A 461,373-nucleotide genomic window follows, 5' to 3' on the forward strand; every position below is an offset into this window, starting at 1 on the left:
CGCCAAAGCGAGCGCTAGCAACGCTTCTAGAGCAAGAATACGTAAACGATTGCGAAAAAATTGTGCGAATGCTGTACCCAGAGGTTGATAAGCAACTTTCATGGCTGCTACAATACGCGCCGTCGAGATTGACTGGTACAGGTTCGTGCGTTTTTGCTGAATTTAACAGCAAAAAAGAAGCCGAATTGGTGCGAGAACAACTGCCTGACACAGTTTCCGCTTTCGTAGCGAAAGGAAGAAACATTTCTCCTTTAAAAGAAACTCTGGCTGAATACCAATCAGCCCACCCACAATCTATTTAAAACTGGACGCAACCCGAGGTTTCCACCGTGCCTGATATGAAGCTATTTGCTGGTAACGCAACACCTGAACTAGCCCAACGTATTGCTGATCGTCTATACATCTCTCTTGGCGATGCTACTGTAGACCGTTTTTCTGATGGCGAAGTCGCTGTTCAAATCAATGAAAACGTTCGTGGTAGCGATGTATTCCTGATTCAATCAACTTGTGCACCAACCAATGACAACCTTATGGAATTGGTGGTAATGATTGACGCAATGCGCCGTGCTTCTGCTGGCCGTATTACTGCTGTAATCCCTTACTTCGGTTATGCCCGTCAAGATCGTCGTGTACGTTCTGCTCGTGTGCCAATTACTGCAAAAGTTGTTGCAGACTTCCTTTCTAACGTTGGCGTTGACCGCGTTCTTACTATCGACCTACACGCAGAGCAAATCCAAGGCTTCTTCGATGTACCTGTTGATAACATCTTCGGCACTCCAGTTCTTCTAGAAGACATGGCTAACCGTGGCCTAGAAAACCCAGTAGTGGTTTCTCCAGACCTTGGTGGTGTTGTACGTGCTCGTGCAACGGCTAAAGCGCTAGGTGATGTTGACATCGCTATCGTTGATAAGCGTCGTCCACGTGCTAACGTTTCTGAAGTAATGAACCTAATCGGTGATGTTGAAGGTCGTGACTGTGTTATCGTTGATGACATGATCGATACGGGTGGCACACTATGTAAAGCAGCTGAAGCGCTTAAAGAGCGCGGTGCTAAGCGTGTATTCGCTTACGCAACTCACGCTGTTTTCTCTGGTACTGCTGCGAACAACATCAAGAACTCTGTTCTAGACCAAGTTATCGTAACGGATTCTATCTCTCTATCTCCAGAGATGGCTGCGACGGGTAAAGTGACAACACTTAGCCTTTCTCGCATGCTTGCTGAAGCGATTCGTCGTATCAGCAACGAAGAATCAATCTCAGCGATGTTCAACTAATCAAAGCCCAATAGCTTTTTTTACAAAAGCTTGGTTTTAGAAACACGCGAGAGAAAGATATTAAGCACTTCAGTCAATGAAGTGCTTTTTTTATGTCTGAGTAATATTGCACTGCTAGTTATCACAAAAAGGAATAATCGCGCAGCTATCAGCTAGCTCGCACCTTTTTCATAAACTGTGATATCATACGGCGCTTTTTGAAATCCCAAGAGAGATCCATACCTTGAGCCAACAAATAAAACTTCTCGTTGGACTGGCTAATCCAGGTCCAGAATACGCCAAAACTCGCCACAACGCGGGCGCTTGGGTAGTTGAAGAATTAGCGCGTGTACATAACGTGACACTAAAGAACGAACCAAAGTTCTTTGGCCTAACGGGTCGTATCATGGTTCACGGTGAAGATCTTCGTTTGCTGATCCCAACGACTTTTATGAACTTGTCAGGCAAAGCAGTTGCAGCCTTAGCAAAGTTCTACCAAATTAAACCAGAAGAGATCATGGTCGCTCACGATGAGTTAGATCTGCCTCCTGGTATTGGAAAGTTTAAAAAAGGTGGTGGTCATGGCGGACATAATGGTCTGAAAGACATCATCAGCAAGCAGGGTAACAATAAAGAATTCTATCGTCTTAGATTAGGCATCGGCCATCCAGGACACAAAGATAAAGTTGCAGGTTATGTATTAGGCAAAGCTCCTCAAAAAGAGCAAGAGTGTATCGAGGCCGTCGTTGACGAATCGGTTCGCAGCCTAGACATCTTATTAAAAGATGGCCTACCAAAAGCACAAAATCGCTTACATACGTTCAAAGCAGAATAAGGTTTATATCATGGGTTTTAAATGTGGCATCGTTGGTCTACCAAACGTTGGTAAGTCAACTCTGTTTAACGCACTGACTAAAGCAGGCATCGAAGCAGCAAACTTTCCATTTTGTACGATCGAACCAAACACAGGTATCGTTCCGGTTCCAGATCTACGCTTAGATGCATTAGCAAAAATTGTTAATCCACAGAAGATCCTTCCAACGACAATGGAATTCGTAGATATCGCGGGCCTAGTTGCTGGCGCATCTAAAGGTGAAGGTCTTGGTAACAAATTCCTAGCTAACATCCGTGAAACTGACGCTATCGGTCACGTTGTACGCTGCTTTGAAAATGAAAACATTGTTCACGTTGCTGGCAAAGTATCTCCAATTGAAGATATCGAAGTGATCAACCTAGAACTTGCACTGGCTGACTTAGACAGCTGTGAGCGTGCAATTCAACGTAACGCGAAGAAAGCGAAAGGCGGCGACAAAGACGCTAAATTCGAAATCACTGTACTAGAAAAGCTACTTCCAGTTCTAACTGAAGGTGGTATGGCACGTACTGTTGAACTTGGCAAAGAAGAAGCGGCAGCAATCGGCTACCTAAACTTCCTAACGCTTAAGCCAACAATGTACATCGCAAACGTTGCAGAAGATGGTTTTGAAAATAACCCATACCTAGACGCTGTTCGTGAATACGCAGAAAACGAAAACAACGTTGTTGTTGCTGTTTGTGCAGCAATCGAATCAGAGCTTTCTGAGCTTGATGACGAAGATCGCGAAGAGTTCCTTGCGGATATGGGTATCGAAGAACCAGGTCTTAACCGAGTGATCCGCTCTGGTTACGAACTACTGACTCTTCAGACTTACTTCACAGCTGGTGTTAAAGAAGTTCGTGCTTGGACAATCCCTGTAGGTGCAACTGCGCCACAAGCAGCGGGTAAGATCCACACAGACTTCGAGAAAGGTTTCATCCGTGCTGAAGTTGTTGGATTCGATCACTTCATCGAATTTAACGGTGAGAGCGGTGCGAAAGACGCAGGTAAATGGCGCCTTGAAGGTAAAGAATACATCGTTAAAGATGGTGACGTTGTTCACTTCCGCTTCAATGTATAATTCTGATTAAACATCTAGAAAAAAGGCCAGTGAATTCACTGGCCTTTTTGTTTTTCCCCTTTCTAAATTGTCCCTCACCAGAAACTTAACTTCCTATATATATCGCCTTTTAGACCTGTTTTTTGTCGACAAATACGCCTCTTTGCCTAAAAAGAAACCGAACAGATGTTTATTCGCGATTTATTCAAAAAAAAAGTTGACGGGTTTCACTCAACTCCGCATAATGCGCCCCGTTCACAGCGAAGCGGCAACGTTTCGAAATGAGCAACAATATGGAAATGGCTACTTAGCTCAGTTGGTTAGAGCACATCACTCATAATGATGGGGTCGCAGGTTCAAATCCCGCAGTAGCCACCATTTCCTAAGCACTCTATTTGATATTAAAGTTTGTCTTTAGTAACAAAGAGTTTTTAGGAAATAACGCGGTCGTGGCGGAATTGGTAGACGCACCAGATTTAGGTTCTGGCGCCGAGAGGTGTGAGAGTTCAAGTCTCTCCGACCGCACCATATTGAGATATCTTAATTGATATCATTGTTGGGCTATCGCCAAGCGGTAAGGCACCGGCTTTTGATGCCGGCATTCCCTGGTTCGAATCCAGGTAGCCCAGCCACAATTTAAAGTGTAATTATCTTTAAAAAGATAATGGCATTGAAAGCAAGATTATATTATATTGTCTCGCTCTCAGATGGCTACTTAGCTCAGTTGGTTAGAGCACATCACTCATAATGATGGGGTCGCAGGTTCAAATCCCGCAGTAGCCACCATTCTTTCTTCGAGAAAGAAAAGACAACGTTATATTGAATCACCAATATTCAGTATGACTATAAAGATTTGCTGCGGTCGTGGCGGAATTGGTAGACGCACCAGATTTAGGTTCTGGCGCCGAGAGGTGTGAGAGTTCAAGTCTCTCCGACCGCACCATTATTTAGAATGTGTTTCTTTCATTAGATGAACATTCATTGTTGGGCTATCGCCAAGCGGTAAGGCACCGGCTTTTGATGCCGGCATTCCCTGGTTCGAATCCAGGTAGCCCAGCCACTATTACAACGTTATATTGAATCACCAATATTCAGTATGACTATAAAGATTTGCTGCGGTCGTGGCGGAATTGGTAGACGCACCAGATTTAGGTTCTGGCGCCGAGAGGTGTGAGAGTTCAAGTCTCTCCGACCGCACCATTATTTCTCTTTCATTAGAGAACAAATAGTGAATCGATTAGATTTATTATTGGCTACTTAGCTCAGTTGGTTAGAGCACATCACTCATAATGATGGGGTCGCAGGTTCAAATCCCGCAGTAGCCACCATTTATACAACGTTTTATTGAATCACCAATATTCAGTATGACTATAAAGATTTGCTGCGGTCGTGGCGGAATTGGTAGACGCACCAGATTTAGGTTCTGGCGCCGAGAGGTGTGAGAGTTCAAGTCTCTCCGACCGCACCATTATTTAGAATGTGTTTCTTTCATTAGATGAACATTCATTGTTGGGCTATCGCCAAGCGGTAAGGCACCGGCTTTTGATGCCGGCATTCCCTGGTTCGAATCCAGGTAGCCCAGCCACTATTACAACGTTATATTGAATCACCAATATTCAGTATGACTACAAAGATTTGCTGCGGTCGTGGCGGAATTGGTAGACGCACCAGATTTAGGTTCTGGCGCCGAGAGGTGTGAGAGTTCAAGTCTCTCCGACCGCACCATTATTTAGAATGTGTTTCTTTCATTAGATGACCATTCATTGTTGGGCTATCGCCAAGCGGTAAGGCACTGGCTTTTGATGCCAGCATTCCCTGGTTCGAATCCAGGTAGCCCAGCCATTACAACGTTACTTAGACAAACCATAAGTCTTCTTAACTATACTCTTCGCTAGAGTAAAAGCTTTGCTGCGGTCGTGGCGGAATTGGTAGACGCACCAGATTTAGGTTCTGGCGCCGAGAGGTGTGAGAGTTCAAGTCTCTCCGACCGCACCATTATTTAGAATGTGTTTCTTTCATTAGATGACCATTCATTGTTGGGCTATCGCCAAGCGGTAAGGCACTGGCTTTTGATGCCAGCATTCCCTGGTTCGAATCCAGGTAGCCCAGCCATTACAACGTTACTTAGACAAACCATAAGTCTTCTTAACTATACTCTTCGCTAGAGTAAAAGCTTTGCTGCGGTCGTGGCGGAATTGGTAGACGCACCAGATTTAGGTTCTGGCGCCGAGAGGTGTGAGAGTTCAAGTCTCTCCGACCGCACCATTATTTAGAATGTGTTTCTTTCATTAGATGACCATTCATTGTTGGGCTATCGCCAAGCGGTAAGGCACTGGCTTTTGATGCCAGCATTCCCTGGTTCGAATCCAGGTAGCCCAGCCATTACAACGTTACTTAGACAAACCATAAGTCTTCTTAACTATACTCTTCGCTAGAGTAAAAGCTTTGCTGCGGTCGTGGCGGAATTGGTAGACGCACCAGATTTAGGTTCTGGCGCCGAGAGGTGTGAGAGTTCAAGTCTCTCCGACCGCACCATTATTTCTCTTTCATTAGAGAACAAATAGTGAATCTATTAGATTTATTATGGCTACTTAGCTCAGTTGGTTAGAGCACATCACTCATAATGATGGGGTCGCAGGTTCAAATCCCGCAGTAGCCACCACTTATACAACGTCTTATTGAAGCACCAATATTCGATATGACTATAAAGATTTGCTGCGGTCGTGGCGGAATTGGTAGACGCACCAGATTTAGGTTCTGGCGCCGAGAGGTGTGAGAGTTCAAGTCTCTCCGACCGCACCATCATTAAATAGAACCCAGCTTTTTAGCTGGGTTTTGTTTTATCTGGAATATGCAAATCTGCTAGCCAAGTCACCAAGTATTCTCTTCTATAACCTCACTTTTAATACGATTTTATAAGACAATGTCAGCTCCATTTTCTAATTGAGTATGACTAGCCTATGAAACCCCTCCCCTTAACGATCGGTTGCTACACAGATACACCAAGTAAAAGCCAAGGTGTTTATCAAACTCAGTTAGATCTAGAAACAGGAAAACTATTACCTCTAGAGCTGATCATCAAATGTACTAACCCCTCTTTTATTACTGTAACAAAGACTGGGATCTATACTGCATCGGAAGTGGACCAGCAAAAACAGCCCCAGCTCATTCATATACCTAATGTTGATTCACAGCTAACACACAATACAAGCCTCATCTCGGGAGATCACCCTTGTCACGTCGCGATAGATCCACACAATAAGTTTGCTATCACGTCGCAATACTCATCAGGCACATTCGATATTTTTAGCTTAAGTATCAACGGCAGCATCGATAAACGACTCAAAACAATCCAGATGGTTGGTTCCGGGCCAAACAAAGAGAGACAAACTAGCCCACACGCCCATCAATGCCTGTTCTTACAAAACTCACCACAGTTTGTGACTGTCGATCTCGGCACCGATCGCATCAACTTCTATTGCTTTGATGAAGAGCAAGAAGAGTTCCTTGATGAACCAATGCAGTCTATTAAGGTGCCCGCCGGCAATGGACCTCGCCATTTAATCTTTAACAAAGCTGAAGACAGAGCCTATGTGGTCTGTGAACTCTCTGAAACGTTGCTGACTTTGGAAAAGGTTTTAGGCATTTGGAATGTAGTGGAAGAGATTGATGCATTGCCTAATATGGAGAAGGGAGAAGCCGCAGCTGCGATTAAGCTATCGCCTGATGAGCAATTCCTTTATGTGTCATGTCGACACCAATCAAGAATCAGTAGCTTCAAAATCGACTCTGAGACTCAAAGGCTGACTTTCATTGATAGCTACGACACTGAAGGCAAATTCCCAAGAGACTTCCATATAACGAACGATGGGAAATGGCTTATCGCCGCCAACCAGCACTCCAACAACATCACCTCATTCAAGCGAGATAATGAAGATGGGTCTTTGGTTTATACAGGGTACTCTTTAGAGATCGATGCACCGGTTTGTGTGACGCAACAGCGATAGTAGTCATCTGATACAAAAAAGGAGAGCATTCGCTCTCCTTCTTTTCATAAGCAGTCTTAAACGCTCAATTAGAGACCCAAAGCGTATTTCAATACTTGAGCTTTAATCGGGCCTGAATTTTCAGCTAGTTTTAGAGCAGCATTACGTACAAATTTCAGTGGGCCAATGTCGTTGCTGAATGTCTTGTAGAAGAAATCCATGCCACTTTGCATCATTAGATTGTCGCCTCTTCTTATCACTTCATAGCGTCTTGCTACAGACTGGTTCAATTCACCCTTTTCTTTGGTGACATCCAGCAGTACTGATACATCTTTGAAGCCTAAGTTAACACCCTGCCCAGCCAAAGGGTTGATGGTATGCGCAGAGTCTCCGACCAAAATACAGTTATTCTTCGAGTATGATTGAGCATGACGTCGTGTCAGAGGAAAAGAACCCGAATTCAAGACTTTGATATCACCTAACTCTTTAGGAAAGTGAGTAAGTACTTCGTTACGTAGTTTTTCAGGGGCCATTGCTGACAGTTGCTTAATACGCAGTGGAGAATCATACCAAACTAACGAGCCCAGCCCGACTTCTTGACCGTCAGAGGTTAGAGAACACAAAGGCAAAAATGAACGAGGGCCACTTGGTAGAAATTGCTGCCAAGTAATATCTTGCTGAGGTTGTTCTGTTTCTACATTGATAAGCATACAGTGTTGTCGATAATCCCAAGCCGTGATGCCAATTCCAGCTTGTTGGCGAACGGCTGAATTCGCACCATCAGCACCAACCACCCACTTCGCAGACAACTCAGCCCCTGATTGAAGCTTTACGATATTGATTTCACCAAACTCAATCACATCGAGCTTTTCTGGGCATAACAGTTCGAGATTGTCGTAGGCATCAAATTGAGACCATAAACCTAATTGAATGAGTCTGTTCTCAACGATATAGCCCAAACGAGGAAGGTCTAGTGAGGCAGCATCAAATCGAGTACGACACTCTGGGTGCTCCCACGTCTCTAAACGTTTATAAGAACACACTCGCATTGCTGCAATACTTTGCCATGCACCAAGATTTTCAAGCAAATCGACCGATGCTTGAGAAATCGCTGACACACGAATGTCCATCGCTTGCGATTCATCAAAAGCTTGTGGGGCAAAACCTTCGATCACCGCAACACTCAGACCTTGCTTTGCAAAACCGATTGCTGTTGCTGCGCCAACCATGCCGCCACCGACTACTACAATATCGTAACTGTTCATATTTCGTACTTATCAGTTTGATTCTTTGACTGTTTTTGATTGTACTTTTTCATAACTAACTTGTAACCAAAAACCTTATTCGAAAAAAGGGTTATCCCTTATGGCATATGGCGTTAACGATAATAAAAACCACTACATAAGAGATTTGTTCAGACTACTAGTCAGTCGGTTTTGAAACCAGTACAATACGCCGCTTGCCGCTAGAGCCTGTCATAAAATTGAATACCGAATTATGACAAACGGGGCTAGCGGATGAATAATGGGCGATTTGCTCCCTTAAATTAAACTAACGATCGAGCGAACATATAATGAGTAAGAAACTGCTAATTAAAACTTGGGGCTGTCAGATGAATGAATATGATTCATCAAAAATGGCCGACCTGCTTAACGCTGCAAATGGCTATGAGCTAACTGAAGTACCTGAGGAAGCAGACGTACTACTATTGAATACTTGTTCTATCCGCGAAAAAGCGCAAGAAAAAGTATTCCACCAGCTTGGTCGTTGGAAAACGCTTAAAGATAAAAAAGAAGGTGTGGTGATCGGTGTGGGTGGCTGTGTAGCGACTCAAGAAGGTGATCACATTCGTCAACGTGCACCTTACGTAGACGTTATCTTTGGCCCACAAACATTACACCGTTTGCCAGAGATGATTAAATCATCACTGTCTAACGAAAAGCCAGTAATGGATATCTCTTTCCCAGAGATCGAAAAGTTCGATAACCTGCCAGAGCCAAAAGCTGAAGGCGCGACGGCGTTCGTTTCTATCATGGAAGGTTGTTCTAAATACTGTACTTACTGCGTTGTACCATACACACGTGGCGAAGAAGTTAGCCGTCCAATGGATGATGTACTTTTCGAAGTTGCTCAACTTGCAGAGCAAGGCGTACGTGAAGTTAACCTGCTAGGTCAAAACGTAAACGCATACCGCGGTCCAACACACGAAGGCGATATCTGTTCATTCGCAGAACTGCTTCGTCTTGTTGCTTCTATCGACGGTATCGACCGTATTCGTTTCACAACAAGCCACCCGCTTGAGTTTGGTGACGACATCATTGAAGTTTACAAAGACACACCAGAGCTAGTGAGCTTCCTTCACCTACCAGTACAAAGTGGTAGTGACCGTATTCTTACGATGATGAAGCGCCCACATACGGCTATCGAGTACAAATCTATTATCCGTAAACTGCGTAAAGCTCGCCCTGACATTCAAATCAGCTCTGACTTTATTGTTGGTTTCCCTGGTGAGTCTAAGCAAGACTTCGAAGATACAATGAAGCTAATTAAAGACGTTGATTTCGATATGAGCTTCAGCTTTGTTTTCTCTCCACGTCCAGGTACGCCAGCGGCAGATTACCCATGTGATGTACCAGCACAAGAGAAGAAAGATCGTCTGTACGAACTGCAGCAAACGGTAAACACACAAGCTATGCGTTTCTCTCGTCTAATGTTAGGCACAGAGCAACGTATCCTTGTTGAAGGCCCATCAAGAAAGAACCTAATGGAACTTCGCGGCCGTACAGAAAACAGCCGTGTTGTGAACTTCGAAGGTTCTGCAGACCTAATCGGTCAATTCGTAGATGTGAAGATCACTGAGGTTTACACCAACTCACTACGTGGTGAGCTAGTTCGCACAGAAAAAGACATGGGTCTACGCGTTGTTATGACTCCAGCAGAAATGATGGAAAAAACAAAACGTGAAGACGAGCTAGGTGTAGCGACATTTACGCCATAGGCAATACAACTGTTTGAGCACAAAGCGCAAACACAAAGCTTGAAATTACCTAACTAAGTGACCATCTTAGAAATAGGGATATCACCATCAGAAGCCCGGTCTAAATCGGGCTTTTTGCTCTTTGTTTTATTTAAGAGTGAGTGGCACAAAATGAGAGGCTAATTTGAGCAATAAAATCGTTACCTTAGAGATAAATCTAGAACCAGCAGACAACAAGCGCTTGGCAAGTTTATGCGGACCATTTGACGACAACATCAAGCATCTTGAGCGTCGTCTGGGCGTTGAGATTAATTACCGTAGCAACTTTTTCACCATTGTTGGTAAGCCTCACACTACAGCCGCAGCTTTAGACATCATCAAACACCTCTATGTTGAAACGGCTCCAGTTAAAGGCAACATAATCGATATCGAACCAGAGCAAATACATCTGGCGATCACCGAGTCAGGCATTTTGGAGCAACACGTCGAGTCTGAAATTGACTACGGCAAAGAAGTGACCATTAAGACTAAAAAAGGCGTCATCAAACCTCGAACGCCAAACCAAGCACAGTACCTAATGAACATGGTGACTCATGACATCACCTTTGGTATTGGGCCAGCAGGTACAGGTAAAACCTACTTAGCCGTTGCTGCAGCAGTTGATGCACTTGAACGCCAAGAGGTTCGCCGAATCCTACTGACTCGTCCTGCTGTTGAAGCCGGTGAGAAGCTTGGTTTCCTACCGGGTGATTTAAGCCAAAAAGTAGACCCATATTTACGTCCACTTTACGATGCGCTGTTTGAGATGCTTGGCTTTGAGCGAGTTGAGAAGCTGATTGAACGTAACGTAATTGAAGTTGCGCCACTGGCTTACATGCGTGGTCGTACATTGAATGATGCGTTTATCATTCTTGATGAGAGCCAAAACACCACGGTAGAACAGATGAAGATGTTCTTAACCCGTATCGGTTTTAACTCACGCGCTGTGATCACAGGTGATATTACGCAAATCGATTTACCTCGTGGTGCAAAATCAGGCTTACGCCATGCGACTGAAGTGCTCAATGAAGTCGACGACATTAGCTTTAACTTCTTCATGTCTGAAGACGTCGTTCGTCACCCTGTCGTTGCTCGTATCGTCAACGCATACGAGAAGTGGGAAGCAAAAGACCAGAAAGAGCGCAAAGAGTTTGAAAAGCGTAAACGTGAAGAGCGTGAAGCCAAACTTCTTGAGGCTCAGCAGGTAGTTACGACACAATTAGCAACACAAAATAGCTCTGTAATTGCAGAACAAGGTGATAAATAGATGTCTATTGAACTAGACCTGCAATTAGCGGTCGAAAATGAGCAAGGTCTTCCAACTGAGCAAGATATTCAGCTTTGGTTGGACAAGACAATTCCTCAGTTTCAAGAGAACGCTGAGTTGACGGTTCGTATCGTTGATACACAAGAAAGCCACCAGCTCAATCATGAATATCGTGGCAAAGATAAGCCAACTAACGTGTTGTCTTTTCCATTCGAGGCTCCTCCAGGGATCGAGTTAGATCTACTGGGCGACCTCATTATCTGCCGCCAAGTTGTCGAAAAAGAAGCAGAAGAGCAAAGTAAGCCTCTGCTAGCACACTGGGCTCATATGGTTGTACATGGCAGTCTGCATCTGCTAGGTTATGATCATATCGAAGATGATGAAGCTGAAGAGATGGAGTCACTCGAGACAGAAATCATGCAATCTATGGGGTTTGAAGACCCTTACATTCTAGAAAAGTAAATTGATTCTAGTAAAGTAGGTTGCAGAGAAACAATAACTCATCGAACCAGTGATTTTCACAGGAATCTGAGTTGTAACGTGTGCTATCACACTTCTGATAGCGTTATTTTTTGAGAAATCATGAACGAAGGTAACCCCCCCACTTCTGAGGGAAGTAAAAAATCTGAAGGTCCGAGTAGAAAGTCCTTCTTTGAACGCCTAGGCCAACTATTTCAAGGTGAAGTAAAAGATCGCCAAGAGCTCGTAGATGTAATCCGCGACTCAGAAATTAATGACCTAATTGACCACGACACACGCGACATGCTCGAGGGTGTTATGGAAATTTCAGAGATGCGAGTACGCGATATCATGCTGCCTCGCTCTCAAATGGTTACAGTTGAACGCACAGATGATCTAGATACATTGATTGCGCTCATTACTGATGCTCAACACTCTCGCTACCCAGTGATCAGTGAAGATAAAGACCATGTTGAAGGCATTCTATTAGCGAAGGACCTACTTAAGTATTTGGGTTCAGAAAGTGCTCCATTTGATATCGAACAAGTGATTCGCCCTGTCGTGGTTGTTCCTGAAAGTAAGCGAGTTGATCGCCTGCTTAAGGAGTTCCAAGAAGAGCGTTACCACATGTCTATCGTTGTCGATGAGTTTGGTGGAGTTTCTGGCCTGGTAACCATTGAAGATATCCTCGAAGAAATCGTTGGTGAAATTGAAGACGAGTTCGACGATGAAGAAGAGCTAGATATTCGTAAGCTGAGTAAGCATACCTTCTCTGTAAAAGCTTTAACCACTATTGAAGAGTTCAACGATACGTTTAACACTGCCTTTAGTGACGACGAAGTGGATACGGTAGGCGGCATGGTTATGACAGCACTCGGCCACCTGCCGGTTCGTGGCGAAATTGTAGAAATCGAAAACTACCATTTCAAAATAACATCAGCAGATAACCGTCGTGTGATTCAGCTACAGGTAACCATTCCTGACGAACAGCCTCTTCCGACTATCGAAGAATAACAACTTCTCTCTAAAGAGATGACAGAAATTAGATGACTAATACCTTTATTCATCGCCTATTACGGCCGCTTGCGGCCGTTTTTGTTGGCGCTATAACCACCCTTTCATTCGCTCCATACTCTATATGGCCTCTTGCTATTCTCAGCCCAGCTTTGTTGCTGTTACTGATCCACAACCGCTCTCCTAAAAGTGCGCTTTGGATTGGCTACGCATGGGGTTTAGGTCAATTCACCACAGGTATCAGCTGGGTATACGTCAGCATTGATGGTTTTGGCGGCATGCCACTGGCAGCCAACCTATTTTTGATGGCATTGCTTGTTGGCTACCTAGCCGTTTATTCAGGGCTATTTACCTGGGGTTTGAATAAATTCTTCCCTGCCAATAACCTAAGCCGCTTTTTCCTTGCAGCTCCTGCATTCTGGCTAGTCTGTGATTGGCTGCGTGGCTGGGTAATGACGGGCTTCCCTTGGCTTTGGTTAGGCTACAGCCAAATCGATTCGCCATTGGGTTCATTTGCACCGATTGGCGGCGTAGAGCTAGTAACTTTAGCGATCATTGTTTCAGCCTCTGCATTCACTTATGCGATTGTTAACCGGGCTTGGAGCATCGCTCTCATTCCCGCCGTCGTATTTAGTGCAGGCTTTGGTATTCGCAACATCGACTGGGTCACGCCGAACCCTGAAAAAACCACGTCAGTCGTCTTGATACAAGGCAACGTCGATCAAGACAGTAAATGGCTACCGAGTCATCGCTGGCCAACCATGATGAAGTACACCGACCTAAGCAGAGAAAACTGGGGAGCGGATATCATCATCTGGCCTGAAGCGGCTATTCCAGCATTCGAAGTTGAGATCCCATCTTTCCTACGTAACTTGGATAGCGCAGCGAAGATGAACAACAGTTCGATCATTACCGGTGTGCTGAATCAGTCTGAAGATAAGAAATACTACAACAGTGTTCTTTCTCTCGGTGTGAATCCATACGGTGAGTACAACTACGATCCAGACGAACGCTACCATAAACACCACCTGTTACCATTTGGTGAGTTTGTGCCGTTTGAAGATATCTTGCGTCCATTAGCACCTTTCTTTAATTTGCCAATGTCATCATTTAGCCGTGGCGACTTTGTTCAACCCAACATCGTGGCAAATGGTCGTCACTTAGCGCCTGCGTTGTGTTACGAGATCATCTTTAATGATCAAGTTAGACAGAACGTAACCGACGAGACTGACTTTATTTTAACGCTCTCTAACGATGCGTGGTTTGGTCGTTCGATTGGCCCTCTGCAACATATGGAAATTGCACAGATGCGTGCTCTGGAGCTTGGTAAGCCGGTTATTCGCTCGACCAACAACGGTGTGACGGCAGTTACTGATTACAAAGGCAATATAATCAAGCAAGTGCCTCAGTTTGAAACGGCAGTGTTAAAAGCTGAACTCATTTCAACGGATGGTCAAACGCCTTATCACACAGTAGGTACTTGGCCACTGTATATCTGGGCGATGCTCAGCTTGGTGATTGGTTGGGTAATTAGAAAGCCAAAAAGCTAGATTCGACGAAAAGTGATTTGAGGGTTGACTGATCGGGTCAACCCTTTTTCATTTCTGTGGTTTTGCGTTGATACGCTATGGTTCAGAAGCTTACGGTTTAAGGGCTTTACGACTAAACCCTTTAGAACCACATTTAATGCATGGAATGATATTGGTTGGGTGGTTATATTCGGTTTGGTGACCACACTCGTCACATACTAAGGTTCCCAAGCCAATGACTTCACCCGCTTGATACAAGCCTTGGTGTTCTAAGTCTTGGAACAGTTCAACCCATTCCACCTTAGTACGATCAGTAATATCCAACAGCCCTTGCCAAATAGAGTCCGCAATCATCAAATAGAATGGACCGCTTTTACTCTCTTCATAGCTTTCGGAAAACTCTTTTAAGTCCGACTTCACGTAGGCAGAGATCAATGAAAGCTCATCTTTAGTCATATCATTAGCTGCTTTCGCAAACTTGCCCGACGTTTCGATTTTGTTGTTGAGCTCTTCAGGGCTATGCTTCAGCGTTTCAATCACCTCTTCGACGACTTCTTCATAGAGCGCTTTTTTCTTCGGCATAACAACCTCCTTAAGATAACCAACCTTTTAGTGAGCAAACGGATGCGCTGCAATGCACTCCCGCTTACAAACAAATGCAATTCATACTCTTAAGTATAGTTGCCCTGCGAAATTCAGTGAAAATTACACAATCTATTAAGCGGCAACTGCAAGTATGAAGGGTATAACTATTGTTGTACTCAGCTCCTTTAGGTATTCTATGACGATCTGTAAGATTCTGTTCTAACCGAACTCACAAATTCCAAGATAACCGGATACCATCGATGCAAGAACAATATAACCCGCAAGAGATTGAACAAAAGGTTCAACAACACTGGGATAACAGCGAGACTTTCGTTGTAAGTGAAGACCCAAACAAAGAAAAATTCTACTGTCTTTCTATGTTCCCTTACCCAAGTGGCCGACTGCACATGGGTCACGTGCGTAACTACACCATCGGTGATGTGGTATCTCGTTTCCAACGTCTACAAGGCAAAAACGTAATGCAGCCAATTGGTTGGGATGCATTCGGCCTACCTGCAGAAAACGCCGCTGTTAAAAACAATACAGCACCTGCACCATGGACTTACGAAAACATTGAGTACATGAAGAACCAGCTTAAGCTTCTAGGCTTTGGTTACGACTGGAACCGTGAATTCGCAACGTGTACGCCTGAGTACTACCGTTGGGAACAAGAGTTCTTCACTAAGCTTTACGAAAAAGGCCTAGTTTACAAGAAGACATCTTCAGTGAACTGGTGTCCGAACGACCAAACAGTACTGGCAAATGAGCAAGTAGAAGATGGCTGCTGCTGGCGTTGTGATACTCCAGTAGAACAAAAGAAAATCCCACAGTGGTTCATTAAGATCACTGAGTACGCTCAAGAGCTACTAGACGATTTAGACAACCTTGAAGGTTGGCCTGAAATGGTTAAGACCATGCAGCGCAACTGGATCGGCCGCTCTGAAGGTGTTGAGCTATCTTTCGCTGTTAACGGCGAAGAAGCACCATTAGAAGTGTACACAACACGTCCAGATACACTAATGGGTGTTTCTTACGTTGGTATCGCTGCAGGTCACCCTCTTGCAGAGAAAGCATCGAAGAACAACCCAGAGCTTGCTGCATTCGTTGAAGAGTGTCGTAACACTAAAGTTGCTGAAGCTGAACTCGCAACGATGGAAAAGAAAGGTATGGATACTGGCCTAACGGCTATCCACCCTCTTAACGGTCGTGTTGTTCCTGTATACGTAGCAAACTTCGTACTTATGGATTACGGCACAGGTGCGGTAATGGCGGTTCCTGCTCACGATCAACGTGACTACGAGTTCGCAACTAAGTACGGCATCGATATCATCCCAGTAATCAAACCTGAAGATGGTTCTGAACTAGACGTGTCTGAAGCGGCTTACACTGAAAAAGGTGTACTGTTTGATTCTGGTGAATTCGATGGTCTTGCGTTCCAAGAAGCATTCGATGCAATTGCTGCGAAGCTTGAAGCTGAAGGCAAAGGTAAGAAGACAGTAAACTTCCGTCTACGTGACTGGGGTGTATCTCGTCAACGTTACTGGGGCGCTCCAATCCCAATGGTAACCACTGAAGACGGTGAAGTTCACCCAGTACCAGCAGACCAACTGCCAGTCATTCTTCCTGAAGATGTAGTAATGGATGGCGTAACGAGCCCAATCAAGGCTGACAAGTCTTGGGCTGAAACAACATTCAACGGCGAACCCGCTCTACGTGAGACTGACACGTTCGATACGTTTATGGAGTCTTCTTGGTACTACGCACGTTACTGTTCACCGCAAGCAGACGACATTCTAGATCCAGAGAAAGCAAACTACTGGCTACCAGTTGACCAATACGTTGGTGGTATCGAGCACGCTTGTATGCACCTGCTTTACTCTCGTTTCTTCCATAAGCTTCTACGTGATGCTGGCTACGTGACGTCTGATGAACCGTTCAAGCAACTACTATGTCAAGGCATGGTTCTGGCTGACGCGTTCTATCACGAAAACGAAAAAGGCACCAAAGAGTGGATTGCACCGACTGACGTAACGGTTGAACGTGACGGTAAAGGTCGCATCGAAAAAGCAGTCGACGATCAAGGTCGTGAAGTTGAACACTCAGGCATGATCAAAATGTCTAAGTCTAAGAACAACGGTATCGACCCACAAGAGATGGTAGACAAGTACGGCGCTGATACAGTACGTCTATTCATGATGTTTGCATCACCTGCAGACATGACGCTTGAGTGGCAAGAGTCTGGCGTTGAAGGGGCTAACCGCTTCCTTAAACGTGTTTGGAAATTGGTTCACGCTCACTCTTCTAAGGGTGCTGCTGAATCTGTTGATGCTTCTGCGCTATCTGGCGACCAAAAAGCACTTCGTCGTGATATCCATAAAACTATCGCGAAAGTAACGGACGATATTGGCCGTCGCCAAACGTTCAACACGGCAATCGCTGCAATCATGGAACTGATGAACAAGCTGGCGAAAGCACCTCAAGAATCTGCACAAGACCGTGCAATCCTTGACGAAGCGCTAAAAGCGGTAGTACGCATGCTTTACCCAATGACTCCACACATCTCTTACGAAATGTGGATTGCACTTGGTGAATCAAACGTAGACTCAGCAACATGGCCAACTTTCGATGAGAAAGCGCTAGTTGAAGACGAGAAAACTATCGTTGTTATGATCAACGGTAAGCTACGTGCGAAACTAACCGTTGCTGCTGATGCAACAGAAGAGCAAGTTCGTGAGCTTGGTCTAAACGATGAGAACGCTAAGAAGTTCCTAGATGGCTTAACTATCCGTAAAGTTATCTTCGTACCAGGTAAGCTTCTAAACATCGTTGCTAACTAATTTCGTTAGCACAATGCAATTGCTAAAGAATTAACGAACTTAATTCATCAAAAGCAGTCTGTAGACAGGGTAGCTAATTGCCCTGTCTACTTATTTAAGCGCTTTAGACTTGAGCCTAACCACTCAAACGAACTAAAGCCTTTAAATAAGTATTCTACCTTCATGAGAGCCATCAAATAATGCGCCTGATTTCACTATCTTCATTGAAAGTTACTGTTGTTGTTTTAACCGTCAGCCTATTAAGTGCGTGTGGTTTCCACCTACGTGGTGATTACTCCGTACCAAAAGAACTCAACAAGATCTCCGTAACCAGTTACGACCAATACAGTACGTTTACACGTATGATGAAAGGTCAACTGCGTATGAATGATGTAGAAATTGTGCCACCGGCTGAGAATACACCTAACCTGCATATTATTAGTGAGAGCGTAGGTGAGCGAACTCTGTCTCTATACCAAAACACTCGTGCAGCAGAGAAAGAACTGACATTCCGCGCTTCATACCGCGTAACTGTCCCGGATCTAGGCTCAAAGACGTTCTCAACCAGCGTAACCCGTAGTTACCTAGATAACCCGCTAACTGCACTTGCGAAGTCGGTTGAACGAGACATGATCGAAGATGAGATGCGTAAGTTGGCAACAAGCCAAATCCTTCGTCAGATGGCTCGACTAAAAGCGAACATTGCAGCTGATAGCATGGACCTAGATGCACTAGAGCACGTTCAAGTGAAAGAACTCGAAAAGCAATACAACATCAAGAATGTTGAGATCGTACCAGCTTCAGAAGAACAACCAACACTTAGCGATTCGGCTGAGTAATAGGTTTATTTGATGCGTATTTTTGCTGACCGCTTATCAGAGCAACTTATTAAACAGTTGAGTAATGTTTACCTAATTTTTGGTAACGAACCGCTACTGTTGCAAGAGAGCCGAGAAGCGATTCAAAAGGCTGCAAAACAGCAAGGCTTTGAAGAACGTCACCGCTTTGCGATTGATAGCAGTCTCGACTGGAATCAAGTCTACGACTGCACTCAAGCACTGAGCCTATTCTCTAGCCGTCAGGTCATCGAGCTTGAACTGCCAGAGTCAGGCGTCAATGCCGCAATAGCGAAAGAGCTACTCGCAATCTCCGAGCATATCCACAGTGATATCTTGTTAATCTTGGTGGGCACTAAGCTCACCAAAGCTCAAGAAAGCGCTAAGTGGTTTAAGGCTCTTTCGAATCAGGGTCACTGGGTCAGTTGCCTAACGCCAGATGTCAGTCGGTTACCTCAGTTTGTCCAAGCGCGTTGCCGTCAAATCGGTTTAACGCCAGACCCTGAAGCGATTCAAATGCTGGCGCAATGGCATGAGGGTAATCTGTTTGCGCTGACCCAAAGCCTAGAAAAACTGGCTCTCCAATACCCAGATGGCAAGCTCACATTAGTACGCTTAGAAGAATCGCTGAGTCGACACAACCATTTTACTCCATTCCATTGGAGTGATGCGTTATTGGCAGGCAAAGGTAACCGAGCACAACGAATCCTGCGTCAGCTAGAAGCTGAAGGTGTCGAACCCGTCATTTTATTACGTAGCATACAACGTGAGCTTGCTCTGCTGTTAAAGATGCAGCAACAAATGAAACAGATGCCGATTGGTCAGGTCTTCGAAAAACACCGTATCTGGCAATCTAAAAAGCCTCTTTATAACGCCGCGCTAACAAGAGTTTCGATTTCTCAATTACACTCTTTGTTCGCGTTGCTCACTCAAGCTGAATTGATGACAAAAACTCAATATGAGCAGTCGCCTTGGCCACTAATTCATCAGTTAAGCGTAGAGTTTTGTATCCCTTCAGCTTCAATACCATTTCACGCATAAAAGCGTGGTATATTCTAGGGTCGACAGCCCCTAAAAAGCTAAATTCAGATTAAAGGAACACCCCGTGTTACGTGAAGAACTAAAAGATTTTCTTGCAGACAAAGCCGACGACATGAAAGCAGAATCGATTGTGACTATCGATGTAGAAGGCAAATCAAGCGTTACTGATTACATGATTGTTTGTACAGGTACCTCTAAGCGCCATGTTGCTTCTATTGCACAGCATGTTGCTGATGAAATACGTAAAGCAGGTATACAGCCACTAGGCATGGACGGCCAGCAAGAAGGTGAATGGGTTGTTCTAGATATGGGCACAAGCATGCTTCACGTTATGCAAGAAGAACACCGTGAACTGTACCAACTAGAAAAACTTTGGGGCTAAGCTTTGAAGATCCAGTTAATCGCAGTTGGCACAAAAATGCCAAAGTGGGTTGAAGAAGGCTTTAAAGAATATAAACGCCGCTTCCCTCATGATATGCCATTAGAGCTCATTGAAATTACTGCGGGAAAGCGCGGTAAAAATGCGGATATTGCACGCATTCTTCAAAAAGAAGGCGAAGCGATGTTGGCAGCGGTTCCAAAAGGCAACCGCATTGTCACGCTTGATATCCCAGGTAAAAAGTGGGACACACCACAACTGGCAGAGCAATTGGAAAGTTGGAAGTTGGATGGACGCGACGTTTCTATCCTTATCGGCGGGCCTGAAGGATTAGCACCTGCATGTAAAGCGGCTGCAGACCAAAGTTGGTCTCTGTCTGCGCTTACTCTCCCTCACCCATTAGTACGCGTTATCATGGCTGAAAGCTTGTATCGAGCTTGGAGCATCACTGCTAACCACCCTTATCATCGAGAATAAGCGTTAATGTTACGTAAACGTAGCCAAATCCGTGATTACAAAGCAGAAGCACGACTATTTACTAATCGTGCTTTTGTTGCGTTTGCGGGGATCATAGTCATGATATCGATGTTGGTTGTTAATCTGTACAACATTCAGGTCAATCAATATCAAGACTATAAAACCCGCTCTAACGATAACCGTATCAAGGTCGTTCCAATCGCCCCCAACCGTGGTTTGATTTATGATCGTAATGGTGTGCTTCTTGCCGAAAATCGCCCGGTTTTCAACCTAGAAATCACACCAGAAAAAATCAAAGATATGGATGACACGCTCGTCCGTCTACAAGAATTAATCGAGATCCCGCCAGAGCGCATTGAACTATTTGATCGTGATCGTCGCAATTCACGACGCTTCAAGTCAGTACCTATTCTGAATCAGCTTACCGAAGAACAAGTTGCGATCTTCTCTGTAAATCAACATAAGTTCCCAGGCGTTGAAGTTACAGGTACGCTAAAACGTTTCTACCCTTATGGTGATGTGTTAACTCACGTGATTGGCTACGTATCGCGCATCAATGACCGTGATATGCAGCGCCTGGTTCGCGAAGAGAAAGACGCCAATTACCAAGCCACTCGCGACATCGGTAAACTTGGTATTGAGCGCTACTACGAAGACATGCTTCACGGTACCGCTGGCTATCAAGAAGTCGAAGTTAACAGCCGTGGACGAGTGATCCGTACTCTAAAATTTGTACCGTCGGTTCCGGGTAAAGATATCGTGCTCAACTTGGATATCAAGCTACAACTATACGTACATAAGTTACTGGATGGCCGCCGTGGCTCAGCTATCGTTCTCGACCCGAAAGACAATGGCGTGTTAGCCATGGTATCTAGCCCAAGCTACGACCCAAATGCATTCGTACATGGTATTTCGTCTAAAGGTTATAACGCCCTGCTTCAAGACAAAGACCGCCCTTTGGTTAACCGTGCAACGCTAGGTATTTACCCACCAGCATCGACGATCAAGCCATTCATTGCTGTTGCGGCTCTGCAAGAAGGTGTGATTACACCTAATACAACGCGTAATGACCCAGGTTATTGGAAGATCCCTAATTCAAAAACAAGACCATTCCGTGACTGGTTGCGTTGGGGACACGGGGTCGTTGATATAGAGAAAGCGATTGAAGAGTCAGTGGATACTTTCTTTTACCAAATTGCTTATGATCTCGGCATTGATCGCATATCCAAATGGATGATGATGTTCGGCTTTGGTGATTATACTGGCATCGATATTTATGAAGAAAGCAAAGCCAATATGCCAACTCGTGATTGGAAGATGGCAAGACACCGTGTGCCTTGGTACCAAGGTGACACCATCCCAGTTGGTATTGGCCAAGGCTACTGGACTGCAACACCCATGCAGATTGCAAAAGCCACATCAGTTTTGGTCAATGAAGGTGAAGTAACCGCACCTCACCTACTTCGTTCAACCATTGATAACGGTCGTCCATTCGATGAACAAATCATGTCGGACATTGAAACTTACCCACCGCTAACCGGGGTTAAGAGGAAGTATTGGGATATCGCTCAGGAAGGTATGAGGCTGGCTAACCACGGTAAGAAAGGTACGGCAAGACGTTCATTCCAGAAGATGTCTTACCAAACCGCTGGTAAATCGGGTACCGCACAGGTATTCGGCTTAAAAGAAGATGAAGAGTACAACGCGGATGAAATCGCAGAGCACTTACGCGATCACGCCCTCTTTACGGGTTACGCGCCTTTTGAAGATCCTGAAGCCGTCGTGACTATCGTTCTAGAGAACGCAGGTGGCGGTTCTTCTAACGGCGGCCCAGTAGTAAGAAGGATTTTAGACCATATTATCCTTGCAGAAGATTATCAAAGTGAGCCAATTAAATAATGAAACTTGATCCTTCAACTGGACGAAATAGAGCCCTATTCGAAAGGCTGCATATCGACCTGCCGCTTTTGCTTGGCATTCTGGTTTTAATGGGCTTTGCCCTGCTGATCATGTACAGCGCAAGCGGACAAAGCCTTGCGATGATGGACCGCCAGGCGATGCGCATGGCTCTGTCTTTAGGTGTGATGATCTTCCTAGCGCAAATCTCACCTCGTACTTATGAAACCTTGGCACCACTGCTATTTGTAGGTGGTGTCATCTTGCTATTGGGCGTGTTGTTCTTTGGTGAAGCCTCTAAAGGCGCCCAGCGTTGGTTAAACTTCGGCTTTGTTCGATTCCAACCGTCAGAGCTATTAAAGCTCGCGGTGCCTTTGATGCTGGCACGATTTATCGGTAAGCGCTCACTTCCACCAACATTCCAAACATTAGCGATCTCGCTAGTGATGGTGTTTGTACCGACGATTCTAATCGCAAAGCAGCCTGACCTAGGTACATCTATCCTTATCGCCGCATCTGGTATCTTCGTGATATTCCTGGCTGGTATCAGTTGGAAAATCATTGCTAGCGCCGCAATCGCATTAGGGGCATTTATCCCAATCCTATGGTTCTTCTTGATGCGTGAATATCAAAAAGTGCGTGTTAGAACCCTTTTTGATCCTGAATCAGATCCATTAGGTGCGGGTTACCACATCATTCAAAGTAAGATTGCGATAGGTTCGGGTGGTATATCAGGAAAAGGTTGGTTGCAAGGCACTCAATCTCAACTAGAGTTCATCCCAGAGCGTCATACTGACTTCATTTTTGCGGTCATCGCCGAAGAATGGGGCATGATCGGTATCTTGTTCTTGCTTGCGATCTACCTGTTTATTATTGGACGTGGCTTAGTGCTTGCGAGCCAAGCTCAAACCGCATTCGGTCGAATGATGGGCGGAAGTATTGTACTGAGCTTCTTCGTTTATATTTTTGTAAACATTGGCATGGTAAGTGGCATTCTACCTGTAGTTGGTGTTCCTCTTCCTCTAGTCAGTTATGGCGGTACTTCAATGGTTACCCTTATGGCTGGTTTTGGTATTTTAATGTCGATACATACACACAGAAAAGCATTCTCAAAGGCGACCTAATCGATGTCTATTACAACGTTTCAAAAAAAAGCATCCTTGGTTGAAGAGCTGCCAATCAAAAAAATAGTCTCTATCTTGGGGCTAGCGATTTTAATCAATGGTTGTTCTTCAAAGCAGCCAACAGGCCGCTACGATATTGATTCAGATATTGCACCAGACGCACCGATCTCAGTAGAGCATCTCGAGGATGCTCACCCTCAGTATGAACCTTATAGTTTAGGTGGTAACACGGATTACACTTTACGTGGCAAAGACTACAAGATCGTAAAGAAGACCGAAGGGTTTACTGAGAAAGGCAAAGCCTCTTGGTACGGTAAGAAATTTCATGGCCACTTAACGTCGAACGGCGAGATCTACGACATGTATTCGATGTCTGCGGCGCACAAAACATTGCCAATTCCAAGCTATGTAAAAGTGACGAATACTGACAACAACAAAACGACAATTGTTCGTATCAATGACCGCGGCCCATTCCATGAAGGCCGAATCATTGACCTTAGTTATGCGGCAGCTTACAAGCTCGATGTGTTGAGAACCGGCACGGCAAATGTTGAGATTGAAGTCATTACTGTGGCTATGCCAACCGACGCAAATAAAAAGGCTGCTTTACCGCAATTTATTATTCAAGTCGCAACATCTCCACATGAAGATAGGACCGAAAAGTTAGCGAAAGATCTAGCCGAAAAGCTAGAAGTAGCAACGTTCTTGCAGCCAAATGATGACAAATACCGTCTGATGATTGGGCCATTTCATGACTATGCTCTGACTCAAGAGAAATTAGAACAAGTTAAGCTAATGGGTTACCCGTCAGCTTATATAAAAAAACACACCCTAACTCGCTAATTAATCTAACAGTTACTTCTGGTAATCAGCGCTCTGGTGTGACAGAGTGATTCTGTTAATATATGAATAGTTCACCAAATAATTGCATTCAAAATGATTAAATCTAATAAACTTGTTAAATCGATTTTTGCTACTTCTGTTGCTCTTTCTGCAACGATAGCTACATCGTCATTCGCCGCTCCTATTGTTGTTCCTGATGCACCTCAAATCGCCGCTAAAGGTTTTGTTCTGATGGATTACCATTCAGGCAAAGTACTAGCAGAGAAAGAGATGAATACTCAGCTTTCTCCAGCAAGTTTAACCAAGATGATGACGAGCTACGTGATCGGCCAAGAGCTCGACCGTGGCAACATCAACCTAAACGACGATGTTGTAATCAGTGAAAATGCTTGGGCTAAAAACTTCCCAGATTCATCTAAGATGTTCGTTGAAGTGGGCACTACGGTTAAAGTTGAAGAATTAAACCGCGGTATCATCATTCAATCAGGTAACGACGCATGTGTTGCTATGGCTGAACACATCGCTGGCTCTGAAGATGCATTCGTTGACCTAATGAACGCTTGGGCAAGCTCTATCGGCATGAAAGACACGCACTTTGCTAACGTGCACGGTCTAGACAACCCGAACCTATACTCAACGCCTTACGATATGGCGCTACTTGGTCAGGCGCTGATTCGCGACGTACCAGACGAGTACCGTATCTACTCACAGAAGAAATTCACATACAACGGCATCACCCAATACAACCGTAACGGTCTGTTATGGGATAAGAGCATGAACGTTGATGGCATCAAAACAGGCCACACAAGCAACGCAGGTTACAGCCTAGTAAGCTCAGCGACAGAAGGCAAAATGCGCCTAGTTGCTGTAGTTATGGGCACCAAGAATGCGAATGCTCGTAAAACAGAAAGCAAAAAACTGCTTAGCTACGGCTTCCGCTTCTTTGAAACAGTGGCACCACACACAGCCGGTGAAACTTTCGTAGAAGAGAAGATCTGGATGGGTAGCAAGGACACAGTTGCGCTAGGTGTCGACGAAGATACTTTCGTGACGCTACCTCGTGGTCAAGCTAAGAACCTGAAGGCAAGCTTCGTTCTTGAGAAAGAGCTAGAAGCGCCAATCAGCAAAGGCGATGTAGTTGGTAAACTATTCTACCAAGTAGACGGTGAAGACGTTGCTGAATACCCCCTACTAGCACTTGAAGATGTAGACCAAGGCAGCCTATTCAGCCGTCTATGGGACTACCTAGTTCTTCTATTCAAGGGTTTATTCTAAACAAGCCAAAGGTTTGTTCTAGGTAAAACCTAAGCTTGTTATATAGCTAACCTAATGAGTAAGTTCATGATTTGCTCATTAGTGAACCAAAAGCCGCCATGTGCGGCTTTTGTTGATCTTGAGTTCGGTGATATTTACACGTAATATTCCGCCTTATTACTCGTGTCTGTTGACCGAACACGCTTTTTATCGACATTTCGCCAATTTGCGAGCGTCTAGCCTTTTGGAGCTAATCATGAACATCAATTCTGATGCAAAACTAAAAGACCTCTTAGAGTTCCCTTGTTCATTCACTTACAAAGTAATGGGCCACGCTAAGCCAGAACTGACTGAGCTAGTACTAGAAGTGATCCAGCGTCATGCTCCTGGTGACTACAGCCCAACGCTAAAACCGAGTGCGAAAGGTAACTACCACTCTGTTTCTATCAATATTACTGCGACTTCAATTGAACAAGTAGAAACTCTTTATAAAGAACTGGGCGAGATCGAAATCGTTCGTATGGTTCTGTAATCTCCGATTGCACATGAAAAACAGCGGCTTATTGCCGCTGTTTTTGTTTAAAGCACCCTATCTAGCTCAAATTCATTCAACTTAATTTTCAATAAATACAAAGAAAGTTGAAAAACCTTGCAGTCCGTCTGTAGTTAGAATCATGTTTCGCGTTTATAATGCGTTCACTTTATTAATCCTTGAGGGAGTGCAGCTTTGCAAAATAAGCTAATCGTAAAAAAATTAGGCCGTCAGGATTACGAACCTGTATGGAAAGCCATGCATAAGTTCACAGACGAACGCACGGAAGAAGACGTAGACCAAGTTTGGTTGGTTGAACACAACCCTGTCTTCACTCAAGGACAAGCAGGTAAAGCCGAGCATGTATTGAATGCTGGTGATATCCCTGTAATACAAAGCGATCGCGGTGGCCAAGTGACTTATCACGGCCCAGGCCAATTAGTCGCTTACTTTCTGATTAACATCCGCCGCAAGAAGTTCGGAGTGCGTGATTTGGTTACTCATATCGAGAACCTCGTAATCAATACTCTGAAAGCTTACAATATAGATTCAGCTGCCCGACCTGACGCTCCTGGTGTTTATGTCGATGGCAAGAAAATCTGTTCACTCGGATTACGTATTCGACGTGGCTGCTCGTTCCACGGGCTAGCACTCAACGTCGATATGGACCTGTCTCCATTCCTGCGTATTAACCCATGTGGTTACCAAGGTATGGAAATGGCGCAGGTAAGCCAACTCGGCGGACCAAGTGAACTAGAAAACGTTGAGCAACAGTTAATACAAGAGCTCGTAGAGCTACTCGGCTATGACCAAGTAGACATTCAAGCCACCAGTAACATTACAGCAGAAGCATAAAATCATGAGCAAACCAATCCAAATGGAAAAAGGCGTTAAATATCGTGACGCTGACAAAATGGCATTAATTCCCGTAAAGAATATGCCTGCTGAACAGAAAGAAGTTCTACGTAAGCCTGAATGGATGAAGATTAAACTTCCTTCAGACAGCCATCGTATTCAAGAAATCAAATCAGCAATGCGTAAAAACAACCTGCACTCAGTTTGTGAAGAAGCGTCTTGCCCTAACCTAGCCGAGTGTTTCAACCACGGTACGGCAACGTTTATGATTCTTGGCGCTATCTGTACTCGTCGCTGCCCGTTCTGTGATGTTGCCCATGGTCGTCCTGTTGCTCCTGAAGCTGAAGAGCCGAAGAAACTGGCTAAAACAATTCAAGACATGAAACTGAAGTACGTTGTAATCACTTCAGTTGACCGTGATGACTTGCGTGACGGCGGTGCTCAGCACTTTGCTGACTGTAACCGTGAGATTCGCGAACTCAACCCAAATATTCGTATCGAAACACTGGTTCCAGACTTCCGCGGTCGTATGGACGTTGCGCTTGACCTAATGAAAGACAACCCGCCAGATGTTTTCAACCACAACCTAGAGACAGCGCCACGTCTATACCGTAAAGCGCGTCCAGGTGCGAACTACAAGTGGTCTCTTGATCTACTGAAGAAATTCAAAGAGCAGCACCCTGATATCCCAACAAAATCAGGTGTGATGATGGGTCTTGGCGAGACAAAAGAAGAGATCGTTCAAGTACTGAAAGACCTTCGCGAACATGGTGTGACTATGCTGACACTAGGTCAATACCTAGCACCAAGCCGTCACCACTTACCAGTAGAACGCTACGTGCCGCCTTCTGAGTTCGATGAGCTGAAAGAGATTGCTCTAGAGCTAGGCTTTACTCACGCAGCGTGTGGCCCGTTTGTACGTTCTTCTTACCATGCGGACTTGCAAGCTCAAGGTATGGAAATTAAGTAATCACGATTGCTTAACGAACAATGCAAAGGCGCTGAATATTATGTTCAGCGCCTTTTTTCTATCTTGTTCGTGCCGCTATAGCTTTATATTTCGTGCCACTAAGCTTTATATAAAAACAACAAAGCCACTCTTTATGAGTGGCTTTGTGCTTAATATTTCAAGTTCAGAGGAGGTAATTTCAAAAAGCCCAGATAGGGTTCTGCATTAACCGAAAGATGCCCAGATAACCGTTGCTACCAAAATTGGGCACACAAACTTCACATACATTGGCCAAACCTTACCAAACCAACCAAGTTGAAAATCAGGACTGCCTTGTTCAAGCTCTTTCACTTTTGAAGCTCGGCTCCATACCCAACCACCAAACACACAGAACATCAGTGCAGCGACTGGTTGAAGATACTGAGTTGCAATCATCGCTACCATGCCAAACATCGCAGCAAAGTTGTAAACAATCACCACACTAAACAGCGCGATAGCACCACCAATCACCCAGCTTGTTGGCGTTCGTCTAGTATTGAAACGCTCACTCACTAGCGCAACCGGGCCTTCAAGCATCGAAATCGAAGAAGTCAGTGCAGCAATCGTTAGTAGTAAAAAGAACACAATCGCAAAGATCTGTCCAAGCACACCTAAACTATCAAACATCAACGGCAAAACCGTGAATACTAGAGTGTCAGAGCTTAATAGTGAGCCGTCTTCAGCGTAAATTTGAACGCCTTTTTGCATCGCAACAAACATTGCTGGCATCACCACTAATCCAGCAATAAAAGCGACAGCAGTATCCACCAGAGTTACGTTCATCGCCATTTTTGGTAGGTTCTCTTTCTTGCTTAAGTAAGAGCCATAAACCAACATCGAGCAACCGCCAATAGTGAGTGAGAAGAACCCCTGTCCCATTGCCGCCAGAATCAGTTTTCTATCCCACACTTTCTCAAAGTCTGGAATAAGGTAATGTTTTAGGCCTTCCATCGCGCCAGATTGCGTCATGATGTAAACAAACAATAAGCCAAATAAAACAAACAGCGCAGGCATCAAACGAGTCGACCATTTCTCAATGCCTTGCTTAACACCGCCCTGCACAATCAAGATAGTCAGTACATAGAACGCGACGGTACCAAATACGTTGCGCTCAACACTGAAGCCCTTAAACCAATCAGCAATCGCTTCTAGGCCGATAAGATCCGCGACCGCACCAATTAGGAAACAGATCAACCAGCCACCAACAATACTGTAAAATGCCAACACTGCGCTTGGTACACTCAGTCCAACCCAACCGACAAACTCACCGACTTTCTTACCCAAAGGGTTTGTCGTCAAAGATCGCATGCTATCAACTGGGTTTGCTTGGCCGTGACGGCCTATAGCCATCTCAACCACCAACATAGGGAAAGCAACCACGAAGATCATGATCAAATAGACTAAAAGGAAAGCGCCACCACCGTTGCTAGCAACTTGAGTCGGGAAACCCCAAATATTACCCAAGCCAACCGCTGCACCAGCCGCTGCTAAAATAAAACCTAAACGAGAGCTAAAGTGCTCTCTTGAAGAGGAAGATTGTTGGTCCATATCGCCCGCATTAAAAATCAGTGAACTAGTTGAGAAGTACAGTAATAAAAAGCAATGATAGGCACAACCAATAAATGAACAATTCTCTGATTTTTACAATCAATGCGCTATTTAGAACAACAAAATTAACAAAAAACCAGTCTTATCGTTCAATTATAAGCAACAAAGCGAAGCAGTAGGCTTAAGAAGGAAATGGATTGAATTGAGATAAATACTCGCCGTGTGGTTCCATTTATACAAACAAAAAGAGCACCGACCGGTGCTCTTACTATTCATCACTAGACTCGAATTAAATTGTGAAGACTTGGTAATCTTTTAAGTTCGGAATGATTTCATGCAGTTCTTGCTCTTGTTCTGCCATCTCATCAAGTGAATCACAGAACTCATTCGCTTCCTCCTGTACTTGTTGAGAGTGTTCTTTCATTCGCTCTTCAACTTTCAGCTTTAATTCAGCCATACTGTCAGCCAGTTCAGTCAGGTTTAGGCCACCGTCTTGTTTCATTTTTTCTGACATCGCATTAAAAGCGCTAGAGATAAATTCTTGGTTAAAGATTTCTTTCGCCTTCTCGAAATCTTCAGACCAGCCATTGGCCATCGAATCAAAGCTTTCTGCAGGCAACACTAATTCGCCATCTTTGTAATAACGCGCTTCCAGTTCTGCAAAGTAGGTTTTCATTGATTCTTTTACATTATCAAATGACTCAGGTGAATCCAGGCTAGCCGCGATATCATCAATCACGTCATTGGCTAACGCTAAGCTATCGTTGGCCATTTGTTTCGCTCGAGGTAAGTACTCACTCATGTTTTCGCGATATTTCTCAATCGCCGCTTGTTGGTCGGCATCAAGCTCAACCTTCTCACCATGAATATAGAGGTCGTTGTTATCATCAAAAACGGCCGTATCACCATTCACTTGATGGATTTCGACTTTTTGGTCATCAATTCGTAGTTCATTCTTCAAATCAACTCGACACTGAGCAGCAAACGTTGGCAAGCTCACAACAGCGATAACCGCTGTTAGTGATGCAATTAATACATTGTTTTTCATAACATCCTCTCATCAATCTGACAGATTACTATACCCTTGGTATATGCTCCTTTGTCAGAGAAACGTTTTATATCTATTAGTCAGTTAGTTAGTCGATAGAGATAACTTCGTAGCAAAACTGTTTATCTGCGACCTTAAACTCAATCTCATCACCAACTTCTTTACCCATTAGAGCCTGGCCAAAAGGTGCATTTGCCGTCACGATGGCAATCTCATTCTCATTCCACGTGACAGAAAGTCCGCCGACTCTCGGCCCCATAAAAAAGTGTTTATATTGATCATGCTCGTCAATGACCACAACGTAACTGCTCACCGTAACCTTCTCACTATCACGCAACACTAAGTTACGATAACACTGAATATCGTCTTCACACTCTTGTACCCTCACCGCTTGACCATGGGCGAGATACGAAGCTTCTAATGCCAATGTATCGTACTTATGTTCAGGCACTGTCTCTTCATCTGTCGCAGCATCAATAGCGCGTTGAGTAGCAGATTGTGCGATACGTAATCGGGATTCAAGTTGCTCTATGATTATTTGGCGAAGCTCAGACTTATTCATACTATTGGGGTGCTTTTCTATAGGAGCTACAGAATAGAATTAGGTACAATCAGGTGCAAGACATTTGATTCATCAAGCGACGCTATCATGAATGGGCGCCCGCTTTAGCATCAATACGACACTTAATAACTCAGGTAGAACATAAATGATTGAGCAGAAGCTAAAACAAGTATTCGGATTCGACTCACTGCGCAATGGGCAAAAGCAAGTCATTGATAACGTTCTATCTGGTCACTCGACTGCCGCGATATTCCCGACAGGCTCAGGTAAATCGCTGTGCTATCAATTACCAGCATTAGAGTTACCGCACTTAACCTTGGTGATATCGCCACTGTTAGCCTTGATGAAAGACCAACTCGCTTTCCTGCACAGTAAAGGCATTAGCGCAGCGGCAATCGAATCAAGCCAAGACCGACAAACCACACAACAGGTTATGCAGTCAGTGCGTAACGGTGACACCAAGATCCTCATGATCTCCGTCGAGCGCTTGAAGAACGAACGCTTTCGTCAGTTTATCTCCCAAGTGTCGATCTCACTGCTTGTGGTCGATGAAGCGCACTGTATTTCAGAATGGGGACACAACTTCAGACCCGACTACCTGAAGCTTCCTCAATACCAAAAACAGCTCAATATTCCTCAGGTTCTACTACTGACAGCCACTGCGACTACAGCGGTTATCCAAGATATGAAGTCAAAGTTTGAAATTGATGAGGAGCGCGTTGTGGTTACGGGTTTCTATCGTCAAAATCTCGATCTGTCGATTCAACCTTGTGAACAAACCAGTAAGCTAGAAACCTTGTGCAATGTGGTTAACCAAGCTTCTCTCGCTCCGACTATTGTTTATGTCACCCTTCAACAAACGGCAGAGATGCTGGCTCAGCAGCTTCGCAATGCTGGCGTTAATGCAGTGGCTTACCATGCGGGTCTTAAGCCTGAAAATAGAGATGCTATTCAACACCAATTCATGAATGATGACGTGAGCTGTATCGTCGCAACTATCGCGTTTGGTATGGGCGTGGATAAGTCCAACATTCGCCGAGTGATTCACTTTGACTTACCAAAATCGATCGAAAACTACTCACAAGAGATCGGCAGAGCTGGTCGAGATGGGCAAGCGTCTGAATGTATTTTACTGGCTAACAAACACGGTTTAAGCACACTCGAGAACTTCGTTTTTGGTGATACGCCAGACAACATATCGATCCAAGCGGTATTAAAAGAGATCTACGAAAATCAAAACATTGGCGCTTCTGGCTCGAATCAATGGGAGATCATGCTTAATCAACTATCACGTGAATCCAACATTCGTCAGTTACCGCTAAAAACACTACTGGTGTATCTCGAAATTGAAGGTGTGATTGAGCCCAAGTACAGCTACTTCGCAGACTACAAATTTAAGTTCATTCGTCCGAAACAGCAGATCACAGAGCAATTTCAAAGTGAACGTCGTCAATTTGTCGAAGCGATTTTCCAATGCTCTCCTCAAGCAAGAGTGTGGTGCCAAGTCGACTTCGATGCGCTTTGGACACACTTCCAAGCCGATCGTCAGCGTGTGATTGCGGCTATCGACTACTTCAATGAACAAGGTTGGATTGAACTAGAAAGCAAGCAGATCACCGATGTCTACGCGATCCACAATACTTCTGAAGATATGATGCAACTGTCAGAGCGTCTAACTGAGTTGTTTAAAGCAAAAGAAAACAGCGAGATAAACCGCCTTAACCAAATGCTGAATTTCTTTGAGGCGGATACTTGCCTAAGCTCACGCCTTGCGAGTTATTTTGCCGATGATAAAGCACCAACAAACTGCGGTCACTGCTCTGTATGTCGAGGAGAAGTGGCAATCTTACCAACCGTTGATGTTGAACCTATCGATGATGAGACGGTGATGACATGGATACATGAGTTTATTTCGGCTAGCCAACAACTGATTACCGACGAGGCAATTACTCGCTTCTTATGTGGAATCGCCACCCCGCTTTCAACCAAACTCAAAGCCAGTAAAATGGTCGGTTACGGCAAGCTAGAGCAGCAACCGTTCAGTGATACCTTAGCGCGAGTAAAACAACTTCCTAGGTAATTCTTACTTATAAAAAACCGACTAGGCTATGAAGCGTAGTCGGTATTCATCTCACTCATTATCTTTAAAAGAAGCTCAACTGACGCATTTGGTCTTTGGGTTGCAGCATTACACTTAAACCAAGTAGGCGTATCTCTCGCCCTTGTTGTCTTTTCAGTATTTCACTAAGCAGCTCTTTGAAGTGTTCACGATCGAGAGAGGCGTGGATGTGCTCAATCGTGGTTTGTTGAAAATCGGCGAACTTGAGCTTAATGCCCTGCTTGATGATCGCTTTGCTTGGACTAGCCTTTTCTAAGCGAGTCTCGAGTTCAGGAAATAGCTTGTCTTCGATTACCTGCCAACATTCAGCGTAAGTTGAAATATTTTGAGTGAAGGTGCGCTCTACGCCTACCGATTTTCGCTCGCGCTCGATGATAACTTCTCGATCATCAATGCCATGACTGCGCTTCCAGAGTGATGCACCTTGACGGCCAAACTTGAGTAGGAGGTCTCGATAGTCAGACTCTTTAATATCCTTACAAGTAAAGAAACCTGCTTGATGCAGCTTTTCAATGCTCACCTTGCCAACACCGGGAATCTTTTCAAGTGGTAGCTCATCGATCACTGATTGCACGTCTTGTGGAGGGATAACAAACTGACCATTGGGCTTATTCAGATCCGAGGCCACTTTCGCCAAGAATTTAATCGGTGCAATTCCTGCAGAAGCTGTCAGGTTCAGTTCGTTCCAGATATCACGGCGAATAGACTCGGCAATAAGTGTTGCTGAACCATGACACCGCTTAGAATCGGTGACATCAAGGAAAGCTTCATCCAAAGAAAGAGGTTCAATGATTGATGTGTATCGAGAGAAGATTTCGCGGATCTTTTTAGATATCTCGACATAGACCGACATTCTTCCCGGCACAACCAATAGATTAGGACAAAGCTGCAGGGCTTTTCCGGTCGGCATTGCAGAGCGAACACCAAACTTGCGGGCTTCATAATTACAGGTGCTCAAAACGCCGCGTTGCTTTTCATGCCCACCAACAGCTAACGGGCGATTTCGGTAAGCAGGGTTATCACGCATTTCTACAGCCGCGTAAAAACAATCCATATCGACATGGATTATTTTTCTGACTTTCTCTTGGTCCGCACTACGCATCTAGAAATAACTCAACCTTACAACTGTATCTATGAACAGTATAATCAATTATTCTCAAATTTAAAATGATATAGAGTCCAGCTCAACAGGTTTCACTTCAATAGCCACCTACAATTCTGATAGTATTGTTAACGAGTATTTAGTCTATAAGTAGGGATCGCTTTTGAGTGAAAAAATACTAGTGGTAGAAGATAGCCGTGCATTCAGAAACTACCTTTACCAACAACTTAAGAACGATGGCTATGAAGTTGCGTTGGCGGAATCTGTAGAAGAAGCCAAAGCGATCTTAGAGCAAGAAACGGATTTCTTGTGTGCAGTCCTCGACTACTGTTTACCTGACGGCCAAGACGGCGAGATCATTGATCTCGTCTTAGGCTATCAACAGAAAATCATTGTCCTGACCGGGATGTTCGACAATCAACTGCGAGAGCAAGTCCTAGCCAAAGGCGTTATCGATTACATACTTAAAGACAGTATGTCATCAGTAAGCTACCTACTTCCCCTGGTTCAAAGAATTTCGAATAATCGCCATCACAAAGCATTGGTTGTCGATGATTCAGCGGTCGTTCGCCGTTACATAGCTCAACTTCTAGAACACCAATATATCCAAACTATCCAAGCCGAAGATGGCGAACAAGCATTAAAGCTCCTTCATAACGATCCCGATATTACGTTTGTTGTTACAGACCATGATATGCCGAAGAAAGACGGTATAGCGATGATCCGTGAGATACGACGCGATCACGACAGAAACCAGTTGGCTATTCTAGGGTTATCAGGCAGCGATGATCGCACCATGACAGCTCGATTCCTTAAAGCGGGGGCTAACGACTTCCTTTACAAGCCTTTTAACCAAGAAGAATTTTTTTGCCGTATCCATCAACTGCTTGATATGAAAGAAGCGGCCAACGAGCTATTTCTACATGCCAACGAGGATGCTCTTACTGGCTTATGGAACCGTCGTTACCTGTTCAATCAAACATGTAAAGGTTGTGAGCAGCGCAGTATAGCCATGATGGATATCGACTTCTTCAAGAAAGTGAACGACACCTACGGTCACGATGGTGGTGATGCAGTCCTCGTGGAAGTCGGCAAGATCATCAAAGACCATTTTAAAGATGATGTTGCTGTACGCTTCGGTGGCGAAGAATTTTGTATTCAGTCGTGTGGTTCGTTTGAGAGCTTTGTTGACAACTTAGAGTCCATGAGAGAAGCCATTGAAAGCCATGTTGTTGAGCATGACTCTCAAAGAATCAAGGTCAGTATCAGTATCGGCGTAACCGATTTAGACGCGAAGCTAGATGAGCAGATCAAAGCCGCTGATGAGCTTCTTTATACGGCAAAAGAGCAAGGTAGAAACCAACTAGTGTTTGCGCGTAACAGCATGCAAATCGAACAATAGTCATTCGCCTCTGTTTCCATTTTTGGTATACCAAGATTAATTGCTAGACCTCAAAACTAAAAAAGCTCAAGACGATAATCTTGAGCTTTTCAATTTGAGGGCATAGATAACTCTATCCCCTATGACTGTCACCAATTAAGCGATACGGTCTTTACTCCAAGCCGCTTCTTTTTGTTGACGCTCAGCCAGCTTCTCTTCACGGTAAGCTTCACGTGCTTCACGCTTCTTACGCGCGTCACAAGGTTCAGGGCAGTTACATACTTTATCAATACCAACAGCACCCAAACCGCCACAGCTACCTTTCACAACTTTCTTTTGGATAATGTAGCCAATTGACATCGCTGCGATTACTGCAAGAAAAACACCAAATGTAATCAGAAATGTATTCATAATTATCTCGCTTACCTTATTTACCTAAGTATGGCTTAAATGCTTCAGAAGCAATTTCTTTAAAGCCATCTGCTGTTTTTACCACCATGAACACTGGGATGTTATGTTGGTTTGCGACTTCCATTCCTTTTTCCTCACCTAAGACCATAAGGCCCGTAGATAAGCCGTCTGCAGTCATTGAAGACGGGTTTAAAACAGTCACAGAAACCACTTTATGGTGAAGAGGCTTTCCTGTTTCAGGGTTGATGATGTGTGAGTAACGAACACCATCACGTTCAAAATAGTTACGGTAATCACCAGAGGTTGCGATAGCCATATCACCCGGCTCGATGATCTCTTGGATATTACGCTCATCAACGCTTGGTTTCTCAATCGCGATACGCCAGCCCACGTTCTCACGGTTTAAACCTTTCAGACGAATTTCGCCACCGACTTCAACCATGTAGTTGTGAATACCGATAGAATCAAGGTAGTCAGCGACGACGTCAACACCCCAACCTTTTGCAATCGTGGATAGATCGACATACAGGTTAGGTAGGTCTTTCTTCAACATGTTGCCTTCAACACTAAGATGATGGATACCAATCTTAGCCTTGCGAGCCGCCAGCTCTTCATCTGATGGCACAACTTCAGGACGAGCTTCAGGACCAAAACCCCATAAGTTAACTAACGGACCAACCGTTACATCCAGAGCTCCTTCAGTAAGACCGTTCAAACGAATCGCTTCTTTCACAACCGTCGCTGTTTGCTCAGATACTTCGAACGCATCCGCACCTTTATGCTGATTGAAACGGCTTAATTCGGAATCTTCACGGTAAGTCGACATCTGGTCGTTTACTTCTTCAAGTAGACGATCGATCTCTGTATGAACTTCATTAGACTCAGGAAATTCATCACCATTGATGTATTTAATATTGTAACTCGTGCCCATCGTTGGGCCACTCAAATGCACTTGCTCTCTTGACTGCTCACAGCCCGCAAGAAAAATCAAAGAAGTTAATGCAACAAGCCAAATTCTCACTTGCTTACTCCTGTCTAATGTTGAGGATTTATATAAGGAAAAATAAGAGTAAAAAATAGGTATTTTGAATGCCTTACTCTTTCTTATATAAGCCAGTATGTTGTCAAAAGCTGTCTTAGAAAAACAAATGGCTGACTCGTAGGAGTCAGCCATAATATCAATCACTTAAGTGGATTAACCACCGAAGTCATCTAGTAGGATGTTTTCATCTTCTACACCAAGATCTTTCAGCATGCCGATAACAGCAGCGTTCATCATCGGTGGACCACACATGTAGTACTCACAATCTTCAGGAGCTTCGTGATCCTTCAGGTAGTTTTCGTACAGTACGTTGTGGATGAAACCAGTGTAACCGTCCCAGTTGTCCTCTGGTTGAGGATCAGACAGTGCACAGTGCCACACGAAGTTTTCGTTTGCAGCCGCTAGGCCATCGAAATCTTCAATGTAGAACATCTCACGCTTAGAACGCGCGCCATACCAGTAAGACATCTTACGAGTAGACTTAAGACGCTTAAGTTGGTCGAAGATATGAGAACGCATAGGCGCCATACCTGCACCACCACCGATGAATACCATTTCATTGTCTGTGTCTTTAGCAAAGAACTCACCAAATGGACCAGAAATAGTACATTTGTCGCCTTCTTTAAGAGACCAGATGTATGAAGACATAACACCAGGAGCTACGTCAGGGTTGTTTGGCGGCGGAGTTGCGATACGCACGTTAAGCTTGATGATGCCTTTCTCTTCTGGGTATGAAGCCATAGAGTAAGCACGGATCGAATGCTCTTTAACGATAGACTCATAACGGAACAAGTTGAACTTATCCCAGTCACCACGGTATTCCTCAGGAATATCGTAATCTGCGTATTTCACGTGATGTGGTTCAGCTTCAATCTGAATGTAACCACCCGCGCGGAACGGAACTTCTTCACCTTCAGGGATCGCTAGAGCAAGTTCTTTGATGAAAGTAGCTTCGTTGTTATTCGAGATAACAGTACATTCCCACTTTTTAACACCAAAGATATCTTCGTCTAGTTCAATCTCCATGTCAGTTTTCATAGCAACTTGACATGCAAGACGTTCGCCTTCGCGAGCTTCACCTTTTGTGATGTGATCAAGTTCAGTTGGAAGGATGTCGCCACCACCAGACTTAACTTTTACACGACACTGACCACAAGAGCCACCGCCACCACAAGCAGAAGATACGAAGATACCAGCGCCAGCCAGGGCACCAAGTAGCTTGCTACCAGGTTGAGTAACGATCGCCTTTTCAGGGTCGCCGTTTACTGAAATAGTGATGTCACCTGATGGTACTAACTTAGACTTAGCGAAAAGAATCACTAGTACTAGAGCCAGTACAATAATGGTAAACATCGCTACGCCAAGAATAATACTAAACATTTGTTATTCCTTATTACTGGGTGCTTACCCTACAGTTGAACACCAGAGAAAGACATAAAGCCTAACGCCATCAGACCAACAGTAATGAACGTGATACCAAGGCCACGAAGACCTGGAGGTACGTCAGAGTACTTCATCTTCTCACGGATACCCGCAAGAGCAACGATAGCTAACATCCAACCCACACCAGAACCGAAGCCGTAAACAACAGATTCAGCAAAGTTGTAGTCACGAGTTACCATGAAAGATACACCACCAAAGATTGCACAGTTAACTGTGATCAGTGGAAGGAAGATACCTAGTGCGTTGTACAAAGGTGGGAAGAAACGGTCTAGAACCATCTCTAGGATTTGTACAAGTGCCGCGATAACACCGATGAATGCGATGAAGTTAAGGAAACTTAAATCGACACCTTCAACAAGCGCGTTTTCTTTCAGGATGTGTGTGTAAACAAGGTTGTTTACAGGAACAGCGATTGTAAGTACTACAACTACCGCAACACCAAGACCAAAAGAAGTTTTAACTTTCTTAGATACCGCTAGGAATGTACACATACCTAGGAAGAAAGAAAGCGCCATGTTTTCGATGAAAATCGATTTAACTAGCAGACTAATATAATGTTCCATGACTACCTTACCCCTTCGCTTCTACTTGTTCTGGTTTGAACACACGAATTGCCCAAATCAAGAAACCAATTAGGAAGAATGCAGAAGGTGCTAGAAGCATCAAGCCGTTTGGCTGATACCAACCACCGTTGCTCACTAGAGGTAGTACTTCCATACCAAATAGTTTGCCAGAGCCTAGAAGCTCACGGAAGAAACCAACAGTGATAAGAACGAAACCGTAACCAAGACCGTTACCAAGACCATCGATTAGAGATGGGATTGGCGCAGACTTCATTGCGAATGCTTCAGCACGACCCATTACAATACAGTTAGTAATGATTAGGCCTACGAATACAGATAGCTGCTTAGAGATATCGTATAGGTATGCTTTAAGCACTTGGTCTACCACGATTACTAGTGATGCGATAATTGCCATCTGAACGATGATACGCACACTGTTAGGAATGTGGTTACGGATTAAAGAAACGAAGAAGTTAGACAGAGCAGTAACGAACATTACCGCGATAGTCATAACAAATGCTGTTTCTAGCTTAGTGGTTACCGCAAGAGCAGAACACACACCAAGAACCTGTAGCGCGATTGGGTTGTTGTCCAACACCGGCGCTAAGATGCTCTTTTTAATTTCTTTTGCACTAGACATTAGTTCAGACCTCCGTCACGAACTTTTGCTAGGAACGGACCAAAGCCCATATCACCTAACCAGAAGTCAAATGTATGTTGAACACCAACGCTAGTCAGTGTTGCACCAGAAAGGCCATCTACACCGTGCTCAGAACCTTGAGGAGCGCCACCTTTAACAACCTGAATAGCAGGTTTGTGGTTTTCGTCGAATAATTTCTTACCAACGAATTGAGCGCGCCAAGATGGGTTCTCAACTTCACCACCAAGTCCAGGAGTTTCACCTTGCTCGTAGTAAGTGATACCAGAAACTGTGTTGCCATCAGTTTCTACCGCAACGAATGCGTACATCATTGACCATAGACCGTTACCGTGAACAGGGATGATAACTTTAGAAGTTTCAGCGCCATCTTTCACAAGGTATACAGTACCCGTGTTAGCACGACGAAGGATCTTAGCGATGTCATCTTCAGCTGAAAGCTTGATTGACTGAGCTGGATCTTTTGCCGCTTTACGTTGGTCGTATGCAGCAGCATCGCCGTCAACGAAATCGCCAGTAGCGAAATCAACTAGACGAGGTTCAATGTTCTCTGCGTACAGTTCAGGGATATTACCCGCAAGTTCAATGCCCGCAACTTCAAGGATCTTAGTTTGCTGATCTAGAACCGCGTTAGCTTGTTGCTTAGGTTTAAGAACAACTGCAGCTGTTGAAACGATGATTGAGCACACTAGGCTCAATGCGATAACAACAAACAGCGTCTTTTTAATGCTATCGTTATTACTTGCCATAGCGCGCTAGTCTCCGCTTAATGTTCTTCTCGATTACAACGTGGTCAAACAGAGGAGCAAATAGGTTTGCGAATAGAATCGCAAGCATCATGCCTTCTGGGTATGCAGGGTTAACTACACGAATCATTACACACATTGCGCCGATTAGGATGCCGTACCACCACTTACCTTTGTTGGTAAATGAAGCTGATACTGGGTCAGTCGCCATGAAGAACATACCGAATGCGAAGCCACCTAGAACTAGGTGCCAGTGCCAAGGCATGCTGAACATTGCGTTAATATCAGAACCGATCACGTTAAACAGCGTAGACACAGCAATCATACCGATCATTACACCAGCAATGATTCGCCATGAAGCGATACGCATGTAAACGATCATCGCAGCACCGATCATAAGTGCTAGAGTCGATACTTCACCGATAGAACCTGGGATGTTACCAATGAATGCGTCCATCCAAGTGATTGCTTCACCAGATGTTACGTTCATTAGTGCGCTACCGCCGCCTTGAGCCCATTGGCTAAGAGCAGTTGCACCAGAGAAACCATCTGCAGCAGTCCAAACTACGTCACCTGAAATCTGTGCAGGGTATGCAAAGAATAGGAACGCACGGCCAGCAAGTGCAGGGTTCAGGAAGTTACGACCCGTACCACCGAAGATCTCTTTAGCGACTACAACACCGAAGGTAATACCTAGTGCTGCTTGCCATAGAGGAAGTGTTGGCGGAACGATAAGCGCGAATAAGATAGAAGTAACAAAGAAACCTTCGTTTACTTCGTGCTTACGCACCATACAGAACAGAACTTCCCAGAAACCACCAACGATGAATACCGTTGCGTAGATAGGTAGGAAGTAAGTCGCACCAAGTAGCATCTTGCTGCCAACACCTGCATCGGCTCCTAAGGAGGCTCCAAGCATTTCGGTTAGCCAGTAGTGCCAGTTACCACTGATAACAGATGCTAGTTCAGCACCTGCATACATATGGTTAAGTGCTGCGATAGCTTGGCCACCCGCGTTGTACATACCCCAGAACATTGCTGGGAATACCGCGAACCAAACCATGATCATGATACGTTTTAAATCAACGCTATCACGAACGTGCGAGCTTTTCTTTGTAATAAGACCTGGCGTGTAGAACACTGTCGCTGCTGCTTCGTAAAGCGCAAACCACTTCTCGTGTTTACCACCTGGCTCAAAATGATGCTCGATGTCTTCAAGAAACTTTTTAAGGCCCATGAAAATTACCCTTCCTTCTCAATCGTATCTAGGCATTCACGAAGTAGTTGACCGTACTCGTACTTACCTGGACATACAAAGGTACACAATGCTACATCTTCTTCGTCTAGCTCTAGCGCACCTAGTGCTTGAGCACTATCAATGTCGCCTGCACATAGATCACGAAGCAGCAATGTAGGTTCCATATCTAGAGGCATTACGCGCTCGTAGTTACCAATTGGAACCATTGAGCGGTCACTACCGTTTGTTGTCGTTGTCATGTTGAACAACTGACCTTTAAACAGGTGACCAAGGAATGAACGAGTAACAGAGAACTTGTTCTTACCAGGCATAGCCCAGCCGAATAGCTCTTTATCACGACCTTCACGTAGAACAGAAACTTGCTGATGGTAACGACCAAGGAAAGCATGTGGACCTGTTGCTTCAGTACCCGTAAGTACAGAACCAGAAATCACACGAACTTCGCCTGGCATTAACTCGCTGTCTGTCAACTCTTCAAGGCTAGCACCAATTTGAGTACGAACTAGACGTGGGTTGTTCACCACTGGACCAGCCAGAGAAACAACACGCTCAGAGTAAATCTCACCAGTAAGGAAAAGCTTACCGAATGCGATAACATCTTGGTAGTTAATGCTCCACGCTACATTTTGTGCATTTACCGGATATAGGTAATGCATATGCGTGCCTGCAAGACCTGCAGGGTGTGGGCCATCAAAAACATGTTCTTCAACGTTAGACTGAGCTGAACGAGGTAAGCTAGTACCTTTTTTACAAACGTACACTTTACCGTTAGTCAGAGTTGAAAGAAGATCTAAACCAGCAACGAAAGCATCAGACTGCTCGTTAATGATTAATTCTGGCTCAGCTGCTAGCGGATTAGTATCCATAGCAGTAACGAAAATAGCCTGAGTTTCAGAATCAACTGCTGGAACCTTGCTGAACGGACGAGTTCGCAAAGCGGTCCATGCGCCAGACTCAACTAACTGAGCTTTAACCGTATCACGGTCAAGGCCTACTAGTTGGTTAGCTTCATAGCTATTGAACGTGATTTGCTCATTGCCTGCTACTTCAATCACTACTGATTGAAGAACACGCTTAGCACCACGGTTCACTTCAATAACTTTACCGCTTGCTGGAGAAGTAAATACAACACCTGGGTTCTTTTTATCTGCAAAAAGAACTTGGCCTTTCTTCACTTCATCACCAACGCGAGCATGCATCGTAGGACGCATACCAACGTACTCTTCGCCAAGCAAGGCGACTTTAGTGATGGACTTACCATCATTAATCACCTGGGATGGAGTTCCTGCGATAGGAAGATCCAAACCCTTCTTTATTGTAATCATACGCACTTGCACTACTTTATCGGGAAAAAGATTCTTTTAATTGCGTAAATTCAGGACGTTTTAAAATCGCCCTTAGACACGACATTACAGTGTCCGGTTTTGGTAAATTTGAGATACCAAAATCGCAACATTTTCATAATAAAATCACCACACGAATCATGTGAGATTTATCAGGTGCGATATTCTAGCATTTTTTGACAACTCGATGCCATGACCAATAACTTGAATACAGCCTTTATTTGGTGAGATTTGAAGCATATGGCCTCTCAAATATGTATAAATTTGACGAGCCGCACAGATAAAATGGCTTTTGAATCGTGTTTTAAACAAGAGATTAATACTCTGTCACAAACTAATATTTTACTAGTTATGTTGAAACACTGTTAATAAAAACATTACTCATTGTAGGTATTTGAGCTCGTTCAATTTGACATCAGTTTGGGTGATATAAGAACGAAAAATACATACGTTTGACGACAAAAAAAGCGCCATGGCGCTTTTCTCTGTATATAGGCCTTCTTACTTTCCGCCACCCATACACATTGGACTGTCTGGCACGCTATCTAGCTGCTTCATCCATTCATCTTTTGTATAAGTGTGAATAGACAGTGCGTGGATATTATTGGCTAACTCTTCTGAAAGTGCCTTATTTACCGCTCGATGACGAGCAATAAGACGCAAACCTTCAAACACATCGCTGACAACAATCACTTTGAAATGACTCTCAGAACCAGCCGGAACATTGTGCATATAGCTCTCATTGACCACGTTTAAATGACTTGGTGAAAACTCATTGTGCAATTTTGTTTCGATAACTTCTTGGATCATTGTGATTCCTTAATAACGTATTGGCATTATCCGTGGGCTGAGTATAAACCCTAACAGGTCGAGTGTCTGAGTATTTCATAGCAAATGGCATAGGTTTGGTTGAGTTTTTTCTATCTTGTTCAGCCTGCATTTGAGACAATATCTTTGTTATTTCTTACATAAGTATCTCAAGCAATGAAAACCGAACTTACCCTTCACGACAGAACTTTGACCTTACATCGTTTCCCGAAACGTTCAAATGAAACCCTTCAAGCTTGGGATGCGGGCGACGAATACATTATTAGCCATGTTGAAGAGATGAACCTTGAACCTGGTAAACACATCCTGATCATGAACGACAGCTTCGGTGCCCTATCGACTTGGTTCTCGAAAGATCATGATGTCACTATGATGAGCGACTCATTTATCTCTCACCGTGGCGCCCTGAAAAACTTGCAGCGCAATCAAAGTAACCGAGTGAACTTCTTGAACACGATGGATGATATCCCACACGGTATCGACCTTGTGATCATGCAGCTGCCAAAAACAAATCGTCACCTAATCTGGCAACTGAGCCAGCTACGCCAAGCATTGCCTGTAGGCTGCCAAGTGATTGGCGTCAACAAGGTAAAAGAGATTCACACCTCTACGCTTAACCTGTTCGAAAAATACCTAGGCGAAACCAAAACATCACTAGCGAAGAAAAAACACCGCTTAGTCTTCTCATCTCCAAACTGCCAGCCAATTCAAACGGTAGAGCCTATTGTTGAATGGGATGTGGACGGTGAAGATATCCGTCTGAAAAATTTACCAAATGTTTACTCAGGGGAAGCACTCGATCAAGGCGCTCGCTATATGCTAGAGCACATCCCACAAGATCCTGAGCTACGTCATATCATCGATCTAGGCTGTGGCAACGGTGTATTGAGTGTAAAAGCAGGGCAATTGAACCCACAAGCTCGTATCACCTGTGTGGATGAAAGCTTTATGGCTGTGGAGTCAGCACGCCAAAACGTCAAGGATAACCTTGGTGAAGACGGCAACTTCCAGTTCATCGCCAACAACTGTTTAGATGGCTTTAAGAAAAACAGCACCTACTTAGTGATGTGTAATCCTCCATTCCATCAGCAACAAGCGATTACTGATCACATTGCATGGCAAATGTTCTGTGATGCAAAGCATGTTCTTAGCAATGGAGGCAAATTAATTGTTATTGGCAACCGACACCTCGGATACGATGTCAAACTAGCAAGACTATTTGGTGAAGCTAACGTTGAAACGCTTGAACTAAACCAAAAATTTGAGATATTACAAGCAACAAGAGAACCTGCGAATTTTAATAAATAAGCAGAAACGACTTCACAAGAATTTAAGATACCGAGCTTCTGGTGTGAATTTAGAAAGGATAAAGGAATGAAAAAACTGATTTTGGCTGCTTCTATTATGGCTTTGACAGCATGTTCAGCCCCTCAGCAAGAACAGATCAATGTAATGCCAGAAGCTTCACTAAGCTCAAGCAACCTTGTACAAGGCAAAACATACACACTAACCAGTAAAGATGTTCGTGCCGCTCAATATGTTGCATTGGTTGATAGTGGCCGTTCAAACATTCAGCCAATTCACGCTAAGCAAAACATGCGTATTTCTCTAGAAAATGCTGTTGCACAGCAGTTAGAGTCTCAAGGTTTTCGTGCGAGCGTAAACAGTGAAAACTCGATTGTTTTAGAGATTCAAGAAGCACTCGTTACCGTAGAGCACACCATTATGGAAAACAAAATGGACGGTAAAGTAACGCTTGAAGTTACCGCTGAAACGCCTGAAGGCAAACTAGTTAAAACATTCAACGGCACTGCAACACGCACTGGTGCATTGAGTGCATCTAACGACGACATCTCTATGGTTCTTAATGACGTGATCAACTTGGTTCTTACTGAGATCGCTAACGACCAAGAGCTACAAACTTACATGAAGGAACGTTTCTAATGGGTCGTATTTTATCTTCTATCGCATTAATGCTAGTGAGCGTGAGCGTTTGGGCTGGTCCTAAAGTAAACGTGGAAACAACATTAGGCGACTTCACTATTGAGCTTAACCAAGAACAAGCACCGGTTAGTGCGGAGAACTTCCTAAAATACGTTGCTGACGGCAGCTACGAAGGCACTATCTTCCACCGTGTTATTCCTGGCTTTATGGCTCAAGGTGGCGGCTTCGATCAAGAGATGAATCAACAAGCAACTTACGCTCCTATCAAGAATGAAGGCAGCAATGGCTTGAAGAACGATACAGCAACAATCGCGATGGCTCGTACTAATGCGCCAGATTCTGCAACTCGTCAGTTCTTCATTAACTTCTCTGATAATGACTTCTTGAACGCAAAAGGTAGCAACCCAGGCTACGCTGTATTCGGCAAAGTAACTGAAGGTTTTGATGTTGTTCAAAAGATGGCAACGATTCCAACCAAGCGAATGGGCCGCATGTCAGACATACCAGTTGACCCAATCGTCATCACTAAAGTGACCCTTCTTAAGTAATCCAATCTAACGCCCTTATTTCTTAAGGGCGTTTTTCTACACAAGGACGCCCTATGTCATCAGGCACTCCCTCTCTTTCTTGGATGCAGACTTTCCGCAGCTACCTAGATAAACGCCTACTTTGGGTGTTTATGCTCGGCTGTTCGAGTGGCTTCCCATGGGTTCTTATTGGATCCAATATGTCTGGTTGGCTAAAAGATGCAGGTTTAACGCGTGCTGCCATCGGCTACTTTGGCAGTGTGTTTGCCGTGTATGCGATTAACTTTCTATGGGCACCATTGGTAGACCGAGTAAAACTGCCGGTGCTTCACGCAATACTCGGCCAGCGACGCAGTTGGATCTTTTTCTGCCAATCCATTGTTTTAATCGGTACCTTATTCATCGCAGGCGTCAATCCCGCAGAGAACTTGGCGTTTACTTCAATGTTGGCGCTCGCTATTGCCATTGCCTCAGCCACGCAAGACATCGCGATTGATGCATTTCGTATTGATACCTTCCCAAAATCCGAAGCATCAAAACTGCCGCAAGCTTCTGCAATGGCCGTAATTGGTTGGTGGACGGGGTATTCTCTACCAGGCTACCTTGCCTTTATTAACGCAGACTCAATCGGTTGGAATGGCGTGTATTACGGAATGGCAGGCGTCGTTGTCGTACTAATGCTGTTTACTCTTTTTGTCGGAGAGCCAAATACACAACGCGAAGCCCTGCAAGAACAGGCTCAGCAACGCCACAATAAGGTTGTCGGTTCGAAAGTCGTGGCTTGGTTCAGTGTTACCGTGTTAGAACCGTTTTATGACTTCTTCAAACGAAACGGAGTTCAAGTTGCCATCACCCTACTGCTGTTCGTATTCCTATTTAAGATAGGTGAAGCCTTCCTAGGTCGCATGTCGATCACCTTCTATAAAGAGATAGGTTTCAGTAATGAACAGATCGGTCATTACTCCAAGTTAATTGGCTGGGGCGCGACGATATTCTTCACTTTGGTAGGCAGTGTCTTCAATGTGAAATTCGGTATTGTACGCGGACTGATGATCGGCGGTGTGGCAATGGCGGCCAGTAATCTAATGTTTGCGTGGATCGCTCACACTGGCCCGAGTGAAACCTTGTTCTTGGCAACGATTATTGTCGATAACTTCACAACCGCCTTTTCAACAGTAGCTTTTGTCTCTTTCTTAACGCTATTAACCGGGCAAGCATTCTCAGCGACACAATATGCATTACTCGCATCCTTGGGCAATTTCGGTCGAACAACGCTGGCTTCCTTCAGTGGTGAGTTGGTTGATTACCTCAATGACTGGTCAACCTTCTTTATACTGACTGCACTCATGGTGATACCGAGTTTGATCATGCTCTATTCGTTACGCCACTTTTTCACGGATTTATTAGAAAAAGCCAAAAACAATCAAGAATAGAGTCAAAAAAAATGATAAGAGGGTAGCATTGAGCTTCCCTCTTTTACGTTCGGTCTTCAGATCTAGTCTGTTGTGTCGCTCACGATAAGATTAAAACCTGTTCCCATCGAATCATCAATCGCCACAACCAAAGGCTGACCCGCTACAGTAATCGTCACAAAGTAAGACCCCGCCGCAACATAAATGCCATTCGCATAATCTTTGAATTTCACATCACTTAGCGCCGGAGTGCTGCCAGCAATACCCACCGTTTTCGGTCAAAGATAGATCAAAGACTGGATTGTAAGACGGGTTGAATTGTCATTTTTTAAGAGAAAACGCTTAGAAATGAATACTGTTGATTTTGATATGCATGTCACTCTAATTAGTAGAATCGTTTGCTTAGCACAGTATTTCACCTATTTATCCACAAAATAATCGAGTTTCACAAAATCAATAGAATTAGAGGTGCATCAAGATGCATTGCCACATTAAAGTTCCATCATTTAGATCATTAGTGTGATCAGCTTCACCTTAATAATTGTAATTTTCACTCCGTCTCACTTTTATTTGAGAACAAAATCGCTATTATGCTCGGCATTCGGACATCATAAACACGCACGGATTAGCGGGTTACTTATTTCAAACATAGAGAGTTCCATTATGCGTAAATCACTTTTAACTCTTGGCCTACTTGCAGCAGCATCTGCTCCAGTAATGGCGGCTGATTATTCTGACGGCGACATCCATAAGAACGATTACAAATGGATGCAATTCAACCTTATGGCTGCAATTGACGAACTTCCAGGTGAGTCTTCACATGATTACCTAGAGATGGAATTCGGTGGCCGCTCGGGAATCTTCGACCTTTATGGCTATGTTGACGTATTCAACCTAACGTCTGATCCAGGCAGCGATAAAGCTGGTGCTGAAAAGATGTTCATGAAGTTCGCTCCTCGTATGTCTCTAGACGGACTTACAGGTAAAGATCTTTCTTTCGGTCCAGTTCAAGAGCTTTACGTATCTACACTTATGGAATGGGGTGGTAACTCTGGCGTTAACACTCAAAAAGTTGGTTTAGGTTCTGACGTAATGGTTCCGTGGTTAGGCAAAATTGGCCTAAACCTTTACGGTACATACGATTCAAACAACAAAGATTGGAACGGTTACCAAGTTTCTGCAAACTGGTTTAAACCTTTCTACTTCTTCGAGAACGGTTCATTCGTCTCTTACCAAGGTTACATCGATTACCAATTTGGTCTGGAAGACAAGTACTCTTCTGCAAGTAACGGTGGTGCAATGTACAATGGTATCTACTGGCACTCAGATCGTTTTGCTGTTGGTTACGGCTTAAAAGGTTACAAAGACATCTACGGTATTAAAGATACTGATGGATTCAAATCAACAGGCTTCGGTCACTACGTTGCAGTAACTTACAAGTTCTAATCGAACTTCTAAGAAAGTTTCCTAAATGGCACCCTCGGGTGCCATTTTTTATTGCTTTCATTTAATGCCTCGCTATCCTTGCAGCATCACTTTCTTATCTCGGTATTGCTGTGAACATCACTATTGTTGGGCCAGGGGCCATCGGCTCTTTATGGGCAATAAAACTACTTCAAGCTGGTCATAATGTGTCTTTGTGGAGTCGTTCCACTGATAACTCAATTGACTTATCACTTGATGGACAAGCTTCCCTTTCCTTCAGTAACAACAATATCGAAAAGCTATCAGCGAGTGACTTGGTTATTTTCACGGTCAAAGCTTGGCAAATAGCAGAAGCAACCACTCCACTGCTTCAACATCTCGATCCCGACACCATTCTCATATTCATGCATAACGGAATGGGGGCGGTCGACAACATCGCCACTCAAATTGATACTCACCCGATAGTATTGGCAACCACGACCCAAGCAGCATTCAAACCTGATCGTAATAGTGTATCTCACACAGGAATAGGGCAAACCCAGTTAGGTGCTTTTAACCAAACGGGTCAGCAGTGCACGTTTTTAGTTGATGTGTTGGATCATGCTCTCCCCGCTGTGAGTTGGAACCCACAAATAAAAACCGCGCTTTGGACTAAACTCGCCATAAATTGTGCTATCAACCCACTTACTGGGTTGGAACAAATCAAGAATGGTGAACTTGCAGACCAAAGGTTTGAGGGTATTTTAAGTTCTATCGTTGAAGAGCTCACACAAGTTATGCAGGCCGAAGAGATAGCTTGTTCATTCGACGGATTAGAAGCAAGTGTCAACAAGGTTATCCACGCTACGGCTCAAAACAACTCATCCATGAAGCAGGATATGTTTTACCAACGTAAGACAGAGATCGACTTCATCACTGGACACCTAATAAAAACAGCGCTTAAGCATCAGATAGAAGTTCCCGTTAACCAAAAACTGTTCGATCAGGTCAAAGAGCAAGAAAATAGCTGGAATCATCAAGATTAGTCAGCAACGGTCAACAAGTCGCGATAAAATAACAATACCGCTAAGCATAACGCTGGCACCAATTTCCAAGATTTTAGGTAAGAATAGATGCTTGATATCAATCACATCCGAGAGCAGTTCCCTGCGCTATCACAAACCATCAATCAACAACCATTGATTTACTTAGACAGCGCGGCAACGACACAAAAACCTCAGGTAGTTATTGATGCCATTAGCCAGTATTACTCCAAGCAAAATGCCAATGTTCACCGCGGTAGCCATAGTTTAACAGCGAACGCGACCAGTCAGTTTGAAGCAGCCAGAGATAAGGTCGCTCAGTTTATCGGTGCAAGCTCTTCAAAAGAGATCATCTGGACTCGTGGTGCCACCGAGGCGCTCAATTTAATTGCTCAAACTTACGCAAGAAGTACTCTTCAGCCTGGCGATGAGATCTTAGTGAGTGAAATGGAGCATCACGCTAACATTGTCCCTTGGCAAATTGTGGCAGAACAAACCGGGGCTAAAGTCGTTAAAGTACCGATGACATCGGATTGTGAATTTGACCTAGTCGCGTTTGATACGCTTTTAAATGAACGAACCAAGATTGTTGCATTAGCTCAGATAACCAACGTGACGGGTTCTCGTCAGCCGATTGAAGCCGTCATAGAAAAAGCACACAAGATGAATGCGATTGTTGTGGTCGATGGTGCGCAAGGCATCGTTCATGAGTCAGTTGATGTTGCTGCTTTAGGTGCAGATTTCTACGTTTTCTCAGGTCACAAGCTCTATGCCCCTGCGGGTATCGGTGTGCTTTACGGCAAGCTTGAATTGCTCAAAGCGATGCCACCTTGGCACGGTGGTGGAAAAATGGTTGAGCGCGTCTCTTTTTCTGGCACTACTTTTTCACAGTTACCAGGGAAATTTGAAGCGGGCACGCCAAATGTGGCCGGAGCGATAGCATTAAGCACTGCAATAGAATGGTTACGTGGTTTTGCACAGCAAGATGTCGAAAATCATATCCACCAGCTTCAGCACGAAACCTACCGTGCACTCAGTAAACTGGATGATATTCAGATATTGGGATATCAACCCAACGTAAGTGTGATTACTTTTGTGATGGATGGTGTTCACCATCAAGATATAGCGACCCTACTGGATCAGCAGGGCATCGCGGTACGTGCAGGACATCATTGTGCTCACCCATTAATGGATGCACTTAATGTGAAAGGCACTGTTCGAATTTCATTTGGTATTTACAACAACATGGATGATGTTGAAAAGCTCGTAGCGGCGATAGAAAAAGCCGTTGATATGCTTTAGGGAATGGCGAGTAGCGAGTAGCGAGTAGCGAGTAGCGAGTAGCGAAATTATTTAGGGTTGGCGTTTAACGTCAACCCTTTTTGCTTTTGTGTATCTAGGAGGTATTAAGCACTTAGCTCTTGGATTTGAGCAACAATCGCTTTTAGTCCATTACCGCGAGATGGGCTAAGGTGGGTAATTAAACCGATTTGTTCAAAGTAACCATCAATATCGAACGCTTGAACCTGCTCTGATGTTTTTCCATCATACGCAGCCATTACTAATGCAATCAGACCGCGAACGATACGCGCATCAGAATCAGCACAAAAGTGCCAAACACCGTCGATATTCTGAGAAACCAACCACACTTGGCTTTCACAGCCAGAGACAACCACCTGCTCACTTTTCAGTTCATCAGGCATCGTTGGCAGTTTCTTGCCCCATTGAATCACTTGACGATAACGGTCTTCCCAACCGCTGAAAGTCTGCATCTTTGCGACAATATCATCACTGGTAATTTCTTGGCCGAATGGAGAACTTGGAAATGACGTCATTTTTATATCCAGTAAATTCTTAGTAAGCTCAAAGTAACGAGTTACTTAGTATGCTTTTGAACGATCTTTTCTACGATACGTGAAACCGCCACAAAACCAAACGTAGCCGTTACCACCGTTGCTGCGCCAAAACCTGTCGCACAATCCATTCGTTTTGGCCCTTCTGCGGTCGCTTTCGCAGCACATACACTGCCGTCAGCTTGAGGATATTTAAGTTGCTCAGTCGAGAACACACAATCGATGCCAAACTTACGTGCTGGGTTCTTAGGGAAATTGTGATGACGACGTAATGTGTCTTTCAATTTCTTCGCTAACGGGTCTTGAATCGTCTTAGTCAGATCAGCCACTTTGATTTGAGTTGGGTCGACTTGGCCACCCGCACCACCCGTGGTGATCACTTTGATTTTGTTACTACGACAATACGCCAACAGCGAAGCCTTAGCTTTCATGCTATCAATCGCATCGAGAACAAAATCGAACTCTTTCGACAAATACTCAGCCTGATTGTCAGGACCAATAAAGTCATCAATCAGGTTCACTTTACACTCAGGGTTAATCAACTTAACGCGCTCAGCCATCACTTCGATTTTGCTCTTGCCAACCGTACCCGACATTGCGTGGATCTGACGGTTGATGTTGGTCACACACACATCATCCATATCGATCAAAGTCAGCTCACCTAAACCAGTACGAGCAAGCGCTTCAACCGCCCATGAACCTACACCGCCAATACCGATCACACACACGTGTGCTGTTCTAAGTATGTCGACTTCACTATTGCCATATAGGCGACGGGTGCCACCAAATCGTTGGTCATAGTTTTCTGAAGCTGGAGTGGTCAATTCACGCATTGTTGCCGCCAATTTATTTCTGAGAAAAAGAAAAGAGTGCGTTTTATACGCACTCTTGAATAAAAAGTCTAGGGGATTAGCGATTCGCTTTCAATGCCCTATTTTATTGTAGCTTACTCAACCTTTTCAGGAGGCAAAGCCCAAGGCGCTTCAGTTGCGCTGCCATCTAAACCGAGCTTCCACACACGACCAAAATGCTTGTAATGGCCCGCTTCTGTACCCGCTCGAGGGCCCATGCCGTGGTAAAGGTCCAAATGGTTTTGCTTAACCGCGCCGCCCGTATCCAAAACCAATAGCAGTCTTAGTTGATGAGCGCCGCTCCAAGTACCATCAGCATTCAATAATGGAACCTCAGCAAGAATCGGCGTCCCCATAGGCAAGATAGAGCGATCGCCCGCAACCGCCGCCATAGGTAATAGAGGAATGCCCGCGCTACCCATCACAGATAGGTCGTCTCTCGCTTCAAAAAACACGAAAGATGGGTTTTGCTCAAGCAGCTCTTTGACCACTTCAGGATCGTTTGCCAATACCCACTCTTTGATTGCTTTTAGCGACATTTTTTCGCGTGGAACTAAGCCTCGTTCAATCAGAACACGGCCAATGCTCACATAAGCTTTATTGTTCTTACCCGCGTAGGCGAAATACTGCAGCGTGTCATCATCACCGAAGTGTACAAATCCACTGCCCTGTACTTCCATCATAAATGGGTCGATACGGTTTGCTGAGTAACCTAACTCAAGGCCCTGACCTTCTAGTGCGCCGTTGTAAATCTCTTGGCGTGTTGGACACTCTTTACCACACTCAGGAAGCCCGTAAACAGGGTAACGATATTCTTCATTCGCTTCGTGGCGCAGCTCCATCACAGGAGAAAAGTAGCCCGTGAACAAAACATTGCCTTGTTTATCACCACCACCTAGTTGAGCGGTTTGAACGCCAAAATTCGCTAGCTCGCTTGGATCTCCACTCAACATCGCCCACTCATTGAGTTGTTGATAAAGCGGCTCATAGATTTTAGCCATCGAAGGGGATTTAGAAACCACCATCTCAGCTTGTTCTGCAAATGCGGTGTAGTCTCTTGGTTTATTGGATTCAACCTGATCGACCTTATTCAAGGTGCGAGGAAATTCGTCATCAAGGTGTTGCTGAGCAAGATCAGTGGGTTGAGCACAGCCAAATAACAAAGAGGCAGCGACAAGGGGAAGCCATTTTTTAATCACAAGAGTCATCCTAAAAATTCTATGCATCGAGGATGACAAAAACAGTCAGATAACACAATCTTAGATTGTAAGAGTTTACAAGAAGATAACCTATCGGACGGAGTTATCGATATGGCCCTTAAGGCGGAAGATGGGATTGTAGTGACTGTCAGAATCGAGCACCATTTCTGTATTGTCAGAATTGGTCATGCGGAAGCGATAGGTTTTATCACCCGCCTTGTATTCAAAGTAGTTTCCATCAAAGTCAAAGCTCGTCGAAACAACAGACCCACGAACTGACACACCATTAGCATTCAGAACAAACTCATCGGTCGCATAATGTGCAACATCTTGCTCTATCCAAGTGCCGTATATCAGATTGTCGGGCGTCGCCGCATTTTGCACTCGGGAAAGCACATCGCCGAACAAAGAAACCACCGCAAACGAACCCACTAAGGCTAGAACCATTAAACAACGTTCAATGATCTTACGCTTCAACTTAGATTGATTGCGCTGATCAGCTTCGCTGTAGAGACCTTTGGTTATCTCATCGATTTTGTTCTTTGTTGCTGGAGCTGGTTGCATTCGGTGACTACTCATAAGGATGCTATGCGCATTCTACACTGAGACAGTTTATATATTGAAGCCTAGATAAGAATAGTTTGCGCTTTATTCCAAAAAGGTGTTGTTTACATTTGAATTTAAATGCTAAATTATCGAATAAATAAACAAAATGGACTTGTTCTGTGAAATTAAGAAGTACAGCGCTAGTAAAAGGTTTCAGACAATCAACCCCTTACGTAAATGCTCACCGTGGCAAAACCATGGTCATTATGCTGGGAGGCGAAGCCGTTGCCGACAGGAACTTTGGTAACATTATTAGTGATATAGCCTTGCTCCACAGCCTTGGAGTAAAGATTGTTCTCGTTCACGGGGCAAGACCGCAGATCAACCAATTGCTCGCCAAGCAAGATTGCCATACGCCTTATCACAAGAATATTAGGGTCACTGATGAATATTCTTTGGGCGTCGCTATGCAGGCTGCTGGACAGCTTCAACTTGCCATCACCGCACGCCTCTCAATGAGCTTAAACAACACACCGATGGCAGGCACTCAACTCAATGTTATGAGTGGTAACTTCATTACGGCTCAACCGCTTGGCGTGGATGACGGTACGGATTATTGCCACAGCGGGCGTATTCGTCGAATCGATATCGAAGGGATCAATCGCACGCTTGACCAAGGTTCAATTGTACTGCTTGGCCCTATTGCCAGCTCCGTGACAGGCGAAAGCTTTAACCTACTTTCTGAAGAGGTCGCTACCCAAGTTGCTATTCGTCTAAAGGCCGACAAGCTGATTGGCTTCTGCTCCGAACAAGGGGTAACAGATGAACGCGGTAACGTGCTCGCCGAACTCTTCCCTAAAGATGCCAAGCAAATTCTAGAACGATTAACGGAATCTCAAAATCCTGCCGAAGACATGAGCACAGGAACACTGCGCTTCTTGAAAGGAGCGATCTCCGCTTGTCGAGCTGGTGTGCCTCGTTGTCATCTAATCAGCTACAAGGTAGATGGCGCATTAATCCAAGAGTTGTTCTCTTTTGACGGTATTGGAACCCAAGTGGTCATGGCTAGTGCCGAGCAAGTAAGACAAGCTCAGATTGACGATATTGGTGGCATATTTGACCTTATTCGTCCTTTGGAAGAACAAGGCATTCTCGTTCGTCGCTCAAGAGAACAATTGGAACAAGAGATTCACCGCTTTACGATTATCGAAAAAGACGGACTGATTATTGGTTGCGCTGCACTATATGCGTATCCGGAAGATCACATGGCAGAGATGGCGTGTGTGGCGATTCACCCTGACTATCGCGATGGAAACCGTGGGCAATTGTTGCTGGATTACATGCGTCACCAATCAAAATCTCGTGATATCGACCAGATTTTTGTCCTTACTACGCACAGCCTTCACTGGTTCCGTGAACAGGGTTTTTACGAGATAGCGGTTGATGAATTACCGATGGAAAAACAAGGGTTATACAACTATCAGAGAAACTCAAAGATCTTGGCGCTCAACGTATAAATAAAGTTTTGGAGCACAATCTCACTTCGACAGAAAAATAATTGCAAATGTAATCGTTTCCTATATGAGATTTATTAACTATGCACTTTCACTCACACGTATAATTGTATAGAATTTAGACGCTTTAATAATCTTAACAAATGTTTTTATTGGAATTGCCATCTCGATAGTCATGTCGAACTCATTGAGGTGGTCACTGCACGGATTGCTATACCCGTTGACGGCCAGCACGCTATCATTAGCTCTGCTCGTTAATATAAACAGCAAAAAGAGCAATATTGATATGAGAACCATTGTTTGTAACTCGCTGCAAAGTTTTTGGGATATGGCTGATAACCAATTCTTAGAAGGGCTAGACGTACACTGCGTGTTCCCTGTTAGCGAGAATCTAAAAGAGTTTATTTTGAATTGCCAAGCAAAGTACAAGATAAACCACATATCGTTTACTCGAGCGTTTTTAGGCTCTGATTCCTAATAACGCTCAAAGCAACCAAGGATGGTTGCTTTGTGTTTATCTAGCCCTAAGTTCAAAACCTTCTCTAGCCGTCCATAACGACTAATTCGTTAAGCGACTGCCTAAACCACTCACTCGCTCTGTTTTCACCTTAATCCCACGCTTCAACACATTTGTATCGCTGAACATCATCAGTCGTTTCTTCGCACGTGTAATACCTGTATAGATAAGCTCCCGCGTTAAAATAGGGCTGAAATCTGGCGGCAAGATCATTAAGGTCAGATCAAATTCACTACCCTGAGATTTGTGTATTGTCATTGCATAAGCCGTTTCATGATCGGGCACTCGGCTTGGTAGCACAGCTTTTACGCTGCCATCGGGCAACTCAAAATAGACCTTCAAACGAGGGGTTAAGTCAGGTTGACTAGAACCCGCCTCAAGCATACAGATACCAATATCACCATTGTACAAACCCAAGCCATGATCATTTCGCGTCACCATAACAGGACGTCCGTGATACCACAGCTCATCATTATGAGGGCTCACCAAACGCCTTGCGGCCAGTGCTCTTTCAATTCTGTGGTTGAGGCCTTTAACACCAAAATCCCCTTCACGAATGGAACACAACAGTCGGCATTGGCTGAACAAATCGAGTACCGATTTCGCTCTCGCTTCTTGAGTTTCTAACTCTTCCAACGGCACATTCATTCTATTGAGGTACGCACCATACTCGTTAACCAAAGTACGCAGCATCAGGTTATAGCTGTCACTCGACAGAGGGTGGTTTTCGATATCGCCAAAACCTTTGGCAAACACTTGGTCTACTTGATTCGCAGAACCATTATTGATTGCTTTTGCCAGCTGACCGATACCGGAGCGCGCATCGAAACGATAACTCTTCTGCAGCATACACAAGCTATCCGCAATCGCAGGCGGATTCACCGCTCCAGCTTTGTCTTGTCTTGGTTTAGCTATCGCATCAAAACCTGTCATCTCTGCAATCAAATTGCCTTGCGCTGTGCTGTACCCTGCAGAGTTGAATGAACAGATATCACCGAGCACAGCACCTGCCTCTACTGAAGCGAGTTGGTCTTTATCACCCAATAAGATGAGCCTTGCGTGCTCAGGAAGTGCATCCACCAGCTTATACATCATCGACAGATCAACCATTGAAGCTTCATCCACTACCAAGATATCAAGGTGGAGTGGATTGCGTCGGTTATGCCTAAACTCAGCACGGTTAGGAATCGCGCCGAGTAATCTGTGTAAGGTGCTCGATTCGGTCGGTATGTTGGCTTTCACTTCAGGCGCTAATGGCAGCTGTTCAATTGCTTTACCGATCGACTCGGTTAAACGCGCCGCCGCTTTACCCGTTGGTGCCACTAGCTTAATCGTTGGTGTTTTACCTTGGCTGAGAGATTGCTCGACCATCGCCGACAGTAATTTGGTTACCGTGGTTGTTTTACCAGTACCCGGCCCACCAGAAATCACCGCAAAACGACGACTCAGCGCCACCGCTGCCGCGACTTTTTGCCAGTTCAAACATGCCGATAACGGCACCAAGTCGTCCAACACATCTAAGTCCGTCACCTGCTTAGCTTGTACAATCGCTTGGTCGATTGATCCCCAATCTAAAGCCTGCTCATTCACAATATCAAGATGGTCACACACCAATTGTTGGCGTAATACCTGAGACGTCTGCTGATTTGCTTCAGCCCTGGCTAAGGCGTTAAACAGAAAATGATAGCTACGTGCAAAAAGCAGATTGAGCGTTTCAGTCAGCGCTTTTTTCTGCTCAGTATTGAACTCTACCGGCTTACTTAAACGGTTTAAGGTCTCAGCCAACACAACTTCGTAGTTCCAATAACGCTGTAAATAGACACGCTGCCCATCGAACATTAGAGGCTTAACACAATCGTTGGTCGTTCCCACTAAGTTTGATGATTGAAGCACAGCCACCCAATCAATACCCAACAGTTTTTGGTTCAATTGCAGTGCAGTTTCACCGTATAACCCAAGTAACTGAGCAAGATCTGCCGCTAGTTCAGGGCCTGTCGTATGCTGCTGTATAAGCTGAGTACAAATGTGTCCTTTGCCTAATTCATGGCTCACTACCCCCGCGAGAAAGCCGATCTCTTGAGGGTAGCTCGTGGCTTGCTGAGCAAGAAAACGGGCAAATTGATAATCCAACTGACGAATAGAACCCTTATCCGCAAGAAACTGGAGTACATCCATCAGTTGCTCAGGAATAAGTGAAACTGGCTTTGCTGTGTTCGCAGTATCTATGCCGGTATTAGTGGTCGTTGTTGTCATTATAAAAGCCCCATCTGTCCAGTTTCATCGTCATTCAATTGTGCCGAACGTCTGTCTATCACTTTACCGTCAATCAATTGATCCATTTCATCAAGTAAAACCAGTGTTGGTTTGGCCGAGAAAATACCTTGCTGAGATTGGCCGTCCATTCCTCGTAAGAACAAGTAGTACACGCCACCAAAATGTTGTTCGTAGCTGTAATTGGCAACGCGGCTGCGTAAGAAACGGTGCAACGCCAATGCATAGATTTGATATTGCAAATCATAGCGATGGTCGGCCATCGCCGATTTCAATGCCTCGCCATGGTAGACAGCAACATCATCTCCTAAGTGATTCGATTTCCAGTCGAGTACATAGTATTTACCTTGGTGCTCAAACACCAAATCGATGAAGCCTTTCAACATACCTTGCACGGTTTGGAAACCTAGATCGCCCGCTTTGGCTGACAATGGATCGTGATATTGAATGGTTTGATTCAGTTCAGATGCAGCCAACACTTCGATCGGCAGTAAGAATTCCATCTCAACTAAACGTTGCGTCGAGTCTTTCTCGCTTAGCTTTAAGTTCTTGCCGTCTAATGCGGTGTTCAGCACTGTATCGACCAGTTGCTGAAGCACAGGTAGCCACTCTAATTCATATTGCTCTGATTCTAATAAGTGAGTGATTACTTGCGTGTTATGTTCACTGGTTGCTGGCTCGGTAAATTCAACCTCCTCAAACAAGGTGTGTAAGAAAGTACCTGGGCGAGCACCACTAGGGAACGTAAAGATAGAGCGTTCAGGCTCAATCAACTCAGACTCATCCTGCTCATCAGCCGAGTCAATATCAAAACCAGACACCTCAATGGTCGCGTCATGACTCGCACCGTGACTGCCCTGTTTGACAAGCCCCGAGTAACTGGTGATACGCCAAGCTCGGTCAATTGAAGCCTTAAGTTCACTGGCCTGTAAGTCGTCACTCACTTGCTCTGTTTGCACAAAAATTTGTTCGTGAGCGGTAGGTGTTTCGGCTAACAGCACACTGGAATTCTTACCCTCAATAGCCGATAGAGCTTGATGCAACTCGGCGATGCCTTGCTCTTGTCCGTTTTGAACCAAATAGCCCATGGCACTCAAGTGCACGCCGGTCGGCTCTTTGGTTGAACGCCCTTTACGTAGCGGTGCCATGCCAATAAAACATCCATAAACAGCACGAGTCAGCGCCACGTAAATCAAACGTAAGTCTTCCGCCAATCGCTCTTTGTCGGCTTGCGCTAAGGCACTATCGCTACCCGTAATATCAAGTACCGTGGTATCTGAGTCATGGTCGTAGAACTTGCCTTCGCTCGCTTCTCGGTAACTCGCGACAAATGGGAGGAATACAAGGTCATATTCCAAGCCTTTCGATTTATGAATGGTAACGATTTGAACCAAGTTTCTTTCTGATTCAAGGCGTTGAATGTCGTCGTCACTGCCACCTAAACCATTTTGTGCATCTGAGATTGCTTCAGCCAGCCAACGCAACAAGCCATAGTCACTGTCGAGTTCTTGTCTTGCTTGTTGCAACAATTCGCCAATGTGCATTAAATCAGTGAGTGAGCGCTCACCATTTTCTTCTTCCAGTAAGCGTTCCGCGAGATGTCGTTTACTGATCACGCTGCGAAGCATTGGCAACACGCCGCGCTGAAGCCACAACTTACGATATTCTCTAAACTCGTTAACGACGTTTTCCCACACCACTTCATCGTTGTTGAGTTCATCCAATGATGCGGCATCCAGAGCAAACAACTCCGACGCTAAACTGGCGCGTAATGCTCGGTCATTTTCAGGTGTCAGCACCGCCTGCAACAAACGTTGAATATCTTGTGCGACCAAGCTGGTGAACACACTGTCTCGGTTGGATAAATACACGCTCGCAATGCCTTGTTCCGACAACGCGTTCTTAATCAGACGACCTTCACTACCGGTTCGAACCAAAACAGCAATATCACCCGCATTCACGGCATGTTGTTTTTTGCCGTTATCAAAATAGGCTTGCTGGTTTTGAGAAGCGGTCAGAATGGTTTGAATTTGACTCGCCGTCGCCTCTGCCATTGCCTTGTGATATTCGCCCTTTGGTAACGGCTTGTCTTCAGCCTCTTGCAGCCAAAAGGTCAGTGCGTGCTGAGTTTCTCCGTTCATTACCCATTGGCGTTTGTCGGCCGATGGACTGGCAGCAACGGGCAAGAATGGAATGTCTTGATCGTAGATAAACGGGCTATCCGAGTTCATAAAAACTTGGTTTACTGCGCTGACCATATCGGCACTTGAACGCCAGTTAGTGCCTAAGGTGTAGTGAGCACTAACTTGGTTTCTCGCCTTGATATAGGTAAAGATATCTGCGCCACGAAAGCCATAAATAGCCTGCTTCGGGTCACCGATCATAAACAAGCCGCACTGCGGATTATCGAGATAGATTCGGCTAAAAATACTGTATTGCAGCGGATCGGTATCTTGGAATTCATCGATCATTGCAACTGGGTAGAGTGTGCGAATTCTTTCCACCAGCAAGGACTGCTCATCGACATCAATCGACGCAGATAACTGAGTCAACAAATCATCAAATGATAACCACTGCTTTTGCTGTTTCGCCTTTGCTAGCATAGTTCGACAATGGGTAATCGCATGTGCCAGCAATGGAGCTTTCAAGTCGGCTGGGTGATTTAAGAAATCTTCAATCGCTTCGAAAACGGCATGCTGAGGTGCGACGCCTTTTGGTGTTTTTTCAATTAACGTTGCTTGTGAGAACTTCTCTAGTTTATCTGGAAACTGGTAATCATGAGTGTCGCTCTGCGCCCATGCTGTCACAGCTTCTAACCATGTCGGCAGAGATTTCTTAGTGTAGCTACGCTTGTTCACATCCGAAGCAGAGATCAAAGCCAAAAAGTCCGCTTCGGATTCACACCACAGCGCTTTAAGTTGCTTCACTTTATCTAGGTTTTGGTTGTGCAGAGTTTGCAAGTCGCCCGACATCGCATCTACCGTCAATTTCAGCGGAGATCCTGTCAGATAACGATTTACGTCTGCTAATAATGCAGCCGGTGAACCCCAGATATTACGAACCTCACCAGCCAGTTGAATGGGCAGCGGGTAAAACTGTTTACGCCAATAGTCAGCAACTACTTGTGCTTTTAGGTGGCTTTCATCGGTCACAAATTCGTTATCAAAGCGGCTTCCAGACTCAAAAGCATTTTGAGTCAACATTCGCTGACAGAAACCGTGAATGGTGTATACCGCAGCCTCATCCATTTGTCTTTCAGCGTTAAGCAGAGTTTTAGCCGCGCCAGCATGATCATCGATGGCTTGTAACAAAGGCGCAATCACTGGGTCGTCACTTTGCCCACGTGCAAACGCAATGCGTGCATCATGAATACGAGCACGAATACGATCTCGCAGCTCAGCCGTAGCTGCTTCAGTAAAGGTCACCACCAGAATTTGGTCTACGGTTAGCGGCTCATGGTGTCGAGTGGCTTCAGTCAGATCACCTTGTGGAGCGGCCGTGCCATGCCCGAGCAGTAGGCGTAAGTACAAGCCAGCTATGGTAAATGTTTTACCTGTACCCGCTGATGCTTCAATTAAACGCGCGCCATGAAGTGGAAACGTCATGGTATCGAGTGTCTGTGGAGCGATTACCTGAACACTGCTTGTGGTCGTCATGCCTTACTGCCTTCTGATAAATGTGTTGTTACAAATGTGACCTAGCGTGGAAAACGTCATTCAATTTACGTCCTACGCTAATTTGTTAATAGTTAGTGCGATCTCTCTCACGGATCAATTCGGATCGCCTCGCTACTATGCGCCCACGAGTTCAGGAGCACGTACGAGTTTTGTACTTTACGGCGTTACTTTGAACCACAGAATAATGGTCCCTCTGACCTGTGGCCGTACAGCGAACGCCCTACACTAATAATGATTTACTGGCGGCCACTTTATTTCCTGTACCTTGCTTCTATTCACCTTGATTCCCTTCATCTTGAAAGCAAGCGTACCAAACGCTTACCAGCGACTCTCTTTTGTCTTTCATTAATTCAGCGCACTCGCTATTGATCTTGTCGATCACAGCCACCTACTCCTGCTCTTCCAGATCGGCAGTAGCCAACCTTGCCGCCTGTAGCACAAGCGTTGAATACATACGCGACTCAGTAGCCAATTCATCGTCCCATTTAGACCAGATTCGTGAGATGTAGGTATCTCTACCCTCGCCCGTGAAGGCGAAGCTGTCATTAAAGGTATCGGCCATTTTCTTGAGTGACTTTTCTTCATCATCGACCCACTTACCACGGCTAAAGCCCGCTTCAACACCAGCTAATGCCGTTTTCGGGAAGTATGGCAATGGTGCAGTCATACCTTGATAAAACAGTCGTACTAACTCAGCTAATATACTCTTCGCTTGCTGCGCATCGCCGATAGGTTGTAGCGTTTGGTGAACCACGCCCTCTTTTCTGTCATAGCCAATAATATGGGTCGTTTTTCCGTGTCCCATAACAGCGCAGGATAGATGATCAATCCACGCAGCCAAGTAATCTTGAGAGCGTATTTTGCCGCTACGGAAACGCACTAGACCTGATTGATAGTTTTGAGTTAACCACCCCATCAAGCGAACAGGCTTACCTTCGCCTAACACGTCAAACTCGATATTCACTTCGAGATCTTGCTGCGGTGATCCGCTCACAAATCTAATCTCTTTGGCTAAGTCTTCCGCTTGAACACGGTTGGTTTCAAATTCGATGTCACCGAAGGCGCCGACCGGTAATCGACCTTGGGCTTTTTGCTCAGAGACAAACAGTCGAACCGCTTCGTCTGCGCCTTCTGGGTGGTCCAGCAACACTTGCAGCAGCGCATCTTTAAGCTGGAAGCTTTCTAAGCCATTAAGCACGAACGGCTCGTCGTCTTCCATTACCGGAAGCGGTGGCTCAAACACCACTTTTAGACGGCGATTAAAGAAGTATTGCACCGGCAAACGCCAGAAACGCTGTAGCTCAACCAAATCGAGTTCTAACGGATAGCTCGCACCAAGCAAATAGTCATCCAAAGCGCGATTGAATTCACCACTGCGCTCACCAGAACGATTTGCCGCAGGAAGCCATTCTTTGGCGTAGCTCAATACATGACCTGCATCACCTTGCGTAAAGGCTGCTGGGCTAAATGGTGTCATGGTGTGTTCAAAGCTGATTGCTTGAGTCAGTTTGATACCAGAATCATCACTTGGTAACGCTTGATCTGCACTTAGGCAGTAGTTCTGGTGGCAGTACTCAATCAACTCAGAAACCAATACCGACGGTACTCGCTCAGTATTATCTTGAATCGAACGGCCGACATAGCTGATGTATAAACACTCTTGTGCTGACAGCATTGCTTCTAGGAATAGATAACGGTCATCATCACGACGAGAACGATCACCAGGTCGAGTGCGCCCGTTCATCAGGTCAAAACCTTCTGGCGGCATTGAGCGAGGGTAAACCCCATCATTCATGCCTAACAAACAGACGGTTTTGAACGGAATAGAACGCATCGGCATCAAGGTACAAAAGTTCACTTGCCCCGCTAAGAAACGCTGACTGATACGGGCGCCCGACAGTTTATTATTTAAGTACTGATAGATGATACTCGGCGACAACTCTTGCTCATACAAGGCATCATCAAGCTGTTCATTCAGTTGTGAAAGTGCATCACGAATCGACTTAAGCACCACCTCACCTTCCAGCTCAACCGCAAAAAAATCATCAATCATTTGCAGCAAGGTTTCACGCCACATATCGATTGATTGGGTTTCAGTTAGTCGTTGGCGGTAATGAGCGATACGGTCAATAAAGTGCGCTAACTTACCCGCAAGTTCGGCGTTAATACCCTGAACTTCGTTATAAGCCGCAATCGGAGAATGTTCAGTTTCAAACAAGCCCGCAGAGTCTGACATCGCATAGCCCAGTAACATACGCTGAATACCAAATAGCCAGGTATTTTGCTCAGTCGCAGGTAGATCAAATTCTGTTGCAGTTGAAGCATCAACCCCCCAACGAATGCCCGCCTCTTCAACCCATTGCTTGGCTTGCTCGAATTGAAACTCGTCAATACCAAAGCGTGCCATCATCGCAGGAATTTCTAACAGCTCTAGCAACTCAGAGGCTAAACAGCGCGTGTTCGGTAGCGCGACCAATTGCATGAAAGCGGTCAGAATTGGGCTTTCTTGGTCTGCAGTTCTATCAGAGATCGAGTAAGGGATATAACGCTCACCCGGAGCATTACCAAATACCGCCTGAATCGCTGGGCTATAAGCATTGATGTCTGCCACCATCACGATGATATCGCGTGGTTTCAGGGTCGGGTCGGCATCAAACATCGCCAATAGCTGGTCATGGAGAACCTCCACCTCGCGCATTGGGCTGTGACAAGCGTGTACCGTCAACGAACGATCGCCCAGCTCAACCACTTGTTTGTGGTTGCTGGAGTCTAAGATGTGATCGTCTTGGTGCTCTTCTAACTCAAGAATATCGGCTTGCAGTTGATGCAGCAGGCTGTCTCTCTCGACATCAATAAAGAACTCATGCTCTTCGCTGTCTGATTGAGACAGCAAGAACAGGTTATCTCTGCCCAATTTACCCATAGACGCCAACAAGCTATTACCGACAGCTTGGCTAGTATGCAGTTCATCTTCAACGTTGGCTTCAATGCCATCTTTCAAAGGTGATACTTCACCTTCTAGCTGAGGTAAACCATCAACCAACGCAAACTGCTTACGACGCTGCGCTTCAACTCTTGCCAAGTATTTACGATCGCGAATATCGCCCCAATAATGTTGGCAAGGGTTGGTAAACATCAAATGAACATCAATCTGCTCACCAAGTGCTTTCAACGCGTCCATATAACGAGGAGGCAGCGAAGAGATACCAAACACAAACAGACGCTTAGGTAAGTGTTGTAGCTGACCTTGTTGATTGGCTAACGCTTCAATAAAGTCGTGATACAAGTTACCACGGTGATACTTCGATTGGCCTTGAGACAGGGTTTGCTCATAGAGTGTCTTCCACAAAATTGGCTGCCAAGGATGTTCTTGTTGCCCCCCATCATCAATTAACTCGGCAACGGGCTCTCCCGCTTCCCACATCGCCATCCACTCCGGTCGATACACCAAGTAACCATCGAAGATGTCGGCAATTTTCTCTGCCAATTGGTACAACTTCGAATCATCTTCGTCGTTTTCAAGGTAGCGTTGTAGAGGTAAAAAATCAGGGTGGTCAAGCTTAGCGGGTAACAAACTCATCAGCTTCCATGTCATCGCTTCCTTGTTAAAAGCACTGCGTTTAGGTACATCAGGAAGCACTTGGGTAAACATATCCCAAATGAAGGTTGCTGGAAGAGGAAAGTCTATATTTGCTGCTACACCAAACTCTTTGGCGAGTTCCATCTTAAGCCATTGAGACATACCTGGGCTCTGAACCAAGATCTGCTCTTTTTCGAAAGGGTTGGCTAAAGGATCACTTTTGATTAAATGAACGAGAAGGATTTTTAAAGTATCGACTTTATTGGAATGGTAAACAGTAAACAAAGTGCACTCACGCTAATCTTGCCACAATATAAAGCCAGATTAGCATAAGTGCCGAGTTTGGATTAGGAATATAAGCTTATGAAATACTGAAAACTTAAGCTCCGTTTATCTTTTGAACTATTGCTTCTTACAATCTACTGCCTACCGCGCTTAGAACACGGTGAGGTTTGTAATTCATGTAATAACGAACCGCCACATAACCCACTACAAACGTTGCCACAATCAATTCTAGATACGCTAGGCCAAACACTTGATTGATGTAATGCGCTTCAATACCTTGTGCTTGCATCCACGCAGCCAGTTTGAACAAGGCTGTTGCACCAATCACGATTGGGAAGGTAAACGCTGCATAACCAGGGCTAAATGGAAGACGAAGTAGTTTGAAAAACGCCATATAGATAATGAACGTCATCAACACTGCAATACCAAATAGTAAGCCAATGATCACAGGTGAAGGGTTAGCAGTAACGGTTAAGTAACCCGCCAAAGATAGGCTTGCCGGTGCTGCCATAATCGCAATCGTTGGTTTTGCAGCATCTGGCACTTCGTGAGAGAAGATCAAACGGTAAACCATGATTGGTAGCATTACTGCGTAAACCAATAAGCCGAATACCAAAGTCGCGTTAGCTACTGGCTCTAAAACTGGATTACCTGAGAAAGAGACGTCAGCGACGATAATACCGATCGGTGGCACAAACCAGCTTGGCACCATGTGGTGAATCTCAAAGTTTTTAGCTCTGTGGTACAAAAAGCTCGTTAGAAACACAACATGCAAAGCCACAGAAGCCAACCACATAGCTTCTTGTAAGAATTGAGAGATTGGCGCCAAAGACGCTGACACCACCATGCACCCCATTGCAAATGTTGGTACCACACTGCCGACAACAGGGTGAGCAAGATCTTCACGCAATAGATGACCATGAATCAAAAATTTCACAGCTAAAACAAGAAGTAATACCGCCGCAATGCCAGCACTGATCCACTGCACCAAACCCGGTGTGTGTAAGATACCTTGTGCGACTAAAACGCCATCCCAGCACCAGCCTAAGCTTGCGATTGCGAGTGCTAACCCTGCCATGGGTGTTGGAGCTCCTGTTAATCTATATTTAATACGTTGAATCATGTCAGCCTCTCTTAAACCTAATTCACAAAACTTGTGAACTCATCAGCTTGTTGAAGCCATAATACGCTTGCGCTTCGTTAAACAATATCCAATTATATATAACAAGTGTTCATCAATACTGAACAGAATCCATTTTCACCAGCAGAGTAAAACTAGGAATCTGATGGCTAATATTTCAATAAAACAGCTCAAAGTGTTCGTCACTATTACTCAGCACTCGACATTGACTGCTGCCTCTGAGGCTCTGTTTCTGTCTAAAGCTGCGGTCAGCATGGCACTAGGCGAAATGGAGAAACAACTCGGCCACTCTCTATTTGACCGGGTCAACAACCGATTAATTCTCAACCAAGAGGGACATAAGTTACTTCCATTGGCGGATGAAATATTACATCGTGCTGCTGGTATTGATGTTTTGTTCCGTGATGATCAGCCTTTAAGTGGCAATCTAAAGGTCGGCGCGAGTGACACGATTGGTAATCAGGTCGCACCGTTTATTTTGTCAGGCTTTCGCGAACGAACTCAACATCAGGATCAAAGCTTGTTCATTTCAAACAGTGCACTGATCTGCCAAAAGTTGGTGGATTATGAACTGGATATCGCGCTAATTGAAGGAAAAACATTACACCCTGAACTCATTTCGAGTCAGTTTAGCAGCGATGAAATGTGCATTATTGTTAGTAATCAACATCCTCTCGTTGCCAAAGAAAAAGTGATTTTAAGCGATTTAGAAGACAGCCATTGGATTTTACGTGAATCAGGCTCAGGGACTCGCGAGTTTTTCCTTCGTGCCGTCGCACCGCGCATCGAACATTGGTATGAATCTTTTGAACTCAACACCACAGAAGCAATCATCAACTCTGTTTCTGCCGGTCTTGGCTTTGCCTGTTTGTCTCGTTTAGCTGCTCAGCGAGCGATCGATTCAGGCCGAGTAAAAGCGCTTAATGTGCCACTTGATATGAAACGCCGATTCTGGATGCTGGTCCATAAAGACAAATATCAAAGCCCACTGCTGAAATCTTTCATGAGTTATTGTGAAGACTGGGCGGCACATCAAGATTGAGGCCGCATAGTACGGGCTCCAACTGGACTTTTAACATCAGAAACTGTATAAAAAGCCAGTAAAATTTATCAAACTTAGAGGATTAACCATGGCTGTTATCGTCAAGTACGTGGTGGAACGCAACGGAGAAGAGAAAATGACTTTTACCTCTAAAGCCGAAGCTGACGCATACGACAAAATGCTGGATATGGCTGATGAGCTTTTTGAACTGTTAGGCAAAAGCGATTTAGTTGAAGATGAAGGCAAGCAAGAAGAACTTGCAATGTACCTAGCGAAGAACAAAGAAGAAGTTCTTTACGCATTAGGTGCTAAGCGTAAGCCAGCTCCGAAAAAAGCTAAGAAGCTTGAAGCTGTTGAAGACGCAGAAGAAGATGCAGCTTAACTAGCTGATACCTTTCTAAAAAACGTCAATGACGCCTCTAATCAGAGTTCGTTATTGGCGTTTTTTTATACTTATCGAAATATAATGAAGCTTGTTTATAGTCGAAATCGCTCTAAACATTCGCTTGCATGAAAGTGTGAGGAAGATCTAATCTATAGCCATCAGGTGATGGGGTTCCACCTAAGCTTTTGCTTCAACCGCCCGTTCTTTCCGAACAGTGCTAATGACTCCTACAGAATCGAAAACAGGTAATACTGTTGGACGTATCGCTATTCCTCCATTTTGAAATGGACTTAGTCTATTAAGACCAAGTTCCATGACACCTTTGGATTATCGATACTCAAGATCTGTAGTGAATTAGCCGCACCTCTTCCAACACGTCCTGTTTTCTCAACGCCCTAGGCCTTAAATGGCTCTATAAGTGAGAAAACATTATGCACTACTCTTCAGAAATTCAATCAATGTGCCCTATTCAAAGGGGTGATCTTCACAATTCAGCTCCAATTCCAGTTGAAGGCGCAATGGTTAGCCCAAAAGATGTCATCGCTATTTCTGGCTTAAGCCACGGTGTTGGCACTTGTGCACCACAACAAGGTGCTGCAAAACTGACTCTTAACGTAAAAAACGGCATCATCGAAGAAGCATTAATCGAAACGATTGGTTGTTCAGGTATGACTCAATCTGCCGCGATGGCTGCGGAAATCCTCACCGGAAAAACCATTCTAGAAGCGCTGAATACTGACTTGGTATGTGACGCGATTAACGTCGCGATGCGCGAAATCTTCCTGCAGTTTGTTTACGGTCGAACTCAGTCGGCTTTCTCTGAAGGTGGCCTAGAGATCGGCGCAGCACTAGAAGACTTAGGTCAAACACAGCGCAGCCAAGTTGGCACCAGCTACTCAACCGCAGCAAAAGGCGTTCGTTACCTAGAGCTTGCAGAAGGTTACGTAACCAAGCTTGCACTTGATGATCACAGCGAAGTGATTGGCTACGAATATCTCAACCTCGGCAAAATGATGAAGGCGATTAACCAAGGCGTGCCTGCGAATGAAGCGGCCGACCTTGCGACAGGGACCTATGGCCGCTTCGATGAAGCCGTGACCACTATTAACCCACGCCAACAGTAATTTTGCCAATTTAGAGGAAAGATATGATGAACACTCAATTTAATGAATCAGTAACTCGCGTATTGGCAGAAATGAACTTCGACTCGTTGGAGCAAGCAAACCAATACTGTTTATCACACAATGTCGATCCAAAAGCATTAGTGATGGACACTCAACCTATCGCATTTGAAAGCGCAGCTGACGCTTACACTCTTGGTGCAGCATTGGCTCTGTTCCGTAAAGCGAACAACGCAGAACAAGCAGCGAATATCATTGGTGAAGGCCTTCAAGCATTCACAAAACCCGGCAGTGTTGCGGAGCAACGCCAAGTCGGTATCGGCCATGGCGCACTGGCTGCTCGCCTTCTCAATGAAGAGAGCCACTGCTTTGCTTTCCTTGCAGGCCATGAGTCTTTTGCTGCTGCAGAAGGTGCGATCAAGATTGCACTGAACGTGAACAAATCACGCAAAACACCATTGAAAGTTATCTTGAACGGTCTAGGTAAAGATGCCGCTTACCTAATCTCTCGCATCAATGGCTTTACTTATGTTCGCACTCAATTTGATTACCAAACGGGTGAGCTAGTTGAAACAGAACGTCGCCGCTTCTCACAAGGCCCTCGTGGCGAGATCTTGTGTTACGGCGCTGATGATGTACGTGAAGGTGTAGCGATCATGCACAGAGAAGAAGTGGATGTGAGTATCACGGGTAACTCAACCAACCCAACACGCTTCCAACACCCTGTTGCTGGTATCTACAAAGCAGAACGCACTCGCCAAGGTTTGCCATACTTCTCAGTTGCTTCAGGTGGCGGTACAGGTCGAACATTGCACCCAGATAACGTAGCAGCAGGCCCAGCGTCTTACGGCATGACCGATACCATGGGCAGAATGCACGCTGATGCTCAGTTCGCAGGTAGCTCTTCTGTTCCGGCTCATGTGGCAATGATGGGCTTCATCGGTATGGGTAACAACCCAATGGTCGGTGCGACGGTTGCATTGGCTGTGGCTGTGAGCGAATCTCAAAACGCATAACGACAACGTTGGCGCCACGATCTATCCATAGAAGAGCGTCCGTTAACTGAGAATCAAGCAATAACGGACGACTAAAACTCTACACCTATCACTAAAACCAAACAGCCAGCCTTATGCTGGCTGTTTTTTATTCACACTTGCTCTACTATCTATTTCTAATAATTATTTGTATCTAAGATTAAATACACAAACCATTGGTATTTAACTGCATCTTTTCAAAGGAATAATATGAAAGAGCTCATCATTCATACCATTACCGTGTTCATGGGCTTTTTTGCCATCATGAACCCTATCGCCAACACACCGATCTTTCTTTGATTAACAGGTGATAATGATAGGGAAACGGTCAAGTCTATCGCTTTCCGCTCAGTGTTCATCGCCTTCATCATCGTCAGCACCTTTGCTGTCTCGGGTAAACTCATCTTCGACCTCTTTGGTATCACGCTTTACGCGCTTCGTATCACCGGCGGGATCCTCGTGTTCTTGATTGGCTTTCATATGCTGCAAGGTGACTCAACACACTCTAAAGCAAAAGAGAAGGTCAACTCAGACGCTCAACAAGATGCGGCGCTCAGTATCGCCGTCTCGCCACTGGCAATGCCAATATTAGCCGGACCGGGCACCACTGCCACCGCGATGAACTTTGCCAGCACCGAAGGCATCTACGAAACCATCATCACCATCGTCGCCTTTGGCCTACTATGCGCCTTAACCTACGTATTGTTTGTATTTGGCGAGCGCTTCGTTAAAGCCGTTGGACCAAGTGCATTGAATGTAATTACCCGAATGATGGGTTTGATACTCGCCGTTATTGGTATGCAGATGCTGATTGAAGGTATTGAACAAGCCCATAAGGCGCTGTTTGTTTAAGCTCAGAACAACAAATTTCTGATACAAAAATAGCCAGCGATTCGCTGGCTATTTTCTTTGGCGCTTTTGTTTACGAATTATAAATTAGTTCGCAGGGCAGCCTTTTACTTCTAAACCTTTACTCATGTAGATTAGATCACCATCCGCTGGTGCGTAATTCGCTGCAGTGACATCAGGGTTCTTAACAAAGAATTCGCGCAGTACCGAGGCATCCGTTAACTGTGTCGATTCAACGTCAATTACTGGGTAGTCATCACCACCAGCCGCACTGAAACTGATCACGGAGAACGTGTAAGTGTCTGCTAAATCAAAACCTTTGCCATTGATGTCTCGAATGGTCACATCACTCAAATCGCAGTCAACCGTTAAGCTGATATTGTCGAGTTGGGCATAAGCGCCGGATCCTGCAGTCTTCGTCGCAACAACGTCCAAATACGCTTTTACTTCAGCACCTGTCATCGTTGCTTTAGTCACGAAGTTCCCGAAAGGTTGAACCGTCAGTACATCACGATAAGCAATGTCTCCTGCCGCAATTGAGTCACGGACACCACCAGAGTTCATTACACCAAAGTCAGCATTCACCAATTCATAAGTGCGGTATGCTTCTCCTAACAAGTGACCAAGATTAGTTTGTTCTGAACGAACAACATCACGATCACCTTCCAGTTTTGCATCTGTCTTTGAGATGATGACATCGAGGAGATCTTGCCCTTGTTGTTGATATGGGTAGAGAGTAGCTTTTACAGCTGCATCAGGCTTTATTTCAGATTGAATAAACTGATAATCACCGTTTTCATCCTTCTCTTTTAGGTTCACAGGAACCAGATCGTACTTCGCTAAATGCAGTTTGCCGTCATAAAACTCAAAGTCAGCTCTGCCTACATACTTACCCCACTCGTGAGCTTGCATGATGTAGGTACCATTTTGCTGATCAGGTTTGCAGTCATCCCCTGGGTTGAAGTCGGCGTATTCATTGCCTTCCATACAAACAGGGTTTTGAGAGTGTCCACCAATAATTGCATCTAGCTGACCTTCTTCTAGAGAGCGAGCAAGCAATACATCGCCAGGCGCTTCACTACCATGCTGACCATCTGCGTAATGCCCCATATGCGTGGTAGCAAAAATCAGGTCAACCGTTTCATTGGCCTCTATTTCTTTTATGGCTTTTTTGATTTCAACTTGTGGGTCGGCAAAGTGAATTGTCGCGACGTTGTCAGGATTAACTAATTTAGCCGTATCTTTGGTTGTCAGGCCAATAACAGCAATCTTTAAACCATTAATGGTGAATACTTTATATGGAGAGAAAAGGCGTTCATCAGTAACTGTGTCTCCATCTTTGATATAAATATTCGCCGCAAGCATCGGGAAGTCAGCTAGCTCAGATTGCATCTCAAGCACATCCAAGGTGTTGTCGAATTCATGGTTACCTAATGCCATCGCATCGTAACCAAGAAGGTTCATGCCAACAAAATCTGGTATCGCATCCTGCATATCAGACTCTGGAACACCAGTATTAATGTCACCACCGGACAGTAGGATCGTCTCACCACCGTTTTGAGTCACTTCCGCACGAATACTATCAATCAACGTCTTACGAGCCGCCATTCCATACTCACCCTTACTATTTTCCCAGAAGCGACCATGGTTATCGTTGGTATGTAAAACAGTAAACTTGGTACAAGAAGCGGCAGTGTCACATGTCACTGCGATATCGTCACTGTCCGAGCCACAACCAACCATCGCTACGCCGATAGATAACACCAGTAAAGACTTAGTAAAATTCATAGAAGATCCTTTATTAATCGTTTTAATGTCGTTATGGCAGGCAATATACTGACATCTTGCAGGGTTTTAGTGATCGTTCTCTTAATTACATGTCTGGAAAGTTGAGTATTTACCCTAACTGTAGGCACAAGCGATTAATCAACAGAAGTCGAATAATTCTGATAATAAACATGAATTTATAAAGAAAGTGTGACTCACTCTATTGATACGGCTAACAAGAGGATGGACTAAAGATAAGTGTCAGGCATGGAAATGAAATGGCACCGCGCTACTTAAGTAAGAACGCCCATATTTAAGAGCGAGGTATAATATCCGGATAATGAAAACTATCTCTCAAAAGACAAGCAATATCATTTTACAGACTTTATCCCGATACGCCCTTTCATAACGAGGGCGCTCTCTTTATGATGAACGCAATTAAATTAACTTTGCTAACGGCAGCGCTTGTTATTCGAGCCGTTGTTTTGGAATAGCAAAATCAAGACTCAACACATGGAGATTCAACATGGCTTATTTTTCACTAGCCTTCGGTACGGCAACCAAAAATCGCGACAATAAAATCATTGAAGCGTTCTTCCCTAACCCGCTTCTAAACCCAAGCGACGCTCTTGTAGCAGCTGTAGCTGAAGTGTCAGGTTACGCTGAAGGCAACCAAGCTATCGAAATCTCTGCTGCACAAAGCGCAGAACTGGCGAAAGCATTCGCAGCAAACGATGATGCAGCTAACGCATCTTTCGCAGAAAAAGCTGCAGCGTCTGAACAGCCACTTGTTCTTGTTGTTCTTGCTACTGACGAGAAGCCAGCATCAGTTGCTGAAGGCTTCCTAAAGCTACAACTTATCTCTAACCGCCTAGTACAACCACACGGTACGGTACTGGACGGCATCTTCGGTCTACTGCACAACATCGCATGGACAAACGAAGGCCCTATCGACCTACCTGAGCTGGCTGAGCGTCAAATCGAAGCTCGCCTTGCAGGTCGTGCTCTGTCTGTAGATTGCGTAGACAAGTTCCCTAAAATGGTGGACTACGTAGTACCAACAGGTATTCGTATTGCTGACACTTCTCGTGTTCGTCTTGGCGCACACGTAGGCGAAGGCACAACAGTAATGCACGAAGGTTTCATCAACTTCAATGCTGGTACAACTGGCGTGAGCATGGTTGAAGGTCGTATCTCTGCGGGTGTTGTTGTAGGTAACGGTTCAGACATCGGCGGCGGCGCTTCTATCATGGGTACTCTGTCTGGTGGCGGTACGATGGTTATCTCTATCGGCGAAAACTGCCTACTAGGCGCAAACGCTGGTCTTGGCTTCCCTATGGGCGACCGTTGTACGGTTGAGTCTGGTCTTTACGTGACTGCGGGTACTAAGGTTCGCATGCTAGATAAAGAAGGCAATGAAGTAGAAATCATTAAAGCTCGCGATCTTGCTGGCGTGTCTGATCTTCTGTTCCGTCGCAACTCAATCACAGGCCAAATCGAGTGCCTAGCGAACAAGTCTGCGGTTGAGCTAAACAGCGAGCTGCACAGCAACAACTAATCTAAGCACTAGATGCTAGATGCTAGATGCTAGATGCTAGATGCTAGATGCTAGATGCTAGAAAATAATAAGCCGCTGGGGTTCAATCCAGCGGCTTTTTTGTATGTTCTGGGAATCATTATTGCCCCATTACCAGTCAGAGTTAACAGAATGTTAACATGTATTTGCCCTACTAAAAGTAATCCCTTGTCTGTTGGATATTTGCAAGGCAAACTGCTGGGCAAAAGTTCGAAAACACTCTGAATGTCTAAAAATCGCCATATTTTTCGAAACTAGGGATTTTATATCATTGGCTTTTCGGTTTCGGTTTCGGTGGCTGAAAGTTTGGGATAATTTGAAAACCATTTGGACATAGCTATGCCTGTACTCTTACCAGAGTACTAGCGGCAGAAGTTTCATAATTTCTGTTGCGCTGCGCTTACAAACCGATAAGAACATAAATCGATATCTACTTAGCCATCTTTACATACCTTTACATCACATGACGTTATCTTACTTACATTAGTATATTCTTAAGTAGTGAAACAAAGAGAAGGAAAACGTCATGAAAATCAAAAGCACGATAATCGCGTTACTCGGTATCGTTATTGCCTTCGGAGCAATGGCTGGTGGAATGAATAAAGGCATGAATAACAATATGTCACGCCCAGTATTTTCACAGTTTGATCTCGATGGTGATGGCAAGATAACCGAAGCCGAGTTCAATCAAGCACGCTCAGAACGTATTGCCCAGCGAGCAGAAGAGGGACGTACGTTGAAAAATATCAATCAAAGCCACAGTTTTGCTTCGTTAGATAGCAACGCGGATCGCGCTATCTCTCAACAAGAGTTTAATGCTCATCAAGGCATGGTGAACCCCAAAAATACCATGGGCAAAGGCAAAAACAATCAGTAGCTCAATTCAATCAGGCCTCCATTTGTGAGGCCTGACTTATTTTGAGATCAAGGAAGCAAATCCGCTTATGTTGGTGTGCTACCTTTTGCTTAAGGAAAAGCTAATATATAGTAAGGGAATCGCTATGACTAGGTATAGCTGGTTACAAAGGGCTCTGTTTGTTCCTCCTGTTTTGTTGGGCATCGCGTTATTGGTGATCGCACCAGGGATGAAGGCTGAACCGCCTAATGCGAGTAATACGGCTGCTAAAAAGGTGGTTCGGGTGTTGAAAGTCGAGCCGCGAAATATCCAACCTTCTGCCATCGGATATGGACATACCGAGTCTGTTCAAGACTGGCAGGCACAGTCTGAACTTGACGGCGCGGTTGTGTGGGTTTCTGAGCAATACAAAACGGGCGCTATTATCCGCAAAGACAGCGAACTCCTTAGAATTGACCCCACCGCTTATCAACTTACTATTGCCCGTTTGCAAGCTGAGCTTGAAGTGCTAATGCTAACGAATCAGACCATTATCGATTCGCTCAAGATTGCAGAGAAAGAGTTTGAGGTACAACAGTCAGAATATGCCCGCTCAATCAAATTGAGTGAAACCGGGCATATCTCCAAAACAGAGAAAGACCGCGCGACCAAAGACTTGCTCAGCAGCCAGCAACAGCTCCAGACACAGAAAAACCAACTGGCAATTAATCAAGCGCAGCAAAAGGTTTTGCAAACGGAACTAGCACTTGCAAACCGAGATCTCGAACAAACCGTAATTAAAGCCCCATTTGATATTCGCATTGTCGAAACCTTGGTTGGACTCGCCGAGTATGTCAACAAGGGGGAATTGCTGCTCAAAGCGGATGACATCGATGCCGTTGAGGTTCGCGCGCAGTTTCCGCTTGGTAAAATGCGTCCGCTAAGAAATTCCAATCGCTTTGACTCGCTTGACGAAGATGTTCATAGCAACTTGAGCGCGACAGTCGAGCTCCAAGCAGGCGATAAAGTAATTACTTGGCCTGCCGAGATCAGCCGCTCCGGCGGTGAAATCGATGCTCAGACTCAAAGCCAAAGCCTGGTTGCACAAGTAAATCAGCCCTATCAGCAAGCCATTCCCGGGGAGAAGCCACCACTTATTCGTGGGACTTTCGTTAAAGTCACGATTAAAGCACCAATGATGGAGCAACAAGTCTTGCTACCGATAAACGCCATCCATGATGGTAAAGTTTACACTGTCTCTGAAGGTAAACTGAAAAGCAAACCTGTCAGGATAGATTTCGTCCAAGGGCAGGTTGCGGTGATCAAATCTGGCGTGGAATTCGGTGATGTGGTTGTGCTAAGTAAACTTTCACCCGCCGTTGAGGGGATGGCTTTACAACCGCAACCGGATGAGAAAATCGGCCTTTGGTTGGATACGCAGAGCGGATTTAAAGCCCTAAACGCGATTCAGAAAGAGGGCAAATTATGATCGCTTTTTTTGCTCGGCACACCACTGGCGCCAATGTCCTGATGATGGCGGTACTGCTGTTAGGGGCTTTTGCCTTGCCCAAACTGCAGAAAGACACTTTTCCGTTGACGCCGACCAAAAATATTGAGGTTCGGATCGTTTATCCGGGCGCGTCACCTTTTGAGATGATGGAAGAAGTGTGTTACCCGTTGGAAGATTCTCTCGATAAGCTGAGTGGAATTAAAGAGTTAAGCTGTGATGCCCGAGAGAGTTTGGTCATCGCCAATGTGGAAATCGGCGATGATGAAGACATTGACACTTTAACCAGCGATATTCAACAGCAGGTTAACGCCATCAGTGATTTTCCGGATCGAGTTGAGCAGATCACGGTGTCGAAACTGGACCGAGTGGCAACGGTGGCCAGTGTCGCGATTACCGGCAATATGTCAGATAGGGACTTATATCTCTATGCCCAACAAATTAAGCACAAGTTAAAAGAGAGCCCATTGATCGCTCAGGTGACCGTGAGCGGTTTTGCGGATCAAGAAATAGAAATTCGCGTATCGCAGTGGAAGTTGCAGCAGTACGGCCTGAGTGTGTCCGACTTGTCCAATCTAGTACAACAGCAAAGTATCAGCACTCCTGCTGGCGTATTTAGTAATGACTTGGAAGAGATCAGCGTCCGCTTCGACCACTTAGGCAGCAACGTCAGAGACTTCGAAAATATCGTGATTAAATCCAGTGAGACGGGGACTCAGGTTCGCCTCGGTGATGTTGCCGTTATTCAGCAGAAGTTCACTAGCGATGAAAATCAAATCCTGTTCAATGGTCAGCGTGCCGCTTTGCTTCAGGTGTCCAAAACGCAATTTCAAGATACCTTAACGGTCAAAGATGCGATCGTCAGCATCGTTGAAAAAGAACAGGCGAGAGCCCCTGAAGGCGTCGCTTTAACCATCACCCAAGATTCCAGCACCAATATTATTGAGCGTCTGAGAATCCTCACCAGCAATGGCGCACAGGGATTAGCACTGGCATTTTTGATGTTGTGGGCGTTTTTTAATATTCGCTTTAGCTTTTGGGTCACCATGGGGCTGCCGGTTTCATTCCTTGGCGCCATTTTTGCGATACAACTTCTCGGTTATACCCTGAATATGATGACGCTGGTCGGGCTGATTGTCGCGATTGGTCTGCTAATGGACGACTCGTTGATCATTGCAGAAAACATCGCTGCCAAGAGGCAACAAGGGCTACCCGCGTTTGACGCTGCAGTTGAAGGTACCAAACAAGTCTTCCCAGGTGTGATTGCATCGTTTGCTACCACCATCATGGTGATAGGGCCGCTGATGTTTCTCACAGGCAAGATGGGCGAAGTACTACGCTATATTCCCATCGTGTTATTGATTACCTTGCTTGTTAGTCTGATAGAAGCTTTCTTGATCTTGCCGTCTCATTTGGCACATAGCCATACTGAATCTCGCTCTAATCCTATACGGGAAAAGTTCATTGCCGGTTTTGAAAACATCAGAGACAGATTCTTTGTGCCAGTGAGTGTCAAGGCGATGAATGCACCTTATCTTTCAGTAGGGATATTGGTGATGGTGGTGATGATTTCAACCGCTTCCATTTCGTCAGGTTGGCTGAAATTCAAAGCCATGCCTGCCTTGGAAAGTGATGTGCTGCAGGCGCGTATCTTGCTCCCTCAAGGCAGTTTACTGAGCCAGACAGAGGCGGTGGTGGAGAAGGTTTCAAACGCGCTTGATGAACTCAACCAAGAATACGCAGAGAAATACCCAAGCTCAAAACCTTTGGTCGCGAGCACCACGATCATGTTCAACTCAAATGCTGATGCTAATGAGTCGGGGCCGCATATGGCAACCGTCAGTGCCGATCTATTGCCAGCGCAATTTAGGCAGCAGAGCATTAAAGATCTGATCCAAGATTGGAAACAAAAAGTAGGCCCTACGGCGGATGTGGTTTCACTCAAGTTTACCGATAAAGAACGGGGCATTGCTGGCAATGGCATTGATATTCGGGTTCAGGGTGAGTCGTTACAAGAGCTCAATCAAGTCAGCCGCTCGCTGGTGAAATGGTTGAAGGGATTTGACGGTGTCTATAACCTCTCCACCGATCTGCGTGAGGGCAGAACCGAATTTCACGTTAACCTTAAAGATGAAGCTGGCGTGATGGGAGTTAATGCTTCCAACATTGCTCAAACGCTGCGCAGCGCGGTAAAAGGCAGTACTGATCTGACGGTTTTCCAACAAGGCGAGCTGGTGGATATTAGTGTGAGACTGGATGAGTTTACGCACCAAGCTAGCCTGTATGAGTTGAATAACTTGATGGTGACGGCAGGCAATGGAACCCTAGTTCCATTATCAAGTGTTGCGACGTTTGACAGAAAACAAGCCTTCTCGCGAATTCACCGCATTAATGGGATGAACACTGTGGTTGTGCAAGGCAATATCGATACGCGGGTTGCCAATGCGCGTGAAATCATGCTGCAGTTCAATAGCGAATTTGTCTCGCAAACTCAACACAAATTCCCAGACATCACCTTCACCTCGCAAGGTCAGGATAAAGAAAGCTCAGATACGGGCTCCTCGCTGGCGACCTTCTTTGCTCTTGGCGTGGTGGGGATTTATCTTATTTTAGTGTTCCTGTTACAAAGCTACACTCAACCGATTGCTGTGCTGCTGGCAATCCCTATGGGCTGGATTGGTGTGGTATGGGGGCACTTGGGCATGGGGTTCGATTTGACTATTCCAAGCTTGGTTGGCTTTGCTACCTTAGCGGGTATCGTCGTTAACGATAACATTCTGTTGGTCAATTTTATTAAGAAGAATATCGCCCAAGGCGAGCGCTTGATAGACGCTTGTCGAGAGGCGGTACGTGACCGATTTAGAGCGATATTTATCACCTCGTTAACCACATTTGCAGGATTGCTTCCACTGTTAACCGAAACCAGTACGCAAGCGCAATTTCTGATCCCGTTAATTGCCAGTATTGCGTTTGGCTTAGTCTCGGCTACGTTACTAGCGTCAATTGTTGTGCCTTGCGTGCTGCTTATTTTGGACGATTTAAAGCTGACCAAATGGGCAGAAGGTGCTCAATCTTCCCTTTGAGGCCCTTGGGAGTGCATGCTGAACCATGTCATTTAGCCCGGCATGAAAATGGTAGTTTGCGTAGAATTTATTTGGCGATTAAACCCTATCACTGACTGCTGTTTTTTTGCGTACAAAAAACAATAGGGTCAGGTCTTGTCTTTTGCTCTTTGGTGGCAGTTTTTCTATCAGGTTTAGTTATTTGTCATACCTGAAGTTATTAGTCATTTGCTAATGTTTGATTTTCCAAAACTCATTTCTGTCCAAAAGTCTGTTATACACACATCCACTATACGGTGATCCCTACACCACACTCACCACCAAAAAAAGCGCAGACCTTTCGATCTGCGCTTGTGGTTATTGTCCCGATAACACTGTTTAAATCGTTTTCAATTAACCCACGTTCTTACGTGCGTTTTGGAACATGCGCATCCAAGCACCATTCTCGCCCCAACCTTCTGGAGACCAAGAGTTAGCAACCGTACGGAATACACGCTCTGGGTGAGGCATCATGATAGTCACACGCCCATCCGTCGTTGTTAAACCAGTGATAGCGTTTGGCGAACCGTTCGGGTTATTCGGGTATTGCTGCGTTTGGTTACCGTTGTTATCAACGTAACGTAGAGCAACCGTACCTGAGTTTTCAATCGCGTTTAGGTGGTCGTTGTCACGCACTTCTACGCGGCCTTCACCGTGAGAAACTGCGATTGGCATACGAGAACCTTCCATGCCATTGAAGAATACAGAATCAGACTTCTGAACTTCAACGAGGCTGAAACGTGCTTCAAAGCGCTCAGATTCGTTGCGAACGAAACGTGGCCAGTACTCCGCACCTGGGATAAGTTCACGTAGATTCGACAGCATCTGACAACCGTTACACACACCTAGAGAGAAGGTATCTTCACGCTTGAAGAAGTTTTCAAACTGGTCACGAGTAGAGTCATTAAACAAAACCGACTTCGCCCAACCTTCACCAGCACCTAGTACATCACCGTAAGAGAAGCCACCACATGCCACAAGGCCGTTGTATTCTTCTAGTACCGCTTGACCTGTTAGGATGTCGCTCATGTGAATATCAGTTGCTTCGAAGCCTGCACGGTCGAATGCTGCTGCCATTTCAACGTGAGAGTTAACACCCTGCTCACGTAGAATCGCCATCTTAGGCTTAGCACCTGTGTTGATGAACGGTGCTGCGATGTCTTCGTTTACGTCAAAGCTCAGTTTCACGTTCAGACCTGGGTCCGAGTTGTCTTTCTTCGCTTCATGTTCTTGGTCAGCACATACTGGGTTATCACGCAGACCTTGCATCTTGTGCGTTGTCTCAGCCCAGATAGTACGTAGTTCAGTACGGTTACGTTCAATCACTACAGACTCGCCAGACTTAATCACTAGTTCATCTGATGCTTCCCCTTCACCAACAACGCAGCCAATCACATGAGAACATGCTTCTAGACCGTTAGCTGCAAGAGTAGAAAGTACTGCGTCTAGGTCGTCGTTACGGACTTGGATTACTGCACCTAGCTCTTCGTTGAACAGTGCTGCTAGCGTGTCTTCACCTAACGCTTCAATGTTTGCATTAACACCACAGTGACCTGCGAATGCCATTTCTGCTAGCGTTACGAATAGACCACCATCGCCTTTATCGTGGTAAGCGACAACTTGGTCGTTCGCTACAAGTGCTTGAACGCCTTCGTAGAAACCTTTTAGTTGCGCTGCGTTGTCTACGTCTGCTGGCTTGTCACCAAGCTGCTTGTAAACCTGTGCAAGTGCTGTTGCACCCATACGGTTTTTGCCGTTACCTAGGTCGATAAGAACCAGTGAAGTGTTGCCTAGTCCTTCAAGGTTATCAGGGGTGCGCAATTGAGGAGTAATCGTCTTACGAACATCTTCAACACGTGCAAACGCAGTGATAACAAGAGATAGCGGAGACGTTACTTCTTTCTGCTCGCCATTCTCTTCCCACTTAGTCTTCATCGACATTGAGTCTTTACCCACTGGGATAGTTAGACCCAGAGCTGGACATAGTTCTTCACCAACCGCTTTAACCGCTTCGTAAAGACCTGCATCTTCACCTGGGTGACCTGCTGGAGACATCCAGTTAGCCGACAGTTTAATGTGTTTGATATCGCCGATGTTGGTCGCTGCGATGTTAGTAATTGCTTCACCAACCGCTAGACGAGCCGATGCGCCGAAGTCTAGAAGTGCCACTGGCGTACGCTCACCAAGAGACATAGCCTCACCGTGGTAAGAGTCGTAGCTTGCCGCTGTTACTGCGCAGTTAGCAACAGGAACCTGCCATGGACCAACCATTTGGTCACGAGCTACAAGGCCTGTTACCGAGCGGTCACCGATGGTGATAAGGAATGTTTTCTCAGCGACTGTTGGCAAGCGAAGAACACGGTCAACCGCTTCGTTCATCTCGATGCCAGAACGGTCAATCGCAGGGTTGTTAGCTTTTAGCGTTTTCGCGTCACGGTGCATCTTAGGTGTTTTACCTAATAGGATGTCCATTGGCATGTCGATTGGCGTGTTGTCGAAGTGTGAATCTTCTAATTTCAGATCACGTTCTTCAGTTGCTTTACCAACCACTGCGTAAGGTGCACGTTCACGCTTACAAATTGCATCAAATGTTGCCATATCTTTATCAGCAACAGCCATAACGTAACGCTCTTGAGATTCATTACACCAGATCTCAAGTGGACTCATGCCCGGCTCATCGTTTGGCACGTCACGTAGATTAAAGATACCACCACGCTCACCGTCGTCTACTAACTCAGGAAGTGCATTTGAGATACCGCCCGCGCCCACATCGTGGATGAATGCGATTGGGTTCGCATCACCTAGTTGCCAACAACGGTCGATAACTTCCTGACAACGACGTTCCATCTCTGGGTTTTCACGTTGTACAGAAGCGAAATCTAGATCTTCAGAAGAAGAACCAGAATCCATTGAAGATGCCGCACCGCCACCAAGGCCGATGTTCATTGCAGGACCACCAAGAACGATTAGGCTTGCACCAACTGGGATCTCTTTCTTCTGGACGTGTTCATCACGGATGTTACCAAGACCACCAGCCAACATGATTGGTTTGTGGTAACCACGCACTTCTTCACCTGCGTGAGAGTTTACTTTCTCTTCGTAAGTACGGAAGTAGCCAAGTAGGTTTGGACGACCAAATTCGTTGTTGAATGCCGCGCCACCAAGAGGACCTTCAAGCATGATATCCAGAGCAGTAACGATACGGCTTGGCTTACCAAAGTCAGTTTCCCAAGGTTGAACGAAGTTCGGGATCTTAAGGTTAGATACAGAGAAAGCAACAAGACCCGCTTTTGGCTTACCACCAATACCGGTTGCGCCTTCATCACGGATTTCACCGCCTGAACCTGTCGATGCGCCTGGCCACGGTGAGATTGCCGTTGGGTGGTTGTGCGTTTCAACTTTCATCAAGATGTGTGTTTTTTCTTGGTGGTAGCTGTACTGGCGAGTTTCTGGATCTGGGAAGAAACGACCAACTTCAGAACCTGTCATTACCGCTGCGTTATCTTTATAAGCAGACAGAACATGTTCTGGTGTCGTTTCAAAGGTGTTCTTAATCATCTTGAACAATGATTTTTCTTGCTTAACGCCATCGATAGTCCAATCAGCGTTAAAAATCTTATGACGACAGTGCTCTGAGTTCGCTTGTGCAAACATCATTAGCTCGATGTCCGTCGGGTTACGACCTAGCTTCTCAGTGAAGCTTTCAAGAAGGTAATCAATCTCATCTTCTGCAAGTGCAAGACCTAGGGTAACGTTTGCTTTTTCAAGCGCTTTACGTCCACCAGTTAGTAGGTCAACTTCCGCATAAGGAGCAGGCTCAGCAACGGTAAATAGTGCCGCCGCTGATTCGAAGTCAGTGAAAACCACTTCCATCATACGGTCGTGCAGGATTGCTTTCAGCTCAACAAGTTGAAGTTCAGAAAGTTCAGCAGAGGTTTCAATGTAGAAAGCAGTACCGCGCTCTAGACGTGACACTTTAGCCAGTCCGCAGTTGTGTGCGATATCTGTTGATTTTGAAGACCAAGGCGAGATAGTGCCTGGGCGTGGCGTTGCAAGCAGCAGTAAACCTTCAGGTTCATGCTCTTCAATCGTTGGACCGTAAGTCAGTAGCTTTTCTAGCTTCTCAACTTCAGACTCATCTAGGTCTGCCGTTAGATCAGCAAAGTGGGCAAACTCAGCGTAAATACCTGTTACAGGTAAGCTTAATTCACGACAAAGCTCTAAAAGCTTGTTAACACGAAACTCAGATAGAGCTGGGGAGCCACGCAAAATTCTCATGTGCTTACGTCTCTTATGCAGTTAATTAAGGTAGTATTGGAATAAATTCAGTGGGTTAAAGGAAAAACCTAACTGTTTTCTTCGAAGCTATTCCCGAAGGTTTAAAAACCTATGCCGATCCCACCTCTTCAATGCGAGCGCATTATAAAGCATTTCTTTTTGTGACGTAACACCAAAAGCAACCGTTTGCGTGATTTTTTTTATCTTTCTGCGTAAATGGTACTTTTGCTGCATTTATCACCACTTTTACAACTGTTTAATTAAACCTGCTTTGCCAGCCTTGCGGGGTTTGGTATAAAGGGGCTTCCACTTTTCGAGATTTCATTTTGATGCCTAAATTTACGCTCATCTTTTCGTCTAAATTCATTCTGCTCGTTATCGCTCTGGTTGGGCTCGCGGGATGCCAGATTGAATCTGAACCTAAAAGTGTCCTTGAGCAGATACGAGATCGTGGCATTCTTCGTGTCGGCACCCTAAATAACCAACTCTCTTATTACATCGGTCCTGATGGTCCTGCTGGCTTGGATTACGAATTAGCTCGTGAATTTGCGCAGGAGCTTGGTGTAAAGCTTGAGGTTAAACCCGCTTACCGTTTGTCTGGCTTGTTCCCTGCACTGCAGAAAGGCGAAATCGATCTTATCGCGACCGGCTTAACGCAAAACAACAAACTGACACGAGCTTATCGCGCCGCACCTGCTTATTACTACGTAAGCCAACAGGTCGTATACAAAAAAGGCCAGTGGCGACCGAGAAACCTTGAACAACTGATCAATTTCGAGAATGAGCGTCAGGTTGACTTTGTTAAAGCACAAACTGAATCAGAAGAGGCGGCGTCTACTGACACATTAACGCCATCTTTGGTTGTGGTGAAAGACTCACACTTTGAGCCAACACTAAAGCAGCTGCAGAAAACACACGATGACTTTATCTATGATGCGGTCGGCAATGCTGATATCAACGACCTGCTCAAAGAAGTATCAACAGGCGAACGTTTATTCACAGTGGCCGACTCTATCGAGCTATCACTGGCGCAACGTTTGTACCCAGATGTTGCCTTGGCATTTGAGCTGACAGAAGACCAACCTATCTCTTGGTACCTAAATAGATCGGAAGATGAAAGCCTGTATGCTCTGTTGATTGAGTTCTTCGGTAACCTAAAACAGTCTGGTGAACTGGCTTCACTAGAAGAGAAATACATCGGCCACATCGGCACTTTTGACTACGTTGATACTCGTGCCTTTATCCGCGCACTGGACAGCAAGTTGCCAAAATGGTCGCCGCTATTTCAAAGGTACTCTCAAGAATTTGATTGGCGCTTGATTGCCGCTTTGGCCTACCAAGAATCACACTGGAACCCTGTTGCGCGCTCACCAACGGGTGTTCGTGGCATGATGATGTTGACACTGCCCACCGCGAAGAGTGTTGGGGTAACCAACCGTCTCGACCCGAACCAGTCGGTACAAGGCGGTGTTGAGTACCTGCGTCGTATCGTGAACCGAGTACCAGATTCAATCACTCAACACGAAAAGATCTGGTTTGCACTTGCTTCATACAATGTCGGTTACGGGCACATGATGGACGCGCGTCGCCTCACGAAGGCACAAGGTGGCGATCCCGATGCTTGGGGCGATGTGAAAGACAGACTGCCTCTGTTAAGACAGAAGAAGTACTACAGCCAAACTCGATATGGGTATGCGCGTGGTGATGAAGCTAGAAATTACGTTGAGAACATTCGCCGTTATTACCAAAGCATCATCGGCCATGTAAATAAGCGTAATAAAGAACAAGAAGAGAGTCTTGAGGGTTTGATTGTCATCCCACCTTTAGAGACTTCTAGTGCTGAATCAAGCATTAGCGCTGCTGAATCGACAGTAAGCAGTTCAGAATCTTCGCAATAGAAACTAAAAGAGCAATGCCATTAAGCATTGCTCTTTTTTATTGTGCTTTTTATAACTGCGCATAAAAGAATAAGCTCGACAAAAGGCCGTGAAAATCGATGTGTCATATTGCAGTAACAATCGAACTTTATAACGGCACACCATAATCAAAATTACGCTCTGTTGCACTTCCGTGCTGGGTTTTCGCTAGAACTGCTCTTCTGGGTAAGCCAAGCGCGCGACAGGCCAAATAAACGAATAACACTATAATTAAATCGTTAGTCCAAACTAAAAAGTCAGACGGCAAATAGGAAATCATTGAAATGATGAAGAAACTGAAATCGAAACGCCTTGATAAGACCGTTGCTGCAAACCGTCGTAAGCGTATGCTTTCAAATAATAAGAAGAAGATCATTTGGCGCAATCGCGCTTTCATGCAGATGATTGCTGAGTAAATGTAGTTACTCAGTCAGTTTGCTTGGCACTCTTGCGATAGAGAGTGCCGAAAGTACGCTGCTATTTCTTATTGCCAGCCTTCATCTCTGCTTCTAAACGCTGCTCTTCCAACAGACGTTCTTGCTTTCGCTTCTCTTTTATCTCTTTTCTACGACGCTTGAAAAACGCTTGTAATTGCTCACGGCACTCTTCCTCTAACAAACCATGTTCAACGTCGGCATAGTGGTATGAGGCCTGGCTTTCAAACAAATTCAACACTGTACCTGCAGCGCCTGCTTTTAAGTCTGGAGCACCAAACACAATGCGCTTTACTCGGCTGTGTAGCAAGGCACCTGCGCACATTGGGCAAGGCTCTAGCGTAACGTATAAAGTGGTATCGAGTAGCCGATAGTTTTCTAAGGCTTGACCGGCTTTACGCAAGGTTTCAATTTCTGCGTGTGCCGTAGCATCGTGGCTGCCAATCGAACGGTTCCATCCTTCAGAGATAATCTCCCCATCTTTTACTAATACTGCACCAACAGGAACCTCTCCCTCGCTCTCTGCTTGCGTAGCCACCTCGATGGCGCGTCGCATGAAGATTTCATCTTGAGGGGTGAATTGATGGTCTGACAAAGGGAACTCCAGAAACAAAGGATAAAAACGAAAATAGGTATGCGGTGAAGCATACCTAATCTTAGAGATAATGAACAATAAAGAGGTAATAGACAACAACAGACAATGAACCATTGCCGCTTGCTGGTTGGTCGAACTGTTAGCTATTAGCGTCTTCTATGTCATCGGCTATTGGCGTCGCTTTGATACTCACAATGCGATTGTTCTCAACAGAGATAATTTCAAACTGCCACTGCTGGTATTGAACAACTTCGCCTGCATCCGGTAAGCGCCCTATTAACCATGTCACAAGGCCATTCAGCGTTTGGAAGCTCTCGCTTTCGCCCTCAAAATCCGATAGCTCTAAACGGTTTTTCAGTTCACTGATAGGAATCAATCCATCCACCAACAAACCGTCTTCCACTTGCTCGGTCCAAAGATCGTTCGGATTATTCGATAGCTCGCCAGCAATCGCCTCAAGAATATCGTAATGAGTCACAAGACCTTGAACATCGCCATACTCGTCGACAATGAATGCCATCTCGGTGCCCGACTCTTTAAAGTAGCCAAGTAGACGCAGAGCTTTCATCGATTCTGGAACATAGATCGGCGAGCGAGACAGCCCCATGATCACTTGAATGCTTAGATTGCCCGCCTGATTCAGCAAGGCTTTGGCTGACACTGTACCCACCACTTTATTGAGGTGATCTTGGCACAATGGAAACACACTGTGTTTTGATGAACGCAGTTTCTTTAATATCTGCTCAACGGGTTGGTCGACATCCAGAAAGTCGATGTCTCGACGCGGAGTCATCAATGAGCTCACAAGACGATCATCAAGCTGCAAGATATTACGAATCATCTCTTGTTCGCCGCGTTCAATCACACCCGATTCTGAGCCCTCTTTCACAAGTGCATGGATATCATCTTCGGTAACGCTATCTTCTTCACCGCCTCGGCCCATCAACTTAAGAATACCTTCCGTTGAAGCCGACAACGCAAACACAAACGGCGTCGCGATTTTAGATAACCAGAAGATTGGCAGCGCGACTAACACAGCAATGTTTTCAGCTTGAGACTGAGCAAAACGCTTTGGTACCAACTCACCGACAACGATAGCGAAATAAGTAATACCTACCACCACAACCGCAGTAGACAAGATGTTCGCTTGTGTTGGGTCTAGTCCCCACAGTTCAAGTTGAACGGCTAGTGGAGCCGATAGCGTCGCCTCACCAACAATCCCGCTGAGTAGGCCGATTACCGTGATACCGATTTGGATTGTAGAGAGGAAGCGGGTTGGGTTTTCTTTGAGATCAAGAGCAACCTGAGCGGAGCGGTGTTTTTCGGCTAAGCGTTTCAGCCGACTATTTTTTGCTGCTACCAATGCAATCTCAGACATGGCAAACAGACCATTTAAAACAATTAACCCTACTAAAAGCAGAATTTTCATGTGGCTTGGATTTCCTAAATTTACCGGCCAACAATTAGCCGTAATCCGGAGTATAAGCTGAGTGCGTTTATTTGGGATATAGAAAGTTTTGAATATAAAAAGTTTTGGATATAGAAAGTTTTGGATATAAAAACCTTGGATATAAAAAACGGAAAAAATAGCGAAAAAAAGCCCGCACATTTCGGTGCGGGCTTAGCAATGAATAAAGCTTAGTTTTGCTTAGTTCAATCTTACATTGTGTAAGTGTAAGGTGCTTGGATACCTAGTGGGATACCAAGAGCCCAGTAAGCTAGCAAGAAGATAGACCAACCGATTAACATCGCAATCGAGAATGGCATCATTAGAGAAGCTAGAGTACCGATACCTGTCGACTTAACGTAGCGCTGACAGTAAACAACAACCAGTGGGAAGAACACCATTAGTGGAGAGATGATGTTAGACACTGAGTCACCTACACGGTAAGCCGCTTGAGATAGCTCAGGAGAGATACCCACAACCATTAGCATTGGAACTAGGATAGGACCAATCAGTGCCCACTTAGCTGAAGCAGAACCAACAAGAAGGTTAACTGCAGCCGTTAGTAGAATCATACCAACAACCGTTGCTTCACCTGGAAGGTCCATCGCTTTCAAGCCTTCAGCACCGTAAAGTGCCAGCATAGTACCGATGTTTGATTGAGCGAATGCAGATAGGAACTGAGCACAGAAGAACGACATTACAATGTATGCGCCCATCGTTGCCATCGTCTCAGACATTGCTTTGATAACATCATTACTATTCTTGAATGTACCCGCTACACGGCCGTAGACGATACCCGGAATAATAAACAGGATGAAGATCAGAGGAACGATAGACTTCATTACTGGTGCTGAGAACGCCGTTAATTCGCCTTCAGGTGAACGAAGTGCTGAGTTTTCAGGCATTAGAGCCGCGATAAGCAGACCAATACCGGCAACCATTGCCCAACCAGCGAATTTGAATGCTTTAGATTCAATGGCTGTGAACGTACCTAGATCAGGTGCTTGTTCTGCATCTTCATCTACAGGCGTATTAGCAAGACGAGGCTCGATAATTTTCTCTGTAACGTACCAACCAATTGCCACAATTAGAATTGAAGACAAACCAGTAAAGAAGATGTTCGCTAGAGGGTTGATCACATATGCAGGGTCAAGAACGTTTGCCGCTGTTTGAGTGAAACCAGCTAGTAGCGGATCAATACCTGAAGGGATAAAGTTCGCTGAGAAACCACCTGATACACCAGCAAACGCTGCTGCAATACCCGCTAGAGGGTGACGACCCGCAGCGTGGAAGATGATACCGCCAAGAGGGATTACTAGAACGTAACCTGCATCAGCTGCTGTGTGAGACACGATAGCAACCAAGATTAGCATCGGCGTTAGTAGCTTAGCTGGCGTGAAGTTAAGCATCTTCTTAAGGCCAGTCGTAATGAAGCCTGAAGAATCTGCAACGCCAACACCTAGCATAGCAACAAGTACGATGCCTAGAGGTGCGAAGCCTGTGAACGTGGTAACCATATTCGCTAGGAAGCTAGCAAGCGCTTCACCAGTTAGTAGGTTGTTTACTTCAAGAGCAGCACCCGTTTGAGGGTTGATTAAGTCGAATGAAAGATTCGATAAAAGTGCAGATGCTACCCATACAATAACTAGAGCCCAGAAGAACAGGATTGCTGGATCTGGAATTTTGTTGCCGGCGCGTTCAATGAAGTTTAGAAAGCGGTCCATACCACTGATCTTCTCAGTCGATGGTGCTTTTTTTACGGCTTGGTTACTCATTGTAACTCCATATGTGATGTTGTTTTGTTTAGGCCTAATATAAGTTTTGACCACGGCCTATTGGTACAGCACATATTCTATTAAAGTCGTTGTTAAAAAGCACAAGATTCCACCTAATTTTCCATAAATGGAGACATATTTTGCAAAAATACCATACAACCACAACAATATAAAAACATAAAAAACACCATTCCATATACAGAGTTTTAACTAGCACGTAAACAATGTCCGAGGAGTGAAAATTATCAGTAAAAGGGGTAGCATGAGCCTTGGCATGCAGTAAACGTTTGCTTGAGGGTCAATCAAACTCACTGTATTTGGAAATCATAGTATGTAATTCGATAACTCGATTACTACCAAACCGGTCTTCCCATGAGCTTGTTATCTGAACGGTCTTCAGCGCTCCAGATAAACTGTTCGTCACTGTCCAATTAAGTTGATATTTAACATGCGAATGATCCATACCATCAACAATATCCGTAGCAAAATCCGCAGGCGTTATACTCGATAAAGCGGCAGATGCACCACGAGTTCTAAACCATTCCAGCTTATTTTCAGCCAAATGCAGAGCTTCTACACTATGAATAGCAAAGTCAGATTTTTGCTCAACATACGTTTGTAATTTGATTAGCCCTAGAGAACCAACACCGATCAACAAAAACGAAATAAGCACTTCGATTAGGCTAAAACCTTTCTGTTTACAAATCATTCCATGAACCTTTTTGCCATTGAATTTGCGTAAATTCTTTTCTTGAATTATCGACCACATCTTTATTAAATCTAAAATCCAGTGAATCAAAGAACACAGCGGCTTGGTTCGGTGCATCAAAGTACTGTCCGCCAGATACCGTAAATGCACCGTGTTGATAGTAAGAGGTGATAGTTCGGTAGCTTTCTTCAATAACACTCGGGACATGATTCAGATGAATATTGGCATCATAAGACACCCAATCGGCAGGGGTAGGTGAATAATCAACATTAAGGTGAAATAGTACACCTTTAAGATGATTTGAAGTCGCCCCTGTAGAAGGTTTTCCCATAACAGACATCAGCCCATCATGAATTAAAATTGTAACTCCATTAGTTGAGGCTGTAGCATCAACTAAATCATTGTATTGCGCTTTAGTGATTTCACAGCCTCCTTCAACCCATAAATGATGATTGCCTGCATTAATCAGTGTTGCCAGAACTTGCCCACAATTAGCTAGTATTTTGGGTGTCCCACTCCCATTAATCACCGAAAATGTCCCTTCATCTCTTATATCGTTATGCTTTTCAACTGGAACACCGAAAAAAGACTCAAAAGGTTGTACGCTTGAATCTAAGACAAAATCATTGCCATCTCCATTGGACAAATGATCATTACCTGTAACATTAGAGCAATCAGCCCCTGATGGATTTTGAAAACCGGCATATGGAGGTACACCATGTACCACCCCTTTATTATCCATAGATGAATAGTGATAGCGGCTACGATATCGAAGCGCAACACACTCCCAACCATCACTACTTAAAACACCAGGATCTGGTGTTGAAAATGTGGTACTTGAATGAAAATAAACATCGGCACTCGACTGTATAGCACCAGAACTAAGTGAACCTCCAAATACGATATTTTTCTTCAAATGAGAATGCCCACTCGCAGACGATATTTGATAACCTGTTAGAATTGCATTGAAAACAGGGGTGACTTGATTCTTCATTGAGCACACTGTAATTGTAGGAGGAAGATTCCCTTCATTTTTAAACTGAGTGAAACCACACTCTAGACCACCTTCAGCCTCCCATTGCTGCTTGCGCGCTTCGACCTCATTTTGAGATCTTTTTATTTGATAAAAAACTGAACGATAACTACCAAAAGTCAACATTAACGCCGTAACTAGTAATACACTTGTTGTAAGTAAAACAACCGCACCTTGTTGATTTTTATTCATCGCCAATTCCTATTTTTTACAATCACACTTGATGAATAATTAACGGACGTATCTCCTACTAATTCAGCAGAAATAGTAATGGTTGCCATGCCTGAACTAACACCTTGAGCTTCAACACTTGATTGATTGACATTGAAATCAATCACTCGTATTTGATTCGGCTCAAAAATTGAAGAACATCCACTAGTAGCCGCTGATACCGTTTTTACGATACTGGAGGGACTATCACAAACTTTGACTAAGCCGGAATCAAATACAAAAGCAACATTTCGAATCTCTGATTGATGAGCGTATGCAAAGGCGACAATTTTGGAGTCTGGCGAGATATATAAGGTATTTGTGGCTCCTGATAATTTTAGAGACATACCTGTCCCTCCATCGTAGCCTGCTCGCTGGATATCCTCTTTAAAGTATTGAAGAGTGCCTGAAACTTGTTGTAATAATAGTAATTCTTTACTTCTCTCGGATGCGATGTTTTGTCCCGATATAAATACCGACCCCACACTTCCAATAACTACAATTCCCAAAATAGAAGAGATCATTAATTCGACTAATGTTGCACCGAATTGCTGCCTCTTAAGTGCAGGTCTGATAACCATAAAAGTCTCCTCCCACACCACAGATTCTCATTCTTCCAGAAGTACTATATGTTATAAGCTTTAAAGGCTTAGAGTTCATATCAAATAAGAGATGCCCATCTTTAGCTTTACCGTTTACTCCACTAAATTTAATTTGTTCAGAACTGTAGTTAACGGTGAAATCTATGTTTCGAAATGAAACTCCTTCCATTGTAAGGATTGCCGTACCGGTATTCGGAACATCGAATTCAGTCAATTCAATTTTCCAATCACCGGTGTCATTTGAGTTACCATTCATTAGAAAATGAGCCCAAAGATCAGTATTTCTCATAACTGCCTCAGATTTCGCCTGCATCATAAAACCATTCAGCTCGGTAGCTAGCCGTTGCATTTTCACTGTTTCCGAGACCGAACTAAAACTTGGAGCGGCAACTGCCAATAATATAGAGAGCACTGATATGGTTATGAGTAGCTCTAAGAAGGTAAACCCGCGAGACATTTCCCAAATTCCTATGTAAACCGATACGTAACCGTATTTAATCTTGCAAGGATGCTACCACCGAAGAAAAATAGGCTGAATATAGAGAAGGAACTACTCGTGATGATTCGAAAAAATAAATGTAACAACAACAACTTAAGTAACAAAGGGATGACATTGATCGAACTATTGATCGCAGTGGCTCTTATTGGAGTACTAACCGCTATTGCCTACCCAAGCTATACCGAGCATGTAATAAAATCCCATAGAACAGCAGCATTAGCTGATATGGCAAAAATCCAACTCACGCTTGAGCAGTCTTACAATGGTGTATATAGCTGGGGAAGTATTGTTTCAGGAGGGGCTTGTACTATGTGTGAATCACCAAGTGATCGCTATGTATTTTCTGTCGCAAGTTCAAGCAGCATGGCATATATAATAACTGCCACGGCACAGTCAACTAAGGGGCAAAGTGGTGACTCTTGCTTAGGCACTCCCAAAACAATGACGCTAAAATCTTCAGGTGAAGAATCCCCTGCAGATTGCTGGAACTAGTAGAAATTAATGCCCTTGGTTTGATTAAAGAATGACTAGGCATATACATGGCTGCATTTTTTAACTAAACGAGATGATCAAAAAAGCCTGCACACTGGCAGGCTTTAAAATTTTCAAATCACTATCAATTACTTAGTTAGGTCATCGAAGAAGTTTTTAACACCGCTGAAGAAACCTTCAGACTTTGGCTTGTGCTTGCTTGCCGCTTCACCACAACATGTTTCTTCGAATTCACGCAGTAGTTCTTTCTGGCGAGAGCTTAGCTTAACCGGTGTTTCAACCACTAGCTTAACGATTAGATCACCCACACCGCCACCACGAACGCCTTTCACGCCCTTGCCACGCATACGGAACATACGGCCCGTTTGTGTCTCTTCTGGTACCTTAAGGTTTACACGACCATCCAGTGTTGGAACTTCAACTTCACCGCCTAGAGCAGCCATAGAGAAGCTTACTGGTACTTCGCAGTAAAGGTTATTGCCGTCACGTTCGAAGATGTTGTGCTCTTTTACGTGTACTTGTACGTACAGATCGCCAGCTGGAGCGCCTTGCTCTCCCGCTTCGCCTTCGCCTGATAGACGAATACGATCGCCAGTATCAACACCAGCAGGGATCTTAACGTTAAGTGTTTTCGTCTTCTGTTTGCGACCTTGACCATGACATGAGTTACATGGGTCTTTGATGATCTTGCCTTTACCGTTACAAGTAGGACAAGTCTGTTGAACCGCAAAGAAACCTTGGCGCATTTGTACTTGGCCGTGGCCATGACAAGTGCCACACGTTTGTGCAGAAGAACCCGCTTTCGCGCCGCTGCCGTCACAAGTATCACACTCTACAAGTGTTGGTACTTCGATTTCTTTAGAAACACCACGAACCGCTTCTTCTAGAGAAAGTTCCATGTTGTAACGTAGATCTGAACCACGTTGTGCACGCTGTTGACCGCCACCACGACGACCGCCGCCGAAGATGTCGCCAAATACGTCACCGAAGATATCGCCGAAGTCACCTTGGCCACCGCCGCCGAAACCACCGCCGCCGCCCATGCCACCTTGTTCAAAGGCTGCATGACCGTATTGGTCGTAAGCTGCTTTCTTTTGAGAATCAGTTAGGATCTCGTACGCTACTTTTACTTCTTTAAACTTATCTGCTGCGGTCTCATCACCCTGGTTACGGTCCGGGTGGAATTTCATCGCTAAGCGTTTGTACGCTTTTTTAATATCGCGCTCTGATGCATCGCGGCTTACGCCTAATACTTCGTAAAAATCACGTTTTGACATGTTCTAGGTCACCAAAATAATTGCTACTACCGAATGATCACTTCAGTAGTCTGTGTATCAATCTAGATAAAAGTTCTGCCGGCTGAAATGCCGAATAAAGCTATTATCTAGATCGACAAGTCTAAATACAAATTTACGGACGTGAGAGTTACCTCTGACGCCCGCAATAATAAGTCTTTGAGACAAATTTCTAAGCAGATAGCTTGAGTCCTAAGTGGAAGCGCGGAGCCTACGTTAGTAGGTGGACACTTCCGATAACGAAATCAGGCTACTCTGCGACGAAATTATTTTTTGTCTTCTTTAACTTCTTCAAACTCAGCGTCTACAACATCGTCGTCTTGCTTAGGTTGTTCACCAGCGTCAGCACCAGCTTGTTCAGCTTGAGCTTTCTGTTGAGCAATTTCCATTAGCTTTTGAGCTGCTTGCATAAGTTCTTGAACTTTAGCGTCGATAGCTTCTTTATCGTTACCAGACTTAACTTCTTCTAGTGCAGTGATAGCCGCTTCGATTTTAGCTTTCTCGTCTGCAGGTAGAGCTTCACCAGCTTCTTCTACTTGCTTCTTAGTGCCGTGAATCATTTGGTCAGCTTGGTTACGTGCAGTTACTAGCTCTTCGAACTTTTTGTCCGCTTCTTTGTTAGCTTCTGCTTCTTGTACCATTGCTTCGATCTCTTCCTCAGACAGGCCGCCTGATGCTTGGATAGTGATCTTCTGCTCTTTACCTGTTGCTTTATCTTTAGCAGATACGTTCAGGATACCATCAGCATCTAGGTCGAATGTTACTTCGATTTGTGGCATGCCACGTGGTGCTGGTTGGATACCTTCTAGGTTGAACTGACCAAGAGACTTGTTGTAAGTCGCTTGCTTACGCTCACCTTGAAGAACGTGGATAGTTACTGCGTTTTGGTTGTCTTCAGCTGTAGAGAACACTTGATCCGCTTTAGTAGGGATAGTTGTGTTTTTCTCGATAAGCTTAGTCATCACGCCGCCCATCGTTTCGATACCGAAAGATAGAGGAGTAACGTCTAGTAGTAGAACGTCTTTAACGTCACCAGCTAGTACACCACCTTGAACAGCAGCACCCATTGCAACAGCTTCGTCAGGGTTCACGTCTTTACGTGGCTCTTTACCGAAGAATTCAGTTACTTTAGCTTGAACCATAGGCATACGAGTTTGACCACCAACTAGGATAACGTCAGTGATTTCGCCTACCGATAGGTCAGCATCCGCTAGAGCAACTTTTAGTGGCTCAAGAGAACGTTGAACTAGGTCTTCAACTAGAGACTCAAGCTTCGCACGAGTCACTTTGATGTTCATGTGCTTAGGACCAGTCGCATCAGCAGTAACGTAAGGTAGGTTTACGTCAGTTTGAGTAGTAGAAGAAAGCTCGATTTTCGCTTTTTCTGCTGCTTCTTTAACACGCTGCATTGCTAGTGGATCAGCTTTAAGGTCGATACCTTGCTCTTTCTTGAACTCATCTACTAGGTAGTTGATCATGCGGTTATCGAAATCTTCACCACCAAGGTGAGTGTCACCGTTAGTTGAAAGAACTTCGAAAGTCTTCTCGCCTTCTACTTCATCGATTTCGATGATAGAGATATCGAATGTACCACCACCAAGGTCGTATACAGCGATAGTGCGATCACCACCTTGCTTGTCTAGGCCGTAAGCTAGAGCAGCAGCAGTTGGTTCGTTGATGATACGTTTAACATCTAGACCAGCGATACGGCCAGCATCTTTCGTTGCTTGACGTTGAGCATCGTTGAAGTAAGCAGGAACAGTTACTACTGCGCCAGTTACTTCTTCGCCTAGGAAGTCTTCAGCTGTTTTCTTCATTTTCTTAAGAACTTCAGCAGATACTTGAGGAGCAGCCATTTTTTGGCCTTGCGCTTCTACCCATGCATCACCGTTGTCAGCCTTAACAATGTTGAAAGGCATGATTTCGATATCGCGTTGAACTTCTTCATCTTCAAAACGACGACCGATTAGACGCTTGATAGCGAACAGTGTGTTTTGAGGGTTAGTAACAGCTTGACGTTTTGCAGGTTGACCAACTAGCGTTTCGCCTTCTGTGTATGCGATTACTGATGCTGTTGTGCGTTCGCCTTCAGCATTTTCAATTACGCGTGGTTTGTCGCCGTCAAGAACAGCAACACAAGAGTTAGTAGTACCTAAATCAATACCAATGATTTTACCCATCAGGCCATCTCCGAATATATATTATTTAGTTTTTTGCTATACCCACATATGTGGGGGTGGTAATCAGGGAATCAACCCTAAGACACAAAATTAAAGTGCAAATGTAATTTGCTTTCGTATGCACCATAGATAAGGGCTGCAAACTGGTTTTCAAGGGAATAAGTAAAAAAAATCTATTTTTTCCCGTATCTTTTTACATAAAGGTAAAAAGTGACCGATCCCTTGCCAATTAAGGCTCCAATGTTGAGAAACTCTCGCATTTGTCGCCACATTGAAACCTCAACCCTATTCCAGATGCCATAAAAAAAGACCTTCATGTGGAAGGTCTTTTTCAAATAGATATTAATCAGTTAAATATTGTTCAAATGGTGACTGATTCAGCCATATTATTGGTTTAGCACTAACTGGTAGAAGCTCGCTTGAGTGTAATCACCCGCTTCCATACCACGCCATTCACAGGCTGAGCTCGACTTCTTAGTGTTGCATTGATTGTATGCGCCCGCCTTGAAGTACATCCAGTCCTGTCCATAACCAAGGTCGATATCATGCCCCTGATACTTACCCTTAGCCAAATCAACATCATACGTCTTCACAATAGGATCGGCTGAGTTTGGATTCTTAGTAAAGGTTAAGTGCATGATGTTATCTTTGATATTCACATCGTATGAGAACACTTCACCTAGCTTGATGCCATCAGCAGGGTCCGAGCTGCCTTTTTTCAGATTGTATTGACCAAATACATCATGGCGAATGTCTTTACGAAGTTTCTTTCCGTTTTCATCCTTCGCGTTTTTCATCTCTGTCGGCGGGTTTAACTCATAGTTCCACGTTAACGAACCATGCTCATGTTCTGGCAACTTGCGGTAAACAATTTTCAGAGGTTCATTATCCGACCCATGGATTTGACCAATAACCACAGAGAATGCACCGGTTTTCTTATAGTTACCGCTGGTGCTCACCTGATCAACAGAAAGTGTTGCCGTCATCTGGCCACCGATAGAGCCAAACTCTTCCGCGTTCTTATGGCTTGAAATCGCGAAGTTGTTGCTCGGCGCAGAGTAGCTATCCGCTAGCATCGCTCTTAGCTCACTACGCGTGTTTTTACTGTTTGGCGTCGTTGGAGCTGTATTCGGAGCCACAAACACCATCGCACCAGACTCGGCATCCGTGTAGAACCATTTAGGGTGAACGTAAGGCGTGTCTACATTCGACAGTTCCTTTTTACCAATCTCCAGCGTTTTACCTTTTCTAGACCCTTCAGTCGTCAGCTCCGGTAAGTTAATTTTCCATTTAGATAAATCGAAGTTTTGTGCTGGTGCTTTTGCAGGGTCAAGATTGAACTGTTGACCAATATCGTGATTAGAAGCAAGAGCGGGAGCGGCTAAAAGGCTGGCAGTCAGTAGGCTAAGGTAAGACAGCTTCATTATTGGGTTTCCTTTATGTCGTCATAATGTAGGTTGTCAGAACAATAAAATAATATTGTATTATTATATGTGATCTATATTAAAGATTGAAAACTGATGGCCAATTCGGCACGAGTAAAAAGAAAAAATGAGACTTAACACCAATCAAAGATCTTTTTAGCTAAGTTATCAGATAGCCCAAAGCACTTATCATCAGAAACAAAAAAGCCCCGCTCTCATTGAGCGGGGCTTCTAATTATCGAATCTTAATTAAGAATTATGCTTCTGCTTTCTTTAGCTCAGCTTCTTCGTTAGCTTCAACGCCGATTTCGTTTTCAGATTTCGCTACGATAGTGTTAACCGCAGTATCACCAACAACGTTAGAAGAAGTACAGAACATGTCACAGATACGGTCAACAGCAGCAACAATCGCTAGACCTTCTGGTGGTAAACCTAGTTGGTGCAATAGAACACCTACCATCACAACACCGCCACCAGGAACACCACCAGCACCGATAGACAGTAGCAGGATAGTTAGACCAAGAGTGAAGATATCAGCAGTATTGATTGGCTGACCAAACGCGTTTGCTACGAACATAGTTGCGAGTGCAATGTAGATAGATACACCAGACATGTTCATTGTTGCACCCAGTGGTACACCGAAACCTGCTACTGACTTAGATACGTTTAGTTTGTCAGTAAGAGTACGCATTGTTACTGGGATTGTTGCGTTCGAACTTGCTGTAGATAGTGAGAATAGAACTTGCTCACGAGTTGCACGTAGGAACTGCTTTGGAGAAATACCAGTGAATGAACCAACCATCATTGGATAGAAGAAGAAAATCCAGAACACAAGCATTGCAACCACAAGCGCCACATAGCCAGCAACTGACATTAGCGTGTCTGCATCCAGTGTTGCGCCCAGTTGAATCATCAGAGCAAATACACCGTAAGGCGCCAAGCTCATTACTAGGCCGATAAGCTTCATCATGATTTCGTTAGCCATCTTGAATGTCTTGATAGCTGGGCCACCACGAGAATCAAGCGCTTGAATAGCAAGACCTGTCAAAATTGCCATGAAGATGATTTGTAGCATGTCGCCGCTTGCGAACGCTTCTACAGGGTTGCTAGGAACGATGTTAACAACAAGAGAGAAGATGTCTGGTGTTTCAGTTGTTGTAAGCGCAATTGTCTCAGAAACCGTACCCGCAAGGTTCGCACCTGCACCTGGTTGGAAAATAAGACCAATCGTTAGCGCTGCTGAAATCGCGATGATGGTGTTAATAATGTAAAGACCAAAGGTTTTACCACCAAGACGACCAAATGAACGAATATCTTTTAGCTCAACAATACCGCAAACAATAGATACGTAAACAAGAGGAACTACAAGCAATTTGATAAGTGATACGAACATACCACCAGCACCTTCGGCAGCGCCAAGTAGATACGTATCAAAAATAGCAATACCGCTGAATAGGTACTGAATAGCAGTACCAATAAGTAGACCGGCGAACAAGCCTACAAAAATTTTACTTGAGAGCGATTTATCCATCGTTCTTCTCCAGTTTGTTGTGTTTGAAATTTGTACTTTTATAGTTATATATGCGACCAAAATCGCTATATGGCAGTGGATTTTACATACAAAGATAACAATTAAAAGTATTTATTTACAAAAACACCACAAATGTGACATCAAAACATTTACTCAATCACAACAAGTTTCATAACACAAAACTCTAAATCGCTGATCTGAATGAAATAAAAAGAACGACATTCTTAATGCGGTTTTGATGCTTATTTACGTGGACTCTCAAGTTATAGGCACAAAAAAAGAGAGGCCTATACCTCTCTTTTTATTTTACGCAAACCAGTGATTTATTTTGTCGCTGCGACTAACTCAGTCAATGCATCAGTCAATCACTTGGCAACGTAATTCGTCATTACTTAGCAACCATAACCATCGCTGGGCGAACCACACGACCGTTTAGTTCGTAGCCTTTTTGCATCACAAACATAACCGTGTTCGATTCGTGATCTGGGCTTTCTTGAATAGACATCGCTTGGTGAAATTCAGGGTTGAACGCTTCACCTTCAGGGTTGATCTCTGTAAGACCAAACTTAGCCACTGTATCTACGAACGTTTTGTGCGTTAGCTCAACACCTTCATACAGTGGCTTAACCACTTCGTTTTCAGCGTCTGCTGCTTGCATTGCACGCTCTAGGTTGTCGATTACAGGAAGCAGACCTTCAGCAAACTTGTTCAAAGCGAATTTACGCGCTTTATCAATTTCTTGTTCGCTACGGCGACGCATGTTTTCAACTTCAGCTTTCGCGCGAAGAACAGAATCTTGCTGCTCTTTCACTTTAGATTCACTAGAAAGCAGTGCAGCTTCCAGTTGAGCGATTTTTGCTTCCTGCTCATCAGCAGCGTCTTCATTCAGTTCAGCTTCTTCAACTTTCTCAGCTTCAGCGATGATCTGATCTAGCTCTGCTTCGGTTACTTTGTTTTCTTCGTTGCTCATGATATCTCCAGAATTCGTTTTCAATGCAAGTGACAGGCGTGTTTGCACCCCAAATTGATATAAAACACTCGCATAGACGTTCAACTTGCCTTTATTATGGGGATGAAGAATTTTGATTCAAGCCTAATTCGTTTGGAAACGTTATGAAAAAGCCATTTGAAGTCATCGCCATTATCGGTAAACCTCGAGATCAGCAAGCAATTCAGACTCATAGAGAGCTCTATCAGTGGTTAAGTGCTGAGGGTTATCAAGTGTTTGTTGATGACAGACTCGCCACTATTTTAGACGACATCCCAAAAGAACATTTTTCTAGCCTGATTGAATTAGGTAAACGCGCCGATCTCGCCATTGTGGTCGGTGGTGACGGAAACATGCTCGGTGCCGCTAGAATCTTGTCACGTTTCGACATTTCAGTGATTGGTGTTAACCGAGGTAATCTTGGTTTCCTAACCGATCTCAACCCTGAAAACTTCCAGAGCGCGTTGACTGATGTTCTCAAAGGCGAGTTCATGGAAGAAGAGCGCTTCTTACTTGAAACGGAAATTCATCGTCACGGCCAGATAAAAAGCCACAATGCGGCACTTAATGAGGCAGTACTGCACCCCGGACAAGTGGCGCACATGATCGAGTTCGAAGTGTATATCGATGATAGCTTCGCCTTCTCACAGCGCTCTGATGGCTTAATCGTCTCAACACCGACAGGTTCTACCGCCTACTCGCTTTCCGGCGGCGGCCCTATCCTGTCATCAAGCCTAAATGCTATCTCACTCGTGCCAATGTTCCCGCATACCCTTTCAAGCCGCCCATTAGTGGTGGATGGCAAGCGTCGTATTAAGCTTATCGTATCGCCTGATAACCGTGGAACTCAGGAGGTGAGCTGCGATGGTCAAATCTCACTGCCTGTTTCTCCTGGTGATGAGATCCACATTTACCAAAGCCCGAATGTACTTAAGTTGATCCATCCTAAAGACTACAACTACTACCATGTTCTACGTAACAAACTAGGTTGGTCGAGTAAGCTGTTCTAAAAGAATAAACGCTCCAGTGGTAACCGAAAATTTGAAAGGCTGACGGACATTCGTCAGCCTTTTTATTGCCAGTAAAAGCCCGTCGGCTCTAGCTTCTCTGCAGTTCCTTATACCTCCACTCCCAAGAGGGAGGAACGACTGAGTTGGGAATCTATAGCGGTTTCAGTGATCTACGAACAACCTCAATTCTGATAACGGTCGCAAAAAATTTTCACCTGTCGACTTTACTGTATAAAGAAACAGTATATACTGAACTTATATACAGTATTGTTCAGTTATACAGGTAAATAAAAATGCTGGCTCATTTAAGTGTTAATAATTTCGCTATTGTTAAGTCTTTACAGCTAGAACTATCTAAAGGCATGACAACAATCACCGGGGAAACTGGTGCGGGTAAATCTATCGCTATCGATGCTTTAGGCTTATGTCTTGGGGGAAGATCCGATGCAGGAATGGTTCGACAAGGTGAAGAAAAAACCGAAGTCAGTGCCGCTTTTTTACTTGAGAACAATCTGCATGCAACCCGCTGGTTAGAAGACAACGAATTGCTTGATGGCAGTGAGTGCATCCTGCGCAGAACCATCTCAAAAGAAGGTCGTTCTCGTGCATTCATCAACGGTAGCCCTGTCCCTCTTTCGCAATTGAAATCACTTGGACAACTGTTGATCAACATCCATGGTCAACACGCGCATCACCAGTTGATGAAAAGCGATTATCAAATGGCCATGCTTGATCAATACGCAGGCCACTTGAACCTATTGAAATCGACACGTAATGCTTACCAAGCATGGCGACAAGCGGATAACCACTTAAAAGAGTTACGTGAGAATAGCCAGCAAAACCAAGCTCAAAAACAACTTCTTGAATACCAAATCAAAGAGTTAAATGAGCTGTCTATTGGGGAGGAAGAATATGAAGACCTCGAACAAGAGCATAAGCGCCTCTCCAATAGCGGAGAACTGGCCACAACCTGTCAGCAAGCTATCGAGCTTATTTATGAAGGCGAAGAAGTTAATGCGCTTGGTATTCTGCAATCGGCCAATAACTCCTTAATTCAGTTAGCTGAGCTAGATGAAAGATTGGCCGAGTTACCGAACTTGCTTTCTGAAGCCATTATTCAGATCGAAGAGACCAACAACGAATTAAGAACCTACCTAGACAGCATTGATGTCGATCCCGGTCGTATGGCTTACGTTGAAGAGCGTTTCTCTAAAGTGATGTCGATGTCTCGTAAGCACCACGTGTTACCAGAAGAGCTTTACAAGCACCATCAAGACTTATTACAACAGGTTGAAGCACTTGATTGCTCGGATGAAAAACTCGATGAATTGGCCAATGATGTCGAGAACCAATACCAGTCGTTCGTTGCCAAATCAGAGAAGCTTCATAAATCTCGAACTCGTTATGCAAAAGAGCTCAACAAACTGATCACGCAAAGCATGCACGAACTGAGCATGGAAAAAGCGCAGTTTGCCATTGAAGTGAACAACACCAACACACACCCTTCTCCATTGGGTATGGATAACGTGACCTTCATTGTTTCGACCAACCCAGGCCAACCAATGCAGCCAATTGCTAAAGTGGCTTCTGGTGGTGAGTTATCACGAATCTCATTAGCGATTCAGGTGATCACAGCGCAAAAAGTCGACACACCAAGCCTGATTTTCGATGAAGTCGATGTGGGTATCAGTGGACCAACGGCTGCGGTTGTCGGGAAAATGCTACGTAAGCTGGGCGAATCTACGCAGGTGATGTGTGTGACGCACTTACCTCAAGTTGCCGGTTGCGGTCACCAACAGCTGTTTGTTGCGAAGAACACGAAATCAGGTAAAACCGAGACTCAAATGCACACGCTTGATGAACAACAACGCGTTTCAGAGCTTGCTCGACTGCTTGGTGGCAGCCAAATTACCGAATCGACACTTGCCAATGCAAAAGAGTTATTAATCGCAGCTTAGGTTACATATTCGGCAACTTTCTGATAATTTACCGAAAATTCTTGGCAATTTTGCAACTTAATTCAAAATTGCCAGTCATAACAAGCTCAAAGCGCAAGGAGCTTTTTACTTCTTGCTGGAGCTTGTTTATTATCAGGCAGTATTTTAGCGAAGAAAGATCTCAAACTATGCGAATTAAAAAGTGGTTAGTTGCAGTTCCACTTGCACTAACAATGTTGACCGGTTGCTCTCTACTAGAGAAGTTGGTTTATCGAATTGACATCAATCAGGGTAACTATGTTGAACAAGAAGCTGTCGATCAGCTCAAGTTTGGCATGACAAAAACACAAGTTCGTTACGTTATGGGCTCACCAATGCTTATCGAAAACGGCTACCCAGATACGTGGTATTACATTTACCACCACCAAAAAGGCCATGAAGACCCTATTCAGAAAAACCTAGTCGTTAACTTTGATGCCACAGGCACTCTAGTAACGATCAACGGTGATTTTGAAGCCAGTGATGAGTTCTTCGAAAGCCTTCGCTAGCTTTCCAGTCAACAAAGCTCTTAGCCGATAAAGCTATCAGTCGACAAAACTATCCGTCGACAAAGCAAGAATCGCAAAAGCCTGCTAACACGAGCAGGCTTTTTAATATCTGCTAACAAATTAGCTGCGTTGTCTAACCAACAGGTACAAAAAAGCTCGCCAATATAGCGAGCTCTCTTCTTAGTCAAACTGGTTTAGCATTACGATTTAGCCGCTGCTGCTTTCGCTTGCTCAGCACGCTTACGGCGAATCTCTTTTGGATCGGCTAACAGTGCACGGTAGATTTCGATACGGTCTTTATCACGAACCGTCGCATCTAGCTTAACGTTACGGCTGAACACGCCAACCTTATTTTTCGCTAAGTCGATTTCTGGATACAGTTCCAAAACACCAGACTGCGCAATAATCTCTTCCACAGTCGCGTTTTTGTTCACCACCAAGGTAAACACACGCTGTTCGTGCGGAAGCGCAAACACAACCTCTACGTGGATCATATCTGATTCAATAGTCATGGCTTAGTAAACCTGTTTCGCGCGTTGAGTAAAAGCACTGACCATATTGCTCGTCAGCTCATTGAAAACCTTACCAAATGCCATTTCAATCATTCGGCTAGAGAACTCAAACTCTAGCTTAAGTTCAACCTTACAAGCTTGCTCGTCGAGCGGAGTAAAGTACCAACCACCCTGCAGTTTTTTGAACGGGCCGTCCACCAGCTCCATCAAAATCTCAGCACCATCCGCTAAACGGTTCGATGTGGTAAATGTTTTGCTGATACCAGCTTTAGAGACATCAACCGAAGCCACCATAGTTGAATCTGAAGATTCGATCACACGTGAACCAGAACACCCTGGCAAAAACTCGTGATAACGAGCAACATCATTGACCAAGCTGAACATCTGGTCGGCACTAAACGACACTAATGCTGAACGAGTAACCTTTGGCATATAGACTCCTGTTAAAGACAGCGTTACATTAACACAAACTGCAATTTTAATTGTATTGGGCCAGAGCGCAAATAAAAAGGATTCCCCAACTAGGGCGCAATCCGTATAATGAGGCCATTATGGCAAAGAATAAATCAAAATCAAAAGCCGGTAGCAATACCATTGCGCTTAACAAGAAAGCTCGCCACGAATATTTCATCGATGATGAGATAGAAGCGGGGCTTGAGCTACAAGGCTGGGAAGTAAAATCCCTACGTGAAGGCAAAACCAATATCGCAGAAAGCTACGTATACATCCGAGATGGCGAAGCATTCATCAGTGGTATGACGATTACTCCGCTAACTCAAGCGAGTACTCATATCGTGGCGAACCCAACACGTATCCGTAAACTATTAATGTCGAGAAAAGAACTCGACAACCTTATCGGTCGTATTAACCGTGAAGGCATGACGCTTGTCGCAACCGCACTTTACTGGTCTCGCTCTTGGGCGAAGATTAAAGTTGGCGTAGCGAAAGGTAAAAAGCTGCACGATAAACGTACTGATATGAAAGAAAAAGATTGGGCGAGAGATAAAGCACGAATTATGAAGAGTAATTTGCGTTAATTTTAAGCACTTAAACGCACAGTGCTAGACAGGGTAAGCTTTTCTGGTACTATGCAAATAACACTTGGGGCTGATTTAGGATTCGACAGGAATTTTGAAGTCTGAGGTGCATGCCGTGGGGCGGTTGGCCACGTTAAAAGCCGCAAAAAAATAGTCGCAAACGACGAAAACTACGCACTAGCAGCTTAATAACCTGCTCAGAGCTCTCTTACCCTAGCTTCCGCTCGTAAGACGGGGACCAATAAGAGATCAAACCCAAACTAGCTAGCGTGGCTTCTCCCACCTGAGAGGAAAAGCGCGAATTATAATTCAGGTTAGCCTTTAACTAGCGTGTCGGTTCGCAGGTTGCTGGTGAAATTAAAGATCGACTAAGCATGTAGTACCAATGATGAATGATTTTTGGACGCGGGTTCAACTCCCGCCAGCTCCACCAAACGTTTGGAAAGGGCCAACTCGAAAGAGTTGGCCCTTTTTGTTTGTCTAAAGGTTGAGTAGTCGTAGATAAATTTCTAAATAACAAAGGTTTAGAACTCAAACCATCAACGTCAAAAACAGACACCTAATAAAAAAGCCACACATCCCATTAATGAAATGTGTGGCTGTTTAGATCTGTTCTGCTACGAACTTAGATAAGTTTAGGGGTTACTCCATATCACCTAACAAGTAATCTTCATCGCTGCTCACTACTGCGCCGTGCTTCAAGAAGTTCTTACCTAGGATCATGCTGTATTCGAAGCGAGAACGGTCTTGAAGGTTTACCCTCACCTCTTTCTCTAGGTCTCCGAGCTTAACCTTCATTTCTACCACAGGGCGAATGTTCACCTTCTCGCCTTTCTTGGCTTTGATACGCATTACATCAATCACTGGCTTGGTGAAATCTTGCTTATCGCCTTGGTTGTTTTGATAGGTAAAGCTCACCATGTCTTGGCCATCTTTCTTAAATCGTTTGATGTTGACTGCGTTCATTGAGCTTACATCCGCACCAGTGTCGAGCTTGGCCGGGAACTTCATGCCGTTCACTTCTACTACTTCAATATGCCCAACTTTAAACAGTGGTTCGGCTTTCAGAAGGTAATCAGAACGCGTATTAACGTAAACGCCCTCTTTTGCCATCTTCTTGCCTAAAATAAAGTACGCTTCTTTCTCATTTGTATTGAGCACGTCGATGGCGAACTCTTGCGTACGCACTTTTCCAGACACCGCAAACTCACCACTTACAACAGGGCGAGTATCATCCCCGACTTTAAGCTTCTTAATAATTGGCTTGGTCACCTTCTGCTTCTCACCATTTACATCCGTAAGATAAAATTCAACGGAAGCATCTTTGCCTTTACCTGTCATTTCAAAACTGTCGACCTTCAGCAAAGGCGTATTGACAGTGAAAGAAGCCACAGCCTTAAGCGGGAAATCATCTAGGGTGATGTCCTCTTCCGGAGAGATAATCATAGGCTCACCAGACTCAGCCACATCACTAAAGTTCTCTGAACCTTCGGATAAAATATTCTCAGCACTGGTATCAATCATGAAGAGTTCGCTGGCTGTGTTGGTTCCAAATCTCAACTGCGATTCACTACTCGAGCGCTCACGTAGGTACACCAGAACGTCTTTAGTTGTGTTTTCATCGAGTTGAACAGGTACATAGACTAAAGGTCTCTTCTTACCGCTCACGCTTAACATACGAACCAACGGCAACGTCATCTCTTTTTGCTTACCGTCGTTGTCGAACATATCAAACGTCACTTCTTTGTTCTTTTTGTCTATGTCGATGTCTTTTGCATGCAAAATGCTGTAGCGGTTCTTTAAAGAGAAGGTCGCATTCATCGCCATTCCCGAGATAGATACCACCTCTTTACGGCCCACCACCGTTGCGTTCTCTTGCTCTTGTAAGTAGTCATAGCCCGCAAACACCAGTGCGTTATCTGCAAGGAAGGTTTTGCCGATCAATACTGGTGCAGAGAAGTGGCTTCTGTCAGTCAGGTTAACGTCTGTTTTTAGCTCTTGGTCTGCAATGGTAAGCGACATTTTTACGGTAGGACGAAGTAAAGGCGTGCTGCTAGTGCGGCTGCGTATCATGCTGACACGCTCTAAAGGCGCTTCGATTAATACCATGTCTCCCGTGCGTGGGTTTTGAACCTTAAAAGAGACCACAGCTTCATATTTCGCAAAGGTGCTGCCATCCCAATCATCGTAATCAACATCAGAATTGTTCAATAGGTCTTCGGTTAACGCCGCCATCAACTCTTTGTCTTTGAGGTTTTGGTAATCGGGATTAGAGCTCTTCACATGAATGTCTTCAGCATGCATAGAAGTGGTTTCTGCACCGGTATCAATTTTACCAATGAAAGGAACGTCTTTTAGCCCTTGAACGCTAGATAGGTACACGTTCTCAGTGCGACCTAATACCGACTTACCATCGAGTTCGTAAGTGGGATTTTGAGTGGTAGGTGAAGTGTCAGTAGCCAAAGTGTATTGTGAAAAAAGTAGAGTGCTTAAAAGAGTTAGAGCCAAAGGTATCTTTTTCATTAGTTGGTCCGTTGTGATCAGTTCACTAATAATACTGGCGTTTCCGCGAAGAGTTCCCCCACCAGCAATGGTTCTCACATAACGTTAACGCTATGAGTTTTTCAATGACAAACCGATGACTTTGCGCTGCATTCGCTTATCGATTATTGACTAATGGATACCCAATAACCTTTTTCAATACTCGGTGTTCTATTGAAGAAATGAATACAAAAAAGGCCAACGACGAGCGCTGACCTTAGCGATTCAAAACACACCTGAAGCGAGTTTAACTTGCTAAAACACAAACGGTTCTAGATAAACATAGCACTAAAAAGTCCCGACTGTTTTCTTTGCACAGATAGCTCGAGCTTTTTCTGCGTCCTCACCTTTATTTTTGAGATAGCACTGTCGATAAGATTCGACGTAGCGCTCAAATAACACCTCGGCTTCAGGTTGTGGTTTAGAGAGCAGTTGGTTAACAAACTTTCTTGAGCCGACCTCAAAATGCTGAGTATCAATTGGGGAATTCCAATCCCCTCCCCAGATCATAAATCCGTGATGGGCAAACAGCTCCACAACATCTTCTGCCATGCCGCTGCGTTCTATTTCATTACGCGCACGAAAGCGAGTACGGTTCACATAACTTGTCGCAGATTGTGAAGGCTTTACCGTGATTCTGCCGTTGCTATCAAACTCTAAGAAAGGGTTTTGAACTGGGTTGATGTCTATCGCCACACCATAAGCATGTTTCGACCAACCTCCTCCGCCTGTAATAGGACGAGCGTTAAACGCACTGCTGTTGTTCGCGTCCATTGAGGCGTTATCGTCACCTCTGAATTCACGCATTAGGCGAGCAGAATGAAGAGGAAAATTGCGTTGTTTAAGCTCTGAAAAGATTTCTTCAACAGCAGGCGCAATAACATCAAGCACGATCATATTGCCCTGTTGCGTTTCCCCTTTGAAATTAATGAAGTCGAAATCCACTTTGGATAGTCGCTCACAACCAACAGGCGCACCACTACTCAAGACATTGTTCTTTTTCATCATGTCGCATTGCCATTGAGATATAGGGGCAACTTGGGCATAACTCGCAACACTGAGCACAGTGGCCAGCCAGCCGACAATAAAACGTTTCATATCAAAGACTCAAAAATATTAAGAGTGAAAAGTAGCAGAGTTGGAAAATAGCATAAGTTAGAAAATAGCATATTAAGCCAAGTTGAGCGCACGATTTGTTAGCGCGCTTTATTCCAATAGACAATCTCTCTAACTCGTCCGTTCTGATCCTTGTCAGCTTCTCCACCAACATCAGAAAGTTCAGGTAAGGTCGATAATTGCGGAGCGTAATAGGCAACCAACATAAGTACAAAAGCATCGTAAATATCATCTATCGCGACGTCTTTACGCTTGGTGGTTGAAATGGCTAACGACAAGCCGTCACACCATTGAGGGGCAAGTTGCTGAATAATAGAAAGCCGTTCCTCTTTGCCTTCTTGTGTTCGTTTGGAAAACGTCAGCGGTTCGCCTTTCAAAGCTGCAAACACCACCTCAGGGTGTGATTCCCTGATAGAAAGATTGGGATGAGTTTCAATGAGCTCATCAAGCTCGCGGATCTTGGGCACAATTCCCCAAGTCTGTTTAGAAAACTTCTTATCAAGCTGCTCCACATTGGCATTACATCCCGCAATGTAATCGGTTTGGTAAACCGCCTCACGACACGGAACCGGAAACACCGAAGAACCACGTTTGCTGGTTAGAAAACGCCTTGCTGCTTTGTCACACAAGCGATCTGGAGTTTGTGCATCACTAAAACCAATAGGCATATCGATAAGCGCCGTTGAACCGATAAGATCACTCGCTAGCTCATCGAGGGTGTTTACCACTTTAAACGCAGGTATCTCATTGTCAGAGACAATCCAAGCGATCCAACCCGACTTGCAGCCATCAATTCCGATGTATTTCATTATGTTCTCGATGATTAGTTTGTTGAGGGTTATTTGGGATAACTAGCCCACTTAATGATCAGTGCCACTCACTAATCAGCAGTCTGCTTTTTACACCACGTACCTGCAAGCCCATTGCATCGAACACCTCTTCAAAGTCTCGACACTGCGCAGGGATGTTAGGTAACGAAAGCGCGGCTTCTGAAAAGAATTGTTGTTCAAAATGAGCCAAATCGTTCCAAGCGAGTTGCCACCACTCTAGAATCCTCGACTTAGACGAGCGCAGCTTTTCAGCCGTAGGAACTTTATCACTTTTACTTAAGTTCTCTTTGCTTGTAGTAGGAAAGAGGTTCCACTTATCGTTGTTTGGCCAGTAAGCGAAAGGCAAACAGTGATCAACGTGATACTCATTTTTTAATGATTTTCCACTCCACACGCTGACAATGTCGGCACGATCAGATCTAAGTTGCTCGACACGTTTACGCACATCGCGAGTATCATGGTTTTGATCGATCCATACCAAGCAGTCGTGATAAGTCTGTAGTGAAATGCTTCGCTGTCGGTTCAACTCGAAACGCTGCATCTCCATGACCCATTGATTCACCACCAGCGGTTCAATCCACGAGTGGTAGACTCTAAAGCACTCCCACAGGCTTTCATCGAGAGTAAAATAACCAAAACTTTCTAAGAACTCACTATCAATGACCAGTGATTCTCGGCTCTTCCGTCGTTTGTGAGGTGGGTATATATCGAATAGTCGGTTGTCTTTCGAGCCTTGATAAATGAAAGTCACAGGTCCTGATTTAATGGTACTGATCGTTTGTGAAAATAGCTTTTGTAGAGCCTTGGCTTCATCGCCGAGAAACATAGCGCCTATCGCTAGATCATCAGCACTTAAGTGTTTGAGTTTATTCCAACCATCCTCTTTTACAAACCCAAGTCCCTTCGTTGTGTTGCTATTTTGCTGAATCCCAGCGCCTTCTATGTCGATATCAATCAGTCGCTTAAACTGCCTAACCCAATACAGAGCAACCAAGCCCACTGGTAGAGAAATTTTCCCATCAGTTCGATCAATCACAGCGCCTGAATGCGCATCAGCAATTCTCAGTAGAGTTCTCAACAAAGCCAACTTGTATGTGGCCGACTTGTTGTCATTCACAATAATGTGGCGCACCTTGTTCAAGTCACCGGAGCCATCGTCTGGTAGTGTCATCACCACGGTTTGCCACCACACCTCACTGCGGTTCAATGTATCTTGGCTATCATCAACATGACGAACCAACAAGGCGCTGTTTTTTGATAAACGCTCGAGCTCTTCAACCGAGACTTCATAGCCTTGTCGACTGTCTTGAAACTCCCCATGACGCAGAGTGATCACCAACTTGCCATTTGGAGCTAGCAAGTTAGACAACTTTCTAAATGCGCGCTCTCGATGAGACGGAGCGAGATGCATCCAAACCGCACTGACCAATATCAAGTCAAAACGCATTCCGAGGTTTTCAGTGCGGCTAAGCGAGGGAAGTGAATCATCAATCCAGGTAACACTTGGGCCTGTATATTTCGAGCCTTGTTCGCGTAATGAAGCACTTGGTTCTATCGCAATAACATCAGATCCGGCCTTGTGCATCCATAGCGCATCACGACCGCATCCAGCACCGACATCGAGTACTTTATCGCCCACTAAAGGCCAATAAGCTTGCCAGCTTTTATGCACCGTCTCGAAGGTCACTGAGTTGTACTGCTGGCAAAGTGTGTGAGCATTTTTATCGTAAAAAGGAATCGATGAGGACATATGCGCTATTGGAGTAAGGAGTCTATCTCAATAGTAATGGGGAGCTTAGGCGATTGCTAGCAGCTCATGTAAGTTCAGCCACACCAATCAGCATTTATCGTTAGTGACTGTTTTATATCAATATCCACCTAATGAGTTCATCAGGCGAGTCACACCTCGAATTGATCTCGTCAGAAAAACAAAAACAAACAAGGTGCAAGCTGACGTGCGAACAGAGATAATTGTTTGAAGATGATTAACTCGCCTCAAGCACCTAGCCGATAAAGACTAATGAACACATACTCACACATAGACACCCCGTTCAACCTGCGCCACACCTGTTGGTTTTGTGGTGAACCTTCCAGTAACCTTGTTGAATTCCCTAAGACAGCGCAGGCTGTTGCCAAGATAGGCCATTCACCGATAGCACTGCCGGCTTGTAATGAGTGTGCGAGAATTAACTATTCAAAGAATCTAACCTCAATTTGGTCAGTGCGCGATCAGATAAAACACACTCTGATAGACAAGTACGCTAAGCACCTTGGCATCGGTGAGAACTGGACGGAGCAAGAGCTTATTGATTCTGATTTCTCGGGTTCGACGCTCGGTGGGTTTGGGCGCAGCGCTTGGAAGATGTATCAAATCGCCAAACAACGCGTCGATTATAAAGGCTGGCCTTTGTCGGTTGATGACATCCCACTTGAGGTATACGACGAAACCAGTGGCTTTGAGTTTGACGGTACTCGTTATGCCTCAATCAATTCATGTATCGACTATTTCACCAAGGCAGCAGGCGTAGACAAAGAGCTGTTGTCGCAGCTTGTCGACATCGTTTCATCAGAAAGGTTTAGCTACGCACTGCGAATCACCAAGCTGAACAAGAATGTCTCTAATACCAAGCGCTCGGAGATCGTCGAAGAGGTACTACAACAAGAGTCTGAACAAGAAGAGATACTGCTTGAGCAAGCTAATTCAATGTTTAACCCAAACGTCGAAGAGGTGAATATTTCAGGCTCAATAGCGCCTGTATTTGCCATTCAGTGGGCGCTGGCTAACAAGGTTAAAGATTTAGCCCACCTTTGTGCTCTCGAAGATGAGTATTTTGACTATTTCGAGCACCTCGGCGGCCCTGCAGCTTTCATGTCCTATAACGGCCTACAACTCTATTTAGAGTCGCGTCAAGATCCTGAATGGGTAGAAGAGTTGGATCCAAATAAACAGTATTGGTGAACATGCCTCGCTACTGGTGAACACGTGTAAGCTCGATAATCGTGTCAAACACCCATTGTTAGTCCTTGTTTTATATAAAGATCTAAAAACAGAACCCTATAACAGTTAATTGTTGCAATTCGGTTAAATAGAGTGAAAACTTCAAGCATCTAAAACTATTTAATCACTGCCATCTGCGGTGAGTAAGGAGTGAATTGTGCTTGCTGTTCTTCGTATTATTTTGGCTACGGTGTTTATTATTTTCACCACTCTATGTGCTTTTGTTTACTGCTTGTTTAGCCCCAAGAACCCCAAGCGTGTGTACGTTTTCTGTCGTTGGTTCAACCAACTCCAAAAGATCATCGGTGTAAAACAGGTGCAACGCGGCCTAGACAATGCCCCGACACCAGAAAACAGCGTCTACATCTCTAACCACCAAAGCATATTGGATTTTGTGACCGATCCAGGAATGCTAAGACCACGCACCGTTTCATTGGGCAAGCGCGATTTGTTGTACGTGCCTTTCTTTGGCCTGCTGTATTGGATCACCGGTAACATCATGATTAACCGCGAAGATAAGTCCAAAGCACGCGATACCATCAAGCAAGTGGCGGAAGCGATTCATCAGAGAGATCTGTCTGTTTGGGTTTACCCGGAAGGAACCCGTAGTAAAGGGCGTGGACTACTGCCATTCAAAACAGGCGCTTTCCGAATGGCAATTGAAGCTGGTGTGCCTATCACCCCGATGTGTACTAGCACCACGCACAATAAGATCGACTTTAATCGTGCCAATAATGGCATTGTGATCACCGAGATGTTGGAACCTATCGATGTATCCGGATACAAGCTTAGCGATGCGAGAGAGTTGGCCAATCGCTGTCACGCACTCATGGCAGAGAAAATAGCAGAGCTTGATGCCGAAGTGGCTCGTTTAGAGGCGCAGCAAAAAACAGAGTTGGATTCAGATCGTTCTTCTACGAACTAACTCGCAACGAAACCACTGAGTCATCGCTCAGTTACTTAAAAAGACACTCAACGATCGCAACTCTCATTGTTCTTGTTTTACTTGCTGGCGCTTATCCGCAAAATAAAAACAGGCGTTATCTGCCTTATAGAGCAATGGGAGTAAACGATGGAAGTGATTCACCATGGTGGCAAACATACTGTCACAGGATCTTGTCACGAATTAAGAGATTCAGGCCAAGCGGTACTCATCGATTGTGGCTTATTTCAAGGTTTAGATCTTCAAGGTAAAAAGCTTCAAGGAGAAGATGCACGCCCTCTTGATATTGAATTTGAAACGTCCCACCTCAACGCTCTGCTGCTGACCCATACTCACATTGATCATATTGGTCGATTACCTTGGTTACTCGCCAGTGGATTTAACCAGCCAATTTATTGCACGCAAGCCACCGCCGAACTCGCTCCTTTAATGATTGAGGATGGCTTAAAACTGCAAGGGCTCAGCAATAAACAGTCGAAGCTGATACTCAAAAAGATTCATTCACTAATTGCTCCCAAGCCTTACGGGGAACGGTTTCCAATCACGTCTAAACAGCAAAACAACGGAAAGGATCATCATAGGCCAAATACTCTACATGCTCGCTTTCAACCTGCGGGGCACATCTTAGGTTCTGCCTATATCGAGATTAAATTACCCAACCAAGAGGTGGTAGTCTTCTCTGGCGATTTGGGCCCAAGTAACACACCACTACTGCCCGATCCTAAGCCACCACGACAAGCCGACTATCTGTTTATCGAATCCACTTATGGCACCAGTACTCATGATGATATCGCTACGCGAGCTGAGCGCCTCAAAGCAATAATTGATCGTTCACTGCTCGACGGTGGCGTTATTCTAATTCCGGCCTTCAGTATCGGCAGAACTCAGGAACTGCTGTTTGATATCGAGCACCTGATCTTTGAGCATCAACTCAGTAGCGATATTCCTATTATTCTCGATTCTCCGATGGCTCAGAAAGTGACACGTTCATACCGACGCTTTAAAGAGTTGTGGGGACAAGAAGCAAAGCAGCGTCTTGAACTGGAACGCCACCCACTCGCTTTTGAGCAGTGCATTACCGTCGATGGACATAGAATGCACAAGAAAATCGTGAATCGCCTCAAGTCGACAGGTGAACCCGCGATTGTGGTCGCAGCTTCTGGGATGTGTCAGGGTGGTAGGATAATGAACTACTTATCTGCCTTGCTTCCCGATAAACGAACCGATGTAATTTTAGCGAGCTATCAAGCGCACGGGACGCTCGGACGAGAGCTGCAACAAGGCGAAATGCAGGTTTCTATTGATAACAAAGACGTTGAGGTTAATGCTCAAATTCATGGCATGTCTGGCTATTCTGCCCATGCTGATAAAGAGGATCTTTACCAATTTATAGACGGCATCGCGACTCCACCGAAAGAGGTGCATTTGATTCACGGCGAGCCAAATACTCAGTCTGAGTTCGCTAAAGAATTACAGGCGCGAGGGTTCGTAGTTGTTTGAAACAGGCATCAAATTAACAACTTTTACTAGGTAGATATTAAGGCCTCAATTATCAAACCTTCAAAAGCCATAGTCTCATAGACCTGCTAGCTCACCTGATGCAGGTGATATATTCCAACCTACTTATCCCACCATCCATATGTCAGCCGTTTATGCTAATCGGCTTTAACCGCTGTTTTGCGCAATTTCGTTTCTTATGCGCACCTCAAGATCCCCTTTCTGTATTAATCACTATTTATTCACTTTTCAAAACACAACAAATCACAACTAGTTGCATATCAGATTAAATGGAACGATTCTAGAATTAGCACTAAGCATTAACAAACACCCTCTATAACTTGCTTTATGTCACAGTAATCCTAATGCGCAGTTAAATAATTTAACACTCGGGTTACAAGTGAAGTATTGTGTTGTTCGAAAAACAATCATAAGCAAAACTAACAGGGAAAATACTCATGCAGTCATTCGTTGATTTTTTGAATGGAATAATCTGGAGCCCAGTACTTATCTACCTATGTTTAGGTGCAGGTTTGTTCTACTCCATCATGACTCGATTTGTTCAAATCCGTCACTTCTTTGAAATGTGGCGCTTGCTACTATCGGGTAAAAGCTCATCAAAAGGCATCTCGTCTTTCCAAGCTCTAGCCGTTTCGCTATCTGGCCGTGTCGGTACAGGTAACATTGCTGGTGTTGCTGCCGCTATCGGTTTCGGTGGCCCAGGTGCCGTATTCTGGATGTGGGTTGTAGCCTTCTTTGGCGCCGCAACTGCTTACGCAGAATCTACGCTAGCGCAAATCTACAAAGAAGAAGACGAAGGCCAGTTCCGTGGTGGTCCGGCTTACTACATCGAAAAAGCGATGGGTCAAAAATGGTACGCTTGGATCTTTGCTATCGCGACTATTTTTGCATGTGGTATTTTGCTTCCAGGTGTTCAGTCAAACAGTATTGGTAATGCTGTAGAAGCTGCATTTGGATCAGGTGATATGATTGAAACAGCTGTCGGTACATTCAGTTTCGCTAAAATTTTCACCGGTACTGTTGTTGCTATCATCCTTGCTTTCATCATCTTTGGTGGTGTTAAACGTATTGCGAACTTCACACAAATCGTTGTTCCTTTCATGGCATTGGCTTACATCATCATCGCGTTCGTTATCATTCTGCTAAACATCAGCCAAGTGCCAACGGTTTTCGCAATGATCATAGGCGATGCATTCACACCTATGGCAGGCTTCGGTGCTGCAATTGGTTGGGGTGTTAAGCGTGGTGTTTACTCAAACGAAGCGGGTCAAGGTACAGGTCCTCACGCGGCTGCGGCTGCAAGTGTTGATCACCCAGCTCAGCAAGGTTTGGTACAAGCATTCTCTATCTACATCGATACTCTTCTAGTATGTTCTGCTACAGCGTTCATGATCATCATCACTGGAGCTTACAACGTTCACGGCGGCGCTGAAGGTGTGTTCCTTGTTCAGAACCTAGCAGCAAACATTGGTGCCAACGGTCCTGTATTTACACAGCTTGCTATTGAAAGTGCACTACCAGGCATTGGTAAGCCGTTCATCGCATTTGCTCTGTTCTTCTTCGCATTTACAACAATTCTTGCTTACTACTACATCGCAGAAACGAATATTGCTTACCTACGTCGTACTATCAAAATTCCTGGCATGATGTTCGTACTTAAGCTTGTTCTTATTACTGCCGTTTTCTATGGCACAGTTAAAACAGCGAACCTTGCATGGGCAATGGGTGATGTTGGTGTTGGTTTGATGGCGTGGTTAAACATTGTCGGTATTCTGATCATCTTCTTCATGTCTAAGCCTGCGCTTAAAGCTCTTGCAGACTACGAAGAACAGCAGAAACAAGGTGTGACTGAGTACACATTCAACCCTGTAAAACTAGGCATTAAAGGTGCTACTTACTGGGAAGAGAAGTACAAGCGTAAAACAGGTAAGTCTCCTGAAGCAGAAGCTGCAGACACTAAACCTGTAGAGCAACCTTCAGCTTAAGATTACCTTAACAAATAGATTGCTTTAATAAATAGATCGCTTTAACTCGCGCTATTAATAACGCATAAAAAAGGGGTTAGCCATTTCGGCTAACCCCTTTTGTTTTATTTATAACCAATAAATGGCTTATAACAAACTAACTGTTCCCGAGTTAGAGTATTAAGCAGCGATTTCTTGTGTTGCCATTTGAGGGGCTTTCTTCTCACCGATAGGCAGTACTGTGCGGCCGTATTCGTTGTTGATTACTTGTGCCATTGCAAAGTAAATAGCTGAAGCGCCACAGAAGATACCTTCAAAACCAGCGATAGTGCCGATTAGTTCGCTGCCAGTGAAATCACGAGCTGCAAGTAGGAAGAACAAGATAGTGAGTGAACCGAATACTACTTGCTTCGCTACTGGGTAGCATAGAGAGCCAATGAACATGAAGCCTGTGAAGATGCCCCATAATAGTAGGTACCAACCCATGAATGCAGCTGGGCTTGCTGGTAGGCCCATGTAAGGCATTACAATTAAACCAACCAAAGACAACCAGAATAGGCCGTAAGAAGTAAACGCAGTTGTACCGAACGTGTCACCACGTTTGAAACACATTGTGCCCACGATAACTTGGCTCAAACCACCGTAAAAAATACCCATAGCAAGAATCATTGAATCGATTGGAAAGAAACCTGCGTTGTGGATATTAAGAAGAATAGTGGTCATACCGAAACCCATTAAGCCTAGTGGCGCTGGGTTAGCTAGTTTGGTCGACATTGCGAATTTACCTTATTAAAGTGGTTGATTAAAAAAAAGCGATAAAAATTATCAGAAAATTTTAATCTATAAACCGTACAACTAGGTAATCCAGTTATCGAAAACTAAGATTGTGTAAATGATCTTATGGAAAATTAGTTTCATAACAACGCTAATTAATTCATAGAACCTATAAATAAACAAATTCCCTGTCGCGCTATGAAAAAGATGCGAGTAACGAGATGCGAGATACGAAAAGAGTCTTTAGATTCGAGTAAGCGGGATAAGAGGAGCAGGTCTCGATTGAAGCGTCATTCCAGAATCGAGGGACGAGATATCTGGAATCTCCTCTTCGATATAAGCACGTTTGGCGCACTAAAGAGATTCCCTATCACGTTCATTCCTCACTGTAGGGAATGACGGAAGTTTGCTTAGATGCGAGTAAGTGAAATGAAGAACAAGAGAGCGAGCTTTTCGTTACTCGTTTACTCGCATCCCGTATCTACTCACTCACCTGTTATCTTAAATTATGCTTGTTGAGCTTTAGACTCAGACACTTGAGATTGAACGTCTGAAGAAGCGTTTTTACTCGCATCGCGCTTGGCTAACAACGTCACGACAATCAACTGAGCAACAAGAGCGCCTAACACAACCAATGCACTTCCCGTAAAGCCTGCGACTACAAAACTAATCAGAGCAATAGAGCCGTTCATCAATGCGTAAGGAAGCTGCGTCTTAAAGTGTTCAAACTGATCACACCCTGCCCCGGTTGAAGAAAGAATCGTGGTTTCAGAAATCGGTGAGCAATGGTCACCAAACAAGCCACCAGACAACACAGCGCCAATTGCGACGAGAAGCGGAGCATCTATCGCAATCGCGGTTGGAATAACCAATGGCATCATTATCGCGAAGGTTCCCCACGACGATCCCGTTGCGAATGAAATGATAGCCGATAATAAAAACGCGACCGCAGGTACTAACCAATATGGAAAGCCGCTCTGTGCTTGCTCAGCAATATAAGCTGCCGCACCCAACTCTTTACCAACGGTGCTTAATGCCCAAGCCAATACCAAGATGATCGCGACTGGCATCATGTTTCCCATGCCTTTTAAGTACACAGAAACACCATCAGACAACTTTCTTACACCGTAGTAAGCCATTAACGAAATTAATGTAATCGCCGCAAAGAAATAAGCCGATGATAACGCCGCTCTAAATGATGAACCTGCGACCTTTTGGAACGGGAAGCCTTGTGGAACCAACATGGCACACAACACCACCAGCATCACTAACAATGGTGCCCAGACAAAAGATGCCTTTGCATTTTTATGCGAGAACGGATTTAGTGATTCGTTATTCACGCCAGAGTTAATTCCCGCCTGGCAATCACGCTCGGCTTTTGCCATTGGCCCAAAGTCTAAACCTTTAACGGACACAAGCGGAACGATGAAAATCGCAAGAAATGCGTAGAACTGAAAAGGAATCGCACCGATGAACGCATCCCAATCAGACATATTGACATTCAACGCCGTAAACTCTTTTTGAATCAGGCTCATGATATACACGCCCCACCCGATAAAAGGGATAAGGATCGCGACGGGTGATGATGTAGAGTCAATGATGAATGCTAGCTTCTGTCTAGAAAGTTTCAGTTTATCGAAAAGGGGACGAAAAACAGGGCCAACAATTAAAGGGGTGCCTAAGTCTGAGAAAAATATAACGATTCCACCCAACCATGCTGACAATTGAGCTTGGCATTTATTGCTTACCCACTGAGTCACTCGCTTTGCAAACGCGACGCCACCACCGGACTTTTCCATCAATGCGACAAAGCCACCGATGAATACCAACAGCATGATCACACCAGCGTTATAGCTGTCGGTAAGTTGAGGGACTAGGTAACCTTTCACCATGGTACCAAACGTATCAAGCGGGTTAAGTTCGCTAAACATGCCAGTCAGCATTGCAACACCACTCAGCACACCAGCAAAAAGGCCTATCACCACATTCCTTGTCGCCAATGACAACACCAAAGTAATCACAATGGGGATGAGTGACGTGATATCTGTCTGTTCCATAGGTACACCTTAACCCTAAAATAATAGAATAAATATAAATTAAATTTGAATATAAATTCACAAGCATCATTTGTACAGAACTTTATCCTCTAACTGGATAATTAGTCTTTAAATGCGCTCCAACATAGCCAAATAGACCAATCACCCTGCTTAAATAGCCAAGTTCGAAACGGAAAAAAGCCGAAAGTAGACACTTTCGGCTTTTGATTATTTATATCGCTATGGTCGTACTACTGAGCTCGTAACTTAGGCCACCTCTTCAGTATTCAGACTATCAATTACAGCTGATTTCATCCCAGAACCAATTCGATTGAACTGGGCTTTCCCAAACACCTGGGCCGTTTTTAGCCACGAAGCACTTACCGTTATGCGTCACTTTATCGCCATTACTCACTTGGCTAACACCGGCTTGCCACGTAATAAATTCAGATGGATCGACAACCACTGGCGGTTCTGTCACAGGTGGTTCAACGGGTGCAGGGTCTACTGGTTCTGGATCGACAGGGGCAGGATCAACAGGCGTTGGATCTGTCACAACTGGTGGTGTTGGCTCGCCCGCTACTAGTTTCCAAGGGCCACCATTGGCAGGGTCATCCCCTTGTGTCCACCATTTCGCTTCATAGGTTGCGCCGTTATGCGTCACTTGGTCACCCGCGTTGTAAACCTTGGTCGCACTCCAACCATTACCACCCGGATCAGTACCAGGATCTACCGGATCCAGCTTATCGACAACTTTCACTTCAGGCCAACTCGCATGAGAACCATAGAAGTTGGTCACACACTTCTCGTAATCACCAGCCACCAGTGCGGAATAAGCCGTTTGGAAACCAACAAGCTCACACTCAAACGAGTAACCTTCTGGGCGGTCTGCGTAGTATTTCCAGTTACCATCCCAGTTGGTGTACAACACATCCGTTGCTCCGTTGAGGTTTAAGCTTCCGTAAGGCGTTTGCTGCCAACAAGTATTGGCTTCATCCGCTTCTACCGGAATTTCATAGTGCGCTCCTAACCCTTCCCAATAACGAATACGGTTAACGGGTTGGCCTTTGTCTTTGTTCTGCTCGCCACATTCAATACCACCATTGATCACGTTGATTGTGGTACCAAAGCCATAACCAATACCCGCATCCAATTCGCGTGGAGATGGCGTCCAAGTGCGGTCGATGACATGCAGCATAGCTGGTTTAGGTGCTTGAGGGGTAAGGAAAAACCAAATAGCAGAAGCTAAGTTCAACCAAGAGTCCGCCACTAAGCCCGGATTGTTGAGAAGCACCGTCGCGTCACCATCAAACATCACTTCAGAGAACGCGCCATAATTAAAATGGTAAGAAAGCTGTTTAGCACCACGTCCGAAGTAGCCCTGTCCCGCAGCACATGGCCAACGGGCATTCTGCCAATCGTTCTGACCACAACCGGTGGTGTAACCTTCTTGGCCTTCAGACCAACCCATTTCGCGAACATGCACCAGCGCTTGCTGCCACTCTTCTAGAGCTAATGGATTATCAAAGGTGTTGTCTATCGCGATATGCCCACCCGTCTCTTGTGAAAAGTGAGCAAAGGCCGTGATGATGGATTTTTTACAGATAGCATCAGAATCACGGCCATCGGTGTACTCTCCACAGAAGGCTGGGAATTTGCCAATTGCACGTAAGAAGCGAGTGTAGGTGTATTCTGGCGCTGCCATCTGAGTGAGGAAGTTCCATTCCGATTGAGGGAACACGCGCTCTACACGCTGTACGTTTTCAGGGTTAGAGGGGGAACCGGGTTCAATCGCTTCGACGATGGTGTTCGGGCGAGTCTGAAGCGCCTGTGACCAGATCGCATACATAGGATCGGATGTTTTCGCTTGTTCAGCAGCTTGTAGGGCCGACTTTTCAACAAGGTAACCATTCGGATTTTGCGGATCAGGTTGAATGTTCAAAGACGCATGACTTTGCGCTGCTAATGTGCAGCCCAGTACTGTCGCCAAATATTTGATTTTTAACATGATGGATTCTCTTATCTGTCCTTAATAAGTCCATCAAAGAGTATGCTTCACATGTTAAATGGCCTAGCTGTAGCTGTGTGAATTTATAAAAAGTGCGAGTGATCTTTTTGATATTTGGCTCAACACAACAAAGCGTCTCATGGTTTCTTGAGCTGATATCTAGTTTCCAACTCATTTGGTTTCTAGGTATTGTTCATTTGATTTCGAGGTATTGCTTATAAGCCTTTAATGCAATGAATCAATATAATCAATCGAAAAGAAAAAAGCCCCGAACTGAGTTCGAGGCTTAAGATCTTAATCAAAGCTGGTTAAATCTCTAAGAGATTATTCCCACTCGATAGTTGCTGGTGGCTTACCAGAAATATCGTAAACAACACGTGAAATGCCGTTAACTTCGTTGATAATACGGTTAGAAACCTTACCTAGGAAGTCGTATGGTAGGTGTGCCCAGTGAGCAGTCATGAAGTCGATAGTTTCTACAGCACGTAGAGATACAACCCAATCGTACTTACGGCCATCGCCCATTACGCCAACTGAACGTACTGGTAGGAATACCGTGAATGCTTGAGATACTTTGTGGTAAAGGTCAGCAGCGTGAAGCTCTTCAATGAAGATAGCATCTGCGCGACGCAGTAGATCACAGTACTCTTTCTTCACTTCGCCAAGTACACGAACACCTAGACCTGGCCCCGGGAATGGGTGGCGGTAAAGCATGTTGTATGGAAGACCAAGCTCTAGACCGATCTTACGTACTTCATCTTTAAACAGCTCACGTAGAGGCTCAACAAGGCCCATTTCCATATCATCAGGAAGACCACCAACGTTGTGGTGAGATTTGATTACGTGTGCTTTACCTGTCTTAGATGCTGCAGACTCGATTACGTCTGGGTAGATAGTACCCTGAGCAAGCCATTTAGCATTCTTCAGTTTCTTAGACTCTTCATCGAAGATATCTACGAATACGTGACCGATGATCTTACGCTTAGCTTCTGGTTCAGCTTCGCCTTCAAGTGCGTCAAGGAAACGTTGCTCAGCATCTACTTTGATGATGTTTAGGCCAAATTTGTTGCCGAACATCTCCATAACCTGCTCACCTTCGTTTAAACGAAGAAGGCCGTTATCCACAAATACACATGTTAGTTTGTCGCCAATAGCGCGGTGAGCAAGCATCGCAACTACAGATGAATCAACACCACCAGAAAGACCAAGGATAACTTCGTCATCACCTACTTGCTCTTTAATACGTGCAACTGCATCTTCAATGATTGAAGCTGAAGTCCACAGACCTTCACAACCACATGCGTTAAGAACGAAGTTCTCAAGCATTTTTAGGCCGTTCTTAGTGTGTGTTACTTCTGGGTGGAATTGTACGCCGTAGTACTTCTTCTCTTCGTTTGCCATTGCAGCGTATGGGCAAGTGTCTGTTTCAGCGATCTTTGTGAAATCAGCAGGGATCTCAACCACTTTGTCGCCGTGGCTCATCCAAACATCTTGAGTAGACTCAAGGTCAGCGAAAAGTGCAGATTCACCAGTAACTTGTACAGCAGCGTAGCCGAACTCGCGCTCAGTAGACGTTGCTACTTTACCGCCAAGTTGCTCAGCCATAGTTTGCATGCCGTAGCAGATACCGAATACAGGAACACCTGAATCAAATACGTACTGAGGTGCACGTGGAGAGTTCTCTTCCGTTACACTTTCAGGGCCACCAGATAGGATGATACCGTCTGGATTGAATTCACGAATATCCGCTTCTTCTACGTCCCAGCTCCAAAGTTCACAGTAAACACCGATCTCACGAATACGACGAGCTACTAGCTGTGTGTATTGAGAACCGAAGTCCAGAATTAGAATACGTTGGTCATGAATATTTTTAGTCATTGTAAGCAGTCTTATTGGCTATGTGATAAAACGGAGGCGAGTTTACTCACCTCTGATTAACTCTTCAAGAAATAAAGCAAACGTTTTCGTTAGATATCTTTAACCACGTGTTTTGAGAAAATCGGACTTTTAACAAAACAGGCGGTAGATATAATACCAATCACAGTAAGTAAGTGTTCAGGAATAGCGTAGGAAAAAAGCCTGAGAACGAGGCAGGATTTTCTGATAAGTAGTTATTCTACAATCAAAAATTCTAACGAAGTTATCGAGGTTTTTAACAAGCTAGGATGACCAGTTATTTACTACGATTGGTATATTAATGTGCCGACTAAATCAGCACATTATTCAAACGTTTGGACGTATTATTAACCTAAACGGTAGTTAGGTGCTTCTTTCGTGATTTGAACATCGTGTACGTGAGATTCTTTCATGCCCGCACCAGAGATACGAACAAACTCAGCTTTAGTACGCATGTCTTCAACAGTTGCAGAACCCGTTAGGCCCATGCTTGAGCGTAGACCGCCCATCTGTTGGTGAACGATCTCTTTTAGACGACCTTTGTATGCGATACGACCTTCAATACCTTCTGGAACAAGCTTGTCTGCAGCGTTGTCAGATTGGAAGTAACGGTCAGAAGAGCCTTGAGACATAGCGCCAAGAGAACCCATACCACGGTAAGACTTGTAAGAACGACCGTTGTAAAGGATAACTTCACCCGGTGCCTCTTCAGTACCAGCGAACATTGAACCAACCATCACACAAGATGCGCCAGCAACGATAGCTTTACAGATATCGCCAGAGAAGCGGATACCGCCATCTGCGATTACTGGAATACCGTATTCGTTTGCAACTTCCGCTGCGTCTGCGATGGCTGTTACTTGAGGAACACCAACACCAGTAACGATACGAGTCGTACAGATTGAACCTGGGCCGATACCAACTTTAACTGCACTAACACCCGCTTCGATAAGAGCACGTGCGCCAGCACCAGTTGCTACGTTACCACCGATGATTTGTAGATCAGGGTATGCAGCGCGAGTTTCGCGGATACGGTTAAGTACGCCTTCAGAGTGACCGTGTGAAGAGTCGATAAGTAGAACGTCTACGCCAGCTTCAACTAGAGCAGCAACACGCTCTTCGTTACCAGCACCAGCACCAACAGCTGCACCTACACGTAGGCTGCCGCGCTCATCTTTACATGCGTTTGGTTTACGTTCTGCTTTGTGGAAATCTTTTGCAGTGATCATTCCAGTAAGTTGGAAGTCATCATTTACAACAAGAACTTTTTCAACACGCGCTTCGTGCATTTTCTCTTGAACTTCTTCACGAGTTGCACCTTCTTTAACAGAAGCAAGGCGAGCTTTAGGCGTCATTACTACATCAACTTTCTTAGAAAGGTCAGTAACAAAGCGAACGTCACGGCCAGTAATGATACCAACCAATTCGTTTGTTTCAGTAACAACAGGGAAACCGGCGAAGCCGTGTTTTTGAGTAAGGGCTACAACATCAGCGATTGTCGCGTCAGGGCTTACAGTTACTGGGTGAGAAACCACACCAGCTTCGTAAATTTTAACCTGGCGAACCATTTCAGCTTGCTGCTCGATTGACATATTCTTATGAATAAAGCCAATACCACCTTCTTGCGCAAGGGCAATTGCTAGGCGTGCTTCCGTAACAGTATCCATCGATGCAGAGATCATTGGGATGTTTAAAGAAATGTTTTTCGTTAACTGAGTGCGAAGATCAGCTGTGTTCGGAAGAACGGTTGAGTGTGCTGGGACGAGTAAAACGTCATCAAAAGTTAAAGCTTCTTTTGCGATTCGTAGCATTTGCAATATCTCACAACAAAGGTGTTAAAAGGAGTAAACCCAACTTTATCGTTTCGCATAATAAAGTGATTTGGATTTGATATTGCAGACGGATTATACGCACGGCGAAATCGCTTGGCTACACATTTTTGTATTTTTAATTTGCATTTACCCCCTTGCTATGTATTATATTGCCGCTATCTTCCATACTCACGCCCTGTGAGATTCCAAGAAAGACCTTCCTTCAAGGAAAGATAGTGCTTCTATGACTAATCCAAACATCTTTACTGTTTCTCGCCTCAACTCAGAGGTTCGTCTCCTATTAGAAAACGAAATGGGAATAGTCTGGCTCGTTGGTGAAATCTCAAACTTCTCTGCACCTGTCTCTGGTCACTGGTACCTCACGCTAAAAGACTCTCGCGCTCAAGTTAAATGCGCCATGTTTCGTGGCAATAACCGCCGTGTGACCTTTAAGCCTCAGAACGGCAATCAAGTTTTAGTCAAAGCTCGCCTATCTCTTTACGAGCCACGCGGTGACTACCAACTGATCATCGAAAGCATGCAGCCAGAGGGTGACGGTAAACTTCAGCAAGAATTTGAAAAGCTGAAGATGAACCTTGCCGCAGAAGGACTGTTTGCTCAATCAAGTAAGCAAGCTCTTCCTGAACACCCAAAACGTGTTGGCGTTATCACATCTAAAACCGGTGCAGCGCTGTTTGATATTCTTGATGTACTAAAAAGGCGCGATCCTTCGCTACCGGTTGTGGTTTACCCGACCATGGTTCAAGGCGAAGAGGCGGCGATTCAGATTGCCCAAGCGATTGGACGCGCTAACGAACGCAATGAATGTGATGTGTTAATCGTCGGCCGTGGTGGCGGCTCACTGGAAGACCTATGGTGCTTCAATAACGAGATCGTAGCTCGCACAATCGCAGCAAGCCAAATCCCGATTATCAGCGCCGTTGGCCACGAAGTGGATGTCACTATCGCTGATTTCGTTGCCGATATGCGTGCCCCAACGCCATCAGCTGCCGCAGAATTGGTTAGCCGTGATAACAGTCATAAAGAACAAGCTTTCGCGTCTAAACGTGCTCGCTTAGTCAGTGCGATTCGTCATGTGTTAATCAAACAGGCGCAATCAACTCAAACGTTGAAATACCGCTTAGAGAAGCAACACCCTAGCTACCAACTTCAAAAGCAGAGTCAGCAGCTTGATGACCTAGATATGCGTTTGCGTCGTGGTATGACTCAATACCTAAAACAGCATGCACAGCGTGTTGAACGTAAACAGCACCAGCTTCAATTGAACTCGCCAGTGAAACGCCTTGGCGAACAGAAACTGCATCTGCAACGTTCAGAGCAAAAGCTATTGGATGCAATGGACAAGACATTACTAACCACTCGCCACCAGCTCGCTATGGCTGCAGAGAAGTTAGAGACCGTTAGTCCACTGGCAACCCTAAAGCGTGGCTACAGCATTACTCATTCAGAATCGAGCAAGACGGTATCATCGATTAACGATGTCGAAGTCGGTGAAGTGATCACCACTCAAGTTGAAGACGGTGTGATTGAGTCGCAAGTGACCACAAGAGTGACTAAGAGCGAGCTTTAAGTTCGACCTAACGTTTCAAACCAGAAAGCCCTATCGATAATCGACAGGGCTTTTTAGTATCTAACGCTTTCAAAAAACTAACCTATTCCAACCCTACTCAGTAGTAGAAGGCTCCTTCATGGTTAGCATCCCTTCAGTCACAATAAAGTTGATGATGAAGTCTAGCCCTTGGCTCTCTTTGAGGTTGGTGAACACGTATGGCTTGGTTGGACGCATGCGTTGTGTGTCTTGCTCCATCACCTCAAGTGACGCACCCACATATGGTGCTAAATCGATCTTATTGATAACCAGCAGATCAGAACGCGTAATACCCGGTCCGCCTTTACGTGGGATCTTCTCCCCTTCCGCTACATCAATCACGTAGATGGTAAGATCGGCTAATTCAGGGCTGAACGTCGCACTCAAGTTATCACCGCCACTTTCGACGAATACCACATCGAGGTTCTTATGCAGCTTGGCAAGCTCTTCTACCGCAGCTAAGTTCATCGACGCATCTTCACGGATCGCCGTGTGCGGACAGCCACCCGTTTCAACACCAATAATACGATCTGGTTCTAGAGCCTCTGCTCGCGTAAGTATCTTGGCATCTTCTTGAGTGTAGATGTCGTTGGTTACCACTGCGATATTGAGCTTGTCGCGAATCGCTTTACAAAGCACTTCTAATAGCGCTGTTTTACCAGACCCTACCGGGCCGCCAATACCAATTCGAAGTGGTTGCTTATAACTTTCCATTGTCTACTTCCTTATATTCTTTTTGCTACATCGTTCGCGCTAACCGCTACGAACGAAATAGTCGTGTGTATTGTGTTTCGTGCAATGAACTCGCTAATGCCATCGAAGGCGAAAAGCTGCCTATCATCCAATCTTCTATCGTGCGGGCCTTTTCGATCACCTCAGGAAAGGTGTTGGTGATATTAATCAATGCCAACTGACCATCGGTTTGACCTAAAGGCACTAACTTGACCCCTGCGGTAACGATGTTTTCAAGCCAACTCCATAAATAACCCTGCTTGAGGCTCTCTAAATCAATACCCCAATGCTGAGCCGCCATACACATGCCCAACAATTGGTTTGGATGACTATCAACAGAATCCACCAGCGAAATATCGATATCCAAGCGCTTCAACAAGGTGTTCAATGCATGCCCACGCTGCTTTTCTTCCGCTCGCAATTCACTGGTTTCACGGCTTGAGTATAAGTAGTTACACCAGTGCTCAATCTCATCGAGTTCACCCTTTTCTAGAGCGTGGTAAAGACGCTCTAATATAGGCAATTCCAAGGTCGCGACACTGGAGTTGACGATGGTGTTGAGCCACTGTTCCATGCTGTTGCGATCGGTCACCCAACCCGCTTCAACCGCTAACTCTAAACCCTGCGAGTAAGTGAACCCACCAATCGGCAATGACGGACTGATCAATTGAAACAGGCGATAGATGGCGACATTTTCTGTTGTGGTCATAACCGTGCCCTCAGTCTTCTAGAATCAAATAAGTTCGAGAGCTTACGCGCCTAACAGTAATAGTGCGCTTGCTGAAGCCACACCAACCGACATCCATTTTGAGTAAACCGCGCGGCCAACAAAAGCACCGATAACCATCAAAGCCAAAGCAGTGATGCTCATGCCAGTTGCAAACTGAGTTAGGTTACTTGCCGCTTCAACGCCATGCGCATAACCATGGAAAAACAACATGCCAATCGAAGCCGCTAATACACTGTTCACTCGCTTAGTCGATGGTGAGAACACGTGCCATAAACATAAGCTGACAACGAATAGAGAAGCGATGATTGCAGGTTCAACAATCACAGAGAAGCCTAGGGCTTGGCCTGCGATAAGCCCTACCACCAAAGACACCAATCCGCCGCCAATCAGAGCGGCTTTTGTCTTGGTGGAGAATAAAAGTGCGCCAATTAACAGACCAAAAGCGATCAACATGATCAGGTGATCCATACCTGTCACAGGGTGAGTTAAGCCAGACATAAATGAGTGAGACTCATGAACTGAGTGCGCTCCATGTCCTGGGTGAGCGAAAGCCAATGTTGATGTTGTTAGAGAAGCTATTGTGAAAGTGCATAAGCCTGCAGCTGTTTTAAAGTTCATCGCGAGTTCCTTGCTTTATACCAATCGTAGTAAATAATTGCTCACCCTAGCTTGCTAAAATGCTCGATAACTGCGTTATAATTTTTGATTGTAGAATAACTACTTATCGAAAAATTATGCCTTGTTCTCAAGCCTTTTTTCTGCGCTATTGTTGATCACTTACTTACTGTGATTGGTATTATTGTTATTAATATCGTTGTTATATAAATCGTTTAGTGAGTCATCAATGACTCGATTAATGATGGTGATGATGTCCACCAGAGCGACCGCCATAAGCACCGCCTTCTGGTTCAAACGGTTGTTTCTCAGTGGTCACTTTCGCGCCTAAGCCTTCAACCATTTCATCCAAAACATGGTCGTGTTGGTAACGAACCCAACCCGCTTCCACTTGCAGCGGAACATGACGGTTGCCAAGGTGATACGCCACTCGCGTTAGCAAGTGTGGGTCTTCACAATAAACAGTCGAAACAGTTTCCGGTGCCGCTTTCACTTCTACGACTAAACCACATTCACTTGAGAGTTGTTCGCCGCCACGCAAGATATGACCTCGTGGTAGAAACAGCCCTGCATTGCGCCCGTCATCTAGCATCACCTTAAGGCGGCTTTTGATGCGACTATCGATCGGCAGGCTCAAATAGCCGTCCGGTGCATTTTGTATTTGAGTATTCAGTTGAGTCAGTTCAATCATGCTATTACCTCAATCTCCTTGTGAGATTTATAACGTTCAAAATAGGGTCACTAAAATAAGATTCTTTAGTCAAAGGCTTAGAATAGAAAGTACCGCTGAGCCATTGGCAGCTCTTCAGCAGGCTCACACGTGAGTAGTTCACCATCGGCGCGCACTTGGTACGTCTGAGAGTCGACTTCAATCTTCGGCATCCAATCATTGAGCTTCATGTCGGCTTTGCTGATGTTTCGGCAGTTGCTCACAACACCAATCAAGCTCTGCAGACCCAATTGCTTGTCGATGTTCTGCGCCTTGGCTTCTTTAGAGACAAACAGCATTGATGTGTTCTGACACGCCTTGCCGTAGCTACCAAACATCGAGCGATAGTGAACTGGCTGAGGTGTTGGGATTGAAGCGTTTGGGTCACCCATCGGCGCCATGGCGATCATGCCGCCTTTCAAAATCACGCTTGGTTTCACGCCAAAGAAGGCTGGCTTCCATAGAACTAGGTCAGCTAATTTCCCGGCTTCGATCGAACCGATTTCATGAGACATACCATGAGTGATCGCAGGGTTGATGGTGTACTTAGCGACATAACGTCTTAAACGGAAGTTATCGCTGTAGTCTGAATCTTCTTTTAAGCTACCGCGCTGAACTTTCATCTTGTGTGCGGTTTGCCAAGTACGTGTTACTACCTCGCCTACTCGTCCCATAGCTTGAGAATCCGAGGCGATCATCGAGAACGCACCTAAATCATGAAGAATGTCTTCTGCGGCAATGGTTTCACGGCGGATACGAGATTCAGCAAACGCGACATCTTCTGCAATTGATGGTGAAAGGTGATGACACACCATCAACATGTCTAAATGCTCATCGACCGTATTGACCGTGTAAGGTCGTGTTGGGTTAGTCGAAGAAGGCAGAACGTTGGGTTCACCTGCCGCACGGATAATGTCGGGAGCATGACCACCGCCCGCACCTTCAGTGTGGTAGGTATGAATCACTCGGTCGCCAATTGCGCCAAGTGTTGATTCAACAAAGCCCGACTCATTCAAGGTATCGGTATGAATCGCAACTTGTACGTCCATCTCGTCAGCAACACTTAAACAAGTATCGATGGAAGCGGGTGTGGTTCCCCAGTCTTCGTGCAACTTCAAACCCACTGCGCCTGCCGCTACTTGTTCGCGTAGAGCTTCTGGCTGACTTGCGTTGCCTTTGCCTAACAAGCCAAAGTTCATCGGGAATTGATCGAGTGACTCTAGCATGCGGTGCATGTTCCAAGGCCCCGGCGTACATGTGGTCGCGTTGGTGCCGGTGTTTGGCCCCGTGCCACCGCCGATCATGGTTGTCACACCCGACGCCAATGCTTCTTCAATCTGTTGTGGGCAGATAAAGTGGATGTGTGAATCAATGCCACCAGCAGTCAGAATAGAACCTTCGCCTGCTAAAATCTCTGTGCCCGGGCCAATCACAATATCAACGCCCGGTTGAACATCTGGGTTGCCCGCTTTACCCAATGCCTGAACTCGACCATCTTTGATGGCGACATCGGCTTTTACGATGCCCCAGTAATCCAACACAATCGCATTAGTGATCACCAAATCCGGTGTCTCAGCACTTGGACGTTGGCTTTGCCCTTGTCCATCACGGATAACTTTACCGCCGCCGAATTTCACTTCTTCGCCGTATACGGTGTAATCCTTTTCAACTTCTAGCCATAAATCGGTGTCAGCAAGACGCACTCGGTCACCGACTGTTGGCCCAAACATTTCGGCATAAGCCTGTTTGGATATCGTCGCCATGTTCAATCCTTTGTTATTTTCATTATTCCGTGGGAGCGCTTAGAGCTTGCCCATCACCTTTCCTTGGAAGCCATAGATCTCTAACTTACCGGCGTAACGCACTAACTCGACGCTACGCGACTGACCCGGCTCAAAGCGGGTTGCAGTACCCGCAGGAATATTGAGTCGAAAGCCTTTAGTGACTTCTCGGTTAAAGATCAGCGAAGGGTTTGCTTCATAGAAGTGGTAATGAGAGCCAATTTGAACAGGACGATCGCCAATGTTTTGTACCTTAACGGACGTTGTGTCTCGGCCTTCATTGAGAGTGATGTCACCCGGTGCGGTTTCTACTTTTCCGGGAACGAATCCTGAGTATTGTTTTGTGGAACCAGCCATATTACTTCTCCCTACACGATAGGTTCATGAACGGTCACCAGCTTGGTGCCATCAGGAAAAGTGGCTTCGACTTGTACATCAGGGATCATGGAAGGGATCCCCTCCATAACGTCATCGACAGTAAGAAGTGTGCGCCCAAAATCCATTAATTCTGAAACGGTTTTACCCTCGCGGGCACCTTCGAGAATGGCACTGCTGATCAGTGCGATAGATTCTGGGTAGTTGAGCTTTAAGCCTTTTTGTTTGCGCTGCTGTGCCAGCATTCCTGCGCAGAAGATAAGTAGCTTATCTTTTTCTCTTGGTGTTAATTCCATTTAGCCGCCCGCTGTTAGTGTTGTTTTCTTATTGCTCAAAAACGCATGAGCAGTAAGTGGGATTCAATCACAGCAAGCTTGAAAAAATGTACCTAGGGTCGGAAGTCACCCTAGGTACAAAAAGGGCTAATCGCTAAGTCGCCCAAATCCTTGGTAAATCAGGAGTCGTACCACATAAATGAGAGCGAGTTGCTTGCCAAATCTGACCAAAGGCTTGGAGGATATCTTCACTCCAATTACCCAAGGCTCGCACCACAATCAATCCTTCTATCTGAGTAGCACCCAATATTAATGTGGGTTCACTCGACGTTTTTGATGTAACTGATTGCTGTGAAGCTTGCTGTGTAATAGATATGAGCAAGCTCTGTACCAACTCTAGATCTTGCTTCTCATTTGAGGTGATATAAAAGGTTCCCATCATTGAATAATCAAGTAACCCCATATTTATCATTAACTTATCGCCACCATGAAAATTAAAGCCTTCAGTCAGAAGCCTTTGATTATCAAGATAGATTTCTGTTTTCCCAACGAGATGACCATGCTCGAATCCCTCATTCTGTGCAGGGCGTCCAAAACAGTGCATCTCCCAACCCCAAAACTGTGCACCCTTTTCTAGGCGAATTTCAGTATCTAAACGAACGTGTGCATTCGGGAAAAAGATGTTCTCTTGCGGCATCCATTCCAAGCGTGCATCTTTCTTCACTCGTAGGGTCTGCTTCTGCTTGGCGTACTTGTTGTTTGAGCGATAAAACTTGGTCGCACCGGGTGTGGTAATCAACGCGTGAGCACCGTGCTCAAGATTCACGTTAATATTGAGAGTGTCACCACCTACCACTCCGCCGGGGGGATGGAGTAAGTAGGTGTGACACGTTTCCCCATCAGGATACAGGGGGCGTTGCACCGCAAGCGGACCAGACTGCTGACGATTCTTTAATACGGTTTTATCACCTCGATCGACAAAGGTGAGGTTTAAACTCGCTTGCCAACCATCACGAATATCTTGTTCGATGGTCTCATTCAAAGATAAAGCTTCTACTAAAGAAGCCTTGCTTACTTCATTCGGAGAAAAGAGAGAATTCATACGGTTAGGTACTCCTTTATCAAGGACTCATCGAGCCCTGTCATTTCACCTTCTGCCACTTGGCGTCCACGGTCGATAATGCAAAAACGGTCACCGACCTTTCTTGCAAACGGCAGCTTCTGTTCAACCAACAGAACCGTGAGCCCCATTTTCTCGTTGAGCATGCGAATGATGTCGCCAATCTCTTGCACAATATTGGGTTGAATACCCTCCGTCGGCTCATCCAAGATCAATAGCTTTGGATTAACCACCAGCGCACGCCCAATCGCTAGCTGTTGCTGCTGGCCACCCGATAAATCACCACCGCGACGATGTAGCATCTCTTTTAACACTGGGAAAATATCGAAGATGAATTCAGGGATCTTGCGGTCACCCTTTTTACGAATCGGTAAACCGACCTCTAGATTTTCTTGAACAGTGAGCATTGGGAAGATCTGGCGACCTTGCGGTACATAGCCGATCCCTTGGCGTGGACGGTCCTCGGCATCGGTTTTCAAAAGTGACTCACCCGATAAGGAGATGTCACCGCTTTCAACCTTCACCAACCCCATAATGCATTGCAGTAAGGTGGTTTTACCGACACCATTTCGCCCCATTAGCACCGTGCATTTACCTTCTGGGATCTGCATATCCAAATCCCACAGCGTGTGGCTCTCACCGTAATATTGATTAACTGATTTAACCTCTAGCATCCTATTCTCCGAGATAAACTTGTTTAACTTCAGGGTGAGCTTGCACTTGATCCATGGTGCCTTCGGCCAACACGTGACCTTGATGAAGTACGGTTACATGGCTAGCGATTGAACGAACGAAATCCATATCGTGTTCAACCACGACTACAGAGTGTTTGCCTGCCAGTGAGTTAAGTAACTCCGATGTACGATCCATCTCTTGGTGAGTCATACCTGCAACGGGCTCATCCACCAGCAACAGCTTGGGGTTCTGCATCAATAACATGCCGATCTCTAACCACTGCTTTTGTCCGTGAGAGAGATTGCCAGCCAAGTTGGCGGCTTCGTCTTTTAGGTGAATAAGTTCAAGTACCGAGGTGAGCTTGTCCTTCTGCTCACCAGACATCACCGCAGTGAAAGTAGACCAAACAGAGCGGTCGCCCGCCATGGCTAATTCAAGGTTTTGCCAAACGGTTAGACATTCAATCACGGTCGGTTTTTGAAACTTACGCCCAACTCCAGCATTGGCAATTTCTGCTTCATTCATCTTCAATAAGTTAATGTTCGAGCCTAACCACACATCACCAGTATCTGGCTTTGTTTTACCCGTAATGATATCCATCATAGTGGTTTTACCCGCGCCATTAGGACCGATGATGCAGCGCAGTTCGCCTTCTTTGATATAAAGATTGAGGTCGTTTATCGCTTGGAAACCATCGAAGTTTTTGTTAACGCCTTCCACGTACAACAACACGTTATGACGGGTATCGATGGCAGGATGAACATCAGGCTTGAGGTAATCAAAGACTTCGTCTCGGCGAGTGAAGGCTTGAACCGATTCCTTAACGTTACTAAATGTGGTCATACGATCACCTCCTTGTTTTCTGACTGATCATCCTTATCTGATTTTCCTTGTCCCTTGCCTCGTGAACCTGACGCCTTACGCAGTTGTTGCCATTTCTCGCTAACAAAGCCAATCACACCTTGTGGGAAGTACATGGTTGAAAGTACGAATAGACCACCTAGGGCGAATAACCACACCTCTGGGAATTCAACCGTAAACCAACTCTTGGCGTAGTTGATGATCAGGGCACCAACGATGGCACCAAACAGAGTGGCACGACCGCCCAAGGCAACCCAAACCACTATCTCAATCGAGTTAAGCGGAGCAAACTCTCCCGGGTTGATGATACCGACTTGAGGCACATATAAAGCACCAGCAATACCCGCGATAACCGCAGACAGAACGAAGACCCACAGCTTGATACCATCGACGTCGTAACCCATGAATCGAGTGCGAGATTCAGTATCACGAATCGCTAAAGCCACTCGCCCTAATCGACTGGTCACCACCATGCGACACGCGATGTAGCTGAGGATTAGCGCAATACCAGTCGCAACAAACAGACCTATCTTGACTGCATCACTTTGCAAGCTCAGACCGATGATGTCTTTAAAGTCCGTCAATCCATTGTTACCACCAAAGCCCATTTCGTTGCGGAAAAACGCCAGCATCAATGCGTAAGTTAACGCTTGAGTCATGATAGAAAGATACACCCCTGACACTCGAGAACGGAAAGCTAAATAACCGAACAAATAAGCCAATGCGCCCGGTACCAACACCACCATTAGGCAGGCGAACCAGAACTGATCAAAGCCCTGCCAGAACCATGGCAACGCCGACCAATCAAGAAACACCATGAAGTCAGGTAGGATTGGGTCACCATATACCCCACGGTCACCAATCTGGCGCATTAAGTACATGCCCATCGCATAGCCACCAAGCGCAAAGAAAGCGCCATGGCCTAGACTCAAGATTCCGAGGTAGCCCCACACAAGATCGAGCGCCAACGCCAACATTGCGTAACTCAGGTATTTGCCCATTAATGAGATTGTAAAAGTCTCAACATGAAGCGGGTGTCCACTTGGCAACATGGTGTTAGCCAGCGGAATAAGAATGACGGCCGCAAGAATGGCAAGGATGGTCAGTTGACCACCTTTGTCACCACGCATCGCCGAAAGTACAAATGATTTAGACTGCATGATGTTGTCCTTAACCTTCAGCCGCACGGCCACGTTGCGGGAATAGTCCGCGTGGACGTTTTTGAATAAACAGAATGATGAAAACCAGTACTAGGATCTTGGCGAGAACCGCACCAGCCCATGGTTCTAAAATCTTATTAAATAAGCCAAGGCTGAGCCCTGCGACTAGTGTGCCCCATAAGTTGCCAACCCCGCCAAACACCACCACCATGAAAGAATCAATGATGTACGCCTGCCCCATATTTGGGCCAACGTTAGTCAGTTGAGAAAGCGCTACACCCGCAACACCTGCGACGCCAGAGCCTAAACCGAAGGTCATCGCATCAACACGTTCCGATCGAATCCCCATCGCACGAGCCATACCACGGTTTTGAGAAACGGCACGAACCTGAAGGCCTAACGGTGTCTTTTTCAGAACCATCAATAACCCCATAAACACCAAGCCACAGAACAAGATGATGTAAAGACGGTTATAAGTCAGCGATAGCATAGGATTCAATTGAAGCGCACCAGACATCCATTCAGGTGTACTCACTGATCGGTTCAGCGGAGAGAAAATAGAGCGAACGGCTTGCTGCAAGATTAAGCTGATACCAAAGGTGGCGAGCAAGGTCTCTAATGGACGCCCATAAAGGTGACGAATCACGCTTCGCTCAATCGCAATACCCACTAAGCCCGAAACGATGAATGCTGCAGGAATAGAAAGTATTAGCGCTAAACCAATATGATTCGGCATCAGAAGTTGCAATACATAGGTGGTGTAAGCGCCAATCATGATCAGCTCGCCATGAGCCATGTTGATAACGCCCATCACACCAAAGGTGATCGCTAAGCCAATGCCCGCTAGTACCAATACCGAACCTAAACTCAAGCCAAAGAATACGGTTTCAACACCTGAGTACAGAGCTTGGCTTTGTTGATAATCGTCCATCGCACGCTCTGTTGCAGCCAAAATGCTTGGTTCTTGCTCACCGTTAAGTAGTTGGTTCAGTGTTTTTAGAACGACTGAATGCTTAAAGTCGCCCACTCGTTCAATCGATGTTACTCGAGCTTCAGTTGTTGCACTGTTATCAAGCGAGGTAAAAATAGCTAATGACAAATCCATGAGTTCAGCGACTTTACCATCGGTCTCATTTTCTCTAAGTTCGGATAAACGATCGATGATAGTGGCATCCTTAGTTCCCAGTAGATCGAGAACCGCTTGATAACGCACATCTGGGTTACTGCTATTTAATCCAATAGAGGCAATTTCACCCCGTAAGATCCCGCGAAGTTTGTTGTTTACGCGCACCTTTTTAAACAGCTTAGCATTGTCGATATTGAGAGTTGATTCATCCCATACAGACTGAGCTGAAGTGGCTGTTTTGGTGTTTTGAATGAGATAGAGCTGTTTATAATGTTCGTTTTTTTTATCATTGAAGTAATAGAGATTGCCGTTTAACCATCCATATAAAATAGCCTTCGACACGTCTTCCGTTTGTGTCTCAATGATCCAATCGATGGCTAGCTCTTTATCCGATGTTTTTTTACCAACTAGCGCCTTGGTAAAGCTAGCTTCATCCGTTATTCCAGCAAAAGCCAACTGAGCACTGATAGCCATGAGCAACAGCGCCTTAAATACGTTTAATACGTTCTTCATCCCTGCTTCCTTAACCAACAAGTTAGATATTGTTATTTTTTACTTGGTGGATGTTTGGATAGTTGTTGTGACTTGAAACTAATTTGAGCCTTCTCTTTCGTTGCGCCTCCATGCAGAAGCACTCTTCCCTAAAGAGAAGGCTCAATATTCATAGCTAGTAGTTACCGGTAATAGCTAACACCCAGTAACGAAAGCTGATAACCAGTAACTAGTTATCAGCTAAGAGCGAATAACTCTAGTTACCACCAGAACACTTTTTAGTTTCAACGTTGAACGCACCACATGAGAATGGCTTAGACCAACTAGAGAATAGTTTTGCTGATTCAGGTAAGTAGTTAGACCAAGCATCACCTGCAACAAGGCCTGTGGTTTCCCAAACGATGTCAAACTGGCCATCATCTTGAATCTCACCAATCAATACAGGTTTAGTTATGTGGTGGTTTGGTAGCATGGTTGAGTAGCCACCAGATAGGTTTGGAACAGACACACCAATCAATGCATCTTGCACCGCTTCAGCATCGGTTGTGCCCGCATTAGTCACAGCTTGAGCCCACATATTGAAACCAATATAGTGTGCTTCCATCGGGTCATTCGTTACACGTTTGTCACTCTTAATGAATGACTGCCATGTTTCAACGAACTCTTCATTGACTTCGGTATCGACGCTCATGAAATAGTTCCATGCCGCTAAGTGACCCACTAGAGGTTCAGTATCCATGCCCGATAGCTCTTCTTCGCCAACCGAGAATGCAATCACTGGAATGTCTTCAGATGAAACACCTTGAGCACCAAGCTCTTTATAGAAAGGTACGTTTGCATCGCCATTCACAGTAGATACAACGGCGGTTTTCTTACCAGCTTCACCAAACTTCTTGATATCTGAAACAATAGATTGCCAATCAGAATGACCAAACGGTGTGTAGTTGATCATGATGTCTTCTTCTGCGACACCTTTACTTTTTAGGTAGGCCTCTAAGATCTTATTAGTGGTACGTGGATAAACGTAATCGGTACCTGCAAGCACCCAACGTTCCACTTCAAGTTCATCCATTAAGTAATCAACGGCAGGAATCGCTTGTTGGTTTGGCGCAGCACCGGTGTAGAAAACGTTTTTAGAGGACTCTTCGCCTTCATACTGTACTGGGTAGAAAAGGATGCTGTTTAGCTCTTCAAAAACTGGCAGCATGGATTTACGTGATACCGATGTCCAACCACCAAATACCACATCCACTTTTTCTTTCTCGATAAGCTCACGTGCTTTCTCAGCAAACAACGGCCAGTTTGACGCAGGGTCAACAACTACAGGCTCAAGCTTCTTACCAAGTAAGCCACCTTTTTTGTTTTGCTCGTCGATGAGCATAAGAACGGTATCTTTTAGCGTTGTTTCACTGATCGCCATAGTGCCTGACAATGAATGTAGAACGCCGACTTTAATGGTATCGTCAGCCGCAAGCACTGTTGCAGAAGAAAATGAAAGTGTTGTACACAGTGCAGCTAGCGATAAATTGAACACCTTGTTCATGATATTACTCCATAATTGTATTTTTGTTATTCAATTACAGAGTTACAAGAAGAGTGCCAAACTTATAAACCAATGAAATTATTTATAAGTAATTGTATTAATAGAATTTAAAAGAAACTCACACCAATAGAGTGCATAGCAATCATGTAACTATGTTTCATACTGGTGCAGTGACGATAAGATTGAACCAAGATGACACACGCATATTCGCTAAATACAAAAAAAGCCCAATATTTTCATACTAGACCTCCAAAAAACATCTCAGATTATCGTCTTGCCATTGAGAGGTAAGACTATTCGGCTTGTTGAAACTCGAATTTCACTCTCGACTTAGATTTAAGCTCGTTACAATCGCCATTGCAGAAATAGCTCGCAGCCCCACAAGCTTGAAGCTTCTCTAATTGGCTGCTGCACTCAGGACAAAAGCCCACTTTTGTAAAGTGACCTTGGCAGCTTTCACAGTGGTATTTACCATCCCAGCTAAGTTCTGACTGGCATTTAGGGCAGATATTTTCACTCATAGGAAATCCTAACTTTTTACTTTCAGTACTAATAAGCAATCTACTCTTTCTTCGCCTTGGCTTGCTTGATTTGATACATGCTTTTGTCAGCTGACGCAATCAACTGATCGAGCCCTTTAGGCGACTTTTCACAAGCAATCCCAACACTGACTGAAAACTGAACGCCATTAATATAGAGAGCTTTATCCAACGCTTTTTCTAAGCTGTGATAAAAGTCTGACACTTTTTGTTCGGTATCAAAGCAAGAAAACACTACAAACTCGTCACCACCGTAACGACCTACCTTGGCACATGCCGTAGTCGCTTCATCGAGAACTTTTGCAACGGCTAACAGAACATCATCGCCAAAGCTATGGCCATACGTATCGTTGATTGACTTGAATTTATCAACATCAACAAACAGGCAGGCCATCACTTTGTCCGCAAAACATCGTTTAACTAAAACCTTCTTAGCTTCACTTAACAATGCTCGGCGGTTCAAGCAATGCGTCAGCGAATCATGACTGGCAAAAAAGTTGAGTTGATTCTCTAGCGCTACTGAATACAAAGAAGCAAGCAGCTCCAAGATCTCGAGCTCAAATTCATGCGGTTCAGAGATGTACTGACTATAAATAGCGAAGGTACCCAACACATTACCGCGCGACGAGATAATGGGTACCGACCAACAGGCATGCAGATTCGCTTGATTAGTGAGGGCTAAAAAAGGTGCCCAGTTTGGGTGTGCATTTATGTTGGAGACCATCACTGCTTTCTTAAGCGCAGCTGCCTCGCCACAAGAACCTATCCCCGCACCAATTTCTACCCCTTCAATCTGTTGATTGTAAAAATCAGGCAGGTTTGGAGCATATTCAAGGTGTAAAGTTTTAGACTCTGAGTTGAGCAGTAGAATTGAAGCCATGCGCTGCCCAAAAAGCTGCTCGGTAAGCTGAATAATCTTGTGATTTAAATCTTTGCGATCCATCCCAAGCGCAAGCTTCCGTAGCAAGCTATTGACGGCTCGATGACCTTCTAATAAAAATTGTTGTTCCATTCACTAAGGCTTTCAATTGTGTAATCGGGTACAGCTTGTTCTTATGCAAGCTTGTTATTGGTTAATAATAGCACACTAAATTAGTACGACACACAATCGAAGATCATAGGTTGATCTTTCGCTTTATCTATTTTGATCAGCGATCTACCCCAAAAAGAATATTTATATCACCACACACCGAAAGCATAAGTTACATATGCTGCATTTCAATTTCAAATAGTCATTTATATCAAAAGTGACATGTAAAAATAAAATAAACAGCACAAGCCATTTCGATCTGTAGTCTAAATCATCGAATTACATGCGTCAGCATTTCAATGTTTTGGCCATCTAGCTGGGTCAGCTTAACGGACAGCGCACCAAGTTCTGAGGTGTTCTCAATGTGAGTACCACCACACGGAATAGACACTAAAGTGTCGGCATCCAACTGCCATTCCCAATAGCGAGAGTCTGTTAATGCTTCGCCTTCCAGTCGCATTGCAACTGGCGTCGGCTCTGCAAACCAGCCCGCAATCATTTGGTTGATATCAGCTTCGATGTCATCAAGACTTGCTAGCATATCTGCAACGTTCAAACCACGCTTCTTCAGGGTTTTGCCTAAGCGATACTTATCGGTACACAGCTCTGGAGTCACAAAGCTCGTCACTTGTGCGTAGCTATTGAAGTCGTAACTGCCAAGCGGATCTTTTCTATCCGCATCTTTACGCCAGTAGCTTTCAGCCAATACTTTATTCAAGGCTAGGAAAGCGATGTGACCAGCACTGTGACCACGGCTCAAACTGGCTTGATACTCTTTATCAACCGACAACACGACTTCGTCGTTAACCTTAATCATAGAAGCAGATGTAGGTAGCTGGTGGACAACAACAAACGCCCACCCTTCCGTATCACGCTTAACAGGGATATCTGCTGCGATATGAAGCTTGCCAGTAGATTGTTCTATAGCACCAACAAGGCAGTCTTCAACGGGAAATTGCACGTCACCAACATTCACAAAGCCTTGGTCTGCAGGGTGATCGGGCCAAATATGACTCACTGGGTGGAAAGGTGTTACGTCGGCAATCAGGTAAGTTTTGCTGTCGTCGCTTTCAACGTATAGCGCTTTAGCATTGAGCTGCCAAGCCTGATGACAAAATTGAATAATGGTTGGTGTGATTGCTGACGCTGGTGTAATCAAATCGCTAGTAGTCATATCGTTCTTCTTTTGGAATCTAGTCTGATTCGTTAAGCCATGATGATAAAAACATATTGTTATGGCTTAACGTGAATTTTGCTTAAAAAAATACCCGAGACAGGCTCGGGTATCAAATCTATTGGAAAGGTTTACTTACGACCTTTAACCATGCTCATCATACGCTTACGTTTACGTTCTTGAGAAATTGTCAGCTTGTTTGTCTTAGCTTCAAATGGGTTCTCGCTGTTCTGGAATTGAATGCGAATAGGTGTACCCATGATTTCTAGTGAACGACGGTAGTAGTTCATCAAGAATCGTTTGTATGAATCTGGCAAGTTACGAACTTGGTTGCCGTGGATAACGATAATCGGTGGGTTGTAGCCACCAGCGTGCGCGTATTTCAGTTTCACACGACGGCCACGAACCATAGGCGGTTGGTGATCATCAGTCGCCATCTTCATGATACGAGTTAGCACAGAAGTACCAACACGAGTAGTCGCTGATTTGTAAGCTTCTTGTACAGACTCAAACAAGTGACCAACACCTGTACCGTGAAGTGCAGAGATAAAGTGAATACGTGCGAAATCAACGAAGCCTAAGCGACGGTCTAGCTCTTTCTTAACGCGTTCTTTAACGTCGTTATCTAGGCCATCCCACTTGTTTACGGCAATAACAATTGAACGACCAGCGTTCAACGCAAAGCCTAGCAAGCTTAGATCTTGATCAGAGATGTTTTCGCGAGCATCGATAAGCAGCAATACAACGTTAGCATCTTCAATCGCTTTCAGTGTTTTAACCACTGAGAACTTCTCTACCGTTTCGTTGATGTTTTTACGACGACGAACACCCGCAGTATCGATTAGAACGTATTCACGCTCGTCACGCTGCATTGGGATGTAGATAGAGTCACGAGTCGTACCTGGCATATCGTAAACAACCACACGCTCTTCACCAAGAATACGGTTCGTTAGCGTTGATTTACCTACGTTAGGACGGCCAATGATCGCTAGTTTGATCGGTTGATCTTGAAGACGCTTGAATTCTGCTTCAGCTTCTTCTTCTGTAAATTCAACCTGCTCTTCTTCTTCGTCTTCAAACTCAGTTAAGTCGCTTACTTCGCCATTCTCAGCTTTTAGCGCTTCTGCGAATGGGTTAAGAGCAAGGTCAATAAGTGCAGTAACACCACGACCATGCGCCGCAGCGATTTGGTACATGTCTTCTACACCTAGTTGCCAGAAGTCAGCACTTGCAGCATCAGGGTCGATACCATCAACCTTGTTTACTACTAGCATTGAAGGCTTTTCTAGTTGACGTAGGTGCTTAGCAATCGCCACGTCTGAAGGTGTTAGACCCGCACGGCCATCTACCATAAATAGAACGACATCAGCTTCATCAATCGCCGCTAGCGACTGTTCAGCCATTTTAGTTTCAACACCTTCTTCAGTACCGTCGATACCGCCAGTGTCAATAACAATAAAGTCATGCTCGCTAAAATGAGCATGACCGTATTTACGGTCACGCGTTAAGCCAGGGAAATCCGCAACCAATGCATCACGAGTTCGAGTCAATCGGTTAAATAACGTAGATTTACCTACGTTCGGACGCCCTACTAGAGCAACAACAGGTACCATAACAACCTCTACAATTTCTTCTCTAAATGTAGTTATAGGTAAGCACTTGTTCGCAAGTTTAAACTCTTACCTATAACCACACGGTTTATTAATTTTTAACAACAAAACGGCTCCTGGCTGTTACCAACCAGGAGCCGACTGTGAATTATATCACGCTTTTATTGGCTAATCGTTAGTTTCTTTACATCGCCATTGCGAGTCGTCACTAAGTAGCCTTCAGGCAGTTCAATTGGTGCAACCGCAAAGCCGCTATCATCGACAAGCTGTTGAGCAACAAACTCACCCGATGAACGATCCAACCAGTGCAGATAACCTTCAGTATCACCCACGACTACATAACCATTAATAATAGCAGGTGCTGTCAGTAAGCGGTTTTCTAACAATGGAGTGCTCCACAGTTCAGTACCACTACGCGCATCAACCGCAACCACATGGTCTTTGTCGGTAACAACGAACAAACGGCTACCATCACTTGCTAAATCAATCGCTGATGAGTAGTTACGTTTCCAAATTGGCTTACCAGAACGAAGGTCGATAGCAATCAGCTGACCATTGATACCTACGGTATACAGGGTGCCACCAAGAACAATTGGAGATGCATCAACATCAACCAAACGATCAATTTCCGTTGCACCTTTTGGTGTGCCTACTGGCTGTTGCCAAATAAGCTGACCACGATCAACGATAGCCGCAGCTAGACGACCATTTGCTGTACCCCAGAATACACCACCAGAAACTGCAACAGGCGAGCTATCGCCACGCAGTGTTAGGCTTGGTACTTCCGTACTGATGGTCCATTTTTGTTCACCGCTTGCTTGATCTAACGCGATCAACATACCGCGACTGGTATGAACAATGACCATGTTGCTATCAGTTGCTGGGGATGCAAGCACCTCGCCATTGACTGATACACGCCACAGCTCTTCACCGGTCGATTCTTCCAGTGCGATCACTTCGCCATTTTCAGAACCAACAAAAACTTTACCGTAAGCCGCCGTTAAGCCACCCGATAAACGAGCCAATACGTCTTTCTCAAGATCGACTTTCCACAGCGCTTTACCTGTATCAGGATCAAGCGCTTTAACCATACCTTCACGGCTTGCAACAAACACTTTGTCGTAAGCCAATTCTGGCGTTAGTTTTGAAAAGTAGTGACCAACACCATCACCAACCGACGTAGACCATTCCTGACTAGGAGTGAACTCGCTGTTTACCGTTGGGACTGGAGCCATGATTACGGTGTCTTCTTCACCCGCACAGCCAGCTAGTAGGCCAAGAGCAATCGCACACAACGCCGCTTTTGGAAACATCTTCTTCATTCAAAGCGCCTTATTTAGCTAGGTCGTCAAGTTTGATTTGAAGCGTTTGGCTAGCGTCAACAGCTTGCTGTGCTTCTGTGTAAGCACTGTATGCTGCGTCTGTGTCGCCTTTACGAAGTGAGATATCACCACGCAGTTCAGCAACACGGCCTTTCCAAGATTCGTCTGTCATAGCAGCAAGATCAGTCAGTGCTGCGTCAAATTCACCTTGCTCAGCTTTAATACGTGCAACACGGTAAGTAAGTAGTGGCGCAAGTGCCGCGTCCTTAGTTGCCGATTTTGCCCACTCGAGCTGTTCAAGTGCCGCCGCTAGATCGCCTGCTTGTACTTGTACTTTTGCTAGTTGCATAGCAGCAAGTACTGAGTACTCAGCATCTTTGTTTGCGTCGATGAAAGCTTGAATATCAGATTGAGCATCAACACCCTTAACATCAAGAGCTGAAATTACAGAGGTGTAGCTTTCTGAAGCTGCTTCACGCGCTTCAACTACTGAATCTTGGTAATAGCGCCAGCCAAATAGACCACCTAAACCAATAACCGCACCAAAGATTACGGCTTTACCGTTCTCTTTCCACCAATCTTTAATGGCTTCAACTTGTTGCTCTTCGCTATCGTAAAGTTCCACTTCCTGTCCTCTTTAATTCTTTAAACGCCAGCATAGTGCTGACGTTAGTATTCATTATGAGCGTTTGCTCAATGGCTAATTAGATTAGCGCAGCAACTTTCTCTGCAACTTCCGTTTGAGACACGGTTTCTTGCTCGCCGCCAACCAGATCTTTTAGCACAACTGTATTGTCAGCAACTTCGTTCTCACCAAGTACCAGCGCCACAACAGCACCTACTTTGTCAGCACGTTTGAATTGCTTCTTGAAGTTACCACCACCGAAGTGGTTCATTACACGCACGCCTTCAACGGTGTCGCGTAATTGATTCGCTAACTGCATGCCCGCGATCATAGTACCTTCGCCAGCAGCAACTACGTATACATCAACGCTACGACGAACTTCTGTTAGCTCTAGCGTTTCCATCATAAGAACCAAACGCTCTAGACCCATTGCGAAGCCAACTGCATTTGTTGCTTTGCCGCCTAGTTGCTCAACAAGACCATCGTAACGACCGCCGCCACATACTGTACCTTGAGCACCAAGGCTATCTGTGATCCACTCAAATACGGTGCGGTTGTAGTAATCTAGGCCACGTACTAGACGCTCATTAACTTGGTATTCGATACCAACAGCGTCAAGAAGTTCACACAAACCAGCAAAATGTTGCTTCGATTCTTCACCTAGATATTCAGATAGTCGAGGTGCGTCACCTAAGATAGCTTGAACATCAGGGTTCTTAGTATCAAGTACACGTAGAGGGTTAGTGTGCATGCGACGTTTGCAGTCTTCGTCAAGCACATCAATGTGTTGCTCAAGGAAAGCCACTAAGGCAGTGCGGTAGCTAACGCGATCTTCTTGAGAACCGATTGAGTTCAGCTCTAGGCGAACGTGCTTGTCGATGCCTAGCTCACGCCATAGACGTGCTGTCATCATGATAAGTTCTGCGTCAACGTCTGGACCGTCTAGGCCAAACACTTCAACACCACATTGGTGGAATTGACGGTAACGACCTTTTTGAGGACGCTCGTGACGGAACATAGGGCCCATGTACCATAGGCGCTGTTCATCACGGTTGATAAGGCTGTTTTGAATACATGAACGAACACAACCTGCTGTGCCTTCTGGACGCAGCGTTAGGCTATCGCCATTGCGGTCGTCAAAGGTGTACATCTCTTTAGAAACAACGTCTGTCTCTTCACCAACTGCACGGCTAAATAGGTTTGTTTCTTCAACGATAGGCATACGTACTTCGTTGTAACCGTATGCGCTCACCACGCTTTTAACTGCGCTTTCTACTTTCTGCCACAGTGGTGATTGAGTTGGAAGGCAGTCGTTCATGCCTCGAATTGCTTGGATATTTTTAGCCACAGTATTTATTCCGTAATTTCTCACGACCAGGTGTTAGTGCGAATAGACAATCACACCCCATCGCGTTGTATTAATCTTCTAAGTTTTCTACATCAATGCGATTTGCTTTATCAAGCACTGACGCTTTTGCACGAATCTTAGCTTCAAGTTTGTCGACAAGGTCATCGTTGTCGAAGCGCTCTTTCTGACGCTTACCATCTTCGTAGAAGGCACTCTTACGTGCACTACCAGCTAAACCTAAGTGAGACACTTCAGCTTCACCAGGGCCGTTAACCACACAACCGATGATAGATACGTCCATTGGAGTGATCACGTCTTCTAGGCGCTCTTCAAGGGCATTAACGGTGTTAATAACATCGAACTCTTGACGAGAACAGCTCGGACACGCAATGAAGTTGATGCCACGCGAACGAATGCGCAAAGATTTAAGAATATCAAAGCCAACTTTGATCTCTTCAACCGGATCAGCCGCTAGCGATATACGCAGCGTATCGCCGATACCTTCAGAAAGAAGCATACCTAAACCTACCGCTGACTTCACAGAGCCTGCACGCGCACCACCCGCTTCGGTAATACCAAGGTGGAGAGGTTGATCAATCTGCTTAGCCAGCAAACGGTAAGAACCGACAGCAAGGAATACATCAGAAGCCTTCACGCTGACTTTGAATTGATCAAAGTTCAGGCGGTCTAGGATATCTACATGACGCATTGCTGATTCAACAAGCGCTTCTGCTGTAGGTTCTGTGTATTTCTCTTGGATCTCTTTCTCAAGAGAACCGCCGTTAACACCAATACGAATCGGAATATTCATATCACGTGCACAATCAACAACTGAGCGGATACGGCTTTCGTTACCGATGTTACCTGGGTTGATACGCAGACAGTCAACGCCGTATTCCGCCACTTTAAGTGCGATACGGTAGTCGAAGTGAATATCAGCAACCAAAGGAACAGAGACCTGCTGCTTGATTAGCTTAAAGGCTTCAGCTGCATCCATAGTCGGTACAGATACGCGAACGATATCAGCGCCAACTTTTTCCAGAGCTCTAATTTGAGCAACGGTCGCGGCTACATCTGTTGTTCTTGTGTTGGTCATGGATTGCACAGCAATTGGTGCACCATCACCGATCGGCACATCACCCACATAAATACGGGTTGATTTGCGACGAATAATAGGAGATTCGTGTTGCATATTAACTCTAAGGTAAGGTTATTCTAGCTACTTTGCCTGAAGTATACCCAGAAAGGTCGACAGGTTCACTTGCAAATGTCATTGATACGCCTTCTGGCGCACCTAGAATCACTTTATATGGCGCAGTTCCTGATAGATTTAACGACTGACCTGCTTTTTTGATGCCAGTCGACAAGGTTTTACCCGTTGCATCTTTTACTTGGATCCAACAATCAGCAGAGAACTGCATGACTAGCTCGTTAGCCACAGCTTCAGGAGCCGTGCTTGCTTCAACCGCTTCTGTATTAGCAGCAGCTTCAGCAGTTGGTTCAGCAGTTGGTTCAGTCTCTGTTGCTTGTTGTGCAGGAGTTTCGTCAGCTGGAGTAACAGCATCTGAAGTATCTTCCGCATCGCTTATCGCAGCAAGGCCTTCAGTATCTTCAACAACAGAAGCACCCGCTTCATTTTGTTCAGCTTCAATCACTTCTAAAGATGTGAATTCAGGGGCAAGTGATTCTTCTACCGCGAGCTCTTCTGAGCTTTCGGTATTCGCTAAAGATTGAGATAGGGTGTCTTGTTGTTGGTTCTGCCACCACCAAAGTGAGGAGATACCCGCAATGACCGCAAAAATACTCCAAGTCAGGATCATAATACGGCTGTTGTGCTTCTCGGTTTTGGTCTTACGAGAAAAGCTCAACATTTCTTGCTCTTGATGCTGAGCATCACCGGCATGATGCAGCGCACTCAATACGACTTTTTCGTCAAGATTGACGTATTTCGCGTATGAACGAATATAGCCACGCATAAACGTCGCCACTTGATCTGACTCGAATTGGTTTTCTTCAATTTGTTGGATCAGAGTAACGCGAAGTTTCAAGCGATCAGAAATCTGCTTTTGCGTTAAACCAAGAGATTCTCGTTTGTTCTTAAGCAGCGTTCCCGCTTCCAAAGCTGGAGCTACGTTTTCTTGCGCTTGTGTATCTTGTTCTGTGTTCATAGAGAGTGAACTTCTAAAGTATTATCGCAGGTTGAGGAGAGCGTTTTCTTATTGTCGTTTAAGCTCAATCTAACAACCCACGTTATGTGGAATTTTTCCTGCTATCTAAATCATCAACCCTTAAAGGCGAACATCATTCATTTATTATGGATGACCTTCTCAGGAAGCTAGTTTATCAAGTAGCCAACCTAAATAGACATATTGATGATCAGTAGCAAGCGAGCACTTAAATTAATTTAAGATTAGTTAATCATAAGCTAATGCCATTACAAGGCAAAAACACTTTAAACAAAATTTACCGTCAGCTCATGGTTTTGTCCAAAATTTGACGAAAAATGTAAGAAAGCGTGGGCAAGAAGTCCAAAAAATCAAAAACTGCACCCCAGAAAAGCAACAAGCCAGAAGTAAGACTTCTGGCTTGTTTAGGTTCTAATCGCGTTTTATACCGCTTTTACTTCAATCACACCACCGGCAATCAAGTTCGCTTCAGAGGCTGCTTTAAGCATTTTAGTACGCTTGGTTCTATCAATCACATCACCGACTAACTGACCACACGCGGCATCAATATCATCACCACGAGTCTTACGAACGGTTACTGTGTAGTTGTATTCCATCAGCGTTTTTTGGAAGCGATCAATACGAGAGTTGCTTGGCTTCTTATAAGGCGACCCCGGGTAAGGGTTGAATGGAATCAAGTTGATCTTACAAGGCGTCTCTTTCATTAGCTCTGCAAGTTCACGTGCGTGGTCCATATCATCATTCACATGATCCAATAACACGTACTCAACCGTTACTTTACCGCGGTTAGCATTTGAAGATGCAATGTAACGACGAACAGATGCTAGGAAGTCTTGGATATCCCAACGGTCGTTGATCGGCATTATTTGGCTACGTAGTGCATCGTTTGGCGCATGTAGAGAAATAGCCAATGCGACATCGATGTTGTCTGTCATTTGGTCAAGGCCAGAAACAACACCAGAAGTTGATACGGTTACACGACGCTTAGACAGTGCGAAACCTAGATCATCAAGCATGATTTCTAATGATGGCATTAGGTTCTTCATGTTCAATAGAGGCTCGCCCATACCCATCATTACAACGTTAGTAATTGGACGACGACCGGTTTCTTTTTCTAGGCCGATTTCGCGAGATGCACGCCAGATTTGGCCAACAATCTCTGAAACTTTTAGGTTACGGTTGAAGCCTTGTTGAGCTGTAGAACAGAACTTACATTCAAGTGCACAACCAACCTGTGAAGATACACATAGCGTCGCACGGTCACCATCTGGGATGTATACCGTTTCAACGTCTTGGTCGCCAACGCTCATCGCCCATTTAATTGTGCCATCTGAAGAGTGTTGAGCTTCAGAAACAACAGGTGCAACAATCTCACAGCGACGTTGAAGTTTCTCACGTAACTTTTTGTTGATGTTGTTCATTTGTTCGAAGTCATCGACACCGAAGTGATAAATCCACTTCATCACTTGCTCTGCTCGAAACGCTTTCTCATTCAGTTCTTCTGTGAAAAATTTACGAAGACCTTTACGATCAAAATCGAGTAGATTGACTTTAGCTGTGGTCATGATGCCTCTCAATGACGGAACAATAATTAAGGGCGCGAATTGTACAGGCTTTACGCAACTTCAACAAGCATTGTAAAACCCTGTGTTTATTAAGACATTCAAACTTAAGCGATTAAAATTTGAACGATTGTATTTATCGGCCTGAGATTACCCAATTTAAACAAAGATTCCCGATTACACTCCTTCGTCGCTTTCGGGAATGACGTAAATAATCACCAATTGCTCGATAATATTTACCACGAGATGGTTGCTCCAAAGTTCCCCGTCATTCCAGAACTGAGGAACGAAGTATCTGGAATCTCCAATAACAAAAACAGATTCCCGATTACGCTCCTTCGTCGCTTTCGAGAATGACGACTAAATTAATTATCGAGAGCGTAAAATCCACTTACAAAAAAGGCCTCACCGAGGTGAAGCCTTTAGAATAATTTGCAGTGCCGATTATTGAGCTGGGCGTGGGCAAATTTCAGATTCTGGGAAGAAGAATTCGATTTCGCGAGCTGCAGACTCAGGGCTGTCGCTGCCGTGAACTGAGTTGTAACGCATGCTGATTGCGTAGTCAGCACGGATAGTACCGCATGCCGCTTCTTCTGGGTTTGTTTTACCCATAAGCTCACGGTAACGAGCGATAGCGTTTTCGCCTTCAAGCACTTGAACCATGATAGGACCAGAAGTCATAAACTCTTTAAGAGCTGGGAAGAACTCTTTACCTTCATGTTCAGCGTAGAAGCCACTCGCTTGCTCTTCAGTAAGACGAACCATTTTAGCAGCAATAATTTCTAGGCCTGCTTTTTCGATACGGTGGTAGATTTCACCAACAAGGTTACGCTTAACTGCATCCGGCTTAACAATTGAGAACGTTCTTTCTAGAGCCATAGGGATTCCTTCACTTCATTTTTTTGTTATTAAATACTGAAATTACTGAGATCTTTCGATCTGAGCTTTATGAATGAGCGGCACAAAATACCGCTCACCCTTATTATTATTTTGCTTGGTCGATAAGAAGACGAGCCAGTGTGCGAACGCCCATACCCGTTGCGCCTGCCGCCCACTTGTCACTTGCTGACTTACGGTAAGTACCCGCGCAATCCATATGAATCCAACCTTTTTTGTAGTCATCTACAAAGTAAGAAAGGAATGCCGCAGCTGTACTTGCACCCGGTGTGTAATCGCCCGTGCTGATGTTTGAAAGATCAGCAAAGTTTGAAGGCAACATACCACGGTGGAAATCAGCAAGAGGCAGTGGCCATAAGCCTTCTTTCTCTTGATTTGCCGCCGTTAGCGCTTGATGAGACAACTCATCATCGAAGCTTAATAGTGCGTGGTAGTCGTTACCTAATGCGTTTTTAGCCGCGCCTGTTAGCGTTGCACAGTCGATGATCAGCTCAGGGCTTTGTGCACTTGCGTACATCAGGCCATCAGCTAGCACTAAGCGACCTTCCGCATCAGTGTTCATGATCTCAACTGTTTTACCGTTTTTGTAGGTAATGATATCGCCAAGCTTCAATGCGCGACCAGAGATCATGTTCTCTGCGCAACATAGAATAAGCTTGATGCGCTTGTTAAGACCGCGTTCAATCGCAAGACCTAAGCCACCAGTAATCGTTGCTGCGCCACCCATGTCAGCTTTCATCGCTGTCATGAATTGGCCTGGCTTGATACTGTAACCGCCCGAATCGAACGTAATACCTTTACCGACTAAACAGGCAAATACAGGTGCGTTTTCATCGCCTGTTGGGTTGAAGTCCAGTTGCAGCATTGCTGATGTACGCTCAGAGCCACGGCCGACCGCGTAGATGCCTTCCCAACCTTCGGTTAGTAGATCCTTGTCTTTAACGATCTTCGCTTTAACAGTGCCCGCTGGCGCCACTGACTTGATGTATTCTGCAGCCATTGTCGCAAGTTGACGAGGTGCCACTTCTTCAGCGGTTTTATTGATAATGTCACGCGTCCAGTCAGTTGCGCGAATACGAGCTTCAAGCTCAGTTTGATCGGCTTCTGAAAGTGCATCCCATTCCAATGCATTCTTTTTCTTTGGTCCACGGTAGCCTTGGTAGAAAGCCCAAACGCTTTCTAGATCCCAACCTTCACCACGAAGTGAAACGAATGCGATACCTTGTCCGTCAAGCGTACGACCCGCACGTTGAACTGCGCCTAGATCGTGGCCTTCACCAATGTGAATTGTCGCTCCCGCTTCTGAGAACGATAAAATAGCTCTTGCTCCCCACTGAGGCTGGGCAGCTTCTTGACTTAAAAATACTGACATCTGTGTAGACATGATTTCTCCTTGTCATGAACCACTGTGAGTGTGTGATTCTGATTATTTTTTATTAGCGCACTGATGTTAGCATTATGTAGGAGGAAAATGTCATTTTGATAAAAAAACGGACCATAAGGTCCGCTTTTTTTAGTAAGAATTGTTAACTTGGCTGCGTTTTATATTGGACTGATACCAACCCGCGACCAAATCATTAGACAAGAGGATTAATCCATCTCATCCATCCAGCACAAAATAATAGCCTCTAAGATTTTCTCATTCGAGTGGTTAGGCTCGTCGTCGAACTCTTCAAGGTCTAGCACCCATTGATGCAGATCGGTAAAACGTACCGTTTTAGGATCAGTATCAGGGTACAAATCACATAGCTCAATTGCGATATCTCGCGAATCAATCCACTTCAAGCTCATAACACTTCCTTATATTTATCAGCGACGCTTGGTCACCTTTATGATCTATATTCTAGGCCAGTTTTCTTAGTATGTTTGTCTAAGCAATAACTCTCTCAGTCATCGCTGTATTAGCCATGACTGAGAACAGGTTCTTAATGGTCTTCAGAAGCCAGGTTCAACGTGTACTTTGGAATCTCTACAACAAGATCCGTATCAGCCACTTTAGCTTGGCAACCAAGGCGAGATTCCATCTCTAAGCCCCATGCCTTATCTAGCATGTCGTCTTCTAGATCATCACTCTCTTCTAAAGAATCGAAGCCTTCACGAATCACGACGTGACATGTTGTACATGCACACGATTTTTCACATGCGTGTTCAATACCAATACCGGCCTTCAATGCAACATCAAGAACCGTCTCACCAGTTTTTGCTTCTAAAACAGCGCCTTCTGGACATAGATCTTCGTGAGGTAAAACAATAATCTTTGGCATGTTTATCTATTCTCTAACTATTAAATATTATCGACTGACTGACCTGACAGTGCAGCACGAATTGATTTATCCATACGACGAGAAGCAAAGTCTTGGCTCGCTTTGTCGGTATTCTTAATTTCTAGTTCAATAGCATCAGCGTTGTCGCCATTACGCACTTCAATCAGTGCTTCAATCGCTTGAACAAGTTGTTGTTTGCCTTGCTCATCAAGTAGCTCGTCACCGTCGGCTTGCATTGCAGCGATAAGGCCTTCGATAACGCGATCCGCTTCTACGCGTTGCTCAGCAAGAGCACGCGCTTGCATGTCTTCTTTTGCAAACGTCATCGAATCTTTCAGCATGCTAGCCACTTCGTTGTCGCTTAGACCGTAAGAAGGCTTAACTTGGATTTCAGCTTGAACGCCAGTGCTCTTCTCCATTGCGGTAACCGATAGCAGGCCATCAGCATCCACTTGGTAAGTAACACGAATATGAGCAGCACCTGCAGTCATCGGCGGGATGCCTTTCAGAGCAAATCGAGCCAGTGAACGACAGTCATCAACCATCTCACGCTCGCCTTGCACGGTGTGTACTGTCATTGCAGTTTGACCGTCTTTGAACGTGGTAAACTCTTGTGCACGAGCAACTGGGATCGTGGTATTACGAGGGATGATCTTTTCGACTAAGCCACCCATGGTTTCGATACCCAGTGACAGAGGGATAACATCCAATAGCAGCATCTCAGAGTCAGGCTTGTTGCCAACTAAGATATCCGCTTGAATCGATGCGCCAATCGCAACCACTTCATCAGGGTTAATACTGGTTAATGGAGTACGACCAAAGAAGCCACCGACCATTTCACGAACAAGTAAGGTACGAGTTGAACCACCTACCATCACGACTTCTAGTACTTCATCCGCGTCAACTTCCGCATCTTTCAGTGCTCGGCGGCACGAAAGCAGCGTTTTCTTAACTAGTGGCTTGATGATCTCTTCGAACTCTTCACGAGTTAAAGAGCCAGACCAACCTAGTGCTTCAACATTAACGCTTTCAGCTTCAGATAAGCCAATCTTCGCTTCTGTTGCTGCGTCTAGAAGAATACGGTTCTGTTCTGCTGTCAGCTCTAACAAGCCCATTTGCTCTTGGAAATGATCCGCAATTAAATGGTCAAAGTCATCGCCGCCTAATGCAGAGTCACCACCGGTTGCTAAAACTTCGAAGACACCTTTAGACAGGCGTAGGATAGAGATATCAAACGTACCACCGCCTAAGTCATAAACAGCGATTACCCCTTCTTTACCTGAATCCAAGCCATAAGCAATCGCAGCTGCAGTGGGTTCATTAAGAAGACGTAACACATGAAGACCAGCAAGTTGCGCTGCGTCTTTGGTACCTGCACGTTGTGCATCATCAAAGTACGCAGGGACGGTAATCACGGCACCAGCCAATTCACCACCTAACGTCGACTCAGCACGTTGACCGAGTGCACGAAGAATATCTGCAGATACTTGAATTGGGTTCTTATTTCCTTGCGCTGTGTTAATCACAGGCAGGCCATTATCACTTTCTTCAAACTGATATGGCAGAGATGGGTATCGCTGTTGAATATCTGACAGTGAACGACCGATTAATCGCTTAACTGAGATAATGGTATTTTTAGGATCAGTTTGTGCATTTACACGCGCTTCATCACCAGTGGTGTACGACTCTGACTGATAGTGAACAACGGAAGGGAGAATACTGCGACCTTGTTGATCAACAAGCGTGCTTGCCTCACCACTGCGCACTGACGCAACCAATGAGTTTGTTGTACCTAAATCAATACCCACTGCAAGCTTGTGCTGGTGAGGAGCGGCGCTTTGCCCTGGTTCTGCAATCTGAAGTAGTGCCATGGATGTGTCCTTGTTATACGAACTAGCCGATCAAACGATCTTCAACTAACTCGATTTCATTCTTTAATTTTGCAATAAACTTAAGCTTTCTTACTCGGTCTGCAGCTTCTAACCAAGCTTCGCTGTCGAGTTCTTGTTGGATAGCGCTTAATTGTTGTTTATACATTTTGCTAACCTTTCCTTCAAATGCAAACAAAGCATCTTCAGGATCAGAACTGTCGGCGATATCTTCCAGCTCTTCACGCAATTCCATTTGCTCCATCAGGAACATAGGATCTTGCATAGTCTGCTGCTCACCACGAATATCCTCACCATGTTGAACTAACAGGTATTCAGCGCGGCTGACTGGATTTTTCAACACCTGGTACGCATCATTGATTTGCGCAGCTTTTTGCACAGCCAGCAAGCGATCTCGCTCAGAAGCCGTGGCAAATTTATCAGGGTGGAATTGGCGTTGCAGATCTCTAAACTGAGAAGAAAGAAGGCTACCATCCAGTTGAAACTGAAGTGGTAGCCCAAATAATTCGAAATGATTCATGTAACGGTGGTCCTAAGTTTAGGCTCTTTACTTAGAGCCTAATTTTATTCTTCGCTCATTATAAACGCTCAACGATTGAGGCGTTTATACATTGAAGCTCTCACCACAACCACATTCGCCTTTCGCGTTAGGGTTGTTGAATTCAAAACCTTCGTTTAGGCCTTCTTTTACGTAATCAAGCTCAGTACCGTCTAGGTAAACTAGGCTCTTTGGATCAATGATGACCTTAACACCTGAATGCTCGAACACTTCGTCTTCTTCGTTGAGCTCGTCAACGAATTCCAGTACATACGCCATACCCGAACAGCCAGTAGTTTTTACCGCTAAGCGCAACCCGATACCTTTACCTCGGTTATCTAGGAAAGCTTGAACTCGGCTTGCTGCCGTATCTGTCATGGTGATGGCCATACTACAACCTTGTGTTTTATATAAATTGAGAACTCAGGGGGAGCACAAAGGGTGCTCCCAAATATTACTTTTTTGAAGTGATTACGTTGTAGAAACGATTAGTGCTTCTTTTTGTAATCCGCAACCGCTGCTTTGATTGCATCTTCAGCAAGAATTGAACAGTGAACTTTCACTGGTGGCAACTCTAGCTCTTCTGCGATTTCAGAGTTTTTAATAGCAGCTGCTTCATCAATACTTTTACCTTTAACCCACTCAGTGACTAGTGAGCTAGAAGCGATTGCGCTACCGCAACCGTAAGTCTTGAATTTTGCGTCTTCAATAATACCTTCTGCAGATACTTTGATTTGCAGTTTCATTACGTCACCACAAGCTGGTGCGCCAACCATGCCGCTACCTACACTTGGATCTTCTTTATCAAACGAACCTACGTTACGTGGGTTTTCGTAGTGATCAATTACTTTTTCGCTATATGCCATGATAGTTACCTCGAATCCTCTATTTCCGTGAGATTAGTGATGAGCCCACTCAACAGTGTTCAAATCAATCCCTTCTTTATACATATCCCATAGAGGAGACATGTCGCGTAATTTATTTACTGCTACACGGATTTGTGCAATCGCGTAGTCGATTTCTTCTTCCGTAGTGAAACGGCCGAATGAAAAACGTACTGAGCTGTGTGCCAGTTCATCGTTTAAGCCAAGAGCGCGTAAAACGTATGAAGGCTCAAGACTCGCTGATGTACATGCAGAACCTGATGATACCGCTAAGTCTTTTAAAGACATAAGCAGAGATTCACCTTCAACGAAAGCAAAGCTCACGTTTAGGTTATGTGGTACACGTTGATCTAAGTCGCCATTTACCGTTACTGCTTCTAGATCTTGAACCCCTTTCAATAGACGCTCGCGAAGTGCTAGTGCGTGGTCATAATCTTTCTGCATGTCTTGTTTAGCGACAGCAAAAGCTTCACCCATACCCACGATTTGGTGAGTAGCAAGCGTACCAGAACGGAAACCACGTTCGTGACCTCCACCGTGCATCTGTGCTTCAAGACGAATACGTGGCTTACGACGAACGTACAAAGCACCAATGCCTTTAGGGCCGTATGCTTTGTGTGCAGAAAGAGAGATAAGGTCAACTTTCATCTCTTTTACATCTAGTGGGATTTTACCCGCAGACTGAGCCGCATCAACGTGGAAGATGATCTTGCGTGAACGACATAATTCGCCGATTGCAGAGATATCTTGGATTACACCAATCTCGTTGTTTACGTGCATGATAGAAACAAGAACCGTATCTTCACGCATTGCTGCTTGTAGCTTGTCTAAATCAATGATGCCGTTTGCTTCAGGCTCAAGGTAAGTCACCTCAAAACCTTCACGCTCTAGTTGGCGACATGGATCAAGAACCGCTTTATGTTCTGTTTTACACGTGATTACGTGCTTACCTTTCTTCTCGTAAAAGTGCGCTGCACCTTTGATAGCAAGGTTGTCTGACTCTGTAGCACCTGACGTGAAAACAATCTCACGTGGGTCTGCATTTAGTAGATCGGCAATTTGCTCACGAGCATTATCTACTGATTCTTCTGCCTGCCAGCCGTAACGGTGTGAACGAGATGCAGGGTTACCGAAGTTACCGTCCATCGTCATGCACTGAACCATTTTTTCAGCAACACGTGGATCGACTGGGCATGTAGCTGAATAGTCAAAGTAAATAGGCAGTTTCATTTTCTACTCCAATGTAAAAACTGACCGCTAAGAGCGGGCATTAACACCGTGAGGTGCTGCACTAATCGTTGTAGTGCTCGTATTTTTATGTGCAAAACCATTATTAACCGCAAGATCGATATCTTGACGATCAGAAATCTCTAAAACTTCGTTATCTTTCATTAGCTCACCGAGCGTAATGTCATTTAAGAAGCTGCTGATTCGGGAGCTTAAATCACGCCAAAGAGTGTGAGTTAAACAACGACTACCACCTTGGCAATCTGCTCGACCGTGACACTTAGTTGCATCAACTGATTCGTCTACTGCAGCAATTACAGTTCCGACAGCGATGTCGCTCGCTTCAGCACCTAAACGGTAACCACCGCCAGGACCACGAACACTAGCAACTAAGCCAGCTTTACGTAACTTAGAAAATAGCTGTTCTAAGTAAGATAATGAGATGCCCTGTCGCTCTGAAATATCAGCCAGAGGAACTGGGCTTTTTTGCGAATGCAGTGCTACATCTAGCATAGCTGTTACCGCATATCTTCCTTTAGATGTAAGTTTCATATCACACCGAATCCACATTGTTTATGTGGTTGGAATCTTCCCATACCTGACCAAATTGGTCAAGTATTTACTTGACTATTTTAGTCAAGTATTCACCCTTAGGGTTTGTGTGGTTTTTATTTGTCGTTTTTGCTCTTCTCAATTGAAGTCAAAATGCCGCGTAGAGTGTTGATCTCTTGCAACTCTGGACGAGCTCGACTGAACAGACGACGTAGTTTATTCATCACCTGACCTGGCTTATCCTTAGAGATAAATTGGGTATCAATGATCACTTTTTCAAGGTGCTCATAGAACATTTCTAGTTCTTCGTGACGAGGGTACTCATCTTGTTGCTGTGGCTGATATTGGCTAGCGACCATATCAAGGTGAGCTACACGCACTTCGTAGCTCAGAGTCTGCACTGCCATTGCTAGGTTTAGCGAGCTGTATTCAGGGTTAGCTGGGATACATACATGGAAGTGGCACTTCTGAAGCTCATCGTTAGTCAAGCCAGTACGTTCACGGCCGAACACTAATGCGACTGGGTGCTTTTGACCTTCAATCGCAAACTTTTGTCCACACTCACGAGGCTCAAGCATTGGCCATTCAAGCGTACGTGAACGTGCACTCGAACCAACCACCAAACCACAGTCTTTTACGGCTTCGTCTAATGTAGAAACGATGGTCGCGTTTTCTGCGATGTCACCTGCACCCGCAGCCAGTGCTAAGGTCTGCTCGTCAACTTCACATTGAGGGTCTACAAGAACTAATTGACTCAAACCCATCACTTTCATTGCGCGAGCTGCTGATCCGATATTTCCCGAATGAGACGTACCAACCAGAACGACTTTTACATTGTCTAACATGCTATATGACACCACTTTAAAAATAATCGCGAGATATTAACACATAGCAAAGTAAAATGGTCAGACCCTTCGCGTAATGTGAAACCAAGAGTTCAAAAAATAACCACTTCCCTTTTGGTAAAACTTTGGTATACTCGCCGCCGCTTTAAATTGTTCTTTAACATCTTGTGGGAAAAACCATATGCATCCAATGCTAAACATTGCGATACGCGCTGCGCGTAAAGCTGGCAACCATATTGCTAAATCTCTAGAAACAACTGATAAGATCGAAACGTCTCTAAAAGGTAACAACGATTACGTTACTAACATTGCTCAAGAAGCTGAGTACATGATCATTGAGACAATCAAAGCATCTTACCCAGAGCACAGCATTATTTCTGAAGAGAAAGGCCTGACTGAAGGTAAAGACTCTGACGTACAATGGATCGTTGACCCACTAGATGGCACCAACAACTTTGTAAAAGGTTTCCCTCACTTCTCTGTATCTATCGCTGTTCGTATGAACGGTCGTACAGAAGTTGCTTGTGTTTATGACCCAATGCTAAACGAGCTATTCACAGCTCAACGTGGCGCTGGCGCTCAACTTAACAACGCTCGCATGCGTGTTACTCAACTTAAAGACCTTCAAGGTACTGTTCTAGCGACTGGTTTCCCATTCAAGCAAAAACAACACTCTGAATCTTTCATGAAGATCATCTCTGGTCTATTCATCGACTGTGCTGACTTCCGTCGTACTGGTTCTCCTGCTCTTGACCTATGTTACCTAGCAGCTGGCCGTGTTGATGGTTACCTAGAACTAGGCCTTAAGCCATGGGATCTAGCAGCTGGCGACCTAATCGCTCGTGAAGCTGGTGCTATCATGACTGACTTTGCTGGCGGTACTGATTACATGACTTCTGGTAATGTTGTTGCTTCAAGCGCACGTGGTGTTAAGTCTATTCTTAAGCACGTACGTGAAAACGCTAACGAAGGCATGCTGAAGTAATTCAGACCTTACGTTAACGCTCCCTATTTTAAGGGCGCATAAAAATTCCAAAGCCTCGCTATATAGCTATAGCGAGGCTTTTTTGTATCTGCGATACGAGATACGAGATACGAGATACGAGATACGAGATACGAGATACGAGATACGAGATACGAGATACGAGATACGATCAGGATGTCTCTTAGTGAAATGAAGTTCAACATACTTCAACGCTAAATTGTATTGAGCTTCCCTAGAATACAGACGTAAAAAAACCGCTAGTTGCCTAGCGGTTTTTTTGGTTTAGCGAAACTTATTAAGCCAAGGCCTAAGGCATCTCGTCAAACTCTTCACCTTCTTTGTCCACTTGTGGTGGCATTAGGTGTTCACGCGTAATACCTAACTTCATAGCCAGTGCAGATGCAACGTAGATAGAAGAGTAAGTACCAACCGTAATACCCAGTAGAAGTGCAGTCGCGAAGCCGTGAATCATAGCGCCGCCCTGAACGAACAGTGCGATAACTACGAATAACGTGGTACCAGAAGTGATCAATGTACGGCTCAATGTTTGTGTGATTGAGCTGTTCAGTACTTCAGGTGCTTCACCCTTACGCATCTTACGGAAGTTCTCACGGATACGGTCGAATACAACAATGGTATCGTTGAGGGAGTAACCGACGACCGTTAGCAAGGCTGCTACGATGGTAAGGTCGACCTCAATTTGCATTAGAGAGAACACACCCAGAGTGATGATAACGTCGTGCGCCAGTGCTAATACTGCACCCGCAGCCAAACGCCATTCAAATCGCACTGATACGTAGATCAAGATACAGATAAGAGAAACTAGAATAGCAAGGCCACCCGCTTCTGTTAATTCGTCACCCACGTTAGGACCAACGAACTCGATACGACGCATTTCAACTTGCTCACCAGTACCATTCTCAATAGCAGAAAGGATTTGGTTACCAAGCGTTTCGCCCGCTACGCCATCACGTGGACGTAAACGAACCATCACATCACGAGCTGAACCGAAGTTCTGTACCGTTGCATCACCAAAGCCTTCGGCTTCTAGTGCACTACGAATATCAGGAAGGTGTGCCGGTTGTTCAAAACCAACTTCAATCAGAGTACCGCCAGTAAAATCTAGACCCCAGTTCAACGATTTCGTTGTTAGGGTGAAGATAGCAGTACCAATCATCAAGATAGAAAAAACAAAGGCAACCTTTGACCAACGCATAAAGTCGATCATTTTGTCTGCTTTTAGAATCTGAAACATATTAATTCCTAGCCTTAGATCGACAGTTTTTTAACGCGTTTGCCGCCATACATCAGGTTCACGATACAACGTGTTCCGATAATAGCTGTAAACATTGAAGTCAAGATACCGATAGACAGCGTTACCGCGAAGCCTTTGATAGCACCCGTACCCACAGCAAATAGAATGATTGCTGTTAGTAGTGTGGTGATGTTGGCATCGGCGATTGTGCTGAATGCGTTCGCGTAACCTTGGTGAATCGCTTGTTGTGGACTGCGTCCATCTCGAAGCTCTTCACGTATACGCTCAAAGATCAGAACGTTCGCATCAACCGCCATACCAACCGTTAATACGATACCGGCAATACCTGGTAGGGTCATGGTAGCCCCCGGAATCATCGACATAACACCGATAATCAACACCAAGTTAGCCATTAGCGCAACGTTCGCAATCAGACCAAAGCTACGGTAGTAAAGCAGCGTAAACAGCATTACAGCAGCCATACCCCAAACCATCGCCATGATACCCATATCGATGTTTTGCTGCCCCATAGATGGACCAATGGTACGTTCTTCTACAATCGAGATAGGCGCAATCAATGCACCAGCACGCAGTAGAAGTGCCAAGTTATGAGCTTCAGCCGTTGAATCGATACCAGTAATACGGAAGTTACGGCCTAGCGCAGATTGAATCGTCGCTTGGTTAATCACTTCTTCGTGCTTACTCAAGATAACTCGACCTTCCGGTGTTTTACGACCGCTGTCTTTGTACTCTGCAAATACCGTTGCCATTAGCTTACCGATATTCTGACGAGAGAATGCAGACATCTTGCTACCACCTTCGCTGTCTAGCGAGATGTTAACTTGAGGACGACCATATTCATCAACACTTGAGCTTGCATCAGTAATACTTGAGCCGCCTAGAATAACGCGCTTCTTAAGTACCACAGGACGACCATCACGATCTTGCTTGATTTCGCTACCCGCAGGGGCACGACCAGAAGCGGCAGCGGCTAAGTCAGCACTGCTATCCACTTCACGGAACTCAAGCGTCGCGGTAGCACCAAGAATTTCTTTAGCGCGAGCCGTGTCTTGAACACCAGGCAATTCCACTACGATACGGCTAGAGCCTTGACGTTGAACCAAAGGTTCAGCAACACCAAGTTCGTTAACACGGTTACGTAGAATGGTAATGTTTTGCTCTACCGCATAGTTGCGGATTTCTTGAAGACGAGCCTCTGTGAAGCTAGCAACCAAAGAAAAACGACCATTAGATTCAGAATCTACAAACGTCATGTCTTGGTGCTTAGATTGCAGTAGCGATTTCGCTTCAGCAAGCTGCTCGGCGTTACGTAGAATCACTTCAACCGCATCTTTACCAGATGGGCGAATTGCACGGTAACGGATTTTTTCTTCACGAAGTTCGCTACGGAACGCTTCTTCTTGTTGGCCAACCAGCTTTTGCATCGCAGCGTCCATATCCACTTCCATCAAGAAGTGAACACCACCACGTAGGTCAAGACCAAGCTTCATTGGTGCAGCACCAATAGATTCAAGCCAATCAGGAGTTGAAGCAGCTAAGTTTAAAGCAACGATTACGTCTTCATCTAATGCTTCAGTGATGACATCACGAGCACTAATTTGAGAGTCTGTATCGTTAAAGCGAACAAGAATGGAACCGTTTTCTAGAGCAACGGATTTAGTAGAAAGGTTTTCAGCTTCAAGAGCATTGGTGACAGCATCCAGCGTAGACATATCTACAGAGGCGCCGCGCGCCCCTGTAACTTGAACTGCCGGATCTTCACCGTATATATTCGGAAGTGCGTACAACGCAGCGATGGCGATAGTAAACACCACCATCAGGTACTTCCATAACGGGTAACGGTTTAGCACAGCGAGGATCCTCTAGCTGTTTATAGAGATTTCAGAGTACCTTTTGGTAGCACTGCTGTAACGAAGTCTTTCTTGATAACTACTTCGTTGTTTGCATTCAGTTCGATAGCAACGTAGTCGCTGTCTTCTGCAATCTTAGTGATCTTGCCAATTAGGCCGCCGCTTGTAAGAACTTCATCACCTTTGCCCATAGAAGACATAAGGTTCTTGTGCTCTTTAACACGCTTAGCTTGTGGACGGTAGATCATGAAGTAGAAGATCACAGCGAACATACCTAGCATGATAAGCATTTCGAAACCGCCGCCTGCTGGTGCACCTTCTGCTGCTGCGTGAGCTTGAGAAATAAACATTTAAAACATCCTCTATTTATATTTTCGTAATTGTTTGTCTAATTGGGTCGCATCCCTTTATTTTCAAGCCCCATCACTCGGAAGAGAGATAGGGCTCGCAAAAAAGAAATACTAAGATTCTTTACCTAGTGGTGGCACTTCACGCCCCATTCTTGCGTAGAACTCTGCAACGAACTCTTCAAAGCGGTCTTCATCGATAGACTGACGAATGTCTGACATTACTCGTTGGTAGAAACGCAGGTTATGAATCGTGTTCAGTCGAGCACCTAGGATTTCGTTACAACGATCCAAATGGTGTAAGTACGACTTGCTGTAGTTCTTACAAGTGTAACAGTCACACTCTGAATCTAGTGGTGTTGTATCGGTTTTATGCTTCGCATTACGGATCTTGATCACACCTTCAGTCACAAACAGGTGGCCGTTACGTGCATTTCGCGTTGGCATTACACAGTCAAACATGTCGATACCACGGCGAACACCTTCAACCAAGTCTTCCGGTTTGCCTACGCCCATTAGGTAACGTGGCTTATCTTCTGGCAGTTGAGGACATGTGTGCTCAAGAATGCGGTGCATATCTTCTTTTGGTTCGCCTACTGCTAGGCCACCTACTGCGTAACCGTCAAAACCAATTTCTGTTAGGCCTTTAACGGATACATCACGAAGGTCTTCGTACACGCCACCTTGAACGATACCGAACAGTGAGTTCGGGTTTTCAAGTTTGTCGAAGTGGTTACGTGAACGCTCAGCCCAACGAAGAGACATCTCCATTGAGTCTTTTGCTTCTTTGTGTGTCGCAGGGTAAGGCGTACACTCATCGAAGATCATTACGATGTCTGAACCTAAATCTTTTTGGATTTCCATAGACTTCTCAGCGTCCATGAAGATCTTGTCACCGTTTACAGGGTTACGGAAATGAACACCCTCTTCAGTGATTTTACGCATTGCACCTAGGCTGAATACTTGAAAGCCGCCTGAATCAGTCAGGATAGGACCGTGCCAGTTCATGAAATCGTGCAGGTCACCGTGCATTTTCATGATTTCTTGACCAGGACGTAGCCATAGGTGGAATGTGTTACCTAATAGGATTTCAGCACCTGTGTCTTTTACTTCTTCAGGTGTCATACCTTTAACCGTACCGTAAGTACCTACAGGCATGAATGCTGGGGTTTCAACGGTACCGCGTTCAAACTGAAGTTGACCACGACGTGCGCCGCTATTAGTTTTTTTAAGTTCGTATTTTAATTTCACGAAGCCTCCAATATGCCAGAGAAACAATCTGACTGTTAATTCAGAACCTTAGGCCAAACAAAAGTTCAGTCTAGTGGGTTCTATGAGGAGCGGTCGCGTATTCCTTGCGAGAGATTAGGCAGACACCCTGCCCGACTCCTAGCTTACTGCTAGCACCCGTAAATTCTAATGTATATCGTTTATAACTAGCTTAAATTAGCTTGTTTTCTTATTGATGAACATGGCATCACCGTAGCTGAAGAAACGATATTCGCTCTTCACTGCGTGATCGTATGCGCCCATCACGTTGTCGTAACCTGCAAATGCACTCACCAACATAATCAGTGTTGATTCTGGCAAGTGGAAGTTGGTAATCAAGCAATCCACCAACTGGTATTCATAGCCAGGGAAGATGAAGATTTCTGTATCACCAAAGAAAGGAACGAGCTCAGTGCCTTTCTTCAATGCATCTTGAGCTGCACTTTCTAGTGAGCGTACTGATGTTGTACCAACAGCAATAATACGGCCGCCACGGGCTTTTGCTGCAGCTACGGCGTCAACCACTTCTTGCGGCACTTCAACGTACTCAGCATGCATGTGGTGATCGTTAATATTATCAACTTTTACTGGCTGGAACGTACCAGCACCAACATGAAGCGTCACGTAAGCAAACTCAACACCTTTTTCTTTCATGTCAGCCATTAGCTTGTCATCAAAGTGAAGGCCTGCTGTTGGCGCTGCAACCGCACCCGGCTTTTCATTATAGACAGTCTGGTAGCGCTCTTTATCTGCATCTTCATCAGGACGATCGATGTAAGGAGGCAGTGGCATGTGACCAACACTGTTAAGAATCTCTAAAACGCTTTGATCAGATGTGAAATGGATTTCGAATAACGCATCGTGACGAGCCACCATTTCAGCTTCATATTCATCGTTCTCACCAAGGAACAACTTGGTACCCGGCTTCGGTGATTTAGAACAACGAACATGCGCAAGAATGCTTTTCTCATCAAGCATACGTTCAACCAGCACTTCAAGCTTACCGCCTGATGCCTTGCGACCAAATACACGAGCTGGAATCACTCGAGTGTTATTGAAAACAACAAGATCGCCTGGCTCAACCAAGTCTAAAACGTCTTTAAACGAACCATCAGCTAGGTTACCGCTGTTGCCATCTAATTTAAGCAGGCGGCTTGCTGTACGCTCCTCTTGAGGGTAGCGAGCAATGAGTTCATCTGGTAGGTCAAAGTGAAAATCTGAAACTTGCATGTGTCTAGTCTTGTCTTAGTTGATGAGATTTGTGCCGTTGACGAATCATAAATCGTAGTTGCTGGATAATCGTTACGGTAAGTCAATCGTTACCAGAAACACATCGCAAACACGACTAAAAATTTCGCAGTGGGCTAGTATAGGCACACGAGCCGCAATAGCAAGGTTTACAGCACTGGATTATTGTAAAGAGGCGTAAAATAATGCGACTGATTCACCTCCTCAAGCTAAAGAATTAGTTGCATAAAACTCACCCAAGAATGCGTCAGATCTCAGTTATTTTTTGGATAAAAAACTATAGTAATAGCAACAAATAAAAAAGAAGGAGGTTCGTATGATCAAGGTTGAAGATATGATGACTCGCAACCCTCATACCCTATTGCGCTCACACTCACTGGCCGATGCTAAGCACATGATGGAAGCACTTGATATCCGCCATATTCCGGTCGTCGATTCCAACAGGCAACTACTAGGTGTCGTCACACAACGAGACGTTCTCGCCGCTCAAGAATCCAGCCTACAAAACATCCCACAAGCTCAATCTTTTACTCTTGCTACTCCCCTCAACGACATCATGCACAAAAGTGTTATGTCGGTAGAGCCGCGTGCAGGATTAAAAGAATCGGCTATCTACATGCAGAAACATAAAGTGGGCTGTTTACCTGTCGTAGAAAACCACGAACTAGTAGGCATTATTACAGACAGCGATTTTGTCACGATAGCGATCAATTTACTGGAGCTGCAAGAAGAAGTAGAGCCAGAAGAAGCAGAAGTAGAGTAACGCTCGGAATTGATATAAAGAAGAGCGGCCAATTCAGCCGCTCAGAGGGATTGTTGTCGCAGCGGATTATTATAGAAGCTCAGATACCACATCCGCTAATTGATGGAATGTCTCACGACGCGAAGAGCTTGGTCGCCAGACAAGGCCAATATCTCGGTAGGCCTGCTGACCAGGAGGATCGATCACAACGAGATTCTGGTTTTCCAATAAACCGTGGTCGATCGCCATTTGCGGGATAAAGGTAGTACCTAAACCGTTCGCGACCATCTGTACCAATGTGTGAAGGCTCGTTGCTGTGAACGGGTTGATCTTCTCTTTGTCGGTTAACTTACACGCTGATACTGCGTGTTCAGTTAAACAGTGCTCGTTCTCCAACAAGAATACAGACTCGTCTGGCAGGTCATCGTATTTAATTGGTACACGAATACCGTCAGCTTGATTACGGCTGATCACCATTCTAAAAGGATCTTGCCCAACCACTTTGCTCTCCATGTTGTCGATATCAACAGGCAGAGCCAGAATCAATACATCTAACTCACCATGGCGCAGTGCCGCGAGTAAGTTCGTTGTCGTGTCTTCACGTAGCAGTAAGTTTAGCTGAGGAAAGCGCTGGTTGGCTTCTTGTACCAAATCGCACAAAAGAAATGGCGCAATGGTAGGAATGCACCCTACTCGCAGCTGACCTTGCATCGCATCGCCGTTACATAGGTTCCCGAGTTCAACCAAATCTTGACCTTTCGCCAATAACTCTCGACCGTGCTTCACCACCAGCTCTCCCGCTTGAGTAAAAACAAGTGGGCTCTTCTTATCTTTTTTCTCATACAGAGGGCAACCGATCAGCTCTTCTAGGTTTTGAATACCTTTACTAAGAGTTGATTGGCTGACGAAACAGCGATCAGCGGCGTCGCTAAAGTGGCGTGTTTCGTGAAGAGTAACAAGATAGTGAAGTTGCTTAAGACTTGGCCATTTATTCATGAAATTACTTTGTAATATGAGTAGGATAAGTTACACGAAGGTCCTAAGACCTAAGAAAAGGACAAAGAATAAGCTTATCGCTTTTTTCGATGAACTTAATCTATTTAATTCGCTTTTTTCTATAGTACCGATTGTACTATAGTTTGTCGCGTAGAAACGGAGCCCAAACAAAGATGTGTTGGGCCAACTAATTTTTTAGGAGATTCCAAAATGGTACTAGTAGGTCGTCAAGCCCCTGACTTTACTGCAGCAGCTGTTCTAGGTAACGGTGAGATCGTTGATAACTTCAACTTCGCAGAATTCACTAAAGGTAAGAAAGCGGTTGTTTTCTTCTACCCACTAGACTTCACTTTCGTTTGTCCTTCAGAGCTAATCGCTTTCGACAACCGTCTAGAAGATTTCCAAGCTAAAGGCGTTGAAGTAATCGGTGTTTCTATCGATTCTCAATTCTCTCACAACGCATGGCGTAACACTGCTATCGCTGACGGCGGTATCGGTCAAGTTAAATACCCACTAGTTGCTGACGTTAAGCACGAAATCTGTAAAGCATACGATGTTGAGCACCCAGAAGCAGGCGTTGCTTTCCGTGGTTCTTTCCTAATCGACGCTGACGGTCTTGTTCGTCACCAAGTAATTAACGATCTTCCACTAGGTCGTAACATCGACGAAATGCTACGCATGGTAGACGCACTAAACTTCCACGAGAAGAACGGTGAAGTTTGTCCTGCACAATGGGAAGAAGGTAAATCAGGTATGGACGCATCTCCAAAAGGTGTTGCAGCATTCCTATCTGAGCACGCTGACGACCTAAGCAAGTAATTACCTCTTAAGCCCGAACTCAACGCGGGTTAATGGTTGGAAGATTCTCTTTAAAGAGACATAAAGCATAAGCTAATAGCGCAAAGCGCACCGCCAATCAGTTAAGAAGTAAAGTCCTATTAAAAGCCCGAAGTTAACGCTTCGGGCTTTTTGTTTCCCCCCTCCTCGCTCCCCTAGACTGACTCTTGTAATAGATAATTGAGGTAGCGATAAACCTAAACTTTACCTCTATTTTCCCTTATCCCCATCTATTCAGAATCACACCTAGATTGCTATTATTTCATCAGTATCTTTTTGAACGGATAAACACGATGAACACCGAAATTGAAGTCTGTATCGATAACTTAGAATCTCTTCATACCGCACTATCTGGTGGCGCGAATCGAATTGAGCTTTGCTCTTCATTAGCACTTGGCGGATTAACTCCAAGCTTCGGAATGATGAAACAAGCGGCAATAGTTTCGTCGGTTCCGGTCTACGCTATGATACGCCCAAGACAAGGCGACTTCATTTTCGATAACGACGATATGCTCTGTATGCTTGAAGATATTGAAGCTTGCGCAAATGCAGGATTGGATGGGGTCGTACTTGGTGTGTTAGCGCCGAACGGAAGTATTGATATGCCAAAGATGCAACAACTGGCTGACAAAGCGCACTCGTTAAAGCTTGGGATTACCTTCCACAGAGCCATCGATCAAAGCTCTGATTTCCAAGCAGTATTAGAACAAATCATTACACTTGGATGCGAAAGAGTCCTGACATCAGGGCTTGCTGCTAATGCTGAGCAAGGTATCGATGTATTGGCTGCAATGGTCAAACAAGCCGATGGACGAATTGATATCATGGCGGGGGCTGGCGTTAACGCTGCGAATGCCAAAATGATTCAAAGCGCTACTCAAGTACCTGCTCTTCACCTTTCAGGTAAATCGACAAGGCCGAGTCTAATGGAAAACAACTCAAGTGCTCAAATGGGCAGTGATAATATTGATGATTATCAGATCCCAGTGACAGATGCGAGTAAGATATCTGATGTGAGAGCCGCCCTCACCGCTTAGGGCAATAGTCGCCAGCATAAATCCAGAGAACCTCGCTGACTAATCTAACTGACTGACGTATATTAGATTTAATAGCGCAGAAAATTTTCATGGATAGATATGGCTAAAGACTTATTCAGCTCTCTTGATTTAAACCTGTTACGAAGCAAAACATGTTTGGAAGAAACCAAATCCACGGCTTTCAGGCTGAAATTGGTGTGGCAAGTTATGACGGTACAAAAACGCGCTCAGGCGAAGTAGAAGAGAAAACAACACATGGTATAAGCCTAGGTGGTGCCTACGTTTACCAAGCGACACCAATGCTTGGACTACGTGCAGGTGTTGATATGAATATCTTTGATCACAATAAAACCTTTGTGCCTTACGACACAACGGTCAATTTCAATCTTGGTGCCATTATTAGCTTCTAAAGATAAGCTCTATTTTAGTGCGTCATCAAGGCTTTGATCACCGAGGTGACGTACATCTTTACCCTTCACAAAGTAAATAATGTATTCGCAGATATTTTGGCAGCGGTCTCCCACTCGCTCAATCGCACGAGCTGACCACATCACCTGCAAAATATTAGGGATGTTCTTAGGGTCTTCCATCATATAGGTCATTAACTGACGAATAACGGCTTCGTATTCCGCATCCAACTTATCATCAAGTTTGTGAACTTCAGCAGCCGCATCAACATCCATACGAGCAAAAGCATCTAACACTTGGTGAAGCATGGTGATTGCCTGACGGCAAAGAGGCTCTAACGAAACATGGAATTTTTGCTCTTTGGTTGAAGGGATCTCAATAGCACCTTGCGCAATTTTAGAAGCAACATCGCCAATACGTTCCAGATCGGTAATGGTTTTGATGATCGCCATAATCAAACGCAGATCCTTCGCTGTCGGCTGACGCTTTGCAATGATTCGAGTACACGCCTCATCAATCGACACTTCCATCGCATTCACTTTGTGGTCATCACGAATCACTTTTTTGGCCAATTCAACATCGTCTTTATGAAGCGCCTGCATTGCAAACGAGAGTTGCTGCTCCACTAACCCGCCCATGGTCAATACATGAGTACGGATCGATTCTAACTCGACATTGAATTGCCCTGAAATGTGGCGACCGAAATGCATACTTGCTCCTTGAAAGAAATGAAGAAAGCCATTTTTGTAGAGTGACTTAGCTCTAGATGACACCTTTGGAGAGGTTAGCCATATCTACCAGTAATGTAGTCTTCCGTCTGGTTTTTCAATGGAGACGTAAAAATTGAGTCCGTATCTGAGTACTCGATCAATTTTCCCATATGAATAAAGGCAGTATGGTCACTTACACGCGCGGCTTGTTGCATGTTGTGGGTAACAATCACCACTGTGTATTGCGTTTTGAGATCGTTGATCAACTCTTCAATCGTCAAAGTAGAAATCGGATCGAGTGCCGATGTCGGCTCATCTAACAACAGCACTTCAGGCTCAATCGCAACCGCACGAGCGATAACCAAACGCTGCTGTTGACCGCCAGATAAACCAAAAGCATTCTCATGCAACCGATCTTTCACTTCATCCCATAACGCAGCAGCGCGCAGAGAGCGTTCAACCGCATCATCAAGGTCTCGGCTGTTGCTAACGCCTTGTAGCCTCAAGCCATAAACCACATTCTCATAGATAGATTTAGGAAAAGGGTTTGGACGCTGGAATACCATACCCACACGGCGTCGTAAGGTCGCAACATCCACCTTAGGGTGATAGACGTTCTTGCCATGAAGCTTCACTTTCCCGGAAACCTTACAGCCTTCAACAAGATCGTTCATGCGATTAATGCAGCGCAGCAGAGTCGACTTACCACACCCAGAAGGGCCGATAAACGCCGTCACCTGCCCCTTCGGGATCTGCATCGAGATATCATCAAGTGCTTGGCTCTCTTTATAGTAAAGATTTAGCCCTTCGATCGAGATAGCAATTTGCTCATCCTTCAGATTGTGAACATCAAGTGGTGCTTGGTAACCCAAGGTTTCATTAATCGAGAACATCTAATCTTGTCCTAAGGTTCGGTATTTTTCACGCAAGTTATTACGGATATTGATGGCTGTTAAGTTCAACCCAACAATCACCGTAACCAATAAAAATGAAGTCGCATACACTAAAGGTCGTGCCGCTTCGATATTAGAGGTTTGAAAACCAACATCATAGATATGAAAGCCTAAATGCATGAACTTTCTATCTAAGTGTAAATACGGAAACTGACCATCGACTGGCAAGCTAGATGCCAATTTAACAACACCCACCAGCATAAGTGGTGCAACTTCCCCCGCGGCTCTCGCGATTGCCAAAATTAAACCAGTGATAATCGCTGGGCTTGCCATCGGTAAAACAATGCGCCAAAGCGTCTCAAATTGAGTCGCACCAAGCGCTAATGAACCGTGCCTCACTGCACTAGGAATACGCGTTAAGCCCTCTTCCGTGGTTACGATAACGACTGGAAGCGTCAAGACCGCTAAGGTTAGTGCTGACCAAAGTAGACCCGGCGTACCAAATGTCGGTGCTGGCAATCGCTCTGCATAGAACAACGTATCAATCGAGCCACCAATGGTATAGACGAAAAAGCCTAAACCAAAAACGCCATACACAATCGACGGTACACCCGCCAAGTTAATCACGGCGATACGAATTAAACGTGTTAGTGCGTTGTTTTTTGCGTATTCATGAAGATATATCGCAGCGACTACCCCAAGAGGCATCACGACGATCGACATGAGAATAACCAACAGTACTGTGCCAAAAATAGCAGGAAACACACCGCCTTCAGAGTTTGAGTCTCGTGGGTTCTCTGATAAGAACTTCCAAACTTGTTTGCCCCAGTGCCCAACCTTTTCTAGGTAAGACATATTATTTGGGTACCAATAATCCAGAATGTGACTTAGCGAAATCTCGACCTGCTCGCCTGTCATATCCTCAACGAGTAAGCTTTCGACATTAAGTTGCGTTCTAAGGTGCTCAAGCTTAACTTCGGCTTCACCTAACTGGCGGTTTAATTCCAGTTTAGTTTGAGTATAGGTTTTAAGGTATTCATCGCTCACTGACTCATTGAGTTCAAGCTTACGCTTTTCTAAGCGCAGGTTTTCCAATTGCCAGCTGATATTGCGAATTTCTTGGTTCACGACACGCGACGTTTCTTTACGTAGCGCATCAGCGAACGCCAAGCCTTGTTCGAGCTTTTGGTCTATGTTCGAATCAAAGGTGCCAGAAGCGGTTTTAAAACCCACCGGCTTACCAAAGAAATAACCACCTCGACTTCGTTCAATCACAACCCAATCAAGCGGGGTAGTGGGTTCACGTAAGTTAACATCCAGAATAGAAACAAAGTCCGCAGGGTACAGTTCTCTGTTAGCAACTTTGATGCTTAAGCGCTGTATCAGCCCAGTCGACAAATTTTGAGGAGACAAAAGGTCATGGACTTGTGGAACTTGCTCTATCGGGATGTATTTTCGTTCATATAACTGACCAACCAATACATCTTGTTTTGATACGGTTTCGTCAAGATCGACCACTAGCGATAAGTCTTTGGAGTCAACTTGCCATTGATACAAAGGTGCGGGCCAAAAATAGGTTAAGCCCTTCCAACCAATCAGCAGCATTAGGCCAAGAACAGAAAGCATACTGATGCTCACCGCCCCGCCCGTAAGCCAGATCCACGGAGAGCCCGATTTAACCCAAGATAATAATGACTTCAGTTTATTCATCATGATCGACCTTGCTCTTGGCGTGCTGAAATCAAGGAGCTGCAAAGATCAAGAGACACACTAGTCAAGCCACTAAAAGCCATTGATACACATTGAGGCAAACCTTTAAAACTACAGCGCACGATATTTATCTCTCAGTCTTTGTCTAACCCACTCTGCGACTGAGTTCACCGCGAACGTGAAAATAAACAGCAAGAGTGCCGCTAAGAACAACAAGCGGAAGTGAGAACCACCCACCTCTGATTCTGGTAGTTCGACAGCAATCGTTGCGGATAGCGTCCTCATCCCTTCCAAAATATTCCAGTCAAGAATTGGTGTGTTACCTGTAGCCATCAAGACAATCATAGTTTCGCCAACGGCTCTCCCTAGTCCCATCATGACCGCTGAAAAGATACCAGGGCTAGCCGTCAATAACACCACATAAATAAGGGTCTGCCACGCCGTCGCACCCAACGCTAATGACCCATCAGACAAATGTTTAGGTACAGAGAAAATAGCATCTTCAGCAATAGTGAAAATCGTTGGGATGACCGCAAAGCCCATAGCAAAACCAACCACTAGCGCATTGCGTTGGTCAAAGTCGATACCATAGCTAGCCAAGAAGGTACGAATATCACCACCAAATAACAAGGCTTCAATGTTGTTTCCACCAGCAAACACCGCAACCACAGTAATCACCAATACCGGAATCAATATCAGAGCATGCCAACCATTAGAGAAGCGACCCGTTACCCTCTTCGGTAAACAGAACCAAACAAGTCCAGTCAGCAGTGTGCTCAGTGGTAATAACACCATCAATGAGAAGACGGCCGTTAAATGCGTCTCGACGATTGGAGCAAACCAAAGCCCGGCCAAGAATCCGATGATCACGGTCGGAAGTGCTTCCATCAGCTCTATCGAAGGCTTCACCACTCTTCGCATGCGTGGAGACATAAAGTAAGCGGTGTAAATAGCTCCGAGCACAGCAACCGGCACGGCAAACATCATCGCAAACAGAGCTGCTTTGATAGTACCGAATGTGATAGGTACTAAACTGAATTTCTCTTCAAAGTCATCATTCGCCGACGTTGATTGCCAAACGTATTGCGGCTCAGGGTAACTTTCATACCAGACCTTTTGCCAAAGCGATGAGAATGATATTTGTGGGTATTCATTATCGACCTTAGCCACACTGATGGTGCCATCAATCAGCGTCGCCAGATGCAGTTCATTGGCAGACATAGCCGCTAATTGTGGTGATTTATCAAATGCACGCTCGAACAGCGACAGTTTTTCACTGGTCGTATAGTGGCTTTGTAATGTGCCGTTCTTATAGAAGCTATAAAAACCCTTTCTATAAGTATCAGGCAAAATAAATTGCACTTGTTCAGCAAGTTGGAAGTCTCGAATATGGGTCAGGCTACGCTTTTCATCTTTGAGTACATCGAACCACTGAGAAACCTGTCCGTCCTCATGCGTAACCAACAGTGAATAAGCTCCAGACAGTAAATCGATACTTTTCACCGAGTGCTTCGCATCATTCAAGCTAAGATCAATCACTTCACGAACATTGAAGCCGCTATCTGATAGCTTCAAAACCACTAAATCCGATTGGGCTCGGAGATATAAGGTTTGGCCATCAGGTGTGACTAACAACTGTTGCTGCAAGCCCAACTTATCCGATAACCATTGGCTCTTCTGAAAAACATACTGACCCGTAACATCACTTTGGTACCACTTCACTAAGACTCGTTGGCCACTTAGCTGAGCGGCAACCGTGATACCACGTCCATTCTTAGAGAACGCGAATTTTTCGATCGTCGCCCCATTTGAGGGTTCATCATTTAAAAACGGTTCAGGGAGAGTGATTTGCTCAATTTTAGGATCGGCTTCACTGCCCTTTTGCAGCACAGGCGCACTATACTCAGGATAGAAAAAAGTAAGGTTGCTTGCACTATCGGCAAAGGCAAACCAGTTTTCTGATGGGGTATTTCGAGAGAAGGCAACAGGATTGGCTAAAACATTTCGCTCAAAGTAAGAGTGTGTATTTTGAGACTCTAAATCCCAAAACTGCACCAAGCCAGATTTTTCGATAGTAAATGCATGCTGACCGTATTCATCAACAGATAAGGCGATAGGCTTTTCTACAGCAACGGTCTTTACGGCTTGGTCTGTCTCTAAACCAGTATCAGAAAACACCGGTAAAATGACCATCGCCAAGTAAACAAAGATCAATACCAGAGCAGCTAGAACACTGACGGCACCACATGTCACTGAAAAACGGACGAGACGATCTTTCAACCATCTTTTTTTGTCACGCTCTTTCAATGAAAATTGGGCTGAAGCCATCTGTTTATCTACCTTTTTTTAGCTACTGACATAATATGTACGTTAAATGACAATTATATTACAAGTTACGTTAAACAACTGAAACTAATAACAAGTTTGTTGACCATATTTCTTAAAGTAAGATCATAGATTTTGTGAATTTTGTCATTCTAAATTAAAGTAATCAGCTCTATAGCCAGCACTCAAGGATTATCATCTCGATGGAAAAAGACTATGTCACAAAAGAACTTAGCTGGTTATCCTTCAATGAAAGAGTGCTCCAAGAAGCAGCCGACAAGTCAGTGCCCTTAATCGAAAGAGTTCGTTTTTTAGGTATTTACTCAAAAAACCTCGATGAGTTTTACAAAGTCCGATTTGCTGACGTGAAACGAAAGATCTTACTTCAAGATCCACAGCTAACCTCCAACTCGCCGAAAAGCCTACTGACTAAAATGCAGAGCAAAGCAAGCAAGCTCGATGCTCAATTCCATGAACTATATAACGACTTGCTATTGGAATTGGTACGCAATCGTATTTTTCTGGTCAACGAACAACAAATAAGTGAAGAACAAAGTGGCTGGATAAAAAAGTACTTTAAGAAAAAAGTGCTGCCACACTTAACTCCGATTCTCTTGAACGAAGATCGCCAGTTGCTCAATATTATGAAAGACGAGCAAAGTTACTTAGCCATCGACATCGAGCGTGAGGCATCTTCTCAATATGTCTTACTCGAAATCCCATCAGAAGCACTCCCTCGATTTGTTAAGTTACCAGACACCTCAGGTTCTCAGCGTACTACTTTGATCTTATTAGATAATATAGTTCGATTTTGTTTGGATGACTTACTTAAAGGGTTCTTTGAGTATGACTCCGTGCGTTGCTTTGCTATAAAAATGACTCGTGACGCCGATTATGATCTGCAAGAGGACAATGAAAATAACCTATTAGAATCGATGTCTTTAGGTTTAGAACAGCGCTTAACGGCACTGCCGATACGTCTGATCTATGAATCTGAAATGCCAACTGAAATGCTCAACTTCTTACAAGTCAGACTTAAACTGTCTGACTATGACAGTGTCATCGCAGGTGGTCGCTATCATAACTTCAAACATTTCTCTGAGTTCCCAAGCCTTAACCGACGTGATTTAGTTAATCGTCCTCTACCCGCGATTAAGTGCGCGCATTTCAGCCATTACCCAAACTATTTCGAAGCGATCAAAGCTCGCGACATCTTACTGCATTATCCTTATCACACCTTTAGTCACATCACTGAACTGGTTAGGCAGGCTTCCTTTGACCCGAAGGTAACCTCCATCAAAATAAACGTTTACCGTGTTGCGGAAGGCTCAAAACTCCTCAGCTCGATCATCGATGCGGCGCACAATGGCAAAAAGGTCACTGTGGTTGTCGAGCTGCAAGCACGCTTTGATGAGCAAGCCAACATTCAATGGACCAAGAAACTTCAAGAAGCGGGTGTAAAAGTCATCCATGGCATCCCAAGTTTGAAGATCCATTCCAAGTTGCTGCTCATCAAACGAAAAGAAGGCAAGCATACCGAGCATTATGCCCATATTGGCACTGGCAACTTCCATGAAGTTACAGCGCGCGTGTATACCGATTTCTCTCTGCTCACTGCGAATGAAGATTTGACTCAAGAGGTGAGACAAGTCTTTAAGTATATTGAAAACCCTTATCAAAAGTCCCAGTTCAAGCAACTGATTGTGTCACCAAAGAATACTAGAAAACGTCTGTACCAATTGATAGATAATGAAATACAAAACGCGATAGAAGGTAAACCTGCAAGCATCACTCTAAAACTCAACAACTTGGTCGATCGAGAGATCATTGAAAAGCTCTATCAGGCTAGCCAAGCCAATGTAAAAGTGAGAATGGTCATTCGCGGCATGTGCTCTCTTGTCCCTGGCATACCCCACATCAGTGATCATATTGAGATAGTCAGTGTGGTCGATCGTTTCCTCGAACATCCGAGAGTGATGATATTTGGTAACGCTGGAAAGCCGAAGGTCTATATATCTTCCGCTGACTGGATGACACGAAATTTTGATCACCGCATCGAAGTTGCAGCTCCAATTTTAGATCCAAAGATCAAGCAAACCATTATCGATATCACCGAGTTTCATTTCGATGACAGCAACAAAGCTCGAGTGCTAGACCAAGCGATGAGCAACTCTTACACACAACCACCAGCAAACCTACTTGATTACCCGACGTCACAACTCTCCACTTACCACTATATTAAACGTATGGAGAAACTTGCTCGCAAGAAGTACAAACAAGAGAAGAAATCATGCCGCTAATTGATAACAAACATTCTCGATGTATTGCCGCTATCGACTTGGGTTCGAACAGCTTTCACATGGTGGTTGCCCGAGTATTCGATCAACACCTGCAATTAGTCAGCAGACACAAACAGAAAGTGAGATTAGGTGATGGATTGGATGAACGTAACGTCCTATCTGAAAGCGCTATCGAGCGAGGCCTAGAATGCCTCAAGGTGTTCGCAGAACGACTGGCGGATTTTGAGCTTGATGATGTCAGAGTTGTTGCGACTCATACCCTAAGAAAAGCCAAAAACGCTAAAGACTTCTTAGAGCAAGCCAAGCCACTGTTTCCTTTTCCAATAGAGATCATTTCCGGTCAAGAAGAAGCTCGAATAATCTATAACGGAGCAGAACACACTCAAACCGCTTCTGAATCTAAGTTGGTTATTGATATCGGTGGAGGGAGTACGGAACTCGTCGCCGGACAAGGCTTTACTCCTCTAATTATGCGCAGTTTACCGATGGGATGCGTCAACTTCACTCAACGTTTCTTTGCTGACGAAGGGCTAACTTCGCGACACTTCTCAGATGCTTATACCGCAGCTACTCGTCTATTGATGCCATTGATTGAAGAATACACAAAAGCCCCTTGGGAAATCGCTTTTGGCTCATCTGGTACCACGAAATCAATAAAAGAAGTACTCATTGGCTTAGGGTTCACCGATGGTCTCATTACGCCCCAACGCCTGTCCTATTTAAAGAATCACTTATGTGAGTTTTCATCATCCAACACCGTAAATCTTTCAGGCTTAAGTGATGAGAGAAAGCCTGTGTTTGCTGCAGGCGTCACCATTCTTTCAGCAGCAATGGATACGCTAGACATCAAGGAGTTACATTTTTCTGATGGTGCCCTGAGAGAAGGCGTTCTTTATGACATGGAGGATAGGTTTAAAGATATTGATATTCGAACAAGAACTGCCGAAACGCTCGTCTCTCGATACCATGTAGACGTAACTCATGGCGAGAAAGTGAAAGTGCTCGCTCTTTCATTGCTGAAACAAGTACAGCCTCAAGTGACAACTGCGGTCACTAATGAGCTGTATGATCTGCTTGGTTGGGCTGCAGTACTTCATGAGGTAGGACAAAGCATTGCATTCCAAGGCTATCACCGCCATTCGGCTTATCTGCTTAAGCATACGACAATGCCAGGCTTTAATACTGAGCAACAACGCCTTATATCAGCATTGGTTCGCTATCAAAGAAAAGCGCTCAAACTACAAGATTTGCCGGAACTTTCTCTGTTTACTCAGCAACAAGTCACCCTGCTGATTCGTATATTGAGACTCGCTATCTTACTCAACCGTCAGCGAAATCAAGCACTGGCCCCAGACGTGACTCTAACGATTGAACAACAGGATAACTGGGAATTGAAAGGAACTAACAGCGATTGGTTGGCCCAAAACCAACTGCTTGATTATGAGCTCAGAGAAGAGCAACAACGTTGGAAAAATGCAGAATGGTCGTTGCAGCTAAAATAACGAACAGTCAAAATAAAAACAGCTTGCGACGCGCAAGCTGTTCATACGTTTTTTTCTAAGTTTGTCTTAGCCTGAATTAGAGCCCGACTTTTGCCAATTCTTGCTCTGCGAACTCAGACGGTATCGCTAAATAACCATCTTTTTCTACAAGCTCTTGTCCCTGCTTTGAGAATACAAAAGTAAGGAACTCTCTCTCAACCGGAGAAAGTGGTTTATCCGGATGCTTATTCACATACACATAGAGAAAACGAGATAGAGGGTAATCACCACTCAAGATATTCTCACGCGTAGGCTCAACATAATTAGAGCCGTGCTCTGCAATAGGAATCAGCTTAACACCTGCTACGCGGTAGCCAATGCCCGAGTAGCCAATCCCACTGATGGATGAAGCGACCGACTGAACGACTGAAGCCGAACCAGGTTGCTCATTGACTCGGTTTTTAAAGTCACCGCCGCACAGTGCATTCTGTTTGAAGTATCCATAAGTCCCCGATACAGAATTGCGACCGAACAATTGGAATCGATGTTTCGCCCATGGCTGATCGATTCCGAGATCTTGCCAGTTATTGAGGGGCCTTGTTGCTCCGCAGCGTAATGTCTCAGAAAAAATGCCATCAATCTGACGAAAGTTAAGCCCCTCAATAGGGTTATCACGATGCACAAAAAGCCCAATCGCATCGATAGCAACTCGCAGTGCTGTTGGCTTATATCCATGCTCCCTTTCAAATGCTTCAATTTCTCGCAGGCGCATCGGACGACTCATTGGCCCTAGATGTGCTGTCCCTTCGGTTAAGGCTGGAGGAGCAGTAGAAGAACCCGATGCTTGGACTTGAGCGTTAACATTTGGGTAGTAGGACTTGAACTCTTCCACCCATAACGTCGTCATACCCGCTAAGGTATCCGAACCGACCGATAATAAGCTCCCAGAAATTCCCGGAACCTTAGAATAATCAGGAAGAGAATCGACACCCTGTTCGGCATGCACAGGGTTAACTAAAGCAAACGCTAATAATGAGCTGACTGGAAAATGCATCCTGCGTATCGAACAACTCATGATACGGTCAGTCGATTTGGTAAAGTAAAATGGAAACGACTGCCGACGCCCACTTCACTTTGAATTTCGAGATGTGAATCGTGGTGGCTAAGCGCATGCTTTACAATCGCTAATCCAAGACCACTACCACCGGTATCACGAGAGCGGGCTTTATCTACACGATAGAAGCGCTCTGTGAGTCGATGTAAGTGTTGAGGCTCAATACCATCACCAGTATCTGACACATCTAAGCACGCGCCTTGGCTGGTTTGATACCAACGCACTTTGACCGTTGCACCTGCGGGTGTGTATTTAACCGCGTTATAAACCAAATTCGATATCGCACTTCTCAATTGGTCTTCATCGGCAAGAACTCGTAGGCTCTTATCGATATCAAACTCAAGCTTATGTTCGCGCTCACCGCTAAGGCTCGCCGCTTCTTTCTCAAGAACCTCAAGCATCGCCGGAACGTTGACCACTTCATCCAACTCATGCATTGGCGCCGCTTCAATTTTCGAAAGCGTGAGTAGTTGATTAACCAAACTGTTCATTCGATTGAGCTGCTCAGTCATTACGCCATGCGCCTTGGTCCACATTGGGCCAACGATCATGTCTGGATCTTCGGTCATTTCAAGGTAACCTTGAAGGACGGTCATCGGCGTACGCAATTCATGAGAAACGTTAGCGAAGAAGTTACGGCGCATGCCTTCTAACTGCTTAAGCTGGGTCACATCACGTACCACCATCAGGTGTTCACCCTCGGTATACGGCACAATACGCAGCTCGAGCATACGCTCCACATTCAATGGAGAAGGCATCTCTAATGGCTCAGAGAAATCTTGCTTATTAAGGTACTTAATAAAATCTGGAGTACGAATCAAATTCGAGATCGGTTGACCTGAATCATCTGGCCAACGAAAGCCCAGCAAATACTGAGCTAGCTTGTTACACCAAACGATATTGCCTTCACCGCGAAATACCACAACGGCATCGGGAAGCGATTCTGCACCGTTACGGAAACGGCGGATAAGGTTAGTCAGTTCTTTGCGTTTGCGACGCTGTCTCTGCTGCATACGATAAATACCGTTAAACAGAGATTCCCAGTTCCCAGAGCCTGAAGGTGGAGTTAGACGCTTCTCATCCCACAGCCATGCGGACAAACGCATTTGGTTGTGTAGATGCCAGCCGAGCTGCAATACCGTAGCAGCCAGCAGCAACCAAGGTAGGTAACCGAATATCCATCCGACTAAAACCCATGGTGCGTAAAAAAAAGCCAGCTCCCAAGCCAGCTTTTTCCAGGTTAACTTTTCAACCATTCAGGACTCCGTAAACTGGGCAGCGAAGCCACATTAAGCCTTTGTAGAAAAACGGTAGCCAGCGCCACGAACCGTTTGGATTAGCTTATCGTGACCTGCAGACTCAAGCGCTTTACGCAGGCGTCGAATATGTACATCAACCGTTCGGTCTTCAACGTAAACATTGGTACCCCAAACGTTGTTAAGCAGCTGCTCTCGGCTGTACACACGCTCTTGGTGAGTCATAAAGAAATGCAGCATTTTGAACTCTGTTGGTCCCATATCAACTGGACCTTCGCTTGCGGTAACACGATGAGATACTGGGTCTAGCTTAAGACCTTGTACATCAATCACATCTTCTAGTGCAGTAGGCGTTACACGGCGGATAACCGCTTTCAGGCGAGCCACGAGCTCTTTGGGTGAAAATGGCTTGGTGATGTAATCATCAGCACCCACTTCTAAACCACGCACCTTATCTTCTTCTTCGCCACGAGCCGTTAGCATCACCACTGGGATGTTGCGAGTTAACTCTTCACGCTTCATGTGCTTGATAAAGTTTATCCCGCTACCACCAGGTAGCATCCAATCTAGTAATACTAGATCTGGGAAAGGTTCACATAGCTTGTTTACCGCTGTATCGTAATCTTCAGCCTCTACTGCTTGGTAGCCTTTTTGTTCAAGCACGAAGCACAGCATCTCACGAATAGGTGCTTCATCTTCAACGACCAGAATCCTTCTCGACATAATTGAATAGCCTTTGTATTTAATCAACGCATTGCATTATCTGAGTTAATTATGACACTTTTGTGACCTTTGAAAACAAATTTTCATATAACTGTCTCAAACATTTCACTTTATAACTTTTGATACAGAGCTAGGGACAAATCGAATTAGATCTCATATCATGAAGCACTTCTAAAAAGGTATGAGAAAAATTTATGTGGTTTAAAAATTGCCTAGTCTATCGCTTCAACCGTGATATTGATTTCAACGCAGATCAGCTAGAGAAACAACTTGAAGAATTCCGCTTTACTCCTTGTGGTAGCCAAGACAAACAGAAGTTTGGTTGGGTACACGCAATGGGTAGACATGGCGATATGATGACGCACGTATCAGAAAACCGCATTCTTATCTGTGCAAAGAAAGAAGAGAAAATGCTACCCGCTTCTGTGATCAAAGAATCATTGAACGCAAAAGTAGAAACGCTTGAGGCAGAGTCTGGTACCCCTCTGAAAAAGAAAGAGAAAGACAGCCTAAAAGAAGACATCATCATTGATCTACTTCCTCGAGCATTCAGCCGCAGCAACTTCACTTACGCGCTGATCATGCCAAAAGAAGGTTTCATTGTGGTTGATGCGAGCAGCTACAAAAAAGCAGAAGATGTATTAGCATTGCTACGTAAGACAATGGGTAGCCTGCCAGTAGTGCCAGCTATCCCAGAGCAAGCGATCGAAACGACTCTTACAGAATGGGTGAAATCAGGTGATACGCCACAAGGCATCACTATGCTTGATGAAGCAGAACTAAAATCTATTCAAGAAGACGGCGGTATTGTTCGAGTTAAGAAACAAGAACTAGAAGCTGATGAGATTAAAAACCACATCGAAGCCAATAAGATGGTGACGAAACTTCTTATCAACTGGCAAGACCGTATTGAATTCATTCTTGCAGAAGATGGCAGCATCAAACGCCTAAAATTCAGTGATGAGCTCAAAGACGAAAACGACGATATTCCTCGTGAAGATCAAGCTGCGCGTTTTGATGCGGACTTCTCTCTACTTTGTGGTGAGTTCAGTGTTTTCCTTCCAAACCTATTTGAATCATTAGGCGGGTTAACTCAACCTAACGCTTAATCAGTCAAACTATAGGCTCAGGTGCTAACGGTATCTGAGCTTATTTCTCACTAAGTTCTCACTTATATCTGCCTCTAGACCCTCTTGTTAATGTCATTGCTATCTTTAGGGCTATCAACCAAACTCATTTTAGCGTAAAATTTGCGCCCCTTTGATATCACTTGGTGGTATCAACCTGACTTGAGATCAGATTAGAGAACGAAGCAATGACTACACAAAAACCATTTGTACCTGAACTATTATCACCGGCAGGAAGCCTCAAAAACATGCGTTACGCATTCGCCTACGGCGCAGATGCAGTATACGCAGGCCAGCCACGTTACAGCCTTCGTGTTCGTAACAACGAGTTCAATCACGAAAACCTACAAATCGGTATCGATGAAGCTCATGCTCAAGGCAAAAAGTTATATGTTGTATGTAACATTCAGCCGCACAACTCTAAATTAAAAACATTCATTCGCGACCTCAAACCAGTTGTAGACATGGGCCCTGACGCGCTTATCATGTCAGATCCTGGTCTTATCATGATGGTTCGTGAAGCATTCCCTGAAATGCCAATCCATCTTTCTGTTCAAGCAAACGCAGTAAACTGGGCGACCGTTAAGTTCTGGTCAACTCAAGGCGTTGAGCGTGTGATCTTATCTCGTGAGCTATCGCTTGAAGAGATCGAAGAGATTCGCGAACACTGCCCAGAAACAGAGCTAGAGATCTTTGTTCACGGAGCTCTTTGCATGGCTTACTCAGGCCGTTGTCTGCTTTCTGGTTACATGAACAAGCGCGATCCAAACCAAGGTACTTGCACCAACGCTTGCCGCTGGGAATACAAAACAGAAGCAGCGAAAGAAGACGAAAACGGCCAGATCGTTGAAGCAAACCCTACTGGTGTTGCTATTCAAGAAGTAGAAACGCAAGACATTGAAGTTCAAGATGAGCGTCCAGACAACACACTAGGCCTTGGTAAACCAACAGACGAAGTGGTTCTGCTTTCTGAATCACACAAGCCAGAAGAGAAAATGGCAGCGTTTGAAGATGAGCATGGTACTTACATCATGAACTCAAAAGACCTTCGTGCAATCCAACACGTTGAGCGCCTAACGAAGATGGGTGTTCACTCTCTGAAGATTGAAGGTCGTACTAAATCTTTCTACTACTGTGCACGTACTGCTCAGGTTTACCGTAAAGCTATTGACGATGCAGTGGCAGGCAAACCATTCGATGAAAGCCTAATGGGTACACTAGAGAGCCTAGCTCACCGTGGTTACACTGAAGGCTTCTTACGTCGCCATACACACGATACATACCAAAACTACGAGTACGGTTACTCTATCTCTGACACTCAACAGTTTGTTGGTGAGTTCACAGGTAAGCGCCGTGGTGACCTAGCGGAAGTAGAAGTGAAGAACAAGTTCCTAGTAGGCGACAGCTTAGAAATGATGACACCGAAAGGTAACGTTGTTTTCAAACTAGAAGTTATGGAAAACCGCAAATCTGAAGCGGTCGACGATGCGAAAGGTAACGGTCACTTTGTATTTATTCCTGTACCAGCAGATCTAGATCTAGAGTACGGCTTGCTGATGCGTAACTTGAGCGAAGGCCAAGATACACGTAACGCATCAGGCAAATAATTTTTACTTAAGCGACTTACTTGAGAAGAAAATAATGGCTCTGTTAATTACTGACAAGTGCATAAACTGCGATATGTGTGATCCTGAATGCCCAAATGGTGCAATCACTATGGGCGACAGCATCTTCGAGATCGATCCTGATTTATGTACAGAGTGTAAAGGTCACTATGAAAAGCCAACATGCCAGTCAGTGTGTCCGATTACAAAATGCATCATCACTGACCCAAACCATATTGAAACTGATGACGAGCTACTTGAGAAGTTTGTTATCATTCAAGGCTTGACCTAAAAGAAGAAAGGTTCAACTTAACCATAAGTTGAACCTTTTTTTTTCATCCTGATTTTCCGATTGGATAAATATTGCAGAAGAGCTCTTTTTCAAATTGATATTCGAGTCGTTCTCGCCAGTTTATTGATTGAGCTATAGGAACAAGATAAAAGTTTTCCCTGCTGGTATCGGTCACAAATGCCATTCCATACTGCATCAATTCATAGTGAACATCATTTACGAAACTAGGGTCTAAACGTTGTCTGCCTGTTAGCTGATTGATGTCATCTCTTGAAATTGAAATACCCGAGCTTTCAGCGTTGAACCTATGTCTTAACCATTCTGAAAATTCCTTCGCACAAATCATAGTCATAGTCTTATCCTTGAATTATCTATCGACGGGTATCAGACTCTGATTTCGCATACTGCATATAAGCCGTATCTTTCACCCCAAAACACTCAATCCCTGACCAAACCTTGTCAAATTCGCCATCGCCCTTGCTGATACCGTTATTGCTTTTATTAATATCAAACGATGTTCTTAATCTCGTGTTTATAAACTCTAGACAAAAGTGTGATATTTCTCCAGTTTTAGAGTCGAAAAAACCAGTGGCAGTACCACTGTAAAAAGCCTCGATGAACAGGATTACTTATTCGATATCAAGGCCAAACACTGACTTGGCATCACTTTAACTTTTTTCTTTTTCTTAGTTTTCGCTACTTTTTTAGGAGGTGGAACTGGAACAGTCTTTGGAGCCCAACTTGCAAGTTCATCTCCACAACCGTCACCTTTAGGAGGGCTCGCTTGAGCTATGCAGTTTGAACTGCCTTCAGGACACTTTAAACGAACGTGGAAGTGGGAGCGGTGTCCCCACCAAGGTCTTATTTTGCCTAACCAAGCTCTATCATTAGCGTCAGAGTTTTCTTGTTCACAAAGGGTTTGCTTGATCACTGGATGAACAAAAATACGCACCACTTTTTCATCTTTCGCCGCATAACGAATAACTTGAAAATGATCATCGGTCCAATTCGATTCACGCAATTTGTAGTTGGTAAGATCCACAACGCTCACAGGTTTAGGCACAGCTAATTCGTTCTCTGACAACCTCTTACTGGTTAACCTTAGCCATATATCAATATCTAACCCTGTTTGATGACTTGAATGACCTGAAGAAAAGCGCCCTCCTCTGGGAAGAGAAATATCACCGATCAATAAATTAGTATTGAGCTTCTCGCTGGTCGTGACTCCTAACCTCTCAATAAACTTTATAGCTTCTGTATGGCCATAGTAGCGCTCTCTTTGAGGGCGAATGATCTGATACCCCAAACCATTAATAGGCAAAGCCTGCGCGCCGTCTAGACAGCCATTGGCATAGCTTCCAATTGATGAGGGTGAATTTTTAGTAGGGTGACTCTCTTTTTCCCACGAAGTTGCTGATAGAGAAAATGAACAAAAGAATACAACCAGTGCAAAAAAGAACCTCATAATAATCCCAAATTACTGACGCTTACTCATTATATTAGTCGCCATTTAGGATTAGGTGCATATCGTACTTAAGTTTTTGGTGGTAGCTAGTGAATTATACCAATTAAAGTAAAAATGTGATCTAATTAAGATTGATGAATTATTGTGAAATTGATAGCCTTAATAACACTGACTTCAAAAAGCTTGCGAGCCAGCAAAAAACCATTCAGATGAAGATGCGTTTACTTGCGCTCGCACACTTTAAAGACGGCCTCTCTCGTACACAAATTGCAAAATCTCTCAAAGTCAGTCGAACCAGTGTCAATAAATGGGTTCGGATTTTTTTTGAAGAAGGCCTAGAAGGACTTCAAGAAAAACCTCGGACTGGTAGGCCTGCATACCTCACCGATGAGCAGCGGGCTCAACTCAGTGCCTTCATAAAAAAAGAAGCTGAATCACCTTCTGGTGGCCGCCTTGTTGGAAGCGATATACATGACTACATCGTTAAACACTTTGACAAGCACTACCACCCTAATTCCATCTATTATCTCCTCGACCACATGGGTTTTTCTTGGATAACTTCTCGTTCCAAACACCCTAAACAATCACAGCAAATACAAGACGATTTTAAAAAAATTCCAAATCGAAACGATCCTTAAGATCCCCGGCCATATTGGGCTAGAGAGTGTTGATGTCTGGTTTCAAGACGAAGCTAGGTTTGGTCAGCAGAACACAACAACACGTCTTTGGGCTACTCGTGGAACGAGACCTCGCGTAGTAAAACAGCAGCAATTTGAATACGCTTATTTGTTTGGCTCAGTGTGCCCATCGAGAGGGATTGGTGAGGCAATGGTCGTCCCTTGGGTTAACAAAGACATCATGATAAACCATCTAGAGTAGATATCTAAAGTCACAGAAAAAGACCGTCATTCAGTGGTAATAATGGTGGCGCAGGATGGCATACCGATGATATTGCTAACCCATTTGATAATGTCAGTATTATCAAATTGCCGCCATACTCACCAGAGCTTAACCCTATAGAGCAAGTGTGGAGTTGGTTAAGGCAACACTATCTAGCAAACCAAAACTTCATTGATTATAACGATATTGTTTCGAAGGTCTGTAGCGCTTGGAATGGATTTCTTGAGTGCAAAGATCGCGTCACAAAAATGTGTACAAGAGATTGGATTGACCTGATCAGTTAATTTTCCGGATTGGTATGACAAAGCGTAATGGGCTGTTTATACCAGGCTACTTTCTGTAATTTATTAAATTCCAGAAAGCAAAAAGGCTCTAGCATTTCTGCTAGAGCCTTAAATATGGCAGGGGTGGAGAGATTCGAACTCCCAACACGCGGATTTGGAATCCGCTGCTCTGCCAATTGGAGCTACACCCCTATTTTTAGTTTTAAAGAGCTGAAACTCTGAATAAGTGGCGGAGTGGACGGGACTCGAACCCGCGACCCCCGGCGTGACAGGCCGGTATTCTAACCAACTGAACTACCACTCCGCAGTGGAATACTTGTCGTCGCTGACAAGTCGTTCATAACACTTTTTGTCTTCACTTTTAAAAAAGTGAAAATAAATTTGGAGCCTGGCGATGTCCTACTCTCACATGGGGAAGCCCCACACTACCATCGGCGCTATTGTGTTTCACTTCTGAGTTCGGCATGGAATCAGGTGGGTCCACAATGCTATGGTCGCCAAGCAAATTTTGCTTTTACTTTCAGCTTTTTTTAAAAACTGAAGGCAAAATAATCTGGAAAACTGATTTAAAAGTCTCTTTCAAACTCATTCAAGCGTTTGGTATTTCTTTGAGTCCACAAAACCCCTTGGGTGTTGTATGGTTAAGCCTCACGGGCAATTAGTACAGGTTAGCTCAATGCCTCGCAGCACTTACACACCCTGCCTATCAACGTCGTAGTCTACGACAACCCTTTAGGACGCTTATAGCGCCAGGGAAAACTCATCTCAAGGCTCGCTTCCCGCTTAGATGCTTTCAGCGGTTATCGATTCCGAACTTAGCTACCGGGCAATGCCATTGGCATGACAACCCGAACACCAGAGGTTCGTCCACTCCGGTCCTCTCGTACTAGGAGCAGCCCCTTTCAATTTTCCAACGCCCACGGCAGATAGGGACCGAACTGTCTCACGACGTTCTAAACCCAGCTCGCGTACCACTTTAAATGGCGAACAGCCATACCCTTGGGACCGACTTCAGCCCCAGGATGTGATGAGCCGACATCGAGGTGCCAAACACCGCCGTCGATATGAACTCTTGGGCGGTATCAGCCTGTTATCCCCGGAGTACCTTTTATCCGTTGAGCGATGGCCCTTCCATTCAGAACCACCGGATCACTATGACCTGCTTTCGCACCTGCTCGAATTGTCATTCTCGCAGTCAAGCGGGCTTATGCCATTGCACTAACCACACGATGTCCAACCGTGTTTAGCCCACCTTCGTGCTCCTCCGTTACTCTTTGGGAGGAGACCGCCCCAGTCAAACTACCCACCAGGCACTGTCCGTAATCCCGATTCAGGGACCAACGTTAGAACATCAAAACTACAAGGGTGGTATTTCAAGGACGACTCCACCACATCTAGCGACGCGGTTTCATAGTCTCCCACCTATCCTACACATGTAGGTTCAATGTTCAGTGCCAAGCTGTAGTAAAGGTTCACGGGGTCTTTCCGTCTAGCCGCGGGTACACTGCATCTTCACAGCGATTTCAATTTCACTGAGTCTCGGGTGGAGACAGCGTGGCCATCATTACGCCATTCGTGCAGGTCGGAACTTACCCGACAAGGAATTTCGCTACCTTAGGACCGTTATAGTTACGGCCGCCGTTTACCGGGGCTTCGATCAAGAGCTTCGACCGAAGTCTAACCCCATCAATTAACCTTCCGGCACCGGGCAGGCGTCACACCGTATACGTCATCTTACGATTTTGCACAGTGCTGTGTTTTTAATAAACAGTTGCAGCCACCTGGTATCTGCGACTCTCGTCTGCTCCATCCGCAAGGGACTTCACTGATAAGAGCGTACCTTCTCCCGAAGTTACGGTACCATTTTGCCTAGTTCCTTCACCCGAGTTCTCTCAAGCGCCTTGGTATTCTCTACCCGACCACCTGTGTCGGTTTGGGGTACGATTCCTTACAATCTGAAGCTTAGAGGCTTTTCCTGGAAGCATGGCATCAATGACTTCACTACCGTAGTAGCTCGACATCGTATCTCAGCGTTAATAGCGGTCCGGATTTACCTAAACCACCCGCCTACGTACTTGAACCTGGACAACCGTCGCCAGGCCCACCTAGCCTTCTCCGTCCCCCCATCGCAATTGTAAGAAGTACGGGAATATTAACCCGTTTCCCATCGACTACGCCTTTCGGCCTCGCCTTAGGAGTCGACTTACCCTGCCCCGATTAACGTTGGACAGGAACCCTTGGTCTTCCGGCGAGGGAGTTTTTCACTCCCTTTATCGTTACTCATGTCAGCATTCGCACTTCTGATACCTCCAGCAGCCCTTACAGACCACCTTCAACGGCTTACAGAACGCTCCCCTACCCCACATACCCTAAGGTACGTAGCCGCAGCTTCGGTGTATAGCTTAGCCCCGTTACATCTTCCGCGCAGGCCGACTCGACCAGTGAGCTATTACGCTTTCTTTAAATGATGGCTGCTTCTAAGCCAACATCCTGGCTGTCTGAGCCTTCCCACATCGTTTCCCACTTAGCTATACTTTGGGACCTTAGCTGGCGGTCTGGGTTGTTTCCCTCTCCACGACGGACGTTAGCACCCGCCGTGTGTCTCCCGGATAGTACTTACTGGTATTCGGAGTTTGCAAAGGGTTGGTAAGTCGGGATGACCCCCTAGCCTTAACAGTGCTCTACCCCCAGTAGTATTCGTCCGAGGCGCTACCTAAATAGCTTTCGGGGAGAACCAGCTATCTCCAGGTTTGATTGGCCTTTCACCCCTAGCCACAAGTCATCCGCTAATTTTTCAACATTAGTCGGTTCGGTCCTCCAGTTGATGTTACTCAACCTTCAACCTGCCCATGGCTAGATCACCTGGTTTCGGGTCTAATCCTAGCAACTGTACGCCCAGTTAAGACTCGGTTTCCCTACGGCTCCCCTAAACGGTTAACCTTGCTACTAAAATTAAGTCGCTGACCCATTATACAAAAGGTACGCAGTCACACCACGAAGGTGCTCCTACTGCTTGTACGTACACGGTTTCAGGTTCTATTTCACTCCCCTCACAGGGGTTCTTTTCGCCTTTCCCTCACGGTACTGGTTCACTATCGGTCAGTCAGTAGTATTTAGCCTTGGAGGATGGTCCCCCCATATTCAGACAGGATATCACGTGTCCCGCCCTACTCGTTTTCACTGATTATGATGTGTCGGTTACGGGGCTATCACCCTTTACTGCGAGACTTTCCAGACTCTTCACCTGCATCATTAAAAGCTTAAGGGCTAATCCAATTTCGCTCGCCGCTACTTTCGGAATCTCGGTTGATTTCTCTTCCTCGGGGTACTTAGATGTTTCAGTTCCCCCGGTTTGCCTCCTGTTGCTATGTATTCACAACAGGATACCTACTTATGTAAGTGGGTTTCCCCATTCAGGAATCCCAGACTCAAAAGGTTATTACTACCTAATCTGGGCTTATCGCAAGTTATTACGCCTTTCATCGCCTCTGACTGCCAAGGCATCCACCGTGTACGCTTAGTCACTTAACCATACAACCCGAAAGGGTCTCTGTTTTACTTTCACTTTTGAAAAGTGAAAATAAACTAGTATGGCAACTAACCAAGGTTTTTGGTTGTCATCAAGAAGGGTTAATTCTCAATGACTGTTTGCCGGACTCAATTGTGATTCAAACAAGTTTGAATCGAATACAAGACACTTGAATGTGTTTGTTGTGTTTATACCGTTCTTATTAACTAAGAGCAGATAAACATTGAGAACTTTTAAATTTGATTGAATTACTCGTAAGTAATCAATCAGTCAGCTTTCCAAATTGTTAAAGAGCTAGATATTTCAAAAGAAATAACCATTTTTAAAGATTCTTAAGGAAGAACACTTAAAGATGGTGGAGCTATGCGGGATCGAACCGCAGACCTCCTCGCTGCCAGCGAGGCGCTCTCCCAGCTGAGCTATAGCCCCATCTGGAAAAGTATTTCCTACTCTTAACTTATTAAACCATCAATCTGTGTGGGTACTCATCAAAGATATCTTCGTATAAGGAGGTGATCCAGCCCCAGGTTCCCCTAGGGCTACCTTGTTACGACTTCACCCCAGTCATGAACCACAAAGTGGTGAGCGTCCTCCCCGAAAGGTTAAACTACCCACTTCTTTTGCAGCCCACTCCCATGGTGTGACGGGCGGTGTGTACAAGGCCCGGGAACGTATTCACCGTGACATTCTGATTCACGATTACTAGCGATTCCGACTTCATGGAGTCGAGTTGCAGACTCCAATCCGGACTACGACGCACTTTTTGGGATTCGCTCACTATCGCTAGCTTGCTGCCCTCTGTATGCGCCATTGTAGCACGTGTGTAGCCCTACTCGTAAGGGCCATGATGACTTGACGTCGTCCCCACCTTCCTCCGGTTTATCACCGGCAGTCTCCCTGGAGTTCCCGACATTACTCGCTGGCAAACAAGGATAAGGGTTGCGCTCGTTGCGGGACTTAACCCAACATTTCACAACACGAGCTGACGACAGCCATGCAGCACCTGTCTCAGAGCTCCCGAAGGCACACCTGCGTCTCCGCTGGCTTCTCTGGATGTCAAGAGTAGGTAAGGTTCTTCGCGTTGCATCGAATTAAACCACATGCTCCACCGCTTGTGCGGGCCCCCGTCAATTCATTTGAGTTTTAATCTTGCGACCGTACTCCCCAGGCGGTCTACTTAACGCGTTAGCTCCGAAAGCCACGGCTCAAGGCCACAACCTCCAAGTAGACATCGTTTACGGCGTGGACTACCAGGGTATCTAATCCTGTTTGCTCCCCACGCTTTCGCATCTGAGTGTCAGTATCTGTCCAGGGGGCCGCCTTCGCCACTGGTATTCCTTCAGATCTCTACGCATTTCACCGCTACACCTGAAATTCTACCCCCCTCTACAGTACTCTAGTTCACCAGTTTCAAATGCAGTTCCGAGGTTGAGCCCCGGGCTTTCACATCTGACTTAATAAACCACCTGCATGCGCTTTACGCCCAGTAATTCCGATTAACGCTCGCACCCTCCGTATTACCGCGGCTGCTGGCACGGAGTTAGCCGGTGCTTCTTCTGTTGCTAACGTCAAGAGATGCCGCTATTAACGACACCCCCTTCCTCACAACTGAAAGTACTTTACAACCCGAAGGCCTTCTTCATACACGCGGCATGGCTGCATCAGGCTTTCGCCCATTGTGCAATATTCCCCACTGCTGCCTCCCGTAGGAGTCTGGACCGTGTCTCAGTTCCAGTGTGGCTGATCATCCTCTCAGACCAGCTAGGGATCGTCGCCTTGGTGAGCCATTACCTCACCAACTAGCTAATCCCACCTAGGCATATCTTGACGCGAGAGGCCCGAAGGTCCCCCTCTTTGGCCCGTAGGCATTATGCGGTATTAGCCATCGTTTCCAATGGTTATCCCCCACATCAAGGCAATTTCCTAGGCATTACTCACCCGTCCGCCGCTCGACGCCGTTATCGTTCCCCGAAGGTTCAGATAACTCGTTTCCGCTCGACTTGCATGTGTTAGGCCTGCCGCCAGCGTTCAATCTGAGCCATGATCAAACTCTTCAATTTAAGATTTTGTGACTCAACGAATACTGACTTCAAAACTAATATTTACCGAAGTAAATATGTAATTCTAAAGCTATTACCCCTCTCTTCTTAAATAAATAGGAACAGAATGGTAATGAATTGACTGTGCCGAATAACTACAAGTAGTTAAACGTATTGGTCACTCAGTTCATTGAAATCAATTTTGATTCCGAAGAATCTGTTTTATCTAACGATAAAACGTTTTGATATTCATCAACGAGTGCCCACACAGATTGATAGGTTTAAATTGTTAAAGAGCTTTACTTGTTGAGCCTTCCTTTTAGTAAGGAGCCTCTCGAAGTGGACGGCCATTCTAGCGGATTAGATTCCAGTGTCAAACACTTTTTCCAGCTAATTTTTCAAAGCATCTTAAATGCTTATCACCGTCTTGTTACTCAGTTCAAACCGCTTGGTTATCCTTGGCAACGGAGGCGCATTATAGAGAGAATAATCCTTTGTACAAGGCTAAAAACGAAAAAAAGCCGCCACCGGCGACCGTTCGAACACTATTCACACAAAGCGTTTAAAATAGGTACGATTAAGCCTTAATTTCGGCCAATCGTACCTACCGTTCTGACTTCAACTATTGGTGAGCAATAATGCGGTCGTTGTTTACTAATAGCTGCACTTTCTTATCTGGATTAATTTTTCCTGCCAGTATCGCTTTCGCTAACGGGTTCTCGACACTTTGTTGAATCGCTCTTTTCAAAGGTCGTGCACCATATACTGGATCAAAACCAACTTGAGAAATTAACTTGAGTGCTTTATCCGAAACTTCAAGCTCATAACCATTGTCTTCCATTCTCTTCTTAAGGTGCTCAAGCTGAATAGCGGCTATCGACTGAATGTGCTCTTGACCCAATGGATGGAACACCACGCTTTCATCAACTCGGTTCAAAAACTCAGGACGGAAATGTTTACCTACCACTTCCATCACTTCATTCTTTATTCCTTGGTAATCGAGCGTATTGAAGTTCTCTTGAATTCTCGAAGAGCCAAGGTTGGATGTCATGATCACTACCGTGTTTCTAAAATCGACTGTACGACCTTGTCCATCAGTTAAGCGTCCATCATCAAGCACCTGCAATAAGATATTGAAAACATCAGGATGCGCTTTCTCTACTTCATCTAGCAAAATCACTGAATAAGGCTTGCGACGCACTGCTTCTGTTAAGTAACCACCTTCTTCATATCCAACGTAACCCGGAGGAGCACCAACCAAACGAGCAACAGAGTGTTTCTCCATAAACTCAGACATGTCGATACGCACCATTGCATCGTCACTATCAAACATGAAGTTCGCGAGTGTTTTACACAACTCCGTTTTACCAACGCCAGTTGGACCAAGGAATAAGAAAGATCCAATCGGCTTGTTTGGATCAGATAAACCTGCACGGCTACGACGAATCGCATTCGATACCACTTCGACTGCTTCCGCTTGGCCAATAACTCGCTTATGTAGAACACCTTCCATTTTAAGAAGCTTCTCTTTCTCGGCTTCTAGCATTTTAGAAACAGGTATGCCTGTTTGCTTCGATAGCACGTCTGCAATTTCTGCATCAGTGACCTTATTACGCAGCAGCGTCATTTCTTGCATTTCAGCTTGAGTCGCAAGATCTAACTGCTTCTCTAATTCTGGGATTCGACCGTATTGCAATTCAGACATTCGGTTAAGATCACCAGCACGTCTCGCAAAATCCATATCCATACGAGCTTGTTCTAGCTCTGACTTGATGTGTTGCGTGCCAGAAAGCGCGGCTTTCTCTGCATTCCACACTTCTTCAAGCTCTGCGAAATCTCGTTCTTTGTCAGAAAGCTCTTCTTGTAATGTTCGAAGGCGTTTTTCACTGGCTTCATCATTTTCATTGGTAAGAGCTTGCTGCTCGATCTTCAATTGAATGATTTTACGCTCGAGCTTATCTAGCGACTCAGGTTTTGAGTCGATCTGCATACGGATACTCGAAGCCGCTTCATCAATCAGATCAATCGCTTTATCCGGCAGTTGACGATCAGAAACGTATCGATGAGATAGTGTTGCTGCAGCCACGATTGCTGGGTCGGTAATTTCTACATGATGATGAAGTTCATAGCGCTCTTTCAAACCACGAAGAATCGCCACCGTGTCTTCAACCGTTGGTTCATCGACAAGCACTTTTTGGAAGCGGCGCTCTAACGCTGGATCTTTCTCTATGTATTGACGGTATTCATCAAGAGTCGTTGCGCCAACACAGTGGAGTTCACCACGAGCCAACGCTGGTTTTAGCATGTTACCGGCATCCATAGAGCCTTCACCTTTACCAGCGCCGACCATAGTATGAATTTCATCGATGAAGAGAATGATATTGCCCTCTTCTTTAGACAATTCATTGAGGACTGACTTCAAACGCTCTTCAAACTCACCACGATATTTAGCGCCAGCTACCAAAGCACCCATGTCTAATGAAAGTACGCGTCGGCCTCTTAAACCTTCTGGCACTTCATTGTTAATAATGCGCTGAGCCAAACCTTCAACAATAGCTGTCTTACCAACACCAGGTTCACCGATAATGACTGGGTTGTTCTTAGTACGACGCTGAAGTACTTGGATAGTACGGCGGATTTCGTCATCTCGGCCAATTACCGGATCCAGCTTGCCTTGCTCCGCTCTTTCAGTCAGATCGATGGTGAACTTCTCTAACGCTTGGCGTCGGTCTTCGGCATTTGGGTCATCAACTTTTTGACCGCCACGAACCTGCTCGATAGCTTGAGATAATTTTTGCTCAGTAAGACCTAGCTCTTTAAGCAGGTTACCTAAAGGGCCTTTATCTTCAATTGCGGCAAGTAGGAAGACTTCCGAAGAAATGTATGTGTCTTGACGCTTTTGTGCGACCTTGTCACATAGGTTGAACAAAGTACCCATTGCATTCGACAGTTGAACATCACCACCGATACCACTTACTTTCGGTACACGGTCTAATATTTCGCTTAGCTTTGAACGCAATTGAACCACATCAATATTCAGCATGGTGAGCAATGGACGAATTGCACTACCATCTTGATTAAGCAAAGACACCATTAGGTGCACAGGCTCTATATATTGGTGATCACGACCTAATGCGAGCGACTGAGCATCAGATATCGCAATTTGGAATTTACTAGTGAATCGATCGAGACGCATGCCAACCTTCCTACTCTTAGATATGTTTATCTTATGGTTAGAAGATGGATACGGTAACGCGGATTTTCAAGGGATAAGAATGAAGAATAGAGCTGTTATAAAAATATAAATGAGCTGGATGACTGGTTGCACTAGTTAAAGGTTACTCTAACCAAATAAAAGTAGCTTGGCGTCCAGTAATACCATCACGACGATAAGAATAGAACGCATCGGCATCAGCGAAGGTACATAGATTAGAGTCTGTCACAGAAGTTACACCAACTTTGTTCAGTCGTTGCGTTGCAAGCTGAGACATATTCGCTAGCCATTTGCCTGGTTCAGCTTTGGCTTCAAATGCGAGCTTAGCTTGAGAGTCAAAACTAACGAAAGCTTCCAACACATCATCGCCTACTTCAAAAGCTTGTTTGCCTATTGCAGGACCAAGCCAAGCAATGATCTTATTCTCTGAACCTAAGTTTGAAAACTTTGCGACGGCATTTTCAAGAATGCCACCAGCAAGACCACGCCAACCAGCATGAACTGCAGCAACTTGAGTGCCTTTGGTATCAGTAAGGATTACAGGTAAGCAATCGGCTGTCATCGCAGAACAAACAACATCTTTAGCTGTGGTAAATGCACCGTCAGCATCAAGAATATCTGCCGTAGGGTGTAAAACCGTAACGACATCTGTTGAGTGAGTTTGATGTAGCCATACCGGAGCGGCAGGCATATTAGCGTGTTGCTTGAGCCAGGCTCTGTTGTTTTCAACAAGCGAAGCATCATCCCCAACATGCGTACCTAGGTTTAATCCTTGATACGCACCAGTAGAAAAACCATCAAAACGTGTCGAAGCAAATGCTTTCACGTTTTTTGGTGCATTCCAGTTAGGGATGATCATCGACATGATTAAATGTCGTCTTCCAAGTTTTCGCGCGCATCAACACGTAACGCTTCAGCCATCACGACCATGTCATTTGGCACAGGAGCGTGGAACTCAACTTCTTCACCTGTAATTGGGTGAACAAATTTAAGCATAACGGCGTGCAGTGCTTGGCGATCAAAAGAACGAATCATTGTTGTTAGTTCTTCAGATGCACCTTTTGGAATACGAGCACGACCACCGTATGCAACGTCACCTAGCAGCGGATGCTGAAGGTATGACATGTGAACACGAATTTGGTGAGTACGACCCGTTTCTAGGCGTAGACGAATACGAGTATGCTCGCGGAAGTGCTCAGCAACACGGTAGTGAGTTACCGCTGGCTTTCCTAATTCATTTACATCCATCAAGGTACGCTTAGTTGCATGACGGCTAATGCCTTTCTCTACCACACCACCAGCGGTCATTTTGCCAATTGCAATTGCTTCATATTCACGAGTAATACGACGCTTAGCAAGAGCACGCACAAGACGAGTTTGAGCTGGAACCGTTTTAGCCACAACCATAAGACCTGTTGTGTCTTTATCAAGACGGTGCACAATACCTGCACGAGGCACTTCTGCAATCTGTGGGTAATGGAAAAGCAATGCGTTTAGTATGGTTCCATCCGGTGTGCCTGCGCCTGGGTGTACAACCAGATCGCGAGGCTTATTGATAACCAATAAGTCATCATCTTCGTAGACAATGTTTAGAGGAATATCTTGTGCTTCCCAGCGCTCTTCATCTGCAAGTTCAGCTTGCAAGATGATCTCTTCACCGCCCAAAACCTTAACGCGCGGCTTTGTAATAACTTCGCCATCCACTTGGATTTTGCCGTCAAGAAGCCACTCTTTAATGCGAGAGCGAGAAAAATCGGTAAATAGTTCAGCGACAGCTTGGTCTAAACGTTGACCTAACTGGCTGCTTTTTACTGTGTCTGTTAATGTGATCTGCTGAGCCATATCGAACTTTTTTAAAAACCGTGAGACTAATACCCATTAGTATGGATAAAATAGAATAATTGCATCATTGTATCTGTTACTGGTTAGAAAGTAACGGAAGCTTACGAAATATTTAATTCAAGGAATCGACGCCTGACATGAAACACCTTACTTTATCGGGTCTATTAGCCGTATCACTCTTGGTTGGTTGTTCAAGTAGTGAAGAGATAGTGCCAGATGTACCACCATCGGTTCTCTACTCTGACGCTCAAGAATCACTGCAGAGCGGTAGCTGGCTTTCAGCAATAGAAAAGCTAGAAGCCCTAGACTCACGTTACCCATTCGGCGCCTATTCTGAGCAAGTACAGCTCGATCTGATTTACGCTTACTACAAAAATGATGACTTGGCACTTGGCCTCGCTACCATTTCACGTTTCCTACGTTTGAACCCAACGCATGAGAAACAAGACTGGGTTCTTTACATGCGCGGCTTAACGCACATGGCGCAAGACCGAAACTTCATGCACGATATTTTTAATATCGACCGTAGTGACCGAGATCCTGAACCAGTGAAACTTGCGTTTGCTGACTTCAAGCGACTACTCGAACGTTTCCCTAGTAGCCCTTATGCTGAAGATGCACAAAAACGCATGTTCGCACTTAAGAACCGCCTAGCAGAGTATGACTTAGCAACCGCTGATTTCTACCTACGCCGCGAAGCTTGGATTGCTGCGATCAACAGAACGCAAGAGCTGCAAAAAACTTACCCAGACACCATTGCTGCGCGTAAGTCTTTAGATATCCAGCTAAAAGCTTATCAACAACTCGGCCTAGATGACGCTGTGTTAAGAACAGAAAAGTTGATTGAGTTAAACCCACTACCTTAATCAAACCTCTTACATCTCAATCCTAAAAGCGCGCTAATTTACTAGCGCGCTTTTTTTCATCTACATATCGCAAACTTGATGGATCGCATAATACACGGTATCTTCAAAAGATAACTTTTAACAAAACATCAACATGGAGTGTGGATGTGAGTAGGTTGTTATTATTTATCTGGATATCGCTATTTAGCCACTTATCCTACGCATTAGAACTGTCTCCATTAAGCAATAAGCCTTACATGGGTGACTTGGATGTGCTCAAAACCAAAGGAACGGTTAGAGTGCTAGTGTCTGCCGATCTTGGTTTCTATTACATCGAGGATGGCAAGCCAAAAGGCATCGTGGCAGAAATGCTCTACCACTTTGAGAAAAGCCTTCGTAAGAAACATCCCTATCTCAATGTTCAAATCATCCCCGTGCAACGAGATGATCTACTTCCCTCTTTAGAGTCTGGCTATGGTGATGTCGCTGTCGCTAACCTAACGATCACCGATAAACGATTACAAACCATCGATTTTTCGGATCCGATGATTAAAGATGGTAAAGAACTCATTATCACAGGGAAAAAGGCCGAACCTATCACCGAAATCAAGCAATTGAGTGGCAAAGAGGTGTGGATACGAGCAAGCTCGAGTTACTTCGAGAGTGTACAAAGAGTTAATAAGGAGCTTAACGAGCTAGGTTTACCACCACTGCATGTCCACTTTATCGAGGAGTCATTACAAGACTACGAGCTGATAGAACTGGTTAACCAAGGTTATATACAAGGCACAATTCTGGATAACCATAAAGCCAAGCTCTGGATCGATGTAATGGAAAACATTCAAGTCCATAACGACTTACCTTTACGAGAAAATGGTCGTATTGCTTGGGCTTTAAGAAAAGACAGCCCTCAACTGAAGAAAGAGATAAACAAATACGTCAAGACCGCACGAACAGGCACCCTGCTTGGGAATGTCATCTACCAGAAATACATCGACAATACTCGCTGGTTAGGCCGAGCACTCAACCCCAATAAAGTAGACCGAGTAGCTAAACTCTCAGATGTCTTTGAAAAGTATTCGAGCAAGTATGAATTTGATCCTTTAATGATGTCAGCTCAAGGTTTCCAAGAATCAGGACTGGATCAGAGCCGGATTTCTCATCGCGGGGCTATTGGTGTGATGCAGGTATTACCGAGTACCGCCAAAGATAAAAACGTCAACATCAAGAACATCCATAAGGTGGATAACAACATCCATGCGGGTGTGAAGTATATGCGCTTTATCAAAGACCGATATTTTGACGACCCGGCAATATCACCCGACAATCAAATCTACTTTACCTTGGCTTCTTACAACGCTGGTCCTGCTAAGATCAGAAAGATGAGGAGCATTGCCAAGCAGAAAGGTTACAACCCAAACATCTGGTTTAAAAACGTAGAAATCATCACTCGCAAATACGTGAGTAAAGAACCCGTAACCTATGTTGCCAACATCAATCGTTACTTCGTAATCTATAAACAATTACAAGCTATCAATGCTATCCGAGAGGACGGCACAGCGAGATTACTGAACACTAACGACTAGGATCGCCTCCATCCCAGAGCTGGGGAGCCAAAGGTATTAGGTAAAGCTAAAAAACACAAAAGCCGCATAAGAATACTTATGCGGCTTTTGTTTATCTAATTCTGAAGAAGCTTATGTAGCGACCTATATTACAAGACCTATATCACAAAACACTATTGAGTAAATTTCAATCAAGTACTTTCCATAGGCTGTAGGACACCCCTAAAAACTGATTTAATTTTTAGCGAAGCCTTGCCTCCAAGTTATCGTTTTTCATAAGGATAACAAGCATTTTTCGCCAAAAAGATACTAAGACTTGCGTAAGATCACATTTGATTTTAATGCTTATCCCACCCAACCAAAACAAGATCTAGATCACATTCTTTATTCCTAAAAGTCGTAATCTGAAGTTAACCCATGAGGGATACAACAGAGGAAAACTTCTATGAAAATGAACATCACTGGTAAAAACATCGACATTACCTCTGCAATCCGTGATCACATAGAAAGCAAATTTAAAAAGCTAGATAAATGGCAAGTAGACATCATTGGCTGCCAAGCGAGCTTTAGCGAAGAACCAAACAAGAAGAAGAAATTTGAAGCGGTACTAACCGTACCAAAAGGCCAACTTGTTGCTTCATCAATCCATGACGACCTCTACGTAGCGATCAACGAAGTAGAACAAAAACTAGAGCGTCAACTCAACAAGCTACGCCATAAACCAGAAGCGCGCCGCGCTGAAAAGCCTGAAATCGAAGAGCTAGAAGCTGAAGTAGAATAAGGAAAGAGAACAGATTAAAAAATAGCGCCTCAGGGCGCTATTTTTTTGCTTGACGCTCGTAGCTCGCTTGCTTATTGTGTTTAAACATTCATAAAACAATCACTTTTTATGCACACTCAATCTTTGTTTATTTTTGACTTCTTTTTTCTTCCGTAAATCGGAGGCTAAGTCGTTTTAGAAAAACAAGTCAAAAACGAACAAGAAGCCTCCCACACTAGGGAGGCTTTTTTATAAGGACACATTTATGACTGACCGCTCAATTTCACTGGATGATATCCGCCTTCGTCTTAATGATTTAGACGACGAACTCCTGAAGTTACTTTCAGAGCGTCGCAAGCTAAGTATCGAAGTCGCTAAAAGCAAAGTAGAGACATCAAAACCAGTTCGTGATGCAGTACGAGAACAACAACTATTAGTTAAGCTGATCAACAACGGCAAAGATAAATACGAACTTGATGCGCAGTACATTACCAAGCTGTTTCACACCATCATCGAAGATTCCGTTTTACTACAACAGTCATACTTACAAAACCTAGCGAATCCGCAAAGCCGTAAACCATTGGCTCGCGTTGCATTCTTAGGTTCTAAGGGATCGTATTCTCACCTTGCGAGCCGCGAATACTTCAGCCGCAAGAATATGGAATTGATTGAGCTGAACTGTAATCACTTCAAAGAAGTCGCATCAACAGTAGAGTCTGGCCATGCCGACTACGGTGTCCTGCCGATTGAGAACACCAGTTCAGGGTCAATTAACGAGGTCTACGACCTGTTACAGCATACGACTCTATACATTGTTGGCGAACTTTCTCAACCGATTGAGCACTGCCTTGTTGCTAAAAGTGATATCCGTTTAGAAGACATCAAAACACTCTACTCGCACCCACAACCTCATCAACAATGCAGTGAGTTCTTGAGCCGCCTTAAGGGTGTCAACCTTGAGTCTTGCGCAAGCACCGCTGATGCAATGAAAAAAGTTAAAGAATTGGGTGGTAATGACGTAGCTGCTATTGGTAATGCATCGAGCGGTAAGCTTTATGGACTACAGCCAATCCAGGGCAATATTGCAAACCAAACAGAGAACCACACTCGTTTCATCGTTGTGGCGCGTAAGCCTGTTGAAGTATCGACTCAAATACCAGCGAAAACGACGCTCATCATGTCGACATCTCAAGAAGCGGGTTCTTTGGTAGAGACACTACTAATCCTGCAACGCTTAGGCATCAACATGACCAAGCTGGAATCTCGTCCTATTATGGGTAACCCTTGGGAAGAGATGTTCTATGTCGATTTAGAGGCGCACCTGGATTCAGATAATATGCAGCAGGCGATAACGGAACTAACGGCTATTACTCGTCACCTGAAGGTGTTGGGTTGCTACCCTAGTGAGAACATCAAAGCGACTCAAGTTAAGTTGTCATAACTGAAAGTGAGTACCAGCTTTTAGCTAACATAAGTATTTGGCCTACAGTAGGCCAAATACTTAAATCACCCTCTAGTCGAGCACCATTCGAGCTAAGAACACGTCCCCTAGCATGCCTGAAACACAATTCACTTGTTTCGCACATTCGGCACGCTTACTCTCTCCACTACTTGAGCCTTTCTAACAAAAACTCATTAGTGGCTTTTTTTATCAATAAAGACAAAACCTTACCCCCTTCACAGGAAATCATCGAACTACGTATAATTAATAGCGAGTAAGCATTAAGTAACATAAACTTATGCGCTTAATTTATAAATAGTGTTGTCATTAACTATGAAGCTAAGTACTAAAATCTTACTACTAATAGCCCCTGTGATACTGATCAGTACCGCGGCTTCTAGCTATATTATTTATTCGACGCAAAAAAGCAGTTTCATCAAACGCGAAGACAACGCACTTCAACTGAACATGGAAAAACTAGCCGGATACTTTCGCCAATCTCGTTCGTTCCTCAATAGCTACTCTTACACCTTGACCCAGAGTGATATGGTGAAGCGTTATTTTCTCACTGATCAAAATCTATCTCGCGATCTTGAACTGGTCAGTAATCTTCGAGAAGCCATTCATTTCCTGCAAGATGACGATGAAAGCTATACAGGTTTAGCGCTTCTTAATGGTGATCGAAAACTGCGTTATTACGCGGATAATAGCAATGACTCACGCACTCAGATTGACAGTAAGATATTGGAGTATGTTGACCTGCACTATCAAGACACCTTAGCAACATCGAGTACCAACTATATTCAAAACTCCCAAGGCGAAGGGATGTTGGTTCACTATGACAAGGTAGATAGAAAAGCGATTTTCCCAACCGTTAACAATCAACCCGACGATGTGTTCTTTGTTGTTGTCTCTGTCTCTCTCGACAAATTTAATGCGCTGAGAAAACAGATAGAGTTCGACTACCAAACCAGTTTATTCTTCACATCCATAGCGGTTTCTTTGGAAAATGATGTCACCCACTCAGTCAAGCTTGCTCCAGAACTGTACGCCACAGTCGATCCGGCGCAATTCCTATTAGAAAACAAGCTCGATTCAATTTGGAACAAGCTGAGTTTGTCGTTTGCCCTGTCTGCGTTTGTGACTGTCGCTCTGCTACTCATGCTTCTGTCTCGCACTGTGATTACTCCAATAACGCGGCTCGATCGACAGCTACAGCAAGTCGAAAAAAAACAACGTAAGAACATCGAACGCTTGGGCACTCGTGATGAGCTTGGCCGCCTATCACAGCGTTTTTATGACATGTACCAAGAGTTAGATAACACCTACCAACAGACCAAGCTCTTGGCCGAAAATGATCAGTTAACCCAAATAGCCAATAGGCATCAGTTTCAAACCTTCGTTCAGCAATCGTTGCCAAAACCGAGTTCGAATACCGAAACCTGGGTTCTCTATTTTGACTTGGACAACTTCAAGTTTGTGAACGACAAATACGGACATCAAATCGGCGACTCGATTCTGGTCTCTTTTGCTCAGCGTATTTCAGATATTTGTCGTCACTATAAAGAGGAGTTCGACGCTCATTGTATGCCAGCCCGACTTTCTGGAGACGAGTTCGTTGTCTACATTAACGCTCCTAGTCACCGAGGAAATGTCGCGCATCGATTCTCGAATGATTTACTGACTCCACTGCAAAAAGGTTTTGTCACCGAATCAGGCAGCTTTCCGATCACGGTCAGTATTGGTATTGCGACCTACCCTAATGATGGCAACTCAATCGAGAAGCTACTGTCCAACGCGGATACTGCGATGTACCAAGCCAAGCGTGCCGGTAAAAACCAATTTGCTGACTATTCACGGGATTTAGACAAAGCCATTCAGCGCCAAGCAGATATTGAACGTGCGCTTAGAGGTAAGAATTTTGATGATGAATTCAGGCTCGTTTACATGCCCTACATGGATTCCACCGGGACTGATGTTATTGGCGTTGAGGTGTTATTGCGTTGGAATTCAAAGCAACTTGGTTTGGTTCCACCAGATGAGTTCATTCCAATAGCCGAACAAACCGGGCTGTTTGAACATGTTGACCGCTGGGTAATACAGAATGCGTTTGCTTCATTCCATCGACTTCAGGCTCAATTTGATCACTCAATTCAATTGTCGATCAACCTATCTTCTGCTGGCATTGAAACCACTCATCTTGCGGGTTTCATTAAAGAACACGCGGAGTTAAATCGAATTCCACCAAGCCTAATCGATTTTGAAATCACTGAAACCTTTTACTCAGATTCACAAGGCTTTCCGTTGCTCAACCAACTCTCGCTAATGGGCTATCGATTAGCGATTGACGACTTTGGATCTGGATATACTTCGATCACTCAACTGGTGCAGTATCCGACTCAAAAAATCAAACTAGATAAAGTCTTTTTAGACACCTTAATTGAAACCGATAATCAGAACATAGTAAAACCGATTATCGGGCTATGCCATGCTCAAGGCAAAAAGGTCACAGCCGAAGGCATCGAAACCGAAAGCATGCATCACTGGTTGCAAGATGCGCAGTGCGATATGCTGCAAGGCTATTACTTCGGTAAACCGATGCCATTGGAAGAACTGAACGAATGGTATCGACTACACCAACTCAATTTAATCGACAACAAAAAGAATCCAATACATGAAATCCGTCGTCATTGCGTCGCTGAACCCAGCTAAAATAAACGCCGTTAAAAGTGCATTCCTTTCTGCCTTTCCTGATTCTGAATTCGAATTCAAAGGTATCAGCGTCCCTAGTGGTGTCGCCGATCAACCGATGAGCAATGATGAAACCTATCAAGGTGCCGTGAATCGAGTTCACAACGCAACTCAAGCTCAGCCTGATGCAGACTTCTATGTTGGTCTAGAAGCGGGAATAGAAACAAACGTCACCTTTGCCTGGATGGTGATCGAAACGAATGGCCAACGTGGCGAGTCTCGTTCAGCAAGTCTGATGCTGCCACCAGCCGTGCTTGAGAAACTAGAGCATGCAAACGAGTTAGGGGATGTGATGGATGAAGTGTTTGGTACCGACAATATCAAACAGAAAGGTGGTGCCATTGGCCTACTGACACATAACCAATTGTCACGCAGTTCGGTCTATCATCAAGCTTTAATTTTGGCTCTGATCCCATTTGTGAATCCTGAACACTTTCCTATTTAGTATTTGAGGCTTCCTTAAACTTCAAAAGATTCCAAGAACAATCTTCAGAAACAAAAAACGCTAACATCCAGTTAGCGTTTTTTATCGAATTCGTATTCATACTATCGCGTGATAGCTTAATTCCATTATTACTTTAGCAATAGGTCGGCGATCACGATTTTCTCTTGCTCAGATTTGGCCTTTAGCTCATTTGAGCCTCTGGTTATCGTCGCTACGCCTACGCCCAGCATTTGACTCACCTGTCGTTGAGACATATCGCCTTTCATCAGCTCACAGAAGATATTAATTCGAGCAACCAGAGCATCTCGCTCGTCTGGTGTCATCATCATAGTCAACAACAGCTCGTGCTGATCTTTTTCGACAGCCGTCTTTACCAAGTCCATCAGTTGTTGCCAATTATCATATTCAGGTTGTGATGCCATATCTCTACACTTACTTTTAAATTCTGACTTTAAAGAGTCGCTTAACGATTGAAAGCGTTTAACACTTTATACCGAAACACTTGATGCGATCCAATGTAAAAAGGCAGTAAGTGGAAATGGTTCGCACTCACTGCCTTTATTCTTACTCAGTTTCGGGCCAAATGCCGAAGGCTTAGTATTTCGTTTTTGCCTCATGGGGCGCTAAAAACGTCCCTTTCTCACCCAAGATATCTCGATAGTAGGTCTCAAACATCAAGATATTCTGAACGTAGCCACGTGTCTCTTTGAATGGGATCATTTCGATAAATGCAAAGGCATCGAGCTTTTCATCGCTGCGTGAACGCCACTGTTTCACACGGCTAGGTCCAGCATTATAAGCCGCAAACGCAAAGATACGGTTGTCATCATATTGAGCGAGTAAACCATCTAAGTAGTGACTGCCAATCTCAATGTTTTTGCCGACATCATAAAGATCATCGCTGCCCTGATACTTAATCTTATGTTTGTTCGCTGTGTATTGCGCCGTCTTGGGCATAATTTGCATAATGCCACGCGCGCCAACTGGAGAGCGAGCTTCTGAATCCATCGCACTCTCTTGTCTTGCTAAAGACATCAAAGTGATTGGATCGAGATCGTGCTTTTCAGCGTAGAAGTTAAACCACCACTTATGAGCAACAGGGAAGCGCAGCGCAATGTTATCCCACATCTTCGCAGAGATACTCGCTGTTACGGTAAAGTGATTCCAACGCTGTGTCGCAGCGTAAGCGGCAAGCATCTCTTTTTGCTCTTTATCTGCATTGGTCAGTAACCAGCGCCATTCACTTTTCGCTGCCGCAATTTTGTCTCGGTCAATCAGTTCACCAATACGCACCAAAGAGGTGTCGAATGGCTTCACTGTTTCAGCATTGTATTTAAGTGTCGATGTTGGATATTGAACTGGCTTACCTAACTGCTTAGCCGCAGCCACACTGTAGAAATTACGCTGACCCAAGATATCTGACAGTCGCTTATTGCCTTTGTCAGTATCGCCCGTCGCGATTTCAGCTCTGCCCTGCCAATATTGCCAACGAAGCGAAGCCTGATGTTTATCATCCAAGCGCGCTATCCACTCTTTCAAACCCGTCCAATCGGCATGTTGAATTGCTAAGCGAGCACGTCGTTCCAGCAGAACTTGCTTTGATGAACTCGCGAGCATTTTGTCGCGCCACACCATTAACTCTTCAGAGTCGGTGTTGATCAGACGAAACGTTAGGTAATCAGCGAGCTCTTGAGATTTCTCTTTCGAAAACTTCTGAGCCTTGATGACATCATCAAACACCTTTTGAGCACTGCTTGATGATTTCCTTGCTAGCTTCTCGAAAGCAAACTCGGTTTGAGCTTGGTAGAATTCATTCGCTGGATGTTTTTTAGCAAACGCGAGTACATTTTCAGGCTTGTTGTACAACGCCTTCATCTGCTTCGCTTGAGCAATTGACTCATCATGATCCAATTGCTTAATCAGATAGCTCATTAACTTACCGTTACGGCCCTCGAACGCTAGCAGCATTCTATCCAGAATCAGCTCATCAGTTCTTAGCCCAGCTTGATCCCAGCTTTTAAATAAAGGGTCACAAGCGTCATCAACACCACTACCACTCAACCAAAGTTGTTTAGCTCCTTTAAAGGCAAGCTCTTGGTTACCTTGCTCGTAATGCGCTCGATAATAAATACATTGGTATTTTTCACCGACAGGCTCTTTGGTTTGAAACTCAAGGATCGTCTTCCACTGTTTTTGAGAAGCCAATGAATCCAAATAAGGTGCGCGCATTCGATTGGAGAAAGGCAATGCCTTGTTCTCTTCAATGAAAGCATCGACCTCAGCAGGTGTGCGATCACCTAAGCCAATCAGAAAGGCCCGATAATCGGTGTAAGGTGTTAAAGGGTATGTTTGAATTTTGTTACGCAGCGCGGAGTAAGCTTTTAGATCACGGCTGTCTAAAACCTCTTGCGCTTTATCATAAACGTCACGCTGCATTTCAAGCTCGGATGCATTGCTAGCCATAGCGACCGGAGCCAGTGAAACCGAAGACAAAATTGCCGATGCAGCCACAGCAATTTTCGTATTACCAATGCGGAAAAACATTCGCTCTTTCCTTAGTGCGTGTATGAATACGTGAAGTCTATTTACGCCCGACATCACATCAAATGTAAAGGATTTGAGTGTAAATATTATTAATATTTAACACTTCGCCTCAGAAGCCCATTAAATATAGTTTTAATGACCAATGTGACAATAATAGGTAAGGATTAGTTCAAAAGTGGCTTTTCTGCCCTAGGAGTAACATCTTTGAGGATATTGGTATAAAATAGCAGACAATTTTGAACAATAATTAGGATCGATCGGCAATGGCTGAATACGTATATACCATGTCTCGGGTGAGCAAAACTGTTCCACCTAAGCGTCAAATTCTTAAAGACATTTCTCTTAGCTTTTTTCCTGGCGCTAAAATCGGTGTTTTGGGTCTAAATGGTTCAGGTAAATCTACCCTACTACGTATCATGGCTGGTATTGATACTGATATTGATGGTGAAGCACGTGCACAACAAGGCCTTAAAGTAGGTTATCTACCACAAGAGCCTGTGCTAGACGAATCAAAAACTGTTCGTGAAATCGTAGAAGAAGCGGTTTCTGACGTTGCTGACGCACTTAAGCGTATTGATGCGGTTTACGCAGCTTACGCAGAACCAGATGCAGACTTCGATGCACTGGCAAAAGAGCAAGGCGAACTAGAAGCTCTGATTCAAGCAAAAGACGGTCACAACTTAGAGACTGCTCTAGAGCGTGCTGCTGATGCACTTCGTCTTCCTGAGTGGGATGCGAAAATTGAATTCCTATCAGGTGGTGAGCGTCGTCGTGTTGCTATCTGTCGTCTACTTCTTGAAAAGCCAGACATGCTGCTTCTTGATGAACCAACCAACCACTTGGATGCAGAATCAGTAGCATGGCTTGAGCACTTCCTTGTTGATTACAGTGGTACTGTTGTGGCGATTACCCACGACCGTTACTTCCTAGACAACGCAGCTGGCTGGATTCTAGAACTTGACCGTGGTGAAGGTATCCCATGGGAAGGTAACTACACGTCTTGGCTAGAGCAAAAAGACGAGCGTCTTAAGCAAGAAAAAGCGGGCGAAAGCGCACGTCAAAAGACAATCGAGAAAGAACTTGAATGGGTTCGTCAAAACCCTAAAGGCCGTCAAGCTAAGTCTAAAGCTCGTATGGCTCGTTTTGAAGAATTGACAACTGGCCAATACCAGAAGCGTAACGAAACCAACGAACTGTTCATCCCGCCAGGTGAGCGTCTAGGTGATAAAGTTCTTGAAGTGAACAACCTGACTAAATCGTTTGGTGATCGCGTTCTTATCGACGACCTATCGTTCAGCATGCCTAAGGGCGCAATCGTCGGTATCGTTGGTGCCAACGGTGCAGGTAAATCAACACTATTCAAGATGCTAAGCGGTGCAGAACAGCCAGATTCAGGTACAGTTGAACTAGGCGAAACCGTTAAGCTTGCTTCTGTTGATCAGTTCCGTGACAGCATGGACGACACTAAGACAGTATTCCAAGAGATCTCTGAAGGCGCTGATATCATTAAGATCAACAACTTCGAAATCCCTGCGCGTGCTTACTGTTCTCGTTTCAACTTTAAAGGCAACGACCAACAGAAGATCATCGGTGAGCTTTCTGGTGGTGAACGTAACCGTGTTCACTTAGCGAAACTGCTAAAAGCGGGCGGTAACGTACTGCTACTCGATGAGCCTACCAACGACCTTGACGTTGAAACGCTACGTGCTCTTGAAGAAGCACTGCTTGAATTCCCGGGCTGTGCAATGGTTATCTCGCATGACCGTTGGTTCCTTGACCGTATTGCGACCCATATCTTAGACTACCGTGATGAAGGTCAAGTTAACTTCTACGAAGGTAACTATACTGAGTACACTGAGTGGCTTAAGCAGACTCTAGGCGCACAAGCGGCAGAGCCGCACCGTATCAAGTACAAGCGTATAGCTAAGTAAATAAGCTTGTATTTTGAACAAAGGCCGCGATAATAGCGGCCTTTGATATATCTGGCTTACGTGTAATGCATCGATATAGAGAGATTACTTATGGTTGAAAGACGTCAATTTTCACGAGTTATTTATCAAGTCCCGACTGAGATCTCACAAGGACAAGTAAAGGTATCAGGCTCAGTGCAAGACTTATCACTCCATGGTTTACTCATTCAATGCAATGAATCAAAACAACTTAGCCATGATGTCCCTGTTCAAGTGAGCTTTAAACTCGAAAACAGTGATATCAATATTCAGTTAGAAGCAACGATAGTCTCTACCATCAATACCTCAATGCGTTTACGCATAGAGCATTTAGATATTGATAGTATCAGCCACCTTAAGCGCCTTGTTGAGCTTAATGTTGGTGACGATGAACTGCTTTATAGAGAGATTGAACACCTTACCGACTTAGGTAGTAAGTGACATCTCCATTACCCTTTTTCTATTAGAAGCATTTAGTTAATACAGAACCATGTCTAAAAAACTATCCATTACTATTCCCTCCAGTCAGGGGGAACAGACGTTTTACTTCGGCCGTAAAGCCGTGCTCATTTGCACTACTGCCATTTTTTCAGTACCGCTATTGATTGGCGGAGCGGCGTACATGCACTTCGAGAGTAAACAAGAACTCGCACTGCAAGCGGGTGATGCCCAACAGTTGATTGAAACACTGATTGTTGAAAAAGAACAAACAGAATTTCTTTATGCTGAGCAAGTAGAAACCAACCATTCGCTATCGCAAACACTGACCGAGAAAGAAGGCACGATTCAGCTACTTGGTAAGCGTGTATTCGATGTGGAATCAGTACTGGGTCTTGCTGATGAAGATCTGCTTACCGATGATATTTCTTTAGAAGATCGCATTGATGCGGCTGCAGTCGATTCAGCAGTAAGAGCCACAATGTTCCGCTTGATTCCAAACGACAGTCCGATGGCTTATCAACGTATATCTTCTTCTTATGGTAGCCGCACTAACCCTATTTCAGGGAAACGCCATGTACATACTGGTATCGATCTAACGTGTAAGCGTGGTGAAGATATTGTCGCGCCCGCAGATGGAGTCATTGAAACGGTACGCCCAAGTAAAAAAGGCTTCGGCAACTTTATTACTATGCGTCACTCGTTTGGTTTCATGAGTTCTTATGCGCACCTACAGAAGTTCAAGGTACGTAGCGGTCAGTTTGTGAGTAAAGGCGATGTGATTGCGAGCTGTGGTAACTCAGGTAACTCAACCGGCCCACACTTGCATTATGAAGTACGCTTCCTTGGTCGTTCATTGAACCCTCAATACTTGATGGATTGGACACCGGAAAACTTCAACTACGTGTTCGAGAAAGAGAAAAAGGTTAAGTGGGGCCCACTAGTTCAGCTGATTGATAATGTGGTTCGCTTGCAGATCAACCTGACTAACGTGCCTTACATTAGCTCGACCATCGACACCGTATCGAGTGAAGATAGCAAAAAACCTATCACGACTAACTAGTTGTTAATAGCTAAGACCTGTTGATTTGGCCTATGATGGTCTAATTGCTTTTAGTCTACTGTAGGCAAAATGCTTTCATAGCGTTCAGCACAAACAAAAAGAGCGACCAGATGGTCGCTCTTTTTTATGATTTCAAATCAGTATTAACCACGATGAATCGAGTCATGTGCTTGTTTTAGAAGACTTTGGCTCTCTTGCAAGAATTGTTGTGAGTAGTCACCAAACCAATCACTCACTTGGTTGAAGCTCTCAACAAACTTAGCCTTATCTTTGCCATCTAGGATTTCTAACGCTTCTCCGAAACAGCTATGGAAGCGTCGAATCATCTCTATATTCTCATCCGAAGACAGAATGATATCACCGTACAAGTTCGGGTCTTGAGCAAATAGACGACCAACCATCGCAATCTCAAGTCGGTAGATTGGTGAGCTTAGCTTCAGAAGCTGATCAATATTCGGGTTCTCTTTACTCAGGTGTAAGCCGTAAGCAAAAGAGGTGAAGTGACGAAGTGCTTGAATCAAGGTCATGCCGTGATCGTGTTCAGCTGCATCCATCTGGCAAAGGCTCGCGCCCCAAATACCAAATTGATTCAGTAGCCATTGGTAGCTCTCAGAACCACGACCATCACTGTAAACAATCACCTGCTTAGCAAGGCTTGGAACATCAGGACCAAACATTGGGTGCAATCCAACCACTGGGCCTTGGTGCATGTTCATCATTGCTTGCAGCGGTTTAGATTTAATTGACGTCAAATCACATAGAATACAATCACTTGGTAGATTACCTAGCTTCGCAATCACACCTTCAGTTAAGTGAATTGGAACAGTCACAACCACAAGTCCTGCATTATCCAAGATTTCATCGGCTGTATCCCAATCTTGGCTGCCAAGGACTTTCACTTCGTAGCCAGACAGTTTGAACATACGACCAAACAAGCCACCAAGTTGACCATTACCACCAACGATCACCACTGAACGTAACTCTGGGTTAAGACACTTAAAGCCAGAATCTTTCTCACTGGCATAAGACTCACGCATAGTACGACGCAAAATATCTTCGATTAACTGTGGTGGAACCCCTATTTTCTCGGCTTCTTGACGACGAGATGCCAGCATCGCAGCTTCACGTTCTGGTACATAAATAGGTAAACCATGTTCACTTTTTACTTCGCCTACTTTCTCTACTAGAGCAAGGCGTTGAGCCAGTAAATCCAACATTTGTTTATCGACAGCATCGATTTGGTCGCGTAATTCGTTCAGTTCAACGGCCATTTTATTCCTTACTAATCTATAAGCCCGTGCCAATCTATCATCCCACAATCACGTAGGTTCGCTAGCAACAGATCTTAAAATGCCCCATTAGATGAGGCACTTAAATTTAAACTCTGACTAACCTTTCAAGCGGTTCTCTAAGAACGGGACTAATTCCGTATGTGCATGTTTCAATAGTGCCTCAGTTGAATCCCAATTGATACACGCGTCGGTAATAGAAACGCCGTATTTCATCTCATTGAGAGGTATATCCGAAGATTGGTTTCCTTCGTTAATATGGCTTTCAATCATAAGGCCGATAATCGATTTGTTGCCTTCACGAATTTGGTGAATCACATCTTCTGCAACTAAAGGTTGGCGACGGAAATCTTTACGAGAGTTCGCGTGGCTACAGTCGACCATTAGCGCTGCCTCTAAACCAGATTTACCCAGCTCTTGCTCACATTCGTGTACCGATACTGAATCGTAGTTCGTCTGCTTACCGCCACGTAAAATCACGTGACCATTTGGGTTACCTTGCGTTGTTAGTAGTGCAACCTGACCTTCGCGGCTGATACCCATGAAACGGTGGCTAGAAGAAGCCGCCTGCATTGCGTTGATTGCAGTGCCTAGGTTGCCATCGGTGCCGTTTTTAAAACCGATTGGCATTGAAAGACCACTTGCCATCTCACGGTGAGTTTGAGATTCAGTCGTACGAGCGCCAATAGCCGCCCAGCTGAAGGTATCTGCTAGGTATTGCGGGCTAATTGGGTCTAATGCTTCAGTCGCTAGTGGGATTTCCATCTCAGCGAGTTCAACAAGTAGTTCACGACCAACATGCAGACCATGCTCAATATCGAAAGTGCCGTCTAGATGTGGGTCATTGATCAAACCTTTCCAACCGACAGTGGTACGAGGTTTCTCAAAGTAAACACGCATAACAATATACAGTTGATCGCTAAGTTGCTCAGATAAGGCTTTTAGGCGTTTCGCGTACTCTTTCGCAGCTTCAATGTCATGGATAGAACATGGGCCACATACAACAAGCATGCGATGATCTTTCTTATGAATGATGTTTGCGATAGTTTGACGAGACTCTTGAATGAAACGACGAGCATTATCACTCAAAGGCAGTTTTGCTTTTAACTCCTCAGGAGTAATCAGTACCTGTTCGTCGATGATATTGACATTGCTTAATTCACTTTTCTGCATAACTCAACCTGTATATTTATTTTTACACCCAACATTTCCATTTGGGCTAACAATCTTTAAAAACACAATAACAGCTAAAAAAACGATTGCAAGTGTAAACAATAAAAAACATTAACTGTAAATTTTATATTACACATTGTATTTAGCTCACTCTAAGAGATAAATAGGTTTAAACCATGGATCACACATACAAAAAAGGCGATATTTATCATATCGCCTTATCTAAAATTATTATGTGTTTATTTATCACTCACTGCCTAGCATTCGCTTAATCGTCTCTGAGGTCTCTTTCCACCTAGCATCCGAGTGAAGTGTCGACAAATCAAAGCTGTGTTTTTTAAGCAATGAGTTGGCTAAAGGCACCTCTTGAATCGCTAAGTTATCCAGAGCTTCAATTTGTGCATCTCGTTTATTACACATCAACACCATGTCACAACCTGCATTCAAGGCCGCTTTCGCTCTGTCGGCTGGTCCGCCCATAATGGCAGCGCCTTCCATCGTTAAATCGTCAGAGAATACCAAGCCTTTAAACCCAAGCTGCTGCTTCAATACTTTCTGTAGCCAATACTGTGAACCACTCGCAGGTTGATCATCATAGTGAGAGAAAACCACGTGAGCTGGCATCATGGCATCCAATATTCCAGCTTCAATTTGCGCCTTGAAGATTGCCATATCGGTTTCGAAGATGTCGTCTCTAGGGTCATATGGCGTCTCTAAGTGTGAGTCAGCAATCACGCCACCATGTCCAGGGAAGTGCTTGCCTGTCGTCGCCATGCCAACCGACTTCATGCCTTTGATGAAAGCGCTGCTATGACGAACAATGGTATCAATATCTTCACCAAACGCTCGGCTACCAATTGCTTTACAGTCGTGGCCTTTATCTAATACTGGCGCAAAGCTCAGGTCGATATCATGGGCAATCAATTCTGCCGCCATCAGCCAACCGGCCTGTTCTGCTAACTGCTCACCATTATTCTTAGTCGCGAATTCTTGAGCAGCTGGGATAATTGAAAAGCCATCGCGGAAGCGCTGAACTCGGCCACCTTCTTGATCGACACCAATCAAAATAGGACGTTTCGCTACCTTGCGAATTTCTTTGTTTAACGCCGATAACTGTTTGCTATCGTGATAGTTTCGAGAAAATAAGATGAGACCACCAACAGTAGGGTGCTCTAAAATTTCTCTGTCTTCAGCTGTCAGCTCGTAGCCTGCAATATCAACCCACAACGGTCCCATAAAATTTCCTTCTATTGCTTAAATTCCGCTACTGCAGATTTACTTTGTTCAATTAATTGGTCGGCCTGCTCTTCCTGCTGAGTTAACGCAATGAACAACAAGTCAGTAATAAAAAGTTGGCTATCACGCGCGGTGATAGATGAGCTTCGAATATGATTTTCGTCTGCCGCCGAGATGAGTTTGATATCAGCGTATTTATCTAAAGCAGAAGGGGATAGCTGGCTTACTACAATCACCTTGGCCTTTTTCGATCTAGCTAACTGGGCAACCTTCACCACTTCTCTGGTGTTTCCTGAATAGGAAATTGCAACCAACACATCATTTTCAGAAAGAGACGCAGCATTAGCAATCTGAATGTGAGCATCCTGCTCTGCATTAACAGCATGACCTATTTTCATCAGCTTATAAGCGAAATCTTTCGCAACCAGAGACGATGCTCCCACCCCAGAAATCTGTACTTTATTAGCAAGATGCAGCAAATCAGCAGCATTGCTTAACTGTTCGCCTTCATTTAATAACACGGTACGCTCAAGCGATTGTGTTTTACTTGCAAGAAGTTTGTCCATCACCGTATCTGGCGGATCTTTTCTGGTGATGGTCCCATGGATCCCGCGCTGGGATACAGGCTGATAAGTCATATCACTCTGATAGAGCTTCATCTTCATCTCAGAAAACCCTTTGTAGCCGAGTTTCTGACTAAACTTTACGATCGTCGATTGGCTTACACCTACCGCTTTAGCCAACTCAGGAGAGGAGAGTTGCTTAACTTGTTGTGGGTGATCCAAGACGTAACGAGCCACCAGCGAATCCGATGGAGAGAGTTTTGGTAATAATGCTTTAACTTTCGCAATGCCTTTCATTAAGCGTTCTTCCCCTTCCCTCTGACCGTACCTCGTTATCATAACGAGTTTTGTATTTTCATTGGAATAATTATTCCTTCATATTCTGCTGTTTGGAATAGCTGCCACAACCTTCTGGGATCATTATCAAAGAAAACCATTGGTCACTATTCCACCAAGGAATAGATTTTGAAACTCATTATTCAAACTGACATTCTGAAAAAATAATAATAAACACCCTCTACCCTATTCATGCTACGGAGCTGCTATGAATTCACTATTTACTTTGCTGGACTGGGCGGTATTTGCGGTTTACTTCGCTGTTATCGCTTTTACAGGCTGGCACTTCAGCCGAACCAAAATCACGAGCACCAAAGACTATTTCTTAGGCGGTAACTCGATGCCAATGTGGGTTGTTGCCATCTCGGTATTGGCGACCTCGCAATCAGCAGCGACGTTCTTAGGCGGACCAGAATCTAGCTACCGTGGCGATCTCACTTACCTAGCGACCAACATCGGTGGAATTATTGGTGCTGTCTTTGTCGCATTAGTACTGATACCTCGCTTCTACAAAAACAAAGTCTCTACCGTGTACGAACTGCTGAAAGTTCGTTTTGGCGAGAAAACAAAACAGCGCGCAGGTGTAATGTACTTAGTCGGTCGTGTATTTGCTTCAGGTGCTCGCCTATACATGGCCGCTATCGCAGTCTCCATGATTCTATTTACCAACATTGACCCAAGCAGCGTAGTTACTTCAGTGGTTATTCTCGTTGCTGTTGGCCTTGCTTATACCTACATGGGTGGCATTCGTTCCGTTATCTGGAGCGACCTAATTCAGCTTGTGGTTTATGTCGGTGCAGCCATTGCTGTGATCATCTATTTATTGGGACAAATTCCAGCTGATTTCAACCAAATTGCTCAGGTACTGGCTAACCCTGGTGAAGGCCAAGCTTCGAAACTGACCTTATTAGATTTTAACCTCGACTTTAGCCCTGCTGGCACCTTCAGCTTTTGGGCATGTATCACAGGATTCGTGCTATTAAACATTGGTGCATTTGGCCTTGATCAGGACATGACTCAACGTGTTTTGACTTGTAAAGATGCTAAGCAAGGTTCAAAGGCGATGATTAACTCAATCATCTTCTCTATCCCAGTTGTGCTTGTATTTATGTCAATTGGCCTACTCTTGTATGTCTTCTACCAAAGACCAGAACTGATGGGTGTTGAAGGTAAAGAAGTTGTTCAAAACTTCAATGGCGAAAACGTCACGATCTTCATGTACTACGTGCTAAATGAAATGCCTGCTGGTCTTCGTGGCTTAGTGACAGTTGGTGTTGTTGCTGCAGCGCTATCGACACTAAACTCTGGCTTAAACTCGATGTCTTCAGTTGCGGTACAAGACATTTACAAGCCTTGGTTAGAAGCTCGTAAGGGAGAACAAGATGACTTCCATTATGTAAAAGCAGGCCGCTTCGGTATGGCCGCTGCTGCGCTGGCCTTAGGTAGCATGGGTATCTTGTGTTACTACTGGCAGCAATACACCGACATGCCGTTATTATCGTTCGCTTTGAGTGTGATGGTGTTTGCTTATACCGGGTTATTGGGTGTCTACTTCACGGCCATTTTCACTGAGCGCGGCAACGAGACTTCTGTCGCTTTAGCTCTAGTGGCAGGCTTCTTAACAACATTACTGATGCAAGCTTATGTGTGGGACAGTGTGATGGGCGTGATTAACGCGGATTGGGTGGGTATTCGATTAGCCTTCCCGTATCAACTCTGTGTGGGCACGTTTGTATCATTAATTGTGTGCCTTGCAGGTAAGAAGCAAACTCAAGAAGTTAATAAACTACAAACGGTTTAGCCAATGATTACCCATACTTTGGCAGTCGATGGCGGTGGCACTAAAACCGCCATTAGACTGAAGCGAATATTACCAACACTAAGTGTCATCGAAGAGTGTATTTTACCTGCGACATCATTGACCTTATATGGTGGATCTGCGATCACTCAACTTACTCATTATATTGATGAAATGTTGAGTGTGAATCAGATAAAATCACAACAGTGCTATATTGTGGTTGGCGTTGCGGGCGTAGGAAACTTAGATTTAAAAGCCAAACTGCAATCGGCGTTAACCCATTGCCCGCACCTGTATGTAACAACTGATGCAGAAGCGTCAGTATTTGGTGCTAATTCAGGACAAGGTGTTAACTGTATTGCGATTGGCACAGGTTCCGTTGCGATTCAATTGGACACACAACAAAAGACTCATCAAGTTGGTGGTTGGGGTTTCCCAATTGGTGACCAAGGTGGTGGCGCTTGGCTTGGTTTTCGAGCTGTTCAACAAACTCTCGTTGAATTAGATAACAAGCGCACTTCTTTAACGAATCAACTTGTAATGCGAAAAACAGGCAACGAACGCAGCCAAATTCTACGGTGGATTGGCGAAGCTAACGCGACCGATTACGCCCAATTTGCACGAGAGATCGTTGATATAGAGCAGCGCTGCTCAACGGCAAGTGCCATATTAAAACAAGGTATTGAAGAAATAGAGAAGCTCACACGAGTATGCTCAGACTATAACTCATTACCGATTATTTTCTTAGGCAGTTTAGGGCAGTTCTATCACCCTAGGCTTTCCCAAGAACTCCAAGTTCGTACCTTAAATATTCAAGGTAATGCTCTGGATGGCGCAGAAGTCATCGCAAGCCAAAAGATCCGGCAGCTTAATTTAGGAAGTGAACAATGAAATCAGAGTTATACATTGGCGTGATGTCGGGGACGAGTATGGACGGCGTTGATACGGCACTGGTGTCGATAGAAGACAACCGGATCACATTACTCGCTCATGATGAGTTCCCAATGCCTGACGACCTCAAAGTGCGTCTGCTTGAAGTTTGTATTGGTCAGAAAACCGATTTAATTGCCATTGGAGAACTCGACCACCAGCTTGGCCATCTGTTTGGCGATGCGGTTTTGCAACTTCTCGAAAAGTCAGGTACACCTGCATCTTCTGTGACTGCGATTGGTAATCATGGTCAAACGGTATTCCACCAGCCAAGCGGCGAATCTCCATTTACCATGCAGTTGGGTGATGCCAACATCATTGCCGCTAAAACACAGATTCAAACGGTTGCCGATTTCAGGCGTAAAGACATGGCATTAGGCGGACAAGGTGCGCCATTAGTCCCTGCCTTCCACCATACTATTTTCCAGCCACAAGACAGCTCAGTTGTGGTGTTGAATATTGGTGGTATCTCGAATATTTCAGTGCTGCGCCCTAATCAGCCAACACTTGGTTATGATACTGGCCCGGGCAATATGTTGATGGACGCTTGGGTTGATAAACACACGGGCGATAAGTTTGACCGTGATGCCCAATTTGCGCTTAAAGGTCAGCTCAATCAAGCCTTTCTCGAACAGTTGTTAAATGAATCTTATCTATCTCAAATACCACCGAAAAGTACTGGTAGAGAACTGTTTAATCTACCGTGGCTAGAGCAACAATTAACAGAATTTAAAGATCTTGCAGCAGAAGATGTTCAGCGCACACTTTGTGAATACACCGCATTGACGATAGCCAATGAAGTGGAGACTTATCGCTTGGGTGACCAGCCTGCACTGTATGTGTGTGGCGGTGGTACACGAAATCCATTGTTGATGAAGAGGCTGTCTGAACTGCTTCCAAGTTGGGAGGTTGACTCAACCACCAGTAAAGGCGTGGACGCCGATTACATGGAAGCGATGGCTTTTGCGTGGCTTGCTCAACGTCATATTCATCAACTGCCAAGCAATTTACCAGAAGTGACTGGCGCAAGCAGAGCGGCCTCTCTAGGCGTTCTCTATCGTGCTGACTAAACAACTTTAGAACCATCATTTTAGAATCACCATTTAAGGATCATTATGAGTAACGACGCTCTCATATCAGCGCTCTCGCACCTCGTTTCGGAGGGGAGAAACCCTGACACTATGGATATTGATCTGCTCACCTCTCTCGAAGTGGTTGAAAAGATTAACCAACAAGACAAACAAGTCCCGCTGGCGATTGAAGCGGAACTGCCACAGATCGCGAAAGCGGTCGATAAAATTGCTCATGCCTTTCAAAACGGTGGTCGACTGATTTATATGGGCGCAGGCACCAGTGGTCGATTGGGTGTTTTAGATGCATCAGAATGCCCTCCGACTTTCGGTGTTTCAGACAAAATGGTTATCGGCTTAATCGCTGGCGGACCAGAAGCGATTTTAAAAGCCAAAGAGGGAGCGGAAGATTCGCTGACTCTCGGTATTGAAGACCTGAAAGCCATTCAATTTACAGAAAATGATGTCGTGGTAGGTATTGCAGCGAGCGGTCGCACACCTTACGTGATTGGTGCACTCAACTATGCCAATCAGCTTGGCGCAGTAACGGTTGCATTATCTTGTAACCCTGACTCTCCAATTGCTGAAATCGCTCAAATCGCAATTAGCCCGGTGGTTGGCCCAGAAGCATTGACTGGTTCAACACGACTCAAATCAGGTACAGCACAAAAGCTGGTGCTTAATATGCTGACCACTGCCAGCATGATTCGCATTGGTAAGAGCTACCAAAACCTTATGGTCGACGTAAAAGCGACCAATGAAAAGTTGGTTGCCCGCGCCGCTCGTATCGTTATCCAAGCAACGGAGTGCGATAAAGCACTGGCGGTGTCGACACTTAAAGCGACTGATTACGATGTGAAGTTATCTATTTTGATGATTCTAACAGGGCTAGATTTAGAGTTAGCCAAGGCTCAGCTTGATAAGCAAAACGGCTTTTTAAGAAAAGCTGTAGAGAATAACCAGTAACCTAGACTCTGCTGTTGAGTGTTACTCCGGCTACCGACAAAAAGACCAGTACACACGCGGTACTGGTCTTTTTTAGTTTTAATTTTTCATCGCTAGCTTGGGCTTAGTAGTCGTTTGAGAACTCGTCCCAGCCGCGTTGCCATTCCATACGGAAACGTTGAGCGTCTTCCGTACCAGAACACACGCCTTCATACACCTGACCAGATAAACCAATCTGATAAGCATGGTTCGGATTACAATATTCAGTCACACCTAGGTGATAACCTTCTGTGTAACCCGCTTGATCGACTGCGCCAAGCTCAGTCATCTCTGAATACGAACGCTGAGTGTGGCCTTTGATACCATCACGATAGCCAATCTCTTGCCAATTGCCTTCAGCTGCTAAATCTTGAACATTAGCGCTGCATCCTGCAAGGCTAAATGCCACGGCGAATAGTACGATTATTTTTTTCATTTCAATCCTTTATATTGTTACTTCACCACTTTCTGACGAAGCGCTGCCTTTGTGGTGATTCTCCGCTGAACGCCTATCGATGTCCACTTATTGTCTAATGTTCGCCACTTTAGGTTCATTCCGACCACTCAGAATCAATAGTCGCCGTTAAGCCAACTCAAACAACCTCTCTATAGAGCTAATAGGCCTCTCGATAGAAATATCGGCCACTCAGCACAGTGAACAAACCACTAAATCAGTTATAACACCGCTAAATTGGCTATTCGACCACTCACTCTCGTAGCGGAAGTTTCTTCTCATCGACTCCTTTAATATACACCCTGACTTAATTAATACATTCAGGGATAACAAATTATGATGTGGTTTCTTACCTGTGTCGCAGCACTCATTGGTGGCTACTTTATTTACGGTACCTTTATCGAGAAGATTTTCGGTATCAATGAAAAACGCCAAACACCTGCTCACACTAAGCAAGATGGCGTGGACTACGTTCCAATGTCGACACCAAAGGTTTACCTAGTTCAGCTGCTTAACATCGCAGGTGTAGGTCCAATCTTCGGCCCTATCATGGGTGCCCTTTATGGTCCAGCAGCAATGCTTTGGATCGTGCTAGGTTGTATCTTCGCAGGTGCCGTACACGACTACTTCTCAGGTATGTTATCTATCCGCAATGGTGGCGCTTCGGTTCCAACCATCACTGGACGTTACCTAGGCAATGGCGCAAAACACTTTATGAACATCTTTGCCATTGTTCTACTGCTTCTTGTTGGTGTGGTGTTCGTTTCTGCTCCAGCAGGCATGATCACTAACCTAGTGAACGACCAAACTGATTTCGTAATGTCTACGAGCACCATGGTTGTCATCATCTTTGCTTACTACATCATCGCAACGATTGTCCCTGTCGATAAAATCATTGGTCGCTTCTACCCACTGTTCGGTGCACTGCTTATCTTTATGTCTGTTGGCCTAATCACTGCGATTGGTCTATCTGACGAACACCAAATCATGGGGGGCTTTGAGATCAGCGACATGTTCACCAACATGAACCCGAATGACCTACCACTTTGGCCTGCTCTCTTCATCACTATCGCATGTGGTGCTATCTCTGGCTTCCACGCCACTCAGTCTCCTCTGATGGCGCGTTGTATGGAAAACGAGAAGAACGGTCGCTTCGTATTCTACGGCGCAATGATTGGTGAAGGCATCATCGCTCTAATCTGGTGTGCACTTGCTCTGTCTTTCTTCGGTTCGGTTGAGTCTCTGTCTGACGCAATTGCAAACGGCGGCCCAGGTAACGTAGTATACAGCGCTTCATTTGGTCTACTGGGTGTATTTGGCGGTATCCTTGCTTTCCTTGGCGTGGTTATCCTACCAATCACTTCTGGTGACACAGCGTTCCGTTCAAGCCGTCTTATCCTTGCTGAATACTTCAACATGGAACAGAAAACACTGCGTAACCGTCTACTAATGGCGTTACCACTGTTCGTTATCGGTGGCATCCTGACTCAAGTTGATTTCGGTATCATCTGGCGCTACTTCGGTTTTGCTAACCAATCAACAGCCGTAATGATGCTGTGGACAGCTTCAGCTTACCTACTTCGCCACAACAAACTGCACTGGGTAACAACAGTTCCAGCTATCTTCATGACGTCTGTGTGTATCACATTCATCCTGAACAACAGCCAACTGGGCTTCGGTCTACCAATGCAAATCTCAACCATCATTGGTGTGGTGAGTGCGCTAGGTGTTGCGGCTTACGTTATTAAAATTTCAAAAGGCAAAGGCGATATCGACCTAGCTGATGAAGAAGAGAAAGAAGCAAAAGGCGTTACCAAAACAGCCTAGTTCTTTAAGGCTCTTGGGAACAAGAGACCAATCTTCAGAGAAAGAGACAAAAGAACAGCCAAACACAACTTCGCTTGCTCCCGTAATCACTCAGTGATTCGTGGAATCTAAGACTAAAGCCCGTCCACTGTGATGGGCTTTAGTGTTTTCAGGCGTTAGTGCTTTCGACTCTGGGAAGCGAATATAACCTACGAAAACACAAGCAAAGCTACCGTTACCAAGCAATGAGCTTTACACTTAACAAGCGTCTCAATAGGTGAAAATATGGAACTCATTCTCTCTCTGCTGCAACAAACCTGCGTCTACTTAGTGATTGCTTACATGCTGAGTAAAACCCCACTGATTCTCCCTTTGTTGAGCATCTCATCTCGCTTAAGCCATAAGATCAGCTGCTACGTTCTGTTTTCCCTGTTCTGCATTATGGGTACCTATTTCGGACTGCAGATCAATGATGCCATCGCCAACACGCGTGCGATGGGTGCGGTAATGGGAGGTCTGTTTGGCGGCCCTGTCGTTGGCTTTGCCGTCGGCTTTACTGGTGGAATTCACCGTTACTCATTAGGCGGCTTCACAGACTTGGCTTGTGCGATTTCAACCACAGCAGAAGGCTTGATTGGCGGCCTGTTACACGTTTATCTCGTGAGAAAGAACAAAGCCAGCCAACTGTTTAATCCGTTAGTGGTTTTCTCGGTAACCCTGTTTGCAGAGATCATTCAGATGCTGATTCTGCTGGCGGTCGCAAAACCCTTCGAACAATCCTATGCTCTGGTTTCTGATATTGCGGCGCCAATGATCATCGCTAACTCGGTCGGTGCGGCGCTGTTCATGAGCATCATCCAAGATCGGAAAACCATCTTCGAGAAGTATTCGGCAACTTTCTCACGCCGCGCATTAACCATCGCCGAGCGTTCAGTGGGTATTTTACATGGAGGATTCAATTCGGATAATGCGCAAAAAATCGTGCGGATCATTTACGAAGAGACTAACGTTGGTGCGGTGGCGATTACCGACCGAGAGAAAATCCTCGCGTTCGTTGGTATTGGTGATGAACACCATATTCCGAACACCCCGATTTCATCGCAAAGCACGCTCACTTCGATGGAACAGAACGACATCATCTACCTTGATGGCAAAGAGAACCCATACCAATGCTCCTTGTCGCAGGATTGTAAATTGGGTTCTGCGTTGATTATTCCATTGCGCGCGGGTAACGAAGTGGTCGGCACCATCAAGCTCTATGAGCCAAAGCTGAAACTATTCTCAACTATCAATATGTCGATGGGTGAAGGTATCGCTCAACTATTATCGAGCCAGATCCTATTTAGCAACTACCAGCAGCAGCAAACGCTACTGACACAAGCAGAAATCAAACTGCTGCACGCTCAAGTGAACCCGCACTTCTTGTTCAATGCGCTTAATACTATCAGCGCAGTAACACGTCGTGACCCAGATAAAGCTCGAGAGTTGATTCAACACCTGTCTCACTTCTTTAGAAGCAACCTAAAGCAGAACATCAACACCGTGAAGCTCAAAGACGAACTGGCACACGTCAACGCTTACCTGACCATAGAGAAAGCACGCTTTACCGATCGACTAGAAGTGGAATGGGATATCGACCCGCAGTTATATGAATCTCAATTGCCGAGCTTTACCCTGCAACCGCTGGTAGAAAACGCCATCAAACATGGGATATCTAATATGTTGGAAGGCGGTAAAGTAAAGATCTCTAGCGAGGCTTTCGAGGGTGGGTTCAAGTTAACCGTTGAAGACAATGCAGGTAATTATCAGAAGCCATCTCAAGATCATGTAGGATTAGGGATGGAAATTGTTGATAAACGACTCACTAATTTCTTTGGACAAGATTCAGCACTAAAAATAGAATCTCAACCACAGCAATTTACTCGAATGAGCTTTATCATACCTATACTCAAATAATGGTATTTTCGGAGACGGATCGCTCCGAGTTGAAACATTTAGAAGCAGACATTTAAAAGATAAGCGTGAACCAAGCAGGGATAGAACCAAGATGAAGATTGTAGGATGTTAAAGGCACTAGTTATCGATGATGAGCTTTTTGCTCGCGAAGAGCTGATTGAGCTGCTGACCGAAACCGGAGAAGTGGAAATCATAGGCCAAGCGAGTAACGCGATCGAAGGACTGAAACAGATCAACCTACTCAAGCCTGATGTCGTGTATTTGGATATCCAAATGCCGCAGGTTACTGGGATTGAGCTGTTAAGCATGCTTGACCCAGATACCATGCCCTACGTGGTATTCGTCACCGCCTACGACCAATATGCGATTCAAGCCTTTGAAGATAACGCTTTTGATTACCTACTTAAGCCAGTCGAGCCTTGTCGATTAAACAAGAGCGTTTGTCGCCTGAATAAGGTCATCAAACAAAATCAGAAAGCACCAGAACAGAACATCTCAGCGATTGCTCCCTGTCACTTAGAGCAAATCCCATGTATTGGTCATAACCGCATTGTGATCATGGCAAGCCAAACGGTAGAGTGCGCCTATTCCGATATCAGTGGTGTGCATGTTCGTAGCTCATCGCAAACCGCAACCTCACAGTTAACACTAAAGATCTTGGAAGAAAAGACCGATTTGATCCGCTGTCATCGACAGTATTTGATCAACATAAAATCGATCCAAGAGATCAAACTGCTAGAAAATGGATTAGCAGAGATCATTACCCTGACTGGCTTTGAAGTCCCGGTGAGTCGTCGTTATTTAAAGACTTTAAAAGAGCAACTCGGTCTCCAGTAACGCGTTAGAATTAGACGCCCTGTTCCAAAGCACGATCAAAAAAGCCAACGTATCACGTTGGCTTCCTGCTGTTTACAAATCAATAGTGTTTGCAAATCGCTAGTGTTTACGAATCGTCTTGTTACGAATCACTAGAGATCAGTCGACTTGCTTAATCTGTAGCTCTTTGGGTACTTCGAAGAACATGTTCTCTTCGCGACCTTGAATCTCTTCAACCTCGGTAGCACCCAACTCACGAATCCGATCTAAGATCTGGTTTACTAGCTCTTCAGGAGCAGAGGCTCCGGCTGTTACACCTATTTTCTTTTTCCCTTCAACCCATTCAGTTTGAATGTCTTCAGGGCAGTCTGTTAGATAACCTGGCGTGCCTAGCTTCTCAGCCAGCTCTTTTAAACGAGTTGAGTTCGATGAGTTCTTAGAACCAACGACAATTACAACGTCTACATCGTTTGCCATTTCACGCACAGCGTCTTGACGGTTTTGAGTCGCGTAGCAGATATCGTCCTTACGTGGACCTTGGATCTCAGGGAACACGCGACGTAGCTCTTCAATCACATCTGCTGTTTCATCAACTGATAGCGTTGTTTGGCTAACGTAGTGCAGGTTACTCGGGTCGTTCACTACTAGGTTCTGTACGTCTTCTGGCCTTTCAACCAAGTACATACCACCAGTTTGGCTCGCGTACTGACCCATAGTGCCTTCCACTTCAGGGTGACCTGCGTGGCCAATCAGTACCACTTCCATATGTTTGCGGCTCGCACGAGCAACCTCCATATGAACTTTAGTCACCAAAGGACACGTCGCATCAAATACCGTTAACTCACGCTCTTTCGCTTCTTTACGAACCGCTTGAGAAACACCGTGAGCCGAAAAGATCACGATGTTGTCGTCTGGCACCTCACTCAGTTCTTCGACAAAAATAGCACCACGCTGCTTGAGCCCCTCAACAACAAAGCGGTTGTGTACCACTTCATGGCGAACATAGATCGGTGGCTGATACATTTCGAGTGCACGCTCTACGATGCTGATCGCACGATCGACACCGGCACAAAAGCCACGAGGGTTAGCTAACATTATTTTCATTTCATTGCTCATCATTTACCGCGGTACTAAGGTTGCTTCTATAGAGTTCGCCGTCAGCGAGGTTCGCATTCTACAGTGAAGCGTCTAGACAGTGAAGCTCTGGGTGAGATCACAGCTGTAAGGCTATCTTATTCTAGCGTGAAGACAGCTATTCTAACGTTAAGAGAGTTATTCTACCGTTAAGATATTGACGTCAAAGCTAACGTCTTGACCAGCGAGTGGGTGATTAAAATCAACCGTCACTGAATCACCTGCGATCTCAGTAATAATACCTGGAATTTCCATACCGTCAGGACCTGAAAATGCCATGATAGTGCCCACTTCAACTTCAGAGTCGCCAACAAACTTAGCACGATCCATATAGTGAATATGATCTGGGTTTGGCATACCAAACGCGTCTTCCGCCTTCAGTTCGATAGACTTTTCAGTGCCGGCTTCAAGTCCAAGTAAGCACGCTTCAAAGTTCTCACTTAGGCTGCCATCACCCATGACGAACTTCGCTGGTTTGCCCATGTTCTCCGTACTATCGGCAACTGAACCATCCTTCATTTTAATCGTAAAATGTAGAGTTACTGCTGAATCATTTTTAATTGCTGCCACGTTACTTTCCTTAGACTTCTTTATTATTTGAGGATGCGCTGTGCTTTGCTTCCTTGTTGACTGAAGCATAAAAAAAAGCGCCGTCGGAATCAACCGACAGCGCTTAGGGCTATTCTATTCTGTGAGTCATAGACTGACTTTGAAGCAAGCTATTTGCTTTCGTCTTTCTTACGGAAACCATCTAAGATGATCATCGCAGCACCGATACAGATTCCCATATCCGCTAAGTTAAATGCAGGCCAGTGGTAAGTGCCCCAGTAGAAGTCTAAGTAATCGACAACAAAGCCATGTACGACTCGGTCAAACACATTACCTACTGCACCACCAATGATGATCGCATAAGCAATGTTATTCCACTTCTCTGTTGCTGGTAGTTTGCTCATCCAGTACGTCAGCATACCTGTTACCGCAAATGCGATACCCGTAAATAACCAACGCTGCCAACCACTTTGATCACTCAAGAAGCTAAACGCTGCACCGTAGTTATGCACGTACAAAAAGTTAAAGAATGGCAGCACCTCAATACGGTTTGCCCAACCATAACCCATATTGTCCATGACAAAGAGTTTAATGCCGATATCAGCCAAGAAGACCAATAGAGCCAGCCATAACCAACGTACACCAGATTGTTTTAACGAAACTTCACTCATTTCTATTCCTAGTATTTACGAAGTTGGTATTCATTGTTAGTCACCTTACGTGACCTTGATTACCAACTTGGTTAAACACATTTCCTATAACTAAAAATAACCCCAGTTGATACTGGGGCTATGATTTTTACAAAAAGTTCAGTCTTTCTCTGAGTCGTTATGCGAACTTACGCACTTCGCCTTCACCGTCGATGTTCGACACACAACGACCACAAACTTTCTCGTGACCTTCGATAGTGCCTACATCTGGAGTGTGGTGCCAGCAACGGTCACACTTCTCAGCTTCAGTAGCCGCAACTTCAACGAATAGACCAGCAACGTCTGTCGCTTGCGCTGCATCAGACTTCTCGCTCAGTGGCTTAACAACAGCTGCAGAGGTGATAAGTACGAAACGTAGCTCATCTTCTAGCTTGTTGATTTTAGCCGCTAGTGCATCGTCAGCGTATAGAGTAACTTCAGCTTGCAGTGCACCACCGATCGTTTTCTCTTTACGAGCATCTTCAAGAAGCTTGTTCACTGCGCCACGAACAGACTGGATTTCAGTCCAGAATTCGTTGCTTAGCTCTTCGCCTTCTGCAAGACCAAATAGACCTTCGAACCACTCACCTGTGAATACGAACGTGTCGCGCTGCTCTCCAGTTGGTAAAGAGCTTGGCATTTCGTTCCAAATTTCATCTGCAGTGAACGACATGATAGGTGCCATCCAACGAACTAGAGCTTCTACGATGTAGTAAAGCGCCGTTTGACAGCTACGTTGAGCATGGCTGCCCTGCTTCGCTGTGTACTGACGGTCTTTGATTACGTCTAGGTAGAAAGAACCCATTTCGATAGAACAGAACTGCATTAGACGTTGAGTCACACCGTGAGTGTTGTACTCGCCGTATGCTTTAACAATCTCTTCTTGTGCAGCTTGAGCACGGCCAACAGCCCAGCGATCAAGTGCAACCATCTCTTCAGCAGGAACTAGGTCAGTTTCAGGGTTGAAACCGTTCAAGTTCGCTAGGAAGAAACGAGCCGTGTTACGAATACGACGGTAAGCATCCGCTGAACGCTTCAGGATTTCATCAGAAACCGCAACTTCACCCGTGTAGTCTGTAGAAGCAACCCATAGACGCAGGATATCTGCACCTAGCTTGTTGGTTACGTCTTTAGGAGCAACAACGTTACCGATAGATTTAGACATCTTACGGCCGTTACCATCCACTACGAAACCGTGCGTTAGTACTTGCTTGTACGGTGCTTCGTCTTTCATCGCGATAGATGAAATTAGAGAAGACTGGAACCAACCACGGTGTTGGTCTGAACCTTCAAGGTAAAGATCAGCACTGTGAGTGCGCTCTTCGTTCGGGAAGTTGTACTCTTCACGAGAATCAACAACAGAGAAGTGCGTAACACCTGAGTCGAACCATACGTCTAACGTATCCATTACTTTTTCGTACTTATCAGCGTCTTCTGCGCCCATAAGTTCAGCAGCGTCTACATCCCACCAAGCTTGAATGCCTTTCTCTTCAACTAGCTTCGCAACTTTTTCAATAAGCGCTGGGCTTTCTGGGTGAAGTTCTGCTGTTTCTTTATGAACAAACAAAGCAATTGGCACACCCCAAGTACGTTGACGAGAGATACACCACTCAGGACGACCTTCAACCATGCCTTCGATACGGCTTTGACCCCATTCAGGCAACCACTCAACACTCTTGATTGACTCTAGTGCTTTAGCACGTAGGCCAGCTTGATCCATAGAGATGAACCATTGTGGTGTTGCGCGGAAGATGATTGGAGTTTTGTGTCTCCAACAGTGTGGGTAGCTGTGCTCGTAAGCGTGGTGATGCAGAAGTGCACCTTTCTCTTTTAGAACTTCTAAAACAGAGTCGTTCGCTTTGAATACGTGCTGACCAGCAAATAGCTCTGTATCTGGCAGGTAAACGCCGTTAGAACCAACTGGGTTAGCGATTTCTAGGTTGTACTTTTTACCAACCACGAAATCTTCTTGACCGTGACCAGGCGCAGTGTGAACCACACCAGTACCTGAATCTGTTGTTACGTGATCGCCAAGAACTGCAGGAACAGTAAAGTCGTAGAACGGGTGGTTGAACTGAGAAAGCTCAAGATCAGCACCTGTAGCAAAACCAAGGTTGTGGAAGTGCTCGATACCTGCACGATCCATTACGTCTTTTGCTAGTTCAGAAGCAACAACGATACGTTGAGCAGGCTGGTCGCCATTCGCTTCAACTTGGATAAGCACGTATTCAAGATCATCACGTAGACATACTGCGCGGTTAGCAGGCAGAGTCCATGGTGTTGTTGTCCAGATAACGATAGAAATTTCGCCTTGACCCGCATGACCTTCAGCTAGAATAAATTTCTCTAGAAGCGCCGCTTCGTCAGCTGCTGTAAATTTCACATCGATAGATGGAGAAACTTTATCTTTGTATTCAACTTCAGCTTCAGCCAGAGCAGAACCACAATCAGTACACCAGTGAACGGGTTTGAAACCTTTAAGAAGGTGACCTTTGTCTGCGATTTTGCCAAGAGAACGAATGATGTTCGCTTCTGTGCCAAAATCCATAGTGCGATAAGGTTTGTCCCACTCGCCCATGATGCCAAGACGTTTGAAGCTCTCTTTCTGACCTTCAACTTGACCCGCAGCGTACTTTCGACACTCTTCGCGGAATTCAGCCGCCGAAATCTTCTGACCAGGCTTACCTTTCTTCTTCTCAACCATTAGCTCGATTGGAAGACCGTGACAGTCCCAACCAGGGATGTACGGTGCATCAAAACCAGAAAGGGTCTTAGATTTGATAATAATGTCTTTAAGAATCTTATTCAGCGCGTGGCCAATGTGAATGTCGCCGTTCGCGTATGGAGGGCCATCATGCAGTACGAAAGATTTTTTACCTTTCTTTGCCTTACGGATTTCGCCGTAAAGATCTTCTTTGTACCAACGCTTCAGCATTTCTGGCTCACGATTTGCCAGATTGCCGCGCATTGGGAACCCTGTTTCTGGTAAGTTCAGGGTATCTTTATAATCACTCATCGATTCTTAATTCCGTTATATTGGGCGAAGTTAGACATTATGTTAATCGGTGGAATCATCCGATTAATTCTTTAGCTGAAGCAGCCACACCCTTGCGGCTTCAGCATCCAATTCTATTTGATTCTTTAGTGCGTCGAACGATTCAAATTTTATCTCGTCGCGCAGTTTGTGCAAAAGTCGTACTTCTAACTGTTTACCATATAAATTGGCTTTAAAGTCAAAAAAATGCACTTCCAATTGCTGCCTTACCCCATTAACTGTTGGTCGTTGTCCAATATTAGCAACGCCACCGACAGGAACACCGTCGATATCCAAAGCTTCAACAACATACACTCCCGATACAGGAGAAACACAACGCTTTAATGGAATATTAGCGGTAGGGAAACCGATAGTTCTCCCTAGTTTTCGACCATGGGACACTCGACCACTAATACTGTAATCACGTCCTAACATGGTAGCACTTGCAGCCAAGTCATCGACCGCTAATGCATTTCGTATCTCAGTACTGCTTACTCGTAATTGGTTTAAGCAATAGCTTTGGGTGCTGACCACCTCAAAACCGTACTTCTCGCCCGCCTCTTTGAGCATAGCGAAATTACCGGTACGACCTTTACCAAAGCAAAAATCGTCACCAACCACCAAGAACTTCACACCAAGCTTATCAACCAAAAGATCCTTAATGAATGCTTCCGCGGATAAACTTGCAAAATACTGATTAAAATTAACACACAATAAGCGACTGATATCTAGCTTACTCAGTTGCACGTATTTGTCTCGTAAACGAGTTAAACGTGCTGGCGCTCTATCTCGGGCAAACAGCTCCATAGGCTGCGGTTCAAACGTCATAACAACAGAAGGTAGCCCTAATGCTGCAGCTTGTTTAGAAACCTGACTCAAAACCTCTTGATGTCCTAAATGAACACCATCGAAGTTACCTATGGTTAATACACAGCCATGATGCTGCGCTTTAATATTGTGTATACCTCGGATCAGTTCCATTATGATCAGCTAAAACCTGTTATTTGCATCATTTATTGTGTGAAACCGACGGATTATATACTAATCAGTATTAATCTGTCGCTGCTTTTAAATGTTTTACTCGGATACCTAAAATCAGTACCGAAACAATATAAACAAAGCCACCAAGTCCAATCAAGCCAGTTAATGTCAGCGCTCTCTGGCTAAAGCTCCATTCAAGCCAATGTTGCATATTATCCAGCTGCCATAAAATAGCCGCTACCATCACCACACCTGAGATAATTAATTTGGCACTGAACAACAAGGTTGTCTTAGTTAATTGATACACACCCGCAAGGTGCAATCCTCGATATAACAAGGCCATATTCACAAAGGCAGACAGTGCCGTCGCAATCGCCAAACCCACATAGCCATAAAAATAAGCAAAGATCGCGTTAAACACCATATTAGTCACCATAGCGATAATGCCGTACTTAACCGGTGTTTTGGTATCTTGGCGAGAGTAGTAACCCGGAGCTAAAACTTTAATCAGCATGAAATTAAGCAAGCCTGATGCGTAAGCTACCAATGACATCGATGCTTGCTGTACATCGTGTGGAGAGAACTCACCACGCATAAATAGCACCATCAACATGGGTTTAGCTAAAACGATAAGACCTAACATCGCAGGAATACCAAGCAGCAACACCATGCGCACGCCCCAATCCATGGTATGCGCGAACCCTTCCCCTTGAGCATCTACGTGTTTACGAGACAAAGCAGGAAGAATCACAGTCGCAATCGCGATACCGAATAAACCGAGAGGAAATTCAAGCAGTCGGTCTGAGTAGTACAACCAACTGATAGAGCCTGTTGCGAGGAAGCTGGCAATAAAGGTATCAAACAATAAGTTGATTTGGCTGACCGATACACCGAACAGAGCAGGGATCATTAATGTGCGGATCTTAACCACACCCGGGTCTCTCCATCCCCACTTCGGCTTAACCAACACACCCGCTTTGATCAAGAAAGGCATTTGGAAAAGGAATTGGACTAAGCCACCAAGAAACACACCAATAGCCAAACCAATTTCTGGTTGTTCTAAATTAGGTGAGATAAACCATGCAGCGCCTATGATCATCACGTTCAAGAACACAGGAGTAAAAGAAGAGACCGCAAATTTACCTAATGTATTAAGAATGGCACCAGATAAAGCGACGAAGGTGATAAACCATAAATAAGGAAAGGTAATCTTGAGCATAAAGCTCGCTAGCTCAAATTTGGGTGCTGATGGGCCATCATTTAGCCAGTCGATAAACCAACCCGCACCAAACATCGCGGTGATCACGCCAGAGCCCAATACCCCGATGACGGTGACAATAGAAACTAAAACCCCGAGCGTCCCCGACACCTTAGCAATTAAATCTCGTGTCTTATCTTTATCACCTGCGGCGTGATATTCCGTTAATACAGGAACAAACGCTTGAGAAAACGCACCTTCTGCAAAAAGTCGACGTAAGAAATTAGGAATTTTATTAGCGAAGAAAAATACGTCGGCACTCGCTCCTGCCCCCATCAAATTTGCTACTACTACATCACGTACTAGCCCCAATACACGGGAAACAAAAGTCATTGCGCTGACAATCAGGCCTGACTTTAATAGTCGTTTACTCACAGAAACCTCTGACACTGGTTGATTACTTTCAAGCGAGGATAAATACTATCCTGTCCTAAGAAGCATATTTATTAGCATTGGTCTAAAAATGCTGTTAGAATCCCCGCCATCTTAACCGCGATGACCTTTCCATACCAAAGTTTGTTTGGCTACGATTGGTTTTTGCACAAATCATTTGACAATTAAGCGCTAATGAGGGATAGTCCTCGCCCTTAAATTGTCACCGAACTAAGTTTTTGGGAGTTAGACCCTTGGCAAACAGTAAATCTGCTAAGAAGCGCGCTATCCAAGCTGAGAAACGTCGCCAGCACAATGCTAGCCGTCGTTCTATGATGCGCACTTACATGAAAAAGACTATCGCAGCTATCGCAGCTGGTGATAAAGAAGCTGCAACTGCTGCTCTTGTAGAAGTTACACCACTTCTTGACCGTATGGCGACTAAAGGCCTTATTCATAAGAATAAAGCTGCACGTCATAAGTCTCGTTTCGCTGCTGCAATCAAAGCTCTTTAATAGAAATTTGATTACAACGCAAAACGAAAAAAACCGGCCTAGGCCGGTTTTTTTATATCTAAATTTTGAGTAACGCTTTTATTTTACGTGCTAACAGCCGTTTTTCTGACCGATAAACAATTTAAGCAGATAGATAAAACAAACAATCAGAAAAATAAATAGAGAAGCAAATTGGTACGTAGATAGATAGGTAAACACTAACGTTCAATGTGAAATGCTAACACTTCCTTGTGTCATTCTATCGCTGATAAGAAATCCCCCTCCCACCAGCAATAAGCTACTTGCAGTAAATACCATGCAGTAGGTTAATCATCGCTTTTACTTCTTCACTACTCAATGTGTAATACACAGTTTGAGCTTCTTTGCGAGTTTCGACCAAACCATCTCTTCTCAACCAAGCAAGATGTTGAGATAAAGCAGACTGACTCAGTTCCAACTTGCCACACAACTCCCCAACCGACAGTTCAGTGCCATGTAATAGGCACAAAATCTGTAAGCGACGCTCGTTAGCCATGGCTTTGAGTAGAATCACAGCTTGTGCTGAGTTCTTCTCCATCTCTTTTAAGTTCATAGTTTGGCTCCCTACAACCTTTACGCCAACTACGGGCTATCAGTATTTCCGGCATATTGCGGAGTTATGATAATCGATATCAATTCATTAACAAACTATCTCACTCGAACAATTTGCTAAAATCTGCGTCACATACGTTTTTTACTGCTGGATGTTGGATCATCCTCTCAGCAAATATGACGTAGTACTCCTCTTTTAACTCTTCAATACCGCCTAATAGTTGCAGTGATGTGTCGTCTTCCACTTCAGACATATAAATCGTCGGTGCTAAAAATATTACGTCATGATGGTAACGAGCAAAAGCCTTCATCAATGCGGCATCATCAAACTCACCTAAAATATCTGGCTTAAGCCCTTGTCTATCAAACCATTGCAGCACTTTACGACCCATTGAGGTTCGGCTGCCAGGGATCAAAAGCTTTCTTTGCTCCAATACAGCAGGGAAATTAACCCCTTCAACCTGACCTGAACTAAAAAAGCTCATTCCACTCTCACCCAGCTTTTTACTGAACAGGCCCGGGCTTTGACTAGAGTCCACCGGACAGTCAGACAAAATCATATCGAGCTTATGTTGAGAGAGTTGCTCAAGTAGCATTTCATGGGTCGATTCAAAACAGCGCAAGTGAATGCTGTTATCTGGAGGGATGGTCGACATCAGTATCTTACTGACGAGTCTTTTAGAGAGCGCATCCGCGACGCCAACATCAAACAGAATATTGGAGTGCTGGCTGTAATTCACGATGTCCAGCATCTCGTAACTCAGGCCAAACATACGATCGGCATATTTAAAGACCAGTTGCCCAAGCTCTGTAGGCTCAACACTTCGGCCATTACGCTTGGTCAACTTGCCATCCATGCGTTCTTCTAAGGCTTTTATCTGCCCCGTTACCGTTTGTGGTGTTAGGAATAGGGCTTCTGCAGCTTTAGTAACAGAGCCTTGCTTGCAAACCATCCAGAAGTAATACAGATGGTTGTAGTTGAGATGCGACATAGATGTGCCGTAATAAAAGAGTAGATACCCTTTTATATCAAATATGACACCGCCACTCAACAAACTCGGAAAAACCTAACCAAAAATAGATTTACCACTTATTTTTTCGAAGTGTCTGATTTCATAATGTAATATTTCATCGATTATTTTCAATTTTTTTCTAACTTTTAAGATCTATATCACCTATAGAATTTCCATTAAAAAACAATTTAAAACAACAACTTAAAAAAACCACATTAGCAATTGGAATATTTAAAGAGTAAATCATCACAAAAAAGTCGCACCTAAACCAAAATGTAATATTACTGAAATATTTCCCCTCTAACATCACGCTCAGATTAAACAAACAGACCAAACACAGACTTAAACGGTCCAATGGAGAAAACATTATGAACCAAGCTACTACTGCAGCAGCGCCTATCTCGAGCACTACTCGTTGGCTACGCTGGGCTAACTTGGCATTCATGCTTTACCTACTATTACTTTCAGTTTCAATGGTTGGTACAGGCTTCAAATGGGCAACAGGCGAGCAAGCAAAAGTTCTTTTCGAATTTGCTTCACACCCAGTTGCAGGCTTAATGATTGGTTTAGTAGCAACAGCGCTTATTCAATCATCAAGTACAGTTACTTCAATTATCGTTGGCCTTGTGGCAGGTGGTTTACCTGTTGAGCTAGCAATTCCTATGATCATGGGTGCTAACATTGGTACTACGGTAACCAATACTCTAGTTAGCCTTGGTCACGTTCGTTGTAAAGAAGAGTTCAAACGTGCATTCGCAAGTGCGACAATCCACGACTTCTTTAACCTATTAGCCGTTGCTATCTTCCTACCACTAGAGATGGCGTTTGGAATTCTAGAGAAAATTTCTCACTGGTTAGTATCACCGATGCTAGCAACAGGTGATATGAGCATGGGTGGTCTTAACTTCATCAAGCCAATCACTAAGCCTGTTGTAAGTGCGATTAAAGAACCACTATCAACGTTTGGCGACACTGTTGGCGGCATCATGCTTATCGCTCTAGGTATCGCAACTATCTTCGTAGCTATTACTGTAATGGGTAAGCTGATGAAGAGCCTAATGGTTGGTCGTGCTCGTGAGATTCTAAAGAACGCAATCGGTCGTGGTCCAATCCACGGTATCGCTTCTGGCTCTATCGTGACTATCCTTGTTCAGTCTTCTTCTACGACAACAAGCTTGATGGTTCCACTAGTAGGTTCAGGTGTTCTTAAAGTACGTGACGTTTACCCATTCACTCTGGGTGCAAACATCGGTACATGTATTACGGCTCTACTTGCAGCTACAGCAGTGTCTGGTGAGTTCGCAGTATTCGCACTACAAATTGCTCTAGTACACTTGGTGTTCAACATCATGTCAACGGTATTCATCTTCGGTATCCCGTTCCTACGTGAACTTCCAGTTAAAGCGGCAGACATGATTTCAGACATGGCTGTGAAGAACAAAGCTGTAGTGGCTGGTTACCTTGTTGCGGTATTCCTTGTACTGCCTGGTAGCGTGTTAGCTCTTACCGCTTAATAGCAAAATAAACATCGCTTATAGCAAAGCCCGCTACCTCCTAGGTTGCGGGCTTTTTCTTTTTAAGAGCAGATACGGGATTCGGGTAAACGAGTAACGAAGAGCTAAAATCAAATTCGAGATATGAGTAAGCTTGTGACAAGAGCTGAAACTGATACGATATAAGAGTAAATCGGTAAGGTAAGCATTACTCACCAAAGAAGTCCGTTCTAGCTCTTCGTATCCCGCATCTCGTTTACCCGCATCTATATATTTCCGTCATTCCCTACAGCGAGGAACGAGCGTGATAGGGAATCCCACAAACACACCACGAAAGAGACTCCCAACTCCTTCCTTCGTCAGTCTAGGGAATGATGAATCGAAAAAAGATTCGAGATGCGTGTAAGCGAGTATCGAAGAGAAAGAGCCAATGCGCGTTGAGAGTATACGAGTAACATAAAGCATCACACAGCATATGATTTCTCTGCTCTTCGAATCTCGATTACTCGTCACTGTAACTTAGATACAAAAAAGGCTGCACAGAGGCAGCCTTTCAATCAAACAAAGCGAGTGAGATTAAACCGAGAATGGGTACTTAATCGCTTCGTGGCATTCGTAACCTTCAACCCAGAAGTCATCCATCGTTACCCATGTTTCCAAATCTTCTAGAGACTTAATCTGAGGATTGATATGGAATGTTGGGCCAGCTAACGGCTCACGCTTTAACTGGATATCACGCATAGGTGCAAGTTGATCTTCGTAAATATGAGCATTTACTAGCTTATGGTAAGCCACGCCAGCTTTCTTACCCGTGATTTGCGCCATGATAGCTAGGAAGACATACACTTGAACCATGTTGAAGTTCAGGCCTAGGGGTACATCGCAAGAGCGCTGAGTGCTGTTTAGGTACAGAGTATCACCAAGTAGTGAGAAGTGATGGCTGTACATACACGGACGCAAACATCCCATGTGGAACTCACCTGGGTTGTAGAAGTTTAAGATCTCGCCGCGGTCATCAATACCGTTAGTTAGATCATCAACAATCTTCTTCAGTTGGTCGATATGACCGCCGTCAGGTTTTGCCCATGCACGTCCTTGAACGCCATAAACACGGCCCATGTCATCTTCACCCTTGCGGTAAGGGTTATTCAGCCATGCTTCATTCAGGTTAGAATTCGCATCCCAAGTTTTAGTCCCTAGCTTACGAAAATCTTCAGCATTGTCGTAACCACGGATATAGCCAAGCAGCTCAGCAACTGCGGCTTTCCAAAAACTCTTACGCGTTGTTACCAGTGGGAATTGGTTATTACCAACATCATATTCAAGGTCAGCATTGATCACGGTTAGGCAACGCTTGCCCGTGCGTTCATTTTCAATCCAAGTACCGTCATCAACGATACGCTGACAGAGATCTAAATACTGTTTCACACCAATTCCTTACTTCGTTTGTTGTGGTAATTCGTCTTTGTAGTGACCACGCTTGTATGCCCACACCATCATCAACACACCGATGATAACCATTGGCAGTGACAAAATTTGTCCCATAGAGATAAATCCACCGAACAAACCTAGGTGAGCATCAGGTTCACGTACGTATTCTACTAAGAAGCGGAATGTACCATATCCAGCTAGGAATAACCCTGATACAGAACCAAGAGGACGCGGCTTTTTGATAAACCAGTTCAAGATGAAGAACAGCACGATACCTTCAAGCGCCATCTCGTAAAGTTGAGATGGGTGACGAGGAAGTGGACCACCGTTAGGGAACACAATCGCCCATGGCACATCAGTCACACGGCCCCAAAGCTCGCTGTTCATGAAGTTACCTAGACGGCCCATACCTAAACCAAATGGGACGAGTGGTGCAATCATGTCTGCCACGCCAAAGAAGGTGCGACCATTCTTTTTCGCATACCAGAACATTGCGGTGATAACACCCAGCAAGCCACCGTGGAAAGACATACCGCCAGTCCATACCTTAAATAGGTACAGTGGGTCTGCTAGGAAAAGGTCAAAGTTGTAGAAAAGTACGTAGCCAATACGACCACCCAACACCACACCTAGAAAGCCAGCAAACAGTAAGTCTGATACTTGCTCTCGAGTCCAACCACTACCCGGTTGATCAGCTCGGCGATTTGCTAACCAAAGAGCAAACATAAAACCGACAAGGTACATTAGGCCGTACCAACGAACTGAGATTGGTCCTAGTTCAATAAGAACAGGATCGATATTTGGGAATTCGATAAAACCCTGAGACATACTTGGCTCTCTATCTAAATTAATTAACGGTTAGCTCAATGACTAACAGAAAAGACACTACAGCAGCATTGTGGCTGCTATAAACATTAAAAATACCGCAAAGAATTTCTTCAGCACAGGGGTTGGCAATTGAGTGGCCAGTTTCGCACCCACTCGAGTGGTCAAAACTGAGGTACAAGATATCGCGATCAAAGCCGGTAGATAAACATAACCCAAGCTATACGCAGGAAGATCATCGACAGAAGATCCATGCCAAATGAAACCTAGCATTCCCGAAATCGCGATAACACAACCGCATACCGAAGATGAGCCGACGGCTTTACGCATTTCCACACCGTGATGGTTAAGGAAAGGTACCGATAAAGACCCACCGCCAATGCCCGCTAAGCTTGATACCAAACCAATCCCGCCGCCACACAACACGGTTTTAGCTGAACCCGGCATCGATTTTTGGCTCTTGGAGCGAATCGACAATAGCATTTGCAACGCCAACACCAAAACAATCACACCAAAGACTTTTGGTAAGTATTGAGCTGGAATTACATCGGCCACGAAAGAGCCGAGGAAGCCACCTATCACCACACCTGGCATCAACCATTTAACGACAAACATCTCTACGTTACCCAACTTTAGATGGTTAATCGCAGACGATCCCGACGTAACGATGATGGTTGATAGCGAAGTAGCCAATGCCATTTGCATCGCAAACTCTTGGGGGATACCCGCTTTAGGAAGCAAAAACAGTAAGGCAGGAACAACCAGCAAACCACCACCAATGCCTAGCAAGCCTGCTAAAACACCAACAATAGCACCAAGGCCCGCTAACAAGCCTATCAGTTCATATGACACGTTAAATCCTATTTTTTACCTGCTCGAATGAAGCCTGTAAATTCACGCTCTTCGAAATAGTTCAGCATCATACTATAGATGTCACTACCATACGGTTTTGAAAGTGCCTTATTTGCCAAATCCTGTAATTCAGCCAAGTTCGATTGACGAATCAAATATTTGGTTCTTGCGACATTCGAGGTATTCATACTTAACGTCTCATACCCCAATCCAATCAATAGCAGCGCGCCCATCGGGTCACCGGCTAACTCGCCACAAATACAAACAGGTAATTGATATTGCTTACAAGTATCATGAATTTGTTTTAATACCATGATCACCGCAGGGTGCATTGATTCATAGACATCGGATACTCGTGAATTGTTCCGATCAACCGCTAATAAATATTGGGTTAAGTCGTTGGTACCGACTGAAACAAAGTCGACCTTATGCGCAATCAGCGGCAGTATGTACAGCATGGATGGCACTTCAATCATGATACCAACGCGAGGCATACGCACTCGGTTATCAAGCTCATGCACTTCATCATACGCTTGTTCAATCAACTGTAGCGCGTCATCCAACTCCTGTGCACCAGAGATCATCGGCAGCAAAATACTCAAGTTATGGCTTTCACAGCTCGCACGTAGCATGGCACGTAACTGAATAATAAAGATGTCAGGATGATCGAGCGTAAACCGAATACCACGCCAACCAAGGAATGGATTGTCCTCTTCGATAGGAAAATACGGTAAGGCCTTATCACCACCGATATCGAGTGTACGCATCACCACTTGTTTCTCTGGGTAGCTTGCCAGTACAGAACGATACTGCTTGAATTGTTCATCCTCTGACGGGAATCTTTGCTGCAACAAGAAAGAAATTTCAGTTCGATACAGCCCTACGCCATCAACGCCTTGGTTGATAGCGATGTTAGTGTCTGCACTTAAACCCGCATTAAGCAGAATCTCGACTTGCTTGTTGTCTTGCGTTTTTGCCGGTAGGTACAGCTCGCGATTGACCATAGAGGAGAGCTCACTCTCTTCTAGAATCAGCCCTCGATACTCTTTGAGCAGGCTTTTAGTCGGCTCAATAAAGATCTCACCGCTATACCCATCAACAATCGCTCGCTTGCCATTAGCTTGAGCTAGGTTGAGGTTTACCCCCATGACGGAAGGTATGCCAAGCGCTCGAGATAAAATCGCTGCGTGCGAGTTCGCCGCCCCTTCCAAGGAAATCACCGCTAAGAGCTTTTCTTTGGGAATAGACGCTAATACCGAAGCGGTTAACTCACGAACCACTAGGATAATCGGCTTATCTAACGTGCGAAGTTCATGTTCAGAGTTGTGGAGGAAATAGAGCAGCCTTTGTCCGAGCTCTCGGATGTCTTGTGCTCTCTCACGAAGATACACGTCCGACATACGAGCAAAGCGATTAGAATAACTCTCTACAACCTGTCTTAGTGCCCAATCGGCTTTATCGCCTTTCTGGATTTGGCTTTTTAGATCCTTACGCAGCATAGGATCGTTGAGTAAGTGAGTAAACAGGTCAAAGATCGCCAACGCATCTTTATTGATTTCGCTATCTAAGCGCTTTCGCATGCGCTTAAAGTCATTGAGGGCGTTTTCAACCGCTACCGCCAACAACTCATGCTCTCTCTCTATATTGAGCGTCGAAGCAGGATAAACATCGGTGAGTTCAGGCTGAGTGTTGTCCCACCATAAGTCACCAATCGCCACGCCCGATGAAGCTGCAATACCTTTAGTAGCCGGTAGCTTCTGTTGCTCTAACAGCCAATGGCCTTGAGTTTGGGCGTGCGCCACAATAACGGCAAGTTGTGCAGAGAGCGTGACAAGGAAGGATTCTTCCATCTCACTAAATAAACGTGGGGTCTTCTGTTGAATGACCAATACACCGAGCACTTGCTTGCGGTGGATAATCGGAGTACCGAGAAAAGAGTGATAGACGTTTTCTCCAAGCTCTGGAAAAAACTTATAAGCAGGGTGAGCAGACGCTTGTGCAAGGTTGATAGGTTCAGCACTTCTTTTAACAAGGCCAACCAGACCTTCGTCAAAACCAATGTGAATGCTATTGCCTTTGAAGATCAGGCCTTGAGTTGCCATCAACTCAAGGCGCTGCATATCATTATTTGCCAAATACACGGTGCAACATTCCGTCTGCATCGCACTGCATGTCTCTTTAACCAAAATATCAAGAGCCGTCGACACATCTTCAACTCTTGATACGTGTTCAACTATTTCCCTTAGTTGACTGAGCATGCTTAACCTCTACGCAATTTGCGCTTTCCTTTTATTTTTCGCTCTTTAAACGGCATTGCTAAAGATGCGAACTCTTTCATCGCTCGACGGTAAACATCTCGCTTGAAAGAAACAACTTGTCGAACTGGGTACCAGTAACTCACCCAACGCCAACCATCAAACTCAGGTGTACTTCCACGCTGCATATTGATATGCGATTCATCGCAATCTAAGCGCAAAAGGAACCACTTCTGTTTTTGTCCAATACAGACAGGTTTAGAATCCCACCGAACCAGTCGTTTGGGTAGCTTGTAGCGTAACCAATGACGACTTGTCGCGACGATCTTTACATCCTTTTTAGTAAGGCCAACCTCTTCATACAACTCGCGGTACATTGCCTGTTCCGGAGTCTCACCTTCATCTATTCCCCCTTGAGGGAATTGCCATGAATGTTGCCCGTATCGTTTAGCCCAGAAGACCTGACCATGGTTGTTACAGATTACAATACCAACATTTAATCGGTAACCATCGCCATCTATCACTGGCCAACCTCTATCTAAATTTTTAATTACTCTGATTTTTCCACATATCCCCAATCGGAGCAAACTTAGTGACGTGATAAGCGCTATATTTATGAATAATAACTAGGAATATGGATAAGTTTTGCTCAAATTCTAGTTACCCACACAATAGTGAGACATAGACCACATTTATTCACCTTTTCTGTGAATAACTATGTGAAGAATTACCCGCAATCGTTTTTTTTAATCCATAGATTCATCAACACCAAAAACAACAAATCAGTCAAAATAATTTTATTATTATATAAATCAGTAAATTAAAATAACATTCTAGTTTTAAAAAACATTAGAAATGTAAAAGATCTTTCAGAAACCTGACATGGTTAAAGATCAACCACTCCGATGTTTATCCACACTACTAAGTGAAAGATTCATTTTGAACCCCATTTGGCAAGCATTTTATCCACCATAAACCCCTGTTTATTTATCCACTAAATTAATATTTCAATTAATTACCTTTATGTCCTGTGGATAACCCTGAATTTGATCCCTTCTCTCGCAAGGAGATCATTTCTTAACCAGTCGTCATTTGGTGATAACTTCTGATAAAATCATTTTTTTGATCATGCCTTTTATTATGAAACCAGAACCACAAACACAACAAGAGCTGTTAGAGCGCGCGTATGCCATCGCCGGAATGACCTTTAAAGAGCTCGCTGACGAAGCTGAGATGGTGATGCCAAACGACCTTAAGCGTGATAAAGGCTGGGTTGGGCAGCTATTGGAATGGCACTTGGGTGCACCTGCAGGCAGTAAGCCAGAACAAGATTTTGCCAAGCTCGGTATCGAGCTAAAAAGCATTCCGATTAGCTACTCTGGCAAGCCACTCGAAACCACCTTTGTGTGTGTTGCTCCTTTGATGGGTGTGCAAGGCATAACTTGGGAAACCAGCCACGTTCGAAACAAGCTGTCTAAGGTGTTGTGGATCCCTGTCGAGGGAGAAAGAGAGATCCCGCTAGCAGAGAGGCATGTAGGATCCCCTTTGCTATGGACACCAAGCGAGGCTGAAAACGAGCTTCTAAAAAGGGATTGGGAAGAACTGATGGAATTGATCGTGTTAGGCAATGTTGAACAAATAACAGCAAGGCACGGTGAAGCGCTGCATCTACGACCAAAAGCCGCCAACAGCCGAGTGTTAACGGAAGCCTACGGTGCAAGTGGAAAGCCCATCAAGACTAAACCGCGTGGTTTTTACCTAAGAACTCAATTCACCCACAAATTGCTGACGACACACTACGCATAGGTCGCTTAACGCACTTCAAAGATAGGATGATCAGTGTGTTATCAACCGTCGGTAGTAAGAAACGAGTTCTAATGAGGTTTGAGCGCCAGTTCAATATCACAGTAGCTTTGGCTTGGCTCATTACCAAACTCATCATAGGCGTTGTGTAAGCGAAGATACGCCTTTTCAAAGCCGAGCCGGAGTAACTCCTCTTTCACTTGATCCAAGGATCCAAAGTGAAGCGGCTCGCCGTCTTGCTTTACCGGTTCTAGCTTATGTTTGTACTCCACCGCCAATAGATATTCTGAAATATCAGAACAGCCAATAACGTACACTTTGGGTGTTTGATAAGAGTCTTTGCGCTCTCCATGTAACCACATGTCTAATTGATGCTTTTGCATAGCCGGCCTCCCTTGCTCTATAAAGCTTAGTAGAACTCTTTTCCTTTACTAGATAACGACTTAAAAAAGCACAGATCTCGGCTTAAAAAAGCAAAAAAGAGAAGCAAGCGCTTCTCTTTTTTGGCCAGTTCTAGTTCAAAAGTTTGCACTTTCGACGCCATAACTATCACTGTTAATTATCTTAGGGGTTGAAAGGTGCTATCAACCCCGCAGATTACGTCGGTATTCGCGCACTTAAGACACGACGAAGGTGACGTACTCGACGTTCAATCGTGACGACTTCTGGTTCAGAAAAACCAATCGGTCGACCGTCAGCTTCAAGACCAATATCTCTTAGTAAGTGAGTATTGTTCCATGGTAGATCATATGAACTGCGACGAACTTTTCGTTGCCATTCACGCTCTTCACGACGAAGGTCTGCACGGATAAGGACTGTTGCTAATTTTAAATATACTGAGTGACGCATAATAACTCTCCAGTTGTAAAATAAACTGAGGAAAAATAGCGTATTAGATAGTATGAGGGCTTCTCACTTAGCTGCTATTTTTCCGCAGCCAAATAAGGGTACGGATCTATTAGTTAGGTTTATCTTGGGTGTTTCGATCGGCCATGGCTGATGTTTGTGACATAACAGTCACCATGTCAGTACACGGATCAAACGACGCGCAAATATGCTGTATAAAATCGAAATGTTTCATTTGCGCCTCCAAACTAACTAAAAAATCCAAAAAGAAATGAGATAATAAAAGCAAATAAGTCTTTGTTAAACCATTGCTTTCACGGTTAAAGTCTAACCAAGTGAGTATATTATTCAACCGATAATTGATTAACAATTTCAAAACAAATGATTCACCCAAAATATTAGTTGCATATTACTTTATATATAACATATTCACTATGATTATATAAAATCACAGAACATCTCTCTTAAAGACCGAGCCTCTAATAGCTCAATCTATCAATCTGTCAATCTGTCAATCTGTCAGCAGTCAACGATCAACGAGAAGTTGTAGCAATGGATATAAAAAAACCACGCATCATGCGTGGTTCTTAGATTGACACTAACGGGATAGAATCAATGAATAGAGAGCTCTAAACAACACCTTCAGAAATCAGGCTATGTTTGTTCAGCAATCGGTACATGGTTGCACGCGAAACTCCAAGCTCCTTAGCGGCCAACGATACTTGACCACCATAAGATTCCAGAACAATCAGCAACGCATCTCGCTCTGAACGCTCACGGATACTTTTGAGACTGCGGCGCTCATCATTCTGTTTTGGTAAATCCAGTTGTTGATCGTCAATGATCACCGCATCCGACATCAGCACGACACGCTTAATTTGATTCATCAACTCACGCACATTGCCCGGCCAGTGATAACGATTCATCGAGCGGATAGCATCGTCTGAAAAGCTCTTCGCTTGAGCATTAAACTCTTTTGAATACTCACGTAGAAAATGATTAGCCAATACTGAAATATCACTCACTCGCTCTTTTAAGCTCGGAACGTGAATGCGCAGAACATTGATGTAATGATAAAGCTCTTCATTGAAGTCGCCCTCGATCAATGCCTTTTCGATATCAGAAGAGTTCGCGGCCAGAATACGCACATCGACAGGTTTAGGACCATCCGCAGTTTCAATTTTACCTTCTTGTAAGAAACGCAGCAGGTTCAACTGCTGATTACGTGGCATCGCCAATACATCATTGAGTAAGATGGTTCCGCCGTCGGCTTCTTCCAACAGACAAGGTGCTGCAGCGGGCTGTGCTGAGATACCAAATACCTCGGCTTCTATTCTCATCTCAGATAAGGCACGACAATTGACCGTTAAAAATGGCTTCTGCGCTCGCGAAGAGTTTTGATGAATTGAGCGTGCAATCGTCTCTTTACCAACCCCACTCTCGCCATAAATCAAGATACTGACATCAGTCGGCCCAATACGCTTTACTTGGTCTCTCAAGCGCTTCACGGCCACAGAATCGCCTAGCAGTCCCATGTTGTTATTGATGCCGTAGTTTGGCCATACCTTCTGCTCAAGCTTAAGCATACCCAGTTGGTGACCAATGGTACTCAGCAATTGAGCATCTGGGATTGGTGCCGTGAAAAAGTCGATACAGAAGTTGACGATAAACTGGCAGATCGTATCAGAGCTTAATTGAGATTCACGGATAAAGGCGAGCCATCTCACCTGCTTGTTATTGCTCACAAGGTTAGCAATACCGTTGAGACTGAACTCATCATGACTAAGATCGACAATACCAATACATGGGCCAATATCAGCAATCAAGGCATCGGCTTTTCGTAAATCTGCACACTGGGTACACTGCCAACCCACTTGTTCTAACACTGATAACCAGGGTTCGTACGCACCACCAACGACGATAAGAGAACCTGGTAAGGAATCCATCTTAAATTGAGTTCCCATCCTTCTTCCTTATTCTATTTTTATTTAAATCAGACTAATACGAGTCACTGCTTCATCGTTCGACAAAATGCCGCGAGAGCGTATTCAGCGCAGAGACGTATAGTAGTGAGACTATCTTAGATTTTATGTCTCAATAGTAAGACTATGTCAGAAATAACGATTTTTCGAATCAAGAGTGCGGTACAGACTAGGTTTTGAAGCCCCAAAACAGAAAAAGCCACTCTTCAGTGGCTTTTTAATTACATAGGCTGTTACGCCCTATAAGCGAGAATTACGCCTGTGGACGCATTGCCGGGAACAAGATCACGTCACGGATTGTGTGCGTGTTTGTAAATAGCATTGCTAGACGGTCGATACCGATACCTTGACCCGCTGTTGGCGGTAGGCCGTGCTCTAGTGCAGTAATGTAGTCTGCATCGTAGTACATCGCTTCGTCATCACCCGCGTCTTTCGCGTTAACTTGCGCTTTAAAACGCTCGTCTTGGTCTTGTGCATCGTTAAGCTCAGAGAAACCATTCGCAACTTCACGGCCACCGATGAAGAACTCAAAACGGTCTGTGAAGAACGGGTTGTCATCGCTACGACGAGCTAGAGGAGAGATGTCCGCTGGGTAGCCAGTGATGAACGTTGGTTGAATTAGCTGAGGCTCAGCCGTTTCACCAAAGATCTCTTCTAGAAGCTGACCACATGTCCAGAACGTTTCTACGTCTACGTGTACAGATTTTGCGATAGCAACCATCTTTTCACGGTCTTGTAGGTCTGCTTCTGTTAGCGCTTGAATCTCAGCGTGCTCAGGGTTGTAGTGTTTGATTGCATCGAACATGCTCATGCGAGCGTAAGTGCCACCGAACTCAACCGTTTCGTCACCGTAAGGCATAGAAGTAGAACCAAGAACGTCCATTGCTGCCGTGCTTAGCATCTCTTCTGTCAGATCCATAAGGTCTTTGTAGTCAGAGTACGCTTGGTAGAATTCCATCATTGTGAATTCTGGGTTGTGACGTGGAGATAGACCTTCGTTACGGAAGTTACGGTTGATCTCGAATACACGGTCAAAACCACCCACCACTAGACGCTTAAGGTAAAGCTCTGGTGCAACACGTAGGTACATGTCGATGTCTAGTGCATTGTGATGAGTGATGAACGGACGTGCAGTTGCGCCACCCGGGATCACGTGCATCATTGGCGTTTCAACTTCTAGGTAGCCTTTCGCGCTCATGAAGTTACGGATTGAAGATACAAGCTTAGAACGCACGATGAATGCATTACGAGAATCTTCGTTCACGATTAGGTCAACGTAACGCTGACGGTAACGCATCTCTTGGTCAGTTAGACCGTGGAACTTCTCTGGTAGAGGACGAAGTGCTTTAGTCAGCAATTCAAACTCTTCCATGTTCACGTAAAGGTCGCCTTTACCTGATTTGTGAAGCGCACCTTTAACACCGATGATGTCACCGATATCTAGGCCTTGGTACTTCTCTTTCAGTACTTTTTGAACGTCTTTCGCTGCGTATGCTTGGATACGACCAGAAGTTTCTTGAATCGCAAGGAATGGACCACGCTTCGCCATAACACGACCAGCGATCGCAACGATGTGGTTAAGCTCTTCTAGCTCTTCCTTAGTCTTCTCACCGAATTCCGCTTGAAGATCGCCAGCTAGGTGCTCACGACGGAAGTCATTTGGGTGACCGTTAGCTTTGCAGTTTTGGCGGATGTGATCCAGCTTGCTGCGGCGCTCAGCGATTAGTTTGTTCTCTTCAGGTGAAGAAGCTTCTTGTGCGTTTTCGTTTTGAACAGCATCAGTCATTAGAGATGTACCCTGCTTTTAAAATTTGGACCGCTATATTTTTGCAAATATAGGCATTTTTACCAATATTATTGGTAAAGCTTAATAGTTGATAAAGCTTACAGACCTGATTTCAGGCTAGCTTCAATAAACTTGTCTAAGTCACCGTCAAGAACCGCTTGAGTATTACGGTTTTCGATGCCGGTGCGTAAATCTTTGATACGAGAATCATCCAGCACGTAAGAGCGGATTTGACTGCCCCAACCGATGTCTGATTTCGTCTCTTCGCTCGCTTGTTTTTCAGCATTTTGTTTTTGAATCTCAAGTTCAAAAAGCTTAGCACGTAGCTGCTTCATCGCTTGATCTTTGTTCTTATGCTGCGAACGGTCATTCTGACACTGAACCACAGTGTTAGTCGGAACGTGAGTAATACGTACCGCTGATTCCGTGGTGTTTACGTGCTGACCACCAGCGCCAGAGGCACGGTATACGTCAATACGTAGGTCAGAAGGATTAATGTCGATCGTAATGTTGTCATCAATCTCAGGATAGATAAACGCAGATGCAAATGAAGTATGACGACGACCACTTGAATCAAATGGTGACTTACGAACTAGACGGTGAACACCAGTCTCTGTGCGTAACCAACCGTAAGCATACTCACCAGAAATACGTACCGTTGCGCCTTTAAGGCCAGCAACATCGCCATCCGACACTTCGATAACTTCAGTCTTGAAGCCTTTCGAATCTGCCCAACGTAAGTACATGCGCAACATCATTGAAGTCCAGTCTTGAGCTTCTGTACCGCCCGAACCTGACTGTAAATCGATGTAGCAATCTGATGCATCGTGATCACCAGAGAACATACGACGGAATTCCAGCTTCTCTAGCTTAGCTTCAAGCTCGGCCAGTTCTGGTTCAATTTCATCGAACGTTTCTTGATCTTCTTCTTCAACCGCAAGCTCTAATAGGCCATCAACATCCTCAACACCTTGGTCAAGTTGGTCGATCGTTTCTACTACCGCTTCCAATGCAGAACGTTCTTTACCTAGCGCTTGAGCACGCTCAGGTTCGTTCCATACATCCGGTTGTTCTAATTCTGCGTTTACTTCTTCTAGACGCTCTTTCTTAGCGTCATAGTCAAAGATACCCCCTCAGGATATTTGTGCGCTCAGACACATCCTGCAGACGGTTTTTTATAGGATTGATTTCAAACATTTTAGCTCATCATTTATGAGTAGAATTTAACCGAAGAATTGTACTCAAAAGTGTGACGGAGATACAGAATTTTTTAGAGTGGTGAACCAAGATTCAACAACTTAATGGGATATAAAATTGACAGGCATAAAAAACACGTAAATTTTGTAAGGGCAGGAAGGAAAACAAGCCCTGTTTTTGAACAGAGCTTGTTGAATTTGGCACTATATGATGAGCATTATTGAGCCCAAAATCACTATTTGGCTTCGATATGATCAATCATCAGCTGCAACGATTGGTTGCCGCGAAATTCGTTGATATCGAGCTTAAATGCAAGATGAACGGTTTTTACTGATGCATCAGGCCAGCGACGTAGGTCGACGTTAAAGGCAATACCGTCAATCATCACATTGGTTGGGTGGCCTTTGTAGAGCGGCTCAAGCATCAGCTTAAGGTGCTTTTCACCCACCAGCTTTTGGTGCAGCACTTTAAACTCACCATCGAAGATTGGCTCAGGGAAAGCTTGTCCCCACGGGCCACCTGAACGCAGCGTTTCAGCGGTGTGCATCGAGAACTCTTCTGGTAACAGCTCACCATCAGACAAGATAATGCCCTTCAGTGCTGTTTCTCCAAGTTCATTCTTCACCACATCATTGAACAGCTTGCTGAAGCGTTCAAAGTCCTTTTCCATGATGGTTAAACCAGCCGCCATTGCGTGGCCACCAAATTTAAGAATCAAGCCAGGGTTTTGAGTATCAATTCGGTCCAATGCATCACGCATGTGCAGACCCGGAATTGAACGACATGAACCTTTGATACTGCCTTCGCCGCCATCTGCAAACGCAATCACTGGGCGGTGGTATTTGTCTTTGATACGCGAAGCCAAAATACCAATCACACCTTGGTGCCAATCACGTTGGAATAGTGCCAAGCCAGAAGGTAGGTCGTCTTTACCAAATTCAAGGCGCTCACAAAAAGCCATCGCTTCTTGCTTCATACCCTCTTCGATCTCTTTACGTGTTTGGTTCAAGCCATCTAACTCACTCGCCATTCGACGAGCCGCATGGATGTTGTTACTCATTAGCAGCTCAACACCAAAAGACATGTCGTCTAATCGACCAGCTGCATTGATACGAGGACCAAGAGCAAAGCCAAAGTCAGACGCCACCAAACGCTTAGCGTCTCGCTTAGCAATTTCGATCAAGGCTTGAATGCCCGGACGAGCTTTACCCGCACGAATACGTTGCAAACCTTGATGAACTAAAATTCGGTTGTTTTCATCGAGTGGAACCACGTCGGCAACCGTACCCAGCGCCACAAGGTCAATCAGTTCCATCAACTTAGGTTCTGTCATGCCGCGCTCTGCAAACCAACCCAATTTACGCATGTGAACACACAATGCCATCATCAGGTAAAAAGCGACACCAACCCCCGCTAGGGCTTTCGAAGGAAAAGCACAACTTTCAAGGTTTGGGTTAACCATCGCATCGACCATTGGCAGTTCATTGCCCGGCAAGTGATGATCGGTAACCAGAACCTCTAGCCCTTTCTCTTTAGCAAAGCGAACACCTTCAATTGAAGATACACCGTTGTCGACCGTCATGATCACTTCAGCACCAAGCTCGATTGCCTGTTCAACAACCTCAGGGCTCAAGCCATAACCATCTTCAAAACGGTTTGGTACCAGATAGTCGACGTTAGAGCTGCCGAGCATACGTAACGCTAAAACAGACAGCGCCGAGCTGGTCGCGCCATCGGCATCAAAGTCACCAACAATGATGATGCGTTTTTGCTGCTGAATAGCTTTGAACAACAGCTCAACCGCAGCATCAATGCCGCCCAGTTTTTGATAAGAGTGCAAGCCTTTCGCTGCTGTCTCTAGTTGGTCGGCACTGTCGATTCCACGACTCACATAAATGCGCTTTAACAAGTCAGGTAAGTGAGCAGGTAAGACTGAAATGTCGACCTCAGGACGGCGTTGGATCTCTATCATATAAAAATGGGCCCGATATCAATCAGGCCACTCCTTAAATCAAAAACATGGGGGATAAATTGGCAATACAGAAAACGAGATTATTGCTCTAAACGTTGAAGAAGTTGTGCTGGCGGTAAGTAACCACTCACCAACTCACCACTTGCTAGCACGATAGCCGGTGTGCCATTGATGCCAAGCTCACGACCCAGTTGGTATTGTTTAGCAATGATCTGCTTTTGCTCTGCTAGGTCTTTACCAGACGCTGGCATTTGACGGTTTACTTTAGCGTCATGCATCGCTGTTTTTGGATCATCTGACGCCCAGATTGCTGCCATTTGATCGGCAACTTGCCCTGTCGCACCTTGGCGTGGGTAAGCCATGTAACGAACGGTGATACCCAAATCGTTGTAGCCTTGCATTTGGCTGTGCAGACGAACACAGTAGCCGCACGTAATGTCAGTAAATACCGTCACAACATACTTTTCGTTATCGGCTTTGTATTCAATAACCGTATCCGACATCGCTGCCACTTTTTCAGCATTCAGCGGAGCTTGACGCTCAGCCAAAACATCACTGAACTTTCCGTTTTCATCCAAAGAGTAAAGAGTGCCGGCTAGAAAGTGATCGCCCTCTGGAGAAGAAAAGATAATGCCGCTGTTGGTTTGAACTTCTAAAAGACCATCGATATCCGAAGGCACAATCTTATCGACCTTAATACCGATTTTTTCAAAACGCTTAGTTAACGCAGCTGTATCAATAGCTTGAGCTGGAGCAGCTTCTACGGCTGTTGATGTTGTTTCTACTTTCGCTTCTGATGCATTACATGCAGTAATCATAAGAGGAAGCGCTAGTAGAGGAAGACGGCGTAATACGCTCATTAAGTTCACCTTAAAAATAAATGGATTTAAGCACGTGGGTGATGCTGCGCGTGAATTTGCTTGAGCCTTTCAGTCGCCACGTGAGTATAAATTTGGGTTGTCGATAAGTCACTATGCCCAAGTAACATCTGTACGACCCTGAGATCTGCGCCATAGTTCAGTAAATGCGTCGCAAAAGCGTGTCTCAATACGTGTGGTGACAACAGCTCTGTATCGATCCCAGCGACGACCGAGTAGTGCTTAATACGATACCAGAACGTCTGACGGGTCATTTGCTTGGCGCGTTTACTCGGAAAAACCACATCAGAACTGTTTTCGCCAAGTAGATGTGGACGACCTTGTTCAATAAAAGTCTCTATCCAATCCACCGCATTTTCGCCCATTGGTACTAAGCGCTCTTTGCCACCCTTACCAATAACACGCACCACGCCCTGTCTTAGGCTGATGTTTTCCATCGTCAAGCTAACCAGTTCTGTCACACGCAAACCGGTTGCATAGAGTAACTCAAGCATCGCCTTATCGCGAAGCTCAATCGGATCGTTCGGATCTGGCGCATCGAGCAAAGCATCAACCTGCTCTTCGCTCAAATCTTTCGGCAAGCGTTGCGGCAGCTTCGGGCTGATCAACAAGGCACTTGGATCATCGCCTCTGATTTTCTCGCGGTGCAAATATTGGAACAAGCGACGAATCGCCGACAACATACGGGCACGAGAGGTCTGCTTAAAATCGGCGTCGGCTAACCAGCCTTGATAATCCTGTAAACCTGAAAGGCTAATGAAGTCGAGGCGGTAATTGTTCTTTTCCATCCACGCTAATAACTTGGACAAATCGGTACGGTACGAGACAAGCGTATTCTCCGATAATCCTCGCTCCATCCACATAGCATCTAAAAACTGCTCAACGAGACCGTGGTCTGCGCTCTGCCCTTGAGGCGACTGCATAGTGTTACTCACAATATTGGAAACTGTTTTGAGAGTATGCCAGAGCAAATATGAATGCCATAAAAATTACGACTTGAGCGGATAATCGCTGCAATCGAAGTCGATTTATGGTTAGAATTCGCCATCTGAAATTAAAATCGAACGTTTGCTATGAAAATTGGATTATTTTACGGCTCAACCACCTGCTACACAGAAATGGCAGCAGAGAAAATTCGCGGCATTATTGGTGAAGACCTAGTTGATATCCATAACGTGAAAGAAAGCCCTCTTTCATTGATGGCGGACTACGACCTTTTATTGCTGGGCATCTCGACTTGGGACTTCGGTGAAATCCAAGAAGATTGGAATGAACTGTGGGAAGACATCGCAACCACGCCTATGAAAGGCAAGGTTGTGGCTCTGTTTGGTTTGGGTGACCAAGAAGGCTACGGCGAATGGTTCCTAGATGCGATGGGTCTATTGCATGATGAACTGAAAACCGCGGGTGCAGAGTTTGTTGGCTTCTGGCCAAACGATGACAGCTACGAGTTCGAAGCGTCTAAAGCGTTAACCGAAGACAAATCTCAATTCGTTGGTTTGGCGCTTGATGAAGATTCACAATACGAGCTAAGCGACGACCGTATCGCAAGCTGGGTTGAGCAAGTACTGGTTGAGTACAGCGAAAAGCTATAACCAAACAGAAGTACTCCCGGCTAAGTAGCTAACCAAGTAACTAGCTGGATATAAAAAGACCACAGAATACAAAAAGGCCTCATTACTGCGAAGTAATGAGGCCTTTTCTATTTCATCTCGAAGGACAATCTAATCTCAACGGAAGATTAAACAGTCTCTTCAGCCATCTCTTGTTCTGTTGACTTGCCAACAAAGAACATACAGATGATTGCAGCCGTTGTTGGAAGCAACCAACCCATACCGATCTCAAACAGTGGCAGCATCTTAAGTGCAGACACGTCTACACCCGCTACTTTAGCGCCATCAATAAGAGCAAACAGCAGTGACACTAATACCACTACGCGGTAAGCCGCTTTTGGATTAGGGAAACGGCTACGTAAGAATGTCAGAGCAACCAACGCGATAGCGACTGGGTACAGTGCAAACAGTACTGGAACAGACAGAGAAATCAGTTGAGAAAGACCAACGTTCGCAACGGTTGCACAAGCTACACCATTGATGATTACCCAAGTCTTGTAAGACAGAGGCGTTAGCGAGCTGAAGTAATCAGAACATGCTGACACAAGGCCAATCGCCGTAGTTAGACATGCTAATAGTACGATCACAGAAAGCACTAGCTGACCAGAAGGACCAAACAACGATTGAACGTATAGGCTTAAAATAGCACCGCCATTGTCTGCACCAGCTGCGACTGTTGCACTTGTTGCGCCTAGGAAAAATAGAGAGATGTAAACAAACGCCAGACCCGCTGCGGCAATACAACCCGCGCTAATTAGGTACTTAGTCGTCGCTGCACGGTCAGTAATGCCCTTGCTACGAATCGCATCAACAATCAGCATACCAAACATCAAAGAAGCAAAAGTATCCATGGTGTTGTAGCCTTCAAGGAAACCTTTGGTCAGTGGTTGAGTGATGTACTCACCGTGAGCCGCAAGAACGTCGCCTTGAGGGTTAACGAATACAGCGATCGCCAGTACAACCAAACCAACGAACAGTGCAGGTGTTAGTACCTTACCAATGACGTCAATAAGCTTACCTTGCGACCATGAGAAGAACATCGCTACTACAAAAAATGCAATCGAAAAGAGAGTTAGGTGAGCTTGAGAGGCATCGATGAAGAACGGTTTCACCGCCATCTCATAGGCAACAAGGCCAGTACGCGGTGCAGCAAATGCAGGACCGATAATAATAAAGATCAGTACAGCCATGATGGTTGCTGCTTTCTTAGGAAGATCTTTAGTTAAGTGACCCCAAGAGCCACCAGCCACTGCGACCGCGACGATAGTGATTAAGGGCAGACCAACGGCAGTCAGCAGAAAACCAGACATCGCTGGAAGGAAGTGATCACCGGCTAATTGGCCAGCTAGAGGAGGGAAGATGATGTTACCCGCACCCAAGAAAAACGCAAAAAGCATAAAGCCCAATGCCATTATATCTGTTAGTTTTAGACTCTGTTTCACAGATAATCCTTAATTATATTTATGAATTTATGTTGTGCTTACATGAATGTTACAGCTCAAAGCTGCCAATCAATCTATAAAATAGTCGCGCATAATGACGAAACAACTGGCTAGCTGCAAGTCACCACACAAAAACACCATATAAATTTGCATATGAGAACAAAAAGCAGTGGATTCCACTAGCTATAGAAAAATAGCCACAATTATAAACTAACCATAATGCACAACAATATTTTTTCAAGCAGAACATTAACTCATACAAGCGGTTAACATTAGAGCTAATCACTTAAAATATCTCGATACTCAGAACATTAATGAAAGACAAAACAGTGCAAACTAAAAGCTTCAATTTTAAGCAATTCTCAATTTACGGCGGGAAAAGCGGTATGCCAGTCAGTACCGATGGCGTATTACTTGGCGCGTGGGTAAGCCTGCCACAAAGATCATGTGTACTCGATATTGGAACCGGGACAGGTCTGCTGGCTTTGATGGCTGCGCAGCGTTTTGAAGATGCTTCAATCTCTGCGATAGATATTGATCAACACGCTATTGATGCTGCCACTGTCAATATTGAACAGTCGCCTTGGCAAAATCGTATCTCCCTTGATCACGGCAGCGTGTTAACAGCCGACTTTCCACAAAGGTTTGATGCGATCATCTGTAACCCGCCCTACTTCAACTCTGGAGAACAGGCGCAGCAAAGCCAAAGAGCCACCGCCAGGCACACCGACAGCTTGGATCATTTAGCGCTTGCCCAGCGTTGTTTCGAGATAACAACCGACGCCGCGACTGCCAGTTTCATCCTACCGACGCCTGAGGGGGAAGGTTTTATCAAGCTTGCCGAGCAATGTGGTTGGTATCTAGCAAAACGCCTTGATGTAAAAACAACAGATAAAAAGCCAGCTAGCCGAATTTTATTCGAGTTATCTAAAGATCCTGCTTGCGAGCAAGATTTGCAGCGCGAATCGCTTACAATTCACCATCAAGGTGGTTATAGCGAAGCATTTATTGCGCTCACTAAAGATTTTTATCTCAAGATGTAGCAAATACCATGTGATCCTAATCACTAATGCTTCTATAATGTCCGACTACTCTTTTTTATCGTCTGCTTTTTGAGGCAGAAACATTTATTGCTTGTGGAGAAACAACAGTGATCAGAACCTTTGCAGAACTCGATCTAAACCAAGAGCTGCTTAAAGCAATTGACGAAATGGGCTACGAACGTCCAACACAGATACAAGCTGAAGCAATCCCACAAGCGTTAGATGGAAGAGACGTTTTGGCTTCTGCGCCAACAGGTACTGGTAAAACAGCATCATTTGTATTGCCAGCACTGCAATACCTACTGGATTTCCCACGTAAGAAATCTGGCCCTGCACGTATGCTTATCCTGACGCCAACGCGTGAGCTAGCAATGCAGATCACCGAACAAGCACGTGAGCTTGCTAAATACACCAGCCTAAATATCTTCACGATCACGGGCGGTGTGATGTACCAAGAGCACGCAGATATCTTAAGTACCACTCAAGATATCGTAGTAGCAACACCTGGCCGTTTGATGGAATACATTGAAGGCGAGCGTTTTGACTGTCGTGCGATTGAATGGCTGGTTCTAGATGAAGCCGACCGCATGCTAGACATGGGCTTTGGTCCTGTTGTTGACCGTCTGTCTGCAGAGTGTCGCTGGCGTAAACAAACTTTACTGTTCTCAGCAACACTAGAAGGTAAAGGCATTGAAGGCTTCACTGAAGATCTACTTAAAAACCCAGCGGAGATCGATGCGAAATCATCACTTCGTGAGCGTAAGAAGATCACTCAGTGGTACCACCGTGCAGACACGGCAGAGCACAAGCTAAACATCCTAAAGCACGTCATCACAGAGCAAGCTGAGCGCAGCATCGTATTCTTGAAGACGCGTGATCGTCTAGGTGATCTACGAGCTCAACTTGAAAGCGCGCAAATTCCATGTGCGTGGATCCAAGGTGAAATGCCTCAAGATCGTCGTAACAACGCGATTGCTCGTTTCCGTGACGGCTCTGTAAACGTACTACTAGCGACTGACGTTGCTGCTCGTGGTATCGACCTTCCAGACGTAAGCCACGTAATCAACTACGACATGCCACGTACTGCTGACGTATACCTACACCGTATTGGCCGTACTGCTCGTGCTGGTAAAAAAGGTAACGCGGTTTCTATCATTGAAGCGCACGATCAACTAATGATTGAGCGTGTGGCTCGTTACACAGACGAACCAATCAAAGAACGCTTTATTGAAGGCATGCGCCCTACGCATAAGAAAGCGGCCGTGACTAAGAAGAAGAAGCCGAAGAAAGAAGATAAGAAAGCGGTAGAGAAACAAAAAATCGCGAAGACGAAAAAAATCGCGAAGAAAAAGAAAGCAGCAAAGAAGAAGTAATCTACCAGCTTCAACGATTCAATAAAAAAGCCCCATGCAGTTCGCTGCATGGGGCTTTTCTCTATCTGGTCTGTTATCAGGCTAAAACCGAGAGCTACTCGTTAGCCAAGGACTACTAGTTTTGCTCTTCGCGCTTAAAGACAAGCTCTTTCGCGTTCGACTCTTCTTCAACGAAGTAGTAGCCCGCCGTATCAAACTGGGTCAGCGCCTCAACCGAGTCGATTTTGTTCTCGATGATGTAGCGAGCCATCATGCCACGCGCTTTCTTCGCGTAGAAACTGATCACCTTGTACTGACCGTTCTTGCAGTCTTTGAATACAGGGGTAATCACTTGGCCATCCAAGTTCTTCGGCTTCACGGCTTTAAAGTATTCGTTCGACGCTAGATTGATCAACACATTGTCGCCTTGAGCATTCAACGCTTCATTGAGCTTGTCTGTGATGATGTTGCCCCAGAACTGGTACAAGTTAGTACCACGAGCATTGGCTAAGCGTGTACCCATCTCTAGGCGGTATGGCTGCATCAAATCCAACGGCTTAAGCAAGCCATATAACCCAGAAAGCATGCGCAGGTGGTCTTGTGCGTAGTCAAAATCTTCATCCGATAGCGTTTCAGCGTCTAGGCCAGTGTATACATCGCCTTTAAAGGCTAGGATTGCTTGGCGTGCGTTGTCTTGGGTAAAGGTCTCGCTCCACTGCTCAAAGCGCGCTACGTTCAACCCTGCGATTTTATCGCTGACTTTCATCTGTGCAGAAATATCTACTGGCGTCAGTTTGCGGCACTCTTCAATCAGCTCAGCAGAGTGTTCAACAAACTCAGGCTGACTAAAGCGTTCCGTCGCTAATGGTGATTCGTAATCAAGTGTTTTGGCTGGAGAAACGACAACTAACATAACTTTACCCTAATCGGTTATCTAACTGGATGCTGCTAGAGTATAGAAAAAACATCAACTTGTCTTTATGACTCTTCCTATTACTTCGATAGGGAGAATGAGCTTCGATAGACAGAATGAGACAAATGACAGGCAAACAAAAAGGCTAAGGTCGAAACCTTAGCCTTTCTAATCACTTTAGGATGAGCCGTTTATCGCTCCAACAAGATTACTTCTTGTTGTTGTCCCAAATACCGTCTTCCAGCTGAGACTTAAGCTCTGGGAAGTCATTCGAATCGAATGTTGGTACTTTACCCGCGTCTAGTTGGCGGTTGTAGTCTTTCGCTAGCTTAATCACGATACCTGATAGCAGGATAATCGCCACCAAGTTAACAATCGCCATTAGGCCCATCGATACGTCAGCCAGTGCCCATACCGTTGGTAACGTCGCTAGAGAACCGAACATAACCATACCCAGAACAACGATACGGAACAGCACTAGGCCCTTCTTGTTGTTGTGCTCAAGGAAGATAAGGTTCGTTTCAGCGTACGAGTAGTTTGCAATGATTGAAGTGAAAGCGAAGAAGAAAATCGCTACCGCTACAAAAATGCCGCCCCATTCGCCCACTTGTGCTGTTAGTGCACGTTGCGTTAGTTCGATACCCGTTACTTCACCGTGTGGTACATACTCACCAGACATCAGGATGATTGCGACTGTTGCTGAACAGATAACAATGGTATCCATGAACACGCCTAGCATTTGCACGTAACCTTGTGATGCTGGGTGCGGTGGGTAAGGCGTAGCAGAAGCTGCTGCGTTTGGCGCAGAACCCATACCCGCTTCGTTCGAGAACAAACCACGTTTGATGCCGTTAATCATCGCTTGTGCGATTGCGTAACCTAGGCCACCCGCTGCTGCTTCTTGCAGACCGAATGCACTCTTGAAGATAAGAGCCAGTACTTCAGGCACTTTCTCGATGTTCGCGAACATCACGTACATAGCGATCGCTAGGTAAGCCAATGCCATGATTGGAACGATGATTTCTGCTGTGCGTGCAATCTTACGGATACCACCGAAGATAACGAACGCAGAGATGATTACGATACCAACACCAACGTAGCTACGCTCAAGGTCGAATGCCGTATTCATTGCGCTTGCAATCGCGTTCGCTTGAACCGCGTTGAATACAAGACCAAATGCAATGATGAGGAAGATAGAGAATAGAACCCCCATCCAACGCATGCCTAGGCCTTTCTCCATGTAGTATGCAGGGCCGCCGCGGTAGTTACCGTCGTTATCACGCGTTTTGTATAGCTGTGCCAGTGTGCTTTCTGCAAACGATGTTGCCATACCTAGCATTGCGATTAGCCACATCCAGAAGATAGCACCAGGGCCACCAGCGGTTAGTGCTACAGCAACACCTGCCATGTTACCCGTACCTACACGAGCAGCGAGACTAGTACAAAGAGCTTGGAAAGAAGAGATACCAGCACTGTCTGCTTTACGGCTGTTTCTAAGAACAGAGAACATGTGGCCGAAATGGCGGAATTGAATGAAGCCTAGTCGTACAGTGAAGTAGATACCCACACCAACCAGTAAGTAAACTAAGATAGATCCCCAAAGGAGATCGTTCATCAAATTGATTAAGTCTGTCACGTGAACCTCGTAATTGAGTTTAAGCACCGATCATGCTTCCTAGCCTTCCTCTTAATCGCCTATGCCTCTGTCAATGTTGTGTCGGCACTCTTGTTATATTCTTGCGGCGATTGAGACTGTAAATGTCGCTTCATGCATCCATTTTACGTATCAGTGTATTTTTTGACGGGCGGATAATGCAGCGAGACGGCCTAAAAATCAATATGCAAATACACTTATATTAAAATGACATTTCACTAATAACACACCTTTTGTTAACACAACTTTCAACAATGCAGCCCAATAAAAGTCACATTATCGGGACATAATATCAACAACAGCCACGGCACTACCCCAACAAGAACACCATCCTATAAAAATGACGTCAGCCTAGGTTTTACAAGGTATAGTGAAGATCTTCGTTTTTTTCTAGGCCAATGAGATCCCTATACCGCACGGCACCATGTGCACTTCAATGCATTGTAGTCAAAACGCTATTCCATTCGCACAATGAATTAACATTCAATAACCCCCAATTTAATCGTTTACTTAGGTTTGTTTGCCTGTTTTTTATACATAATAATTCTCACAATGTGTGAGCATGCATAAGAAAATAGAACAAAAGCTTCATGTATTTGAAACAAATGAGAAACAAATCAAAGTTATTGTGAACCTAAATATGATATTTATTGGTTCGTAAGAACTAGTCCCACGGAAGGAGATATGGCTTATGGATAGCTTTCAATTCGATGAAGTATCAGAACTAGAAATGCCTCGTGTAACTCAAAAATCACGCTCGAAACCACTCAAGCGTAAGTGGCGTGAAATCGAAGCCATCAACGATCGTAGGCAGCTTGAGAAAGAGCTGAGAGAGATGAACCTAGGTCTTGATTTTAGCCTTGACGATATAAAACTTTAATCAGCACGATAAGAAATCAGATAGCAAAAGGCACCTATATAGGTGCCTTTTTTATTTTTTGAGGTAGTTAATCCGCTCAAAGCGCCATTTGGAAACCAACCCTCTAATATAGAGGACACCTAAAATAGGTGCACCTCAACATTACAACGGGCTAAACACACTCTTGTTCATTTTGTCGAACCCGAGCCGCGAGTTGGCGATATTGATCGGCGATGGTCTCTCCAAAAACAGGGTCATCTTCCGGTTGAAGCCATTGAGACTCCACTTCTTGCCAATCTTTCACCGTGAACGCCTCAACAATCATGGGTAGCACATGCTTCTCTTCATATTCCATGTGCTTTCGCTGAGCCTTAACAAACGCTTCAAGCTGCTCAATAAAGACTTGCTGAGGAACCACCGCATCTTGAAGGATCATATCGACCAAACCTAAAAAGTCCGCCGTTTTCTCAGAAAGCAATTGATGCTCTAACTCCAAGTCTTCAATCGCTTGCTCGCTGCCATATTTCTTAAGATAGTAGCGATAAATGACGTCTTCTTTAGGGTGATGCACTTTGTCTGAATGGTTCATAAGGTAATGAACCACCTCTGCGATCAGGCTATAGTTTATTTCTCGCTCCTGTTTCAGAAACTCTAACTTACTGTTGAGTATCGCGAGTAAACGAGCCATATAGCCATGCTCTCGTCTTATCCTTTCAATCATCATAGTATTGCACTCCATTACACCTACTATTTATAAGTGTATACGAATATGCTGATTTATGATTTGACCCTGCTCAGAAAACCACCAACCTACACTTCTGTTGGTAAACGCCAGTCAATAGGTTGTTGATCCATAGAAGAAAGCAGCTTGTTGGTTGTAGAGAAATGCTGACAACCGAAGAATCCACGGCGTGCCGATAATGGCGATGGGTGAGGTGCAACCAATACATGATGCTTGTCGTCATCAATCGCTTGACCTTTCTTCTGGGCGTGTGCGCCCCACAACAAAAAGATGATCGGTTCAGAGCGCTGATTGAGCTCAGCAATAATGGCATCGGTAAAGGTTTCCCAGCCACACTTAGCATGTGAGTGTGCTTTTGCCTCTTCGACTGTAAGGACTGTGTTCAACATCAACACCCCTTGCGATGCCCAAGAATCGAGATAACCATGACTAGGAATCTCAAAGCCCTCTATATCTTGTGCAAGCTCTTTGTACATATTGCGTAGAGAAGGTGGGATTTTCACACCAGGAAGCACTGAGAATGCTAAGCCGTGAGCTTGGTTAGCACCGTGATAAGGATCTTGCCCTAAGATAACCACTCGCACGGATTCGAAAGGCGTCATATCAAAGGCACTGAACACCTGTTCTTGTGGCGGGTAGACGGTTTTACCACTATTACGTTGCTGTTCAACAAACGCGAGGACACTCTGAAAGTACTCTTTATCACGTTCATCATTAATAATGGATTCCCAAGTCTTTGGTGCGGTCATCGTTTTACTTCCCAATCATCAAGGTTTCTAGCGGCTTTCGCCAGACAAAAAAATAGCTGTATCGGCTAACTGTCCTAAATAAGGCTCTAGTTATACCTCATACAGCTATCAATAAACATGATGTGTAGGGTTCACTTGTTGATGAATCATAATAATCAGTTCAAGTTGTGCTTATCTCGATTAACCACTTTTCTGCTGTGTACGATGGTGGCCGTGGTTATGCACGTGACGGTTTGGTGTAGGTAAACGGCGTGCGACAGCAATAGTTGAAGTTTGGGTGATTGAATACATAAAGGCACCTCCTCTAAGACATCGTGAACTACATATTCACTTTAATACTATGAAAGAAAGGTGCCAATTTTTAGAAATAGACGGAAATAAATTTCCCCCTCTATTATTACGCTTGTTCGCTCGCTAGCGTTGCTGAGCGATGAAACATTCTAAGTTGTTGAATTTCCTCTTTCCAGATCGTCGAATCAATGGTTTCCAAGATAAGAGGGATACCATTAAAGCGAGAATCAGAGGCAATATACTCAAAACAATCCCAGCCAATTTCGCCTTTTCCTAAAGAATGGTGTCGATCGACTCGGCTCGCGAACTCAGCTTTTGAATCATTGATGTGCATTGCTCTTAGATAGTGCATACCCACGATGCGGTCGAACTCAGCAAAAGTATGCTCACACGCCTCTTTTGTACGTAAGTCATAGCCAGCAGTAAACGTATGGCAGGTGTCTAAGCACACACCAACACGTGACTTATCTTCTACCTGTTCGATAATCTCTGCTAGATGTTCAAACTTCCAACCCAGATTAGTGCCCTGCCCAGACGTATTCTCGATCACTGCGATTACGTCAGGTACCGCTTGATGAGCTAGGTTGATCGATTCAGCGATCTTCGCCAAACATTCGCTTTCTGAGATTTTCTTTAAATGACTCCCAGGATGAAAATTCAAAAGCGTTAATCCAAGTTGATTACAACGCTCCATTTCATCAATAAAAGCCGCGCGTGATTTCTCTAGCTTCTCTTCTTCTGGTGCTCCTAGGTTAATAAGGTAGGAGTCATGAGGAAGAATGTGCTCAGCACCGAAGCCCAACATTTTGCAATTAGCTTTAAAGGCACCAATGGTTTTCGCTTCTAGCGGTTTTGCCGCCCACTGTCTCTGGTTCTTGGTAAACAGTGCAAACGCATTGGCGCCAATTTCACGTGCACGCATAGGCGCCTGATCAACTCCACCAGCAGCCGAGACATGAGCGCCAATAAACTTAATATTTGTTTCCGGTTTTGAGGATGAATTATTGTTTGTCATTAAATCACTTTACACTTTCAGAATGCTTAATAAATAAAGGGTCGTATCGGTTGTAGTTCAATAAAAACACAACAAATGTAGTAAACTTACCACAAATATGACTGTTAAATATTTTTTATACTTTAAAATATTTTGTAATTACTTTGTTTTCAAAGGTTTTATTGATTTACCTCAATATAATCACCTTTGTAAAAATATGGTTTTTGGTTGTTTTTTGACTTAAATCAATGTTAACCTTACTAATATTAGGTATATATTACCCAGCTCAATAAAAATCGAAAGTTAACACCATAATCAAACCACATTCAGTGGACTAGGAGATAGTTATGATCCAAGGTATTCAAATTACTAAAGCAGCAAACGATGACCTACTAAACTCAATCTGGCTACTAGATAGCGAGAAGAATGAAGCTCGTTGTGTTGTTGCTACTGCAGGTTTCGAAGCTGACCAAGTTATCTCAGCTGCAGACCTAGGCGAGTACGAAAGCCGTGAAGTTGCAATCGAAGCAGCACCACGCATCGAAGGTGGCCAACACCTAAACGTTAACGTTCTTAAGCGTGAAACGCTAGAAGATGCTGTTGCTCACCCAGAGAACTACCCACAGCTAACTATCCGTGTATCGGGTTACGCTGTACGTTTCAACTCTCTAACAACTGAACAGCAACGTGACGTTATCGCACGTACGTTCACTGAGTCTCTATAATTTTTAGAGCTTAAATTAGAATACAAAAACGGCGCTCATTGAGCGCCGTTTTTATTTGTTCGAAAAACAAATGGACGTTACGGTTGAACTCGACGAAGCACAGCTTTTAGCGCTTCAAAATCGTTATCAAGATCTTCAGACAACAATTCCATCGCCGCGTGTTTTGCTAGCGGGCCAGGCAGTTCGATATCAGAACCTAGGATGTCATCAACCACTTCTTTGAATTTCGCTGGGTGTGCTGTACACAGGAACAAGCCAGTTTCGTTCTCTTGCAGTTGCTCTTCCAGTAGACGGTAAGCAATCGCACCATGTGGTTCACATAGGTAACCTTGTGCTTTTAGGTCGCGAACTGACTCAGCGCTCTGCTCGTCAGATACTTTACCTTTGCCTAGTGTATCTAAGCCCCAACCTTTCAGTTGGCAAAGCTCTTCGATACGAGGCCAGTTGTTTGGTTGGCTTACGTCCATCGCGTTCGATGTTGTCGCAACAGTCGGTTTTGGATCCCATTGACCTGTTTCTAGGTAACGAGGAACAGTGTCATTTTCGTTAGTTGCTGCGATAAAACGCTTAACAGGTAGACCTAGCGCTTTAGCCAATAGACCAGCCGTTAGGTTACCAAAGTTACCACTTGGTACAGAGATAACGAGGTTTTCACGTTGCTCTTTAGTCAGCTGAGAAGCCGCCTCAAAGTAGTAACAGATCTGAGCCATTAAACGGCTGATGTTGATCGAGTTTGCCGAGTTAAGACCGATCTCTTTACGCAGTTCAGCGTCATCAAATGAGTCTTTAACTAGAGCCTGACACGCATCAAAGTCACCATCAATCGCCACAGTGTGGATGTTCTTGCCAAGCGTACAGAACAGCTTCTCTTGCAGTGGGCTGATCTTGCCTTTCGGGTAAAGAATCACAACATTGATGTCTTCCATGCCGTAGAAAGCATGCGCAACCGCCGCACCAGTATCACCTGATGTTGCCGTTAAGATAGTGATTTGACCACCATCAGAAACAGCTGCTAAAGATTGAGCCATAAAGCGGCCACCGAAATCTTTAAACGCCAGTGTTGGACCGTGGAAAAGCTCAAGCGCGTAAACGCCGTCTTTTACTTGGTTGATTGGTGCAGGGAATTGGAACGCTGCATCCACCATTTGGTCGATCTGTTCTTTTGGTAATTCATCACCAATCAATGCTGACAGAATCTTTGAGCTACGAGGGACAAAGTCCTCTGCTAGCAGCGCATCGATATCATCAAACTTTGGCAGTTCAGATGGGAAAAATAGACCTTGATTACGGCCTAAGCCTTGACGAACGGCTTGGCCAAAAGAGACTTGTTCATCATTTTCTTTGATGTTGTACAGTTTCATAACTCACTTCCTGTAACGATCGAACCCTGCTTATCTAGGCGACAAACGTGAACGAATCCTTCTTCATTTTGTACGTAATTTTGTTCTAACCAGCGTGCAACACGCTCGGCGACATCTTGTTCTTTGCAAATGCTAAATAGAGTTGGACCACTACCAGAAATACCAGTAGCCAGTGCCCCAGCTGACAGCGCGTATTTACGAGCATCAGCAAACCCTGGAAGCAGTTTCTCACGATATGGTTCAGCGATCACGTCTTTGATCATCTTCGCCGCCAGTTCAGGTTGACCTGAATGACACGCGTGGATAAAGCCCGCTAAGTGACGACCATGAGCAATAATATCCTGACGACGATATTGAGATGGTAGGATCTCTCTCGCTTCAGCCGTTGAAACCTTAATACCCGGATAAGCCATTACCCAGTACCAGTCGTCAAAACACGGTACTTCTTGGCTGATGATGCCTAGCTCTTCAAGCATGAGCTGCACACCACCAAGGTAACATGGCGCAACGTTATCGTAGTGGATACCACCTGAAATCTTGCCTTCCATTTCACCCATCAGAGCAAGCAGTTCAGTTTCATTCAGGGGCTGACCGTGAAAACGGTTTAGCGCATCCAGTGCCGCGACGATTGAACATGCACTAGAACCCAAACCTGAACCGATAGGCATGTTCTTTTCTAGTGTCATTTCTAAAGGCTTTAGCGTAACGCCTTTTTTATCAAGCTCTCTCGAGAACACCACCCAGCAGTCGTAAACGATGTTTTCTTTTGCTTCAGTTGGCAGCTTAGAAACAAAGCTGCCTGCAGTTTTAAGTGAGAATGGTTCATCACCGGCTTTAACCATAACTCGGTCACCTAGCAGCGTGCCATCCACTGGAGACACAGCGGCCCCCAGCACATCAAACCCTACACTGACATTACCGATTGATGCAGGAGCATAAACGACAACATCCATATCACTTGAACTCATTCTTAAACTCCTAATTTCCAACCAAGAGTACGCATCACATCAGAGAATACGCCAGCAGCTGTTACTTCAGTACCCGCGCCGTAGCCACGCAGTACTAGAGGGATTGGTTGGTAGTAACGGCTGTAGAATGCTAATGCGTTCTCGCCATCTTTAATCTTGAACATTGGGTCGTCGCCATCAACAGCAGCGATACGAACCTTACACTTACCTTCAGCGATTTCACCCACATAACGAAGTACTTTACCTTCTTCTGCTGCGATAGCTGACTGCTCTTTGAAGTAAGCATCCGCTTCTGGTAGGTGAGCCATGAACTCTTCAACCGTACCTGAATCATCAAAACCCGGTGGCAGAGCTTGGTCTACTTCAACATCTTCAAGTTCAAGCGCCATGCCTGCTTCACGAGCAAGAATAAGCAACTTACGCGCCACATCCATACCAGATAGATCATCTCGAGGATCCGGTTCAGTGAAGCCGTTATCTTTTGCAATATTGGTTGCCTGGCTCAGTGTCATACCTTCATCAAGCTTGCCGAAGATGTAAGACAGTGAACCTGAAAGAATGCCGTTGAACTTCTCAAGTTCATCACCTGCAGAGATAAGGTTCTGTAGGTTTTCGATGACCGGTAGACCTGCACCTACTGTTGTCTCGTACATCAGCTTACGACGTGAGTTGCGTGCAACTTCACGAAGCTGATGGTAGTAAGCCATGCTTGCTGTGTTTGCTTTCTTGTTTGGTGTTACTACGTGGAAACCAGCCGCTAGGAAATCAGCGTACTGCGCCGCAATACCTTCGCTAGACGTACAATCAACCAATACTGGGTTGATGATGTGGTTACGTTGAACCAAAGCCGCTAAACGCGCTAGGCTGAACTCTTCAGTCGCACTCGACATACGGTCACGCCACTGCTCTAACGGTAGACCATCGCTGTCTAGCAACAAACCTTTACTGTTTGCTAAACCACATACGCGAATCACGATGCCTTTTTCAGCCAGTTTGCCTTGCTGACGTTGGATCTGGTCAACAAGCTCGCCACCAACACCGCCGACACCCACAACGAATACATCTAGGAAGTGCTTAGAGTTAAATAGGTTCTCGTGACACGCTTTGATTGCTTCAGAGATTTTGTCTTCAGGGATAACCGCTGAAATAGCGCGCTCTGAAGAACCTTGAGCAATAGCAACAATGTTGACGTTCACTTCAGCTAAAGAAGAGAAGAACTGAGATGCTACGCCACGTGAAGTGCGCATACCGTCACCCACCAGCGTTACAATCGCAACGTCATCCATGAACTCAACCGGCTCTAACAGGCCATCTTTAAGTTCAAGTTCAAACGCGTCTGACAACACTTGTTTCGCTTTCACCTTATCAGCCGATTCAATACAGAAGCTGATGCTGTACTCAGAAGAAGATTGAGTAATAAGGACAATAGAAACGCCAGCAGAAGACATCGCGCCGAATACACGACTCGCCATACCTACCATGCCCTTCATGCCTGGGCCTGATACGTTAACCATGGTTAGGTCACTTAGCGTCGTAATACCTTTGATTGCTAGGTTATCTTCGCCAGTGTCTTGGCCAATCAAAGTACCTGCGCCTTGTGGGTTGAAGCTGTTTTTGATCAGACAAGGAATGTGGAATTGCGCAATAGGAGCAATGGTTTTCGGGTGTAGAACCGAAGCACCAAAGTAAGAAAGCTCCATCGCCTCTTGGTAGCTAAGAGACTTGAGCAGACGAGCATCATCAACTAAGCGTGGGTCACAGTTGTAAACGCCATCGACATCAGTCCAGATTTCACAGCAATCAGCACGTAGACACGCCGCTAACACAGCCGCTGAGTAGTCAGAACCATTACGACCTAGTGTGACTAGCTCACCTTTTTCATTACCCGCAGTAAAGCCAGGCATGATGTTAACGTGACCTTTAGGAAGTGGAGATTGTTGGAAGTTCTGAGTAGAGACATCCACATCGACCATAGCTTCAAGGTGATCGCCTTTAGCGTATAGGTATTGGACAGGGTCAATCAGGCTTGCTGGTTGGCCTTTCGCTTCCAGTACCGCTTTCATTAACTGGATAGAGATTCGCTCACCTTTACTGATGATGCGAGCATTAACGTGGTTCGGGCACATACCAAGTAGGTTGATGCCATTCACGAACTGCTTTAGCTGAGCAAGAGAGGTATCCACCTGCTCTTGAAACGCGGCACCATCGATAGAAGGCACGACCGCTTTGATCTCTGCAAACAGTGTGTTAAATGAAGATTCGATCTCTGTAATCTGTGCGTCAGCTTCACCATTTTTCAGTGCAGCTTCAATAACAGCGACCAACTTATTGGTTGTTTTTCCTGGAGCCGATAGTACAACGGCTAGCTCTTCTTGCTGGGCATTATTAGCGATGATATCAGCCGCTCGTAAAAAACGATCTGCATCAGCTAATGATGAACCTCCAAACTTTAAAACGCGCATCCCTTTCTCCATAAGTCATAAAAATGGTACAAAAAAAGGCCTGTATCTTGTTGGATACAGGCCTTTTTTTTAAAATCCGTTACTTAGCAGCCTGCCCCAACAATGTTAATGTCGGTAATAATAATGGTTGTGGTCATTACTAGGTGGCTTACGTGCTGCATATCAAATTCTCTGCTTGTGCTTTACTCTACGTGTATCAATTTTTACCACTGGACGTCAATGAAAAGTTGCGTTTTTTTTACATTCGCACCGTTTTTCAGAGCAAACCGTCATTTAAGGGATAAAACACCCTGTATAAACCTTCACTTAAGATACTGGATTTACTCATTGAACAGGCAAGAGTGATCAATTGCATATATAGTCACAACAAAATGCTATATCGATTGTGCAGCGAACGTACAAGTTCTGTGCTTTAATTGAACGATAACGTTCGAAGAACAATAATAATGACATCAGGAGTGGGAAATGAAGAGATTACTTATTCTTTTGGCTTTTGCTATGCCTGTTGTTTGTTCAGCGAATAGCTTGCCTCTACTACCCAGCCAGATCGATAGTTCTTCTCATAAATTCTTTATCTCCACACAAAACGCGTCGAGTGAAAGCTTCGATACTTGGAAGATAGACAGTGGCTACTCTTATAGCTTGTTTTCAGATGTGGATCTTTACGTCGGTACACGTATCAATAGTGCGGCACTGAAACAGGAAAGTGGATTCTTGAGTGGTGTCAGTTATCAGTTCTCAGAAAGAGTCTCTTTTAACAGTTCTCTACACACCTATAAAGACGAGACCGAAGACAATGAGAAATCGGTAGCCGCAGAGGTTTCCAGCCGAGTGCAACTAACAGATAACCTAGATTTGCATGCCACCCTTGATTATGAAGAGTGGCAGCAAGGTGTTGAAGTGGGACTAGGGTTTCGCTTTTAGTCTCTTTAGCTTGTTCTTTATTAACAGATTAGTGCGGATTGAGATCCAAACTTTTAGTACATCACAAACCATTCCCCGTTCTAATCTATCAACGGCATTCAATTTGAGTCAGTTACGATTCAATTAACAGCTCAGATGAAATTAACACGCCATTCCAATCGGCATAAATATAGTCACCAGGCTGAATCAGTTGATTATGTATAGAGAGTGTCACATTCACTTGGCCGACACCGCGTTTCTCTGTTTTGAATGGCGATGCACCTAACGCCTGAACGCCAAGGTCCATTTGCGACATCATGCCTACATCACGCACCGCACCGTTTACAATCACGCCTTCCCAACCGTTTTCTATCGCGAGAATAGCGAGTTGATCGCCAAGCAGCGCCTTCTGGCATGAGCCATTTCCGTCAACGACAAGCACTTTGCCACAGCCGTCGGTCTCTAAAACCTCGCGAACCTTGGAATTATCGTGATAACAACGAACTGTTACAATTTTTCCAAAGAACGCACCACGTTGGCCGAAGTTCTGCAATGGCATGTTCAGTAGGGTGACTTCGCTTTCAAACTCATCACACAAGTCGGGTGTTATATCGTGCATATATCCTCCGTGAGTAAGGCGTTACCGGTTATGTCAGGCTAGCCTCTATGCTTTTATATGTTATTAAAATTAATCCTTTGTTTTCATTGTTCTATGCTCAATTTATTACTCAATAAAGGTTGATTGAGCATATTTATCTACTAGACTCTTAAGACAGCTTTCAGCTTCCTTGGTTCATAATCCGGTCTTTAGCAGGCAAGATGTGAGAAGCATCTCGAATAATCATTCTAGTTTTGCTGCTAAATAATCACCATAACATTGGTTAAGTTGTAGCCATACTATTAAAGTTTGTTGCGATACGGCAATTGATGTAAATCAACAAAGTGAATGGAATTAACATTCTCGCGTTGTTAGCATGCTGTTAACATTATAGAATCCACTGCAATCACTAACAGAATGATTGAAAGGCGTACTGGATCTACGTTATTGGGCAATACTTCAAGGAAGGCAGATAGCTGGAAGTAAGTGTTTTTTTGAAAACTTTAAGTTATCATCAAAAATACATTACCTGTATGTTATGTTTTTGCCTAGAATTTATTCTATTAGCACAGTTTCGTCACAAATTTAGGTACCGCCAAATGCAAACCCCGCAGATTCTTATCGTTGAAGATGAGCAAGTAACTCGTAACACTCTAAAGAGTATTTTTGAAGCAGAGGGATATGCTGTTTTTGAGGCTAGCGACGGTGAAGAGATGCACCAAGTGCTATCTGACAACCAAGTTAACCTTGTAATTATGGACATCAACCTTCCAGGTAAGAATGGCCTACTACTTGCGCGTGAACTACGTGAGCAAGCAAACGTAGCGCTTATGTTCTTAACTGGTCGTGATAATGAAGTTGATAAGATCCTTGGCCTAGAGATCGGCGCTGATGACTACATCACTAAGCCTTTCAACCCTCGTGAACTGACTATCCGTGCACGCAACCTTCTGAACCGTTCAATGAGCACAAGCTCTGTTCAAGAAGAGAAGCGTAGCGTTGAGAAGTATGAGTTCAACGGTTGGGTACTAGATATCAACAGTCGTTCTCTGGTTAGCCCAGATGGCGAAGGCTACAAGCTACCTCGTTCAGAGTTCCGTGCTCTACTTCACTTCTGTGAGAACCCAGGTAAGATCCAAACACGTGCTGACCTTCTTAAGAAGATGACTGGCCGTGAGCTTAAGCCACACGATCGTACTGTAGACGTAACAATCCGTCGTATTCGTAAGCACTTTGAATCTGTTTCTGGTACGCCAGAAATCATCGCAACGATTCACGGTGAAGGCTACCGCTTTTGTGGTGACCTAGAAGACTAATTCGATTCGCGCCTCTTACCATTTAGCACTACTCACCAGTAAGTGTTTTGAACACTAGAAGCGTCATCAATAGTTATTAAAAAGGGAGAATGCCAACGCATTCTCCCTTTTTTATTGTTCTTAATTGGATAAGATTTTAGTAAACCGTATCCACCTTAACGTCTTTCTCTACTAACCACTTCACGGTTTCGCCATCTTTAAGTTCCACCGCCACATCAACAGGCTTGTCACTGTCGATTTCTAGCTGCCATACAAACGCGACTTCCCATTGAGTTTCACTGTGTGTTCTTAAATCAAGATCGTCAGCCGTTACCAACAAGGTGTCTGCACCCTGTTTAACCGTAACACTTTCAACCGCAAGCGTTGCTGGCAGTTGTGAGTCTGACTCTAGGTAGATAGCACCATGTAGAGTCTTATCTTGAGTCTCGCCAATCGTTGGCATCTTGTTGTGCCAAAGGTTGCTTTTCATGGTAACTGTTGCTGCAGATACTTCGACTTGATTATCTTGCTGCCATTCTACTTGTGGCGCAGAACAACCCGCTAATGCCACTACACATGCGGCGAATGCTAATTTTTTCATTATTCTTCTACCTTTGATTTAACCAACTCTTTAAAACTTCAATGTCATTCTGGTATTCGTTATTTATCTCATCAACCCAATCTGAAATGTTCTCCCACCACGCAGGCAAATCTGGAGATTGAGCTTTCTGGGCAACTTGTTGGATGCGTTTCAGACCAATAGAACCTGCAGCACCTTTAATCTTATGAGCCTCAGAAACGATACTGGCTTTATCTTTCGCGACCATGTTGGAGTTCAATATTTCCATATACTCCGGCATCATATCTTCGAACATCGCGATGCTATCCAAAACCGGTTTCGGTCCAACAATATCAACATAAGACTCTAGCATATCAATATCAAGCAAAGTGGTATCAATTTCTGAAAGAACAGGCTTACTCGCGTCGACTTTATCAATGCTCTCAACCTTATCGGTGCCCGCTACCTTCTCAATTACCTCTGGTGCATCTTCGATAAGTTCACTGATGACATCTTGGATAGCTCGAACCGACAAAGGTTTACTGATCGCTTCGTCCATGCCTTTCTGGAAGTACTCTTGCTTGTTGTTTAATACGTTCGCAGTTAACGCCACCAAAGGCGGTAGCTGGCTGTATTTCTCGCGGTAGTATTGAGCAATATCGAAACCCGTCATATCTGGCAGTTGGATATCCAACAACACCAAATCATAGTCTTCAGGATTGAAAGCAATTTGCGCCTCTTTACCCGTCATCACGACTGTCACTTCATGGCCAAGGCTTTCAAGTAGAGAGCGAGCCACTGTGATATTGAGTTCAATGTCTTCGACCATAAAGATCTTAAGATTCGACTGTTTTCTTGGCGTTTTGATCAGAGCCTGAGTATCGTGATTCACTGGAACTCGAATCGAAACCGTAAAGGTACTGCCAAAGCCCTCTTCACTGATGACTTCAATGTGGCCATCCATCATATTAATTAGCTGTTGAGAGACAGCGAGACCAATACCCGTGCCGACAGCGTGCAAGTTGTCCGTGCCCGATTTCACCTGATAGTACATCGCGAAGATCTTCTCGATTTCACTTTCAGGGATACCAATACCAGTATCTTCCACTTCCATCGTAATGTTGGCAAAGTCACCATCAATGTCGGCGCTGACTGTCATCACCACTCCACCATCTTTGGTGAACTTCATCGCGTTACTAACAAGGTTCCACAGTACCTGTCTAAGACGAGTACCATCCACCTCAACAGCAGCTGGAAGATCAGACAATCTTTCTAGATCGAACCTTAACCCTTTCTGCTCAGCCATCAACGCAGAGATACTTTCGATCTCGACAACGAAATCTTCAAAGTTAATAGGCGTAGGGAAGAGTTCAAGCTTACGGCGGTCGAACTTATCCATATCAATAATATCGTTGAAGATATTACCCAGTGTCACCGCGCTCACCTTGATGGTTTGCATCTGCTTGCGCTGTTCGGTGGTCAGTTGGCTATCAAGCAGCATGCGGCTCAAGCCAATGATGCCGTTGAGCGGCGTTCTTAACTCGTGGCTAATAGTTGAGATAAAGGTGGTCTTATCGCGGCTGGCTTTTTCTAACGACTCTTGATGCTCTTTACGTTCAGTAATATCGCGGCCAAAACCAACCAAGCCCAAGTGACGACCATCTTTGCTGTAGAAAGGCACTTTACGCAGTTCGAAGTAACTCTTGCGGCCATCTGGGTATTCAAGCCATTGGTCATAAGTCAGTGCTTGGTTGTCAGCAAATACTTTCTTATCGGTTTCAACAACTTGCTGAGCGACCTCTTTACTGTAAACATCCCAAGGAGTTAAACCAACTAGCTCTTTTTCTGTTTTACCAGTGAGCTCTTCAACCGCACGGTTACAACCAGAGAACACACCATCTTCATTACGGTAGTAAATAAGGTCAGGCGAGGCATCGATAAACGAGCGTAACAGTGCAGTACGTTCTGCGAGTTCAAGCTGAGTACGCTCGCGCTGGAACACCTCGTTTTCGAGATCTTGCATTGCTTCTGCGCGCGCTTCTTCCGCTTTTTCACGCTCTTCAATTTCTTGATTAAGCTTCTCGATATTGAGCTGCATTTTATTGTTGAGTTCTTGGTCTCGCTCACGCATGTCGCCAAGTTTAGAGACCAATTTCGCTAACCTTTGACGTGATTCTTCCAACTGGTCCACGACCACTGACAGAAAATAAACCGCCCAAGGCGTGATCACTAAACCGAAGAAAACTGAACGGACAATGTCGATGTCATCAACATTGCCTTTGAGTGCAAGGGTGATACCGACTTGCACAACAACAGCGAGGGCAACAAGCGCTAGGGCGAGTAAGATAGAAAAGCGGACAATCCCCAGTTTTACGAGTAGATCCACGTAATACTGGGCAAGATTTTTCATGGGTTTCATTTAGCGCTCCATGCGATAAGACTAGCAACATTCTACCCTGTTTGAAGATGGGAGGTAAGCTAGCTACATCACACGCAGCAAGTGTTCAGCGGTAATTTCGAAGGTTAATTAACCAATACAAATACTAACTAAGCAAAAATAGCCGGGGATAATCAAATTGCCAATTTTATAGCGTTAGCGAATTGAGTATGGATGCACCATTGAACGGTTGCGACCGTCTGATTTCGCTTGATACAACGCACTATCAGCCAAGGCAACAGCCGATTCCATTTCATCATCAGGTGTAGGAATGTAAGAGATAATACCAATACTCACCGTGATGAATTCAGAGACTGTCGACTTCTCATGCGCAAGTTCCAATTTTAGGACTTCATCATGAATACGCTGCGCCACCAGCTGAGCACCTTCGGTCGTTGTATTTGGCAGAATAAAGCCGAACTCTTCACCACCATAACGAGCCACACAATCAGATGAACGATTCAACACCTGCTTAAATGCCTGAGAAACCTGAATCAAAGCATCATCGCCTTGTTGGTGTCCGTAAAAGTCGTTGTAGCCTTTAAAGAAGTCGATATCACATAGCATGATCGTCAGTGGCAGCTTCTCACGCACATGATAATGCCACAGTGTAGAGAGCTGTTCATCGAAACGACGTCGGTTAGACACTTTAGTCAGGCTATCCATAAAGCTGAGGCGTTCAAGTTCAAGGTTGGCTTCTTCAAGCTTTTGTTCTGCTAGATAACGCTCTGTAATATCACGCGCCATGATCAACACACCATTAGTGCTCGATGCTGGATCTCTAAACGGTGATTTGACTACATCATACCAAGTAAATGTTCCATCACTTGAGACCACTTTGTCGATATAACGCAGTGATTTACTTTGATGAAGCACTTGATGATCGGTTTCTGATATTCGCGTATAGATGCTATGTGGCACCACATCTTGTAAACGTTTACCGATCAAGTCACTGACTTCAGAGATACCCAGCGCAGCCACAAATGGTTTATTACACGCTTGATAAACCATGTTTTCATTAAAGATACCAATCGAGTCTGGGCTGGCCTCCAGGAGGTTTTGCAAGATGGTGTCACGCTGCGCAAGTGCCACTTCGGTATCTTTTCGCTTCTCCATCTCGCCACGCAGTTTCTGCTGCATGTCATGCCAATCGGTCACATCATGACTAATAGAGAGCGTGCCGATGGTTTCTCCATCTTGGGAAAGCAGCACACTTTGGTAGGTTTCAAGCAAGCAGCTTTTTCCATCTTGATCTGTAGTCCAAGAGCGTTCACTTACACGACCTTTTAATACTCCACCAGAAACACTCAGGGTGCCCTCTTCAGCACGACCATGCCAAAACTTTTTAAACGAGCGATTACTCGTCACTAACTGACCTTTCTGATCTTTCACGTAGATCAGCTCAGACAAAGAATCCAAAGCGGTACGAGCAACATTCAGTTCTCGAACTTCTTGGGACAGTTCTTCGTTAGTGTTTTTATAAGGTGAGGCGTGAATCATCCAAGCCTGCTTATTTCTAAAATGGATCTTACGACCGATCAAGTTGATCTTGAACGACTCAAATTCAGAAAGCGCCCACAGGGAGACCTGCTCGAAGGCTCGAGAGTTGATGTGGTTGGTTAAGTAGTGACGAAAGCTGTTCTCGCTTTCCACAGTAGGAAAGCGAAAATTAACACCGATTTGGCGGATACCAAGCAACTGCATGGCTTGGCGATTGGCATAGAGTATTTCGCCACTTCGAACATCAACAAAGTAGAGTGGCGACGGGGTAGCAAGTAGAAGCGTTTCGATATGCGACTGATAACGAGAATAGAGATGCCAGCAGATGAGAGCAATCAGCAATACAACAACGATATAAATACCGTAGCCATACGCCCTGTCCCACAACCAAGTCATTACCAGTTCCATTTATTCTCAATCTATACCATAAAATCTGTTAGGGAAATGTTACCACTATTTATTGGTTTTATCTGCTGTTACCTACAGTCACCCATTTCTATTAATTGGCCGCGTTTAAAACAGGCAACGTGTACTCGAATGCAGAGCCCGTTTTGATGCCTTGAGCACCGGTTTTATCCAACGAACGACCTATTTCAGTCATCGCTAACCAGCGGTTCTCACACCATAAAGGAGAAAGTAAGGTTGGGCGTCTCGCCGCTGAAGAAACACGGTGATAAACCACGTCCGCAGGCGTGCGTTGAATGATCTCACTCGCGATATCGATGTACTCTTCAAGGCTTGGGGCTTCTAGCTTTCCTGCCTTCCACGCCTTAGCCATGGTACTGCCCTCTACTATATGAAGGCCGTGCAGCTTAATACCATCGGTGCCAACGGCTAATACCTTGTCTAAGGTTTCAAGGTTATCCGCTTTGGTTTCTTTTGGTAGACCAACAATCAGGTGAGTACACACCTTGATACCTAAAGCGCGTGCGCGTTGGGTGATCGTTTCATACACCGCAAAATCGTGGCCGCGGTTAATTCGCTTGAGGGTTTTATCATTGGCGGTTTGCAGGCCAAGCTCGAGCCAAATCTCATAGCCTTGTTTAACGTAGCCCGCTAACAGATCCAACACCGCATCAGGCACACAGTCTGGTCGCGTACCAACACAAAGGCCGACGATCTCTGCACCGGGTGCTTTTAGCGCCTCTTCATACATATTCTTGAGCACTTGCACCTCAGCATAAGTGCTGGTGTACGCCTGAAAGTAAGCCAGGTACTTCTTGGCACGAGCAATCTCACCCGCACGATCTTTTAGCTGGTCAGCAATACTTTGAATTTGAGTTTGTTCATCGGCAAAGGAAGCCACGTTACAAAACGTGCAACCTCCACGGCCAATTGTCCCGTCTCGGTTTGGGCAGCTGAAACCACCATGAAGCGTCAGCTTGTGAACCTTCTCGCCATAACGGCGTTGAAGGTCTTGGCCGATAGTATTGACCAACTCGTGTAATTGCATATTTTCAAAGCACTCAAGTAAATAAGAATGAATATCAGTCTTTTTTGAAAAAAAATTACATCCCTGCAAAATTCGACCAATTAGTTTACTCAAGGCTTTTTGCGAGCAACCTAACAAATATCAATAAACATGCAAAAAATCGGCTCTATTTGCCTAATGTTGCACATTTGTTAGGCATTAAATTCAAAATAAAACGAAAAAAATGGTCTACATGGGTCAACTTTCATTGCAATTCGCCTAGACAAAATTGTAGGATACTTACACATATTGGCTATTTTTGAGTATTTACTTACAACGAAAACTTGCTAATAAGTCGGTGATATCTAACTCCCACCTATATAAACCACTAGTTTGTGGTTAAAAATAAACAGGTATCACTAAGGATTGTTTTTCTCGCAATACTTTTCCTGCGAGATACGGAAAGGATTCAAACCGCCAGCATAGGCAGGTTTAGACCCATAAATATAAAAGGACAAGGCTGACTTTATACAAATAAGTTGCGCCTAGATTTAACTGGAAGGATGTATCTATGGTAGATCAAGAGCAGAACTCACAGGGTCTGTATACTCCTGAATTGGAGCATGACGCTTGTGGTATCGGTTTTGTTGCGCATCTAAAGAATCGCAAATCTCATGATGTAGTAACTCAAGCACTCGATATGCTTGCACGTATGGAACACCGTGGTGGCCAAGGCTGCGATCCGTGTTCTGGTGATGGTGCAGGTATCCTGCTACAGAAGCCGCACGAATTCTTACTAGAAGAAGCCGTAAAGCTTGGAATTAAGCTGCCATCTTTTGAAAAATATGGTGTTGGTGTTGTACTTTTCCCTAAAGATGAACACAAACGTGCACAGTGTCGTGACATTCTAGAACGCAATGCACAACGCCTTGAGTTAGAAGTTATCGGTTACCGTGAACTTCCAACGGACAATTCAATGATTGGTGCTGACCCACTAAGCACTGAACCTCAATTTGAACACGTATTTATTTCTGGCGGCCCTGGTATCACACCAGAAGAGCTTGAGCGTAAACTGTATGTTCTACGTAACTACACGGTTCGTGTATGCCTAGAAAGCGTTTCAAATATCGGTGATGACTTCTACATCAACTCTATGTCTTACAAGACATTGGTGTACAAAGGTCAGCTAACAACTGAACAAGTTCCTCAGTACTTCCTAGATCTGCAAAACCCAACCATGGTGACAGCTCTAGCACTAGTACACTCTCGCTTCTCTACCAATACATTCCCACGTTGGCGTCTAGCTCAGCCTTTCCGTTACATCGCGCACAATGGCGAAATCAATACGGTTCGCGGCAACCTGAACTGGATGAAAGCACGTGAAGCAATCCTAGAATCGGATCTGTTTACACAAGCTGAAATCGACATGCTGCTTCCTATCTGTCAGGAAGGTAGTTCGGATTCATCAAACTTCGATATGGCACTGGAACTACTTGTTCTTTCAGGTCGTACTCTGCCACACGCGTTGATGATGATGATCCCGGAAGCATGGCAAGAAAACAAAAACATGGATCCAACTCGTCGTGCGTTCTACCAGTACCACGCGAACGTAATGGAACCATGGGATGGCCCAGCATCAGTATGTTTCACCGATGGTGTTCAAGTAGGTGCAACACTTGACCGTAACGGTCTGCGTCCTTCTCGCTACACAGTAACTAAAGACGACTTCCTAGTAATGGCGTCTGAGTCTGGTGTTGTTGAGATTGCACCTGAAAACGTTGAGTACCGTGGTCGTCTACAACCAGGTCGTATCTTCGTTGCTGACCTTGAGCAAGGCCGCATCATTTCTGATGAAGAAGTGAAAGACAGCATTGCTAAAGCACAACCTTACGAAAAGTGGGTTGAAGAGAACCTTCTGAGCCTGAAAAAGCTACCGGATGCGAGCAACGAATTTAGCCAACCTTCTCCAGAGAAACTACTACACAAACAACAATCGTTTGGCGTGAGTTCTGAAGAAGTAAACGAAATCATTCTACCTCTTGCGAAAACAGGCTACGAGCCACTTTCTGCAATGGGTGCTGACTGGCCGCTAGCGATTCTTTCTCACCAATCGCAGCACCTTTCAAACTACTTCAAACAGTTGTTTGCACAAGTAACTAACCCGCCGATCGACCCGATTCGTGAGCGCATGGTTATGTCTCTGAACACTTACCTAGGTAAAGACCAGAACTTACTTGCTGAAACACCTGAGCACTGTCAAAAAGTAGAACTTGAGTCTCCAGTACTGTCTAACTCTGAGTTAGAAAAACTGCGTGCAATCGATAACGAGCACCTTCAGGCGAAGACGCTGGATATCGTATTCCAAGCAAATGGCGACCAAGGTAAGTTAGAGCGCGCACTTAAGCGTATCTGCCAATACGCAGAAGACGCAGTGATTGATGGCTACTCTATCATCCTACTGACAGACCGTGCGGTTAACTCTAACCATGCCGCTATTCCAGCAATGCTGGCGGTTGGCGCGGTTCACCACCACCTAATCCGTAAAGGTCTACGTGCTAAGTGTGACATCGTTGTTGAAACGGGCGACGCTCGTGAGACACACCACTTTGCAACGCTTATCGGTTATGGTGCAAACGCAGTTAACCCATACCTAGTTATTGAAACGATTGTTGAACTGCAACGTACTAAAAAGCTAGATCCAAACGTACACCCACGTGAGTTATTCGATAACTACCGTAAAGGTGTTAACGGCGGTCTACTTAAGATCTTCTCTAAGATGGGGATCTCTACGCTGCAGTCTTACCACGGTGCACAAATCTTTGAAGCACTTGGTGTTAGCAAATCAGTGGTTGAAAAATACTTCACAGGTACTGTTTCTCGTATCCAAGGTCTAACGATCGACGATATCGCGCGAGAAGTATTGGTTCGTCACCGTGTTGGTTACCCAGCTCGTGAAATTCCAGCTCAGATCCTTGATGTTGGTGGTGTTTACCAGTGGAAACAACGTGGTGAGAAACACTTATTCAACCCAGAAACGATTTCTCTACTTCAAGAATCGACGCGTAACAAAGATTACGGTCAGTTCAAGAAGTACGCAAAAGCAGTTGATGACCAAGGCGACAACGCAGCAACGCTACGTAGCCAACTGGACTTCATCAAGAACCCTGCAGGCTCTATTCCTCTAGCAGAAGTAGAACCAATCGAGAACATTCTTAAGCGTTTCGCAACCGGCGCAATGAGCTTTGGTTCAATCTCGCATGAGGCTCACTCAACACTGGCTGTTGCGATGAACCGCATTGGCGCGAAATCAAACTCAGGTGAAGGTGGTGAAGATCCAGCACGTTTCGAACGTAAAGAAAACGGCGACTGGGAACGTTCAGCAATCAAACAGGTGGCTTCTGGTCGCTTTGGTGTAACGTCTTACTACCTATCTAACGCTGATGAGCTACAAATCAAGATGGCTCAAGGTGCAAAACCTGGTGAAGGTGGTCAACTACCTGGTGATAAGGTTGATGACTGGATCGGCGCGACGCGTCACTCGACTCCAGGCGTAGGTCTAATCTCACCACCGCCACACCACGATATCTACTCAATCGAAGATTTGGCTCAGCTAATCTACGATCTGAAGAACGCGAACCGTAACGGCCGTGTCAACGTGAAGCTAGTATCAGAAGCTGGCGTAGGTACGATTGCATCAGGTGTAGCAAAAGCGAAAGCTGACGTAGTACTTATCGCAGGTTTCGATGGTGGTACGGGTGCATCTCCGATGTCTTCTATCCGTCACACAGGTCTGCCTTGGGAACTAGGTCTAGCAGAAACGCACCAAACACTACTGAAAAACGGCCTACGTAACCGTATCGTTGTTCAGTCTGATGGTCAGATGAAAACACCACGTGACCTTGCAGTAGCAACGTTACTTGGCGCGGAAGAATGGGGCGTAGCAACAGCAGCATTGGTTGTTGAAGGCTGTATCATGATGCGTAAGTGTCACAAGAATACCTGTCCTGTTGGTATCGCAACACAAAACAAAACTCTGCGTGAGCGTTTCGACGGCCGCGTAGAAGACGTAGTCACTTTCTTCCAATACATGGCTGAAGGTCTGCGTGAGGTAATGGCTGAACTTGGCTTCCGCTCTATCGATGAGATGGTAGGTCAATCGCACAAACTTAAAGTTCGTGACGACATCGGCCACTGGAAGTACAAGAACCTAGATCTAACACCTGTACTGCACATTGAGCAGGCACGTGAAGAAGATGGTATCTACAACCAGACGCAACAAAACCACAACCTAGAAGACGTTCTAGACCGCAAGTTGATTCAAGCTGCGATTCCAGCTCTTGAGAAAGGCGAAGCCGTGAATGCGAGCTTCCCTATCATCAACACGGACCGCTCTGCTGGTACCATGCTGTCGAACGAAATCTCGAAGGTTTACAAAGACCAAGGTTTACCACAACCAATGAACGTTAAGTTCCACGGTAGTGCTGGCCAATCTTTCGGTGCGTTCCTTGCGAAAGGCGTTAAGTTCGAAGTAGAAGGCGACGCGAACGATTACTGGGGTAAAGGTCTGTCTGGCGGTACTTTGGTACTGTACCCAGATGCGAAATCTTCTATCGTTGCTGAAGATAACATCGTGGTTGGTAACGTATGTTTCTACGGTGCGACCTCAGGTGAATCTTTCATTCGCGGTATGGCAGGCGAACGTTTCTGTGTTCGTAACTCAGGTGCGAAGGTTGTTGTTGAGGGCGTTGGTGACCACGGTTGTGAATACATGACTGGTGGTGTTGCCATTATCCTTGGTTCAACAGGTCGTAACTTTGCTGCGGGCATGAGTGGCGGTGTTGCTTATGTTTGGGACAAAGCGGGTGACTTCGAAACCAAGCTCAACCCTGAACTTGTAGACCTAGATCCAATTGAACAAGAAGATAAAGATCTTCTACTGGATATGCTAACTAAGCATGTTGAATTCACAGGAAGTGAAGTTGCTCAATCTTTCCTAGACAACTTTGAAGCAAGTGTTGCATCGCTAGTTAAAGTAATGCCACGCGACTACAAAGCTGTTCTTGAAAAGCGTAAAGCTGAAGCACAACAGGCACAAACGGAAGAAGTGGAGGCAGTATAATGGGTAAGCCTACTGGATTTTTAGAACACGGTCGTGAGCTTCCAAAGAAGCTCGACCCGTCAGTTCGAATTGAAGACAACAAAGAGTTCGTACTTAACGAAGAGTTTGGTGAAAAGATCAATACTCAAGCCTCTCGCTGTATGGACTGTGGCGTACCTTTCTGTCACAACGGCTGTCCGATTGGTAACATCATCCCAGAATTCAATGATGCGGTTTACCGTGACAGCTGGGAAGAGGCTTGGAATATCCTAAGCTCTACCAACAACTTCCCTGAGTTTACCGGTCGTGTTTGTCCTGCTCCTTGTGAAAGTGCCTGTGTTCTTGGTATCAACCAAGACCCAATCACTATCTGTAATATCGAGAAAACGATTGTTGAAACTGCGTACCGTGAAGGGTACGCAAAACCTAAAACACCACGCTCTCGCACAGGTAAAACTGTCGCAGTTATCGGTTCAGGTCCTGCTGGCTTAGCCGCAGCGGAGCAGCTAAACAGCGCTGGTCACTCGGTAACGGTATTTGAACGTGACGAGAAAGTCGGTGGTCTACTTCGCTTCGGTATCCCAGATTTCAAACTGGGTATGGACGTGATTGATCGTAAGATCAACCTAATGGCTGAAGCGGGCGTTGAGTTTAAAGTTAACCAACACATCGGTGTTGATGTTAACGCTCAGCAGCTACGCCAAGAGTTTGATGTGGTATTGCTAACGGGTGGTTCTACGGTTCCACGCGACTTGCCAATCCCTGGTCGTGAGTTGAAAGGCGTTCACTTTGCCATGGAATTCCTTGGTCAAAACAACCGCCGTGCTAACAACCTAGATCTTAAAACAGAAGAGATTCACGCTAAAGATAAGCACGTTGTGGTTATCGGTGGTGGTGATACTGGCTCTGACTGTGTGGGTACATCAAACCGTCATAAGGCAGCGAGCATTACTCAGGTTGAGATCATGCCGATCCCACCAGAGAAGCGCCCTGCAAACATGCCTTGGCCTCAATACCCAATGATCATGAAAACCACCACTTCTCACGAAGAAGGTTGTGAACGTCACTGGAACATCTTAACCAAAGAGTTCATCGGTAACGAGCAAGGTCAAGTGACGGGTCTACGTATTGCTGACATCGTTTGGCAAGATGCGAAACCAGGTGAGCGTCCAGGCTTTGATGAAGTCGCGAACTCTGAACGTGTTATTCCTTGTGACATGGCATTCCTAGCAATGGGCTTCTTACACCCGGAGCCAACCGGCGTGCTTGCTCAACTAGACATTAAACTGGACGAGCGCGGTAACGTCGCTTCTGAAGGTTTTGCAACGAACCAGAAAGGCGTTTTCGCTGCTGGTGATATGCGTACTGGTCAATCTCTAGTTGTACGTTGTATTAATGAAGGTCGTGAATGTGCGATTGCGATTGATGACTTCTTAATGGGTAACTCAAACTTAGAAGCGAAAGCTGATTCACTCATGCTTTCCGCATAATATTTCTCGGGCTAACGTCAATGACGTTAGCCTAGAGGAAAAGCAACACCCTTCCTAACTTTTATATTTGGCTAGCACTCGATGCTAGCCTTTTTTCTATCTGGCCTTTGGCGCTTTCAAAATTACCCTGTTGTATATGTTAAATCTCGTTAACATTTACCTTCTATATCTCATTGATATCCATCGACTATTTTAGATTATTAAGTGGCTAATCGCGTTTATGCATGATAATTAACCATGAACTTGACCTTAAACACAATTAGCTATACGTTGTAAAGCTGATGAAAACAAAATCAATCGGTTTTGTTAACACAACCAATAACGTTTTAACTGGCTAAAGCAAACTATCAGTTTATAAAAAACAACAAGTACATGAATAGTTAGTCATTTACTGTCTGGATGACAGAGAAGCAAAAGGGAGAATTGCAATGGCTCTATATGATCCTAGTCTTGAAAAAGACAACTGTGGATTTGGTTTAATAGCGCAAATGGAAGGCCAACCTAGTCATAAGTTGGTAAGAACTGCTATTTCAGCCCTAGATCGCATGACACACCGTGGTGGTATCGCCGCGGATGGTAAAACCGGAGATGGCTGTGGCTTATTACTACAGAAGCCAGACTCTTACCTCAGAATTATCGCAGAAGAGAATAACTTCAACCTCGGCAAGCAATACGCTGTCGGCATGATTTTCTTCAGCCAAGACCCAATCAAAGCGCAATCTGCGCAAGACATCGTCAATAAAGAGCTCGCTCAAGAGACACTCACCGTCGCAGGTTGGCGTGTCGTGCCGACTAACACCGACGTTTTGGGGCCAATCGCAAAAGATTCTGTTCCAAACATTCAACAAGTCTTTATCTCAGCACCTGCAGGCTGGCGTGAGCGTGACATCGAACGCCGCCTATATATTGCTCGTCGCAGAATTGAAAAGCAGATCACCGAAGACAAAGATTTCTATATTTGTAGCCTTTCGACACAAGTCATGGTTTACAAAGGCTTGTGTATGCCGGCCGATCTTCCGCGATTTTACCTCGATCTTGCTGACTTACGTATGGAATCGGCGATATGTCTGTTCCACCAGCGTTTCTCAACCAATACTCAACCACGTTGGCCACTGGCTCAACCATTCCGCTATTTAGCACACAATGGTGAGATCAATACCATTGAAGGTAACCGTCAGTGGGCTAAGGCTCGTGCCTATAAATTCTCTTCGCCGTTGCTGCCAGACTTACAAACCGCCGCACCCTTTGTGAATGAGACAGGCTCAGATTCATCAAGCCTAGATAACATGCTCGACCTGTTCCTTGCCGGTGGTATGGATGTGTTCCGAGCGATGCGCATGCTTGTGCCGCCCGCTTGGCAAAACCACCCAGATATGGACCCAGATCTACGTGCATTCTACGACTTCAACTCAAAGCACATGGAACCGTGGGATGGTCCTGCTGGTATCGTACTTTCAGATGGTCGTTACGCTGCGTGTAACCTAGATAGAAACGGCCTGCGGCCTGCGCGTTATGTGATTACCAAAGACAATCTAATCACGCTCGCATCAGAAGTCGGTATCTGGAACTATGCACCGGATGAAGTCGCAGAGAAAGGCCGTGTTGGCCCGGGCGAACTGTTGGTAATAGATACTCGCCGCGGCAAGCTATGGCAATCTAATGAGATCGACAATGACCTCAAAGGCCGCCACCCATATAAAGAGTGGATGGAAAAGAACGTTCACAAGTTAACGCCATTTTCTGCGCTGCAAGATGACCAAGTGGGTAAGCGTAGCTTTGACGATGATACGCTCAAGACCTACCAAAAACAGTTTGCGATGAGCAACGAAGAGTCAGACCAAGTGCTGCGTGTGCTTGGTGATATGGGGCAAGAAGCAGTAGGCTCAATGGGCGACGACACGCCAATGGCTGTGCTCTCTTCAAAAGAACGCTTGGTCACTGATTACTTCCGTCAAAAGTTTGCACAAGTCACCAACCCACCGATTGATCCATTGCGTGAAAAACACGTGATGTCTTTGGCGACCAGTATTGGGAAAGAGATGAACGTGTTCTGTGAAACAGACGGTCACGCCTATCGTGTCACGTTTGATTCACCAGTACTGCTTTACTCAGACATGCAGCAGCTTCTGCAGTTGAGTCAAAAACATTATCGTCATGTCATTCTCAGCATGCACTACGACCCGAATAACCAAGATCTAGAACAAGCAATCAAAGCAGTATGTGATAGCGCCGAACAAGAAGTCAGCGAAGGTGCGGTTTTAGTTGTGCTGTCGGACAAAGGTTTAGAGAAAGGAAAACTACCGATCCCTGCAGCCATGTTGGTTGGTGCGGTGCAAACAAGGCTTGCTGATACCAACCTGCGTTGTGATGCCAACATCGTTGTTGAGACAGCAACAGCTCGTGACCCACACCAGTTCGCAGTGCTACTTGGCTTCGGTGCGACTGCGGTTTACCCGTACCTTGCTTATGAAGCATTAGGTAAAATGTTGGATGATGGCTCTTTAGATAAAGACTATCGCACCGCGATGCAGAACTACCAAAACGGCATCAACAAAGGTCTGTATAAGATCATGTCGAAGATGGGTATTTCTACGATTGCTTCATATCGCTGTTCGCAACTTTTCGAAGCCGTTGGTCTACATTCCGACGTTGTTGAGCTCTGTTTCCGCGGAGTTACCACTCGAATCCAAGGCGCAAGCTTTAGCGATTTCCAGCAAGATATCTATAACTTATCTCGTAAAGCCTGGACTAAGCGTAAGCCAATCGAGCACGGTGGTTTACTCAAATACGTACACGGCGGCGAATATCACGCCTATAACCCTGATGTGGTTGGCACTCTGCAAACTGCAGTAAAAACAGGTGAGACATCGGATTATCTCTCTTTTGCTAAGCAAGTAAATGCTCGTCCAGCTGCGATGTTACGCGACTTAATGAGCCTCAAAAAAGCCGATCAGCCTCTACCACTAGAGCAAGTCGAGCCTAACAGCGATCTGTTTAAACGCTTCGACTCTGCGGCAATGTCGATCGGTGCTTTGAGCCCAGAAGCGCATGAAGCATTAGCAATGGCGATGAACCGCTTGGGTGGTTACTCAAACTCTGGTGAAGGTGGTGAAGACCCTCGACGCTTTGGTACTGACCGTAACTCTCGTATCAAGCAGATAGCTTCCGGTCGTTTTGGTGTGACGCCACATTACTTAACCAATGCGGATGTTTTGCAGATCAAGGTCGCGCAAGGTGCGAAGCCTGGAGAAGGTGGTCAACTGCCCGGCCATAAAGTTACCGCAGAAATCGCTAAGCTGAGATATTCAGTTCAAGGGGTGACACTGATCTCCCCTCCTCCACATCACGATATTTATTCTATCGAGGATCTAGCGCAGCTGATTTTCGACCTTAAACAAGTGAACCCTAAAGCCTTGGTTTCAGTAAAGTTAGTATCGGAACCGGGTGTAGGCACGATTGCAACTGGTGTAGCGAAAGCCTATGCCGATCTGATCACCATTTCTGGCTACGATGGCGGTACCGCGGCAAGCCCTCTAACCTCGGTAAAATACGCAGGTTGCCCTTGGGAGCTTGGCTTAGCAGAAACTCAACAAGCACTGGTTGCTAACGGGCTTCGTCATAAGATCCGCCTGCAAGTCGATGGTGGTTTAAAAACTGGCCTTGATGTGATTAAAGGTGCGATTCTCGGTGCAGAAAGCTTTGGTTTTGGTACCGCGCCAATGGTCGCAATGGGTTGTAAGTTCTTACGAATTTGTCACCTAAACAACTGTGCGACGGGTGTTGCGACTCAAGATGAAACACTACGCCGCGAATACTTCAAAGGCCTGCCAGACATGGTGGTGAACTACTTTACAGGCCTAGCCGATGAAGTTCGCCAATACCTTGCAGAACTCGGCGTAGAAAAACTCACGGACCTGATTGGTCGCACGGATTTACTTGAAGCCGTTCAAGGCCTCACCGCGAAACAGAGCAAGCTCGATCTCTCTTCAATACTCGAAGCTCCGGTATCTCCAGAAGGTCACCCACTGTTTTGGACCGAGCCAAACGCACCATTTGATAAAGCTCAGCTCAACCAGCAGATTCTGGATGATGCACTCGATGCAATTGAGAAGCGCCAATCCACCAGCCTCTACTACAACGTGATCAACACAGACCGCTCGATTGGCGCTCGTATCTCTGGTGAAATTGCTAAGCGATACGGCAACCAAGGGATGGCAGGTTCACCAATCAAGTTATATCTCGACGGTACCGCAGGTCAGTCTTTTGCGGTTTGGAACGCAGGCGGCGTTGAGCTTTACCTAACAGGCGATGCCAATGACTATGTTGGCAAAGGCATGGCTGGCGGCAAAGTGGTTATCAAGCCTCACCAAGGCACCGCATTTACTTGTAACGAAGCGACCATCATAGGCAACACCTGTCTGTATGGCGCAACTGGAGGCAAGCTGTTTGCAGCTGGTACGGCTGGCGAACGATTTGGCGTACGTAACTCAGGTACGGTTGCTGTGATTGAAGGCGCTGGTGACAACGCCTGTGAATACATGACCGGCGGTATTGTTGCCATTCTTGGCGCAACTGGCGTCAACTTCGGCGCCGGTATGACAGGTGGTTTTGCTTATGTCATGGATAAGAACGAAGACTTCCAAGGTCGAGTAAATAACGAGTCGGTCGAGGCACTTTCTCTGTCTGACTTATTTATCCACCAAGAACATCTGCGTGGCTTAATTGCAGAGCACTTAGAAGAGACTGGCTCAGTACACGCTGAAGCTATTCTGGCGAACTTTGATGAATGGATTCCAAAGTTCTACCTAGTGAAGCCAAAGACGGCGGATCTGAACACCTTGCTCGGCCACCAAAGCCGCAGCTCAGCTGAACTTCGTGTTCAAGCGCAATAATTGGAAGGAGCCAATAATGAGCCAGAATGTATACCAATTTATTGATGTGAATCGCGTAGACCCAGCGAAGAAACCAATCAAGATACGTAAGATTGAGTTTGTAGAGATCTACGAACCTTTCACTAAACAGCAAGCGAAAGCGCAAGCAGACCGTTGTTTAGACTGTGGTAACCCATACTGTGAATGGAAATGTCCTGTTCACAACTACATCCCTCAGTGGCTTAAGCTTGCCAATGAAGGGCGCATTATCGAAGCCGCTGAACTGTCTCACCAAACCAACAGCCTGCCTGAGGTTTGCGGTCGAGTTTGCCCTCAAGACCGCTTGTGTGAGGGCTCTTGTACCCTCAATGACGATTTCGGTGCCGTAACCATTGGCAATATTGAAAAGTACATTACCGACAAAGCCTTTGAGATGGGTTGGAAGCCTGACATGTCTCACGTTGAGTGGACTGATAAAAAGGTCGCGATCATCGGTGCGGGGCCAGCAGGTCTAGCGGCGGCTGACATCCTAGTTCGTAATGGCGTAAAAGCCGTTGTGTTTGACCGCTATCCGGAGATCGGTGGCCTACTGACGTTTGGTATTCCATCGTTCAAGCTTGAGAAAGGCATCATGGAAAATCGTCGCCGTATCTTTAGCGAGATGGGCGTCGAGTTCCAAATGAATACCGAAGTCGGCAAAGATGTACAACTTCAGCAACTCGTCGATGACTACGACGCTGTTTTCCTTGGTGTCGGCACCTATAAAAACATGCGTGCGGGTTTAGACAACGAAGATGCACCGGGCGTTTATGATGCTCTGCCATTCTTGATTTCTAATACCTACAAGGTCATGGAACTGGAAAACCCAACCCCATTTATCGATATGCAAGGTAAGAAAGTCGTCGTGCTTGGTGGTGGTGATACGGCGATGGACTGCGTTCGAACCTCTATTCGTCAGAATGCGGCAGATGTGGTGTGTGCTTACCGCCGAGATGAAGCCAACATGCCAGGTTCTCGCCGTGAGGTAAAAAATGCACGTGAAGAGGGGGTGAAGTTCAAGTTCAACCTACAACCTATCGGCTTAGAGCTTAACAGCGCTGGTCATGTGGTTGGTGTGAAATTCGTGAAAACCGCTTTGGGTGAGCCTGATGAAGCAGGCCGTCGTCGTCCAGAACCTGTCGAAGGCAGTGAGCATGTTCTTGAGGCTGATGCCGTAATTATGGCATTTGGTTTCCAACCTCATACGATGGAATGGCTAGAACCTTTCGGTGTGGAGCTCGATCAGTGGGGTCGCATCAAGGCTCCTAACAAACAAGAGTTTCAATACCAAACCACCAACAGCAAGATATTTGCAGGTGGCGATGCGGTTCGAGGATCTGACTTAGTGGTGACCGCTATCGATGAAGGCCGTAAAGCCGCAGAAGGGATCTTGGACTACCTAGAAGTGTGACTAATCTAAAGTATCCTTTATTACTCAGGCCGTTACTATAAAAAAGGGATCCAATGATGGATCCTTTTTTGAATTAGATACGTTTATCACAAGCATATCGAAAAATACGTAAAACAATCGCAAACAAGCCAATACCTATAACTACAATTAAAACAACGCCATAGGAAACACTATGAAAAAAGCCGCTCTCCTCTCTCTATCTCTTTTGACTTTAACCGCTTGCAGCCAAGGAATCACGGACATGAAAGACAGAACTTCATCACCTTGTGGAGACAAACCAAACTGCGTATCAACTCAAGATGACCGTGAGCAGCACGCATTGGCCGCGTTTGAGTTGTCAGATTCAGCGAACTTGGATGCGATTGAGCAGGTTGCACTAACCTTACCGGGATCGAAAACCGCGAGTAAAACAGAAGATTATCTGCGTGTTGAATGTACCTCTCGCATCATGCGTTTTGTCGATGACTTAGAGCTTAAGATCACGGATGGCAAACTGATCGTGCGTTCAGAGTCTCGTACTGGCCATTCTGATTTTGGCGTAAACCGAAAACGAGCTGAACAACTTCGTGCTAGCTTGAAAAGCGAAGACCTAATCAAATAGATAAAAGAATACGCAGATAAATCACTACTATTCGGATGAGAAGTGCCTCTGGGCAGTCGCTCGACACTTCTTATCCATGCTACAATTTCGCTCTACTGTTTAAATATTATTTATTAAGAGACTACACATGAAAATCGGCATCATTGGCGCAATGGAGCAAGAAGTTGCGATCCTAAAAGCAGCAATTTCAGACATTACTGAAGTTAATAAAGGCGGTTGTACCTTTTTCTCTGGTCAGCTAAATGGTGTTGACGTTGTTTTGCTTCAATCTGGCATTGGTAAAGTAGCAGCGGCTGTTGGTACTTCAATCCTACTAAGCGAATACCAACCAGATGTCGTTCTTAACACGGGCTCTGCTGGCGGTTTTGATTCAACACTGAACCTTGGCGATGTGGTTATCTCTACTGAAGTTCGTCACCACGATGCAGACGTTACGGCTTTCGGTTACGAAATCGGCCAAATGGCAGGTCAACCTGCAGCGTTCAAAGCTGACGACAAGCTGATGGCTGTTGCAGAACAAGCACTAGCACAAATGGAAGATAAGCACGCCGTTCGTGGCCTTATCTGTACTGGTGACGCATTTGTTTGTACAGCAGAACGCCAAGAGTTCATCCGTAAGCACTTCCCATCAGTGGTAGCTGTAGAGATGGAAGCATCGGCTATCGCTCAAGCTTGTCACCAATTCCAAGTACCATTCGTGGTTGTTCGTGCAATCTCTGATGTTGCAGACAAAGAATCACCAATGAGCTTCGAAGAGTTCCTGCCACTAGCAGCGCAAAGCTCTTCTGAAATGGTTATCAAGATGGTTGCCCTACTAAAGTAAGCGACTAGACATGCAAACACTGTTTGATCAGGTATTTGCAAATGGCGTGCTCCTTGTGATGTGGGGAGCACTGCTTTTTCATTTAATTTTACCTATCCCCCATGCCGCACACCCCACGACCTTATGGCATAAGTTTGCTGAGCTTTTAGCAAGCAAGGTTAATAACAACCACAACTATTCCCAAAGCTTAATCTCAGGTACATTAGCTTGGGGGTTAATGGTACTGCCAACTCTGGTTATTCTCTTGGCACTGCAATCGTTGGTTTGGCAATCTCAACTGTTTGAATTGGCACTGTTATTACTCGCGATTGATTGGCGCAATAATGAAAAGCTGGCTAACCAACTGATCAAAGCACTTGGCCGAGAAGATAAAGCGGCCGCTCGTCAGTTACTGGCTCCGATTGTCAATCGTCAAACCGAATCACTTTCGTCACTTGGCCTCGGCAAAGCCGCCACAGAAACCATCATCATGGGTTACGCTCGTAACGTAGTTTGTGTGTTTTTCTGGTACGCCATTGGTGGTGGAATCGCTGCGTTAATGTATCGCCTTGTGGTCGAGTTAGCTCGAGCTTGGTCGCCAAGTCGCAAGCAATTTTCTCCGTTCGGCTCAACGGCGATCAAGATAGTCGCGATTCTCGAATTTATACCGATGCGTTTGTTTGCTTTGATGATCGTATGTGGTGATAAAGCAACGCACACATTTAAGATGATGTTAGTCCAAAGTCGCTCTTGGCCACTACCCGGCCCAGCCTGGTTGATCACGGCTGTTGGCAACAAGCTTGAACTATCATTGGGTGGCCCTGCGATTTACGACAACACTAAAGCCATTCGCGCAAAATTAGGCGGAAGAATCGCACCGTCAGCTCTGCATCTATCTCAGGTTCAGAAACTACTCTTTGGTCGCATCGCTATCTGGATATTTTTACAAAGCCTAGCCTTACTATTTATTCACCAAGGGATTTAGAGTGGAATCTTCAGCACTTGTTACAAGCCTTACTATTTTGTCTTCCAGCTTATGGCTGCCTTTATCATTTGCAGAAGAAGTACCACTGACTCAAGAACAAGTACAGCCGGCTCAACGCGTGGTCAGCCTTGCTCCTCATGCCACTGAACTCGCGTACAGCGCAGGTTTAGGTAACAACCTTGTCGCCGTAAGTGAACGAAGTGATTACCCACCACAAGCCGATAAGCTTGAAAAAGTGGCAAACTATCAAGGTATCAAGGTTGAGAAGATCATCGCACTTCAGCCTGATTTGATTCTTGCGTGGCCAGCGGGAAACCCGCCCAGAGAGCTCGCGAAACTAGAGCAATTTGGTTTTAATATTTACTACTCCAAGACCAAAAGCCTAGACAGTATCGCAACCAATATTGAACAACTGAGCCAATACGCTAGCGATCCAAGTATTGGCGAAAATAACGCTCAGCAATACAGAGAGCAGCTCAACGCCTTGAGACTAAAATACAAAGATGCCGAGTCAGTAAACTACTTCTACCAACTCAGTGAAAAGCCGATCATCACTGTTGCTCAAGGACACTGGCCAAGTGAGGTGTTTGAGTTTTGTGGTGGACACAATATTTTTGAAGACAGCGCCTCGCCATATCCGCAAGTTGGTATTGAACAAGTTGTATTAAGAAAACCGCAAGTGATCTTCACTTCTCAGCACGCGATTGAGAATGGAACCATGTGGCAAACATGGGAAGATGAAATCCCAGCAGTCGCTCAAAATCAGATTTGGTCCCTCAATTCAGACTGGATTAATCGCCCGACAACAAGAACTTTGAAAGCGATCCAACAAGTATGCGATTTCTTCGATAGAGCTAGGCAAAATCACTAACTATTTGCTGCGTTTTTTCGTACAATTCGCCACCGACCTGTCCCTACAATTTTAACTATAAGAGCACCAGTATCATGGACTCCATGCTGCTTTATATTATCGATTTATTTGGCACTGCCATCTTTGCTGTCTCAGGCGTATTTGTCGCAGGCCGTCTTAAGATGGATCCCTTTGGCGTAGCCGTTCTAGGCAGTGTTACCGCAATTGGTGGCGGCACAATTCGTGACATGGCATTGGGTGCAACTCCCGTGTTTTGGATCACCGATACCACCTACCTTTGGGTCATCATCATCACCTGTTTGTTGACCATGATTATTGTAAGACGCCCGAAACGTCTGGCTTGGTGGATATTGCCGGTATGTGATGCGATTGGCCTAGCGGTGTTTGTTGGCATTGGTGTAGAAAAAGCACTTATCTATCAAGATTCAGCACTAGTGGCGATCATCATGGGTGTCATCACCGGCTGCGGTGGCGGTATTATCCGCGACGTACTTGCCCGTGAAGTGCCTATGATTCTAAGAAGTGAAGTCTACGCGACCGCTTGTATCATTGGTGGCGCTTTCCATACCGTGGCGATCAGCATGGGGCACGACTCAGAAACTGCATTTCTGGCCGGCGTGTTCTCAACACTATTGATCAGGCTTGGCGCTATTCGTTGGCATTTATCATTGCCGACCTTCGCCATCAAATAAGCTAACGTTACAAAGTGAAAGGCTCCGTAAAGGAGCCTTTCTTAATTTGAGCTCCCCAACACAATTATTATGCTCTCGCGCTACACGTGCGAGCATAGCTAAAAATACCTAACTTGGTTCAAAGCTTTAGTTTCAAGACTAGAGAATGAATGTTGTTTGAGGTAAGTTGAAACAATCATTCCCAAATTTCATGAATATAACCCAATGCTACTCGAAGGAATCGAAACTCTACTGGTATTGAGTAAAGCAAAGACCATGAGCCGCACAGGCAGTTTGCTTTATATCAGCCAATCAGCGGTCAGCAAACGGATTGCGAATTTAGAAAAGAAGCTAGGTAAAAAGCTCATTGAACCGAGTGGCCGACAGATAAAACTCACGCCAGATGCGATAGCATTAATAGAGAGTATTGGCCCGACATTCAATGAACTTCGCGGGCTTATTTATGAACAGCAAGAGTTGGAAGATACTACTCTCATCACCCTAGACAGCTCTAAGTCTCTGATAGCCGGTTATTTAGGTGAGATGATGGGCCAGTTCATCCAGCAAGATAAGTACATCACCATTACCACCAACCACACGCCGAGAATCATAGAGCGAGTGCAATCTGGTAAGGCGACCTTGGGGTTGTGTGCTGGCTTACTGCCACCGCATCATGGGTTAATGACCTTCCATCTATTTGATGAGCCGTTTTACATAGTGAGTAAGTCACCGCTAACGGAGCTTCCTCCAATGGTCATCACTAACGACATGACCAACCCTGCCAATTCTTATCAACTTTCTGTATTAGAGAAGTTTGGTATCAAACCCTTGATGGAGATGGATGCCTACACCGCAGCGGCGCAACTTGCATTGGGCGGGACTGGGCCAGCGTTAATACCGCTCTCTATCGTAAAAACACTCAATATTGAGCCTCAATATCTGTATAGCTTCACCGAATTAGCAGGCTTGATTCGGCCGATTCATATCTGTGTCAGACCAAATAGTTACCAGTCTCCACGAGTTAAAACACTGATAGAATCCATTGTTGATGCTGTTCCCAAAGCAGTTTAGACGCCATTAGCATCGACATAACGATCACAAGGGGTCGAATCCATTTCTGCCCTTTTGTCACCACCACTTTAGCGCCAAGCTGAGCGCCCATAAAACCGCCAACCGCCATCACTAATCCTAACTCCCAAATAGGCAAGCCAGCCAAAATAAAGAAGATCAATGCGGCAATATTAGAGGTGAAATTAAGTACCTTGGTGCGCGCCGTAGCATCGACTAACGAGAAGTGACCAATCGCAACAAAGCAGACTGTGAAGATAGAACCTGTTCCTGGGCCAAAGAAACCATCATAGAAACCAACTCCACCACCTACACACAGAGCAAACATCGCCTCAGAGATCTTCTGTTTTCCTTCAGACGCTCTAGTTTGCGGTGCCAACAGGAAATAGAGAGAGATAGCGATAAGCAGCAGCGGTATCACACTGGTCAGTAGGCTCGCATCAATGTGCTGGACTAACTCAGCGCCAATTGCAGAGCCAATAAAGGTACAAAAGATAGCAAGGCGCATCTCTTTGATGCTGACGATACCGTTGCGCACGAAATACCAACTCGCGGAGAAGCTGCCAAATGAGCTTTGGAGTTTGTTGGTTGCCAGTGCCTGCGTGGGTGGAACTCCAGCCGCTAGCAATGCAGGTAGAGTCAGTAACCCACCGCCGCCAGCCATTGCATCAATAAAGCCTGCTGCCGTTGCAACAACAAACAAGATAGCCAATATTTCTAGAGTGATTTCCATATACCCAACGCCTTAAAGTCCTGTGTAACGACAAGTTACCACTCACAGCAGACGAGCAATAACGAAACACAAGATTCTAACCTATTCCAAATATTCATCATTAAGCTACCGCGGAATAACAGACATAAAAAAGCCCACTCCGAGGAGTGGGCTTTGAGCATTTATATCCGCATATCAGCGATACACTTTAGGCGATTAAGCTTGAGAAGCTTTAACCTGAGCGTGTAGCTCTTGAACTGAAGTTACTGACGTTTTCGCGTCTGCAGTGTGCGCCATACAAGTCGCGAATGCAGCATTTAGCGTAGTCGTGTAGTTAACTTTCTCAGCAAGTGCACCACGACGAAGAACTTTAGAATCTTCAATCGCTTGACGGCCAGCTGCAGTGTTCACGATGTACGTATACTCGTTGTTCTTGATACGGTCAAGAATGTGAGGACGACCTTCGTGTACCTTGTTTACTAGACGTGGGTTGATGCCCGCTTCGCCAAGGATAACCGCAGTACCGTGAGTTGCGTCTAGCTGGTAACCAAGCTTAGATAGTTTAGATGCTAGGTCAACAACACGCTCTTTGTCGCCTTCGCGAACAGAAAGAAGTGCACGACCGCCTTCTGGGTAGATGTTACCACAACCCAATTCAGCTTTAGAGTATGCTTCTGCGAACGTCGCACCAACACCCATAACTTCACCAGTAGAGCGCATTTCTGGGCCTAACAGTGGGTCAACACCAGGGAACTTGTTGAATGGAAGTACAACTTCTTTCACTGAGTAGTAAGGTGGGATGATTTCTTTCGTAAAGCCTTGAGACTCTAGAGATTGACCCGCCATTACACGAGCGGCAATCTTAGCGATTGGCGCACCAGTTGCTTTAGATACGAATGGAACCGTACGTGCTGCACGAGGGTTAACCTCGATTAGGTACACTTCATTGTTCTTAACAGCAAACTGCGTGTTCATCAGACCACGAACACCCAACTCGAACGCTAGCTTTTCAACTTGCTCGCGCATTACGTCTTGGATTTCTTGGCTTAGCGTGTATGCAGGAAGAGAACATGCTGAGTCACCAGAGTGAACACCCGCTTGCTCGATGTGCTCCATAATACCGCCGATTACAACGCGCTCACCGTCACAAATCGCATCTACGTCTACTTCAACAGCGTCATCTAGGAAGCTATCAAGTAGTACTGGAGATTCGTTTGATACGCTAACTGCTTCGTTGAAGTAGCGACGTAGGTCTTGCTCGTCGTATACGATTTCCATCGCACGACCACCAAGTACGTAAGAAGGACGTACAACAAGTGGGAAGCCGATTTCACGAGATTTCTCTACCGCTTGCTCCATTGTTGTTACTGTCGCGTTTTCTGGTTGAAGTAGGCCTAGACGGTCTACAGCAACTTGGAAACGCTCACGGTCTTCTGCACGGTCGATTGCGTCTGGGCTAGTACCGATGATTGGTACGCCAGCAGCTTCAAGAGCACGTGCCAGTTTAAGTGGCGTTTGACCACCGTACTGAACGATAACGCCTTTTGGCTTCTCAACACGAGCGATTGCTAGTACGTCTTCCAGAGTTACTGGTTCGAAGTACAGACGGTCAGACGTATCGTAGTCTGTAGAAACTGTCTCAGGGTTACAGTTAACCATGATAGTTTCGTAGCCATCTTCACGTAGCGCTAGTGATGCGTGTACACAACAGTAGTCAAATTCAATGCCTTGGCCGATACGGTTTGGACCGCCGCCTAGAATCATGATTTTTTCTTTGTCTGTTGGGTTTGCTTCACACTCGTCATCGTAAGATGAGTACATGTAAGCCGTATCTGAAGAGAACTCAGCTGCACACGTATCTACACGCTTGTATACCGGGTGGATATCGTATTGGTCACGTAGACGACGGATTTCGCTTTCCGCTACACCTAGAATCTTAGATAGGCGCGCATCAGCAAAACCTTTACGCTTAAGCTTGTTTAGCTCGTCTTTATTTAGACCAGCAAAGCCTTTCGCTTTAAGTTCTTGCTCTAGCTTAACGATGTCTTCGATTTGAACTAGGAACCAACGGTCGATTTGCGTTAGGTTGAATACACCATCTACCGACATACCAGCACGGAATGCGTCAGCGATGTACCAAATACGCTCTGCGCCAGCTTCTTTAAGTTCGTGACGGATAGTCGTTAGAGCATCTGGTGCGTCTAGGTCTACCATTTCGTCAAAACCAGTCGCGCCAACTTCTAGGCCGCGAAGTGCTTTTTGTAGAGATTCTTGTTGGTTACGGCCGATAGCCATAACTTCACCAACCGACTTCATTTGCGTCGTTAGGCGGTCGTTAGCACCTGCAAACTTCTCGAAGTTAAAACGAGGAATCTTAGTTACTACGTAGTCGATTGTTGGTTCGAATGATGCTGGAGTTGCGCCGCCAGTGATGTCATTCATTAGCTCGTCTAGCGTGAAACCAACAGCCAGTTTCGCTGCAATCTTAGCGATTGGGAAACCTGTTGCTTTAGATGCTAGTGCAGAAGAGCGAGATACACGTGGGTTCATTTCGATGATAACCATACGGCCATCTTTCGGGTTGATACCAAACTGTACGTTTGAACCACCTGTTTCAACACCAATCTCACGCAGTACTGCTAGAGATGCGTTACGCATTAGTTGGTATTCTTTATCTGTCAGCGTTTGAGCTGGAGCCACAGTGATTGAGTCACCTGTGTGAATACCCATTGGGTCGAAGTTTTCAATCGCACATACGATGATGCAGTTGTCGTTTTTGTCACGAACCACTTCCATCTCGTACTCTTTCCAACCGATAAGTGATTCATCGATAAGAAGTTCATTAGTTGGAGATAGATCCAAACCACGACGACAGATTTCTTCAAATTCTTCTTTGTTGTAAGCGATACCGCCACCAGTACCACCCATCGTGAACGATGGACGAATGATACAAGGGAAGCCAACCATGTCTAAAACTTTGTAAGCTTCTTCCATCGTTTTCGCTGTATCAGCAGTTGGACACTCAAGGCCAATTGCTTTCATTGCTTTATCGAAGCGTGAACGGTCTTCTGCTTTATCGATAGCGTCAGCCGTTGCACCAATCATTTCAACACCGAACTCTTCAAGAACACCGTGCTTTTCTAGGTCTAGAGCACAGTTCAATGCAGTTTGGCCACCCATAGTAGGTAGAACTGCATCAGGCTTCTCTTTAGCGATGATGTTACGCACAACTTCCCATTGGATAGGCTCGATGTAAGTTGCATCTGCCATGTCTGGGTCAGTCATGATTGTCGCTGGGTTCGAGTTTACAAGAATAACTCGGTAACCTTCTTCGCGAAGCGCTTTACAAGCTTGAGCACCAGAGTAATCGAACTCACATGCTTGGCCGATAACGATCGGGCCAGCACCTAGAATAAGAATACTTTTAATGTCAGTACGTTTTGGCATTGTCTACTACTCCGAATTACGCTGTGTGCTGTTTGATTAGTTCAATAAAGTGGTCGAATAACGGCGCTGCGTCTTCTGGACCTGGGCTTGCTTCAGGGTGACCTTGGAAGCTGAATGCTGGTTTGTCTGTACGGTGAATACCTTGTAGAGAACCATCAAATAGTGATTTGTGCGTTGCACGTAGTGTCTCTGGAAGGGTTTCTTCGTCAGCAGCAAAGCCGTGGTTTTGCGAAGTAATCATCACAACATCACGATCTAAATCTTTAACCGGGTGGTTTGCACCGTGGTGACCAAACTTCATCTTCACTGTCTTAGCGCCTGACGCAAGAGCAAGAATCTGGTGACCTAGACAGATACCGAAGATTGGTAAGCCTTTTTCTAGGAACACTTTTGTCGCTTCAATTGCGTAAGTACATGGTTCTGGGTCACCAGGGCCATTTGAAAGGAAAACACCGTCTGGGTTCAGAGCAAGTACTTCTTCAGCTGAAGTCTCAGCAGGAACAACCGTTAGGCGGCAGCCGCGGTCAACAAGCATTCGTAGGATGTTTCGTTTTGCACCGAAGTCATAAGCAACAACGTGGTATGGCAATTCTGAGTCTGCTTTCGCTTCAGGAAGTCCACCCGTAAGCGTCCACGAACCTTGTTTCCATTGATACGCTTCTTTTGTTGTAACTTCTTTCGCAAGGTCCATACCTTTCAGGCCAGGGAATTCTTTTGCTTTAGCTAGAGCCAAAGCTTCGTCTAGGTTTCCGTCGTTTACTGAAGAGCCAGCTACAATACAACCGTTCTGTGCGCCTTTTTCACGAAGAATACGCGTCAGCTTACGAGTATCGATATCAGCGATACCAACAACGTTTTGCGACTTAAGGTAATCAGAAAGGGATTGTTCATTACGGAAGTTAGAAGCGATTAGAGGGAGATCGCGAATCACAAGGCCTTGAGCGTGGATTGAAGAAGATTCTTCGTCTTCGGAATTGGTTCCGGTATTGCCAATGTGAGGGTAAGTAAGGGTAACGATTTGTTGAGAATAGGAAGGATCAGTGAGGATTTCTTGGTACCCCGTCATCGAGGTATTAAAAACGACTTCACCAACTGCAGAACCTACAGCGCCAATGGCTTCACCGTGAAATACTGTCCCATCTTCTAGGACGAGTAGTGCTGACTTCTTCAAGACAACCTCCAGAAATAAAAATGCATTAAAATTGATTTAATTTGCAAATCTACCTTCCTGCAACACCAAAAACTGCGTGTTTATGGAAATTAGACAAATTGGCGGTATTTTAGTGATCTGCGTGATACGTGTCAACATTTAACTCAAAAGAAATTAAACATTTGTAAGGACTAATTCAATTTACCCCCTCAAAGCTCCAAAAATTCAACTTTCATACGCATTTAGCTCGAATATTACGATTTTCTAATTTTCACCCCTCATTTTAGCCAACCATAGAGTGATAAAAATATCAGCAACAAAACGCAATCGATAAATACCAAGAGAAAACATGACAATTTAAAGATCTAAAACAAAAAACATACTAAAGACCACATAAACAGCATAGAAATGGAGTCAAAAAGGCGATAAGAAGAAAGTAGAAGGAAGATCGGAGAAGTGAGATTACTAAGGAAAATGCACCAAGTAAAGAAAGCGCCGGCAATTGCCAGCGCATAAATATCTATTTATAGGTCATTCAAACCAAGCACATCCGTCATGGTATAAAAGCCTGCTGGTTTATCATTTAACCAAACCGCGGCCTTGATTGCGCCATTAGCAAAGGTCATTCGATCAGTGGCTTTATGGGTAATTTCCACTCGTTCACCGATATCAGCAAACATAGCGGTGTGTTCACCAATAATGTCACCGGCACGAATCGTCGCGAAACCAATCTCATCTTTAGTGCGCTCGCCAGTAATACCCTCGCGTGACCATACAGCTACATCGTTCAGCTCATTGCCCATAGCACCCGCAATAGCTTCGCCCATACCAATCGCAGTACCTGACGGTGCATCGACTTTATGACGGTGATGAGCCTCAACGATCTCGACATCACAGTAATCGCCCATCACTTTAGCGGCCTTCTCTAGCAGCTTAAAGACCAGGTTCACACCAACGCTGTAGTTAGGTGCCATTACGATAGCCATCTCTTTTGAAGCAGCATCAATCACCTGCTTCTCTTCTTCAGAGAAGCCCGTTGTACCGATGATCAGTTTTTTACCGTGACGTTTACAAAGTTCAATATTCGCTAATGTGCTAACAGGGGCAGTAAAATCGACAATCACATCAAACTCTTCGATGGCTCTAGACAAATCATCGACTAAAGCAACATCAAAACGACCTTCACCGCATAACTCGCCGACATCTACGCCGACCAAAGATGACTCTGGACGCTCTGAACCAGCTCCAACACTTGCTTCTGAATTATGATGAGCGGCTTTCACCAAGTTGCGGCCCATGCGGCCCGCTGCTCCTGCAATTGCAATTCTTACCACTGCGAATATCTCCATTGTTTTGGTTACCGTTGCCACTTATCTCTTGCAGCAACGTTCAATCGATTAATCTCTTTAAACTAACAACAATCTCAAACTCAGGCTAGCAATTACGAAAACTCTTTTATTACTCGCTCTAAAATTGGCACATTTGCCTCTGGGAAGGCGTATTGATTCAATGATTCTAGGCTTACCCATTCACCTTGCTGACCTTCTTTACCATAAGGCTGCTCTTCAAAATCAGTCACGAGAATGAAATCGAACTTAAGTGACTTATCCGTGTAATCAAATTCAAGATGCTCAAACAGAGACTGCTCGGTCACCTTGATACCGACCTCTTCATCAAGCTCGCGAGTCATCGCTTGCTCAATAGTTTCGCCCTCTTCAACCTTGCCACCTGGAAATTCCCAGAAGCCACCTTTGTGCTTGTCATCTGGACGCTTAGTGATAAAGACCTGTGACTTATCTTGATTGAAGATAATACCCGCTACGATATGGATTCTTTTCATTGATGGTGTTCCTTAATAAAACGCTGAACTCACATAGTCCCTAAATACGTCATCCTCAAGAAAGAGGAACGACTGAGTTGGGGATCTAAAACTACGCGAGCCTAACTAAACAAGATTCCCTACTACGCTCACTCCTCGCTATAGGGAATGACAACTTCCTTGCGTAACAAAGTAAGCCATGAAATTTACATACAAAAAGAGCCGCCTAAGCGACTCTTTATATTCTATTTGTCAGTTTTATGAAGCTAAGTTGTAGTGTATGAGAGCAAGGCGGTGGCACGGAGCTTACGACTGTAAGTGAGTACCACCAACGCAGCTATCATGCGCTACAGCAACGATTCATTAAACTTACGCGATTTTACCGTGACACTGCTTGTACTTCTTACCGCTACCACATGGGCATGGCTCGTTACGGCCAACTTTACGCTCGTCACGCACTACCGTTTGTGGAGATGCCGCTTCAGCTTCATCGTCAGCTAGCTGGTTTTCAGCTGTTGCATGTTGCGCTTGTGCACGACGCGCCGCTTCTTCAGCTTGAGCTTGACGTTGAGCTTCCATCTTTTCAACTTCTTCTTGTTGCTGAACGCGCACTTTAGAAAGGATGGTAACAACGTCTGTTTTCAGTACATCTAGTAGGCCTTCAAACAGTTCAAACGACTCGCGCTTGTACTCTTGTTTCGGGTTCTTCTGAGCATAACCACGTAAGTGGATACCTTGACGAAGGTGATCCATCGCAGCCAAGTGCTCTTTCCAAAGGCCGTCTAGCGTTTGTAGCATCACAGATTTCTCGAAGTTACGCAGTACTTGAGCACCAACCACTTCTTCTTTCTGTTTGTACGAATCAACCGCCATAGCAAGAATACGCTCACGCAATGCTTCTTCATAAAGCTTGTCGTCTTCGTCTAACCAACCTTGAATATCAAAGTCTAGATCGAAGTCATTCTTCAGACGATCTTGCAGACCCGCGATATCCCACATATCTTCAAGAGACTGAGGTGCGATGTATTCATCAATCACTGATGCCAATACATCTTCACGGTTGTGTTCGATCATCTCGCTGATATCGTCAGAGCTCATCAGTTCATCACGAAGCTCATAAACCACTTTACGTTGGTCATTGGCTACATCATCGTACTCAAGAAGCTGCTTACGAATATCGAAGTTACGACCTTCAACTTTACGTTGTGCTTTTTCAATTGAGCGAGAAAGCATCTTAGATTCGATCGCTTCGCCTTCGTCCATACCACTTTGGATAAGACCAGCCATACGATCCGATGTGAAGATACGTAGCAGAGAATCTTCCATTGATAGGTAGAAACGAGAAGAACCCGCATCACCTTGACGACCAGAACGACCACGTAGCTGGTTGTCGATACGGCGAGATTCATGACGCTCAGTACCAATGATGTGCAGACCACCTGACTCAAGCACTTTATCGTGGATTACTCTCCAGTCAGCTTTGATCTTCTCGATCTGCTCTTTGGTTGGATTCTCTAGCTTCTCAACTTGTGCCTGCCAGCTACCACCTAATACGATATCGGTACCACGACCAGCCATGTTAGTTGCGATAGTTACCGCACTCGGCATACCAGCTTGTGCAACGATCTCTGCTTCCATTTCGTGGAATTTAGCATTTAGAACGCTGTGCTTAATTTTTGCTTTTTTCAGTGCGTTAGACAGTAGTTCAGACTTCTCGATAGAAACCGTACCAACCAATGATGGCTGACCAGCAGCTACACGGTCTTTGATGTCTTCAATGATCGCATTGAACTTGTCTTCTTCGGTACGATAAACCACATCTGGCATATCGTTACGAACCATAGGCTTGTTGGTTGGGATAACCACTGTTTCTAGGCCGTAGATAGACTGAAATTCGAAAGCTTCTGTATCGGCTGTACCTGTCATACCTGACAGTTTTTCGTATAGACGGAAGAAGTTCTGGAATGTAATCGATGCTAGCGTCTGGTTTTCATTCTGAATCTTCACACCTTCTTTAGCTTCAACAGCTTGGTGTAAACCTTCAGACCAACGACGACCTGGCATAGTACGACCAGTATGTTCATCAACGATAACCACTTCGCCTTCTTCAGTAACGATGTAGTCGACGTCTTTCTCAAACAGTACGTGTGCACGCAACGCTGCATTAACATGGTGCAATAGGCTGATATTAGTTGGAGAGTAAAGCGTGTCACCCTCTTCCATCAGGCCGTTTTTGACCATTAGCTCTTCTACAAATTCTTGACCGTTTTCAGTCAGGTGAACCTGTTTCGATTTCTCGTCCATGGTGTAGTGACCTTCACCACGGTACTCTTCAGAATCTTCTTTATCTTGGCGCTCAAGGTTAGGGATCAACGTGTTAATACGCGTGTAAAGATCTGAACTATCTTCAGCTGGGCCAGAGATAATAAGTGGAGTACGAGCTTCATCGATTAAGATTGAGTCAACCTCATCGACAACAGCAAAGAAGCGCTCACGTTGAACACGATCTTCAGCACGGAAAGCCATGTTGTCACGTAGGTAATCGAAGCCAAACTCGTTGTTTGTTCCGTATAGGATATCCGCTTGGTACGCTTCTTTCTTCTCTGGTGGAGCCATGTTTGGCACGTTTACGCCAACAGTCATACCAAGGAATTCAAATAATGGGCGGTTTGTTTCCGCATCACGCTTCGCTAGGTAGTCGTTCACCGTTACTACGTGAACACCTTTGCTAGGTAGGGCGTTAAGATAAGCTGGTAGGGTTGCTGTAAGAGTCTTACCTTCACCAGTACGCATTTCTGCAATTTGGCCAGCATTTAGAACCATGCCACCAATCATTTGCACGTCAAAGTGACGCATGCCGTAAACACGCTTAGACGCTTCACGTACCGTAGCAAATGCTTCAGGTAGAAGTTGGTCTAGCGATTCACCTTTATCTAAGCGCTCACGAAACTCAACCGTTTTTGCTTTTAGCTCTTCGTCTGAAAGAGCTTCAAACGTTGGTTCGTAGTTATTAATTTCTTTTACAATTTTTCTAAGGCGGCGCAGTGTTCTGTCATTGCGACTGCCAATTACCTTTGTCAGCAGCTTAGTAATCATGTGCTTGGAATCTCTTCGTTCTCAGATTGTCCGCGATTTATTTTAAATGCCGTCAGTGTCTCTACTAGCTATGAACTAGTCTTCAGTTACTAACCAAGGATACTGAGATAAATCTAGTATCTTTGATATTGTACTTGAGAGTAGAGTTTTCAAGGCTTGAGTTAAAATTAATGCCCTTTAGTGTAAGTAATTTTCACATCAACAACCATTTATAACCCCATTTGTTTGATGTGCTTGGAACTTTTCTTTCTAATTGCTGATGGATTAGCCAGACTGCAGCTCATTGGGAGACAACTTTCGGATGTTGACGACACTGTATCTGGAAAATAGATACAAAAAAACCAGGTCAATGACCTGGTTTTCGAAATCTTATATTGCTGTAAACAACAATTACGCTAGAACCATTCCTGGCTCAGCAAATGCAACAGGAGAGCCTACTTCTTCTTCGAATGTTGCCCATTCCCAAGCTTCTGCGTCAGCAAGTACTGCACGTAGTAGTTGGTTGTTTAGGCCGTGACCTGATTTGTATGCACGGAACTCACCAATAATAGCGTGTCCACACATGTACAAGTCACCAATCGCGTCTAGTACTTTATGAGTTACGAACTCATTGTCAAAACGTAGACCTTCTTCATTAAGAATTCGGTATTCGTCCAGTACGATAGCATTATCAAAGCTACCGCCAAGTACTAGGTTTTGAGATTGTAGATACTCAATGTCGCGCATGAAGCCGAAAGTACGAGCGCGAGAAATTTCTTTCACAAAACCTTGTGAAGAGAAATCAAACAACAAACGTTGCTCATCAGATTCAATAGCTGGGTGGTTAAAGTCGATCTCAAAGTCCATACGGAAGCCGTTAAATGGAACAAATTCTGCCCACTTATCGCCATCTTCAAAACGGATAGGCTTTTTGATACGAATAAAACGCTTCGCTGCATTCAGTGTTTCTACACCCGCTTGCTGTAGCAAGTATACGAATGGGCTTGCGCTACCATCCATAATTGGGATCTCAGGTGCATCTACTTCAACAATAATGTTGTCGATGCCCATACCCGCTAAAGCTGCGTTAAGGTGTTCCACTGTAGAGATACGTACGCCTTCGTCATTAACAAGAGCTGTACATAGCATAGTGTCACGAACTGACGCTGGATCAGCTGGGAAATCTACAGGTGGATTTACATCTGTACGACGATAAACAATACCTGTATTTGCAGCTGCCGGGCGAAGAGTAAGTGTGACTTTACGACCAGAGTGGAGACCCACACCAGTTGTTTTCACAATTTCTTTCAGAGTACGTTGTCTGATCATCTGCTTGCCTCGTTATCAGTGCTACAAATCACGGTCAGTATTTACCGACCGCGAATTTTACCATTAATTCGACGATAGTCAAATTTTGGGTATTTGTTAATCAGCCTGACGTCGTAAGAATGCTGGAATATCTAAGTATCCACTCTCTTTCTCAGCCTTAGGTGCTGCACTTTGGCTAGCGCCTGTACCTGAAGAAACAGGTGACGTTGTTGGCTGCGGCTTAACTTGAGGTTTAACCTCAGTTTTTTCTTGCAATGGTTGTGCCACTTTCTCTTCCACTTTTGGTGCAGTTTGAGCCGCTACCTGTGGTTGAGGAGTTGGTGCAACCTTAGCTTTACCACCAGCAACTAATGTAATGTCTGGTTTTTTCTCTGTGCCGATACCTGTTGCTACAACAGTTACACGGATTTCATCCGTCATATCAGGGTCTAGAGAAGTACCAATCACAACTGTTGCGTTATCAGATGCGAATGCCTTAACTGTATTACCTACTGTTTCGAATTCATCTAGACGCATATCTAGGCCTGCTGTGATGTTCACAAGAACGCCACGTGCGCCAGCTAGGTCGATGTCTTCTAGTAGTGGGCTAGAAATTGCCGTTTCAGCAGCTTCTTCAGCACGGTCTTCACCTTTTGCGATACCGCTACCCATCATTGCATGACCCATCTCAGACATTACGGTGCGAACATCCGCGAAATCGACGTTAATCATACCAGGGCGAGTAATTAGCTCAGCGATACCTTGTACAGCGTTTTTAAGTACATCATTGGCACTTGCGAAAGCTTCTAGCAGAGTTACGCCGCGGCCAAGTACTTTAAGTAGCTTCTCATTTGGAATCGTAATTAAAGAATCCACATGTTTAGAAAGCTCTTCAATACCTTGCTCAGCAAACGCTAAACGTTTTTTGCCTTCAAAGCTAAATGGCTTAGTTACAACAGCAACCGTTAGCACACCCAACTCTTTCGCAACTTCAGCAATAACTGGAGCAGCACCTGTACCAGTACCACCGCCCATACCAGCTGCGATAAATACCATATCGGCGCCAGTTAGAACTTCTTTAATTCTTTCTCGATCTTCGAGAGCTGCATCACGGCCTACTTGTGGGTTTGCACCAGCGCCCAAACCTTTAGTGATATCACCACCAATTTGGATCACGCTGCTCACGCTTGTTTTACGAAGTGCTTGTGCATCAGTGTTAACACTGATGAATTCTACGCCTTCGATTGATTCACGTACCATGTGCTCAACAGCGTTACCGCCACCGCCACCAACTCCAACGACTTTAATTACTGCATCGTCAGACATTTCCATCATCGGTTCAAACATGTGTTATCTCCGTTTTTTCCTGCAACTCAGGTTAAAACTCTTTTTGTATCCAATTACGCAATTTGCCAAATAAACCAGACATAGAAGGTGCTGAACGCTTAGGTTCGCTGTAATCACCTTCATCACTGATCTGACAATCTCTTGCGTAATGAAGTAAACCAACCGCCGTAGAATGATACGGCTCTTTAACATAGTCAGTTAAGCCACTAACTTCTAACGGCTTACCAACTCGAACTTGATTGCGGAAAACACGTTCCGCACACTCTACCAATCCGTCAATTTGTGCCGCTCCACCAGTGAGAACGACGCCAGCTGCAAGGTGGTGTTTAATACCTTCATCTCGTAGCTGTAATTGAACCGTATCAATAGTTTGGTTAACGAGACCCATAAGTTCAGTGTAACGTGGTTCAATCACTTCCGACAAAGTTTGTCGTTGCAAACTTCTCGATGGGCGACCACCAACACTTGGGACGTTAACAGAGTCATCCTTGCTTACGAGTTCACTCAGAGCGCAACCATGGTTTACTTTTATCTCTTCAGCATCGCTCACTGGCGTGCCGAAAGCGAAGGCAATATCACTGGTTACTGCATTTCCTGCGTAGGAAAAGACTTCTGTGTGTCGAAGTGCGCCGCCAGTCCAAATGGAAATATCCATTGTACCCGCACCGATATCGACAACACATACTCCAAGCTCTCTCTCGTCTTCAGTAATTACCGCATTGCTTGAGGCAAGTCCTGAAAACACGATTTGTTCTACTGTGAGACCACATCGTTCAACAGCTTTAATAATGTTTCTCGCCATGTCGCTATGGCAAGAAATTAGGTGAACACTGACTTCCATTCGAACACCAGATAAGCCAAGTGGGTTCTTAATCCCTTCTTGATAATCAATGGTAAATTCTTGTGGGATCACGTGCAGAATTCTCTGCTCATCACCTATTTTAATTGATTTCGCGGTATGGATCGCTCGATCCATATCGTCTTGAGACACCTCTTCATCAGAGATAGTGCCCATGCCTTTTTCAATTCGGCTTGCGATATGTTTACCCGATAGCGAGATAAATACATTGCTGATTTGGCATTCCGCCATCAACTCTGCTTGATCAATAGCTCGCTGAACCGACTTAACTACCGACTCTAGGTCGTTTACACCACCTTTATCCATACCTCTGGATGGACTTTGCCCAGAACCAATGATATTGATTTGACCATCAGGCAATATTTCACCAACCAGAGCTGATATGGTCGCAGTGCCTATATCAAGACCAACGATTATGTTGTCATCTGCGGTCTTAGTCATCTGTGCTCTCTTCTAACTCTTGCTCTGGAAACCAGCCTACAGCGGCTCCCGTATCATACCTGAGGTCGATGTAGCTCACTTGATTCGCTTTACTACCAAGTTCGTTGTAAAGCGAAATGAAGCGTTCAACACGCTCATCTAAAGAATCTTTACCTAGTTCTAAACGGATACCGTTATCTAGGATTATTTGCCAAGCGCGACGCTCATTGAGAACGAGAGAGGTAACGGTTAACCCTAGACTGTTAATCAAAGGGGTTATCTGTCGCCACTTTTCTATCACTTCTTGGCTGGTGCCGTCTGGGCCGTAAAGCTTAACTCTATCGCCCTTCAACAGGCCGATATCACCATTAAACACCTGACCATCGTCATTCAGCAGCATGTTACCGTTCCAGATTGCTGCCGCATGGTACTCAGTCAAAAATACTTTTATTGTGTCTGGCCACTGCTTACGAATGGAGACCACTGAAACCCAAGGTAACGCTTCTAAACTGTCTTGCAACACACCGATGTCTTGCGACATGAAGGTTCCAATGTGCTCTAGCTCGCTAAAGGCATGTTGAACATCACCAGCGGTTACGTAAGTTAAGTCGCCTTGAAGTACTATTTTGGAGAGAGGCAACCGCTGATCGTCCCACATCCAAGTTAGTGTGGTATAGAAAAGAAACCCAATGAATAGCAATACCATGACAAAAAAAGACCCGCCTAAGGCGTGTTTCTTGAGCGACGGTAAACTGAATAGGTGGCGGTTTTCGCTAAAAGTACTTTCTACCAAAGCCCGCATTCCCTGTCGTTGGTTCGCAATTCTATTCCCTATCTTCGTAATAGAGGTAAAAGCACTTACTTTAACCTATGAATTATACTGAGCAAAATCAAACTATCAAACGTTGATAATAAGATTTTTGGTCAATTTTAGGTCAATCGCAAGAAGTGAGCGATTGACCACAGTCTGTAGACAGTATTCTGTTACGCGTTCTGCATTTTATTAATGTCTAACTGTAACGATTCCAACTGCTTCGCTACTCGGCCAACATCGCCTGCACCCTGCGTTAAAACAAGGTCACCACCTTGAATGACGTTGGCTAAAGCCGATGGCAGTGCGTTGATATCGGCAACAAAGATTGGATCTATCTTACCACGCCCGCGAATAGTTCGACTTAATGAACGCCCATCAGCCCCTGCAATTGGTTTCTCACCTGCAGAATAAACATCTAATAGAATAAGTACATCAACTTGCTCAAGAACATTCGCAAAATCATCATATAGATCGCGAGTACGGCTATAACGGTGCGGTTGGAAGATCATAACAAGACGTTTATCAGTCCAGCCACTTCGTGCAGCTTGAATCGTCACATCAACTTCGGTTGGGTGATGACCGTAATCATCAACCAGCATTGCAACGCCTTTACCTGTTTCGTACCCACCTAGGTGATCGAAACGACGACCCGTGCCTTCGGTTCCCGCCATCGCTTTTAGAATCGCTTCATCGCTGATGTCATCTTCTGTTGCAACAGCAATCGCAGCGGATGCATTCAATGCATTGTGACGACCCGGAATGTTTAGCGTAATATCAAGGTTAGCTTTACCTTCACGTACAACCGTAAACTTGCCTTGTTGACCTTCTTGTACGTAGTTTTCAATACGAATATCTGCGTCTTCAGAGAAGCCGTAAGTAATCACTTGGCGGCTCACCTGAGGGATAAGTTCACGTACAACAGGATCATCTACACACATCACAGCCTGGCCGTAGAACGGCAGGTTGTGTAGGAAATCGATAAATGTCTGCTTTAGCGTTTCGAAATCGCCGCCGTAGGTATCCATATGATCCGCTTCAATGTTAGTTACGATACTAACCATAGGTTGCAGATGTAAAAATGAAGCATCACTCTCATCGGCTTCAGCAATAAGAATACGGCTTGAACCTAAACGTGCGTTAGTGCCAGCACTTTTAACCAAACCACCGTTTACGAAGGTTGGATCTAGGCCGGCTTCCGAGTAAATCTGTGTCACTAGCGCAGTCGTGGTTGTTTTACCGTGCGTACCTGCCACAGCAATACCGTGACGAAAACGCATCAGCTCAGCCAGCATTTCTGCACGACGAACGATCGGTGTGCGCGCTTCACGAGCTGCAATAATTTCTGGGTTTTCTTCGTTGATAGCGGTTGAAACAACCACCACACTTGCGTCGGCAACGTTACTCGCTTGGTGACCGATATAAACGGTCGCACCCTTGCTAACTAAACGATCAGTCACTGGGTTTTGAGCAATATCAGAACCCGTGATCTGGTAGCCTTCATTTAGCAAGACTTCAGCAATCCCGCTCATTCCGGCACCACCAATACCAATGAAGTGGATAGATTTAACACGGCGCATCTCTGGCACCATTGCACGGATTTGCGCTAAGTCTTGGGTATGTTCAATCGTCATCAATTCAATCTCATTATTTTGCTAAAGCTTTAATCGCTTCAGCGACGGTCACATCAGCATCAAGCTTGGCGGCTTGACGAGCTTTTGTTGCCATCATTTTTAATTCATTTCTATCAAGCTGCGCGATAGTGTTCGCTAGCTTATAAGCCGTTAGTTGAGGCTGTTCAATCATTAACGCTGCGCCACATTCAACTAAATGGTCGGCATTCAACGCTTGTTGTCTGTCTTTGTGCATAAACGGAACGAAGATAGAACCGACACCTGCCGCAGACACTTCTGATACGGTTAATGCACCTGAGCGACACACTAATAGATCTGCCCACTCATAAGCTTGCGCCACATCATCAATAAATTCAGTCACTTGAACATTACCAACAGAATGTGATTTGTATTGCTCAATAACTTGTTGTTGATTGTTCTTACCCGCTTGGTGCATCACAGTGAAGCCTTCACCAAGCTGCGCCATCGTTACTGGCAAGGTATCGTTTAGGATTTTTGCGCCCTGACTGCCGCCCATAACCAAGATGCGGATGTCACCATCACGCTCAGCCATGCGTTGCTCGGGTTCAGCTAAGGCAACCACATCTTCGCGTACTGGGTTACCCACCACTTCTGCGGTAGGGAAAGCACCAGGGAAAGCTTGGAAAACCTTTTTAGCAATCTTAGACAGCCATTGGTTGGTTAAACCTGCCACTGCATTTTGTTCATGGAGAACCACTGGAATGCCAGACAACCATGCCGCGATACCACCCGGGCCACTCACGTAACCACCCATGCCAAGTACCACATCAGGCTGCCATGCTTTAATGTGTTGTCTTGCTTGAAGTATGGCACTAATAATCTGGAACGGCGCTTTAATTAACTTGCTAATGCCTTGACCACGCAGGCCTTTCACTTTGATGAAGTCGATTTCAATGCCATGCTTTGGCACTAAATCCGCTTCCATTCTGTCTGCTGTGCCTAACCAGCGAATTTCCCAACCTTGTTGCTGAAGCTTTTTCGCTACTGCTAACCCTGGGAAAACGTGACCGCCAGTACCACCAGCCATCACTAAAAGTTTTTTGTTTTGTTTCATCACGTTAGATTCTTATTCTACTAATTCGTTTTGACTATCAGCTTGTTCTTTTTGTTGCATTCGGCATTCGTGGTCAATGCGCAGCAGCATTGATACCGCCACAGACATAACAATTAAACTCGAACCACCATAACTGATTAGCGGTAGGGTTAGACCTTTGGTCGGAACGATGCCAGATGCAGCACCTACGTTAACAAGCGTCTGAAACGCAAACCAAATACCAATACCAAAAGCCAGATAGCCGCTGAACACTTGATCGTGTTCAAAGGCTTTTTTACCTATCAGAATGGCTTTTAACACCAAGCTGAAGATCAACATTAATACTAAGGTAACACCGACAAAGCCAAGCTCTTCAGCCAACACAGCAAATACAAAATCGGTATGCGCTTCTGGTAAGTATTCGAGTTTTTGAATCGAGTTACCAAGCCCTTGCCCCATCCAATCACCACGGCCAAACGCCATCAATGACTGAGTTAACTGGTAACCACTGCCGAACGGGTCGTTCCAAGGTTCCCAGAATGAGGTAACACGTCGAACACGATAAGGTTCTATAACAATCAAACCGACGACCGCGGCAATACCTGCCACCATCAAGGCGATAAACTGTGAAAGCTTGGCACCAGCAATGAATAGCATGCCGAACAGGGTCACTAGCATTACGACCACAGTACCTAAATCGGGCTGGCCTAGCAGCAGCACGGCAAAAGCGCCGAATACCATGATCGGTTTACCAAAACCACCGAAGAAGGTTTTTCTCACTTCATCTTGCTTCCGAACCAAGTAGCCCGCCATAAAGATAAACAGCGATAACTTGGCGACTTCAGCGGGTTGTAAGTTAAATAGCCCTAATGGGATCCAACGCGATGCGCCGTTAACCGACTTACCGACGGCTAATACCACAATCAGCAAGAAGAAGGACAAGCCCAGTAGATACATACTGTATTGAAACCAGCGTTGCATCGGGATTTGCAATATGACGCTAGAGACACCTAAAGCCAATACAAGGAAGATGGCATGACGGAACATAAAGTGAAACGGCTGATCGGTTAAACGAGCACTGATGGGGAACGAAGCAGACGTCACCATCACCAAACCTGTCAGCATTAGCCCAAGAGCAATCCACACCAATTGACGATCGTAAAGCGCCTCGGGAGTAGCACGGTTTAGCCACTGCCAGATGGATTGATTAATCTCTTTGACTCTTTGCACTGAATGTTAGTCCTTCAACACGTTAAGCATACTCATGAGCAAGCTCAGTGAACGCATCACCTCTTGCCATGAAATTATTAAATTGATCGAAGCTTGCGCACGCCGGAGACAGCATCACCATATCTCCAGCCACCAGCTGTGGCGAGATAGATTCGATTATCTGCTGCATGGTATCGAACTTTTGTGCCGATGGGTGCAGAGGCATGAATTGATCTGCATCTTCACCGAAACAACACAGCTGAACACGCTCAAGTTGCGCCAATACTGGTTCAAGCTCACTAAAGTCAGCACCTTTACCAACGCCGCCAACCAAAAGATATAACGTACCTTGATACTCCAACCCAGACAGGGCTGCCAATGTGCTGGCTACATTCGTTGCTTTGGAGTCATTAACCCATTTGATTTCGCGCTTGTCAGCCACGACTTGGCAACGATGCGTCAAACCGTTATAGGCCTTCAAAGCATCAAGACTTTTGCTGTAGTCGATACCAACTTGCTTCAATAGTGCAAGTGAGACTAACGCATTCGCCACATTGTGACGTCCAACCAATGTTAAATCTTGGGTAGCAAGGACAGGTTTACCGTGATCGACCAACCACTCAGTACTATCAATCGTTGATACACCAAACTCTTGGTTATCTAGGCCAAAAGTCAACAATGGCATTGTCTGGTCAGGGTAAGTCTCTTTGTCTTCACGATTAACAGTCGCACACTGCGCGTTATTAAAGATTCTTAACTTGGCCTCACGGTAATCAGCCATGCCTTGATAGCGATCCATATGATCTTCAGACAGATTTAAGAATGCCGCAGCGGCAAGTTTTAAATTCGATGTAGTTTCTAACTGAAAACTTGAAAGTTCAAGGACATATAAATCCGCATCAAGTTCTAGAAGGTCTAGGGCAGGAATGCCAATATTGCCGCCAACGCCAACATTAAGCCCAGCAGCCTTAGCAAGCACACCAGTCAGATCAGTCACGGTACTCTTACCGTTTGAACCAGTAATCGCCACAACAGGCTTATCTACAGCCCAACCAAACAGCTCGATGTCGCCAACGACAGGCGTACCCGCTTGAAGCACATCTTGAATTTCAGGTGTCGCTAAAGCAATGCCTGGGTTAGCAACCACCAGATCAGCCTCAGCTAGCCATTGGCTATTCCAGCTTCCAGAATGCAGCTCAACCGACTCAGGCAAAGATTCCTTTCCTGGTGGTAGCTCTCGCGTATCAATTACCTTTACGCAAGTATGGGGCTGATATTTTACGAGATGTTTAACGACAGAGAGCCCGGTAATACCGAGCCCCACAACCACTACATTTTGAATATTTTGCCAACGTTCCATTTAAACAAGATGCTCTTAATAGTTTTAAAGAGCCCCTATTCAGAGGCTCATACAGGATTAACGAACTTTCAGTGTCGCTAGGCCAACCAGTACTAATACCATTGAGATTATCCAAAAACGCACGATAACACGCGGCTCTGGCCAACCTTTAAGTTCATAGTGGTGGTGAATCGGTGCCATGCGGAAAATACGCTGACCACGCAATTTGTAAGAGCCCACCTGCAGAATCACTGACAGAGTCTCCATTACAAACACACCACCCATGATCACTAGTACCAACTCTTGACGAACGAGTACCGCAATCACACCTAACGCACCACCCAGTGCTAGAGAGCCAACATCGCCCATGAATACTTGTGCTGGGTAAGTGTTAAACCATAGGAAGCCAAGGCCTGCACCAACGATAGCAGTACATACCACCACCAGTTCAGAGGTGTATGGGATGTATGGAATGTGTAGGTATGCTGCAAAGTTAACGTTACCTGTCGCCCAAGCGATAACAGCAAAACCCGCAGCAACCATAACCGTTGGCATAATCGCCAAGCCATCTAGGCCATCAGTTAGGTTTACCGCGTTACTGGTACCCACAATAACAAAGTAAGTTAGAACAATGTACAGTAAACCAAGTTGTGGCATCACATCTTTAAAGAAAGGCACCACTAATTGTGTCGCAGCAGTGTCTTGCCCATGAGCATACAGAGCAAACGCCACAACCAATGCAATAGCCGATTGCCAGAAGTACTTCCAACGCGCAATCAAGCCATCAGTGTTCTTACGAACGACTTTACGATAATCATCAACAAAACCAACTGCACCGTAACCGCCTAGCACGACAAGTACCGCCCAAACGTAAGGGTTTGATAAATCAGCCCAAAGTAAGACCGTAATGATGATCGCAGCAAGGATCATCACACCACCCATGGTTGGTGTACCACGCTTACTGAAGTGAGATTCTGGGCCGTCATTACGAACAACTTGGCCAATTTGCAGCATTTGCAGACGCTCAATTAAACGAGGTCCCATCCACAGCGACAGACATAAAGCCGTCAAAATGCTCGCGATTGCACGAAACGATAAGTATTCGAACAAACGGAAAAAAGAAAAGTGTGGCTGTAGTAGCTCTGCAAGCCAAATTATCATGAAAAGTTCTCCTTTAAAGCAGCGGCTATTTTACTCATTCCTGCACTATTGGCGCCTTTTACCAACAAGGTATGTGGCGCGTTTTCTGGCAAGCTCAAGTGCTGCTCTATGTGCGCGATCATCGCTTCATGCGTTGCAAAGTGAGTGCCGTTACACACTTCACTAATCACCTTGGTATCATCACCGTAAGTGAGTACATGCTCAAAAGCGAATGGGGCAGCATATTCACCGACTTGACGGTGAAGTGCAAGGCTTTCATCGCCTAACTCAGCCATATTGCCTAAAATCAACCAACGCTGACCTTTGAAGCTCGACAACAATTTAGCTGCCGCCTTCATTGCCGGTACACTGGCGTTGTAACTGTCATCTATCAGCTTGATATTCTGACTTAATTGTTGAGCCTCAACTCGGCCTTTAACTGAGATAAGATTCGCTAAACCGCTTTTAATTTCTGCAAGCGTGGCACCGAATTGAATGCTCAGTGCTGCTGCGGCTAATGCGTTGGCTACATTGTGCTGACCAATAATGCCAAGTTCGACATCGATAGCGCCTTGCGGGGTCTGCATATCAAAGCAAGCTTCACCCTGCTCGTTGATGCGAATATTCGTCGAAAAGTAATCCGCCGTGTCATCACTTTCAGAAAAGGTCAGTACGTTTTTGTCTGCAAGCACATCTTTCCAGAAGTCACCACCATTGCTCTCTAGGTTAACAATAGCAGTATCACCAGCAGCAAGCCCCTGAAAAATTTCGCCTTTCGCTTGTTTAACACCATCAATTGAGCCAAAGCCCTCTAGATGCGCGGCAGCAACGTTATTCACTAAGGCCACCTGTGGTTTCACAAGCTGCGTGGTATAGGCAATTTCACCAATGTGGTTCGCGCCCAGTTCTATCACGGCATAGTCGTCATTGGGTTCACTGCGCAGCAAGGTTAGTGGTACTCCAATATCATTATTGAAGTTACCCGCTGTAAACAGCACTTTGCCACGTTGTTGTAGAATACTCGCGACCATCTCTTTGACGGTCGTTTTGCCACAGCTTCCTGTTATCGCCATGGTTGGCACGTTACATTGTTTGTGGATCCAAGCACTTAGCTGACCTAAAGCAAGTTTAGTGTCTTCAACAACAACTTGAGTAATATTTAGGTCAAGTTTTCGTTGAACTAATAACGCACTCGCATTGGCCTCAACAGCCTGACCACAAAAATCATGCGCATCAAAACGTTCACCTACAAGAGCAACAAACAGTGCACCTTCTTCAACGGTGCGAGTATCGGTAGAAACCGCATTGATCAAACTATTGCTCGATTTGCCAGCCTCTATCAGCTGACCGTACACCGCTGAGCAGATCTGCTCGAGTGATACATCAATCATTATGAAATACCTAAAAGTTGTAGTGCTGACTCTCGATCCGAATAGTGGATCGTTTTGTCTTTCAATACTTGGTAATCCTCATGGCCTTTACCTGCCAGAAGAATAATGTCGTTATTACCCGCCTGCTCTAGAGCAAACTTAACCGCCTGAAAGCGATCGTGTTCAACAAAGGCGACTTCAGGCTCACTTAAACCTGCCAGCATGTCTTTAACAATCAATGCCGGGTCTTCACTGCGAGGGTTGTCATCTGAAATAATAATGTTATCGGCGAACTGCTCTGCGGTAACCGCCATCATAGGGCGCTTGCCTGTATCTCGATCACCACCGCAGCCAAAGATTGCCCATAGCTTTCCAGAGCAATGTACACGTAGTGCTGCCAATGCTTTCTCTAATGCGTCAGGTGTATGCGCGTAGTCGACAACCACTTTCGCTTTGTTTGGTACTTGGAACAATTCCATGCGACCAATAACAGGTTGCAATTGAGGTGCTGTGTCGATCAAGGTTTGCTTGTCGATGCCTAGTACAAGTAGGGTCGCGAAAGCAACCAATACATTTGATGCGTTGAACTGGCCAATTAAAGGAACAGACAGTTGTCCCTGCCCCCAGCTACCATCAAAAGCGAGTTTGATACCCGTCTCTGCATAAGCAACATCCGATGCCCATACTGACTGCTGGTAGCCCGATAACGGAAGCAATGACACAGCTACTGCATTGGACAGATCAGCCATCCAAGCTTTACCGACTTCATCATCAACATTAATCACAGCGTGCTTACACTTATGCTGAGTAAACAAGCTCTTCTTAGCCAGAGCGTACTCTTGCATCGTGCCGTGGTAATCCAAGTGGTCACGGCTCAAGTTAGTAAATACACCAGCCTCAAAATCCAATGCCTTAACTCGGCCTTGAACCAAACCATGAGACGAGATTTCCATCGCGGTATAAACAGCGTTTTCTTCAGCCAACTCACTCAGCGTACGTTGTATTTCAATCGCACTACCGGTCGTATTCGCCGCCGTTTTAAGGTTGTCTAGAAAACCGTTACCCGTGGTGCCCATTACCGCAGAGCGTTGGCCGACTAAATCTAGCCACTGAGCAATCAATTGGGTGATAGTGGTTTTGCCATTGGTGCCGGTAACACCAATCAGCTTAGTCGCCTGAGACGAGTAAACACGACCGGCCAACTCAGATAACACCAAGTTAAGGTCTTTAATGTAAACAACCGGAACAGCATCCAACCACTCAATCAGACCATGGGCCTTTTCAGCATCAGCTTGTGCGATAACGGCATTGGCTCCCTGTGAGACCGCTTTGTCAATGAAACGACGGCCATCAACAGCATGCCCAACTACAGCAACAAAAATATCGCCGTCTTTGATGGCACGACTATCCAACTCCAACTGTTCAACGGCAATCGCATCCAGCTCAGGTGAACTAAAGTCACTCCAAGGAGAAAGTAAAGATGACAGCGTGAGGCTATTACTCATATTGAATCCTGATTGGCTCTATTCTTGAAACTTGTTTTCATCAGCAGGGACATTCAGTATTTGCAATGCACCCTTCATGATTTCAGAAAAAACGGGGGCAGCAACTGAACCGCCATAGTAAAGGTCACCTTGAGGCTCATTGACCACAACAACCAGCGCGACTCTTGGGTCACTAACCGGGGCAAAACCTGCAGTAATCGCAATGTATTCGTCGCTGTATCCGCCAGCTTCAGCCTTACGAGAAGTACCCGTTTTTGCTGCAACTCGGTAACCAGGAACGGCCGCTCTTGTTGCTGTGCCGCCTTTTTGAGTCACCCCTTCGAGCATATTCAAAACCAGTTCAGCGTTCTCGCGCTTGATGATCTGCTTAGAAAAGTCTTGGTCGTTACTCTTAATAATATGAATCGGTTCATACATGCCTTTGTTGGCTAGCGTCGCATACGCATGGGCCAACTGCATCGGTGTAACAGACAAACCGTAACCGAATGATAGTGTTGCAATTTCAAACTTAGACCAGCGACGACGATTCGGGAAAATACCGCTCGTTTCACCGATTAAGTTCAGCCCAGACATTTCGCCCAGACCAACAGAACTGTACATCCCTAGCAGAGCTTCTAAAGGCATGTTAAGTGCCAACTTCGCCACACCGATGTTACTCGACTTCTTGAGGATCAGCGCTAAATCAGCCTTACCGACTTTAGACGAGTCTCGCACACGACTGCCACCGATCTGCATGATGCCGTTGCCAGTATCAATAACGATATCTGGATCAGCTGTACCGTTCTCTAGCGCTGCTAAAACCACAAAAGGTTTCACGGTAGAACCGGGCTCCATCGCATCGGTAAGTACGCGGTTACGCATCTTAAAGCTTTGTAAGTCAGCACGATTGTTTGGGTTATAAGAAGGCGCATTAACCATCGCCAACACAGCGCCGGTTTTTACATCCAACAAAATCGCTGAGCCAGAAGTCGCCTTATGATCGGCCACCGCCTGTTTAATCGCTCGGTAGGCGATCGCTTGTAATCGTTGATCGATCGTTAGCTCGAGTGGTTTGCCTTCTTCACGCTCTTCTAAAGCAATGTTTTCAACAACACGTCCGTAGCGGTCTTTACGAATCGTTCGCTTACCGGCCTCGCCTGTGAGCCATTTGTCATAGCTGCGCTCAACGCCTTCTAGGCCGTGTCCATCAATGCCGGTAACACCGATAAGGTGCGCACTGATTTCACCTGCAGGGTAGTAACGACGAGATTCAGCTTTAAGCCCCACACCCACGAGTTTAAGATCGCGGATATATTTAGCCATCGCAGGGCTAACTTGTCTCTGAAGATAAATAAATCGGCGGGATTTGTTACTAGAGATCTTATCGATCATCGGTTGTCGTTCTAGGCCAAGTACATCAGCTAACGCATACCAACGATCAATTTGAGCCATACCATTTTTATCGAAAATGGTTTTCGGGTCAGCCCATACCGCTTCAACAGGAACACTGACAGCAAGTGGCTCACCATTGCGATCAGAAATAATGCCACGAGCAGAAGGAATAGCCTTAACACGCACCGAACGAAGGTCGCCCTGACGAATTAAGTTATCTGGTTCAATGATTTGTATATAAGCCACACGACCAACAAGTGCAGCAAAGGCAAGAAACACGAAAGCAATAACGACGTTAAAACGCCATTTTATCAGAACTGGATCCGAATCCTTTTCGCTCTTCACACGCTTTTTCGTTGATTTATTAACGGTTTTCGCGGGTGATTTTTCCTTTTTACCGGTCATTTCAGTGTGATCACAACTTCTTTATCAGAGTCTGGACGTTTCATGTCTAACTCTCGTTTTGCCGATGCTTGAACGCGACTGTGTTCAGCCAAAGCTGTCTCTTCAAGCATTAAATTTCGCCACTCATCATCTAGCTGCTCTCGTTCGACTAATGCCATGTCTTTTTGCGTAATCGCCTGACGTGACATATGTGTCGTAAGAACGACCCCCATCGCACTCGCAAAGATACAGATAAGAATCACCAATGGGACCTTACCCACGGAGATCAAATCAAAAAATATTATCTTGGCTAAGTTAGGCTTGGAGGTCTTCATTGACTACAGCTTTTCTGCGATTCGTAGTACTGAGCTGCGTGAACGAGTATTTTCATCCACTTCACCTTTAGAAGGCTTGATCGCTTTACCAATTGGTTTTAGATCGGCACTGCCTAAAGCTTTAATTTGATCTTCTGTTAATGGTAAACCATGAGGTACCTGAGGGCCTTGACTCTCTTTACGGATGAAGCGCTTCACCATACGGTCTTCAAGAGAGTGAAAACTGATAACAGAGATACGACCTTGGGGAGCAAGAATACTTGCAGCGCCTTTCAGTGCGGTATCGATCTCTTCAAGTTCACTATTAATGTAGATACGAAATGCTTGGAAAGCACGTGTCGCTGGGTGCTTTTTCTCTTTAAAGTTCTTTGGAGCGACATCAGAGATAAGCTTAGCCAATTGGCCAGTACGTGTTAACGGTTCGTTCTCTTCGTTCTCTTGATAAGCAATGATGCCCTTCGCGATACGACGAGCGTGTTTATCTTCACCGAACTCACGGATAACCCATGTGATGTCATCAAGATCCGCATCAACTAGCCACTGAGAAACCGGAATACCCGTCGTTGGATCCATACGCATGTCTAGCGGGCCGTCTTTCATGAAGCTAAAGCCACGTTCAGCATCATCTAGCTGTGGTGAAGACACACCTAAATCCAGTAAAACACCATCCACTTTACCCACTAAGTCATAACGCTCTGCATATTCAGCCATACCTGAGAATGGGCCGTGAATAATCGTAAAACGGGGGTCATCAATCTTCTGAGCTTCAGCAATTGCTTGTGGATCGCGGTCGATACTAAAGAGTCTTCCATTCTCGCCCAGTTTAGACAGGATTGTACGGCTGTGCCCACCACGGCCAAAAGTACCATCGATGTAGGTACCGTCAGGTTTGATCGCAAGTCCGTCAATAGATTCGTTAAGCAATACTGAAATATGTTTGAATGCTTCTGTCATAGTCTTCTCAGTGAGTGGATTGAGCCATTAGTTCGGCAATAATTTGTTCTATTAACGTTTTAGTGTACTGATTTCACGCTGTATCTCCACCATATTGTGTATAGGCATTTGGAATTTTTGACCCAAGCTTATATCAGGGTGAAAGATTTTAAGGAAATCTAAATAATTTACGTCAATATAAAGCAAAAAACCCATCACTACGGTTAAGTAATGATGGGTTCTTTATATAGGTGGAGTTGACACATACGCCGGGTTCTGTTCCGCTTGCGCGGTGGTAACCATTCGTCTAGGCCTGCAATCGCTCACAGGCTCAAGCAATCTACCCGCCCCCATACGCGAGCAGCGCAATGCGAGGGCCTATTTGATCTTGCTCCGGGTGGAGTTTACCTTGCTACGAACTGTTGCCAGTCGCACGGTGCGCTCTTACCGCACCCTTTCAGCCTTACCTGTGCCTCTTCCGAAGAAATGAGGCCATCGGCGGTCTTCTCTCTGCTGCACTTGTCGTGGGCTCGCGCCCCCCAGACGTTATCTGGCACCCTGCTCTATGGAGCCCGGACGTTCCTCCCCTCTGCCAGTCTCCCGAAGGACTTCAACGTCAGTTTCCCGAAGGACCTCAACGTCAGTCTCCCGAAGGACATCAGCAAAGCAGCGATTACCCGTTCAACTCCGAGGGCGGATTGTATAGAGATTAGAGTGCAGTGTCTAGCGAGATCACAAATATGCTGCAAACCGCTAAGTAAACGCATGAATTTCACACAATCCAGACAAAAAAAGAGGAATGAAGGGACGACCTTCATTCCTCACAAGCTTTAAAATAGCACTCTAGCGACTTATACACTGAGCAGCTATTTATCTATTCAGCGTTAACCATCTAGGTGCTCAAGGCCCCACTTGTACAGCGCGTTCTTTTTCAGGTTGTAGATTTCAGCTGTCATTGCCGCCGCTTTTTTAAGAGGTAACTCTTTAGTTAGGATACCCAGAGTACGAGTCGCTTCGTCTGGCAGTTCTGTGCTCGCTTCTTCACGATGACCATGAATCAGTAACACCATCTCACCGCGCTTACGGTTCGAATCTTCTTCAATCCACTCAATCAACTCACCCAGTGGCAATCCTTGAATTGTTTCGAATGTCTTAGTCAGCTCACGTGCCAAGACAACTTCACGGTCTGGGCCTAAGATCTCAAGCATATCTTGTAGAGAATCTGAGATTCGATGTGGTGATTCGTAGAAGATACACGTGCGCTCTGCTTTCGCGATCTCTAGGAACTTATCTTTACGACCTTTGCTCTTTGGCGGCAAAAAGCCTTCAAAGCTGAAACGATCAGACGGTAAACCAGACGCACTCAATGCCGTAATCACTGCACAAGCACCAGGAAGTGGCACAACTCTCACACCCGCTTGACGACATTGTGAGACAAGATGGTAACCTGGGTCACTAATTAAAGGAGTACCCGCATCAGAGACTAATGCGATAGACTGACCTTCTAATAACCTTTCGACTAGAACTTGCGCTTTAGTTTGTTCATTATGATCATGTAAAGCGAACGTTCTGGTTGATATATTGAAGTGAGCAAGCAGCTTACCCGTGTGGCGTGTGTCTTCGGCTGCAATAACATCGACACTTGATAAAATTTCAATTGCTCTTTGAGTGATATCTCCCAAATTTCCGATTGGGGTTGGCACAATGTAGAGAGTTGGGCTCTCTGTGAGCAAGGTTTTGTTATCTGTCATTTGTTTACCATCACTTCAACGATTAATATAGATACAAATTTATACGGAATTTAAAGAACTCATGGCAACGATGAACCATAAGAGACTCAGTGTACCACGCTTACTAACTCCAATTGCATTAGCAATTACATTGGCGGCTTGTTCTTCAGGTCCTCAAGCACCAACGAGCGTTGATATTACACTAGATCCAGCGCAATCAACTGAAAGTTACATGATGCAGGCGGATAGTAGCAAAGGAAGTCTACAAAACGACTGGTTAATCATGGCGCTTAAGGCTTCTGTGCAAGCTGGAAAAACCGATCAAGCAACTCTGCTGATTAAACGCTTAGCAAAACAAGAGCTGAGCGAAACGCAACAAGCGGAATGGCAATTAGCGCGCGCTCAGCTGCTGGTGAATAACTCACAGCCAGATCAAGCTTATAGCCAACTAAACTTCCAGCCTTGGTGGAAGCTTCCGAACGAGCAGTGGAAAGATTATCACGAGCTACGCGCGAACATTTCTGAAATGCAAAGCGAGTATTTTGAAGCAAGCCGTGAGTTAGTTCTTTATTCAGAATATCTAGACGCTGACGACGAGCTCCAACAGCAAGCTGCTGACCGTATTTGGCAGAACCTAAATAGCTACTCTCAATATGAGATTCTAGAGCTTAAGACGTCGCCTACAGAAGACGTTCTTGCAGGTTGGTTACAGCTGGCGATTTACATGAAGACGCTGAATTCAAACCTTCCAAACCTGCAGGAAACCCTGTCTGATTGGCTAGCAGAGAATTCTCAGCACCCAGCAGCAACATATACACCTCAGGCGATCACTGACATCTTGGCGCTAGAGATCAGCAAGCCAACCAGCACTGCACTGTTGCTGCCGCTAACGGGTAAATACGGTAAGCAAGCACAACTGGTACGTGATGGCTTCATCTTTGCGATGATGAACGACAAAGAACGCGAAGAAGATGCAACGCTGACAGTAATGGATACCAACGTGCAAAGTGCTGCTGAGATTAAAGCGACACTGGAAGAGAACAACGTTGATTTCATTGTGGGTCCGCTGATCAAGAGCAACATTACTAAGCTTCAGCAAGCGCAGAAAAACCACGAGAACTCGATTCCAGCTTTAGCTCTGAACATTCCAACGCAACTAGAACCAGATACTAACATTTGTTATCTCGCTCTATCGCCAGAGCAAGAAGTCGCTCAGGCAGCGAAGCACCTATTTGCTCAAGGCTACAAGTACCCGCTTATCCTTGCGCCAAAAGGACGTTTAGGTGAGCGAGTTGAGCAAGCGTTTAAAGAAGAGTGGAAAAAATACAGCAGCAACGATGTTGCTATCAGCTTGTTCTCTGACAAACGCCAACTGCAACGTAATGTGAATCAGGTATTCGGCTTGCAAGAGAGCCAACAGCGTATCGCTCAAATGGACGGATTACTGAACCTAGACCTAGAAACCGAGCCACGCAGCCGTCGTGATATCGATTCTGTCTACATTGTGGCTAAGAACTCAGAGCTAACACTAATCAAACCCTTCATTGAAGTTGCAATTAACCCAGATGCGAGCCAACCCGCTCTGTTCTCAAACTCACGCAGCAACAGCGGTGATAAGCAGTATGAAGACCTAACCGGTGTGTTCTACAGCGATATCCCACTATTAGTTGAGAATAAAAACGAGCTTAATAAAGAGCTCAACGACCTATGGCCTGCGCACTCAAACGGCCAAAAGCGTCTGCAAGCACTGGGAATGGATGCATACTACCTAATGGATGCACTGCCACAGATGAAAGCCGTACAGGGTTACAGCATTCCAGGTGAAACGGGTGTGCTAACCATCGATAACAACTGTGTGGTTCAACGTGAAATCAGCTGGGCAGAGCATGGGGCTTTTTAGCCGAAAGTTCCTATCCAAACCAAGCATCACCCACAAACAAGTGGGTGATAAATACGAGACCGTGGCAAAATCTTATCTGATTAACCACGGTTTATCGTTAATAGAACAAAACTTCATAGCAAAATGTGGCGAGATTGATCTTATAATGCGCCATAACAATACGGTTGTGTTTGCTGAGGTAAAATACCGCAAGCAAACCCGCTACGGACATGCCGCTGAAATGGTGACTGCCAAGAAGTCACAGAAACTGCTCAAAACAGCCAATGTTTGGCTTATGCAGCAAGGATTGTCGGTGCACTCTACAGATTTCAGGTTTGATATTGTTGCCATTGAAGGGCCGAATGACACTATCGACTGGATTCAAAACGCGATTACCCAAGGATAAACATGCTAGACAGCATTAAAGAAAGTTTCACAGAAAGTATTCAAATCCAAATTGCGGCTGCAGAAGCTCTGCCTGACGCAATCACGCATGCCGCTCAAGCAATGGTTGCGACCTTGCTTAACGGAAACAAAATTCTTTGTTGTGGTAATGGTGGTTCGGCGTCGAATGCTCAGCAATTTGTATCGTGCCTACTCAACCGGTTTGAAACAGAGCGCCCTAGCCTTCCAGCAATGGCACTCACAGCAGACAACACCACGCTAACGGCTGTGGCTAACGACTACCACTATGAAGAGATCTTCTCTAAGCAGGTGCGTGCATTCGGTCAAACTGGCGATATTCTGTTGGCTATCTCGACTAGCGGTAACAGCAAGAACATCATCAAGGCAATGGAAGCGGCGGTAACTCGCGACATGACCATCATCGCCTTTACCGGTAAAGATGGTGGTGAGATGGCAGGTTTGCTTGGTGAACACGATGTAGAGATTCGTATCCCGTCACACCGTACAGCGCGCATTCATGAAGTACACATGGTGACACTGCACTGCCTATGTGACCTAATCGATCAAGTACTCTTCCCTGCCCACGAAGAGTGATATACGGAGCATCACAATGAAATCATTAACCTCTATGAGGCTGTTTAAGCTGATTAATGTTTCGCTACTTACACTGTCTCTGTCTGGTTGTGCTGGCATTTTCATTGCTGGTGCTGCAACTACTGCAAACCTAGTCACGGATACGCGAACAACCAAAGAGATTTGGAACGACAACAACATCGAATTTGAAGTTGCAGCGATTACCAATAAACAACCATTCCGTGGCAATGTACGTGTCACCGCAAGCTCATACCGAGGTTCAGTGGTGTTGATGGGGCAAGCAACCACAGATTCAGAACGTCGCGCTTTTGAAAACCAAGCCAAAGAAGTGGCTGGCGTTGAGAGCATCCACAATCAAGTTCGAGTGAAAGAACCTTTGTCTGTAAGTGCTATCAGTAAAGACAGCTGGATTACCACTAAGGTGAAATCAGCTCTGCTTGCGAATGCTGAGCTTAACGGCATCAAAGTAAAAGTGATTACTGAGGATTCAGAAGTATTCCTACTTGGACTCGTGACTAGAGAGCATGCCGATATCGCGACAGAAGTTGCGCGTAACATATCTGGCGTAAAACAGGTTATTCGAGCGTTTGAATACGGTGAAGAAGAGACGGCTGTTAACTAGCCGTAAGCCAGTCAACTAAATGCGATATAGCAGAAAAGAAAAAGCAGCGACGAGTCGCTGCTTTTTTATTTGGTTCGTTATCTAATACCAATCGTAGTAAATAATCTATCATTCTAGCTTGTTAAAAATTTCGATAACTGCGTTAGAATTTTTGATTGTAGAATAACTACTTATCAAAAAATTCCGCCTTGCTCTCAAGCTTTTTTCCTGCGCTATTTCTGATCACTTACTTACTGTGATTGGTATAACTAACGTTATTTGATAACACGAAGGCTTGGGCGACCTTTCGCTGGACGAGGTGGCTCAGGATCTGAGTCTGGCTCTTCAGCATCTACGTCTGCCGTTGCTACGCTCAAAGATGGGCCTTTTTCTGGTTCTTCAAAAGGACTTTCTTCAATCCCTTCTTCAAACGCTTCCATGTAAGCCTCTTCAGGTTCAAACATGGTACCAGCACCATTTTCACGAGCATAAATCGCTTGTACTGCGTAAAGCGGAACGATCACAGAGTGTGGACGACCACTAAAGCGAGCACTAAACGTCACAGCTTCGTTACCCAGTTCAAGTTGTCCAACCGCACGAGGCGCGATGTTCAGAATGATCTGACCATCTTGAACAAACTCTTCTGGAACTCGCACACCCGGTAATGTTGCTTCAACAACAAGGTGCGGAGTTAGTTCGTTATCAACCAGCCATTCATAAAATGCACGAAGCATGTATGGTCGGCGTGGAGTCATATTAGAAATATCCATAAACGCTTAGCGAACGAGTCGCATCTCACGCTCAGCTTCAGTTAGAGAAGCTAGGAATGAATCACGTTCGAATACGCGGTTCATGTAAATCTTAAGCTCTTTAGAACCAGGACCAATTAGTTCGATACCAAGCTCAGGTAAACGCCATAATAGCGGAGCTAGGTAACAATCAATTAGGCTAAACTCTTCGCTCATGAAGTATTCATACTCAGCGAAGATAGGAGCAAGAGTCAGTAGGTCGTTGCGCAGTTTAACGCGAGCTGCTTCAGATTCTTCAGCGTTGCCTTTAACGATCTTCTCTGCAACTGAATACCAGTTACGCTCAATGCGGTACATCATTAGACGGCTGTTACCACGAGCAACCGGGTATACAGGCATCAACGGTGGGTGAGGGAAACGCTCATCTAGGTATTCCATGATGATCTTCGAGTCATATAGAGCAAGCTCACGATCAACAAGAGTAGGTACTGATTTGTACGGGTTCAGTTCAACAAGCTCTGCTGGTAGATTTTTTTCATCAACCAACTCAACTTCAACACTTACGCCTTTTTCAGCAAGAACGATGCGCACCTGATGGCTATACATATCAGAAGCACTTGAGAAAAGAGTCATTACAGAACGTTTATTGGCAGCTACAGCCATGGAGCCCTCCAGTACACTTTAAATAAAAACAATGGAGGCCTAAAGCCTCCATTGAACATTAACATAATTTGGGAATTAGCACGGTATTATAGCACAATTAGTGCACATCACGCCAATACTCTTTCTTCAGCAAAATCACGATGATAGTGAAGATTACTAAGAAGGCCATTACCCACCAACCCATAGCGTGACGCTCAAGTTGAACTGGGTCGCCCGAGTAAACCAAAAAGTTAACAAGGTCACGAACTGCTTCGTCGTATTCACCAGCACTTAATTCGCCAGAGCCGTCAGTCTCAGTGCCAACAACAACCGTCACTTCCTCGCCATCTACCATATGAGTATCGTAGATTGGTGTTGGGATACCTTGCAGTTCTTCAAGAACGTGCGGCATACCAACGCTTGGGAAAACAATGTTGTTCACGCCAAATGGACGAGACGGATCTTCATAGAAAGTACGAAGGTAAGTGTACAGCCAGTCTGCGCCACGAACACGAGCAACCAATGTTAGGTCTGGTGGCGGAGCACCAAACCAACTTGCCGCTTGATCAGAAGGCATAGCATTAACCATCAAGTCACCGATTTTCGCTTCAGGGTCGAAAATCAGATTTTCCTTCATAAGATCAACGGGGATCTCTAAATCATTCGCAACACGTTCATAGCGCTGGTACTGCGTTGAGTGACAAGCGAAACAGTAGTTCATGAACATCTTAGCGCCATTTTGCAATGAAGCTTTGTCTGTTAAATCATTGTTCGCTTTGTCTAATGGTACGTTTGCACCCGCTGCCATCACCAGTGACGGCAACATAGCAAATAAAATTACAATCCACTTTTTCATTTGAATGTCACCCTTTCTGGTAATGGTTTCGTCGCTTCATTTTTACTGTAGAACCACAGTAGAACGAAGAACATGAAGTAACCTAAGCTAAAGATTTGAGCCAGTAGCGTGTATGTTGGCGTTGCTGGAAGCGCACCAAGTACACCAAGCGCAATAAAGCTTATTGTGAATTGGATGATGTTAATCAAATGCAGTTTGCTACGGTAACGGTAAGAACGCACTTTACAACGGTCGAACCATGGTAGTAGGAATAGCACAACAATAGATGCGCCCATTGCTACAACACCTAGCAACTTATCAGGAACAGCACGCAGAATTGCGTAAAACGGCGTGAAGTACCATACCGGAGCGATGTGCTCTGGTGTTTTCAGTGGGTTAGCAGCTTCAAAGTTTGGCGGCTCAAGGAAGAATCCACCCATCTCTGGGTTAAAGAACAGCACATAACAGAAGAAGAATAGGAAACCGGCCACACCAACCATATCTTTCACGGTCCCGTATGGGTGGAAAGGAATAGAGTCAATGATGTCGTATTTCTTAGTGTAATCCTTGTGGAATGGGAACTGCGTTTTGTAGTCGTCGCCCATTGTGCCTTTAGGAAGTTTCGTCTCAATACCGTCTGGGTTGTTCGAACCCACTTCGTGCAGTGCTAGTACGTGAAGTACGATAAGCAGCAGAAGTACAATTGGTAGAGCGATAACGTGCAGTGCGAAGAAACGGTTCAGCGTTGCACCAGAGATGATGTAGTCACCACGGATCCAAAGCGTTAGGTCATCACCGATAACAGGGATCGCACCAAACAGAGAAATGATTACCTGAGCACCCCAGTAAGACATTTGACCCCATGGTAGTAGGTAACCCATGAAAGCCTCAGCCATAAGCACTAAGAAGATCAACATACCGAAGATCCAAAGTAGCTCACGAGGCTTTTGGTAAGAACCATAGATTAGGCCACGGAACATGTGCAGGTAGATAACAACGAAGAATGCCGAAGCACCTGTTGAGTGCATGTAACGTAGTAGCCAACCGTATTCCACATCACGCATGATGTATTCAACAGAAGCAAATGCACCCTCACCTGACGGTACGTAGTTCATTGTTAGCCAAATACCCGTAAGGATTTGGTTAACCAATACCAACATTGCCAAAGAACCGAAAAGGTACCAAAAGTTAAAGTTCTTAGGCATTGGGTATTCAGATAAATGCTTTTTATACGCATTCATCGCGGGTAGACGTTTCTCTACCCAATCAAGCAATCCTTGCATTACGCGTCTCCCTCGTCCACACCGATCATGATCTTAGTGTCACTCAAATACATATGCTTTGGTACAACAAGATTCAATGGAGCTGGTACGCCTTGGAATACTCGACCTGCCATATCAAACTTTGAACCATGACAAGGACAGAAGAAACCAGACTTAACACCCTGAACTTGTTCTGCAAAAGAATCCGGCAGGTAAGTTGGAGAACAACCTAAGTGCGTACAGAAACCAACAGCAACGAAGAATTCCGGCTTAATTGAACGGAACTCGTTCTGTGCGTATTCTGGTTGTTGTTCAGCTTCAGATTGAGGGTCACGAAGTTGACCACCGATCGATTTTAGGTTTTCTAGTACCGACTCAGCACGGCGTACAACCCATACAGGTTTACCTTGCCACTCGACACGAACCATTTGTCCCGGTTCTAACTTACTGACTTCCACTTCCACCGGCGCGCCCGCAGCTTTCGCCTTGGCACTCGGATTCCATGATTTAATAAAAGGCACGGCTACAGCAGCTGCTCCTAAACCACCAACAACGGCTGTTGTTGCGGTTAAGAAACGCCTGCGACCGTTATTTAAAGGCGCGTTGCTCATCCAAACATTCTCCCATTTGCTCCTTGTGGATTGAAATAATTCCGATTAAAGAGCATGGCTAACAAAATATGTATTTAGTTCTATTTATTGACGGCAAATGATAAATAAAACCCTACTTTTTGACAAGATAAAGCTACCTTTTTGTAACAATCATGAGGCAAAGCGCACATTGGGTTACAAAAGCTTTCAAAATATAAGAATTTGGAAATAAAACGAGGAAGGGAAAGCGTTTAGAGGGGGTATAAAAACAAAAAGCCCGGCATATAGCCGAGCTTTGAACCACAATTCCAGTCGTAAAACTGGGGGCGTGTACTTTTTCGTAAAGAAAAATTAACGCTTAGAGAATTGAGGTTTACGACGTGCTTTACGTAGACCAACTTTCTTACGTTCAACGCAACGAGCGTCACGAGTAACGTAGCCAGCTGCACGTAGAGCAGGACGTAGAGTTTCATCGTACTCCATAAGAGCGCGAGTGATACCGTGGCGGATTGCGCCAGCTTGACCAGAAATACCACCACCAGAAACAGTGATGTAAAGGTCAAGTTTCTCAGTTAGTTCAACTAGCTCAAGAGGTTGCTTAACAACCATACGAGAAGTTGGACGACCGAAGTAAACATCAAGGCTACGCTTGTTGATTACGATCTCACCAGAGCCTGGTTTGATGAAAACACGAGCTGCTGAGCTTTTGCGACGACCAGTGCCGTAGTATTGATTCTCTGCCATTTTCATAATCCCCTTAGATGTCTAGTACTTGTGGCTGTTGAGCAACATGGTTGTGCTCAGTACCAGCGTACACTTTAAGCTTACGGTACATCGCGCGGCCTAGAGGACCACGTGGAAGCATACCTTTAACTGCTAGTTCTAGAACCATTTCTGGTTTCTTAGCAATTAGCTTTTCAAAAGTGATAGTTTTAAGACCACCTGGGAACTCTGAGTGACGGTAGTAAACCTTACCCTTAGCTTTGTTACCAGTTACAGCAACTTTCTCAGCGTTAACAACGATGATGTAATCACCAGTGTCTACGTGAGGAGTGTATTCTGCTTTGTGCTTGCCGCGTAGGCGAGAAGCGATTTCACTTGCTAGACGGCCAAGAGTTTTGCCTTCAGCGTCTACAACATACCAGTCGCGTTTTACAGTTTCTGGTTTAGCAACGAAAGTTTTCATGCTAATAATTACCTATTTAAAAAATTTACACTTAAGGAATACTCGCGTATTCCCACTGTCTAAGAGTTACCATTCATCACCCCTTCGAGTGTTGGAAAACTCTTGGCATAACGTGATTTTACTCATCGCTAGAGGCCCGCAGTAACGGTAGGTCGCAGGATTATAGAGAAGAGCGAAGAAAAAATCACCTCTTTTTGAACAAAATCACGATTTTTTTAATTCTATTTCTTATTCGAGATAATCAAAGCTAACTTAAGTGTTCTTTTGCCAAATATTCATGGCTCTGCATTTCAATTAAACGCGACTGACAACGTTTAAATTCAAACTCTAGCTGACCATGGGTGTATAGCTTTTCTAGCTCCACTTCCGCTGAAATAATCAGCTTCACATTGCGCTCGTAGAACTCATCAACTAATGCAATGAAGCGCCTCGCAGCGTCATCTGAAGTCGCGCCCATTTGCAATACATCCGCCAATAGAACTGTGTGATAAACCCGAGACAACTCAATATAGTCGTTCTGGCTACGAGCCGACTGACAAAGCTGAGCAAAGGTGCCATGCAGTACGCCATCACTCGCTTCGACTACATCTAATTGACGGTGGTTAACCTCTATCTGCTTAAGCTTCTCTTTATCTTCACCAACGAGCTGAGCGTAATACTTTTCGAGATTAATATTCGCTTGGCTATCTAGCGGGTAATGGTAAATCTCAGCCTGTTCTAAGGTACGTAGACGATAGTCAATACCACTATCGACATTAAGGATATGACAGTTGTCTTGAATGAGCTTGATGGCAGGTAAGAAACGCGCTCGCTGTAACCCGTTGCGATACAGATCCGCAGGTGGAATATTAGAGGTCGCAACCAAGATAGCGTTTCGAGCGAATAACTCTTGGAACAAGGTTCCTAGGATCATCGCATCGGTGATGTCTGAAACAAAGAATTCGTCGAAACAGATAATGTCCGCTTCTTCCTTCAACTTGTCTGCGACTAAAGGCAATGGATCACTCACATTACCTAGCGCCTTTAGCTCATCATGAACTCGATACATAAAGCGGTGAAAGTGAACACGCATTTTTTTAGTGGTCGGTAAGGCATCATAGAACGTATCCATTAGGTACGTTTTTCCTCGCCCTACGCCACCCCAAAAATAGAGACCTTTCGGTGGTTGTGGCAGTTCTGGCTTTTTGCCTAGCAATTTCTGGAAGCGAGTCAGTTGAGGAATGGGCGTATTCATGTAATCTTGAAATTGATGAAAGAGTTCATCTAAAGATTTTACGGCTTGCTCTTGTGCTGGATCTCTTTGAAATCCATGTTCTTTTATATCTTGTTCGTATTTTTTAATGGGATTCATGACGACATTTCCACAATGAAAGCAATATCAGACAACAACTAAAAATGAGCCCAAACAGTACGAGGAATAACGTGATGTGGTGAATAATGCAGCATCAAACTGCTAACTAGCGCACACGCATTTCTCTTTATACTGCGGCTTTCTCATAGTACCATGGAGCCGTATCACGTGTAACTAAGCAGTAACAAACATGTTAAAAAATAATAATAAGGAGCTGTTATGCCTTGGATGTATGCCGTTGCCGGTTTACTAGTCGGAGTTATTTTAGGGGTCGCTATTTCTCGTCTCATGACACCTGAATACAAAAAACAAAAGAACGTACAGAAAGAATTGGATAGCGCAAAGTTTGCCCTTGAGCAGCAGCGACAAGAGCTGGCTGATCACTTTGCGAAATCAGCAGAAATGTTGGACACATTAGGTAAAGACTACACAAAACTGTACCAACACATGGAAAAAACAAGCTCAGAGCTGATTCCTAACCTGCCAGAGCAAGATAACCCGTTTGTGAAAACAGCCGCTGCCCATTCGGACAAGCCACAAGAGAAGCCTTCAGTAAAAGAGGCGACACTTGAGGAACAACCGAAAGATTACGCTAATGGCGCAACCGGTTTATTTACAGAGCAGAAGAAAGAAATCATGAATGCTCCCGATGTTGTTACAGCAAAAGCATCGTAAACATTTAACACTTCTGTGAACTTTACAAAGGTTTTTGAGTCATAACTTTCACTCAGGTCATTTGAAACTTATCATACTTATTAAACGTATAAGAGGGTTAAGACCTTAACTAGAGAGGAGTTTATGATGAAAAAACCTTTGCTTGCTTTATCAGTGCTAACTTTAAGCTTAAGTTCAATCATCACCCCCATTAAAGCAACAGCCGCACTGCCATTAAGTGTGGGTAATGAACAATTACCGAGCCTTGCTCCTATGCTTGAACAAGTGACCCCCGCTGTGGTTAGTATTGCCGTAGAAGGCAAACAGGTACAACGTCAGCAAATCCCTGAACAATTTCAATTCTTTTTTGGTCCAGAACAAACACGAGAGCGTCCCTTCCGCGGATTAGGCTCTGGTGTCATCATTGACGCCGAGAAAGGTCATATCGTGACCAATTACCATGTCATTAATGGTGCGGACGATATCAAAGTAAAACTGCATGATGGTCGAGAGTACGATGCTGAGCTAATCGGCGGCGACCAGATGTCTGATATCGCACTGCTAAAATTAGAAGAAGCCAAAAACCTGACCCAGATAAAAGTCGCAGACTCAGACAAACTAAGAGTTGGTGATTTTAGTGTCGCGATCGGTAACCCATTCGGACTTGGGCAAACCGTGACATCCGGTATTGTTTCTGCACTCGGCCGTAGCGGCCTGAATCTAGAAAACTTTGAAAACTTCATTCAAACCGATGCAGCAATCAACAGCGGCAACTCTGGTGGTGCGCTAGTGAACCTTAACGGTGAGCTAATTGGTATCAACACCGCCATTCTTGGCCCTAACGGAGGTAATGTCGGTATCGGCTTTGCAATCCCTTCTAATATGATGACAAACCTGACAGAACAAATTCTCGACTTCGGTGAAGTAAAACGCGGCATGCTTGGCGTTCAAGGCGGAGAAGTGACCTCTGAATTGGCAGAAGCACTCGGTTATGAATCAAGCAAGGGCGCCTTTGTTAGCCAAATCGTCCCTGACAGCGCAGCCGATAAAGCAGGACTGAAAGCGGGCGATATTATTGTCTCTATTAATGGCAAACGCATTGATACCTTCAGCGAGTTAAGAGCTAAGGTCGCAACACTCGGCGCTGGTAAGCAGATTGAACTGGGTGTGGTTCGTGACGGTAAGAGCAAAACCTTTGATGTGACGCTTGGTGAATCCACCAATAATAAAACACAAGCTGAGAAGCTCCATGAAGGACTAGCTGGTGCTGAGTTAACCAACACAACAGAGAGTGACTCTGCAACGGGCGTCAAGGTATCGAATGTTGCTCAAGGTTCACCAGCCGAAGCCTATCAACTCCTGAAAGATGACATCATCATCGGAGTAAACCGCCAGCCCGTTAAGAACCTTGCTGAGTTTAGAGAGATTCTTGAAAAACAACCTGGTGTACTGGCGCTTAATATCCAGCGAGGCGACCGAACTATCTATCTTGTGATTCGATAGTCTTACGTCAGCGCAATTACAGGGAGGCTCAGTAAGTTTGCTTTAAACTTACTCAGTCTCCCTTTTCTTTAGATCAATCAAAATGCTATGCTTCACTTGTAATCAAATCAGTCATCCATTGATGGAGGCTTCACACCTTACTTGTTGAAGAGGGAAACATGCTGTCCTTTCTATTTCGTTCTATTTCCCTTGGACTCGTTTCAGCGGCGCTTATTCTTCTCGCCTTCCCGAGCTTAAGACCAGCGATTGTCGCTGACGTCACTAGCCCTAAAGTCGATAATATTGGCTCTCTTCAGATTTCATTTAACCAAGCAGTTCGCCGCGCGGCGCCTGCAGTGGTTAACATTTATAGCCGTAAATACGCTGAAAGCGATCGAAACAAACTGCTCACACAAGGTTTGGGCTCTGGGGTGATTGTTAGCGAGAAAGGCTACATCATTACCAACTTCCATGTGGTGGCTCAAGCAGACCAAATAGTTGTGGCACTTCAAGATGGCCGAGTAGCAGCTGCGCAACTTGTCGGTTCAGACAAACGCACCGATATCGCGATACTTAGAGTCAGCGGTGATAATCTACCGGTGATCCCACTCAATCCTAATTACAAAGCCAATGTCGGTGATGTTGTACTGGCTATCGGTAACCCATACAACCTAGGTCAAACAACAACCTTTGGTATCATCTCTGCAACCGGCCGTTCTTCGATCAGTGCCGATGGCCATCAAGCCTTTATCCAGACCGATGCGGCAATCAATGAAGGTAACTCAGGTGGCGCACTGGTGAACTCACAAGGTGAGCTAGTCGGTATCAATACCGCCTCTTTCCAGCAAGCTACCGACATGGAAACCTATGGGATCTCATTCGCTATCCCCTATCCGCTTGCTAATAAAATCATGGAAAAGATCATCGCCGATGGTCGTGTGATTCGTGGCTATATTGGTATCGATGGACAAGACATCAACTCAGTCACCTCACGCATGTTGGGTACTAAGAATATCGGCGGGATCGTTGTGTTGGGGATAGACCCTAATGGTCCGGCTGCCGATGCGGGTTTTGAAGCTCAAGACATTATTGTCAGTATCAACGATAACCAAGTAAATGGTCGCCAGAGTGTAATGGACATCGTTACCGACCTGCGACCTGGTACAGTTATCGATGTGGGTATATTGCGCCAAGGTGAAAGCAAAACCTTAAAGGTGACCATCGCCGAAGATACTCGCCTGTAGAGCAAACTCTGTAAGCAATGATTCAAGCTGCTAATACACAAGTACAAAAAACCCAGCTCATAGGCTGGGTTTTCTTTTATCTAAAGATTGTTTCAAGTATCTCTACGATTCACTTTGCTCTTCGATATCGATGCGAGTCACTCGCTGTAGTCCTCTAGGCAGTAGACCACCACGACGACCACGTTCACCACGGAAGTTTTCAAGATCCGCAGGTTTCAAACCAAGCTTACGTTTACCGGCGTAGATAGTCAGCGTCGCATTCTCTGGGATAGCCATAAGATGTGAGACAAACTCTTCACGCTCTTTTGCTTTCGCAGAAGGGATGTTGATGATCTTGTTGCCTTTACCTTTGCTCAGCTGAGGGAGATCTTTAATCGGGAACAACAACATACGACCTTGGTTAGTAATCGCCAGAATCTGATTACTGTCCAAGTCAGCAATAGGGCTTGGCATCATCACTTCAGAAGCTTGTGGCAAGTTAACCAAGGCTTTACCGCTCTTGTTCTTGGACAGCAGATCGCTACCCTTACAAACAAAACCATAACCTGCATCAGAACCGACTAACCATAATTGTTCATTCTCTCCCATCACCACTTGGCGAATAGAAGTACCTGGGCTGACGTTCAAGCGGCCTGTAATTGGCTCACCTTGGCTTCGCGCCGACGGTAATGAATGTGACTCAAGGGAGTAGCTTCGACCATCACTGCCGAGGAACACCGCTTGCTGGTTACTCTTACCCTTAGCACTCGCTAAGAATTTATCACCCGATTTGTAGTTCAAACCTTCAGCGTCAACTTCATGCCCCTTGGCATGACGAATCCAACCTTTCTCAGACAACACAACCGTGATTGGTTCGCTTGGTACTAAGTCGCGCTCTGTTAGCGCTTTCGCTTCAGCGCGCTCAATCAGAGGTGAACGACGATCATCGCCGTATTTATCCGCATCTGCTTGGATTTCTTTCTTGATCAGCGTATTCAAGCGACGCTCTGAACCGAGTAGCTTTTCAAGCTTCTCACGTTCAGCTTCAAGCTCTTCTTGTTCCGCTCGGATTTTAAACTCTTCTAACTTAGCTAAGTTACGAAGTTTAATATCAAGAATCGCATTGGCTTGAATTTCAGAAATGTTGAAACGGCTCATTAGGACAGGACATGGTTCGTCTTCTGTACGAATGATCTCAATCACTTCATCGATATTAAGATAAGCAGCAAGCAAACCTTCTAAGATGTGCAAGCGTGCCAGTACTTTATCTAAACGGTACTGCAAACGACGGCGAACCGTTGTGCGACGGAACTCGATCCACTCTTTCAGGATTTGAACTAAGCCTTTAACTTGAGGACGATTATCTAAACCAATCATGTTCAAGTTAACGCGGAAGTTTTTCTCTAGATCCGTCGACGCGAACAGGTGACTCATCAATTGGTCACAGTCGATACGATTCGAACGAGGAACGACAACGATACGCGTTGGGTTCTCGTGATCCGATTCATCTCGCAAGTCGTCAACCATTGGCAGCTTCTTAGCGCGCATCTGGTTAGCGATTTGCTCAAGTAACTTCGCACCTGACACTTGATGAGGTAAAGCCGTGATAACAATATCAGAGCCTTCCTTGTGCCAAACCGCGCGCATCTTGATGCTGCCACGTCCAGTACGGTAGATCTTTTCGATGTCCGATTTCGGGGAGATAATCTCAGCTTCAGTCGGGTAATCTGGACCTTGAATGAAACCCATCACGTCTGAAAGCTCAGACTTAGGCGTATCAATTAGGTGAATGGCTGCATTAGCGACTTCACGCACGTTGTGTGGTGGAATATCGGTCGCCATACCTACCGCGATACCTGTAATACCGTTAAGTAGGATGTGAGGTAGGCGAGCAGGCAACATTTGAGGCTCTTTCATCGTGCCATCAAAGTTTGGTTGCCAGTCAACAGTGCCTTGACCTAGTTCACCTAGAAGAACCTCAGCAAACTTAGATAATTTGGCTTCGGTATAACGCATCGCAGCGAACGATTTCGGATCATCAGGAGCACCCCAGTTACCTTGACCATCTACCAATGGGTAGCGGTAAGAGAAAGGCTGCGCCATCAATACCATCGCTTCGTAACAAGCAGAGTCACCATGTGGGTGATACTTACCTAATACGTCACCAACGGTACGTGCTGATTTTTTGTATTTCGATGCAGCCGATAAGCCTAGCTCAGACATCGCGTAGATAATACGACGCTGTACTGGCTTCAAGCCATCACCGATATACGGCAATGCACGATCCATGATCACGTACATTGAGTAATTTAAGTAGGCATCTTCGGTGAACTTGCGCATTGGCAGCTGTTCAACGCCATCATATGTAATTTCGTTAGACATCCATTATACCTCGGCCATATCACCGTTAGTCTGTAGCCATGTACGGCGATCATCTGCACGTTTCTTACCAAGCAGCATGTCCATCATCTCGTTGGTTGCTTCGCTGTCATCAATCGTTAACTGCACAAGGCGACGAGTGTTTGGATCCATGGTGGTTTCACGCAACTGAAGTGGGTTCATTTCACCCAGACCTTTGAATCGTTGCACGTTGATCTTGGCTTTCTTCTGCGATAGTCGCTCAAGCACACCGTCTTTCTCTGCGTCATCAAGTGCGTAGAACACTTCTTTACCGCAATCGATACGATACAGAGGAGGCATTGCCACATAGATATGACCCGCTTCAACTAATGCATGGAAATGGCGAGTAAACAAAGCACACAGCAGTGTCGCGATATGAAGACCATCCGAGTCCGCATCGGCAAGGATACAGATCTTACCGTAACGCAGGCCGGATAAATCATCGTTGTCCGGGTCGATGCCTAGAGCCACCGAGATGTCGTGCACTTCTTGCGAAGCCAATACTTGGTCTGCTGACACTTCCCATGTATTTAGGATCTTACCGCGAAGTGGCATAACTGCTTGGAACTCACGATCACGTGCTTGTTTAGCAGAACCCCCCGCCGAGTCCCCTTCCACGAAGAAGATTTCGGTACGGCTTAAGTCTTGAACTGAACAGTCAGTTAGCTTACCCGGCAGTGCTGGGCCTGAAGCGATTTTCTTACGCACAACCTTTTTGCTTGCGCGCATACGGCGGTGGGCATTCGCAATACAAGCTTCTGCTAGCTGTTCTGCCAGTTGTGGCTTTTCGTTCAACCACAGGCTAAACGCATCTTTTACCACACCAGACACAAACGCAGCAGTTTGACGTGAAGACAAGCGCTCTTTTGTTTGACCAGCAAACTGCGGATCTTGCATCTTCACCGACAGTACGTACGAACAGCGATCGAAGATATCGTCGCCCGTTAGCTTAACGCCACGCGGCAGCAAATTACGGAATTCACAGAACTCACGCATTGCATCAAGCAGACCTTGGCGAAGACCGTTCACGTGTGTACCACCTTGTTTAGTCGGTACTAAGTTCACGTAACTTTCGGTGATCATATCACCGCCTTCTGGCTGCCAAATGATCGCCCAGTTTGCCATTTCTGTTTCAGCAACGAATTCGCCAACATACGGTTCTTCAGGCAGCAAGGTGTAACCTTTCACGCCTTCGGCAAGGTAGTCTTTTAGACCATCTTCATAGAACCATTTATGCTCTTCACCACCGACTTTGTCGATAAAGGTAATTTCTAAACCTGGGCAAAGCACTGCTTTTGCACGTAGGTTGTTAATCAGACGAAGTGTCGAGAATTTAGGGCTATCGAAGTACTTAGGATCAGGCCAGAAATGTACTGATGTACCACTGTTACGATGACCACAAGTGCCCGTCACAGTAAGCTCTGTTACTGCATGACCGCCTTCAAGTGCGATCTCGTGAACCTGACCTTCTCGGCGTACGGTCACTTCAACACGTTTTGACAGCGCGTTTACAACCGAGATACCTACACCGTGCAGACCACCAGAGAACTTATAGTTGTTATTCGAGAATTTACCGCCAGAGTGGAGCTTAGTTAAAATCAGCTCAACACCTGAGATCCCTTTTTCAGGGTGGATATCGACAGGCATACCACGGCCGTCATCGGTAACTTCTAACGATTGGTCTGCATGAAGTACCACTTTGATCTTCTTAGCGTGTCCCGCTAGTGCTTCATCGACCGAGTTATCAATGACTTCTTGGGCAAGGTGGTTAGGTCTTTCTGTCTCGGTATACATTCCCGGGCGGTGTCGCACAGGGTCGAGACCTTCAAGTACCTCGAGGTCTTTTGCATTATATTGTTCAGTCATAATACGGAGTTTACTCAAAAAGTTTGCGTCAGTTCGCTGGCTCCAGTTTCACTAAAGCAGAATCATTACTATGAACCGTCATAGTAGAGCGAACGAGCGAAGTATTGGGGAATATAGTCTGGAAGCTGAGTAATGATGTCAAGCTAGTTCAAAAACTAAGACATCAAACTATGATATTTCACCATTGATAGATGAAATAACAGGCAAACAAGAGAAAATCACTTGGTTGGTGGAACAGATTAAAGATTTAGAAAGGTGATGATTTGTTGTGGGTAGCGTTCAAAATCAACAAAGCTATGATCCCCGCCCTCTTCTACTGTCTGTGTTGCACCTTGGTACTTCTCTACCGCTTGTCGGTAATCCAGAACTTCGTCTTCCGTTTGCTGAAGTAACCAGAAGTCGCTCGGCTTAGCGATAGCCGGAACCTCTAACGCCTTCAGTTCATCAATATGCTTTGTTTCCAGTACATATCGCTCATGTGTGTATGGGTTTACTTGTTCACCCAAATAGTCGGCAAGAAGCTCATACGGCTTCACTGCTGGATTTACAACAACCGCTTTAAAACCATAATGACTATTCAGCCATGTTGAAAGATAGCCACCCAATGAGCTACCGACCAATGCAATCTGATATTGCTCTTTATATTGTTCCACCAGATGTTGCAGATGAAGTGCCGCTTGCTGAGGGAAACTCGGCAGTTGAGGAGTGACGACTTTAATATCAGCCCGATGCTCCGCACAGTAATTAGCCATCACATTCGCTTTATGAGAACGAGATGAACTGTTAAACCCATGAATATAGAGAAGCAATGATGGCTTAGCGACTTGCTGATTAGAACCGGACATTAATAGCCTCCTACAACAATAATCACTAACATCAATAACCACCCGCTTCAAAATCAGGTAAGAACTGCCCATTAGGCAAGCGGCGCACTTGAGTGCTTACTGTGCCATCTTGATGTAATTCAATCTCTCTCCAACCCGGAGACAATGTATCAACCGCGAAGTCATCTGAATTAGGTTTGAATTGCACACAAGTCGACGGGGTTGCCATGACTTGCACACCATGATGATCTCGATTCATGTCTTGATGAACGTGGCCACACAGTACCGCTTTGACATTGGTATGCTGTTGAACCACATCCCAAAATTGATCGGCGTCTTTTAGGTTATGTTGATCTAACCATGCGCTGCCAACCAACAATGGATGGTGGTGCAATAGAACCAAGGTATTACGTTCAGGGAACTCCGTCAGCTTCTGTTCTAATAGGTCAAGCTGTTGATCGCTGAGGCGACCATGAGGCACACCAACCACCTGCGAGTCTAGCATCACCATCTGCCAGTTATCGCCTAGCAAGACATGCTCAACACACTGTATTTGTGGTGATGGTAAAACACTGCCCATATTAGGCTTAAAGTCATGGTTCCCTGGCAGCCAATAGCATGGCTTTTCCAAAGGCTGAATCCCTGACTCAAATTTCTGGTACGACTCAGCACTGTGATCTTGAGATATATCACCGGTTGCTAAAATCGCTTGATAGTCAAAGCCCTGACTAACAATGCCATCGACTACAGCACGAAAGCTATCTTGAGTGTTGATGCTTAATAAGCTGCCATTGCTCGGCGCAAATAAATGCGTGTCCGTTAGCTGCACAAGCTTAATAGTGCTCTCATCAAATTTTGAAGTGTGTGATAATTCCAAAATAACAAATCCAGATACGTTACTGTTTAGACTTTAAAAGTGTTGATAAATAGGCTCAATTAAAAGGCAATTGGGGTTCGGCTGATACCCGTTTTTAAACAAAACGTTAACCATTCCCCAAGAAATTTATTCAATTGAAATTTCTCGTCCTTTTGCAGAAGCTTAGTGTTGGGGTAGTCATATTTCGCTTTGACTCGCGAAAAATCCCCGCTAGCGCACACTTCTGCAACTCGAGCGTCGTGATATAGCCTGACAGACATTTTTGGCAAAGGAAACACTGGCATCGCATCACTCTGACATATATCTATTAATGTGGTGTATTTTGTGACCTCATTCACTGTCAATTGATACACCATATTAACGGCTTGGTAACAGCGAACGTCACCAACCTCATGCCCAACCGGTAACAAAGCGTTCAGTTTGGCATAGTTAGTCTCGTAAACTCGCATCAATTCAGCAAGATCAACATGATACGGTTTTTTGACCGCGATATTTGGCATGACGTTAATCTATCCACTCTGACTGTAATTCTTGGTAGTTCAATTGTAGCCACTGTAGCGCAATGATCGTGGCTCCATTTTCAAATACACCATCTTTTACCAACTGATAAGCAGCTTCGCGACTCATCACTTGTACACGAATGTCTTCACCTTCGTAGTCCAATCCGTGTACCCCTTTGGCTGTCGTTGCATCAACACAGCCAACAAAGACGTCGAGCTTTTCAGAGCAACCACCAGATGAAGGATAATACGAAGTAATAGGCAATACAGATCCGACTTCGACTCCGGCTTCTTCCATTGCTTCACGACGAGCGACGTCTTGTGGCGATTCGTCCGTATCAATGATCCCAGCAACAATTTCGTATTGCCATGGGTTCTCATGCTCTAGGGCTCCGACACGGATCTGTTCGACGATCACCACTTCATCACGCACAGGATCATAAGGTAGCAAAGCGGCAGCATGTCCACGCTCAAACATCTCACGCTCTATTGGTTGGCTCCAGCCTCCCTCAAATAGTCTATGTTTAAATTTGTACTTGACCATTTTGAAAAAACCACGAAACAGCGTCTCTTTTGAGACTATTTCCACATCTTGCGGAGTAAACTCATGTCGTTGATTGTCATACTGTTGCATTTGGTACCTCACTAAGTGATCTTTATAGTTTACTCATTGTCCGAGTTAACTACCAAGGATAAGGTTCAACTTTTTATATAAAATTTATAATTAAAGTTAAGCTTTAAAAAATAAATATTGCACAAGTGGACAGTTAACTGTAAAAAAGTGCAAAGTTTCGAGTAAATTACCACCAAACTGGGTTAAACTCTTCTAAAGAAAATTCCATAAAAGGCAGGAATAGGAAAATGAAAAAACTGCTTCCACTATTTATCAGTGCAGCAATTGGCAGCCTGAGTTCGTCAGCTTTTGCTGATACGCTAGCTGAAGTTTACGACCAAGCAAAACAGAACGATCCACAACTTCTTCGTTCAGCAGCGCAGCGCGATGCCGCTTTTGAAGCAGTAACGTCAAGCCGTAGTGATTTGCTACCACAAATTAACCTAACAGCGAACTACGACATTAACCGTGGTGACAGAGATACTTCTGGTTCAGGTAGCTCAAGTATTGATAATAACACTTGGGGAGCAGCGATCGGCTTCACTCAAGAACTTTATCAACGCTCTTCATGGATCTCGTTAGATACAGCAGAGAAAACCGCTCGTCAGGCTGATTCAGCGTATGCAGCAGAGCAACAAGCTTTGATCCTGCGTGTAGCAACAGCATACTTCGAAGTACTGCGTGCTCAAGATAACCTAGAGTTCGTTCGTGCAGAAAAAGCAGCGGTTGCTCGCCAACTAGAGCAAACAAAACAGCGCTTTGAAGTAGGTCTTTCAGCAATCACCGATGTACATGATGCGCAAGCTCAATACGATGCTGTTTTAGCTGATGAAGTTTTAGCAGAGAACACTCTGATTAATAACTACGAAGGTCTACGTGAGATTACAGGTCAAGAACACTCTAACCTAAGCATCCTAGACACTGACCGTTTCTCAGCAAGCAAATCTTCTGAGTCTGCGATTGCACTGGTTGAACAAGCAGAGCAAAAGAACCTTAGTCTACTTGCTGCTCGTATCTCTCAAGACGTAGCAAAAGATAACATCTCTCTAGCAAGCTCTGGTCATCTACCTAGCCTAACTCTTGATGGTAGTTACGCTCTTACAGATCAATCAAACAGCTCAACTGATTATGATCAAGATAACCTAAACCTAGGCTTGAACTTAGTGGTACCTCTATATACGGGTGGTAGCACAACTTCTTTGACTAAACAGGCTGAATACAACTACGTTGCAGCAAGTGAAGATCTAGAAGCAACTTACCGTAGCGTTGTAAAAGACGTACGTGCCTTCAACAACAACATCACAGCTTCTATTGGTGCTCTACGCGCTTACGAACAGTCTGTTGTTTCAGCTCAGTCTGCTCTAGAAGCAACAGAAGCTGGTTTTGATGTGGGTACTCGTACTATCGTTGACGTACTAGATTCGACTCGCCGTCTATATGATGCGAACAAAAACCTTTCAGATGCTCGTTACAACTACATCCTAAGTGTTCTTCAGCTTCGTCAAGCGGTTGGTACACTAAGCGAACAAGACATCGTTGATGTAAACGCAGGTCTAAAAGTAGCAAGCAAGTAATTCTTAAATCCTAGTTAAAGACTCTAATCAAAGTCTTTAATAAAGCGACTAGATTACCGTTACAAAAATGCCGCTCATTGAGCGGCATTTTTATTATCTATCAAAAGTTAGATTTACAATCTGACTATGAGCTTGAGGCTAAAGGTTTTATACTCGAAGGCGAAGGGTTAACCTCGACCACCTTTAATCGCTTTGATAATTTCAGTTGTAGAGCAACCATCTTCAAAGTTAAGTACTTTAACTTCGCCACCAGCCGCAATCACTTCCGCACCGCCAGCAATATCTTCAGGTTTATAATCCCCACCTTTCACCAAAATGCTTGGCAATACTTCAGAGATCAAACGTTGAGGCGTATCTTCAGAAAACGGAACAACCCAATCAACCGCACCTAAACCAGCCAATACCGCCATACGACGATCGGTTGGGTTCACTGGGCGACCTGGGCCTTTCAAGCGTTTCACTGACTCATCAGTATTAACGGCAACGATCAAACGGTCACCCAACTCAGCGGCATGGTTCATGTAAGAAACATGTCCGGCATGCAAAATATCAAAGCAACCATTAGTCATAACCACTTTCTCACCTTTCTCACGAGCACGTTTCACCGCTTCAACTAATGCCGCTTCAGAGATCACGCCGTAATCGGTATCTTGGCTTCCGTGAATCGCTTCCGCTAACTCAATTGTAGACAGTGTCGATGTACCAAGTTTGCCAACTACCACACCAGCCGCCGCATTCGCGAGTGCACACGCTTCATCTAGAGGTTTGCCCGCAGCCACCGAAGCAGCCAGTACTGAGATAACCGTATCACCAGCACCAGTTACGTCGTACACTTCTTTCGCTTGGGTTGGCAAGTGGAATGGTGCCTGACCTTTACGTAATAAAGTCATACCATTTTCACTGCGAGTCACCAATAGAGCTTCAAAGTCATACTTCTCGATCAAGGCAATACCCTTCTCGATAAGATCTTCTTCTGATTTCACTTTACCTGCAACCAGCTCAAACTCTGCCATGTTTGGTGTAAGTAATGTCGCACCACGGTAGCGCTCTAAATCCGCACCTTTCGGGTCGATAAATACCGGAACCTTTGCCGCACGAGCTTTTTGAATAAAACTTTGCACATGCTCTAATGCACCTTTCGCGTAATCTGACAAGATAACCGAACGTACATTTGGTAGGGCTTGCTCCATGCGAGACAGAATAAGCTCTGGGTTGGTGTTTTCGAATTTGTCTTCAAAATCCAAGCGAATCAACTGCTGACCACGGCTCATCACTCGTAGTTTGGTGATGGTTGGATAGTCTTCTAACTCAACGAAATCACACTTAACCTTCAGAGCACCTAAAGTGCTTTTCAACACCTCAGCAGGCTCATCTTTACCAGTCAAACCAACAACATGAGCATGCCCACCAAGAGAGGCAATGTTCATTGCTACGTTGGCAGCACCACCAGGACGCTCTTCGTTATTTTCTACTTTCACAACGGGGACTGGTGCTTCTGGTGAAATACGGCCAGTTGGGCCATACCAGTAACGGTCAAGCATTACGTCACCGACAATAAGAACACCTGATTGGCTGTAGTCAGGTAGAATTGGTTTCATTGTTGAGCTCCAAAAATCGAATCTGGCTAGAGTCTAGCACACTGATTACAGTGGCTAAACTACAGATAAATGAGTAAAAGCCTATCAAGATAAACATAGCACTCGCTACGCTATGACTGAATTATGCTTCCATCCACTGCTTCCATGCCTGAACAACATGTTCTCTTTCCATTTCGAACTTTTCAATCGCCACATCCGCATCAAGGTTAAGTAGATTACGGTGGTGGATTTCATCCCTTAATGTGGTGTACGCATTGGTCAATGCCATACCTTGTTGCTCGTCCATTATCCCTTGCGACAACAAGCTTTCAAAGATTCTCACATTGTCACACCAACGAGTAAGCTTAGGTTTCTCGTTGCTGTATCTCAGCACTAAGTATTGCGCCAAGAACTCAATATCAGTAATACCGCCCGCATCTTGTTTAAGCATGAATCGATCGGCTTTTTTACCGCCTAAATGGCCACGCATTTTTTCACGCATATCCACAACTGACTTTTTGAGTGTTGCCTCATCTCGTGGCAAGCACAAAACCTCATGCCTAGTTTTGTTAAACGCAGATACCAATAAGTCATCACCGTAAATCATACGAGCACGAGTGAGGGCCTGGTGCTCCCATGTCCACGCGTCATTGTGCTGATACTCGTCAAAGGCATCGGTTGGACTCACCAATAGACCAGATGCACCAGAAGGGCGTAGGCGAGTATCGACTTCGTACAAAATGCCAGAAGCAGTTCTGGTCGAGAAAATATGAATAATACGCTGCGCTAATCTTAAGTAGAATTGGCGTCCATCGATCTCTTTCTTTCCATCAGTATAGATGTGTACCGGGCAGTCGTGCATGAACACGATATCAAGATCGGAGTTATAACCAAGCTCCCAACCACCGACTTTGCCATAACCAACGACAGCAAAACCGCGACCTTCGCGATCTTTAACATGGGTCGGTTCACCAAACTTGGCGGATACTTGTAACCAAGCTTGATTGACCCCCGCCTCCACAATGGCTTCTGCTAAGTAGGTCAGGTGATCACTGACCTTCATGACAGGTAGAGCACCCGCAATATCCGCGGCTGCAATTCTCAATATACAGGTCTGCTTAAACTGACGCAGACCTTCCATCTGTTGCTCCATATCATCTTCAGGGATACGGGCTAGATAATCACGCAACTCGGTCTTGTAAGACTCTAAAGGCACGGGATTGTAGAGTTGCTGAGGGTCGATAAGTTCATCTAACAGAATTGGATAACGACCCAACTGCTCCGAAATCATCGGGCTTGCCGTACACAGGCGAACTAGCTGAGTCAACGCGGCAGGGTGTTCATCTAGTAGTTCAAGGTAAGTGGTACGCGTAACGATTTTATGCAGCAGATGCAGTACTCGCGACAAACCAAACTCGGCATCCTTAGCGGTGTACAGCGCTTGAAACACTTTCGGCATCAGTCGATTGAGGACTTCCCGCCCACGAGGGCCAAGAGTCTTTTTAGCCAAATCGGCTTTAAACTGAATGATCGTTTTCGCCGCATCAGGCGGGCTCGCGACCGCAATGTCGTGTTCCAACACGTGCTCAATTACATCGGGTTTATGGGCCATATCCCACAACTCGCTAAAGTGGCTCGCGATCGGATTAGCGTCATCTTCATCAACGCCAATTAGGTCTTCGAACACGGTATGTACATTCGCCATATGGGCGCGAGTTGCCACAATCAAGCTATCCCAATCGGAAAATTGCATGGCAACCGCAAGCTGCAGTTGTTCGAATTCACCGTCAGGTAAGGTTTGAGTTTGCTTATCAGCCATGGCTTGTAACAGGTTCTCAAGGCGACGCAAAAACAGATAAGCTTCACGTAGGTGCCCCACCTCTTCAGACTCTAGCAGATGAAGGGATTCAATCGCACTTAAGGTTTCGAGTAACCCTCGACCGCGTAAGCTAGGCTCGCGTCCACCACGAATCAATTGGAAGACTTGTGCGATAAACTCAACTTCACGAATACCACCAGAGCCAAGCTTGATGTTGTTCGAGAGACCACGACGACGCACTTCGCTGCTGATCATAGACTTCATTCGGCGCAGAGATTGAATCGCACTAAAATCAATATAACGGCGGAACACAAACGGGCGTAGCATTTGGCGAAGCTCTTGATACTCAGGGTACATCTCACTGCCCATCACACGCGCTTTGACCATAGCGTAGCGTTCCCAATCGCGACCTTGTTCTTGATAGTAATCTTCTAGCGCAGCGTAACTCATGACCAGTGGACCACTCTCACCGAATGGACGCAGGCGCATGTCTACTCGATAACAGAATCCATCGAAGGTTTGCTGATCAAGCGCCTTAATAATACGTTGCCCGAGACGTGTAAAGAACTGCGCATTGGCAATGCTGCGTCTTGCACCTTGGGTTTCACCATTCTCTGGGTAGGTGAAGATCAGATCGATATCGGAAGAGAAGTTAAGCTCACCGCCCCCTAGCTTGCCCATACCAATGATCAACATCGGCTGTGCTTCGCCTTGTTCATTACAAGGTGTGCCCCACTCTTTACAACAAATATCGTACTGCCATTGGTAGGTTTCGAAGATCATCGCCTCAGCCAACATCGATAGATGATTTAGGCTCTGCTCTAGCTCCCACGAACCCATAAAATCACGCCAAGCAATGTAGGTCATTTCTCGATTTCGGAATTGACGCAGCACGCGCTGACCGCTCATTTCATCGGTGCAACTAGAAAGTAATTCAGCCAAGCGTTCTCGGTATCCTTCAGCGCGTTCTTCGCATGCCAACATATTAGGTAAGTCACCACATAAAACCGTATCACGCTGCAGGCAATCACCAATAAAACAGCTTAAACCGAGTACACGTTTAAGATCTTCAGTCAGTGGCTCAGACCAAGTATTGATGGCTTCACTTTGATGCTCTAATAATTGCTCAAAAGCAGACTGGGAGTGAGTGATGAGTTGAGAAGGCAATGGCATGTTTCTTCCTTGTATAAGCTGCGCGCCGAACAATCGGTTTATCGATTCAGTTCTTCAATAACGAGTTTTCATAACTAAAGATAAGTTATACCAAAGTTACGCCAATAAAAAACGCCCACATTAGCAATGTGGGCGTTTTATCGATTAACTTATCTGGTTGAGCTTACAACCGAGAAACAGTCTCTGGGAATTAGCCTTTGACGGATGAAGATTGGGTGCTGAGGACTAAACCTTAAATTGCTTAATCTTACCGTCGAGTTCTTGCGCGTTACTTTCCATAAGCTGAGAGGTCTCGAGCAGTTCACCAACCACCACAACTGAAGCTTCAACAAGCTCGCGTACATTGGTCAGGTTGATGCTCATCTCTTCAGCAACACTGCTCTGTTGGCCTGCAGCGGTCGCGATCTGGAAGTTCATATCATTGATTTGATTGACTTGGCTTACAATGCCGTCAAGCTCACTTCCCGCGTTAGTCACCAGATCAACACCTTCAGCCGCTTCAACAACACTCTTCTCCATCAGTTCTACCGCAGAGTTAGCGCTGCTTTGTAGATGACTGATCATGTCTTGAATCTCTACCGTCGCTTGCTGAGTGCGCTGTGCAAGGTTACGAACCTCATCAGCAACAACCGCAAAACCACGACCCGCTTCACCGGCACGTGCCGCTTCAATTGCAGCGTTCAATGCTAGTAGGTTTGTCTGTTCTGAAATGCCTTGGATAGTACCAACCACACTGCCAATTGAGTCAACGCGTTCTTCTACTTGGTTTACCGCTGCTGCAGATGCTGCGATATCTGAAGATAGCTCACTCATCTTAGACACTGATCCTTGAACGAACTTCTGACCAGTAAGAGCTTGGCCTGATGCCTGTTCAGTCAATGACGAAGCGCTTTGTGCATGCTCAGCGACAGTTTGCACCGTCGACGTCATCTCACTCATTGCTGTTGCCAGTTGATCGATCTCGTTGAACTCTTCTTGAGCTGACTCTTTGGTTTCAGACATGCTGATGGTCATCACTTCCGTCAGAGCAAACAGCTCATCAGAAGAGGCCACCTGAGTTTTGATCATATCGTTCAGTTGAACGCGAGTTTTTTCGAGTTCACGTGCCACATCGCCGTATTCATCTTTACAGTCCATTTGAATCGGCACTGATAAGTTCTTGTCGGCCATGGTTTTAATGGCGTCATTAAGGTATTGAGTCTGACGCAGCATAACGCGCGCCGCTGCTAATAGAAGAACCACAAACACAATGATCATCAAGGCTGTTTGCCAAGCCACTTGAACTAGGTAAGTCTCGTAATGCTGCTGTGCCACTTGCGCATTGTTGGTTACAGCAAGCAATGAATCGTAAAACGTACTTGCGTCCCAAAGCTGCTTCGAAATGATCAAGATAGTGCTGAATATCATCAACATGACCATTTTTGGAACGAGACGAACGTCAGAGATTACCCTTTCCCACGGCTTGAATGACAGTTTAGTCATTGTCAGTTCTCCATTAATTCTTATATATTGATGGCTTCTATATCCGCGAGTTGGCTATGTCAGTCAAAGTTCGCGATTTATTTTGAGCCTCGTATGAATGTTGAATAATACCAAAGACGCCACCAAGCCGATGAGCTTATTGTCACTGATTCTCTCTTTCTTAGCGTTATTTGTGATCTCAGGCTTATTGTTCGTACCGATCGATAAAGAATCGAAACAAGTCCTTATCGGCCTCGATTTTATAATCTGTAGTGTTTTTCTTTTTCAGCTCACAATTGATCTATTTAGATCACAAAACAAAAAAGAATTTCTAAAAGTACACTGGATCGATTTCTTAGCAAGTATCCCAATGATCGAGCCTCTTCGTTTCGCCCGTATTTTTCAAATTCTGCGAGTCATCTTAGTTCTGCGTTCAAGTAAACGTATTTTCAGAGAGTTATTTCGTAATAGGAAAGAGACCACTTTCGCTTCCATCATTCTGCTTTTGGTGATCTTACTGACTATCGGTGCTGGCACGATCCTGCTATTGGAACACAAAGATCCGAACGCCAACATCACTACAGGTCATGATGCTTTATGGTGGGCGTTTGTGACCATCAGTACTGTGGGTTATGGCGACCATTACCCAGTGACAACTTCCGGTCAGTTAGTGGCTTCAATGGTGATCATCTGTGGTGTCGGTGTGTTTGGTATGATTTCAGGCTTGATTACTTCTTTGATCACCTCCCCAACTCATCATGAGAATCTACGAGCGGAAAACAAAGAGAAACACCTTGAGAAGATCATCGAGCAGCAACAGAAAATCTTAGAGCGACTCGAAAAACTTGAGCAACAAACAAAAAAATAGGGCCGGAGCCCTATTTTCAAATTCATACTTCTATTGATACAGGTATCGAGTTTAGTCTTGCCAGTATGGCTCAACCTCAACACTGATTTGGCGTGTCTGTTCCATCGCATGCAGAATGGACACTTCTTGACGAGCCAACCAGCGCTCTAGCTGAAGCTTCTCATCGCCTTCTAACTTCTCAGTTAACGGCTCTAATGTTTTAAGTGCCAGCAAATCATCAATACCTTGTACCATGTCAGCCCATGGCAAACGGAAGCTGTTACGCTCTTCATCGTCATACAAGCTCGCAAAACCCACACCAGAGTATAGATTGCGCATCAAACGGTATTGCTGATCAATATACGCTTGGCTAGTCATCACACGTTCAGGTGGGAAAGCTTCCATCAAGTCCGCCCATGTGCGATCAAGCTGCTTCACCGAAAACCATTCGATACCACTAGCCATTTGCTCACGTGCTTTTTCATCTAGGAAAGGCTGCCAACCACGAGACAGAATCCAACGGCTCAGGTCTAGCAATAAACCTGTGTAACGAGCCGAACTCAGCAAGGTAAGCAGCTCTTCACGATCTGGAAGTTGCTCTTGCATCTCTTTCAGCTCAGCCACTAAGAACTTACGCGCATCGAGTTTACGCAGCACATGGCCTTTATCTTCCAGCAAATCTTCGAAGTGGTCATAGCTTTTTAGCCACTCAAGCTCTTGCTCAAGCCACTTTAACTCTTGACGTAAAATCGCACTTGCTCGTCTTGGAACAATGCCGCCATAGATAGTGAAAGTTTGGCGAATAAAACTCAGCGAGTGACTGATCTCATGCAAAGCTTCAATCGATTGACGCTCTGTGAAAATCTGCTCGTGATAGTGCCAATGAGCGAGAGCATGCTCTAAAGATTGAATAAAACACGATTCAACGGTATCACTTTTGTCAGTATCAACTAAGGTCAAAGGAGTGACTTCATCTCCTTGATAACCTTGAGCAAGACGGTAACCCTTAGCTGCTTTACTTAGGTTACCCAAACGCATGCCACCTTGTTCGCAGAATTGGCGAGACAATGTAAATAGCGCATCCGTTTGACCGGATTTAAGTTCCAATTCGACTTCGCAAATCGGTTCTTGCAGGTCGCCTGATTCAACAAAGCCTTGATCGAATGCGACCTCGACTTGGCTACCATCAGGCATACCAATCAACCACTGCTCACGCGTGAAGTTGGTAGAGAACAGAGGAGTCAGCTCAGCTTGCAACGTTTCGATGTCTTTACCTGCTGGCCAGATATCCTCTGGGTGCAGGGCTAACTTAGGTTCGTTGCTGTCGTGTTCTGCATTGTATTCAGGCCTTTGATGCAGGCCAGCAACCACACGACCAGCAGTCTTTACGGTTTGTACAAATACGTCATCAAAGCGTCGAATGCGTAAGCCTGTATCGTGCTTACGTAGCCAGTTGTCAGCGGTGTCAAAGTAGATGTTACCTAGCTCACGACAACTGTGCTGAAGTACTTTAGTTTCAGCAATTTTATTGCGTAAAGTCTCTGAAAATTCAGGAGAAACAAAAAACTTCAGTTCTATCTCGGTTTCCATAGTTATACCTTTCTGTGAAGATAGGGACAGGATATTGCCAATTTGAAAAGTCGGCAAGTCAGAAATATCGCCCTTATGATGATCTAAAACAGTTTTAATGAGAGATTGATTAGGTTAACATGCGCGACTTTGTAGCCATCGCTTAACATTTCACCATGAATATGGTGTATGTTGTTTTAAGGTTATTATTTATTAGGTTGGATGACCATGCCAGTAAATACAATTATGGGGTTATTTGCAAAGTCCCCAATTAAACCTTTGCAGCGTCACGTAGTATGCGTGAACGAATGTTGTTCTCACCTAGTTAATTTCTTTGAAGTTTCTTCAAAAGGTGACTGGGAAAAAGCATCAGAAATTCGAGCTCAAATTTCTCACCTTGAGAAAGAAGCTGACGTACTAAAACGTGAAATTCGCCTTAAACTTCCTCGTGGTTTGTTTATGCCAGTTGATCGCACCGATATGTTGGAGCTATTAACGCAACAAGACAAACTCGCAAACCTAGCGAAAGACATTGCTGGCCGTGTATATGGTCGTCAACTTGTCATTCCTGCTCCTATGCAAGAAAACTTCATCGCTTACGTTAAACGTTGTCTAGATGCAGCGAACCAAGCACAAAACGTAATCAATGAATTAGACGAATTACTTGAGACTGGCTTTAAGGGCCGTGAAGTAACACTCGTTGCTGAAATGATTCATCAATTAGATGTAATTGAAGATGACACGGATGCGATGCAGATCGAACTACGCCAACAACTAATGGCAATTGAAGGCGATCTGAATCCAGTTGATATCATGTTCTTATACAAAATTCTTGAATGGGTTGGTGGTATTGCAGATCAAGCACAGCGTGTAGGCGCTCGTCTTGAAGTAATGCTTTCTCGATCTTAAATCATACGTTAACCATATAACGAAGAGCATTTTTTGAACAAACCACTTATGCGCTGAGTATTCCTCTCGCTGAGCGGTTTTTTGCGTCTAAATTTGTTCCGCTTGTTATCAAACAACTAGGTATTACGATGGATATCCTTGCTAACTACGGCACTGTCCTGATTATTGTTGCAGCAGCTTTCGGTTTCTTGATGGCTATTGGTATTGGTGCAAATGACGTTGCGAACGCAATGGGCACCTCAGTAGGCTCTAAAGCTTTAACCGTTAAACAAGCGATCATTATCGCAATGATCTTTGAATTCGCAGGTGCTTACCTTGCGGGCGGCGAAGTAACAGACACGATCCGTAAAGGTGTTATCGAAACGTCTCTATTCGCTCATCAACCAGATGTACTTGTGTACGGCATGATGTCAGCACTTCTTGCTGCGGGTACATGGCTACTTCTCGCTTCTTACATGGGCTGGCCGGTTTCTACGACTCACTCAATCATCGGTGCAATCATCGGCTTCGCTTGTGTGTCTGTAGGTACTGAAGCGGTAGACTGGAACAGCGTTCAAGGCATTGTGGGCAGTTGGATTATCACACCGGTTATTTCCGGTTTCTTCGCTTACGTCATATTTGTAAGTGCTCAACGACTGATTTTTGATACAGAGAACCCGCTATTTAACGCGAAACGCTTTGTACCGGTATACATGTTCATTACAACAATGGTAATTGCACTTGTAACCATCAAGAAAGGCCTTAAGCACGTTGGTCTTCACCTAAGCAACACTGAAGCATGGGTTTGGGCTGCTGGCGTTTCTGCGCTTGTAATGATCGGCGGTTACCTATACATCCAGAAGAAATTCGCTAACCGCGAAGAAGACCACGGCTTTGCAGGTGTTGAAGGCATCTTCTCTGTACTCATGGTTATCACAGCTTGTGCGATGGCATTTGCACACGGTTCAAACGACGTTGCGAACGCGATTGGTCCACTGTCTGCTGTTGTATCAACCGTTGAGCACATGGGTGAAATCACAGGTAAGAGTACTATCGCATGGTGGATTCTTCCTCTAGGTGGATTCGGTATCGTTGTTGGTCTTGCAACAATGGGTCATAAAGTAATGGCAACCGTTGGTACTGGTATTACAGAACTAACACCAAGCCGTGGCTTTGCTGCACAACTTGCAACTGCATGTACGGTTGTACTAGCTTCAGGTACTGGCCTTCCAATCTCTACTACACAAACACTCGTTGGTGCTGTTTTAGGTGTTGGTTTTGCTCGTGGTATCGCAGCACTAAACTTAGGCGTTGTACGTAATATCGTGGCTTCTTGGATTGTGACACTACCTGCAGGTGCTCTACTTGCTGTTGTGTTCTTCTACGGAATTCAAGCTGCGTTTACTATGTAATCGCGACTGCGTTAGTGAATACTAGCGTCAGAACAGTGTGAGCTTCAGTAACGATATGTAAATGCCATGTCATTATTGACTCAAACGCACAGAAAGGGAGGCTTTGCCTCCCTTCTTTGTTGCACCGCATAAAGAAACTAAATATTATTTGCTGATTGAGGCTGACTCATACGCCTACCCAATTTGAATCGTTAAGGGATTTACTGTGAAAAAACTGATTAGCTTAGTTTTGTTCGCAATGCTTGCGGCTCCAGCTGCCTTTGCACAAGACCGTTATATTGCTGACAAACTATTTACTTATATGCATTCTGGCCCAAACAACACATTCCGTATCATCGGTAGTGTTGATGCTGGTGAAAAGATTACATTCCTACAAACTAACAAGAGTACGGGTTACACCCAAATTCAAGACAACCGTGGCCGTAAAGGTTGGGTTGAAAGCAAGTTTGTAAGCACTCAAGAAAGCATGGCACTGCGTATGCCTAAGCTAGAGAAAGAGCTGACGGAAGTTAAAGGCAAGCTAGCGAATGCTCGTCAGAGTGCTGACAGCGAAAAAGCTGGCCTAGCAAGCTCTCTAGATTCTCGTAACAAGCAGATTGCTGAACTAGAACAGAACTACAGTGAAATTAGCCAACAGCTAACGAGTTCTCAAACAGAGAACCGTGAACTGCGCGCTAAGCTAGACACTCAAAAAGACGACCTACTATTGAAGTACTTCATGTACGGTGGTGGTGTTGCGGGTATTGGTCTACTTCTAGGCCTTGTTCTGCCACACATCATGCCTCGTCGCAGAAAATCACCAAACGGTTGGGCGTAGACTTAACGCTTGTATCAGGTACAGTAAATTCAGTATCGAATATCAAAAAGGAGCACCGAGGTGCTCCTTTTTATTTGTCTGTTATCTAAATACGTATAGAAATCGCTAACCTTTCCACTCGTACAGAGCCGGGATTTCTATCTTCTGTTGATTGAACTCTATGATCACTGATTGTGGCTTAATCTCCAGCAATTGAATGTCTTGTCCAATCCAATCTCCTTGCGCCACTTCTTGACCGTTCACTTTTACCCAACGCTTGGTTTCGCTGCTCGAGTACATATGGGTTTGTAGGTCTAACTTAGGAAGGACGCCTGATAAGCTATTGGTGTGCGTTTCCAGCTCAATGACCTGAGAACCCCTTTGCCCTGAGGGTCTAGAATCCATCGGCTCAGGAGCGCTTTGTTGCTCCCCCATAATGGATTCAAGCTTCAATGCCAAATCAGGTGGCAACTCACTGAGGTCTAGCCCTTGCAGCAGATCACTGTCCGATTGTAAGTCACTATTTGATTGCTGATCAGTGCTTGATTGCAGAGCAGTCGTTTCATCACTCGCGCCTGGCTGAACGGATGACGATTCAGAACTGGCTGTCATTTGAGTGTTGTTATCAGCATTAGCGAAGATCACTGCTGAGCCACCAGCGGTGTTTGCACGATTAGCGCCAGAATCAATCTGTGCATACATCTCTTGGCGTGGCAATGCTTTCAACGGTTGGCTCGCCGGTGCAGGGCGAACGGTGAACAAGGCATCTTCTTCCTCAGACACGGCATCCATGCTTGCTATATCAGCATCCGCAATTTCAGGCTCAATGTCTGATTCAGTTTTAAATTCTGGCAGAGCGACATTGGCAGCTTGGTTCACGGCTTCTTGTTGTTGGATATACGATTGATAAGCCAAGACGCCACCCACCAACAAAGAAGGAACCAAGATTAAGAGTAGCCCCATCGCTAACGATGAACCTCGCTTGTTGCTCATCCCTTTTGCAGAATTAGGAACATGATGATTCTGGTAGCCTTTGAAGCTTGGTTTGCTAAGAGAGTGCTGATTAATAGAAGATGGCTTGTGAGACGGCTGTTTAAGTTCGTGCATAATACGTGACATTAGCTTTCGCCCCCTTCTAGTGACATCAGCTTAGGCGAATCGAGTTGAGCTAATCTCTGCAATCTTGCTAAGGTGCGCTTACCTGCAATGCCATCAACAGACATACCTTGCCACGTTTGAAATGCTTCGATTTTCATTTTTAACTCATAATCAAATACATCACTACCGGAAACAACCTCTCCTAATACTTCAGAAAGCAGTAGATCAAGCAAAGCAACCGCTTCACCTTGATAGCCCTCTTTAAGGGTCTCTCGCAGCGGCTGCTTCCAAATAGCGACGTAATCGCCTTGCCAGATTTGCTCTAAGGATTGCTTCGGCATCACCAACAGCTTTTCATTAACCAGCAACTCGACAGAATCCTTAGACACGCCATACAGCACAGCAAACACTGGTTTTTGGTCTATGTCGAGATTAAGTACCACAGGAACACCAAGTTCTAACAAGGTATCCAAACTGGCCTGCTGCTGCTCACACACAAAAACACTTTGTGGCTCACTTAAGCACAATCCATCACGCAGTGAAGATTGATATCCCCACAGCGTATACAAGTCTTTGATAGCGAGAGAACGATTGGTCCCCTGCATCAAATGTTGTTGAATGTGTTGTGGCAATTCAAACTTGGCAGGTTTTGGCTCAGCAACCAACTTAGGAACATCTGATACCAAAGAACGCTGAGTACGTGCTAACACTTCCGTCTTTGCTTCATTTGATGCATCCGTAGGCAACCAAGCATTGATATAGCTTGGAGCGAAGTTAAAGGTCGCTATTGCAAGACCAACGCTTAACGTCGCAATCCCTGCGTATTGGAATAACTTAGGCGCGACACGAGAAGTTAGAGCTTTCTCGACGTGATACACATCGGCCTGAAAGGACATAACCTGCTGACACGCTCGGTTAACCGTTTCATTGCTCGGTAGCTGCTCACCGTCATGAAAAGCCAACTGCAGTGCTTTATCACACACCAAGTTAATGAGCCTTGGAATACCATGCGTATATTGAGCAATCAGCTTGATAGAACGGTTCGAAAACAACATCTGCTCGCCACCCGCCGTCTCCAAACGAAACGCGATGTACTTGCCCGTTTCTTCGGTATTAAGAGGCAGTAAGTGATAACGACCAGTAATGCGCTGTGCTAGCTGACGTAGCTGCGTGGTTTGTAAGTGCTGTTGTAATTCCGGCTGGCCGACCAACAGTACTTTTAACAGCTTACGATTGTCGGTTTCCAAGTTTGTTAGAAGGCGTAACTGCTCCAACACATCGGCAGCGAGGTGTTGGGCTTCATCGATCACCAATAGGGTTTGAATGCCTTCGGCATGGCTATCAAGTAGAAAATAATGAATAGCCTGACTGAGCTGTTTCAACGATGCTTGTTCTGGGTACTCGACCTCAAACTCATCGCAGATAGCTTCTAGTAAATCCGTATTTGAAAACGTAGGGTTAAGTATAAGGCCAGCCTGAGTATGACTATCCAATGAAGACAACATCGCCTTAGCGACCGTTGTTTTCCCTGTACCAACCTCACCAGTAAGCATCGCAAAGCCCCCACCCTCGCCTAAACCGGCTTGTAGGTTCTGCATCGCTTCTTGATGGCGCTGACTCAAAAACAAGTAGCGAGAATTTGGTACAATCGAAAATGGCATCTCAACGAAGCCAAAATATTCCTTATACATGTGCTGCCCTATAATTACGATTAATGGAAAGTACCATTGCTTGCAGTAAAGTCCAGCAGTGATAAAACATTTCGAGGTGATAAGTTGCAAATTTACGATAGCCTACCAAAAGACAACGGGCTACAACGCTATCTAGTCGGTGGAGCAGTGCGCGATAAGCTGCTCAATATTGATAGTTATGATAGAGATTGGGTCGTGGTAGGGAGTACCCCTCAAGAGATGGAAAACCTTGGCTTTACTGCTGTGGGAAAAGATTTCCCGGTATTCTTGCACCCAAAAACCAAAGAAGAGCACGCACTGGCTCGCACTGAGAGAAAATCAGGCTCTGGTTACACAGGCTTCGAATGTTACTTCGCGCCAGACGTGAGTTTGGAAGAAGACCTGATGCGTCGAGATCTGACCATCAACGCTATAGCTCAAGATGATAAAGGCCAACTTCACGATCCTTATCATGGCCAGAAAGATCTCTCGGATCGTATCTTAAGACACGTTTCAGACGCTTTTGTTGAAGACCCTCTTCGTGTACTGCGTGTGGCTCGCTTCGCCGCCAAGCTTCACCATCTTAACTTCACGGTTGCACCTGAAACCATGGATATGATGAGTGAGATCGTCCAATCTGGTGAACTGGCACACCTTACTGCAGAGCGAGTTTGGCAAGAGTGGCATAAGTCTCTTAGTACACCGCACCCTGAAGTGTTCCTCTCTGTATTGAAAGAGTGTGGTGCATTGGCAGTCGTATTACCTGAGATTGACGCTCTATTTGGCGTCCCTCAACCTGAAAAATGGCACCCTGAAATCGACACGGGTATTCACACTCTGATGGTTGCTCAGCAAGCCGCACTATTAAGCCCATCGCTACCGGTACGCTTTGCAGCTCAAGTGCATGACTTAGGTAAAGGCGTCACACCACAAGCTGAATGGCCAAGCCATAAAATGCATTGCCATACAGGCTTAAAAATCATTAAGAAGCTGTGTGAAAGAGTCAGAGTGCCCAATGAATTCAGAGATCTTGCGTTGTTAGTGTGCGAGCAGCATTCTAATATCCACCGCGCAGGCGAGCTCAAGCCAACTACCTTTCTCAAGGTTCTGAACAAGTTTGATGTTTGGCGTAAACCAGACAGGCTCAACGATATACTACTTTGCTGCCAGGCCGACCACGCAGGCCGAAAAGGATTAGAAGATCAGCCTTATCCTCAAAAAGCGCGCTTTGAAGTCGCCTACCAAGCGGCGCTTCAAGTTGAAGTAAAAGCGATCATTGCAGATGGCTTTAAAGGTAAAGATATTCGAGAAGAGCAAGAGAAGCGCAGAGCGGTGGCTATTGAAAGCGCGTTATCAGAACTCACTGATAGTTAGTCTTCACTCCGTTAGTAAGCACGCATTAAAAAACCCGCAACTCAAGCGGGTTTTTCCGTTTCAATCTGTAGGACGAAACATTTGTCTTCGTAGGTCGAGCGCTACTGCATCATCAAGAAAGCAAATAGACCACAACCTAGAATCAGTCGGTAGATAACGAACGGTGTCATGCCCATACGAGAGATAAGCTTCAAGAAGAAGTGAATACAGATGTAAGCACTGATGAAAGACACCGCAACACCCGTTAGCAAAGTGCCAACATGGATTGGATCACCGCTTGTCACCAACTTAAGACCTAAATAACCACCAGCCAGAGTGATGATTGGGATAGACATCAAGAAAGAGAATCGAGCCGCCGCTTCACGTGTGAAACCAAGGTAAAGCGCCGCGGTAATGGTTGCGCCAGAACGAGACGTGCCCGGAATGATCGCCATTGCTTGAGCAAGACCAATAAACAGCGCCTTTTTCCAACCCGCTTGGTATTCGTCATCGCGCAGGCTTGAGTTCTTGTCCACCCACCATAACAATAGACCAAAGATAATCGTTGTCGTCGCGATCACCCACGCACTGCGTAAGTAAAGCTCAACAATATCTTTCATCAACAAGCCAAAGATACACGCAGGAATCGTCGCGAGAATGATCATCCACGCTAACTTCGCTTCTTTACTACGATCGCCTTTAAACACTGAACCAAAGAATGCGCTCAACAGAGAGACCACTTCTTTACGGAAATAGATAACAACAGCTGCCAAAGTACCAACGTGGACAGCAACATCAAAAGCCAAACCTTGATCTTCCCAGCCTAAAACAGCTGAAGGAAGGATTAGGTGTGCAGAACTGGAAATAGGTAAAAACTCTGTAAAGCCTTGCACCAACGCCAATATAAACGCTTCAAAATAACTCATTACTTACCTTAAAAATTATAGTTTTATATCTACGACAGAGAGCGAGTCTAATTGCTGCATCTTCTGCCATATTTCACTGACGGTTCTTCCATCTTGCGGGATCACTCGCGCAGGACAAAGATCATAAAGCGGCTGTGTTACAAAAGGATATTTGTAGATATCACTGCGTGGTAATTCTGGTTCACACTCAGAAACCTCCTCTCCAAACAGCACAATATCAAGATCGAGTTTTCGATCTTGTAGTTTGTGCGCATCTTGAGAGCGACCCCATTTAAACTCAATTTTACGCAGCTGCTGTGAAAATTCAGTCAATGAGAGTGACGTGTCGAGCTCTATCACAAAGTTATAAAACGGATGGCTATTAAAACCGACGGGCTCACAGTGATAGATTTTAGAGCATTTAAGGTTAGTCCCTAACGATTGAAGCTCTGTCCATGCCACCCTTGCATGCTTGTCGCGGTCTATGTTCGTGCCAACACCAACATAGGCTACTGTCATGCTTGACCTCGTTCGATGATCACACCAACGGCTTTTGCTTGTGGCACTGCGCCAGGTTTAGCCAATCGGATTTTAATCCACGGCACAGAGAACTGAGTCATAATAAGCTCTGCGACTTCTTCAGCAACACGTTCTACGAGTAGAAAACGGCCATTTGCAATGTGCTCAAGTACTGCAGTGCTCACTTTCGAATAATCCAAAGCATCAACCACATCATCACTCTTGCCTGCTGGGCGGTTGTCATGAGCCATTTCAATATCAAACACCAGTTTCTGTTTGATCTCTTGCTCCCAATCGTAAACACCGATCGTTGTAATTACTTCTAGCTGCTCAATGAAAACTTTATCCAGTGCCATGACTTGTCCTTTTAGAGGTCGGATACCCAAATTGGGGAAAAAAACGTATTATTTGCGTAATTCGAGATATGATATCAATTACTCTTGGATTGAGCATTATTTTCCCATCGTTAGGCGTATAACCGTTAAAGGACAGACATGACCCCATTGGCACTTATCATGATCATTGCTGCCTACTTACTAGGTTCAATCTCTAGTGCGGTCTTGATATGCCGAGTTTTGAGGCTCCCAGATCCTCGAACAGTAGGTTCTAACAACCCAGGAGCAACCAATGTCCTGCGTGTTGGCGGTAAAGGCGCAGCAGCTGCCGTCCTTTTGTGTGACATGCTGAAAGGCACTATCCCTGTCTGGCTTGGCTACTACCTCAAGATCGACCCAATCATTCTTGGGGTTGTGGCAATTGCGGCGTGTCTTGGCCATATGTATCCGATCTTCTTCCACTTCAAAGGTGGTAAAGGCGTGGCAACCGCACTTGGCGCTATCGCCCCAATAGGATTCGATCTAACCGGAATGATCATGGCGACTTGGTTAGTGGTCGCGTTTTTGTTTCGTTACTCTTCTTTAGCGGCACTGGTTACTGTGCTACTTGCCCCTTTCTACGCTTGGTTAGTCAAACCTCAATACACATTGCCAGTAGCCATGCTGTGCTGTTTGATCGTGTTACGTCACCACCAGAATATCCGCCGCCTACTCGATGGCAGCGAACCAAAACTCGGACAAAAAAAATCGGCTTAAACTGTCACGTCTAAGCCGAACCATAATATTCAGTATTTAAAGCTTATAGCAGATGTTTATCTAAAAACGTCTTCAGCATTGTGTTCACAAACTCTGGTTGCTCTAACGAGCTAATATGACCTGCGCCAGGAATCACCACTAATTCACTGCCCGTAATGCAATCGTGCATTAGGTATGACTCAAGTACCGGACGTGGTTTATCTTCTTGTCCTACAGCAATCAAAACAGGCAAAGCAAAGTTCTCTACCGATTCAATCATATCGCGACGTCCAAACACCATTCGACCAATTCGTGCCACTTCTTCAGCGTTGTCGCCCTCAAGAGCTGATAACTGCTGAGTAAAACCTTCAACTAAAGCTGGCGTGTTGGTTTGAGCATCATTAGCAAAGAACAGTGGAACAACCGCTTCAACAATTGGTTGAGGAACCATCTTAGTTTGAGTGATGGTGTCTAACATGTGGAAGTATTTAGCGTGCGCAACTTCTGGCTCTAAACCCACAAAGGTATCCATTAATACCAATGACTGAATTCGCGCAGGTGCTAATTCGGCAAGCTCCGTTCCCCACATACCGCCAACCGATAAGCCAACCACTGAGAATTCTTCGATCTCTAAATGATCAAGCAGAGCCAAAACGTGCTGAGCGTAATCTTTCAAGTTACGCATCGAAGTGGGTGCTGCTTGAGATTCACCATGAGACCAAAGCTCTGGAACAATACAGCGATACTGAGTTTTTAACGCTTCGATCTGCGGCTTCCACATTGCACTATCCCAAAGATAACTGTGGCCGAGTACAACAACAGGGCCTTGACCTTCATCTAGGTACGCCATCGATTGATTGTCTACTGTGAACTTGTTCATTTTCTTCCCTAATCTCTATCAGCAATTATTTATCGACATACAGTCGGTAAGCTAGGATATAAAAACGGCCGCACAAGGCGACCGTTTATCGAAACACTATGGTTTATTACGCAATTGGCTCTAGCTGGTCAATTGGCCAACGCGGTGTGGCATGAACAGACAAATCAGCCGTTTCGCCATTCTTCAAGCGCTGCATGCCCGCATAAGCGATCATCGCACCGTTATCTGTACAGAACTCAGTGCGTGGGTAGTACACCTCACCACCGATTTTCTTAGCAAGAGCTTCAAGCTCAACACGCAGTTGCTTGTTAGCACTTACACCGCCAGCAATCACTATACGTTTCATGCCTGTTTCTACCAAGGCGCGCTTACACTTGATTACTAAGGTTGCACAAACAGCTTCTTGGAACGCATAAGCAATATCAGCACGAGTCTGGTTATCATTATCGTTATCACGAATGGTATTCGCTGCGAACGTCTTCAGACCAGAAAAGCTCATATCTAGACCTGGACGATCGGTCATTGGACGCGGGAACTTAAAACGACCCGGAGTGCCTTTTTCTGCCAAGCGAGATAGCAGTGGACCACCAGGGTAATCTAAGCCCATCAGCTTCGCGGTTTTATCAAACGCTTCACCCGCTGCATCATCAATCGATTCACCAAGAATTCGGTATTCACCAATGCCTTTCACTTCTACCATCATAGTATGGCCGCCAGAAACCAGCAGAGCCACAAATGGGAATGGAGGTGGATTGTCTTCTAACATTGGCGCAAGAAGGTGGCCTTCCATATGATGGACAGGCACAGCAGGCACGCCCCACGCATAAGCAATACTGCGACCAATCGTTGCACCTACAAGCAAAGCGCCCACTAAACCTGGACCAGCCGTGTAAGCCACACCATCAATGTCTTTCGACGTTAGGTTCGCTTCAGCTAATGCCGCTTTAATAAGAGGAATTGTTTTTTTCACGTGGTCACGCGAAGCTAGCTCAGGCACCACACCACCGTAATCGGCGTGCAGCTTTACTTGGCTATATAATTGATGAGAAAGCAGCCCTTGCTCATCATCATAAATCGCGATTCCTGTTTCATCACAAGAGGTTTCAATACCAATAATGCGCATAATTTTCTCGGCACGCTTTCGTCTAAAATGGGAAATTAGCGCAATATTACCCTGCCTAAGCTCTTCAAACAAATATTGTACAGACTATAATCGACAAAGTGCTTTACAAAGCCACTGTGATCGGATTAAAATTCCGCACCATTTTTGATCAAGCTGGTTAATGGCCAAACGCGAATAGAGAGTTAGCTCGATGGGTAACTTCTCTGATTTGGTACTGAGTGGCCAGCGATAATGAATAACCCCTGAGGTGAAAGGCATATGCCAATAGTTAAAGTACGTGAAAACGAACCGTTCGACGTTGCACTACGTCGTTTCAAGCGCTCTTGTGAAAAAGCAGGTATCCTTTCTGAAGTTCGCCGTCGCGAGCATTACGAAAAGCCAACTACAGTTCGCAAACGCGCTAAAGCAGCAGCTCAAAAGCGTCACGCTAAGAAGCTAGCTCGCGAAAACGCACGTCGCGTTCGCCTGTACTAATAACTTAATCCATAAGGACTGAGTTATGGCTCTTATTGAACAACTCAAAGAAGAGCAAAAATTAGCGATGAAAGCCAAGGACAAACCGCGCCTTGGCACTATCCGCTTAGCTCTTTCAGCAATTAAGCAACGTGAAGTTGACGAACGGATCACTCTGAACGACGACGACATTCTTGCTGTATTAGTTAAAATGGTTAAGCAACGTCGCGATTCTGTTGCTCAATATGAATCAGCAAATCGTCAAGATCTTGCTGACGTGGAAAAAGCAGAAATTACGGTACTTGAAGGCTTTATGCCTCAACCGCTAACTGATGAAGAAGTTATTGCACTACTTGATAGCGCAATCGCCGAAGCTCAACCAGCGGGCATGCAAGACATGGGTAAAGTAATGGCTATCTTGAAACCACAAATTCAAGGGCGTGCAGATATGGGTAAAGTTAGTGGTTTAGTTCGTTCTAAACTCGCTTAATCCCAAATCAAATTGCAACAAGCCGTGCAATCCTTCGGAACGCACGGCTTGTTTGTATCTGTAACCTATTCAAACTATTATTATCCACACTCTCAGTTAGTGCATTTTTCTAAGGTTTTATGGCAGGACACATCCCGCGTAGTTTCATCGATGATCTCCTAGCGCGTCTCGACATTGTCGACATTGTGGACGCACGCGTGAAACTTAAGAAAAAAGGCAAAAACTATGGTGCTTGTTGCCCATTCCACAACGAAAAGACCCCTTCTTTTAGCGTAAGCCAAGAAAAACAGTTTTATCACTGCTTTGGTTGTGGCGTACACGGTAATGCTATCGACTTCATTATGGAGTTCGAACGTCTCGATTTTGTTGAAGCGATTGAAGAGCTTGCCTCTTTCTTAGGCCTCGATGTTCCTAGAGAGCAACGTAGCGGCGAGATATCAACAGCACCAAGAGCCAACAGCGAACAAAAACGTAACCTCTACGATTTGATGGGCGGCATCAGTAATTTTTACCGCTCTCAACTGAAAATATCAGCCAACAAACCTGCGATTGATTACCTAAAGAATCGTGGCCTTTCGGGCGAGATCGTCCAGAAGTTTGGTATTGGTTATGTGGCCGATGAGTGGGACTTAGTTCGTAAGAACTTTGGCCAACAGAAAGAAGCCCAAGACATGCTCGTGACTGGCGGCATGCTAATTGAGAACGATAAAGGTAACCGATACGACCGATTCCGTGGACGCGTAATGTTCCCGATTCGCGATCGTCGTGGCCGTGTGATTGGTTTTGGTGGTCGTGTATTAGAAGACGGCACACCAAAATACCTCAACTCACCAGAAACGCCTATATTCCATAAAGGTAAAGAGCTTTACGGCCTTTATGAAGTGCTGCAAGCCTACCGTGAACCGCCGCAAATACTTGTGGTTGAAGGTTACATGGATGTCGTGGCACTCGCGCAATATGGTGTCGATTACTCAGTAGCATCACTGGGCACCTCGACAACTGGCGACCACGTTCAAATGTTGTTTCGTCAAACCAGCACTGTGGTTTGTTGTTACGATGGTGACCGAGCCGGTAAAGAGGCCGCATGGCGCGCACTAGAAAACGCACTTGAGTATCTGAAAACCGGTAACACGCTTAAGTTTCTGTTCTTACCCGACGGTGAAGACCCAGACAGCTATATTCGAGAGCACGGCAAAGCCGCTTTCGAACAACTGGTCCACAATGCGACGCCGCTTTCGACCTATTTGTTCGATAACCTAATTGAAATACACAAGTTGAACTTGGGAACAACCGAAGGGAAATCAGCACTGCGTGCACACGCCAGCGCCTTGATTAACAAAATTCCTGACAGTTACTTCCAAGAATTGCTCGAAAAACTGCTCGATGAGCGCACTGGATTTGATAACCAATTGCGACGTGCGCGTGTTCATACACAGAACCCGACACCTCAACCGCATAAAGAGCTGAAGCGCACTCCAATGCGTGAAGTTATCGCTTTGCTTATCCAAAATCCGAGCTATGCTGATATGGTACCGGATTTATCAAGTGTCAAAGGCTTACAGTTGCCTGGGCTAAGTTTATTCGTCGAAGTACTTGATAAATGCCACGCGCATCCCCATATCAACACAGGCCAATTATTAGAGCATTGGCGACACAATAAACATGAGGCTCTTCTGTCTCGTCTCGCGAGCTGGGAAATCCCCCTCGACGAAGACAATCAAGAAGACATATTTTTAGACTCATTGGACAACATACTTGCCCAGTGCGTTGAAAAACAAATTGAAAACCTGCAGGCCAAAGCAAGAAGCGTCGGTTTATCAGCCGAAGAAAAAAGGGAGCTACTAGCTTTAATGCTAGATCTAAAAGCGTAACCCTGTTTGATTAGTCAGCATTTAATAAATTTGTTAACATAATTGGTTTGCATTTGAGAATGCAACGTCCTTCACCAGACCTGAAGTTGGATATCATCTATGGATCAAAATCCGCAGTCACAGCTTAAATTACTTGTTATTAAAGGCAAGGAACAAGGCTATCTGACCTACGCCGAAGTAAACGACCACCTACCTGCAGAAATCGTGGATTCTGAACAGGTAGAAGACATCATTCAAATGATTAACGACATGGGTATCAAGGTAGTTGAAACTGCACCTGATGCTGATGATCTAGCACTTAATGATGACGATGCCAATATAGATGAAGATGCAGCCGAAGCTGCAGCTGCTGCGCTTTCAAGCGTAGAAAGCGAGATTGGCCGTACTACTGACCCAGTTCGTATGTACATGCGTGAAATGGGTACAGTTGAACTACTGACTCGTGAAGGCGAAATCGACATTGCGAAGCGTATTGAAGATGGTATCAATACAGTTCAACTATCGGTTGCTGAGTACCCAGGCACTATTCCATACATCTTGGAACAGTTTGACCGCGTACAAGCAGAAGAGATTCGCTTAACAGACCTAATCAATGGCTTTGTTGACCCAGACGACGATGGCACAGCTGCGCCAACGGCGACTCACATCGGTTCAGAACTTGCTGAAACTGATCTGGAAGACGAAGACAAAGAAGACGCAGAAGACGACGAGGAAGAGGAAGAAGAAGATACAGGTATCGATCCTGAACTTGCTCTTGAGAAGTTCACAGCACTTCGTACTAGCTACCAGAATCGTCAACTAGCGATCAACGAGTACGGCCATGAAAGCCCGAAAGCAATGCTTGCAACGACAATGATGCAAGACGTATTCAAAGAGTTCCGTCTAACACCAAAACAGTTTGATTACCTAGTAAACGAACTGCGTAACTCTATGGATCGTGTACGTACTCAAGAACGCCTAATCATGCGTCAAACGGTTGAGTACGGCAAAATGCCGAAGAAATCTTTCATTGCTCTATTTACTGGCAACGAATCTAGCGAAGCATGGTTGGATGAAGTTCTTGCTTCAGACAAGCCATACGCAGAAAAGATTAAACGTAACGAGCACGACATCCGTCGCTCTATCCAAAAACTGGATATGATCGAACGTGAAACGTCTCTTACTGTTCAAAGCATCAAAGATATCAGCCGTCGTATGTCCATCGGTGAAGCGAAAGCTCGTCGTGCGAAGAAAGAGATGGTTGAAGCGAACTTACGTCTAGTAATCTCGATTGCTAAGAAGTACACAAACCGTGGTCTACAATTCCTGGATCTAATCCAAGAAGGTAACATCGGTCTGATGAAAGCCGTAGATAAGTTTGAATACCGTCGTGGTTACAAGTTCTCTACTTACGCTACTTGGTGGATCCGTCAAGCAATCACTCGTTCGATTGCCGACCAAGCTCGTACTATCCGTATTCCGGTTCACATGATCGAAACGATCAACAAACTAAACCGTATCTCTCGTCAAATGCTACAAGAGATGGGTCGTGAACCACTTCCGGAAGAGCTAGCTGAACGCATGCAAATGCCTGAAGACAAGATCCGTAAAGTACTGAAAATCGCTAAAGAGCCAATCTCAATGGAGACACCAATCGGTGACGACGAAGATTCGCACCTAGGTGATTTCATCGAGGATACAACGCTAGAACTACCTTTAGACTCTGCAACGGCAACAAGCCTACGCGGTGCAACTAAAGACGTTCTTGCTGGCCTAACTCCTCGTGAAGCTAAAGTACTGCGTATGCGTTTCGGTATCGACATGAACACTGACCACACTCTTGAAGAAGTGGGCAAGCAGTTCGACGTAACTCGTGAACGTATCCGTCAGATCGAAGCAAAAGCACTGCGTAAACTTCGTCACCCAAGCCGCTCAGAAACTCTGCGTAGCTTCCTAGACGAGTAATCACACGCTTTAGTGTGGTTAGCTTTTAAGCATAAATTAGAAAAGGTGAGCGTTGGCTCACCTTTTTTTTATCCGTATGATTTAAGTGGCTAAGATGTAAGCGGAATTGCCCCTTATAGTGTCTAGACACCACTGAATGCTTCCCCTATAATCTATGCCCTACGGCCCCTTAGCTCAGTGGTTAGAGCGCACGACTCATAATCGTTCGGTCCCCAGTTCAAATCTGGGAGGGGCCACCAAATTAGAAAAGCCAGAACAGTTCACGCTGCTCTGGCTTTTTGCTTTTCTGATTCAGTACCAATCACACCCTGCACTTCCGAACCAAAAACGAATCGTCCCGCACACAATTCCAATTGCCTCTCTGTGACTAAACATACTTTTCTTTTATAAAAAAATCGGCAATATGAGAGTACATAAATCGCTCAATAGTTCAGGGAAGACTCATGAAAGACGAAACACTCTCGATTCACTTCGGTTACGACACTGATCCAACAACCAAATCGGTTGCCACTCCAATCTACCAAACCGTCGCGTACGAATTCGATGACGCACAACACGGCGCCGACCTCTTCAACCTTGCGGTGCCAGGCAATATCTACACTCGCATAATGAACCCAACCAATGATGTGTTAGAAAAACGCATGGCCGCCTTAGAAGGAGGTATCGCAGGCTTAGTGGTAAGTGCGGGCAGTGCTGCGATCAACTATGCGATTCAGACGTTGGCGCAAATCGGTGACAACATTGTTTCAACACCTCAGCTTTACGGTGGTACTTACACCCTATTTGCTCATATGCTGCCAAACCAAGGGATCGAAGTTCGTTTTGCTAAAGACGATAAACCAGAAAGCTTAGCGGCACTGATTGACGAAAAAACCAAGGCGGTTTACTGCGAAAGTATCGGTAACCCAGCAGGTAATATTATCGACTTAGAGCGTGTTGCAGAACTTGCCCACGCACAAGGAGTGCCTGTGATTGTTGATAACACAGTCGCGACGCCTGTGCTGTGTAAACCTATCGATTTTGGTGCTGACATCGTGGTGCACTCACTAACTAAATACGTGGGTGGTCACGGTACAACGTTAGGTGGCGTGATTGTCGACTCAGGTAAATTCCCATGGGCACAGCACAAGGACCGCTTCCCTGTGTTTAATCAGCCAGAGCCTTCTTATCATGGCGTGGTTTATACCGAGGCCTTTGGTGAGGCTGCGTTTATTGGTCGTGCTAGAACGGTTCCCCTACGTAATACAGGTGCAGCACTGTCACCAATGAATGCTTTCATGTTGATGCAAGGTTTGGAGACGTTGTCGCTACGCATGGAGCGACACACAGAGAATGCCTTGAAAGTAGCGGAATACCTCAAGCAACACGAGAAAGTCAGTTGGGTAAGTTACGCTGGCCTGCCTGATTCAGAATTCTATCCACTCGCTGAAAAGTACATGCAAGGTAAGCCATCGGCCATTCTATCTTTTGGTTTAAAAGACGGTTATGAAGCCGGTGTTCGCTTCTATGATGCACTGCAAATCTTCAAGCGCTTAGTTAACATTGGCGATGCGAAATCTCTCGCTTGTCACCCAGCTTCGACGACACACCGTCAACTAAGCGAAGCTGAACAGAAACAAGCCGGTGTATCACCGGAGATGATTCGCCTATCAGTAGGTATCGAGCACATTGACGATATCTTGGCTGACCTAGAGCAAGCACTGAGCGCTTAATGACGCTACAGCTAGCTCTAACACTGATCGTTAACTAACAGACATAAAAAAGCCCATCACAGGATGGGCTTCTTATTATCTATATCTTAGGTAAGCTGTCGATTACTCAACTGTTACCGCTTTCGCTAGGTTACGAGGTTGGTCAACGTCGGTACCTTTTATTAGTGCGACATGGTAAGACAGCAGCTGCATCGGTACTGTGTAGTAGATAGGCGCTGTTACTTCACTTACGTGAGGCATCTTGATGATCTTCATGTTCTCATCGCTTTCAAAGCCCGCATCTTCATCAGCGAATACGTAAAGTAGACCGCCACGAGCACGCACTTCTTCAACGTTCGATTTCAGCTTCTCTAGCAAGTCGTTGCTTGGTGCAATAACGACTACAGGCATATCTGCATCGATAAGAGCCAAAGGACCGTGCTTAAGCTCACCAGCTGCGTATGCTTCTGCGTGGATGTAAGAGATCTCTTTCAGTTTAAGAGACGCTTCCATCGCGATTGGGTAGAACTCACCACGACCCAAGAACAGTGTGTGATGCTTATCAGCAAAATCAGGTGCCAGTGCTTCAATTTCTTTATCGAACGCTAATGCTTTCTCGATATCAGCAGGCAGTTGGTGAAGTGCTTGAACGATTTCCGCTTCTTTTTCTTCATTGATACGACCTTGTAGACGACCAATTGACGTTACCATCATCAGCATCGCTGCTAGTTGAGTTGTGAAAGCTTTAGTAGAAGCAACACCGATCTCTGTTCCTGCGCGAGTCATGAAGGCAAAATCAGATTCACGAACCAGTGAAGAACCCGCAACGTTACAGATAGTCATTGCAGACATATAACCCTTCTCTTTTGCAAGACGAAGTGCAGCAAGCGTATCCGCCGTTTCACCAGATTGAGACAGAGTCACCAATAGGCTGTTCGGACGAACAACGAAATCACGGTAACGGAATTCAGAAGCAATCTCTACGTCACAGCTTACGCCAGCTAGAGATTCAAACCAGTAACGCGCTGCCATGCCTGAGTTGTAAGACGTACCACATGCGATGATCTGCACGTGTTCAACCTTGCTTAGGATCTCTTCAGCTTTAACGCCGATCGCGTTAGTGATAACCGAAGTGTCAGAGATACGGCCTTCCATTGTATTGATCAGCGCTGTTGGCTGCTCGAAGATCTCTTTCTGCATGAAGTGGCGGTATTGACCTTTGTCACCTGCGTCGTGTTCAGCGTTTGACTCAACGATTTCACGCTCAACACGCTCACCCGCTACATCAAATACCGTAACATCACGACGAGTTACCTCAGCAACATCACCTTCTTCTAGGTACATGAAGCGACGAGTTACGCTCAGTAGCGCCAGTTGATCAGAAGCAAGGAAGTTCTCGCCGACACCAAAACCGATAACGATCGGGCTACCAGAACGAGCTACAACGATACGGCTAGGATCTTTACGATCAACCGCAACCGTGCCGTACGCACCGTCTAATTGTTTTGCTGTTTTCTGTAGCGCTTCAACCAAAGAAGCTGAAGTGCGAAGTTCCCACTCAACTAAGTGAGCAATAACTTCTGTATCCGTTTGTGAAGTAAATACGTAACCACGCTCTTGCAGCATAGCGCGCAGTGCTTCGTGGTTTTCGATAATGCCATTGTGTACAACGGCAATATCACCAGACATGTGTGGGTGTGCGTTCGCTTCAGACGGCTCACCGTGTGTCGCCCAACGTGTATGAGCGATACCTGTACCACCAATCACTTGTTGCTCTTCTACTGCGTCAGCTAGCTCTTGTACTTTACCTAGACGGCGTACACGAGTTAGGTTAGATTCAGTATCGACTACAGCGACACCAGCTGAATCGTAGCCACGGTATTCTAGACGACGAAGGCCTTCTACTAAAATTTCAGCTACATCACGCTGTGCTACTGCACCAACAATTCCACACATAGTTTCACTCCATCAATTTTGTTTTATTCCTATTGGCAGCAAGCAAAGGCCAAATCTTCATTAAGATCAATTATAGGAAGGTAAATGCATAATACTTAAATTTGTTTTTACGCTGGATCGGTCAGGATCACTCGAACATCATGTGATTCGATACTTGCTTTGGATTCTTCGCCTAAGTCTGTATCGGTAATTAAGATGTCAATGTGTTCCCATGCCAGCTCTAAGTTCGGGATCTTTCGTCCCACCTTTTCCGACTCAACCATCACGATCACTTCTCGTGACACTTCAGCCATTACTTTGCTCAGGCCAACCAGTTCGTTAAACGTGGTTGTGCCTCTATCGAGGTCGATACCATCAGCCCCAATAAATAGTTGGTCAAAATCGTAAGCACGAAGTACCGACTCTGCAACTTTGCCTTGGAAAGAGTCCGAATGGGTATCCCAAGTGCCGCCAGTCATTAATAACGTCGGCTCGCTTTCAAGCTCATTAAGCGCATTAGCAACGTGCAATGAGTTGGTCATAACAACCAAGCCACGCTTAGCATTAAGCTGCTGAATTAGAGCACCGGTCGTACTGCCACTATCGATCACGATGCGGTTATGGTCGCGAATTAAATCTGCAGCGGCTTTTGCCAATGAAATCTTTCGAGTCGAAACTTGTTGACCCAGTTCTTCGTTGACAACCTCTTTCGGTAACGAAATCGCACCACCATAACGGCGTAAAAGCTGACCGTTTTTCTCTAAAGACGCCAAGTCCTTTCTAATAGTGACTTCTGAGGTTTCGAACTTAGCGGATAATTCATCAACACTAACCTCCCCTTTTTCATTCACTAGGTTAGAAATTGCATGTCTTCTGAGCTGGGTGTTTCGTTTCGACATTTAAAAAAGGCCATTAAGTTTCGATATGAAACATATTATAGTTACAACGAAACTATTTAGTCCATTTATTTTAATCCAAAAAATTAATAAATAGCGATAAAACCTTGTCCTAAGACAATTGTTAAGCAGTGATATTGAACTCATTAGGTGGTAGAATCCGCACCCGAAAAGAAAAAAAATTACAAAACTGACTGTTATTTTTTTGCAACTTACCCCCTATATAGTGGGGTAAGTCACAGAAAACCGATATTGAATCAAAATCTTTTAGTCATAAAATGACTAAAATTGATGAAAGACTTACAACTCTGAAGGACATATTGGAAGTCCCGCGCTTTTACACAACAGGCACAAAATGTTGATGTAGCGGACCAATCTTCAGAACTTAAATAAATTTCAAATTGTAACAATACTTACCGGAGAGTACCTTCCATGAAAAAGACCAAAATCGTATGTACGATTGGCCCTAAAACTGAATCTGTAGAGAAGCTAACTGAACTAGTAGATGCTGGCATGAACGTTATGCGTCTTAACTTCTCTCACGGTGATTTCGCAGAGCACGGCACTCGTATCGCGAACTTCCGTAAAGTAATGGAAAACAAAGGTGAGCAACTTGCTATCCTTCTAGATACTAAAGGTCCAGAAATCCGTACTATCAAACTTGAAGATGGTAACGACGTAGATCTAGTAGCTGGTCAAGAGTTCACTTTCACAACTGACGCAACAGTTGTTGGTAACAAAGACGTAGTAGCAGTAACTTACCTAGGTTTCGCTAAAGACCTAACAGCAGGTAACACTATCCTTGTTGATGACGGCCTAATCGAAATGGAAGTTATCGCAACAACAGAAACTGAAGTTAAGTGTAAAGTTCTTAACAACGGTGCTCTAGGCGAAAACAAAGGTGTTAACCTTCCTGGCGTTTCTGTTCAACTTCCTGCTCTTTCTGAGAAAGACAAAGCTGACCTTAAGTTTGGTTGTGAGCAAGGCGTAGATTTCGTTGCTGCTTCTTTCATCCGTAAAGAAGAAGACGTTAAAGAAATCCGTGAGCTTCTAAACGCTAACGGCGGCGAGAACATCCACATCATTTCTAAGATTGAAAACCAAGAAGGTGTAGATAACTTCGATTCAATCCTTGAAGCTTCTGACGGCATCATGGTTGCTCGTGGTGACCTAGGTGTTGAAATCCCAGCTGAAGAAGTAATCTTCGCTCAGAAGATGATGATCGAGAAGTGTAACCGTGCACGTAAGATGGTTATCACTGCAACTCAAATGCTTGACTCTATGATCAGCAACCCACGTCCAACTCGTGCTGAAGCGGGTGACGTTGCGAACGCAATCATGGATGGTACTGATGCAGTAATGCTTTCTGGTGAAACTGCTAAAGGTAAGTACCCAGTTGAAGCTGTCACTATCATGGCTCAAATCGCGAACCGTACTGATTCAGCTCTTAAAGCTGAGCTAGGTTCTCGTCTAGACAGCCCACGTCTACGTATCACTGAAGCAGTATGTAAAGGCGCTGTAGACACAGCAGAGAAGCTAGCTGCTCCTCTAATCGTTGTTGCAACTGAAGGCGGTAAATCTGCACGTTCAGTACGTAAGTACTTCCCAACTGCAAACATCCTAGCTCTAACAACTAACGAAAAGACAGCTGCACAGCTAGTTCTTACTAAAGGTGTTAAGCCAGTTCTTGTTGACTCTATCGAGAACACAGACGCGTTCTACATCAACGGTAAAGAAATCGCTCTACAATCTGGCCTAGGTAACAAAGGCGACATCGTAGTTATGGTTTCTGGTGCTCTAGTAGCTTCTGGTACTACAAACACGGCATCTGTTCACGTTCTATAAAAATGAACCGATTCGCATAAAATATAAAAGAGGGCTTCGGCCCTCTTTTTTTATGAAACAAAATCTTGCCTAACTTTTCAGTACGCTGTATTATCAATCACAATAGAACTACGTACTGTTAACCTCCAACTGACTCTTTCTAAGAGACGGATTAGCAGACTAGAAATCATATATAGATGAGGTTTGTAATGTCTAGTCCTACGCTCACTGACAAAGTATCAAAGATGATTCGCCAAGATATTCTTAATGGTGAGTTAACCCCAGGCCAAAAGCTTGTTGTTGCTGATCTAAAAGCACGCTACAACGTTGGCGCATCCCCTATTCGCGAAGCCTTGGTACAGTTATCTTGGAGCAAATACGTAAAGCTAGAGCCACAAAAAGGCTGCTGGGTATCTCCTGTATCAAAGAAAGAACTGAATGACCTATACGAAAGCCTTCGTGTTGTATCATCGGTTCTGCTTAAAAAAGCGATTGCAGCAGGTGATGAGAGCTGGGAACTGGATGTACTAACGTCTTACCATAAACTATCGCGAGTACAGTACGTATCTGAAGAGTTTGACTGTGTAGAATGGGAAGAGCGCCACCAGCAATTCCATGTCGCACTGCTTGAAGGTGCAGATTCAGAGAACATGTTTAAGTTCTTTGATGACCTAATTAACCAAGTGAAACGTTACCGCTTCCTCGCTATGTCTGCAGAAAGCGCATCAGATGATCTGTTCAATATTGATGAACACGAAATGATCATGAAACTAGTACTCTCTAAGAATGTAGAACAAGCGACTGAACTGCTTGATCAACACCTGCTAGGTTCAATGAAACGAATTGAAGAAGTTATCGAAGCGGCATAACGCTAAAGTAGCTTCTAACCAAATAAAAACGGAGCCCAATGGCTCCGTTTTTTGTTTCCAGTATTACGACTGAACTACCACCCAAAAAACTCTTTGTGATGAGTATTGAGCAGCACAACCATAGGTAAAAAATACAATGCACTCAATTGAAAGCCAAGAATGGCTAATGTGCCTATGGTTAACCTAACTAAAAAATCGACAAACATACCACGCCTCTTTTAACCAGACTGTATGATCCCCAAACTCTTGCTCCAGCTAACCTAATTCTACTGCTGCCTTTCAAACCATTGAAAAGGCTAGCTAATCAGTTGAATTAAGTTAACGGTGTCATCCTTTTACATCTGGTAAACACTCTATTTATTACACCGTTAAGCACGATGTAATCTGAAGCAAGGTAGTTTACTTATTGTTCATTTTAGCTCAAATTTCCACCAGCATTAGACTTTAGTCTAACTGTATAGATTTTGTGACATAGGTCGCTCAAAAGTGAGATTCCTATAAAAAGGGGGAGAGATAAAGTGAGTCGGGCCGCGACTTGAAGAGGTGAAGGAAATAGAAGACAGGACTAGATAGAAGCGACCCTAAGCGACATCATCATAGCTAGGACACATAGAGACCGTATTACGGCCAGACGATTTAGATTCGTAAAGCGCAACATCCGCACACTTGTATGAGCGAGTGCTGTTACTGGTTAAATCCGTAAAGCCAACACTCACTGTTACCTTAGTTCCGGCCGCTAGCTCAATCTCGATTCGTAAGCGATCCAATACGCGCTTTGCTTCTGGCAGTGAGGTGTGTGGCATCAAGAGTGCAAACTCTTCCCCTCCGACACGTGCAACAAAATCCGTCCCACGAAGACTGTCTTGCAGAAGCTTAGCAACACCAGCAATCACACGGTCACCTTCGTCGTGGCCAAGTTCATCATTGATTCGCTTGAAGTTATCGATGTCGACTAAGGCTAAGCAAGTGGTCGTTTCGTTCGGGTAACGCTCAACCAAGCGAGAATAGTAGGCCAGCTGCTCTTCGAATTTTCGTCGGTTCCAGAGATTACTCAAAGAGTCACGTTCACTTAAAATCCTCAAACGTACCTCAAGCTCCTTCCTTACGGAAATATCAACCAACGAGGTGATGTAGTAACTGACTTTGCCTGAATTGTTTTTGACCGCATGCACTCGCATGATCGCAGTAAAAGGAATACGCAGCTTGTTCTTACACTGAACCTCCCCTTCCCATACTTCTTCTTGCTCTAAATGACTCCAAATAGCCGAGCTTGAGAGCACTTGGTCGGTATTCTCAAGCAGCAACTGCAATGCATTTTGACCGATCACCTGTTTTTTGCAGTACCCAGTCATGTTCTCAAATTCGTTGTTGATCATCATTGTGCGGTGCTGCTTGTCAGAGATCATCACTGCCGACATACCATTCAATGCGGCGCGTGCCAATTTACTCTCTAGGCTTCGGCGTCGGCAGTGCGTCACCAGGTAAGCAAACGGGAAAGCGAATATCAGCACCGTAATCAGAACAATGATCTCTTCATGGGCCAAATCATCTAGATCACGCTCAGCCCGATCCATCAGTTGCTTTTGATTAAGTTGAATCAGTAAATGGACCTTTTGACTGTTCGCGAGCATAACCGTGTTAAAGGCAAACAAATTACCATCTTCAAAAACGTATCCCACCTGATCATTGGAGATCGCATCCCACGTCTTCGGCGCGATATTTTTCAGGTTATAGCCTTTTCTTTCAGGAATAGAGTCTCCGAACAACTTACCGCTGTTGTTACTCGCGATGAAGTAACCCGCGTCATTGAGAACTTCTGCTCTAAGATCGTTATCTGGTGAAAAGCTCAGACGCGACGATAAGCCCCATACATCAAGATTGATGACGAGGTAGCCTACTCTTTCGTCAGGGGTTTCTACTGGGGTAAAGACACGGATTACCGGCGAATAAGGGAAGGTGACTTCACCATGCTCAGTTTCAAGCTCAATACCCCAACCGCCAATCTGTTCGGCTTCTAGTTTTTGAGCGTATTGGAAGTAGTTAGAATCCGACCTATCTTGCAGCTGTTGAGGAAACGTCACTCTACCGGTATCAGAGGAATAGTTAACACGCACCAATTCTTTGCCAGTGACATCTAACAGATGGATTTGTGTATACCACTTCTGGTTCACGAGAACAGATTGCCAGACCTCTTCAAGTAGATGTTTGGTTTGGTCTGAGGGAGAGGAAGCAAAGTTAACCAAGCTCTGGCTATGACTGAGTAGCTCCATGACCGAGACTAACTGAGTCTTGAGAAGATCATAATCTCGCTTGGCATACACTAACTGATGAACGGCTTGCTTAGCTGAGTAGTCAAAGCTCTGCTGTTTTACTTCTTTGTAGCGCTGCAAATAATACAGACATACTGCAGAAGACAATATGATAGAGATAATCAGCAATGTAATTATTGATTTTTTATTTCGCATTGCTAACTCAGATGAATGGAAGTGCAGCGCGGGATTATAGCACTCTAAAAAATTAACAAAATAAAAGCCGCTTAAAAAAGCGGCTTTAAAGTTATTTTTTAAAGACTTATCGTCTAGGCTTTCAACGCACGTTCGCCTCGTGCGATGCCAACAACACCACTTCGAGCTACTTCAAGCACTTCCGTCACTTCAGACAGCGCCTGAATGAAGGCATCCAGTTTCTCGCTAGTACCCGCCATTTGAACCGTATATTGAGAAGCCGTAACATCAACGATCTGACCACGGAAGATATCCGCTGTGCGCTTCACTTCCGCACGAGCAAAGCCGCTCGCACGTACTTTTACCATCAACAGCTCACGTTCAATGTGTTCAAGTTCAGACACTTCTTGTACTTTAAGTACGTCGATTAGCTTATGCAGTTGTTTCTGAATCTGCTCAAGCTGCATTTCGCTCGAGTTAGTAGTGACGTTCAAACGAGACAGCGTCGGATCATCGGTTGGAGATACGTTCAAAGACTCGATGTTGTAGCCACGCTGAGAAAACAAGCCAACCACACGAGAAAGCGCACCAGGTTGGTTTTCCATTAGTAGTGAAATAATGTGTCTCATATTATGTTCTCTCCGTTTTGCTTAGCCACATGTTATCCATACCCTCGCCTTTGATCTGCATTGGGTATACGTGCTCGGTGTCATCCACACTAATATCGACAAATACCAAACGGTCTTTCATCGCTAGTGCTTTTTCCAAACCTGATTCCAGTTCATCCGGAGATGAAATGCGCATACCAACGTGGCCATAAGCCTCAGCGATAGCAGCAAAATCAGGAACAGAGTCCATATATGAGTTAGAGTAACGGCCTTGATAAACAATGTCTTGCCACTGTTTTACCATGCCTAGGAAACGGTTATTAAGATTAATAATCTTAACCGGGATATTGTATTGCAGTGCTGTCGACAGCTCTTGGATATTCATTTGAATACTGCCGTCACCGGTTACCACAACCACCTCTTCATCTGGCTTAGCAAACTTAACGCCCATACCAGCAGGCAGGCCAAAGCCCATCGTGCCTAGACCACCAGAGTTAATCCAACGACGTGGCTTGTTAAACGGGTAGTATAAAGCAGCAAACATTTGGTGTTGACCTACGTCAGAAGCAACATAGGCATCGCCATTGGTTACTTTATGCAGTGTTTCAATTACTTGCTGTGGTTTGATGCGCTCAGACGATTTCTCGTAAGCTAGGCAGTCACGCTCTTGCCACTGCTTGATTTCACTCCACCAGCTTTCAATCGCTTCTGCATCGTTAGTGCCGCCTTGCTCAACGAGCAAGTTCACCATGCTCTCTAGAACCTTTTCAGCAGAACCTACAATCGGTAGATCCACTTTTACGTTCTTAGAGATCGAAGATGGGTCGATATCAATGTGCATGATCTTCGCATCAGGGCAGTACTTATCTAGGTTATTAGTCGTTCGATCATCGAAACGTACGCCAATACCAAAGATCAAATCCGCATTGTGCATCGCCATATTGGCTTCATATAAACCATGCATGCCTAACATACCCAAAGAGTTCTTATGGGTGCCAGGGAAAGCGCCAAGCCCCATTAGGGTGCTTACCACAGGTAAATTCAGTGCCTCTGCTAATTTTAACAGCGGCTTATCTGCCTCAGAAATAACCGCACCACCACCGACATAAAGTACCGGCTTCTTCGCTTCAAGAAGGGCTTTTAGCGCCTTTTTGATCTGACCTTTATGACCCGTAACCGTTGGGTTATACGAACGCATTTTGAGCGTTTCTGGGTATTCATAAGGAAGCTTGATTTGTGGGTTTAAGATGTCTTTCGGCAGATCAATAACCACAGGACCGGGACGCCCTGTCGTTGAAATATAGAATGCTTTTTTAACGACTTCAGGGATATCTTCCGCTTTCTTAACTAAGAAGCTGTGTTTAACGATCGGGCGTGATACACCCACGATGTCACACTCTTGGAAGGCGTCGTTACCAATAAGGTTATTTGGTACGTTACCAGAAATAACAATCATTGGGATTGAGTCCATGTAGGCTGTTGCAATACCAGTAACGGTATTGGTCGCACCTGGACCAGAACACACAAGTACTACACCCGGTTTACCAGTAGAACGAGTATAGCCATCTGCCATGTGGGTAGCGGCTTGTTCGTGTCGTACTAATACGTGTTTAATTTCAGCAGTTTTAGCATGCAGCGCATCGTAGATATCAAGTACAGAACCACCTGGATAACCAAAGATTTGTTCTACACCCTCTTCAATTAGAGACTGCACCACCATCTCAGCGCCGGATAACATTTCAGCGCCGGATGACATGGCTGTTTCAGGTTTTGTTGTCATATTGCTCTCCTCACCAGTTTCCAATCATATTTGGTGAACATGTTGGGCTGGTTTTTCATAGTCTAGGGCTTATTCGTAGCCTAATTCGAAATACTTCCACTTTTTCGGCTATGGCTGTCTGTCGTGATAACAACAAACAGTAATACGAAACAACTTTAACGCTTTATTATCATCTGGTCTAACACCTGTTATTCGGCAACTATGCCAAAAAACCAACTATTAGCTCAAAGCATTAAATAAAACCCAACTCAGCCCTCCACGCTAGGTTTAAACACTAGTTAGCGAACAAAAAAAAGCACTTAATATTTTAATAGATCGCTATTTATCGATAAACCGCGAGCTTGCTGGTGTGCGCTTTCGCACATTATGCTGTGTCATTAGATACAAAAAATCCCCCTAAAAATGCAATCACATTCGTAGGGGGATTTTTAAACAACTGAAAATTTATCTAAGCAGAAAACTACTTATCTTTAGGCTTTTCGTTGTACATTTCTTCGATTTCGTCTTGATACTTATCGTTGATAACTTTACGACGCAATTTTTGAGTTGGTGTCAGTTCACCATCATCCATAGAAAATGCTTTTGGTAGCAGTTTGAATTTCTTCACTTGCTCAAACTTAGCCAGTTCTTGCTGTAGGTCATTCACACGCTTTTCTAGCATCTCGACGATTTGGTGGTGCTTAACCAGTTCAACGCGATCGTGATACTTGATATTAAGCTCTTTGGCGTACTCTTCTAGCGAGTCATAACAAGGAACAATCAGCGCAGAAACGAATTTGCGTGTATCAGCGATAACAGCAATCTGTTCGATAAAGTGATCTTTACCAATCGCACCTTCAACCACTTGCGGGGCAATATACTTACCACCAGAAGTTTTCATCAGCTCTTTGATACGATCAGTAATGAACAGGTTACCATTTTCATCAAAATGACCCGCATCACCGGTTTTCAAGAAACCGTGCTCATCGAATGTCTTAGCTGTCTCTTCTGGCATCTTGTAGTAGCCACGCATCACCATTGGACCGCGAACAAGAATCTCGTCCTTAGCACCAATTTTTACTTCTGCGCCCGGCATCGACATACCAATCGAATCAGGGTTAAAACAGCGATCATCCCAACAAGATACTGTTGCCGTGGTTTCTGTCATGCCGTAGCCAAGTTTTACGTTGATGCCGATAGCATGGAAGAAACGACCAATCGTCTCATCAAGCTTCGCGCCACCACATGGCATGAAGTTGATGTTACCGCCGAGTAGAGCGCGCAGTTTAGATAGCACAAGCTTATCAGCTAGCGCATGGCTCTTCTTCAGCATCAACGATGGAGTACGACCTTCTTGGTGACAAACTGAAAGCTTTGCTCCCATGTTCACCGCCCAAGTAAATAGCACTTTACGAATAAATGGTGCTTTAGATACCTTCTCGTGAATCGCAGAGAAGATCTTCTCGTAGAAGCGTGGAACCGCACACATTACAGTAGGTTTCACATCACTTAGCGCATCACGCACTTGCATCGTATCTTGCAGGTAGCAGTTGGTTGCGCCTTTATAAAGAACGTAGAACGTCCAAGCACGCTCAAATACGTGTGATAACGGTAGGAAACACAATGAGACATCGTCTTTGCTCAGGCTAAGGCGCTCATCGTGGCCTTCTAACTGGTAGCCAATGTTGGTGTAATCAAGCATTACGCCTTTTGGCTGACCTGTGGTACCAGAGGTATAGATAAGAGTCAGCAGGTCGTCCATGCTTGCATCAGCAAGACGCACGTCAAGTTCAGCTTGTTGTGCTTCAACGCCACGCGCCATGAAGTCATTCCAAGATACGGCAAAGCTGTGTCCTTGCAGGTCGATGTCATCAGACATAGCCACAACAACTTCTAGCTGCTCGCACTCTTCAAACAGGCTAACCGCCGCATCGAATTGAACTTGCTCACCAACGAATAAGATCTTCACATCTGCATTTTGGATGATGTAAGAAGACTGTGCTGCTGTATTCGTTGGATAAATCGGCACAGTCACAAGGCGTGCTTGTAACGATGCAAAATCTGCCACGGTCCATTGAGGCATATTGTTCGAATAGATACCGATCTTATCCTGAACTCTCAGTCCTTGAGCCAACAGTGCTAATGAAAGCGTATCGATTTGTTGTCCAAACTGCTGCCAGCTAATACCTTGCCATACATTATCTACTTTGTGCTTCAAAGCTGTACGGTTGCCGCCTTGGGCAATTTGGTCACGAAGTCTTTTTACGATATGAAAATCTAAATTGGCCATCTCTTTACCCTTGGCTTACACCTGTAAGCTTTTTTGAGCGCACAAGTGTACCTCTGATCATGGAAAAGGCAACTGATGAAGCTCAAAGTTATAAGTAATAGTACGTCTCACGCTAAGTTTTCTATCAACAAAAATAGCAGGTACAAAAAAGCCCCAAGCCAGACTCCTAGCTTAGGGCTTATAAAACATAGGGATTAGTGTCTAGTTAAGTGCCACTACTTCGCCACAGATCATCATTAACTGATCTCGTAACCAAATGTGTCCTTTGTCCTTTTCACTTGATTCGTGCCAGCTTAGGAAGCCTGAAATTGCCGCATTATCAAATGGGAAATCTAGAATCTGAAGCTGCTCTTTGTTTGCTGCATGTTCTACCATCCAACGAGGAGCAATCGTTACTAGTTCAGACTGACCTACAACGTAAAGAACGTTGCTTAGGCTCGTGCCTTCGTAGAAAGGCATGCAGTCTAGGTCACGGTAAGCTTGCTCAGAGAAGCTACGTTGACCGTGAATGCGAGACAATTTCGCGTGCTTTTCGTTAAGCAGCTCTGCCGCTGTTACTTCACCGTTAATGCGTGGGTGAAAAGCAGAAGCGACAACAACCAACTCATCTTGGAAGATTTCAGTGCTTGAGAAACCTTGCTCATCAAAGCGAGCGTAATCGATCACGAAGTCGATTTCTTGGTAGCGCATACGCTCAGAAAGCTGACGATCGAACTCAGCGTCCATGTGCAGTTTAACGCTTGGTGCTTGCTCGTTAATTGTCGACATAATCTTAGGTGCAAAACGCATGTCACAAGGGCTGCAAATCGCAAGTTTGAACAGGCGAGAAGACGACTCTGGAGAGAACACAGAACTTGGTAGTTCGTTGCGTACTAACTGTAGCGCTTGGCGGATAGGACCAAACAACTGACGAGCACGTTGAGTCGGTTGAATACCACGACCTTGACGCATGAATAGTTCGTCGTTAAACATCACTTTTAGACGAGCAACAGCGTTACTTACAGCAGGCTGAGACATACCCAGATTGTGAGCTGCACGTGTAATGTTTTGCTCTTGCATAACTGCATCAAATACAGTCAAAAGATTTAAGTCGACTCCACGAAGTGTGCTTTCCATTCTGTAGCTTGCAATAGCACTCATTGCGTCTTTCTTATCTAACATTCAAGTTGCCTCTTGTCGGTTCGACAGCGTTAAATTGGTAATGGTATGAGAATAGATAACCACTAATTCTTATATTTATCAGACCGATGTTTTTCGGATTGACATTACTATTAACCAATGCATCTCGAGCTACCAACAAGATTGATAAAGAATAATTTTATTTTACCTTAATTATTAAATAACATCTAAAAATCAATTATTTATAGAGTTATAAAAAAACATAAAATGCGTCACTTATGAGTTTAATTTCGACTTATTTAGCTGTTCTATCGTTTGGTTACATTTGTTACAATTTATTGAACTCGTGAATTGTTCAACCGGTCAATTCAGAAATAGCACTTATGAGTTAGGTGAGCGATGCATAACTTGGAAAGTCGACCTTGTCCCAAAGTTGCTTTCTTAAATCATCTTGATTAGACCAATTCCCTGCTAATACCCACTCAACGAGTGCACTTGCCACGTCTGGATAGGTGACCACTTCGGCCTGTTTTTCACTGAGCCAAGCCCGCAAGATAGCCGCATCTAAAAACGTCATGGTTTGAGCTAACCCAAGGGCCTCTAGCGTCGCCACATTGCTCTGTTGTTCGAACTGTCCTTCGAGTGGTTTGAGAAGCAATTTCTTCCCCAAAGTTAGGGCTTCAGATGGCAATTCAAAGCCGCCATTTGCGACCACACCAGAGCACTGATTGAGGTCGAATTGAAAGCCCGCATGACTCAGTGGTTTGAACTCAATATTTTCAACTCGGCTATGCTCAATCACATCCGGGTGGTAACAGACAAAGTTTTGCGAAATGAACTTCATCAGCAGCTCTGAGATCGACTCAAGATCCTCAAATGGCAAATAGACCAACGTAAAGTCTTGTGCTGTTTTGGTTTGTTGCTCACCAACCAGCGTGTGAACGATAGGCGGCAAAATCGGCTGTTCAAAGTGATACCAGTGCAAGCCAATAGAGTGCTCGGTTGGGGCGAAATGTTGAATCACTGAATGTTCAATCCAGTTGCCCCCTTCTTTGGGTACATCATAACGAAACGCATTCTGGTGGCTTATCCCAATGCATGGCACACCTTGTCTCTTAGCCGCCCATGCAGTGACAGGCTCAAAATCATTAATCACTAAGTCATAAGGCGTAAGATCGATCTGGTTAATCTCACGGAGAAATCGCCAGATGTTGTTCTTCATGAATGTTTTGCCGTATTTAACCTGCCCCTGCTCGCTGTAAAAAGTTAAGCCGCTGCGGGTCTGATAGTTGCCAAACGCTTCCATCGAAAAGTATTTGCTCTCATCTCGCCCAGAGAACAGAAAATCGACATCAATATTTTGCTGACGAAAAGCGACGGCCATTGCTCTCGCTCGAGCGATGTGCCCATTTCCTGTGCCTTGTACGCCATATAAAATTTTCATGCATGTTCCTTTAAATTTACCACTTAAGCTCGGCAGTAGTTGCCAACAAAATAATTACAGGATGAAGCTGATAGCTAGGCTGGTACAAGCGATGCCCAAGGCTGCGCCAATCAGTACGTCCGTTAAAAAGTGCACACCGAGCAGGATTCGAGAGCCTGCAATCGCAGTTGCCCACACCAAGCTAAAGAGGTACAAGCTCGGATAGAAATGCCCGATTAGGGTCGCCATAACAAAAGCAGCAGCGGAATGCCCTGAAGGCAGACTGTATTTATCGGATGGCACAATATGAGAGTGAAGTAGTGAAGAGAATTCAGCTGGTCGACGGCGCTTGAGGGTATTTTTAGCAAACCAGTAAATAGGCAGTTCGATTGCGAAGGCGGTTAAGCCCACCAAAAGAAAGTCTCGACCGGTGTTGCTATCGACCAGCAGTGCAATCAAGGCAATCAAAACATAAAGGTGTCCATCTCCAGTATGAGACACCGCTTTACTGAGCGTTGCATGTTGCCCGCCATAGCGGTTGTTTAAACAGAAAACAGAAAATGCCACATCCCAGCGGACAATAGGTTCGATAGTACGCATACGATCTCCTTAACAATCCTTATTCAGTTAAGGCTCAAGTTATGCTCAACAAATGACAGTTAAGTGACATTTTGAATGAACTAAAATGAAATTTCCCATGCTTGATAGGCTGGTCAATGGATCAAGTCAGGATGGCGATAGAAGCGACCGATAAAAATAAAGCGACCCAAGGCCGCTTTATTCTTCTATGTTTTCAATTCTTTATATAAGCAAGCAAACGCTACTTCTATCGTGTTAATGGTTATAGCGTTCGCTAATGATAATAGAGCTCGCAAATAATTAAACGCTAAAGGCTATAGCGCTAGTGGCTCGTGCTTTTTAACCAAACCGAAATCCGCCAATATCGCGTAAGCAGCAGGGGTCATAAACAGCACCAGTAAGGTCGAGGCAAATATGCCGAATACGATCGAAATAACCAATGGCTGGATAACCTGAGCCTGTAAGCTGGTTTCCGTCAACAGCGGTAGCAAACCTGCCGCAGTCGTCATTGAGGTCAAGAATACCGCTCGGAAACGCTCGCGACTGGCTTTCACCACCGAGTCATGCACGCTATCTCCCTCATCGACATGGTGACGAATGTACTGCACCAACAAGATGGAATCATTAACCACAATTCCGGCAAGCGACACAAAGCCCATCATGCTTGGCATACTCAAAGAATGGCCAAGTATCCAGTGACCAACGACCACCCCAATAAAAGCGAGTGGAATCGCTAACATCACGACCACAGGCTCTAAATAGCTTCTGAACTGATAGCTAAGAATCGCAAACACGCCGAATAAGCCGAGCAAGAATCCTTTGCCCATCGAAGCGCCAGTCTTGGCTGCATCCTTGGCCTCCCCTTCGAAATCAAAGCGTAAACCCGGGTACTTCTGAATAAGTTTGGCGGCTTCATCTTTTTGGAACTGAGCCAAAATCGCGGATGAACTCGCTTTCTTATTATCAATATCACCAAAGATACTGATGGTTCTCAGCCCATCAATACGCTGAATTCGCACGTAGTTACGCTGGAAATCTAATGTCGCCAACGTTGCTAGCGGGATCTGACTGCCATCTGCGGTAATGATTGGGAAGTTAGCTAGCTGCTGTATGTCGCCCGCTTGTTCCTTATCAAGACGCACTTCAATCGAGATATTCTCAACACCGATTTGAATCTCATCCGCTGTCTGACCAAAGAAAGCCGCACGTAATTGGGAAGCGATCATCTGTCCATTCACATTGTAGGTCTCAGCGCCCGGGCGCAGCTTAACCAAAATCTCTTCTTTACCCATGCGCATATCATCAAGCACGCCGTGCACCCCATCGAACTGATTAAGGTACTCCTGAATATCCAAAGAAGCGGATTTCAATGCGCTCAGGTCATCGTGTTTGGCGCGGATTTCAATAGCACGACCGCCCGGCCCCATAGTCGGTTGCTTGAACACCAATGAAATAGGATCCGCTAAATCGCCAATATCCTCTCGCCACGCATCAATGAAATCATCGATAACCGTATTACGACTCTCTGCTCCGCGTAAATCTAAGCGCACTGTGGCTAAGTGCGGGCCGGATTCATTGGCATCGGCGTTAGCATTGAATTGGCTAGTTATGTGCTCGACCAGTGTATTGCCTTCTTCAACCTCTTCGCTCCATTGCTTGTTCAAACGCTCAGCAGACGCGACAATTTTGTCGACCACTTTCTCGGTTTGAGACAGTGATGCGCCCGGCGGAAGAATAATACGCGCCTCGGCAATATCACCATCCAGCTCTGGGAAAGGTTGAAACTTAACAACACCACCAGCAATCAAGGCGACTGAAAGCAACAACAGCGTAATCACTCCGCCCATAAAGGCGTAGCGGAAGGTCACGACTTTCTCAACCATGTTCATCAAAGTGGTATTACGGAAGTTCTCAAACTTCTCAAGCAACACCACTTTAAAGCGCAACGCTGGCTTATCATTTTTTTCTTTATGTAATGAATGAGATAAGTGATTAGGTAGAATCAGGAAGGCTTCAATCAAGCTCAACGACAGCACCAAAATCAATACTTGAGGAACGGCCTTAAGCACCGCGCCCATCTCGCCATCAAGAAACAGTAAGCTACCGAAAATACACACCGTGGTTAAGAAAGAAGACAGTACTCCGGGAAGCACTTTCTTAACGCCGTTGTACACCGCATCATCGACGCTTTGTCCCCTATCTAAGTGGGAGGCTATCGATTCGGCGATCACGATGGCGTCATCCATCATAATACCGATTGCCATTAACAACCCGACCAGCGACATAATGTTGATCGACAAACCAAGGTTGGCCATTAAGAACAAGCCACCAAGGAAGGCCACTGGCAACCCTGCCGCCACCCAAAATGAATAACGTAAGCTGAAGAACAGCCACATGGTGGCGAACACCAGCACAATACCTTGCCAGCCATTGCTCACCATCATGGTTAGACGATCCCAAAGTACAGATGAGAGATCGTTGGTCATTTGTAGTGTCACGCCATCAGGAGCAATCGCGCTTTGATCTTCAACGAATCGTGTTACGTTCTCTTTGATTCGCAGCGCATCGTCTTCTTTGTTCTTACTGATCTTAAGCAGCGCTGAAGGCTTGCCATCAAATAGCACCTTTTGCTCATCAAGTTCAAAGCGGTCGGTTATTTTGGCTATGTCTCTCAAACGAATCACCGAGCCATTAGGCGCAGATCCAACCACGATGCTTTCCAGCTCAACAGGCGTAACTCGTCTCTCGTCGAAACGAATCAGAAAGTTTTTGTCTGGTGTTTCAACGTTACCACTCGGCAGTTTTACATTCTGTCGACCAATTTGATCCGCGATATCACCGACACTCAAACCCAACTGACGAATAGCTTGGGTATCCAGTTCCACTCGATATTGATGATCCGAGAAGCCGCTAACCTCGACCAAAGAGACATCGTAATCAAGCTTCATGGTGCGCTTAAGATCTTCCGCGTAGGCCTTAAGTTCTGGCCACGACGTTTCGGCTGTTATAGCGATATCGACAACCGGTTCATTCCAATCTAGCTCTTGAACAACAGGCGATTCAATCTCAGTTGGGAAATCATTGATCGAGTTGATCTGGGTTTGCACATCCACCAGCATTCGGCCGATGTCCGCTTTTTCATTTAACTTTAGAATTAAACGAGCGCTGCCTTCGATGGCTTCACACTGAGTTTCTTCAATGTTGGCTAAGCCGTCTACTGCATCTTCCATTCGCACACACAAGCTCTCTTCCACTTCTTGTGGAGAGGCGCCGGGATAAACAATCGCAGCCATAATGTAAGGCGGATCGTAAGCGGGGAAGGTTTCACGTTTGATGGTTGATAGTGAGCTTATACCCAAGATCAACAACCCAAGCATCAACAAGTTTGCTGCTGTTGGGTGCCGAGAGAAAAACTTGATCATGACGCACTCTCCTGAGTATCTGATTCAAGCTCAGCCTCTTCAGAGTTGGACTCTCTCAGTAACATGCCTTCTATTGCTGGCAGGACATCATTGAGAACCAGTTTATCTCCAGTTTGTAGCTCTCCACTCACAACCACTTGATTGTCTCTGCGATAAAGCACTTCAACATTGACCACTTGCAAACGCTGGTTGTCATCCATCAGGTAAACCTTATCACCATGCAGTGCTCGCTCTGGAACCACCCAACTTAGATTGGCGACACCCTCAATCTCAGCTTTGACAAACATACCGTTAACCAAAGGCGTCGCGCTGTCTGGTTGCAATTGTGAGTAATCTTGAGCGATCTCGAGAATAATCCCCGCCGTCGCTTGGTTTTCATCAACTGTTTCGCTGATTCTTGCCACCTTCGCTGGCCAACTGAGGTTCAGGTTGCCGCTGTTAAGTTGAATGCTTGCTTTGATTGGCGCTTCATAAGGATTAGGGATTCCTGCAGCATCGCGAGGAAATTGGTTAAAGCTGGAGGCTAAAGTTTGCATATCGTGAATAGAAAGTTGCGCCTCTACTTCCATGACATTAATCCCGTGAGCAATAAACATCTCCTGCTGAAGGTTTACTACTTGATTTTGTTCGATATCAACCTGAGCAATTCGCATCGCTCTTGGCAAAGTGATCGTGGTCTTATCGAGAGAGCGCTGCGCCTCTTTTACCTTAGACACGTTGACCTTAATCACCGCTTCCGCAACACGCTTTTCATCTGGCATCAACGCGATTTGGTTCGCGATATCTAGCACTAGCTTCTGTTGAGATAAAGCACTTTGTTGTTGCAGGTCGACATCCGATTGAGAAGTCAGCCCTTTCTTACGCAGATCTTGTTTACGTTGTAGCTCTTTGTTGCTGATCACTAAGCGATTCTTTTCGATCTTAAGAGTCTGATTCAGGTTGTCTTCTTCTTGATTCAATTTTGCTAATGAGGTTTGGCTTGATTTTAGATCCGCCTCTGCTTGTATCAGTTTCAATTCGTAATCCAATGGATCAACCTTGAGCACGACCGTTCCTGCAGGGATCACCTGGCCTTTTTCAAGATCTGGATGTCGATACACGATCTGTCCTGTCACCTCAGCAATCGCTTTCCATTCAACTTTCGGCACTACTTTGCCAAAGCCGACCACTAACGGCGCTATCAGTTGTTGTTCTAGGCTCACAGTATCAACTAAGCGAGCCCTATCACCCGCAGGTTTGGTTGGAAGATCCGGCTTCAAGTTAATCGCGGCGACAAGGCCAATAACACCAACCGCAAGTGCTGGAAAGAAGAGTAGTTTTTTATTTATTTTCATTATCTTTGGTCCTGCACGGAAGAAGGGCTCGGTGCGTTAATAAAGCCTTCAGTCATCAATTGAATGTTGTGTTCGATTAAACGATTAAGAAATTCTTCATTAATCTCAATCCCATGAATTGCCAATAAAGGCGGCGGAGCGATGAAAGGAAACACCATCAAGCTTACATACGAAATACGGCACAATTTTGGATCCATGCTCTGTTTTAAGATGCCTTGTTCAACCAACTTTTCAAAAATGACATCTTGGGCTGGCTTTGCAACATCGAGGAAAACCTTTTCGAGCAACTCTCTTTGCACTTCAGAGGGAGGCATATTCATCACTTGGGCTATCAAGCGAGGAAACTTCGGCACTTTGACCATCTCTTTGTAGTAAGTCCGCATTAAATCAAGAAAGTTCTCATGACTGCTTTCATCAACGAGTCTCTGCATTTGTAATTGCATAGGGCGTAATGTTTCACGCAGCATCGCCTCAAACAATCCGGCTTTACTGCCAAAGTAATAGCGAATCATCGCAATATTCACACCCGCTCGCTCAGCAACTAAGCGAGTCGATACCTTGTCGTACGGTTGAACCACGAACAGATCTCGAGCGTGCTCAATGAGTAACTGCCGTACATCTAGATTCTGTTGAGGTCGCCCTGCTTTACGCGCTGCCATCACTGAGACCTATCCCTATAATTAATCACACGATTAATTATAGGGATAAATCGACATGGTTGTAGAAGATTAATTACTCACTATTTAATCAAATGATTAATTAATTTAGCCACCCTTTTAATTTTATTGGTGAATCGTTCCATCAAAAAGATTTACTACAAAGTTTTAACCTACACATCAGCCAAACGATAAACTAACCGCCCATTACAAAACACTCAATCAGCTGATAACACCAGCAAACAACACGCAAGCAGCACAAACCAAAAAAAAACACCGCCAAAGCACACTGATATTGGATTTTCTTGTTTGACGCTCAGAATAAATTGCGGTAAATATGGTGTTAACAGTTTATTTACGGATATTTGTGTAATGATTTTTTCTTCTTCTCGACTGCTGAAACTTCTCCTTATCGTGAACCAATCGCGCGGGTAAGTTGTGGGTCAAGAACTACACAAATATTAAAACCCGCGCTGAGCGGGTTTTTTTGTAACTGGCACTTTTAAAAGAACATCATTCTTAATAATAATTTGGATAGCAATCGATTCATTATCGATATAAGGAAGCACCCATGAACGATCAAGTGATAATTTTTGACACGACCTTACGTGATGGCGAGCAAGCGTTGGCTGCAAGCTTAACGGTAAAAGAGAAATTACAGATCGCTTATGCACTTGAACGACTGGGTGTAGATGTTATTGAAGCGGGCTTTCCGGTGTCATCACCAGGCGACTTTGAGTCAGTACAAACCATCGCAAAAAATATTAAAGACAGCCGAATCTGTGCACTTTCTCGTGCTGTAGCGAAGGATATCGATGCCGCTGCAGAAGCGTTAAAAGTCGCTGAGCAGTTCCGTATTCACACCTTCATTTCTACATCAACGGTTCACGTGCAAGATAAATTACGCCGTAGCTACGACGATGTTGTCGATATGGCAGTAAAAGCGGTAAAGCATGCGCGCAACTACACAGACGATGTTGAGTTCTCTTGTGAAGATGCAGGTCGTACGCCTATCGATAACCTATGTCGTATGGTTGAAGCGGCAATCAACGCGGGCGCGAAAACCATCAACATTCCAGACACAGTGGGCTACACAGTACCTAACGAGTTTGGTGGCATTATCAAAACGCTATTTGATCGCGTTCCAAACATCGACCAAGCAATCATCTCTGTTCACTGTCACGATGACTTGGGTATGTCGGTTGCTAACTCAATTGCTGCCGTTCAAGCAGGTGCTCGACAAATTGAAGGCACAATCAATGGTATTGGTGAGCGTGCGGGTAACTGTTCTTTAGAAGAAATCGCAATGATCATCAAAACTCGTCAAGAGCTATTAGGTGTTCATACCGGTTTGGACCACAAAGAGATTCACCGTACCAGTAAATTGGTTAGCCAGCTTTGCCATATGCCAATTCAAGACAACAAAGCTATCGTCGGTGCAAACGCGTTCAGCCACTCTTCAGGTATTCACCAAGATGGCATGCTAAAGAACAAGAACACTTACGAGATCATGACGCCTGAGTCTATTGGCTTGAAAAACAAGGCATTGAACCTAACAAGTCGCAGTGGTCGTGCAGCCGTTAAGAGCCACATGGACGCAATGGGCTACAAAGACAATGAGTACAACCTAGATTCATTGTACGAAGACTTTTTGAAACTGGCTGACCGTAAAGGCCAAGTATTCGATTACGACCTAGAAGCACTAATGCACTTCGCAAATCTACGTGACGAAGATGACTTCTATAAACTTAACTACCTAAGCGTACAATCTGGTAGTGTTATGTCTACCACCAGCATCAAGCTGCAATGTGGTGATGAAGAGAAATGCGAAGCGGCTGTCGGTAACGGCCCGGTTGATGCTTTATACCAATGTATCTACCGCTTAACGGGTTACGAAATTGCATTGGATAAATTCGACCTTACCGCGAAAGGTGAAGGCGAAGATGGCTTAGGCCAAGCTGATATTATTGCGAACTACAAAGGCCGCAAGTACCACGGTACAGGCGTTTCAACGGATATCGTTGAGGCCTCTGGTCAGGCGCTACTGCACGTTATTAATAGCATTCAACGCGCAGACACCATTGCTGAAATGAAACAGCAAAGAATCGCAACAGTTTAAACACCCAATAACAGAGCCCTAGAGCCGATGTTATTGGCTTTAGGGACAAAATTTAAAACGAGCTAAATAGCTCAGTAACAAAGAATTAAAGGATTAACATGACTGATAAATCATACAAAATTGCCGTACTACCTGGTGATGGCATTGGCCCAGAAGTAATGCAACAAGCGCATAAAGTGCTAGACGCGATCGAAAAGAAGCACGCGATTAGCTTTTCTCGCGAAGAGTATGATGTTGGTGGTATTGCAATTGATAACCACGGCTGTCCACTTCCAGAAGCAACAGTCACTGGCTGTGAAGAATCTGACGCAGTACTTTTTGGTTCTGTTGGCGGTCCTAAATGGGAACACCTTCCACCGAACGACCAACCAGAGCGTGGTGCCCTACTTCCTCTACGTAAACACTTCCAACTGTTCTGTAACCTACGTCCAGCTCAAATCCATAAAGGTCTAGAGTCTTTCTCTCCTTTACGTGCTGACATCTCAGGTAACGGTTTCGACATCGTGGTAGTCCGTGAGCTAACAGGCGGTATCTACTTCGGCCAACCTAAAGGCCGTGAAGGCGAAGGCGCAACTGAAAAAGCTTTTGATACAGAGGTTTACCACCGCTACGAAATCGAACGTATTGCAAAGATTGCGTTTGAATCGGCACGCCTACGTAACAAAAACGTTTACTCAATCGATAAAGCGAACGTTCTACAGAGCTCTATCCTATGGCGTGAAGTCGTTGAAGAGATCGCAAAAGATTACCCAGATGTAACGCTAAACCACATGTACATCGACAACGCGACCATGCAGCTAATCAAAGACCCATCTCAGTTTGACGTAATGCTATGTTCAAACATCTTTGGTGACATCATCTCTGATGAGTGCGCAATGATCACTGGCTCTATGGGTATGCTTCCTTCTGCAAGTTTAAATGAAAGCAACTTCGGCCTATACGAACCAGCAGGTGGCAGCGCACCAGATATCGCAGGTAAGAACATCGCAAACCCAGTCGCGCAAATCCTTTCTGCAGCCCTAATGCTTCGTTACAGCCTAGGCGAAGAAGCGGCAGCACAAGACATCGAAGCAGCGGTTTCTAAAGCACTTTCTGCAGGCGAGCTAACGGCTGACCTTGCTGGCAAAAACCAAGCGCTGACTACCTCTGAAATGGGTGACAAGATCGCTGAGTACATCTTAGCTTCATAAGCTAAAGGCTCCGATTAGAAGCAAGTACATAAGAATAATATCAAGCCAAGTCAGCGTAAACCGCATGACTTGGCTAGAAACAAACACTGGGACTGATGCTCCCAAGGAAGAAAAGCTATGTCGACAAACCAGCACGCAAAAACCTTATACGAAAAAGTTTATGACGCTCACGTTGCGGTTGCAGCGAAGGGCGAAACACCAATTCTTTATATCGATCGTCACTTAGTTCACGAAGTAACGTCACCTCAAGCATTTGATGGCTTGCGTGAGAAAGGACGCAAAGTTCGCCAAGTTGGCAAGACTTTCGCGACCATGGATCACAACGTATCGACACAAACTAAAGACATCAACGCTTCTGGTGAGATGGCTCGTATCCAAATGGAAACGCTATCGAAGAACTGTGAAGAGTTTGGTGTCACGCTTTACGACCTAAACCACAAATACCAAGGTATTGTGCACGTAATGGGCCCTGAGCTAGGTATTACTCTGCCGGGCATGACCATCGTATGTGGTGACTCGCACACGGCTACACACGGTGCATTTGGTTCACTAGCATTCGGTATCGGCACTTCAGAAGTGGAGCACGTTCTAGCTACGCAAACGCTAAAACAAGCTCGCGCTAAAACCATGAAGATCGAAGTAAAAGGCAAGGTTACTCCTGGCATCACTGCAAAAGACATCGTGCTAGCGATCATCGGTAAAACAACGGCTGCTGGCGGTACTGGCTACGTAGTTGAATTCTGTGGTGAGGCAATTACCGACCTTACGATGGAAGGTCGTATGACAGTATGTAACATGGCAATCGAGCTTGGCGCTAAAGCAGGCTTAATCGCTCCAGATGCAACGACATACGAGTACATCAAAGGTCGTAAGTTCTCTCCAGAAGGCGAAGACCTAGAAGCAGCAATCGAATACTGGGATACGTTAAAAACCGATGCTGATGCAGAATTCGATGCAGTTGTTACATTAGAAGCGGCAGACATCAAACCACAAGTCACTTGGGGTACCAACCCAGGTCAGGTTATCTCAGTAGACACACCAATCCCTGCACCAGAAAGCTTCGCAGACCCTGTAGAAAAAGCATCAGCTGAAAAAGCGCTGGCTTACATGGGTCTTGAAGCCGGTAAATCTCTATCTGATTACAACGTAGATAAAGTGTTCGTGGGTTCTTGTACTAACTCTCGTATCGAAGACATGCGTGCAGCAGCAGCGGTAGCGAAAGGCCGTCAAGTAGCGAAACATGTTCAAGCGCTTATCGTTCCGGGTTCAGAGCAAGTTAAAGCACAAGCTGAGGCTGAAGGCCTAGATAAGATCTTCATCGAAGCAGGCTTTGAATGGCGTTTACCGGGTTGCTCTATGTGTCTTGCGATGAACAACGACCGTCTAGGTCCACAAGAGCGCTGTGCTTCTACATCAAACCGTAACTTTGAAGGTCGCCAAGGCCGTGATGGTCGTACGCACCTAGTTAGCCCAGCAATGGCAGCCGCAGCGGCTATCGCTGGTCACTTTGTCGATATTCGTGAACTTTAATTAGAGGATTTAACATGTCAGGTTTTCAACAACACACCGGATTAGTCGTTCCTCTAGATACGGCCAACATCGATACTGATGCGATCATTCCAAAGCAGTTTCTACAGAAAGTAAACCGCATCGGTTTTGGTAAGCACTTGTTCCACGATTGGCGCTTCCTAGACGATGCAGGCCAACAGCCAAACCCTGATTTTGTAATGAACGAAGCTCGCTACCAAGGCGCTTCAATTCTTTTAGCTCGTGAAAACTTCGGTTGTGGTTCATCTCGTGAACACGCACCGTGGGCGCTTGCCGATTACGGTATCCAAGTAATGATCGCACCAAGCTTTGCCGACATTTTCTACGGTAACTCGATCAACAACCAAATGGTGCCAGTTCGATTGACTGAGCAAGAAGTGGATGAGCTATTCCAATTCGTTGAAGCGAATGAAGGTGCAGAAATTACGGTTGATCTAGAAGCAATGAAAGTCAGCGCGAACGGCAAAGAGTACTCGTTTGAAATTGATGAGTTCCGTCGTCACTGCTTACTGAATGGTTTAGATAATATCGGCCTTACACTTCAACATGCCGATAAGATCTCAGAGTTTGAAGCTAAGATTCCTAGCTTCCTAAAATAATGAGACGTTTCTGAATAAATCTAAAGGTTGGCCAAGTGCCAACCTTTTTTATTTGGCTAAGCTTTTAACTTAACTTCATATGTTTATTTAAATGAAGAGCAATGAAAGAAAATGGTAAGCCTTAAGGTCTTAGTAGTCAGTCATCAGGAGAATGCCATGAAACAACTACTTTTTATTGTCAGCCTACTTTTCTCAACCTTAGCTTGGTCTGCGCCTAAATCCGATCTTTGGCCATACTGGAAGCAAAGCGACGAAACCAACCTAGAACAGGTATCTCATCAAGATTGGCAGCAATTCCTCGATAGCTACTTGGTTAAACAGGGGCAAAATACGTTAGTTAGCTATAAAGCGGTGAACACTGCCGATAAGACCAAACTTAAGCAATACATCAAGCAACTCGAACAGGTGAATCCGCTCAACTATTCAAAAGCGGAGCAGTATGCCTACTGGGTTAATCTATATAACGCCGTGACTGTCGATTTGATTCTTGATGCCTACCCGATCAAATCCATAACTAAACTTGGCGGACTATTTAGTTTCGGTCCGTGGGGAGATGATGTGGTAGTCGTTAATGGGAAATCACTGACACTCAATGACATTGAACACCGAATCCTAAGACCAATTTGGCAAGATCCTCGCACGCATTATGCAGTGAACTGTGCCAGCCTAGGTTGCCCTAACTTACAACCTGACGCTTTTACCTCTAAAAATACTGAAGCCTTGCTAGAGCAAGCTGCAACTGAGTTTGTAAGCAGTGACAAAGGCGTGATGGTTACAAACAATAAGCTTCAACTATCATCGATTTACGAATGGTTTGCTGTGGATTTTGGTACGAAGAAACAGCTTATTCAGCACTTAGAACAATATCGAATTGAAGCAGTAACCAATACTCAAAACATCAGTTATGAATACGATTGGTCGCTCAACCAAGCAAACTAGCTCTAAGGCTAAAGTTGATCACTAAAGTAAAAAAGAGGCTAGAGGTTTTTATTAACCTCTAGCCTCTTCTCAATTCTTTGACCGTATTTCTACAATTAAAAGCTTGAGCTCGGTTGCTGCAAGAACTCAATCTCTTCGGGAGTCGAAGCTCGCCCTAACACCTCATTACGGTGCGGATAGCGACCAAATCGCTCAATGATAACCTTGTGCTTAAACTCAAAGTCCAGATTATGCTCTAATCCCGTTTGAGAAAAGAGTTCCACGGCTTGTTCATGGACTAACAAAGATTCACTGTGCATATAAGGCATATACAGGAAGCTTTTCTGTTGCTCGTTAAGCTGGTGATCAAAACCACCCGCTACCGCCTCTTGGGCTAGAGCCAACGCCATCGGATCAGCAGAAAATGCTGTCGGACTTTTTCTACCAATATTTCGAGAAAACTGATCAAGTACGATAATCTCAGCCAATCGTCCTTGCGCAGTTTGGCGCCACTCAAATAGCTCGCCTTGAATGGCTGCTTTATGCAATTCAGAAAATCGAGACTCTATCAAAGTGTCAATCTCGGCGCCGCCAGTAAACCAATCTTTAGGCGTCAACTCATCGAACCAAAACTCTAGAACATCCTGATACGTTACCGTCATATAATTCCCTTTAATAAAAAACCGAGTAACTTTGTTATTACTCGGTTTAGTGTTCAATTACTTAAAACCTTTTACTTTCTTTATCAGGTCATAAGCATTCTGAATTTCTTGCGATTTCTCTTTCGCAACATTCATCATCTCAGGCGGTAAGCCCTTCGCCATCAGTTTATCTGGGTGATGTTCATTCATCAGCTTGCGGTAGGCTTTCTTCACCTCTTTACCTTCAGCACTTTCACTCACACCAAGAACCTTATATGCGTCGCCAAGTTGGTTCTGTTGCGAAGCCTGTTGCCAACCTGATGATTGCCCATGACCCTGATGGCCACCAAAGCTTCCACCTTGCTGTTGGAAACGGAACGCAGCTTCTTGCATCTGCAAGCGGCGTTCTAGTTGTGCTGCCGAAAACCCAAGCCCTTGCGCTATTTTATGCAGAACTTGACGTTCACTCGGGTGCAAACTTCCATCCGCAAATGCGGCAGATACCTGAAGCTCTAGAAAGAACTGCAGAAGATCAAAACGACCACCCGATGAGATTTTAACTCGCTCAAGTACGTCGTTCAGAGGGAAGTCGCTCTCTTTGCCGTCACGGAATGCATCTTGCGCTGCTTTACGCTGTTCGCCATGCAGGTTCATACGCTCCATCATGGTAGAAGCGAGTTGAATCTCTTCTGGCGTTACCTGCCCTTTCGCTTTAGCAACGTGCCCCATAACCGCAAAAGCGGATTTAAAAAACTCGTTCTGTCTTTCTGCTTGGCTTGGACCTCGACCAAAACCAGAGCTATTGAAGCCTGATTGGTTCAATCCGCGAGCTTTATCGAATTGGTGTCCTAAAAACAGACCAAAAACTAAACCGAGTGGCCCTCCAAATAAAAAGCCAAAAAACGCGCCCAAAATTTTGCCAAATATTTGCATTATGTGTTCTCTATCTATGAATTTTATCTGAGTAATGCTGTCTGATGATGCTGAATGCTATTATTTCCTTTATCATAAGGAAAATGCTTTATTAATTGGATTGATACTAGATCAACCCTTCATCTAGTGACACAGGATAGTTCAACTTCATGCAATCTTTTTCCCGCTCCTTGTTAGCCGCGTCTATAAGTACGGCGTTATACGTGTCGACAACTCAAGCTGAAACAATCACCGATAGTAGTGTGCAGGAAATGCCCTCTATAGATCAATGCTTGATCGAGCCCGCTGCAGAAAACGAGACACAGCTACCCGCTCACGTTGAGTCAGATCGCCTAGAAGCTATCAATGGTGACAAGGCAATATACTCAGGTGACGTAGTCGTTACGCAAGGAAATAAGACCATCCTTGCAGATAACGTAACCCTGCACCAACAAGAAAATATCGTTGTAGCTGAAGGCAACGTAAACTTTAGTGATGGTCAAATCAAATCTATCTCAGACAGAGCGACCAATAATCTGACTACAGATGAAATGACGCTTGAGAACACCGATTACGAATTCCTTTGCGAGCCCGGTCGCGGAGATGCTGTTTATATAGCAAAAACAGGTAAAGCGGTTTATGAGATTGAAGATGGCTCCATTACCTCTTGCCCGATTGGCGATAATGCTTGGCGTCTAAGAGCATCGAGCATCAGTGTCGACCAAGACGAAGAACAAGCCACTTTTTATAATCCACGTTTTGAAATCCAAAGTGTTCCCGTCTTTTACTTACCTTACTTAACAGTACCGGTGGGTGATACACGTAAAACCGGTTTCTTGTACCCAACAGTTTCGTATGGTTCAAGCGATGGTTTTGAAGCTGAAATTCCTGTTTATTGGAACTTAGCACCAGACTACGATTTGGAAACTACCTTCAAGTACATGCAAGAGCGTGGCACTCAACTCAACAGTAAATTCAGATATTTAAGCGATTTTGGTTCCGGTAGTATCGAGTCTGAATATTTACCAGACGATCAAAAGTACACTGATCTAGGCGATCGTTGGGGTTTCCAACTAGAACATTCAGGAATATTCCAACAATCTTGGTTATTCGAAATTGATTACTCTAAAGTCAGTGATATTGACTACTTTTCGGACATGAGCTCAAATATCGGTAACCGTGAAGATGGACAACTGCTTCAAGAAGGGCAAGCAACATACCGTTCTCAAAATTGGGATGCGTCTGTACTTGTTCGAGACTTCCAAGTTCTTACCACCAGCAATAACTTGCCTTATCGTCTAATGCCACAACTCGAGTACAATTACTATGCTCCAGAGGTAATGGATTACCTAGATTTTGACTTAATCAGTCATATATCAATGTTCGATACCGACGCATCAGGCAAACCATCAGCCACTCGTGTTCACGTTGAACCTGGTATTACAATCCCAGTAGGTAACACTTGGGGTACTTGGACAACAGAAGCTCGACTACTTGGTACTTACTATCAACAAGACCTTGATGGCGTTGATACCGGCGCAGGCTCTGATTATGAAGGCTTGGAAGAATCAGTAAGTCGAGTTATTCCAGAGTTTAGAAGCCACGCAGGTATCGTTCTTGAACGTGATACAAAAATTGTGGGCAATTACACTCAAACACTCGAACCTCAAGTTCAGTATCTTTACGTACCAGAAGAAGATCAAAGTGACATTGGTCTTTACGATACGACACTACTGCAGACCGATTACTATGGTCTATTTAGAAGCCGTAAATATAGCGGTGTTGATCGTATCGCATCTGCGAATCAAATTAGTTATGGTGCATCATCTCGTTTCTTCGATGATGAGTATAAAGAGCGTTTGAATATTTCTTTTGGTCAGATTTTTTATATCGATAAAGATACAAAACAGACTTTAGACAACGACGACTCTGATAACAAAACTAATTATTCGTCTTGGGCTATAGAAATGGACTTCAACTATGATGACTACCTGTTCTACCATGGTGGCGTGCAATACGATATTGACTCCTCTTCGATGCAATTAGCGAATAGTACACTTGAATACCGCTTTGCTGGTGGTTACATACAAACCAACTATCGCTATGTTACAGAAGAATACATAAATGAAACTGTAGATTTTGACGTATCATCCATAACAAGAGATGGTATTTCGCAAGCGGGTTTACTTGGTTCCTACCAAATTTCACCGAAATGGAGCACCAGTGCTCAATATTTCTATGACTTAACCACACAAGAAGATCTAGAGTGGTTAGCTCGTTTAAACTATAGATCGGATTGTTGGTACATCGGCTTTACGTATAGTAACCAGCTGACAAATAACATTAGTGATCCAAATGTCACGCCTGAATATGAAAATAACTTTGGTGTGAATTTCGGTATTATCGGCTTTGGTACTAACTTAGGCTCTGATTCAGGCGCTGTTGGGGATAGCAGTTCTGATAACTCATTGAGCTACGGTCGCCCATTCTTCTTAAACAACTAATTTTCTTTACTGATAAGAAATCAGTAAATTTAAAGGATTACACATGACATTGTGGAAACGCACATTAATTGCTATCGCAGCGACTTGTACTTTATCAACAAGCTTTGCAGCGCCAGTCGAGCTAGACAGCGTAAAAGTTATCGTTAACGAAGGCGTTATCTTACAAAGCGACATCGATGCCTCGATGAAGACGCTGCGCGCAAACGCTAAGAAAAGCGGGCAAACATTGCCATCGCAAGATGTGCTCAATGAGCAAGTACTAGAAAAACTGATCATCGATACTATTCAAACTCAAGAAGCAGAACGTATCGGTGTTCGTATTGATGATGCTCGACTTGATCAAGCAATTGAAGGTATCGCTAAAGACAACAACCAAACGGTAGAACAACTTACCGCATCGGTTGCTGAAGAAGGCCTTAGCTACAATGCATTTCGAGAGCAAGTAAGAAAAGAAATTGCGGCAAGTGAGGCTCGCAATGCTCTAGTTCGCCGTCGTATTAACATCCTTCCTGCAGAGGTCGATAACCTAGCGGATATCTTAGCGCAAGAGACTAACGCAACCGTTCAATACAAGATTGGACACATTCAACTTCGCTTCAATGATGACCAAACCAAAGAAGAGCTAGAAGCCCAAGCTAAAGAACTGGTCGAAGAACTGAACTCAGGCAAAGATTTCAGCACCATGGCATATACTTACTCTAAGGGTCCTAAAGCGCTGCAAGGTGGTGATTGGGGTTGGATGCGTAAAGAAGAGATGCCAACCATTTTTGCTGACCAGATCAAAATGCAAAATAAAGGCAGCATCATCGGTCCTTTCCGTAGCGGTGTAGGTTTCCACATTCTAAAAATTGAAGATGTGAAAGGCTTAGAAACCGTAGCAGTAACGGAAGTGAATGCTCGTCATATCTTGATTAAGCCAACCGTAATCTTGAGTGACGATGGCGCGAAAGAACAACTTGAAGAGATCACGCGCCGCGTAAACACAGGTGAAGCGAGCTTTGGCGACCTTGCACAGCAATACAGCCAAGATCCAGGTTCTGCAGTACAAGATGGTGAGCTAGGCTACCAAACACCAGATTTGTATGTACCAGAATTCAAACACCAAGTAGAAACGCTACCAGAAGGCAAAATCAGTGCGCCATTCAAAACCGTACACGGTTGGCACATTGTTGAAGTACTAGACCGTCGCGAAGTCGACCGTACCGATTCAGCTTTGAAAAACAAAGCTTACCAAATTCTATTTAACCGTAAATTCAACGAAGAAGCTGGTGCTTGGCTACAAGAAGTAAGAGCAAGTGCCTTTGTTGAGATGGTTGAGGACGACCAAGATGACAACAACTAAACGTATTGTCATAACCGCAGGTGAACCAGCAGGGATAGGCCCAGATTTAACTTTGGCTCTATCTCAAGAAAGTTGGCCTCATCAACTCGTGGTTTGTGCTGATAAAACACTGCTATCCGAGCGAGCTAAAATTCTTGGTATCGAAGTCAATCTTCTGGACTACGATGCAAATGCAGCTAAGCAACCGCAACGCGCTGGCACACTGGTAGTGAAACACGTTCCACTTGCTGAAACGGCAGTTGCAGGTCAACTCAATGAGGCTAATGGTCATTACGTATTAAATACTTTAGAAACCGCAGCAATTGGCTGTATGAATGATGAATTTGATGCTATTGTCACCGGCCCCGTTCACAAGGGTGTAATTAACCGAGCTGGCGTTGCTTTTAGCGGCCATACCGAGTTCTTTGCAGAGAAGTCCAATACACCACTGGTGGTGATGATGTTGGCAACTGAAGGGCTGCGTGTTGCGCTAGTAACAACGCACATCCCACTAGCTTATGTATCTCAAGCTGTGACCGAAGACAGATTAGAGCAAATTATTGCTATTCTAAATAAAGACTTGGTTGAAAAATTTGCTATTGAGAAACCAACTATCTATGTGTGTGGCTTGAATCCACATGCTGGTGAAGATGGTTGTTTAGGGCGTGAAGAGATTGAAACTATCACCCCGACGCTAGAAAAAATTCGCCAAAAAGATGGCATCAATTTAGTTGGCCCATTGCCAGCAGACACCATCTTTAATGAAAAATATTTGCAAGATGCAGATGCTGTTTTAGGTATGTATCACGACCAAGTACTCCCGGTATTGAAATACAAAGGGTTTGGTCGCTCAGTGAACATCACGCTTGGCTTACCGTTTATTCGCACATCAGTCGACCACGGTACCGCCTTAGACTTGGCAGGGAAAGGCCAAGCCGATACAGGGAGCTTTAGAACAGCGCTCACGCACGCCATTGAATTAGTAGAGAAAAAGCAATGAGAAATGATGTCCACTTAGGGCACAAAGCGCGTAAACGTTTTGGTCAAAACTTCCTTAACGATCCATACATTATTGATGGCATCGTATCGAGTATTAACCCACTACCAGGTCAAAACTTGGTAGAGATCGGTCCTGGTCTAGGCGCAATTACTGAGCCTGTGGGTAAGCTTGTCGATAAATTTACTGTTATCGAATTGGATAGAGACCTTGCAGAACGTCTTCGTAACCATCCAGATCTTGCGGACAAGCTAACGATCCGTGAAGGCGATGCGATGAAGTTCGATTTCCAAGAACTGGTTAAGCCAAACAATAAGCTACGCATCTTTGGTAACTTGCCATATAACATCTCTACACCATTGATGTTCCACCTTTTTGAATTCCATAAAGACGTGCAAGACATGCACTTTATGCTTCAAAAAGAAGTGGTTAACCGTCTAGCTGCTGGCCCTGGCAGTAAAGCTTACGGTCGTCTTACTGTAATGGCTCAATACTACTGTAAAGTAACGCCTGTGTTAGAAGTTCCACCAACGGCCTTCGTTCCGCCACCGAAAGTAGACTCAGCAGTCGTGCGCCTACAGCCATACGAAGTGCTGCCTTATCCGGCAAAAGATCTGAAATGGCTAGATCGCGTCTGTCGTGAAGGCTTTAACCAACGTCGTAAAACAGTTCGTAACTGCTACAAGAGCTTAATCGATAAGGAAGTGCTTGAAGAGCTAGGTATCAACCCAAGCATGCGTCCTGAGAACTTAACACTCGAGCAGTTTGTCGACATGGCAAACTGGTTGTACGACAGTCATAACGCTGACAAATAAATAAAAAAGGCTCCTACACTTCGGTTAGGAGCCTTTTTTATGTAATACTTTAATTACATTAAGTATATCAACAACAAAAGGTGCGAATATGGATATATCTACGCCTTGTATCAAATGCCAGGTTCACTCTAAGTACATAGAAGAACAATCTGAGCCAACGAAGAATCGTTATGTCTTCGCCTACATTATTACCATCAAAAATCTAAGTAAAACAACGGTGCAACTTATGTCTCGCCGCTGGTTAATTACCGACTCTAACGGCAAGCAGCTCACCATTGAGGGTGATGGTGTAGTTGGCCAACAACCCGTGATTGAAGCCAACGACGAGTACACCTACACAAGTGGTACGGTCATCGAAACCCCTGTTGGCGTTATGCAAGGTCACTATGTGATGACCGATAACAAGGGCATTGATTTTATTACCGAAGTTGACCCATTCAGACTCGCAATCCCTAATATTCTTAATTAGCCGTACATCCGTATCTACAGGAAATTATTGTGTCGAATTACATTGTCGGAGACATCCAAGGGTGCTTCGACGAACTTCAAGGACTACTTGAAAAAATTAACTTTGATAAACACCAAGATACTTTATGGGTCGCCGGAGACTTAGTTGCTCGAGGCCCTAAATCATTGGAGACGTTACGCTTTATTCGTAACCTTGGTGACGCAGCTAAGGTTGTATTAGGCAACCACGACTTACATCTTCTGGCGGTGTCCTTAGGACTATTTCCAGCGAAACCAAAAGATAAGACTCAAGCGATTCTTGATGCTGAAGATCGTGAACTGCTAATCGAATGGTTAAGACAACAGCCTTTGCTTCAAGAACACCCAGAGTTCGTGATGTGCCATGCGGGTATCTCACCGCAGTGGAATCTAGAAAGAGCACGTGTTGAAAATCGAGAGATCGTATCCTTGTTAAAGTCCGATAAATGGCAATGGCTAATCGAAAACATGTACAGCAACGCGCCTGATTTATGGCATCAGGATTTACATGATATTGAGCGCTATCGCTATGCGATCAATAGCCTGACAAGAATGCGTTTCTGTTTTGAAGATGGCCGTCTCGACATGGCATGTAAGCTACCACCGAATGAGATTACCGATGAACCATTAGTGCCATGGTTTGACCTTCCGCAACGCATAAAGCTCGATAAAACCGTTGTTTTTGGACACTGGGCTGCGCTTGAAGGCTATAACGGAAAAGACGTAATTGGACTTGATACTGGATGCGTCTGGGGAGGTGAATTGACAATTCTTCGCTGGGAAGATAAACAGTTTTTCACTCAGAAAGCGCTATAAAGATACGAGAAACTTGCGCTACCTTGGTAGGGTAACGCAAGCATTTTTCAGAGACTAGCTATTGATAACCACAGTTAACGCTCGAGAATCACAAACTCCATGTTGTGTTTGTTTTTCTCGTCAGCTTGATAGCTCTCGTTAAAGCTCTGCTTCCAACCTTCACCCCAGTCAGGAAATTGTGTATCTCCATCGACGGCGAAATCGATGTAAGTCAGATACAACTTGTCCGCTTTAGGTAAGCAGCTCTCATAAATAGAGCCGCCACCAATGATCATCACCTCTTCAACATCACTGAGTAGCTCTAGAGCCTGTTCAATAGAAGTTACCGTCGTTACACCTTCAATCTTTAAACTCTCATCACGGCTGATTACGACATTCAACCGACCCGGCAAAGGGCGTCCAATAGAATCGTAGGTCTTACGTCCCATCACGACTGGTTTACCCATAGTCGAGCGTTTAAACCATGCAAAATCCGCAGGTAAATACCAAGGCATCTGATTGTCTTTACCAATTATACGGTTGTTTGCCATTGCCGCTATCATGCTGATGATCATAAATCGAAAGTCCTGTCCCTAAAAAGAAAATTAACGCTAAACGATAGGTCTACGGCGATAGAATAACAGCCCTGGCACAGCTAAGCCAACCGCCAACCCTGCGATAATGAACATCGATTTTAAAAAGTTCTCCATCAACATTGCCAACAACTCAGGCGTGTAGCCTGCCCTGTTAATCTCCACCATCGCAATCATCGCCTTGAAGGCGAACACACCTGGCACCATAGGAATTAGAGCTGCAACCGTAAACACCTTCGGATGTGCTAACAGTTTATGTGACCAATGAACCCCTATCATACCGACCACGGTTGCGGCGAAGAACGTCGCCCATTCGATTGGAATACCAAAGTGCATCATCAGATACCGGCTACCATGACCGATAGAACCACCGAGTGCACAATAAATTAAAGCACGTTGCGGAACGTTAAACACCAATGCAAACCCAACCGCAGGAATAGCGGCGAAAAACATATCGTTGAGCAGACCTAAAAACAGTTCGAAAATACTCATTAGCTTGCCCACCCCCAAACATCTGATAGACTCATCGCCGCGACAATGCCCAAGCTCGTCGCCAGAGTTAATAAGCTGGCCATGGTAAAGCGCGCTAACCCCATATTAATATGGCCTTTAAGCATATCAGCGACGGAGTTAATCAGAGGAAAACCAGGTACTAACATTAATACAGATGAAGCCATCACGATCGTGGGTTGGCCGCCAATATTGTAAAGTACGGCTTGAGCTGAAATGGTCGTGGTAACGAATGCTGTGATAGCAAAGTTTAATAGCGGATTGAAATGGCGGTGCCCAATCTCTTGCCTGACGATCATACCGCAAGCTGAAGCAATAAAAGTCATCATGAAGACTTGCCAGTCTCCGCCCGCAAGGTGGCTAAAAGAGGCGCACGACAACCCTATCATCACAACCACTAACCAACGGTTGTAGCGCTCGGGGCTGATGTTTTGAATCTTTTTATACGCCAAATCATAATCGAGAATTCCCTTCTCCATCATGATGCAAATGCGTTGAATGTCGGTGATAACCTGCATGTTAATGCCACGATCAGCACAACTTCGAGTAGTGGTAATACAGTGATCATCCATTACGGTAGTTACAACAAGCGCATTGGCTGACAGTGCGACTTCAACCTCATTCACCCCACAAGCAATACCGATGCGACGCATGATATCGCCGACCAGTGTGCTCTCTGCCCCGTGCGCCAATAACATTTGTCCTGATTGAGCGACGAGTCTTGAGATCGCTCTTTGCTTTGATGCCATGATTTCCTTCCCATAGGCGTTAATTATCTAAAGATAAATTTTGCATAAAAAACAGTAAGACGTCATGATTTAGATACAAAAAAACCGCAATTTTCATTGCGGTTTAATAAAACTATCAGTGTACTTGTAAGAAGCGACCGATGCGTTATGAGAAACTAAGAGGATTAGTCACGAACATAGATAACATGGCCGTCATCCTCTTCGTCATCCCAATCGTCCCAATCGTCGTCATCTTCAGTAACGACATTCTTACCGCTCATCGCATCTTTATGGTAGTCATCCCACATAAAGTCTACTTTTTCTTCTTCTTCAACTTCTACAACTTCACGAGGTAGGTTTTCCATAAACTCACCTAGTTTGAAGCAAAGATCTTTGGTGCCGATTTTATTCACAGCAGAGATCTTGAAATACTCGCCTTCCCAGCCCAAAGCATCGATGATTTCTTGAATCTTTTCGTCTGCTTCGTCTTCTGGCATTAGGTCAACTTTATTGAACACTAACCAGCGAGGTTTTTGTGAAACTTTTTCACTGTATTGCTCAAGCTCATCGATGATCGTTAGTGCATTCTGAATAGGATCAGATTGATCGATCGGCATAATGTCGATCATATGCAGAAGAACACGACAACGCTCAAGGTGCTTAAGGAATCGGATACCAAGGCCAGCGCCATCAGCTGCGCCTTCGATTAGTCCTGGGATATCGGCAACAACGAAGCTCTTTTCAGGGACAACACTTACCACACCCAAGCTTGGGATCAAAGTAGTGAACGGGTAATCAGCCACTTTTGGTTTCGCAGCAGATACTGAACGAATAAAAGTAGATTTACCTGCGTTTGGTAGGCCAAGCATACCAACGTCAGCTAATAGAAGAAGCTCTAAACGCAGTTCACGAACTTCGCCTTTAGTACCCATTGTCTTTTGACGAGGAGCGCGGTTAACAGACGATTTAAAACGCGTGTTACCAAGACCGTGCCAACCACCTTTACCAACCATTACTTTCTTGCCGTGTTCAGCAACTTCAGCAACGATTTCGTTGGTGTGGATATCAACTGCACGCGTACCAACTGGTACTTTCAGCGTAATGTCTTTACCACGTTTACCAGTACAGTTACCGCCGCGACCATTCTCGCCACGCTCTGCATTGTAAAAACGTTGGAAACGGTAATCGATCAGTGTGTTTAAGTTCTCATCCGCTTGGATGTAAACATCACCGCCGTCACCACCGTCACCGCCATCAGGACCACCTTTAGCGACGAATTTTTCGCGCCAAAAGCTAACTGTACCATTACCGCCATCACCGGCTTCTATTTTTACTACCGCTTCATCAACGAATTTCATTTTTTAACTCCGCACTTACGTTGCGTTACCACTCATCAAGGAGTGATATAAATTCTAGCAGATCCGTGTTTAGATCGATCACCTAAGATCTAGGCCGACCTGCAACCAAGGAACAAATAAGGAGAGGTTCTTTGCTTCTTATTTCTTAAAAACAAACGGCTTCTTAAAAACTAATCTGTTTATCAAAAAATAAAACGGCTTCTCAAAACCAAAACAAGAGCGTCTGCTTTTTTATTCTTGCTATAAATAAAAAACCCTGCCGAATCGGCAGGGCTTTTGAATTCAGCTTGAAAGCTAATAAAATAATCTAGTTAAAGATTAAATTACTCAGCTTCGATGCTTACAAACTTACGGTTTTTAGGACCTTTAACAGCAAATTTCACTTTACCTTCAGTAAGAGCGAAAAGAGTGTGGTCTTTACCGATGCCAACGTTTGTGCCAGCGTGGAACTTAGTACCACGTTGACGAACGATGATGTTACCTGCAAGAACAGATTCACCACCAAAACGCTTAACACCAAGACGTTTGCTTTCTGAATCGCGGCCGTTATTAGTAGAACCGCCAGCTTTTTTATGTGCCATTGTTAAACTCTCCTAATACTTAAGCGTTAATGCCAGTGATTTTCACTTCAGTGAACCACTGACGGTGACCAGCTTGCTTACGCGAGTGCTTACGACGACGGAACTTAACGATTTTTACTTTATCGCCACGACCGTGTTGTACTACTTCTGCAGTAACCTTGCCACCTTCAACAAGAGGTGCACCAACAGCGATTTCTTCGCCGTTAGCAACAAGAAGAACTTTATCAAATTCAACAGTTGCACCAGTTTCAACGTCTAATTTCTCTAAACGAAGTGTTTGACCTTCGCTTACTCGGTGTTGTTTGCCACCAGATTGGAAAACAGCGTACATATTTTACTCCGCTTTTTCCGCACAGCCTATGGTTGTTAATTGTACAACTCGGGTGTGCGCTAAACTAATCAATAGGGCGCAGATTCTACGGGAATCATGGCGCTATGACAAGCCATATTTTTAAAAAATTGGCGAAAACCTGTTCGCCAAAGAAAAGTGCGGCAATCATGCCCTTTAGCGATGTATTAATCAACGTTTTTTAGTGTATTATTCAACAATTAAATACAACGTATAAGCCTTACAGGGTCTAACTTCAGCCGGATGAACAATGGATTTTAAAGCTATCCAAACGCTTACTGCCAATGATATGGCAAAAGTGAATGAAACAATTCAAGCCCAACTTAATTCTGACGTAAGTTTAATCAACCAGCTTGGTTTTTATATCGTTAGCGGTGGTGGCAAACGCCTACGCCCTTTGCTTGCTCTTTTATCTGCTCGCGCACTTGGTTATCAAGGTGAAGCTCATATCACCTCTGCAGCCTTTATCGAGTTTATTCACACCGCAACCCTGCTTCACGACGATGTTGTCGATGAATCAGACATGAGACGCGGTAAAGCGACGGCCAATGCCGCTTTTGGTAATGCCGCTAGCGTTTTGGTGGGTGACTTTATCTACACACGCTCATTCCAAATGATGACAACGCTAGGATCTTTAAAGATCCTTGAGCTAATGAGTGAAGCGGTAAACGTGATTGCCGAGGGTGAAGTTCAACAATTAATGAACTGCAATAACCCAGACACCACAGAAGAAAGCTACATGCAGGTGATCTACTCTAAGACTGCTCGTTTGTTCGAAGCTGCGACCCAAATCGGTGCGATTCTTACTGAGTCATCACCAGAGATCGAAACAGCAATGCAGAACTATGGTAAATACCTAGGCACCGCTTTCCAACTGATTGACGATGTGATGGATTACACTGCAGATGGTAAAGAGATGGGTAAAAACGTTGGTGACGATCTAGCCGAAGGCAAACCAACACTGCCTCTACTTTACGCAATGCATAATGGCTCTCCTGAACAAGCAAGCATGATTCGTGAAGCGATTGAGAAAGCGAACGGCATGGAACGTCTTGACGATATTATGGCTGTAATGAAAGAGACAGGCTCTTTAGAGTACACAACAAATAAAGCCTACGAAGAGGCCGATAAAGCCATCGCTGAGCTTTCTGTACTTCCTGACTCAGAATATAAGCAAGCGCTAACCACGCTCGCACACTTAGCTGTTAAACGCAGTAAGTAAGCAGGTTAATAGACAACTCGCTTCTAGCTTCTATATAAATAACAAAAAGAGCCTCAGGGCTCTTTTTTTTGGTTTTCAACAAATATTTGTAGGTGAGCCAAATTCAATATCGACTGGCTTCTAATGATAACGGCAGTTGTGCTTCAATCTCTTCAAGCTCTTCCATTGGCACCGCGTACTGCTCATGCCCGTTGTAAGTCTCTACTAGCGCGTACTGCTCTTGCTCATCAATTACCAATACTTTTCCTAAGTGCCCCAAATATTCGACATTCATACCCTTCTGAACAGTAGCCATAACATTTACCTTCACATTAATTGTAAAGCTAAATACGAGTAGCTTGAACTTCAGGATCAAAAAAGCCGATCATAATGACCGGCCCTTATTAATTAGCTTAAGTCTGAGTTAAATAGCGTTTCGCTTATTTAGCGAATTCAACACCAATCTCGATGTCACCATTTAGCGTTTCAAGCATGCTATCTAAAGCGTTACGTTCGAAGTCACTTAGCTCACCGTAGCTAAGGATCGCTTCAGCGCCCTCTTTGCCTAGTTTAACTGGCTGTGCGAAGAATGGAGCGTGCTCGCCTTCACCTTCAACGTATGCACATTCAATCACGTTTTCTTCACCTTGAAGTGCTTTAACTAGTGCAAGACCGAAACGACAAGCCGCTTGACCCATAGACAGTGTCGCACTGCCGCCGCCAGCTTTAGCTTCTACTACTTCTGTACCTGCATTTTGGATGCGAGTCGTTAGTGCTGCGATTTCTTCGTCAGTGAACTCTACACCTTCAACTTGAGAAAGTAGAGGAAGAATCGTTACGCCTGAGTGGCCACCGATAACAGGAACACGGATGTCGCCTGGATCTTTGTCTTTTAGTTCAGCAACGAACGTTTCAGAACGAATCACATCAAGAGTCGTAATACCGAATAGACGACGCTTGTCGTAAACGCCCGCTTTCTTCAGTACTTCAGCCGCGATTGGCACTGTTGTGTTTACTGGGTTAGTAATGATACCAACACAAGCAGTCGGACAAGTAACTGCGATTTTCTCTGCAAGAGACTTAACAATGCCAGCGTTCACATTGAAAAGATCCGCACGATCCATACCAGGCTTACGAGCAACACCCGCTGAAATAAGTACAACATCCGCACCTTCTAGTGCTGGTGTTGGATCTTCACCCGCGTAACCTTTGATCGAAACAGGCGTTGGGATATGGCTAAGATCGGCAGCAACACCCGGTGTTACCGGAGCGATGTCGTAAAGTGCAAGATCTGAACCAGCAGGTAGGCGGTTCTTAAGTAGTAGGGCTAGGGCTTGACCGATGCCACCAGCGGCACCAATAACAGCTACTTTCATTGTTATTCTCCTTGAGAGCTTTCTCTTATAGATTCTTTGTAGGGTAATTCTTGAGCTAAATCTAAGTTAAAAAACTATATTAATCACAAAGTGATTACAATCAATTAACGCTAGCTTTGCGACTTCGCGCAAGTCAATAAAACCGTGCTACACAGCAAGTTCGCATTATGGCGATAATCGACTGAAATAACAAAATAAGTCGTCGCAAATAACACATTATTCTATTAAATATTTACAGTGATATGACTAACAAATTACAGGGATGTTTTGGCTAAAATTGAATATGTATGCGAGAATATGCAAATATCTTTGTTAATGAATAAGAATGACATATGCGCAATACAGAAAAGCAAGACAACTTAGTTCGTGCATTTAAAGCCTTACTAAAAGAAGAACGTTTTGGCTCACAAGGCGAAATTGTTGATGCTCTAAAACACGAAGGTTTTGAAAGCATCAACCAGTCTAAAGTCTCGCGTATGTTAACCAAGTTTGGTGCCGTTCGAACTCGTAACGCAAAAATGGAGATGGTTTACTGTCTTCCTGCTGAGCTAGGTGTTCCGACCGTTTCTAGCTCTTTACGAGAATTAGTACTAGATATTGACCACAACAATGCATTGGTGGTGATACACACAGGTCCTGGTGCGGCGCAGCTGATTGCTCGTTTATTAGACTCACTAGGTAAGTCGGAAGGTATACTGGGCGTAGTCGCTGGTGATGACACTATCTTCATTACTCCAACGTTATCGGTTACCACTAAGCAACTGTTTGATTCAGTGTGCGAACTGTTTGAATACGCTGGATAATTGATCTCTGTTTCATAACTATCAGCCTTATTAATGGATCACGAGCATCTATTCGCTTCGTGATCCAAATCACATCCTCGAATATCCATACCTCCCTTCCAAAATCACACTAAACTATTGATTTTAAAAAACTCAGTAGTAAATCAAACACGAGATCCAGACATCATTTGTTAGATTTTTCAGCTATATCTTTTAACATTCGAGTAATTTTCTGCCAATTTTTGATATTATTCAGCCACTTTTTCATCACATGGATTGAAAAAGGTGCCGTTTCCAAATAGGAAACTCCTGAAGCAACTACACTTGTTTCAGGGTTAATAATGAATAAAGGAAGGGAAATTCATGGCATTTACCAAACTTATTAAAGTTGGTGCTATTGCGGCTGCTGTAATGGGCGCTGGCGCTGTTAACGCTCAAGAGTTCATCACGATTGGTACTGGTTCAGTTACGGGTGTTTACTACCCAACTGGTGGTGCGATTTGTAAGCTAGTGAACAAGGGCCGCAAAGACCACAACATTCGTTGTTCTGTAGAGTCTACTGGTGGTTCAATCTACAACGTTAACACCATCCGTGCTGGTGAACTAGATTTCGGTGTTGTTCAATCGGACTGGCAATACCACGGCTACAACGGTACAAGTAAGTTCAAAGATCAGGGCGAATACAAGAAACTTCGCGCGATGTTCTCTCTACATACAGAACCGTTCAACATCATCGCTCGTACTGATGCTGGCATCAACAACGTGTCTGACCTAGCAGGTAAGCGTGTAAACATTGGTAACCCAGGTTCTGGTGACCGTGCAACTATGGGTGTTGTAATGGACGCTATGGGCTGGACTAACGACAGCTTCAAGCTTGCTTCTGAACTTAAAGGTTCTGAGCGTTCACAAGCACTTTGTGATAACAAGATTGATGCATTCATCTACATGGTTGGTCACCCGAACGGATCAATCAAAGAAGCAACAACGTCTTGTGATGCAAAACTGGTTTCAGCAACAGGTCCACAGATCGACAAGATCGTAGCTGAAAACCCATACTACGCTTACAGCACAGTTCCTGCTGGTATGTACCGTGGTACTGACGCTGACGTAAACAGCTTCGGTGTTGCAGCTACTATGGTAACAACTTCAGACGTTTCTGAAGAAGTTGCATACAACGTTGCTAAGGCAGTATTTGAAAACTTTGACACTTTCAAACGCCTACACCCAGCATTTGCTAACCTGAAAAAAGAAGACATGGTTAAAGCGGGTATCTCTATCCCTCTTCACCCAGGCGCAGCAAAATACTACAAAGAAGTGGGCCTTCTAAAGTAACTCTACTTTAAGCCTACTACACCAATAAGGAGGCTAGCCCTCCTTATTGGCTTTTCACGTTTTATAAAAATAATTTAAGTGAAAAGAACAGCCCTTTAAGTTTCTCCAATTTGGCGGACTTACCTTCGTATCAAGCCTAAGACAAAGACGAGCAAAAAACGCATTTCCCTATCCATTCACTACACTAGATAGGAAAGAAATAACGTCTCGTTGTTCGTAAGAAAGGCAGACCATCAATAATAAGGATAAAGTACATGACGCAGACAACATCACCGTCTCCAGATGTGCAAGAAATGGTGGCACAATCAGACACTGGTGCGCGTAGCCCTCGCGGTATCCAAGGCCGTATTTTATGGTTTGTGCCTCTATGTTGGTCACTGTTCCAACTTTGGTATGCATCTCCGCTGCCGTTCATTTTTAACTTCGGAATTTTAAACGATACCGAAGCTCGAGCAATTCACCTTACCTTTGCTATTTTCCTAGCATTTACCGCTTATCCAGCTATGAAGAACTCGCCGCGGGACCATATCCCGGCAGTCGACTGGGTATTAGCGCTTGTAGGTAGTTTTTCAGCTTCTTATATCTATATTTTCTATACTGAACTCGCTGAGCGATCGGGCGCACCAACAACATTCGATATTGTTGCGGCTGTATTCGGTATGGTTTTACTGCTTGAAGCAACACGACGCGCTTTGGGTCCACCTCTTATGGTTGTGGCAGCAGTATTCCTACTTTATACCTTTGGCGGCCCTCACATGCCGGACGTTATTGCCCACAAAGGTGCGAGCCTGAACAAGGCAATGTCGCATCTGTGGCTAACAACTGAAGGTGTATTCGGTGTGGCACTTGGCGTATCAACGTCATTCGTATTCTTGTTTGTACTGTTTGGTGCAATGCTAGAACGTGCTGGCGCCGGTGCTTACTTTATTAAAGTTGCATTCTCACTGCTTGGTCACATGAAAGGCGGCCCAGCGAAAGCAGCCGTTGTCGCATCAGGTCTGTCTGGTTTGGTATCAGGTTCATCTATCGCGAACGTGGTAACCACGGGTACCTTTACTATCCCGCTAATGAAGCGTGTTGGTTTCCCGGGCACAAAAGCCGGTGCGGTAGAAGTCGCGGCTTCAACCAATGGTCAATTAACACCACCTATCATGGGTGCAGCAGCCTTCTTGATGGTTGAGTATGTGGGCATTTCGTATGTAGAAGTAATCAAAGCCGCGCTACTGCCCGCTCTGATCTCTTACATCGCTCTGATTTACATTGTTCATCTAGAAGCATGTAAAGCAGGTATGACTGGCCTACCTCGTCGCCACACACCAACTATCGTACAAAGCTTACTGTCTTTCACGGGTACCATTTTAGGTCTGTGTGTCATCAGCGCCGCGGTTTACTACGGTGTGGGTTGGACGAAAGATGTCTTTGGCGATGCGGCAACACCAATCGTAACTGTGGCGCTATTGATCGCTTATGTTGCTCTGGTTCGCGTATCTGCAAAATACGCAGCTGAAGGCGGCATGGAAATCGATGCTGATCTAAAAGAAGTTCCGGATCCGGGGCCAACGATTAAATCTGGTTTGCACTTCCTACTGCCTATCGTAGTACTTGTTTGGTGTTTAACAGTTGAACGTTTCTCTCCAGGTCTGTCGGCATTCTGGGCGACCGTGTTCATGATCTTCATTCTGATCACTCAGCGTCCGTTAATGACTCTGATGAACAAATCAGACGATCTTGCAGAGCAAACTAAAGCTGGCTTCGTTGATCTCGCAGAGAGCTTGGTTTCAGGCGCACGTAACATGATTGGTATCGGTGTCGCGACAGCGGCTGCAGGTACGGTTGTAGGCGTGGTGACTCTAACGGGTATCGGTCTAGTAATGACGGACTTCGTTGAGTTTATCTCAGGCGGTAGCATCATTCTTATGTTGCTATTCACTGCAGTAATCAGCTTGATCTTAGGTATGGGCTTGCCAACAACGGCGAACTACATCGTTGTATCAACGCTGATGGCTCCGGTAATCGTGACCCTAGGCGCTGCGCACGGCTTGATCATTCCATTGATTGCGGTTCACTTATTCGTGTTCTACTTCGGTATTCTTGCAGATGACACACCTCCGGTAGGTCTGGCAGCCTTTGCGGCCGCCGCGATTGCGAAATCCGACCCAATTCGTACAGGTATTCAAGGTTTTACCTATGATATCCGTACCGCAATTCTACCTTTCATGTTCATCTTCAATACTCAACTACTACTGATGGGCATTGATTCTTGGTGGCACTTAGCACTAACGATTTTCTCATCTGTGACTGCGGTACTTATCTTCGCAGCTGCAACACAAGGTTGGTGGTTCACCAAGAACAAGTGGTGGGAAACGGTGCTGCTTATTGCATTAACCTTCACTTTCTTCCGCCCTGGCTTCTGGTGGGACATGATTTACCCAGAGAAAGTTCTTTCACCTGGAGTTGAGATTGCTCAAATCACGGAAAAGCTGGATGTGGGACAATCACTTGAACTTAGAGTGGGTGGCGAAAACTTAGAAGGTGACTATTCTGAACAGACAGTTCGCCTGCCGTTTGAAGATTCTGCGACCTCAAGTGAAGATCGTATTGCCTCTATGGGTCTAATGCTGACTGAATCAGAAGGCAAGATGATTGTTGATATGGTTGAGTTCGGTAGCCCAGCAGAAGCGGCTGGTATTGATTTCGATTGGGAAATCAAATCCGTTATCCAAGATGCAGATCGACCAATGAAAGAGTGGGTATTCTTACCAGCTCTGATCATTTTGATTGGTTTAGCGATGAACCAAAGAAGACGTGCTCGTAAGGATGAGATTAGCGCGTAATGGATAAGGCTGAGTAGTGCTTAGCGCTATTTGGCTTTATTACATGGAAAGGATAATTACAGTGCTAAGTGAAAGCTTAGCGCTGATTAAAAAGAGACGAATACATGTATAGACAAATCCTTGTTCCCGTTGATCTTAACGACAAAGGCTTTTCTGATAAAGCAGTCGAGCTAGCGGTATGGCACGCGAAACACAGCAATGCTGAAGTCCACATTCTGAACGTCCTACCAGGCATTCACATGTCGATGGTGGCGTCTTACTTCCCGAAAGATGCAGCGAACCAAATGAAGCTTGATGTGAAAAATCAGCTCAAAGAGTTTGCTGACAAGCACATTGACGATGAAGTGGTGTATAAAGTTCACGTTGCTGAGGGTAAAACCTACGCGACGATTCTTGATTACGCAGAAAAGCTTGGCGCCGACCTTATCGTGATGCCTAGCCATAAGCGTTCAAAAATCGACAAAGTGGTACTTGGCTCGGTTGCAAGCAAAGTAGTACAGAACTCACCAATCAATGTATTGGTGGTTAAACCGCAAGGTTAAGTCATTTAATCGACACACAATCTAAAAAGGTTGGCCTACAGGCCAACCTTTTTTGTTTTGCGTTCGCACCATTTAATTCTTTAATCAACTCACTAAGTTCTGCGGATTACCCTCAACAAACCCATCAATATTATCGATTAAGATATCAGACAGTTTTTGAATCGAGCTGTCGCTGCCCCACGCCACATGTGGAGTGAGTAATAAGTTCGGTAAGTGGCTATTAGCCAATAGTGGATTTGAGTTGTCGGCTGGCTCTTGTGTAAACACATCCATACCTGCGCCTGCAATCTCATGTTTTTTCAAAGCCTCAACTAGGGCTTGTTCATCTACTAGACCTCCGCGCCCGGCATTAATTAATACCGCGCTCGATTTCATCATTGTGAGCTCTCGCTCTGAAATCAGATTTTGGGTCGCATCAGTCAATGGGCAATGTAGACTGATCGCATCCGCTTGCTTCAATACCGTATCAAAAGGTAGATACCCTTCTCGACAAGACTCTGCTCCTTTTCGCTCGGCAAACATCACCTTCATACCAATCGCTTTGGCTAACATTGCGGTGGCTTGACCTAAGCTGCCACTCCCCATCAACCCCAGTGTGCTGCCAGCCACATCTTGAATCGGATGAGTAAAGAAGCAGAACTGCTTGTCCTTTTGCCACTCGCCCGCCTCAATGTCTTTATGATAACCAACAAGGTTTCGTTTAAGTGCAAACAGCATTGCGATGACATGTTCAGGAACCGATTGAATCGCATAGCCTTGCACGTTTGTCACTGCAATGTTTTTAGATTTGCAGTATTCCACATCGACATTATTGACACCGGTCGCTGAAACCGCGATCAACTTGAGTTTTTTCGCACCAGCGAGATTCGACTCATTGAGCACTACCTTGTTAGTGATCACCACATCAGCTTCTTCAACTCGCTCTGATACTTGCTCAGGAGCTGTGAAATCATACTCTACCCATTCATGCTCAAAGCTCAGAGGCTTTAAATGAATTTGAGATGGGATAGTCGCTCTATCGAGAAACACAACATTCAGCGTTGGCATTCTTCTTCCTTGGTTAGATCTATGAATCAGTCCATTCTAAGCTTTTAGCTTACTGTAGTCTGGAAGCTCAAGCGCAATTTCAAAGTGCTGTTCGATTTGTGGGGATGCTTGAGGATAAAAGTCACAGGGAACAAAGGCTTTAAACAATTGATTATTCGCTGGATGATAAAAGCTCAGCTCACACGCATGCAAAGCCAACCTATCACTGTATTCAAATGCTTCTGATGTTGCGTAAAACTCATCGCCCACAATCGGTGCGCCTATTTCCATGCAATGCACTCTCAATTGGTGAGAACGCCCGGTAATTGGCAGTAACTTAAGTAAAGTCGTTTGGAGTTCTTGCTGTTCTACCACATAACGAGTCTGTGATGATTTACCATCCTCGAAACACACTTTTTGCTTCGGCCGGTTTGGCCAATCGCAAATAAGAGGGAGGTCAATCAAACCTTCTGCTTCTTCTACTGAACCCCATACTCGCGCGTAATAGAGCTTATGTGTCAGGCGATATTGAAATTGCTTCTTCAAATGACGTTCAGCTTGCTTGTGTTTAGCGAGCAGCATCAAGCCCGATGTCGACATGTCTAATCGGTGTACGACTTGAATCTCTGGAAATTCGACAACCAAGCGACTCCACATACTGTCGTAATGTTCTGGCAACCTACCCGGAACAGAAAGCAAACCCGCCGGCTTGTTCACCACAAGAATATCATCATCTTGATAAACAATATCAATCCACGGTTCACGCGGTGGTGTGTACTGTTCTAACGCCATTGGAGCCTCTTAATTGCTAGTGGATAAATAATTCACGGTCGATTCGTTTATAAATAAATACAATTTTCAACATTTTCGTACATAAAAGTTGACGACTTTACAAAACATGGTATTGATAGGGTAACGGATAATAAGAAGTCAGCATCAAAGGAAAAACGATGGACAGTACGGTTAAAACCACCAACACAAAAACACCAACCTCAGCTCCCCTATCAAGTTTAATTAAGTCTCTTGGCCCAGGCATTATGATGGCCGCAGCGGCTGTAGGTGGTTCTCACTTAGTCGCCTCAACCAAGGCGGGTGCGATTTATGGTTGGCAGCTCGCCGCGCTTATTATCCTCGTTAACGTATTTAAATACCCATTCTTCAGAGCCGGCATCCAATACACGCTAGGAACGGGTCAAAGCTTGGTGGAAGGTTACTCTAACCTAGGCCGCCCATACCTTGTGATCTTTTCGATCTTGAGTGCTATTTCTGCGGTCGTGAATACCGCTGCCCTGCTATTATTCAGTGCAAGTCTACTCAGTTACTTTATACCTTTCGATTTAGCCACCAGTACCTTGTGCATGATCGTTTTAGCGACCTGTTTGATCATTCTGTTTGCTGGCCATTATCGTGCTCTAGATACACTATCTAAAGCGATCATGGCGGTCTTAACCATCACAACCTTAGCTGCAGTCGCCATTGCTATCGGCTCCCCAGTCCAGCCTGATGCTGCTTTTGTTCCACCGTCGCCTTGGTCACTCGCTGCTATTGGCTTTATCGTGGTAACCATGGGTTGGATGCCAGCTCCTATCGAGATCTCAAGCATCACTTCTATGTGGCTAAAAAGCCAAAAAGAAAAACAAGAAGTGACCGCTCAATCAGCGCTGTTCGACTTTAACGTTGGCTACATTGGTACGGCGCTGCTTGCTTTAGTATTCGTTGCGTTAGGCGCGCTAGTACTTCACGGTTCGGGAGTTGAACTGTCTCGCTCCGGTGTTGGCTTTACTCATCAATTGGTCGGCATCTACGCTTCGACAATTGGTGAATGGTCTCGCCCGTTAATCGCTCTTATCGCTTTCTTCTGTATCTTTGGTAGCACCATTACCGTTATCGATGGCTACTCACGCGTGCTTGCTGAATCACAACGTCTATTATTCAAAAAAGATTCAAGCCCAAGAATGCTGCAAGGCTGGATAATCATTGTCTCTATCGCGGCACTCGCGATTGTGATGTTCTTTAGCGCAGCACTGATGCCTATGCTCGATTTCGCAATGGTACTCGCGTTTGCAACAACGCCATTCTTCGCTCTGCTTAATTTCATCTTGGTCAACAAAGCTAAGCTTCCAGAAGCGCTAGCCATTGGCAGCAAACTAAAATGGTTGTCTGTAGCAGGTCTTGTTTACCTATTTGGTTTCCTAGCGGTATTTGTTTGGTGGAAGTGGTTAATGTAACCAGCTACTTGAATTGTTAATTAAGCTACAGATACAAATAAGGCCTTCATAATGAAGGCCTTATTTCGTTGAAGCATTTCGCTAATTCAAAACTAGTTGTGAGAAACCACAATCAAGCGTAATGAATCTAGCTGAACCTGAGCTTTGCTGATGTAACCGGTCAGTTCATTGATTTGAGCTTCGATTACCTCTAGCTCTTCATCACGAATATTAGGATTCACGGCTTTAAGCGCTTGTAGACGCTCTAATTCACCGTTCAGGTTAGTCTGCATATCTCGTTGAGCTTGTTCACGCACTTCTTCCACTTTAGGAAGTACGTGCGTCTCACCCGCTTCGATTAGCTTGTGAATTTCACCTTGTACCGAGTTAACTAGCTTGCTCGCTAGGTGACGGTTTACAGGGCTTAATTGACGGTTAAAGCTGTCGAACTCAACCTGAGCTGATAAGTCATTACCACGGCCATCCATCATCAAACGAATTGGCGTCTTAGGCAAGAACTGGCTGATACCGCTGCGTTTCGGCGCTTGCGCATCCACAAGGTAAACCAGCTCAAGCAGGATAGTACCCACTGGCAGCGCTTTGTTTTTCAGTAGTGATACCGCTGATGCACCAACACCTTCACTCAGTAGCAGATCGATACCGCCCTGAATCATTGGGTGTTCCCAGCTAATGAAGTTCATGTCTTCACGAGAAAGCGCAGTATCACGATCAAACGTGATGGTTGCGCCTTCGTATGGTAAGCCTGGGTAGCTTGGCACCATCATGTGCTCAGACGGCGTTACAACCAGAGCATTCTCACCCTTGTCGTCTTGGTTCAAGCCAATCGTATCGAACAGGCTTAGTGCAAACGTTACTAGGTTAGTGTCGCCGTCAGTCGAGGCAATCTTCTCTGCAATTTCATGCGCTTTGTCGCCGCCGTTTGAGTGTATTTCTAATAGGCGATCACGGCCTTTTTCTAGATCTGATTTCAGGCTTTGATTTAGCTTGGCAGACTCTTCAATCACTTCATCAAGTTGCTCAGTGTTACCAGAAGCCAGCATCTCGATAAGAACATCTGAGTACTTATCGTAAACCGTGCGACCCGTTGGACAAGTTTCCGCAAATGCATTCAGACCTTCATCGAACCAACGCGCAAGGATCGCCTGTGATGTGCCTTTTAGGTAAGGAACATGAATGTCGATATCACGCAGCTGACCGATACGGTCCAAACGGCCAATACGTTGCTCAAGCAAGTCTGGGTTGAACGGAAGATCGAACATCACTAACTGGTTAGCAAACTGGAAGTTACGACCTTCAGAACCGATTTCGCTACAGATAAGAACCTGAGCGCCGCCCTCTTCTTGAGCAAAGTAAGCCGCAGCTTTATCACGCTCGAGAATTGACATGCCTTCATGGAATACGGTTGCACGCACACCTTCACGCTCACGCAGTGCTTGCTCTAATTGCAAAGCAGTACTTGCACGAGAGGCGATCACTAGGATCTTTTCGCTGCGCTTGTCTTGAATCTTTTCAATCAACCAGTTAACGCGTGAATCGAACTGCCACCAGCTTGAATCTTCACCTTCAAACTCTTGGAAGATCTCTTCTGGATACAGCATCTTCATTGCACGAGCTTCGGGAGCCATTTTGCCACCGATCATGCCAGATACACGCATTGAGGTTGTGTACTGCGTTGGAATCTCCATCGGCAGTAGGTTTACATTACGCTTAGGGAAGCCTTTGATTGCAGCACGTGTGTTTCTGAAAAGAACACGGCCGGTACCATGGCGATCCATAAGGTTATCAATCAGTTCTTGGCGAGCTAACGCTTGCTCTTCTTCGCTGCTATCACCTTCAATCACACGGAACAGAGGCTCAACATCTTGCTCAGAAAGCAGTTCCGTAATCTGGTTCTTCGCGCTGTTTTCAAGCTTCACTCCAGAGAACAGAGCCGTTACTGCATCAGCAACCGGTGCGTATTGGTCTTCTTCTTCAACGAATGCTTCGTAATCGTAGAAGCGATCAGGATCAAGCAGACGCAGACGTGCAAAGTGGCTCTCACGACCAAGCTGTTCAGGCGTTGCTGTTAGTAGTAGCACACCAGACGTATTTTCCGCTAAGCCTTCAACCACTTGGTATTCACGGCTTGGTTTGTCTTGGCTCCACTCAAGGTGGTGCGCTTCATCGACAACCAACAAGTCCCACTCGCCTTCAAGTGCTTGCTCGTAGCGCTTACGGCTCTTACGTAGGAAGTCCAAAGAACACAGAACGTACTGCTGGGTATCAAACGGGTTGTCTGATTCAGCAAACGCTTCAATACAACGCTCTTCATCGAAGATAGAAAAATGCAGGTTGAAACGGCGCATCATCTCTACTAACCATTGGTGTTGTAGAGTTTCAGGAACCACAATCAGAATGCGTTCAGCACGGCCAGACAGCACCTGTTGGTGGATGATCATGCCCGCTTCGATGGTTTTACCTAGGCCCACTTCATCAGCCAGTAAAACGCGCGGAGCGTGACGACGACCCACTTCATGAGCGATGTATAGCTGATGAGGGATCAAGCCAGCACGCATACCACACAAGCCACGCATCGGGCTCTTGTGTTGTTGGTACTGGTTGCTTAGCGCACGGTAACGCAACACAAAGTTATCCATACGGTCGATTTGACCTGCGTATAGCTTATCTTGTGGCTTGTTAAAGCGGATCTGGTTGCTTAAGAAGATTTCACGCAGAGTGACTTCTGTTTCTTGGGTATCTTCGCGAGTACCTAAGTAGGTTAGCAGCCCTTTGTCTTCGATAACTTCTTCGACAGACAGAGACCAACCTTCTTGGCATTCGATGACATCGCCTACATTAAACGTTACTCGGGTTACGGGAGCATCAGTACGTGCATAAACACGGTTTTCTTCTGACGCTGCAAACATTAGTGTCACTGTGCGAGCATCCATTGCTACAACGGTACCTAAACCTAAATCGCTCTCCGTATCGCTTATCCAGCGTTGCCCCAAAGCAAATGTCATGAATCGACTACCTCAATCTTATAGTTGGAATTTGGTCTTCTTAACTGCAGTTTTAAACAAGAACATTATCGCTCCTGAACTAAAAATATAGCCAAAAATGTCTAGTTTGCAGCCACTTTTTAAGTGCGCTCTCAATAATAAATATCTCGAGAAAATGGTGCAGAAAAAGGTCGCTAATCTTACTCGATGCTGTGATTTAGGTCACGCCTAAAGGAGATGATTTCATGCTTTTTTTCTGTTTTCGCCAGTGCAATCAAACTGTCAAAAATTCATGGTTAATCTATAGGTAGCAGATTGCTGCTCTCAAACGAATACACCATATTCACTCGTAACGATATGGTGCTGTTCCTCTAGATGAAGTTTAGGTGAGTAGTTGACTATCACCAGAATCAGATACTAATCTTTATATGAGCTTTATCTACGTTCAATGAATGCAAGGCAAGCCGCACGTCGGCAAGGAGATGCTATGGGCGAGACCAACCGGAAGCTATTTGTTTTAGACACCAATATCCTACTTCACGAACCCTTCGCTATATTTTCTTTCCAAGAGCACGATGTCGTTATCCCCATGACAGTGCTAGAAGAACTCGACAGAATCAAAGACAGTAAAAGAGACGTTGCTCGAGATGCGAGAATTGCGATTCGAACGCTCGAAGACCTGTTCAGGGAAGCCACACCAGACCAAATATCGGAAGGCATCCCTTTTTCTAAAGACATAAATGCATCTGGCAGTATTTCAATACTCGCTGACTACGAACTTCAAGAAAGCATCAAAGCCTTTGCCGATGACAAGGCGGGCGATAACCGAATCCTCAACGCTGTCCTCTATCTTCAAAATAAACGCGCACCACGCGAAGTGGTTCTCATCACCAAAGACATCAATATGCGTTTACGAGCAAAAGGCGCCGGTGTACGTTTTGTTGAAGACTATCAAACTGACCAACTGATTGATGATATCCAATACCTCACCAAAGGCTTCCAACAACTGGAAGGCTCATTTTGGGATGGTATCGATAATGTCGAGAGCAGAAGTTTAGGCGGCAAGACGCTGCACACCTTAGCAAGAGCGCCGTTCGAGCCAACCTTCCTCAACCAATATGTGATTGACGAAGAAAGTGACTTTGCCGCTCGAGTCGAGGAGATTGAGCCGGAAAGCATTACCCTGAGAGACCTCAGCCGCGAAAGATTGATGAATCGCAGAGCATGGGACATCACACCAAAGAACGTCTATCAAGGCATGGCGATTGATGCGCTGCTCGACCCTGATATTGATCTTGTGATTCTCACTGGCGCCGCAGGTAGTGGTAAGACACTGCTTGCTATGGCTGCTGCACTTGAACAAACCATTGAACGTAAGCAATTCGATAAGATCATCGTAACCCGCAACACCCCTGATATTGGTGAGTCGATAGGTTTCCTTCCGGGTACAGAGGAAGAGAAAATGTTGCCTTGGTTAGCCGCAGTGACCGACACACTGGAAGCGCTGCACAAGAACGACCACTGCACAGAAGGCTCGATGAAGTACATCTGTGACAAAGCCAATATCCAGTTCAAATCAATCAACTTCATGCGTGGCCGCTCGATTCAAAATGCCTTTGTGCTTTTGGATGAGTGTCAGAACCTCACCGCTTCACAGATAAAAACCATCATCACCCGTTGTGGTGAAGGTACTAAGATCGTCTGCTCAGGTAACTTAGCGCAGATAGATTCTTCTTACCTAACCCCTGTGACTTCAGGCTTAACCTACATGGTTGAGCGTTTTAAAAACTTCGAAGGCAGTGCCAACATCCACCTCAATGGTGTGGTGCGTAGCCGACTAGCTGAGTTTGCGGAAGAGAACATGTAGTGACTCTATACGCTCACTGAATCAGTAATCTAAAAACAAAAAGCGCCTCACATTGGAGTAATGCCGATCGTTTAAGAAGACTTGAACGATCCTGCAGTTAGCAGATAATCCCCATCAACAACGTTGATGGGGATTTTTTTATGCTTGAACAAGAATTAGCAATGGCGCACGAGACTATTGAGGATGCGGATAATTACGAATCTGTCGTCAACGCCATTCAACTAGAATGGATAGAACAAGCTCTTCTTGAAACAAATAAAGCGAGCATAAGACGACGTCGACTTCCCGCTCAGCAAGCTGTCTGGCTAGTTATTTGGATGGGGTTGCAACGCAACATGTCTATCAAAGAGGTATGCAGTTCATTAGACATTGCCCTTCAACCAAAACCTGAGGATAGTTGGTCTCGTGTTGCGCCTAGTGTCCTCACCGATTCACGTCGACGTCTAGACGAGAGTCCATTAGCGGCTCTTTTTCACACAACAGTCAAGGCTTGGCGCGAAGATATCATTCAACAAGACAGAGACTTAGGGCTTAACGTTCTTGCTGTGGATGGAACAACATTTAGGTGCCAAGATTCACCAGAGAACGCCGAAGAATTTGGGTTCATCTCTAAAAAACTGAAACCTTATCCTCAACTTCGTTTAGTTGCTTTGATGTCAACGGAAACTCGAATGATTATGGGGGCAGCTTTTGATGGTTGTCATGTCGGTGAAACGACCTTAGCTAAACGTTTATTCAATGATATCCCAGCGCACTCATTGACTTTATTTGATCGTTGTTATTTCTCCGCAGACCTTTTGTTGTCATGGCAAGAGAGTGCGGAAAATGCTCATTGGTTAATGCCTGCAAAACGTAAACTACGCTATGAAGTATTGGAGAAATATGCAGAAAATGACATGCTTATCTCAATGCCCATCTCTCCTCAGGCCCAGCGGCAGAATCCTAATTTACCCGAGCGTTGGGAAGCTAGATTAGTCCTATATCAAGAACCAAAAGGTGAGATAAAAGGTTTTATTACTTCACTTACAGACCCTAGCAAATACTCACTAGAAAGCCTGCTGCGTATTTATTGGCAACGTTGGGAGATAGAAGAAGGTTATGGTGAAATTAAACAGACTCAACTGCAAAGTCACGTCACTTTACGAAGTCGTTTTTCTGTCGGTGTGAGGCAAGAGCTTTGGGGTGTCTTACTTGCTTATAACCTAGTGCGATTAGAGATGGTTAAGATAGCTTCAGAAGCAGGGGTTCGAGCGACTAGGGTCAGTTTTACGGCCGCGATTAACCTTATTGATGCGCAGTTACGTTGGCTAGCTTTATGTCCAGACGGAACTCTACCAGTAAAACTTAAAAGAATGAGGGAAAGTATCAGTCACTTCATTCTCCCAGATAAAAGAAAGGACCGAACGTTTCCACGTTCAATCCTCTTTGTTCCAGCTAAATATCCGTTTAGATTCAAACAGTAATGCTTATCCGAACGGCATTGCCTCACATTGGAGGCGCTTTTCAATTTAATATTTTGAAGTAAGTCGGCAGAGGTTAGTCTGAATTACTCAGTACCACCAACGGTTAGCGAGTCTAGTTTCAATGTTGGTTGACCAACACCCACTGGCACACTTTGACCAGCCTTACCACACACACCCACACCACGGTCGATGCTTAGGTCGTTACCCACCATAGACACCTGCTGCATCGCTTCGATACCAGAACCGATTAGCGTCGCGCCTTTCACTGGGTGAGTGATCTTACCGTTTTCAATCATGTACGCTTCAGACGCTGAGAATACGAACTTACCTGATGTGATATCGACCTGACCGCCACCGAAGTTCGGTGCGTAGATACCTTTCTCAACCGTCGCGATGATCTCTTCCGGTGTGTGTTCGCCCGGTAGCATGTATGTATTCGTCATACGTGGCATTGGAAGATGCGCGTATGACTCACGACGACCATTACCTGTCGGTGCTACACCCATTAGACGAGCGTTCAGCTTATCTTGCATGTAACCTTTTAGGATGCCGTTTTCGATTAACGTATTGTACTGACCGTTAACACCTTCATCATCGACGTTCAATGAACCGCGTAGATCCGTTAATGTACCGTCATCGACAATCGTACATAGGCTTGAAGTTACTTGCTCACCAACTTTGCCAGAGAATACTGACGACTCTTTACGGTTGAAGTCGCCTTCTAAACCGTGGCCTACCGCTTCATGCAGCAGAACGCCCGGCCAACCAGAACCAAGAACCACAGGCATGGCACCAGCAGGCGCTGCAACCGCTTCAAGGTTAACTAATGCTTGGCGAATCGCTTCATCCGCAAATTGGTAAGCAACTTGAGTGCCTTTGTCATCACTTAAGAAGAAGTCGTAACCAAAACGGCCACCACCACCAGCGCTACCACGCTCACGACGATCACCCTTCTGTGCAAGTACGCTAATAGACAAGCGAACCAGCGGACGAATATCACCAGCGTAAGTGCCATCAGTCGCAGCAACCAGCATCTGCTCATGTACACCACTTAAACTCACCGATACTTCAGTCACCATCGGCTCTTTAGTGCGAATGTAAGCATCTAATGATTTTAGTAATTCTGTTTTCTGCTGTTTTTCCCAACTCGCAAGCGGGTTAACTGCATCATAGTAAGCTTGATTAGAGTTGCGTTTGAACGCTTGAACCTTGCCGTTTTGACCTTGTTTAGCAATACCACGAGCCGCAATTGCGCTCTGCTTAAGACCATCCAATTGGATTTGGTCAGAGTAAGCAAAACCAGTCTTTTCACCAGATACTGCACGAACGCCAACACCGCAATCGATATTGAAAGAGCCGTCTTTAATAATGCTGTCTTCTAGCACTAAAGATTCGTGCCAGCTTGACTGAAAGTAGATATCAGCATAATCAATTTGGCGGGTAGCAATACTCGCCAATGTATCTGCGATATTTTGCTCCGTAAGCCCTGTCGGGTTCAGTAGCGCTTCTTCAATTTGATTAATGCTCATAGATGGCTCTTGTTTGTAATTAAAATTGATTGGTAAATCGAGAGTGTTGCGCGATGGGCATATTTTGCCTAATGGACTCGCAACTGGATGTGTCTATCTCAACCACCATACTTTTAGGATCTTGGTCTAACTGTGCGACCACTCGTCCCCATGGATCAACCACCATTGAGTGTCCCCATGTTTCTCTTTGGCAAGGGTGTTTTCCGCCTTGACCTACCGCGACAATCCACGACTGTGTTTCAACCGCGCGGCATCTTAATAGTACTTCCCAGTGCGCTTGACCCGTTACCGCTGTAAAAGCCGCAGGCACCACAATGATTTGTGCCCCTTGCTTACGTAACTCTGAATACAAGTGTGGAAAGCGCACATCATAACAAATACTCAAACCTAAGCGACCAAAAGGCGTTTCCGCTGTCACAACTTGGTTGCCCGGAGTGAAAATATCCGACTCTCGATAGCACTTATGGGCGTCAGCGACATCCACATCAAACATGTGTAGCTTGTCGTAATGAGCAACGAGGCAACCAAAATCATCAATCACCAAGGTGGTGGTCGTCACTCCGTTAGTTGTGCTTATCGGCATACTGCCAATGACGATCCAAATTCTGTGAAGCTTTGCTAGCTCAGAGATTTTCTTTTGCAGTGGGCCATCATTAAAAGGCTCAGCACACTGGTGATAGTCGGCTTTACTGCCAAAAACTAACGCGTTTTCAGGGCAAACAACCCACTTAGCCCCCAACTCTTTGCACTTTGCAACTTCTTGAGCAAGGTACTCAAAGTTCAATTCAGGGCTGGGGCCAGATGTCATTTGAATCAACCCAACACAATCCATGTGTATCGCTCCTCCATTCATTATGATTCAGAAATCAGCATTTCACCGTATATTCGCTGACTCGGGCATAAGGTCTTTTCGGCTAATTTAAGGCCTATTCGGCTAATTTTCTCAGCTTCTCTGGCAGCTGAAACTCGCCAGAGCTACGAGAAAGTTCGCTCACCGTTGGTGAATCCAATGGTCCTTTCACCGAATAATTTACTTGGGTAAAGACTTCCACAACTGGCGAGATAACCGTGGTCACCGCCAATACGTACAGCGCCGTTTGAGGGGTTACCGCAAAGGCCGTTAATACGGGAATACCCGAGGTAATATCTGGGGTAAAGTTCACCTCAGCATCAACCTGACGCGTGTTGAGGTTAGCGATACCTTTGATTTTCATCTCACCTGCGACCGCATCCATGTTCAGATCATTGGTCAGGAAGATACCATTTTGAATCTCGCCCGTTCCGGTGATGCTGTTGAAGGCCATACCTTTATCAAACACATCTGAGAAATCGAGCTGCATCTTACGGATGATCGAATCTAGGCTAAACAGGCCAAGTAATCGAGCTGCGCCGCTCACATCCGAGATAATGCCTTTACCAAACTTGGTTTTAACGTTGCCATCAAGGGTATCCATTTTGATTCCCCAAGGCGAACCATCCCAATTTAGTTGACCTTCCAACGCGAATGGCGCTTTTTGAATCCCGGAAGTAATACCAAAGCGCTCCATGAGCTCGCTGTTGTTTTCACCCTCAACATCAACGGTTAACGATGAATGACTCTTGTCACCTTGCAGTTCCCACCAGCCACTCACATCCGCTTTGTTACCGCCGCTTCGCACCTGGATTTTGTTCCACTCGATACGATCTTCGTTCCTCGTCATTTCAACATCGACCTTACCCACCTTGTAGCCTTGCAGCCAAAAGTCGTTCAGCGTCAGGGTCAGGTTTGGCATCGCATCGTGGATCTCTCTATCCAATTTGGATATCAATGGCGCAGCTTGTTCTTTACGTTGCAGCAGTTGCTGATCTTGGTTGTTCTTATCACTCCACTCAGGAACAAACAGATGCAGACGATCCAGTGAAACTGTCAAATCATAAGGAGGCAGGTAGTTAATATCCCCTTCTAGCTCTTGGCTAGACACGTCCAGTTGCCACGCCTGTTTGTTCTTACGAGCACTAAAATCGACGTCATTCCAAGAGATACCACCCAAGATCAGCTCTTTACTCTCAAAGGTAATACGGCTTGGCGCAGGTATGGTTGGCGTGTTCATTTGACTAAGTACAGCCGTTGAAGGCTTTACCGGTTCCATTACAACCGATAACCAATCATCGGCATTGAATTTGTCTGTACGAATCAGTGCGTGATGGCCCACCACCGGGCTAATTTTGTAGCCACCGCGACCAAGCACTAAGTTGGTCGCCGTTAACTCAGGCACGTCGCCTGTGATATCAATCTCAGCTTGGTACTTGGTGTTTGGCAATTGCAGGCGCGCGGTAATCGTCTCTTGGTTACCCGATGCCTGTAGCCTTGCAGAGCCACTTTCTAGTGATTTTTTCGCCAATGGATATGGGTAATCACTCGCCAAGTATTTTAGGTCTGACTGTAAGTCTAGTTGGTAGGTAAAGCCGATATCATTCAGCTGGATATCAATCTGGCTTTGCCATTGCGCATGACCTGATAAGCGGCTTAACCATTGCTCACCGATGTAAGGTTCTAGAGGCTTGACGTCCCAATCACCTAACACATCAATATCAACTGCATAGCCAGGACCATCATTAAGGCCCTTAAAATCAAGCGAGATACCTTGGTTAAGCAGATCCGCAGCGAGGCCATTTGCCGTCACTACGTCATTATCAAATTCAATTCGACCCGTGGTGTTCTCGAGCACCATTGGCGGCGCTTCAATCTCAACATGGTTGCCACTTAAGTCGGCGTAACCCCATGCTCTTGCTTCTTTTTCAGAATCAAACGGAATATTCAGCTGGAACTCAGAAGAGACATCACCACTCACTTGAAGTGCGGTTAAGGCTGCGCCTACCGAGCCCACCAGTGGCGAAGACGTCATGTAATCGCGTACTGCGTTGCCAGACGCCGTCGCTTTAGCTTCAATTTCAATATGGCCGCCTTCCCCTAAATAAGGAATGCGTCCTGTGATTCGATCTGCCGTCACATCCATCAGTTGAGCTGAGCGAGAATCCAGATGCATCGCATCATTTTCAAACAACAGATCAAGCTGAAGATCAGTAATCAGTGGCCACGCGGTATCAAAGCTGAATTTCGCATCTTCTAAGCCAACCCAAACCTGGAAAATACCATCGTGGTTAGTGTATGGATATTGAGACAAATCACCATGCCACAACAGTTTTACGGTATCCGCTTTACCGGCTTGAATCGCAGTTGAAAGGTAGTCTGTTAGATCTTGCCCAAGAGCCAGTGTAGGTAAGTAGCGCCATGTTTCACCGACATTGTAAGCGTCCGCTTCGCCGTAGAAGGATAAAAACGGGCTCGCATCTTTTGGGAAGTCTAAGCGGAATGCGCCTAGTACTTGTAAATCGGGGGTGGCAGCTGTGATTTTGTCTGACCACAGCTTCCAGCCGTTTTCATCTTGCTGCCAAACAATATCAACCTGACCTTGTTTGATATTCAAAGGCGCTTGGAATACGTCACCATAAGGGAACACATCGTCAATAACATGCAGGCTAGCTTTCGCTTCCGAGGCCGAACCAAACACACTACCAGACACTTGGCTAAAGCCTGGGACTAGTTCCCACTGCTCGATAGCAAGATCAGAAAAACTGGCTGAATAACGTAAACTGTCAATTCCCGAACCCATGGAAACACGGATATCAGAAACAGAGCCGCCCGGCGCCAATACGTTAATCATTTTGGTTGATTGTTCAGAGTCAGGCAGCAGCTTAATCAACGGAGTAATAGTCGCAATATCCAGCTCAGAAATGTTGAGTTGCCATGGACCTTGATTCCACTTGAACGCTACGTCGAGTTCCGGCCAAGGTGTGTCATCCGTTCTAAGGTTTAGTGAGTGACCATTTACTTGCCAACCATCATCAGTCGGCGACAACTTAAAGACACCGGACTCAAGCATGAGGTCATGCTCGCCATCTTCGTTCCACGCCAGTTCTGAGGGTAAAACCTCAACATAAGCGCTCACTGGCTTGCTATTTCGCAGCGTAAGCCAGCTATTCAAGCTCACAGTACCCGTTTCAATGCCGGATTCCGCCTGCATATAATGCGTAAGCCATGGCTTAACAGAAATGCTGTCGGCACTGACATAAAACTCACCAGTCACATCAGTCAGTGACCCACCATCAATAAAGTTAGCACTCACTGACAGAGAGTTTAGATTGGCATCTTTGATACTCACCACACCTTCAGCAAGGTGATGTTTGTCTGAATTTTGCCATTTTAAGGTTTCTATATCGAGCTGACGTTCTTCACCCGAAACAGAGTGATAAAGAATAGAAGAATCTTTTGCAGTTACATCGACGAGTGTTTTTAGCAGTAAATTATCGAGCTCTTGTATCACTCGCTTGGAAGACTCGGGATCTGTAGGTTCGTCTTTGCCATTTTGTCCGGCAAACAGATCAATTGAGCGGATATCAAGATACATTTGATTCATGACTAGATCGGCCACAACCGGGCGCATCTGCACGAGCGATTGAATCAAGTCAAACTCGACTTCAACACGCTCAACAGAGAAGGTCACATCTTCTGCATTGGGGAGGCTAGCTTTAACGCCTTGCAGAGCAATAGAGGGGTGAGTGTTACGCCAAAAACCGCCCACGTCTTGAATCGAAAAATCAAAACCGGAGTGTTGGTTTACCCAAAGCTCAATTTCAGATTGATACTTGTTTAAATTGGGCAAGGCTACACGCAGTGTAGTAACGGCAATGGCTAGCGTTACTAAGAGAGTAACCACTAACCATAAACATGCACGTAGAATCAGAGTAACGCTTGAGCTCACAAAATTTCCATTACATCATAACAACATCAAACTGCTCTTGTATGTACAGAGGCTCAGCCTGGATTTTAACTTGCTTACCAATAAAGACTTCAAGCTCCGCAAGCGCATGAGATTCATCGCCCTCTAACGCCTCAGCTACGGCAGCTGCCGCATAGACCACAAATTTATCGGCGTCGTACGCACGATTCACTCGCGTGATCTCTCGAAGAATTTCATAACAAACGGTTTCAACTGTCTTCACACTGCCGCGGCCTTCACAAGCAGGACAGCTCGAACATAGGATATGCTCAATACTTTCACGAGTACGTTTACGAGTCATCTCAACCAAACCAAGCTGCGTGAAGCCATTAATATTGGTTTTCACACGGTCTTTGTCGAGCGCAGCCTCTAAAGAAGTTAGTACTCGCTTACGATGTTCCTCAGACAACATATCAATAAAGTCGATAATGATGATGCCACCTAAGTTACGTAGACGCAGCTGACGAGCAATCGCTTGAGTCGCTTCTACATTGGTGTTGAAAATCGTCTCTTCTAGATTACGACGACCAACAAACGCGCCAGTGTTGATATCAACCGTGGTCATCGCTTCAGTTTGGTCGATAATCAGATATCCACCAGACTTTAATTCGACTTTACGATCCAATGAACGCTGAATTTCGTTCTCGGTATCGTACATATCAAAGATAGGCTTATCACCTTCATACAGCTCAAGCTTGTCTGTCAGCTCAGGCACGTATTCAGAGGTAAACTCTTTTAGGTTTTCATATTCTAGACGAGAATCGACCTGAATCTTGCTCAGCTCAGTACCGACGAAGTCACGTAAGATACGTTGGCTTAAGCAAAGCTCACCATACAAACGAGTACGCGCCTTGTGCTTACCACGACGCTCTAATACTTTTAGCCATAATCGCTTCAAGAATGCGGCATCTTGTGCCAACTCATTTGAATCTGCACCTTCTGCTGCTGTGCGGATGATGAAGCCACCGTGTTCGTCACAGTAACGAGACACGACTTTTTTAAGACGGTTACGTTCAGACTCGCTGTCGATACGTTGAGATACACCAACATGACTTGCGCCCGGCATAAATACCAGATAACGAGACGGTAGAGTGATATCAGTGGTTAAGCGAGCACCTTTAGTACCAAGAGGGTCTTTGACCACTTGCACCACAATGTCTTGCCCTTGACGGACAAGCTCTGAAATATCACGAACCTGAAATTGTTTCTTTTCGTTTTCAGCGACACATTCAGTGTGTGGGACAATATCAGAGGCGTGTAAAAAAGCTGCTTTCTCAAGGCCTATATCCACAAAAGCCGCCTGCATTCCCGGAAGAACACGGCTTACACGTCCTTTATAGATATTTCCTACGATACCGCGTCGAGCATCTCGTTCGACATGGATCTCTTGAAGAGCCCCCCCTTCAATCATGGCCACACGAGTTTCACTCGGGGTCACGTTCAGCAACAATTCAGCACTCATGGTGCACCTCAGATTAGTAATTATAAGAATTCTTGCAGTAGCTGGTCCGTTTCAAATAAAGGTAAGCCGACAACGGCGTAATAACTACCTTCGATTCGGGTGACAAAGCGTCCGCCCAAACCTTGGATCCCATAGCTACCGGCTTTATCGCATGGCTCCCCTGTTTGCCAGTATTGTTCTATTTCTTTTTCACTGAGGGGTTTAAACCATACGTCGGTAATAATGACTTCTGTTCTTTGTTTTTCTTCTGAAACCACAGAAACCGCCGTCATCACTTGGTGACGTTCATTCGCTAACTGAGTAAGCATGCGCTTAGAGTCAGCAAAATCGGTGGGTTTCTCAAGCACTTGCCCTTGGCTTACGACGACTGTGTCAGAACCAAGAACGACTATATCAGAGCCATGATCTACAGTATCAGAACTAGGAACGACATGCTGCCTTTCAGAAGGGTTATCTTTCAATAAAGACAACGCAGCTAAAGCTTTATCTAAAGATAGTCGCTTAACATATTCTTCGGCGGTTTCTTGAGCGTGTTTACACTCTTCAACATCGGTTACGAGGACAGAAAACTCATAACCGAGTTGAGATAGCAATTCTTTGCGGCGTGGAGAGCCGGATGCCAAAACTAAATGTTTCTTTTCCATCGTCACGCTACCTCACATGCCAATGGCGACGCACGCGTCTCATTAATAAAAACATCCAAGGCCAAAGTATACAGTTTATCAATGCGCTCCATAACGATAACGGATTGAAAACAACATCTTGGATCAAATATTCACCAAAGAAGATCAACACCTCAAACAAGACCGTTAACGCGGCAATGATCATCGCTTGCTGCCATAACGCCATGTTACGAATGACGAGGAAGTTCATCGCAATAATGTACATCACTATTGCCATCATCATGCCTCGAATACCCAGAGTAGAGCCGATCAAAAGGTCCCACAATAAGCCTAAAATCAAAGCACTACCCACGTTAACACGATGCGGTAGAGCCAAAACCCAGTAACACGTAACCAGCAGTAACCAAGATGGTCTAAATAAATCTAAGCTACCAGGCCAAGGGATCGTCTGCAGAATCAGTGCTATTAAAAATGAGCAGAAAATTACTACCTTGCTTCTCAAAACGCTATTGGCCATCTTCGCCCTCTAACAATGCTTGTTCTATGCTCGATTGATCCGCTTGCATCTGTTTGTTTTCATCAGGCCATACAAGCAGCAGGTATCTGAGCTTATCGAACTCAACCACAGGCTCTGCTTTAATCACAGCGAACTCACGTTTCGGGTCGTAATCAACGGCCGTAACATAGGCGACTGGATAACCTTCTGGATATACCCCACCAAGACCTGATGTCACCAACAGATCTTCTTCTTGTATATCGGTACTGGTTGGAATGTGCTCTAGCTGGATCTCATCAATCATGCCATTGCCCGAAGCAATCACACGGATGTCATTACGAATAACCTGAACAGGAATCGCATTGTTTGCATCAGTGAGTAGTAATACACGACTATTATGAGCAGCAACGAAAGTGACTTGGCCGACAATGCCTTTTTCGTTGATCACCGGCTGACCTTCATACACCCCATCAATCTGACCTTTGTCGATCACGACTTGATGGCGATATGGTGAAGTGTCTACCGCCATAACTTCTGTGACGACTTTCTTCTCATCACGGATAAACGGCGAGCCTAACAGCTTACGAAGGCGCTTGTTTTCTTCTTGATATTGCTCAAGCAGAATCAGCTCGCTCTTCAGACGCAAGACTTCTCGTTTAATATTATGGTTAGATTCAATTAACCCTTTGCGAGTGCTAAAACGGTCGTAAACACCATCGAACATAGTGCGAGGCAAGTTGGCTGCATATTGAATAGGCGCAACCATGCTGTTTAATAGATAGCGAACATTTGAGAAAGCATCTAAACGACTATCAGCCAGCATAAGGCTGGCTGATAAAATTACAGCAAAAAACAGGCGCAATTGTAGAGAGGGACCTCTACCAAAAATTGGCTTCATTCTATATTTGGTCCTAGAGCTACATTTGATCCTATAGACAAGGTCCTAGGCTCTTTACATAAAACTAGATAAGAAAAGAGCCTAACACTAGATATTATTCTTCGCTGAACAGATCGCCGCCGTGCATGTCGATCATCTCTAGAGCTTTACCGCCACCTAGAGCAACACACGTTAATGGCTCTTCTGCAACAACAACAGGGATACCTGTTTCTTCTGTTAACAGGCGATCAAGGTCTTTAAGCAGTGCACCACCACCTGTTAGTACCATACCGTTTTCTGAGATATCAGAAGCCAGCTCTGGTGGACACTGTTCAAGTGCAACCATCACTGCAGATACGATGCCAGATAGAGGTTCTTGAAGTGCTTCAAGGATTTCGTTTGAGTTTAGGCTAAAGCTACGAGGCACACCTTCAGCAAGGTTACGACCACGTACTTCGATCTCTTCGACTTCATCGCCAGGGTAAGCTGAACCGATTTCGTGTTTGATCTTTTCTGCCGTTGCTTCACCGATCAAGCTGCCGTAGTTACGACGAACGTAGTTGATGATCGCTTCATCAAAACGGTCACCACCAATGCGAACAGAAGACGAGTAAACCACACCGTTCAGTGAGATAACCGCAACTTCAGTAGTACCACCACCGATATCAACAACCATTGAACCTGTTGGCTCAGAGACACGTAGGCCAGCACCAATCGCAGCAGCCATAGGCTCATCGATTAAGTAAACCTCACGAGCACCAGCACCTAGCGCAGATTCACGGATAGCACGACGCTCAACTTGCGTTGAACCACAAGGTACACAAACCAAAACGCGAGGGCTTGGTTTAAGCACACTGTTGTCATGCACTTGTTTAATGAAGTGCTGAAGCATTTTTTCCGTTACGTAAAAATCAGCAATTACGCCATCTTTCATTGGGCGGATCGCTGAAATGTTACCAGGCGTACGACCAAGCATTTGCTTAGCAGCGTGGCCAACAGCAGCGACACTCTTTGCAGAACCCGCACGATCTTGGCGAATAGCTACAACTGAAGGCTCATCAAGAACAATGCCTTGGCCTTTTACATAAATAAGGGTATTGGCTGTACCTAAATCAATCGATAGGTCGTTTGAAAACATGCCACGAAGTTTTTTAAACATATTCTTCGCTCATCCTGCAAGAATTAGAAGACAAAAATTGCACTAAATGTACCAATGCCTTGCTGTTACGGCAAGGCATTGAAGTACAAACATGGACTGAAACCCGCAATTTCTTACAGATTCCTAACTTAAGGGGCAAAAATTATATTATTACTGACCTGTTAAGCCACTTTCACCTCGGTAGATCACACGATCGTTACCACGGTATATACCAAATGTGACGACGGTGGATGGATCTTCATCACCCAGTTGGCGCCAGTTGTAACGTAGCCATGGTTGATCTTGATCACTGCCACTACATGAGATGTTATTTCCGCCATCGCTATCAGGCTCAGAGTCATCCATTCTTAACCACAGACGAACTTGCTCACGTGGCGCGTCTGTTCCTGCTGGCGTATTTTGATTTGCTGTGACCTCTTCTTCTCCATCATCCAAATTTCCACTACCGTTAAGTGAAACTAAAGTGGTTGCCGCCCCTTCACTGTGCCAAATAACTTGTTTACAAGTATTAGCCCCATTGAAGGTACTGCGGTCATCATCCTCGTTAACAATAAACTCGCTGCCATCCCAGAACTCAGCGCGCAATGGAATAGTTAGAGTAGTATCAGAATTGCCACCAATATCATCTAGCACCATTCGACCATAACGAGCTGGAGGCTGGACCGGAAACTCGACAGAATCAGTCAAAATATCAGAGTCAGTAAATGAAACAGGATCAACTCCTGCAACAGTCAAGCCAAAGTGGGTAATAGTGGAGTTAGCATCTGAAGTATTAAACGGTGCATCTCTGCGGCTAACGTCATCCAAATCCGTAACTCGCTGAAGAACAGCGGCACTATCGTTCAACAACCAATGCTCACGATCATTAGACCAAGACCCAGCATCCGTATCTAGCAAGAAGCCGTTATCTATATTGCTATCATCTAGAACACCAAACTTTGCTTGTAGTTCTGTATTAAAGAATCGGTAATTATTAAGCGCATTATCCGTATCACCTTCACCTGATGCCATTGGATACACTAGATGAACAGCAGAGTCATAAGGCTGACCTAAATAAGCAATGTCGTTTTGATTAGCGACATTCCATTCAGGGTTATCTTGCAGGAAGTACTTCGGATAGAAGCGGCCAATTGATTTACTTCCAGAGAAGCCACCAAGAATCTTGCCATAAAAACTATTCGAGTCTTCGGTCACTTCAAAATTTATACTACCAACTTCTGAATAATTTAAACTTTTGAATTTATAACCATTATCATCAAGACTAATATCGGAACTAGACTGAGTCAATTGGCTACCAGGCTCTAAGCTACCAAGCACTGCACCATTATTGCTAGGAGTATCCAGAGTATGAGTTGCAACGACAGCACCAGAGGACAGCAAATAGTTTTGTGTTACTAAGCTATTATTACACGAAGGGTTAGCGTTACTCGAGAATCTAATTGGTTTAGCAAACACGTCAAACTCTTCCCCCGCTGCAACAAACGCATTCCCACCACTGCTGTTACCATCAGAATTGCTGCCCGTACAAATAGCAAATTGCCAAGGACGAGAATTCACCAAAAAACTACCAGAAAGTTTATCAATACCACTCTCAGGGCAACCCGACATCTCACTACAATCAAAGGTGCTGTCGGTCAGAGTTACTTTGAACTGACCTGACTCTTGAATCGAAAGTGTGTCGGTTGTTTCACCGTTATCACTCACCTCAAAATCAGGCGTATAATCTAATAAGGTTATCGCACTATTTCCGTTCGCAGGTTGAACGATACCTAAACTAACTTTAGGGGTGCCTACATAATCTTGTGATAAAGATGAATCTTGCGAATTACAAGAGGATACCTTTGCCGTCACGAGGTAATCATCCCCAGCCACAACAAACTGTTCATCAACATCGAACTTATAAGGTACAAAGTTAATTTTTGATGCAGCCGTTTCTAAATCACCATTCCAAGTACCACTGGCATCATAACTCTCTAACTTAGATGAAGATAAGTACAAAGTTTTTTGCCCATTAACAAAGTGACTTTGGTAATCCCCCGAAGATGTAGAGCAACTGTTTCCATTCTCATCTTCACACCACTTCCCAGTAGAATTTGGTGAATGTGATGCAGTGAAGTTATCTTGAACGGTGCTAATCACGTTGCCATCATCATCTACGACTTTAAACTCAACCTCAGCGACCTCACAAGTTAGAACATGAGAATATTTTGGGGTAACGACAAGAGAACCAGTTGGAAGTGGAGGAAGTGGACAGCTATAGTCAGGTTTATTAATAACTAAACCACTCTGCGAAACAACGCTCGCAGCAGTAACTGCGCCTTCCACTGTAAGTAAGTTTGGCAGGTTAAGTGTTTTCGCTAAAATAAAGCCTCTAAAGTTTCCTTTCAACTGTACAGTTGCATCTGGAGCATAAATGATTGGGTATGCGTTCTCATTAACAATATTGACGCTATTATTAAATTTAAAGCTTGTAACTACATTTATTTTAGAGCTATTTTCAAATATAAAATCACTTCGGCTTGTATCCGAAGCCAAAAAGTTATTAAAAGTTACTGATGATTGTTCAGGGATAATTAATACTAAACCACTACCATTTGATATTTCGAAATCATCAATATATAAACCATCTTTAAGGTGTACCCTTATTTCTGGATACTCATTGCCTAAATCATTTATATATAGTCGTTTCAAGTCTTCATTGATATACACATTAGCATTAGCTCCTGCTAACTCAAATGAACACAAGTTTGACGCATCACATCTAGACTTGATGTTTTTATCAATAGCTAGGCTCTCTGTTACAGAACGACTCGGAACATTAGGCAACAAACTATGGTCAATCTTTCGTCGGTTTAGTTGACCATCCTCATTCCCTACAGCACAACCTAAATCATCTCCACAGACATCATGGTTGTACATTTGATTTGTACCTCCCTCTAAATCAAATCCGACTAAAAGCAAACTCTCGGGATCAGGATTAGATGGACTCCAAGATCAATCATTGTCAATTGAAAAAGCATCAAGATAATCGGGAGACCAGCCATTGAAAGTTGTGCCCCACCCATTATTAATAATCAATGAACTCTCAACCCCAGTCCAACTTTGGATAGGCTCAGGAAACAAGTTACATACGTTAACCGGAATCTCGACCTCGGGAATTTCAAATGCGAAATAGCCTACTGATTCATAAGCTCCATGTTTACGAGTACTAAGAGAAGTAGCATCTTCATCAAATGCGAATGTAAATTGCGACTCTCCTCCACTCACATACTGCTTACAATAACGTAGCCAACCACCATCACCACCATTTCGGGTTTGCTTATTAGCAATAACACCAAACTTATTAAAGTTTTGATGTAGTGATATTTCGTTATTCAGACATGACCAGCCTATAGATTTACCTGGCTCTATTTCAGTTTTTTGGTTGTAGGTACCAGGCGCTTGGAAAAACTCTATTTTTGATGTTTTAGACTCATCTTGCCCTGAAAAAGTAGGGACAGCTAAATAAGCGATTTGCTTAGCTGAAGAAGTTGGCCCTTGTCGACCACGCTCTAGAGCAAGCTTAAATTTTTGGTTAGTTAAACCAGAGATAGCTGTTGTGGCCCAATCTCGGTCCTTGCCCTGAACTTGAGCCATGATCACGGGGTTTGTAATATCACCTCCCTGATATGAGACCGTTTCCCAATCAGAGTTGCCACAAGCATTACCCTTACATTGAGATTTAGAAGTTACGATACTACCAGCTTCACCATAAACCTTGGCTCCATTGTGATCGTAAAATGTTAACCTTCCGGGATCGGTAACAAAATAATAAATAGGTGACATTCGATCGGTTGAACTATAACTCTCAGCCGATTCACTTTCTATTGTTGCGCCTTTCTTTGAGTCCCAAATAGTTGCAACACTAGCCTTTGTTGGCACACTATTCACGATATCATCAGGATCGATAGTCGACATTAAGAATACAATTGGATTGTCATATTGCTTCTGGAACAACAAGTTACAACCATAAGTACAATCCATACCTTCAATAGAACCAAACTCATATTGAACATCCTCCAAATCAGGGACTGGTTCTTTTTCTCCATCGGCACACTCAACTACAACGGTATCACCTGACACTTCTAAAGTACCATTACCACCGTTTATCACAATTGAAGTAGTCTGTTTCTGTTCATATCCAGAGCCTGTATCAAGCTTGTAAATGAGACTGCCGTTTTTACCATTATTAGAAGTCGGTCTATAAATTAGGAGAACTCTTTCTCCTGGATTCACGTTCTGATCGGTTATCTTAGCGTTACTACCACTAACGCTGGACCACAATTTAACTACAGAGTTATTTGACGTAAAAGTGATCGTGACAGGAGTTGGGTTTGGAATAGTAAAAGCAACAGAAAAGCCATCTTGTCTTTTTAGATCATTACATTGTTCAGGAGAAAATTCGTCAGCTATCGAAACGAAAGATGTCCCACATAAAACAATCATGACTGCAGTGAGCTTCAAAAAGTTCGCGTAACAACAAGGAAGATTTTTAATGGCTCTAAAAAGACCAACCCATAATTTCATACTCACTCCCTCACCCAAACTTCTTGAATACGCTGTACTTGGTTGATACCTGAGCCACAAATGGCTGTTGATTCAATCTTAAAAAAACCAACATCATCTAAAATTCCGATCGGAGTACAAGTTAACTCTTCAACTGTACAGATAGTCGACATCCCACTGCTCACTTGATTTGAATTTAAGTTACCACACGCTGCACTAACACTTGTTGAAACCGCGGGAGATACAGTCAAAGGGTACACTTGAGTAAGTGCCCACTCATTCGCAGAGTGTGCTAGCAACCAAGCCTGTGTCCCAAGTTGCTTACGGGTCAATGTATCGTGATTTGACCATTGGACTTGCACTAGAGAAGTCGCGAGGAAGCCCATCACCACGATAACAAATACCGCGACGACCAAAACACTCCCTTGTTGAGGTGATTTACTATGGCGCATTGAGTACCTGCACATCTTGTTGATAAACACTGATTTCGTTGTTTTGCTCAAGCACAAGTTCGATATGAATCACACCACCGCGCTGTAAGCTTGGCTCTTCGTAACGGAAGTTACTTTTTGTATAGTTAACGCTATCTGTGACCCTTACGCCATTACGCTCAATGACACCTTGTCCTTCGATAGTATTGTTCACTATACAGAAGCTGACATGATTGTTTTTTTCATAAATATAGTGTCGTTTTGCAATAGACTCACTCACAAGACTCAAAGCTGTAACACTGAAAGAGTTGGTATTCTGAACTGCACCCGAGACGTCAATTCGTTTATTGGACTCCACTGCCAAATCATTAAAACTACTTGGATTTATAATAAGATAATCTCCTACAGAGAGACTTGGGGCATCTTGACCAACAATGAAGTCCAATTGATTGCCTGGTTCATCGAAGTGATAAAAACCGGAATATTTGATCGAATAGAATGAAAGACACTTTCTATCAAAAGCAAGTGTAGGTAAAAAAGTCTGAACTTCAGTGAAGCTATTGGGAACTGCGTGGCTTATCTCTCGCGACATTTTCTCAACAACAAACTGCCCTTTTACTTGCACCTTTTGTCTATCGATAGTGTCGACATAACCTTTCATGCCATATTCAACAAAGCCTGCAATCGCTAGGCCAATGACGGCAACCACAACAATGGTTACGATCATTTCTATCAAAGTAAAACCACGTTGTTTCATTAGTAGTTCCCCTTGTAAGCAACCAAGCTATAACGGTTGTTACCACCAAAGATCTGTAACTCAACGCGCTTCATCGTTCCAATTACATTGTCGTTAAGCCCGTCCATGTCTTCGTCATAAAACACCAAGACCTCAACTCTAAAATTGGCATAACTGTCTTCGATATTTTCATCTAGGATATTAGCAAGTGGGTACTTAATAGGTGATACACATGCTGATTCAGTGGTATCGGTGTACCAGCATCCAATATAATCATCGACATCATTAAAAGCAGCGGGCGCAGTCTCTGCCCCATCCACTCCCAGTTCATAGGGACCAGAACAAGCAGTCGCACCTGCATCCCCACAACGCACCAGACCACCATCAAAATCACTGTGTTCATCAAAACCACGTGCCAACATTTGGTTCATCAAACTCTGACCTAAGGCCACGGAACGGTTTTGATACTGTGGGTCTGCTGAACTTGCCACTTGTGGTGCTAAAAAACTGGTAATCGTGACCATCGCAATACCCAAAACGATAATCACAACAATACTTTCAATCAGAGTAAAACCACGTGAGCGAATCATAGACATGCTCCCTCACGCACATAACCTTGAGAATTAATACAGACTTGGGCGCTATTGCTCGAAGTGGCTGAGTTAATCGTAATATTCACCCCAGCACTTACTGAAGGGTTCCCCAATAAATCAAAGTCGATAACAGTATTCGCTGGAGAAAACGTTATATCTGATATACGTACATAATCACTACGCGCATCGGCTTGTGACTTTTGAGCGCTGTTCGATAGATTTAAACTGCAAGCGGTGACAGAACCTAGACAGTTACTATTTATAGCAAGGCGAAAACTGTCATTAGCCGCTGAAACGTTCGATTGCATTCGATTGACTTGGATTTGGCGAATTACGGAAATGGTTTGCTCTTGCGCAGTAAAAGTAGAATAGCTAGAGGTACCAGCGAAGCGACTTGCGGCAAAGGTGGAAACAATACCGAGGATAATGATAACGATGATCAGCTCTACCAGAGTAAAGCCGTTGGGTGTGGGGCTGTTATCCATAATGAGCCTCTAACTGCCAAGCGAGTACTGATTATACAAGATAATGAAGCTTTCGCTCTTATGTATATGAATAGTTTTGATATTTGTATGTTTTGGATAGAAAAAAGGCCAGCAGGTGCTGGCCTAATCAAAAATATTTGACTTAGTTAGCAGAACAGATTGTACCAGTACCTGAAGATACAACGTTTGCAGTAGCCGGTGTATTAGCATTCTCAGCTTGAGTATATACAACACAGTTAGTAGTGTAATTTGGAATGCCAAAAGTTACTTGAGCAGGATCTGAATCAGTTACTACTTCAATAAATTCAAAATCATCACCGATTCCCTGAACGATATTTGTAATATCATCTTCAGTTGCATTTGGGTAACCAAAAGTAGTATTGATAGTTGAACCACCAGCGCTTAGAGCACCTGAAGTACTCTCGAAGCCTTCAATTGCAGCCTTACCATAAATAATGCTCGCTGAGCCTTGAATTGCACCAGCTAGACCTTCAAGCGTTGCATCCTTCGCATCATCTTGCAAGTTTAAGAAACGTGGTGCCGCAGTTACAGCAAGAATACCTAGAATAACAATTACAACCACTAGTTCGATTAGGGTGAAACCGCCTTGTCTTTTCATAGTTAAGCTCTCTCTATGTTTAATTTTACGCAGACTTACTGCAAAGTTACGGTCACACGACCAGTTTTAATTTCGTAAACAAATTCATGCTCGGTACTACCTTCTAATTGAACGTAAGTACAGGTTGCATCACCAGAATTTGCTTGCGCTGAATACTTGTAGTTTGAGTCGTTCGCTACATCTGAAACCGCACCTACTTTAGGTGGATTTTGCAGCAAGTTTTCCATCAACTCAGAACATGTTTGGTCTGAAATATCTTGTGGAGCAGTGCTCGAATTATTGTTCAGAGTCCACGGATAGCCATCACGAAAGTCGGTCTCGACGTTGTTACTGTTTTTTGATCTTGTTAACCAAAAATCAACACCATCATAGTTTACAGTATTGTATGTTTCAACACCTATCTTCTCTGACGGCCTTGCTTCCGCTTCCCATTGTGCTCTTGCTGACAAAACAGCCGTTGCAAAGCCACCAGCGACACCTTCAATACTGGATTTCTTGGCTTCATCCGTCACATCAAGAAAACGAGGCAACGCAGCGACCGCCAATAAACCAACAACTACGATCACTATCACTAATTCGACAAGGGAGAAACCCTTTTGATTCTTAAGCATTTTCTACCTACTCATCTAATTATTAACGCGCATTATACATTCGCGCACGTATAAAACCATACTAAAACTGTCAATATTTTCACAAAGCCAAAATATTGGCTTTTACACTAAACCTTTCTCTTTCAAGTAATATATCTACCTGATATTTATCAGCATAATGATAACTACAGTGAAAGTGTCTGTTGTCACTTTTATCTTCAACTCTTGGAGAGCTTAGCCCTAAAATGCTCCCTTGAGGATATAATTGATCCAGCCAATAATTACAGTCTCGCTCCGTACCTTGGATAGGCATTACCCACCCAGTTCTGCTGTAGATCTTTGGGGGTTCCGAGCCTTCTTCTTGCCCAGCACCCGATAACAAATACTGCTGTTTGAACAAATTGGCTTGCTCTAAAATCCGCTTGCTCGCGACGATAAATGCCGTGTTAGTCGCTTCTTCTTCTACCGTTTTGAATGCCGAAAGCACACCGACAATAAGAAAAAGAATAACCACTGTCCAAATAACAAAACGTGAGCGTTGTAGGTTATTTAGCATTCCCTAGCCTTTGATCGCATCCAACATTCCCCACATCGGCAAGAAGATACCTAGCGCCAAAATCAGCACCATGCCTGCAACGATGGTTAACAAAATGGGTTCAATTCTGGCGGTTAAGGTTTTCAGATCGTAATCGACTTCGCGGTCATAAAAATCAGCCACTTCAAGTAATAGCTCATCAATACGACCCGTCTCTTCACCGACGGAGATCATTTGTATCACGAGCGGTGTGAAAATTTCGCTGTTAATCGCGGTCGACGAAACCGTACTACCGGCTTCAATGGCCGATTTCATGGCTTGAACTCGCAACTCTAGAAAACGGTTATCTAAAGCTTCCGCCGAAAGCGCTAGCGACTGGTTCAGTGGAACACCCGCTTTAAGCATCAAAGCAAAAGTACGCGAGAAGCGTGACAACAGTGCTCGATTCACTACCCCGCCAATGACCGGCATTTTTAAGCGTAATCGATCCCACTTTTCCAAGCCTTTGTCTGTCTTCACCCAAGCTTTAAAAGCGAAGATAAGACCAAAGATCACTCCAAGCATTAAGCCCCAGTAATTCACAAAGAACTCAGACATACCAATCAAGATACGAGTAGGCAGCGGCAAGTCGACACCAAAGCGCGCAAACATGCTTGAGAACTGTGGAATAACCTTGATGTTAAGAATGAACATTGCAATCAAGATAAAACTGATCACGAATGTTGGGTAACGCATCGCAGTCTTAATTCGTTTGCGAGTCTCAACTTCTTGTTCGTAATATCCAGCTAATTGCAGTAAAGCCTGATCTAGACGGCCTGTGTTTTCACCAACGCCAATCATCGAGACAAACAACGGACTGAATACCTTTGGGTGCATCTGCATTGACGCCGCTAAGCCGCGACCATTGGTTAGCTCAGCAACCACCTCTTCCAAGGCGGCTTTCAGCTGCTTATTTTCGCAGTTTTGAGTGAGGCCTTTCATCGATCTTAATAGTGGTACACCCGCTTTGGTTAGGCTGTATAACTGTCGACAAAACAGAACCAACACCTCTAACGGTACACTCGGAAAGAACAGACTCGATACATCCATATCTAAGACTGAACCACCACTTTTGCCCAGTTTGATAGAGGTTGGAATGATCCCTTTACTCATCAAGCTTTCAGCAGCAAGATCTTCGTTATTCGCGTCTAATTGCCCACTTACTTGACTACCATCAGAGCTGCGACCTACATAACGATACGTTGGCATATCATTCTACCCCTACAGATAAATTGGGTCAGTGGCACCGGACGCATCACCTTCGCCAAGATGCATTATCTCATCAAGACTCACGACACCTTGCAGAGCCAATTCCATCGCAGAAGCCAATAACGGTTTATAGTTTTCAGACTGTCTCGCCTTTTGAGCAAAACCTACCGCATCATTAGCTCTCAGCGCATCCATCATGTTTTGCTCTAGCTCCAACATTTCAAATACACCAATTCGCCCGCGGTAACCGGTTAAGTTACAGTTCTGGCAACCACGGCCTTTCATAAACGGCACACCTACTTGGTTAGGGAAACGGACGCTCAGCCATTGCTTGCGAGGTTCATCTAACTCATCCTCAACCTTACAATCTGTACACACTTTACGAACTAATCGCTGTGCGACTACTGCTCGAACAGCGCTCGCGACCAAGTAACCCGGAGCACCCATATCCATCATACGCAACGCGCTGTCTACCGCATCATTGGTATGTAACGTACTTAATACTAAGTGGCCGGTCAGTGCAGCTCTCAAGCCTATCTCAACGGTTTCGTGGTCACGCATCTCACCGATAAGAATAATATCGGGATCCTGACGTAGAAAGGTTCTCAAGATAGTAGAGAAATCGAGATTGATCTTAGGGTTTACCTGAACTTGATTCACACGAGGTAGGCGGTATTCCACCGGGTCTTCCGCAGTAATGATCTTTTTACCCGGTTCGTTTAATTCACTTAACGCGCCGTATAAGGTTGTTGTTTTACCTGAGCCGGTTGGTCCGGTAACCAAAATCATGCCATGTGGACGGCGCAATTGTTGACGCAGACGAACCAACAGATCACTCGGTATGCCCGACTCTTCTAGTTTACGTAGGCCTGCTGACTGGTTAAGAAGACGCATAACCACTGATTCACCGTGCTGTACTGGCATGGTCGACATACGAATATCAACCGACTGACCTTTAGATCGGATATTAAAGCGACCATCTTGAGGAAGACGTTTCTCTGAAATATCGAGGTTTGCCATCAGCTTCAAGCGCAGTACAAGTGCAGAAGCGATATTCACTTCATTCAGCAATGTTTCATGCAGTACGCCATCAATACGCTGACGAAGACGCAATACGTTTGAATCTGGCTCGATATGAATATCCGAAGCACCAACCTGAATAGCATCTTCAAATAGCGAGTTGATCAGCTTAACAACGGTAACTTCATCACTATCTTCTTCAGCGATATCGAAATCAAAGGCATCATTAACTTGGTGTTCAGCGTGAAGCTGTTCTGCAAACGAGGCGATCTCTTTGGTTCTTCGATAATAGCGATCGAAGCCATCAACCAATTGCCTTTCTTGAGCAACAACGAATTCCAGCGCGTAATCGCCGAGCTGACCAAGCAAAGACTCTTGGGCAAACAGATCCGCAGGGTCACTCATTGCAACACGCAAAGTGTCACCTTGGCGTCCAATAACCAATGCACGAAGGCGACGAGCATGTACTTCGGGTAAAAGCTGTACTGCTTCAACATCGACAACGGCTCGGCTTAAATCAATAAGAGGAATCGCTAACTGCTGCGACAAAAAGCTCAGCATTTGCTGTTCTGACAAGAAGCCAAGCTCAATTAGCGCATCACCCAGCTTACGCCCAGTACTTTTCTGAGCGGCCAGTGCTTGTTCAACTTGAGCCTCAGTGATAATGCCTTCTTCGACAAGCAAATCACCAAGTCTTTTTCTTAATCTAATTTGCATCGCCGCTCTCCTCTAAAGCATTGAGTATTTTTAACCGGTCACGCACAAAGCTTTGTGATTGAGATGAGATACCGACTCTAGTCAACGCACCTTGATATGATTGTTTTGCTGCAGCGAAGTCTAACTGGCGTTCTTGCTGAATCGCTAAGCCCAACCACCAGCGAGCGTTATCTGAATCGACTTCAACCAACTTTTGATAACTCTCGAGTGCGATTTCTTCTTGCTGTGATTTTTGGCTCAACGCCGCACGCATTGCTAGATACTCTTGAGTTGGATGCGGAGGCATGTGTACTAAAGGGCTCAGCGCCGCTTCTGATTGATTCGCTTTAACCAGCAGTTTAGATAACCCTAATCGCAATTTTTCACTGTTGATGTTGATCTTAATTCCAGACTGATAAAGCTCATAGGCTTTGCGAGTATCGCCTTTACCAAAATAGAGAATCGCAAGTTTCTGACGGACATCTTCATTTCGTGGCGTGTAGCGTAGAGCTTCAGTGTAGCCCTTCAACGCACCAGTAAGATCGTTCGCATCAAGCGCTTTCTGAGCTCGACCTTGTGCATTCACAGATAGCTGTTCCGGAGTTAACTCAACCTGTTCGATCAACATTCCGCTATTTTCTGAATCACCAGAGGCTACAGGCTCATTAGAGATAGACGCAGGGGCTTTTTTTGCCACACTAGCAACGTAAATCGGTTGGGGAATTTCAGTCTTAGTCGTTTCAGGCACGCTTAGAGCTTTAGCCGGTGTTTGTTGTTTTGTCGCTTTTGGGGCAGACATAACAACTGATTCGGAAACACTAGGCTTAGATTGAGCGCTTTTTGCCATCGCAGTGTTTTCTGTTGAAAGGATCGCAGAGTCTAGTGTCACCAATTTCTTAGTTGGCGATGAGATAGGTTGAGCAACTTCCTGAATGCCATTTGAATCATCAACGACAGAGACTTGAACCTGTAAATCTCGAGTTGAGATTGACTGCTCAACAATAGACTGATCAATCACAGGGCCTTGCGATATCGCCCAACCGCCCATCGCTAAGCTCAAAGTAAAACCTGCAACAACCCAAACTAGGGGGGAACGCGTTTTTACTTTAGGTACGACTGCGGCTTCAATCGAAGTCGCTGACTTTTTCTTTGCCAATTCAGACAAGGCGTTGTTAATGACGCTCATAATTAATTCCAACCCCACAGTATTGGCGTTTTAAATTTAGGCTTACACACATCGTACGTTTCATGCATAGCTGAAAAAAGATGTTGGTTGTCGATACTTTTCTTATCTTCACTGAACGAAAGCAATAGAGCCTTATGGCAAAGTTGGTTTATCAATCTAGGGATACCTAACGACGAACGACAGATCGCCTTTTTTTGATTCAAGCTGAATAACTCAGGACTGCCACCAGATTTAGCGATTCGATTATCAATATAAGCCACCGTTTCATCGAGATTCAGCGGTCTCAGTGTCGAACTAAATGTGATTCTTTGGCGAAACTGCCTTAGGTGATAAGCCTCTAATCGAGCATCCAATTCTGGCTGACCTAATAGAACAATCTGCAGCAGTTTTTTATCTTCCGTTTCAAGGTTACCAAACAACCTTAATGTTTCGAGCGCTTCATCCGATAGAGCCTGAGCTTCATCAAGAATAGCCACCACTCTTAAACCAGAATTGTGCAATTCAATGAGCTTATGCTGAATGTTATCAACCAAGGTTGCTTCATTATCGACAGCTAAACCAAGCTCTGTTGCAACCGCCTGGCGCAAGTCTGCCCCTGATAACACAGGGTTTGGTAAGTAGATCAGAGCTGTACAGTCATGTAGGTGATTGACCAACATCCGGCAAACCATGGTTTTTCCAGTGCCTACCTCTCCGGTCACCTTAATCACGCCCTCGCCCATTTCCAACGCCGAGATTACCGTCTGAATCGCTTCGAAATGAGGCGCTAAACCATAGAAGAAATCGGTATTC

The 461,373-nt window shown here is 45.0% G+C and carries 371 protein-coding genes, 23 tRNA genes, 3 rRNA genes, 2 other RNA genes, 6 pseudogenes, 1 riboswitch and 2 other annotated features (2 of these 408 only partly in view); of the genes and pseudogenes, 163 read left to right on the plus strand and 242 right to left on the minus strand.

Annotated elements, in window-relative coordinates:
• From ispE to LMH68_RS04300, 24 genes are all read left to right on the plus strand, one after another.
• Nucleotides 1-302 carry the final stretch of a 4-(cytidine 5'-diphospho)-2-C-methyl-D-erythritol kinase gene (ispE, locus tag LMH68_RS04185; protein ID WP_170962373.1) on the plus strand. 574 nt of this gene lie to the left of the window's left edge, so only the last 302 of its 876 coding nucleotides appear in the window; its start codon lies off the left edge, out of view; the stop codon is at nt 300-302.
• 27 nt (nt 303-329) lie between these two features.
• Complete coding sequence (locus LMH68_RS04190) at nt 330-1,274, plus strand: ribose-phosphate pyrophosphokinase (RefSeq protein WP_004739814.1); 945 nt, start codon at nt 330-332, stop codon at nt 1,272-1,274.
• Nucleotides 1,275-1,497: 223 nt separating this feature from the next.
• Nucleotides 1,498-2,088 carry an aminoacyl-tRNA hydrolase gene (gene pth, locus LMH68_RS04195; RefSeq protein WP_004739815.1) on the plus strand — a complete coding sequence of 197 codons (591 nt, stop codon included), beginning with the start codon at nt 1,498-1,500 and terminating at the stop codon, nt 2,086-2,088.
• Between the two features lie 10 nt (nt 2,089-2,098).
• The gene (gene ychF / locus LMH68_RS04200) at nt 2,099-3,190 is read left to right on the plus strand and encodes a redox-regulated ATPase YchF (RefSeq protein WP_010439159.1); all 1,092 of its coding nucleotides are present in this window, start codon (nt 2,099-2,101) and stop codon (nt 3,188-3,190) included.
• A gap of 280 nt (nt 3,191-3,470) precedes the next feature.
• A tRNA-Met gene (locus LMH68_RS04205) sits at nt 3,471-3,547 on the plus strand.
• A 65-nt stretch (nt 3,548-3,612) separates the two neighbouring features.
• Nucleotides 3,613-3,697: transfer RNA gene (locus LMH68_RS04210), tRNA-Leu, on the plus strand.
• Nucleotides 3,698-3,726: 29 nt separating this feature from the next.
• Nucleotides 3,727-3,801, plus strand: a tRNA-Gln gene (locus LMH68_RS04215).
• A 77-nt stretch (nt 3,802-3,878) separates the two neighbouring features.
• Nucleotides 3,879-3,955: transfer RNA gene (locus tag LMH68_RS04220), tRNA-Met, on the plus strand.
• A 72-nt stretch (nt 3,956-4,027) separates the two neighbouring features.
• Nucleotides 4,028-4,112: transfer RNA gene (locus tag LMH68_RS04225), tRNA-Leu, on the plus strand.
• A gap of 42 nt (nt 4,113-4,154) precedes the next feature.
• A tRNA-Gln gene (locus LMH68_RS04230) sits at nt 4,155-4,229 on the plus strand.
• A gap of 55 nt (nt 4,230-4,284) precedes the next feature.
• Nucleotides 4,285-4,369: transfer RNA gene (locus LMH68_RS04235), tRNA-Leu, on the plus strand.
• A 51-nt stretch (nt 4,370-4,420) separates the two neighbouring features.
• Nucleotides 4,421-4,497, plus strand: a tRNA-Met gene (locus LMH68_RS04240).
• A gap of 55 nt (nt 4,498-4,552) precedes the next feature.
• Nucleotides 4,553-4,637 (plus strand) — tRNA-Leu (locus LMH68_RS04245).
• Between the two features lie 42 nt (nt 4,638-4,679).
• A tRNA-Gln gene (locus LMH68_RS04250) sits at nt 4,680-4,754 on the plus strand.
• Between the two features lie 55 nt (nt 4,755-4,809).
• Nucleotides 4,810-4,894: transfer RNA gene (locus LMH68_RS04255), tRNA-Leu, on the plus strand.
• Nucleotides 4,895-4,936: 42 nt separating this feature from the next.
• Nucleotides 4,937-5,011 (plus strand) — tRNA-Gln (locus LMH68_RS04260).
• 68 nt (nt 5,012-5,079) lie between these two features.
• A tRNA-Leu gene (locus LMH68_RS04265) sits at nt 5,080-5,164 on the plus strand.
• Nucleotides 5,165-5,206: 42 nt separating this feature from the next.
• Nucleotides 5,207-5,281, plus strand: a tRNA-Gln gene (locus tag LMH68_RS04270).
• 68 nt (nt 5,282-5,349) lie between these two features.
• Nucleotides 5,350-5,434 (plus strand) — tRNA-Leu (locus tag LMH68_RS04275).
• A gap of 42 nt (nt 5,435-5,476) precedes the next feature.
• Nucleotides 5,477-5,551 (plus strand) — tRNA-Gln (locus LMH68_RS04280).
• Between the two features lie 68 nt (nt 5,552-5,619).
• Nucleotides 5,620-5,704: transfer RNA gene (locus LMH68_RS04285), tRNA-Leu, on the plus strand.
• A gap of 50 nt (nt 5,705-5,754) precedes the next feature.
• Nucleotides 5,755-5,831, plus strand: a tRNA-Met gene (locus LMH68_RS04290).
• 55 nt (nt 5,832-5,886) lie between these two features.
• Nucleotides 5,887-5,971, plus strand: a tRNA-Leu gene (locus LMH68_RS04295).
• Nucleotides 5,972-6,129: 158 nt separating this feature from the next.
• Nucleotides 6,130-7,176, plus strand: coding sequence for a lactonase family protein (locus LMH68_RS04300; protein ID WP_017071286.1), 1,047 nt, complete (start codon nt 6,130-6,132; stop codon nt 7,174-7,176).
• Nucleotides 7,177-7,244: 68 nt separating this feature from the next.
• Here LMH68_RS04300 and LMH68_RS04305 read toward each other — a convergent pair whose 3' ends face one another.
• Nucleotides 7,245-8,420: a 2-octaprenyl-3-methyl-6-methoxy-1,4-benzoquinol hydroxylase gene (locus LMH68_RS04305; protein WP_102333782.1), complete on the minus strand. Its 1,176-nt coding sequence runs from the start codon at nt 8,418-8,420 to the stop codon at nt 7,245-7,247.
• 308 nt (nt 8,421-8,728) lie between these two features.
• On the opposite strand from LMH68_RS04305, the gene miaB reads away from it, so the two are divergent.
• From miaB to lnt, 5 genes are all read left to right on the plus strand, one after another.
• Nucleotides 8,729-10,153 (plus strand): tRNA (N6-isopentenyl adenosine(37)-C2)-methylthiotransferase MiaB, encoded by a 1,425-nt coding sequence (miaB, locus tag LMH68_RS04310; RefSeq protein WP_017062326.1) that lies wholly within the window; start codon nt 8,729-8,731, stop codon nt 10,151-10,153.
• 163 nt (nt 10,154-10,316) lie between these two features.
• Entirely contained in the window at nt 10,317-11,438 is a 1,122-nt protein-coding gene (locus tag LMH68_RS04315) for a PhoH family protein (RefSeq protein WP_017064169.1), read from the plus strand.
• A complete protein-coding gene (ybeY, locus tag LMH68_RS04320; RefSeq protein WP_012603383.1) occupies nt 11,439-11,900 on the plus strand; it encodes an rRNA maturation RNase YbeY in 462 nt (153 codons plus the stop codon).
• A gap of 120 nt (nt 11,901-12,020) precedes the next feature.
• On the plus strand, nt 12,021-12,911 hold the full coding sequence (gene corC, locus LMH68_RS04325) for a CNNM family magnesium/cobalt transport protein CorC (RefSeq protein ID WP_012603382.1): 891 nt from the start codon (nt 12,021-12,023) through the stop codon (nt 12,909-12,911).
• A 32-nt stretch (nt 12,912-12,943) separates the two neighbouring features.
• Nucleotides 12,944-14,461, plus strand: coding sequence for an apolipoprotein N-acyltransferase (lnt, locus tag LMH68_RS04330; protein WP_229647808.1), 1,518 nt, complete (start codon nt 12,944-12,946; stop codon nt 14,459-14,461).
• A 90-nt stretch (nt 14,462-14,551) separates the two neighbouring features.
• Here lnt and LMH68_RS04335 read toward each other — a convergent pair whose 3' ends face one another.
• Entirely contained in the window at nt 14,552-15,022 is a 471-nt protein-coding gene (locus LMH68_RS04335; RefSeq protein WP_017062329.1) for a zinc ribbon-containing protein, read from the minus strand.
• 263 nt (nt 15,023-15,285) lie between these two features.
• Here LMH68_RS04335 and leuS point away from each other — a divergent pair, with 263 nt between their 5' ends.
• The 12 genes from leuS to lipA all read left to right on the plus strand — a co-directional run bounded on the left by leuS (nt 15,286) and on the right by lipA (nt 28,048).
• Entirely contained in the window at nt 15,286-17,862 is a 2,577-nt protein-coding gene (leuS, locus tag LMH68_RS04340; protein ID WP_048614215.1) for a leucine--tRNA ligase, read from the plus strand.
• Between the two features lie 179 nt (nt 17,863-18,041).
• Complete coding sequence (gene lptE / locus LMH68_RS04345) at nt 18,042-18,680, plus strand: LPS assembly lipoprotein LptE (protein ID WP_229647807.1); 639 nt, start codon at nt 18,042-18,044, stop codon at nt 18,678-18,680.
• 12 nt (nt 18,681-18,692) lie between these two features.
• Complete coding sequence (holA, locus tag LMH68_RS04350) at nt 18,693-19,718, plus strand: DNA polymerase III subunit delta (protein ID WP_229647806.1); 1,026 nt, start codon at nt 18,693-18,695, stop codon at nt 19,716-19,718.
• 64 nt (nt 19,719-19,782) lie between these two features.
• On the plus strand, nt 19,783-20,100 hold the full coding sequence (gene rsfS, locus LMH68_RS04355; RefSeq protein WP_229647805.1) for a ribosome silencing factor: 318 nt from the start codon (nt 19,783-19,785) through the stop codon (nt 20,098-20,100).
• 3 nt (nt 20,101-20,103) lie between these two features.
• Entirely contained in the window at nt 20,104-20,574 is a 471-nt protein-coding gene (gene rlmH, locus LMH68_RS04360; RefSeq protein WP_004735246.1) for a 23S rRNA (pseudouridine(1915)-N(3))-methyltransferase RlmH, read from the plus strand.
• 6 nt (nt 20,575-20,580) lie between these two features.
• On the plus strand, nt 20,581-22,473 hold the full coding sequence (mrdA, locus tag LMH68_RS04365) for a penicillin-binding protein 2 (RefSeq protein ID WP_229647804.1): 1,893 nt from the start codon (nt 20,581-20,583) through the stop codon (nt 22,471-22,473).
• The gene (rodA, locus tag LMH68_RS04370; RefSeq protein ID WP_017062334.1) at nt 22,473-23,594 is read left to right on the plus strand and encodes a rod shape-determining protein RodA; all 1,122 of its coding nucleotides are present in this window, start codon (nt 22,473-22,475) and stop codon (nt 23,592-23,594) included. The genes mrdA and rodA overlap by 1 nt, the downstream gene beginning before the upstream one ends.
• A 3-nt stretch (nt 23,595-23,597) precedes the next feature.
• The gene (locus tag LMH68_RS04375) at nt 23,598-24,437 is read left to right on the plus strand and encodes a septal ring lytic transglycosylase RlpA family protein (protein WP_017062335.1); all 840 of its coding nucleotides are present in this window, start codon (nt 23,598-23,600) and stop codon (nt 24,435-24,437) included.
• Between the two features lie 93 nt (nt 24,438-24,530).
• A complete protein-coding gene (locus LMH68_RS04380; protein WP_017062336.1) occupies nt 24,531-25,712 on the plus strand; it encodes a serine hydrolase in 1,182 nt (393 codons plus the stop codon).
• 232 nt (nt 25,713-25,944) lie between these two features.
• Nucleotides 25,945-26,223, plus strand: a complete 279-nt coding sequence (ybeD, locus tag LMH68_RS04385; protein WP_026084358.1) for a DUF493 family protein YbeD — start codon at nt 25,945-25,947, stop codon at nt 26,221-26,223.
• Nucleotides 26,224-26,418: 195 nt separating this feature from the next.
• A complete protein-coding gene (gene lipB, locus LMH68_RS04390; RefSeq protein ID WP_004737632.1) occupies nt 26,419-27,078 on the plus strand; it encodes a lipoyl(octanoyl) transferase LipB in 660 nt (219 codons plus the stop codon).
• A gap of 4 nt (nt 27,079-27,082) precedes the next feature.
• A complete protein-coding gene (gene lipA / locus LMH68_RS04395) occupies nt 27,083-28,048 on the plus strand; it encodes a lipoyl synthase (RefSeq protein ID WP_017064177.1) in 966 nt (321 codons plus the stop codon).
• A 204-nt stretch (nt 28,049-28,252) separates the two neighbouring features.
• On the opposite strand, the gene LMH68_RS04400 is transcribed toward lipA, so the two are convergent.
• The 3 genes from LMH68_RS04400 to LMH68_RS04410 all read right to left on the minus strand — a co-directional run bounded on the left by LMH68_RS04400 (nt 28,253) and on the right by LMH68_RS04410 (nt 31,224).
• Nucleotides 28,253-29,614 (minus strand): sodium-dependent transporter, encoded by a 1,362-nt coding sequence (locus LMH68_RS04400; RefSeq protein WP_017059919.1) that lies wholly within the window; start codon nt 29,612-29,614, stop codon nt 28,253-28,255.
• A 289-nt stretch (nt 29,615-29,903) separates the two neighbouring features.
• On the minus strand, nt 29,904-30,662 hold the full coding sequence (locus tag LMH68_RS04405; protein WP_017059918.1) for a YggN family protein: 759 nt from the start codon (nt 30,660-30,662) through the stop codon (nt 29,904-29,906).
• An 88-nt stretch (nt 30,663-30,750) separates the two neighbouring features.
• Nucleotides 30,751-31,224, minus strand: coding sequence for a GreA/GreB family elongation factor (locus LMH68_RS04410; protein ID WP_017059917.1), 474 nt, complete (start codon nt 31,222-31,224; stop codon nt 30,751-30,753).
• Between the two features lie 145 nt (nt 31,225-31,369).
• On the opposite strand from LMH68_RS04410, the gene LMH68_RS04415 reads away from it, so the two are divergent.
• The gene (locus LMH68_RS04415) at nt 31,370-33,304 is read left to right on the plus strand and encodes an ATP-dependent DNA helicase RecQ (protein ID WP_229647803.1); all 1,935 of its coding nucleotides are present in this window, start codon (nt 31,370-31,372) and stop codon (nt 33,302-33,304) included.
• A gap of 64 nt (nt 33,305-33,368) precedes the next feature.
• Here the strand turns inward: LMH68_RS04415 and dinB are convergent, their stop codons facing one another.
• Nucleotides 33,369-34,445, minus strand: coding sequence for a DNA polymerase IV (gene dinB / locus LMH68_RS04420; RefSeq protein WP_229647802.1), 1,077 nt, complete (start codon nt 34,443-34,445; stop codon nt 33,369-33,371).
• Nucleotides 34,446-34,608: 163 nt separating this feature from the next.
• Between dinB and LMH68_RS04425 the strand changes: the two genes are divergently transcribed.
• Complete coding sequence (locus LMH68_RS04425) at nt 34,609-35,847, plus strand: response regulator (RefSeq protein WP_229647801.1); 1,239 nt, start codon at nt 34,609-34,611, stop codon at nt 35,845-35,847.
• 135 nt (nt 35,848-35,982) lie between these two features.
• Here LMH68_RS04425 and nqrM read toward each other — a convergent pair whose 3' ends face one another.
• The 9 genes from nqrM to bolA form a co-directional block, all read right to left on the minus strand.
• Nucleotides 35,983-36,237, minus strand: a complete 255-nt coding sequence (nqrM, locus tag LMH68_RS04430) for a (Na+)-NQR maturation NqrM (RefSeq protein WP_009848378.1) — start codon at nt 36,235-36,237, stop codon at nt 35,983-35,985.
• Between the two features lie 16 nt (nt 36,238-36,253).
• On the minus strand, nt 36,254-37,258 hold the full coding sequence (locus LMH68_RS04435) for an FAD:protein FMN transferase (protein WP_017059913.1): 1,005 nt from the start codon (nt 37,256-37,258) through the stop codon (nt 36,254-36,256).
• 174 nt (nt 37,259-37,432) lie between these two features.
• Nucleotides 37,433-38,659 carry an NADH:ubiquinone reductase (Na(+)-transporting) subunit F gene (gene nqrF, locus LMH68_RS04440; protein ID WP_017059912.1) on the minus strand — a complete coding sequence of 409 codons (1,227 nt, stop codon included), beginning with the start codon at nt 38,657-38,659 and terminating at the stop codon, nt 37,433-37,435.
• 29 nt (nt 38,660-38,688) lie between these two features.
• Complete coding sequence (gene nqrE / locus LMH68_RS04445) at nt 38,689-39,285, minus strand: NADH:ubiquinone reductase (Na(+)-transporting) subunit E (protein WP_009848375.1); 597 nt, start codon at nt 39,283-39,285, stop codon at nt 38,689-38,691.
• Nucleotides 39,286-39,292: 7 nt separating this feature from the next.
• A complete protein-coding gene (locus tag LMH68_RS04450; RefSeq protein ID WP_008223083.1) occupies nt 39,293-39,925 on the minus strand; it encodes an NADH:ubiquinone reductase (Na(+)-transporting) subunit D in 633 nt (210 codons plus the stop codon).
• Nucleotides 39,925-40,692 (minus strand): Na(+)-translocating NADH-quinone reductase subunit C, encoded by a 768-nt coding sequence (locus LMH68_RS04455; protein ID WP_017059911.1) that lies wholly within the window; start codon nt 40,690-40,692, stop codon nt 39,925-39,927. The genes LMH68_RS04450 and LMH68_RS04455 overlap by 1 nt, the downstream gene beginning before the upstream one ends.
• Nucleotides 40,682-41,926 (minus strand): NADH:ubiquinone reductase (Na(+)-transporting) subunit B, encoded by a 1,245-nt coding sequence (locus tag LMH68_RS04460; RefSeq protein ID WP_229647800.1) that lies wholly within the window; start codon nt 41,924-41,926, stop codon nt 40,682-40,684. The genes LMH68_RS04455 and LMH68_RS04460 overlap by 11 nt, the downstream gene beginning before the upstream one ends.
• A 5-nt stretch (nt 41,927-41,931) precedes the next feature.
• Nucleotides 41,932-43,272 carry a Na(+)-translocating NADH-quinone reductase subunit A gene (locus tag LMH68_RS04465; RefSeq protein WP_032549021.1) on the minus strand — a complete coding sequence of 447 codons (1,341 nt, stop codon included), beginning with the start codon at nt 43,270-43,272 and terminating at the stop codon, nt 41,932-41,934.
• A gap of 519 nt (nt 43,273-43,791) precedes the next feature.
• Nucleotides 43,792-44,100, minus strand: coding sequence for a transcriptional regulator BolA (gene bolA / locus LMH68_RS04470; protein ID WP_017059909.1), 309 nt, complete (start codon nt 44,098-44,100; stop codon nt 43,792-43,794).
• Nucleotides 44,101-44,274: 174 nt separating this feature from the next.
• On the opposite strand from bolA, the gene LMH68_RS04475 reads away from it, so the two are divergent.
• The 4 genes from LMH68_RS04475 (at nt 44,275) to LMH68_RS04490 (ending at nt 48,022) form a co-directional block, all read left to right on the plus strand.
• On the plus strand, nt 44,275-45,426 hold the full coding sequence (locus LMH68_RS04475; protein WP_229647799.1) for a methyltransferase: 1,152 nt from the start codon (nt 44,275-44,277) through the stop codon (nt 45,424-45,426).
• 66 nt (nt 45,427-45,492) lie between these two features.
• Nucleotides 45,493-46,062 carry a YajG family lipoprotein gene (locus tag LMH68_RS04480; protein ID WP_017059907.1) on the plus strand — a complete coding sequence of 190 codons (570 nt, stop codon included), beginning with the start codon at nt 45,493-45,495 and terminating at the stop codon, nt 46,060-46,062.
• A complete protein-coding gene (locus LMH68_RS04485; protein WP_017059906.1) occupies nt 46,062-46,610 on the plus strand; it encodes a peptidylprolyl isomerase in 549 nt (182 codons plus the stop codon). The genes LMH68_RS04480 and LMH68_RS04485 overlap by 1 nt, the downstream gene beginning before the upstream one ends.
• A gap of 53 nt (nt 46,611-46,663) precedes the next feature.
• Entirely contained in the window at nt 46,664-48,022 is a 1,359-nt protein-coding gene (locus LMH68_RS04490; RefSeq protein ID WP_102428258.1) for an AmpG family muropeptide MFS transporter, read from the plus strand.
• Between the two features lie 62 nt (nt 48,023-48,084).
• On the opposite strand, the pseudogene LMH68_RS04495 reads toward LMH68_RS04490, so the two are convergent.
• Nucleotides 48,085-48,304: pseudogene (locus LMH68_RS04495) on the minus strand (2-dehydropantoate 2-reductase); the annotation flags it as partial.
• A 360-nt stretch (nt 48,305-48,664) separates the two neighbouring features.
• On the opposite strand from LMH68_RS04495, the gene LMH68_RS04500 reads away from it, so the two are divergent.
• The 3 genes from LMH68_RS04500 to csdA all read left to right on the plus strand — a co-directional run bounded on the left by LMH68_RS04500 (nt 48,665) and on the right by csdA (nt 51,750).
• Nucleotides 48,665-49,447 (plus strand): outer membrane protein OmpK, encoded by a 783-nt coding sequence (locus LMH68_RS04500; RefSeq protein WP_017059903.1) that lies wholly within the window; start codon nt 48,665-48,667, stop codon nt 49,445-49,447.
• Nucleotides 49,448-49,557: 110 nt separating this feature from the next.
• Nucleotides 49,558-50,451, plus strand: coding sequence for a 2-dehydropantoate 2-reductase (panE, locus tag LMH68_RS04505; protein WP_229647798.1), 894 nt, complete (start codon nt 49,558-49,560; stop codon nt 50,449-50,451).
• Nucleotides 50,452-50,538: 87 nt separating this feature from the next.
• Nucleotides 50,539-51,750: a cysteine desulfurase CsdA gene (csdA, locus tag LMH68_RS04510; RefSeq protein ID WP_229647797.1), complete on the plus strand. Its 1,212-nt coding sequence runs from the start codon at nt 50,539-50,541 to the stop codon at nt 51,748-51,750.
• Nucleotides 51,751-51,854: 104 nt separating this feature from the next.
• Here the strand turns inward: csdA and csdE are convergent, their stop codons facing one another.
• The 4 genes from csdE to LMH68_RS04530 form a co-directional block, all read right to left on the minus strand.
• A complete protein-coding gene (gene csdE, locus LMH68_RS04515; protein ID WP_229647796.1) occupies nt 51,855-52,283 on the minus strand; it encodes a cysteine desulfurase sulfur acceptor subunit CsdE in 429 nt (142 codons plus the stop codon).
• Between the two features lie 41 nt (nt 52,284-52,324).
• Nucleotides 52,325-53,134, minus strand: a complete 810-nt coding sequence (tcdA, locus tag LMH68_RS04520; RefSeq protein ID WP_229647795.1) for a tRNA cyclic N6-threonylcarbamoyladenosine(37) synthase TcdA — start codon at nt 53,132-53,134, stop codon at nt 52,325-52,327.
• A 113-nt stretch (nt 53,135-53,247) separates the two neighbouring features.
• On the minus strand, nt 53,248-54,360 hold the full coding sequence (gene mltA / locus LMH68_RS04525) for a murein transglycosylase A (RefSeq protein WP_017064192.1): 1,113 nt from the start codon (nt 54,358-54,360) through the stop codon (nt 53,248-53,250).
• Nucleotides 54,361-54,441: 81 nt separating this feature from the next.
• Nucleotides 54,442-54,915, minus strand: a complete 474-nt coding sequence (locus tag LMH68_RS04530) for a DUF2850 domain-containing protein (protein WP_229647794.1) — start codon at nt 54,913-54,915, stop codon at nt 54,442-54,444.
• 161 nt (nt 54,916-55,076) lie between these two features.
• Here LMH68_RS04530 and argA point away from each other — a divergent pair, with 161 nt between their 5' ends.
• Complete coding sequence (gene argA, locus LMH68_RS04535) at nt 55,077-56,414, plus strand: amino-acid N-acetyltransferase (protein ID WP_017065782.1); 1,338 nt, start codon at nt 55,077-55,079, stop codon at nt 56,412-56,414.
• 283 nt (nt 56,415-56,697) lie between these two features.
• Nucleotides 56,698-56,889, plus strand: coding sequence for a hypothetical protein (locus LMH68_RS04540; protein ID WP_046224581.1), 192 nt, complete (start codon nt 56,698-56,700; stop codon nt 56,887-56,889).
• 81 nt (nt 56,890-56,970) lie between these two features.
• Here LMH68_RS04540 and recD read toward each other — a convergent pair whose 3' ends face one another.
• The 4 genes from recD to LMH68_RS04560 form a co-directional block, all read right to left on the minus strand.
• Complete coding sequence (gene recD / locus LMH68_RS04545) at nt 56,971-59,181, minus strand: exodeoxyribonuclease V subunit alpha (RefSeq protein WP_017064195.1); 2,211 nt, start codon at nt 59,179-59,181, stop codon at nt 56,971-56,973.
• A complete protein-coding gene (gene recB, locus LMH68_RS04550) occupies nt 59,181-62,855 on the minus strand; it encodes an exodeoxyribonuclease V subunit beta (RefSeq protein ID WP_229647793.1) in 3,675 nt (1,224 codons plus the stop codon). Before recB ends, recD begins: the two co-directional genes overlap by 1 nt.
• A 409-nt stretch (nt 62,856-63,264) precedes the next feature.
• Complete coding sequence (recC, locus tag LMH68_RS04555) at nt 63,265-66,741, minus strand: exodeoxyribonuclease V subunit gamma (protein ID WP_229647792.1); 3,477 nt, start codon at nt 66,739-66,741, stop codon at nt 63,265-63,267.
• Nucleotides 66,742-66,868: 127 nt separating this feature from the next.
• Nucleotides 66,869-67,819, minus strand: a complete 951-nt coding sequence (locus LMH68_RS04560; protein ID WP_017071043.1) for a TDT family transporter — start codon at nt 67,817-67,819, stop codon at nt 66,869-66,871.
• Between the two features lie 208 nt (nt 67,820-68,027).
• Here LMH68_RS04560 and LMH68_RS04565 point away from each other — a divergent pair, with 208 nt between their 5' ends.
• The 5 genes and pseudogenes from LMH68_RS04565 (at nt 68,028) to LMH68_RS04585 (ending at nt 72,316) form a co-directional block, all read left to right on the plus strand.
• Complete coding sequence (locus LMH68_RS04565; protein ID WP_017059889.1) at nt 68,028-68,924, plus strand: LysR family transcriptional regulator; 897 nt, start codon at nt 68,028-68,030, stop codon at nt 68,922-68,924.
• A gap of 88 nt (nt 68,925-69,012) precedes the next feature.
• Entirely contained in the window at nt 69,013-69,306 is a 294-nt protein-coding gene (locus LMH68_RS04570; protein WP_008223840.1) for a YebG family protein, read from the plus strand.
• 155 nt (nt 69,307-69,461) lie between these two features.
• Nucleotides 69,462-69,546, plus strand: a riboswitch (Fluoride riboswitch).
• Nucleotides 69,547-69,740: 194 nt separating this feature from the next.
• On the plus strand, nt 69,741-70,433 hold the full coding sequence (locus tag LMH68_RS04575; RefSeq protein WP_017071044.1) for an iron-sulfur cluster assembly scaffold protein: 693 nt from the start codon (nt 69,741-69,743) through the stop codon (nt 70,431-70,433).
• Nucleotides 70,434-70,456: 23 nt separating this feature from the next.
• Nucleotides 70,457-71,446, plus strand: coding sequence for a GGGtGRT protein (locus tag LMH68_RS04580; protein WP_017631946.1), 990 nt, complete (start codon nt 70,457-70,459; stop codon nt 71,444-71,446).
• A gap of 228 nt (nt 71,447-71,674) precedes the next feature.
• Nucleotides 71,675-72,316 (plus strand): annotated as a pseudogene (locus tag LMH68_RS04585) (MarC family protein).
• 84 nt (nt 72,317-72,400) lie between these two features.
• On the opposite strand, the gene ushA reads toward LMH68_RS04585, so the two are convergent.
• The gene (gene ushA, locus LMH68_RS04590; RefSeq protein ID WP_017064205.1) at nt 72,401-74,101 is read right to left on the minus strand and encodes a bifunctional UDP-sugar hydrolase/5'-nucleotidase UshA; all 1,701 of its coding nucleotides are present in this window, start codon (nt 74,099-74,101) and stop codon (nt 72,401-72,403) included.
• 505 nt (nt 74,102-74,606) lie between these two features.
• Between ushA and dapD the strand changes: the two genes are divergently transcribed.
• The 4 genes from dapD to LMH68_RS04610 all read left to right on the plus strand — a co-directional run bounded on the left by dapD (nt 74,607) and on the right by LMH68_RS04610 (nt 81,081).
• Nucleotides 74,607-75,638, plus strand: a complete 1,032-nt coding sequence (gene dapD, locus LMH68_RS04595; protein ID WP_017059885.1) for a 2,3,4,5-tetrahydropyridine-2,6-dicarboxylate N-succinyltransferase — start codon at nt 74,607-74,609, stop codon at nt 75,636-75,638.
• A gap of 544 nt (nt 75,639-76,182) precedes the next feature.
• Nucleotides 76,183-76,533: an EF-hand domain-containing protein gene (locus LMH68_RS04600; protein WP_017059884.1), complete on the plus strand. Its 351-nt coding sequence runs from the start codon at nt 76,183-76,185 to the stop codon at nt 76,531-76,533.
• A 124-nt stretch (nt 76,534-76,657) separates the two neighbouring features.
• Nucleotides 76,658-77,980 carry an efflux RND transporter periplasmic adaptor subunit gene (locus LMH68_RS04605; protein ID WP_032545691.1) on the plus strand — a complete coding sequence of 441 codons (1,323 nt, stop codon included), beginning with the start codon at nt 76,658-76,660 and terminating at the stop codon, nt 77,978-77,980.
• Nucleotides 77,977-81,081, plus strand: coding sequence for an efflux RND transporter permease subunit (locus LMH68_RS04610; protein WP_229647791.1), 3,105 nt, complete (start codon nt 77,977-77,979; stop codon nt 81,079-81,081). Before LMH68_RS04605 ends, LMH68_RS04610 begins: the two co-directional genes overlap by 4 nt.
• Nucleotides 81,082-81,453: 372 nt before the next feature.
• On the opposite strand, the gene purL is transcribed toward LMH68_RS04610, so the two are convergent.
• Complete coding sequence (gene purL, locus LMH68_RS04615) at nt 81,454-85,377, minus strand: phosphoribosylformylglycinamidine synthase (protein WP_229647790.1); 3,924 nt, start codon at nt 85,375-85,377, stop codon at nt 81,454-81,456.
• Between the two features lie 329 nt (nt 85,378-85,706).
• Here purL and mltF point away from each other — a divergent pair, with 329 nt between their 5' ends.
• Nucleotides 85,707-87,275, plus strand: a complete 1,569-nt coding sequence (gene mltF / locus LMH68_RS04620; protein WP_229647789.1) for a membrane-bound lytic murein transglycosylase MltF — start codon at nt 85,707-85,709, stop codon at nt 87,273-87,275.
• A gap of 302 nt (nt 87,276-87,577) precedes the next feature.
• Complete coding sequence (locus tag LMH68_RS04625) at nt 87,578-87,709, plus strand: hypothetical protein (RefSeq protein ID WP_017059878.1); 132 nt, start codon at nt 87,578-87,580, stop codon at nt 87,707-87,709.
• A 61-nt stretch (nt 87,710-87,770) separates the two neighbouring features.
• Here LMH68_RS04625 and tadA read toward each other — a convergent pair.
• From tadA to LMH68_RS04660, 7 genes and pseudogenes are all read right to left on the minus strand, one after another.
• Nucleotides 87,771-88,375: pseudogene (gene tadA, locus LMH68_RS04630) on the minus strand (tRNA adenosine(34) deaminase TadA).
• 86 nt (nt 88,376-88,461) lie between these two features.
• Nucleotides 88,462-89,751 (minus strand): hemolysin family protein, encoded by a 1,290-nt coding sequence (locus LMH68_RS04635; protein ID WP_017067641.1) that lies wholly within the window; start codon nt 89,749-89,751, stop codon nt 88,462-88,464.
• Nucleotides 89,752-89,981: 230 nt separating this feature from the next.
• The gene (locus LMH68_RS04640; protein ID WP_017059875.1) at nt 89,982-91,544 is read right to left on the minus strand and encodes an AbgT family transporter; all 1,563 of its coding nucleotides are present in this window, start codon (nt 91,542-91,544) and stop codon (nt 89,982-89,984) included.
• A gap of 298 nt (nt 91,545-91,842) precedes the next feature.
• On the minus strand, nt 91,843-92,253 hold the full coding sequence (locus LMH68_RS04645; RefSeq protein WP_017087723.1) for a prepilin-type N-terminal cleavage/methylation domain-containing protein: 411 nt from the start codon (nt 92,251-92,253) through the stop codon (nt 91,843-91,845).
• Nucleotides 92,243-93,478 (minus strand): hypothetical protein, encoded by a 1,236-nt coding sequence (locus tag LMH68_RS04650; RefSeq protein WP_136982762.1) that lies wholly within the window; start codon nt 93,476-93,478, stop codon nt 92,243-92,245. The genes LMH68_RS04645 and LMH68_RS04650 overlap by 11 nt, the downstream gene beginning before the upstream one ends.
• On the minus strand, nt 93,475-94,077 hold the full coding sequence (locus tag LMH68_RS04655) for a PilW family protein (protein ID WP_171732556.1): 603 nt from the start codon (nt 94,075-94,077) through the stop codon (nt 93,475-93,477). The genes LMH68_RS04650 and LMH68_RS04655 overlap by 4 nt, the downstream gene beginning before the upstream one ends.
• Nucleotides 94,055-94,555 carry a GspH/FimT family pseudopilin gene (locus LMH68_RS04660; protein ID WP_017095315.1) on the minus strand — a complete coding sequence of 167 codons (501 nt, stop codon included), beginning with the start codon at nt 94,553-94,555 and terminating at the stop codon, nt 94,055-94,057. Before LMH68_RS04660 ends, LMH68_RS04655 begins: the two co-directional genes overlap by 23 nt.
• A 102-nt stretch (nt 94,556-94,657) precedes the next feature.
• Between LMH68_RS04660 and LMH68_RS04665 the strand changes: the two genes are divergently transcribed.
• Nucleotides 94,658-95,089: a type IV pilin protein gene (locus LMH68_RS04665; protein ID WP_102497419.1), complete on the plus strand. Its 432-nt coding sequence runs from the start codon at nt 94,658-94,660 to the stop codon at nt 95,087-95,089.
• 128 nt (nt 95,090-95,217) lie between these two features.
• Here the strand turns inward: LMH68_RS04665 and dnaJ are convergent, their stop codons facing one another.
• The 5 genes from dnaJ to grpE all read right to left on the minus strand — a co-directional run bounded on the left by dnaJ (nt 95,218) and on the right by grpE (nt 102,489).
• Nucleotides 95,218-96,366: a molecular chaperone DnaJ gene (gene dnaJ / locus LMH68_RS04670; RefSeq protein WP_048608049.1), complete on the minus strand. Its 1,149-nt coding sequence runs from the start codon at nt 96,364-96,366 to the stop codon at nt 95,218-95,220.
• Nucleotides 96,367-96,650: 284 nt separating this feature from the next.
• A complete protein-coding gene (gene dnaK, locus LMH68_RS04675; RefSeq protein ID WP_017067645.1) occupies nt 96,651-98,564 on the minus strand; it encodes a molecular chaperone DnaK in 1,914 nt (637 codons plus the stop codon).
• Between the two features lie 386 nt (nt 98,565-98,950).
• On the minus strand, nt 98,951-99,988 hold the full coding sequence (locus LMH68_RS04680) for a polysaccharide lyase family 7 protein (RefSeq protein ID WP_017059866.1): 1,038 nt from the start codon (nt 99,986-99,988) through the stop codon (nt 98,951-98,953).
• Between the two features lie 256 nt (nt 99,989-100,244).
• On the minus strand, nt 100,245-101,519 hold the full coding sequence (locus LMH68_RS04685) for a dicarboxylate/amino acid:cation symporter (protein WP_017072011.1): 1,275 nt from the start codon (nt 101,517-101,519) through the stop codon (nt 100,245-100,247).
• A gap of 388 nt (nt 101,520-101,907) precedes the next feature.
• Nucleotides 101,908-102,489, minus strand: coding sequence for a nucleotide exchange factor GrpE (gene grpE, locus LMH68_RS04690; protein WP_229647787.1), 582 nt, complete (start codon nt 102,487-102,489; stop codon nt 101,908-101,910).
• A 143-nt stretch (nt 102,490-102,632) separates the two neighbouring features.
• Between grpE and nadK the strand changes: the two genes are divergently transcribed.
• The 3 genes from nadK to bamE all read left to right on the plus strand — a co-directional run bounded on the left by nadK (nt 102,633) and on the right by bamE (nt 106,002).
• Nucleotides 102,633-103,517, plus strand: a complete 885-nt coding sequence (gene nadK, locus LMH68_RS04695) for an NAD(+) kinase (protein WP_017066747.1) — start codon at nt 102,633-102,635, stop codon at nt 103,515-103,517.
• A 293-nt stretch (nt 103,518-103,810) separates the two neighbouring features.
• Complete coding sequence (gene recN, locus LMH68_RS04700; RefSeq protein WP_229647786.1) at nt 103,811-105,475, plus strand: DNA repair protein RecN; 1,665 nt, start codon at nt 103,811-103,813, stop codon at nt 105,473-105,475.
• Between the two features lie 167 nt (nt 105,476-105,642).
• Nucleotides 105,643-106,002, plus strand: coding sequence for an outer membrane protein assembly factor BamE (gene bamE / locus LMH68_RS04705; RefSeq protein ID WP_004735159.1), 360 nt, complete (start codon nt 105,643-105,645; stop codon nt 106,000-106,002).
• A 200-nt stretch (nt 106,003-106,202) separates the two neighbouring features.
• Here the strand turns inward: bamE and LMH68_RS04710 are convergent, their stop codons facing one another.
• Both LMH68_RS04710 and LMH68_RS04715 read right to left on the minus strand, forming a co-directional pair.
• Nucleotides 106,203-106,514, minus strand: a complete 312-nt coding sequence (locus LMH68_RS04710; protein ID WP_004735158.1) for an RnfH family protein — start codon at nt 106,512-106,514, stop codon at nt 106,203-106,205.
• A gap of 3 nt (nt 106,515-106,517) precedes the next feature.
• Nucleotides 106,518-106,946 carry an SRPBCC family protein gene (locus tag LMH68_RS04715; RefSeq protein WP_004735157.1) on the minus strand — a complete coding sequence of 143 codons (429 nt, stop codon included), beginning with the start codon at nt 106,944-106,946 and terminating at the stop codon, nt 106,518-106,520.
• 119 nt (nt 106,947-107,065) lie between these two features.
• On the opposite strand from LMH68_RS04715, the gene smpB reads away from it, so the two are divergent.
• Together smpB and ssrA are read left to right on the plus strand one after the other, a co-directional pair.
• On the plus strand, nt 107,066-107,551 hold the full coding sequence (gene smpB, locus LMH68_RS04720; protein WP_004735156.1) for an SsrA-binding protein SmpB: 486 nt from the start codon (nt 107,066-107,068) through the stop codon (nt 107,549-107,551).
• Between the two features lie 66 nt (nt 107,552-107,617).
• Nucleotides 107,618-107,984: a transfer-messenger RNA gene (gene ssrA, locus LMH68_RS04725) on the plus strand.
• 209 nt (nt 107,985-108,193) lie between these two features.
• On the opposite strand, the gene LMH68_RS04730 is transcribed toward ssrA, so the two are convergent.
• The 4 genes from LMH68_RS04730 to LMH68_RS04745 form a co-directional block, all read right to left on the minus strand.
• Complete coding sequence (locus LMH68_RS04730; RefSeq protein WP_193841255.1) at nt 108,194-110,074, minus strand: ATP-dependent zinc protease; 1,881 nt, start codon at nt 110,072-110,074, stop codon at nt 108,194-108,196.
• Between the two features lie 306 nt (nt 110,075-110,380).
• Entirely contained in the window at nt 110,381-111,190 is an 810-nt protein-coding gene (locus LMH68_RS04735) for a M15 family metallopeptidase (protein WP_229647785.1), read from the minus strand.
• A gap of 98 nt (nt 111,191-111,288) precedes the next feature.
• A complete protein-coding gene (locus tag LMH68_RS04740; RefSeq protein WP_229647784.1) occupies nt 111,289-112,017 on the minus strand; it encodes a DUF429 domain-containing protein in 729 nt (242 codons plus the stop codon).
• Nucleotides 112,018-112,075: 58 nt separating this feature from the next.
• Nucleotides 112,076-113,788 carry a class I SAM-dependent methyltransferase gene (locus tag LMH68_RS04745; RefSeq protein WP_229647783.1) on the minus strand — a complete coding sequence of 571 codons (1,713 nt, stop codon included), beginning with the start codon at nt 113,786-113,788 and terminating at the stop codon, nt 112,076-112,078.
• Between the two features lie 270 nt (nt 113,789-114,058).
• Between LMH68_RS04745 and LMH68_RS04750 the strand changes: the two genes are divergently transcribed.
• From LMH68_RS04750 to LMH68_RS04765, 4 genes are all read left to right on the plus strand, one after another.
• On the plus strand, nt 114,059-114,997 hold the full coding sequence (locus LMH68_RS04750; protein WP_136974081.1) for a hypothetical protein: 939 nt from the start codon (nt 114,059-114,061) through the stop codon (nt 114,995-114,997).
• Nucleotides 114,998-115,193: 196 nt separating this feature from the next.
• Nucleotides 115,194-115,961: a 1-acylglycerol-3-phosphate O-acyltransferase gene (locus LMH68_RS04755; RefSeq protein WP_229647782.1), complete on the plus strand. Its 768-nt coding sequence runs from the start codon at nt 115,194-115,196 to the stop codon at nt 115,959-115,961.
• 147 nt (nt 115,962-116,108) lie between these two features.
• The gene (locus LMH68_RS04760) at nt 116,109-117,479 is read left to right on the plus strand and encodes an MBL fold metallo-hydrolase (protein ID WP_229647781.1); all 1,371 of its coding nucleotides are present in this window, start codon (nt 116,109-116,111) and stop codon (nt 117,477-117,479) included.
• Between the two features lie 455 nt (nt 117,480-117,934).
• A complete protein-coding gene (locus LMH68_RS04765) occupies nt 117,935-119,482 on the plus strand; it encodes an alanine/glycine:cation symporter family protein (protein WP_017059732.1) in 1,548 nt (515 codons plus the stop codon).
• Between the two features lie 159 nt (nt 119,483-119,641).
• On the opposite strand, the gene LMH68_RS04770 is transcribed toward LMH68_RS04765, so the two are convergent.
• The 5 genes from LMH68_RS04770 to guaB all read right to left on the minus strand — a co-directional run bounded on the left by LMH68_RS04770 (nt 119,642) and on the right by guaB (nt 127,986).
• Nucleotides 119,642-120,235 (minus strand): acetate uptake transporter, encoded by a 594-nt coding sequence (locus tag LMH68_RS04770; protein ID WP_010440610.1) that lies wholly within the window; start codon nt 120,233-120,235, stop codon nt 119,642-119,644.
• A gap of 506 nt (nt 120,236-120,741) precedes the next feature.
• The gene (locus LMH68_RS04775; protein ID WP_065584648.1) at nt 120,742-122,292 is read right to left on the minus strand and encodes a Na+/H+ antiporter NhaC family protein; all 1,551 of its coding nucleotides are present in this window, start codon (nt 122,290-122,292) and stop codon (nt 120,742-120,744) included.
• Nucleotides 122,293-122,566: 274 nt separating this feature from the next.
• Nucleotides 122,567-124,279 carry a chitinase gene (locus tag LMH68_RS04780; RefSeq protein WP_229647780.1) on the minus strand — a complete coding sequence of 571 codons (1,713 nt, stop codon included), beginning with the start codon at nt 124,277-124,279 and terminating at the stop codon, nt 122,567-122,569.
• Nucleotides 124,280-124,603: 324 nt separating this feature from the next.
• Entirely contained in the window at nt 124,604-126,157 is a 1,554-nt protein-coding gene (guaA, locus tag LMH68_RS04785; protein ID WP_048608103.1) for a glutamine-hydrolyzing GMP synthase, read from the minus strand.
• 365 nt (nt 126,158-126,522) lie between these two features.
• Nucleotides 126,523-127,986 (minus strand): IMP dehydrogenase, encoded by a 1,464-nt coding sequence (gene guaB, locus LMH68_RS04790; RefSeq protein ID WP_017062496.1) that lies wholly within the window; start codon nt 127,984-127,986, stop codon nt 126,523-126,525.
• A 244-nt stretch (nt 127,987-128,230) separates the two neighbouring features.
• Here guaB and xseA point away from each other — a divergent pair, with 244 nt between their 5' ends.
• Complete coding sequence (xseA, locus tag LMH68_RS04795) at nt 128,231-129,577, plus strand: exodeoxyribonuclease VII large subunit (RefSeq protein WP_065584650.1); 1,347 nt, start codon at nt 128,231-128,233, stop codon at nt 129,575-129,577.
• Nucleotides 129,578-129,670: 93 nt separating this feature from the next.
• On the opposite strand, the gene ureG is transcribed toward xseA, so the two are convergent.
• The 34 genes from ureG to trmJ form a co-directional block, all read right to left on the minus strand.
• The gene (ureG, locus tag LMH68_RS04800; RefSeq protein WP_017062498.1) at nt 129,671-130,309 is read right to left on the minus strand and encodes an urease accessory protein UreG; all 639 of its coding nucleotides are present in this window, start codon (nt 130,307-130,309) and stop codon (nt 129,671-129,673) included.
• Between the two features lie 46 nt (nt 130,310-130,355).
• Nucleotides 130,356-131,036, minus strand: coding sequence for an urease accessory protein UreF (locus LMH68_RS04805; protein WP_229647779.1), 681 nt, complete (start codon nt 131,034-131,036; stop codon nt 130,356-130,358).
• A gap of 42 nt (nt 131,037-131,078) precedes the next feature.
• Entirely contained in the window at nt 131,079-131,675 is a 597-nt protein-coding gene (locus LMH68_RS04810) for a HupE/UreJ family protein (RefSeq protein WP_017069300.1), read from the minus strand.
• A gap of 235 nt (nt 131,676-131,910) precedes the next feature.
• A complete protein-coding gene (gene ureE / locus LMH68_RS04815) occupies nt 131,911-132,363 on the minus strand; it encodes an urease accessory protein UreE (protein WP_048614367.1) in 453 nt (150 codons plus the stop codon).
• A 77-nt stretch (nt 132,364-132,440) separates the two neighbouring features.
• Nucleotides 132,441-134,144: an urease subunit alpha gene (gene ureC, locus LMH68_RS04820; protein WP_229647778.1), complete on the minus strand. Its 1,704-nt coding sequence runs from the start codon at nt 134,142-134,144 to the stop codon at nt 132,441-132,443.
• A gap of 39 nt (nt 134,145-134,183) precedes the next feature.
• Complete coding sequence (locus tag LMH68_RS04825) at nt 134,184-134,519, minus strand: urease subunit beta (protein ID WP_017062503.1); 336 nt, start codon at nt 134,517-134,519, stop codon at nt 134,184-134,186.
• A gap of 11 nt (nt 134,520-134,530) precedes the next feature.
• Nucleotides 134,531-134,833, minus strand: a complete 303-nt coding sequence (gene ureA, locus LMH68_RS04830) for an urease subunit gamma (RefSeq protein ID WP_004735119.1) — start codon at nt 134,831-134,833, stop codon at nt 134,531-134,533.
• Nucleotides 134,834-134,966: 133 nt separating this feature from the next.
• The gene (locus tag LMH68_RS04835) at nt 134,967-135,914 is read right to left on the minus strand and encodes an urease accessory protein UreD (RefSeq protein WP_017062504.1); all 948 of its coding nucleotides are present in this window, start codon (nt 135,912-135,914) and stop codon (nt 134,967-134,969) included.
• The gene (gene urtE / locus LMH68_RS04840) at nt 135,911-136,606 is read right to left on the minus strand and encodes an urea ABC transporter ATP-binding subunit UrtE (protein ID WP_017062505.1); all 696 of its coding nucleotides are present in this window, start codon (nt 136,604-136,606) and stop codon (nt 135,911-135,913) included. Before urtE ends, LMH68_RS04835 begins: the two co-directional genes overlap by 4 nt.
• Nucleotide 136,607: 1 nt before the next feature.
• On the minus strand, nt 136,608-137,450 hold the full coding sequence (urtD, locus tag LMH68_RS04845) for an urea ABC transporter ATP-binding protein UrtD (protein WP_016767142.1): 843 nt from the start codon (nt 137,448-137,450) through the stop codon (nt 136,608-136,610).
• On the minus strand, nt 137,447-138,628 hold the full coding sequence (urtC, locus tag LMH68_RS04850; protein WP_016767140.1) for an urea ABC transporter permease subunit UrtC: 1,182 nt from the start codon (nt 138,626-138,628) through the stop codon (nt 137,447-137,449). The genes urtD and urtC overlap by 4 nt, the downstream gene beginning before the upstream one ends.
• A gap of 10 nt (nt 138,629-138,638) precedes the next feature.
• Complete coding sequence (gene urtB / locus LMH68_RS04855; RefSeq protein ID WP_017065607.1) at nt 138,639-140,267, minus strand: urea ABC transporter permease subunit UrtB; 1,629 nt, start codon at nt 140,265-140,267, stop codon at nt 138,639-138,641.
• A gap of 235 nt (nt 140,268-140,502) precedes the next feature.
• Nucleotides 140,503-141,789 (minus strand): urea ABC transporter substrate-binding protein, encoded by a 1,287-nt coding sequence (gene urtA, locus LMH68_RS04860; protein ID WP_010440568.1) that lies wholly within the window; start codon nt 141,787-141,789, stop codon nt 140,503-140,505.
• Nucleotides 141,790-142,082: 293 nt separating this feature from the next.
• Entirely contained in the window at nt 142,083-142,310 is a 228-nt protein-coding gene (locus tag LMH68_RS04865; protein WP_102387459.1) for a zinc ribbon domain-containing protein, read from the minus strand.
• Between the two features lie 40 nt (nt 142,311-142,350).
• The gene (locus LMH68_RS04870) at nt 142,351-143,340 is read right to left on the minus strand and encodes a sensor domain-containing diguanylate cyclase (protein WP_229647777.1); all 990 of its coding nucleotides are present in this window, start codon (nt 143,338-143,340) and stop codon (nt 142,351-142,353) included.
• Between the two features lie 289 nt (nt 143,341-143,629).
• Entirely contained in the window at nt 143,630-144,532 is a 903-nt protein-coding gene (locus LMH68_RS04875) for an alanyl-tRNA editing protein (RefSeq protein WP_229647776.1), read from the minus strand.
• A 131-nt stretch (nt 144,533-144,663) separates the two neighbouring features.
• Entirely contained in the window at nt 144,664-146,145 is a 1,482-nt protein-coding gene (gene der / locus LMH68_RS04880) for a ribosome biogenesis GTPase Der (RefSeq protein ID WP_017062511.1), read from the minus strand.
• A gap of 158 nt (nt 146,146-146,303) precedes the next feature.
• The gene (bamB, locus tag LMH68_RS04885; protein ID WP_017062512.1) at nt 146,304-147,464 is read right to left on the minus strand and encodes an outer membrane protein assembly factor BamB; all 1,161 of its coding nucleotides are present in this window, start codon (nt 147,462-147,464) and stop codon (nt 146,304-146,306) included.
• A gap of 10 nt (nt 147,465-147,474) precedes the next feature.
• Nucleotides 147,475-148,089: a YfgM family protein gene (locus LMH68_RS04890; RefSeq protein WP_017062513.1), complete on the minus strand. Its 615-nt coding sequence runs from the start codon at nt 148,087-148,089 to the stop codon at nt 147,475-147,477.
• A 79-nt stretch (nt 148,090-148,168) separates the two neighbouring features.
• Nucleotides 148,169-149,437: a histidine--tRNA ligase gene (gene hisS / locus LMH68_RS04895; protein ID WP_004735105.1), complete on the minus strand. Its 1,269-nt coding sequence runs from the start codon at nt 149,435-149,437 to the stop codon at nt 148,169-148,171.
• Nucleotides 149,438-149,507: 70 nt separating this feature from the next.
• Nucleotides 149,508-150,629, minus strand: a complete 1,122-nt coding sequence (gene ispG / locus LMH68_RS04900) for a flavodoxin-dependent (E)-4-hydroxy-3-methylbut-2-enyl-diphosphate synthase (protein ID WP_009848294.1) — start codon at nt 150,627-150,629, stop codon at nt 149,508-149,510.
• Between the two features lie 7 nt (nt 150,630-150,636).
• On the minus strand, nt 150,637-151,605 hold the full coding sequence (gene rodZ / locus LMH68_RS04905) for a cytoskeleton protein RodZ (protein WP_229647775.1): 969 nt from the start codon (nt 151,603-151,605) through the stop codon (nt 150,637-150,639).
• Nucleotides 151,606-152,045: 440 nt separating this feature from the next.
• Nucleotides 152,046-153,188 (minus strand): bifunctional tRNA (adenosine(37)-C2)-methyltransferase TrmG/ribosomal RNA large subunit methyltransferase RlmN, encoded by a 1,143-nt coding sequence (locus LMH68_RS04910; protein WP_017062516.1) that lies wholly within the window; start codon nt 153,186-153,188, stop codon nt 152,046-152,048.
• A 441-nt stretch (nt 153,189-153,629) separates the two neighbouring features.
• The gene (gene ndk, locus LMH68_RS04915; protein WP_016797173.1) at nt 153,630-154,064 is read right to left on the minus strand and encodes a nucleoside-diphosphate kinase; all 435 of its coding nucleotides are present in this window, start codon (nt 154,062-154,064) and stop codon (nt 153,630-153,632) included.
• A gap of 106 nt (nt 154,065-154,170) precedes the next feature.
• Nucleotides 154,171-155,466, minus strand: a complete 1,296-nt coding sequence (gene pepB, locus LMH68_RS04920; protein WP_017062517.1) for an aminopeptidase PepB — start codon at nt 155,464-155,466, stop codon at nt 154,171-154,173.
• A gap of 206 nt (nt 155,467-155,672) precedes the next feature.
• Nucleotides 155,673-155,873 carry a Fe-S cluster assembly protein IscX gene (iscX, locus tag LMH68_RS04925; RefSeq protein ID WP_004740335.1) on the minus strand — a complete coding sequence of 67 codons (201 nt, stop codon included), beginning with the start codon at nt 155,871-155,873 and terminating at the stop codon, nt 155,673-155,675.
• A 134-nt stretch (nt 155,874-156,007) separates the two neighbouring features.
• On the minus strand, nt 156,008-156,346 hold the full coding sequence (gene fdx / locus LMH68_RS04930) for an ISC system 2Fe-2S type ferredoxin (RefSeq protein ID WP_010440525.1): 339 nt from the start codon (nt 156,344-156,346) through the stop codon (nt 156,008-156,010).
• 20 nt (nt 156,347-156,366) lie between these two features.
• Complete coding sequence (hscA, locus tag LMH68_RS04935) at nt 156,367-158,217, minus strand: Fe-S protein assembly chaperone HscA (RefSeq protein ID WP_017062518.1); 1,851 nt, start codon at nt 158,215-158,217, stop codon at nt 156,367-156,369.
• 22 nt (nt 158,218-158,239) lie between these two features.
• Nucleotides 158,240-158,755: a co-chaperone HscB gene (gene hscB / locus LMH68_RS04940; protein ID WP_010440522.1), complete on the minus strand. Its 516-nt coding sequence runs from the start codon at nt 158,753-158,755 to the stop codon at nt 158,240-158,242.
• Nucleotides 158,756-158,839: 84 nt separating this feature from the next.
• On the minus strand, nt 158,840-159,163 hold the full coding sequence (gene iscA / locus LMH68_RS04945) for an iron-sulfur cluster assembly protein IscA (protein ID WP_010440519.1): 324 nt from the start codon (nt 159,161-159,163) through the stop codon (nt 158,840-158,842).
• A 98-nt stretch (nt 159,164-159,261) separates the two neighbouring features.
• Nucleotides 159,262-159,639, minus strand: a complete 378-nt coding sequence (iscU, locus tag LMH68_RS04950; RefSeq protein ID WP_004735094.1) for a Fe-S cluster assembly scaffold IscU — start codon at nt 159,637-159,639, stop codon at nt 159,262-159,264.
• A 33-nt stretch (nt 159,640-159,672) separates the two neighbouring features.
• Nucleotides 159,673-160,887 carry an IscS subfamily cysteine desulfurase gene (locus tag LMH68_RS04955; protein WP_010440514.1) on the minus strand — a complete coding sequence of 405 codons (1,215 nt, stop codon included), beginning with the start codon at nt 160,885-160,887 and terminating at the stop codon, nt 159,673-159,675.
• A gap of 27 nt (nt 160,888-160,914) precedes the next feature.
• Nucleotides 160,915-161,436, minus strand: coding sequence for a Fe-S cluster assembly transcriptional regulator IscR (iscR, locus tag LMH68_RS04960; protein WP_010440512.1), 522 nt, complete (start codon nt 161,434-161,436; stop codon nt 160,915-160,917).
• Nucleotides 161,437-161,552: 116 nt separating this feature from the next.
• Nucleotides 161,553-162,281: a tRNA (cytosine(32)/uridine(32)-2'-O)-methyltransferase TrmJ gene (gene trmJ, locus LMH68_RS04965; RefSeq protein WP_017062835.1), complete on the minus strand. Its 729-nt coding sequence runs from the start codon at nt 162,279-162,281 to the stop codon at nt 161,553-161,555.
• A gap of 181 nt (nt 162,282-162,462) precedes the next feature.
• Between trmJ and suhB the strand changes: the two genes are divergently transcribed.
• Nucleotides 162,463-163,266, plus strand: a complete 804-nt coding sequence (suhB, locus tag LMH68_RS04970; protein WP_017062520.1) for an inositol-1-monophosphatase — start codon at nt 162,463-162,465, stop codon at nt 163,264-163,266.
• A 307-nt stretch (nt 163,267-163,573) separates the two neighbouring features.
• Here suhB and secF read toward each other — a convergent pair whose 3' ends face one another.
• The 5 genes from secF to queA all read right to left on the minus strand — a co-directional run bounded on the left by secF (nt 163,574) and on the right by queA (nt 169,238).
• Complete coding sequence (secF, locus tag LMH68_RS04975; RefSeq protein ID WP_017062837.1) at nt 163,574-164,521, minus strand: protein translocase subunit SecF; 948 nt, start codon at nt 164,519-164,521, stop codon at nt 163,574-163,576.
• 14 nt (nt 164,522-164,535) lie between these two features.
• Nucleotides 164,536-166,392, minus strand: a complete 1,857-nt coding sequence (gene secD / locus LMH68_RS04980; RefSeq protein WP_102320714.1) for a protein translocase subunit SecD — start codon at nt 166,390-166,392, stop codon at nt 164,536-164,538.
• A 20-nt stretch (nt 166,393-166,412) separates the two neighbouring features.
• The gene (yajC, locus tag LMH68_RS04985; protein ID WP_010440492.1) at nt 166,413-166,742 is read right to left on the minus strand and encodes a preprotein translocase subunit YajC; all 330 of its coding nucleotides are present in this window, start codon (nt 166,740-166,742) and stop codon (nt 166,413-166,415) included.
• 111 nt (nt 166,743-166,853) lie between these two features.
• Entirely contained in the window at nt 166,854-167,990 is a 1,137-nt protein-coding gene (gene tgt, locus LMH68_RS04990; protein WP_017056177.1) for a tRNA guanosine(34) transglycosylase Tgt, read from the minus strand.
• A 195-nt stretch (nt 167,991-168,185) separates the two neighbouring features.
• Nucleotides 168,186-169,238 carry a tRNA preQ1(34) S-adenosylmethionine ribosyltransferase-isomerase QueA gene (queA, locus tag LMH68_RS04995; protein WP_017062523.1) on the minus strand — a complete coding sequence of 351 codons (1,053 nt, stop codon included), beginning with the start codon at nt 169,236-169,238 and terminating at the stop codon, nt 168,186-168,188.
• 334 nt (nt 169,239-169,572) lie between these two features.
• Between queA and LMH68_RS05000 the strand changes: the two genes are divergently transcribed.
• Nucleotides 169,573-170,019: a CBS domain-containing protein gene (locus LMH68_RS05000; protein ID WP_229647774.1), complete on the plus strand. Its 447-nt coding sequence runs from the start codon at nt 169,573-169,575 to the stop codon at nt 170,017-170,019.
• 69 nt (nt 170,020-170,088) lie between these two features.
• On the opposite strand, the gene LMH68_RS05005 is transcribed toward LMH68_RS05000, so the two are convergent.
• A complete protein-coding gene (locus LMH68_RS05005; protein ID WP_017632986.1) occupies nt 170,089-170,994 on the minus strand; it encodes a hydrogen peroxide-inducible genes activator in 906 nt (301 codons plus the stop codon).
• Nucleotides 170,995-171,204: 210 nt separating this feature from the next.
• Between LMH68_RS05005 and LMH68_RS05010 the strand changes: the two genes are divergently transcribed.
• The 3 genes and pseudogenes from LMH68_RS05010 to LMH68_RS05020 form a co-directional block, all read left to right on the plus strand.
• The gene (locus LMH68_RS05010) at nt 171,205-171,813 is read left to right on the plus strand and encodes a peroxiredoxin C (RefSeq protein WP_229647773.1); all 609 of its coding nucleotides are present in this window, start codon (nt 171,205-171,207) and stop codon (nt 171,811-171,813) included.
• 311 nt (nt 171,814-172,124) lie between these two features.
• Complete coding sequence (locus LMH68_RS05015; protein WP_229647772.1) at nt 172,125-172,868, plus strand: copper homeostasis protein CutC; 744 nt, start codon at nt 172,125-172,127, stop codon at nt 172,866-172,868.
• 146 nt (nt 172,869-173,014) lie between these two features.
• Nucleotides 173,015-173,278, plus strand: a pseudogene (locus tag LMH68_RS05020) (hypothetical protein); the annotation flags it as partial.
• Between the two features lie 9 nt (nt 173,279-173,287).
• On the opposite strand, the gene phoU reads toward LMH68_RS05020, so the two are convergent.
• From phoU to LMH68_RS05040, 4 genes are all read right to left on the minus strand, one after another.
• Nucleotides 173,288-173,986, minus strand: coding sequence for a phosphate signaling complex protein PhoU (phoU, locus tag LMH68_RS05025; RefSeq protein ID WP_009848270.1), 699 nt, complete (start codon nt 173,984-173,986; stop codon nt 173,288-173,290).
• Between the two features lie 74 nt (nt 173,987-174,060).
• Entirely contained in the window at nt 174,061-174,879 is an 819-nt protein-coding gene (pstB, locus tag LMH68_RS05030) for a phosphate ABC transporter ATP-binding protein PstB (protein WP_009848269.1), read from the minus strand.
• Nucleotides 174,880-176,589 (minus strand): phosphate ABC transporter permease PstA, encoded by a 1,710-nt coding sequence (pstA, locus tag LMH68_RS05035; protein WP_029235348.1) that lies wholly within the window; start codon nt 176,587-176,589, stop codon nt 174,880-174,882.
• Nucleotides 176,590-176,700: 111 nt separating this feature from the next.
• On the minus strand, nt 176,701-178,917 hold the full coding sequence (locus LMH68_RS05040; protein WP_229647771.1) for an ABC transporter permease subunit: 2,217 nt from the start codon (nt 178,915-178,917) through the stop codon (nt 176,701-176,703).
• Nucleotides 178,918-179,117: 200 nt separating this feature from the next.
• Here LMH68_RS05040 and ppk1 point away from each other — a divergent pair, with 200 nt between their 5' ends.
• Nucleotides 179,118-181,214: a polyphosphate kinase 1 gene (ppk1, locus tag LMH68_RS05045; RefSeq protein WP_229647770.1), complete on the plus strand. Its 2,097-nt coding sequence runs from the start codon at nt 179,118-179,120 to the stop codon at nt 181,212-181,214.
• Entirely contained in the window at nt 181,205-182,716 is a 1,512-nt protein-coding gene (gene ppx / locus LMH68_RS05050; protein WP_210447367.1) for an exopolyphosphatase, read from the plus strand. The genes ppk1 and ppx overlap by 10 nt, the downstream gene beginning before the upstream one ends.
• Nucleotides 182,717-182,792: 76 nt before the next feature.
• Here ppx and LMH68_RS05055 read toward each other — a convergent pair whose 3' ends face one another.
• From LMH68_RS05055 to phoB, 3 genes are read right to left on the minus strand one after another with little or no spacing between them, the layout of a single operon-like run.
• Nucleotides 182,793-183,770: a PstS family phosphate ABC transporter substrate-binding protein gene (locus tag LMH68_RS05055; protein WP_102320722.1), complete on the minus strand. Its 978-nt coding sequence runs from the start codon at nt 183,768-183,770 to the stop codon at nt 182,793-182,795.
• Complete coding sequence (phoR, locus tag LMH68_RS05060; RefSeq protein WP_004740365.1) at nt 183,767-185,065, minus strand: phosphate regulon sensor histidine kinase PhoR; 1,299 nt, start codon at nt 185,063-185,065, stop codon at nt 183,767-183,769. Before phoR ends, LMH68_RS05055 begins: the two co-directional genes overlap by 4 nt.
• A gap of 33 nt (nt 185,066-185,098) precedes the next feature.
• Nucleotides 185,099-185,788, minus strand: a complete 690-nt coding sequence (phoB, locus tag LMH68_RS05065; RefSeq protein ID WP_004735064.1) for a phosphate regulon transcriptional regulator PhoB — start codon at nt 185,786-185,788, stop codon at nt 185,099-185,101.
• 194 nt (nt 185,789-185,982) lie between these two features.
• Here phoB and rdgC point away from each other — a divergent pair, with 194 nt between their 5' ends.
• The 3 genes from rdgC (at nt 185,983) to LMH68_RS05080 (ending at nt 188,811) form a co-directional block, all read left to right on the plus strand.
• A complete protein-coding gene (gene rdgC / locus LMH68_RS05070; protein WP_017062534.1) occupies nt 185,983-186,897 on the plus strand; it encodes a recombination-associated protein RdgC in 915 nt (304 codons plus the stop codon).
• Between the two features lie 206 nt (nt 186,898-187,103).
• Entirely contained in the window at nt 187,104-188,522 is a 1,419-nt protein-coding gene (gene yegQ / locus LMH68_RS05075) for a tRNA 5-hydroxyuridine modification protein YegQ (RefSeq protein WP_017062848.1), read from the plus strand.
• 34 nt (nt 188,523-188,556) lie between these two features.
• Complete coding sequence (locus LMH68_RS05080) at nt 188,557-188,811, plus strand: YfhL family 4Fe-4S dicluster ferredoxin (RefSeq protein WP_004735061.1); 255 nt, start codon at nt 188,557-188,559, stop codon at nt 188,809-188,811.
• A gap of 43 nt (nt 188,812-188,854) precedes the next feature.
• On the opposite strand, the gene LMH68_RS05085 is transcribed toward LMH68_RS05080, so the two are convergent.
• The gene (locus LMH68_RS05085) at nt 188,855-189,163 is read right to left on the minus strand and encodes a hypothetical protein (RefSeq protein WP_017062536.1); all 309 of its coding nucleotides are present in this window, start codon (nt 189,161-189,163) and stop codon (nt 188,855-188,857) included.
• Between the two features lie 273 nt (nt 189,164-189,436).
• A complete protein-coding gene (gene mepA / locus LMH68_RS05090; RefSeq protein WP_229647769.1) occupies nt 189,437-190,276 on the minus strand; it encodes a penicillin-insensitive murein endopeptidase in 840 nt (279 codons plus the stop codon).
• Nucleotides 190,277-190,410: 134 nt separating this feature from the next.
• On the opposite strand from mepA, the pseudogene LMH68_RS05095 reads away from it, so the two are divergent.
• Nucleotides 190,411-191,460: pseudogene (locus LMH68_RS05095) on the plus strand (IS630 family transposase).
• Between the two features lie 115 nt (nt 191,461-191,575).
• Here the strand turns inward: LMH68_RS05095 and LMH68_RS05100 are convergent.
• The 9 genes from LMH68_RS05100 to rluD form a co-directional block, all read right to left on the minus strand.
• Nucleotides 191,576-191,652: transfer RNA gene (locus tag LMH68_RS05100), tRNA-Trp, on the minus strand.
• Nucleotides 191,653-191,687: 35 nt separating this feature from the next.
• Nucleotides 191,688-191,764, minus strand: a tRNA-Asp gene (locus LMH68_RS05105).
• An 82-nt stretch (nt 191,765-191,846) separates the two neighbouring features.
• Nucleotides 191,847-191,962: ribosomal RNA gene (gene rrf, locus LMH68_RS05110) — 5S ribosomal RNA — on the minus strand.
• A 135-nt stretch (nt 191,963-192,097) separates the two neighbouring features.
• A 23S ribosomal RNA gene (locus LMH68_RS05115) occupies nt 192,098-194,991 on the minus strand.
• A gap of 351 nt (nt 194,992-195,342) precedes the next feature.
• Nucleotides 195,343-195,418, minus strand: a tRNA-Ala gene (locus LMH68_RS05120).
• A gap of 76 nt (nt 195,419-195,494) precedes the next feature.
• A 16S ribosomal RNA gene (locus LMH68_RS05125) occupies nt 195,495-197,049 on the minus strand.
• The 16S, 23S and 5S rRNA genes sit together here with 3 tRNA genes alongside, the layout of an rRNA operon.
• Before the next feature lie 601 nt (nt 197,050-197,650).
• Nucleotides 197,651-200,224 (minus strand): ATP-dependent chaperone ClpB, encoded by a 2,574-nt coding sequence (gene clpB / locus LMH68_RS05130; RefSeq protein ID WP_065584733.1) that lies wholly within the window; start codon nt 200,222-200,224, stop codon nt 197,651-197,653.
• 142 nt (nt 200,225-200,366) lie between these two features.
• Complete coding sequence (pgeF, locus tag LMH68_RS05135; RefSeq protein WP_065584732.1) at nt 200,367-201,107, minus strand: peptidoglycan editing factor PgeF; 741 nt, start codon at nt 201,105-201,107, stop codon at nt 200,367-200,369.
• Between the two features lie 2 nt (nt 201,108-201,109).
• Nucleotides 201,110-202,084 carry a 23S rRNA pseudouridine(1911/1915/1917) synthase RluD gene (gene rluD, locus LMH68_RS05140; protein WP_017059364.1) on the minus strand — a complete coding sequence of 325 codons (975 nt, stop codon included), beginning with the start codon at nt 202,082-202,084 and terminating at the stop codon, nt 201,110-201,112.
• A gap of 137 nt (nt 202,085-202,221) precedes the next feature.
• On the opposite strand from rluD, the gene LMH68_RS05145 reads away from it, so the two are divergent.
• The 6 genes from LMH68_RS05145 (at nt 202,222) to yjjX (ending at nt 209,891) form a co-directional block, all read left to right on the plus strand.
• Nucleotides 202,222-202,950, plus strand: a complete 729-nt coding sequence (locus LMH68_RS05145) for an outer membrane protein assembly factor BamD (protein WP_017059363.1) — start codon at nt 202,222-202,224, stop codon at nt 202,948-202,950.
• 140 nt (nt 202,951-203,090) lie between these two features.
• Nucleotides 203,091-204,515 (plus strand): lytic transglycosylase F, encoded by a 1,425-nt coding sequence (locus LMH68_RS05150; protein ID WP_324295267.1) that lies wholly within the window; start codon nt 203,091-203,093, stop codon nt 204,513-204,515.
• 424 nt (nt 204,516-204,939) lie between these two features.
• Nucleotides 204,940-205,275, plus strand: a complete 336-nt coding sequence (gene hpf / locus LMH68_RS05155; protein ID WP_004735034.1) for a ribosome hibernation-promoting factor, HPF/YfiA family — start codon at nt 204,940-204,942, stop codon at nt 205,273-205,275.
• A gap of 110 nt (nt 205,276-205,385) precedes the next feature.
• Nucleotides 205,386-205,507: a sequence feature (Phe leader region), on the plus strand.
• Between the two features lie 12 nt (nt 205,508-205,519).
• Entirely contained in the window at nt 205,520-206,695 is a 1,176-nt protein-coding gene (pheA, locus tag LMH68_RS05160) for a prephenate dehydratase (RefSeq protein WP_136973907.1), read from the plus strand.
• Between the two features lie 333 nt (nt 206,696-207,028).
• Nucleotides 207,029-209,407, plus strand: a complete 2,379-nt coding sequence (locus LMH68_RS05165; protein ID WP_229647443.1) for a putative bifunctional diguanylate cyclase/phosphodiesterase — start codon at nt 207,029-207,031, stop codon at nt 209,405-209,407.
• Nucleotides 209,370-209,891: an inosine/xanthosine triphosphatase gene (yjjX, locus tag LMH68_RS05170; RefSeq protein ID WP_229647444.1), complete on the plus strand. Its 522-nt coding sequence runs from the start codon at nt 209,370-209,372 to the stop codon at nt 209,889-209,891. Before LMH68_RS05165 ends, yjjX begins: the two co-directional genes overlap by 38 nt.
• A gap of 128 nt (nt 209,892-210,019) precedes the next feature.
• On the opposite strand, the gene trpR is transcribed toward yjjX, so the two are convergent.
• A complete protein-coding gene (gene trpR / locus LMH68_RS05175) occupies nt 210,020-210,313 on the minus strand; it encodes a trp operon repressor (RefSeq protein WP_102394033.1) in 294 nt (97 codons plus the stop codon).
• A gap of 172 nt (nt 210,314-210,485) precedes the next feature.
• Nucleotides 210,486-212,435, minus strand: coding sequence for a murein transglycosylase (sltY, locus tag LMH68_RS05180; RefSeq protein ID WP_102321444.1), 1,950 nt, complete (start codon nt 212,433-212,435; stop codon nt 210,486-210,488).
• 263 nt (nt 212,436-212,698) lie between these two features.
• Here sltY and ettA point away from each other — a divergent pair, with 263 nt between their 5' ends.
• From ettA to LMH68_RS05195, 3 genes are all read left to right on the plus strand, one after another.
• A complete protein-coding gene (ettA, locus tag LMH68_RS05185; protein WP_017056147.1) occupies nt 212,699-214,366 on the plus strand; it encodes an energy-dependent translational throttle protein EttA in 1,668 nt (555 codons plus the stop codon).
• A gap of 90 nt (nt 214,367-214,456) precedes the next feature.
• Nucleotides 214,457-214,825 carry a PilZ domain-containing protein gene (locus LMH68_RS05190; protein ID WP_229647445.1) on the plus strand — a complete coding sequence of 123 codons (369 nt, stop codon included), beginning with the start codon at nt 214,457-214,459 and terminating at the stop codon, nt 214,823-214,825.
• Between the two features lie 49 nt (nt 214,826-214,874).
• Nucleotides 214,875-215,885, plus strand: coding sequence for a M23 family metallopeptidase (locus LMH68_RS05195; RefSeq protein ID WP_029235086.1), 1,011 nt, complete (start codon nt 214,875-214,877; stop codon nt 215,883-215,885).
• A 143-nt stretch (nt 215,886-216,028) separates the two neighbouring features.
• On the opposite strand, the gene tyrA is transcribed toward LMH68_RS05195, so the two are convergent.
• From tyrA to LMH68_RS05215, 4 genes are all read right to left on the minus strand, one after another.
• Entirely contained in the window at nt 216,029-217,156 is a 1,128-nt protein-coding gene (tyrA, locus tag LMH68_RS05200; RefSeq protein WP_017062859.1) for a bifunctional chorismate mutase/prephenate dehydrogenase, read from the minus strand.
• Nucleotides 217,157-217,273: 117 nt separating this feature from the next.
• The gene (locus tag LMH68_RS05205; protein WP_017059354.1) at nt 217,274-218,347 is read right to left on the minus strand and encodes a 3-deoxy-7-phosphoheptulonate synthase; all 1,074 of its coding nucleotides are present in this window, start codon (nt 218,345-218,347) and stop codon (nt 217,274-217,276) included.
• A 246-nt stretch (nt 218,348-218,593) separates the two neighbouring features.
• A complete protein-coding gene (gene nagZ / locus LMH68_RS05210; RefSeq protein WP_229647446.1) occupies nt 218,594-219,583 on the minus strand; it encodes a beta-N-acetylhexosaminidase in 990 nt (329 codons plus the stop codon).
• Between the two features lie 11 nt (nt 219,584-219,594).
• On the minus strand, nt 219,595-220,443 hold the full coding sequence (locus LMH68_RS05215; protein ID WP_229647447.1) for a MurR/RpiR family transcriptional regulator: 849 nt from the start codon (nt 220,441-220,443) through the stop codon (nt 219,595-219,597).
• 247 nt (nt 220,444-220,690) lie between these two features.
• Between LMH68_RS05215 and LMH68_RS05220 the strand changes: the two genes are divergently transcribed.
• The 4 genes from LMH68_RS05220 to murQ are packed head-to-tail and all read left to right on the plus strand — an operon-like array spanning nt 220,691 to nt 225,246.
• Nucleotides 220,691-222,283, plus strand: coding sequence for a sodium:solute symporter (locus LMH68_RS05220; RefSeq protein WP_229647448.1), 1,593 nt, complete (start codon nt 220,691-220,693; stop codon nt 222,281-222,283).
• A 3-nt stretch (nt 222,284-222,286) separates the two neighbouring features.
• Nucleotides 222,287-223,171 (plus strand): BadF/BadG/BcrA/BcrD ATPase family protein, encoded by an 885-nt coding sequence (locus tag LMH68_RS05225; protein WP_229647449.1) that lies wholly within the window; start codon nt 222,287-222,289, stop codon nt 223,169-223,171.
• On the plus strand, nt 223,168-224,280 hold the full coding sequence (locus LMH68_RS05230) for an anhydro-N-acetylmuramic acid kinase (RefSeq protein ID WP_229647450.1): 1,113 nt from the start codon (nt 223,168-223,170) through the stop codon (nt 224,278-224,280). Before LMH68_RS05225 ends, LMH68_RS05230 begins: the two co-directional genes overlap by 4 nt.
• A 45-nt stretch (nt 224,281-224,325) precedes the next feature.
• Nucleotides 224,326-225,246 (plus strand): N-acetylmuramic acid 6-phosphate etherase, encoded by a 921-nt coding sequence (gene murQ / locus LMH68_RS05235; RefSeq protein WP_032547377.1) that lies wholly within the window; start codon nt 224,326-224,328, stop codon nt 225,244-225,246.
• A gap of 103 nt (nt 225,247-225,349) precedes the next feature.
• Here the strand turns inward: murQ and LMH68_RS05240 are convergent, their stop codons facing one another.
• Complete coding sequence (locus LMH68_RS05240) at nt 225,350-225,700, minus strand: DUF2799 domain-containing protein (protein WP_065584724.1); 351 nt, start codon at nt 225,698-225,700, stop codon at nt 225,350-225,352.
• A 354-nt stretch (nt 225,701-226,054) separates the two neighbouring features.
• Here LMH68_RS05240 and LMH68_RS05245 point away from each other — a divergent pair, with 354 nt between their 5' ends.
• The 3 genes from LMH68_RS05245 to btsR all read left to right on the plus strand — a co-directional run bounded on the left by LMH68_RS05245 (nt 226,055) and on the right by btsR (nt 230,317).
• Nucleotides 226,055-227,545, plus strand: a complete 1,491-nt coding sequence (locus tag LMH68_RS05245; RefSeq protein ID WP_229647451.1) for a carbon starvation protein A — start codon at nt 226,055-226,057, stop codon at nt 227,543-227,545.
• Nucleotides 227,546-227,809: 264 nt separating this feature from the next.
• Nucleotides 227,810-229,480 (plus strand): sensor histidine kinase, encoded by a 1,671-nt coding sequence (locus LMH68_RS05250; protein WP_229647452.1) that lies wholly within the window; start codon nt 227,810-227,812, stop codon nt 229,478-229,480.
• Nucleotides 229,481-229,585: 105 nt separating this feature from the next.
• Nucleotides 229,586-230,317 (plus strand): two-component system response regulator BtsR, encoded by a 732-nt coding sequence (gene btsR / locus LMH68_RS05255; protein WP_017070063.1) that lies wholly within the window; start codon nt 229,586-229,588, stop codon nt 230,315-230,317.
• A gap of 138 nt (nt 230,318-230,455) precedes the next feature.
• Here the strand turns inward: btsR and ispH are convergent, their stop codons facing one another.
• From ispH to murJ, 6 genes are all read right to left on the minus strand, one after another.
• On the minus strand, nt 230,456-231,412 hold the full coding sequence (ispH, locus tag LMH68_RS05260) for a 4-hydroxy-3-methylbut-2-enyl diphosphate reductase (protein ID WP_146490579.1): 957 nt from the start codon (nt 231,410-231,412) through the stop codon (nt 230,456-230,458).
• Between the two features lie 156 nt (nt 231,413-231,568).
• A complete protein-coding gene (gene fkpB / locus LMH68_RS05265) occupies nt 231,569-232,000 on the minus strand; it encodes an FKBP-type peptidyl-prolyl cis-trans isomerase (protein WP_017059345.1) in 432 nt (143 codons plus the stop codon).
• Between the two features lie 149 nt (nt 232,001-232,149).
• Nucleotides 232,150-232,650, minus strand: a complete 501-nt coding sequence (gene lspA, locus LMH68_RS05270; RefSeq protein ID WP_004739521.1) for a signal peptidase II — start codon at nt 232,648-232,650, stop codon at nt 232,150-232,152.
• Between the two features lie 157 nt (nt 232,651-232,807).
• The gene (gene ileS, locus LMH68_RS05275; protein WP_229647453.1) at nt 232,808-235,684 is read right to left on the minus strand and encodes an isoleucine--tRNA ligase; all 2,877 of its coding nucleotides are present in this window, start codon (nt 235,682-235,684) and stop codon (nt 232,808-232,810) included.
• Nucleotides 235,685-235,747: 63 nt separating this feature from the next.
• Complete coding sequence (gene ribF, locus LMH68_RS05280; RefSeq protein WP_017062867.1) at nt 235,748-236,683, minus strand: bifunctional riboflavin kinase/FAD synthetase; 936 nt, start codon at nt 236,681-236,683, stop codon at nt 235,748-235,750.
• A 70-nt stretch (nt 236,684-236,753) separates the two neighbouring features.
• Entirely contained in the window at nt 236,754-238,316 is a 1,563-nt protein-coding gene (gene murJ, locus LMH68_RS05285; RefSeq protein ID WP_032545655.1) for a murein biosynthesis integral membrane protein MurJ, read from the minus strand.
• 251 nt (nt 238,317-238,567) lie between these two features.
• On the opposite strand from murJ, the gene rpsT reads away from it, so the two are divergent.
• Nucleotides 238,568-238,828, plus strand: a complete 261-nt coding sequence (gene rpsT / locus LMH68_RS05290; RefSeq protein WP_004739529.1) for a 30S ribosomal protein S20 — start codon at nt 238,568-238,570, stop codon at nt 238,826-238,828.
• Nucleotides 238,829-239,105: 277 nt separating this feature from the next.
• Here the strand turns inward: rpsT and LMH68_RS05295 are convergent, their stop codons facing one another.
• Nucleotides 239,106-239,399 (minus strand): ArsR/SmtB family transcription factor, encoded by a 294-nt coding sequence (locus LMH68_RS05295; RefSeq protein WP_004735028.1) that lies wholly within the window; start codon nt 239,397-239,399, stop codon nt 239,106-239,108.
• A 100-nt stretch (nt 239,400-239,499) separates the two neighbouring features.
• Nucleotides 239,500-240,390, minus strand: coding sequence for a transcriptional activator NhaR (nhaR, locus tag LMH68_RS05300; RefSeq protein WP_017059341.1), 891 nt, complete (start codon nt 240,388-240,390; stop codon nt 239,500-239,502).
• Nucleotides 240,391-240,779: 389 nt separating this feature from the next.
• Between nhaR and LMH68_RS05305 the strand changes: the two genes are divergently transcribed.
• Nucleotides 240,780-241,925 carry a Na/Pi symporter gene (locus tag LMH68_RS05305; RefSeq protein ID WP_017059340.1) on the plus strand — a complete coding sequence of 382 codons (1,146 nt, stop codon included), beginning with the start codon at nt 240,780-240,782 and terminating at the stop codon, nt 241,923-241,925.
• A gap of 555 nt (nt 241,926-242,480) precedes the next feature.
• Here LMH68_RS05305 and LMH68_RS05310 read toward each other — a convergent pair.
• Genes LMH68_RS05310 through rppH form a run of 5 tightly spaced genes read right to left on the minus strand, consistent with a single transcriptional unit; the run spans nt 242,481 to nt 247,791 of the window.
• Nucleotides 242,481-243,332, minus strand: a complete 852-nt coding sequence (locus LMH68_RS05310) for a thymidylate synthase (RefSeq protein ID WP_017059339.1) — start codon at nt 243,330-243,332, stop codon at nt 242,481-242,483.
• A gap of 9 nt (nt 243,333-243,341) precedes the next feature.
• On the minus strand, nt 243,342-244,163 hold the full coding sequence (lgt, locus tag LMH68_RS05315) for a prolipoprotein diacylglyceryl transferase (protein WP_017059338.1): 822 nt from the start codon (nt 244,161-244,163) through the stop codon (nt 243,342-243,344).
• 57 nt (nt 244,164-244,220) lie between these two features.
• Nucleotides 244,221-245,012 (minus strand): sulfite exporter TauE/SafE family protein, encoded by a 792-nt coding sequence (locus LMH68_RS05320; protein WP_017059337.1) that lies wholly within the window; start codon nt 245,010-245,012, stop codon nt 244,221-244,223.
• Nucleotides 245,013-245,020: 8 nt separating this feature from the next.
• Nucleotides 245,021-247,270, minus strand: a complete 2,250-nt coding sequence (ptsP, locus tag LMH68_RS05325; protein ID WP_229647454.1) for a phosphoenolpyruvate--protein phosphotransferase — start codon at nt 247,268-247,270, stop codon at nt 245,021-245,023.
• Nucleotides 247,271-247,272: 2 nt separating this feature from the next.
• Nucleotides 247,273-247,791 carry an RNA pyrophosphohydrolase gene (gene rppH / locus LMH68_RS05330; RefSeq protein ID WP_017059335.1) on the minus strand — a complete coding sequence of 173 codons (519 nt, stop codon included), beginning with the start codon at nt 247,789-247,791 and terminating at the stop codon, nt 247,273-247,275.
• 616 nt (nt 247,792-248,407) lie between these two features.
• Between rppH and mutH the strand changes: the two genes are divergently transcribed.
• Nucleotides 248,408-249,073, plus strand: coding sequence for a DNA mismatch repair endonuclease MutH (gene mutH / locus LMH68_RS05335; RefSeq protein ID WP_102332791.1), 666 nt, complete (start codon nt 248,408-248,410; stop codon nt 249,071-249,073).
• A 68-nt stretch (nt 249,074-249,141) separates the two neighbouring features.
• Here the strand turns inward: mutH and LMH68_RS05340 are convergent, their stop codons facing one another.
• From LMH68_RS05340 to xerD, 8 genes are all read right to left on the minus strand, one after another.
• Nucleotides 249,142-249,453 carry a DUF6482 family protein gene (locus LMH68_RS05340; protein WP_017059333.1) on the minus strand — a complete coding sequence of 104 codons (312 nt, stop codon included), beginning with the start codon at nt 249,451-249,453 and terminating at the stop codon, nt 249,142-249,144.
• 214 nt (nt 249,454-249,667) lie between these two features.
• Entirely contained in the window at nt 249,668-249,919 is a 252-nt protein-coding gene (locus LMH68_RS05345) for a hypothetical protein (protein WP_004735015.1), read from the minus strand.
• A gap of 626 nt (nt 249,920-250,545) precedes the next feature.
• Complete coding sequence (gene vpsR, locus LMH68_RS05350; RefSeq protein ID WP_229647455.1) at nt 250,546-251,880, minus strand: cyclic-di-GMP-binding transcriptional regulator VpsR; 1,335 nt, start codon at nt 251,878-251,880, stop codon at nt 250,546-250,548.
• Between the two features lie 271 nt (nt 251,881-252,151).
• Nucleotides 252,152-253,684 carry a lysine--tRNA ligase gene (lysS, locus tag LMH68_RS05355; protein ID WP_017059330.1) on the minus strand — a complete coding sequence of 511 codons (1,533 nt, stop codon included), beginning with the start codon at nt 253,682-253,684 and terminating at the stop codon, nt 252,152-252,154.
• 98 nt (nt 253,685-253,782) lie between these two features.
• A protein-coding gene (gene prfB / locus LMH68_RS05360; RefSeq protein WP_100208942.1) for a peptide chain release factor 2 occupies nt 253,783-254,881 on the minus strand; the annotation gives its coding sequence in 2 pieces (ribosomal slippage) (nt 253,783-254,805 and nt 254,807-254,881; 1,098 coding nt in all).
• Nucleotides 254,882-255,116: 235 nt separating this feature from the next.
• Nucleotides 255,117-256,853, minus strand: coding sequence for a single-stranded-DNA-specific exonuclease RecJ (recJ, locus tag LMH68_RS05365; protein ID WP_017059329.1), 1,737 nt, complete (start codon nt 256,851-256,853; stop codon nt 255,117-255,119).
• Between the two features lie 80 nt (nt 256,854-256,933).
• Nucleotides 256,934-257,713, minus strand: a complete 780-nt coding sequence (locus tag LMH68_RS05370) for a thioredoxin fold domain-containing protein (RefSeq protein ID WP_017062874.1) — start codon at nt 257,711-257,713, stop codon at nt 256,934-256,936.
• Nucleotides 257,714-257,739: 26 nt separating this feature from the next.
• On the minus strand, nt 257,740-258,654 hold the full coding sequence (xerD, locus tag LMH68_RS05375) for a site-specific tyrosine recombinase XerD (protein WP_017059327.1): 915 nt from the start codon (nt 258,652-258,654) through the stop codon (nt 257,740-257,742).
• 150 nt (nt 258,655-258,804) lie between these two features.
• On the opposite strand from xerD, the gene fldB reads away from it, so the two are divergent.
• Nucleotides 258,805-259,326, plus strand: a complete 522-nt coding sequence (gene fldB, locus LMH68_RS05380) for a flavodoxin FldB (protein WP_017062875.1) — start codon at nt 258,805-258,807, stop codon at nt 259,324-259,326.
• Nucleotides 259,327-259,472: 146 nt separating this feature from the next.
• Here the strand turns inward: fldB and brnQ are convergent, their stop codons facing one another.
• Nucleotides 259,473-260,786, minus strand: a complete 1,314-nt coding sequence (gene brnQ, locus LMH68_RS05385; RefSeq protein ID WP_136973918.1) for a branched-chain amino acid transport system II carrier protein — start codon at nt 260,784-260,786, stop codon at nt 259,473-259,475.
• Nucleotides 260,787-261,100: 314 nt separating this feature from the next.
• Between brnQ and LMH68_RS05390 the strand changes: the two genes are divergently transcribed.
• The gene (locus LMH68_RS05390) at nt 261,101-261,829 is read left to right on the plus strand and encodes a tRNA1(Val) (adenine(37)-N6)-methyltransferase (RefSeq protein ID WP_017059324.1); all 729 of its coding nucleotides are present in this window, start codon (nt 261,101-261,103) and stop codon (nt 261,827-261,829) included.
• Nucleotides 261,830-261,936: 107 nt separating this feature from the next.
• Nucleotides 261,937-263,202, plus strand: a complete 1,266-nt coding sequence (gene srmB, locus LMH68_RS05395) for an ATP-dependent RNA helicase SrmB (protein ID WP_229647456.1) — start codon at nt 261,937-261,939, stop codon at nt 263,200-263,202.
• A 115-nt stretch (nt 263,203-263,317) separates the two neighbouring features.
• Here srmB and yaaA read toward each other — a convergent pair whose 3' ends face one another.
• Nucleotides 263,318-264,094, minus strand: coding sequence for a peroxide stress protein YaaA (gene yaaA, locus LMH68_RS05400; protein ID WP_229647457.1), 777 nt, complete (start codon nt 264,092-264,094; stop codon nt 263,318-263,320).
• A gap of 208 nt (nt 264,095-264,302) precedes the next feature.
• A complete protein-coding gene (locus tag LMH68_RS05405; protein ID WP_032545312.1) occupies nt 264,303-265,730 on the minus strand; it encodes an alanine/glycine:cation symporter family protein in 1,428 nt (475 codons plus the stop codon).
• 709 nt (nt 265,731-266,439) lie between these two features.
• Between LMH68_RS05405 and LMH68_RS05410 the strand changes: the two genes are divergently transcribed.
• A complete protein-coding gene (locus LMH68_RS05410) occupies nt 266,440-266,628 on the plus strand; it encodes a DUF3545 family protein (protein WP_017059319.1) in 189 nt (62 codons plus the stop codon).
• Between the two features lie 151 nt (nt 266,629-266,779).
• On the opposite strand, the gene LMH68_RS05415 is transcribed toward LMH68_RS05410, so the two are convergent.
• From LMH68_RS05415 to nfo, 3 genes are all read right to left on the minus strand, one after another.
• Nucleotides 266,780-267,331 carry a hemerythrin domain-containing protein gene (locus tag LMH68_RS05415; protein WP_229647458.1) on the minus strand — a complete coding sequence of 184 codons (552 nt, stop codon included), beginning with the start codon at nt 267,329-267,331 and terminating at the stop codon, nt 266,780-266,782.
• 86 nt (nt 267,332-267,417) lie between these two features.
• The gene (gene ung / locus LMH68_RS05420) at nt 267,418-268,098 is read right to left on the minus strand and encodes a uracil-DNA glycosylase (RefSeq protein WP_017059317.1); all 681 of its coding nucleotides are present in this window, start codon (nt 268,096-268,098) and stop codon (nt 267,418-267,420) included.
• A 397-nt stretch (nt 268,099-268,495) separates the two neighbouring features.
• Nucleotides 268,496-269,404 carry a deoxyribonuclease IV gene (gene nfo / locus LMH68_RS05425; protein ID WP_017059316.1) on the minus strand — a complete coding sequence of 303 codons (909 nt, stop codon included), beginning with the start codon at nt 269,402-269,404 and terminating at the stop codon, nt 268,496-268,498.
• A gap of 326 nt (nt 269,405-269,730) precedes the next feature.
• Here nfo and grcA point away from each other — a divergent pair, with 326 nt between their 5' ends.
• Nucleotides 269,731-270,108, plus strand: a complete 378-nt coding sequence (gene grcA, locus LMH68_RS05430; protein WP_017059315.1) for an autonomous glycyl radical cofactor GrcA — start codon at nt 269,731-269,733, stop codon at nt 270,106-270,108.
• 77 nt (nt 270,109-270,185) lie between these two features.
• Here the strand turns inward: grcA and thrC are convergent, their stop codons facing one another.
• From thrC to thrA, 3 genes are read right to left on the minus strand one after another with little or no spacing between them, the layout of a single operon-like run.
• A complete protein-coding gene (gene thrC, locus LMH68_RS05435) occupies nt 270,186-271,469 on the minus strand; it encodes a threonine synthase (RefSeq protein WP_017059314.1) in 1,284 nt (427 codons plus the stop codon).
• Nucleotides 271,466-272,422, minus strand: coding sequence for a homoserine kinase (thrB, locus tag LMH68_RS05440; RefSeq protein WP_032545653.1), 957 nt, complete (start codon nt 272,420-272,422; stop codon nt 271,466-271,468). Before thrB ends, thrC begins: the two co-directional genes overlap by 4 nt.
• 17 nt (nt 272,423-272,439) lie before the next feature.
• Entirely contained in the window at nt 272,440-274,899 is a 2,460-nt protein-coding gene (gene thrA / locus LMH68_RS05445; protein ID WP_229647459.1) for a bifunctional aspartate kinase/homoserine dehydrogenase I, read from the minus strand.
• 29 nt (nt 274,900-274,928) lie between these two features.
• Nucleotides 274,929-275,047 (minus strand) — a sequence feature (Thr leader region).
• 317 nt (nt 275,048-275,364) lie between these two features.
• Between thrA and LMH68_RS05450 the strand changes: the two genes are divergently transcribed.
• Nucleotides 275,365-275,823 carry a hypothetical protein gene (locus tag LMH68_RS05450; RefSeq protein WP_017070076.1) on the plus strand — a complete coding sequence of 153 codons (459 nt, stop codon included), beginning with the start codon at nt 275,365-275,367 and terminating at the stop codon, nt 275,821-275,823.
• A 112-nt stretch (nt 275,824-275,935) separates the two neighbouring features.
• On the opposite strand, the gene LMH68_RS05455 is transcribed toward LMH68_RS05450, so the two are convergent.
• Nucleotides 275,936-276,421, minus strand: coding sequence for a putative 4-hydroxy-4-methyl-2-oxoglutarate aldolase (locus tag LMH68_RS05455; RefSeq protein WP_017059310.1), 486 nt, complete (start codon nt 276,419-276,421; stop codon nt 275,936-275,938).
• Between the two features lie 47 nt (nt 276,422-276,468).
• Here LMH68_RS05455 and LMH68_RS05460 point away from each other — a divergent pair.
• Both LMH68_RS05460 and arcA read left to right on the plus strand, forming a co-directional pair.
• A pseudogene (locus LMH68_RS05460) lies at nt 276,469-276,570 on the plus strand (ribonuclease activity regulator protein RraA); the annotation flags it as partial.
• A gap of 429 nt (nt 276,571-276,999) precedes the next feature.
• A complete protein-coding gene (gene arcA / locus LMH68_RS05465; protein WP_004741534.1) occupies nt 277,000-277,716 on the plus strand; it encodes a two-component system response regulator ArcA in 717 nt (238 codons plus the stop codon).
• A gap of 136 nt (nt 277,717-277,852) precedes the next feature.
• On the opposite strand, the gene LMH68_RS05470 is transcribed toward arcA, so the two are convergent.
• The 4 genes from LMH68_RS05470 to LMH68_RS05485 all read right to left on the minus strand — a co-directional run bounded on the left by LMH68_RS05470 (nt 277,853) and on the right by LMH68_RS05485 (nt 283,644).
• A complete protein-coding gene (locus LMH68_RS05470; RefSeq protein ID WP_017062884.1) occupies nt 277,853-278,296 on the minus strand; it encodes a hypothetical protein in 444 nt (147 codons plus the stop codon).
• Between the two features lie 7 nt (nt 278,297-278,303).
• Complete coding sequence (arcB, locus tag LMH68_RS05475) at nt 278,304-280,673, minus strand: aerobic respiration two-component sensor histidine kinase ArcB (protein WP_017062885.1); 2,370 nt, start codon at nt 280,671-280,673, stop codon at nt 278,304-278,306.
• A 174-nt stretch (nt 280,674-280,847) separates the two neighbouring features.
• Nucleotides 280,848-282,599 (minus strand): diguanylate cyclase domain-containing protein, encoded by a 1,752-nt coding sequence (locus LMH68_RS05480; protein ID WP_017059307.1) that lies wholly within the window; start codon nt 282,597-282,599, stop codon nt 280,848-280,850.
• Between the two features lie 91 nt (nt 282,600-282,690).
• Nucleotides 282,691-283,644 carry a TIGR01212 family radical SAM protein gene (locus LMH68_RS05485; RefSeq protein ID WP_017059306.1) on the minus strand — a complete coding sequence of 318 codons (954 nt, stop codon included), beginning with the start codon at nt 283,642-283,644 and terminating at the stop codon, nt 282,691-282,693.
• Nucleotides 283,645-284,173: 529 nt separating this feature from the next.
• Between LMH68_RS05485 and gltB (LMH68_RS05490) the strand changes: the two genes are divergently transcribed.
• The 10 genes from gltB (LMH68_RS05490) to LMH68_RS05535 all read left to right on the plus strand — a co-directional run bounded on the left by gltB (LMH68_RS05490) (nt 284,174) and on the right by LMH68_RS05535 (nt 301,512).
• A complete protein-coding gene (gene gltB, locus LMH68_RS05490) occupies nt 284,174-288,721 on the plus strand; it encodes a glutamate synthase large subunit (RefSeq protein ID WP_017059305.1) in 4,548 nt (1,515 codons plus the stop codon).
• Nucleotides 288,721-290,190, plus strand: coding sequence for a glutamate synthase subunit beta (locus LMH68_RS05495; RefSeq protein ID WP_017066517.1), 1,470 nt, complete (start codon nt 288,721-288,723; stop codon nt 290,188-290,190). The genes gltB (LMH68_RS05490) and LMH68_RS05495 overlap by 1 nt, the downstream gene beginning before the upstream one ends.
• 428 nt (nt 290,191-290,618) lie before the next feature.
• Nucleotides 290,619-295,082 carry a glutamate synthase large subunit gene (gene gltB, locus LMH68_RS05500; RefSeq protein WP_229647460.1) on the plus strand — a complete coding sequence of 1,488 codons (4,464 nt, stop codon included), beginning with the start codon at nt 290,619-290,621 and terminating at the stop codon, nt 295,080-295,082.
• Nucleotides 295,083-295,098: 16 nt separating this feature from the next.
• Nucleotides 295,099-296,511 (plus strand): FAD-dependent oxidoreductase, encoded by a 1,413-nt coding sequence (locus tag LMH68_RS05505; protein ID WP_017059302.1) that lies wholly within the window; start codon nt 295,099-295,101, stop codon nt 296,509-296,511.
• A 172-nt stretch (nt 296,512-296,683) separates the two neighbouring features.
• Nucleotides 296,684-297,112, plus strand: a complete 429-nt coding sequence (locus tag LMH68_RS05510) for a DUF1499 domain-containing protein (RefSeq protein ID WP_229647461.1) — start codon at nt 296,684-296,686, stop codon at nt 297,110-297,112.
• Between the two features lie 127 nt (nt 297,113-297,239).
• Nucleotides 297,240-297,935, plus strand: a complete 696-nt coding sequence (mtnN, locus tag LMH68_RS05515; protein WP_012603226.1) for a 5'-methylthioadenosine/S-adenosylhomocysteine nucleosidase — start codon at nt 297,240-297,242, stop codon at nt 297,933-297,935.
• Nucleotides 297,936-297,945: 10 nt separating this feature from the next.
• Nucleotides 297,946-298,899 (plus strand): cobalamin biosynthesis family protein, encoded by a 954-nt coding sequence (locus LMH68_RS05520; protein ID WP_229647462.1) that lies wholly within the window; start codon nt 297,946-297,948, stop codon nt 298,897-298,899.
• A gap of 1 nt (nt 298,900) precedes the next feature.
• A complete protein-coding gene (gene btuF, locus LMH68_RS05525) occupies nt 298,901-299,770 on the plus strand; it encodes a vitamin B12 ABC transporter substrate-binding protein BtuF (protein ID WP_017062892.1) in 870 nt (289 codons plus the stop codon).
• A gap of 74 nt (nt 299,771-299,844) precedes the next feature.
• Nucleotides 299,845-300,462 (plus strand): TRIC cation channel family protein, encoded by a 618-nt coding sequence (locus LMH68_RS05530; protein WP_017070823.1) that lies wholly within the window; start codon nt 299,845-299,847, stop codon nt 300,460-300,462.
• Nucleotides 300,463-300,666: 204 nt separating this feature from the next.
• Nucleotides 300,667-301,512 carry a LysR family transcriptional regulator gene (locus LMH68_RS05535; protein ID WP_017059296.1) on the plus strand — a complete coding sequence of 282 codons (846 nt, stop codon included), beginning with the start codon at nt 300,667-300,669 and terminating at the stop codon, nt 301,510-301,512.
• Here the strand turns inward: LMH68_RS05535 and LMH68_RS05540 are convergent.
• From LMH68_RS05540 to rsmI, 22 genes are all read right to left on the minus strand, one after another.
• The gene (locus LMH68_RS05540; protein WP_010434762.1) at nt 301,463-302,242 is read right to left on the minus strand and encodes a TSUP family transporter; all 780 of its coding nucleotides are present in this window, start codon (nt 302,240-302,242) and stop codon (nt 301,463-301,465) included. The two genes, LMH68_RS05535 and LMH68_RS05540, sit on opposite strands and share 50 nt — an antisense overlap.
• 195 nt (nt 302,243-302,437) lie before the next feature.
• Nucleotides 302,438-305,668 (minus strand): carbamoyl-phosphate synthase large subunit, encoded by a 3,231-nt coding sequence (gene carB / locus LMH68_RS05545; protein WP_017059294.1) that lies wholly within the window; start codon nt 305,666-305,668, stop codon nt 302,438-302,440.
• 16 nt (nt 305,669-305,684) lie between these two features.
• The gene (gene carA / locus LMH68_RS05550) at nt 305,685-306,839 is read right to left on the minus strand and encodes a glutamine-hydrolyzing carbamoyl-phosphate synthase small subunit (RefSeq protein ID WP_010434758.1); all 1,155 of its coding nucleotides are present in this window, start codon (nt 306,837-306,839) and stop codon (nt 305,685-305,687) included.
• 503 nt (nt 306,840-307,342) lie between these two features.
• Nucleotides 307,343-308,167 (minus strand): 4-hydroxy-tetrahydrodipicolinate reductase, encoded by an 825-nt coding sequence (dapB, locus tag LMH68_RS05555; protein ID WP_229647487.1) that lies wholly within the window; start codon nt 308,165-308,167, stop codon nt 307,343-307,345.
• Between the two features lie 92 nt (nt 308,168-308,259).
• Nucleotides 308,260-308,658 (minus strand): 8-oxo-dGTP diphosphatase MutT, encoded by a 399-nt coding sequence (gene mutT, locus LMH68_RS05560; protein WP_017062897.1) that lies wholly within the window; start codon nt 308,656-308,658, stop codon nt 308,260-308,262.
• 348 nt (nt 308,659-309,006) lie between these two features.
• Nucleotides 309,007-311,733 (minus strand): preprotein translocase subunit SecA, encoded by a 2,727-nt coding sequence (gene secA, locus LMH68_RS05565; protein WP_017066234.1) that lies wholly within the window; start codon nt 311,731-311,733, stop codon nt 309,007-309,009.
• Nucleotides 311,734-312,123: 390 nt separating this feature from the next.
• Nucleotides 312,124-313,041 (minus strand): UDP-3-O-acyl-N-acetylglucosamine deacetylase, encoded by a 918-nt coding sequence (lpxC, locus tag LMH68_RS05570; protein WP_010434751.1) that lies wholly within the window; start codon nt 313,039-313,041, stop codon nt 312,124-312,126.
• A 96-nt stretch (nt 313,042-313,137) separates the two neighbouring features.
• Nucleotides 313,138-314,367 (minus strand): cell division protein FtsZ, encoded by a 1,230-nt coding sequence (gene ftsZ / locus LMH68_RS05575; protein WP_017059291.1) that lies wholly within the window; start codon nt 314,365-314,367, stop codon nt 313,138-313,140.
• Nucleotides 314,368-314,398: 31 nt separating this feature from the next.
• Nucleotides 314,399-315,667, minus strand: coding sequence for a cell division protein FtsA (ftsA, locus tag LMH68_RS05580; RefSeq protein ID WP_010434747.1), 1,269 nt, complete (start codon nt 315,665-315,667; stop codon nt 314,399-314,401).
• Complete coding sequence (locus LMH68_RS05585; protein ID WP_017059290.1) at nt 315,660-316,352, minus strand: cell division protein FtsQ/DivIB; 693 nt, start codon at nt 316,350-316,352, stop codon at nt 315,660-315,662. Before LMH68_RS05585 ends, ftsA begins: the two co-directional genes overlap by 8 nt.
• Before the next feature lie 278 nt (nt 316,353-316,630).
• The gene (gene murC, locus LMH68_RS05590; protein ID WP_229647463.1) at nt 316,631-318,091 is read right to left on the minus strand and encodes a UDP-N-acetylmuramate--L-alanine ligase; all 1,461 of its coding nucleotides are present in this window, start codon (nt 318,089-318,091) and stop codon (nt 316,631-316,633) included.
• 13 nt (nt 318,092-318,104) lie between these two features.
• Complete coding sequence (gene murG / locus LMH68_RS05595) at nt 318,105-319,166, minus strand: undecaprenyldiphospho-muramoylpentapeptide beta-N-acetylglucosaminyltransferase (protein ID WP_229647488.1); 1,062 nt, start codon at nt 319,164-319,166, stop codon at nt 318,105-318,107.
• 12 nt (nt 319,167-319,178) lie between these two features.
• Nucleotides 319,179-320,375, minus strand: coding sequence for a cell division protein FtsW (ftsW, locus tag LMH68_RS05600; protein WP_065584711.1), 1,197 nt, complete (start codon nt 320,373-320,375; stop codon nt 319,179-319,181).
• Between the two features lie 22 nt (nt 320,376-320,397).
• Nucleotides 320,398-321,714 carry a UDP-N-acetylmuramoyl-L-alanine--D-glutamate ligase gene (gene murD / locus LMH68_RS05605; protein ID WP_065584710.1) on the minus strand — a complete coding sequence of 439 codons (1,317 nt, stop codon included), beginning with the start codon at nt 321,712-321,714 and terminating at the stop codon, nt 320,398-320,400.
• 57 nt (nt 321,715-321,771) lie between these two features.
• Nucleotides 321,772-322,854, minus strand: coding sequence for a phospho-N-acetylmuramoyl-pentapeptide-transferase (mraY, locus tag LMH68_RS05610; RefSeq protein ID WP_017059284.1), 1,083 nt, complete (start codon nt 322,852-322,854; stop codon nt 321,772-321,774).
• Nucleotides 322,851-324,224 carry a UDP-N-acetylmuramoyl-tripeptide--D-alanyl-D-alanine ligase gene (locus LMH68_RS05615; RefSeq protein WP_229647464.1) on the minus strand — a complete coding sequence of 458 codons (1,374 nt, stop codon included), beginning with the start codon at nt 324,222-324,224 and terminating at the stop codon, nt 322,851-322,853. The genes mraY and LMH68_RS05615 overlap by 4 nt, the downstream gene beginning before the upstream one ends.
• The gene (gene murE / locus LMH68_RS05620; RefSeq protein WP_102332770.1) at nt 324,224-325,708 is read right to left on the minus strand and encodes a UDP-N-acetylmuramoyl-L-alanyl-D-glutamate--2,6-diaminopimelate ligase; all 1,485 of its coding nucleotides are present in this window, start codon (nt 325,706-325,708) and stop codon (nt 324,224-324,226) included. The genes LMH68_RS05615 and murE overlap by 1 nt, the downstream gene beginning before the upstream one ends.
• Before the next feature lie 18 nt (nt 325,709-325,726).
• A complete protein-coding gene (locus tag LMH68_RS05625; RefSeq protein ID WP_229647465.1) occupies nt 325,727-327,484 on the minus strand; it encodes a penicillin-binding transpeptidase domain-containing protein in 1,758 nt (585 codons plus the stop codon).
• Nucleotides 327,481-327,798, minus strand: coding sequence for a cell division protein FtsL (gene ftsL / locus LMH68_RS05630; RefSeq protein ID WP_010434716.1), 318 nt, complete (start codon nt 327,796-327,798; stop codon nt 327,481-327,483). The genes LMH68_RS05625 and ftsL overlap by 4 nt, the downstream gene beginning before the upstream one ends.
• A 3-nt stretch (nt 327,799-327,801) precedes the next feature.
• Entirely contained in the window at nt 327,802-328,752 is a 951-nt protein-coding gene (gene rsmH / locus LMH68_RS05635; protein ID WP_010434714.1) for a 16S rRNA (cytosine(1402)-N(4))-methyltransferase RsmH, read from the minus strand.
• Between the two features lie 228 nt (nt 328,753-328,980).
• Nucleotides 328,981-329,420: RNase P RNA component class A (gene rnpB, locus LMH68_RS05640), an RNA gene on the minus strand.
• 195 nt (nt 329,421-329,615) lie between these two features.
• Nucleotides 329,616-330,482 (minus strand): 16S rRNA (cytidine(1402)-2'-O)-methyltransferase, encoded by an 867-nt coding sequence (rsmI, locus tag LMH68_RS05645; RefSeq protein ID WP_017062903.1) that lies wholly within the window; start codon nt 330,480-330,482, stop codon nt 329,616-329,618.
• A 61-nt stretch (nt 330,483-330,543) separates the two neighbouring features.
• On the opposite strand from rsmI, the gene LMH68_RS05650 reads away from it, so the two are divergent.
• Genes LMH68_RS05650 through LMH68_RS05665 form a run of 4 tightly spaced genes read left to right on the plus strand, consistent with a single transcriptional unit; the run spans nt 330,544 to nt 333,961 of the window.
• Entirely contained in the window at nt 330,544-332,361 is a 1,818-nt protein-coding gene (locus LMH68_RS05650; RefSeq protein ID WP_229647466.1) for a penicillin-binding protein activator, read from the plus strand.
• The gene (locus LMH68_RS05655; RefSeq protein ID WP_048614934.1) at nt 332,348-332,746 is read left to right on the plus strand and encodes a YraN family protein; all 399 of its coding nucleotides are present in this window, start codon (nt 332,348-332,350) and stop codon (nt 332,744-332,746) included. Before LMH68_RS05650 ends, LMH68_RS05655 begins: the two co-directional genes overlap by 14 nt.
• 2 nt (nt 332,747-332,748) lie before the next feature.
• Nucleotides 332,749-333,339, plus strand: a complete 591-nt coding sequence (locus LMH68_RS05660; RefSeq protein WP_004729817.1) for a phosphoheptose isomerase — start codon at nt 332,749-332,751, stop codon at nt 333,337-333,339.
• Between the two features lie 16 nt (nt 333,340-333,355).
• Complete coding sequence (locus tag LMH68_RS05665) at nt 333,356-333,961, plus strand: BON domain-containing protein (protein ID WP_017062905.1); 606 nt, start codon at nt 333,356-333,358, stop codon at nt 333,959-333,961.
• Between the two features lie 254 nt (nt 333,962-334,215).
• Here the strand turns inward: LMH68_RS05665 and sspB are convergent, their stop codons facing one another.
• From sspB to zapE, 8 genes are all read right to left on the minus strand, one after another.
• The gene (sspB, locus tag LMH68_RS05670) at nt 334,216-334,710 is read right to left on the minus strand and encodes a ClpXP protease specificity-enhancing factor (RefSeq protein WP_017072808.1); all 495 of its coding nucleotides are present in this window, start codon (nt 334,708-334,710) and stop codon (nt 334,216-334,218) included.
• Nucleotides 334,711-334,716: 6 nt separating this feature from the next.
• A complete protein-coding gene (gene sspA / locus LMH68_RS05675; RefSeq protein WP_009848943.1) occupies nt 334,717-335,352 on the minus strand; it encodes a stringent starvation protein SspA in 636 nt (211 codons plus the stop codon).
• Between the two features lie 97 nt (nt 335,353-335,449).
• Nucleotides 335,450-336,187 (minus strand): cytochrome c1, encoded by a 738-nt coding sequence (locus LMH68_RS05680; protein ID WP_017061436.1) that lies wholly within the window; start codon nt 336,185-336,187, stop codon nt 335,450-335,452.
• Nucleotides 336,184-337,449, minus strand: coding sequence for a cytochrome b (locus tag LMH68_RS05685; RefSeq protein WP_017061435.1), 1,266 nt, complete (start codon nt 337,447-337,449; stop codon nt 336,184-336,186). The genes LMH68_RS05680 and LMH68_RS05685 overlap by 4 nt, the downstream gene beginning before the upstream one ends.
• Nucleotides 337,449-338,039, minus strand: coding sequence for a ubiquinol-cytochrome c reductase iron-sulfur subunit (gene petA / locus LMH68_RS05690; RefSeq protein ID WP_017061434.1), 591 nt, complete (start codon nt 338,037-338,039; stop codon nt 337,449-337,451). Before petA ends, LMH68_RS05685 begins: the two co-directional genes overlap by 1 nt.
• Nucleotides 338,040-338,369: 330 nt before the next feature.
• Nucleotides 338,370-338,762 (minus strand): 30S ribosomal protein S9, encoded by a 393-nt coding sequence (rpsI, locus tag LMH68_RS05695; protein ID WP_004740758.1) that lies wholly within the window; start codon nt 338,760-338,762, stop codon nt 338,370-338,372.
• Between the two features lie 13 nt (nt 338,763-338,775).
• A complete protein-coding gene (gene rplM / locus LMH68_RS05700) occupies nt 338,776-339,204 on the minus strand; it encodes a 50S ribosomal protein L13 (RefSeq protein ID WP_010434689.1) in 429 nt (142 codons plus the stop codon).
• 247 nt (nt 339,205-339,451) lie between these two features.
• Nucleotides 339,452-340,555 (minus strand): cell division protein ZapE, encoded by a 1,104-nt coding sequence (gene zapE, locus LMH68_RS05705; RefSeq protein ID WP_017061433.1) that lies wholly within the window; start codon nt 340,553-340,555, stop codon nt 339,452-339,454.
• A gap of 219 nt (nt 340,556-340,774) precedes the next feature.
• Here zapE and zapG point away from each other — a divergent pair, with 219 nt between their 5' ends.
• The 3 genes from zapG (at nt 340,775) to degS (ending at nt 343,935) form a co-directional block, all read left to right on the plus strand.
• A complete protein-coding gene (gene zapG / locus LMH68_RS05710; RefSeq protein ID WP_017061432.1) occupies nt 340,775-341,230 on the plus strand; it encodes a Z-ring associated protein ZapG in 456 nt (151 codons plus the stop codon).
• Nucleotides 341,231-341,356: 126 nt separating this feature from the next.
• Nucleotides 341,357-342,712, plus strand: a complete 1,356-nt coding sequence (locus tag LMH68_RS05715; protein ID WP_017061431.1) for a Do family serine endopeptidase — start codon at nt 341,357-341,359, stop codon at nt 342,710-342,712.
• Between the two features lie 158 nt (nt 342,713-342,870).
• Nucleotides 342,871-343,935, plus strand: coding sequence for an outer membrane-stress sensor serine endopeptidase DegS (gene degS, locus LMH68_RS05720; RefSeq protein ID WP_017061430.1), 1,065 nt, complete (start codon nt 342,871-342,873; stop codon nt 343,933-343,935).
• Nucleotides 343,936-344,037: 102 nt separating this feature from the next.
• Here the strand turns inward: degS and parC are convergent, their stop codons facing one another.
• From parC to nudF, 6 genes are all read right to left on the minus strand, one after another.
• Entirely contained in the window at nt 344,038-346,296 is a 2,259-nt protein-coding gene (gene parC / locus LMH68_RS05725) for a DNA topoisomerase IV subunit A (protein WP_017067236.1), read from the minus strand.
• 3 nt (nt 346,297-346,299) lie between these two features.
• Nucleotides 346,300-348,180: a DNA topoisomerase IV subunit B gene (gene parE, locus LMH68_RS05730; protein ID WP_017061428.1), complete on the minus strand. Its 1,881-nt coding sequence runs from the start codon at nt 348,178-348,180 to the stop codon at nt 346,300-346,302.
• A gap of 239 nt (nt 348,181-348,419) precedes the next feature.
• Complete coding sequence (gene yqiA, locus LMH68_RS05735; protein WP_229647467.1) at nt 348,420-349,025, minus strand: esterase YqiA; 606 nt, start codon at nt 349,023-349,025, stop codon at nt 348,420-348,422.
• A 31-nt stretch (nt 349,026-349,056) separates the two neighbouring features.
• On the minus strand, nt 349,057-349,881 hold the full coding sequence (gene cpdA, locus LMH68_RS05740; RefSeq protein WP_108194883.1) for a 3',5'-cyclic-AMP phosphodiesterase: 825 nt from the start codon (nt 349,879-349,881) through the stop codon (nt 349,057-349,059).
• A gap of 59 nt (nt 349,882-349,940) precedes the next feature.
• Nucleotides 349,941-350,381, minus strand: a complete 441-nt coding sequence (locus tag LMH68_RS05745; RefSeq protein WP_008222561.1) for a DUF1249 family protein — start codon at nt 350,379-350,381, stop codon at nt 349,941-349,943.
• Between the two features lie 4 nt (nt 350,382-350,385).
• Nucleotides 350,386-351,015, minus strand: coding sequence for an ADP-ribose diphosphatase (gene nudF, locus LMH68_RS05750; protein WP_229647468.1), 630 nt, complete (start codon nt 351,013-351,015; stop codon nt 350,386-350,388).
• A gap of 227 nt (nt 351,016-351,242) precedes the next feature.
• Between nudF and tolC the strand changes: the two genes are divergently transcribed.
• Nucleotides 351,243-352,568: an outer membrane channel protein TolC gene (gene tolC, locus LMH68_RS05755; protein WP_017062911.1), complete on the plus strand. Its 1,326-nt coding sequence runs from the start codon at nt 351,243-351,245 to the stop codon at nt 352,566-352,568.
• A gap of 167 nt (nt 352,569-352,735) precedes the next feature.
• On the opposite strand, the gene hldE is transcribed toward tolC, so the two are convergent.
• From hldE to LMH68_RS05770, 3 genes are all read right to left on the minus strand, one after another.
• Nucleotides 352,736-354,166: a bifunctional D-glycero-beta-D-manno-heptose-7-phosphate kinase/D-glycero-beta-D-manno-heptose 1-phosphate adenylyltransferase HldE gene (hldE, locus tag LMH68_RS05760; RefSeq protein ID WP_229647469.1), complete on the minus strand. Its 1,431-nt coding sequence runs from the start codon at nt 354,164-354,166 to the stop codon at nt 352,736-352,738.
• Nucleotides 354,167-354,287: 121 nt separating this feature from the next.
• Complete coding sequence (gene glnE / locus LMH68_RS05765) at nt 354,288-357,137, minus strand: bifunctional [glutamate--ammonia ligase]-adenylyl-L-tyrosine phosphorylase/[glutamate--ammonia-ligase] adenylyltransferase (RefSeq protein WP_017062913.1); 2,850 nt, start codon at nt 357,135-357,137, stop codon at nt 354,288-354,290.
• A gap of 225 nt (nt 357,138-357,362) precedes the next feature.
• Nucleotides 357,363-358,619: a methyl-accepting chemotaxis protein gene (locus tag LMH68_RS05770; RefSeq protein WP_017067682.1), complete on the minus strand. Its 1,257-nt coding sequence runs from the start codon at nt 358,617-358,619 to the stop codon at nt 357,363-357,365.
• 97 nt (nt 358,620-358,716) lie between these two features.
• Here LMH68_RS05770 and LMH68_RS05775 point away from each other — a divergent pair, with 97 nt between their 5' ends.
• Nucleotides 358,717-359,466 (plus strand): ion transporter, encoded by a 750-nt coding sequence (locus LMH68_RS05775; RefSeq protein ID WP_017061420.1) that lies wholly within the window; start codon nt 358,717-358,719, stop codon nt 359,464-359,466.
• Between the two features lie 51 nt (nt 359,467-359,517).
• On the opposite strand, the gene LMH68_RS05780 is transcribed toward LMH68_RS05775, so the two are convergent.
• A complete protein-coding gene (locus LMH68_RS05780) occupies nt 359,518-361,035 on the minus strand; it encodes an inorganic triphosphatase (protein WP_229647470.1) in 1,518 nt (505 codons plus the stop codon).
• Between the two features lie 207 nt (nt 361,036-361,242).
• Between LMH68_RS05780 and LMH68_RS05785 the strand changes: the two genes are divergently transcribed.
• From LMH68_RS05785 to LMH68_RS05795, 3 genes are all read left to right on the plus strand, one after another.
• Complete coding sequence (locus tag LMH68_RS05785) at nt 361,243-361,923, plus strand: TIGR00153 family protein (RefSeq protein WP_010434644.1); 681 nt, start codon at nt 361,243-361,245, stop codon at nt 361,921-361,923.
• Between the two features lie 128 nt (nt 361,924-362,051).
• Complete coding sequence (locus tag LMH68_RS05790; protein ID WP_017062916.1) at nt 362,052-363,314, plus strand: inorganic phosphate transporter; 1,263 nt, start codon at nt 362,052-362,054, stop codon at nt 363,312-363,314.
• Nucleotides 363,315-363,519: 205 nt separating this feature from the next.
• Complete coding sequence (locus LMH68_RS05795; RefSeq protein WP_017062917.1) at nt 363,520-364,131, plus strand: TIGR04211 family SH3 domain-containing protein; 612 nt, start codon at nt 363,520-363,522, stop codon at nt 364,129-364,131.
• Between the two features lie 105 nt (nt 364,132-364,236).
• Here the strand turns inward: LMH68_RS05795 and LMH68_RS05800 are convergent, their stop codons facing one another.
• Both LMH68_RS05800 and LMH68_RS05805 read right to left on the minus strand, forming a co-directional pair.
• Nucleotides 364,237-365,229, minus strand: a complete 993-nt coding sequence (locus tag LMH68_RS05800; RefSeq protein WP_017061416.1) for a general secretion pathway protein GspB — start codon at nt 365,227-365,229, stop codon at nt 364,237-364,239.
• Nucleotides 365,229-366,899, minus strand: a complete 1,671-nt coding sequence (locus LMH68_RS05805; protein ID WP_229647471.1) for an ExeA family protein — start codon at nt 366,897-366,899, stop codon at nt 365,229-365,231. The genes LMH68_RS05800 and LMH68_RS05805 overlap by 1 nt, the downstream gene beginning before the upstream one ends.
• Before the next feature lie 36 nt (nt 366,900-366,935).
• Here LMH68_RS05805 and LMH68_RS05810 point away from each other — a divergent pair, with 36 nt between their 5' ends.
• Nucleotides 366,936-368,252: a multifunctional CCA addition/repair protein gene (locus LMH68_RS05810; protein WP_229647472.1), complete on the plus strand. Its 1,317-nt coding sequence runs from the start codon at nt 366,936-366,938 to the stop codon at nt 368,250-368,252.
• Between the two features lie 101 nt (nt 368,253-368,353).
• Here LMH68_RS05810 and LMH68_RS05815 read toward each other — a convergent pair whose 3' ends face one another.
• The 3 genes from LMH68_RS05815 to folB are packed head-to-tail and all read right to left on the minus strand — an operon-like array spanning nt 368,354 to nt 370,011.
• Entirely contained in the window at nt 368,354-369,157 is an 804-nt protein-coding gene (locus LMH68_RS05815) for an undecaprenyl-diphosphate phosphatase (RefSeq protein ID WP_010434624.1), read from the minus strand.
• Nucleotides 369,158-369,172: 15 nt separating this feature from the next.
• Entirely contained in the window at nt 369,173-369,655 is a 483-nt protein-coding gene (folK, locus tag LMH68_RS05820; RefSeq protein ID WP_017062921.1) for a 2-amino-4-hydroxy-6-hydroxymethyldihydropteridine diphosphokinase, read from the minus strand.
• Nucleotides 369,652-370,011 carry a bifunctional dihydroneopterin aldolase/7,8-dihydroneopterin epimerase gene (gene folB / locus LMH68_RS05825; RefSeq protein ID WP_229647473.1) on the minus strand — a complete coding sequence of 120 codons (360 nt, stop codon included), beginning with the start codon at nt 370,009-370,011 and terminating at the stop codon, nt 369,652-369,654. The genes folK and folB overlap by 4 nt, the downstream gene beginning before the upstream one ends.
• Nucleotides 370,012-370,149: 138 nt before the next feature.
• Here folB and plsY point away from each other — a divergent pair, with 138 nt between their 5' ends.
• Entirely contained in the window at nt 370,150-370,746 is a 597-nt protein-coding gene (gene plsY, locus LMH68_RS05830) for a glycerol-3-phosphate 1-O-acyltransferase PlsY (RefSeq protein WP_009847793.1), read from the plus strand.
• A 43-nt stretch (nt 370,747-370,789) separates the two neighbouring features.
• Here plsY and LMH68_RS05835 read toward each other — a convergent pair whose 3' ends face one another.
• Nucleotides 370,790-371,605 carry an alpha/beta fold hydrolase gene (locus LMH68_RS05835; RefSeq protein WP_229647474.1) on the minus strand — a complete coding sequence of 272 codons (816 nt, stop codon included), beginning with the start codon at nt 371,603-371,605 and terminating at the stop codon, nt 370,790-370,792.
• 106 nt (nt 371,606-371,711) lie between these two features.
• Nucleotides 371,712-372,728, minus strand: coding sequence for a tRNA (adenosine(37)-N6)-threonylcarbamoyltransferase complex transferase subunit TsaD (gene tsaD, locus LMH68_RS05840; RefSeq protein WP_229647475.1), 1,017 nt, complete (start codon nt 372,726-372,728; stop codon nt 371,712-371,714).
• A gap of 258 nt (nt 372,729-372,986) precedes the next feature.
• On the opposite strand from tsaD, the gene rpsU reads away from it, so the two are divergent.
• From rpsU to LMH68_RS05870, 6 genes are all read left to right on the plus strand, one after another.
• On the plus strand, nt 372,987-373,202 hold the full coding sequence (gene rpsU / locus LMH68_RS05845) for a 30S ribosomal protein S21 (RefSeq protein ID WP_004396009.1): 216 nt from the start codon (nt 372,987-372,989) through the stop codon (nt 373,200-373,202).
• A gap of 25 nt (nt 373,203-373,227) precedes the next feature.
• Entirely contained in the window at nt 373,228-373,671 is a 444-nt protein-coding gene (locus tag LMH68_RS05850; RefSeq protein WP_017069475.1) for a GatB/YqeY domain-containing protein, read from the plus strand.
• 119 nt (nt 373,672-373,790) lie between these two features.
• Nucleotides 373,791-375,542, plus strand: a complete 1,752-nt coding sequence (gene dnaG, locus LMH68_RS05855) for a DNA primase (RefSeq protein WP_017069474.1) — start codon at nt 373,791-373,793, stop codon at nt 375,540-375,542.
• 99 nt (nt 375,543-375,641) lie between these two features.
• A complete protein-coding gene (rpoD, locus tag LMH68_RS05860; protein WP_048614894.1) occupies nt 375,642-377,486 on the plus strand; it encodes an RNA polymerase sigma factor RpoD in 1,845 nt (614 codons plus the stop codon).
• A 163-nt stretch (nt 377,487-377,649) separates the two neighbouring features.
• A tRNA-Ile gene (locus LMH68_RS05865) sits at nt 377,650-377,725 on the plus strand.
• 204 nt (nt 377,726-377,929) lie between these two features.
• Nucleotides 377,930-379,198, plus strand: a complete 1,269-nt coding sequence (locus LMH68_RS05870; RefSeq protein ID WP_017061406.1) for an O-acetylhomoserine aminocarboxypropyltransferase/cysteine synthase family protein — start codon at nt 377,930-377,932, stop codon at nt 379,196-379,198.
• Nucleotides 379,199-379,300: 102 nt separating this feature from the next.
• Here the strand turns inward: LMH68_RS05870 and glmS are convergent, their stop codons facing one another.
• Both glmS and LMH68_RS05880 read right to left on the minus strand, forming a co-directional pair.
• Entirely contained in the window at nt 379,301-381,133 is a 1,833-nt protein-coding gene (glmS, locus tag LMH68_RS05875) for a glutamine--fructose-6-phosphate transaminase (isomerizing) (RefSeq protein WP_017061405.1), read from the minus strand.
• 107 nt (nt 381,134-381,240) lie between these two features.
• Nucleotides 381,241-382,011 carry a DeoR/GlpR family DNA-binding transcription regulator gene (locus LMH68_RS05880; protein ID WP_017061404.1) on the minus strand — a complete coding sequence of 257 codons (771 nt, stop codon included), beginning with the start codon at nt 382,009-382,011 and terminating at the stop codon, nt 381,241-381,243.
• A 429-nt stretch (nt 382,012-382,440) separates the two neighbouring features.
• On the opposite strand from LMH68_RS05880, the gene pykF reads away from it, so the two are divergent.
• On the plus strand, nt 382,441-383,853 hold the full coding sequence (gene pykF / locus LMH68_RS05885; protein WP_017061403.1) for a pyruvate kinase PykF: 1,413 nt from the start codon (nt 382,441-382,443) through the stop codon (nt 383,851-383,853).
• Nucleotides 383,854-384,029: 176 nt separating this feature from the next.
• A complete protein-coding gene (locus LMH68_RS05890; RefSeq protein WP_080582236.1) occupies nt 384,030-384,701 on the plus strand; it encodes a GntR family transcriptional regulator in 672 nt (223 codons plus the stop codon).
• A 581-nt stretch (nt 384,702-385,282) separates the two neighbouring features.
• Here the strand turns inward: LMH68_RS05890 and LMH68_RS05895 are convergent.
• The 10 genes from LMH68_RS05895 to LMH68_RS05940 all read right to left on the minus strand — a co-directional run bounded on the left by LMH68_RS05895 (nt 385,283) and on the right by LMH68_RS05940 (nt 400,338).
• Nucleotides 385,283-387,166 (minus strand): diguanylate cyclase, encoded by a 1,884-nt coding sequence (locus tag LMH68_RS05895; RefSeq protein WP_102332760.1) that lies wholly within the window; start codon nt 387,164-387,166, stop codon nt 385,283-385,285.
• A 113-nt stretch (nt 387,167-387,279) separates the two neighbouring features.
• Nucleotides 387,280-387,774: an acetolactate synthase small subunit gene (gene ilvN, locus LMH68_RS05900; protein ID WP_008219984.1), complete on the minus strand. Its 495-nt coding sequence runs from the start codon at nt 387,772-387,774 to the stop codon at nt 387,280-387,282.
• Between the two features lies 1 nt (nt 387,775).
• Nucleotides 387,776-389,533, minus strand: a complete 1,758-nt coding sequence (locus tag LMH68_RS05905) for an acetolactate synthase 3 large subunit (protein ID WP_017062926.1) — start codon at nt 389,531-389,533, stop codon at nt 387,776-387,778.
• Between the two features lie 460 nt (nt 389,534-389,993).
• Complete coding sequence (locus LMH68_RS05910) at nt 389,994-391,802, minus strand: AMP-dependent synthetase/ligase (protein ID WP_017066937.1); 1,809 nt, start codon at nt 391,800-391,802, stop codon at nt 389,994-389,996.
• Between the two features lie 201 nt (nt 391,803-392,003).
• Nucleotides 392,004-392,963 carry a transcriptional regulator LeuO gene (gene leuO, locus LMH68_RS05915; RefSeq protein ID WP_102332759.1) on the minus strand — a complete coding sequence of 320 codons (960 nt, stop codon included), beginning with the start codon at nt 392,961-392,963 and terminating at the stop codon, nt 392,004-392,006.
• Nucleotides 392,964-393,309: 346 nt separating this feature from the next.
• Complete coding sequence (locus LMH68_RS05920) at nt 393,310-394,365, minus strand: MJ1255/VC2487 family glycosyltransferase (RefSeq protein ID WP_017068817.1); 1,056 nt, start codon at nt 394,363-394,365, stop codon at nt 393,310-393,312.
• Nucleotides 394,366-394,419: 54 nt separating this feature from the next.
• The gene (locus LMH68_RS05925) at nt 394,420-394,944 is read right to left on the minus strand and encodes a phosphatase PAP2 family protein (RefSeq protein ID WP_017062930.1); all 525 of its coding nucleotides are present in this window, start codon (nt 394,942-394,944) and stop codon (nt 394,420-394,422) included.
• A gap of 293 nt (nt 394,945-395,237) precedes the next feature.
• Entirely contained in the window at nt 395,238-398,345 is a 3,108-nt protein-coding gene (locus tag LMH68_RS05930) for an efflux RND transporter permease subunit (protein WP_017068815.1), read from the minus strand.
• Entirely contained in the window at nt 398,342-399,679 is a 1,338-nt protein-coding gene (locus LMH68_RS05935; RefSeq protein WP_229647476.1) for an efflux RND transporter periplasmic adaptor subunit, read from the minus strand. Before LMH68_RS05935 ends, LMH68_RS05930 begins: the two co-directional genes overlap by 4 nt.
• Nucleotides 399,679-400,338, minus strand: coding sequence for a TetR/AcrR family transcriptional regulator (locus tag LMH68_RS05940; RefSeq protein ID WP_229647477.1), 660 nt, complete (start codon nt 400,336-400,338; stop codon nt 399,679-399,681). Before LMH68_RS05940 ends, LMH68_RS05935 begins: the two co-directional genes overlap by 1 nt.
• 568 nt (nt 400,339-400,906) lie before the next feature.
• Here LMH68_RS05940 and leuA point away from each other — a divergent pair.
• The 5 genes from leuA to LMH68_RS05965 all read left to right on the plus strand — a co-directional run bounded on the left by leuA (nt 400,907) and on the right by LMH68_RS05965 (nt 406,730).
• Nucleotides 400,907-402,454 carry a 2-isopropylmalate synthase gene (gene leuA, locus LMH68_RS05945; RefSeq protein ID WP_229647478.1) on the plus strand — a complete coding sequence of 516 codons (1,548 nt, stop codon included), beginning with the start codon at nt 400,907-400,909 and terminating at the stop codon, nt 402,452-402,454.
• Between the two features lie 98 nt (nt 402,455-402,552).
• Complete coding sequence (gene leuB / locus LMH68_RS05950; RefSeq protein WP_017061390.1) at nt 402,553-403,644, plus strand: 3-isopropylmalate dehydrogenase; 1,092 nt, start codon at nt 402,553-402,555, stop codon at nt 403,642-403,644.
• 117 nt (nt 403,645-403,761) lie between these two features.
• The gene (gene leuC / locus LMH68_RS05955; protein ID WP_017062936.1) at nt 403,762-405,174 is read left to right on the plus strand and encodes a 3-isopropylmalate dehydratase large subunit; all 1,413 of its coding nucleotides are present in this window, start codon (nt 403,762-403,764) and stop codon (nt 405,172-405,174) included.
• 14 nt (nt 405,175-405,188) lie between these two features.
• Complete coding sequence (gene leuD, locus LMH68_RS05960; RefSeq protein ID WP_017062937.1) at nt 405,189-405,791, plus strand: 3-isopropylmalate dehydratase small subunit; 603 nt, start codon at nt 405,189-405,191, stop codon at nt 405,789-405,791.
• Nucleotides 405,792-405,947: 156 nt separating this feature from the next.
• Entirely contained in the window at nt 405,948-406,730 is a 783-nt protein-coding gene (locus LMH68_RS05965) for a DUF547 domain-containing protein (RefSeq protein ID WP_017061387.1), read from the plus strand.
• Nucleotides 406,731-406,825: 95 nt separating this feature from the next.
• Here the strand turns inward: LMH68_RS05965 and LMH68_RS05970 are convergent, their stop codons facing one another.
• The gene (locus LMH68_RS05970; RefSeq protein WP_017066942.1) at nt 406,826-407,371 is read right to left on the minus strand and encodes a DUF924 family protein; all 546 of its coding nucleotides are present in this window, start codon (nt 407,369-407,371) and stop codon (nt 406,826-406,828) included.
• A 57-nt stretch (nt 407,372-407,428) separates the two neighbouring features.
• Entirely contained in the window at nt 407,429-408,283 is an 855-nt protein-coding gene (djlA, locus tag LMH68_RS05975; protein ID WP_229647479.1) for a co-chaperone DjlA, read from the minus strand.
• A 149-nt stretch (nt 408,284-408,432) separates the two neighbouring features.
• Here djlA and lptD point away from each other — a divergent pair, with 149 nt between their 5' ends.
• The 6 genes from lptD to LMH68_RS06005 all read left to right on the plus strand — a co-directional run bounded on the left by lptD (nt 408,433) and on the right by LMH68_RS06005 (nt 415,201).
• Entirely contained in the window at nt 408,433-410,766 is a 2,334-nt protein-coding gene (lptD, locus tag LMH68_RS05980) for an LPS assembly protein LptD (RefSeq protein ID WP_229647480.1), read from the plus strand.
• A gap of 43 nt (nt 410,767-410,809) precedes the next feature.
• Nucleotides 410,810-412,108, plus strand: a complete 1,299-nt coding sequence (gene surA, locus LMH68_RS05985; protein ID WP_017062940.1) for a peptidylprolyl isomerase SurA — start codon at nt 410,810-410,812, stop codon at nt 412,106-412,108.
• Nucleotides 412,095-413,087, plus strand: a complete 993-nt coding sequence (pdxA, locus tag LMH68_RS05990) for a 4-hydroxythreonine-4-phosphate dehydrogenase PdxA (RefSeq protein WP_413755637.1) — start codon at nt 412,095-412,097, stop codon at nt 413,085-413,087. Before surA ends, pdxA begins: the two co-directional genes overlap by 14 nt.
• Nucleotides 413,084-413,899, plus strand: a complete 816-nt coding sequence (rsmA, locus tag LMH68_RS05995) for a 16S rRNA (adenine(1518)-N(6)/adenine(1519)-N(6))-dimethyltransferase RsmA (RefSeq protein WP_017062942.1) — start codon at nt 413,084-413,086, stop codon at nt 413,897-413,899. Before pdxA ends, rsmA begins: the two co-directional genes overlap by 4 nt.
• A gap of 88 nt (nt 413,900-413,987) precedes the next feature.
• Nucleotides 413,988-414,368 carry a Co2+/Mg2+ efflux protein ApaG gene (gene apaG / locus LMH68_RS06000; protein WP_004735899.1) on the plus strand — a complete coding sequence of 127 codons (381 nt, stop codon included), beginning with the start codon at nt 413,988-413,990 and terminating at the stop codon, nt 414,366-414,368.
• Nucleotides 414,369-414,397: 29 nt separating this feature from the next.
• A complete protein-coding gene (locus tag LMH68_RS06005; RefSeq protein ID WP_017062943.1) occupies nt 414,398-415,201 on the plus strand; it encodes a symmetrical bis(5'-nucleosyl)-tetraphosphatase in 804 nt (267 codons plus the stop codon).
• 74 nt (nt 415,202-415,275) lie between these two features.
• Here LMH68_RS06005 and folA read toward each other — a convergent pair whose 3' ends face one another.
• The 6 genes from folA to rplU all read right to left on the minus strand — a co-directional run bounded on the left by folA (nt 415,276) and on the right by rplU (nt 419,281).
• A complete protein-coding gene (folA, locus tag LMH68_RS06010) occupies nt 415,276-415,755 on the minus strand; it encodes a type 3 dihydrofolate reductase (protein WP_229647481.1) in 480 nt (159 codons plus the stop codon).
• A gap of 36 nt (nt 415,756-415,791) precedes the next feature.
• Complete coding sequence (locus tag LMH68_RS06015; RefSeq protein ID WP_017062945.1) at nt 415,792-416,265, minus strand: threonine/serine exporter family protein; 474 nt, start codon at nt 416,263-416,265, stop codon at nt 415,792-415,794.
• Nucleotides 416,265-417,032, minus strand: coding sequence for a threonine/serine exporter family protein (locus LMH68_RS06020; protein WP_017061378.1), 768 nt, complete (start codon nt 417,030-417,032; stop codon nt 416,265-416,267). Before LMH68_RS06020 ends, LMH68_RS06015 begins: the two co-directional genes overlap by 1 nt.
• 164 nt (nt 417,033-417,196) lie before the next feature.
• The gene (cgtA, locus tag LMH68_RS06025; protein ID WP_017061377.1) at nt 417,197-418,369 is read right to left on the minus strand and encodes an Obg family GTPase CgtA; all 1,173 of its coding nucleotides are present in this window, start codon (nt 418,367-418,369) and stop codon (nt 417,197-417,199) included.
• 323 nt (nt 418,370-418,692) lie between these two features.
• The gene (gene rpmA / locus LMH68_RS06030) at nt 418,693-418,950 is read right to left on the minus strand and encodes a 50S ribosomal protein L27 (RefSeq protein WP_004735905.1); all 258 of its coding nucleotides are present in this window, start codon (nt 418,948-418,950) and stop codon (nt 418,693-418,695) included.
• 19 nt (nt 418,951-418,969) lie between these two features.
• Entirely contained in the window at nt 418,970-419,281 is a 312-nt protein-coding gene (rplU, locus tag LMH68_RS06035) for a 50S ribosomal protein L21 (protein WP_004740823.1), read from the minus strand.
• Between the two features lie 268 nt (nt 419,282-419,549).
• On the opposite strand from rplU, the gene ispB reads away from it, so the two are divergent.
• The gene (gene ispB, locus LMH68_RS06040) at nt 419,550-420,521 is read left to right on the plus strand and encodes an octaprenyl diphosphate synthase (protein WP_017061376.1); all 972 of its coding nucleotides are present in this window, start codon (nt 419,550-419,552) and stop codon (nt 420,519-420,521) included.
• Nucleotides 420,522-420,624: 103 nt separating this feature from the next.
• On the opposite strand, the gene LMH68_RS06045 is transcribed toward ispB, so the two are convergent.
• Nucleotides 420,625-420,816 carry a hypothetical protein gene (locus LMH68_RS06045; RefSeq protein ID WP_017061375.1) on the minus strand — a complete coding sequence of 64 codons (192 nt, stop codon included), beginning with the start codon at nt 420,814-420,816 and terminating at the stop codon, nt 420,625-420,627.
• A 124-nt stretch (nt 420,817-420,940) separates the two neighbouring features.
• The gene (gene mdh / locus LMH68_RS06050; protein WP_009847834.1) at nt 420,941-421,876 is read right to left on the minus strand and encodes a malate dehydrogenase; all 936 of its coding nucleotides are present in this window, start codon (nt 421,874-421,876) and stop codon (nt 420,941-420,943) included.
• Nucleotides 421,877-422,208: 332 nt separating this feature from the next.
• On the opposite strand from mdh, the gene argR reads away from it, so the two are divergent.
• The 4 genes from argR to LMH68_RS06070 all read left to right on the plus strand — a co-directional run bounded on the left by argR (nt 422,209) and on the right by LMH68_RS06070 (nt 427,366).
• Nucleotides 422,209-422,679 carry a transcriptional regulator ArgR gene (gene argR, locus LMH68_RS06055; RefSeq protein WP_004740827.1) on the plus strand — a complete coding sequence of 157 codons (471 nt, stop codon included), beginning with the start codon at nt 422,209-422,211 and terminating at the stop codon, nt 422,677-422,679.
• A gap of 342 nt (nt 422,680-423,021) precedes the next feature.
• Complete coding sequence (locus LMH68_RS06060; RefSeq protein WP_017061374.1) at nt 423,022-423,990, plus strand: TAXI family TRAP transporter solute-binding subunit; 969 nt, start codon at nt 423,022-423,024, stop codon at nt 423,988-423,990.
• A gap of 254 nt (nt 423,991-424,244) precedes the next feature.
• The gene (locus tag LMH68_RS06065; protein ID WP_229647482.1) at nt 424,245-426,824 is read left to right on the plus strand and encodes a TRAP transporter permease; all 2,580 of its coding nucleotides are present in this window, start codon (nt 424,245-424,247) and stop codon (nt 426,822-426,824) included.
• Between the two features lie 104 nt (nt 426,825-426,928).
• On the plus strand, nt 426,929-427,366 hold the full coding sequence (locus LMH68_RS06070) for a universal stress protein (RefSeq protein ID WP_076657013.1): 438 nt from the start codon (nt 426,929-426,931) through the stop codon (nt 427,364-427,366).
• Nucleotides 427,367-427,450: 84 nt separating this feature from the next.
• On the opposite strand, the gene LMH68_RS06075 is transcribed toward LMH68_RS06070, so the two are convergent.
• Both LMH68_RS06075 and rluA read right to left on the minus strand, forming a co-directional pair.
• Nucleotides 427,451-428,413, minus strand: a complete 963-nt coding sequence (locus tag LMH68_RS06075; protein WP_229647483.1) for a D-2-hydroxyacid dehydrogenase — start codon at nt 428,411-428,413, stop codon at nt 427,451-427,453.
• A gap of 36 nt (nt 428,414-428,449) precedes the next feature.
• Nucleotides 428,450-429,184, minus strand: a complete 735-nt coding sequence (gene rluA, locus LMH68_RS06080) for a bifunctional tRNA pseudouridine(32) synthase/23S rRNA pseudouridine(746) synthase RluA (protein ID WP_136973949.1) — start codon at nt 429,182-429,184, stop codon at nt 428,450-428,452.
• A 158-nt stretch (nt 429,185-429,342) separates the two neighbouring features.
• Between rluA and LMH68_RS06085 the strand changes: the two genes are divergently transcribed.
• Entirely contained in the window at nt 429,343-430,620 is a 1,278-nt protein-coding gene (locus tag LMH68_RS06085) for an NRAMP family divalent metal transporter (protein WP_229647484.1), read from the plus strand.
• Between the two features lie 92 nt (nt 430,621-430,712).
• Here LMH68_RS06085 and rapA read toward each other — a convergent pair whose 3' ends face one another.
• Nucleotides 430,713-433,622: an RNA polymerase-associated protein RapA gene (rapA, locus tag LMH68_RS06090; protein ID WP_229647485.1), complete on the minus strand. Its 2,910-nt coding sequence runs from the start codon at nt 433,620-433,622 to the stop codon at nt 430,713-430,715.
• Nucleotides 433,623-434,088: 466 nt separating this feature from the next.
• Here rapA and LMH68_RS06095 point away from each other — a divergent pair, with 466 nt between their 5' ends.
• Together LMH68_RS06095 and LMH68_RS06100 are read left to right on the plus strand one after the other, a co-directional pair.
• Entirely contained in the window at nt 434,089-435,468 is a 1,380-nt protein-coding gene (locus LMH68_RS06095) for a PhoH family protein (RefSeq protein ID WP_017062953.1), read from the plus strand.
• A gap of 140 nt (nt 435,469-435,608) precedes the next feature.
• A complete protein-coding gene (locus LMH68_RS06100; protein WP_229648423.1) occupies nt 435,609-436,931 on the plus strand; it encodes an IS4 family transposase in 1,323 nt (440 codons plus the stop codon).
• A gap of 83 nt (nt 436,932-437,014) precedes the next feature.
• Here LMH68_RS06100 and tldD read toward each other — a convergent pair whose 3' ends face one another.
• The 21 genes from tldD to LMH68_RS06205 all read right to left on the minus strand — a co-directional run.
• Nucleotides 437,015-438,460, minus strand: a complete 1,446-nt coding sequence (gene tldD / locus LMH68_RS06105) for a metalloprotease TldD (RefSeq protein ID WP_017061366.1) — start codon at nt 438,458-438,460, stop codon at nt 437,015-437,017.
• A 19-nt stretch (nt 438,461-438,479) separates the two neighbouring features.
• Nucleotides 438,480-439,292 (minus strand): carbon-nitrogen hydrolase family protein, encoded by an 813-nt coding sequence (locus LMH68_RS06110; protein ID WP_017061365.1) that lies wholly within the window; start codon nt 439,290-439,292, stop codon nt 438,480-438,482.
• A gap of 94 nt (nt 439,293-439,386) precedes the next feature.
• A complete protein-coding gene (locus LMH68_RS06115) occupies nt 439,387-443,262 on the minus strand; it encodes a YhdP family protein (RefSeq protein ID WP_229648284.1) in 3,876 nt (1,291 codons plus the stop codon).
• A gap of 10 nt (nt 443,263-443,272) precedes the next feature.
• Nucleotides 443,273-444,742 (minus strand): ribonuclease G, encoded by a 1,470-nt coding sequence (gene rng, locus LMH68_RS06120; protein ID WP_017061363.1) that lies wholly within the window; start codon nt 444,740-444,742, stop codon nt 443,273-443,275.
• Between the two features lie 20 nt (nt 444,743-444,762).
• Entirely contained in the window at nt 444,763-445,386 is a 624-nt protein-coding gene (locus LMH68_RS06125; RefSeq protein WP_102393506.1) for a Maf family protein, read from the minus strand.
• Between the two features lie 7 nt (nt 445,387-445,393).
• Nucleotides 445,394-445,882, minus strand: coding sequence for a rod shape-determining protein MreD (gene mreD, locus LMH68_RS06130; RefSeq protein WP_017061361.1), 489 nt, complete (start codon nt 445,880-445,882; stop codon nt 445,394-445,396).
• Complete coding sequence (gene mreC, locus LMH68_RS06135; RefSeq protein WP_004735927.1) at nt 445,872-446,759, minus strand: rod shape-determining protein MreC; 888 nt, start codon at nt 446,757-446,759, stop codon at nt 445,872-445,874. Before mreC ends, mreD begins: the two co-directional genes overlap by 11 nt.
• Nucleotides 446,760-446,853: 94 nt before the next feature.
• Complete coding sequence (locus LMH68_RS06140; protein ID WP_017062957.1) at nt 446,854-447,897, minus strand: rod shape-determining protein; 1,044 nt, start codon at nt 447,895-447,897, stop codon at nt 446,854-446,856.
• A gap of 150 nt (nt 447,898-448,047) precedes the next feature.
• A complete protein-coding gene (locus LMH68_RS06145; RefSeq protein WP_413755645.1) occupies nt 448,048-450,816 on the minus strand; it encodes a DUF6701 domain-containing protein in 2,769 nt (922 codons plus the stop codon).
• Nucleotides 450,817-450,891: 75 nt separating this feature from the next.
• Entirely contained in the window at nt 450,892-452,463 is a 1,572-nt protein-coding gene (locus LMH68_RS06150; protein WP_413755647.1) for a hypothetical protein, read from the minus strand.
• Nucleotides 452,464-452,465: 2 nt separating this feature from the next.
• Nucleotides 452,466-452,894: an MSHA biogenesis protein MshP gene (locus LMH68_RS06155; protein WP_229648286.1), complete on the minus strand. Its 429-nt coding sequence runs from the start codon at nt 452,892-452,894 to the stop codon at nt 452,466-452,468.
• Nucleotides 452,884-453,630, minus strand: a complete 747-nt coding sequence (locus LMH68_RS06160) for a prepilin-type N-terminal cleavage/methylation domain-containing protein (protein WP_102398236.1) — start codon at nt 453,628-453,630, stop codon at nt 452,884-452,886. The genes LMH68_RS06155 and LMH68_RS06160 overlap by 11 nt, the downstream gene beginning before the upstream one ends.
• Entirely contained in the window at nt 453,630-454,199 is a 570-nt protein-coding gene (locus LMH68_RS06165) for a prepilin-type N-terminal cleavage/methylation domain-containing protein (RefSeq protein WP_229648287.1), read from the minus strand. Before LMH68_RS06165 ends, LMH68_RS06160 begins: the two co-directional genes overlap by 1 nt.
• Nucleotides 454,196-454,687 (minus strand): prepilin-type N-terminal cleavage/methylation domain-containing protein, encoded by a 492-nt coding sequence (locus LMH68_RS06170; RefSeq protein ID WP_229648288.1) that lies wholly within the window; start codon nt 454,685-454,687, stop codon nt 454,196-454,198. The genes LMH68_RS06165 and LMH68_RS06170 overlap by 4 nt, the downstream gene beginning before the upstream one ends.
• 142 nt (nt 454,688-454,829) lie before the next feature.
• Complete coding sequence (locus LMH68_RS06175) at nt 454,830-455,306, minus strand: type II secretion system protein (RefSeq protein ID WP_229648289.1); 477 nt, start codon at nt 455,304-455,306, stop codon at nt 454,830-454,832.
• A 35-nt stretch (nt 455,307-455,341) separates the two neighbouring features.
• Nucleotides 455,342-455,917: a prepilin-type N-terminal cleavage/methylation domain-containing protein gene (locus LMH68_RS06180; RefSeq protein ID WP_102332739.1), complete on the minus strand. Its 576-nt coding sequence runs from the start codon at nt 455,915-455,917 to the stop codon at nt 455,342-455,344.
• Nucleotides 455,918-455,996: 79 nt separating this feature from the next.
• Nucleotides 455,997-456,452 carry an MSHA biogenesis protein MshF gene (locus tag LMH68_RS06185; RefSeq protein ID WP_136982203.1) on the minus strand — a complete coding sequence of 152 codons (456 nt, stop codon included), beginning with the start codon at nt 456,450-456,452 and terminating at the stop codon, nt 455,997-455,999.
• Between the two features lie 3 nt (nt 456,453-456,455).
• A complete protein-coding gene (locus LMH68_RS06190) occupies nt 456,456-457,679 on the minus strand; it encodes a type II secretion system F family protein (RefSeq protein WP_017061351.1) in 1,224 nt (407 codons plus the stop codon).
• 12 nt (nt 457,680-457,691) lie between these two features.
• Nucleotides 457,692-459,416, minus strand: a complete 1,725-nt coding sequence (locus LMH68_RS06195) for a GspE/PulE family protein (RefSeq protein WP_229648290.1) — start codon at nt 459,414-459,416, stop codon at nt 457,692-457,694.
• Nucleotides 459,406-460,581: a tetratricopeptide repeat protein gene (locus LMH68_RS06200; protein ID WP_229648291.1), complete on the minus strand. Its 1,176-nt coding sequence runs from the start codon at nt 460,579-460,581 to the stop codon at nt 459,406-459,408. The genes LMH68_RS06195 and LMH68_RS06200 overlap by 11 nt, the downstream gene beginning before the upstream one ends.
• Nucleotides 460,582-460,583: 2 nt before the next feature.
• Nucleotides 460,584-461,373: the 3' portion of an ExeA family protein gene (locus LMH68_RS06205; RefSeq protein WP_017061348.1), read on the minus strand. It continues 50 nt past the right edge of the window; 790 of the gene's 840 nt are visible here — the last part of the coding sequence; its start codon lies beyond the right edge, outside the window — the gene reads right to left on this strand; its stop codon occupies nt 460,584-460,586.

The sequence above is a fragment of the Vibrio sp. F13 genome, assembly GCF_020806305.2.
GTDB lineage: Bacteria > Pseudomonadota > Gammaproteobacteria > Enterobacterales > Vibrionaceae > Vibrio > Vibrio crassostreae_C.

Coding starts and splice junctions, on each gene's coding strand:
- iscA (WP_010440519.1), bottom strand. CDS start 159,163: ATGGCCATCACCATGACAGATACGGCAGCAAGCCGAGTTCAAGCTTTC.
- LMH68_RS05415 (WP_229647458.1), bottom strand. CDS start 267,331: ATGATGATTGAAAGGATAAGACGAGAGCATGGCTATATGGCTCGTTTA.
- rplU (WP_004740823.1), bottom strand. CDS start 419,281: ATGTACGCTGTTTTCCAATCTGGTGGCAAACAACACCGAGTAAGCGAA.
- recB (WP_229647793.1), bottom strand. CDS start 62,855: ATGACGACCACAAGCAGTGTTCAGGTAATCGCTCCACAGACACTCGAT.
- nqrM (WP_009848378.1), bottom strand. CDS start 36,237: ATGAATACATTTCTGATTACATTTGGTGTTTTTCTTGCAGTAATCGCA.
- LMH68_RS05680 (WP_017061436.1), bottom strand. CDS start 336,187: ATGAAAAAGTGGATTGTAATTTTATTTGCTATGTTGCCGTCACTGGTG.
- rapA (WP_229647485.1), bottom strand. CDS start 433,622: ATGACATTTGCTTTGGGGCAACGCTGGATAAGCGATACGGAGAGCGAT.
- LMH68_RS04335 (WP_017062329.1), bottom strand. CDS start 15,022: ATGCCGAAGAAAAAAGCGCTCTATGAAGAAGTCGTCGAAGAGGTGATT.
- LMH68_RS04540 (WP_046224581.1), top strand. CDS start 56,698: ATGAGAACCATTGTTTGTAACTCGCTGCAAAGTTTTTGGGATATGGCT.
- leuA (WP_229647478.1), top strand. CDS start 400,907: ATGAACGATCAAGTGATAATTTTTGACACGACCTTACGTGATGGCGAG.
- iscU (WP_004735094.1), bottom strand. CDS start 159,639: ATGGCATATAGCGAAAAAGTAATTGATCACTACGAAAACCCACGTAAC.
- csdA (WP_229647797.1), top strand. CDS start 50,539: ATGCTTGATATCAATCACATCCGAGAGCAGTTCCCTGCGCTATCACAA.
- LMH68_RS04760 (WP_229647781.1), top strand. CDS start 116,109: ATGGAAGTGATTCACCATGGTGGCAAACATACTGTCACAGGATCTTGT.
- argR (WP_004740827.1), top strand. CDS start 422,209: ATGCGCAATACAGAAAAGCAAGACAACTTAGTTCGTGCATTTAAAGCC.
- tsaD (WP_229647475.1), bottom strand. CDS start 372,728: ATGCGCATTATTGGTATTGAAACCTCTTGTGATGAAACAGGAATCGCG.
- pstB (WP_009848269.1), bottom strand. CDS start 174,879: ATGTTCTCGATTAATGAAACCTTGGGTTACCAAGCACCACTTGATGTT.
- iscX (WP_004740335.1), bottom strand. CDS start 155,873: ATGAGCTTGAAGTGGATTGATTCGCGAGATATCGCAATTGAGCTATGT.
- LMH68_RS05665 (WP_017062905.1), top strand. CDS start 333,356: ATGAAATCATTAACCTCTATGAGGCTGTTTAAGCTGATTAATGTTTCG.
- LMH68_RS04405 (WP_017059918.1), bottom strand. CDS start 30,662: ATGAAAAACAATGTATTAATTGCATCACTAACAGCGGTTATCGCTGTT.
- LMH68_RS05245 (WP_229647451.1), top strand. CDS start 226,055: ATGATGTGGTTTCTTACCTGTGTCGCAGCACTCATTGGTGGCTACTTT.
- mraY (WP_017059284.1), bottom strand. CDS start 322,854: ATGATAATTTGGCTTGCAGAGCTACTACAGCCACACTTTTCTTTTTTC.
- recJ (WP_017059329.1), bottom strand. CDS start 256,853: ATGATAGAGATCCAACGCCGTCCTGAGGTCGACATTTCAGTCTTACCT.
- LMH68_RS04955 (WP_010440514.1), bottom strand. CDS start 160,887: ATGAAACTGCCTATTTACTTTGACTATTCAGCTACATGCCCAGTCGAT.
- secA (WP_017066234.1), bottom strand. CDS start 311,733: ATGATTACTAAGCTGCTGACAAAGGTAATTGGCAGTCGCAATGACAGA.
- LMH68_RS04910 (WP_017062516.1), bottom strand. CDS start 153,188: ATGACCACAGCTAAAGTCAATCTACTCGATTTTGATCGTAAAGGTCTT.
- ispG (WP_009848294.1), bottom strand. CDS start 150,629: ATGCAACACGAATCTCCTATTATTCGTCGCAAATCAACCCGTATTTAT.
- ispB (WP_017061376.1), top strand. CDS start 419,550: ATGGATTTTAAAGCTATCCAAACGCTTACTGCCAATGATATGGCAAAA.
- LMH68_RS05800 (WP_017061416.1), bottom strand. CDS start 365,229: ATGTCACGTATTATGCACGAACTTAAACAGCCGTCTCACAAGCCATCT.
- pstA (WP_029235348.1), bottom strand. CDS start 176,589: ATGAATAAACTGAAGTCATTATTATCTTGGGTTAAATCGGGCTCTCCG.
- ettA (WP_017056147.1), top strand. CDS start 212,699: ATGGCTGAATACGTATATACCATGTCTCGGGTGAGCAAAACTGTTCCA.
- tldD (WP_017061366.1), bottom strand. CDS start 438,460: ATGAGCATTAATCAAATTGAAGAAGCGCTACTGAACCCGACAGGGCTT.
- LMH68_RS05970 (WP_017066942.1), bottom strand. CDS start 407,371: ATGACGGTAACGTATCAGGATGTTCTAGAGTTTTGGTTCGATGAGTTG.
- vpsR (WP_229647455.1), bottom strand. CDS start 251,880: ATGGGAACTCAATTTAAGATGGATTCCTTACCAGGTTCTCTTATCGTC.
- LMH68_RS04565 (WP_017059889.1), top strand. CDS start 68,028: ATGGCTAATATTTCAATAAAACAGCTCAAAGTGTTCGTCACTATTACT.
- secF (WP_017062837.1), bottom strand. CDS start 164,521: ATGTTTCAGATTCTAAAAGCAGACAAAATGATCGACTTTATGCGTTGG.
- LMH68_RS05850 (WP_017069475.1), top strand. CDS start 373,228: ATGGCTCTTATTGAACAACTCAAAGAAGAGCAAAAATTAGCGATGAAA.
- ureE (WP_048614367.1), bottom strand. CDS start 132,363: ATGATTGAACTGACTCAACTGAATACTCAAATACAAAATGCACCGGAC.
- xseA (WP_065584650.1), top strand. CDS start 128,231: ATGACTAATCCAAACATCTTTACTGTTTCTCGCCTCAACTCAGAGGTT.
- phoB (WP_004735064.1), bottom strand. CDS start 185,788: ATGTCGAGAAGGATTCTGGTCGTTGAAGATGAAGCACCTATTCGTGAG.
- murE (WP_102332770.1), bottom strand. CDS start 325,708: ATGAGTAATAGCCTCACGCTGTCATCTTTACTTTCTCCTTGGAGTGAC.
- LMH68_RS04415 (WP_229647803.1), top strand. CDS start 31,370: ATGATTGAGCAGAAGCTAAAACAAGTATTCGGATTCGACTCACTGCGC.
- LMH68_RS06015 (WP_017062945.1), bottom strand. CDS start 416,265: ATGAGTATTTTCGAACTGTTTTTAGGTCTGCTCAACGATATGTTTTTC.
- LMH68_RS05930 (WP_017068815.1), bottom strand. CDS start 398,345: ATGATCAAGTTTTTCTCTCGGCACCCAACAGCAGCAAACTTGTTGATG.
- LMH68_RS06070 (WP_076657013.1), top strand. CDS start 426,929: ATGTATAGACAAATCCTTGTTCCCGTTGATCTTAACGACAAAGGCTTT.
- LMH68_RS05780 (WP_229647470.1), bottom strand. CDS start 361,035: ATGGAAACCGAGATAGAACTGAAGTTTTTTGTTTCTCCTGAATTTTCA.
- rluA (WP_136973949.1), bottom strand. CDS start 429,184: ATGGCGTTAGAACAGTACACACCACCGCGTGAACCGTGGATTGATATT.
- mutT (WP_017062897.1), bottom strand. CDS start 308,658: ATGAAAAGAATCCATATCGTAGCGGGTATTATCTTCAATCAAGATAAG.
- LMH68_RS06160 (WP_102398236.1), bottom strand. CDS start 453,630: ATGAAACAACGTGGTTTTACTTTGATAGAAATGATCGTAACCATTGTT.
- dnaJ (WP_048608049.1), bottom strand. CDS start 96,366: ATGTCAAAACGTGATTTTTACGAAGTATTAGGCGTAAGCCGCGATGCA.
- leuB (WP_017061390.1), top strand. CDS start 402,553: ATGACTGATAAATCATACAAAATTGCCGTACTACCTGGTGATGGCATT.
- surA (WP_017062940.1), top strand. CDS start 410,810: ATGACATTGTGGAAACGCACATTAATTGCTATCGCAGCGACTTGTACT.
- arcB (WP_017062885.1), bottom strand. CDS start 280,673: ATGAAACCCATGAAAAATCTTGCCCAGTATTACGTGGATCTACTCGTA.
- LMH68_RS04530 (WP_229647794.1), bottom strand. CDS start 54,915: ATGCAACCAGCTCCAGCAACAAAGAACAAAATCGATGAGATAACCAAA.
- rluD (WP_017059364.1), bottom strand. CDS start 202,084: ATGGCTCAGCAGATCACATTAACAGACACAGTAAAAAGCAGCCAGTTA.
- nqrE (WP_009848375.1), bottom strand. CDS start 39,285: ATGGAACATTATATTAGTCTGCTAGTTAAATCGATTTTCATCGAAAAC.
- LMH68_RS04745 (WP_229647783.1), bottom strand. CDS start 113,788: ATGTCCTCATCGATTCCTTTTTACGATAAAAATGCTCACACACTTTGC.
- pykF (WP_017061403.1), top strand. CDS start 382,441: ATGAAAAAGACCAAAATCGTATGTACGATTGGCCCTAAAACTGAATCT.
- corC (WP_012603382.1), top strand. CDS start 12,021: ATGAACGAAGGTAACCCCCCCACTTCTGAGGGAAGTAAAAAATCTGAA.
- iscR (WP_010440512.1), bottom strand. CDS start 161,436: ATGAAACTTACATCTAAAGGAAGATATGCGGTAACAGCTATGCTAGAT.
- LMH68_RS04730 (WP_193841255.1), bottom strand. CDS start 110,074: ATGAAAAAGATACCTTTGGCTCTAACTCTTTTAAGCACTCTACTTTTT.
- LMH68_RS04650 (WP_136982762.1), bottom strand. CDS start 93,478: ATGAATAAAAATCAACAAGGTGCGGTTGTTTTACTTACAACAAGTGTA.
- LMH68_RS06060 (WP_017061374.1), top strand. CDS start 423,022: ATGGCATTTACCAAACTTATTAAAGTTGGTGCTATTGCGGCTGCTGTA.
- LMH68_RS04810 (WP_017069300.1), bottom strand. CDS start 131,675: ATGAACTTTAAAACAGCTGCAGGCTTATGCACTTTCACAATAGCTTCT.
- LMH68_RS05890 (WP_080582236.1), top strand. CDS start 384,030: ATGAGGTTTGTAATGTCTAGTCCTACGCTCACTGACAAAGTATCAAAG.
- grpE (WP_229647787.1), bottom strand. CDS start 102,489: ATGAGCAACGAAGAAAACAAAGTAACCGAAGCAGAGCTAGATCAGATC.
- ilvN (WP_008219984.1), bottom strand. CDS start 387,774: ATGAGACACATTATTTCACTACTAATGGAAAACCAACCTGGTGCGCTT.
- xerD (WP_017059327.1), bottom strand. CDS start 258,654: ATGCAGTCGCCTCAAGGGCAGAGCGCAGACCACGGTCTCGTTGAGCAG.
- pgeF (WP_065584732.1), bottom strand. CDS start 201,107: ATGTCGATGATCATCCCTAACTGGAATGCACCAAAAAACGTGAAAGCA.
- LMH68_RS05450 (WP_017070076.1), top strand. CDS start 275,365: ATGAAGAGATTACTTATTCTTTTGGCTTTTGCTATGCCTGTTGTTTGT.
- leuD (WP_017062937.1), top strand. CDS start 405,189: ATGTCAGGTTTTCAACAACACACCGGATTAGTCGTTCCTCTAGATACG.
- LMH68_RS04660 (WP_017095315.1), bottom strand. CDS start 94,555: ATGTCTCGCGGGTTTACCTTCTTAGAGCTACTCATAACCATATCAGTG.
- rng (WP_017061363.1), bottom strand. CDS start 444,742: ATGAGTGCTGAATTGTTGCTGAACGTGACCCCGAGTGAAACTCGTGTG.
- LMH68_RS04865 (WP_102387459.1), bottom strand. CDS start 142,310: ATGAGTGAAAATATCTGCCCTAAATGCCAGTCAGAACTTAGCTGGGAT.
- lspA (WP_004739521.1), bottom strand. CDS start 232,650: ATGAGTGAAGTTTCGTTAAAACAATCTGGTGTACGTTGGTTATGGCTG.
- bamE (WP_004735159.1), top strand. CDS start 105,643: ATGCGAATTAAAAAGTGGTTAGTTGCAGTTCCACTTGCACTAACAATG.
- hpf (WP_004735034.1), top strand. CDS start 204,940: ATGAAAATGAACATCACTGGTAAAAACATCGACATTACCTCTGCAATC.
- LMH68_RS04710 (WP_004735158.1), bottom strand. CDS start 106,514: ATGACTATTGAATCAGATATGATCCACGTAGAGGTTGTGTTTGCGCTT.
- ndk (WP_016797173.1), bottom strand. CDS start 154,064: ATGGCTCTAGAAAGAACGTTCTCAATTGTTAAGCCGGATGCAGTTAAG.
- LMH68_RS05655 (WP_048614934.1), top strand. CDS start 332,348: ATGGGGCTTTTTAGCCGAAAGTTCCTATCCAAACCAAGCATCACCCAC.
- ppk1 (WP_229647770.1), top strand. CDS start 179,118: ATGGAAAAAGACTATGTCACAAAAGAACTTAGCTGGTTATCCTTCAAT.
- LMH68_RS04715 (WP_004735157.1), bottom strand. CDS start 106,946: ATGCCAAAGGTTACTCGTTCAGCATTAGTGTCGTTTAGTGCCGACCAG.
- urtE (WP_017062505.1), bottom strand. CDS start 136,606: ATGCTAGAGGTTAAATCAGTTAATCAATATTACGGTGAGAGCCACACG.
- LMH68_RS06100 (WP_229648423.1), top strand. CDS start 435,609: ATGCTTGAACAAGAATTAGCAATGGCGCACGAGACTATTGAGGATGCG.
- LMH68_RS05145 (WP_017059363.1), top strand. CDS start 202,222: ATGAAACACCTTACTTTATCGGGTCTATTAGCCGTATCACTCTTGGTT.
- sspA (WP_009848943.1), bottom strand. CDS start 335,352: ATGGCTGTAGCTGCCAATAAACGTTCTGTAATGACTCTTTTCTCAAGT.
- purL (WP_229647790.1), bottom strand. CDS start 85,377: ATGAGAATTTTGCGTGGCTCCCCAGCTCTATCTGAGTTTCGTGTTAAC.
- LMH68_RS05195 (WP_029235086.1), top strand. CDS start 214,875: ATGTCTAAAAAACTATCCATTACTATTCCCTCCAGTCAGGGGGAACAG.
- LMH68_RS05390 (WP_017059324.1), top strand. CDS start 261,101: ATGAAAGACAAAACAGTGCAAACTAAAAGCTTCAATTTTAAGCAATTC.
- LMH68_RS05745 (WP_008222561.1), bottom strand. CDS start 350,381: ATGCCAAATATCGCGGTCAAAAAACCGTATCATGTTGATCTTGCTGAA.
- LMH68_RS05625 (WP_229647465.1), bottom strand. CDS start 327,484: ATGACCGGTAAAAAGGAAAAATCACCCGCGAAAACCGTTAATAAATCA.
- murG (WP_229647488.1), bottom strand. CDS start 319,166: ATGAAACAAAACAAAAAACTTTTAGTGATGGCTGGTGGTACTGGCGGT.
- LMH68_RS04625 (WP_017059878.1), top strand. CDS start 87,578: ATGATGAAGAAACTGAAATCGAAACGCCTTGATAAGACCGTTGCTGCA.
- yegQ (WP_017062848.1), top strand. CDS start 187,104: ATGACTACACAAAAACCATTTGTACCTGAACTATTATCACCGGCAGGA.
- LMH68_RS05905 (WP_017062926.1), bottom strand. CDS start 389,533: ATGACAACAAAACCTGAAACAGCCATGTCATCCGGCGCTGAAATGTTA.
- lysS (WP_017059330.1), bottom strand. CDS start 253,684: ATGACTGATGCTGTTCAAAACGAAAACGCACAAGAAGCTTCTTCACCT.
- LMH68_RS05935 (WP_229647476.1), bottom strand. CDS start 399,679: ATGAAAATAAATAAAAAACTACTCTTCTTTCCAGCACTTGCGGTTGGT.
- LMH68_RS04765 (WP_017059732.1), top strand. CDS start 117,935: ATGCAGTCATTCGTTGATTTTTTGAATGGAATAATCTGGAGCCCAGTA.
- LMH68_RS05880 (WP_017061404.1), bottom strand. CDS start 382,011: ATGTCGAAACGAAACACCCAGCTCAGAAGACATGCAATTTCTAACCTA.
- LMH68_RS05835 (WP_229647474.1), bottom strand. CDS start 371,605: ATGAACAAGTTCACAGTAGACAATCAATCGATGGCGTACCTAGATGAA.
- LMH68_RS04400 (WP_017059919.1), bottom strand. CDS start 29,614: ATGGACCAACAATCTTCCTCTTCAAGAGAGCACTTTAGCTCTCGTTTA.
- ftsL (WP_010434716.1), bottom strand. CDS start 327,798: ATGAAGACCTCCAAGCCTAACTTAGCCAAGATAATATTTTTTGATTTG.
- guaA (WP_048608103.1), bottom strand. CDS start 126,157: ATGACTAAAAATATTCATGACCAACGTATTCTAATTCTGGACTTCGGT.
- LMH68_RS06200 (WP_229648291.1), bottom strand. CDS start 460,581: ATGAGCGTCATTAACAACGCCTTGTCTGAATTGGCAAAGAAAAAGTCA.
- rdgC (WP_017062534.1), top strand. CDS start 185,983: ATGTGGTTTAAAAATTGCCTAGTCTATCGCTTCAACCGTGATATTGAT.
- gltB (WP_017059305.1), top strand. CDS start 284,174: ATGGTAGATCAAGAGCAGAACTCACAGGGTCTGTATACTCCTGAATTG.
- phoR (WP_004740365.1), bottom strand. CDS start 185,065: ATGGTTGAAAAGTTAACCTGGAAAAAGCTGGCTTGGGAGCTGGCTTTT.
- mltF (WP_229647789.1), top strand. CDS start 85,707: ATGCCTAAATTTACGCTCATCTTTTCGTCTAAATTCATTCTGCTCGTT.
- rsmA (WP_017062942.1), top strand. CDS start 413,084: ATGAGAAATGATGTCCACTTAGGGCACAAAGCGCGTAAACGTTTTGGT.
- LMH68_RS05520 (WP_229647462.1), top strand. CDS start 297,946: ATGCAAACACTGTTTGATCAGGTATTTGCAAATGGCGTGCTCCTTGTG.
- LMH68_RS05870 (WP_017061406.1), top strand. CDS start 377,930: ATGAAAGACGAAACACTCTCGATTCACTTCGGTTACGACACTGATCCA.
- LMH68_RS05080 (WP_004735061.1), top strand. CDS start 188,557: ATGGCTCTGTTAATTACTGACAAGTGCATAAACTGCGATATGTGTGAT.
- ung (WP_017059317.1), bottom strand. CDS start 268,098: ATGACCGCACCAAAGACTTGGGAATCCATTATTAATGATGAACGTGAT.
- LMH68_RS04825 (WP_017062503.1), bottom strand. CDS start 134,519: ATGGCTGGTTCCACAAAACAATACTCAGGATTCGTTCCCGGAAAAGTA.
- carB (WP_017059294.1), bottom strand. CDS start 305,668: ATGCCAAAACGTACTGACATTAAAAGTATTCTTATTCTAGGTGCTGGC.
- glmS (WP_017061405.1), bottom strand. CDS start 381,133: ATGTGTGGAATTGTTGGTGCAGTAGCACAGCGTGATGTAGCTGAAATT.
- LMH68_RS05215 (WP_229647447.1), bottom strand. CDS start 220,443: ATGAAAGGCATTGCGAAAGTTAAAGCATTATTACCAAAACTCTCTCCA.
- LMH68_RS04450 (WP_008223083.1), bottom strand. CDS start 39,925: ATGTCTAGTGCAAAAGAAATTAAAAAGAGCATCTTAGCGCCGGTGTTG.
- LMH68_RS05940 (WP_229647477.1), bottom strand. CDS start 400,338: ATGGCAGCGCGTAAAGCAGGGCGACCTCAACAGAATCTAGATGTACGG.
- LMH68_RS05615 (WP_229647464.1), bottom strand. CDS start 324,224: ATGATTGATGTATCACTCGAGCAGATCTGCTCAGCGGTGTACGGTCAG.
- LMH68_RS06020 (WP_017061378.1), bottom strand. CDS start 417,032: ATGGCATCAAAGCAAAGAGCGATCTCAAGACTCGTCGCTCAATCAGGA.
- LMH68_RS06170 (WP_229648288.1), bottom strand. CDS start 454,687: ATGGATAACAGCCCCACACCCAACGGCTTTACTCTGGTAGAGCTGATC.
- sspB (WP_017072808.1), bottom strand. CDS start 334,710: ATGGATATTTCTAATATGACTCCACGCCGACCATACATGCTTCGTGCA.
- mepA (WP_229647769.1), bottom strand. CDS start 190,276: ATGAGGTTCTTTTTTGCACTGGTTGTATTCTTTTGTTCATTTTCTCTA.
- LMH68_RS06145 (WP_413755645.1), bottom strand. CDS start 450,816: ATGTACAACCATGATGTCTGTGGAGATGATTTAGGTTGTGCTGTAGGG.
- LMH68_RS05455 (WP_017059310.1), bottom strand. CDS start 276,421: ATGCACGATATAACACCCGACTTGTGTGATGAGTTTGAAAGCGAAGTC.
- LMH68_RS04875 (WP_229647776.1), bottom strand. CDS start 144,532: ATGACTACTAGCGATTTGATTACACCAGCGTCAGCAATCACACCAACC.
- recN (WP_229647786.1), top strand. CDS start 103,811: ATGCTGGCTCATTTAAGTGTTAATAATTTCGCTATTGTTAAGTCTTTA.
- gltB (WP_229647460.1), top strand. CDS start 290,619: ATGGCTCTATATGATCCTAGTCTTGAAAAAGACAACTGTGGATTTGGT.
- LMH68_RS05230 (WP_229647450.1), top strand. CDS start 223,168: ATGAAATCAGAGTTATACATTGGCGTGATGTCGGGGACGAGTATGGAC.
- LMH68_RS05240 (WP_065584724.1), bottom strand. CDS start 225,700: ATGAAAAAAATAATCGTACTATTCGCCGTGGCATTTAGCCTTGCAGGA.
- leuC (WP_017062936.1), top strand. CDS start 403,762: ATGTCGACAAACCAGCACGCAAAAACCTTATACGAAAAAGTTTATGAC.
- bamB (WP_017062512.1), bottom strand. CDS start 147,464: ATGAAGAAGATGTTTCCAAAAGCGGCGTTGTGTGCGATTGCTCTTGGC.
- dnaK (WP_017067645.1), bottom strand. CDS start 98,564: ATGGGTAAAATCATTGGTATTGATTTAGGTACTACTAACTCTTGTGTT.
- LMH68_RS04500 (WP_017059903.1), top strand. CDS start 48,665: ATGCGTAAATCACTTTTAACTCTTGGCCTACTTGCAGCAGCATCTGCT.
- folB (WP_229647473.1), bottom strand. CDS start 370,011: ATGGCACTGGATAAAGTTTTCATTGAGCAGCTAGAAGTAATTACAACG.
- urtB (WP_017065607.1), bottom strand. CDS start 140,267: ATGAAGAACGTATTAAACGTATTTAAGGCGCTGTTGCTCATGGCTATC.
- rpmA (WP_004735905.1), bottom strand. CDS start 418,950: ATGGCACATAAAAAAGCTGGCGGTTCTACTAATAACGGCCGCGATTCA.
- tyrA (WP_017062859.1), bottom strand. CDS start 217,156: ATGGCCGTTGAACTGAACGAATTACGCGACCAAATCGATGCTGTCGAT.
- LMH68_RS06125 (WP_102393506.1), bottom strand. CDS start 445,386: ATGGAAAAGAAACATTTAGTTTTGGCATCCGGCTCTCCACGCCGCAAA.
- zapE (WP_017061433.1), bottom strand. CDS start 340,555: ATGAATCCCATTAAAAAATACGAACAAGATATAAAAGAACATGGATTT.
- der (WP_017062511.1), bottom strand. CDS start 146,145: ATGGTACCTGTTGTTGCTCTAGTAGGGCGTCCGAACGTAGGTAAATCT.
- LMH68_RS06190 (WP_017061351.1), bottom strand. CDS start 457,679: ATGCCAACGTATCGTTATGTAGGTCGCAGCTCTGATGGTAGTCAAGTA.
- yajC (WP_010440492.1), bottom strand. CDS start 166,742: ATGTTTATTTCTCAAGCTCACGCAGCAGCAGAAGGTGCACCAGCAGGC.
- bolA (WP_017059909.1), bottom strand. CDS start 44,100: ATGATCCAAGAAGTTATCGAAACAAAATTGCACAATGAGTTTTCACCA.
- LMH68_RS06180 (WP_102332739.1), bottom strand. CDS start 455,917: ATGCTTAAGAATCAAAAGGGTTTCTCCCTTGTCGAATTAGTGATAGTG.
- LMH68_RS05965 (WP_017061387.1), top strand. CDS start 405,948: ATGAAACAACTACTTTTTATTGTCAGCCTACTTTTCTCAACCTTAGCT.
- LMH68_RS06045 (WP_017061375.1), bottom strand. CDS start 420,816: ATGGCTACTGTTCAGAAGGGTATGAATGTCGAATATTTGGGGCACTTA.
- LMH68_RS04475 (WP_229647799.1), top strand. CDS start 44,275: ATGAAAACCGAACTTACCCTTCACGACAGAACTTTGACCTTACATCGT.
- LMH68_RS06185 (WP_136982203.1), bottom strand. CDS start 456,452: ATGCTAAATAACCTACAACGCTCACGTTTTGTTATTTGGACAGTGGTT.
- LMH68_RS05815 (WP_010434624.1), bottom strand. CDS start 369,157: ATGAGTTATTTTGAAGCGTTTATATTGGCGTTGGTGCAAGGCTTTACA.
- rpsI (WP_004740758.1), bottom strand. CDS start 338,762: ATGGCAGAGAATCAATACTACGGCACTGGTCGTCGCAAAAGCTCAGCA.
- mutH (WP_102332791.1), top strand. CDS start 248,408: ATGAAACCAGAACCACAAACACAACAAGAGCTGTTAGAGCGCGCGTAT.
- arcA (WP_004741534.1), top strand. CDS start 277,000: ATGCAAACCCCGCAGATTCTTATCGTTGAAGATGAGCAAGTAACTCGT.
- LMH68_RS04300 (WP_017071286.1), top strand. CDS start 6,130: ATGAAACCCCTCCCCTTAACGATCGGTTGCTACACAGATACACCAAGT.
- LMH68_RS05470 (WP_017062884.1), bottom strand. CDS start 278,296: ATGAAAAAATTAGCATTCGCCGCATGTGTAGTGGCATTAGCGGGTTGT.
- LMH68_RS05345 (WP_004735015.1), bottom strand. CDS start 249,919: ATGCGTCACTCAGTATATTTAAAATTAGCAACAGTCCTTATCCGTGCA.
- LMH68_RS05485 (WP_017059306.1), bottom strand. CDS start 283,644: ATGCAATTACACGAGTTGGTCAATACTATCGGCCAAGACCTTCAACGC.
- LMH68_RS06155 (WP_229648286.1), bottom strand. CDS start 452,894: ATGCGCCATAGTAAATCACCTCAACAAGGGAGTGTTTTGGTCGTCGCG.
- murC (WP_229647463.1), bottom strand. CDS start 318,091: ATGACGATTGAACATACCCAAGACTTAGCGCAAATCCGTGCAATGGTG.
- LMH68_RS06175 (WP_229648289.1), bottom strand. CDS start 455,306: ATGAAAAGACAAGGCGGTTTCACCCTAATCGAACTAGTGGTTGTAATT.
- LMH68_RS06095 (WP_017062953.1), top strand. CDS start 434,089: ATGGGCGAGACCAACCGGAAGCTATTTGTTTTAGACACCAATATCCTA.
- LMH68_RS05805 (WP_229647471.1), bottom strand. CDS start 366,899: ATGTATAAGGAATATTTTGGCTTCGTTGAGATGCCATTTTCGATTGTA.
- LMH68_RS06065 (WP_229647482.1), top strand. CDS start 424,245: ATGACGCAGACAACATCACCGTCTCCAGATGTGCAAGAAATGGTGGCA.
- LMH68_RS04655 (WP_171732556.1), bottom strand. CDS start 94,077: ATGGTTATCAGACCTGCACTTAAGAGGCAGCAATTCGGTGCAACATTA.
- ribF (WP_017062867.1), bottom strand. CDS start 236,683: ATGGAACTGATCCGAGGTATACACAATATTAAAGCGCAGCATCATGGC.
- LMH68_RS04380 (WP_017062336.1), top strand. CDS start 24,531: ATGATTAAATCTAATAAACTTGTTAAATCGATTTTTGCTACTTCTGTT.
- LMH68_RS05250 (WP_229647452.1), top strand. CDS start 227,810: ATGGAACTCATTCTCTCTCTGCTGCAACAAACCTGCGTCTACTTAGTG.
- LMH68_RS04580 (WP_017631946.1), top strand. CDS start 70,457: ATGATGAACACTCAATTTAATGAATCAGTAACTCGCGTATTGGCAGAA.
- LMH68_RS05535 (WP_017059296.1), top strand. CDS start 300,667: ATGCTACTCGAAGGAATCGAAACTCTACTGGTATTGAGTAAAGCAAAG.
- recD (WP_017064195.1), bottom strand. CDS start 59,181: ATGACAACAACGACCACTAATACCGGCATAGATACTGCGAACACAGCA.
- csdE (WP_229647796.1), bottom strand. CDS start 52,283: ATGACGTCATTTCCAAGTTCTCCATTCGGCCAAGAAATTACCAGTGAT.
- LMH68_RS05715 (WP_017061431.1), top strand. CDS start 341,357: ATGAAAAAACCTTTGCTTGCTTTATCAGTGCTAACTTTAAGCTTAAGT.
- urtA (WP_010440568.1), bottom strand. CDS start 141,789: ATGAACAAGGTGTTCAATTTATCGCTAGCTGCACTGTGTACAACACTT.
- LMH68_RS06110 (WP_017061365.1), bottom strand. CDS start 439,292: ATGGATTGTGTTGGGTTGATTCAAATGACATCTGGCCCCAGCCCTGAA.
- LMH68_RS05040 (WP_229647771.1), bottom strand. CDS start 178,917: ATGGCTTCAGCCCAATTTTCATTGAAAGAGCGTGACAAAAAAAGATGG.
- yqiA (WP_229647467.1), bottom strand. CDS start 349,025: ATGTCCGGTTCTAATCAGCAAGTCGCTAAGCCATCATTGCTTCTCTAT.
- leuS (WP_048614215.1), top strand. CDS start 15,286: ATGCAAGAACAATATAACCCGCAAGAGATTGAACAAAAGGTTCAACAA.
- nadK (WP_017066747.1), top strand. CDS start 102,633: ATGAAAAAGCCATTTGAAGTCATCGCCATTATCGGTAAACCTCGAGAT.
- pepB (WP_017062517.1), bottom strand. CDS start 155,466: ATGTCTACACAGATGTCAGTATTTTTAAGTCAAGAAGCTGCCCAGCCT.
- LMH68_RS06195 (WP_229648290.1), bottom strand. CDS start 459,416: ATGCAAATTAGATTAAGAAAAAGACTTGGTGATTTGCTTGTCGAAGAA.
- nqrF (WP_017059912.1), bottom strand. CDS start 38,659: ATGTTTAGTATTATTCTTGGCGTAGCGATGTTTACCATTATTGTACTG.
- lnt (WP_229647808.1), top strand. CDS start 12,944: ATGACTAATACCTTTATTCATCGCCTATTACGGCCGCTTGCGGCCGTT.
- mdh (WP_009847834.1), bottom strand. CDS start 421,876: ATGAAAGTAGCTGTTATTGGTGCCGCTGGTGGCATCGGTCAAGCCCTA.
- plsY (WP_009847793.1), top strand. CDS start 370,150: ATGACCCCATTGGCACTTATCATGATCATTGCTGCCTACTTACTAGGT.
- yjjX (WP_229647444.1), top strand. CDS start 209,370: ATGAAATCCGTCGTCATTGCGTCGCTGAACCCAGCTAAAATAAACGCC.
- LMH68_RS05015 (WP_229647772.1), top strand. CDS start 172,125: ATGAACACCGAAATTGAAGTCTGTATCGATAACTTAGAATCTCTTCAT.
- LMH68_RS05495 (WP_017066517.1), top strand. CDS start 288,721: ATGGGTAAGCCTACTGGATTTTTAGAACACGGTCGTGAGCTTCCAAAG.
- glnE (WP_017062913.1), bottom strand. CDS start 357,137: ATGCCATTGCCTTCTCAACTCATCACTCACTCCCAGTCTGCTTTTGAG.
- fldB (WP_017062875.1), top strand. CDS start 258,805: ATGAAAATTGGATTATTTTACGGCTCAACCACCTGCTACACAGAAATG.
- pdxA (WP_413755637.1), top strand. CDS start 412,095: ATGACAACAACTAAACGTATTGTCATAACCGCAGGTGAACCAGCAGGG.
- hscB (WP_010440522.1), bottom strand. CDS start 158,755: ATGAATCATTTCGAATTATTTGGGCTACCACTTCAGTTTCAACTGGAT.
- miaB (WP_017062326.1), top strand. CDS start 8,729: ATGAGTAAGAAACTGCTAATTAAAACTTGGGGCTGTCAGATGAATGAA.
- LMH68_RS04560 (WP_017071043.1), bottom strand. CDS start 67,819: ATGGCAGGGTTAGCACTCGCAATCGCAAGCTTAGGCTGGTGCTGGGAT.
- apaG (WP_004735899.1), top strand. CDS start 413,988: ATGGATATATCTACGCCTTGTATCAAATGCCAGGTTCACTCTAAGTAC.
- folK (WP_017062921.1), bottom strand. CDS start 369,655: ATGACAGTAGCCTATGTTGGTGTTGGCACGAACATAGACCGCGACAAG.
- LMH68_RS05585 (WP_017059290.1), bottom strand. CDS start 316,352: ATGGTATTGCTATTCATTGGGTTTCTTTTCTATACCACACTAACTTGG.
- LMH68_RS04870 (WP_229647777.1), bottom strand. CDS start 143,340: ATGGAACAACAATTTTTATTAGAAGGTCATCGAGCCGTCAATAGCTTG.
- urtD (WP_016767142.1), bottom strand. CDS start 137,450: ATGACCACATTTAGTAACGTTAAGGAATCGGTTCAAGCCTTCACTCGC.
- zapG (WP_017061432.1), top strand. CDS start 340,775: ATGCCTTGGATGTATGCCGTTGCCGGTTTACTAGTCGGAGTTATTTTA.
- ychF (WP_010439159.1), top strand. CDS start 2,099: ATGGGTTTTAAATGTGGCATCGTTGGTCTACCAAACGTTGGTAAGTCA.
- murD (WP_065584710.1), bottom strand. CDS start 321,714: ATGGAACGTTGGCAAAATATTCAAAATGTAGTGGTTGTGGGGCTCGGT.
- LMH68_RS05010 (WP_229647773.1), top strand. CDS start 171,205: ATGGTACTAGTAGGTCGTCAAGCCCCTGACTTTACTGCAGCAGCTGTT.
- LMH68_RS04480 (WP_017059907.1), top strand. CDS start 45,493: ATGAAAAAACTGATTTTGGCTGCTTCTATTATGGCTTTGACAGCATGT.
- LMH68_RS04600 (WP_017059884.1), top strand. CDS start 76,183: ATGAAAATCAAAAGCACGATAATCGCGTTACTCGGTATCGTTATTGCC.
- LMH68_RS04805 (WP_229647779.1), bottom strand. CDS start 131,036: ATGACCACAACAGAAAATGTCGCCATCTATCGCCTGTTTCAATTGATC.
- ileS (WP_229647453.1), bottom strand. CDS start 235,684: ATGAGTGATTATAAAGATACCCTGAACTTACCAGAAACAGGGTTCCCA.
- rsmI (WP_017062903.1), bottom strand. CDS start 330,482: ATGACAGATAACAAAACCTTGCTCACAGAGAGCCCAACTCTCTACATT.
- petA (WP_017061434.1), bottom strand. CDS start 338,039: ATGAGCAACGCGCCTTTAAATAACGGTCGCAGGCGTTTCTTAACCGCA.
- sltY (WP_102321444.1), bottom strand. CDS start 212,435: ATGTTTTTCCGCATTGGTAATACGAAAATTGCTGTGGCTGCATCGGCA.
- trpR (WP_102394033.1), bottom strand. CDS start 210,313: ATGGCATCACAACCTGAATATGATAATTGGCAACAACTGATGGACTTG.
- trmJ (WP_017062835.1), bottom strand. CDS start 162,281: ATGTTAGACAATGTAAAAGTCGTTCTGGTTGGTACGTCTCATTCGGGA.
- rplM (WP_010434689.1), bottom strand. CDS start 339,204: ATGAAAACTTTCGTTGCTAAACCAGAAACTGTAAAACGCGACTGGTAT.
- thrC (WP_017059314.1), bottom strand. CDS start 271,469: ATGAAACTGTACAACATCAAAGAAAATGATGAACAAGTCTCTTTTGGC.
- LMH68_RS05650 (WP_229647466.1), top strand. CDS start 330,544: ATGGCAACGATGAACCATAAGAGACTCAGTGTACCACGCTTACTAACT.
- ushA (WP_017064205.1), bottom strand. CDS start 74,101: ATGAATTTTACTAAGTCTTTACTGGTGTTATCTATCGGCGTAGCGATG.
- LMH68_RS04465 (WP_032549021.1), bottom strand. CDS start 43,272: ATGATTACAATAAAGAAGGGTTTGGATCTTCCTATCGCAGGAACTCCA.
- ureG (WP_017062498.1), bottom strand. CDS start 130,309: ATGGAAAGTTATAAGCAACCACTTCGAATTGGTATTGGCGGCCCGGTA.
- urtC (WP_016767140.1), bottom strand. CDS start 138,628: ATGCAGTCTAAATCATTTGTACTTTCGGCGATGCGTGGTGACAAAGGT.
- clpB (WP_065584733.1), bottom strand. CDS start 200,224: ATGCGTCTCGATCGATTCACTAGTAAATTCCAAATTGCGATATCTGAT.
- LMH68_RS05085 (WP_017062536.1), bottom strand. CDS start 189,163: ATGACTATGATTTGTGCGAAGGAATTTTCAGAATGGTTAAGACATAGG.
- LMH68_RS05480 (WP_017059307.1), bottom strand. CDS start 282,599: ATGGAACTGGTAATGACTTGGTTGTGGGACAGGGCGTATGGCTACGGT.
- suhB (WP_017062520.1), top strand. CDS start 162,463: ATGCATCCAATGCTAAACATTGCGATACGCGCTGCGCGTAAAGCTGGC.
- mrdA (WP_229647804.1), top strand. CDS start 20,581: ATGTTACGTAAACGTAGCCAAATCCGTGATTACAAAGCAGAAGCACGA.
- tolC (WP_017062911.1), top strand. CDS start 351,243: ATGAAAAAACTGCTTCCACTATTTATCAGTGCAGCAATTGGCAGCCTG.
- guaB (WP_017062496.1), bottom strand. CDS start 127,986: ATGCTACGAATCGCAAAAGAAGCTTTAACTTTTGATGACGTTTTACTC.
- LMH68_RS04635 (WP_017067641.1), bottom strand. CDS start 89,751: ATGAAAATTCTGCTTTTAGTAGGGTTAATTGTTTTAAATGGTCTGTTT.
- LMH68_RS04680 (WP_017059866.1), bottom strand. CDS start 99,988: ATGAAGCTGTCTTACCTTAGCCTACTGACTGCCAGCCTTTTAGCCGCT.
- smpB (WP_004735156.1), top strand. CDS start 107,066: ATGGCAAAGAATAAATCAAAATCAAAAGCCGGTAGCAATACCATTGCG.
- LMH68_RS05205 (WP_017059354.1), bottom strand. CDS start 218,347: ATGCAGAAAAGTGAATTAAGCAATGTCAATATCATCGACGAACAGGTA.
- LMH68_RS05340 (WP_017059333.1), bottom strand. CDS start 249,453: ATGCAAAAGCATCAATTAGACATGTGGTTACATGGAGAGCGCAAAGAC.
- yaaA (WP_229647457.1), bottom strand. CDS start 264,094: ATGTTAGTTGTCGTTTCTCCAGCCAAAACACTTGATTACGAATCACCA.
- ppx (WP_210447367.1), top strand. CDS start 181,205: ATGCCGCTAATTGATAACAAACATTCTCGATGTATTGCCGCTATCGAC.
- mreD (WP_017061361.1), bottom strand. CDS start 445,882: ATGGCCAATAGCGTTTTGAGAAGCAAGGTAGTAATTTTCTGCTCATTT.
- LMH68_RS04610 (WP_229647791.1), top strand. CDS start 77,977: ATGATCGCTTTTTTTGCTCGGCACACCACTGGCGCCAATGTCCTGATG.
- LMH68_RS05000 (WP_229647774.1), top strand. CDS start 169,573: ATGATCAAGGTTGAAGATATGATGACTCGCAACCCTCATACCCTATTG.
- mreC (WP_004735927.1), bottom strand. CDS start 446,759: ATGAAGCCAATTTTTGGTAGAGGTCCCTCTCTACAATTGCGCCTGTTT.
- LMH68_RS04665 (WP_102497419.1), top strand. CDS start 94,658: ATGATTCGAAAAAATAAATGTAACAACAACAACTTAAGTAACAAAGGG.
- LMH68_RS05910 (WP_017066937.1), bottom strand. CDS start 391,802: ATGGCCAATTTAGATTTTCATATCGTAAAAAGACTTCGTGACCAAATT.
- queA (WP_017062523.1), bottom strand. CDS start 169,238: ATGCAAGTTTCAGATTTTCACTTTGACCTACCAGATGAACTCATTGCT.
- LMH68_RS04605 (WP_032545691.1), top strand. CDS start 76,658: ATGACTAGGTATAGCTGGTTACAAAGGGCTCTGTTTGTTCCTCCTGTT.
- thrA (WP_229647459.1), bottom strand. CDS start 274,899: ATGCGCGTTTTAAAGTTTGGAGGTTCATCATTAGCTGATGCAGATCGT.
- LMH68_RS05685 (WP_017061435.1), bottom strand. CDS start 337,449: ATGCAAGGATTGCTTGATTGGGTAGAGAAACGTCTACCCGCGATGAAT.
- LMH68_RS04485 (WP_017059906.1), top strand. CDS start 46,062: ATGGGTCGTATTTTATCTTCTATCGCATTAATGCTAGTGAGCGTGAGC.
- pheA (WP_136973907.1), top strand. CDS start 205,520: ATGACTGACCGCTCAATTTCACTGGATGATATCCGCCTTCGTCTTAAT.
- LMH68_RS04305 (WP_102333782.1), bottom strand. CDS start 8,420: ATGAACAGTTACGATATTGTAGTAGTCGGTGGCGGCATGGTTGGCGCA.
- LMH68_RS05895 (WP_102332760.1), bottom strand. CDS start 387,166: ATGCGAAATAAAAAATCAATAATTACATTGCTGATTATCTCTATCATA.
- tcdA (WP_229647795.1), bottom strand. CDS start 53,134: ATGCGTGAATTGACCACTCCAGCTTCAGAAAACTATGACCAACGATTT.
- ureA (WP_004735119.1), bottom strand. CDS start 134,833: ATGGAATTAACACCAAGAGAAAAAGATAAGCTACTTATCTTCTGCGCA.
- dinB (WP_229647802.1), bottom strand. CDS start 34,445: ATGCGTAGTGCGGACCAAGAGAAAGTCAGAAAAATAATCCATGTCGAT.
- murQ (WP_032547377.1), top strand. CDS start 224,326: ATGAGTAACGACGCTCTCATATCAGCGCTCTCGCACCTCGTTTCGGAG.
- LMH68_RS05505 (WP_017059302.1), top strand. CDS start 295,099: ATGAGCCAGAATGTATACCAATTTATTGATGTGAATCGCGTAGACCCA.
- LMH68_RS05220 (WP_229647448.1), top strand. CDS start 220,691: ATGAATTCACTATTTACTTTGCTGGACTGGGCGGTATTTGCGGTTTAC.
- LMH68_RS04645 (WP_017087723.1), bottom strand. CDS start 92,253: ATGATTTGTAAACAGAAAGGTTTTAGCCTAATCGAAGTGCTTATTTCG.
- LMH68_RS04460 (WP_229647800.1), bottom strand. CDS start 41,926: ATGGGCCTTAAAAAGTTTCTTGAAGACATCGAGCATCATTTTGAGCCA.
- LMH68_RS04575 (WP_017071044.1), top strand. CDS start 69,741: ATGCACTACTCTTCAGAAATTCAATCAATGTGCCCTATTCAAAGGGGT.
- dapB (WP_229647487.1), bottom strand. CDS start 308,167: ATGGAGATATTCGCAGTGGTAAGAATTGCAATTGCAGGAGCAGCGGGC.
- LMH68_RS04770 (WP_010440610.1), bottom strand. CDS start 120,235: ATGTCGACCAAACTAGCTAACCCAGCGCCACTAGGCTTAATGGGTTTC.
- LMH68_RS04735 (WP_229647785.1), bottom strand. CDS start 111,190: ATGAAACGTTTTATTGTCGGCTGGCTGGCCACTGTGCTCAGTGTTGCG.
- dnaG (WP_017069474.1), top strand. CDS start 373,791: ATGGCAGGACACATCCCGCGTAGTTTCATCGATGATCTCCTAGCGCGT.
- LMH68_RS04375 (WP_017062335.1), top strand. CDS start 23,598: ATGTCTATTACAACGTTTCAAAAAAAAGCATCCTTGGTTGAAGAGCTG.
- LMH68_RS05165 (WP_229647443.1), top strand. CDS start 207,029: ATGAAGCTAAGTACTAAAATCTTACTACTAATAGCCCCTGTGATACTG.
- lptE (WP_229647807.1), top strand. CDS start 18,042: ATGCGCCTGATTTCACTATCTTCATTGAAAGTTACTGTTGTTGTTTTA.
- LMH68_RS05775 (WP_017061420.1), top strand. CDS start 358,717: ATGTTGAATAATACCAAAGACGCCACCAAGCCGATGAGCTTATTGTCA.
- rpoD (WP_048614894.1), top strand. CDS start 375,642: ATGGATCAAAATCCGCAGTCACAGCTTAAATTACTTGTTATTAAAGGC.
- LMH68_RS05190 (WP_229647445.1), top strand. CDS start 214,457: ATGGTTGAAAGACGTCAATTTTCACGAGTTATTTATCAAGTCCCGACT.
- lpxC (WP_010434751.1), bottom strand. CDS start 313,041: ATGATCAGACAACGTACTCTGAAAGAAATTGTGAAAACAACTGGTGTG.
- LMH68_RS04685 (WP_017072011.1), bottom strand. CDS start 101,519: ATGGATAAATCGCTCTCAAGTAAAATTTTTGTAGGCTTGTTCGCCGGT.
- LMH68_RS05410 (WP_017059319.1), top strand. CDS start 266,440: ATGGATAGCTTTCAATTCGATGAAGTATCAGAACTAGAAATGCCTCGT.
- fdx (WP_010440525.1), bottom strand. CDS start 156,346: ATGCCAAAGATTATTGTTTTACCTCACGAAGATCTATGTCCAGAAGGC.
- LMH68_RS04410 (WP_017059917.1), bottom strand. CDS start 31,224: ATGAATAAGTCTGAGCTTCGCCAAATAATCATAGAGCAACTTGAATCC.
- hldE (WP_229647469.1), bottom strand. CDS start 354,166: ATGAAACCAATTCTACCTGACTACAGCCAATCAGGTGTTCTTATTGTC.
- parC (WP_017067236.1), bottom strand. CDS start 346,296: ATGTCTAACGAAATTACATATGATGGCGTTGAACAGCTGCCAATGCGC.
- ftsA (WP_010434747.1), bottom strand. CDS start 315,667: ATGACTAAGACCGCAGATGACAACATAATCGTTGGTCTTGATATAGGC.
- LMH68_RS04775 (WP_065584648.1), bottom strand. CDS start 122,292: ATGGAACAGACAGATATCACGTCACTCATCCCCATTGTGATTACTTTG.
- LMH68_RS05530 (WP_017070823.1), top strand. CDS start 299,845: ATGGACTCCATGCTGCTTTATATTATCGATTTATTTGGCACTGCCATC.
- LMH68_RS05660 (WP_004729817.1), top strand. CDS start 332,749: ATGCTAGACAGCATTAAAGAAAGTTTCACAGAAAGTATTCAAATCCAA.
- grcA (WP_017059315.1), top strand. CDS start 269,731: ATGATCCAAGGTATTCAAATTACTAAAGCAGCAAACGATGACCTACTA.
- mtnN (WP_012603226.1), top strand. CDS start 297,240: ATGAAAATCGGCATCATTGGCGCAATGGAGCAAGAAGTTGCGATCCTA.
- LMH68_RS04835 (WP_017062504.1), bottom strand. CDS start 135,914: ATGAATTCTCTCTTTTCTCCGAATGAAGTAAGCAAGGCTTCTTTAGTA.
- LMH68_RS05305 (WP_017059340.1), top strand. CDS start 240,780: ATGAACCAAGCTACTACTGCAGCAGCGCCTATCTCGAGCACTACTCGT.
- LMH68_RS05790 (WP_017062916.1), top strand. CDS start 362,052: ATGGATATCCTTGCTAACTACGGCACTGTCCTGATTATTGTTGCAGCA.
- rodA (WP_017062334.1), top strand. CDS start 22,473: ATGAAACTTGATCCTTCAACTGGACGAAATAGAGCCCTATTCGAAAGG.
- LMH68_RS05920 (WP_017068817.1), bottom strand. CDS start 394,365: ATGAAAATTTTATATGGCGTACAAGGCACAGGAAATGGGCACATCGCT.
- nudF (WP_229647468.1), bottom strand. CDS start 351,015: ATGCAACAGTATGACAATCAACGACATGAGTTTACTCCGCAAGATGTG.
- LMH68_RS04740 (WP_229647784.1), bottom strand. CDS start 112,017: ATGAAATACATCGGAATTGATGGCTGCAAGTCGGGTTGGATCGCTTGG.
- LMH68_RS06075 (WP_229647483.1), bottom strand. CDS start 428,413: ATGCCAACGCTGAATGTTGTGTTTCTCGATAGAGCGACTATCCCATCT.
- nfo (WP_017059316.1), bottom strand. CDS start 269,404: ATGACAAACAATAATTCATCCTCAAAACCGGAAACAAATATTAAGTTT.
- rpsU (WP_004396009.1), top strand. CDS start 372,987: ATGCCAATAGTTAAAGTACGTGAAAACGAACCGTTCGACGTTGCACTA.
- btsR (WP_017070063.1), top strand. CDS start 229,586: ATGTTAAAGGCACTAGTTATCGATGATGAGCTTTTTGCTCGCGAAGAG.
- lptD (WP_229647480.1), top strand. CDS start 408,433: ATGCAATCTTTTTCCCGCTCCTTGTTAGCCGCGTCTATAAGTACGGCG.
- ybeY (WP_012603383.1), top strand. CDS start 11,439: ATGTCTATTGAACTAGACCTGCAATTAGCGGTCGAAAATGAGCAAGGT.
- LMH68_RS05770 (WP_017067682.1), bottom strand. CDS start 358,619: ATGACTAAACTGTCATTCAAGCCGTGGGAAAGGGTAATCTCTGACGTT.
- rodZ (WP_229647775.1), bottom strand. CDS start 151,605: ATGAACACAGAACAAGATACACAAGCGCAAGAAAACGTAGCTCCAGCT.
- parE (WP_017061428.1), bottom strand. CDS start 348,180: ATGACTGAACAATATAATGCAAAAGACCTCGAGGTACTTGAAGGTCTC.
- LMH68_RS05055 (WP_102320722.1), bottom strand. CDS start 183,770: ATGAGTTGTTCGATACGCAGGATGCATTTTCCAGTCAGCTCATTATTA.
- lipA (WP_017064177.1), top strand. CDS start 27,083: ATGAGCAAACCAATCCAAATGGAAAAAGGCGTTAAATATCGTGACGCT.
- folA (WP_229647481.1), bottom strand. CDS start 415,755: ATGATCATCAGCATGATAGCGGCAATGGCAAACAACCGTATAATTGGT.
- djlA (WP_229647479.1), bottom strand. CDS start 408,283: ATGCAAATATTTGGCAAAATTTTGGGCGCGTTTTTTGGCTTTTTATTT.
- LMH68_RS06085 (WP_229647484.1), top strand. CDS start 429,343: ATGGACAGTACGGTTAAAACCACCAACACAAAAACACCAACCTCAGCT.
- nagZ (WP_229647446.1), bottom strand. CDS start 219,583: ATGGGACCGTTGTGGGTTGATATTGCAGGCTACGAGCTGACAGCTGAA.
- lgt (WP_017059338.1), bottom strand. CDS start 244,163: ATGTCTCAGGGTTTTATCGAATTCCCAAATATCGATCCTGTTCTTATT.
- holA (WP_229647806.1), top strand. CDS start 18,693: ATGCGTATTTTTGCTGACCGCTTATCAGAGCAACTTATTAAACAGTTG.
- LMH68_RS04640 (WP_017059875.1), bottom strand. CDS start 91,544: ATGAGTAACCAAGCCGTAAAAAAAGCACCATCGACTGAGAAGATCAGT.
- ispH (WP_146490579.1), bottom strand. CDS start 231,412: ATGAGCAATGAAATGAAAATAATGTTAGCTAACCCTCGTGGCTTTTGT.
- LMH68_RS04750 (WP_136974081.1), top strand. CDS start 114,059: ATGAACACATACTCACACATAGACACCCCGTTCAACCTGCGCCACACC.
- leuO (WP_102332759.1), bottom strand. CDS start 392,963: ATGTTAGATAAGAAAGACGCAATGAGTGCTATTGCAAGCTACAGAATG.
- LMH68_RS04490 (WP_102428258.1), top strand. CDS start 46,664: ATGTCATCAGGCACTCCCTCTCTTTCTTGGATGCAGACTTTCCGCAGC.
- LMH68_RS05510 (WP_229647461.1), top strand. CDS start 296,684: ATGAAAAAAGCCGCTCTCCTCTCTCTATCTCTTTTGACTTTAACCGCT.
- degS (WP_017061430.1), top strand. CDS start 342,871: ATGCTGTCCTTTCTATTTCGTTCTATTTCCCTTGGACTCGTTTCAGCG.
- LMH68_RS05225 (WP_229647449.1), top strand. CDS start 222,287: ATGATTACCCATACTTTGGCAGTCGATGGCGGTGGCACTAAAACCGCC.
- dapD (WP_017059885.1), top strand. CDS start 74,607: ATGGCTTATTTTTCACTAGCCTTCGGTACGGCAACCAAAAATCGCGAC.
- LMH68_RS04455 (WP_017059911.1), bottom strand. CDS start 40,692: ATGGCAAGTAATAACGATAGCATTAAAAAGACGCTGTTTGTTGTTATC.
- hscA (WP_017062518.1), bottom strand. CDS start 158,217: ATGGCACTACTTCAGATTGCAGAACCAGGGCAAAGCGCCGCTCCTCAC.
- LMH68_RS05785 (WP_010434644.1), top strand. CDS start 361,243: ATGCCAGTAAATACAATTATGGGGTTATTTGCAAAGTCCCCAATTAAA.
- nhaR (WP_017059341.1), bottom strand. CDS start 240,390: ATGTCGCATCTCAACTACAACCATCTGTATTACTTCTGGATGGTTTGC.
- rsmH (WP_010434714.1), bottom strand. CDS start 328,752: ATGACAGAAGCATTCAAACATATTTCAGTATTGCTTAACGAATCTATT.
- LMH68_RS04780 (WP_229647780.1), bottom strand. CDS start 124,279: ATGTTAAAAATCAAATATTTGGCGACAGTACTGGGCTGCACATTAGCA.
- thrB (WP_032545653.1), bottom strand. CDS start 272,422: ATGGATGTTGTCGTTTATGCTCCTGCATCAATCGGTAATGTCAGTGTA.
- LMH68_RS05925 (WP_017062930.1), bottom strand. CDS start 394,944: ATGCGTACTATCGAACCTATTGTCCGCTGGGATGTGGCATTTTCTGTT.
- ptsP (WP_229647454.1), bottom strand. CDS start 247,270: ATGCTCAGTCAACTAAGGGAAATAGTTGAACACGTATCAAGAGTTGAA.
- ureC (WP_229647778.1), bottom strand. CDS start 134,144: ATGGCGACGATATCCAAACAGGCTTATGCCGAAATGTTTGGGCCAACA.
- LMH68_RS05370 (WP_017062874.1), bottom strand. CDS start 257,713: ATGAGCGTATTACGCCGTCTTCCTCTACTAGCGCTTCCTCTTATGATT.
- mltA (WP_017064192.1), bottom strand. CDS start 54,360: ATGACTCTTGTGATTAAAAAATGGCTTCCCCTTGTCGCTGCCTCTTTG.
- phoU (WP_009848270.1), bottom strand. CDS start 173,986: ATGCATTTCGGTCGCCACATTTCAGGGCAATTCAATGTCGAGTTAGAA.
- LMH68_RS06165 (WP_229648287.1), bottom strand. CDS start 454,199: ATGATTCGCTCACGTGGTTTTACTCTGATTGAAAGTATTGTTGTGATT.
- cgtA (WP_017061377.1), bottom strand. CDS start 418,369: ATGAAATTCGTTGATGAAGCGGTAGTAAAAATAGAAGCCGGTGATGGC.
- LMH68_RS05295 (WP_004735028.1), bottom strand. CDS start 239,399: ATGAACTTAAAAGAGATGGAGAAGAACTCAGCACAAGCTGTGATTCTA.
- LMH68_RS06140 (WP_017062957.1), bottom strand. CDS start 447,897: ATGTTTAAAAAACTTCGTGGCATGTTTTCAAACGACCTATCGATTGAT.
- LMH68_RS05540 (WP_010434762.1), bottom strand. CDS start 302,242: ATGGAAATCACTCTAGAAATATTGGCTATCTTGTTTGTTGTTGCAACG.
- LMH68_RS06150 (WP_413755647.1), bottom strand. CDS start 452,463: ATGAAATTATGGGTTGGTCTTTTTAGAGCCATTAAAAATCTTCCTTGT.
- ftsZ (WP_017059291.1), bottom strand. CDS start 314,367: ATGTTTGAACCGATGATGGAAATGTCTGACGATGCAGTAATTAAAGTC.
- LMH68_RS04570 (WP_008223840.1), top strand. CDS start 69,013: ATGGCTGTTATCGTCAAGTACGTGGTGGAACGCAACGGAGAAGAGAAA.
- LMH68_RS05005 (WP_017632986.1), bottom strand. CDS start 170,994: ATGAATAAATGGCCAAGTCTTAAGCAACTTCACTATCTTGTTACTCTT.